The 461,373-nt window shown below is 71.2% G+C and carries 391 protein-coding genes, 3 tRNA genes, 3 rRNA genes, 1 other RNA gene, 12 pseudogenes and 1 riboswitch (2 of these 411 only partly in view); of the genes and pseudogenes, 189 read left to right on the top strand and 221 right to left on the bottom strand.

Translation table 11 applies throughout. The features are described 5' to 3' along the window. On the bottom strand, positions 1–894 hold the 5' portion of the coding sequence (locus tag CP981_RS22850; RefSeq protein ID WP_150522362.1) for an NsdA family TPR-like regulatory protein. Its footprint begins 447 nt before the window's first position; the window shows 894 of its 1,341 coding nt (coding positions 1–894); its start codon is at positions 892–894; the stop codon falls past the left edge of the window. A 194-nt stretch (positions 895–1,088) separates the two neighbouring features. Here CP981_RS22850 and CP981_RS22845 point away from each other — a divergent pair, with 194 nt between their 5' ends. Then, entirely contained in the window at positions 1,089–1,298 is a 210-nt protein-coding gene (locus CP981_RS22845) for a hypothetical protein (RefSeq protein ID WP_085928121.1), read from the top strand. A gap of 44 nt (positions 1,299–1,342) precedes the next feature. Here CP981_RS22845 and CP981_RS22840 read toward each other — a convergent pair whose 3' ends face one another. The 6 genes from CP981_RS22840 to mshD all read right to left on the bottom strand — a co-directional run bounded on the left by CP981_RS22840 (position 1,343) and on the right by mshD (position 9,526). After that, complete coding sequence (locus CP981_RS22840) at positions 1,343–1,762, bottom strand: NUDIX hydrolase (RefSeq protein WP_085928120.1); 420 nt, start codon at positions 1,760–1,762, stop codon at positions 1,343–1,345. 86 nt (positions 1,763–1,848) lie between these two features. Then, entirely contained in the window at positions 1,849–3,165 is a 1,317-nt protein-coding gene (locus CP981_RS22835; RefSeq protein WP_085928119.1) for a CHAD domain-containing protein, read from the bottom strand. Beyond that, positions 3,128–5,410: an RNA degradosome polyphosphate kinase gene (locus CP981_RS22830; RefSeq protein ID WP_107429604.1), complete on the bottom strand. Its 2,283-nt coding sequence runs from the start codon at positions 5,408–5,410 to the stop codon at positions 3,128–3,130. Before CP981_RS22830 ends, CP981_RS22835 begins: the two co-directional genes overlap by 38 nt. A gap of 810 nt (positions 5,411–6,220) precedes the next feature. Beyond that, positions 6,221–7,267 (bottom strand): ABC transporter permease, encoded by a 1,047-nt coding sequence (locus CP981_RS22825; protein WP_085928117.1) that lies wholly within the window; start codon positions 7,265–7,267, stop codon positions 6,221–6,223. Then, the gene (locus CP981_RS22820; protein WP_085928116.1) at positions 7,264–8,355 is read right to left on the bottom strand and encodes an ATP-binding cassette domain-containing protein; all 1,092 of its coding nucleotides are present in this window, start codon (positions 8,353–8,355) and stop codon (positions 7,264–7,266) included. The genes CP981_RS22825 and CP981_RS22820 overlap by 4 nt, the downstream gene beginning before the upstream one ends. A 232-nt stretch (positions 8,356–8,587) precedes the next feature. Continuing rightward, the gene (mshD, locus tag CP981_RS22815) at positions 8,588–9,526 is read right to left on the bottom strand and encodes a mycothiol synthase (RefSeq protein WP_190839745.1); all 939 of its coding nucleotides are present in this window, start codon (positions 9,524–9,526) and stop codon (positions 8,588–8,590) included. Positions 9,527–9,683: 157 nt separating this feature from the next. Between mshD and CP981_RS22810 the strand changes: the two genes are divergently transcribed. After that, entirely contained in the window at positions 9,684–11,492 is a 1,809-nt protein-coding gene (locus CP981_RS22810) for a bifunctional metallophosphatase/5'-nucleotidase (protein WP_085928114.1), read from the top strand. Positions 11,493–11,544: 52 nt separating this feature from the next. Here the strand turns inward: CP981_RS22810 and CP981_RS22805 are convergent, their stop codons facing one another. Next, positions 11,545–12,471: a phosphotransferase family protein gene (locus CP981_RS22805; protein ID WP_085928113.1), complete on the bottom strand. Its 927-nt coding sequence runs from the start codon at positions 12,469–12,471 to the stop codon at positions 11,545–11,547. A 164-nt stretch (positions 12,472–12,635) separates the two neighbouring features. On the opposite strand from CP981_RS22805, the gene CP981_RS22800 reads away from it, so the two are divergent. Further along, positions 12,636–13,208 carry a DUF3995 domain-containing protein gene (locus CP981_RS22800; RefSeq protein WP_143659057.1) on the top strand — a complete coding sequence of 191 codons (573 nt, stop codon included), beginning with the start codon at positions 12,636–12,638 and terminating at the stop codon, positions 13,206–13,208. Here CP981_RS22800 and CP981_RS22795 read toward each other — a convergent pair. Then, the gene (locus CP981_RS22795) at positions 13,187–14,044 is read right to left on the bottom strand and encodes an SDR family oxidoreductase (protein ID WP_085928111.1); all 858 of its coding nucleotides are present in this window, start codon (positions 14,042–14,044) and stop codon (positions 13,187–13,189) included. The two genes, CP981_RS22800 and CP981_RS22795, sit on opposite strands and share 22 nt — an antisense overlap. A gap of 300 nt (positions 14,045–14,344) precedes the next feature. Between CP981_RS22795 and CP981_RS22790 the strand changes: the two genes are divergently transcribed. After that, positions 14,345–15,757: an LmeA family phospholipid-binding protein gene (locus tag CP981_RS22790; protein ID WP_085928110.1), complete on the top strand. Its 1,413-nt coding sequence runs from the start codon at positions 14,345–14,347 to the stop codon at positions 15,755–15,757. A 115-nt stretch (positions 15,758–15,872) separates the two neighbouring features. On the opposite strand, the gene CP981_RS22785 is transcribed toward CP981_RS22790, so the two are convergent. The 7 genes from CP981_RS22785 to CP981_RS22755 form a co-directional block, all read right to left on the bottom strand. Continuing rightward, the gene (locus tag CP981_RS22785) at positions 15,873–17,345 is read right to left on the bottom strand and encodes a HAMP domain-containing sensor histidine kinase (RefSeq protein WP_425282151.1); all 1,473 of its coding nucleotides are present in this window, start codon (positions 17,343–17,345) and stop codon (positions 15,873–15,875) included. Beyond that, on the bottom strand, positions 17,342–18,079 hold the full coding sequence (locus tag CP981_RS22780; protein WP_085928109.1) for a response regulator transcription factor: 738 nt from the start codon (positions 18,077–18,079) through the stop codon (positions 17,342–17,344). The genes CP981_RS22785 and CP981_RS22780 overlap by 4 nt, the downstream gene beginning before the upstream one ends. 127 nt (positions 18,080–18,206) lie before the next feature. Next, on the bottom strand, positions 18,207–19,328 hold the full coding sequence (locus CP981_RS22775) for a S1C family serine protease (RefSeq protein ID WP_085928108.1): 1,122 nt from the start codon (positions 19,326–19,328) through the stop codon (positions 18,207–18,209). A 115-nt stretch (positions 19,329–19,443) separates the two neighbouring features. Continuing rightward, positions 19,444–20,469 (bottom strand): LacI family DNA-binding transcriptional regulator, encoded by a 1,026-nt coding sequence (locus CP981_RS22770; RefSeq protein ID WP_085928107.1) that lies wholly within the window; start codon positions 20,467–20,469, stop codon positions 19,444–19,446. Positions 20,470–20,493: 24 nt separating this feature from the next. After that, on the bottom strand, positions 20,494–21,330 hold the full coding sequence (locus CP981_RS22765) for a response regulator transcription factor (RefSeq protein WP_085928106.1): 837 nt from the start codon (positions 21,328–21,330) through the stop codon (positions 20,494–20,496). Positions 21,331–22,305: 975 nt separating this feature from the next. Beyond that, complete coding sequence (locus tag CP981_RS22760; protein ID WP_085928105.1) at positions 22,306–24,324, bottom strand: ABC transporter ATP-binding protein; 2,019 nt, start codon at positions 24,322–24,324, stop codon at positions 22,306–22,308. Beyond that, positions 24,321–26,054 (bottom strand): ABC transporter ATP-binding protein, encoded by a 1,734-nt coding sequence (locus CP981_RS22755; protein WP_085928104.1) that lies wholly within the window; start codon positions 26,052–26,054, stop codon positions 24,321–24,323. Before CP981_RS22755 ends, CP981_RS22760 begins: the two co-directional genes overlap by 4 nt. A 207-nt stretch (positions 26,055–26,261) precedes the next feature. Here CP981_RS22755 and CP981_RS22750 point away from each other — a divergent pair, with 207 nt between their 5' ends. The 7 genes from CP981_RS22750 (at position 26,262) to CP981_RS22725 (ending at position 30,938) form a co-directional block, all read left to right on the top strand. Continuing rightward, the gene (locus CP981_RS22750) at positions 26,262–26,507 is read left to right on the top strand and encodes a MoaD/ThiS family protein (protein WP_085928103.1); all 246 of its coding nucleotides are present in this window, start codon (positions 26,262–26,264) and stop codon (positions 26,505–26,507) included. A 10-nt stretch (positions 26,508–26,517) separates the two neighbouring features. Then, complete coding sequence (locus CP981_RS22745) at positions 26,518–27,867, top strand: hypothetical protein (RefSeq protein ID WP_085928102.1); 1,350 nt, start codon at positions 26,518–26,520, stop codon at positions 27,865–27,867. A gap of 171 nt (positions 27,868–28,038) precedes the next feature. Further along, the gene (locus tag CP981_RS22740) at positions 28,039–28,740 is read left to right on the top strand and encodes an LmeA family phospholipid-binding protein (protein WP_167536130.1); all 702 of its coding nucleotides are present in this window, start codon (positions 28,039–28,041) and stop codon (positions 28,738–28,740) included. A 226-nt stretch (positions 28,741–28,966) separates the two neighbouring features. Continuing rightward, positions 28,967–29,074 carry a putative leader peptide gene (locus tag CP981_RS39560; RefSeq protein ID WP_350252853.1) on the top strand — a complete coding sequence of 36 codons (108 nt, stop codon included), beginning with the start codon at positions 28,967–28,969 and terminating at the stop codon, positions 29,072–29,074. Positions 29,075–29,283: 209 nt separating this feature from the next. After that, positions 29,284–30,129: a sulfurtransferase gene (locus CP981_RS22735; protein ID WP_085928100.1), complete on the top strand. Its 846-nt coding sequence runs from the start codon at positions 29,284–29,286 to the stop codon at positions 30,127–30,129. A 46-nt stretch (positions 30,130–30,175) separates the two neighbouring features. Next, the gene (locus CP981_RS22730; protein ID WP_028814639.1) at positions 30,176–30,463 is read left to right on the top strand and encodes a DUF1416 domain-containing protein; all 288 of its coding nucleotides are present in this window, start codon (positions 30,176–30,178) and stop codon (positions 30,461–30,463) included. A 187-nt stretch (positions 30,464–30,650) separates the two neighbouring features. Beyond that, a complete protein-coding gene (locus tag CP981_RS22725) occupies positions 30,651–30,938 on the top strand; it encodes a DUF3099 domain-containing protein (protein ID WP_085928099.1) in 288 nt (95 codons plus the stop codon). Positions 30,939–30,994: 56 nt separating this feature from the next. On the opposite strand, the gene CP981_RS22720 is transcribed toward CP981_RS22725, so the two are convergent. Beyond that, a complete protein-coding gene (locus CP981_RS22720; protein ID WP_085928098.1) occupies positions 30,995–31,360 on the bottom strand; it encodes a DsrE family protein in 366 nt (121 codons plus the stop codon). A 286-nt stretch (positions 31,361–31,646) separates the two neighbouring features. Here CP981_RS22720 and CP981_RS22715 point away from each other — a divergent pair, with 286 nt between their 5' ends. From CP981_RS22715 to ygfZ, 6 genes are all read left to right on the top strand, one after another. Next, positions 31,647–32,234, top strand: coding sequence for a heme-binding beta-barrel domain-containing protein (locus CP981_RS22715; RefSeq protein WP_042146954.1), 588 nt, complete (start codon positions 31,647–31,649; stop codon positions 32,232–32,234). Between the two features lie 42 nt (positions 32,235–32,276). Then, positions 32,277–32,350, top strand: a riboswitch (cobalamin riboswitch). A 120-nt stretch (positions 32,351–32,470) separates the two neighbouring features. Further along, positions 32,471–33,565 (top strand): FecCD family ABC transporter permease, encoded by a 1,095-nt coding sequence (locus tag CP981_RS22710; RefSeq protein WP_208852970.1) that lies wholly within the window; start codon positions 32,471–32,473, stop codon positions 33,563–33,565. After that, positions 33,565–34,350, top strand: coding sequence for an ABC transporter ATP-binding protein (locus tag CP981_RS22705; RefSeq protein WP_085928097.1), 786 nt, complete (start codon positions 33,565–33,567; stop codon positions 34,348–34,350). Before CP981_RS22710 ends, CP981_RS22705 begins: the two co-directional genes overlap by 1 nt. A gap of 8 nt (positions 34,351–34,358) precedes the next feature. Then, on the top strand, positions 34,359–35,393 hold the full coding sequence (locus tag CP981_RS22700; protein ID WP_085928096.1) for an ABC transporter substrate-binding protein: 1,035 nt from the start codon (positions 34,359–34,361) through the stop codon (positions 35,391–35,393). Positions 35,394–35,440: 47 nt separating this feature from the next. After that, complete coding sequence (locus CP981_RS22695) at positions 35,441–35,878, top strand: Fur family transcriptional regulator (protein WP_085928095.1); 438 nt, start codon at positions 35,441–35,443, stop codon at positions 35,876–35,878. A gap of 31 nt (positions 35,879–35,909) precedes the next feature. Next, positions 35,910–36,890, top strand: a complete 981-nt coding sequence (gene ygfZ, locus CP981_RS22690; RefSeq protein WP_085928094.1) for a CAF17-like 4Fe-4S cluster assembly/insertion protein YgfZ — start codon at positions 35,910–35,912, stop codon at positions 36,888–36,890. A 74-nt stretch (positions 36,891–36,964) separates the two neighbouring features. On the opposite strand, the gene dtd is transcribed toward ygfZ, so the two are convergent. Continuing rightward, positions 36,965–37,390, bottom strand: coding sequence for a D-aminoacyl-tRNA deacylase (gene dtd, locus CP981_RS22685; RefSeq protein ID WP_085928125.1), 426 nt, complete (start codon positions 37,388–37,390; stop codon positions 36,965–36,967). 371 nt (positions 37,391–37,761) lie between these two features. On the opposite strand from dtd, the gene CP981_RS22680 reads away from it, so the two are divergent. The 5 genes from CP981_RS22680 to CP981_RS22660 all read left to right on the top strand — a co-directional run bounded on the left by CP981_RS22680 (position 37,762) and on the right by CP981_RS22660 (position 41,758). Further along, positions 37,762–38,307 carry an RsiG family protein gene (locus CP981_RS22680; protein ID WP_085927953.1) on the top strand — a complete coding sequence of 182 codons (546 nt, stop codon included), beginning with the start codon at positions 37,762–37,764 and terminating at the stop codon, positions 38,305–38,307. A gap of 48 nt (positions 38,308–38,355) precedes the next feature. After that, positions 38,356–39,405 (top strand): asparaginase, encoded by a 1,050-nt coding sequence (locus CP981_RS22675; protein WP_244329755.1) that lies wholly within the window; start codon positions 38,356–38,358, stop codon positions 39,403–39,405. Positions 39,406–40,224: 819 nt separating this feature from the next. Then, positions 40,225–40,656, top strand: coding sequence for an ankyrin repeat domain-containing protein (locus tag CP981_RS22670; protein WP_085927954.1), 432 nt, complete (start codon positions 40,225–40,227; stop codon positions 40,654–40,656). A 160-nt stretch (positions 40,657–40,816) separates the two neighbouring features. Then, a complete protein-coding gene (locus CP981_RS22665) occupies positions 40,817–41,383 on the top strand; it encodes an NADPH-dependent FMN reductase (protein WP_085927955.1) in 567 nt (188 codons plus the stop codon). 63 nt (positions 41,384–41,446) lie between these two features. After that, complete coding sequence (locus CP981_RS22660) at positions 41,447–41,758, top strand: winged helix-turn-helix transcriptional regulator (RefSeq protein ID WP_244329754.1); 312 nt, start codon at positions 41,447–41,449, stop codon at positions 41,756–41,758. 40 nt (positions 41,759–41,798) lie between these two features. Here the strand turns inward: CP981_RS22660 and CP981_RS22655 are convergent, their stop codons facing one another. From CP981_RS22655 to CP981_RS22645, 3 genes are all read right to left on the bottom strand, one after another. Beyond that, a complete protein-coding gene (locus CP981_RS22655) occupies positions 41,799–42,062 on the bottom strand; it encodes a hypothetical protein (RefSeq protein WP_208853106.1) in 264 nt (87 codons plus the stop codon). A gap of 144 nt (positions 42,063–42,206) precedes the next feature. Further along, positions 42,207–43,040 (bottom strand): class I SAM-dependent methyltransferase, encoded by an 834-nt coding sequence (locus tag CP981_RS22650; RefSeq protein ID WP_085927956.1) that lies wholly within the window; start codon positions 43,038–43,040, stop codon positions 42,207–42,209. Positions 43,041–43,074: 34 nt separating this feature from the next. Next, positions 43,075–43,482 carry a VOC family protein gene (locus CP981_RS22645; protein ID WP_085927957.1) on the bottom strand — a complete coding sequence of 136 codons (408 nt, stop codon included), beginning with the start codon at positions 43,480–43,482 and terminating at the stop codon, positions 43,075–43,077. Between the two features lie 142 nt (positions 43,483–43,624). Between CP981_RS22645 and CP981_RS22640 the strand changes: the two genes are divergently transcribed. Further along, positions 43,625–44,425, top strand: a complete 801-nt coding sequence (locus CP981_RS22640; protein ID WP_244329753.1) for a TetR/AcrR family transcriptional regulator — start codon at positions 43,625–43,627, stop codon at positions 44,423–44,425. Positions 44,426–44,610: 185 nt separating this feature from the next. Here CP981_RS22640 and CP981_RS22635 read toward each other — a convergent pair whose 3' ends face one another. From CP981_RS22635 to CP981_RS22625, 3 genes are all read right to left on the bottom strand, one after another. Next, positions 44,611–45,603 carry an aldo/keto reductase gene (locus CP981_RS22635; RefSeq protein WP_085927958.1) on the bottom strand — a complete coding sequence of 331 codons (993 nt, stop codon included), beginning with the start codon at positions 45,601–45,603 and terminating at the stop codon, positions 44,611–44,613. 273 nt (positions 45,604–45,876) lie between these two features. After that, on the bottom strand, positions 45,877–46,203 hold the full coding sequence (locus CP981_RS22630; protein WP_085927959.1) for a winged helix-turn-helix domain-containing protein: 327 nt from the start codon (positions 46,201–46,203) through the stop codon (positions 45,877–45,879). Continuing rightward, a complete protein-coding gene (locus CP981_RS22625) occupies positions 46,200–46,619 on the bottom strand; it encodes a hypothetical protein (RefSeq protein WP_085927960.1) in 420 nt (139 codons plus the stop codon). Before CP981_RS22625 ends, CP981_RS22630 begins: the two co-directional genes overlap by 4 nt. Before the next feature lie 360 nt (positions 46,620–46,979). Here CP981_RS22625 and CP981_RS22620 point away from each other — a divergent pair, with 360 nt between their 5' ends. The 3 genes from CP981_RS22620 (at position 46,980) to CP981_RS37830 (ending at position 50,082) form a co-directional block, all read left to right on the top strand. Next, positions 46,980–47,870 (top strand): putative protein N(5)-glutamine methyltransferase, encoded by an 891-nt coding sequence (locus CP981_RS22620; protein WP_085927961.1) that lies wholly within the window; start codon positions 46,980–46,982, stop codon positions 47,868–47,870. Positions 47,871–48,262: 392 nt separating this feature from the next. Further along, entirely contained in the window at positions 48,263–49,078 is an 816-nt protein-coding gene (locus tag CP981_RS22615) for a TnsA-like heteromeric transposase endonuclease subunit (protein ID WP_085927962.1), read from the top strand. Between the two features lie 200 nt (positions 49,079–49,278). Continuing rightward, positions 49,279–50,082, top strand: coding sequence for a hypothetical protein (locus CP981_RS37830; protein WP_167536027.1), 804 nt, complete (start codon positions 49,279–49,281; stop codon positions 50,080–50,082). On the opposite strand, the pseudogene CP981_RS22610 reads toward CP981_RS37830, so the two are convergent. From CP981_RS22610 to CP981_RS22590, 3 genes and pseudogenes are all read right to left on the bottom strand, one after another. Beyond that, a pseudogene (locus tag CP981_RS22610) lies at positions 50,005–50,187 on the bottom strand (helix-turn-helix domain-containing protein); the annotation flags it as partial. The gene CP981_RS37830 and the pseudogene CP981_RS22610 overlap by 78 nt on opposite strands. A gap of 656 nt (positions 50,188–50,843) precedes the next feature. Next, positions 50,844–51,224: an endonuclease domain-containing protein gene (locus tag CP981_RS39555; RefSeq protein ID WP_282960657.1), complete on the bottom strand. Its 381-nt coding sequence runs from the start codon at positions 51,222–51,224 to the stop codon at positions 50,844–50,846. A gap of 462 nt (positions 51,225–51,686) precedes the next feature. Then, positions 51,687–52,151, bottom strand: coding sequence for a MarR family winged helix-turn-helix transcriptional regulator (locus CP981_RS22590; RefSeq protein WP_244329752.1), 465 nt, complete (start codon positions 52,149–52,151; stop codon positions 51,687–51,689). Positions 52,152–52,279: 128 nt separating this feature from the next. On the opposite strand from CP981_RS22590, the gene CP981_RS22585 reads away from it, so the two are divergent. Together CP981_RS22585 and CP981_RS22580 are read left to right on the top strand one after the other, a co-directional pair. Further along, positions 52,280–53,359, top strand: a complete 1,080-nt coding sequence (locus CP981_RS22585) for a YhgE/Pip domain-containing protein (RefSeq protein ID WP_085927965.1) — start codon at positions 52,280–52,282, stop codon at positions 53,357–53,359. A gap of 40 nt (positions 53,360–53,399) precedes the next feature. Continuing rightward, positions 53,400–54,176: a pentapeptide repeat-containing protein gene (locus CP981_RS22580; RefSeq protein WP_085927966.1), complete on the top strand. Its 777-nt coding sequence runs from the start codon at positions 53,400–53,402 to the stop codon at positions 54,174–54,176. Between the two features lie 860 nt (positions 54,177–55,036). Here CP981_RS22580 and CP981_RS22575 read toward each other — a convergent pair. After that, a complete protein-coding gene (locus CP981_RS22575; protein WP_085927967.1) occupies positions 55,037–55,771 on the bottom strand; it encodes an SDR family NAD(P)-dependent oxidoreductase in 735 nt (244 codons plus the stop codon). Positions 55,772–55,919: 148 nt separating this feature from the next. Between CP981_RS22575 and CP981_RS22570 the strand changes: the two genes are divergently transcribed. The 4 genes from CP981_RS22570 to CP981_RS22555 all read left to right on the top strand — a co-directional run bounded on the left by CP981_RS22570 (position 55,920) and on the right by CP981_RS22555 (position 58,380). After that, the gene (locus tag CP981_RS22570) at positions 55,920–56,552 is read left to right on the top strand and encodes a TetR/AcrR family transcriptional regulator (protein ID WP_085927968.1); all 633 of its coding nucleotides are present in this window, start codon (positions 55,920–55,922) and stop codon (positions 56,550–56,552) included. Positions 56,553–56,751: 199 nt separating this feature from the next. Then, positions 56,752–57,198 (top strand): helix-turn-helix domain-containing protein, encoded by a 447-nt coding sequence (locus CP981_RS22565; protein WP_085927969.1) that lies wholly within the window; start codon positions 56,752–56,754, stop codon positions 57,196–57,198. 33 nt (positions 57,199–57,231) lie between these two features. Then, positions 57,232–57,849 carry a hypothetical protein gene (locus CP981_RS22560; RefSeq protein ID WP_085927970.1) on the top strand — a complete coding sequence of 206 codons (618 nt, stop codon included), beginning with the start codon at positions 57,232–57,234 and terminating at the stop codon, positions 57,847–57,849. 186 nt (positions 57,850–58,035) lie between these two features. After that, on the top strand, positions 58,036–58,380 hold the full coding sequence (locus CP981_RS22555) for a DUF2516 family protein (protein ID WP_018093407.1): 345 nt from the start codon (positions 58,036–58,038) through the stop codon (positions 58,378–58,380). Positions 58,381–58,465: 85 nt separating this feature from the next. On the opposite strand, the gene CP981_RS22550 is transcribed toward CP981_RS22555, so the two are convergent. Both CP981_RS22550 and CP981_RS22545 read right to left on the bottom strand, forming a co-directional pair. Beyond that, positions 58,466–59,902 carry a PP2C family protein-serine/threonine phosphatase gene (locus CP981_RS22550; RefSeq protein WP_085927971.1) on the bottom strand — a complete coding sequence of 479 codons (1,437 nt, stop codon included), beginning with the start codon at positions 59,900–59,902 and terminating at the stop codon, positions 58,466–58,468. Positions 59,903–60,199: 297 nt separating this feature from the next. Then, positions 60,200–61,309 carry a C40 family peptidase gene (locus tag CP981_RS22545; protein ID WP_244329751.1) on the bottom strand — a complete coding sequence of 370 codons (1,110 nt, stop codon included), beginning with the start codon at positions 61,307–61,309 and terminating at the stop codon, positions 60,200–60,202. Positions 61,310–61,727: 418 nt separating this feature from the next. On the opposite strand from CP981_RS22545, the gene pstS reads away from it, so the two are divergent. From pstS to pstB, 4 genes are all read left to right on the top strand, one after another. After that, complete coding sequence (pstS, locus tag CP981_RS22540) at positions 61,728–62,843, top strand: phosphate ABC transporter substrate-binding protein PstS (RefSeq protein ID WP_085927972.1); 1,116 nt, start codon at positions 61,728–61,730, stop codon at positions 62,841–62,843. 136 nt (positions 62,844–62,979) lie between these two features. Continuing rightward, positions 62,980–63,978, top strand: a complete 999-nt coding sequence (gene pstC / locus CP981_RS22535; RefSeq protein WP_085927973.1) for a phosphate ABC transporter permease subunit PstC — start codon at positions 62,980–62,982, stop codon at positions 63,976–63,978. 73 nt (positions 63,979–64,051) lie between these two features. Further along, positions 64,052–65,131, top strand: a complete 1,080-nt coding sequence (pstA, locus tag CP981_RS22530) for a phosphate ABC transporter permease PstA (protein WP_085927974.1) — start codon at positions 64,052–64,054, stop codon at positions 65,129–65,131. 33 nt (positions 65,132–65,164) lie between these two features. Further along, positions 65,165–65,941 carry a phosphate ABC transporter ATP-binding protein PstB gene (pstB, locus tag CP981_RS22525; protein WP_085927975.1) on the top strand — a complete coding sequence of 259 codons (777 nt, stop codon included), beginning with the start codon at positions 65,165–65,167 and terminating at the stop codon, positions 65,939–65,941. A gap of 164 nt (positions 65,942–66,105) precedes the next feature. On the opposite strand, the gene CP981_RS22520 is transcribed toward pstB, so the two are convergent. Together CP981_RS22520 and CP981_RS22515 are read right to left on the bottom strand one after the other, a co-directional pair. Then, positions 66,106–67,104, bottom strand: a complete 999-nt coding sequence (locus CP981_RS22520; protein ID WP_085927976.1) for an inorganic phosphate transporter — start codon at positions 67,102–67,104, stop codon at positions 66,106–66,108. A gap of 9 nt (positions 67,105–67,113) precedes the next feature. After that, positions 67,114–67,734, bottom strand: a complete 621-nt coding sequence (locus CP981_RS22515; RefSeq protein ID WP_026170326.1) for a DUF47 domain-containing protein — start codon at positions 67,732–67,734, stop codon at positions 67,114–67,116. A gap of 194 nt (positions 67,735–67,928) precedes the next feature. Here CP981_RS22515 and CP981_RS22510 point away from each other — a divergent pair, with 194 nt between their 5' ends. Beyond that, positions 67,929–68,345, top strand: coding sequence for a metal-sensitive transcriptional regulator (locus tag CP981_RS22510; RefSeq protein WP_085927977.1), 417 nt, complete (start codon positions 67,929–67,931; stop codon positions 68,343–68,345). A 9-nt stretch (positions 68,346–68,354) separates the two neighbouring features. On the opposite strand, the gene CP981_RS22505 is transcribed toward CP981_RS22510, so the two are convergent. After that, positions 68,355–68,570, bottom strand: coding sequence for a hypothetical protein (locus tag CP981_RS22505; protein WP_085927978.1), 216 nt, complete (start codon positions 68,568–68,570; stop codon positions 68,355–68,357). 145 nt (positions 68,571–68,715) lie between these two features. Then, positions 68,716–69,579 (bottom strand): SCO4651 family lipoprotein, encoded by an 864-nt coding sequence (locus tag CP981_RS22500; protein WP_085927979.1) that lies wholly within the window; start codon positions 69,577–69,579, stop codon positions 68,716–68,718. 170 nt (positions 69,580–69,749) lie between these two features. Between CP981_RS22500 and CP981_RS22495 the strand changes: the two genes are divergently transcribed. Both CP981_RS22495 and CP981_RS22490 read left to right on the top strand, forming a co-directional pair. Continuing rightward, a complete protein-coding gene (locus CP981_RS22495) occupies positions 69,750–69,944 on the top strand; it encodes a hypothetical protein (RefSeq protein ID WP_085927980.1) in 195 nt (64 codons plus the stop codon). 248 nt (positions 69,945–70,192) lie between these two features. Further along, positions 70,193–71,806 (top strand): FAD-binding oxidoreductase, encoded by a 1,614-nt coding sequence (locus CP981_RS22490; protein WP_085927981.1) that lies wholly within the window; start codon positions 70,193–70,195, stop codon positions 71,804–71,806. A 118-nt stretch (positions 71,807–71,924) separates the two neighbouring features. Here CP981_RS22490 and CP981_RS22485 read toward each other — a convergent pair whose 3' ends face one another. Both CP981_RS22485 and CP981_RS22480 read right to left on the bottom strand, forming a co-directional pair. Beyond that, the gene (locus CP981_RS22485) at positions 71,925–72,632 is read right to left on the bottom strand and encodes a phosphatase PAP2 family protein (RefSeq protein ID WP_085927982.1); all 708 of its coding nucleotides are present in this window, start codon (positions 72,630–72,632) and stop codon (positions 71,925–71,927) included. A gap of 205 nt (positions 72,633–72,837) precedes the next feature. After that, complete coding sequence (locus CP981_RS22480; RefSeq protein ID WP_085927983.1) at positions 72,838–73,842, bottom strand: C40 family peptidase; 1,005 nt, start codon at positions 73,840–73,842, stop codon at positions 72,838–72,840. A 478-nt stretch (positions 73,843–74,320) separates the two neighbouring features. Here CP981_RS22480 and CP981_RS22475 point away from each other — a divergent pair, with 478 nt between their 5' ends. The 6 genes from CP981_RS22475 (at position 74,321) to CP981_RS22450 (ending at position 81,852) form a co-directional block, all read left to right on the top strand. Next, a complete protein-coding gene (locus CP981_RS22475) occupies positions 74,321–74,629 on the top strand; it encodes a hypothetical protein (protein WP_031067282.1) in 309 nt (102 codons plus the stop codon). Positions 74,630–75,098: 469 nt separating this feature from the next. Further along, positions 75,099–75,953: a DUF8175 domain-containg protein gene (locus CP981_RS22470; RefSeq protein WP_085927984.1), complete on the top strand. Its 855-nt coding sequence runs from the start codon at positions 75,099–75,101 to the stop codon at positions 75,951–75,953. Further along, the gene (locus CP981_RS22465) at positions 75,943–77,253 is read left to right on the top strand and encodes a hypothetical protein (protein WP_085927985.1); all 1,311 of its coding nucleotides are present in this window, start codon (positions 75,943–75,945) and stop codon (positions 77,251–77,253) included. The genes CP981_RS22470 and CP981_RS22465 overlap by 11 nt, the downstream gene beginning before the upstream one ends. Next, on the top strand, positions 77,250–78,812 hold the full coding sequence (locus CP981_RS22460) for an SCO6880 family protein (RefSeq protein WP_085927986.1): 1,563 nt from the start codon (positions 77,250–77,252) through the stop codon (positions 78,810–78,812). Before CP981_RS22465 ends, CP981_RS22460 begins: the two co-directional genes overlap by 4 nt. A gap of 29 nt (positions 78,813–78,841) precedes the next feature. Continuing rightward, a complete protein-coding gene (locus tag CP981_RS22455; protein WP_085927992.1) occupies positions 78,842–80,266 on the top strand; it encodes an ATP-binding protein in 1,425 nt (474 codons plus the stop codon). Further along, positions 80,263–81,852 carry a type IV secretory system conjugative DNA transfer family protein gene (locus CP981_RS22450; protein WP_085927987.1) on the top strand — a complete coding sequence of 530 codons (1,590 nt, stop codon included), beginning with the start codon at positions 80,263–80,265 and terminating at the stop codon, positions 81,850–81,852. Before CP981_RS22455 ends, CP981_RS22450 begins: the two co-directional genes overlap by 4 nt. A 17-nt stretch (positions 81,853–81,869) precedes the next feature. Here CP981_RS22450 and CP981_RS22445 read toward each other — a convergent pair whose 3' ends face one another. The 4 genes from CP981_RS22445 to CP981_RS22430 form a co-directional block, all read right to left on the bottom strand. Beyond that, on the bottom strand, positions 81,870–82,406 hold the full coding sequence (locus CP981_RS22445) for a GNAT family N-acetyltransferase (RefSeq protein ID WP_341873685.1): 537 nt from the start codon (positions 82,404–82,406) through the stop codon (positions 81,870–81,872). 94 nt (positions 82,407–82,500) lie between these two features. Further along, a 5S ribosomal RNA gene (gene rrf / locus CP981_RS22440) occupies positions 82,501–82,617 on the bottom strand. Positions 82,618–82,690: 73 nt separating this feature from the next. Further along, positions 82,691–85,813, bottom strand: a 23S ribosomal RNA gene (locus CP981_RS22435). A 304-nt stretch (positions 85,814–86,117) separates the two neighbouring features. Next, positions 86,118–87,646: ribosomal RNA gene (locus CP981_RS22430) — 16S ribosomal RNA — on the bottom strand. Together the 16S, 23S and 5S rRNA genes form the textbook arrangement of a ribosomal RNA operon. Before the next feature lie 969 nt (positions 87,647–88,615). Here CP981_RS22430 and trpS point away from each other — a divergent pair. Continuing rightward, positions 88,616–89,635 carry a tryptophan--tRNA ligase gene (gene trpS, locus CP981_RS22420; RefSeq protein ID WP_244329750.1) on the top strand — a complete coding sequence of 340 codons (1,020 nt, stop codon included), beginning with the start codon at positions 88,616–88,618 and terminating at the stop codon, positions 89,633–89,635. Positions 89,636–89,690: 55 nt separating this feature from the next. Here trpS and proC read toward each other — a convergent pair whose 3' ends face one another. The 3 genes from proC to CP981_RS22405 all read right to left on the bottom strand — a co-directional run bounded on the left by proC (position 89,691) and on the right by CP981_RS22405 (position 92,220). After that, complete coding sequence (gene proC / locus CP981_RS22415) at positions 89,691–90,500, bottom strand: pyrroline-5-carboxylate reductase (protein ID WP_085928023.1); 810 nt, start codon at positions 90,498–90,500, stop codon at positions 89,691–89,693. Positions 90,501–90,601: 101 nt separating this feature from the next. Further along, positions 90,602–91,390 carry an ABC transporter permease gene (locus CP981_RS22410; protein WP_085928024.1) on the bottom strand — a complete coding sequence of 263 codons (789 nt, stop codon included), beginning with the start codon at positions 91,388–91,390 and terminating at the stop codon, positions 90,602–90,604. Continuing rightward, a complete protein-coding gene (locus CP981_RS22405; protein ID WP_085928025.1) occupies positions 91,387–92,220 on the bottom strand; it encodes an ABC transporter ATP-binding protein in 834 nt (277 codons plus the stop codon). Before CP981_RS22405 ends, CP981_RS22410 begins: the two co-directional genes overlap by 4 nt. Before the next feature lie 326 nt (positions 92,221–92,546). Here CP981_RS22405 and CP981_RS22400 point away from each other — a divergent pair, with 326 nt between their 5' ends. From CP981_RS22400 to CP981_RS22390, 3 genes are all read left to right on the top strand, one after another. After that, entirely contained in the window at positions 92,547–92,948 is a 402-nt protein-coding gene (locus CP981_RS22400; protein ID WP_085928026.1) for a hypothetical protein, read from the top strand. A gap of 224 nt (positions 92,949–93,172) precedes the next feature. Then, on the top strand, positions 93,173–94,744 hold the full coding sequence (locus CP981_RS22395; protein WP_244329749.1) for a SulP family inorganic anion transporter: 1,572 nt from the start codon (positions 93,173–93,175) through the stop codon (positions 94,742–94,744). Between the two features lie 71 nt (positions 94,745–94,815). After that, positions 94,816–96,243: a M1 family metallopeptidase gene (locus tag CP981_RS22390; RefSeq protein ID WP_244329748.1), complete on the top strand. Its 1,428-nt coding sequence runs from the start codon at positions 94,816–94,818 to the stop codon at positions 96,241–96,243. 207 nt (positions 96,244–96,450) lie between these two features. On the opposite strand, the gene CP981_RS22385 is transcribed toward CP981_RS22390, so the two are convergent. The 3 genes from CP981_RS22385 to CP981_RS22375 all read right to left on the bottom strand — a co-directional run bounded on the left by CP981_RS22385 (position 96,451) and on the right by CP981_RS22375 (position 99,700). Then, a complete protein-coding gene (locus CP981_RS22385) occupies positions 96,451–97,581 on the bottom strand; it encodes an NAD(P)/FAD-dependent oxidoreductase (protein WP_085928027.1) in 1,131 nt (376 codons plus the stop codon). Positions 97,582–97,743: 162 nt separating this feature from the next. Next, positions 97,744–98,766: an RNA polymerase sigma factor SigJ gene (gene sigJ, locus CP981_RS22380; protein WP_085928028.1), complete on the bottom strand. Its 1,023-nt coding sequence runs from the start codon at positions 98,764–98,766 to the stop codon at positions 97,744–97,746. A 94-nt stretch (positions 98,767–98,860) separates the two neighbouring features. After that, complete coding sequence (locus CP981_RS22375; protein ID WP_085928029.1) at positions 98,861–99,700, bottom strand: class I SAM-dependent methyltransferase; 840 nt, start codon at positions 99,698–99,700, stop codon at positions 98,861–98,863. 877 nt (positions 99,701–100,577) lie between these two features. Here CP981_RS22375 and CP981_RS38760 point away from each other — a divergent pair. After that, a complete protein-coding gene (locus CP981_RS38760; protein WP_244329747.1) occupies positions 100,578–100,778 on the top strand; it encodes a hypothetical protein in 201 nt (66 codons plus the stop codon). 31 nt (positions 100,779–100,809) lie between these two features. On the opposite strand, the gene CP981_RS22365 is transcribed toward CP981_RS38760, so the two are convergent. After that, positions 100,810–101,379, bottom strand: a complete 570-nt coding sequence (locus CP981_RS22365) for a hypothetical protein (protein ID WP_085928030.1) — start codon at positions 101,377–101,379, stop codon at positions 100,810–100,812. A 94-nt stretch (positions 101,380–101,473) separates the two neighbouring features. Beyond that, positions 101,474–101,791 (bottom strand): peptidase, encoded by a 318-nt coding sequence (locus tag CP981_RS22360; protein ID WP_085928031.1) that lies wholly within the window; start codon positions 101,789–101,791, stop codon positions 101,474–101,476. 216 nt (positions 101,792–102,007) lie between these two features. On the opposite strand from CP981_RS22360, the gene CP981_RS22355 reads away from it, so the two are divergent. Continuing rightward, entirely contained in the window at positions 102,008–104,443 is a 2,436-nt protein-coding gene (locus tag CP981_RS22355; RefSeq protein WP_085928032.1) for a protein kinase domain-containing protein, read from the top strand. A gap of 151 nt (positions 104,444–104,594) precedes the next feature. Here CP981_RS22355 and CP981_RS22345 read toward each other — a convergent pair whose 3' ends face one another. Then, the gene (locus CP981_RS22345) at positions 104,595–104,819 is read right to left on the bottom strand and encodes a hypothetical protein (RefSeq protein WP_244329746.1); all 225 of its coding nucleotides are present in this window, start codon (positions 104,817–104,819) and stop codon (positions 104,595–104,597) included. 168 nt (positions 104,820–104,987) lie between these two features. Between CP981_RS22345 and CP981_RS22340 the strand changes: the two genes are divergently transcribed. After that, complete coding sequence (locus tag CP981_RS22340) at positions 104,988–105,830, top strand: helix-turn-helix domain-containing protein (RefSeq protein ID WP_085928034.1); 843 nt, start codon at positions 104,988–104,990, stop codon at positions 105,828–105,830. Continuing rightward, positions 105,812–106,102 (top strand): DUF397 domain-containing protein, encoded by a 291-nt coding sequence (locus tag CP981_RS22335; protein ID WP_085928035.1) that lies wholly within the window; start codon positions 105,812–105,814, stop codon positions 106,100–106,102. The genes CP981_RS22340 and CP981_RS22335 overlap by 19 nt, the downstream gene beginning before the upstream one ends. 77 nt (positions 106,103–106,179) lie before the next feature. Here the strand turns inward: CP981_RS22335 and ilvD are convergent, their stop codons facing one another. From ilvD to CP981_RS22315, 4 genes are all read right to left on the bottom strand, one after another. After that, a complete protein-coding gene (ilvD, locus tag CP981_RS22330) occupies positions 106,180–108,030 on the bottom strand; it encodes a dihydroxy-acid dehydratase (RefSeq protein ID WP_085928036.1) in 1,851 nt (616 codons plus the stop codon). 233 nt (positions 108,031–108,263) lie between these two features. Then, complete coding sequence (locus tag CP981_RS22325) at positions 108,264–108,914, bottom strand: TetR/AcrR family transcriptional regulator (RefSeq protein WP_085928037.1); 651 nt, start codon at positions 108,912–108,914, stop codon at positions 108,264–108,266. Beyond that, the gene (locus CP981_RS22320; RefSeq protein WP_208852969.1) at positions 108,911–109,735 is read right to left on the bottom strand and encodes a sugar phosphate isomerase/epimerase family protein; all 825 of its coding nucleotides are present in this window, start codon (positions 109,733–109,735) and stop codon (positions 108,911–108,913) included. Before CP981_RS22320 ends, CP981_RS22325 begins: the two co-directional genes overlap by 4 nt. A gap of 185 nt (positions 109,736–109,920) precedes the next feature. Beyond that, the gene (locus tag CP981_RS22315; protein WP_085928039.1) at positions 109,921–110,847 is read right to left on the bottom strand and encodes a Ppx/GppA family phosphatase; all 927 of its coding nucleotides are present in this window, start codon (positions 110,845–110,847) and stop codon (positions 109,921–109,923) included. Between the two features lie 77 nt (positions 110,848–110,924). Here CP981_RS22315 and CP981_RS22310 point away from each other — a divergent pair, with 77 nt between their 5' ends. Beyond that, positions 110,925–111,779 (top strand): DUF3109 family protein, encoded by an 855-nt coding sequence (locus tag CP981_RS22310; protein WP_085928040.1) that lies wholly within the window; start codon positions 110,925–110,927, stop codon positions 111,777–111,779. A gap of 46 nt (positions 111,780–111,825) precedes the next feature. Here the strand turns inward: CP981_RS22310 and CP981_RS22305 are convergent, their stop codons facing one another. After that, positions 111,826–113,577, bottom strand: coding sequence for an RNA polymerase sigma factor (locus tag CP981_RS22305; protein WP_085928041.1), 1,752 nt, complete (start codon positions 113,575–113,577; stop codon positions 111,826–111,828). A 251-nt stretch (positions 113,578–113,828) separates the two neighbouring features. Here CP981_RS22305 and radA point away from each other — a divergent pair, with 251 nt between their 5' ends. Further along, positions 113,829–115,241: a DNA repair protein RadA gene (radA, locus tag CP981_RS22300; protein WP_085928042.1), complete on the top strand. Its 1,413-nt coding sequence runs from the start codon at positions 113,829–113,831 to the stop codon at positions 115,239–115,241. Between the two features lie 125 nt (positions 115,242–115,366). Beyond that, positions 115,367–116,491 carry a DNA integrity scanning diadenylate cyclase DisA gene (gene disA, locus CP981_RS22295; protein ID WP_085928043.1) on the top strand — a complete coding sequence of 375 codons (1,125 nt, stop codon included), beginning with the start codon at positions 115,367–115,369 and terminating at the stop codon, positions 116,489–116,491. A 176-nt stretch (positions 116,492–116,667) separates the two neighbouring features. Here the strand turns inward: disA and CP981_RS22290 are convergent, their stop codons facing one another. After that, entirely contained in the window at positions 116,668–117,165 is a 498-nt protein-coding gene (locus tag CP981_RS22290; RefSeq protein ID WP_085928057.1) for a pyridoxamine 5'-phosphate oxidase family protein, read from the bottom strand. A gap of 108 nt (positions 117,166–117,273) precedes the next feature. Further along, positions 117,274–118,563, bottom strand: coding sequence for a globin domain-containing protein (locus tag CP981_RS22285; protein WP_085928044.1), 1,290 nt, complete (start codon positions 118,561–118,563; stop codon positions 117,274–117,276). Positions 118,564–118,834: 271 nt separating this feature from the next. On the opposite strand from CP981_RS22285, the gene CP981_RS22280 reads away from it, so the two are divergent. After that, positions 118,835–119,536 carry a response regulator transcription factor gene (locus CP981_RS22280; protein ID WP_085928045.1) on the top strand — a complete coding sequence of 234 codons (702 nt, stop codon included), beginning with the start codon at positions 118,835–118,837 and terminating at the stop codon, positions 119,534–119,536. A gap of 46 nt (positions 119,537–119,582) precedes the next feature. Here CP981_RS22280 and CP981_RS22275 read toward each other — a convergent pair whose 3' ends face one another. From CP981_RS22275 to CP981_RS22265, 3 genes are all read right to left on the bottom strand, one after another. Continuing rightward, on the bottom strand, positions 119,583–121,193 hold the full coding sequence (locus CP981_RS22275) for a GAF domain-containing sensor histidine kinase (protein WP_085928046.1): 1,611 nt from the start codon (positions 121,191–121,193) through the stop codon (positions 119,583–119,585). Between the two features lie 378 nt (positions 121,194–121,571). After that, on the bottom strand, positions 121,572–122,558 hold the full coding sequence (locus CP981_RS22270) for an NAD-dependent epimerase/dehydratase family protein (RefSeq protein ID WP_085928047.1): 987 nt from the start codon (positions 122,556–122,558) through the stop codon (positions 121,572–121,574). 265 nt (positions 122,559–122,823) lie between these two features. Then, positions 122,824–123,645, bottom strand: coding sequence for a hypothetical protein (locus tag CP981_RS22265; RefSeq protein ID WP_085928048.1), 822 nt, complete (start codon positions 123,643–123,645; stop codon positions 122,824–122,826). Between the two features lie 170 nt (positions 123,646–123,815). On the opposite strand from CP981_RS22265, the gene CP981_RS39215 reads away from it, so the two are divergent. After that, complete coding sequence (locus CP981_RS39215) at positions 123,816–123,944, top strand: hypothetical protein (RefSeq protein WP_280116720.1); 129 nt, start codon at positions 123,816–123,818, stop codon at positions 123,942–123,944. A gap of 370 nt (positions 123,945–124,314) precedes the next feature. Here the strand turns inward: CP981_RS39215 and CP981_RS22260 are convergent, their stop codons facing one another. Then, positions 124,315–125,127: a hypothetical protein gene (locus CP981_RS22260; RefSeq protein WP_244329745.1), complete on the bottom strand. Its 813-nt coding sequence runs from the start codon at positions 125,125–125,127 to the stop codon at positions 124,315–124,317. 331 nt (positions 125,128–125,458) lie between these two features. Between CP981_RS22260 and CP981_RS22255 the strand changes: the two genes are divergently transcribed. The 5 genes from CP981_RS22255 to cseC all read left to right on the top strand — a co-directional run bounded on the left by CP981_RS22255 (position 125,459) and on the right by cseC (position 130,454). Beyond that, on the top strand, positions 125,459–126,418 hold the full coding sequence (locus CP981_RS22255; protein ID WP_085928050.1) for an HhH-GPD family protein: 960 nt from the start codon (positions 125,459–125,461) through the stop codon (positions 126,416–126,418). A gap of 532 nt (positions 126,419–126,950) precedes the next feature. Further along, the gene (locus tag CP981_RS22250; RefSeq protein WP_370682710.1) at positions 126,951–127,556 is read left to right on the top strand and encodes a SigE family RNA polymerase sigma factor; all 606 of its coding nucleotides are present in this window, start codon (positions 126,951–126,953) and stop codon (positions 127,554–127,556) included. 253 nt (positions 127,557–127,809) lie between these two features. Continuing rightward, complete coding sequence (locus CP981_RS22245; RefSeq protein ID WP_085928051.1) at positions 127,810–128,421, top strand: hypothetical protein; 612 nt, start codon at positions 127,810–127,812, stop codon at positions 128,419–128,421. Positions 128,422–128,430: 9 nt separating this feature from the next. Next, entirely contained in the window at positions 128,431–129,141 is a 711-nt protein-coding gene (gene cseB, locus CP981_RS22240; RefSeq protein WP_085928052.1) for a two-component system response regulator CseB, read from the top strand. An 8-nt stretch (positions 129,142–129,149) separates the two neighbouring features. Continuing rightward, on the top strand, positions 129,150–130,454 hold the full coding sequence (gene cseC, locus CP981_RS22235; protein WP_085928053.1) for a two-component system sensor histidine kinase CseC: 1,305 nt from the start codon (positions 129,150–129,152) through the stop codon (positions 130,452–130,454). 294 nt (positions 130,455–130,748) lie between these two features. Here cseC and CP981_RS22230 read toward each other — a convergent pair whose 3' ends face one another. Continuing rightward, a complete protein-coding gene (locus CP981_RS22230) occupies positions 130,749–132,392 on the bottom strand; it encodes an MDR family MFS transporter (RefSeq protein WP_425282150.1) in 1,644 nt (547 codons plus the stop codon). Positions 132,393–132,533: 141 nt separating this feature from the next. On the opposite strand from CP981_RS22230, the gene CP981_RS22225 reads away from it, so the two are divergent. Further along, positions 132,534–133,145: a TetR/AcrR family transcriptional regulator gene (locus tag CP981_RS22225; protein ID WP_085923359.1), complete on the top strand. Its 612-nt coding sequence runs from the start codon at positions 132,534–132,536 to the stop codon at positions 133,143–133,145. Here the strand turns inward: CP981_RS22225 and CP981_RS22220 are convergent. Next, positions 133,127–133,798, bottom strand: coding sequence for a M23 family metallopeptidase (locus CP981_RS22220; protein ID WP_085923358.1), 672 nt, complete (start codon positions 133,796–133,798; stop codon positions 133,127–133,129). The two genes, CP981_RS22225 and CP981_RS22220, sit on opposite strands and share 19 nt — an antisense overlap. A gap of 734 nt (positions 133,799–134,532) precedes the next feature. Here CP981_RS22220 and CP981_RS22215 point away from each other — a divergent pair. Together CP981_RS22215 and CP981_RS22210 are read left to right on the top strand one after the other, a co-directional pair. Then, on the top strand, positions 134,533–137,760 hold the full coding sequence (locus CP981_RS22215; RefSeq protein WP_483028328.1) for an NACHT domain-containing protein: 3,228 nt from the start codon (positions 134,533–134,535) through the stop codon (positions 137,758–137,760). A 59-nt stretch (positions 137,761–137,819) separates the two neighbouring features. Next, complete coding sequence (locus tag CP981_RS22210; protein ID WP_085923356.1) at positions 137,820–140,486, top strand: NACHT domain-containing protein; 2,667 nt, start codon at positions 137,820–137,822, stop codon at positions 140,484–140,486. Between the two features lie 211 nt (positions 140,487–140,697). Here CP981_RS22210 and CP981_RS22205 read toward each other — a convergent pair whose 3' ends face one another. Further along, positions 140,698–143,223 (bottom strand): ATP-dependent Clp protease ATP-binding subunit, encoded by a 2,526-nt coding sequence (locus tag CP981_RS22205; RefSeq protein WP_085923355.1) that lies wholly within the window; start codon positions 143,221–143,223, stop codon positions 140,698–140,700. Positions 143,224–143,721: 498 nt separating this feature from the next. On the opposite strand from CP981_RS22205, the gene CP981_RS38755 reads away from it, so the two are divergent. Next, positions 143,722–144,402, top strand: a complete 681-nt coding sequence (locus CP981_RS38755; protein ID WP_085923353.1) for an SCO3374 family protein — start codon at positions 143,722–143,724, stop codon at positions 144,400–144,402. Here CP981_RS38755 and CP981_RS22190 read toward each other — a convergent pair. The 10 genes from CP981_RS22190 to CP981_RS22145 form a co-directional block, all read right to left on the bottom strand. Continuing rightward, the gene (locus CP981_RS22190) at positions 144,333–144,671 is read right to left on the bottom strand and encodes a histone-like nucleoid-structuring protein Lsr2 (protein WP_042150251.1); all 339 of its coding nucleotides are present in this window, start codon (positions 144,669–144,671) and stop codon (positions 144,333–144,335) included. The genes CP981_RS38755 and CP981_RS22190 overlap by 70 nt on opposite strands. A 156-nt stretch (positions 144,672–144,827) precedes the next feature. Then, positions 144,828–145,346, bottom strand: coding sequence for an amino-acid N-acetyltransferase (locus tag CP981_RS22185; RefSeq protein ID WP_085923352.1), 519 nt, complete (start codon positions 145,344–145,346; stop codon positions 144,828–144,830). Between the two features lie 9 nt (positions 145,347–145,355). Then, a complete protein-coding gene (locus CP981_RS22180; RefSeq protein WP_229894297.1) occupies positions 145,356–145,835 on the bottom strand; it encodes a BlaI/MecI/CopY family transcriptional regulator in 480 nt (159 codons plus the stop codon). Between the two features lie 172 nt (positions 145,836–146,007). Next, on the bottom strand, positions 146,008–146,187 hold the full coding sequence (locus tag CP981_RS22175) for a hypothetical protein (protein WP_085923350.1): 180 nt from the start codon (positions 146,185–146,187) through the stop codon (positions 146,008–146,010). 46 nt (positions 146,188–146,233) lie between these two features. Beyond that, positions 146,234–146,848, bottom strand: a complete 615-nt coding sequence (locus tag CP981_RS22170) for a hypothetical protein (RefSeq protein WP_085923349.1) — start codon at positions 146,846–146,848, stop codon at positions 146,234–146,236. Positions 146,849–147,020: 172 nt separating this feature from the next. Continuing rightward, positions 147,021–147,818 (bottom strand): type III pantothenate kinase, encoded by a 798-nt coding sequence (locus CP981_RS22165; protein WP_042150267.1) that lies wholly within the window; start codon positions 147,816–147,818, stop codon positions 147,021–147,023. A gap of 100 nt (positions 147,819–147,918) precedes the next feature. Then, positions 147,919–148,974 (bottom strand): carboxylating nicotinate-nucleotide diphosphorylase, encoded by a 1,056-nt coding sequence (nadC, locus tag CP981_RS22160; RefSeq protein ID WP_085923348.1) that lies wholly within the window; start codon positions 148,972–148,974, stop codon positions 147,919–147,921. Positions 148,975–149,045: 71 nt separating this feature from the next. Next, positions 149,046–150,878 carry an L-aspartate oxidase gene (locus CP981_RS22155; protein ID WP_085923347.1) on the bottom strand — a complete coding sequence of 611 codons (1,833 nt, stop codon included), beginning with the start codon at positions 150,876–150,878 and terminating at the stop codon, positions 149,046–149,048. Then, positions 150,875–152,029, bottom strand: coding sequence for a pantoate--beta-alanine ligase (panC, locus tag CP981_RS22150; protein ID WP_244330063.1), 1,155 nt, complete (start codon positions 152,027–152,029; stop codon positions 150,875–150,877). Before panC ends, CP981_RS22155 begins: the two co-directional genes overlap by 4 nt. 110 nt (positions 152,030–152,139) lie before the next feature. After that, positions 152,140–153,132, bottom strand: a complete 993-nt coding sequence (locus CP981_RS22145; RefSeq protein ID WP_085923345.1) for a Rossmann-like and DUF2520 domain-containing protein — start codon at positions 153,130–153,132, stop codon at positions 152,140–152,142. A 462-nt stretch (positions 153,133–153,594) separates the two neighbouring features. Between CP981_RS22145 and CP981_RS22135 the strand changes: the two genes are divergently transcribed. Next, positions 153,595–154,749, top strand: coding sequence for a threonine aldolase family protein (locus CP981_RS22135; protein ID WP_085923344.1), 1,155 nt, complete (start codon positions 153,595–153,597; stop codon positions 154,747–154,749). Between the two features lie 178 nt (positions 154,750–154,927). On the opposite strand, the gene CP981_RS22130 is transcribed toward CP981_RS22135, so the two are convergent. Further along, positions 154,928–155,194, bottom strand: coding sequence for a hypothetical protein (locus CP981_RS22130; RefSeq protein WP_244329744.1), 267 nt, complete (start codon positions 155,192–155,194; stop codon positions 154,928–154,930). Positions 155,195–155,294: 100 nt separating this feature from the next. On the opposite strand from CP981_RS22130, the gene CP981_RS22125 reads away from it, so the two are divergent. Continuing rightward, a complete protein-coding gene (locus CP981_RS22125; protein WP_085923343.1) occupies positions 155,295–156,446 on the top strand; it encodes a DUF5937 family protein in 1,152 nt (383 codons plus the stop codon). 183 nt (positions 156,447–156,629) lie between these two features. Here CP981_RS22125 and CP981_RS22120 read toward each other — a convergent pair whose 3' ends face one another. Both CP981_RS22120 and CP981_RS22115 read right to left on the bottom strand, forming a co-directional pair. Next, the gene (locus tag CP981_RS22120) at positions 156,630–157,313 is read right to left on the bottom strand and encodes a response regulator (RefSeq protein ID WP_085923342.1); all 684 of its coding nucleotides are present in this window, start codon (positions 157,311–157,313) and stop codon (positions 156,630–156,632) included. A 115-nt stretch (positions 157,314–157,428) separates the two neighbouring features. Continuing rightward, positions 157,429–158,634 carry a sensor histidine kinase gene (locus tag CP981_RS22115; RefSeq protein WP_085923372.1) on the bottom strand — a complete coding sequence of 402 codons (1,206 nt, stop codon included), beginning with the start codon at positions 158,632–158,634 and terminating at the stop codon, positions 157,429–157,431. Between the two features lie 172 nt (positions 158,635–158,806). Here CP981_RS22115 and CP981_RS22110 point away from each other — a divergent pair, with 172 nt between their 5' ends. Beyond that, positions 158,807–159,841 (top strand): SAM-dependent methyltransferase, encoded by a 1,035-nt coding sequence (locus CP981_RS22110; RefSeq protein WP_085923371.1) that lies wholly within the window; start codon positions 158,807–158,809, stop codon positions 159,839–159,841. A 44-nt stretch (positions 159,842–159,885) separates the two neighbouring features. Next, positions 159,886–161,028 (top strand): NADH-quinone oxidoreductase subunit D, encoded by a 1,143-nt coding sequence (locus CP981_RS22105; RefSeq protein ID WP_085923341.1) that lies wholly within the window; start codon positions 159,886–159,888, stop codon positions 161,026–161,028. A 16-nt stretch (positions 161,029–161,044) separates the two neighbouring features. Here the strand turns inward: CP981_RS22105 and CP981_RS22100 are convergent, their stop codons facing one another. Further along, on the bottom strand, positions 161,045–161,662 hold the full coding sequence (locus CP981_RS22100; RefSeq protein WP_085923340.1) for a TetR/AcrR family transcriptional regulator: 618 nt from the start codon (positions 161,660–161,662) through the stop codon (positions 161,045–161,047). A 128-nt stretch (positions 161,663–161,790) separates the two neighbouring features. Here CP981_RS22100 and CP981_RS22095 point away from each other — a divergent pair, with 128 nt between their 5' ends. Next, positions 161,791–162,270 carry a DUF1453 family protein gene (locus CP981_RS22095; protein WP_085923339.1) on the top strand — a complete coding sequence of 160 codons (480 nt, stop codon included), beginning with the start codon at positions 161,791–161,793 and terminating at the stop codon, positions 162,268–162,270. A gap of 162 nt (positions 162,271–162,432) precedes the next feature. Here the strand turns inward: CP981_RS22095 and CP981_RS22090 are convergent, their stop codons facing one another. The 7 genes from CP981_RS22090 to CP981_RS22060 form a co-directional block, all read right to left on the bottom strand. Then, on the bottom strand, positions 162,433–163,680 hold the full coding sequence (locus tag CP981_RS22090; protein WP_167536127.1) for a hypothetical protein: 1,248 nt from the start codon (positions 163,678–163,680) through the stop codon (positions 162,433–162,435). A gap of 329 nt (positions 163,681–164,009) precedes the next feature. Beyond that, positions 164,010–164,501, bottom strand: coding sequence for a DUF3180 domain-containing protein (locus CP981_RS22085; protein WP_085923337.1), 492 nt, complete (start codon positions 164,499–164,501; stop codon positions 164,010–164,012). Positions 164,502–164,624: 123 nt separating this feature from the next. Next, positions 164,625–165,272 carry a 2-amino-4-hydroxy-6-hydroxymethyldihydropteridine diphosphokinase gene (gene folK, locus CP981_RS22080; RefSeq protein WP_425282149.1) on the bottom strand — a complete coding sequence of 216 codons (648 nt, stop codon included), beginning with the start codon at positions 165,270–165,272 and terminating at the stop codon, positions 164,625–164,627. Continuing rightward, entirely contained in the window at positions 165,269–165,628 is a 360-nt protein-coding gene (folB, locus tag CP981_RS22075) for a dihydroneopterin aldolase (protein WP_042150312.1), read from the bottom strand. Before folB ends, folK begins: the two co-directional genes overlap by 4 nt. A gap of 472 nt (positions 165,629–166,100) precedes the next feature. Continuing rightward, a complete protein-coding gene (locus CP981_RS22070) occupies positions 166,101–166,580 on the bottom strand; it encodes a nuclear transport factor 2 family protein (RefSeq protein ID WP_085923369.1) in 480 nt (159 codons plus the stop codon). Positions 166,581–166,585: 5 nt separating this feature from the next. Next, positions 166,586–167,497, bottom strand: coding sequence for a dihydropteroate synthase (gene folP, locus CP981_RS22065; protein ID WP_167536126.1), 912 nt, complete (start codon positions 167,495–167,497; stop codon positions 166,586–166,588). Positions 167,498–167,620: 123 nt separating this feature from the next. Next, entirely contained in the window at positions 167,621–169,468 is a 1,848-nt protein-coding gene (locus CP981_RS22060) for a phosphatidylglycerol lysyltransferase domain-containing protein (RefSeq protein WP_085923335.1), read from the bottom strand. Between the two features lie 141 nt (positions 169,469–169,609). On the opposite strand from CP981_RS22060, the gene CP981_RS22055 reads away from it, so the two are divergent. Then, positions 169,610–170,725 carry an alpha/beta hydrolase gene (locus CP981_RS22055; RefSeq protein ID WP_085923334.1) on the top strand — a complete coding sequence of 372 codons (1,116 nt, stop codon included), beginning with the start codon at positions 169,610–169,612 and terminating at the stop codon, positions 170,723–170,725. A gap of 200 nt (positions 170,726–170,925) precedes the next feature. On the opposite strand, the gene folE is transcribed toward CP981_RS22055, so the two are convergent. The 6 genes from folE to dacB form a co-directional block, all read right to left on the bottom strand. Beyond that, positions 170,926–171,531, bottom strand: a complete 606-nt coding sequence (folE, locus tag CP981_RS22050; protein WP_085923333.1) for a GTP cyclohydrolase I FolE — start codon at positions 171,529–171,531, stop codon at positions 170,926–170,928. 120 nt (positions 171,532–171,651) lie between these two features. After that, positions 171,652–173,667, bottom strand: a complete 2,016-nt coding sequence (gene ftsH, locus CP981_RS22045) for an ATP-dependent zinc metalloprotease FtsH (protein ID WP_085923332.1) — start codon at positions 173,665–173,667, stop codon at positions 171,652–171,654. Positions 173,668–173,947: 280 nt separating this feature from the next. After that, the gene (gene hpt / locus CP981_RS22040) at positions 173,948–174,487 is read right to left on the bottom strand and encodes a hypoxanthine phosphoribosyltransferase (RefSeq protein WP_030077134.1); all 540 of its coding nucleotides are present in this window, start codon (positions 174,485–174,487) and stop codon (positions 173,948–173,950) included. 85 nt (positions 174,488–174,572) lie between these two features. Next, positions 174,573–175,631 (bottom strand): tRNA lysidine(34) synthetase TilS, encoded by a 1,059-nt coding sequence (tilS, locus tag CP981_RS22035; RefSeq protein WP_085923331.1) that lies wholly within the window; start codon positions 175,629–175,631, stop codon positions 174,573–174,575. Positions 175,632–175,820: 189 nt separating this feature from the next. Then, positions 175,821–176,966 (bottom strand): zinc-dependent metalloprotease, encoded by a 1,146-nt coding sequence (locus tag CP981_RS22030; protein WP_085923330.1) that lies wholly within the window; start codon positions 176,964–176,966, stop codon positions 175,821–175,823. Positions 176,967–177,301: 335 nt separating this feature from the next. Then, positions 177,302–178,876: a D-alanyl-D-alanine carboxypeptidase/D-alanyl-D-alanine endopeptidase gene (gene dacB / locus CP981_RS22025; protein WP_085923329.1), complete on the bottom strand. Its 1,575-nt coding sequence runs from the start codon at positions 178,874–178,876 to the stop codon at positions 177,302–177,304. Between the two features lie 86 nt (positions 178,877–178,962). Between dacB and CP981_RS22020 the strand changes: the two genes are divergently transcribed. Continuing rightward, positions 178,963–179,457 carry an inorganic diphosphatase gene (locus CP981_RS22020; protein WP_085923328.1) on the top strand — a complete coding sequence of 165 codons (495 nt, stop codon included), beginning with the start codon at positions 178,963–178,965 and terminating at the stop codon, positions 179,455–179,457. Between the two features lie 153 nt (positions 179,458–179,610). Here the strand turns inward: CP981_RS22020 and CP981_RS22015 are convergent, their stop codons facing one another. Together CP981_RS22015 and CP981_RS22010 are read right to left on the bottom strand one after the other, a co-directional pair. Next, complete coding sequence (locus CP981_RS22015) at positions 179,611–181,365, bottom strand: threonine/serine exporter family protein (RefSeq protein WP_085923327.1); 1,755 nt, start codon at positions 181,363–181,365, stop codon at positions 179,611–179,613. 363 nt (positions 181,366–181,728) lie between these two features. After that, a complete protein-coding gene (locus CP981_RS22010; protein WP_085923326.1) occupies positions 181,729–182,436 on the bottom strand; it encodes a DedA family protein in 708 nt (235 codons plus the stop codon). Positions 182,437–182,649: 213 nt separating this feature from the next. On the opposite strand from CP981_RS22010, the gene CP981_RS22005 reads away from it, so the two are divergent. After that, positions 182,650–183,018 (top strand): YbjQ family protein, encoded by a 369-nt coding sequence (locus CP981_RS22005; RefSeq protein WP_042150344.1) that lies wholly within the window; start codon positions 182,650–182,652, stop codon positions 183,016–183,018. A gap of 52 nt (positions 183,019–183,070) precedes the next feature. On the opposite strand, the gene CP981_RS22000 is transcribed toward CP981_RS22005, so the two are convergent. Next, positions 183,071–183,829 carry a MerR family transcriptional regulator gene (locus CP981_RS22000; RefSeq protein WP_085923325.1) on the bottom strand — a complete coding sequence of 253 codons (759 nt, stop codon included), beginning with the start codon at positions 183,827–183,829 and terminating at the stop codon, positions 183,071–183,073. A 114-nt stretch (positions 183,830–183,943) separates the two neighbouring features. On the opposite strand from CP981_RS22000, the gene leuE reads away from it, so the two are divergent. From leuE to gad, 3 genes are all read left to right on the top strand, one after another. Next, positions 183,944–184,609 carry a leucine efflux protein LeuE gene (gene leuE / locus CP981_RS21995; RefSeq protein WP_085923324.1) on the top strand — a complete coding sequence of 222 codons (666 nt, stop codon included), beginning with the start codon at positions 183,944–183,946 and terminating at the stop codon, positions 184,607–184,609. 143 nt (positions 184,610–184,752) lie between these two features. Continuing rightward, positions 184,753–185,376, top strand: a complete 624-nt coding sequence (gene wrbA / locus CP981_RS21990; RefSeq protein ID WP_085923323.1) for an NAD(P)H:quinone oxidoreductase — start codon at positions 184,753–184,755, stop codon at positions 185,374–185,376. Between the two features lie 16 nt (positions 185,377–185,392). Continuing rightward, positions 185,393–186,808 carry a glutamate decarboxylase gene (gene gad / locus CP981_RS21985; protein ID WP_085923322.1) on the top strand — a complete coding sequence of 472 codons (1,416 nt, stop codon included), beginning with the start codon at positions 185,393–185,395 and terminating at the stop codon, positions 186,806–186,808. 70 nt (positions 186,809–186,878) lie between these two features. Here the strand turns inward: gad and CP981_RS21980 are convergent, their stop codons facing one another. From CP981_RS21980 to CP981_RS21965, 4 genes are all read right to left on the bottom strand, one after another. Continuing rightward, positions 186,879–187,547, bottom strand: coding sequence for a PadR family transcriptional regulator (locus CP981_RS21980; RefSeq protein WP_085923321.1), 669 nt, complete (start codon positions 187,545–187,547; stop codon positions 186,879–186,881). Between the two features lie 62 nt (positions 187,548–187,609). Further along, positions 187,610–188,158: a DinB family protein gene (locus CP981_RS21975; protein WP_085923320.1), complete on the bottom strand. Its 549-nt coding sequence runs from the start codon at positions 188,156–188,158 to the stop codon at positions 187,610–187,612. Positions 188,159–188,304: 146 nt separating this feature from the next. Continuing rightward, positions 188,305–189,762, bottom strand: coding sequence for an aldehyde dehydrogenase family protein (locus CP981_RS21970; protein WP_085923319.1), 1,458 nt, complete (start codon positions 189,760–189,762; stop codon positions 188,305–188,307). Between the two features lie 84 nt (positions 189,763–189,846). Further along, positions 189,847–190,710, bottom strand: coding sequence for a helix-turn-helix domain-containing protein (locus CP981_RS21965; protein ID WP_085923318.1), 864 nt, complete (start codon positions 190,708–190,710; stop codon positions 189,847–189,849). A 314-nt stretch (positions 190,711–191,024) separates the two neighbouring features. Here CP981_RS21965 and CP981_RS21960 point away from each other — a divergent pair, with 314 nt between their 5' ends. Further along, positions 191,025–191,528: an ATP-binding protein gene (locus tag CP981_RS21960; protein ID WP_085923317.1), complete on the top strand. Its 504-nt coding sequence runs from the start codon at positions 191,025–191,027 to the stop codon at positions 191,526–191,528. 68 nt (positions 191,529–191,596) lie between these two features. On the opposite strand, the gene CP981_RS21955 is transcribed toward CP981_RS21960, so the two are convergent. From CP981_RS21955 to rpmG, 5 genes are all read right to left on the bottom strand, one after another. Further along, positions 191,597–191,836: a DUF397 domain-containing protein gene (locus CP981_RS21955; protein ID WP_042150368.1), complete on the bottom strand. Its 240-nt coding sequence runs from the start codon at positions 191,834–191,836 to the stop codon at positions 191,597–191,599. 379 nt (positions 191,837–192,215) lie between these two features. Beyond that, on the bottom strand, positions 192,216–192,452 hold the full coding sequence (gene rpsR / locus CP981_RS21950; RefSeq protein WP_085923316.1) for a 30S ribosomal protein S18: 237 nt from the start codon (positions 192,450–192,452) through the stop codon (positions 192,216–192,218). Between the two features lie 57 nt (positions 192,453–192,509). After that, a complete protein-coding gene (locus tag CP981_RS21945; protein ID WP_085923315.1) occupies positions 192,510–193,658 on the bottom strand; it encodes a CobW family GTP-binding protein in 1,149 nt (382 codons plus the stop codon). Next, positions 193,658–193,909 (bottom strand): type B 50S ribosomal protein L31, encoded by a 252-nt coding sequence (locus CP981_RS21940; RefSeq protein ID WP_085923314.1) that lies wholly within the window; start codon positions 193,907–193,909, stop codon positions 193,658–193,660. The genes CP981_RS21945 and CP981_RS21940 overlap by 1 nt, the downstream gene beginning before the upstream one ends. Before the next feature lie 5 nt (positions 193,910–193,914). Next, complete coding sequence (gene rpmG / locus CP981_RS21935; RefSeq protein ID WP_006604069.1) at positions 193,915–194,079, bottom strand: 50S ribosomal protein L33; 165 nt, start codon at positions 194,077–194,079, stop codon at positions 193,915–193,917. Positions 194,080–194,152: 73 nt separating this feature from the next. Here rpmG and rpmB point away from each other — a divergent pair, with 73 nt between their 5' ends. The 3 genes from rpmB (at position 194,153) to tatA (ending at position 195,017) form a co-directional block, all read left to right on the top strand. Further along, on the top strand, positions 194,153–194,389 hold the full coding sequence (rpmB, locus tag CP981_RS21930; protein ID WP_085923313.1) for a 50S ribosomal protein L28: 237 nt from the start codon (positions 194,153–194,155) through the stop codon (positions 194,387–194,389). Continuing rightward, the gene (rpsN, locus tag CP981_RS21925) at positions 194,389–194,694 is read left to right on the top strand and encodes a 30S ribosomal protein S14 (protein WP_085923312.1); all 306 of its coding nucleotides are present in this window, start codon (positions 194,389–194,391) and stop codon (positions 194,692–194,694) included. Before rpmB ends, rpsN begins: the two co-directional genes overlap by 1 nt. A gap of 107 nt (positions 194,695–194,801) precedes the next feature. After that, the gene (gene tatA / locus CP981_RS21920) at positions 194,802–195,017 is read left to right on the top strand and encodes a Sec-independent protein translocase subunit TatA (protein WP_085923311.1); all 216 of its coding nucleotides are present in this window, start codon (positions 194,802–194,804) and stop codon (positions 195,015–195,017) included. 18 nt (positions 195,018–195,035) lie between these two features. Here the strand turns inward: tatA and CP981_RS21915 are convergent, their stop codons facing one another. The 8 genes from CP981_RS21915 to CP981_RS21880 all read right to left on the bottom strand — a co-directional run bounded on the left by CP981_RS21915 (position 195,036) and on the right by CP981_RS21880 (position 200,630). Continuing rightward, positions 195,036–195,881, bottom strand: a complete 846-nt coding sequence (locus tag CP981_RS21915; protein WP_085923310.1) for a nitrilase-related carbon-nitrogen hydrolase — start codon at positions 195,879–195,881, stop codon at positions 195,036–195,038. A 375-nt stretch (positions 195,882–196,256) separates the two neighbouring features. After that, a complete protein-coding gene (locus CP981_RS21910; protein WP_085923309.1) occupies positions 196,257–196,901 on the bottom strand; it encodes a chaplin in 645 nt (214 codons plus the stop codon). A 149-nt stretch (positions 196,902–197,050) separates the two neighbouring features. Then, positions 197,051–197,437 carry a rodlin gene (locus CP981_RS21905; RefSeq protein ID WP_085923308.1) on the bottom strand — a complete coding sequence of 129 codons (387 nt, stop codon included), beginning with the start codon at positions 197,435–197,437 and terminating at the stop codon, positions 197,051–197,053. Positions 197,438–197,909: 472 nt separating this feature from the next. Further along, positions 197,910–198,296, bottom strand: coding sequence for a rodlin (locus tag CP981_RS21900; protein WP_085923307.1), 387 nt, complete (start codon positions 198,294–198,296; stop codon positions 197,910–197,912). Positions 198,297–198,596: 300 nt separating this feature from the next. Then, a complete protein-coding gene (locus CP981_RS21895) occupies positions 198,597–198,953 on the bottom strand; it encodes a hypothetical protein (protein ID WP_244329743.1) in 357 nt (118 codons plus the stop codon). A gap of 202 nt (positions 198,954–199,155) precedes the next feature. After that, the gene (locus CP981_RS21890) at positions 199,156–199,389 is read right to left on the bottom strand and encodes a chaplin (protein WP_085923305.1); all 234 of its coding nucleotides are present in this window, start codon (positions 199,387–199,389) and stop codon (positions 199,156–199,158) included. A 362-nt stretch (positions 199,390–199,751) separates the two neighbouring features. Further along, entirely contained in the window at positions 199,752–200,141 is a 390-nt protein-coding gene (locus CP981_RS21885) for a rodlin (RefSeq protein WP_085923304.1), read from the bottom strand. A 243-nt stretch (positions 200,142–200,384) separates the two neighbouring features. After that, positions 200,385–200,630, bottom strand: coding sequence for a chaplin (locus tag CP981_RS21880; protein ID WP_085923303.1), 246 nt, complete (start codon positions 200,628–200,630; stop codon positions 200,385–200,387). A 528-nt stretch (positions 200,631–201,158) separates the two neighbouring features. Here CP981_RS21880 and CP981_RS21875 point away from each other — a divergent pair. Together CP981_RS21875 and CP981_RS21870 are read left to right on the top strand one after the other, a co-directional pair. Continuing rightward, a pseudogene (locus tag CP981_RS21875) lies at positions 201,159–202,834 on the top strand (bifunctional 3'-5' exonuclease/DNA polymerase). A gap of 131 nt (positions 202,835–202,965) precedes the next feature. Further along, positions 202,966–204,126, top strand: coding sequence for an alpha/beta hydrolase (locus tag CP981_RS21870; protein WP_244329742.1), 1,161 nt, complete (start codon positions 202,966–202,968; stop codon positions 204,124–204,126). A gap of 133 nt (positions 204,127–204,259) precedes the next feature. On the opposite strand, the gene CP981_RS21865 is transcribed toward CP981_RS21870, so the two are convergent. Then, a complete protein-coding gene (locus CP981_RS21865) occupies positions 204,260–204,919 on the bottom strand; it encodes a TetR/AcrR family transcriptional regulator (protein WP_085923302.1) in 660 nt (219 codons plus the stop codon). Between the two features lie 131 nt (positions 204,920–205,050). Here CP981_RS21865 and CP981_RS21860 point away from each other — a divergent pair, with 131 nt between their 5' ends. Together CP981_RS21860 and CP981_RS21855 are read left to right on the top strand one after the other, a co-directional pair. Next, positions 205,051–205,749: a spheroidene monooxygenase gene (locus CP981_RS21860; protein WP_167536125.1), complete on the top strand. Its 699-nt coding sequence runs from the start codon at positions 205,051–205,053 to the stop codon at positions 205,747–205,749. Between the two features lie 950 nt (positions 205,750–206,699). After that, positions 206,700–207,092: a RidA family protein gene (locus CP981_RS21855; RefSeq protein WP_085923367.1), complete on the top strand. Its 393-nt coding sequence runs from the start codon at positions 206,700–206,702 to the stop codon at positions 207,090–207,092. 281 nt (positions 207,093–207,373) lie between these two features. Here the strand turns inward: CP981_RS21855 and CP981_RS21845 are convergent, their stop codons facing one another. Together CP981_RS21845 and CP981_RS21840 are read right to left on the bottom strand one after the other, a co-directional pair. Continuing rightward, on the bottom strand, positions 207,374–208,564 hold the full coding sequence (locus CP981_RS21845; protein ID WP_425282217.1) for an acyltransferase family protein: 1,191 nt from the start codon (positions 208,562–208,564) through the stop codon (positions 207,374–207,376). 437 nt (positions 208,565–209,001) lie between these two features. Then, positions 209,002–209,886: a glycerophosphodiester phosphodiesterase gene (locus CP981_RS21840; protein WP_085923299.1), complete on the bottom strand. Its 885-nt coding sequence runs from the start codon at positions 209,884–209,886 to the stop codon at positions 209,002–209,004. Between the two features lie 436 nt (positions 209,887–210,322). On the opposite strand from CP981_RS21840, the gene CP981_RS21835 reads away from it, so the two are divergent. From CP981_RS21835 to CP981_RS21805, 7 genes are all read left to right on the top strand, one after another. Further along, complete coding sequence (locus CP981_RS21835; RefSeq protein WP_085923298.1) at positions 210,323–210,991, top strand: response regulator; 669 nt, start codon at positions 210,323–210,325, stop codon at positions 210,989–210,991. Between the two features lie 68 nt (positions 210,992–211,059). Next, entirely contained in the window at positions 211,060–212,250 is a 1,191-nt protein-coding gene (locus tag CP981_RS21830; RefSeq protein WP_244329740.1) for a sensor histidine kinase, read from the top strand. 278 nt (positions 212,251–212,528) lie between these two features. Next, positions 212,529–213,002, top strand: coding sequence for a hypothetical protein (locus CP981_RS21825; RefSeq protein WP_085923297.1), 474 nt, complete (start codon positions 212,529–212,531; stop codon positions 213,000–213,002). 15 nt (positions 213,003–213,017) lie between these two features. Next, positions 213,018–213,464 carry a hypothetical protein gene (locus CP981_RS21820; protein ID WP_085923296.1) on the top strand — a complete coding sequence of 149 codons (447 nt, stop codon included), beginning with the start codon at positions 213,018–213,020 and terminating at the stop codon, positions 213,462–213,464. 13 nt (positions 213,465–213,477) lie between these two features. Beyond that, positions 213,478–214,155, top strand: a complete 678-nt coding sequence (gene cseB, locus CP981_RS21815) for a two-component system response regulator CseB (RefSeq protein WP_085923295.1) — start codon at positions 213,478–213,480, stop codon at positions 214,153–214,155. Positions 214,156–214,160: 5 nt separating this feature from the next. Beyond that, complete coding sequence (locus tag CP981_RS21810; RefSeq protein ID WP_085923294.1) at positions 214,161–215,363, top strand: sensor histidine kinase; 1,203 nt, start codon at positions 214,161–214,163, stop codon at positions 215,361–215,363. A gap of 143 nt (positions 215,364–215,506) precedes the next feature. After that, positions 215,507–216,082: a hypothetical protein gene (locus CP981_RS21805; RefSeq protein WP_085923293.1), complete on the top strand. Its 576-nt coding sequence runs from the start codon at positions 215,507–215,509 to the stop codon at positions 216,080–216,082. Positions 216,083–216,166: 84 nt separating this feature from the next. On the opposite strand, the gene CP981_RS21800 is transcribed toward CP981_RS21805, so the two are convergent. The 4 genes from CP981_RS21800 to CP981_RS37820 form a co-directional block, all read right to left on the bottom strand. Then, the gene (locus tag CP981_RS21800; RefSeq protein WP_190839829.1) at positions 216,167–216,871 is read right to left on the bottom strand and encodes a class I SAM-dependent methyltransferase; all 705 of its coding nucleotides are present in this window, start codon (positions 216,869–216,871) and stop codon (positions 216,167–216,169) included. Between the two features lie 104 nt (positions 216,872–216,975). Next, entirely contained in the window at positions 216,976–218,253 is a 1,278-nt protein-coding gene (locus CP981_RS21795; protein ID WP_085923291.1) for an acyltransferase family protein, read from the bottom strand. Continuing rightward, positions 218,246–219,241 (bottom strand): alpha/beta hydrolase, encoded by a 996-nt coding sequence (locus tag CP981_RS21790; RefSeq protein ID WP_085923290.1) that lies wholly within the window; start codon positions 219,239–219,241, stop codon positions 218,246–218,248. Before CP981_RS21790 ends, CP981_RS21795 begins: the two co-directional genes overlap by 8 nt. A 199-nt stretch (positions 219,242–219,440) precedes the next feature. Further along, positions 219,441–219,593 carry a hypothetical protein gene (locus CP981_RS37820; RefSeq protein WP_158092625.1) on the bottom strand — a complete coding sequence of 51 codons (153 nt, stop codon included), beginning with the start codon at positions 219,591–219,593 and terminating at the stop codon, positions 219,441–219,443. Between the two features lie 538 nt (positions 219,594–220,131). Between CP981_RS37820 and CP981_RS21785 the strand changes: the two genes are divergently transcribed. The 13 genes from CP981_RS21785 (at position 220,132) to CP981_RS21725 (ending at position 236,942) form a co-directional block, all read left to right on the top strand. Next, on the top strand, positions 220,132–223,101 hold the full coding sequence (locus tag CP981_RS21785) for an AfsR/SARP family transcriptional regulator (RefSeq protein WP_280116719.1): 2,970 nt from the start codon (positions 220,132–220,134) through the stop codon (positions 223,099–223,101). Positions 223,102–223,217: 116 nt separating this feature from the next. After that, on the top strand, positions 223,218–224,396 hold the full coding sequence (locus tag CP981_RS21780; protein WP_085923288.1) for a cytochrome P450: 1,179 nt from the start codon (positions 223,218–223,220) through the stop codon (positions 224,394–224,396). Between the two features lie 117 nt (positions 224,397–224,513). Continuing rightward, positions 224,514–226,058 carry a tryptophan halogenase family protein gene (locus tag CP981_RS21775; RefSeq protein WP_167536124.1) on the top strand — a complete coding sequence of 515 codons (1,545 nt, stop codon included), beginning with the start codon at positions 224,514–224,516 and terminating at the stop codon, positions 226,056–226,058. A gap of 145 nt (positions 226,059–226,203) precedes the next feature. Beyond that, positions 226,204–226,782: a flavin reductase family protein gene (locus CP981_RS21770; protein WP_085923286.1), complete on the top strand. Its 579-nt coding sequence runs from the start codon at positions 226,204–226,206 to the stop codon at positions 226,780–226,782. Continuing rightward, entirely contained in the window at positions 226,776–228,179 is a 1,404-nt protein-coding gene (locus tag CP981_RS21765; protein WP_085923285.1) for a cation:proton antiporter, read from the top strand. Before CP981_RS21770 ends, CP981_RS21765 begins: the two co-directional genes overlap by 7 nt. Before the next feature lie 465 nt (positions 228,180–228,644). Next, positions 228,645–230,876 carry a non-ribosomal peptide synthetase gene (locus CP981_RS21760; RefSeq protein WP_085923363.1) on the top strand — a complete coding sequence of 744 codons (2,232 nt, stop codon included), beginning with the start codon at positions 228,645–228,647 and terminating at the stop codon, positions 230,874–230,876. Then, positions 230,860–231,855 carry a TauD/TfdA family dioxygenase gene (locus CP981_RS21755; RefSeq protein ID WP_208852967.1) on the top strand — a complete coding sequence of 332 codons (996 nt, stop codon included), beginning with the start codon at positions 230,860–230,862 and terminating at the stop codon, positions 231,853–231,855. Before CP981_RS21760 ends, CP981_RS21755 begins: the two co-directional genes overlap by 17 nt. A gap of 60 nt (positions 231,856–231,915) precedes the next feature. After that, positions 231,916–232,953, top strand: a complete 1,038-nt coding sequence (gene sbnB, locus CP981_RS21750) for a 2,3-diaminopropionate biosynthesis protein SbnB (RefSeq protein ID WP_085923284.1) — start codon at positions 231,916–231,918, stop codon at positions 232,951–232,953. A 14-nt stretch (positions 232,954–232,967) separates the two neighbouring features. Then, entirely contained in the window at positions 232,968–233,963 is a 996-nt protein-coding gene (gene sbnA, locus CP981_RS21745; protein WP_085923283.1) for a 2,3-diaminopropionate biosynthesis protein SbnA, read from the top strand. Beyond that, positions 233,960–234,196, top strand: a complete 237-nt coding sequence (locus CP981_RS21740; protein WP_085923282.1) for an MbtH family protein — start codon at positions 233,960–233,962, stop codon at positions 234,194–234,196. The genes sbnA and CP981_RS21740 overlap by 4 nt, the downstream gene beginning before the upstream one ends. Beyond that, positions 234,196–235,179, top strand: coding sequence for a clavaminate synthase family protein (locus CP981_RS21735; protein ID WP_085923281.1), 984 nt, complete (start codon positions 234,196–234,198; stop codon positions 235,177–235,179). Before CP981_RS21740 ends, CP981_RS21735 begins: the two co-directional genes overlap by 1 nt. Positions 235,180–235,218: 39 nt before the next feature. Beyond that, complete coding sequence (locus CP981_RS21730) at positions 235,219–236,187, top strand: ATP-binding cassette domain-containing protein (protein WP_085923280.1); 969 nt, start codon at positions 235,219–235,221, stop codon at positions 236,185–236,187. Next, positions 236,184–236,942: an ABC transporter permease gene (locus CP981_RS21725; RefSeq protein ID WP_085923279.1), complete on the top strand. Its 759-nt coding sequence runs from the start codon at positions 236,184–236,186 to the stop codon at positions 236,940–236,942. Before CP981_RS21730 ends, CP981_RS21725 begins: the two co-directional genes overlap by 4 nt. Positions 236,943–237,001: 59 nt before the next feature. On the opposite strand, the gene tgmC is transcribed toward CP981_RS21725, so the two are convergent. From tgmC to CP981_RS21710, 4 genes and pseudogenes are all read right to left on the bottom strand, one after another. Further along, complete coding sequence (gene tgmC, locus CP981_RS21720) at positions 237,002–238,123, bottom strand: ATP-grasp peptide maturase system methyltransferase (RefSeq protein WP_085923278.1); 1,122 nt, start codon at positions 238,121–238,123, stop codon at positions 237,002–237,004. Further along, positions 238,116–238,223: pseudogene (locus CP981_RS38750) on the bottom strand (ATP-grasp ribosomal peptide maturase); the annotation flags it as partial. The pseudogene CP981_RS38750 and the gene tgmC, both read right to left, overlap by 8 nt. Next, positions 238,224–238,400: a hypothetical protein gene (locus tag CP981_RS37815; protein ID WP_167536123.1), complete on the bottom strand. Its 177-nt coding sequence runs from the start codon at positions 238,398–238,400 to the stop codon at positions 238,224–238,226. 30 nt (positions 238,401–238,430) lie between these two features. Next, complete coding sequence (locus tag CP981_RS21710; RefSeq protein WP_244329738.1) at positions 238,431–238,649, bottom strand: hypothetical protein; 219 nt, start codon at positions 238,647–238,649, stop codon at positions 238,431–238,433. Positions 238,650–238,755: 106 nt separating this feature from the next. Here CP981_RS21710 and CP981_RS21705 point away from each other — a divergent pair, with 106 nt between their 5' ends. The 8 genes and pseudogenes from CP981_RS21705 to CP981_RS21670 all read left to right on the top strand — a co-directional run bounded on the left by CP981_RS21705 (position 238,756) and on the right by CP981_RS21670 (position 262,998). Then, positions 238,756–239,592, top strand: a complete 837-nt coding sequence (locus CP981_RS21705; protein ID WP_085923276.1) for a helix-turn-helix domain-containing protein — start codon at positions 238,756–238,758, stop codon at positions 239,590–239,592. After that, positions 239,589–239,792, top strand: a complete 204-nt coding sequence (locus CP981_RS21700) for a DUF397 domain-containing protein (RefSeq protein WP_085923275.1) — start codon at positions 239,589–239,591, stop codon at positions 239,790–239,792. The genes CP981_RS21705 and CP981_RS21700 overlap by 4 nt, the downstream gene beginning before the upstream one ends. A 72-nt stretch (positions 239,793–239,864) precedes the next feature. Beyond that, a pseudogene (locus CP981_RS38745) lies at positions 239,865–240,035 on the top strand (transcriptional regulator); the annotation flags it as partial. Continuing rightward, on the top strand, positions 240,032–240,229 hold the full coding sequence (locus CP981_RS21690) for a DUF397 domain-containing protein (RefSeq protein WP_085923274.1): 198 nt from the start codon (positions 240,032–240,034) through the stop codon (positions 240,227–240,229). The pseudogene CP981_RS38745 and the gene CP981_RS21690, both read left to right, overlap by 4 nt. A gap of 188 nt (positions 240,230–240,417) precedes the next feature. Then, entirely contained in the window at positions 240,418–248,625 is an 8,208-nt protein-coding gene (locus tag CP981_RS21685) for a non-ribosomal peptide synthetase (protein WP_085923273.1), read from the top strand. A gap of 71 nt (positions 248,626–248,696) precedes the next feature. Continuing rightward, positions 248,697–256,571, top strand: coding sequence for a non-ribosomal peptide synthetase (locus CP981_RS21680; RefSeq protein WP_085923272.1), 7,875 nt, complete (start codon positions 248,697–248,699; stop codon positions 256,569–256,571). Next, positions 256,571–262,222, top strand: coding sequence for a non-ribosomal peptide synthetase (locus CP981_RS21675; RefSeq protein WP_085923271.1), 5,652 nt, complete (start codon positions 256,571–256,573; stop codon positions 262,220–262,222). Before CP981_RS21680 ends, CP981_RS21675 begins: the two co-directional genes overlap by 1 nt. After that, complete coding sequence (locus CP981_RS21670; protein ID WP_085923270.1) at positions 262,219–262,998, top strand: aspartate/glutamate racemase family protein; 780 nt, start codon at positions 262,219–262,221, stop codon at positions 262,996–262,998. Before CP981_RS21675 ends, CP981_RS21670 begins: the two co-directional genes overlap by 4 nt. On the opposite strand, the gene CP981_RS21665 is transcribed toward CP981_RS21670, so the two are convergent. After that, positions 262,935–263,714: a thioesterase II family protein gene (locus CP981_RS21665; protein WP_085923269.1), complete on the bottom strand. Its 780-nt coding sequence runs from the start codon at positions 263,712–263,714 to the stop codon at positions 262,935–262,937. The genes CP981_RS21670 and CP981_RS21665 overlap by 64 nt on opposite strands. 226 nt (positions 263,715–263,940) lie before the next feature. Between CP981_RS21665 and CP981_RS21660 the strand changes: the two genes are divergently transcribed. From CP981_RS21660 to CP981_RS21640, 5 genes and pseudogenes are all read left to right on the top strand, one after another. Next, positions 263,941–265,140, top strand: a complete 1,200-nt coding sequence (locus CP981_RS21660) for an NAD(P)/FAD-dependent oxidoreductase (RefSeq protein WP_085923268.1) — start codon at positions 263,941–263,943, stop codon at positions 265,138–265,140. Positions 265,141–265,369: 229 nt separating this feature from the next. Further along, positions 265,370–265,504: a lasso RiPP family leader peptide-containing protein gene (locus CP981_RS21655; protein ID WP_018090024.1), complete on the top strand. Its 135-nt coding sequence runs from the start codon at positions 265,370–265,372 to the stop codon at positions 265,502–265,504. A 35-nt stretch (positions 265,505–265,539) separates the two neighbouring features. Next, positions 265,540–267,400: pseudogene (locus CP981_RS21650) on the top strand (lasso peptide isopeptide bond-forming cyclase); the annotation flags it as partial. Further along, entirely contained in the window at positions 267,380–267,613 is a 234-nt protein-coding gene (locus CP981_RS21645; protein ID WP_425282216.1) for a lasso peptide biosynthesis PqqD family chaperone, read from the top strand. The pseudogene CP981_RS21650 and the gene CP981_RS21645, both read left to right, overlap by 21 nt. Beyond that, a complete protein-coding gene (locus CP981_RS21640) occupies positions 267,610–268,041 on the top strand; it encodes a lasso peptide biosynthesis B2 protein (RefSeq protein WP_085923265.1) in 432 nt (143 codons plus the stop codon). Before CP981_RS21645 ends, CP981_RS21640 begins: the two co-directional genes overlap by 4 nt. Before the next feature lie 136 nt (positions 268,042–268,177). On the opposite strand, the gene CP981_RS21635 is transcribed toward CP981_RS21640, so the two are convergent. Beyond that, the gene (locus CP981_RS21635) at positions 268,178–268,891 is read right to left on the bottom strand and encodes a TioE family transcriptional regulator (protein WP_208852966.1); all 714 of its coding nucleotides are present in this window, start codon (positions 268,889–268,891) and stop codon (positions 268,178–268,180) included. Between the two features lie 102 nt (positions 268,892–268,993). On the opposite strand from CP981_RS21635, the gene CP981_RS21630 reads away from it, so the two are divergent. From CP981_RS21630 to CP981_RS21610, 5 genes and pseudogenes are all read left to right on the top strand, one after another. Then, entirely contained in the window at positions 268,994–270,139 is a 1,146-nt protein-coding gene (locus tag CP981_RS21630) for an erythromycin esterase family protein (RefSeq protein ID WP_085923263.1), read from the top strand. 227 nt (positions 270,140–270,366) lie between these two features. Next, positions 270,367–271,381 (top strand): annotated as a pseudogene (locus tag CP981_RS21625) (hypothetical protein); the annotation flags it as partial. A gap of 231 nt (positions 271,382–271,612) precedes the next feature. Further along, positions 271,613–272,014, top strand: a complete 402-nt coding sequence (locus CP981_RS21620) for a very short patch repair endonuclease (RefSeq protein WP_085923262.1) — start codon at positions 271,613–271,615, stop codon at positions 272,012–272,014. Further along, entirely contained in the window at positions 272,011–273,006 is a 996-nt protein-coding gene (locus CP981_RS21615) for a DNA cytosine methyltransferase (RefSeq protein WP_085923261.1), read from the top strand. The genes CP981_RS21620 and CP981_RS21615 overlap by 4 nt, the downstream gene beginning before the upstream one ends. An 11-nt stretch (positions 273,007–273,017) precedes the next feature. After that, positions 273,018–274,397 carry a DNA cytosine methyltransferase gene (locus tag CP981_RS21610; protein ID WP_085923260.1) on the top strand — a complete coding sequence of 460 codons (1,380 nt, stop codon included), beginning with the start codon at positions 273,018–273,020 and terminating at the stop codon, positions 274,395–274,397. A gap of 17 nt (positions 274,398–274,414) precedes the next feature. On the opposite strand, the gene CP981_RS21605 is transcribed toward CP981_RS21610, so the two are convergent. Genes CP981_RS21605 through CP981_RS21595 form a run of 3 tightly spaced genes read right to left on the bottom strand, consistent with a single transcriptional unit; the run spans position 274,415 to position 278,466 of the window. Next, positions 274,415–275,293, bottom strand: a complete 879-nt coding sequence (locus CP981_RS21605; protein WP_085923259.1) for a DUF6339 family protein — start codon at positions 275,291–275,293, stop codon at positions 274,415–274,417. Next, entirely contained in the window at positions 275,290–276,285 is a 996-nt protein-coding gene (locus CP981_RS21600) for a hypothetical protein (protein WP_085923258.1), read from the bottom strand. The genes CP981_RS21605 and CP981_RS21600 overlap by 4 nt, the downstream gene beginning before the upstream one ends. Before the next feature lie 3 nt (positions 276,286–276,288). Then, the gene (locus CP981_RS21595) at positions 276,289–278,466 is read right to left on the bottom strand and encodes a helix-turn-helix domain-containing protein (protein ID WP_208852965.1); all 2,178 of its coding nucleotides are present in this window, start codon (positions 278,464–278,466) and stop codon (positions 276,289–276,291) included. 518 nt (positions 278,467–278,984) lie between these two features. Here CP981_RS21595 and CP981_RS21590 point away from each other — a divergent pair. The 5 genes from CP981_RS21590 to drmB all read left to right on the top strand — a co-directional run bounded on the left by CP981_RS21590 (position 278,985) and on the right by drmB (position 291,166). Continuing rightward, on the top strand, positions 278,985–279,197 hold the full coding sequence (locus tag CP981_RS21590) for a hypothetical protein (protein WP_085923256.1): 213 nt from the start codon (positions 278,985–278,987) through the stop codon (positions 279,195–279,197). Positions 279,198–279,388: 191 nt separating this feature from the next. Beyond that, entirely contained in the window at positions 279,389–284,152 is a 4,764-nt protein-coding gene (locus CP981_RS21585; protein ID WP_085923255.1) for a DEAD/DEAH box helicase, read from the top strand. After that, positions 284,149–286,050, top strand: a complete 1,902-nt coding sequence (locus CP981_RS21580) for a UvrD-helicase domain-containing protein (RefSeq protein WP_085923254.1) — start codon at positions 284,149–284,151, stop codon at positions 286,048–286,050. The genes CP981_RS21585 and CP981_RS21580 overlap by 4 nt, the downstream gene beginning before the upstream one ends. Further along, positions 286,047–289,304: a helicase-related protein gene (locus CP981_RS21575; protein ID WP_085923253.1), complete on the top strand. Its 3,258-nt coding sequence runs from the start codon at positions 286,047–286,049 to the stop codon at positions 289,302–289,304. The genes CP981_RS21580 and CP981_RS21575 overlap by 4 nt, the downstream gene beginning before the upstream one ends. Beyond that, positions 289,301–291,166, top strand: a complete 1,866-nt coding sequence (gene drmB, locus CP981_RS21570; RefSeq protein ID WP_085923252.1) for a DUF1998 domain-containing protein — start codon at positions 289,301–289,303, stop codon at positions 291,164–291,166. Before CP981_RS21575 ends, drmB begins: the two co-directional genes overlap by 4 nt. A gap of 116 nt (positions 291,167–291,282) precedes the next feature. Here the strand turns inward: drmB and CP981_RS21565 are convergent. Further along, positions 291,283–291,816, bottom strand: a pseudogene (locus tag CP981_RS21565) (ATP-binding protein). Here CP981_RS21565 and CP981_RS37810 point away from each other — a divergent pair. From CP981_RS37810 to CP981_RS21555, 3 genes and pseudogenes are all read left to right on the top strand, one after another. After that, entirely contained in the window at positions 291,808–291,960 is a 153-nt protein-coding gene (locus CP981_RS37810; protein WP_167536026.1) for a hypothetical protein, read from the top strand. The pseudogene CP981_RS21565 and the gene CP981_RS37810 sit on opposite strands and share 9 nt — an antisense overlap. A 55-nt stretch (positions 291,961–292,015) precedes the next feature. After that, a pseudogene (locus tag CP981_RS21560) lies at positions 292,016–292,210 on the top strand (JmjC domain-containing protein); the annotation flags it as partial. After that, positions 292,144–292,608 (top strand): annotated as a pseudogene (locus tag CP981_RS21555) (aldo/keto reductase); the annotation flags it as partial. The pseudogenes CP981_RS21560 and CP981_RS21555, both read left to right, overlap by 67 nt. A gap of 71 nt (positions 292,609–292,679) precedes the next feature. Here the strand turns inward: CP981_RS21555 and CP981_RS21550 are convergent. Beyond that, positions 292,680–293,504, bottom strand: a complete 825-nt coding sequence (locus CP981_RS21550) for a hypothetical protein (protein WP_244329735.1) — start codon at positions 293,502–293,504, stop codon at positions 292,680–292,682. Positions 293,505–293,998: 494 nt separating this feature from the next. Here CP981_RS21550 and CP981_RS21545 point away from each other — a divergent pair. Next, a pseudogene (locus CP981_RS21545) lies at positions 293,999–295,053 on the top strand (tyrosine-type recombinase/integrase); the annotation flags it as partial. 129 nt (positions 295,054–295,182) lie between these two features. Here CP981_RS21545 and CP981_RS21540 read toward each other — a convergent pair. The 5 genes from CP981_RS21540 to topA all read right to left on the bottom strand — a co-directional run bounded on the left by CP981_RS21540 (position 295,183) and on the right by topA (position 305,163). Then, a tRNA-Thr gene (locus tag CP981_RS21540) sits at positions 295,183–295,256 on the bottom strand. A gap of 102 nt (positions 295,257–295,358) precedes the next feature. Beyond that, complete coding sequence (locus CP981_RS21535; protein ID WP_085923250.1) at positions 295,359–296,948, bottom strand: alpha/beta hydrolase; 1,590 nt, start codon at positions 296,946–296,948, stop codon at positions 295,359–295,361. Positions 296,949–297,295: 347 nt separating this feature from the next. Continuing rightward, positions 297,296–298,546, bottom strand: coding sequence for a DNA polymerase III subunit delta' (locus CP981_RS21530; RefSeq protein ID WP_085923249.1), 1,251 nt, complete (start codon positions 298,544–298,546; stop codon positions 297,296–297,298). Between the two features lie 236 nt (positions 298,547–298,782). Beyond that, entirely contained in the window at positions 298,783–302,184 is a 3,402-nt protein-coding gene (tmk, locus tag CP981_RS21525; protein WP_085923248.1) for a dTMP kinase, read from the bottom strand. Between the two features lie 129 nt (positions 302,185–302,313). Next, positions 302,314–305,163 carry a type I DNA topoisomerase gene (topA, locus tag CP981_RS21520; RefSeq protein ID WP_085923247.1) on the bottom strand — a complete coding sequence of 950 codons (2,850 nt, stop codon included), beginning with the start codon at positions 305,161–305,163 and terminating at the stop codon, positions 302,314–302,316. Between the two features lie 507 nt (positions 305,164–305,670). Between topA and CP981_RS21515 the strand changes: the two genes are divergently transcribed. After that, positions 305,671–306,297, top strand: coding sequence for a hypothetical protein (locus tag CP981_RS21515; protein WP_085923246.1), 627 nt, complete (start codon positions 305,671–305,673; stop codon positions 306,295–306,297). Next, positions 306,294–306,734 (top strand): DUF2752 domain-containing protein, encoded by a 441-nt coding sequence (locus CP981_RS21510; RefSeq protein WP_085923245.1) that lies wholly within the window; start codon positions 306,294–306,296, stop codon positions 306,732–306,734. Before CP981_RS21515 ends, CP981_RS21510 begins: the two co-directional genes overlap by 4 nt. A gap of 115 nt (positions 306,735–306,849) precedes the next feature. Here CP981_RS21510 and CP981_RS21505 read toward each other — a convergent pair whose 3' ends face one another. The 7 genes from CP981_RS21505 to bldG form a co-directional block, all read right to left on the bottom strand. Beyond that, positions 306,850–307,254: a hypothetical protein gene (locus CP981_RS21505; RefSeq protein WP_085923244.1), complete on the bottom strand. Its 405-nt coding sequence runs from the start codon at positions 307,252–307,254 to the stop codon at positions 306,850–306,852. A gap of 233 nt (positions 307,255–307,487) precedes the next feature. Next, positions 307,488–307,685 (bottom strand): hypothetical protein, encoded by a 198-nt coding sequence (locus CP981_RS21500; protein WP_085923243.1) that lies wholly within the window; start codon positions 307,683–307,685, stop codon positions 307,488–307,490. A 111-nt stretch (positions 307,686–307,796) separates the two neighbouring features. Beyond that, a complete protein-coding gene (locus CP981_RS21495) occupies positions 307,797–309,344 on the bottom strand; it encodes a DUF7059 domain-containing protein (RefSeq protein ID WP_425282215.1) in 1,548 nt (515 codons plus the stop codon). Positions 309,345–309,468: 124 nt separating this feature from the next. Then, entirely contained in the window at positions 309,469–310,053 is a 585-nt protein-coding gene (locus CP981_RS21490) for a small secreted protein (protein WP_085923361.1), read from the bottom strand. 218 nt (positions 310,054–310,271) lie between these two features. Further along, on the bottom strand, positions 310,272–312,677 hold the full coding sequence (locus CP981_RS21485; RefSeq protein WP_085923242.1) for a sodium-translocating pyrophosphatase: 2,406 nt from the start codon (positions 312,675–312,677) through the stop codon (positions 310,272–310,274). A gap of 903 nt (positions 312,678–313,580) precedes the next feature. Continuing rightward, on the bottom strand, positions 313,581–314,018 hold the full coding sequence (locus CP981_RS21475) for an ATP-binding protein (RefSeq protein ID WP_085923241.1): 438 nt from the start codon (positions 314,016–314,018) through the stop codon (positions 313,581–313,583). A 110-nt stretch (positions 314,019–314,128) separates the two neighbouring features. Further along, positions 314,129–314,470: an anti-sigma factor antagonist BldG gene (gene bldG, locus CP981_RS21470; protein WP_018089983.1), complete on the bottom strand. Its 342-nt coding sequence runs from the start codon at positions 314,468–314,470 to the stop codon at positions 314,129–314,131. A gap of 81 nt (positions 314,471–314,551) precedes the next feature. On the opposite strand from bldG, the gene CP981_RS21465 reads away from it, so the two are divergent. Continuing rightward, on the top strand, positions 314,552–316,996 hold the full coding sequence (locus CP981_RS21465) for a DEAD/DEAH box helicase (RefSeq protein WP_085923240.1): 2,445 nt from the start codon (positions 314,552–314,554) through the stop codon (positions 316,994–316,996). A 270-nt stretch (positions 316,997–317,266) separates the two neighbouring features. On the opposite strand, the pseudogene CP981_RS21460 reads toward CP981_RS21465, so the two are convergent. From CP981_RS21460 to ssd, 7 genes and pseudogenes are all read right to left on the bottom strand, one after another. After that, a pseudogene (locus CP981_RS21460) lies at positions 317,267–317,539 on the bottom strand (Rv3654c family TadE-like protein); the annotation flags it as partial. After that, the gene (locus CP981_RS21455) at positions 317,514–317,837 is read right to left on the bottom strand and encodes a TadE family type IV pilus minor pilin (RefSeq protein ID WP_425282148.1); all 324 of its coding nucleotides are present in this window, start codon (positions 317,835–317,837) and stop codon (positions 317,514–317,516) included. The pseudogene CP981_RS21460 and the gene CP981_RS21455, both read right to left, overlap by 26 nt. A 58-nt stretch (positions 317,838–317,895) precedes the next feature. Beyond that, on the bottom strand, positions 317,896–318,087 hold the full coding sequence (locus CP981_RS21450; protein WP_078885580.1) for a DUF4244 domain-containing protein: 192 nt from the start codon (positions 318,085–318,087) through the stop codon (positions 317,896–317,898). 319 nt (positions 318,088–318,406) lie between these two features. Beyond that, positions 318,407–319,249, bottom strand: coding sequence for a type II secretion system F family protein (locus CP981_RS21445; RefSeq protein WP_345676906.1), 843 nt, complete (start codon positions 319,247–319,249; stop codon positions 318,407–318,409). 12 nt (positions 319,250–319,261) lie between these two features. Beyond that, on the bottom strand, positions 319,262–320,182 hold the full coding sequence (locus tag CP981_RS21440) for a type II secretion system F family protein (protein ID WP_085923237.1): 921 nt from the start codon (positions 320,180–320,182) through the stop codon (positions 319,262–319,264). Beyond that, positions 320,179–321,345: a TadA family conjugal transfer-associated ATPase gene (locus CP981_RS21435; RefSeq protein WP_085923236.1), complete on the bottom strand. Its 1,167-nt coding sequence runs from the start codon at positions 321,343–321,345 to the stop codon at positions 320,179–320,181. Before CP981_RS21435 ends, CP981_RS21440 begins: the two co-directional genes overlap by 4 nt. Next, on the bottom strand, positions 321,342–322,544 hold the full coding sequence (gene ssd, locus CP981_RS21430) for a septum site-determining protein Ssd (protein WP_244329734.1): 1,203 nt from the start codon (positions 322,542–322,544) through the stop codon (positions 321,342–321,344). The genes CP981_RS21435 and ssd overlap by 4 nt, the downstream gene beginning before the upstream one ends. Positions 322,545–323,011: 467 nt before the next feature. Between ssd and CP981_RS21425 the strand changes: the two genes are divergently transcribed. After that, entirely contained in the window at positions 323,012–323,920 is a 909-nt protein-coding gene (locus CP981_RS21425) for an HAD family hydrolase (protein ID WP_085923234.1), read from the top strand. Between the two features lie 369 nt (positions 323,921–324,289). Here the strand turns inward: CP981_RS21425 and CP981_RS21420 are convergent, their stop codons facing one another. Beyond that, on the bottom strand, positions 324,290–325,174 hold the full coding sequence (locus CP981_RS21420; protein ID WP_085923233.1) for a Fic family protein: 885 nt from the start codon (positions 325,172–325,174) through the stop codon (positions 324,290–324,292). Between the two features lie 101 nt (positions 325,175–325,275). On the opposite strand from CP981_RS21420, the gene CP981_RS21415 reads away from it, so the two are divergent. The 7 genes from CP981_RS21415 to CP981_RS38735 all read left to right on the top strand — a co-directional run bounded on the left by CP981_RS21415 (position 325,276) and on the right by CP981_RS38735 (position 334,765). Next, positions 325,276–326,262, top strand: coding sequence for an ATP-binding protein (locus CP981_RS21415; protein WP_085923232.1), 987 nt, complete (start codon positions 325,276–325,278; stop codon positions 326,260–326,262). Positions 326,263–326,668: 406 nt separating this feature from the next. After that, positions 326,669–328,999, top strand: a complete 2,331-nt coding sequence (locus CP981_RS21410) for a bifunctional SulP family inorganic anion transporter/carbonic anhydrase (protein WP_208852964.1) — start codon at positions 326,669–326,671, stop codon at positions 328,997–328,999. A gap of 195 nt (positions 329,000–329,194) precedes the next feature. After that, the gene (gene acs, locus CP981_RS21405; RefSeq protein ID WP_085923230.1) at positions 329,195–331,162 is read left to right on the top strand and encodes an acetate--CoA ligase; all 1,968 of its coding nucleotides are present in this window, start codon (positions 329,195–329,197) and stop codon (positions 331,160–331,162) included. A gap of 328 nt (positions 331,163–331,490) precedes the next feature. After that, the gene (gene nhaA, locus CP981_RS21400) at positions 331,491–332,885 is read left to right on the top strand and encodes a Na+/H+ antiporter NhaA (RefSeq protein ID WP_085923229.1); all 1,395 of its coding nucleotides are present in this window, start codon (positions 331,491–331,493) and stop codon (positions 332,883–332,885) included. A 44-nt stretch (positions 332,886–332,929) separates the two neighbouring features. Continuing rightward, on the top strand, positions 332,930–333,388 hold the full coding sequence (locus CP981_RS21395) for a phage holin family protein (protein WP_085923228.1): 459 nt from the start codon (positions 332,930–332,932) through the stop codon (positions 333,386–333,388). After that, on the top strand, positions 333,385–334,323 hold the full coding sequence (locus CP981_RS21390; RefSeq protein WP_085923227.1) for an alpha/beta fold hydrolase: 939 nt from the start codon (positions 333,385–333,387) through the stop codon (positions 334,321–334,323). The genes CP981_RS21395 and CP981_RS21390 overlap by 4 nt, the downstream gene beginning before the upstream one ends. 247 nt (positions 334,324–334,570) lie before the next feature. Then, entirely contained in the window at positions 334,571–334,765 is a 195-nt protein-coding gene (locus CP981_RS38735) for a hypothetical protein (RefSeq protein WP_085923226.1), read from the top strand. Between the two features lie 120 nt (positions 334,766–334,885). Here the strand turns inward: CP981_RS38735 and CP981_RS21380 are convergent, their stop codons facing one another. The 3 genes from CP981_RS21380 to nth are packed head-to-tail and all read right to left on the bottom strand — an operon-like array spanning position 334,886 to position 337,861. Beyond that, positions 334,886–336,085, bottom strand: coding sequence for a MarP family serine protease (locus tag CP981_RS21380; protein ID WP_085923225.1), 1,200 nt, complete (start codon positions 336,083–336,085; stop codon positions 334,886–334,888). Positions 336,086–336,098: 13 nt separating this feature from the next. Next, the gene (locus tag CP981_RS21375; RefSeq protein WP_085923224.1) at positions 336,099–336,821 is read right to left on the bottom strand and encodes an NUDIX hydrolase; all 723 of its coding nucleotides are present in this window, start codon (positions 336,819–336,821) and stop codon (positions 336,099–336,101) included. Between the two features lie 53 nt (positions 336,822–336,874). Then, on the bottom strand, positions 336,875–337,861 hold the full coding sequence (gene nth, locus CP981_RS21370; RefSeq protein WP_085923223.1) for an endonuclease III: 987 nt from the start codon (positions 337,859–337,861) through the stop codon (positions 336,875–336,877). A gap of 445 nt (positions 337,862–338,306) precedes the next feature. Between nth and CP981_RS21365 the strand changes: the two genes are divergently transcribed. Next, positions 338,307–338,981: a Crp/Fnr family transcriptional regulator gene (locus CP981_RS21365; protein ID WP_006604164.1), complete on the top strand. Its 675-nt coding sequence runs from the start codon at positions 338,307–338,309 to the stop codon at positions 338,979–338,981. Positions 338,982–339,114: 133 nt separating this feature from the next. Then, positions 339,115–339,924 carry a nucleotidyltransferase domain-containing protein gene (locus tag CP981_RS21360; RefSeq protein ID WP_085923222.1) on the top strand — a complete coding sequence of 270 codons (810 nt, stop codon included), beginning with the start codon at positions 339,115–339,117 and terminating at the stop codon, positions 339,922–339,924. Between the two features lie 56 nt (positions 339,925–339,980). On the opposite strand, the gene CP981_RS21355 is transcribed toward CP981_RS21360, so the two are convergent. The 4 genes from CP981_RS21355 to sp36 all read right to left on the bottom strand — a co-directional run bounded on the left by CP981_RS21355 (position 339,981) and on the right by sp36 (position 342,546). After that, positions 339,981–340,817 carry an MBL fold metallo-hydrolase gene (locus CP981_RS21355; protein WP_085923221.1) on the bottom strand — a complete coding sequence of 279 codons (837 nt, stop codon included), beginning with the start codon at positions 340,815–340,817 and terminating at the stop codon, positions 339,981–339,983. Next, entirely contained in the window at positions 340,814–341,800 is a 987-nt protein-coding gene (locus tag CP981_RS21350) for an NUDIX hydrolase (RefSeq protein WP_085923220.1), read from the bottom strand. Before CP981_RS21350 ends, CP981_RS21355 begins: the two co-directional genes overlap by 4 nt. Positions 341,801–341,923: 123 nt before the next feature. Further along, complete coding sequence (locus CP981_RS21345; RefSeq protein ID WP_085923219.1) at positions 341,924–342,388, bottom strand: RidA family protein; 465 nt, start codon at positions 342,386–342,388, stop codon at positions 341,924–341,926. Then, positions 342,385–342,546: a Sp36 family protein gene (gene sp36 / locus CP981_RS21340; RefSeq protein WP_003975360.1), complete on the bottom strand. Its 162-nt coding sequence runs from the start codon at positions 342,544–342,546 to the stop codon at positions 342,385–342,387. Before sp36 ends, CP981_RS21345 begins: the two co-directional genes overlap by 4 nt. A gap of 209 nt (positions 342,547–342,755) precedes the next feature. Here sp36 and bagA point away from each other — a divergent pair, with 209 nt between their 5' ends. Together bagA and bagB are read left to right on the top strand one after the other, a co-directional pair. Beyond that, entirely contained in the window at positions 342,756–343,814 is a 1,059-nt protein-coding gene (gene bagA, locus CP981_RS21335; RefSeq protein ID WP_085923218.1) for an ATPase BagA, read from the top strand. Continuing rightward, positions 343,811–345,187, top strand: coding sequence for an ATPase BagB (gene bagB, locus CP981_RS21330; RefSeq protein WP_085923217.1), 1,377 nt, complete (start codon positions 343,811–343,813; stop codon positions 345,185–345,187). Before bagA ends, bagB begins: the two co-directional genes overlap by 4 nt. A gap of 283 nt (positions 345,188–345,470) precedes the next feature. Here the strand turns inward: bagB and CP981_RS21325 are convergent, their stop codons facing one another. Then, complete coding sequence (locus CP981_RS21325; RefSeq protein ID WP_042150566.1) at positions 345,471–345,812, bottom strand: WhiB family transcriptional regulator; 342 nt, start codon at positions 345,810–345,812, stop codon at positions 345,471–345,473. Between the two features lie 383 nt (positions 345,813–346,195). Between CP981_RS21325 and CP981_RS21315 the strand changes: the two genes are divergently transcribed. Next, complete coding sequence (locus tag CP981_RS21315; protein WP_085923216.1) at positions 346,196–348,385, top strand: transglycosylase domain-containing protein; 2,190 nt, start codon at positions 346,196–346,198, stop codon at positions 348,383–348,385. A 93-nt stretch (positions 348,386–348,478) separates the two neighbouring features. Here the strand turns inward: CP981_RS21315 and CP981_RS21310 are convergent, their stop codons facing one another. Next, positions 348,479–348,943: a GatB/YqeY domain-containing protein gene (locus tag CP981_RS21310; RefSeq protein WP_085923215.1), complete on the bottom strand. Its 465-nt coding sequence runs from the start codon at positions 348,941–348,943 to the stop codon at positions 348,479–348,481. Positions 348,944–349,069: 126 nt separating this feature from the next. Between CP981_RS21310 and CP981_RS21305 the strand changes: the two genes are divergently transcribed. The 3 genes from CP981_RS21305 to CP981_RS21295 all read left to right on the top strand — a co-directional run bounded on the left by CP981_RS21305 (position 349,070) and on the right by CP981_RS21295 (position 350,965). After that, positions 349,070–349,996 carry a metallophosphoesterase gene (locus tag CP981_RS21305; protein ID WP_208852963.1) on the top strand — a complete coding sequence of 309 codons (927 nt, stop codon included), beginning with the start codon at positions 349,070–349,072 and terminating at the stop codon, positions 349,994–349,996. A 154-nt stretch (positions 349,997–350,150) separates the two neighbouring features. After that, positions 350,151–350,879: a hypothetical protein gene (locus CP981_RS21300; RefSeq protein ID WP_085923213.1), complete on the top strand. Its 729-nt coding sequence runs from the start codon at positions 350,151–350,153 to the stop codon at positions 350,877–350,879. A 12-nt stretch (positions 350,880–350,891) separates the two neighbouring features. Further along, positions 350,892–350,965: transfer RNA gene (locus tag CP981_RS21295), tRNA-Pro, on the top strand. Positions 350,966–351,085: 120 nt separating this feature from the next. Here the strand turns inward: CP981_RS21295 and CP981_RS21290 are convergent. The 17 genes from CP981_RS21290 to CP981_RS21210 form a co-directional block, all read right to left on the bottom strand. Continuing rightward, positions 351,086–352,600: a LacI family DNA-binding transcriptional regulator gene (locus tag CP981_RS21290; RefSeq protein ID WP_085928743.1), complete on the bottom strand. Its 1,515-nt coding sequence runs from the start codon at positions 352,598–352,600 to the stop codon at positions 351,086–351,088. 75 nt (positions 352,601–352,675) lie between these two features. Further along, positions 352,676–352,996: a helix-turn-helix domain-containing protein gene (locus tag CP981_RS21285; RefSeq protein ID WP_085928744.1), complete on the bottom strand. Its 321-nt coding sequence runs from the start codon at positions 352,994–352,996 to the stop codon at positions 352,676–352,678. 180 nt (positions 352,997–353,176) lie between these two features. After that, positions 353,177–354,424 (bottom strand): DUF3631 domain-containing protein, encoded by a 1,248-nt coding sequence (locus CP981_RS21280; protein ID WP_150522361.1) that lies wholly within the window; start codon positions 354,422–354,424, stop codon positions 353,177–353,179. Further along, a complete protein-coding gene (locus tag CP981_RS38730; protein ID WP_244329733.1) occupies positions 354,421–354,774 on the bottom strand; it encodes a hypothetical protein in 354 nt (117 codons plus the stop codon). Before CP981_RS38730 ends, CP981_RS21280 begins: the two co-directional genes overlap by 4 nt. Further along, positions 354,771–355,679: a bifunctional DNA primase/polymerase gene (locus tag CP981_RS21270; RefSeq protein WP_244329732.1), complete on the bottom strand. Its 909-nt coding sequence runs from the start codon at positions 355,677–355,679 to the stop codon at positions 354,771–354,773. The genes CP981_RS38730 and CP981_RS21270 overlap by 4 nt, the downstream gene beginning before the upstream one ends. Then, complete coding sequence (locus CP981_RS21265) at positions 355,676–356,383, bottom strand: class I SAM-dependent methyltransferase (protein WP_085928642.1); 708 nt, start codon at positions 356,381–356,383, stop codon at positions 355,676–355,678. The genes CP981_RS21270 and CP981_RS21265 overlap by 4 nt, the downstream gene beginning before the upstream one ends. An 82-nt stretch (positions 356,384–356,465) precedes the next feature. After that, positions 356,466–356,768 (bottom strand): hypothetical protein, encoded by a 303-nt coding sequence (locus CP981_RS21260; protein WP_085928643.1) that lies wholly within the window; start codon positions 356,766–356,768, stop codon positions 356,466–356,468. Positions 356,769–356,777: 9 nt separating this feature from the next. Next, positions 356,778–357,239, bottom strand: coding sequence for a hypothetical protein (locus CP981_RS21255; RefSeq protein ID WP_425282147.1), 462 nt, complete (start codon positions 357,237–357,239; stop codon positions 356,778–356,780). A gap of 28 nt (positions 357,240–357,267) precedes the next feature. After that, positions 357,268–357,462, bottom strand: coding sequence for a hypothetical protein (locus tag CP981_RS21250; protein ID WP_085928644.1), 195 nt, complete (start codon positions 357,460–357,462; stop codon positions 357,268–357,270). A gap of 204 nt (positions 357,463–357,666) precedes the next feature. After that, positions 357,667–359,856 carry a hypothetical protein gene (locus CP981_RS21245; protein ID WP_085928645.1) on the bottom strand — a complete coding sequence of 730 codons (2,190 nt, stop codon included), beginning with the start codon at positions 359,854–359,856 and terminating at the stop codon, positions 357,667–357,669. Beyond that, positions 359,849–361,105, bottom strand: coding sequence for a hypothetical protein (locus CP981_RS37805; RefSeq protein WP_085928646.1), 1,257 nt, complete (start codon positions 361,103–361,105; stop codon positions 359,849–359,851). The genes CP981_RS21245 and CP981_RS37805 overlap by 8 nt, the downstream gene beginning before the upstream one ends. 1,045 nt (positions 361,106–362,150) lie before the next feature. Beyond that, positions 362,151–362,528 carry an RRQRL motif-containing zinc-binding protein gene (locus CP981_RS21235; RefSeq protein ID WP_085928647.1) on the bottom strand — a complete coding sequence of 126 codons (378 nt, stop codon included), beginning with the start codon at positions 362,526–362,528 and terminating at the stop codon, positions 362,151–362,153. After that, positions 362,528–364,264: a hypothetical protein gene (locus CP981_RS21230; RefSeq protein ID WP_150522360.1), complete on the bottom strand. Its 1,737-nt coding sequence runs from the start codon at positions 364,262–364,264 to the stop codon at positions 362,528–362,530. The genes CP981_RS21235 and CP981_RS21230 overlap by 1 nt, the downstream gene beginning before the upstream one ends. Continuing rightward, a complete protein-coding gene (locus CP981_RS21225) occupies positions 364,261–364,767 on the bottom strand; it encodes a hypothetical protein (RefSeq protein WP_150522359.1) in 507 nt (168 codons plus the stop codon). Before CP981_RS21225 ends, CP981_RS21230 begins: the two co-directional genes overlap by 4 nt. Next, positions 364,764–365,138 (bottom strand): hypothetical protein, encoded by a 375-nt coding sequence (locus tag CP981_RS21220; RefSeq protein WP_150522358.1) that lies wholly within the window; start codon positions 365,136–365,138, stop codon positions 364,764–364,766. The genes CP981_RS21225 and CP981_RS21220 overlap by 4 nt, the downstream gene beginning before the upstream one ends. Beyond that, complete coding sequence (locus CP981_RS21215) at positions 365,135–365,398, bottom strand: DUF6284 family protein (RefSeq protein WP_150522357.1); 264 nt, start codon at positions 365,396–365,398, stop codon at positions 365,135–365,137. The genes CP981_RS21220 and CP981_RS21215 overlap by 4 nt, the downstream gene beginning before the upstream one ends. Positions 365,399–365,487: 89 nt before the next feature. Further along, positions 365,488–365,940 carry a protein kilB gene (locus CP981_RS21210; RefSeq protein WP_244329731.1) on the bottom strand — a complete coding sequence of 151 codons (453 nt, stop codon included), beginning with the start codon at positions 365,938–365,940 and terminating at the stop codon, positions 365,488–365,490. Between the two features lie 783 nt (positions 365,941–366,723). On the opposite strand from CP981_RS21210, the gene CP981_RS21205 reads away from it, so the two are divergent. From CP981_RS21205 to CP981_RS21185, 5 genes are all read left to right on the top strand, one after another. Next, positions 366,724–367,590: a winged helix-turn-helix domain-containing protein gene (locus CP981_RS21205; RefSeq protein ID WP_085928741.1), complete on the top strand. Its 867-nt coding sequence runs from the start codon at positions 366,724–366,726 to the stop codon at positions 367,588–367,590. Further along, positions 367,580–368,272, top strand: coding sequence for an HAD family hydrolase (locus tag CP981_RS21200; RefSeq protein ID WP_085928742.1), 693 nt, complete (start codon positions 367,580–367,582; stop codon positions 368,270–368,272). The genes CP981_RS21205 and CP981_RS21200 overlap by 11 nt, the downstream gene beginning before the upstream one ends. A 1,035-nt stretch (positions 368,273–369,307) precedes the next feature. Further along, positions 369,308–373,324, top strand: coding sequence for an nSTAND1 domain-containing NTPase (locus tag CP981_RS21195; protein ID WP_085927823.1), 4,017 nt, complete (start codon positions 369,308–369,310; stop codon positions 373,322–373,324). 562 nt (positions 373,325–373,886) lie between these two features. Further along, positions 373,887–374,675: a GntR family transcriptional regulator gene (locus CP981_RS21190; RefSeq protein WP_085927822.1), complete on the top strand. Its 789-nt coding sequence runs from the start codon at positions 373,887–373,889 to the stop codon at positions 374,673–374,675. Positions 374,676–374,680: 5 nt separating this feature from the next. After that, positions 374,681–375,439: a glycosyltransferase family 2 protein gene (locus CP981_RS21185; RefSeq protein WP_085927831.1), complete on the top strand. Its 759-nt coding sequence runs from the start codon at positions 374,681–374,683 to the stop codon at positions 375,437–375,439. A gap of 8 nt (positions 375,440–375,447) precedes the next feature. Here the strand turns inward: CP981_RS21185 and CP981_RS21180 are convergent, their stop codons facing one another. Further along, positions 375,448–376,419: an FkbM family methyltransferase gene (locus CP981_RS21180; protein WP_085927821.1), complete on the bottom strand. Its 972-nt coding sequence runs from the start codon at positions 376,417–376,419 to the stop codon at positions 375,448–375,450. A 246-nt stretch (positions 376,420–376,665) separates the two neighbouring features. On the opposite strand from CP981_RS21180, the gene CP981_RS21175 reads away from it, so the two are divergent. Further along, a complete protein-coding gene (locus CP981_RS21175) occupies positions 376,666–377,196 on the top strand; it encodes a hypothetical protein (protein ID WP_085927820.1) in 531 nt (176 codons plus the stop codon). A gap of 129 nt (positions 377,197–377,325) precedes the next feature. Here CP981_RS21175 and CP981_RS21170 read toward each other — a convergent pair whose 3' ends face one another. Then, on the bottom strand, positions 377,326–378,543 hold the full coding sequence (locus tag CP981_RS21170) for an amidohydrolase family protein (RefSeq protein WP_085927819.1): 1,218 nt from the start codon (positions 378,541–378,543) through the stop codon (positions 377,326–377,328). Positions 378,544–378,731: 188 nt separating this feature from the next. Between CP981_RS21170 and CP981_RS21165 the strand changes: the two genes are divergently transcribed. Next, entirely contained in the window at positions 378,732–379,181 is a 450-nt protein-coding gene (locus CP981_RS21165; protein ID WP_085927818.1) for a DoxX family protein, read from the top strand. A 55-nt stretch (positions 379,182–379,236) separates the two neighbouring features. On the opposite strand, the gene CP981_RS21160 is transcribed toward CP981_RS21165, so the two are convergent. Both CP981_RS21160 and CP981_RS21155 read right to left on the bottom strand, forming a co-directional pair. Beyond that, on the bottom strand, positions 379,237–380,571 hold the full coding sequence (locus CP981_RS21160; protein ID WP_244329730.1) for an LCP family protein: 1,335 nt from the start codon (positions 380,569–380,571) through the stop codon (positions 379,237–379,239). A gap of 444 nt (positions 380,572–381,015) precedes the next feature. Continuing rightward, positions 381,016–383,124 carry a bifunctional polysaccharide deacetylase/glycosyltransferase family 2 protein gene (locus CP981_RS21155; RefSeq protein ID WP_085927817.1) on the bottom strand — a complete coding sequence of 703 codons (2,109 nt, stop codon included), beginning with the start codon at positions 383,122–383,124 and terminating at the stop codon, positions 381,016–381,018. Positions 383,125–383,719: 595 nt separating this feature from the next. Between CP981_RS21155 and CP981_RS21150 the strand changes: the two genes are divergently transcribed. Beyond that, positions 383,720–384,481, top strand: coding sequence for a TetR/AcrR family transcriptional regulator (locus CP981_RS21150; RefSeq protein WP_085927815.1), 762 nt, complete (start codon positions 383,720–383,722; stop codon positions 384,479–384,481). A gap of 283 nt (positions 384,482–384,764) precedes the next feature. After that, complete coding sequence (locus CP981_RS21145) at positions 384,765–386,057, top strand: cytochrome P450 family protein (RefSeq protein ID WP_167536122.1); 1,293 nt, start codon at positions 384,765–384,767, stop codon at positions 386,055–386,057. A 116-nt stretch (positions 386,058–386,173) separates the two neighbouring features. Here the strand turns inward: CP981_RS21145 and CP981_RS21140 are convergent, their stop codons facing one another. Then, the gene (locus CP981_RS21140) at positions 386,174–387,007 is read right to left on the bottom strand and encodes a class I SAM-dependent methyltransferase (RefSeq protein WP_085927813.1); all 834 of its coding nucleotides are present in this window, start codon (positions 387,005–387,007) and stop codon (positions 386,174–386,176) included. A 246-nt stretch (positions 387,008–387,253) separates the two neighbouring features. Between CP981_RS21140 and CP981_RS21135 the strand changes: the two genes are divergently transcribed. Then, a complete protein-coding gene (locus CP981_RS21135; protein WP_208853069.1) occupies positions 387,254–389,092 on the top strand; it encodes a S9 family peptidase in 1,839 nt (612 codons plus the stop codon). A 28-nt stretch (positions 389,093–389,120) separates the two neighbouring features. Here the strand turns inward: CP981_RS21135 and CP981_RS21130 are convergent, their stop codons facing one another. The 11 genes from CP981_RS21130 to ffs all read right to left on the bottom strand — a co-directional run bounded on the left by CP981_RS21130 (position 389,121) and on the right by ffs (position 401,562). After that, positions 389,121–390,107, bottom strand: a complete 987-nt coding sequence (locus CP981_RS21130; protein ID WP_085927812.1) for a cation diffusion facilitator family transporter — start codon at positions 390,105–390,107, stop codon at positions 389,121–389,123. A 340-nt stretch (positions 390,108–390,447) separates the two neighbouring features. Beyond that, positions 390,448–391,428 (bottom strand): SURF1 family protein, encoded by a 981-nt coding sequence (locus CP981_RS21125; RefSeq protein ID WP_085927811.1) that lies wholly within the window; start codon positions 391,426–391,428, stop codon positions 390,448–390,450. Between the two features lie 87 nt (positions 391,429–391,515). Beyond that, on the bottom strand, positions 391,516–393,105 hold the full coding sequence (locus CP981_RS21120) for a hypothetical protein (protein ID WP_085927810.1): 1,590 nt from the start codon (positions 393,103–393,105) through the stop codon (positions 391,516–391,518). Further along, a complete protein-coding gene (locus CP981_RS21115) occupies positions 393,102–393,764 on the bottom strand; it encodes a SigE family RNA polymerase sigma factor (protein WP_371874001.1) in 663 nt (220 codons plus the stop codon). Before CP981_RS21115 ends, CP981_RS21120 begins: the two co-directional genes overlap by 4 nt. 489 nt (positions 393,765–394,253) lie before the next feature. After that, on the bottom strand, positions 394,254–395,369 hold the full coding sequence (locus CP981_RS21110) for an aspartate-semialdehyde dehydrogenase (RefSeq protein ID WP_244329728.1): 1,116 nt from the start codon (positions 395,367–395,369) through the stop codon (positions 394,254–394,256). Next, positions 395,366–396,637, bottom strand: a complete 1,272-nt coding sequence (locus tag CP981_RS21105) for an aspartate kinase (protein WP_085927809.1) — start codon at positions 396,635–396,637, stop codon at positions 395,366–395,368. The genes CP981_RS21110 and CP981_RS21105 overlap by 4 nt, the downstream gene beginning before the upstream one ends. Positions 396,638–396,981: 344 nt before the next feature. Next, on the bottom strand, positions 396,982–397,644 hold the full coding sequence (locus CP981_RS21100; protein ID WP_085927808.1) for a DUF5063 domain-containing protein: 663 nt from the start codon (positions 397,642–397,644) through the stop codon (positions 396,982–396,984). Then, complete coding sequence (gene recR, locus CP981_RS21095; protein ID WP_018089931.1) at positions 397,637–398,236, bottom strand: recombination mediator RecR; 600 nt, start codon at positions 398,234–398,236, stop codon at positions 397,637–397,639. The genes CP981_RS21100 and recR overlap by 8 nt, the downstream gene beginning before the upstream one ends. Before the next feature lie 51 nt (positions 398,237–398,287). Then, complete coding sequence (locus CP981_RS21090; protein WP_078889642.1) at positions 398,288–398,638, bottom strand: YbaB/EbfC family nucleoid-associated protein; 351 nt, start codon at positions 398,636–398,638, stop codon at positions 398,288–398,290. A 166-nt stretch (positions 398,639–398,804) separates the two neighbouring features. Continuing rightward, positions 398,805–401,417, bottom strand: a complete 2,613-nt coding sequence (locus tag CP981_RS21085; protein ID WP_085927807.1) for a DNA polymerase III subunit gamma and tau — start codon at positions 401,415–401,417, stop codon at positions 398,805–398,807. A 46-nt stretch (positions 401,418–401,463) separates the two neighbouring features. Continuing rightward, positions 401,464–401,562, bottom strand: an RNA gene (gene ffs / locus CP981_RS21080) — signal recognition particle sRNA small type. 130 nt (positions 401,563–401,692) lie between these two features. Between ffs and CP981_RS21075 the strand changes: the two genes are divergently transcribed. After that, positions 401,693–401,780, top strand: a tRNA-Ser gene (locus CP981_RS21075). 184 nt (positions 401,781–401,964) lie between these two features. On the opposite strand, the gene CP981_RS21070 is transcribed toward CP981_RS21075, so the two are convergent. Both CP981_RS21070 and CP981_RS21065 read right to left on the bottom strand, forming a co-directional pair. Further along, positions 401,965–403,131, bottom strand: coding sequence for a serine hydrolase domain-containing protein (locus CP981_RS21070; RefSeq protein ID WP_085927806.1), 1,167 nt, complete (start codon positions 403,129–403,131; stop codon positions 401,965–401,967). 54 nt (positions 403,132–403,185) lie between these two features. Next, positions 403,186–404,361 carry a serine hydrolase domain-containing protein gene (locus CP981_RS21065; protein ID WP_085927805.1) on the bottom strand — a complete coding sequence of 392 codons (1,176 nt, stop codon included), beginning with the start codon at positions 404,359–404,361 and terminating at the stop codon, positions 403,186–403,188. 140 nt (positions 404,362–404,501) lie between these two features. Here CP981_RS21065 and CP981_RS21060 point away from each other — a divergent pair, with 140 nt between their 5' ends. Continuing rightward, on the top strand, positions 404,502–405,743 hold the full coding sequence (locus CP981_RS21060; protein WP_085927827.1) for a sensor histidine kinase: 1,242 nt from the start codon (positions 404,502–404,504) through the stop codon (positions 405,741–405,743). 23 nt (positions 405,744–405,766) lie between these two features. Next, positions 405,767–406,447: a response regulator transcription factor gene (locus CP981_RS21055; protein ID WP_085927804.1), complete on the top strand. Its 681-nt coding sequence runs from the start codon at positions 405,767–405,769 to the stop codon at positions 406,445–406,447. A 17-nt stretch (positions 406,448–406,464) separates the two neighbouring features. Here CP981_RS21055 and CP981_RS21050 read toward each other — a convergent pair whose 3' ends face one another. Together CP981_RS21050 and CP981_RS21045 are read right to left on the bottom strand one after the other, a co-directional pair. Next, on the bottom strand, positions 406,465–407,796 hold the full coding sequence (locus CP981_RS21050) for a VanZ family protein (protein WP_085927803.1): 1,332 nt from the start codon (positions 407,794–407,796) through the stop codon (positions 406,465–406,467). Between the two features lie 33 nt (positions 407,797–407,829). Then, positions 407,830–408,237: a hypothetical protein gene (locus CP981_RS21045; protein WP_143659046.1), complete on the bottom strand. Its 408-nt coding sequence runs from the start codon at positions 408,235–408,237 to the stop codon at positions 407,830–407,832. 537 nt (positions 408,238–408,774) lie between these two features. Here CP981_RS21045 and CP981_RS21040 point away from each other — a divergent pair. The 3 genes from CP981_RS21040 to CP981_RS21030 all read left to right on the top strand — a co-directional run bounded on the left by CP981_RS21040 (position 408,775) and on the right by CP981_RS21030 (position 410,415). After that, the gene (locus CP981_RS21040) at positions 408,775–409,119 is read left to right on the top strand and encodes a hypothetical protein (RefSeq protein WP_107429597.1); all 345 of its coding nucleotides are present in this window, start codon (positions 408,775–408,777) and stop codon (positions 409,117–409,119) included. Between the two features lie 112 nt (positions 409,120–409,231). Then, positions 409,232–409,639, top strand: coding sequence for a DUF6153 family protein (locus CP981_RS21035; protein ID WP_244329727.1), 408 nt, complete (start codon positions 409,232–409,234; stop codon positions 409,637–409,639). A 95-nt stretch (positions 409,640–409,734) separates the two neighbouring features. After that, positions 409,735–410,415 (top strand): DUF305 domain-containing protein, encoded by a 681-nt coding sequence (locus tag CP981_RS21030; RefSeq protein ID WP_085927801.1) that lies wholly within the window; start codon positions 409,735–409,737, stop codon positions 410,413–410,415. Positions 410,416–410,511: 96 nt separating this feature from the next. Here the strand turns inward: CP981_RS21030 and CP981_RS21025 are convergent, their stop codons facing one another. Next, positions 410,512–410,808: an SHOCT domain-containing protein gene (locus CP981_RS21025; RefSeq protein ID WP_085927800.1), complete on the bottom strand. Its 297-nt coding sequence runs from the start codon at positions 410,806–410,808 to the stop codon at positions 410,512–410,514. A 314-nt stretch (positions 410,809–411,122) separates the two neighbouring features. Between CP981_RS21025 and CP981_RS21020 the strand changes: the two genes are divergently transcribed. Then, complete coding sequence (locus tag CP981_RS21020; protein WP_085927799.1) at positions 411,123–413,162, top strand: TerD family protein; 2,040 nt, start codon at positions 411,123–411,125, stop codon at positions 413,160–413,162. A 39-nt stretch (positions 413,163–413,201) separates the two neighbouring features. On the opposite strand, the gene CP981_RS21015 is transcribed toward CP981_RS21020, so the two are convergent. The 7 genes from CP981_RS21015 to CP981_RS20990 form a co-directional block, all read right to left on the bottom strand. Then, the gene (locus CP981_RS21015; RefSeq protein ID WP_244329726.1) at positions 413,202–414,860 is read right to left on the bottom strand and encodes an APC family permease; all 1,659 of its coding nucleotides are present in this window, start codon (positions 414,858–414,860) and stop codon (positions 413,202–413,204) included. Positions 414,861–415,127: 267 nt separating this feature from the next. Next, complete coding sequence (locus CP981_RS21010; RefSeq protein WP_425282146.1) at positions 415,128–417,077, bottom strand: ABC transporter ATP-binding protein; 1,950 nt, start codon at positions 417,075–417,077, stop codon at positions 415,128–415,130. 193 nt (positions 417,078–417,270) lie between these two features. After that, positions 417,271–417,405, bottom strand: a complete 135-nt coding sequence (locus tag CP981_RS39210; RefSeq protein ID WP_280116718.1) for a hypothetical protein — start codon at positions 417,403–417,405, stop codon at positions 417,271–417,273. Between the two features lie 269 nt (positions 417,406–417,674). After that, complete coding sequence (locus CP981_RS21005; protein WP_085928091.1) at positions 417,675–418,871, bottom strand: ABC transporter permease; 1,197 nt, start codon at positions 418,869–418,871, stop codon at positions 417,675–417,677. Then, positions 418,868–419,596 carry an ABC transporter ATP-binding protein gene (locus CP981_RS21000; protein WP_085928090.1) on the bottom strand — a complete coding sequence of 243 codons (729 nt, stop codon included), beginning with the start codon at positions 419,594–419,596 and terminating at the stop codon, positions 418,868–418,870. Before CP981_RS21000 ends, CP981_RS21005 begins: the two co-directional genes overlap by 4 nt. After that, complete coding sequence (locus tag CP981_RS20995) at positions 419,593–420,615, bottom strand: peptidoglycan-binding protein (RefSeq protein WP_085928092.1); 1,023 nt, start codon at positions 420,613–420,615, stop codon at positions 419,593–419,595. Before CP981_RS20995 ends, CP981_RS21000 begins: the two co-directional genes overlap by 4 nt. 77 nt (positions 420,616–420,692) lie before the next feature. Further along, complete coding sequence (locus CP981_RS20990) at positions 420,693–421,325, bottom strand: hypothetical protein (RefSeq protein WP_085928089.1); 633 nt, start codon at positions 421,323–421,325, stop codon at positions 420,693–420,695. 132 nt (positions 421,326–421,457) lie between these two features. Between CP981_RS20990 and CP981_RS20985 the strand changes: the two genes are divergently transcribed. From CP981_RS20985 to CP981_RS20975, 3 genes are read left to right on the top strand one after another with little or no spacing between them, the layout of a single operon-like run. Beyond that, entirely contained in the window at positions 421,458–422,144 is a 687-nt protein-coding gene (locus tag CP981_RS20985; RefSeq protein ID WP_085928088.1) for a response regulator transcription factor, read from the top strand. A 5-nt stretch (positions 422,145–422,149) separates the two neighbouring features. Further along, positions 422,150–423,667 (top strand): sensor histidine kinase, encoded by a 1,518-nt coding sequence (locus CP981_RS20980; RefSeq protein WP_085928087.1) that lies wholly within the window; start codon positions 422,150–422,152, stop codon positions 423,665–423,667. Further along, complete coding sequence (locus CP981_RS20975) at positions 423,664–424,155, top strand: GerMN domain-containing protein (RefSeq protein WP_085928086.1); 492 nt, start codon at positions 423,664–423,666, stop codon at positions 424,153–424,155. Before CP981_RS20980 ends, CP981_RS20975 begins: the two co-directional genes overlap by 4 nt. 10 nt (positions 424,156–424,165) lie before the next feature. Here CP981_RS20975 and CP981_RS20970 read toward each other — a convergent pair whose 3' ends face one another. Then, on the bottom strand, positions 424,166–425,296 hold the full coding sequence (locus CP981_RS20970) for a questin oxidase family protein (RefSeq protein ID WP_085928085.1): 1,131 nt from the start codon (positions 425,294–425,296) through the stop codon (positions 424,166–424,168). A 61-nt stretch (positions 425,297–425,357) separates the two neighbouring features. Here CP981_RS20970 and CP981_RS20965 point away from each other — a divergent pair, with 61 nt between their 5' ends. Then, the gene (locus tag CP981_RS20965) at positions 425,358–425,855 is read left to right on the top strand and encodes a MarR family winged helix-turn-helix transcriptional regulator (RefSeq protein WP_085928084.1); all 498 of its coding nucleotides are present in this window, start codon (positions 425,358–425,360) and stop codon (positions 425,853–425,855) included. A gap of 120 nt (positions 425,856–425,975) precedes the next feature. Continuing rightward, a pseudogene (locus CP981_RS20960) lies at positions 425,976–426,131 on the top strand (arsenic transporter); the annotation flags it as partial. 75 nt (positions 426,132–426,206) lie between these two features. On the opposite strand, the gene CP981_RS37800 reads toward CP981_RS20960, so the two are convergent. Beyond that, complete coding sequence (locus tag CP981_RS37800) at positions 426,207–426,371, bottom strand: hypothetical protein (protein WP_167536121.1); 165 nt, start codon at positions 426,369–426,371, stop codon at positions 426,207–426,209. 189 nt (positions 426,372–426,560) lie between these two features. Between CP981_RS37800 and CP981_RS20955 the strand changes: the two genes are divergently transcribed. Together CP981_RS20955 and CP981_RS20950 are read left to right on the top strand one after the other, a co-directional pair. Then, a complete protein-coding gene (locus tag CP981_RS20955) occupies positions 426,561–427,742 on the top strand; it encodes a sensor histidine kinase (protein ID WP_085928083.1) in 1,182 nt (393 codons plus the stop codon). Next, positions 427,730–428,374: a response regulator gene (locus CP981_RS20950; RefSeq protein WP_085928082.1), complete on the top strand. Its 645-nt coding sequence runs from the start codon at positions 427,730–427,732 to the stop codon at positions 428,372–428,374. Before CP981_RS20955 ends, CP981_RS20950 begins: the two co-directional genes overlap by 13 nt. A 76-nt stretch (positions 428,375–428,450) precedes the next feature. Here the strand turns inward: CP981_RS20950 and CP981_RS20945 are convergent, their stop codons facing one another. From CP981_RS20945 to CP981_RS20920, 6 genes are all read right to left on the bottom strand, one after another. Next, positions 428,451–430,994: an ABC transporter permease gene (locus CP981_RS20945; protein WP_085928081.1), complete on the bottom strand. Its 2,544-nt coding sequence runs from the start codon at positions 430,992–430,994 to the stop codon at positions 428,451–428,453. After that, positions 430,991–431,845, bottom strand: a complete 855-nt coding sequence (locus tag CP981_RS20940; RefSeq protein ID WP_085928080.1) for an ABC transporter ATP-binding protein — start codon at positions 431,843–431,845, stop codon at positions 430,991–430,993. Before CP981_RS20940 ends, CP981_RS20945 begins: the two co-directional genes overlap by 4 nt. 173 nt (positions 431,846–432,018) lie before the next feature. Further along, positions 432,019–432,738 carry a helix-turn-helix transcriptional regulator gene (locus tag CP981_RS20935; protein ID WP_085928079.1) on the bottom strand — a complete coding sequence of 240 codons (720 nt, stop codon included), beginning with the start codon at positions 432,736–432,738 and terminating at the stop codon, positions 432,019–432,021. Positions 432,739–432,748: 10 nt separating this feature from the next. After that, positions 432,749–433,687, bottom strand: coding sequence for an alpha/beta hydrolase (locus tag CP981_RS20930; protein ID WP_085928078.1), 939 nt, complete (start codon positions 433,685–433,687; stop codon positions 432,749–432,751). 175 nt (positions 433,688–433,862) lie between these two features. After that, entirely contained in the window at positions 433,863–434,663 is an 801-nt protein-coding gene (locus CP981_RS20925) for an Fpg/Nei family DNA glycosylase (RefSeq protein WP_085928077.1), read from the bottom strand. A 4-nt stretch (positions 434,664–434,667) separates the two neighbouring features. Then, positions 434,668–435,393: a TetR/AcrR family transcriptional regulator gene (locus tag CP981_RS20920; RefSeq protein ID WP_085928076.1), complete on the bottom strand. Its 726-nt coding sequence runs from the start codon at positions 435,391–435,393 to the stop codon at positions 434,668–434,670. A gap of 71 nt (positions 435,394–435,464) precedes the next feature. Here CP981_RS20920 and CP981_RS20915 point away from each other — a divergent pair, with 71 nt between their 5' ends. Beyond that, the gene (locus tag CP981_RS20915; RefSeq protein ID WP_085928075.1) at positions 435,465–437,129 is read left to right on the top strand and encodes an FAD-dependent monooxygenase; all 1,665 of its coding nucleotides are present in this window, start codon (positions 435,465–435,467) and stop codon (positions 437,127–437,129) included. Positions 437,130–437,310: 181 nt separating this feature from the next. Here the strand turns inward: CP981_RS20915 and CP981_RS20910 are convergent, their stop codons facing one another. From CP981_RS20910 to CP981_RS20880, 7 genes are all read right to left on the bottom strand, one after another. Continuing rightward, on the bottom strand, positions 437,311–437,997 hold the full coding sequence (locus CP981_RS20910) for a chitin-binding protein (RefSeq protein WP_085928074.1): 687 nt from the start codon (positions 437,995–437,997) through the stop codon (positions 437,311–437,313). Between the two features lie 199 nt (positions 437,998–438,196). Continuing rightward, on the bottom strand, positions 438,197–440,332 hold the full coding sequence (locus tag CP981_RS20905) for a nuclease-related domain-containing DEAD/DEAH box helicase (protein ID WP_085928073.1): 2,136 nt from the start codon (positions 440,330–440,332) through the stop codon (positions 438,197–438,199). Between the two features lie 222 nt (positions 440,333–440,554). Continuing rightward, on the bottom strand, positions 440,555–442,789 hold the full coding sequence (locus CP981_RS20900) for a terpene synthase family protein (RefSeq protein WP_085928072.1): 2,235 nt from the start codon (positions 442,787–442,789) through the stop codon (positions 440,555–440,557). Positions 442,790–442,943: 154 nt separating this feature from the next. Next, positions 442,944–443,807 (bottom strand): ATP-grasp domain-containing protein, encoded by an 864-nt coding sequence (locus tag CP981_RS20895; protein ID WP_085928071.1) that lies wholly within the window; start codon positions 443,805–443,807, stop codon positions 442,944–442,946. Beyond that, entirely contained in the window at positions 443,804–444,850 is a 1,047-nt protein-coding gene (locus CP981_RS20890) for an ATP-grasp domain-containing protein (RefSeq protein WP_085928070.1), read from the bottom strand. The genes CP981_RS20895 and CP981_RS20890 overlap by 4 nt, the downstream gene beginning before the upstream one ends. 153 nt (positions 444,851–445,003) lie before the next feature. Continuing rightward, positions 445,004–445,540, bottom strand: a complete 537-nt coding sequence (locus tag CP981_RS20885; RefSeq protein ID WP_280117068.1) for an alpha/beta hydrolase — start codon at positions 445,538–445,540, stop codon at positions 445,004–445,006. Positions 445,541–445,633: 93 nt separating this feature from the next. Continuing rightward, complete coding sequence (locus CP981_RS20880; protein WP_085928068.1) at positions 445,634–446,464, bottom strand: alpha/beta fold hydrolase; 831 nt, start codon at positions 446,462–446,464, stop codon at positions 445,634–445,636. Positions 446,465–446,521: 57 nt separating this feature from the next. On the opposite strand from CP981_RS20880, the gene CP981_RS20875 reads away from it, so the two are divergent. The 4 genes from CP981_RS20875 (at position 446,522) to rocD (ending at position 449,893) form a co-directional block, all read left to right on the top strand. Next, a complete protein-coding gene (locus CP981_RS20875; protein WP_085928067.1) occupies positions 446,522–446,995 on the top strand; it encodes a MarR family winged helix-turn-helix transcriptional regulator in 474 nt (157 codons plus the stop codon). Between the two features lie 91 nt (positions 446,996–447,086). Then, on the top strand, positions 447,087–447,581 hold the full coding sequence (locus tag CP981_RS20870) for an Lrp/AsnC family transcriptional regulator (RefSeq protein WP_085928066.1): 495 nt from the start codon (positions 447,087–447,089) through the stop codon (positions 447,579–447,581). 255 nt (positions 447,582–447,836) lie between these two features. Then, complete coding sequence (gene ddaH, locus CP981_RS20865; protein WP_085928065.1) at positions 447,837–448,661, top strand: dimethylargininase; 825 nt, start codon at positions 447,837–447,839, stop codon at positions 448,659–448,661. Further along, positions 448,658–449,893 carry an ornithine--oxo-acid transaminase gene (gene rocD / locus CP981_RS20860; RefSeq protein ID WP_085928064.1) on the top strand — a complete coding sequence of 412 codons (1,236 nt, stop codon included), beginning with the start codon at positions 448,658–448,660 and terminating at the stop codon, positions 449,891–449,893. The genes ddaH and rocD overlap by 4 nt, the downstream gene beginning before the upstream one ends. A 72-nt stretch (positions 449,894–449,965) precedes the next feature. On the opposite strand, the gene CP981_RS20855 is transcribed toward rocD, so the two are convergent. Both CP981_RS20855 and CP981_RS20850 read right to left on the bottom strand, forming a co-directional pair. Next, a complete protein-coding gene (locus CP981_RS20855; protein ID WP_085928063.1) occupies positions 449,966–450,370 on the bottom strand; it encodes a hypothetical protein in 405 nt (134 codons plus the stop codon). A 122-nt stretch (positions 450,371–450,492) separates the two neighbouring features. Then, entirely contained in the window at positions 450,493–451,092 is a 600-nt protein-coding gene (locus tag CP981_RS20850) for a TetR/AcrR family transcriptional regulator (RefSeq protein ID WP_085928062.1), read from the bottom strand. A 95-nt stretch (positions 451,093–451,187) separates the two neighbouring features. Here CP981_RS20850 and CP981_RS20845 point away from each other — a divergent pair, with 95 nt between their 5' ends. Together CP981_RS20845 and CP981_RS20840 are read left to right on the top strand one after the other, a co-directional pair. Further along, positions 451,188–451,646, top strand: coding sequence for a nuclear transport factor 2 family protein (locus tag CP981_RS20845; RefSeq protein ID WP_085928061.1), 459 nt, complete (start codon positions 451,188–451,190; stop codon positions 451,644–451,646). Positions 451,647–451,879: 233 nt separating this feature from the next. Further along, positions 451,880–453,409: an IPT/TIG domain-containing protein gene (locus CP981_RS20840; protein WP_085928060.1), complete on the top strand. Its 1,530-nt coding sequence runs from the start codon at positions 451,880–451,882 to the stop codon at positions 453,407–453,409. Positions 453,410–453,658: 249 nt separating this feature from the next. On the opposite strand, the gene pdxR is transcribed toward CP981_RS20840, so the two are convergent. Beyond that, a complete protein-coding gene (gene pdxR / locus CP981_RS20835; RefSeq protein WP_085928059.1) occupies positions 453,659–455,068 on the bottom strand; it encodes a MocR-like pyridoxine biosynthesis transcription factor PdxR in 1,410 nt (469 codons plus the stop codon). A 289-nt stretch (positions 455,069–455,357) separates the two neighbouring features. On the opposite strand from pdxR, the gene CP981_RS20830 reads away from it, so the two are divergent. The 3 genes from CP981_RS20830 to CP981_RS20820 all read left to right on the top strand — a co-directional run bounded on the left by CP981_RS20830 (position 455,358) and on the right by CP981_RS20820 (position 458,054). Then, entirely contained in the window at positions 455,358–456,173 is an 816-nt protein-coding gene (locus tag CP981_RS20830; RefSeq protein ID WP_085928058.1) for a methyltransferase domain-containing protein, read from the top strand. Positions 456,174–456,630: 457 nt separating this feature from the next. Next, the gene (locus CP981_RS20825; RefSeq protein WP_042150670.1) at positions 456,631–456,882 is read left to right on the top strand and encodes a hypothetical protein; all 252 of its coding nucleotides are present in this window, start codon (positions 456,631–456,633) and stop codon (positions 456,880–456,882) included. A gap of 11 nt (positions 456,883–456,893) precedes the next feature. Continuing rightward, complete coding sequence (locus CP981_RS20820; RefSeq protein WP_085928729.1) at positions 456,894–458,054, top strand: flotillin family protein; 1,161 nt, start codon at positions 456,894–456,896, stop codon at positions 458,052–458,054. Positions 458,055–458,159: 105 nt separating this feature from the next. Here CP981_RS20820 and CP981_RS20815 read toward each other — a convergent pair whose 3' ends face one another. Next, the gene (locus tag CP981_RS20815; protein ID WP_085928730.1) at positions 458,160–458,657 is read right to left on the bottom strand and encodes a MarR family winged helix-turn-helix transcriptional regulator; all 498 of its coding nucleotides are present in this window, start codon (positions 458,655–458,657) and stop codon (positions 458,160–458,162) included. Positions 458,658–458,980: 323 nt separating this feature from the next. Between CP981_RS20815 and CP981_RS20810 the strand changes: the two genes are divergently transcribed. From CP981_RS20810 to CP981_RS20800, 3 genes are all read left to right on the top strand, one after another. Then, positions 458,981–460,219 carry a cytochrome P450 gene (locus tag CP981_RS20810; RefSeq protein WP_208852962.1) on the top strand — a complete coding sequence of 413 codons (1,239 nt, stop codon included), beginning with the start codon at positions 458,981–458,983 and terminating at the stop codon, positions 460,217–460,219. Positions 460,220–460,321: 102 nt separating this feature from the next. Continuing rightward, complete coding sequence (locus CP981_RS20805; RefSeq protein WP_085928731.1) at positions 460,322–460,537, top strand: ferredoxin; 216 nt, start codon at positions 460,322–460,324, stop codon at positions 460,535–460,537. Between the two features lie 36 nt (positions 460,538–460,573). Then, a protein-coding gene (locus CP981_RS20800) for an IS5 family transposase (RefSeq protein WP_244329672.1) occupies positions 460,574–461,373 on the top strand; the annotation gives its coding sequence in 2 pieces (ribosomal slippage) (positions 460,574–460,904 and positions 460,904–461,373; 846 coding nt in all) (it continues 45 nt past the right edge of the window).

The following is a 461,373-nucleotide window of genomic DNA, read 5'->3' as shown; positions in this document are numbered from 1 at the left end:
CGCCGCGCCGTGTGCCTGTTGCCCCCGGAGGAACGCGGTCAGGCGGGGGCCCGCGGCGGGAGCGGCTGCGGCGGCGGAGTCGGCCAGTTCCAGTGCTTTCTCGCCGTGGCCGAGGTGGGAGGCCTGCAACGCCATGCCCCGCAGGGTGCGGCAGTAGGTGAGGTGGTCCTCGGCGGCGCCGGCGAGCTTGAGGGCCTTGACGTAGTACCGCTGTCCGATGTGGTGTTCCCGCTCGTACATGGCCATCCAGCCCGTGAGATAGACCAGGTCGGCGGCCGCCGACCGCATCGCCTTCCGGGCTTCCGCCGTACCGTCGGCCTTCAGATAGGGGCCGACGGTGTTGACGAGGAAGGCGGCGGCCATCGGCCGGGCGTGTGCTCCGCCGAGATCATCGAGGATGTCCGCGATGTTCTCCGTCATCTTCCGGACGGTCTCGATGTCGCCCATGCCGATCCGCACCGTACGGCCGGCGGGAGTTGCCTCGGCCCTCCCGGCCACGGTGTCGAAGCCCGGCACTGCCAGCGCTGCCGAGTACAGCCCGGCGCCGAGCACCGCCCGCCGCGAGGGATCCATATCGGCCCTGCCCAAATCCATCACTCCCGCCGCGATATCGGCTGGTTCACCCGGGGCGGCGCTTTCGCCGAGACCGGCCTCGGCGCGCGTGACGGGGCGCTTCAGCAGCCGTGACAGCGCCTCGGTGACCGCGTCGCGTGCCTCCTTCTTCGGCAGGGACCCCTTCAGCCAGTGCGACACCGACGACTTGTCGTAGTGCAGTGCCACCCCGAGTTCGGCGGCGGCCCGGTTCACCGCCCGCGCCAGCTGCGCGTTTCCGATCCCGCCCTCCCGCATGAGACCGGCGAGCGCGAGGTTCGGCGTTCTTGATCGTGGTGCCATCGCGTGGACCCCCGGGCGTTCAACCAGTTCAACCGTCTCTCCACTCTGCTCCCTTACCCGGTGCGCAGTAAGGGAGTTGAGTGAATATCGGCCGTCGGGAGGTTCTTCCCGCCAGCCGCTTGACAGCCCTGTACGCGCCTGTCGCCGAGAGGTCGGGCGCAGCAGGCCGCCCCCGACCGATGAGGAGACACCCTGTGATCTCACACGTCACGATCAATCAGCGGGACATCGCCTACGACGCCCGCGCCCAGCAGGCCGCCCTGTCGGTGACCGTCCACCACCGCGACGGCGGCACGGAACCGTCCCTGCTCGTCATGGACCCGGGACAGGTGGAGCTGTACGCCATCCAGCTGGATCAGGCGATCGCCAAGCGGAAGTCCGCGCAGGAGGACGCAGCGCGGTGAGTGTGCGTGACCCCGCAGGCGCCCCATGACCGGGGCGCCGCCGTTCACGCCAGATGCAGCGCCGCCAACAACGCATCCACCAAGGGCCGGTCGCGTTCCTGGGTGAGGCGGGTGCGGGCCTCGGCGGGGGGCAGCCACTCCAGGCGGTCGACCTCGGTGCTGGGGGTGAAGGCGCCGGCGAGGGCCTCGGCGGCCCAGTAACGGACCTGTTTGGGGCGGCCGTTGGCGTCGTAGTAGGAGGTGGGCAGGGGGGCGCCGGGGCGGCAGTCCATGCCGGTTTCTTCGGCCACTTCGCGCACCGCGCCGGCCAGGGCGTTCTCGCCGCGCTTCAGCTTGCCTTTGGGGTGCGACCAGTCGTCGTACTTGGGGCGGTGGACGAGGGCGATCTCCAGCCCGTCCTCGGTCGGGGCGCGGCGCCACAGGACGCAGCCCGCGGCCCGTACCGGCTTCTGCGGGGACGTCACCTCGGCACCCCTTTCCGTGCGGTCATGCGGCCACCTTCTCAGCCCGGCCGCGCCCCGTCCGCGCGTTCATGTCCCGCGTCGCCTCCTCAGCCTGTGCGGTCCGGCGTCCGGGGCAGCCACACGCGGCCGAAGGCGAAGCGGGCCGCCTCGACCTCGTGGCGCTGGTCGGCGTGCAGCACGCCCAGGGCGTAGGCGGTGGCCGGGGCGATGCGGGGGGTGCGGGCCGCGGCGGCGGCTGCGGCGGCGGCCTCCGCGGCGTCCCGGTGCCACTCCAGGGCCCGGCCGGCCTCCGCGAGCCGGAGGTCGCTGGTCTCCGGCGCGATCACCTCCCGGGCGTAGCGGCTCAGTCGCACCAGCATCCGGACCTGGTGCCAGGGCGCGTCCTGGCGCTGGTCGGCGGCGAGGGCGGCGGCGTTGTACGGGTAGCCCGCGCGGGACAGCGGCAGGGCCGCGACCGCCTCCGCGAGCCGCCGGTGCGCCTGTTCGGCGAGCGGCGGGAGTGCCTCGTCGGCCGGGACCTCGGCGGCCGTACGGGCCAGCGGCGCCTCGGAGGCGAGCACCGCCACGGAGTCGGCGACGGCGTGGAAGCGGGAAGAGCCCAGGGCCTGGAGCGCGGCGGAGTGGGCGCGGGTGCGGGCGAGGGTGAGCTGGCGGTCCAGCAGCGCCCCGGCGCGCGCCGCACCGGCCGACAGCGCGCCGTCGGGGTCCGGGTCGGAGGACGACGTGGAGGAGGAGGCGGAGGGGGAGGACGGGGAGGATGCGGCGGCGGCAGTGGAGGAGGCGGTCGGGCGGTCGGACCGTTTGCCCCGTTCTCCGCGGCCGGTCCGGTCGCTGCGCTCCGGGCCCCGGCCGGTCAGCCGCTGGAGGGCCGTCATCAGCCGTTCGCGGCGGGCCGCGCAGGCCTGTTCGCGGGCCAGGGTGCCGGACAGCCAGCCCAGTTCGGAGCGGAGCTGGTCGGCCCAGTCCTCTTCGGTCAGCGGCCGGAAGGTGTGCAGGGTGGCGCTGATCCGGCGGGCGGCGCGGCGCAGCTGCCGGGCGGCCTCACCGGCGCCCTCGGCGTCCGAACCGCTCTCCCGGTGCAGCCGCAGACTGCGCAGGAAGTCCGCGGACTGCTGGTGCAGATAGTCGGCGAGCACCTCGTCGGCCGTGTGGGAGGCGAGCTCGGCACCGAGGTCGGGGGTGCCGGGGTCGGCACCGTCGTCGCCGCTGCGGGCGGCCGTCACGGGGCCGTACGCGGTGTCGTCCGGCCGGTACGTGCCGTCGTTCCCCCCGTACGGCCCGTCCACCACCGCGGCACGGGCACCGGGCGCCCGGCCGGGCTCGTATCCGATTCCGAGGAGACCCGCCGGCCCTCCGGTCGACTGGTCATGTCGCTGGGCCACGCCGGCGCCTCCGGGCGTCAATGAGCATTTCCTGTACGTTGCGCAGCGGCGCGCCGTCCGCGTCCACCGCGTGCCGGGTCCAGTCCCCGTCCGGGCCCAGGTGCCAGGACGAGGTGGCATCCGACGTCCCCCGCTCCAGCAGCCGGTTGAGGGAGGCGCGGTGCGCCGGGTCGGCGACCCGCACCAGCGCCTCGATCCGGCGGTCCAGATTCCGGTGCATCATGTCGGCGCTGCCCAGCCACACCTCGGGCTCACCGCCGTTGCCGAAGACGAAGATCCGGGAGTGTTCGAGGAAGCGGCCGAGGATGCTGCGGACCCGGATGGTCTCGCTCAGGCCGGTGACACCCGGCCGGAGCGCGCAGATGCCGCGGACCCAGATGTCGACCGGCACCCCGGCCTGGGAGGCGCGGTAGAGCGCGTCGATGACGGCCTCGTCGACCATCGAGTTGACCTTGATGCGGACGTAGGCGTCGCGGCCCGCGCGCTGGTTGTCGATCTCCTTGTTGATCCGCTGGATCAGGCCGTCCCGCAGGGACTTGGGGGCGACCAGGAGGCGGCGGTAGGTCTCACGTCGGGAGTAGCCGGAGAGCCGGTTGAAGAGGTCGGAGAGGTCCGCGCCGACCTGCGGATCGGCGGTCAGCAGCCCGAGATCCTCGTAGAGCCGGGCCGTCTTGGGGTGGTAATTGCCGGTCCCCACATGGGAGTAGCGGCGCAGCATCTCGCCTTCCTGGCGGACCACCAGCGAGAGCTTGCAGTGCGTCTTGAGGCCGACCAGCCCGTAGACGACATGGCAGCCGGATTCCTCCAGCTTCCGCGCCCACTTGATGTTGGCCTGCTCGTCGAAGCGGGCCTTGATCTCGACGAGGACGAGCACCTGCTTGCCGGACTCCGCGGCGTCTATCAGGGCGTCCACGATCGGCGAGTCACCGGAGGTGCGGTAGAGCGTCTGCTTGATCGCGAGCACGTCCGGGTCGCCGGCGGCCTGCTCCAGGAACGCCTGGACGGAGGTGGAGAAGGAGTCGTAGGGGTGGTGCAGCAGGACGTCGCGGGCGCGCAGGGCGGCGAAGATGTCCGGCGCGGACGCCGACTCCACCTCGGCGAGGTCACGGTGGGTGCCGGCCACGAACTTGGGGTACTTCAGCTCGGGCCGGTCCAGCGCGCCGATGCCGAAGAGGCCGGTCAGGTCCAGCGGGCCGGGCAGCGGGTAGACCTCGGCGTCGGAGATCTTCAGTTCCTGGACGAGCAGGTCGAGCACGGCCGGGTCGATGGACTCCTCGACCTCCAGGCGGACCGGCGGTCCGAAGCGCCGCCGCATCAGCTCCTTCTCCAGCGCCTGGAGGAGGTTCTCCGCGTCGTCCTCCTCGACCTCCAGGTCCTCGTTGCGGGTGACCCGGAACATGTGGTGCGCGCGCACCTCCATGCCCGGGAACAGCTCCTCCAGGTGGGCGGCGATGACGTCCTCGATGGGGACGTAGCGCTGCGGGGAGGCCTCCAGGAAGCGGGAGAGCAGCGGCGGCACCTTGACCCGCGCGAAGTGGTCGTGGCCGCTGACCGGGTTGCGTACGACGACGGCCAGATTCAGCGAGAGGCCGGAGATGTACGGGAAGGGGTGCGCGGGGTCCACCGCCAGGGGCGTGAGCACCGGGAAGATCTGCTGACGGAAGAGGGTGAACAGGCGGGCCTGCTCCTTCTCGGTCAGCTCGGGCCAGCGGATCAGATGAATGCCCTGGTCAGCGAGCTCGGGGGCGATGTCCTGCTGGAAGCAGGCGGCATGCCGGGCCATGAGCTCACGTGAGCGCGTCCAGATGAGGTCCAGCACCTCGCGGGGCTGGAGGCCGGACGCGGAGCGGGTGGCGACGCCGGTGGCTATCCGCCGCTTGAGTCCGGCCACCCGGACCATGAAGAACTCGTCGAGGTTGCTGGCGAAAATCGCCAGGAAGTTAGCCCGTTCGAGGAGAGGAGTGGCCGGGTCCTCGGCCAGTTCGAGCACCCGCTCGTTGAAGGCCAGCCAGCTCCGCTCGCGGTCCAGGAACCGGCCGCTGGGCAGCTCCTCGCCGTCCGCGCCCACCACGCCCTCGTCCTCGTACGCGTCCGGGTCGGCGTCCAGGTCGGGCTCCAGGCCGGGCACCGTGCCCCGGACCGCGTTCGGGCGGTGCGCAGCGATGGAGCCCACCGAAGGCTGGGCCGAGGGGCCCGGGGCCTGCGAGGGCTTCGTGGTGGACATCTCGGGCTGGATCTGTGCCTGAGCGCTGGGCTGCTGGTTCATGGCCTTATTCTTCCGCGTTCCGGGGGCTCCAGGCGCGTCAGGAGGCGGTGGCGGCGCGAGATGGAGCCTCGGGTTCGGGACGGTCGGCACAGCGGGCTGCATTCAGCGATGCTCGCAAGCGACTTTGAATCGCCGGTAACGCGGATATGGCGGACAGGCAAGCGGGGTGCTACGCCCAGGGGTATTTCGGGTCGGCCGGGGCCCGGCGCCACGCCGGGTGCGGCGGGGCTCGGAGGCCGGGGCCGGAGGCCGATCGGCGGGCCGCGTCCCATGTCTTTCCCCTGGGCTGCCTTTCTAACACGCCCGGAGAGCCGGGAGAAATACGCGGCTTTCCGATCAAGGAATTGCGGGGAGGGTGATCTTGCGAAATGCGGGGATGGGGGAATGCTTACGCGGCCCTCGGGATCCGTCGGGATGCGCCGGGATTCATCGGGGTTCAGCGGCGTTCATCGGCGTTCATCGGGGTTTCCGCATTTTCCGGGATTCCGGGGGGGCGGCCGACGTGAGAGCCGGCGGCGAGGTCGGGGGTTCGTGGCCGGTGGAGGGGCCGGTGGGGGCCGGGCCCGCCAGGCGGCGCCGCGCGCCAGGGATGCCGCCCCGGCGTGCCCGCCCGCGTTTGCCCTCCCGCCCTTACCGTTCCCGCCCTTCCGTGACCGCGCCGAATTCCCGGAGGCCGAAATGCCACGGCGATGAGGGCGGGAGGGGAAGTCCCGGAAGGGCCGGAAGATCCGGAAGGGCCGGAAGGGCGGGAAGGGCGGGAAGACCCGGAAGGGCCGGAAGGAGAAACCGCCGGGATATCGCGACGGAGTCTCAGCCGTGCCGGCGGCGCATCACCCGGAAAGCGATCACGGTCAGTACGGCCGTCAGGGCGAGCACGATGCCGCTCTCGATCCAGGCCAGCGGCCAGTGGTGCGACACCGGGTGGTGGTCCATGTACTGGCCGACCACGTGGTGTGTCCGCAGGCAGCCCTCGTGGTCGCCCGCCGACTCGCAGACGGTGTCGGGCAGATGGGCGCCGGAGCGGGTGTAGTACCCCTGCCCCACGAGCCAGGCGTTGTCCGGCAGTTGGGCCGACTCCTTGGGCGCGAACTCGGTGCTCCTGGTCGGCAGCAGGTACGGCCTGATCTGCCCGAGCGCGACCTGGACCACGACCATGGCGCCCAGCGTCACCCCCATCGTCAGCACCGTACGGCGCAGCCGCAGCCCGGCCAGCACCCCGATCGCCAGGGCCAGCAGGGAGTAGGCGACCGGCACCGGGCCGAGAGAGGCGAAGCCGAGGGTCGAGTACCAGTAGGAGCCAGAGACCTCGTCGCCGATGACCTGCCACATCCAGGCGAACACCGCCGAGAGAGCCGTGGTGGCGGTCAGTACGACCAGCGCGGGCAGCGCGGTCTTCGCCGCCAGCCAGCGCAGCGGGCCGACCGACTGGGTCAGTACGAGCTTGTGGGTGCCGGCCTCCAGCTCGCGGGCGATCAGCGGCGCACCGAGGAACAGGGCGATCAGCACGGGCAGCAACAGCAGCTCCGCCTCGGCGAGTTGCAGGGGGCGGGTGTAGGCGCCGCGGAATGCGTTGACCGCATCCTGGGTGCCGTCGCAGCGCGGGACCAGGGAGATCATCGAGCAGCCGTCGAGGTGGTGGGCGTCGATGAACGCGGCCGCCCGGCTGCGCAGCACGGCGCACCCGACCGCACCGGCGGTCACGGCGGCGAGCAGCATGCCGAAGAACAGCCGGTGCTGCCGCCGGACCAGCCAGACGAGCCCGCCCAGCCGTCCGCGGCCGCCCGCCTCCCGCGCCCCGCCAGGATCGCCCGCGGCGGGTCCGGCCCCGTTCGCCCCGAGGTGTGCTGTGGTGGTCATGCCGCCGCTCCCTTGCCGCTGTGATGGATGTGCCGTGTGTGTGGTGCGCTGTCCGGCGGGTACGGCCGGCCGCCGCGCAGGCCGGCCGGGCCGGGCGGCCCGTTGCGCGGCAGGCCGGGGATGCCGGGCTTGTTGCCGGGCCGGCGGGGCCCGGGCGCCGAGACCGGTTCCGCGCTCGGTGCGCTCAGGCCGGGGGCGCCGGGCGCGCGCAGATAGGCGAGCAGCAGCTCCTCCAGGGACGGCTCCACGACCTCCCAGGGCCCGGCCGCCATCGGGCCCTTGCGCCGTACGACCGCGGTGAAGTGACGCCCCGACAGCTGCGCCTCGACGACCGGATGCGCGGCGATCCCGGGCGGCAGCCCCGCACCCCGGCGCTGCCCCATCACCAGGGCGTGCGCCCCGATGACGTCATCGACCTCGCCCGCGAGCCGCACCCGGCCGCCGCCCAGCACCAGCAGATGGTCACAGACCCCGTCGAGCTCGGCGAGCAGGTCCGACGACAGGACGACGGTGGTGCCCTGCTCGGCGGCCTGGGCCAGCAGCAGTGCGGTGATCCGGTGCCGGGCGAGGGGGTCGAGGCCGGCCAACGGCTCGTCGAGCAGCAGGAGTTCGGGGCTCCTGGCGAAGGCGAGGGCGAGGGCGAGAAAGGTGCGCTGCCCGGCGGAGAGGGCGCCGACCCGGGCGCCGAGGGGGAGCTGGCAGTCCCGGACGATCCGTTCGGCGCACCGTCCGCTCCAGCGGCCGGGGTTGCGCTCACGGCCCAGCCGGAGGGTCTCGGCGACCGTCAGCCGGGGGTAGCGCGGTTTGCCCTGGGTGAGGTGGGCGATCCGGGGGCGGGCCGAGGCGCCGGACGGGGCCTCGCCCCAGACCCGTAGGGCCCCTTCGCGGGGGCGGGTCAGCCCGGAGACCAGCGAGAGCAGAGTGCTCTTCCCGGCGCCGCCGGGCCCGACCAGTGCGCAGATACGGCCGGCCGGCAGCCGGAAGGTGCAGTCGCGCAGCGCCCAGCGGCGGCGGTACCGCTTGCCGAGGCCGACCGCCTCGACGGCGGTGCGCCCCGAGGTCCGGCCGGTCACCTGGTCCATGGCCATCGGCCGCACCCCGCCCCCCTGAGCCATTCCACTAATTAAGTAGTGAAAGGGTGGGGGAAGTGGGCTGCACCTGTCAACCTCAGCCGCCCACGCGGCCCGTGGGGCGGCCTCTCCCCCACCCGCGACCAGCCCCCGGCAACGCCGAAGGGGCGGCCCTCACGGGTCCGCCCCTCAGGTTCAGCCACGCTCCGGCGCCGCCCGGCCGCCGCTCTCCGGCCTCAGCTCATCGCCGTCACGTCTCCGAGCGGTACATCAGATCCGTCTCGTGCGTCGCGAACCCCATCCGCTCGTACACGGTCACCGCCGCCTTGTTGTCCGCGTCCACGTACAGCATCGCCGTCGGCAGCCCCTGGCCGGCCAGATGGCGCAGCCCGATCGAGGTCAGCGCCTTGCCCAGACCGCCGCCCTGGGCGCCCGGCCGCACGCCCAGCACATAGACCTCTCCGAGGCCCTCGTCGGCGTGCACCTTGGTCCAGTGGAAGCCGACCAGCCGCCCTTCCTCCTCCGCCAGGAAGAAGCCCTTGGGGTCGAACCACGCCTCGGCCTTGCGGTCGTCCAGATCGCGCTGGATCAGCGAACCCTGCTCCGGATGGTGCGCGAACGCCTCCGCGTTCACCTCCAGCCAGGCCGCGTCGTCGGTACCCGGCTGGAAGGTCCGTACGGACACGCCCTCCGGCAGCACCGGCTCCGGCAGCTCCAGATCCGTCAGCGAGCGCCGCATCTGCCGCAGCTCCCGGAACATCGTCAGCCCCAGGGTCTGGGCGAGGTGCCGCGCGGCCGGATGCCCGCCGTGCGCCCAGACCCGCAGCCGGCGCCCGGACTGCTCCAGCAGCTCGCCGCCCAGCGCCCGGCCGTGCCCGCGGCCGCGGTGCCCGGGGTGCACCACCAGTTCGGCGGCCGGCGCCTCCACCGGGTCGGTGTCCTCCAGCTGCCCGTAGGCGACCAGCTCCTCACCCTCGTCGCCGCGCGTGTACACCAGCACATGGCGCACGCCGTCACGCCGGCCCCCGCGCAACTGGAGCCGCCCCTGCTCGGACACGGCGGGCTGCCCGTCCGTCCGCGCGGCCCGCTCGATCAGCTCAAGGACGGCCGCGCCCGCTTCCGGCGCCAGCTCGTCGACCACCTGAATCCTGCGGCCGGCCCGGCCCATCTCCTGTGCAGCGTCATTCATGTGTGAAGCGTACGACTCCCCCGCGCCCCGGGCGGGGCACCACCCGCACTCGGTCCTCCCTCCCCCGCAACCAGCTCGTCACCTGTGCACCCCTGTTGCGCTACGCGCGTGGACCATAAGCTGCCGTCCGCTCAGGAACATCCAGGAGGGGACCCCCATGCCCGCGACACCGCAACGGCGCCGCGCCGTACGAAGATTGACGATCGGCGCCGCCGTACTGGCCGCCGCAGGAATTGCCGCCGGCGCTCTGCCGGCCGGCGCCGACACCGGCCATGGCGACCGCACCGGCCGCACCGTCGACGTCCAGCTGCTTTCCTTCAACGACTTCCACGGCAACCTGGAACCGCCGCAGGGCTCCTCCGGCACGGTCGAGGAGCTCCAGGCGGACGGCAGCAAGAAGAGCGTCCCGGCGGGCGGTGCCGAGTACCTCGCGCAGTCGCTGCGGACGGCCCGTAAGGGCCACCCCTACTCGGTGACCGCCGCGGCCGGCGACCTGGTCGGGGCCAGCCCGCTGCTGTCCGGGCTGTTCCACGACGAACCGACCGTCGAGGCGATGAACAAGCTGGGCCTCGATGTCACCTCCGTCGGCAACCATGAATTCGACGAGGGCCGGAAGGAACTGACGCGGCTTCAGAAGGGTGGCTGTCACCCGAAGGACGGCTGCTACGAGGACGGCAAGAAGTTCCGGGGCGCCGGCTTCCCGTACCTCACCGCCAATGTCACGGACGAGAAGACCGGCAAGCCGCTGCTCAAGCCGTACACCGTCTGGAAGCACAAGGGCGTCAAGATCGGCTTCATCGGGGTCACGCTGGAGGGCACCCCGGACATCGTCAACGCCGAGGGCATCAAGGGCCTGAAGTTCCATGACGAGGTCGAGACGATCAACAAGTACGCCAAGGTCCTCAACCGGCAGGGCGTGAAGTCGGTCGTGGCCCTGATCCACGAGGGCGGAATGCCCGCCTCCACCTCGTACAACTACAACTGCGACAGCCCCGGCCCCGGCGACGGCATCTCCGGTCCGATCACCGAGATCGCCAAACACGTCACCCCGAAGGTCGACGCGCTGGTCACCGGCCACACCCACCAGGCCTACGCCTGCACCATCCCGGACCCGTCCGGCCGGCCGCGCACCGTCACCTCCGCCGCGTCGTACGGCAAGCTCTACACCGACACCACGCTCACCTACGACCGCCGGACCCACGACATCGTGCGGACCAGCGTCAAGGCGCCCGGTGCGGTCAACCACGTCGTCCACCGCGACCAGCCCAAGGCCGCGGACATGACGTCCCTGATCGCCCGCTGGAACAAGCTGGCCGCGCCGGTCGCGGGCCGCCCGGTCGGCCATATCTCCGCCGATATCGCGGGCCGCGGCGCCAACGCCCCCGAGTCACCGCTCGGCGACGTCATCTCCGACGCCCAGCTCGAAGCCACCAAGGCGGACGGCAAGGGCGGCGCCCAGCTCGCCCTGATGAACCCGGGCGGCATCCGCTCCGACCTCGCCTTCACGGCGTCCGGCTCGGAGGGCGACGGGGTCGTCACCTACGGGGAGGCGTTCACCGTCCAGCCGTTCACCAACATGATGAACGTCATCGACCTCACCGGCGCCCAGCTCCTCAGCGGCCTCCAGCAGCAGGTCAGCGGCCCCAACGCGGCCTCCCCGAAGATCCTTCAGGTCTCCAGGGGCCTGACCTACACCCTGGACATGACCAAGTCGGGCACCGACCGCGTCGTCAAGGACTCGGTGAAGCTGGACGGGGAGCCCCTCGACCCGGCCAAGACCTACCGCGTCGCCATGAACGAGTTCCTGGCCGGCGGCGGCGACGGCTTCCCCGCCTTCAAGGACGGCAAGAACAAGTACGTCGGCCCCTCCGACCTCGACGCCTTCACCGCCTACCTGACGGCCCACTCCTCGGCGACCGGGCCCCTGACTCCGCCGAAGGCGGACCGGATCACGGTCGTGAAGTAGGAAGCAGGAAGTAGGGAGCACGAAGTAGGAAGTAGAACTGCCCACCCCGCCCTCACCCCGTCCCGAACCACGTCTCCGCGAGGGACTCCAGGGTCGGCTCGGGTGGGGTGGGCAGTTCGCGGAGGTAGCGGGGGAGGTTGCCGTGGACGTGCAGGAGGGTGTGGGCGAGGAGGTCGGTGGGGGTGAAGGTCTCGCCGTAGGCGCGGAAGATGCGTGACAGGAGGCGGGGGTCGGCGCGGGAGACGTAGAGGCCCACGGCGACGAAGTCGTAGGCGGGCCGGCCGATCATCGCGGGTTCGAAGTCGAGGAGGCCGGTCAGCCGCCAGTCGTCGTAGGCGTCGACGGTCAGATGCTGGCGCATGAACTCCGTGTGGAGCAGCACGCCGGGCTCCCGGGCGGACGGCGGCGCGGCGGCGAGGAAGCCGGGGATCTGTTCCAGCCAGGGTTCCGGCAGTCCGTGGGCGCGCTGCCGGTCGACCGCGGTGGTGCGCTGCCGGGCGAGGAAGTCGTCCCAGTCGCCGGGGCCGAGGACCCCGGCGAGCGGTGACGGGTCCAGGGCGTGCAGGGCGGCCAGGGTCTCGCCGGCTTCGGTGGCGATCCGGTCCTGGTCGGCGCGGGGTATGCGGGGCCAGGTGACGGCCAGGTCGGTGCCGCGCAGGCGGGACATCAGGACGTAGCGCCAGCCGTTCTCGTACGGACCGGCGTCGTGGACGTACGGGGTGGGGACGGGGAGCCGCCCCTGGAGGTGGGCGAGGACATGGGCCTCGGTCACGCCGTCATCGGCCGCGGCGGCGGGGAAGAGCTTGAGGACATAGCGCTTCCCGACGGCGTAGACGGGCTGGGAGCCCGCCGGATAGCGGGTGAGGGGGTCGGCCCGGAGACCGAGCCGGGTGCAGAGCGCGGCGACGCCCGGCCGCATCACCGTTTCGTCGGGGACGATCGCGTCCCACTCGTCGTCCGTGTCCACGCGAGGCAGCATGCGCGGACGGTAGGGCGGTGAGTGGGGCGGCGGCAAAGGATTTTCGGCGGGGTCGGGGGCAAATCGGGGTTCCCCTAGGGGCAGTGGGGGCTCCGCCGGGTGGGGGAAGGGGGCGGGTCCGCGGGAGGACGCCGTCGGGCCGGGGCGTTCGTAGCGTGCTGGACATGAGGACTTCTGTGCGTGGCGCGATGCGTGGCCCGGCCGGGGTGCGGGCGGTGGGCCAGCGGCCGGTGTTCTGGGCGTATGCGGCCTTCGGGTGGCTGGCGGTGTCGTTCGGCTGGCATCTGTGGATGGGGATCGACTACCGGTCGGCGAGGGGCGGCGCGGACCGCGTCCCGGTGTGGGGATTTCTCGCCTACGACGGGCTGATCACGGCGATGTCGGCGATCGGGGCGGTGCTCGCGCTCGCCACCGTCCGGCCGTGGGGCCGCCGGCTCCCGCCCTGGATGGTGCTGCCGCCGCTCTGGTTCGGGGCGGTGCTGCTGGTCGTACGGGGTGTGCCGGGGCTGGTCGAGAACGTCACCACGGCCACCGGGCTCACCCCGTACGGGCTGCTGGGGATGGCGGAGCAGCCGGCCGACCCGTCGTCCGGGGAGTTCTGGACCGGCATGGCGATCAATGCGTACTTCTTCGTGGGCGCGGTGGTGTTGCTGCCGCTGGCCGTGCTCCACCACAGGGGCCTGCGGGCCGCCGGGGGCACCGGCGGCCCGGCCGGTCAGGAGAAGTCGGCGGCGTGATCCCGCGCCCACTGGGCGAACGTCCGGGCCGGGCGTCCGGTGATCTGCTCGACGGCGTCCGAGACGGGGAAGGCCGGCGCGTCGACGGTGCGGCCGAACATCCGGACCAGTTCCAGCGCGGCCTCCTTGGGGAAGTGCGGCCCGGCCATCGCCTCGGCCGCCGCCTCCTCGGAGATCTGCTCGACCCGGGTTTCCTTGCCGGTCGCCCGGCCGATCTCGGCGACCTGCTGGGCCACCGTCAGCTCCGCCGGGCCGGTGACGAGATACGCCTGGCCGAGGTGCGCGCCACTGCGGTCCAGCAGGGCGGTGGCCGCGACATCGGCGAGGTCGGCCTCGTGGACGGGGACGCCGCGGGCGTCCGGGTGCGCGTCGCGGACCACACCGGACGTGCGGATCGCCGGGGCCCAGGCGAGTGCGTTGGTGGCGTAGTTGCCGCCGCGCACAAAGGTCCACTCCAGGCCGGAGTCCCGCACGGCGCGCTCCAGACCGGCGTGCAGGCGGGCGATGTGGTGCGCGTCGTCGTCCGGCGTATCGGTCACCGCCATCGAGGAGTTGAGGACGATCCGGCGGACACCGGCCCGGACGGCGGCCTCGGTCAGCGCCGCCGCGGCGTGGTCGCCGCCGGCCGCGAGATTGAGGAACAGCGCCTCGGCCCCGGCCAGCAACGGTTCGAGGGCGTCCGCGCCGGTGAGGTCGGCGCGGACGGTCTCGGCCTCGGCGGGCAGCCCGGCGCGGGCCGGATCACGGGTCAGCGCGCGGACCGCGGCGCCCTCCGCGAGGAGCCGGCGGACAAGTACGCGGCCGATGTTGCCTGTTGCGCCGGTCACAACGATCATGGGGGCAGCTTCCTGCGACTTCATGGGATGACAACCGTCTTCCGTTTGTTGGGTGAATGAGCTGAATGCGAGGAAGGAAACGAATAAGCCGGGCAATGGCGCGGAGAGTCCAGGTATGGATCAATGGACGACGACAAGCCGCGCACTGTCGCCCGGGGTCACCAAGAGAGGTGACGGTAGTTCAAGTCGCAGTCCCTGCACGTTAATTTTTTGCCAAGAGCGGCGGGACAACCCTCATGTATCCGACTTACTTCCGGTACGACTTGCGTTCAAGGGACCCGCTCGTGGTGAGATGAGCGGATGCGAACCCCCACACGCATATCTTCACCCTCGCCCACGCCCGCCGCGCCGCACTCCTCGCATTACCCCGCGCCGGGCGTCCAGGACGACCCCACCGGCGACACCAGAAAGCTCGACGCGATCAATCCCTACGCGGACCTGGCGGCCCTCGCCGACCCCGAGCCGGAGCCGGAACCCGAGCCGGAATTCGGCTCGTTCGACGCCGACGGCGCCCCGCGGCGGCGCACCTACCTCAACGAGCGCGACGACAGCGACGACCCGCTGGGCCTCGGACTGCGCTCGGATGACGAGACCGGCGAGGACTGGAAGCCGCCGAGCCACCGCCGCCGGAACGGCAACGGCAACCGCAGCCGCAGCCGCCGCAAGAAGCGCGGGCTCAGCAAGTTCGCCGCCATGTCGATCACCCTGAAGCTGCTGGTCACGGCTTTGGTCGGGGTGGCATTCCTGACACTCTTCGACCGGTTCGCGGTGCTGTACGTACAGAACGCGGCGGCGAAAAAGGTGAAGGACGCACTGCATCTGAACGCCACTCCCGAGGTCGACATCAAGGGATTCCCGTTCCTCACCCAGGTCATGGACAAGCATGTCGACCAGGTGAAAGTCACGATTCCCGACCTGGCCGCCGACCGGGTTTCGCTGGCGAAATTCGAGGCCACCGCGAATGACGTACGCATCGACGGTGATCTGCCCAGCTCCATCAAGGGCGCCACGATCGGCACCATGAACGGCAGCGTGCTGCTCGCCTTCGACGACATGAACCGCGAGCTGGGGGCCTCGCAGGTGAAGTTCAGCGAGCGGGGGCCCAACGCGGTGCGCGCGGTCGGTCGGCTGCCGATCGCCGGCCATGAGTTGCGCGTACGGGCCGAGGCGCGCATCCAGCGGGCCGGAGACCGCGGGGTCTCCACCGACATCAGCAGGATGCGCCTGGACATCGGCGATATCGCCGTCTACCGCCCCGGCACCGGCAAGGAGGAGGGCCTGCGGCTGACCCGCAAGACCGCCGCCGAGCTCAGCCGGCAGGCCGCCAAGGTCAAGTCGATGCTGAGCGTCCCGGCGATCGCGGACCGGATCGGCATTCCCAAGCCGTACATCCAGGAAGCGCTGCACAACGAGGGGAAGCTGCACGAGCTGACCGGGTCGCCGCGCTTCGTCCAGAAGCTGATGAAGGTCAATCTGGTCGATGTGGTGGCCGACCACCCGTGGCTGCTGGAGAAGGTCGGCATCGACCCGAAGATCCTCGGCGCGCTGACCGGGCTCACCAAGCCGCAGCTCGCGGACCAGCTCTCGCTGTCCTTCCAACTGCCCAAGACGCCCGGGAACGTCCGGCTGCGCAACATCTCCGTCGAGGAGGACGGCATCCGGGCCGACATCACGGGGTCGGAGCTGCCGTTCGGGGACGCGGCGAAGAAGTAACCGGAGAAGCAGGAGCAGGGGAAGCAGGAGCAGGGGACGCGGGGCAGGGGCCGCGGTGGCGGGCGCCGTAGGGGGCGGGTCCGCTGCCGCGGCCTCTGGGCCTTCCGCGGGTCGGCTACTGGGGGGCCGGCGGTTGCGGCATCCCGGGCGGCGGGGTCGCGGCGCCCGGCAGTGTCAGCACCGCCTCCGTGCCGCCGACGTCCGCGGACCGCAGCCGGACCGCACCGCCCGCCTGCTCCGCCGTCCGCGCCACGATCGACAGCCCCAGGCCACTGCCGGGCAGACTGCGGGCGGACGGTGAGCGCCAGAACCGCTCGAAGACATGCGGGAGTTCGTCCTGCGGAATGCCGGGGCCGTGATCGCGTACGGTCAGCTCGCCGCCGGTCAGCCGCACCTCGACGGTCCCGCCGGGCGGGCTGAACTTCACCGCGTTGTCCAGCAGATTCACCACCGCCCGCTCCAGCGGGGCCGGCTCGGCCCGCACGAACCAGGGGGCCAGGTCCGCCGCGATGGTCAGCGACGGGCCGCGCAGCCGGGCCCGCTCCAGCGCCGCGCCGACGATCTCGTGCAGCGCCACCACCGCGACGGCGCTCTGCCCCGGCGCCGGCGGCCGGGACAGCTCCTGTAGATCGCCGATCAGCTCCGCCAGCTCCCCCATCTGCGCCTTCACCGAGGTCAGCAGCGCCTCCTTGTCGGCGGGCGGGATCGGCCGGCCGGACCGCTCGCTGCGCACCAGCAGATCGATATTGGTACGCAGCGAGGTCAGCGGCGTCCGCAGCTCATGGCCCGCGTCCGCGATCAGCTGCTGCTGTAGATCACGGGAGGCGGCCAGCGCCGCGGTCATGGAGTTGAAGGAACGGGAGAGCCGGGCGATCTCGTCCTCGCCCTCGGCCGGGATGCGGATGGTCAGGTCCTCGGTACGGGCGACCTGTTCCACCGCGTCGGCCAGCCGGTCCACCGGCTTGAGGCCGGAGCGCGCGATGACCAGGCCGGCGGTGCCCGCACCCACGACACCCAGCCCCGCGACGGCGATCAGCAGCAGCGCCAGGCGGTTCAGCGCACTGTCGACCTCGGTCAGCGGACGTGAGATGGACACCGCGAACTGCACGCCCTGGACACCGATGTGCTTGGTCAGCACCCGGACGTCCGCGCCGCCGGTGGTCACCGCGTCATGCAGGGTGTCGCGCGCCAGGCCCTGCGCCACCGCGACATCCGCGCGCTGCACCTGCACCGGCTGGGAGTTGGGGCCGATGCAGCGCGAGCCGTCGACCTGGACGATCTGGACGTTGTAGTACGAGGGCGGGGCGTTCTTGCTCTCGGTCGGGTCGGTGGGCTGGCAGTTGGCGTAGGTCAGCTGGAGATAGTCGGCGGGGACGCTGACGTTCTGAAGGGAGCTGTCCACCTCCTCCAGCAGCTGGGCGCGGGCGAGCAGCCAGCAGGCCAGCGCGGAGACCGCCACCGCCACCGCCACCGCGGCCGCCGTGAGCAGGGTCAGCCGCGAGCGCAGCGGCAGCCGTGCGATCCGGGCGCCGAGCCGGCTGCGCGCGCCGTCCGCCGCCACTCCCCCGTGTGTGGTCACCGTGCTCATTCCGACCCGCCGTCCGTCCTCAGGACGTAGCCGACCCCCCGCACGGTGTGCACCAGCCGCGGCTCGCCGCCCGCTTCCGTCTTGCGGCGCAGATACATCACATACACATCGAGGGAGTTGGAGGTGGGCTCGAAGTCGAAGCCCCAGACAGCCTTCAGGATCTGCTCACGGGTGAGCACCTGCCGCGGATGGGCGAGGAACATCTCCAGCAGCGTGAACTCCGTACGGGTCAGCTCGACCTGCCGGCCGCCGCGGGTCACCTCGCGGGTCGCCAGGTCCATCCGCAGGTCGGCGAAGCTCAGCACCTCGCCCGCCTCGGGCGGCGCACCGGCCGCCGCCGCGTACGAGCTGCGGCGCAGCAGGGCGCGGATCCGGGCCAGCAGCTCGTCCAGCTCGAAGGGCTTGACGAGATAGTCGTCGGCACCGGCGTCCAGCCCCGTGACCCGGTCGCCGACGGTGTCCCTGGCGGTCAGCATCAGGATCGGCACGGTCACCCCGCTCGCCCGCAGCCGGCGGGCGGCGGTCAGCCCGTCCATACGGGGCATCAGGACATCCAGCACGATCAGTTCCGGGTCGTAGGCGGCGACCTTCTCGACCGCGTCCAGACCGTCGACCGCCTGCTCGGTCACATACCCCTCGAAGACCAGCGAGCGCTGGAGGGCCTCACGGACCGCGGGCTCATCGTCGACGATCAGGATGCGGGCGGGATGGTCACCGTGCTCGGCGGGGCTCATGTGCGTGGATACCTCGGACCTCGGGTGTGCGGACGGCTGGAGCTCAGCCTTGCACGACGGCGGGCTATCCGAGAGGGGGACGCAGCCTCTCGTGCCGGGCGGGACAGGGCGGCGGGCGGGTGCGCGGTCAGACGCCGCTGCTGCCGCCGCCGCGCAGGGCGTCGAGGTCGTCCTTGACGGTGTTGATCGGTATCGCGAAGCCGAGGCCGACGCTGCCCGCGCTGCTGCTCGACGCCGAACTCGGTGAGTACATCGCGGAGTTGATGCCGATGATCTGCCCCTGCATATTGATCAGGGCGCCTCCGGAGTTGCCGGGGTTGAGCGAGGCGTCGGTCTGGATGGCCTTGTACGAGGTCTTCGAGGAGCCGGTGTCGCCGTTGTACTGATTCCCGCCGAACTCGAACGGCCAGCCGCCGCCCGGACCGCCCTGCTGCCCCTGCCCCTGCCCCTGTCCGTCTTCCTTGGGAACGGTGACATCCCGGTCCAGGGCGGAGACTATTCCGCTGGTCACGGAGCCGGTGAGACCCTCGGGCGAGCCGATCGCCACCACCTGGTCGCCAACCGTGATCTTGCTGGAGTCGCCGAGCGAGGCCGCAGTCAGGTCCTTGGCGCCGCGCACCTTGACCAGCGCCAGGTCCTTGTCGGGGTCGGTGCCGACGACCTTGGCCGTCTTCCGGCTGCCGTCGCTGAAGGTGACGGTGACCGAGTCCGCGCCGGCCACCACATGGTTGTTGGTGACGACCTCGCCGCTGCTGGTGACGACCACCCCGGAGCCGGTGGACTCGCCGCCGGCGGTCCGCGCCTTGATCTCCACGATCGCCGGGCTGACCGCCTTGGCCACCCCGGAGACCCCGCTGCCGCTGGTCTTGCCCGCGTTGACCAGCGGGGTGGAGGAGGTGTTCTGCGTCGAGGAGTTGGTGGCGCCGGCGATCAGCGCCGCGCTGCCGCCCCCGATGAGACCCGAGGCCAGCGCCACCGCCGCGATCAGCGCGACCGGCCGCCGGGCCCGCCGCCGCGGCTCGGGTGCGTACGGGGGCGGCGGCGGAACCGCCTGCCCACCGAGCCCGGCATACGAGGCCCCCGGGCTCCCCGCGTACGCCTCATGGCCGTGGCCGTAGCCCTGACCGTGATCCTGGCCGTGGTCCTGGCCATGGCCGTCATTCCGGCCGTGGCTCTGCTCGTCGTCGCCGTACGCGTACGGCCGGTGCTGAGGCATCTCATCGCCGCTTCGGCGGTAGCTCTGGGTCATGGAAATGACTCTGCTGCCGCTCCATGAGAGCTGCCTGAGAACGTCCTGAGAGACCCGACAGAAGTGGGTATGCCCGGTATAAAGACGGCCGGATCAGCGGCGCGTACCGGCTCGCTCAGCCACCGCAGCCGCAGGAGCGCCGGACCACCAGCCGCGACGGGAACTGCCGCAGCCGCTCCCGCCGGGAGCCGACCACCCGCAGCCCGTCGTCCAGCACCAGATCGACCGCGGCCCGTGCCATCGCCTGACGGTCCGAGGCGACGGTCGTCAGCGGCGGATCGGTCAGCGCGGCTTCCTTCACATCGTCGAAGCCCGCGACCGCCAGCTCGCCGGGCACGTCGATACGCAGCTCGCGCGCGGCCCGCAGCACACCGATGGCCTGATCGTCCGTCGCGCACATGATGGCCGGCGGCCGCTCCGGACCGGCCAGCAGCTTCAGCGCGACCTGGTAGGCGTCATAGCGGTTGTACGGCGACTGGAAGTAGTAACCCTCCGGCGACCGCCCGGACTCCAGCATGGCCCGCCGCCAGCCCTCGACATGGTCGGTGACCGGGTCGCCGGACTTCGGGGTCTCCTCCGTACCGCCCAGGAAGGCGACATACGGATGGCCGTGCTCCAGCAGATGCCGGGTCGCCAGCTGTGCGCCCCACACGTCGTCCGTCATCACCGCGACATCGTCGATGGCGTCCGGCCGCCGGTGCAGCAGCACCACCCGGGCATCCCACGCGTCGATCTCGGCGGCGGCGTGCTCACTGGGCCCCTGGCTGATCAGGATCAGCCCGGAGACCCGCATCCCGAGGAACGCGCGCAGATAGTGCACCTCGCGCTCGTCGAGGTAGTTGGCGTTGCCGACCAGCACCATCTTTCCGCGCTCGGCGGCGGCCTGTTCGACGGCGTGCGCCATCTCCGCGAAGAACGGCTGCCGGGTGTCCGGCACGATCAGACCTATGAGATCGGTACGGCGGGACGCCATCGCCTGGGCGACGCGGTCCGGCCGGTAGCCGAGCTCCTTGATGGCGGCGAGTACCCGCTCGCGCGTGGCCGGGGCGACCGGCCTTGGTCCGTTGTTGATGACGTAGCTGACAACGGCGGTGGACGTACCCGCCAGTCTTGCCACATCATCCCGCGTCACCTTGGCCACGCGCGGCAGTCTACGCGGGTGGTGCTACCGGCGGGCAGGTCGTACGGCCCCGGAGTCCGCGCCCGTGGTGACCGCCTTCCCGGAGCCGTCACCGTCCCCGGCGCCGCGGCCCTGGACCGGCTCCCCACCACGGCCGGACGCCGCCTTCGCCGCGTCCTCCTTGGCCTTGGCCTCCGCCGCCCGCTCCACCTTCTCCGGCGTCACGAAGCGGTAGCCGACGTTACGGACCGTGCCGATCAGCGACTCGTGCTCGGGGCCGAGCTTGGCGCGCAGCCGCCGGACATGGACGTCGACCGTCCGCGTACCGCCGAAGTAGTCATAGCCCCACACCTCCTGGAGGAGCTGGGCGCGGGTGAAGACCCGGCCGGGATGCTGCGCCAGATACTTCAGCAGCTCGAACTCCTTGAAGGTCAGGTCCAGGACCCGCCCCTTCAGCTTCGCGCTGTACGTCGCCTCGTCCACCGAGAGATCACCATTGCGGATCTCCATCGGGCTGTCGTCGGTGGTGATCTGCTGGCGGCCCATCGCCAGCCGCAGCCGCGCCTCGACCTCGGCGGGGCCCGCGGTGTCCAGCAGGACATCGTCGACGCCCCAGTCCGCGGTGACGGCGGCAAGCCCGCCCTCCGTCACCACCAGGACCAGCGGACAGCCGGGCCCGGTGGACCGCAGCAGCTGGCACAGGGACCGCACATGCGGCAGGTCACGGCGGCCGTCGATCAGTATGACGTCGGCCCCTGGGGTGTCGATCAGGGCCGGGCCCTCGGCGGGAGCCACCCGCACGCTGTGCAGCAGCAGGCCGAGCGCCGGGAGCACCTCCGTCGACGGCTGGAGTGCGTTGGTCAGCAGCAGAAGTGAACTCACGTCCGACCACCTACCCGGCTCTCGGGGTGCTGTGCTCTCGGTTGCGTGCGGTCCTGCCTGCTTCGCTCGCCCATGACGTCTGGTTCCTCCTCGGTCCCTGCGACGGGGGGCACCTCCCGGCCCTGGCCGGGGGAGTCTGCGGCACTGCTTCGTACGGTCCTTCCCACCGCGCAGCAGGCGGTTGAAAGCACAAAAGGACCCGGGGGCTACGCTGCCCGGATCCTTCTTGCCCAGCAGAATAGCTCACCTGGGTTCCGGACCCGAGGCGGTTTTTGCAGCTTTTTGTATTCCGTCGATCACTTCGAGTGGTCAACGGGTGCCGTCGTTGACCACCCGACGGGGCGACTTGCTGGCGCTCGCGACGCGGCTCCGCCCCCATATGACGGGGCCGGGGGCGTCTTGGCCCGGGCCCGGGCGGGGGCGTGCGACGGGGGTCGCGGGTGCGGCGAGAAGTGACGAAATTCTTGGCGCGGCCAGTCCACGATGTGGACTGCTTCCCACGTTTTCGGCTTTCCCGCCGTGTGGGACCTCGCCGTTGCGCCTGCGGCGAGCGGTGCCGCTGCGCGGGGCTGTCGGGTGCGGTGACGGGCCTCCGCGGGTGGGGGTTTCCGGACTGCTTCGCTTTACGTCCGGAAACCCCCACCCGCTCCGACCCGTCCCCTCCCGTTGAGGGGTGGGAAAGACGGTTGGTGGGGGACCCGTAGGTGGTCCGGTGCGCCTCGTAGATCGCAGTGCCTCGTAGATCGCAGTGAACAGCTCGGTCGCACCGACACGGCTACGGCGGCCCGCCCCCACCCACCGTCACTCACTCTCCCCACGGGAGGGGACGGGCCGGAGGGGCCTGGTGTGTGGACGTAAAGCGAAGCAGTCCACACACCAGGCCCCGGAGGTCCGTCACCGCACCCACAAACCACCCGCCCGCCGCAGGCGCAACGGCGAGAAACCCCCACGGCGGGCAAGCCGAAAACGTGGGCCTCAGCCGGCCTCGGCCAAGGGCTCCGCGAATTGGGCCGCATACAAGCGCGCGTACGCCCCGTTCGCTGCCAGCAGCGCATCGTGGGGGCCCTGTTCGACGATTGCGCCGTTTTCCATGACGAGGATGACGTCCGCGTCACGGATCGTGGAGAGGCGGTGGGCGATGACGAAGCTGGTGCGGCCGGTGCGGAGCTGGGCCATGGCGTGCTGGATGAGGACCTCGGTGCGGGTGTCGACCGAGCTGGTGGCCTCGTCGAGGACGAGGATGGCCGGTTCGGCGAGGAACGCGCGGGCGATGGTGATCAGCTGCTTCTCGCCGACGGAGACATTGCTGCCCTCGTCGTCGAGCACCGTGTCGTAGCCGTCCGGCAGGGTCCGCACGAAGCGGTCGACGTGGGTGGCGCGGGCGGCCGCCACGATCTTGTCCATGGGGGTGCCCGCGGGGGCGCCGTAGGCGATGTTCTCGGCGATGGTGCCGCCGAAGAGCCAGGTGTCCTGGAGGACCATGCCGATGTGGGAGCGCAGTTCCTCGCGCGACATGGCGGCGATGTCGGTGCCGTCGAGGGTGATCCGGCCGCCGCTCACCTCGTAGAAGCGCATCAGGAGGTTGACGAGGGTGGTCTTGCCGGCGCCGGTCGGGCCGACGATGGCCACCGTCTGGCCGGGGTTGACGGCCAGCGACAGGTCCTCGATGAGCGGCTTGTCGGGGGCGTAGCGGAAGGAGACGTCCTCGAAGGCGACCCGGCCCTCGACCCGGTCGGGCCGGGCCGGCTGCTCGGCGTCGGGGTCCTGCTCGGTCGCGTCGAGGAGTTCGAAGACCCGCTCGGCGGAGGCGACGCCGGACTGGACGAGGTTGGCCATCGAGGCGACCTGGGTGAGCGGCTGGCTGAACTGCCGGGAGTACTGGATGAAGGCCTGCACGTCGCCGATGGAGAGGGCACCGGAGGCGACGCGGAGGCCCCCGACGACCGCCACCAGGACGTAGTTGAGGTTGCCGATGAACATCATCGCGGGCTGGATGATCCCGGAGATGAACTGTGCCTTGAACCCGGCGGCGTAGAGGGCCTCGTTCTGTTCGCGGAAGAGTTCGGCGGACTCCCGCTGGCGGCCGAAGACCTTCACCAGGCTGTGGCCGGTGTACATCTCCTCGATGTGTGCGTTGAGCTTGCCGGTGGTCTTCCACTGCTGGACGAACTGCGGCTGGGCGCGCTTGCCGACCTTGGTGGCGACGACGACCGAGACCGGGACGGTGATCAGGGCGACCAGCGCCAGCAGCCACGAGATCCAGAACATCATGGCGAGCACGCCGACGATGGTCAGCAGCGAGGCCACGATCTGGCTGAGGGTCTGCTGGAGCGTCTGCTGGACGTTGTCGATGTCGTTGGTGGCGCGGGAGAGCACCTCGCCCCGCTGTTGCCGGTCGAAGTAGCTCAGGGGCAGCCTGGCCAGCTTCTCCTCGACCTGTTCGCGCATCCGGAAGACGGCGCGCTGGACGACCCGGGTGGCGATCCTGGCCTGGACGAAGCCGAAGAGCGAGGCGGCCGCGTAGATCAGGGCGACCCAGAGCAGGACCTGGCCGACGGCGCCGAAGTCGATGCCGTGGCCGGGGTGGACCGGCATCGCGCCGATCATGTCGGCGAGCCCGTCCTGGCCGTGGGCGCGCAGGGCGTCGGCGGCCTGGTCGCTGGTGAGCCGGCCGGGCAGCTGGCGGCCGATGATGCCGGCCATGATCAGGTCGGTGGCGTGGCCGAGGACCTTGGGGCCCACGACGGTCAGTGCCACGCTCAGCGCGCCCAGCAGCAGGGCGACGGTCATGATGCCGCGCTCCGGGCGCATCTGGGCCAGCAGCCGTTTGCCGGAGCCCTTGAAGTCCATCGACTTCTCGGTGGGCTGGCCGCCCATCATCCGGGCGGGTCCGGCCGCCGGGGCCGGACCGCGCGCCGGGGCCTTGGGGGATGTCTCCCCGGCGGCAGCCGGGACCCCGTCGCGGGGGGCCGCCCCCTTGTCCGCGGTGGTCATGCCGCCTCCTGCTCGGTGAGCTGGGAGAGCACGATCTCCCGGTAGGTCTCGTTGTCGGCCATCAGCTCGGCGTGGGTGCCGGTGCCGACGACCCGGCCCTCGTCCAGGACGACGATCCGGTCGGCGCCGCGGATCGTGGAGACCCGCTGGGCGACGATCACGACGGTGGCCCGGTCGGTCTCCCGGGACAGTGCGGCCCGCAGCGCCGCGTCCGTCGCGTAGTCGAGCGCGGAGAAGGAGTCGTCGAAGAGGTAGATCTCGGGGCGCCGCACCAGGGCGCGGGCGATGGCCAGCCGCTGGCGCTGGCCGCCGGAGACATTGCCGCCGCCCTGCGCGATGGGCGCGTCCAGGCCGCCTTCCATCCGCTCGACGAAGTCCCGGGCCTGGGCGGTCTCCAGGGCGTGCCACAGCTCGTCGTCGGTGGCGTCCGGGTTGCCGTAGCGCAGGTTGGTGGCGACGGTGCCGGAGAAGAGATAGGGCTTCTGCGGGACCAGGCCGATGGCCTTGGCCAGGGTTTCCTGGTCGAGGGTGCGGACGTCCTCGCCGTCGACCAGGACCGTGCCGCCGGTCGCGTCGAACAGCCGCGGGACGAGCCCCAGGAGGGTGGACTTGCCGCTGCCGGTCGAGCCGATGACCGCGGTGGTCTCACCGGGGCGGGCGAGCAGCGAGATGTCCTTGAGGACCGGCTGTTCGGCGCCGGGGAAGCGGAACTCGACGCCGCGCAGCTCCAGTTCGCCGTGGCGGCGGAGCTCGGTGACGGGGTTCTCGGGCGGGGTGACGCTGGAGTCGGTCGCCAGGACCTCCTGGACGCGCTCGGCGCAGACCTCGGCGCGCGGCAGCATCATCACCATGAACGTCGCCATCATGATCGACATCAGGATGTACATGAGGTAGCTGAGGAACGCGGTCAGCGCGCCGATCTGCATGGAGCCGCTGTCGATGCGCAGCCCGCCGAACCAGACGACGGCCACGCTGGAGAGGTTCACGATCAGCATGACCAGCGGGAACATCATCGACATCAGCCGGCCGGCGCGCAGCGAGATCTCGTAGAGATCGGTGTTGGCCCCGGCGAACCGCTCGCGCTCGTGCCGGTCGCGGACGAAGGCGCGGATGACGCGGATACCGGTGATCTGCTCGCGCAGCACACGGTTGACGGTGTCGATGCGCTCCTGCACCCCGCGGAACAGCGGACGCATCCGGCGCACGATCAGTGAGACGAGTATCCCGAGGACCGGGACGATGACCAGGAGCAGGCCGGACAGCGGCACGTCCTGGTTGAGCGCCATGATGACGCCGCCGACGCACATGATCGGCGCCGAGACCATCATCGTGAACGTCATCAGCACCAGCATCTGGACCTGCTGGACGTCATTGGTGGTCCGGGTGATCAGCGACGGCGCGCCGAAGGTGCCCAGCTCACGGGCGGAGAAGGACTGCACCCGGTCGAAGACGGCGGCGCGGATGTCCCGGCCGAGCGCCATCGCCGTACGGGCACCGAAGTAGACGGCGCCGATCGCGCAGACGATCTGGAGCAGCGTGACGGCGACCATGAAGCCGCCGATGCGGAGGATGTAGCCCGTCTCCCCCTTCACGACACCGTTGTCAATGATGTCGGCGTTGAGGGTGGGCAGGTAGAGGGTGGCCAGGGTCTGGATCAGCTGGAGCAGAACGATCAGGGATATCGAGCGCCTGTGGGGCCGCAAATGCGCCCGCGCTAGTCGGACCAACACACCGTGAGCCTAGGCGAACACTTGCCCTCGGCAATCGAATTTTCGTGTTCTGCCCCCGTCCCGTTCCTGACCGGTTGCCGGAATGTGCCCGGAACCGGAGGGGCCGCCGCGTACGCCATCATGGAGGCGGCAACGACGGGGCCTCCGCCACCACGGAAGCCCCCCGACCGACACGACGAAGAGGCCGCCGTGACAACAACTGGCACCGTGCGCTACTGGGCCGCGGCCAAGTCCGCCGCAGGCACGGCAGAAGAGCCGTATGCGGCGGCGACGCTCGCCGAGGCGCTCGACGCGGCACGCGCGGCACATGCCGCGAACCCCGAGTTCGCACGCGTCCTGCTGCGCTGCTCCTTCCTGGTGGACGGCGATCCGGTCGGCACCCGCGACCACGCTGCGGTCCCGCTGGCCCAGGGCGGCACCGTCGAGGTCCTGCCGCCGTTCGCGGGAGGGTGAGCACACGATCATGAGCGACCACCAGCCGCAGCACCGCCCGTCCTACGAGCCGCACGACCCGTATGCGCCGCAGGATCCCTACGCCCAGCAGGACCCGTACGCCCCGCAGGAGCCGTACGGGCGACCGGACCCGTATGGACGGCAGGACCCGTACGGCCGTCCGGCGCAGCAGCCCGCGGCGCAGCAGCCGTACGACCCGCAGGCGTCGTACGACCCGCAGGCGCCGTACCGCCGGCAGCCGGCCCCCGACCCCTACCGGCAGCAGCAGCCCGGCCCGGCGCCGCAGCCGGGGCCCGGCCCCTACGGGCGCGGCCGGCCCGGGCAGGACCCGTACGGGTACGAGGCGTACGGACAGCAGCCCCGGCACGGACAGCCGCAGCACGGACAGTCCCAGCACGGACAACCCCAGCACGCCCGGTCGGCGCCGCAGCCGCCGCACGGCCAGGAGGGCTACCGGGCCCCGCACGCCGAGCCCGCGCCGCTGCCCCCGCAGCACCAGACCGCGTCACCGGCCGAGGAGCCGTACGCCCGCCGGCACCCCCAGCAGGCCCGGCCGGCGCCCGCCGCGCCCGCACCGGCCGCCGCGGTGGTCTCCAGCGCACCGCTCGCGGCCAACCAGCGCGCCCGCGCCGAGGGCCGCTCGCCGATCATCCCGCCCGGTGTCCAGCCGGCCGCGCTGACCGCCGGTCTGGCCCTGCTGCTGGCGCTGACCGCGCCGCTGGCCCGTCCGGTGCTCGCGATCCCGGTGGCGCTGCTCCAGGCCGTCACCGCGGCCGGCTGGTTCCGGCTCAACGGCATGTGGCCGGCCCGCCAGGGCATCGCACTGGCCTTCCTCGCCGGGCTGACCGCCGATGTCGCCCTGCTCGCCACCGACCGCGAGAGCGCGCCCCTGGTCGGCATCGGCACGCTCGGGGTGTGGTGTCTGCTCGTCCTCGTCCTCCAGCTGCGCAACCGCAGCAGCGCCGACGAGCGGATGTACGCGCTGACCGCGGGCCTGACCTCGACCGCCCTCGTGGTGCTGGCCGCCGGGCAGCTCGCGGCGAGCCCGCACGCGGTGGTGGTCGGCGCCGCCGCGGTCGGGGTGGCCACCCTGGCCCGTGCGCTGCCGCTGCCGCCTGTCGCCTCGGTCGGCATCGCGCTGGTGGCCGCCGCGGGCGCCGGGATCGCGGCCGGGCAGCTCACCGGCCTGGGGGCGTCCGGTGCGCTCCTGGGTCTGGCGGCCGGCGGCTGCGCCCTGATCGGCCTACGGGTGGCCAGCTACGACTACCCCTCCCGCTTCGTCCACCTGACGGCCGGGGTGGCCCTGCCGCTGGCCCTGGCCGCGCCCGCGGTGTACGTCCTGGGGCGGGCGCTGGGATAGCGCTCAGGCGAGAGAAACGGAGCGGCGGCCGCCGGTGGCGCACCTCGTGCCTTCCGGCAGCCGCCGCTCCCGTTTGCCGGAGCCCGTCGTCTAGGCTCCCCCGGAGCGCAGGCAGGGGGCCTGCATGGACGAGTCGGCCGTAATCCGGCCCAGTGTGGGGGTAGTGGTTCGATGCGTGCACTACGCGTGCTGTTGATCCTCGTGGTCATACTCGGGGGGCTGTTCGTGGCCGCCGACCGGGTGGCCGTGGGGCTCGCCGAGGACAAGGCCGCGGAGAAGATCCGCGGCAGCCAGGGGCTCGACCGGACCCCGACCGTCGCCATCAAGGGCTTCCCGTTCCTGACCCAGGTCGCGGGCCGCAGCCTCCAGGAGGTGGACGCCGATCTCGGGGGCATCGAGGCCCGGGCCCAGGGGCGCGCGCTGCGCATCGACCAGCTGTCGGCGCACTTCTTCGACGTCGGGCTGACCAGCGACTACACCTCCATCGAGAGTGCCGCCTCGGCCACCGGCAACGCCCGGATCACCTACGCCGACCTGACGAAGGCGGCGGGCGGCGACGTCAAGATCAGCTTCGGCGGCCAGAAGAACGGCCGCAGCCAGGTCAAGATCTCGCCGAAGATCCCGGTCCTCAGCTCGCTGGAGGTGACCGGCTCCATCAGCATCGTGGGCGGCGACACCGTCCGGCTGCGGGCCGACGGGCTCCCCGGGATGTGCCGCGCCCTCCCGGGCTGTGAGGCGAAGGTACGCGCCCAGACCGACCACGACTGGAAGCTGGACCAGCTGCCCGGCAACCTGAAGCTGGACAAGGTCGTGACGATGTCCGAGGGCCTCTCGATCTCCGCCTCCGGCAAGAACGTCAAGCTTCCCGGCTGACCGGACGCCCCCGGCGGACCGCCCCACCGGTCCGCCGGCCGATCCGGACACCGTCCATTTCCTGAGACACTCCGGTCCGTACGCCAGACCCCCCACGGGCGTACGGCCGCCAGGAGCCCGTGCGGGACCGCGCCGCACGCCCTCCGATCCCACATCACGGACAAACGCGTCTCAATATCCGACACGCCGGTGACATGCGCCGCTCCGCGTCCCTACGATCGGTGCCATGCAGAGCTCATTGAGCGGTCTCCGTCCGCGGGGACGGGCGGTACTGACGAAGCGGCGGGCAGTAGACCTGTGCCGCGTCGCCGCCATGCTCTGTCGCCCTGTCTGACGGGCTGACGCACCCTCTCCCGCGCTCCTGAGGAGCAGGGGTTCCCCGTCGCCCGGCCGGCCCCCTCGGCCGTTCCCGTATGTCCCCGCACAGCGCCACGCCGGCCCCGTACACCCGACACGGCCGTCCGGAAGTCCACGGCGCGCACCCGGCATACCCGAGTGCAACCCTGCCACTGCCCCCCGCAACTGCCCCGGAGGAGAAGAATCATGAGCCGTAGCGACGTCCTCGTAGACGCCGACTGGGTCGAGGCCCACCTCGAGGACCCGAAGGTGGTTCTCGTCGAGGTTGACGAGGACACCTCGGCCTACGACAAGAACCACATCAAGAACGCCGTCCGGATCGACTGGAAGCAGGACCTCCAGGACCCGGTCCGCCGGGACTTCGTCGACCAGGCCGGCTTCGAGAAGCTGCTCTCGGCCAAGGGCATCGCCAACGACGACACCGTGGTCCTCTACGGCGGCAACAACAACTGGTTCGCCTCCTACGCCTACTGGTACTTCAAGCTCTACGGCCACGGCAGCGTCAAGCTGCTCGACGGCGGCCGCAAGAAGTGGGAGCTGGACTCCCGCGACCTGGTCGACGGCTCCGAGGTTCCCGCGCGTCCGGCCACCGACTACAAGGCCAAGGCGCAGAACACCGCCATCCGCGCCTTCCGGGACGACGTCGTCGCCGCGATCGACAACCTCAACCTGGTCGACGTGCGCTCCCCCGACGAGTTCAGCGGCAAGCTGCTCGCCCCGGCGCACCTCCCGCAGGAGCAGTCGCAGCGCCCCGGCCACGTGCCCAGCGCCCGCAACATCCCGTGGTCGAAGAACGCCAACGACGACGGCACCTTCAAGTCGGACGACGAGCTCAAGGCCCTCTACGAGGGTGAGTCCGTCGACCTCGCCAAGGACACCATCGCCTACTGCCGCATCGGTGAGCGCTCCGCGCTGACCTGGTTCGTCCTGCACGAGCTGCTCGGCCAGACCAACGTCAAGAACTACGACGGCTCCTGGACCGAGTACGGCTCGCTGGTCGGCGTGCCGATCGAGCTCGGCGCCGCCAAGTAAGCAAGCACGCTTCCCCCTCCCCCGAACCCCTCAAGGAAGTACCCCCATGTGTGGAGCAAAGGCAGGCGGCCCCGACGCCTCGACGATCAAGCCCGGTGAGACCACGATCCAGGGCAGTGTGACCCGCGACGGCGAGCCCGTCACCGGTTACGTCCGACTCCTGGACAGCACCGGCGAGTTCACCGCCGAGGTCCCCACCTCCGCGACCGGACAGTTCCGCTTCTACGCGGCCGAGGGCACCTGGACGCTGCGTGCGCTCGTCCCGGGCGGCACCGCGGACCGCACCGTCGTCGCCCAGAAGGGCGGACTGGCGGAGGTCGCCATCGCCGTCTGACGGCAGCACGCGGGGCGGCGGCCCCCGGGATCACCCGGATTCCGCCGCCACCGGCAATACGGCCGGAGGGCCGCACCCCAGGGGTTTGGACGCCTTGGCTGGGGGTGCGGCCCTCCGTGCCGTGCGGGGCCGGTACCGGGGTCCCGCCCGACTTCTGTCCGGCCCCGCACGGACTTACCGTGGAGTCATGGACGCGCACCGCCGGTCGCCCGTACAGCGCCGCCATCGCAGGTACTTCGTCCTGATGGGCGTGTGCCTGGTGCTGTTCGTCCTGGCCTGGGGTGTGGTACGGCTGTGGTCGGTGCCGGCCGCCGTGGGCATGTGCGTCGTCGCCATGGTCATCCCGCCCGTCGCGGCCGTCATCGGCAACCGGCGCGAGCCCGGCGAGCGCTGGTGGGACGAGTCCGGCGACCCCGAGTCCGACCGCTGGTGGCGGGAACTGGACGACCGGGGCGACGACAAGCACCCGCAGTAGGCCGGACCCGCGCAGTAGGCCGGACCCGCCGCGGGGCGGGCGCCAGGGTGTCCGTCCTAGTACACCAACGCCTGGACGTCGTCCGGCATGATCTCGCTGACGAACAACTGGGCACCGGCGATCCCGGCCCCCTCGATCAGATCCTTCTGCTCGATGTCCCGCCGCGCCGCGCACTGGGTGCAGACCGTGATGGCCCCGCCGCCCGCGCGGATGCCGTCGATCAGCTCCGGAAGTGGCGCCGCGTGCGGCAGCTCGAACTCCGCCGCCCGCCCCGGCAGCGCGAACCACACGGACTCCCCGGTCAGCCACAGGGACACCTCGACGCCGCTGGCCGCCGCCACCGCCGCCACCGTGAACGCCTGCGAACACCGCTCGGGCGCGTCCGCGCCCGCCGTCACCTTGATCACGAGCTTCTTCGCCATGAGGCAAGAGTAGGCGCGGCGGACCTCACAGCGCCGCTGTCACCGCCGCCGACTAGACTCGCAGGCGGTCCGTTACACCCTCCTCGTACAAGGGGCGCGCTCGTGCTTGAGGCATTCTTCACCACCCTGCTGGTCCTGGTCGGCGTCGCCGTCATCGCGTTCGCCGGTCTGACCTGGAAGAAGCTGTACCAGGGCCAGCGCTGAGCGCGCCTGTCACCACCACCCCTCGCCGGAGCGCCGCCCGCGCCCCCGGCGGTCCCCCTCTCTATAGATCGTCTGAGCTCTCATGATCGAGATCCCGTCCGACCTGAACCCGGCCCTCGTGCCGCTCGCCTTCCTCCTCGGGAACTGGGAGGGCGCCGGCGTCGCCGACTTCCCCGGTACCGAGAAGTGCAACTTCGGGCAGGAGGTCACCTTCACCCACGACGGCCGTGACTTCCTGGAGTACACCTCGCACAGCTGGGTGCTCGACGCCGAGGGCAAGAAGGTCCGCCCGCTGGAGTCCGAGAGCGGCTACTGGCGCATCGACGCGGACCGCAAGGTCGAGATCGTGATGTGCCGCGACCAGGGTGTGGTGGAGGTCTGGTACGGCGAGCTGGCCGACCAGAAGCCGCAGATCGACCTGGCCACCGACGCCATCGCGCGCACCGCCGCCTCCGGCCCGTACAGCGGCGGCAAGCGGCTCTACGGCTACGTCAACAGCGACCTGATGTGGGTCGGCGAGAAGTCCACCCCGGACGTTCCGCTGCGGCCGTACATGTCCGCGCATCTGAAGAAGGTCGCCGACCTCAAGGAGTGGGCGGAGAGCCTGCCCGACGACATGCCGGACGGCGTCTCCTTCTTCCGTCCGGACGGCACGCCCTACAACCCGTAAGCCCTCCGGGGAGAGTCCCGCTCTCCCCGCCAGCGCCCCGCGGGGGAAGCCGGTCGAAGTCCGGCGCTGACCCGCAACGGTAGGCGGAAGGTCTCCTTCCGCGAGCCCGATCACCCGCGGTGCGCGCTGCTTCCCGTACAACTCGCCGTGGACTGCGAGGGGACCCCGCCCGGCCCGCGCGGCCCCGGGCCACCCTTGGTACGTACGGACACGGCCCGACCCGTAGGCGGCCGACCGTGGCGACCACCAGCGCGCATCCGACGACGGACCAGGCCGGCGCGCCGCCGCCCGCCCGGCGGCTGCCCGTACCACCCCTGATCGCCGTGCTCACGGCCGTCCTGCTCGGCTCCGTGCTGTGCGGTGTCGGGCTCGGCGCGGCCGGGCTGAGCTGGGCGGAGGTGCTGCGGTATCTGGGAGCCGGGCTGACCGGCGGCACGATCTCCTCCGACGAGGTCGCCGCCTACACCATCGTGTGGGAGCTGCGCTTCCCGCGGGTCCTGCTGGCGGCCGTCGTCGGCGCCGGGCTCGCCGCCCTCGGCGTGGCCGTCCAGGCCCTGGTCCGCAACGCCCTCGCCGACCCGTTCGTCCTCGGGATCTCCTCCGGGGCCGCCGTCGGCGCCAACGCCGTCCTCCTCTTCGGGGCGCTGGGCGCGCTCGGCGTCTGGGCGCTGTCGGCGGCGGCCTTCGCCTCCGCGCTGCTCGCCATGGCCCTGGTGTACGCCGCCGCACGCACCGCCCACGGGCTCACCCCGCTGCGCCTCGTGCTGACCGGCACCGCGATGTACTACGGCTTCTCCGCGCTCACCACCCTCATGGTGTTCACCGCCGACCGCGGCGAGGCGGCCCGCTCGGCGATGATGTGGCTGCTCGGGAGCCTGAGCGGGGCCGGCTGGGGCTCCCTGCCGGTCGCCGCGGCCGCGGTGGCCGCCGGGCTGGCCCATCTGCTGCTCTCCGCGGGCCGCCTCAATGCGCTGGCCATGGGCGACGAGACCGCCGCCGCCCTCGGGGTGGACGTCCCCCGGCTGCGCCGCGAGCTGTTCGTCGTCGCGGCCGCCGGCACCGGCGCGGTGGTCGCGGTCAGCGGCGCGATCGGCTTCGTCGGGCTGATGGTGCCGCATGTCGCCCGGATGCTGGTCGGCGCCGACCACCGCCGGGTGCTGGCCGTCGCCCCGCTGCTCGGCGCGGTGCTGCTGGTGTGGGTGGATCTGCTCTCCCGGGTGCTGCTGGCGCCCGTCGAACTGCCGGTCGGCGTGCTCACCGCCGTCCTCGGCGTGCCCTGCTTCATCCTGCTGATGCGGCGGCGCGGCTACACCTTCGGAGGCGGCGCCTGATGCGGATCGACATCACGGACCTGTCCGTGGAGGTGGCCGGGAAGCGGCTGGTCCACGACATCACGCTGCGGGCCGGCAGCGGCCGGGTGGTCGGCCTGGTCGGCCCCAACGGCAGCGGCAAATCGACCCTGCTGCGCTGTGTCTACCGCGCGCTGCGCCCGGCCGCCGGGACCGTCCGGCTGGACGACGCGGATCTGCACGCCATGGACGCGCGCACCGGCGCCCGGCTGCTGGCCGCGCTGCCCCAGGAGGCCGGCACGGAGTTCGACTTCACCGTGGCCGAGGTCGTCGCGATGGGGCGGCTGCCGCATCAGCCCGGCTCGGGCCGGGCGAGCGCGGCGGACACCGCGCACTGCACGCGGGCGCTGGCCCGGGTCGGCGCGGACCACCTCGCCGGGCGCGGCTTCCTCAGCCTGTCCGGCGGCGAGAAGCAGCGGGTACTGATCGCCCGTGCGCTGGCCCAGGATCCGCGGGTGCTGGTGCTCGACGAGCCGACCAACCACCTGGACGTCGCCCAGCAGTTGGCGGTGCTGGCGCTGGTCCGGGACAGCGGGCTGACCGTGCTGACGGCGCTGCACGACCTCAATCTGGCCGCCCTGCACTGCGACGAGCTGTATGTCCTCGCCCGCGGCCGACTCGTCGCCGCGGGCCCGCCGCACGACGTGCTCACCCCGGAACTGCTCGCCGAGGTCTTCGGCGTCCGCGCCCACCGCGTACGGCATCCCGAATCGGGCGCCGTCCAGCTGCTGTTCGACCGCCTGACCGCCCCCGCCGCCGACTCCTGAGGACCGCCATGCGCCGCCCCACCGCCCCGCTCACCGCCCTCGCCCTCACGCTCGCCCTGACCGGCTGCGGCGCCACGGTCTCCGACGACGACCGCGGCGCCGCGCACGGCCGGCACCCCGCCGGAGCGTCCGGCCGCTACCCCGTCACCGTCGAGAACTGCGGTATCCGCACCACCTACGACAAGCCGCCCGCCCGCGTGGTCACCAACGACGTCGGCATCACCGAGATCATGTTCGCGCTCGGCCTGGAGGACCGGATGGCCGGCTATGTCATGCCCGACGACAAGGGCGATGTCGGCGCCGTCCCCTGGAAGGCCGCGTACGGCAAGGTCCCCTGGCTCGGCAAGAAGGCCCTCACCAGGGAGATCGCCCTCGACGCCCGGGCCGACCTGGTCTTCGCGGGCTGGAACTACGGCTTCGGCGAGGACACCGGCCTCACCCCCGCCGCCCTGAAGAAGCTCGGCATCGGCAGCTATGTGCTGACCGAGTCCTGCCACAACGGCAGGGACGGCGCCCGCGGCGTGCTGCCGCCGCTGGAGGCGCTCTACACCGACCTGACGACGCTCGGGAAGATCTTCGGCGTCGAGGACCGCGCCGCCGCCCTGGTGAAGAAGTACCGCAAGCAGGTGGCCGACGCCGCCGCCAAGGCCCCCGCACCCGCGAAGCGGCCCTCCGTCTTCCTCTACGACGACGGCCGCGACAAGCCGTTCACCTCGGGCAAGTACGCCGGACCGCACGACATCATCACCAAGGCCGGCGGCGACCACGTCATGAAGGACCTCAAGGACTCCTGGACCACCGTCGGCTGGGAGACCGTCGTCGCCCGCGACCCCGATGTCATCGTGATCAACGACTACGGCGACACCTCCGCCGCCCGGAAGAAGAAGTTCCTGATGTCCTACGCCCCGCTCGCCCACGTCTCGGCGGTCAAACACCACCGGATCTACGTCATGGACTACGCCGACCTCGTCGAAAGCCCCCGCAACCCCGCCGCCGTCACCGACCTGGCCCGCTATCTGCGCGGTATACGGGCGGGCGGCTGACCCCTCGGTGTACGGACACCCGGCGCCCGCCCTTCTACACTGGCCGTGTGGTGACCACCGACTGGCAGAGCGACCTCCGCAGGCGCGGATACCGCCTGACCCCGCAGCGTCAGCTCGTGCTGGAGGCTGTGGACAGGCTGGAGCACGCCACGCCGGACGACATCCTCACCGAGGTGCGCAAGACGGCGGGCGGGGTGAACATCTCCACGGTCTACCGGACCCTGGAACTCCTCGAAGAGCTGGGCCTGGTCAGCCATGCCCACCTCGGCCACGGCGCCCCGACCTACCACCTAGCCGACCGCCACCACCACATGCACCTGGTGTGCCGGGACTGCACCGAGGTCATCGAGGCGGATCTGTCGGTGGCCGAACCGTTCACGGCGATGCTGCGCGAACAATTCGACTTCGAGACGGATATGAAGCATTTCGCGATCTTCGGGCGCTGTGCGGCCTGCCGTGCCAAGGCCGCCGAGGGCGACGGCTGAGGCGGTCGCCCCCGAGTCGTAGGCTGGCCCCATGCCGCGACCTTCATCCGCCAGCCCCCTGCTGTCGCTGCCCGGCGCCGTCCCCGCCGAGGCCCCCGACGAAGGCGTCGCCGCGCACTACGGCGACCTCTTCCGGGAGCAGCGCGCCCTCGCCGACGGCACCGGCTTCGTCGACCTCTCACACCGTGGCGTGGTCACCGTCACCGGCGCCGAGCGGCTGAGCTGGCTGCATCTGCTGCTCACCCAGCACGTCAGCGACCTGCCACCGGGCCAAGCCACCGAGGCGCTGATCCTGTCCGCGCACGGCCATATCGAGCATGCGGTCTCCCTCGTCGACGACGGCGAGACGACCTGGATGCACACCGAACCCGGCAACCAGGAGGCGCTGATCGCCTACCTGGAGAGCATGAAGTTCTTCTACCGGGCCGAGGTCGCCGACCGCACCGACGAGATCGCCGTCGTCCACCTCCCGGCCGGCTCCATCGCCGAGGTGCCCGGGAACGCCGTCGTACGCGAGACCGCGCACGGCCGCGACCTGTTCCTGCCCCGCGCCGACCTGGAGTCCTTCGCCGCGGACCACGGCCCCGCGATCGGCGTCCTGGCCCTGGAGGCGCTGCGCGTCGAGGCCCACCGCCCCCGCCTGGGCCTGGAGACCGACCACCGCACGATCCCGCACGAGCTGGGCTGGATCGGCACCGCCGTCCACCTCCAGAAGGGCTGCTACCGCGGCCAGGAGACCGTCGCCCGGGTCCACAACCTGGGCAAGCCGCCGCGCCGGCTGGTCTTTCTGCACCTGGACGGCAGCGAGGTCCATCTGCCCCCGCACGGCACCCCCGTCCGCCTCGCCTCGGACGGCGAGGAGGGCCGCCAGCTCGGCTTCGTCACCACCTCGGCCCGCCACCACGAACTCGGCCCGATCGCACTGGCCCTGGTCAAGCGGAATGTGCCGGTGGACGCGCAGTTGATGGCAGGCAGCACCGCGGCGGCACAGGAGGTCGTCGTCGAGCCGTAGCGGCCCGCGACTGCCCCGCGGGCCCCTGGCGCGCGGGGCAGAGTCCTGTCCGGCCCCGTTACTCCGGACCGGTCTCAGACCTCCACCAGCACCGTGAACGGCCCGTCGTTCGTCAGCGACACCTTCATGGACGCACCGAATCGGCCGGTCTCCACCTGGGCGCCCAGCGCCCGCAGCTGCGCGACGACCTCGTCGACCAGCGGCTCGGCGACCGGCCCCGGTGCGGCGGCGTTCCAGGTGGGGCGGCGGCCCTTGCGGGCGTCACCGTAGAGAGTGAACTGGCTGATCACCAGCAGCGGCGCCGCGGTGTCCGAGCAGGACTTCTCGTCCTGAAGAATCCGCACCGACCACAGCTTGCGGGCGAGCTGCGCCGCCTTCTCCTTCGTGTCCTCGTGCGTGACCCCCACCAGCACGCACAGCCCCTCACCGACGATCTCCCCGACCGTCTCGCCCGCCACCTCGACGCGGGCACCGTCAACCCTTTGCACCACAGCTCGCATACCGGCCATCATGCCGGGCGGCCCACCACCTTCGGACAGCCGTGCCCCCACGGGGGCCGTTCGGGTGCCATGGCCCTGCGGAAGGACCGCCCAGAGTGGCACGATGCGTGCACGTGGTGCGTTTCATGGACAACATGCCCCAGGACGCGGCACCGGACGAGGGGACGGAACGATTCATGAGCACTCTCGGCGCCGGACAGACACCCGGTCCCGTACCAACCGCCCGTACGACACCGACCGGACGGACGACATCGACCGCCCCCGCCACCGACCCCGCCCATCCGGCGCCCGCCACCCCACCACCCCCCACCGCCCTGACGACGACCACAGCGACGGCTCGCGTCGAGCCCCCCGGCACCGAGGACGGCCCCATGCTCCAGGCAGGCCAGACGCAGCACCCCCGCCCCCCGCAGCAGCGCGACCACTGCCTGCCGGCCACCACCCCCGATCTGTCCGGCCTGGGGCTGCCCGAGCTGCGCGTCGTACGGCGTGATTCCCAGCAGGAAGAGGCCGATCTGAGCTATCTGCGGCGGCTGTTGCAGGGCCGGATCGACATCCTGCGGGCCGAGATCGCCCGCCGCACCGCCCAGCAGTCACCGCTGCTGGACCGGCTCCCGGAGATCCTCACCGACCTGCCGTCGCGGCACCGCTCCTCCGCCCGGCATGTGACGCTCGGTACGCCGCACAGCGAGGAATACCGCAGGCTCGCCGAGGAAATGCTGGGCGAGGTGGAGCTGTCCGACCTCACCGCGCGTACGGACCAGGAGCTGCACGACGCGATGGGCCGGCTGATCCGCTACGAACAGCAGGTGTCCCGGCGCCGTCAGGCGTTGCAGCGCACCACGGACGATTGCAGTGCCGAAATTGCCCGCAGGTACCGTGAAGGTGAAGCGCAAGTAGACGACCTGCTGTCCTGACCGGGCCACAAGCCTCTGGGGGCGCGGGTCACTCCCGGAAGGCCGACGATGACCTCGCCCACCCCCATATCCGAGCCGACCTCGGGCTCCACCACGTCCCCGGATTCCCCGGCGGCCGCGCTTTCCCCCGCCTCCCCCGCTTCCTCCATCCCCTCCGCTGTCTCTCCGGTCCTCGCCGAGGTCGTACGCTCCGGCTTCGTCGAGGGGCGGCACCGGGGCTCCCTCGTGGTGCTCGCCGCCGACGGCAGCGTGGACTGGTCCCTGGGTGACGTGGCCGCGCCCGTCTTCCCGCGCTCCACGAACAAGCCGATGCAGGCCGCGGCGGTGCTGCGGGCGGGCCTGGACCTCTCCGGCGAGCGGCTGGCGCTGGCCGCCGCGAGCCACTCCGGCGAGCCGTTCCACCTCGACCTCGTACGGACCATGCTGACCGAGCACGGCCTGACCGCCGACCACCTCCAGACGCCCGCGGACCTGCCGCTGGACCCCGAGGAGGCGGAGGCCTACCTCGCCTCGGGCCGGGTCCGCGACCGCCTCACCATGAACTGCTCGGGCAAGCACACCGCGATGCTCGCCGCCTGCGCGCTCAACGGCTGGCCGCTCGCCACGTATCTCGACGAGGTCCATCCGCTACAGCAGCTCGTCGCCGACGGGGTGCGCACCGCGAGCGGTGAGGACGTCGCCCATGTCGGCACGGACGGCTGCGGGGCGCCCCTGCTGTCGCTGTCGCTGACCGGGCTGGCGCGCGCCTTCCGGCACTTCGTCATGGCCGAGCCCGGCAGTCCTGAGCGGCGGGTCGCGGATGCGATGCGGGCCCACCCGGAGTACGTCGCCGGCACCCGGCGGCCCGACACCTGGCTGATGCAGGCCCTTCCCGGCACGCTCTCCAAGATGGGCGCCGAGGCCGTGCAGGCGCTGGCCCTTCCCGACGGCCGCGCCCTCGCCTTCAAGATCGACGACGGCGCCACCCGCACCCTCGGCCCCGTCCTCGCCCGCACCCTCCGCCTCATGGGCCTCGACGCGCCCGTCCTCACCCGCCTTGAGGACGCGCCGCTCCTTGGTGGCGGGGCGCGGGTGGGGGAGGTCCGCGCGTCGTTCTGACGGCCGTCGTTCGGCTGCGGGTGAGGTGTGGCTGGGCGGTCATGCCCGTCGTGTGTCTGCGGGTGCGTTGGGGCTGGGCGGCCATGCCCGTCGTGTGTCTGCGGGTGCGTTGGGGCTGGGCGCGCCGTTCCCCGCGCCCCTGTGGGGGTGGCCGTGGCGTTTTTGCTGCGGCTGCGTTTGGGCTGGCGTCGTTGCGGGGTCTGTGGTTGCCGCGGGGGCCGGAGGGGACGCACCGGGGCCCGTCCTCGGCGCGGGCGACGCGGCTACGTGGGATTGATTGCCCCGGTGTTTGCTCCGGTCCTGCGGGCGGGCCCCGGTACATCCCCTCCGACCGTCCCCCGTTGCCGACTGCCGGACGGTGGCACCGTCCGTCACAGACCCCACAGCGGCCCGCGCCCAAGCTGCGGGGACAAGGTGCCTGCCAGGAGGTGCCGTGCACGGACTCGGGGACCAGGTACCTGCCAAGGGGCGGTGTGCGTGGCCGCCGTAACGGTCATCGGTACGGCGGGACAGCCGCGTACGGACGGTGGTCGGAGGGGATGTCCGGTGCCCCGCCCGCAGGACCGGAGCAAACGCCGGGGTGCCCTACCTCTGGGACCAGGGCCGCCCGCGCCGAGGACGGGGTACCGGGCGTCCCCTCCGACCCGCCACCCACCCGCCCAAGGCGAACCGGCGACCAGCCCACGGCAACCCGCACCGGCCACCCACACCCAGACAACGGCAACGCGCGCCCGCTGCCGCTCCCGCGACGGCCTGCATAAGGTGGCGATGACACGGTGCACGCACGTATCACCCACCAACAACAGGAGGCCGGCGACCATGAGCGACGCGAATTCCGAGCCGCAGGGGCCCGAGGCGATCGAGCACGCGCACGACCCCGAGGTGCTTCAGCTCGCGGCCAAGGTGTTCGACCTGGCGCGGCACGGTGACACCGACACGGTCGCCGCCTACGTGGACGCGGGCGTGCCCGCCAACCTGACGAACGACAAGGGCGACTCGCTGGTGATGCTGGCGGCGTACCACGGTCATCCCGCCACCGTGGAGGCCCTGTTGCAGCGCGGCGCCGACGTGGACCGCCCCAACGACCGCTGTCAGACCCCGCTCGCCGGCGCGGTGTTCAAGGCCGAGGACGAGGTCGTCAAGGTCCTGATGGCACATGGCGCGGACCCCTCGGCAGGCACCCCGTCGGCGATCGACACGGCCCGGATGTTCGACAAGGCGGAGCTGCTGAAGCTGTTCGGGGCGGAGTGACCCGGCGGACTGCCCGGTAGGGAGGACCGGCCCAGCCCCTTTGCGGCAGCGGCACAGCCACGCCACCGCTTGACCTCAGGCTCGATTGAGGTTCTAGCGTCGGGTCGAGACGGCATCCCGCCGTTCACCGACTCGCGCCGCACGCCTTGAAGGGCCCCGCATGTCCGAGCACCCCTACCGCCTCGCAGTGATCATCGGCAGCACCCGGGAGGGCCGGTTCGCGCCCGTCATCGCGAACTGGTTCACCCGGCACACCGAAGGCCACCCGCACATCGACATGGACGTCATCGACCTGGACGCCGTCCGCCCGTACGAACTCCGTTACGGCAGCGAGGAGTACGAGACCTTCGCCAAGCGCGTCGACGAGGCGGACGCCTTCGTCGTGATCACCCCGGAGTACAACCACTCCTTCCCGGCCCCGCTCAAGCACGCCATCGATCTGCTGCATGCCCAGTGGCAGGCCAAGCCGGTCGGCTTCGTGTCGTACGGCGGGATCTCCGGCGGTCTCCGCGCCGTCGAGCAACTCCGGCTGGTCTTCGCCGAGTTGCACGCCACCACGGTGCGCGAAACGGTGAGCTTCCGGCTCGCCGGCGACCTCTTCGACGACACGGGCCACCTGCACGACCCGGCCCCCGCCGCACAGGCCGCCGACACCCTCCTCCACCAGCTCACCTGGTGGGCGGTGGCCCTCCGCGAGGCCCGCACAAGCCGCCCGTACGGCGGCTGAGCCCCGCCGGGCCGGTACGCGTCCGACACTTTGGCCCGGCAGCGAACCGGATCAGGGGACGCAATGAGCGCACGCCGGAGGCCGTACGCATGCGGGCTGGACGCCACGGTGGACGTGATCGGCGGCGAACAGACGGTGCGGCTGCTGTGGGCGCGGGCTCAGTGCCCACAGCGGTTCGGTGAGCTGCGGCGGGAGTTACCGAAGATCAGCGAGAAGGCGCTGACGCAGCAGCTGCGCGAACCGGAGGCCGACGGCATCGTGCGCCACGAGAACTTTGCCCAGGTGCGGCCGAAGGCCGAGTACTCGCCCACCGACTTCGGCACCTCCCTGAACGAGGCGCTGCACCTCTGGGCGCCTGGGGCGCGCCCCATATGACCCGCCCACTCGGACACCCCCGGAGCCACCGCCAGGCCCCTCAGGCGCTCTCCGCGCGTCCGGCGCCGCCGCTCCCCATGGCGTCGCCGTCAGCTCCTGGAGATTCCGTCTGGTGCTGCGCGCGGGCGGCGGTCAGCGCCCGCTCGAAGCCATGCTGCGTGGCGTCGCACCACTCCAGGAGATCCCTCAGCAGCTCCCGCAGATTCCCGCCCGGGCTCTGCCGCCAGCCCGCTTCGGACAGCCCATACCCCCGCAGCACCTCCTCCGCCCGCGCCACCCGCTCCTCAGTCCCCGCCATGGCCATGCCGCCCCACCTCATGAGTTGTTGGCTCCACCCCGCACCCACCAGGCCCGGTTCAGGCCCCGTTCAGCTGCGGAGCGGTTCCAATGCAAGCGCATCGGAACGCTGACGAGCAACCCGAATTCATCGACCCTCATTCATCACCCCTCAGGCACCCCGCCCCCGCACCGCCATCGCGACATGGACCTTCATCCCGCACGGAACGCGTCCGTCCGGCAGCGCCATCGCCGCCGACTCCGCCTCGAAGCGGGCCCGCAGATCCGCCGTGACCGCGGGGTCGAGCGGCCCGAGGTCGTAGTACGCGCCCACGGTCCGCCAGACCTGTTCCGGCGGGCCGGTCAGGTCGATCCGTACGGTCTCCCACTCCGCCGGGGCGAATCCGGCCGGGCGGAAGACCGCGTCGAAGCCCTCGCGGGTGCGCAGCCGGGGGCCCCCGAGCGGCGGGATCCGTTGTGCCGCGGGGGCCGCCTCGAACAGCGGGCGCGCCAGCCGCAGAAAGCTCTCGCACGCCTCGCCGCCCGCCGCGCCGGCACCCAGGACGACGGCCAGCACGCCGCCCGGCGCCAGCACCCGCGCCACCTCCGCCGCGACCTGTTCCACCTCACTCATCAGCATCAGCGCCATATGGGATAAGCAGCCGTCGAACCAGCCGTCGGCGAAGGGGAGTTGCTGCGCCCGGCCGGGGCGGAGGTCGGCCGCGGCGAGGCCCGGCCGGGGGCGGGCCAGCGCCAGCTCCTCGGCGGAGAGATCGAGTCCGGCAAGCATCGAGGGGGCGCCCGCCGGCCGGGCGGCGAGGAGTTCCAGCAGCAGTCCGTCGCCGCAGCCGAGGTCCAGCACCCGGTCGCACTCCGATACCCGGTCCCGCAGCAGCTCGTAACTGGAACGGCCGTCCGCGGTCTTTCCGTGGGCCATCGCCCGCACGGTCACCGCGGGATGCGCGGCATGAAAGGTCCGCAGAAATTCTTCCTGAAGCGTCGTCATCCGCCGAGCCTAGGAGCGGGCATGTCCGCCGCGTTCAGGTCTCGGGACGCTCCTGGAGCGCCCAGCCGTTGCCGTCCGGGTCGCTGAAGTAGACGAACGAGTTCCATGCCCCGCCGGGGCCGTCCGCCATCGCGCCGTCCTCGACGTGCTGCACGGGGCCGGCCGGCACTCCCCGTTCCACCAGTTGCGCACGGGCCGCGGCGATATCGGAGACCACCAATTGCAGCCCTTGCAGAGAACCTGGCTTCTCCTCCATGACGCCGGTGCCCGCGCCGATGACGATCGAGCAGCCCGACCCCGGCGGCGTCAGCTGCACGATGCGCGCCTCGTCGCCGATGCACATGTCGTGATCGACAGCGAAGCCCATCTGCTCGCTGTAGAAGCGCTTCGCCCGCTCCACATCGGTGACCGGAACCGGTACCAGTTCGAGCTTCCAGTCCATGGCGCGCCGTCCTTCCGTACGGGCGACGGCCCTGCACAGCGGCCGTGGGACCGGCCCTATCGCGCTGCAAGAAGTCTAAGGAGCGGGAAGCCGAGGCGCGCATCCATGTACGGAGTGAGTGCTCACTCCGTAGTGTGTCGTCATGAAACCTCCCACCTCCCGCCGACGCGCCCCAGGCATGAGCGTCGAGGAGCGCCGGGCCATGATCGTGGCCGCCGCGCTGCCGCTCGTGGCGGACTACGGCGCGGCCGTCACCACCAGCCAGATCGCGCGCGCCGCAGGCATCGGCGAAGGCACGATCTTCCGGGCCTTCAAGGACAAGGACGAGCTGCTGGACGCCTGCGTCACCGAGGCGGTCGGCACCGACCATGTGCTGCGCGAACTCGCCTCGATCTCCCTGGACGAACCACTCGCCGCCCGGCTGGCCGAGGCCGCCGAGGCACTGCACGCCCATGTGGAACGCATGGGCACCGTCGTCGGCGCCCTTCACGCCTCGGGCCATCGGCGGGGCCCGGCCCCCGGTATCGGGAGCCGGGGCGGGGAGACTGCCCCGCCGGACGGCCGGGGCGGGGAGGCTGCGCCACCGGACGGCCGGGACGGGGGACTTCCCCCACCGGATGGCCGGGACCGGGAAGCTCCCCGGCCGAACAGGCGGGGCGGGGAAGCTTCACCGTCGAACGGCCGGGAGGGGCAGGCTCCGCCGCCGGGCAGCCGGACGCAGTCCCTCACCGCCCTGCGCAACGCGGTCATCGAGCTGCTCGAACCCGACCGGACCGCCTTCCGCCTGAGCCCCGAGAAGGTCGCCGCCGCCTTTCTGGGCCTGCTCTTCACCCGGCTACAGGCACCGGCATCGGCGCCGGAGGCCGACGCACCGCCGCTGACCCTCGACGAACTCATCGCCATCCTGCTGCACGGCACCCTCAACGCCCCCGGGAGCGCCTGATGCCCGTGCCCCTCAACCACACTCCTGCCCCCATCAGGCCCGGCAGCGTCCGGCACAGCACCCCAGGCCCCTAGCCAGGCCCGTCAGCCGTCCGCCAGCAGCCGCCAGCCACCAGCCACCAGCTCTCGGCCCTCGGACCTCGGACCAGCCTTCAGCCTCATCGCTGCAAGCCCGTCCTCAGCCCCTCACCCGTCGACGAACGTCATGCTGGCCTCGTCGTAGCGGGTTCCGGCTATCTGGCCGGTCGGGGCGGCGGCGTCGATTGCGGTGAGTTCCTCGGTGGTCAGCTCGATCGCGAGCGCGCCGAGGTTCTCTTCCAGGTACTTCTGGCGGCGGGTGCCGGGGATCGGCACGACATCGGCACCACGGTGCTGCACCCAGGCCAGGGCGAGCTGGCCGGCGCTGACGCCCTTCTCCGCGGCGAGTTCGTCGAGCTTCTTCACGATGGTCAGGTTCTGCTCCAGGTTGCCGTCGGCGAAGCGCGGCTGGCTGCGGCGCATGTCGGACTCCGGCAGGTCCTTCGCCGAGGTGTAGCGCCCGGTCAGGAATCCGCGGCCGAGCGGCGAGAACGGCACCAGGCCGATGCCGAGTTCACGGCACACCGGTGCGATCTCGTCCTCCAGGACGCGGGTCCACAGCGACCACTCGCTCTGGAGCGCGGCGATCGGATGCACCGCGTGCGCCCGGCGGATGGTCGCCGCACTCGCCTCGGACAGTCCGAGGTGTCGCACCTTGCCGGCCGTGACGAGTTCGGCCATCGCGCCGACGGTCTCCTCGATCGGCACCTCGGGGTCGACGCGGTGCTGGTAGTAGAGGTCGATGTGGTCGACCCCGAGCCGGCGCAGCGACGCGTCGCAGGCCTCTCGCACGTAGGCGGCGTCGCCCCGGATCACGGTCGGCTCGCCGAGGGCGTTGGCGAAGCCGAACTTGGTCGCCAGCACCACCTCGTCCCGCCGCCCGGCGATGGCCCGGCCGATCAGCTCCTCGTTGTGTCCCGCGCCGTAGAAGTCGGAGGTGTCCAGCAAGCTGACGCCGAGGTCGAGCGCGTGGTTGATGGTCGCGATCGACTGCGTGTCGTCCGACTCCCCGTAGGCGTGGCTCATGCCCATGCAGCCGAGCCCCTGTGCGGAAACCGCCAGCTCACCGAGGTGACGCGTCGGGATATTCGTCGTGGTCATGCTGTTGCTACCTCCTGGACGTGCGGTGGACGGGATCTGCATCCCGGACTCAGGGCTCCGAACTCCCGGCCCCCAGCGCCCTGATCCCTGCGCCTTGAGTCCGGGGCCCGCGTGGCGGACCTGTCCCGTAATCCCGTCCCGGACGGTATGAGTTGGAGTGCGCTCCAAGTCAACAGCGTTTTGTCCAGGCGGGGTTTGATGGGCTGCAAGGGGCCAGGCAAATACGGCACGCCTCTGACATCCACGTCGCCCCGTCGGTGGCCACACCCTCCGTCAGCCTCCGCCGGCGCCGTCTCCCGCTATGGCCCGCAGGGCCTGGCAGTGCGCGGCGAAGGCGGTGCGGCCGCTGGGTGTCAGGGCGAGCCAGGTCCGCGGGCGCTTGCCGACGTATCCCTTGGTGACGGCGACATAGCCGGCCTTCTCCAGGGTGGCGACCTGGCGCGACAGGACCGAGTCGCTCACCTCGACGGTGTCGCGGACGAAGGCGAACTCGGCCTTGTCGGCGGCCGCCAGGGTGGCCACGATGGAGAAGCGGACCGGGGCGTGAATCACCTCGTCGAGTTCATGACGTGGATGTGCTCCCGGACTCGTTTCGGTCACCGCCGCGCCTCCAGATAGCCGCCTATCAGCCCGGGAAGGGCTACCACCACTGCGCCGGGGACCCACCACGACGCGGCACCCTGATGCCACGTCACGCCGGGGAACAGCACCGCGAGGTAGAGCAGCGTCCACACCATGATCATGCCTATATGCCGCCGACCGAAGCCGCGCCGGGAAACGCGCTGCCGGGCCGCGTAGACCGACAGCGCGGCGACGGTGGCGATCCAGCCGCCGGTGCCGATCGCCACCCCATGGGGCGAGGGCAGCAGTCCGATGCACAGCACCATGACCGCGGCCGCGCAGCCGTAGATCACTTGATACCGCACGTACCACTTCGATCCCCTCCGCACCGTCGAGTCCAGCTCCCGCACTCGGGCCAGTGCGGCCGCCGCGTCGTGTGAGGCGTACTCACCCATGCCGATTCCCCCTGTCCGATGATCCGGCTTCCTGCATTCAGCGTGACAAGTACTTTCCAATTCGACAAGTACTTTCCAGCCATTGTGAGTTGGGCTCGGCGTTCGCGCCCACCGCGGCCCTGCGGCGTCCGGGGAGGGAGGGCAGCGGTCGCGGGACCGGCCACGCCACGGCTGCCTGGGCGACGAGGCCCAGGTCAGGTAGGGTGGCGCTGCCATCAGTGAACGGACCCAGGAGGTGAGACCGATTCCCCGCCAGACCAGGCAGGTGCTCCCGGCTCACGCCCGTGCGGTCCACCCGATGCAGGTGACCCTCCGGCACACGTGACCCGGGAAGCGCACTCGGCGCCCCGAAAGGCTCACATGTCGTCATCTCCGTTGCCGTCCCACCCGTCACCGCTCTCATCGCCCCTCCCGGCACCCCTCTCCGCACCGCACTCCCGCTCCACCGTCATCAGCGAACTGCGCGCCGCCGGCTGCGTCTTCGCCGAGGACGAGGCGGAGCTGCTCCTCTCCACCGCGCGCACCGCGGCCGAACTCGCCGCCATGGTGGAGCGGCGCGTCATCGGCCTGCCCCTGGAACACGTCGTCGGCTGGGCGGAGTTCTACGGCCGGCGGGTCACCGTCGATCCCGGCGTCTTCGTACCGCGCCGCCGTACCGAGTTCCTCGTGGGCCAGGCCGTCGGCCTCGGGCGCCGGGCCGGCGCCCGCACCGGGCGGGCACCGGTCGTCGTCGACCTGTGCTGCGGATCCGGTGCGGTGGGCGCCGTATTGGCCGACGCCCTGGAGCGGATCGAGCTGCACGCGGCGGACATCGAGCCCGCCGCGGTGCGCTGCGCCCGCCGCAATGTCGTTCCCGCCGGGGGCGAGGTGTACGAGGGCGACCTCTTCGACGCCCTGCCCGGCGGCCTCCGGGGTCGTATCGACGTCCTGGTGGCCAACGTGCCCTACGTACCGACCGGCGAGGTCGGGCTGCTGCCGCCCGAGGCCCGCGAGTACGAGCCGCTGGTGGCGCTCGACGGCGGTACGGACGGGCTCGACGTCCTGCGACGGGTGACCGCAGCCGCGCCACAGTGGCTGGCGCCAGGAGGCCATCTGCTGGTCGAGACGAGCGAACGGCAGGCCCCGCACGCGGTCGAGGCCTTCACCCGCAACGGGCTGATCCCCAGGGTGACCGCCTCCGAGGAGCTCTACGCCACGGTCATCATCGGGACCCGGCCGGTGGAGGGGCAGGCCATACCGGGACCGCCGTAACGCCGTCGGACGTTACGGCGTCCACCCGCGAGGGTGTTTCCCCGCCCCCATCGGGCACCCGGCAAGAAAGGAACAAGCCACCCGGCCCGCCGCCCCCACAGGCCGACTGTGACTTCCAGCGTTAGCTGTCATCTTGACGGTCTCTGACCTGGGGCGTTCTCTCGTGATTTCAGTTCTTTCTGTCACCAGATTCACGCGGTAGTTGTCACTTCCGGGCGTCTCCAGGCCGAGTGGTCACCAGGTTCGGAGACTGGTCCGCTTGGCGTTCTCGGCGGTGGTCATGTGGTGGTGTGGACGGGGCGCATTCCCCGGTACGGCCACCGTCCCAGGCTGCGGGTTGGGACGGTGGCCCGTGGTCGCACAGCTGCCGGTGGGAGGACCTGCTCCTCCCGGTGTCCGTGACGCCGGGCAGAGACGGCCTCGCCCTCGGGCCGGAGTGGACGCGCCGCTGGACGGTGACCTGGCGGACAGCGGGTGACGAGGTCTCGTGCACCGTGCGGGATCTGGCCCACACGCCCATGACGGACGGCACTCCGATCCGCTGGTTCTCCTGGCGCCGGGCCCAACGCCACCGCCCCAGCCTTCAATTCCTCGTCAGCACCGGGCGTCATCACGGGGCGGAAAGCTTGGAGGAGGCCCGCCTGCTCCTGGTCCTCGACTTCGCTGCTGGCCTCGTCGACGTGCTGTCGCAGCCCTTGCGACTGCGGTTCAACACCACGACCGGCCGCAGGGGGCACATCCCAGACTTCCTGGCGGTGACCCGGACCGGCATCTGGCTGATCGACGTACGGCCACGGCCACTGATCGCGCCGGAGGATCTGGAGGCATTCACCGCGACCGCCGAGGTTGCGCTGGCCTGCGGCTGGCACTACACCGTCGTGGCGGGCTGGAGGGATCATGTTGCCGCCGCGGTCGATGCCTTCTCCTCTCAGCGCCGGCCCCTGTCCGACCCGCTCGGGCTACAGCCGGTGCTCATGACGGCGGCCCGAGAGGGCGGCACGTTCGGCGAACTCGTTGACGCCACCCCTTTTCCACCGCTGGCCCGCGCACAGCTTCTGCACCTGCTCCGGCACCGGCGCCTCGGCACGGACCTGAGCCGGCCGTTCGGTGACCGGTCCGCGGTGATCAACCCCGCTGGGCGACGGCGGCCGTCCTGGACCTGTCGCCGGGGGCGGCACTGGTGCTGGACGGCAGGCAATGGACGGTAGAGCGCCGCGAACCCGAGCTCGGCCGGGTCCACCTGGTCGGTGACGACGGCACCCGGCAGCCAGTGACCTTACGCTTCCTGGCCAGCCACCCCAACTGCCGTCCCTCGTCCCGGACTGCAGCCCAGGGCTCGGGCCGGGGCCGACAGCCGAAGACCGCACAGGATCTGGAGCCCAGACGGCGAGAACTGGCTGCCTGCCGCTTGGCCCACCTGCTGGAGGTGGAGACCGGCTACCGCAGCGGCGACCCGCTGCGTCCCGAGCCGGGCGAACCGAAACCCGAATACGACCCGGCCACCACCACGCTGACCGCCCGCCGCCTCGCGAAAGTCGCCGAACTCGCAGCCATGGACCGCCACCAGGCGAAGTTGCTGGGCCTGGACCGGGTCGGCTACCGCACCCTGATCCGCTGGGACCGCCGACGGCGGGAAGCGGGCCTGATGGGCTGCGCGGACGATCGGTGGCTGCGCGAGAGTGGCGGCCACCCCAGCATCACCGAGGAGATCCGTGCGGCGATCTTCGCGGTCCGCGCGGAGACCCTGCACCGGTCGAAGGTGACGATGCGGACCCGGGCTCGCATGATCCATCAGTACGTACGCGAGACCTTTCCCGACCGGGACGTCGCTGTCCCCAGCTACCAGACGCTCTGGGTGGTCTGGCGCGAGTGGTTCGGGCCGGGAGGCTCCCGCCAGCGTTACGCACGCTCGGCGGAACTGCCGTCGAAGAACGGGCACGTGCTGGTCCATCGGCCTGGGCAGGCATACACCGACCCTCCAGATGACCCCGTCGTCACGGGCGCCGTCCTCGAAATCGCGGACCGCCTGCTCCGCTCACCCGATGAAAATGCCGCAGCCGAGCTCCTCGTCCCACTCGTCGACGAGGCCAAACGGATCCACCAGCCGATCAGCTACCCCCTTCGCAGCCCTTGCGGCGCTTCGATTCCGCTCCTGGTCGTCCTCGCCTTCCGCCCGCCACCGGCGCATCCACTTGTGGGCGGTGGGCCTTGACACCCCCATCTCAGCGGCCACATGCGCGACAGGACGACCGGAGCGGACCCGTTCGACCAGCAGCCGTCGGCCAAAGACGGTCAGCCGGGCATTACGGTGGGACATGAAGACCTCCGTGCGTGGTGTGGAGCCTAGACACCTCCACCACACCGGAGGTCTTCGCCATGATCAAGCCCGGCGACTGTTAACAACGCTCGTGATCAATACACCTAGGGGCGGCCATGACGGCCGCCCCAGAGCAGCTGCTACTGCCGACGCTTACTCACGTGCGACACGGCGGTCATGCCAGCGCCGTAGGTGAAGGCAAGAACGGCACCGCCAGAAGCTACGGCGGTGAGGGGGGGCTGGCCAAGAGCAACGGAGCCGATCCCCGCAACCAGCCCAGTGATGACAGATACCAGAGCGACGACGACAACGTGATACACGCGGTGGTCGCAGGTAGAAGTGGTGGCAGACAAGTAGGGCCCTCCCGTACTCCGTCGGAGCGCCGTCACCTGAATCAGGGCAGGATGCAGCCTGCGCTGGATCACGTCACAGCGTCGCCGCCCAGCGGGCGTCGCAACAGGAGAGCGCCGGCCAGGCGCGCCTATTGCTCCTCGACTGGAGCGCTGTAGCGGTTGGCCATCATCACCGATGCACCATGCCTTTCAAGGATCTCGTCAACCACGTCCATGATAGCCAACACCACTGACATCCAGACGAGTTGGAGTGCACTCCCTGGGAGCCCAAGTGATGTCCGCAGCGACCCTCGCTTACCTGAGTCAGGCCAGACGGTCACGCACGATGTCCCCCAGCAGGAACTGGAGTCCTCCAGCAAGGCGAAGGCGACGGCCTGGCGGGTTGGTCAGGTAGTCGTTCATGCGGCCCCAGTCCCTACGATCAAGAGGAAGGAGTTCGTACCAGGCAACACCCCGAGCGTTGCACCCGATGCACAGCAAGCCTCGGACGCATCCTCCACAGATGGACCATGCGGCGTCTGACGGAGCACAGCACTGGTGATCATGATCAATGTGCCAGTACGAGGAGCTTGCGTCCTCCCTCTCCGGTTTCTCGCCACACAAGGCGCAAACACCACCCTGAAACTCCAGAATGGCCCTCATGCCGCCTGCTGTCAGGTTGTATCGGCGGCCTTGTCGGGCCATCTGACTACAGCTGAGGCAATGCCCCGAACGTCGACCCTCTCCCCTGTACTTGACGGTGGTGCCACACCCCTCACAGTCCTGCAAGGTGTCGCGCGTCAAAGGGGACTCCGTATGAACCTCGCATCCCCCGACGGTAGCGGGAAGTACTGACATCGCTCTGGCCATGGGAGTGCAGCCCCTCGCCCGGGGCATGCCCCATCCGTGTCCTGTCGCAGTGCATCTGGCGAATGGGGGGCTACTGACCCGCTGGGGTGCCAGGTGATTTGAGAACGCCGGGGCTCGTAGTTCTCAAACGGCCTGGCTTTTGCGGAAGCCTCGTTCACGGTAGAGACGGAAGCGCCTCGACGCCGACCCGGTCTCGTCGGGTCCGGCCGTCGGAGGCGGCCTGGGTGGGCTGTCTTCCTATCGCAGGGTCTGTCGAGGGCGTCGCCACTCGGCACACGGTCGCGGCGCCCTTGCCTGTCAGCCGTTGGTGGCCTCGGATGGTTCTGGCGCCGCCTTGCCCAGGGCGGCATGGAGGTTGCCAAGGGCGGCGAGAGTCTGCGAGATCTCCGCGTCCGACGTCTCCGGGAGCAGCTGGCGGAGGGTTGGTTCGGCGTCCCGGCTTCTGGCGTGGTGTGCCTGGGTGCGGGCATGCTCGGCGATCTTGGCGATGGTTCGGCGCCGGTCGGCTGCGTCGGTGCTCAGTTCGACGAGTCCCCTCTCGCGTAGTGCCGCGATCACCGTGGAGACGCGGCTTTGGGCGAAGCCGGTGCGGTGGGCGATCGTGCCGACCGGTTGCGGGCCGGCGGTGTACAGGCATTCCAGCACCAGGAGCTCGGTGGGCCCCAGGTCGGAGGAGTCCTTCATGGCTGCGGTCGCGGCGGCGGTGAGCCGCCTGCCGAGCTGGTGCAGGTCGGCAAGGTTCAGGGAACTGGTCGGTACCACGTGCGAGCCCTCCTCCGGGAACACCCCAATAGTACATCTTTCAAGATGCATCATGATAGATGTATCTTCAGAGATGCGTATTGCGGCGTACTGGCCGCAGCCTCGCCGGTCCAGCCCTAGGAGGATCCGTGGCCCGAAAGATCATGCAGGCCCTGCTGTTCCCGTTCGCCCTGTCCGTGCTGCTGGTGGGCGTCTACACCGCCGCCATGCACGCACCGGCCCCGCACGAGATGAAGGTCGCGGTCGCTGGACCGCCGGCCCAGACCGCCCCGCTCGCCGCCTCGCTGCAGAAGGCGGTGGGCGACGCGTACGACATCACCACTGTCACCACGAGTGAGCGAGCCCGCCAGCTGGTCGAACACCGGACCGTGGCAGCCGCGTACGTCCCCTCGCCGTCCCCGGGCGACCGCACTGCCGGCACGGCCAGCACCTCCTTCGCCCAACCGCCGCAGCCCAACGGACCCGTCCTCTACGTCGCCTCCGCTGCCGGAGCCTCCGGTGTGACCATGGCCGCCGCGCCCTTCGAGAACACCGCCGTCCAGCAGCACCAGTTCCTCCAGGTCCGCGACCTGGTCACGCTCAGCCCCCACGACACCAGCGACACCACCACCATGTACGCCTCCATCGGCCTGACCCTCGCGGGCTACCTCCCCGTCGTCGTCCTCACGACCGCCTTCGGACCAGCCCTCACCCGACGCCGCGCAGTGGCCGCACTCGCCGCTTTCGGCGCCGTCGTCACCGTCACCATCTGGGCCGTCGCCGGACCGGTCCTGGGTGCCCTGCACGGATCCGCCCCCGGCATCTGGGTCACCGGCTGGCTCACCGTCATGGCCGTCGGCATGGGCACCTTGCTGCTCTCCCGCTTCTGCGGACGGCTGACCGCCCTGCCCGCCGCCGGGATCTTCATGTTCCTCGGCATGCCCGCCTCCGGCGCAGCCCTGCCCATCGCCACCATGCCCGGCCTCGTCCGCGCCCTCCACGACGTCCTGCCGCTGACCTCAACCTCCGGCAGCCTGCGCCAGATCATGTACTTCGACGGCAACGGCATCGCCGACTACTGGCTCACCCTGGCCATATGGGCCATCGCCGGCCTCGCGCTGACCGCCGCCTACGACACCCTCAAGGCCCGCCGCTCCACCGGCCGCAAGGAAACCGCCGACAACAGGGCCCCTCTGCCTCTCCAGGCCGTGCCATCCACCAGCCGCTGACAACAACCCGCCGCGCCCTGCCCCACACGAGAGGGAAACCGTGACAGACACACCACGGCCGTACGGCCACAACACCACCCACACGCCCAGCGACGCCGCCCCCGCCGCGGATCCTTTGACGCTGCTCGCCACCAGCACTGACCTCGAAGACGTCGACTTCACCGGCCTGGACCTGCGCACAGCCCTCAAGAATCCCGCCGCCGCGCCCCGGACATTCACCCGCTGCACCTTCACCCGGGCCTCGCTGCGCGGCGCCCACCTCGCCGAGGCCGTCTTCACCGACTGCACCGCCCACACAGCCGACTTCACCGGCGCGCTGCTCGACCAGGCCCGCATCGACCGCGGCAGCGCGGCGGGCGCGAACTTCACCGACGCCGACTGCGGCGACCTGCTCTGCGACGGCGCCGACCTCGCCAACACCAAATGGAGCGGCGCCATGCTCGGCGGTGCCGCCTTCACCGGCTGCCGCATGATCGGCGCCCGCCTCACCAGGCATCGCGGACTGGGCATCACCTTCACCCGCTGCAACCTGGCCGTGGCCAACCTCAACGGCCTCAGCCTGCGCGGCACCCACCTGACCGGCATCCGCTTCACCGAAGCCGACCTCGGCGGCGTCGACTTCCGCGACACCACCTTCGAAGACTGCCGACTCGCCGAGGCCAACCTACGAGCCGCGGACTTCACCGGCGCCGACCTACGCGGCGCCGACCTCGGCGAACTCACCCTCACCCTGGCCACCCAACTCCGCGGCGCGGTCATCTCCCCCGACCAAGCCGCCCAGATCAGCGCCGCTCTCGGCCTGACCGTCCTCAATTGACACCCAGGAACCACACAGCCGGTCCGGGAGGGCCGCGCCCCGCCCCCTTCCATCTCCTGTAGTGGGCCGCTGAGCCGCCCTGGACGTACGCCACAGCGCGCACCGTGCTGCGGCACCCAGTTCGCTGTGGTGAGACAGCCCGAAGGCGTGGCGTCCCAGGCCGGCTGAGCGAACCGGCTATCCGCACGACCCGCCCGGGCCCACCGAGCCCACTCGCCGTTTGACGCTCCAGCTCATGGAATGTCTGTCACGATTTCGATCAGCTCGGGGCTCTGGAGAACACTCAGCGAGAACCGCCACAGCTGGCCCTCGTAGGTACTGACGTAGATCACGCCATTGTCGCTATCCAGCGCAATGCCAAACGGGGAGAAGGCGCCCTTGGCAGATTTCACTGCCTCGCGTCGCTCGCCGCTACCGCTCCATCTCGCCATCGTCATCGGCTGGGGGCGCGGCTGGCCGACCGGGGGAGGCCGCCGGACCACCCGCGCTCCCCACATGCTGAGTCCACCGCGCGACCGGCCCGCGGATGCCCGAGCCAGGCCGGCCGTTGCCGCGGCGACCTCGGCCCGTTGGGTCAAGCGGGTGAACGCAAGGATGTGAGTGCAAGGGAAGCACCGGGAATCCGCCTCGCCACGTAGGGCACTGTCTAAGTCACAGCAGTGACAACAAGCGCTGAAATGTGACAGCTAACGCTGGAAGTCACACCGACCTGTGACTGAGCGCTCCAGTTGGCCACCTTGAGCTTCATGGTTGGCCTCGGGGTATGGATTGCTTTGGCATGGTGAGGCCGTGTTCCGCGAAGTCGCATTGGCCGCCTGGCAGGCACTTGGTCCGGGGCTCCCTGCTCGGGGTCGCAGGTACTACGCGGGGGCCTGCAGAGTCGGCGACTCGGGGTGGAACTGCTCGACGCGGTCGCGCTTGGCGTGCATGTCCCAGTAGAGCTCCGCGAGGTCGTCCGGGTCGGCGACCGGGAAATGCGGGCCGTCGGCCGACTCGAAGGCGGCCTGGGCCGCGGCGGACACCTCACTGCGGGCGATCAGGGACGCGATGGTCAGAGCACCGGCGTAGATCCCCTTGTCCGCCAGCTCGGCGTTGAGGGAGTACAGGTAATTGCGCGTGGCGGCCATCACCGGTCCCAGGCCGCTGAGGTGGGGCATGGGCTGCGCCGCCGAGTAGCCCTGAGCCAGCAGGAAGGTGCCCTCGCCGCGCTCGGTCCACTCCGGCAGCACGGCCCGGACCACCTCGACCGGGGTGAGCAGCAGCAGCGGGGTCAGGCCCTCCAGGGTGGCCGCGTCCAGCTCGGCGGCGGGGGTGAAGCCCTGGTCGCCGCTGATCGGCCCATACTCGACCACGTCGATCCGGCCGAAGCGGTCATGGATCGCCTCAACGAGGGCGGGCACCCCGGCCGGCTGGGAAAGATCGGCGGGGAATGCGACCGCTTCGATGCCTTCACCGGCGAGCACCTCGACGAGGGCGTCCAGCCGGTCCTTGCGGCGGGCCACCAGGGCGACCCGGAAGCCTTCGCGCCCGAAGCGGCGGGCGACGGACACCCCCAGACCGGTACCGGCGCCGAAGACGGCGATCACTTTGGACATAGGACTACCCCTTGCCACGACAGTCTTCTTGACCCCTGGGTCAACTTATTCGCCGACGGTAGCACGCGGCTTGACCCGGGGGTCAAGTTAGTCTGAGGGGGGATGCGGCCAGGGTGGCCGCAGCGCCGGAACCAGGAGGAGCGACCTGATGCGGGCCGACGCGCAACGGAACGCGGAGAAACTGCGGGCAGCCGCCGCCGAACTCTTCCAGGAGCGCGGCCTCAAGGTGCCCCTCAAGGAGATCGCCCGCCGGGCCGGAGTTAGCCACGGCACGCTCTACAACCTCTTCGGCACCCGCGAGGCACTCATCGACGAAGTCGTGGCAGGGCTGGCCGCAGACCGCCTCGGCGAAGCCGCCGAACACGCCCTGTCCTTCGAGGAGGCCGGGAAGGGGTTCGCGTACTACATCGAGAGGGTCTGTGAACTGCAGGCCACCGATCCCGCAGTCGCCGACGTCGTCAGCGGACGCTTTCCCGCCGCCGAGTGCCTGATGGCCATCTGCGGCCAGACGAAGGACGCCGCCACACGGATCATCGAGCGAGCCCAGCTCGCCGGCGCCGTCCGCCCGGACTTCACCGGCGAAGACCTCCTGCTCTTCTTCGGCACCAACGCTCTCCTCGCTCGCGCGGCCGCGGACACCGCGCCCGATGCCTGGCGCCGCCAAGTCGCCTTCCTGCTCACCGGACTGAGCACGGAACCAGCGCAAGAACCGCTTTCCGTCGCCCCGCTGGCCCCGCCGCAGATGTACGAAGTGATGGGCAGGCTCGCCGGCACGCCGTAGCAGGCGCGGACGTCGCCCTGGAAGTACTCGACCCCGCAACCAGGAGCGCCGCAGCGGCCCGGCGTTGAGCACCGGAGCGGCCAACTGAAACGCCCAGTGGCCAACTGAAGTGCTCAGCCACACGACCGCCCCCACCCGACCGGAGCACTATTGCTAGCGCTTGCTTGCAATAGTTAGCAGAGCGAGGCACCATCGGGGTATGGCATCACTCAATGTCGGCAATCTCGGCGAGTTCCTGCGGGAGCAGCGGCGCACGGCGCAGCTGAGTCTGCGGCAGCTCGCGGATGCCGCCGGGGTGTCCAATCCGTACCTCAGCCAGATCGAGCGCGGCTTGCGCAAGCCGAGCGCGGAGATTCTTCAGCAGCTCGCCAAGGCGCTGCGGATATCCGCGGAGACGCTGTATGTCCAGGCCGGGATCCTGGACGAGCGGCGCGGTCTGGACGGGGTCGAAGTGCAGACCGCGATACTCACCGACCCGGCGCTGAACGAGCGGCAGAAGCAGGTCCTGCTCCAGATCTACGAGTCCTTCCGCAAGGAGAACGGGCTCGGGAGCGACGGCAAGGACACCGCTGCGAGCGGACATGAGGACGGGCGCGGCACGGACTCCTTCACGACAGAGGCCGACGGCGGCCCGCACGCCACCTGAGCAACCGATTCCGTTTCCAGGAGGAACAACGCCATGGCCATCAACACCGATGACCTCCGCAAGGCCCTGACCGACGCGACCCCGCTGTACGCCCTGGCCGGCACCGTCGACCTGGCTGCCGAGAAGCTCGGCGAGGTCCCGCAGTTCGTCGAGAAGATCCGGGCGGAGGCGCCCAAGCGCTTCGAGTCCGTCCGCAGCACCGACCCCAAGGACGTCCAGGCCCTGGTTAGCAAGCAGGCCAAGGAGGCCCAGGAGAAGCTCGGCGAGCTGCTGGGGTCGCTGGACGGCGACATCAAGAAGGTCCGCGACCAGGCGCAGGAGCTGGCGCTCCAGGGCGTGGGCCGGGCCGCCGAGGCCGTCGTCCGGGCCCGTGAGGGCTACGAGGAGCTGGCCGAGCGCGGCCGGGGCGCCGTGGCGACCTGGCGCGGCGAGGCCGCCGACCAGGTCGAGGACCTCGCGGTGGCGATCGAGCCGGAGCCCGCGCCCAAGCCCGCGAACAAGAGCGGCGCGAAGAACCAGGCCGCCAACGGGACCAAGGCGGAGACCAAGGCCACCCCGTCGACGCAGCCCAAGCCGGCCGCGCCGAAGAAGCCCGTCGCGCAGCGCAAGCCCGCGCCGGCCCGGAAGAGCACCCCGCCGTCCGCCAAGTGACCGCGGAGCACCGCGTGAGTGGGCTGTGAGCCGGCTCACCCGGCGCCGGGAGCGCCGATTGACCGCACGGGCCGGGCACACCTCAGGTGCCCGGTCCGTTGTGCGGGTACGGTGGGGCCGCGTGGGCGGCCGACGGCCGCAGCAGCGGACCGAGACGACACGACGGGCGAACGGGCGGTGCAGGGCGTGCTGATTTACGGGTTCCAGAGCATTCTGAGCTGGGTGCAGCTCGCCCTGGGTGTCTATGCCGCCGTGATGCTGATCGATGCGGCCGTGCGGCGGGAAGACGCCTATCGCGCGGCGAGCAAGCAGACCAAGGGCATGTGGCTGATTTTCCTCGCGCTGGCCACGGCGCTGCTGTTCATCCTGCCGATCATGTCGTTCCTGCCGGTCATCGGCGTGATCGCGGTGATCGTCTACACCGTCGACGTCCGGCCGGCGCTCCGGGAGGTCTCCGGCGGTGGCCGCGGACCGCGCCGCGGGGGCTCCAGCTCGGACGGGCCGTACGGGCCCTACAACGGCGGGCGCTGAGCCACACCCAGCCGCCCGGCCCCCGGGGCCCACGGCGGCGCTGACCTGCGCCGAGCCGCACGGCCCCGGCGACCCGCGGCTTGCGTCAGCGCCGGTCCAGCAGCAGGACGGCCACGTCGTCCGTCAGCTCGCCGCCGTTGAGATCGCGGACCTCCCTGACCGACGCGTCCAGCAGCTCCTCGCCGCTGAGACCGGCCGCCATCTGGCGGCTGACCAGCTCGGTCATGCCTTCCTGGCCGAGGCGCTGATTGCCCTTGCCGATCCGGCCCTCGATCAGGCCGTCGGTGTACATCATCAGGCTCCAGGAACCGCCCAGCTCGACCTGCCGGCGCGGCCAGCGGGCGTTCGGCAGCAGGCCGAGCGCCGGGCCGCCGAATTCGTACGGCAGCAGGTCCGGGCGCTCGCCGGCCCGGGCCAGCAGCGGTGCGGGGTGGCCGGCCAGGCACAGACCGGCGCGGCGGCCGTCCGCGGAGATGTCGACGGTGCACAGCGTCGCGAAGATCTCGTCGTCCGCGCGCTCGTGCTCCAGCACCTTCTGAAGGGTGGCGAGCAGCTCATCGCCGCAGAGCCCGGCGAAGGTCAGCGCGCGCCAGGCGATCCGCAGCTCGACGCCGAGGGCGGCCTCGTCCGGGCCGTGGCCGCAGACGTCGCCGATCATCGCGTGGACGGTGCCGTCCGGGGTGCGGACGGTGTCGTAGAAGTCGCCGCCGAGCAGCGCGCGGCTGCGGCCGGGGCGGTAGCAGGCGGCGAACCGGAGGTCGGAGCCGTCGAGCAGGGGCGTGGGCAGGAGACCGCGCTCCAGGCGGGCGTTCTCCTGGGCGAGCATCCGTGACTCGGTCAGCTGGCGCTGGGCGAGGTCGGCGCGTTTGCGCTCGACGGCGTAGCGGACCGCGCGGCTGAGCACCGCGCCGTCCAGCTCGTCGCGGAAGAGGTAGTCCTGGGCGCCGACGCGGACGGCGTCGGCGGCGCGCTCGGCGTCCGTCTCGTAGGTGAGGACGAGGACGGCGTGCGAGGTGGCCATGCGCAGTACGTCGCGCAGCATGCCCAGCTCGTCACCGGGGGTCCCGTCGGCGTCGCCGGTGTCACGGTCGGTGGTGCGCTCCGCCGGGGGCAGGTCGAGCAGGATGCAGTGCACATCGTCGGTGAGCAGCCGCTCGGCCTCGGTGAGGTTGCGGGCGGTCCGCAGGCGCACCTTGCGGCCGGCCCAGTCCCACATCTCGGGGACATGGCTGTTGGGGTCCTCGCCGATGAGGAGCAGGGTCAGGCCCTGGTGGAGCGGTCCACGGTCGGCCGAAAATCGCTGCTCGGCCGGCTGGGGCTGCCCGGGCTCCGGGAAGCCCTGCGGTGCCGGACGGGCCGGTTCCTGGCCGCCGGCGGGCGCCGGGACGCTCGTGCCCCGGGCCGTCGCGTCCCCCGCGCCCGGCGCATCGGCGACCCGCGCGGTATGCGCGCAGGCGTCGTCCGCCGGTCCTGCCTGATGCGGCAGCACGACCGTCCGCTGGTGCGGTACGGGTACGGGCATTGGTCTGCTTCCTTCCCTCCCCCCGAGGGGTGCGGCGGGGCGCCGACGGCGCACCACCGTGCCCGGCTCCACGTCGCTCGTCGGTCAAATGAGTGGGTCGTGCCAGGCACTGACAGGCGACCATAGCGTCAGTACGGAGAGGTATGGAATGCCCGGCGGCAATCGGCCATCGTCATATGCCGCACCCGATAAGCCATTTGACCTGGGGAGGGTGGAATGCGGAATGACGAACATCACCCCGCTTGAGTGCATTCCGCTACGCCACGACAACCCTCAGACAGCAAGAAATCCGGTCATTCATCGCCCGTTGTGACGCGCGCCATCGCCGTCGTCCCCACCATCGGGGCGGACGACGCCGAGGATCGGCATGGAACCGGCGCCGGTGATCGTCACCTGCCGGCCGGGGCGTGGTGCGTGCACAATTGCGCCGTCACCGAGATACATCCCGACATGGCTGGCATCCGAGAAATAAATGATCAGATCGCCCGGCCGCATATCCCTGAGGCCGACGCGGGGCAGCTGCCGCCACTGCTCCTGTGAGGTGCGTGGAATCGTGTGGCCACCGGCCTGCCAGGCCCGCAGGGTCAGCCCGGAGCAGTCGAAGGTGTCCGGCCCCTCGGCGCCCCAGACATAGTCCTTGCCGAGCTGTGCGGTGGCGAAGGAAATCGCTTTCTTGCCGGCCGCCGACGCATTGTTGCTGATGTCTTTCAGCACGCCGGAGTCGAGCCACTTCTGCTGCCGCGCGAAGGCCTGCGCGTCCTCCAGCTTCTTCAGCCGGTCCTTTTCCTTGGCGGCCAGCCGGGATTCCAGCTGCTTTACCTCGTCGATCTTTTTCTTGATGTCCCGCTGAGCGCTTTCCTTCTTCTTGCGGTTCGCCTCCAGCTGCTCCCAGCGGTCCGTGGCGGAGTCCGAATACTTCTCCAAGTCACCCTTGAGACGCCCGAGTTGGCTGATCATACGCTTGGCGGCGAACTGTCCCTTACGGGCCAGGGTGGCATTGTCGAGAAAGCCTTCCGGGTCGGTGTCGAGCATCAGTTTCGCCTCGGAGGGCAGCCCGCCGCCGCGGTACTGGGCGCTGGCCAGCGAGCCCGCCTGCCGCTTCAGGGCGGCCAGCTTGTGCTGCGTGCGGTCGATGCTGCGGGCCAGCCTGACGATCTCCTTCTGCTGGAGCCCGACCTGCTCCTCGGCAGCGTTGTAGGCGTCGGTGGCCTGCTCGGCCTGGCGGTAGAGGGCCTCGATCTTCTTGCGTACGCCGTCGAGGCGCTGGGCGTCGGCGTCCGCGGCGGCTGCGGCGTTCCCGGCCCGCCGGGCGTCCGCGGACGGGTTCTTCGGGTCATCGGCGTACGCGGCCGTCGCCGTGCCACCGAGCAGACCCATCGCGCACAGGACGACGGTGGTGCACACCACCAGTCTGCGGCCCCTTACTCCCCGTGCCCCCCGCATGCCTCGTACGTCCCGAACGTCCTGCTGTGCCCCCTGGCTCCCCACCAGCCACCTCCGGTCGTTCCGCACCGATATCGCCTTGTCTCAGGCGCGGATGCTGCCATACCGACTGGTAATTCAACAGGGTGACGGGCCGTTTCGCACCACTCGGTGAGCACTTCTCCCCCCGCACCCAGCCGATGGCCGAGGTTCACCCTGCGTTCACTCTCCTCCATCGGCCGCTTCACCTGATCTACCTAATTTCAGCCGTACCGAGTGCGCGCCATGCCCACAGCGCAAGCGCGACACGGCTAGCTGGCCTCGCACGAACGCGACAGCCAATGCCCCGCTCACCATCTCGCACGCCGACGAAGCGGCGCGCCCCAGGAAGGAACTCTCGACAGTGAAGCTTCAGCGCAAGAACCGGGTTCGCGCCCTCGCCGTTGGCGCTCTCGCCGTCTCCGGTGCCCTGGCCCTGTCCGCGTGCGGCTCCGATGACACCACCGGTGCCGGTGGCGGCGGCGCCGCCAAGCCGTCCAACATCAAGTGCGACGGCAAGGGCAAGCTGCTCGCGTCCGGCTCGTCCGCGCAGAAGAACGCCATGGACGTCTGGGTGCAGAACTACGCGGGCGCCTGCAAGGGCACCGAGATCAACTACCAGCCGACCGGCTCCGGCGCCGGTGTCACGACCTTCCTCCAGGGGCAGACCGCCTTCGCCGGCTCCGACTCGGCCCTCAAGCCCGACGAGGTCACCAAGTCGAAGCAGGTCTGCAAGGGCGGCCAGGCCATCGACCTGCCGATGGTCGGCGGCCCGATCGCGGTCGGCTACAACGTCCCCGGCGTCGACAACCTGGTGCTGGACGCCAAGACGCTGTCGAAGATCTTCAACTCGGAGATCAAGAAGTGGAACGACCCGGCGATCAAGAAGCTGAACCCGGGCGCGAAGCTCCCGGACCTCAAGGTCCAGCCGTTCCACCGCTCCGACGACTCGGGCACCACCGACAACTTCACCAAGTACCTCAAGGCCGCCGGTGGCTGGAAGCACGAGCCGGCGAAGAAGTGGGAGGGCGAGGGCGGCCAGGCGGCCTCCGGTTCCGCCGGTGTCTCCTCGCAGGTCAAGCAGACCAGCGGCGCGATCTCCTACTTCGAGCTGTCGTACGCCACGGCCGGCAAGCTCCAGACGGCCAAGCTGAACACCGGTGCCAAGGAGCCGGTCGAGGCCACCGTCGACAACGCCTCCAAGGCCATCTCCGAGGCCAAGCAGGTCGGCAAGGGCGATGACCTGGCCCTGGACCTCAACTACACCACCAAGGCCGAGGGCGCCTACCCGATCACCCTGGTGACGTACGAGATCGCCTGCAACAAGGGCAACAAGGCCGAGACGCTGCCCGCCACCAAGTCCTTCCTGACCTACATCTCCAGCAAGGACGGCCAGAGCGCCCTCAAGGCCCTCGGCTACGCCCCGCTGCCCACCGAGATCGCCGACAAGGTCCGCGCGACCGTCGCCAAGATCTCCTGACCTACCGGGCGGCGGCCCACATACCGCCGTACGGTCCGCAAAGGGGCCCCTTCACCAGGGCCCCTTTCGGGCCGCCGCCCGTCCGGTGCACCGCCGCGCCAGGAGCCGTCATCCGGCTCCGCAGACCGGAGAACCCATGAACACAGCCTTCTCGACAACCGACACCCCGCCTCCGCCACCGCACGACAGCCGATCGGCCATATCCGGCAAGGCGGTCCGTCCCGGTGACCGGATCTTCCTCGGACTCTCCCGGGGCTCCGGTATCGCCCTCCTGGTGATCATGGCCGCGATCGCGGGCTTCCTCACCTACCGGTCCGTGCTCGCCATCTCCGGCGACAAGGCCAACTTCTTCACCACGCTGGACTGGAACGCGAGCGGGGCGGAGCCGAAGTTCGGCATCGCGGTGCTCGCCTTCGGCACCGTCGTCAGCTCCATCGTCGCGATGGCCCTCGCGGTCCCGGTCGCGGTCGGCATCGCGCTGTTCATCTCGCACTACGCCCCGCGCCGGCTGTCCTCCACGCTCGGCTACGTCATCGACCTGCTCGCCGCGGTGCCCAGCATCATCTACGGCCTGTGGGGCGCGCTCTTCCTCGTCCCGCATCTGACCGGCCTCTACACCTGGCTGGACGACTACCTCGGCTGGACCGGCATCTTCGAATACGGCGGCGGGGCGGCCCGTTCGCTGTTCACCGTCGGCATCCTGCTCGCGATCATGATCCTGCCGATCGTGACCAGCGTCAGCCGCGAGGTGTTCCTCCAGGTCCCGAAGATGCACGAGGAAGCCGCGCTGGCCCTCGGCGCCACCCGCTGGGAAGTCATCCGGATGTCGGTGCTCCCCTTCGGCCGCTCCGGAGTGATCAGCGCCTCCATGCTGGGCCTGGGCCGTGCGCTCGGCGAGACGATGGCCGTCGCCACGGTCCTCTCGCCCAGCTTCCTCATCAACGCCAGCCTGCTGGATCCGGGCGGCGGCACGTTCGCCCAGAACATCGCCAGCAAGTTCAGCGAGGCCGACCAGTTCGGCCAGGACGCCCTGATCGCCTCCGGTCTCGTCCTCTTCGTGATCACGCTGCTCGTCAACGGCGCGGCCCGCCTGATCATCGCCCGTCGCAAGGAGTACTCGGGAGCCGCCGCATGAGTGAGCGAAGCGAACGAATCAACAACAGGTGCGCGTCCTGCGCAGGCAACGCCTCGCGAAGCGAGGTGGCGGCATGAGCATCACGACTGACCGTGCCGCGGTCTCCAATGGCGGCACCCCGCTTCCGGTCTCCCTCAAGCACGCCCGGCTGCCGCGCTGGTCCCCGCCGGTCATCGCACTGGCCGCGGCCGGCGCCGGTGTCGGCATCGGACTGGGCGCCGGCCTGGACAGCACGGTCCAGTGGGGCCTGATCGCCGCCGCGCTCTTCGTCCTCGGCACCTTCGTGCTGGCCGCGGCCGTCGAGGGCACCCGGCAGGCCAAGGACCGGCTGGCCACCAGCCTGGTCTGGATGGCCTTCCTGATCGCCGTCGTCCCGCTGGCCTCCCTCCTGTGGGAGACCGTCAGCCGCGGCACCGCGGTCCTCGACGGCTACTTCCTGTCGCACTCGATGGGCACCACCCCGGACGCGCTGCCCGGCGGCGGCATCTACCACGCGATCATCGGCACGCTGGAGCAGGTCGGCCTGGCCACCCTGATCGCCGCGCCGATCGGTCTGCTCACCGCGATCTACCTCGTCGAGTACGGCCGCGGCCGGCTCGCGCGGGCCGTGACCTTCTTCGTCGACGTGATGACCGGTATCCCGTCGATCGTGGCCGGCCTGTTCATCCTCTCCGTGTGGATCCTGATCCTCGGCTTCGGCCCGTCCGGCTTCGCCGGCTCGATGGCGCTGGCGATCCTGATGATGCCGGTCGTGGTCCGCTCCACCGAGGAGATGCTCAAGCTCGTCCCGAACGAGCTGCGCGAGGCCTCGCTGGCCCTTGGCGTGCCCAAGTGGCGCACCATCCTCAAGGTCGTCCTGCCGACGTCGATCGGCGGCATCACCACCGGCGTGATGCTCTCCATCGCGCGCATCACCGGAGAGACGGCGCCCGTGCTGCTCCTGGTGTGGGGCGCGAAGACGATCAACAACAACCCCTTCGAAGATGCCCAGCAGTCACTTCCGCTCTACGTTTTCCAGCAGTGGCAGCAGGGTTCCGAGGCCTCGTACGACCGCGCATGGGCCGCGGCACTGGTCCTCATCGCCTTCGTCATGATCCTCAACCTGGTGGCCCGCGGCATCGCCCGCTGGAAGGCCCCCAACTCCGGCCGCTGACCAAGCCGCCAACAGAAAGAAGCAGTGATTTCCATGGCCAAGCGAATCGATGTCAGCGGCCTCTCCGCGTACTACGGCAGCCACAAGGCCATCGACGACATCTCGATGACCGTCGAGCCGCGCTCCGTGACGGCCTTCATCGGCCCGTCCGGCTGCGGCAAGTCGACGTTCCTGCGCACCCTGAACCGGATGCACGAGGTCACCCCCGGCGGCCGCGTCGAGGGCAAGGTGATGCTGGACGACGAGAACCTCTATGGCTCCGGGGTCGACCCGGTCGCCGTCCGCCGCACCGTCGGTATGGTCTTCCAGCGCCCCAACCCGTTCCCCACGATGTCGATCTTCGACAATGTCGCGGCCGGTCTCCGGCTGAACGGCTCGTACAAGAAGAGCGAACTCAAGGACATCGTCGAGCGGTCCCTCAAGGGCGCCAACCTCTGGAACGAGGTCAAGGACCGGCTGAACAAGCCCGGTTCCGGCCTCTCCGGCGGCCAGCAGCAGCGGCTGTGCATCGCCCGCGCCATCGCGGTCGAGCCGCAGGTGCTGCTGATGGACGAGCCGTGCTCGGCGCTCGACCCGATCTCCACGCTCGCCATCGAGGATCTGATCGGTGAGCTCAAGGAGCGCTTCACGATCGTCATCGTGACGCACAACATGCAGCAGGCCGCGCGTGTGTCGGACCGGACGGCGTTCTTCAACCTCGCCGCCGTCGGCCAGCCCGGCAAGCTGATCGAGATCGACGACACCGAGCGGATCTTCTCCAACCCGTCGGTCCAGGCCACGGAGGACTACATCTCCGGCCGCTTCGGCTGAGCGACGAGAGCGCGGCCCGGCCACTCCGGCCGGGCCGCCCCACCGGCGTCCTGCGGTGCTGCATGGCGGTGCCACCGCAAGGCGAAGGGCCCGCCCCCACTTCCCGGGGGGCGGGCCCACTTGTTGTCCGGGTCAGCTGCCGGACCGGACGGCTTCCGTCCGGGTCAGCCGAACGCCAGCTCCACGATCCAGTACGCACCCGCCGCGACCAGCGCCGCGGCCGGCATGGTGATGAACCAGCCCATCACGATGTTCTTGGCGACGCCCCAGCGCACCGCGCGGGTGCCCTTGGTCGAGCCCACGCCCATGATCGCGGAGGTGATGACATGGGTGGTGGAGATCGGCGCGTGGAACATGAACGACGCGGTGTACATGACCGAGGCGGCCGTGGTCTCCGCGGCGAAGCCCTGCGGCGGGTCCAGCTCGATGATCCGGCGGCCCAGGGTGCGCATGATGCGCCAGCCGCCCGCGTACGTACCGAGCGAGAGCGTGATCGCACAGGCCAGCTTGACCCAGAGCGGGATGGCCGCGTTCTGGTCCTCGACATCGGCGATGACCAGGGCCATCACCACGACGCCCATGGTCTTCTGCGCGTCCTGGAGGCCGTGTCCGAGTGCCATACCCGCCGCGGACACGGTCTGGGCTATGCGGAAACCGCGCTTGGCCTTGTGCGGGTTGGACTTCCGGAACATCCAGAGGATCACGACCATCACGAGATAGCCGAGCACCAGACCGATGACGGGCGAGATGAACATCGGCAGGACGACCTTCTCGACCACCCCGGACCAGATCACGGTGGTGCCACCGGCGAGGGCCGCACCGACCATGCCGCCGAAGAGTGCGTGCGAGGACGACGACGGCAGGCCGAAGTACCAGGTGACGAGGTTCCAGACCACCGCGCCGAGCAGCGCGGCGAAGAGGATGCCCATCCCCTTGCTGCCGTGCGGAGTGGAGATCAGCCCCTCACTGACGGTCTTGGCGACCCCGCTGCCCAGGAAGGCACCGGCGAGGTTCATCACGGCGGCCATCGCCAGCGCCGCCCGCGGAGTCAGCGCCCGCGTCGAGACCGAGGTCGCGATGGCGTTCGCCGAGTCGTGGAAGCCGTTGGTATAGGTGAAACCGAGCGCGACCGCAATGGTCACGACGAGCGCGAAGGTGTCCATGGGCGGCGCTCAGGACTCCTTGACCGCGATGGTCTCGACGGTGTTGGCGACGTGCTCGAAGGCGTCCGCCGCCTCTTCCAGGATGTCCACGATCTGCTTGAGCTTGAGGACCTCGATGGCGTCGTACTTGCCGTTGAAGAGGTGCGCCAGCAGCTTGCGGTGGATCTGGTCGGCCTGGTTCTCCAGGCGGTTGACCTCGATCCAGTACTCGGTGAGGTTGGTCATCGTCCGCAGATGCGGCATGGCCTCGGCGGTCAGCTCGGCCGCCCGCGCCAGTACCTCGATCTGCTGGTCGACGCCCTTGGGCAGCTCCTCGACCTTGTAGAGGACGACCAGGTCGACCGCCTCTTCCATGAAGTCCATGATGTCGTCGAGCGACGAGGCGAGGTTGTAGATGTCCTCGCGGTCGAACGGCGTGATGAAGGAGGAGTTCAGCTGGTGGAAGATCGCGTGGGTCGCGTCATCACCCGCGTGCTCCGCCGCCCGCATTCGCTCAGCGATCTCTGCCCGAGCGGAGGCGTCCGCCCCGAGCAGTTCCATCAGGAGCTTCGAGCCTGTGACGATGTTGTCCGCGGAGGCGGCGAACATGTCGTAGAAGCTCGTCTCCCTGGGGGTCAGACGAAAGCGCACGTGAAATCCTCGGGGTACATCGGATTCGGTCGAGTTGATGCTAGGCGCATCATCCAGCCACTGCTAACCGGCATTCCTTCAGTGTCGCCCATCGTGCAGCATGCTCTGCACGGGGTACCACAGGTGCCCGCAAAGTTCGGTACCATATACCCACCAGGGGTATATAGATCGCCTAGATACCACGGGAGACGGCCATGCCGACCACGGACGCCGACACCAACGGCAGCGCCGCAGCCGCCGCGGCCCCCCACCCCCCGAAGCCGGACGCCGACCCCCGAAGCGACGTTCAAACCGTGACCCATCACGCAGAGACTTCTCCGGCGGCCGGCGTGCACGGCTACGCACAGCAGAAGGACGCACACATCAAGCGACTGCGGCGGATCGAGGGCCAGATCCGTGGACTCCAGCGGATGCTCGAAGAAGATGTCTACTGCATCGACATACTCACCCAGGTCTCGGCGAGCACCAAGGGTCTTCAGTCCTTCGGCCTCCAGCTCCTGGAGGAGCATCTGCGGCACTGCGTCGCCGACGCGGCCGTCAAGGGCCCGGAGGCCATCGACGCCAAGGTCCAGGAGGCCACCAAGGCCATCGAGCGGATGCTGCGCACCTGAACCGGCGCGCTAACCGGGACAGCGGCCGGCGGCTCCGGTCCCGGGCGGCACCCGGTCCGCGGGGTCACCTCCGTCGCCGTCGACCTCCAGCACCTCGTCGATACGGTCCGGGCTGAGCCGATCCTCACTGGCGGCCGCGGCCGCGATCATCAGCTCACCGGTCAGGTCGATCTCGACGAGGGCTACGTGGTCCTGGACCGTCGTAGGGCGGTGTGCCACGTACAACACCTCCTCCTTCGAGCGCCTTCCCACACCTGGGGTGGTTACCGCAAGCCTAGGGACGGGCGCACGCTCCGCGCATGGCACGGATGGACCATTTCCGCCATCCGGCAGGCGCCCCCGTCACATGCCCGGCCCACGGCGCCCGCCCTCATGGCGTGGGTGAAGCGATCTTTCCCGCGTAGATGTCCCGCTCGTCCGGCAGTTGCACCGCGACCTTCGTCCCGAAACCGGACAGCTCCGTCGTGGACGTCACCGAGGCCCCCTTCGGCGCGCCGTTGGCGAAACGGAACCACTGCCGCACCTTGCGCAGCCGCCCCGCCTCGTCCAGATATGCGTCGAACGGCACCTCGCCGGTGGTGAATCCGTCCCCCGCGGCGGCCAGCGCGGGTGCGGTGCGCGGTGACGCCGCCGCGGCGGCCGCCCCGATGTCCGTCGTACCGCGGTAGTGCCGCACCCGGACCCCGTCCAGCCACTCCTCGCCCTGATACGTCACCTCCCGTGCGCCGCGCAGCAGTTCGGCGGCGGCCAGCGGATCGGTCGCGCCGCCGGTGACCAGATTCCCGTCGGCCAGTGAGGCGGTGGCCACCCGCACCCACTTGTCGGCGGGCACCCCGGCCCCGCGGTTCTTCATGAACAGCGCACCGGGCGCGAGGATCTCCGTGATCGGCTGATGGCCGCCGCTGGGCCGGCCCGCCGGATCGGGGAGCACGACCCGCAGCCGGCCGGTGCTGGTGGCGAAGTCGTAGCCGCCGGTGCCGCGGATCGCGACGCGGGTGCCGCCGCTCGCGGTCTCCATGGACGTACGGACCGCGGCGGAGCCGGCCCGCACCAGGGCGTCGGCGCTGTCCCGGACCTCCGCGGCGGCGGGGGCGGCCCGGCCGGCCGGCTCCTGGTCGTCGGCCGCGGCGCCGTCCGGGGAACAGCCCGATGTCAGCAGCCCGACCGCCAGACCCGTCCCGCACGCCATGGCCACGGCGACCGTGCCGCCGCCTCGCCTGTCCTGCACCACCATCGCGTACGAGCCCCCTCGGCCGCTGTCTTCGGGAACGGCCTGGGCCGGCCGGTCCGCTCGGGAGGGTCGGACGTCCCGCCGCCGCACCTGACGTTTCGCCGACCGTTCCGTTCAACGACTGCCGAGGGGGCTCGTCACGCAAGGACACCCTGGGCGCGTAGCGTGGCCGGGTGCCCGACCGAGCTCCTCACGCGACCTCCACCACCGAACGCGGCGCCTTCTGCACGGCCCGCTGTGACTGCGGCTGGCGGGGGCCGGCCCGGCGGGCCCGCTCGCAGGCCCGTACGGACGCGGAGCGCCATCTGGCCGAGGCCGAGGCCGGATCCGGCAGCGACGGCAGCGGATCCGGGCGCCCGCTGGAATGAGGAAGTCCGTTCCGGGAACCCCGCACGCCCCTGCCGCATCTGCCTAGTCAGGGAAGCAACGGCACCGCGCCACCAAGGGACTTCAGGGACAGCACCGGACAGCGCGGGCATCACCGGACACAGCGGAACGCGGGGCAGCGCGTCGCCGCCACCGTCCGGTGCGGATTCCCCGGCAGCGCCCCGTGACCTCTGACCGGGCCACCGGCACGCGGGGCGGGACGGTACGACATCGAGGGGGATTCATCCCAGTGAAGCGGCGCACACTCCTGCAGACCGGCGGCGGACTGGCGGCGACCGCGGTCGCCCTGGCCACCGGCTGCGACAACAAGACCGGCCAGGCGGGCGCGGCGGCCGGCAGCACGGAGGCCGCGGCCGGCACGGGCGCGACCCGGACCAATGCGGCGGCCGCCGCCGGAGGCGCCACCAAGGGCCGGGCCTCCCAGTCGTCCTGGACCGCGCTGCGCAAGAGCCTGGACGGCAAGCTGGTGCAGGCCTCCGACTCCGCCTACGCGACCGCCCGGCGCCTCTACAACACCCGCTACGACACGCTGAAGCCGTCGGCCATCGCCTACGTCAAGCATCCGGCGGACATCGCCGAATGCCTCTCCTTCGCCCGGCGCTACGACACCCCGGTCGCCATCCGCAGCGGCGGCCACTCCTACGCGGGCTGGTCCAGCGGCAACAACAAGCTCATCATCGACGTCTCCGCCCTCTCGAAGGTCGGCGCACCGTCCGGCGGCATCACCCGCATCGGGGCCGGCGCCAAGCTCATCGACGTCTACGAGGGCCTCGGGGCGCACCGCGTGACGATACCCGGGGGCTCCTGCCCCACCGTCGGCATATCCGGCCTCACCCTCGGCGGCGGCCATGGCGTGGTCTCCCGCGCGTACGGCCTGACCTGCGACAGCCTCGTCGGCGCCACGCTGGTCACGGCGGACGGCAAGACCGTCGACTGCGACAAGAAGCAGCACGCCGACCTCTTCTGGGCGCTGCGCGGCGCCGGCAACGGCAACTTCGGCGTGGTCACCGAGCTCCGCTTCCGTACGCATCCGGCGCCGCGCGCGGTGATGGCCTATCTGACCTGGCCGTGGTCGAAGGCGGCGAAGGTGGTGGCCTCCTGGCAGAAGTGGGGGCCGGTGCAGGCCGACGAGATCTGGTCCGCCTGCCATCTCGACGCACACCCCGGCGGCACCCCGTCCGTCTCCGTCGCGGCCTTCTCGCTGGGCAGCTACGGCGATCTGAAGAACGCCCTCGACAAGCTCGCCGACCAGCCGGGCGGCCCCGGCCCCGCCAAGAGCGTGCATCTCACGCCGACCGGCTACCTGGACGCGATGGAGTCCTACGCGGGCTGCTCCTCCAAGTCCACCGCGCAGTGCCATGCGCCGGGTTCGCTGCCCGGCCAGACCGGCGCCGGCCAGCTGGGCCGCGAGACCTACGCCGCCCGCTCGCACTTCTTCGACCGCTCGCTGTCCGCGGCCGGTATCCGCACGCTGATGGACCAGATCGAGGCGGGCGGCCGCAAGGGCGTCGCCGGGAATGTGGCGCTGACGGCGCTGGGCGGCGCGATCAACCGCGTCAAGAGCTCCGACACCGCCTTCGTCCACCGCGGCTCACGGTTCCTCGCCCAGTACCTGACGTCCTGGCCGGCGAACGGCTCGCCCGGCTCCCGCACAGCCTGGCTGAATTCCTTCCATGACGCGATGCGCCGTCACTCCTCGGGCGCCGCCTACCAGAACTACACCGACCCCGGCCTCAGCAACTGGAAGTCGGCCTACTACGGCGGCGCCGCCACCCGGCTCGCCGAGGTCAAGCGGACCTACGACCCGCAGCGGCTGTTCAGCACCTTCCCGCAGGCGCTCTGAGAGCCCCCGGACACACGGACGGCCCGGCCCCCGCGAGGGGCCGGGCCGTCCGCATCCGCCAGGCCTTGTAAGCCGTGGGCGTGGCCCGCCGGTTCACCGGAACCGCCGGGCCGTGCCCTCAGGCCGCCAGGTCCTTGTCCCGCTCCTTGTGTCCACCGCGCATCGCCGAGCCCGTGGCCACCACCCGGCTGCCCTCGCCGTCCTGCCCCGCGCCCGGCGCGCACACCAGCCACGCCAGCTTCGACCGGGCGATCGCCGTCGTCACCGGCACCAGCAGGGCCTGTGCCAACGGCGCCAGCAGCAGCGCGACGGCGGTGCCCAGGGCGAAGCCGCCGATCACGTCGGTCGGGTAGTGCACGCCCATGTAGACGCGGCAGAAGCCCTCGGCGAGCGCCAGCAGAATCCCGACCAGGCCGAACTTCCGGTGGGCGATGAAGAGCCCGACACCGACCGCCATGGTGAGCGTCGCGTGGTCGCTCACGAACGAGAAGTCGCTCTTGCCGGGGATCAGTACTTCCAGTCCGGCGTGTTCCTTGAACGGCCGCGGCCGTTCGACGAACGACCGGATCGGGATATTGGCCAGCAGGGCGATGCCCGCGGCCAGCGGCGCCCAGACCAGGCCCGCGACGGCGGCCGGCGCGCCCGGATTGCGGCGCGCGGACCACCAGGCGATCAGACACAGCACGGCGAGGCCGGCGATGATGCCGTACTCACCGATGTACTCCATGGCCTTGTTGACCCAGTGGGGGGCGTCCTTCGCGAGGCCGTTGATGCCGTCGAGCACGTCGACGTCGGGGTTCGGCCCCTCGAGTGCGAGTCCAGCCATCTGCAGCGGCCCCTTATCTTTCGCGCGCGCGAGCGCCTTCGTGTGCTGCCTGCCCCCGTGGTCGTCGAGCGTGTGCCGTGTCAAGCGCTGCTACGTCCCCACGCCAAGGAAACGCGATGACCGCCCCTGGCGTTCCACTCTCCACCGGATGATCACCAGGACGTTATCGAAGCTTGACTCATCACCGCAGTTCAGGGCCCTATGTTCACGCAGCGTTCGTACCGGGCAGCGCTTTTGCGCCATCCGATGTGACGCGGGTGGCACCGATGTAATCCGGCGTATCGATCTTGTCGAACCGGATCCTGGCCCCGGTGTACGGCGCGTTGATCATGTACCCGCCTCCCACATAGATGCCCACGTGGTGGATGGACCGCGGGTCCTTCAGGTCGTACGCGAAGAACACCAGATCACCCGGGAGCAGCTCATTCCGCTTCGGGTGTGCCCCGGCGTTCCACTGGTCGTTCGCCACCCGGGGCAGCTCGATGCCCACGGAGTGGTACGCGGCCTGGGTCAGCCCGGAACAGTCGAACCGTCCGCCCTGCGCCGCGGTGCCCGTGCCACCCCACAGATAGCGCGTACCGAGCTTCTGCTGGGCGAAGTAGATGGCGGCGGCCGCCTGGCGCGACGGTTCCACCCGCCCCGCCGGCGCCTCGAAGCTCTTCGCCAGCGTCGTGATCGTCTTCACATAGTTCCGGGTCTCGCTGTACGGCGGCACCCCGTTGTACTGAATGACGCGGTAAGCCCCGGCGTTATACGCGGCGAGCATGTTGTGCGTGGCATTGCCCGGCGCGCGCTTCACATAGCTCGCCAGCTCGCAGTCGTACGAGGCCGCCGACGGAATCGCGTCCTCCGGGTCCCATACGTCCTTCTTGCCGTCGCCGTTCCCGTCGACGCCATGGGTCTGCCAGGTCCCCGGAATGAACTGCGCCATGCCCTGGGCGGCCGCCGGGCTCTGTGCCCTGGGGTTCCACCCGCTCTCCTGATAGAGCTGCGCCGCCAGCAGCGCCGGACTTATCGCCGGGCAGAGCGTCCCCCACTTCTGCACCAGCTGCTGATACTCGGCGGGCACCGACCCCTTCGCCAGCCCGAGCGCCCGCCCGCCGACGCCGGCCAGTCCGGCCGCCGCCATGTACGTACCGATCACAAGCAGCCCGAGCAGGCAGAGCATCAGCCCCGCCCCGAGCCCTCCGGCCACCCAGAATTTCCGCACCCTCCAACCCTCCCCCATTCAGCCCCGGTTCACTGCCTTTTTCCGGCCGCTCCCGCGCGCCCCGCCGCCCCGGGTGCCGCACGACGGCGCATGACGCGGCGCACGGGGCGCTCCGGCCGGGGTGCGAGGGCACGTACGGCGACGCCCCTGCATGCCGCCGGACGGGCGACACCGCGTCAGAACCACGGCAGGACCGTAGCCATGGACCCGAACGGGCTACAAACGGCCCGGCGCGCCGGACCGGCCACCGGTGCTCCCGATGATCATTGCCCAGGGTTATCCCCCGTGATACACACGGTGAGACCAGTCGGTTCAATGGAGGGCGTGCGCCCACAGGCACACGCCACCCGCACGGGATCCTTCAAAGAAAGCCGCCAAGTCGACAGCTGACGGCCCATTTGTCAGCGAAGATAGAGACTGACCCGTGCCGCGCCGGCACGGGGACACAACTACCCATCAAGGGGCGGTGAGTTCACACATGTTCATTGCGGCCGAAAAAGGCGACATCACCACCATCATCGGCGGAATCGCCCCGGACTGGGGACCGTTCGGGAGCCTGGGCAACGAGGCCCGCGTGATGGTCGAAGTGGTCATGGCGGTGGCGATCCTGCTGTGCCTCGGCATCGCGATCTGGGGCGCCGCCAAACAGCGCATCGGCGCCACCGCGCTGCGCGACACCTTCAGCGCCGAACAGGGCAAGGGCCTGATCGTGGCCGGCCTGACCGGAGTCTTCATCATCGGCTCCCTCGGAACGCTGTTCACCATCGTCTACGGCATGGCGGTCTAGGCCACACCCCGGCCCACCGCCGCCCATATGGCGCGCCCCCGGCACCCGTCCGTCCCTGCGTCGCCCCCGTGCGCCCCCGCCCACCCTCTCTCCGCCGCCCCGTGCCCCCGCTCGCTCCCACCGGCCCCACCTCCCCTGCCGAGGCCACATGCTGACGCCTGCTCACGCCGGCCCGACGGCATCGCAGCACGCCTTCATCACCCCCGCCACCAGCGGACCGATTGGGCCGAGCGCTGCGCGGGGACAGGTGGATCCGGGGGCAAGAAGGCGACCGGCGACCGCGGAGCAGACGATGCGCACAAATAACCCAGAGTCCCCCATTCGCCTCTGCCGTACCGCATCTGAGGACCCGTCACGGTGAGATGTACTCGTACCGCCGCACCCGAGTCGCCGTCCGCGCGGCTACGGTCATATGAGGGCGGCACAACACAGCACGCACGGCGACGGCGGCAGAGGGGGCACAGGCGCGATGAGTCTCAGTGACGACGGCGGCTACGGCGGTGACAGCCACCGCGGTCCAGAGACGGGCCAGACCCGGACCAGACTTCCCGACAACGACGGCGACATCTACGGCCCGGGACGGCGCTCCCGGACCGGCCTGTCCAGCCGCAACCTCGTCACGATCGTCGGCGTGATCGTCCTGCTGCTCGCGGCCATCGCCTTCGCCAACCGCGGCGGCAGCGGCAACAGCGAAACCACCGCCAACGACTCCCCCAAGGACCCCGGCCACACCCAGCCCACCGCCCCCACCGGCACCAAGGCCGTCGACGGCAAGACCGGCGGCATCGCGTCGGGGTTCGCCAAGACGGAGCAGGGGGCGCAGTCGGCGGCGGCGAACTACGTGGTCGCGCTCTCCAGCAGCGCCATGTACAAGTCCGACGAGCGCGACACGATCGTCGACGCCGTCTACACGTCCTCCGCGGCCGCGGCCCGCAAGGAAAGCCTCCGCAAGGTCTACACGGACCCCAAGTTCCTCGGCCGGGTCGGCCTCAAGCCGGACGGCAGCACGCCCGGCGGAATGACCTTCGTGTCCCGGGCGAATCCGGTCGGCACGAAGACCGAGAAGTTCGAGGGCACCACCGCCACGGTCGCGGTCTGGTACTCCACCCTGTTCGGCCTCGCCGGCACGGGCTCCCAGAACCCGGTCGCGGAGAGCTGGTACACGTCCACGATGCAGTTGCAGTGGGTCAGCGGCGATTGGAAGGTCGCCGGCTTCACACAGAAGGCCGGGCCGGCCCCGATCGGCGGCGACCAGGCCGCCGCGACGGCCAAGGACATGTCCAAGGCCGTCCAAGGGTTCGGAGGGTTCACTTATGCGAGGTAACAACCGACGCCGCGCCCTCACCGTCACCTCAGCGCTGACCGGTCTCCAGGCCACGCTGGTGGTCCTCTCGGCCCGCGCGTTCGCGGCACCCTCGCCCAAGCCGACCGAGGGCGCCTGCGACCTGCTGTCGGACAAGGCCAAGGAACTCTGCGAGAACCGGGGCGGTGGCAGCGGTAGCACCCCCGATCCGGGAGGCGGCGGCCTCACCGACAACAACCCCCTGGACCCCCTCGAATCCCTGGCCAAAGGCTGCGCCAAAGCCGCCGCCTGGATCGTCACGAAGCTGTCGGAGGCGGTGAAGGCCACCTCCCAGGTGGACTTCACCAACGCCGCGTTCCTGCGGCAGTACGCCGTCGTCTTCGCCGCCTCCACCGTGCTCACCCTCGTCCTGTGGCTGCTGGCCGTCGCCAAGCGCGCGGTGCGCGGGGTGCGGCTGACGGAGGCGATCAGTGAAGCGGTCGGGTTCCTCTGGCTGACCGTGCTGGCCTCCGCCTTCACCCCGCTGATCCTCTACACCATCGTTTCGGCGACCGACGGGGTCACCGAGATCATCGCGAAGGGGACGGGGGCGCAGACCGACACCTTCTTCGGGGCGTTCTCCCAGGCGCTCACGAAGGGCACGGACATCGGCGGCGGCCCGATCATGCTGATCGTGGTGTCGCTGGTCTCGGTGCTCGCCGCCGGTGTGCTGTGGCTGGAGCTGGTGATCCGGGCCGCGCTGCTGTACGTCGGGGCGCTGCTCGGCACGGTCGTCTACGCCGGGCTGGTCGACAAGAACATGTGGGGGCATGTGCGCCGCTGGGCGGGCATCATGATCGCGGTGATCCTGGTGAAGCCGGTCATCGTGATCGTGCTCGGCGTCGCCGGTGCGCTGTCCCACGACAAGGGCCCCAACGCCTTCTCCGCGGTCGTCTCCGGCCTCTCGATCATCGTCCTCGCCATCTTCGCCAGCGCGGTGATCTACCGCTTCGTCCCCGGCTTCGGCGACGAGATGGTCTCGGCCCGTACGAACAAGGGCCGGGCCACCGACGGCAGCCAGGCCGCCGCGATGATCTCCTCGCCCGCCGCACTGGTCTCCCAGGGCATCAAGACCCACAGCTCCCGCAGCTCCGGCGGGGACGGCGGGCAGGGCGGCCAGTCCCGGCCGGCCGACGCGGTGGCCGGCGGCGTCGCCGCCCACAGCTCCCGCGGCGGCGGCCGCGCCCCGGCCCCCGCCACCCCCGCTCCCCGTACGAACCCGAACCCCGGCCCGGGCAGCAGTTCCCGCTCCGGCAAGACCGCAGGAGGTGAGGGGCGTTGAGTACGCAGTCCCACCCGATCGCCCCGCGCCGCACCTATCTGATCGGCCGCGCCCGGCCCAACGCCATCGTCGGCAAGAACCGCGAGACCGGCGAGATCGCGCTGATCATCGCGGGCGCGTTCCTCGGCATGATGTGCGGGCTGCTGGTGCCCATGCTGCCGCTGCGAATCGTGTCCCTGACCGGCTTCCCGATGCTGGGACTCGCGGTCGTCTACGTGCCGTACAAGGGCCGGACGTTCTACAAGTGGTTCGAGATCCGGCGCAGCTTCCGCCGTACGGTCCGCCGCGGTGCCACCTACCGCTCCGGCGCCGCCGAGGCCGGCGTCCGGCTGGACGGCCGGGAGGTCGAGATCGGCCCGCCGCCCGGCATCGGCCGGATCAACTGGCTGTCCGCGCCGTTCGGCCCGGACGAGATCGCGGTGCTGCTGCACGCCGACCGCAAGACGGTGACGGCGGCCATCGAGATCGAGGGCCCGGGCGTCGGCCTGCGGGACAGCGAGGACCAGGAGGCGCTGGTCGACCGTTTCGGGACGCTGCTCAAGCATGTGGCCAACGGGGACGGCTTTGTGACCCGGCTCCAGATGCTGGCGCGGACCCTGCCCGCCGACCCGGACGCACACGCCAAGGACGTCGCCCAGCGCGGCGACAAGAGCTCCCCCGACTGGCTCCAGGAGTCCTACGACCAGCTCCAGTCGATGGTCTCCACCTCCTCCGAGCAGCACCGCGCCTACCTCGTCGCCTGTATGCACTACACCCGCGAGCTGGCCACCGAGGCACAGACCATGGCCCGCGCCGCGCGGATGCACCAGGGCGGGCTGCTGCGCAAGAAGCTGGACCGGGACGCCGGTCTCGCCGTGGTCATGGCCCGTGAGCTCACCGATATCTGCGCCCGGCTCGCCGAGGCCGACATCCGGGTCCGCCAGCCGCTCGGCCAGGCCCGGCTCGCCTCCCTCGTGCACTCCATGTACGACCCGGACCACCCCATCGACCACATCCAGGCGATGAGCAAGCGCAACGCCTGGCCGGCCGAGCTGGACGCGATGGAGCCGACGTATCTCCAGGCCAAGACCCGTGAGTCGACGACCCGCGCGCCGTGGTGCCATGCCACCGCCTGGGTCAAGGAGTGGCCGCTGACCCCGGTGGGCGTCAACTTCCTCGCGCCCCTCCTGGTGCACACCCCGGATGTGATCCGTACGGTCGCGGTCTGCATGGACCTCGAACCCACCGAGATCGCCATCGAGCGGATGCTGACCGAGAAGACGAACGACGATGCCGAGGCCAGCCGCGCGGCGAAGATGAACCGGGTGGTGGACCCGCGGGACGTCGCCCACCACGGCCGGGTGGACCAGCGGGGCGAGGATCTGGCGTCCGGCGCCGCCGGCGTCAACCTCGTCGGCTACCTCACGGTCTCCTCCCGCTCCCCCGAGGCGCTGGCCCGCGACAAGCGCACCATCCGCGCCTCGGCCGGCAAGTCCTACCTGAAGCTGGAGTGGTGCGACCGCGAGCACCACCGGGCGTTCGTCAACACCCTGCCGTTCGCGACCGGGATCCGCCGCTAAAGCCGCTGGGAGGCGCGTACGTCATGGCCATGCTCGATCCGATCGGAGCGCTCACCGAGGCGTTCACCAGCTTCCTGTTCGGGAAGGTGGAGACCACCCGGCTGCCCGTACGCACCTCCACCGGCCAGGCCCAGGCGGTCTATCTGCCCACCGCGGCCCCCGGTCTCGGCGACTCCGGCGTGATCATCGGCCGTGAGGTCTACAGCGGAAAGGGCTACATCTACGACCCCTTCCAGCTCTACGGACAGCAGCTGCCGGCCCCGCACTGGCTGGTCCTCGGCGAGTCCGGCAACGGCAAGTCCGCACTGGAGAAGACCTACGTCCTGCGGCAGTTGCGGTTCCGGGACCGCCAGGTCGTGGTGCTGGACGCGCAGGGCGAGGACGGCGTCGGCGAGTGGAACCTCATCGCCCAGGAGCTGGGGATAACTCCCATCCGTCTGGACCCGACCGCCGCCCTCAACGGCGGAATCCGCCTCAACCCCCTCGACCCGTCGATCACCGCCACCGGCCAGCTGGCCCTGCTGCGCACCATCATCGAGGTCGCGATGGGCCGCGGCCTGGACGAACGCTCCGGCTTCGCCCTCAAGGTCGCGCACGCCTACGTGACCGACACCATCACCCACCGGCAGCCCGTCCTGACCGACATCGTCGAGCAGCTGCGGCACCCGGAAGCGGAGTCGGCGGAGGCGATGAATGTCGACATAGACGACGTCCGGGCCTGGGGTCTGGACGTGGCGCTGGTCCTCGACCGCCTTGTCGACGGTGACCTGCGCGGCATGTTCGACGGACCGACCACGGCCGGCATCGACCTCGACGCACCGCTGATCGTCTTCGACCTGTCGCACATCGACCGCAACTCCATCGCGATGCCGATCCTGATGGCGATCGTCGGCGTCTGGCTGGAGCACACCTGGATCCGCCCCGACCGCAAGAAGCGCATCTTCCTGGTGGAAGAGGCCTGGCACATCATCAACTCCCCGTTCGTGGCACAGCTCTTCCAGCGGCTGCTGAAGTTCGGCCGCCGGCTCGGCCTGTCGTTCGTGGCCGTCGTCCACCACCTCAGCGACGTGGTCGACGGCGCCGCCGCCCGGGAGGCCGCGGCGATCCTCAAGATGGCCTCGACCCGCACCATCTACGCCCAGAAGGCCGACGAGGCCCGCGCCACCGGCCGGGTACTCGGCCTGCCACGGTGGGCCGTCGAGATCATCCCGACCCTCACCCCCGGCATCGCGGTCTGGGACGTCAACGGCAATGTCCAGGTCGTCAAACACCTCATCACCGAGGCCGAACGCCCGCTGGTCTTCACCGACCGGGCGATGACCGAGGCGTCCGCGATGCCGACGGACGAGGCACGCGCCATCCAGGAGGCGGCGGACGCCGAGGCCGAGGCACGCGCCGAGGCCATGGCGATGGAGCGGCAGTGGAGAGACGAGTCGAGCGAGACGGTGGCGTGACCCGCGGATACGACGACGAACGAGGCACCGCCCGGCCCCGGGGGCGCGGCATCCCCGACTCCCTGCTGGTCGGGCTGCTCGCCTTCCTGCTGGGCCTGACCGTCCTGGTATGGACGGCGACCGGGCTGGCCGGCCTGTTCGCACACGGCTCCTGGCCCGCGGGCGTCACCTACTCCGGTACGCCGATGGCGCTGCGTCATCTGGTCTCCGCGCCGCACGACATGGCCGCCGCCTGGCCCGGGACCCCCAAGAGCCAGCTCTCCGGCTACGGCCTCTTCTGGGGCATCCTCATCGGCGAGCTGATGGTGCTGCTGGTCCTGGTGATCTTCACGCTGGGAACGGTCGCCCGCTACCGCGCCGTACGGAAGGCCCGCCGCACGAAGGCCCGGGAGGCGCGGGAAGCCTGTCTGACGGACCAGGAGGCACGGGAGGCGGAACGGGCTCCACGGGAGGCCAGGGAGGCCCGAGCGGCCCGGGCAGCCGTACGGGAGACCGTCCCCGCCGCCCAGGAGCCCGCGGCCCCCAGCGAGGACGCCCCGGCCACACCAGCCGTCCTCGCCCCGCCACCCCTCGACCCCGTCGCCGCCGGCCCCGTCCCGGAACAGCGCACCGCGCCCCCGCTCACCCCTGCCGCCGGCGCCCCCACCGAACCCACCCTCCCCCGCGTCGAGTTCACCACCGACCGGGCCGCCGCCCGCGCGGCCTCCGTCGCCGCCGTGGCCGCCGCCCCGGGCCCGCTGATCGTCGCCACGACGGACCCCGCCGTCTGGGCCGAGACCAAGGACGCCCGCGCCAAGCTCGGCCCGCTGCTGACCTACGACCCGACGCACCACCTCGACACCCCGGCCCGGCTGCGCTGGTCCCCCACCTCCGGCTGTACGGACCTCGCCACCGCAACCGCCCGCGCCGCCGCCCTGCTGGCCCCCGTACGCCCGGCCGCCGCCGTGGACTCGGCAGTCGCGGACGCCGCCCAGACCCTGCTGCGCTGCTGGCTGCACGCCGCCGCGGTGGACGGCCGCCCGTTCCGCCAGCTGCACCGCTGGGCCCACGCCACCGGCGCCGCCCAGGAACCCGTCCGCATCCTGCGCACCAGCCCCAAGGCCTCGGCCGGCCAGGCCGGCGAACTGGAATCGGTGCTCACCGCACACCCCGAACGCCGGGAAGCCGCCCAGGCGTTGATCGGCCGGACCCTGACCGCCCTCTCCTCGATCCACATCCGGGACGCCTGCACCCCGCTTCGAGCAGATTCGGTTCTGCTCGAATCATTTCTCGACGAAGGGGGAACGCTTTACGTGGTAGGCGAGCCCATCGAGGATCCGCGTACCGACCCGGGTGCGATGCCACTGCTCACCGCACTCCTCTCGAGCGTGGTCGAGCACGGCCGCCGCATGGCCGAACGGTCATCTGACGGTCGGCTCGACCCACCACTCACCCTCGTCCTGGACGACATCGCGGCCCTCGCCCCGCTGCCCGCCCTCCCCGGCCTCCTCGAAACGGGCCGCACACGCGGCCTGCTGACCCTGGCCACCATGCGCTCCCAGGAACAGGCCCGCGCCCGCTGGCCCCACCACTCCCTACGGATCTGACGCCGGGCCCCACGCGCTTACCCCCGCCGCAGCGCCATCTCCCGCTCGCTCGCCGCGGAGTCCTTCGGATCGGCCATGGTCCGCCCCGTCGCCGAGAACCCCAGCCCCCGGTAGAACGCCTCGGCCCGCGCGTTCTCCTCGTGCACCCACAGCCGTACGCGCTCGACCACCGGCTCGGCCAGGCCCCACGACCACGCGATCGCCGCCCGCAGCAACTCCCCTGCCAGCCCCGTCCCCCGGTGCTCGGGCCGCACATACACCCCGGCCACATGCGTCTGCGGCGCCTCCTCGTCCGTCTCGACGAGAGCCACCACCATGCCGCCCCAACTCCCTTCCGCGGCCTCCCCGATGAACGTCACGACCGACTGCCCCTCGGCACTCCGCGCCGCCCGCTGCCGCCAGAGCTCATCGGGCCGGCCCACGGCCTCCTCGAAGGTCTCGTTGAACGCCACCCGGGCCACAGGATCGGCCAGCGCCGCCAGCCGCAGCTCCTTCAGCCGTTCCCACTCGCCCGCCTTCACCGGCCTGATCACATATCCCATGCCGCTCAGCATCCCAGCGACCGTGCCGGACAGCGGGCCCATTTCTGCCCGGAAACGCGAAAAAGCCCCCGGGAACTTTCGTTCCCGAGGGGCTTTAACAAAAATTGTTCGGCGGCGTCCTACTCTCCCACAGGGTCCCCCCTGCAGTACCATCGGCGCTGAAAGGCTTAGCTTCCGGGTTCGGAATGTAACCGGGCGTTTCCCTAACGCAATGACCACCGAAACACTATGAAGATATCAACCCGGACATGACACAGGTCGTTACTTCAGAACCTACACAGTGGACGCGAGCAACTGAGGACAAGCCCTCGGCCTATTAGTACCAGTCAACTCCACCCGTTACCGGGCTTCCATATCTGGCCTATCAACCCAGTCGTCTACTGGGAGCCTTAACCCCTCAAAGGGGGTGGGAGTACTCATCTCGAAGCAGGCTTCCCGCTTAGATGCTTTCAGCGGTTATCCTTTCCGAACGTAGCCAACCAGCCATGCCCTTGGCAGGACAACTGGCACACCAGAGGTTCGTCCGTCCCGGTCCTCTCGTACTAGGGACAGCCCTTCTCAATACTCCTACGCGCACAGCGGATAGGGACCGAACTGTCTCACGACGTTCTAAACCCAGCTCGCGTACCGCTTTAATGGGCGAACAGCCCAACCCTTGGGACCGACTCCAGCCCCAGGATGCGACGAGCCGACATCGAGGTGCCAAACCATCCCGTCGATATGGACTCTTGGGGAAGATCAGCCTGTTATCCCCGGGGTACCTTTTATCCGTTGAGCGACGGCGCTTCCACAAGCCACCGCCGGATCACTAGTCCCTACTTTCGTACCTGCTCGACCCGTCAGTCTCACAGTCAAGCTCCCTTGTGCACTTACACTCAACACCTGATTGCCAACCAGGCTGAGGGAACCTTTGGGCGCCTCCGTTACTCTTTAGGAGGCAACCGCCCCAGTTAAACTACCCACCAGACACTGTCCCTGATCCGGATCACGGACCCAGGTTAGACATCCAGCACGACCAGAGTGGTATTTCAACAATGACTCCACAACCACTGGCGTGGCCGCTTCAAAGTCTCCCACCTATCCTACACAAGCCGAACCGAACACCAATATCAAGCTATAGTAAAGGTCCCGGGGTCTTTCCGTCCTGCTGCGCGAAACGAGCATCTTTACTCGTAATGCAATTTCACCGGGCCTATGGTTGAGACAGTCGAGAAGTCGTTACGCCATTCGTGCAGGTCGGAACTTACCCGACAAGGAATTTCGCTACCTTAGGATGGTTATAGTTACCACCGCCGTTTACTGGCGCTTAAGTTCTCAGCTTCGCCACACCGAAATGTGACTAACCGGTCCCCTTAACGTTCCAGCACCGGGCAGGCGTCAGTCCGTATACATCGCCTTACGGCTTCGCACGGACCTGTGTTTTTAGTAAACAGTCGCTTCTCGCTGGTCTCTGCGGCCACCACCAGCTCAGAGTGCAAAACTCATCACCAGCAATGGCCCCCCTTCTCCCGAAGTTACGGGGGCATTTTGCCGAGTTCCTTAACCATAGTTCACCCGAACGCCTCGGTATTCTCTACCTGACCACCTGAGTCGGTTTAGGGTACGGGCCGCCATGAAACTCGCTAGAGGCTTTTCTCGACAGCATAGGATCATCCACTTCACCACAATCGGCTCGGCATCAGGTCTCAGCCTTAACGTGTGACGGATTTACCTACCACACGGCCTACACCCTTACCCCGGGACAACCACCGCCCGGGCTGGACTACCTTCCTGCGTCACCCCATCGCTTACCTACTACCACCTTGGATCGGCGGCTCCACCACGTCCCTTTGTCCGAAGACTCCAGGCCGGCTTCACGGCCTTAGCATTAATGGATTCGATATTGGGCGTTTCAAAGCGGGTACCGGAATATCAACCGGTTGTCCATCGACTACGCCTGTCGGCCTCGCCTTAGGTCCCGACTTACCCTGGGCAGATCAGCTTGACCCAGGAACCCTTAGTCAATCGGCGCACACGTTTCCCACGTGTGTATCGCTACTCATGCCTGCATTCTCACTCGTGAACCGTCCACAACTCGTTTCCACGGCTGCTTCACCCGGCACACGACGCTCCCCTACCCATCACAGCCTCCGTTGGGAGTATTGCTGCAATGACATGACTTCGGCGGTGTGCTTGAGCCCCGCTACATTGTCGGCGCGGAATCACTTGACCAGTGAGCTATTACGCACTCTTTCAAGGATGGCTGCTTCTAAGCCAACCTCCTGGTTGTCTCTGCGACTCCACATCCTTTCCCACTTAGCACACGCTTAGGGGCCTTAGTCGATGCTCTGGGCTGTTTCCCTCTCGACCATGGAGCTTATCCCCCACAGTCTCACTGCCGCGCTCTCACTTACCGGCATTCGGAGTTTGGCTAAGGTCAGTAACCCGGTAGGGCCCATCGCCTATCCAGTGCTCTACCTCCGGCAAGAAACACACGACGCTGCACCTAAATGCATTTCGGGGAGAACCAGCTATCACGGAGTTTGATTGGCCTTTCACCCCTAACCACAGGTCATCCCCCAGGTTTTCAACCCTGGTGGGTTCGGTCCTCCACGAAGTCTTACCTCCGCTTCAACCTGCCCATGGCTAGATCACTCCGCTTCGGGTCTTGGGCACGCTACTCAACGCCCTATTCGGACTCGCTTTCGCTACGGCTTCCCCACACGGGTTAACCTCGCAACATACCGCAAACTCGCAGGCTCATTCTTCAAAAGGCACGCAGTCACGACACAAGGAACAAGTTCCTTGTGCGACGCTCCCACGGCTTGTAGGCACACGGTTTCAGGTACTATTTCACTCCGCTCCCGCGGTACTTTTCACCATTCCCTCACGGTACTATCCGCTATCGGTCACCAGGGAATATTTAGGCTTAACGGGTGGTCCCGCCAGATTCACACGGGATTTCTCGGGCCCCGTGCTACTTGGGTGTCTCTCAAACGAGCCGCTAATGTTTCAGCTACGGGGGTCTTACCCTCTACGCCGGACCTTTCGCATGTCCTTCGCCTACATCAACGGTTTCTGACTCGTCCTGTTGCCGGCAGACAACAGAAGAGAGATCCCACAACCCCAACCACGCAACCCCTGCCGGGTATCACACGTGACTGGTTTGGCCTCATCCGGTTTCGCTCGCCACTACTCCCGGAATCACGGTTGTTTTCTCTTCCTGCGGGTACTGAGATGTTTCACTTCCCCGCGTTCCCTCCACACTGCCTATGTGTTCAGCAGCGGGTGACAGCCCATGACGACTGCCGGGTTTCCCCATTCGGACACCCCCGGATCAAAGCTTGGTTGACAGCTCCCCGGGGCCTATCGTGGCCTCCCACGTCCTTCATCGGTTCCTGGTGCCAAGGCATCCACCGTGCGCCCTTAAAAACTTGGCCACAGATGCTCGCGTCCACTGTGCAGTTCTCAAGCAACGACCAGCCACCCACCACCCCAACCCGAAGGCTGAGTTCACTGGGGCCGGCATCGCGAAGGTCCAGACTCAACGGTCCGTACCCTCAGATACCCAACAACGTGCCCGACCCACTTCACTCGTCCCCACGTTCCACGCCGAAGCAGTACTAGTGACAACCAATCAAGTGTGCCGAATAGTCAACGTTCCACCCATGAGCAACCAGCATCAGACATTCGCTGATGTACTGGCCTCTGACCAACCAGAGGTCGGTAAGAAGTGCTCCTTAGAAAGGAGGTGATCCAGCCGCACCTTCCGGTACGGCTACCTTGTTACGACTTCGTCCCAATCGCCAGTCCCACCTTCGACGATTCCCTCCCACAAGGGGTTGGGCCACCGGCTTCGGGTGTTACCGACTTTCGTGACGTGACGGGCGGTGTGTACAAGGCCCGGGAACGTATTCACCGCAGCAATGCTGATCTGCGATTACTAGCAACTCCGACTTCATGGGGTCGAGTTGCAGACCCCAATCCGAACTGAGACCGGCTTTTTGAGATTCGCTCCACCTCGCGGTATCGCAGCTCATTGTACCGGCCATTGTAGCACGTGTGCAGCCCAAGACATAAGGGGCATGATGACTTGACGTCGTCCCCACCTTCCTCCGAGTTGACCCCGGCAGTCTCCTGTGAGTCCCCATCACCCCGAAGGGCATGCTGGCAACACAGAACAAGGGTTGCGCTCGTTGCGGGACTTAACCCAACATCTCACGACACGAGCTGACGACAGCCATGCACCACCTGTACACCGACCACAAGGGGGCGCCTGTCTCCAGACGTTTCCGGTGTATGTCAAGCCTTGGTAAGGTTCTTCGCGTTGCGTCGAATTAAGCCACATGCTCCGCTGCTTGTGCGGGCCCCCGTCAATTCCTTTGAGTTTTAGCCTTGCGGCCGTACTCCCCAGGCGGGGAACTTAATGCGTTAGCTGCGGCACGGACGACGTGGAATGTCGCCCACACCTAGTTCCCAACGTTTACGGCGTGGACTACCAGGGTATCTAATCCTGTTCGCTCCCCACGCTTTCGCTCCTCAGCGTCAGTATCGGCCCAGAGATCCGCCTTCGCCACCGGTGTTCCTCCTGATATCTGCGCATTTCACCGCTACACCAGGAATTCCGATCTCCCCTACCGAACTCTAGCCTGCCCGTATCGAATGCAGACCCGGGGTTAAGCCCCGGGCTTTCACATCCGACGTGACAAGCCGCCTACGAGCTCTTTACGCCCAATAATTCCGGACAACGCTTGCGCCCTACGTATTACCGCGGCTGCTGGCACGTAGTTAGCCGGCGCTTCTTCTGCAGGTACCGTCACTCTCGCTTCTTCCCTGCTGAAAGAGGTTTACAACCCGAAGGCCGTCATCCCTCACGCGGCGTCGCTGCATCAGGCTTTCGCCCATTGTGCAATATTCCCCACTGCTGCCTCCCGTAGGAGTCTGGGCCGTGTCTCAGTCCCAGTGTGGCCGGTCGCCCTCTCAGGCCGGCTACCCGTCGTCGCCTTGGTAGGCCATCACCCCACCAACAAGCTGATAGGCCGCGGGCTCATCCTTCACCGCCGGAGCTTTCCACCACCAGACCATGCGGTCGGTAGTCGTATCCGGTATTAGACCCCGTTTCCAGGGCTTGTCCCAGAGTGAAGGGCAGATTGCCCACGTGTTACTCACCCGTTCGCCACTAATCCCCTCCCGAAGGAGGTTCATCGTTCGACTTGCATGTGTTAAGCACGCCGCCAGCGTTCGTCCTGAGCCAGGATCAAACTCTCCGTGAATGTTTACCCGTAATCGGGTGAAACACACACGAGAGCGGAACGACCAGACGGAATAGGTCCGGTCGTTCACAGCGTCCTCGCTGTGTGTGCCATCCGCACCACATGGGCGGGATGGACTTTTCAAAGGAACCTCATCCTCCGGAAGTGTTTCCGGTGGACGGGGTATCAACATATCTGGCGTTGACTTTTGGCACGCTGTTGAGTTCTCAAGGAACGGACGCTTCCTTTGTGCCTTATCGGTTCTGATTTGACTCAGTACCGGGCTCTCCGGGCGCTTCCCTTCGGTCTTGCGTTTCCGACTCTATCAGATCCTTGCGGGCCCGATTTTCGCCGGTGCGTTTCCGCCTTTCGGCTTCTTCGCGTTTCCAACCTTACCAGATCCGTTTCCGTCTCCGGCGCCCTGTTGGAGCGGGCCCGGCCGTTTGGCTTTCGCTTTCCGGCCTTTCCGACTCTATCAGATCCGATTTTCGGTCCGTTGCCGGTCCGAATTCGTTTCCGAATCCCCGTCGGAGGGGGTTACGCCGTGGTCCGGCAATTTGCGTTGCCGTGCCTTTCGGCGTGATCACTACTTTAGCGGAATTCCTCGTTGACGCATAATCACGTCGCGGTTTCGAATTTCGGCATGCGAAATTATTCCCGTTGAGGGGCCGTGCAGTAGTGGTGTGCCGCGAAGCGGCGGGATGGCTGCCCCGGGCCTGTCGGCTCCGTGGCAACTCGGAGGACACTACACGAGGGGTTGGGGTTGTTCAAACCCGCACGAGGGCGGGTTGTGGGGAGTACTTTGAGGGTCATGACTACGCATGCGCTCGTACAGCAGTGGTGGCTCGCCTGACGGCGGCCGACCACAGCGCATGCATGACCACGGCCGCCGCTTCGGCGGCCGTTTGCGTATCTCCCTCGTAGCCGGCCGGTGAGGTCGGCGGTCCCGACGCGCACTCCTTGGGCAGTGCGGAGAGAAGGACGGACGAGATGGCGATGACGACGAGCGGGCGGACGCGGATCTTCAGTGGGGTGCAGCCGACGGGGCATCTGACGCTGGGGAACTACCTCGGGGCGGTCCGGCGGTGGGCGGAAGAGGACCAGCACCGGGCGGAGGCGCTGTTCTGTGTGGTGGATCTGCATGCGCTGACCGTGGAGCACGATCCGGCGCGGGTGCGGCGGCTCAGCCGGCAGGCGGCGACGCTGCTGCTGGCCTCGGGGCTGGATCCGGAGCTGTGCACGGTGTTCGTGCAGAGTCATGTGGCTGAGCATCTGCGGCTGTCGTATCTGATGGAGTGCACGGCCTCCGACGGGGAGATGCGGCGCATGATCCAGTACAAGGAGAAGGCCGCGGCGCAGCAGGCGCGCGGGGGGAGTGTGCGGCTGTCGTTGCTGACGTATCCGGCGCTGATGGCGGCGGACATCCTGGCGTACGGGACGCATGAGGTGCCGGTCGGGGAGGACCAGGCTCAGCATGTGGAGCTGACGCGGGACCTGGCGGAGCGGTTCAACCAGCGCTACGGGGCGACGTTCGTGGTGCCGAGGACGACGCTTCCGGCGGTGGCGGCGCGGGTGATGGATCTCCAGGAGCCGACGTCGAAGATGGGGAAGTCGCATGCCCGGACGGCGGGGGTCATCTCGTTGCTGGATGAGCCGGAGGTGGTGCGGAAGAAGGTGCTTCGGGCGGTGACGGATGCGGAGCGGGATGTCGTGTACGACCCGCAGCAGCGGCCGGGGGTGGCGAATCTGCTGAATGTGCTGGCGGCGTGCACCGGGGGTGATCCGGAGCAGCTGGCCGGGGAGTACGACTCGTACGGTGCGCTGAAGAAGGATGTGGCGGAGGCCGTGGTGGAGACGTTGCGGCCGGTGCGGGAGCGGCATGCGGAGCTGGCCGCCGATCCGTCGTATGTGGATGGTGTGCTGCGGCGCGGTGCGGAGCGGGCGCGTGCGCTCGCCAGGCCGCGGGTGGATGCGGCGTTCGAGGCGGTGGGGCTGCTGCCCGCGGGGTGAGGTGCCGGGCCGGCCGGGGGCGCGGTGGTCGCCGCGCCCCCGGGGCGGTCGTGGGTCAGCCGCTGCCGGAGGCCAGTTCGCGGCTGCGGTCGCGGGCGGCCTCCAGGGCGGCGATGAGGGCGGCGCGTACGCCGTGGTTCTCCAGTTCGCGGATGGCGTTGATGGTGGTGCCGGCCGGGGAGGTGACGTTCTCGCGGAGCTTGACGGGGTGTTCGCCGCTGTCGCGGAGCATCACGGCGGCGCCGATGGCGGCCTGCACGATGAGGTCGTGGGCCTTGTCGCGGGGCAGGCCGAGGAGGATGCCGGCGTCGGTCATGGCCTCGACGAGGAAGTAGAAGTAGGCCGGGCCGGAGCCGGAGAGCGCGGTGCAGGCGTCCTGCTGGGACTCCGGGACGCGGAGGGTCTTGCCGACTCCGGAGAAGATCTCCTCGGCGCGGGTGAGGTGGGCGCCGGTGGCGTGGGTGCCGGCGGAGATGACGGACATCGCCTCGTCGACGAGGGCGGGGGTGTTCGTCATGACCCGGACGACCGGGGTGCCGGCGGCCAGGCGCTCCTCGAAGTAGGAGGTGGGGATGCCGGCGGCGCCGCTGATGACCAGGCGGTCGGCGGGGACGTGCGGGGCCAGCTCCGTCAGGAGGGTGCCCATGTCCTGGGGCTTGACGGTGAGGATGAGGGTGTCGGCGGACTTGGCGGCCTCGGCGTTGCTGACCGCTTCGACGCCGTAGCGCTCATGGAGCTGGGCGGCGCGTTCCGGGCGGCGGGCGGTGACCAGCAGGTCGGAGGGTGCCCAGCCGCCCCGGATCATTCCGCTGAGCAGGGCTTCGCCGATTTTTCCGGTGCCGAGTACTGCGACCTTCTGGGTCATCGTGCGGGTTCACCTTTCCGCTGCGCTGGGCGTTTGCGGCCATCCTCGCACCGTGGGGGTGCCGCTCGGGGGTCGGCTGCCCCGCAGCGGCGGCGCGTGCGTCACGCCGTGCGGCGGCGGAGGGTGGCGGCGCCGAGGGCGAGGACGAGGAGGGCGCAGCCGGTGACGACGGCCGCGTCGCGGATGAAGTCGCCGGTGATGTCGGAATGCTGGAGGACCTCGTTCATGCCGTCGACGGCGTAGGACATCGGGAGGACGTCGGAGAGCGCCTCCAGGGCCGGCTGCATGGTGGCGCGCGGGGTGAACAGGCCGCAGAGCAGCAGCTGGGGCATCAGAACGGCGGGCATGAACTGGACGGCCTGGAATTCGGAGGCGGCGAAGGCCGAGACGAACAGGCCGAGGGCGGTGCCCAGCAGGGCGTCGAGGACGGCCACCAGGAGGAGCAGCCAGGGGGAGCCGGTGACGTCGAGGCCGAGCACCCATACGGACAGGCCGGTGGCGAGGGCGGACTGCACGATGGCGAGCAGGCCGAAGGCGAGGGCGTAGCCGCTGATGAGTTCGGCCTTGCCGAGGGGCATGGCGAGCAGGCGTTCCAGGGTGCCGGAGGTGCGTTCGCGGAGGGTGGCGATGGAGGTCACCAGGAACATCGTGATCATCGGGAAGATGCCGAGGAGTGAGGCGCCGATGCTGTTGAACGTCTCCGGGCGGGCGTCGAAGACGTAGCGGAGCAGGGCGATCATCACGCAGGGGACGACGAGCATCAGCGCGATGGTGCGCGGGTCGTGGCGGAGCTGGCGTAGGACCCGGGCGGCGGTGGCGAGGGTGCGGGAGGGGGAGAAGGGCGCGGGGGTGGGGTGCGGGGCGCCTGTGGTGTGAGGTGCGGTGGTCATCGCGCCGGCTCCTGGGGGGTGGTGGGGCGCGCCGGTTCCTGGGGGCGGGTGGCCGCCGCGGCCTCGTCGACCAGGTGGAGGAAGGCGGCCTCGACGGTGGCGGCGCCGGTGCGGTCGCGGAGGGCGTCGGGGGTGTCTCCCCCGAACTCCGTTCGGGAGGTGCCCCCAGCCAGCAGGCGGCCCTCGCGCATCAGGAGCAGCCGGTGGCAGCGTTCGGCCTCGTCCATGACGTGCGAGGAGATGAACAGGGTGGTGCCGCGCTCGGTGGCGAGGGTGTGGAAGAGGTTCCACAGGTCGCGGCGGAGGACGGGGTCCAGGCCGACGGTGGGCTCGTCGAGGACGAGGAGTTCCGGGGCACCGAGCAGGGCCACCGCGAGAGAGACCCGGCTGCGCTGGCCGCCGGAGAGGTTGCCGGCGAGGGCATCGGCGTGGCGGGTGAGGTCGACGTCCTCGATGGCGCGGGTGACGCGCTCGTGACGCAGACCGCGGGCGGACCGGCCGGGGTGCAGGACGGCGGCGAAGTACTCGAGGTTCTGGCGGACGGTGAGGTCGTCGTAGACGGACGGGTCCTGGGTGACATAGCCGATGCGGGGGCGCAGCCGGGGGTCGCCCGCGGGGTGGCCGAGGACGTCGAGGGTGCCGGTGACCTTGGCCTGGGTGCCGACGAGGGCGCGCATCAGGGTGGATTTGCCGCAGCCGGAGGGGCCGAGCAGGCCGGTGACCTGGCCGCGGGGGACGTCGAAGGCGAGGGCGTCGAGGACGGTGCGGCCGCCCCGGACGACGGTGAGATCGCGGGCGTGGACGGCGGGGTCGACGCCATAATTCATCATGCGATGAATAATGCGCCGGGCGGGAGGGGGCGTCAAGGGCGGGGACGGGACGGAGGGCTTGCGCAGGGGCAGGGGGGCCGGATGGGGCCCGCACCGCGGGGACGGCGGGGCGGTGGGGCCACTGGGGTGGTGATCCGGCCAGGTGTGGTGCGGAAGCGGCGCGTGGTGAGGACCTCCGCGCACCGGCGGGCGCCGTAGTGAAAGAAACCAGCCGTTCCTGGTCGATAACTCCGCGTTTACAGGGTGGTTACAAACCGACTCGCGGTCCTGCGTGTCCGCTTGGACACAATGGGATGACCTGTCCAGGCGCGCCGGAAGGGGCGACGATGGCGAAGATCCGGGTCCGCGGCCTCGGCCGGCTCCTGTTGATCGTCATGGCCGTCCTGCTGGCCTTGCCCATGGGTGCGGAAGGCGTGTACGGGGAACACGCGGCGGCCGCGCAGGCCGCGAGCGGCGTCGGCCGTACCGGTCCCCCCGGCCCCACCCCCTGGGCATCCGACTCCTCCGAGAACCCCGAATCCGGCAGCGACCGCTGCCCGCCGCGCCGCGACGGACGGTCCACGGCCGCGGTGACCGCACCGGCGCCCCCGTTGACCACCGTCTCGACCGCCGCACCGGCCCGGACCGGCGGCGGGCTGCACCTGACCGCCCCGCTGACCGGCCGCCGGGCCGTACCCGTGTCGAGATCCGGTGAACTGCCGGTCCAGCACGCCGTGTTCCGCTGCTGAGCGCTCAGAGCTGCCCCCAAGGGCCTCCCCCGGCCCGCGCATCCGACGGATCCAGCCGTCATTTCCCCATGGCGCGCACCGCGCGGGCAGTGCGCGGCAGCAGGCGACCGCAGCGGCACGTAGCGGTGGTCGCCGACCGGCTGCTCGTACCGCCCCGCGTCCGCTCGTGCGTATCCGTGCGTACCCGTGCGCCACCGCATCTCGCACTCGCTGGAGGCATCCCCATGCGTAGGTTCCGTATTGCCCGACAACGCCCGTCCCGGCCCTCCATACCGCCACGGCACCCGCTGTCGGTCTGGCGCGCCGACTTCACCGCCTCGCTGGTCGTCTTTCTCGTCGCCGTCCCGCTGTGTGTCGGGGTGGCCGTCGCCTCCGGAGTTCCGGCCGAACTGGGGCTGGTCACCGGCATCGTCGGCGGGCTGCTCACCGGCTTACTGCCGGGCAGCAGTCTCCAGGTCAGCGGTCCGGCCGCCGGGCTGACCGTGCTGGTTTACGAGGCCGTGCAGGAGTACGGCCTCGGGGCACTCGGTGCTCTCGTACTGCTCGCCGGGGTGCTCCAGCTGACCATGGGCGCGCTCCGGCTGGGGCGCTGGTTCCGGGCCATCTCCGTGGCCGTCGTCCAGGGCATGCTGGCGGGCATCGGGCTGGTGCTGATCGCCGGGCAGTTGTACGCCCTGGTGGACGCCCGGGCGCCGGGCAACGGACCGGCGAATCTGGCCGGGCTGCCGGACCTCGCGGTGGACACCGCCGGATCCGGTATCGCGCTGTCGGCGCTGGCCGTCGGCGCGGGCACCATCGCGCTGCTGGTGCTGTGGCCGAAGTGGCGGCGGGCGGCGCGGGTGCTGCCGGCGCCGCTGGTGGCGGTGGCCCTGGCCACGGTCGTGGTGTTCGTGCTGGACCTGCCGGTGGCCCGGGTGGAAGTAGCGGGCCTGCTGGAAGTCGTCCAGCCACCGGGCGGCACGGACTTCGCCCGGCTGACGGAGGCGGGGGCCCTGGCCGGTGCGCTGGGCACGGTGCTGGCGTTCGCCCTGATCGCGTCGGCGGAGTCGCTGTTCAGCGCGGCCGCCGTGGACCGGCTGCACGACGGCCCGAAGACCGATTACGACAAGGAGCTGATGGCGCAGGGCGCGGGCAACACCGTCTGCGGGCTGCTCGGCGCGCTGCCGATGACCGCGGTGATCGTCCGCAGCTCCGCCAATGTGTTCGCCGGGGCGCAGACGAAGGCCTCCCGGGTGCTGCACGGGGTGTGGCTGCTGGTCTTCGCGGCGGCCTTCCCGGCGGCGCTGGGCGTGGTGCCGCTGGCGGCGCTGGCGGGCGTACTGGTGCATGCGGGCGGCAAGTTGATCCCGGTGAAGCAGTGGCGTCCGCTGTGGCGGGAGCACCGGGGCGAGGCCGTGGTGCTCGCCGCGACGGCGGTGGCGATCGTGGCCACCAACATGTTCGAGGGGGTGCTGCTGGGGCTGCTGATGGCGGTCGCCAAGTCGGCGTGGGAGACCTCGCACGTCCACCTGGAGATCGTGGGGCTGGACGAGCCGGCGGCGCGCGACAGTGCGCCGGCCGGTTCCGGCGCCCGGCGCCCGATCCGCGTACGGGCCCTCGGCAATGCCACCTTCCTCCGGCTGCCCAAACTCCTCGACCAGTTGGAGGCGCTGCCCAAGGACCGGGAGGTCGAGCTGGACCTGACCGGGCTGCGGCATCTCGACCATGCCTGCGCGGCCGCGCTCGGCGCCTGGGAGGAACAGCGCCGGGGCCCCGACGGGACCGCCCGGAAGGAGGCGCCGTCCGTCGCCCCGTGAGTCGGGTCTAGGACAACTGCGCGGTAATGGGCCGGTGTGTAGGCGGAAATGACCGTAGGGTCGGGACGCTGATGACCGCCGACCCCGGGAGTGCTGTGAACCGCCGGCCCCTTCGCAGTTGCGGTGCGACCGCCGCCCTCTCCGTCGCCCTGCTGCTCTCCTCGTGCACCGGTAGTGGTGTACGGGGCGCGGCGGGCAGCGGCGGAGTGGACGATCCACTCTTCCCGTCGCTCGGCAACGGCGGCTATCAGGTGCGCCATTACGGGCTCGGCCTCGACTACGACATCAAGAAACGGCATCTGGACGCAACCGCCGACCTCACCGCCGAGGCCAGGACGGACCTGCGGTCCTTCCAGCTCGACCTCCAGGGGCTGCGGGTGACGGAGGTGCAGGTCGACGGCGAGAAGGCGGAGTTCTCCCGTAAGGGACACAAGCTGACCGTCCGGCCGGCCGAGGTGCTGCGCAAGGGCGCGGAGTTCCGTACCCGTGTCGACTACGAGGGCACGCCGCAGGAGATGAAGGACCCCGACCAGTCGACGGAGGGCTGGGTCAAGACCCGCGACGGGGCGTTCGTCTCCGGTGAGCCCGCCGGTTCCATGACGTGGTTCCCGGGCAACAACCACCCCGCGGACAAGGCCACCTACGACTTCACCATCACCGTGCCGAAGGGCTACACCGCCGTCGCCAACGGCGAGCTGCGGTCCGAGCGGACCGCCAAGGGCCACACCACCTTCCGCTGGCACAGCGGCCGGCCGATGGCCAGCTATCTCGCGACGGCCACCATCGGCAAATTCGAGGTCCACACCTCCCGTACGCCCGAGGGCCTGCCGCTGTACGTGGCCGTGGACCCGGCGGAGGCCAAGGCCAGCAAGGGGCCGCTGGAGAAGCTGCCCGAGATCGTGAAGTGGGAGACCAAACTCTTCGGCCCGTACCCCTTCGCCTCCTCGGGCGCGATCGTCGACGACACCCCGAAGCGGATCGACTGGCTCGCCCTGGAGTCCCAGACCAAGCCGGTCTACGCCGGGGCGCCGGACACCGTGACCCTGGTGCACGAGATGGCCCACCAGTGGTTCGGCGATTCCGTGACGCCGAAGACCTGGGCGGACACCTGGCTCAGCGAGAGCTTCGCGACCTACGCCGAGTGGCTGTGGGAGGAGCGCGAGGGCGGCAAGACGCCCCAGCAGCAGTTCGACGCCCTCTACAAGGACACCACGGACACCGACCGCTGGGCCTTCCCGCCGGGCAAACCGGGCCAGGCGAAGAATGTCACCGGCACCCCCGTCTACGAGCGCGGCGCGATGCTCCTCCAGGAACTGCGCAACGCCGTCGGCGACAAGACCTTCTTCACGATCCTCCGCGAGTGGCCCGCCGAGTACCGCTACCGCAACGCCGACGCACAGGACTTCATCGACTTCTGCCAGGAGCGCACGGATGAGGACCTGGAGCCGCTGTTCAAGAAGTGGCTGTACGAGAAGGGGAAGCCGGAGCTGACGGACTGAGGGGCGGCCGGGGCGCGCGTACGAGGGCGCGGCTTCGCCAAGGGCTCCCCCGGGGGGAACCCTTGGCGAAGGGGTGGGTGCCCTGGCCCGGGCACGGCTCCGGTGACGGGACACATCTACCGCCAGGAGGGCTGCGCCGGACCCGTATCCGCCAGTTGGCGGACCTTGAGAGGTCGGGGCGGACCGGACTGATCCGAAAGACCGGCCCTAGCCGATCCCCGGGAGCAGCGGGATGACGCCCGGGCGGCGGGCTGCCAGGTGCAGGACGCGGACGGCGTTGCGGACGACCTGTTCCTTGACGCGGGCGGCCGGGCGGCCGGTCAGGACGCGTTCGCGCGGGCGGTCGTCGGCCCGTACCGACTGGATCAGGGCGTCGTGGCGCCCCAGGCTCACGCACTGCACGAAGAAGCCGTACGAGAGCGGCCGGGGCTCGGCGCCGCGCAGTTCGGCGGCGATCGCGCCGGCCACGTACGAGCCCGTGGGCAGCGCGGCGGCGCAGGACATCCGCAGGGCCCCGGCGCGGGGCGTACGGGCCGCGGCCGCGTCGCCCGCGGCGTAGATGTCGGGGTGGCTGACCGAGCGGAGCCTCGCGTCGACCCGCAGCCGGCCGGTGACCGCGTCGGTGACCAGCCCCGCGTCGTGGGCAAGACCGCTGGTGGCCCGCAACGCCCCGGCCCACACCACGGCGTCGGCATCGACGTCGTCCCCGTCGTCGACCCGCCGGCCCTCCTCGACGCGGACGCGCAGCCGGTCGAGGACGGTACGGACATGGGCCCGGCCGCGCACCGACAGACCGCCGCCGAGCTCGCCGCCGGTGACCAGCCGGACCCGCCACTCCGGGTGCGACTCGGCGATCTCGGTGGCCATCTCGATGCCGGTCAGACCGCCGCCGACCACGGTCAGCGCACCCGGCCCGTCCAGCAGCCGCTTGTGCAGGGCGGCGGCGCTGTCGGCGGTGAAGGCCCGCTCCCCGATACCGCGCGGATCGGTGTGGCTGCCCAGGGCGTAGACGAGCCGGTCGTAGAGGAGGGTGCGGCCGCTGTCGGTGTGTACGGCGCGGACGTCCGGGTCGAGGGAGGTGGCGCGGGCGGCCAGATGTTCGATGCCGGTGCCGTGCAGCATCCGGGCCCGTGGGTGGCTCACTTCGGGGCGCCCGGCGGCCAGTTCGTGCAGCCGGACGCGTTCGGTGAACCGGTCACCGGGGTCGACCAGCGTCACCTGCGCGTACGGGGCGAGCCGGAGCGCGGCCATCGTCCCCGCGTAGCCGCCGCCGAGAACCACGACCCTCCCCCGGGCCCTGCGGCCCCGGGAGCCCCCGTGATGCGCGACGTTCTGCATGCTGCCTCCTGAGGTCGGTCGGTCCGGGGCGCCGGGGTGGGAGGTGGCGCCGTAAGGGGGACGACGTGGGGCGGTGGGGTGTGACATGCGGGACCGAGCGGCGGGGTGGCCCCCAGGCACGACCCGGCCGGGGCAACCAGCCGGGCCGTGCCACCGGCCCGATCACACCCCGTCGAGGTTCAGATGGCCGAGCTTCTCGGGGTTGACGACCGCGTCCACCTCCGTGATCCGGCCGTCGTCGACCGTGAAGGCGAAGACCCCGGACTGCTCCCCCACCGGGTCGACGAAGACCAGCCCGGTGGCGCCGTTGACCTCCGTCAGGGCGACCCGCAGGCCCTCCCGTTGGGCGCCGCGCCTGACCAGGCCCTGTACATAGCGGGCCACCTTCTCGCGGCCCAGGACCGGCCGGCGCGCGGCGGACACCTTGCCGCCGCCGTCCGTACGCCAGACCACCTCGGGGTCGAGGACGGACAGCAGCGCCTCGAAATCGCCGCCCATGACGGCGGAGAGGAAGGCCTCGACGGTGCGGCGGTGTTCGGCCCGGTCGACACTGCGGCGCGGCGCCTCGGCCCGTACCCGCTTGCGGGCGCGGGAGGCCAACTGCCGTACGGAATCCGGGGTGCGGCCGACCGCCTCGGCGATCTCCGGGAAGGGGACCGCGAAGACGTCGTGGAGGATGAAGGCGGTGCGCTCGGCCGGGGTGAGCCGTTCCAGGACGGTCAGCAGCGCCATCCCGACGGATTCATCGAGGGTGACCCGGTCCTCCGGGCCGCCGGGCCCCGCGGCAGCCGCGCCGCCCAGGGGCAGCGGCCCGCCGGTGCCGTTGAGCAGCGGCTCCGGCAGCCAGGGCCCGACGTACGTCTCGCGGCGGGCGCGGGCCGAACCCAGCAGGTCGTAGCAGATGCGGCTGACGACGGTGGTGAGGTAGCCGCGCGGGCTGGCCACCACCTGCTCACCGGGCAGCGCCTGCCAGCGCAGCCAGGCCTCTTGGACCGCGTCGTCGGCGTCGGTGACCGTACCCATGATCCGGTAGGCGATGGCCCACAACCGCCCGCGCTGCTCCTCGAACTCCCCGAGCCGGTCCCCGGCCGCCCCGCCCCCCACTCGCCCGGACACCCCCGTGCTTGTGCCCTTCCCCTTCCCCTTCCCCTTCCCCTTCCCCTGCTCCTGCTCCTGCTCCGTCATCGTCCGTTCCCCTGTTGTCCGTTCCCGCCGTCACGTCGCTGCGCCGCCCGTACAGCACCTCACCGCGTCGGCACGGCGCCGGCACTGCACCCCCTTAGGACGAAGCGGACGGCCGGAGTGTGACAGTCAGGTCGAGCGCGTAGGCCTCCTCGACGATGCCGTCCGGGAAGACATCACGCAGGGCTTCCCGCTCGGCCGCGAGGACGGGGGCTGCGGCGGCCGGGCCGATGGCGGAGAAGTACGAACGGCTGCCCAGCATCGCGAGGTGGGTGTCGACGGGGACCCGCCGGGTCCAGTGCATGACCCGGGCGACAGGGTCCAGGCCCAGACCGAGGCCACGGATCAGGTCGGGGGCCTCCGGCGCCACGCTGTGGCCGTGGTAGCCGGGTAGACGGCGGGCGATCCTTGCCTCCTGTTCAGCGGCCCAGTCGACGTCCGGGTCCGGGACGTTCCACCACAGGGCGAGCGCACCACCGGGGCGCAGCACCCTCAGCGCCTCCGGGACGGAACGGGCCGGATCGGTCCAGTGCCAGGCCTGTGCGTAGCCGACGAGGTCGAAACCCGCGTCGTCGGGGAACGGCAGCGCATCACCGAGGGCGTGGACGAGGGGGACGGCGGGGTGGGCGGCGTGCAGCTCGGCGGCCATGGCGGCACCCGGCTCCACGGCGGTGACCCGCGCCCCGCGCTCGGCGAGCAGCCGGGTCGCGATACCGGTGCCGGCCCCGACGTCCAGCACCCGCGCCCCCGCCAGCCGCTGCCCGGCCAGCTCCTCGATCGCGTCGAAAAGCGCCGGTGGGTAGCCGGGGCGGGCGGCTGCGTACTGGGCGGCCACCGCGTCGAAGGAACGGGCGAGGGTGGCGTGCTGTGGTGGCGAGCCAGGCTCCAACGCCTGAGCTTCCAGGGGGAGTTGATCGCGCTGGGAACTGTGCGGCATACGGGCCATCCTGCCCGAGGCGGGGCCTTCGGCTGTGGCGTTTCCGGTGGCTGGGGGGGTGGGTGCCGGTGGCTTGGGCCGGTGCGGGTTGCCGTGGGCTGGTCGCCGGTTCGCCTTCGGTTGGTGGGTGGCGGGTCGGAGGGGACGCCCGGTACCCCGTCCTCGGCGCGGGCGACGCGGGTCCCAGAGGTAGGGCACCCCGGCGTTTGCTCCAGTCCTGCGGGCGGGGCACCGGACATCCCCTCCGACCACCGTCCGTACGCGGCTGACCCGCCGTACCGATGACCGTTACGGCGGCCATGCAGCGGCGCCCCTTGGCAGGCATCTGGTCCCTGAGGCCGTGCACGTCACCTCCTGGCAGGCACCTGGCACCCGCAGGTTGGGCGCGGCGCCTCTTGGCAGGCACCTGGCCGGGCCGTCCCCGCAGCTTGGGCGCGGGCCGAGGCGGGCCGTAAGGCGCGGTGCCACCGTCCGGCAGTCGGCAACGTTGGACGGTCGGAGGGGATGTACCGGGGCCCGCCCGCAGGACCGGAGCAAACACCGGGGCAATCAAACGAACGCACCCGCGTCGCCCGCGCCGAGGACGGGCCCCGGTGCGTCCCCTCCGGCCCCCGCGGCAACCACAAACCCCGCAACGGCACCAGCCCAAACGCACCCGCAGCAAAAACGCCACGGCCACCCCCACAGGGGCGCGGGGAACGGCGCGCCCAGCCCCAACGCACCCGCAGACACACACGAGCCCCCGGACCAAAAGACCAGACCCGGTTTCTCTGGCTTTCTCGCCGAGACCGCCGCGCTGGTCCGGGCCCGCTTCGGTGGGCGGGTCAGCTACGCCTCGGGGCCGTGGGAGTCCGTCGACCGGCGGCCGTTCGATGTCGTGGGGGCAAACGCGTACCGGGCCGCGTACAACGCCACGACGTTCAAGGACGAGTTGCGCGAGCACCTAGCGCACGGCAAGCCGGTGGCGGTGACCGAGTTCGGCACCTGCGCCTACCGGGGCGCGGGCGAGCGGGGCGGGATGGCCCGGCAGCCGCCGGCGGGGGCGGTGCCGGTGGCGGCCAGGTACGGGACGGGCTGAGCCGACGGGCCGGGCGGGCCGCCCGCCCGGCTCAACGGCGCTTCTTCGGGCGGGACTTGCGCGCGGCCGGATTCCCGGTGCGGGCGCCGCGGCGGCGCACGTGGCGGGCGCGGGCCGCGGTGAACTCGGCGCGGTGCAGCCTCTCCCCGGGTGCCTCGACGAGGCTGCGGCAGAAGTAGGCGAGCAGTGAGCCGATGAAACCGATGAACATCAGGCTCTGTGCGGACCTGTCGGCGGCGCTCTCGGCGGCCGGGTCGGGGCGCCGGACGAAGCCGTCCCAGGTACGGCGGAAGGCCAGCGCGCTACAGATCGCGAAGCCGGCGACGACGAGGATGCCGACGAACGGGCCGACGTCGGCGATCTCCAGTCCCTGGAAGGCGAAGCGCAGGACGACCGCACCGGCCGCGGCGAGCGCGAGCGAGCCCACCGCGACGCCGGCCCGGCGCAGGCCGTAGCCGCCGTCGTGGTGGAGCCAGGTGGTGCCGAAGAACCGGATCGGCTCCGGCTCGGGACCGTGGCGCTCGGGACCGCCGGACGCGCCGTCGCCGGACGCGGCGCCGCCGGGCTCCGGGCTCGCCGGGGACCGCTGCTCATCGCTCATGGCAGCGATTATCCCCGGCGGGCCCGGCCACCCGGCGACCTATGAGCGCCGTGCCGCCGGGGCGCCCCGCTTCCGTGGTCCGCGGCGCCGGGCTTCAGTTCACGCAGGTCGGCGCGACCATGCCGCTGCTGCCGGTCCGGACGTACGTGTCGGAGATGTACTCACCGGGCGCGATGTTGTCCCAGATGTCCGAGGTGCCGTACGGGCCGCTGACCTTCTCGCCGTGCGTCTGGCAGCGGATCTTGATCCGGGCGCCGTCGGCGAGCAGGCGGACGACCGGGGTGTCGGTGCCGGGACCCTGGCGGACCTTGACGCGGTAGCCGGGCGCGACGGGATAGACGAGACCGCCCGCGGCGGCGAGGGCCTGGCCGTCGGCCGCTTCCGCGGCGCCCTGATGGTCCTGTGTGGTCATTTCGTGTTCCCCCGTTGATGTTGTCGGTGATGGTGGTGACGTCGGCCCAGGGGCCGTGCGTGGAGCAGCTCGTGGAGAGCCCCCCGTGAAGCCGCTCGGTGCGGTTCCGCAACGCGCACGCTAGCAAGCCTCGTTCATCTCGTACGCGTCATCGACTAGGCTCCGCGCGTCGCACTTGCGACCGAATGGCACGGGTAATGACACGGGGGTGGAACCATGCCATCGCTGCGCGATCCCGGCATCGGGCCGGAAGCGGAGCATCCGGAATACGCCGGCCAATACCGCCTGGAGGCGCGGCTCGGCTCCGGCGGTATGGGCGTGGTTCATCTGGCGCGCTCGTCCTCCGGGCTGCTGCTCGCGGTCAAGGTCATCCATGCCGAATTCGCCCAGGACCCGGAGTTCCGTGGGCGGTTCCGGCAGGAGGTGGCGGCCGCGCGGCGGGTCAGCGGGGCCTTTACGGCGCCCGTCGTGGACGCCGATCCGGATGCCGGACGGCCCTGGATGGCGACCCTCCACATCCCCGGACCGACGCTCTCCGATCATGTGAAGCGGAACGGCCCGCTGGCGGTCGACGAGGTGCGGCGGCTGGCGTCGGGGCTCGCCGAGGCACTGCGGGACATCCATCGTGCCGGGGTGGTGCACCGCGATCTGAAGCCCGGAAATGTGCTGCTGGCCACAGACGGCCCGAAGGTCATCGACTTCGGTATCTCGCGGCCGTCCGACAGTGAAATGCGCACCGAGACCGGCAAGTTGATCGGCACGCCGCCGTTCATGGCGCCCGAGCAGTTCCAGCGGCCGCGTGAGGTGGGTCCGGCGGCGGATGTGTTCGCGCTGGGGTCGGTGCTGGTGCATGCCGCCACGGGGCGTGGCCCGTTCGACTCGGAGAGCCCGTATCTCGTCGCGTATCAGGTGGTGCACGACGAGGCCGATCTGGCGGGAGTGCCCACGGAGTTGGTGCCGCTCGTCGAGAGCTGCCTGGCGAAGGACCCGGCGGACCGGCCCACTCCGGACGCGCTGATGCAGCTGCTGCGGACGGACGCGCCGCGCCGCGCCGACGTGCCGATCGGCGGCCTCGTGGGCGAGGCGGTGCCCGAGGTACGGATACCGGAGCAGCGGCAGGCAGAGCAGCCGATGGCCGAGCAGCGGCAGGCAGAGCAGCGGATGGCCGAGCAGCCGATGGCCGAGCAGCGGATGGCCGAGCAGGACGGGCCGGAGCCGGAGCGCCCGCAGCCCGTACGCGCCGAGGCCGCCCCGCCGCACGCCGAGATGACGCATGTGCGCGCCCGCACCCCCGTCGAGGACCCCGACGGTGCCGCTCTCCCCGCGGGCCCCGCCCTCCCCGACGGCACCGGCGCCCCCGTACGCACTGACGATTCCGTACGTCCCTCCCTGCCTCGCCGGACCGCCCGCTCCCGTAACCGCCGCTGGCCCCTCTGGGCCGCCGTCGCCCTCGTCGTCACCGGAGCCGGCACGTACGCGGGCGTCCAGGCGCTGTCCGGCGGCCCCGGCCGGGACCCGGCCCTTCAGACCCACCCGTCGCGCAACGACGGCGCCGACTTCCGCCCGTGGCAGACCACCCTCATCGAGCGCCCCAAGGGCCACGACGCCGAACTCCCGCACTGCACCACCGGTGCCGGCGCCGTCTTCTGCGGCCAGCCCGGCATGCTCGCCGCCCGGCTCGACCCGGATTCCGGCCGGGTGGCCTGGCGGACCAAGGACCCCACCGCCACCGCCACCGGCAAGCAGGCCGCGAAGAAGGCCGTCTCCCGGACCGCACCGGTGCTCTCCGGCGGGCTGCTGTACGTCTTCTCCCACGACGGCAGCCGGCTGCTGGCCCTCGACCCGTCGCCGGGCGGCAACGGCGCCACCCGCTGGACCAAGGACGTCTCCGGCTACGAGGGCGGGGCCAAGGTCGTCGGCGACCGCATCCTGCTGGCCGCGTCGGACGGCACGGTCACCGCGCTCGACAGCAGAACCCACCAACAGCGCTGGCAGAAGCGGTTCCCGGGGCATCAGCTGCCGCTCTTCACCTCGTTCGGCGACGCCCACACCGCTTATGCGGCCGAGGGCACCCCCGACGGGAACGGCACCCACGTCACCGCCATCGACCCGTCCGACGGCAAGGTCCGCTGGGCCCGGCGGCTGCCCGGACTGCTCACCGTGGCCGGTTCCGGTGCGTCGGGGACGCTCTTTCTCACCGTCACCGACCCGACACTCTCGTACCGCACCACCGCCGTCCTCCGCTACGACCCGGCCACCGGGCACAGCCGCCGCCTCAAGCTGGCCGCGCCACTGGACCAGGCGTCCGCCGTGGTGCACGGCGAGTCGGTGTATCTGCTGGCCGAGGGCGGCTCGCTCCAGGCCGTCGGCCGGCGGAAATGGGACACCGAGACCTCGGTGAGCCGGGGCTCGGCGCCGGTGGTGAGCGGCGGCCGGCTCTACTTCACCGCCGCCGACGGCCGACTGCTCGCGGTCGACACCGCGTCGGGTGAGCTGCTGGGGCAGACCCCGCCGCGGATGTCCGGTCGCCACAACGGCTTCGTGGAGACCCTCCCGGCCCCCCGTACGGACGGCCCCCGAGGCCGGATCTACGCGGCGGCCCCCGACGGCACGGTCTTCGCGGCGGCGACGAAGGACCCGGCGGGCTGGTGACGGGACGGCCCGCCGCCCGTATGGCAGCGGCAGGCACAGGTCTCGCGCCGCACGCCGGGCACGGCGACGGCCTCCGGCACGGCGACGCCCTTGTCGCACGCGGGGTGCCGGCCGACATGGCACGCCGGGGAGACGTACGGAGCATCCGCGCTCACTGCGCCGCCCGCTTGAGCACCGCGATGAGCTTGCGCGTCGTCTCCACGTTGCAGCGCCCCAACTCGACCAGCACACGCGGCGGTTCATAGCCGTACGTCACCGGGTCGACCATCAGCGACGGCAGCACGATCCCGGTCCGCCGCAGTTCGGCGGCCAGCTCCTCACACACCGCTTCGGCCTCGGCCATCCCGCCTGCCGCCGCCCGTCGTTCCCTCGTCATCAGCGCCGCTCCTGTCTGCCGTTCTCCTGCGTGAGACCCCGGAGCGCCACTACTGTGCGTGTTCCGGCCTTCACGAGAATGGCTCGGAAAAGGGCGCGAATACGCCTTGTGCGTTGTATTTCGCCGCCACGCACCGTTAGTTCCACACCTTCCACGGAGGAGGTCGCCATGCCACCGAGGCGAGCGGTCACCGGCCGAAGCCAGGAGCCGCGCCAGCGCTACGCAGAAGAGCTGCGATTACTGCGGGCCCAGAAGGGCGACAGCCTCCGGCAGCTCGGCGAAGCGCTGGGCTGGGACTGGTCGCTGTTCGGGAAGATGGAGAAGGGCGAGACCCTCGGCGGCCCGGAGGTCGCCCAGGCGCTGGACCAGTATTACGGGACGGCGGGGCTGCTGCTGACGCTGTGGGAGTTGGCGGCCGGGGATCCTACGCAATTCCGCGAGCGGTACCGGCGTTACATGACGCTGGAAGCCGAAGCGATGAGCATGTGGCATTACGCAGTGAGTGCGCTGCCTGGACTGCTTCAGACAGGAAGCTACGCACGCGACTTGCTCTCAGTGGGAGGCAGCAGCGATGAAGAGCTGACCCGACATGTTCAGGCACGTGTAGGGCGTCGGGAGTTGCTCGATGACGACGAGGCTCCGCGCTTCCGCACCATCTTGTCCGAGGCCGTGCTGCGCACACCGTTGGCGGACGCCGAGGAGTGGCGTGAACAGCTTGAGCACCTGCTGACCATGGGAGACCGACCGCACGTCATGGTTCAAGTCGTTCGACAGGAATGCGGACTCCACGCCCTGACGAACACGGACACGATGTTCTTGCGGCTCCCGGATGGGCGCACCGTCGCATGGGTGGAGACCGGATATTCGGGCGAACTCGTCGAGGAAACGGCAGCAGTCGAACGACTTCAGCTCAGCTACGATCTGGTTCGTGACTTAGCCCTATCCCCGGTTGAGTCAGGGAAGTTCATCAGGCAGATGTTGGAGGAAGCCTCGTGCGAGCCATCAACCTGAGCACCCTCACCTGGCGTAAGAGCTCATACAGCAACCAGGACGGCGGCGAGTGCGTTGAAGTTTCCGACGACCTCCTGAGCGCTGCCACCTGGCGCAAGTCCAGCTACAGCAACCAGGATGGAGGCCAGTGCATCGAGGTCTCCGACGACTTCCCCGCCCTAGTCCCCGTCCGTGACAGCAAGGCCCCCCACGGCCCGGCACTCCTCTTCGACGCCGCCGCCTGGGCATCCTTCGTCACCGCCGTAAAGGGCGGAACCCTGCCCGGCGCCTGAGTTCCGCCGCACGGCAACGGCCCCCATCGCTCGCCGCGACGGGGGCCGTTGCCGTGAAACGGGCTGCGGTCCGGGCCTCACCCCAGCGAGTTCACGTCCCGCACCGCGCCCTTGTCCGCGCTGGTCGCCATCGCCGCGTATGCCCGCAGCGCCGCCGAGACCTTGCGTTCGCGCTGCTTGGGGGCGTAGACGCCGCCGAGGGCTTCCCGGCGGGCGGCCAGGTCGGCGTCCGAGACGAGGAGTTCGATCGTGCGGTGGGGGATGTCGATCCGGATGCGGTCGCCGTCCTCGACGAGGGCGATGGTGCCGCCGGCCGCCGCCTCGGGCGAGGCGTGGCCGATGGACAGGCCGGACGTGCCGCCGGAGAAGCGGCCGTCGGTGACCAGCGCGCAGGTCTTGCCCAGGCCGCGGCCCTTGAGGAAGGACGTCGGGTAGAGCATCTCCTGCATGCCGGGGCCGCCCTTGGGGCCCTCGTAACGGATGACGACGACGTCGCCCTCCTTGACCTGCTTCTTGAGGATCTTGTCGACGGCCTCCTCCTGGGACTCGCAGACCACGGCCGGGCCCTCGAAGGTCCAGATGGACTCGTCGACGCCGGCAGTCTTCACGACGCAGCCGTCCTCGGCGATGTTGCCCTTGAGGACCGCCAGGCCGCCGTCGACGGAGTAGGCGTGTGCCATGTCGCGGATGCAGCCGCCGGCCGCGTCCACATCGAGGGACGCCCAGCGCTCGGACTGTGAGAAGGCGGTCGCGGAGCGCTTGCAGCCGGGGGCCGCGTGCCACAGCTCGACGGCCTCGTCGGAGGGGGAGCCGCCGCGCACGTCCCAGGTCTTGAGCCAGTCCTCGATCGTGGCGCTGTGGACGGTGTGCACGTCCTCGTTGAGCAGACCGCCGCGGTAGAGCTCACCGAGGATGGCGGGGATGCCGCCGGCGCGGTGCACGTCCTCCATGTAGTACGTGCCGCCGGGGGCGACGTTCGGGGCGACCTTCGCCAGGCAGGGAACCCGGCGGGAGACGGCGTTGATGTCGTCCAGGTCGAAGTTCAGGCCGGCTTCCTGCGCCGCGGCGAGCAGGTGCAGGATCGTGTTCGTCGAGCCGCCCATGGCGATGTCCAGGGCCATGGCGTTCTCGAAGGCGGCGCGGGTGCCGATGTTGCGCGGCAGGACGGTGTGGTCGTCCTCGTCGTAGTGCCGCTTGGTGATCTCGACGACCGTGCGGCCGGCGTTCTCGTACAGCGCCCTGCGGGCGGTGTGGGTGGCCAGCGTCGAGCCGTTGCCGGGCAGCGAGAGGCCGATGGCCTCGGTCAGGCAGTTCATCGAGTTGGCGGTGAACATGCCCGAACAGGATCCGCAGGTCGGGCAGGCGTTCTCCTCGATGCGGAGGATGTCCTCGTCGGAGATCTTGTCGTTGACGGCGTCGGAGATCGCGTCGACCAGGTCGAGGGTGCGGACGGTGCCGTCGACGAGGGTCGTCTTGCCGGCCTCCATCGGGCCGCCGGAGACGAAGACGGCCGGGATGTTGAGCCGCATCGCGGCCATCAGCATGCCGGGCGTGATCTTGTCGCAGTTGGAGATGCAGATCAGCGCGTCCGCGCAGTGCGCCTCGACCATGTACTCGACGGAGTCGGCGATCAGGTCGCGGGAGGGCAGGCTGTAGAGCATGCCGCCGTGGCCCATCGCGATGCCGTCGTCGACCGCGATGGTGTTGAACTCGCGCGCGATGCCGCCCGCGGCGTGGATCGCCTCGGAGACGATCCGGCCGACCGGCTGGAGGTGGGTGTGGCCAGGCACGAACTCGGTGAAGCTGTTGGCGACCGCGATGATCGGCTTGCCGAAGTCCTCGCGCGCTACGCCGGAGGCCTGCATAAGGGCTCGGGCGCCGGCCATGTTGCGGCCATGGGTAACGGTGCGGGACCTCAGATCAGGCACGATGGGTCACTCCCTCGGGATCGTCCGTACGACCGCCGGTGCCGGTACCTGGCCTGGCCGTGTACCGGGCGGCGTCATATATCAGCTCCTGTCGAGATTACGCTCTTGATCCAAGATCTGGACAGCCTCTCCGGCATGTGAGACAGCTGACCGCAGTGCGGACACCGGCTCGGGAGGACTTCTCGCAGGTCGGGGATGCCGGCGGGCCGGCGAGGCGCCTCGGCAGGCGCTTGTCAGGGTCGTGTCAGATACCGCTGGAGAGTCGGCGCCACCATGGCGATGATCTCCTCGGGGTCCGCGGAGGCGATCGGGTCCATCTTGATCACGTAGCGCAGCATGGCGATGCCGATGAGGTGCCCGGCGGCCAGCTGCACCCGGAACTCCGGGTCGGGGACGTGCAGTTCGCCCGCCACCCGCTGGAGCATCCGGCGCTCGATGAGGCCGCGCAGCACCGCCGCGGCGGTCTCGTTGGTCAGCGCCGAGCGCATGATCGCCAGCAGCGCGGGCCGGCTGACCGGGTTCTCCCAGACGCCGAACATGAAGCGGGCCATCCGCTCGCCGACGTCCGCGCCGCCGCCCGCCAGCGCGTCCGGCATGGTCAGCGCGGGCGCGAAGGTCAGCTCGATGGCCGCCGCGAAGACCTGCTCCTTGGTGCCGAAGTAGTGATGGACCAGCGCCGCGTCCACCCCGGCCGCCTTGGCGATACCACGGACCGAGGTCTTGTCGTAGCCGCGCGCCGCGAACTCCGTACGGGCCGCGGCCAGGATGCGCTCCCGGGCGCCGGGGCCCTCCTCCGCGGCGGCGCGGGCCGGGCGGCCGCGGCGGCGGGGCGGTGCGGGCGGTGTACCGGGCCCCGGGGTCGCGTCGTCCCGGCCGCCGGTCACGGGCCCTGGATCCGGCTCGGGGAGGCGAGGTGCAGCCGGGTGAAGGCCAGCGCCTCGGCCAGATCGGCCTCGCGTTCGGCGGCGGACATCGCCCGGCGGGTGTTGACCTCGACGACGACATGTCCGCTGAAGCCGGTGGCGGCCAGCCGCTCCAGGACCTCGGCGCAGGGCTGGCTGCCGCGACCCGGCACCAGATGCTCGTCCTTGGCGGAGCCGTTGCCGTCGGCGAGGTGGACATGCCCCAGGCGGTCGCCCATCCGCTCCACCATCGCCAGCGCGTCGTTGCGGGCGGTGGCGGTGTGCGACAGGTCGACGGTGAAGTGCCGGTAGTCGTCGTTGGTGGGGTCCCAGTCGGGGGCGTAGGCGAGCATCTCGCGGTCCCGGTAGCGCCACGGGTACATGTTCTCGACGGCGAATTTCACGTCCGTCTCGTGCGCCATCCGCCACACCCCGCGGACGAACTCCCGGGCGTAGCTGCGCTGCCAGCGGAACGGCGGGTGCACGACCACCGTCGAGGCGCCCAGCTTCTCCGCGGCGTTGCGGGCGCGCTGGAGCTTGACCCACGGGTCGGTGGACCAGACCCGCTGGGTGATCAGCAGACACGGGGCGTGGACGGCCAGCACCGGCACCCCGTGGTAGTCCGAGAGCCGGCGCAGCGCGTCGATGTCCTGGCTGACCGGATCGGTCCACACCATGACCTCGACACCGTCGTAGCCGAGGCGTGCGGCGATCTCGAAGGCCGTCGCCGTCGACTCCGGATACACCGAGGCCGTGGACAGCGCGACCTTCGCATCCGGGATGCGCACCACTGGCTCTGTCACGAGGGACAGCGTACGGGCCGGGGCTGTGCGCGGGGCAGGAGGTCCGGACAGCCGCGGCCCGCCGCCGGTGGCGCGTCCCCCTGGGCGGGGAGGCCGGGACGGGCGCCACCGGGGGGGGCGCGGCCGGCGGGGGCGTGACGAGTCTCACCCGCGCCGGACGCGCCACGAACGGACGGCCGCGCGCCCTACGGCAGGTGGTCCAGCCGGCGCAGAATGACGCCCTCGCGCAGCGCCCACGGGCAGATCTCCAGCGTCTCGACCCCGAACAGGTCCATCGCCGCCTCGGCGACCAGCGCCCCGGCGAGCAGCTGCCGTGAGCGCCCCTCGGACACCCCGGGCAGCGTCACCCGCTCCTCCGCGGACATCACGGCCAGCCGCGGCACCCACTCCTCCAGCTTCTTACGGGTCAGCTCACGCTGGACGTAGAGGCCCTCGGCGGAGCGCGCGGCGCCCGCGATCCGGGCCAGCTGCTTGAAGGTCTTGGACGTGCCCACGACCTGGTCGGGCGTGCCGTAGCGGGTGAATTCGCTCACCACCTTGGCGATCTCGGCCCGGACCCGGCGGCGCAGCGTCCGGACGTCATCGGCCTCCGGCGGGTCGCCGGGCAGATCGCCCGCGGTGAGCCGGCCGGCGCCCAGCGGCAGCGACACCGCCACGTCCGGGTCCTCGTCGAGCCCGTAGGCGATCTCCAGCGAGCCGCCGCCGATGTCCAGCACCAGCAGCCGGCCGGCCGACCAGCCCAGCCAGCGGCGGGCGGCGAGGAAGGTGAGCCGCGCCTCGTCCTCACCGGAGAGCACCTGGAGCTCGGCATCGGTCTCCAGGGTGACCCGGCGCAGCACGTCCTCCCCGTTGGTGGCCTCCCGGATCGCCGACGTGGCGAACGGCAGCACGCTCTCGACGCCCTTGTCCTCGGCCACCTGGAGCGCCTCGTGGATGGTCGCCACCAGGCGCTCCACCCCGGCGTCGCTTATCGCGCCGTCCTCGTCGAGGAGTTCGGCAAGGCGCAGCTCCGCCTTGTGCGAATAGGCGGGCAGCGGGCGCGCGCCCGGGTGTGCGTCCACCACCAGCAGATGGACCGTATTCGAACCCACATCGAGGACACCGAGTCTCATACGGGGAAACCTACTGCGCGCGCCGGCCGCTCCTGTCGGCGCGGTCGGCACCCGTCGCTCCCCCTTACGCTGGAGTCGTGGCAAAGACGAAAAAGGCGAAGCACGAAAAAGCGCTCAAGAAGGAAGAAAAGCGGCGCGCCCAGGCGGCCGAGGGCCGGCGGGCCCCCGCCGACGAGGTCGGGCTCGACTTCGCCCGAGCCTGGGTCACCTTCCCGGACCCGGGCGACGACGAGCAGCTCTTCCGCTGCGACCTGACCTGGCTGACGTCCCGCTGGACCTGCATCTTCGGCAGTGGCTGCCAGGGCATCCAGGCCGGCCGGGCGGACGACGGCTGCTGCACGCTCGGCGCGCACTTCTCGGACGAGGACGACGAGAAGCGGGTGGCCGAGCATGTGGCACGCCTCACGCCCGAGGTGTGGCAGCACCACGACGTGGGCACCACGACCGGCTGGGTCGAGGAGGACGAGGACGGCGAACGGCAGACCCGGCGCTGGGAGGGCTCCTGCATCTTCCAGAACCGCCCCGGCTTCGCGGCCGGCGCGGGCTGCTCGCTGCACCTCCTCGCGCTGCGCGAGGGCCGCGAGCCCCTGGAGACCAAGCCGGACGTCTGCTGGCAGCTGCCGGTCCGGCGCACCTACGACTGGATCGACCGGCCGGACGACACCCAGATCCTCCAGGTGACGATCGGCGAGTACGACCGCCGCGGCTGGGGCCCCGGCGGCCACGACCTGCACTGGTGGTGCACCTCCGCGACCTCGGCGCACGGCGCGGGCGAGCCGGTCTACGTCTCGTACAAGCCCGAGCTGACCGAGCTGATGGGCAAGAAGGGCTACGCCAAGCTCGCCGAGCTGTGCGAGGAGCGGCTGGCCGCGACGCTGCCGATGGCGCCGCACCCGGCGGACCCGGCGCCCCTGAAGAAGCCGCAGGAGTAGGCACCCGACCCGGACCGGGGGTACCGGGCCGGGCTGCGGCCTGCGCTCAGCGCGCCGGGTGCGTGGTGTTCGACGGTGTCGAGGACGGGCCCGGGCCGGTCGGCTTCGGCGTCGGATCCGTCGGCGTCGGCGTGGGTGAGGGGGGCGTCGGGGTCGGCGTGGGCGTCGGCTTCGGGGCCGGGCGGGTCGGCTTCGGGTGCGCGTGCCCCGGGCGCTGCGGACCGGCGGCCGGACCGGTCGCGCCGTAGCCCCGCATCGTGACGGCGGTGCCCCCGGGCTCGATGGCGATCCTGGCCCGCCAGTGGCCCGCCGGCTCCCGGTCGTGGTCGATATGGACCGTGATCGTGGTGGTCTCGCCCGGCCGCAGCGTGCCCGCCGTACGGCTCATCTGAAGCCAGACCGCGCCCGCCGACGCGTACCAGCGCACCGGGGTGCCGCCGGTGGCGCGGAGCGTGAGCAGCGTGGTCCGGCCCCGGGGCTCGGCGGCGATCGTCAGCCGGCCGGGGCCCGACTCCCGCCGGCGGTCCGCACCCTCCGGCCGCTGCGGCGTGCCGTCCGCGCTGATCACCTCGACGGACACATCGGGCGTCCCGTCGCCCGCCGTGAAGCCGGGCCCGGGCGTCGTCCTGGCGTTCCCGGCGTTCTCGTACGGGCTGCCGCCCAGCCGCGGCCCGGGTTCCGTGTCGCGGGCCGTCACCGAGGGCGAGTCATCGGCCGCCACGTCGGTGGCGGGGGCGCCCCGGTACGCCGCCCACAGGGCCAGCACCGGCGCCGCGACGACGGTGGCGACCACGGTGGTGGTCAGCGCCCGGTTGCGCAGCCGGCGCCGGCGGGCCACCCGGTCCTTCGGCGGGCCCACGGGGAAACCGCTGCGGTCGTAGCGAGGAGAACCGTTTGCCCCACTCGCCCGGCCGCCACCGCCCGCCCCGGCCACCCCTTCCGCGCGGCCCGACTTGGTGCGCCGGGCCGCCGCCAGCGCGCCGAGCACGGCCTCCTGGGGCGCGGTGACCAGCGGCAGGCTGCCCCGGTCCACCGGCGCGGTGCCCGGCCAGGTCCCCGGCGCTGTGGCCCGCTCGGCGGTCCGCCGGCACTCGGCGCAGTCATCGACATGGCGCACCAGCTCCCGGCTGAGCGCCGCGCCCAGCAGCATCTGGGTGTCTCCCGCCAGCTGCGCGACTTCCCGGCAGCGGCCGGACTCGACGACGGCCAGCGCCGCCCGGGTCCGTTCGACCTCGCAGGCGGCGGTGGCCAGCAGCGTGCGGGTGGCGATCGGGTCGGCGCCGAGCACCGCGGCGACCTCGTCGGCCGAGAGGTGGTGGCGCACCGAGAGCTCCAGCGCCTCCCGCTGCTCGGGGGTGGTGCCGGCGGCCTCCGGCCAGGCCAGCGCGGCGAGTTCACGCCGGCGGCGCTCGGCCTCGCGGGCCGCGCCGGGGCCCGGTTTCCCGGCGGCCGGCGCGGTGCGTTCGGCGAGCCGGCGCAGACAGGCCCAGCGGGCGAGGGCGTAGAGCCAGGAGCGGTGCAGCGCCGGGTCGCCGGGGCGGCGGCCGCGGTGCCGCTCGGCGAGCGCGAGCGTCTCGCCGAGCACCGCGGTCGCGGCGTCGTGTTCGCACAGCACGGACAGGCAGTAGGTGAACAGCCCGTCCAGATGGGGCTGGTAGCCGTCCCGGCCCCGGTCCGGGGGGCGCGCGGCGTCCGGGCCGGGCCGCTCGGCCGGCTGGGGCCGGTTCCGGCGCCGCGCGTCGCCGCGCGACCGGTGTGCGCCGGTGGAGTGCGTGGGGTGCTCGGGCCTGCTGCTCATCACCCCGGCGACGGTAGGCGGATGATGCAGCCCTGCTTGCTCGCGTTGGACACTTTTAACCCTTACGGGTGACCATCTCCCTCAAAAGGGGACACGAATAGCTCTTTACACGGGCGCTGCGCTCCGTATGCGCCACTCGGCCGGCGCCCTTGCCCACGGCGGCGCCCCCTCCTGGGGCGATCTTGGCCGCGGGCGCCCGCTCCGCGCGAGCTCCCGGCGGCGTTGTCCGACCCCGCCGCTACGGTGACCCCATGGCAACGCGTAAATCGTCGGGCAAGGAGCGTCCCTCCTACCGCTGCACCGAATGCGGCTGGACCACCGCCAAATGGCTCGGCCGCTGTCCCGAGTGCCAGGCGTGGGGCACGGTCGAAGAGTTCGGCGGCGCCCCCGCGGTGCGCACGACCGCGCCCGGCCGGGTCACCACCGCCGCCGTGCCCATCGGCCAGGTCGACGGCAAGCAGGCCACCGCCCGCTCGACGGGCGTGCCCGAGCTGGACCGCGTCCTCGGCGGCGGGCTGGTCCCCGGCGCCGTCGCGCTGGTGGCCGGCGAGCCCGGCGTGGGCAAATCCACCCTGCTGCTGGACGTCGCCGCCAAGGCCGCCTCCGACGCCCACCGCACGCTGTATGTCACCGGCGAGGAATCCGCGAGCCAGGTACGGCTGCGCGCCGACCGCATCGGCGCCCTCGACGACCATCTGTATCTGGCCGCCGAAACCGATCTGTCCGCGGTGCTCGGCCACCTCGACACCGTCAAACCGTCGCTGCTGATCCTCGACTCGGTGCAGACCGTCGCCTCCCCCGAGATCGAAGGGGCACCCGGCGGGATGGCCCAGGTCCGCGAGGTCGCCGGCGCACTGATCCGGGCCTCCAAGGACCGCGGGATGGCCACCCTCCTGGTGGGCCATGTCACCAAGGACGGCGCCATCGCCGGACCGCGCCTCCTGGAGCATCTCGTCGATGTCGTCCTGCACTTCGAGGGCGACCGGCATGCCCGGCTGCGCCTGGTCCGCGGCGTCAAGAACCGCTACGGCACCACCGACGAGGTCGGCTGCTTCGAGCTGCACGACGAAGGCATCACCGGCCTCACCGACCCCTCGGGCCTCTTCCTGACCCGCCGCGCCGAGCCGGTGCCCGGCACCTGTCTGACCGTGACCCTGGAGGGCCGCCGCCCCCTGGTCGCCGAGGTCCAGGCGCTGACCGTCGACTCCCAGATCCCCTCCCCCCGGCGCACCACCTCCGGCCTGGAGACCTCCCGCGTCTCGATGATGCTCGCCGTCCTGGAACAGCGCGGCCGGATCAGCGCCCTGGGCAAACGCGACATCTACAGCGCGACGGTCGGCGGTGTGAAGCTGACCGAACCCGCCGCGGACCTCGCCGTGGCCCTCGCCCTGGCCAGCGCGGCCAGCGACACCCCGCTGCCGAAGAACCTGGTCGCCATCGGCGAAGTGGGCCTCGCGGGCGAGGTCAGACGCGTCACGGGCGTCCAGCGCCGGCTGTCCGAAGCGGCCCGGCTCGGCTTCACGCACGCCCTGGTCCCCGCCGACCCCGGAAAGATCCCCGACGGGATGCGGGTCCTGGAGGTCGCCGACGTCGGACAGGCACTCAGCGTGCTGCCCAAGCGGGTACGCCGGGAGGCCCCACAGGAAGAGGGCGCACGCCGGTAGACTTTGCCCTGGTCTCGCCCGTCACCGCAGAATTGCCTGTCGGCCACGTACGCTCCGCTGGTACGTCAACCACAGCATGGGCCGGGCGGCCTGCGGACCGACAGACCTTGTGACGGAGGAGTGCAGTGGCAGCCAACGACCGGGCATCGACTTCCGGCAGGTCCGGTGGAAGCTCCGGCACCGAGAGCCTGATGCGCGCCACGCTGAGCGCCGTCGCGCCCGGTACCGCTCTGCGCGACGGCCTGGAGCGCATCCTCCGCGGCAACACCGGCGGGCTGATCGTCCTCGGCTTCGACAAGACCGTCGAGACCATGTGTACCGGCGGCTTCGTCCTCGATGTGGAGTTCACCGCGACCCGGCTGCGCGAGCTGTGCAAGCTCGACGGGGCCCTGGTCCTCGACAAGGACATCACCAAGATCATGCGGGCCGGTGTGCAGCTGGTGCCGGACGCCTCCATCCCGACGGAGGAGACCGGCACCCGCCACCGCACCGCCCAGCGCGTCTCCATCCAGGCCGGTTTCCCGGTCGTCTCCGTCAGCCAGTCGATGCGCCTGATCGCCCTCTACGTCGACGGGGAGCGCCGCGTCCTGGAGGAGTCGGCCGCGATCCTCTCCCGCGCCAACCAGGCACTGGCGACGCTGGAGCGCTACAAGCTCCGCCTGGACGAGGTCGCCGGCACCCTCTCCGCCCTGGAGATCGAGGACTTGGTGACGGTCCGCGATGTCACCGCGGTCGCCCAGCGCCTGGAGATGGTCCGCCGGATCGCCACCGAGATCGCCGAGTACGTCGTCGAGCTCGGCACGGACGGCCGGCTGCTCACCCTCCAGCTGGAGGAGCTGATCGCCGGCGTGGAGCCCGAGCGGGAGCTGGTCGTCCGCGACTATGTCCCCGAGCCGACCGCCAAGCGGTCCCGTACGGTCGCCGAGGCGCTCGCCGAGCTGGACGCCCTCAGCCACACCGAACTCCTCGAACTCCCCACCGTGGCCCGCGCCCTGGGCTACAGCGGCGCCCCCGAGACGCTGGACTCCGCGGTCTCCCCGCGCGGCTTCCGCCTGCTGGCGAAGGTCCCCCGGCTGCCCGGCACGGTCATCGACCGCCTCGTCGACCACTTCGGCGGCCTCCAGAAGCTGCTCGCGGCCAGCGTCGACGACCTCCAGGCGGTCGACGGCGTCGGCGAGGCCCGCGCCCGCTCGGTCCGCGAGGGCCTGTCGCGGCTGGCGGAGTCGTCGATCCTGGAGCGGTACGTCTAGAGGGGTACGCCCGGTACCCCGACGGAGATCCGCCCGGTACGCCCAGGGGGACACACCCGGTACGTCCAGCGGGGCCCGCCCTGGTCGCCGGCCCCAGTGGGTGGCCGAGCTGTGTGTCCGGTCCCGGTGCCGGCTGCTGTCCGACAGCCGGACGACATACCCCGGGGCTCGTCCGGTCAGGGGCGGGACCCGGTGGCGGATGCGGGGAGCGCGGCGGTGAGCCGGAGGCCCGTGACGAGGTCGGGGCGGATGCGCAGGGCGTGTTCCCGCTGCCCCTCCGTCCAGGGGTGCAACAGCTCCCGGTAGTACGCCAGGTCGCGCGGATCGGTGACCGGCCGGCAGTAGCCGGTGACCACCACGCACCAGCCGACGTGCGTCACGGGGTCGATGGTGTCCGCCTCGTAGGCGACGACGACGCCCTCCATGCCGGCCTGCCGGGTCGCGGTGGCGATCGACGCGCCCTCCTGCGTCCGGATGATGATCTCGCCCCGGTCCAGCAGGTGGTTGACGGGGCGGATGGCCGGCAGCGCGTCCTGGGTGAAGACGATCCGGCCCAGCGACACACTGCCGAGCAGCCGCAGCGCCTCCGCACGGTGCAGCGGGGTGCTGTGCCGGGGCCCCGCGGTCCCGGCCCCGCCCGCCCTGGGCACTCCGGCACCCGGCCGGGACGACATGTGGTTCACCGTGCGCTCCCTCTCGTCCTCCCACGCGCTGACATGCCCAGTAGAAGGTCGGCGATCACCGCGCGCCAGGGGCCGTTCGGCCCCCGGGGCGGGGCGGGATCAGGCGGCCGGGGAGTCCAGAACCGGGTCGTACCGGACCTGCCCGGCGGGCAGGCCGGCCGCGGTCAGCCGCGCCAGGGTGGCGCCGACCATCGCGGGCGGACCGCTGACGAAGGCGAGGTGCCCGGCCCAGCCCCCACGGCGGGCCACCGCCTCCGCCACCGGGCCGCGGCCGCCCGCTCCGGCGCCCTCGTCGAGCACCGGCACCACATGCAGCCACCGATGGCGCTCCGCCCACCGGGCCAGCACCCGCGCGTCATACAGCTCGTCGCGGCTGCGGGCGCCCAGGAACAGCTGCACCCCACGCGGCTCCCGCACCGCCGGCAGGGTGGGCCCACCGCCGCCGCCCCGGCGCCCGGCCAGCTCCTCCAGCAGCGCCTTGACCGGGGCCCACCCCGTGCCGCCCGCCACCATCAGCAGCTCGCGCGCGGGGTCGTCGTCGAGCGTCATCGTCCCCTGCGCGGGCCCCAGGCGCAGGGTGTCCCCGACCCGGGTGTGCGCCACCAGCGCCTCACTGACCCCTCCGGCGCCGGTCTGCCGCACATGGAACTCCAGCTCGCGCACCGGCCGCGGAGCGCACGCGAGGGAGTACTGCCGCCAGGCCTGCGGCAGCAGCGGGGACTCGACGGCGGCGTACTGGCCCGCCCGGTACGGATACGGCTCGTCGGTCCGCACCCGCAGCACCGCGAGGTCCGGGCGGCGCAGCTCATGGCCGACCACCGTGCCCCGCCAGTACGCCGGTTCGGCGAGCGTGGCCTCCGCGCCGTCGACCATGGCCGCCACGGCGAACCGCAGCATCCGCACCCACGCCTGCTCCGCCGCCTCGCTCCAGCCCGGCCCCGCCGACTTCCGCAGCGCCACGCACAGGGCCGCCTCGAACGTCTCGTAGTGCACCGGCCGCACCCCGAGCTTGCGGTGGTCCCGGCCGAGCCGGGTGAAGAACGCGGCCACCTCGTCCGGGCGGTCCAGATTCTCGATCAAGTAGCGGAAGGCGCGGGCCAGATGGGACCGCTGGAACTCCATCGACGCGGGAAACAGCCGCCGCAGGGACGGCCACCGCGCGAACATCTCGTCGTAGAGACGGCCGATCAGCTCGTCGAAGGGGGTCACCAGCGGCAGATGGCGGACGATCAGCCGCTGGTCGGCGGCGCCGTCGTAGGGCACCGCCCGCGCCAAGTCCGGCCCCGGCGCACGGTCCTGGCCCAGCATCCGCCGCCGCAGCCGCATCGCGTCGTGCCGGGCCAGCAGTGCGTGGTACTCGTTGCCGACGGTGCCCGTAAAGGCATGCATGAGCGGACCTCCTGGCTGCGAGGACGGACCGGGCGGCGGGGTGCCGGGGATGCCACGGTCCGGAAAGCGGCGCCAGTATGGCAGCGGGCCGAGAGGCCCCATCGGCCCTGCTCCCCAGGGCCGTTCGGCCCTTTCGCCCCCACCGCGTGCCCCGCGATGCTGGGCCCCGGGGGCACTGCCGGGCGCGGCGCGTCCACCCGGGCCGCACATACTGAGAGCCCCCTCAACGGACCGGCATCCCGCACCCACCGGGCGACCAAGCGAGTACCGAATGAACCTGCACCCCGCACCCGCCGCGCCGCTGCGCGTCTTCATCCTCGACGACCACGAGGTGGTCCGGCGCGGGGTGCGGGACCTCCTCGAAGCGGAGGAGGACATCGAGGTCGTGGGCGAGGCGGGCGACCGCCGGCAGGCCCTCGCACGGGTACCGGCCGCCCGCCCGCAGGTGGCGGTGCTCGACGTCCGCCTCGGCGGCGGCGACGGCCCCGGCGGCGACCACGAAGGCATCGAGGTCTGCCGGGAGTTGCGCGCCCGGATGCCGGAGCTGGCCTGCCTGATGCTGACCTCGTTCGACGACGACGAAGCGCTCTTCGACGCCATCATGGCGGGGGCCGCCGGCTACGTCCTCAAGCAGATCAACGGCTCCGGCCTGGTGCACGCGGTGCGCACGGTCGCGGCGGGCGAATCCATGCTGGACCCGCGCACGGCGTCCCGGGTGATGGCGCGGCTGCGCGGCCCCCACGAGACGACGCCCGAGGCACCGCCGTCGGAGCTGGACCGGCTCTCGCCCCGGGAACGGCAGGTGCTGGAGCTGATCGGCGAGGGGCTGACCAACCGGCAGATCGCCGACCGGCTGTTCCTCGCGGAGAAGACCGTCAAGAACCGCGTCTCCGCCATCCTCGCCAAGCTGGGAGTGGGCCGCCGCGTCCAGGCGGCGATGGTCGCCGAACGCTTCCGGGAACAGCGGGGCTGAGCACCGCGGCCCGGCACACCGGGCGCGCCCCGCTCCCCGGCGGGGATCAGCCCGGCAGCGGAACCCGCCACACGATCCGGGTACCGCCCGCCTCCGGGCACTCGACCGTCAGCCGGCCCCCGTGCAGCTCGGCCCGCGCCCGCATATTGGCCAGGCCCCCGGTATGCCGCGCGGCGCCCACCCCCACCCCGTCGTCCACGACCGTCAGCGTCACCTCGTCCGCCACCGTCAGGGCGACATCGAGGCGCCGGGCGCGGGCGTGCCGGGCGGCGTTGCTGAGGGCCTCCGCGGTCACCGCCAGCAGGTGCCCGGCCAGGTCGTCGGGGACGTTGGTGTCCGCCGGGCCGTCGATCCGCAGCGACGGGGTGAAGCCGAGCGTGCGCGCCGCCGTGCGCACGGCGTCGGTGAGTCCACGGCGCAGGCCCGCAGTGTCGGCACCGTCCCCGGCCGTGCGCAGTTCGAAGATGGTGGACCGGATGATCTTGATGGTGGTGTCCAGATCGTCGACCGCCCGCCCGACCCGCTCCGCCGCCTCGGGCCGGTCGATCAGCCGGGTCGCGCTCTGCAACGTGATCCCGGTGGCGAACAGCCGCTGAATGGCCAGATCATGCAGATCCCGGGCGATGCGGTCCCGGTCGTGGAAGACCGCCAGCTCCTCCGACTCGGCCCGCCGCCGGCCCAGTTCCAGGGCGATCACGGCCTGATCGGCAAAGCCCGAAATCAGCCTCGCCTCGGTCTCGTCGAACGCCGGCCGACCCGCCAGCCGGCACAGCCGCAGCGCCCCGCGCCCGATGTCGACCTGGAGCGGCACGGCGACCGCCGGACCGTACTCCTCGTCCGCCCCGGTGCCCGCCCCCAGCGGATGCGCCCGCGGATCGCTCCGTAAATCGGCGCTGACCACCGGCTGCCCCGTACGCGCCGCCGTACCCGGCAGCGACCCCTCGACCGGCACCGTCAGCCCCGCGATCCGGCCGGCGCCCGCGCCGTGCGCCACCGCCACCGTCAGCCGGTCCGGCGCCGACGGCACCGGCAGCAGCACCGCCGCACAATCGGCACCCGCGACCTCCATGGCCCGCTCGGCGATCAACCGCAGCACCTGACTCGCCTCCGTACCGGACAACAGGCTCCGGGTGATCTCGCCCAGCGCCTCCAGCCAGCGCTCCCGGCGGCGGCTCTCGTGGTACATCCGGGCGTTGTCGATCGCCACCCCCGCCGCGATCGACAGCGTCGTCACCACCGCCTCGTCATCGGCGTCGAACGACCCTCCGCCCCGCTTCTCGGTCAGGTAGAGATTGCCGAACACCTCGTCACGCACCCGGACCGGCACCCCGAGGAACGTCCGCATCGGCGGATGGTGCGCGGGAAACCCGTAACTGCGCGGATGACGGGACAGATCGGTGAGCCGCAGCGGCTCCGGATGGCGGATGAGCTCACCGAGGATGCCCCGGCCGCACGGTAACGGGCCGATCGACGCGATGAGCTCCTCGGACATCCCCACCGGCAGGAACTGCGAGAGCCGCTGCCCGTCACCGACCACACCGAGCGCGCCGTACTCCGCATCGGTGAGGTCGACCGCCGCCTCCACGATGCCCCCGAGCACCTGCGGCAACTCCAGCCCCCGCCCCAGCCCCATCACCGCGTCGAGCAGACTGCGCATCCGCTCCTCCGGCGCCCGCAGCTGCGGCAAACGCGCCCCCGGCGCGGGCCACTTCGGATCGGACATGACCGCCCCTGCCCCCCACTGCCCCGAAACCCGTACCTGGTCAGCAGCGTACGTGAGCTTCGCGGGGCCCCTGCCGGGAGACCGCATCGGTCGGCCGGCCTGTCCTGGGGCGCATCGGACGGACGCCCCGCTCGGGAGGGGGCGCATCGGCCGGTCATCCCCTCCCCTCCAGGGTCTCCCGGCCCGGCGAGGGGGCTGTTCGGCCCTGGGGCGCGGCGCCCCAGCGAACGAGCATGGTGACACCGGGAAGGGCCGAGTCTCCCCCGTGCTCATGTCCCGGCCCTTCCCGGTCCCACACGGGGCCGCGGGCCCTCACCCCCGCAGGACGGCGGCCTCCTTCTCCGGCGGCAGCCCCACCACCGGCCGGTCCGGCCGCTGCGGCGCCACCCCGCCGATGTCCTGGAGCCAGGCCCAGGTATCGGCGACCGTCTCGCCGATGGGACGGCAACGCAGCCCGTCCGCACGGGCCTTGGACACATCGGCACCGTAGAGCGCATCCTCCAGCTCGCCGGCCGCGAGCCAGAGCGGTAGCTCGATCCAGGGCGCGATACCGGCGGCGAGGACATCCGCCGGAGCGGTCCAGCGCAGCTCCGCATCCGCGCCGGTGACCGTCACACAACTCTCCAGGAACTCCCCCATCGTGGCGTGCCCGACCTCGCTCACCAGGTTGTACGCACCACCGCGCCCCGCCTCCAGCGCGTCGAGCGTCCATGCGGCGAGATCCCGGACGTCGATGTACTGGAGCGCCAACTCCCGCGGCCCCGGCGCGAGAACCGGGCCCCCGCGGGCGATCCGGGTCAGCCACCACGGCAGCCGCCCGATGTTCTCGTACGGCCCGAGGATCAGCCCCGCACGCAACAGCAGCGCCCGGTCCCCGAACGCCCCGGTCACGGCCAGCTCACCGCCCCGCTTGGCCTGCGCATAGTCCTCGGCGTCGGTGGCATCGGGGGAGCCCGCCACCACCGGGGCCTGCTCGTCGTACGGGGGCGTGGGCGGGAAGGCGTACACCGAGTTGCTGGAGACGTACGCATACCTCCCGACCCGCCCGGCCAGCAGCCGTGCCGTGTCCCGCACCGCCGACGGCGCACCGCTCCAGGTGTCGACGACGGCGTCCCACTCCCCCACCTCCAGAGCCGCGAGCCCCGCCCCGCTCCCACGGTCACCGTGCAGCGCCGCCGCCCCCTCCGGCGGAGCGTGCTTCCCCCGGTGGAACACCGTCACCTCCCACCCCCGCGCCAGCGCCGCCTCGGCAACCGCCCGCCCCACGAACTCCGTACCACCCAGCATCAGTAGCTTCATAACGGCGACTGTGCCGGACGACACCCCCCGCGACCACCAACGCACGCTCTCAGCGGAATCCCTCTGGGCGGAACAAGGGGAGGGGCCGCTTCCGCACCTGGGACGGCCGGGCGTTCGACGCTGGTCGGTGCTGGTCGGTGCCGGTCGGTGCCGGTCGGTGCTGGTCAGGACCGGACGCTAGTGGTCGGCTCCGGTTGGAGCCGCTCGGCCCGGCTCGCGGGCCTCAGCCCTCAGCCCTCAGCCCTCAGCCCTCAGCCCTCAGCCCTCAGCCCTCAGCCAGGACGAACGTCGTACGGGCCGCCTCCAGGCCCGGCACCTTCGCCTCGATCTCATACTTGCCGGCGGGCACCTTGGCCGAACTCGGCGTGGCGCACTGCGGGCCGCTGGCCCGGCGGTCCCACACGATGGTGCGCTGCACGGACCCCTTGGCCGGCACCTGCAACAGCGCGGGCGCGGTGCCCGACGGGCAGTCGTTCGAGGCCCACACCCGTTCATCGCCCGCGGCGTCGCTGATGGTGAGCACCGCGGCCTTCTGCCCGAGATCCACCTTGCAGGCGGCCCCGGCCGCATTCTCGATCGTCAGCTCGAACTTCGGCCGGGTACCAGGCGCGTAGGAGTGCTTGACGCTACGAAGATCCAACTCGGCCTTGCCGGAAACACAGTTGGGAAGCGAGGAACCAGCCGCGACGGCATTCTTGCCGGAGCCCTGCCCGATCGGCCCGCTCCCGCTCCCGGACCCGGAACCGCCGGATCCTCCACTGCCGCCGGAACTTCCACTGCCGCCACCCGCGGCGCCCGACCCACCGGAACCGGCGCCCGATCCCCCGTCGTCGCCCGACTCATCGCGCCCGCCCGGCTTTTGGTCGTTCGCCGGTCCACTGCCGGAGGGCCCTGGCGTGATGGACGTCGCGGGACCGTTGCCGTGCGCCCCCTTGCCCTCATCGCTGCTCTTCCCGGCGCCTCCGCCCCAGTTGACGGCCCACACCACCAGGAGGGCGAGCAGGACGACGATGGCCAGCGCAACGGCCCTCCGCCGCCAGTAGATGGAGGAGGGAAGCGGCCCGATCGGATTGCGCAGTGATCCCACGCGGAAACTCTACGAGAGATCGGCACCCACACAGGCCAGTACCCGCCGCTTCCGGCTGCAACTTTTCCCATGATCGGCCCGGAGCCGGCTCCCCACCACGTTTCCGGCCCCAACGGGCCTGATGCCCCGCTGGCGCTCGACCTGCTCCACTGCGCCCATACTTCCGGCAGATGCGCCCCTGCCGATCGTCAGCAGCGGCACAACCTGACCAGCCCATACGGTCGTTGATCATGAACAGCACCACTCTCTACCGCACCCTCACCGACCTCACCCGCCACGCCCACCACGCCCCCAACTGACTCCGCACCCTGGCCGAACTCGGCACCGAGGGCGGCCTGCTGCTCCTGAAGGCGACGGCGGTGCCCGTGTGGTGGCGGGCCCGCAGCCACCCGGCCCGCGCGGTCGCCCGCACGGCACTGGTACCGATATCCAGCCCCATCGCCTATCTACTGAGCGAGCTCGCCCAGACCGTGGCGCACGAGGAACGCCCGTGCCGGGCGGCAGCGGAAATGGCCGCCGGAGCGCCCCCCAGGGGCTCGCCACCGCAGGACCTCACCACCCCAGGGGCTCACCACCTGGGGCCTCACCACCCCGGAGCCTCATCAGGGCTCTTCACCCCGGGCCTCTTCACCCCGGGCCTCTCCCCCCGGGGCTGACCGCCCCAGGGCCTCAGCCCCGCGACCACTCCTCCTTGTGGCCGAAGCCCTGGCCGTTGTCGATCAGCCGCAGCCAGTCAGGGCGCAGCTCCCAGAGCGTGGTCCGCTCCAGGGCGTCGCGCAGCCGGTCGCTCGCCGCGACGAACGGAAAGCGCTCGATATAGACCTGCCAGCCGGCCGCCCGCTCGGCACCGGTCAGCGGACGGCAGCGGCCTCGCCCCTGAAGCCCCGTCAGGCCGCTCCACTCCTGCCCGTCCCGCTGCGCCGTGAACGCGACCCGCGTGCCGGGCTCGGCGAGGGCCCGGCCGTGCCGCGTCGTGGTCGCGGTGACGAAGTACAGAGCGGGCCCGGCACCAGCCTCCAGGCCGCCCGCCGCACCGGCCGCCCCGCCGGCCGCCACGCCCGACACGCCGGGCGCGACCGACACATCGGCCCCGTCGGCATCGTCGGTCGCGCCGGGCACCTCGGTCGCGCCGGCCGTGACGGCCCCCTCGCCCCCCTCGGCCCCCTCAACCGCCCCGGTCGCGTACAGCACCGCACAGGCCTGCGGCCCATCCTCGTCCACATACGCGAGCGTCATCGTCGTATGCGCGGCCAGCGCCCGCCGGATCACCTCCGGACAGGCCGACCCGGCCGCCGCGGCGCCTTCCTGCCCCACGGCGCCACCCACACCCGCACCCGCACCCGCGGCACCTCCCGAGCCCGCCACGCCACCCGGCCCCGCTGCGTCGCCCGCGCGGCCCGCGCCTTGCGCACGGTCCGTGCCTCCCGCCTCGCCCGTGCCTCCCGTCTCGCCCGCGCCGCCCGCTGCACTCATCTCCGCCATGCCCGCATCCTCGCCTGTTGTCTCCTTGGCCTCGCTTGCCGCCTCCTTCTATTCCAGCAACGATTACGGAGCGTAACTAGTTCCTGGCGGAGCGTGGCCGCCGAGGGGCCACGCCGCCCACATCGCACGCCCCCTCCCCGCCCAGCCACCGCCCCCCGGCCGACGGCTCGCCGCCCACCGCCCCTCTCCCCCATGCCCCGCCCCACCCCTCCCTACCCCCCAGTAGCCCCCACCCGGGAGTGGTTGGCCGTCCTGCGTGTGGGTGGGCGTGCGGCGGGGCGGGCCCGGTGCGTTTCCTGGGCGAGGCCGGACGTGCCAGGATCGGCATGCCATGACTTCGACGCCTGTCACCACCACTGCCACGACCGCCGCCGCCGAGACCGCTTCCGCCGCCGACGCGGCCGCGGAAGCCGCCGACGGGACCGCGCTGCACGGCCCGGTCACCGACTGGTTCGACGAGCACGCCCGCGATCTGCCCTGGCGCCGCCCCGAAGCGGGCGCCTGGGGTGTGATGGTGAGCGAGTTCATGTTGCAGCAGACCCCGGTCAGCAGAGTGCTGCCGGTGTACGAGCAGTGGCTGGCCCGCTGGCCGCGCCCCGCCGACCTGGCCGCCGAGGCGCCGGGCGAGGCGGTCCGGGCCTGGGGCCGGCTCGGCTATCCGCGCCGCGCGCTGCGGCTGCACGCCGCCGCGTCCGCGATACAGGAGCGGCACGGCGGCGACGTGCCGCGTGAGCACGGCCAGTTGCTGGCGCTGCCCGGCGTCGGTGAGTACACGGCCGCCGCGGTCGCGTCCTTCGCGTACGGGCAGCGGCACGCGGTGCTGGACACCAATGTGCGCCGGGTGTTCGCCCGTGCGGTGGCCGGCCGCCAGTACCCGCCGAACGCCACCACCGCTGCGGAGCGCAAGCTCGCCCGTGCGCTGCTGCCCGAGGACGAGCAGCTGGCGGCGCGCTGGGCGGCGGCCACGATGGAGCTGGGTGCGCTGCTGTGCACGGCGCGTACGCCGGAGTGTCACCGTTGCCCGATCGCGGCGCAGTGCGCGTGGCGGCAGGCCGGGTCGCCGGTGCACGACGGTCCGCCGCGGCGTACGCAGACCTACGCCGGTACCGACCGGCAGGTGCGCGGCAAGCTGCTGGCCGTGCTGCGGGAGGCGGTCGCACCGGTGCCGCAGCAGGTGCTGGACGCAGTGTGGGACGAGCCGGTGCAGCGGGCGCGGGCGCTGGACGGGCTGGTCTCGGACGGCCTGGTCGAGCCGCTGGCCGGAGGCCGGTACCGGCTGCCGCTGACGTAGCCCGGCTGCCATCTGCCCAAGAGCGTCATCCCCATAGGGCCGCGGCCGTCACATACGTCCGAACCGCGGCCGTCACACGCCCAGGGCCGCGGCCGTCACTCGCCCGGAACGCCGCCGTCACTCACCCGACAGCGCCGCCGCCATCCCCACAGGCCCACGGCCCCACCCGTACAACAAACAGAAGGCGCGACCGCTTCGGCGGCCGCGCCTTCGGTCGTGACGGGCCGCGCCTTCTGGCGCGACGGTCAACCGTCTGATGCGGTATCACTTTTAGGGCAGCGTGACCGAAAGGTGCCGCGATACGGCCTGAAGGAGGCCCTCGCCGGGCACGGTTGCCGTCGCGTCACGGCCGATAGGTCTTGCGGCGGGGTCGTTTCTCCCCCCGGAGTATGACGCGGGCAGGCCTGCCGTCCATCCGAAGTAGGACCCCTGGCGCGCTGTTACACAACCGAGGGTTTTCCGTGCACTCGTTGTGGGGCCGACGCACATTACGTCGCAACACCCCCTCCGTAGCGTCTTCCTCGTGCTGGAGATGACTGCCGGCACGGTCAACGTGGGGAAACGAAAGCGGATCGGAGGCGTCGAGATGGCGACCAGCGGCGGCAAGGTACTGGACTTCGAAGAGTACGTTCGTACGCGGCAGGAGGCCCTGCTGCGGAGCGCCCGGCGCCTCGTGCCCGATCCGGTCGACGCTCAGGATCTGCTGCAGACCGCGCTGGTCCGCACCTACGGCCGCTGGGACGGCATCGCGGACAAGTCGCTGGCCGACGCCTACCTCCGCCGCGTCATGATCAACACCCGGACGGAGTGGTGGCGGGCGCGCAAGCTGGAGGAGGTGCCCACCGAGCAGCTCCCGGACGCGAGCGTGGACGACGGCACCGAGCAGCGCGCGGACCGTGCCCTGCTGATGGACATCCTGGGGGTGCTGGCCCCGAAGCAGCGCAGCGTCGTGGTGCTGCGGCACTGGGAGCAGATGAGCACGGAGGAGACCGCGGCGGCGCTGGGGATGTCGACGGGTACCGTCAAGAGCACGCTGCACCGTGCGCTGGCGCGGCTGCGTCAGGAGCTTCAGATGCGCGACATCGACGCCCGGATGCTGGAGCGCGGCGAGCGGGAGCGGGAGCGGTGCGCGGCCTGACGGGCGGCGCACGGCACGCGGAACACGGCACGACGTACGACATCGCACTAGTTACCACACGAAAACTATCCTTACCGGTGAAAACGGGCAGAACGACAGGCGCCTTACGGCTCCGGGCTCGACGCGCGACAATCACTTCAGGAACAGCAGCGGGATCAGCGGCTGTGCGAGCAGCACGGTGAGCGGGAGCGGATTGTCCAGGTACAGGTTGACCAGGATCGGGTTGACCAGAGGCGGCGCGGCCACGGCAGGAGTGGCCGCCGTCGGCCTTTTGCTGGCCGGATGCAATCCCGGGGGCGAGGGTGTGCGCAGCGAGGGCTCCGCGACCAGCACCCCGGTGCCCCCCAAGGGCCCCGTGAGCAGTTCTCCCAGCGCGTCCTCGACCGCGGACTACAAGAAGGTCGACGCGGTCCAGCTGCTGAAGGACGACCCGAAGGTCGGCGCCTTCGTGAAGAAGTCCCTGGCCAAGCCGTGCGCCGCCGACGAGTACCCGGTCGAGGTGACCTATGCGTCGCTGACCGGCGGAAAGTCCCCCGATGTCATCGTCAACGTCATGACCTGCGCGGATTCCGTCGGGATCGGCTCATACGTCTACCGCAAGCACAGCGGCGCGAAGCACGGGTATGACAACGTGTACACGAACGAACAGCCGTCGGTCTCCGCCGGGGTCAACAAGGGCGAGCTGGAGGTCTCCAAGCAGACCTATGACACCGGCGACAAGGTGTGCTGCCCTTCCGGTGAGGACGTGATGCCCTACCGCTGGTCGGGTGGCCGCTTCGTCGAGAACCACGGCTACCACACCGACTACAGCAAGACCACCGTCGACGGCGCCACGCCGGACGACGGCACGGGATCGGAGGGTTGAGACAACCGCATGGCCGAGACCCATGTGCTCTTCGTCGAGGACGATGACGTCATCCGCGAGGCCACGCAGCTCGCTCTGGAGCGGGACGGCTTCGTGGTCACCGCGATGCCCGACGGGCTCGCGGGGCTGGAGGCGTTCCGCGCCAACCGTCCGGACATCGCCCTGCTCGATGTGATGGTGCCGGGGCTGGACGGCGTCAGCCTGTGCCGGCGGATCCGCGACGAGTCGACGGTGCCCGTCATCATGCTGTCGGCGCGTGCCGATTCCATCGATGTGGTGCTCGGTCTGGAGGCCGGCGCCGACGACTATGTCACCAAGCCGTTCGACGGTGCGGTGCTGGTCGCCCGGATCCGTGCCGTGCTGCGCCGCTTCGGTCACGCCAGCGGGCCGGACCGGGGCGGGGCCGCGGCGGCCGAGGCGGACGATCCCGCCGAGGCGGTGCTGCGGTTCGGTGATCTGGAGGTCGACACCGAGGGCATGGAGGTGCGCAAGGGCGGCCGGAATGTCGCGCTGACGCCCACCGAGATGCGGCTGCTGCTGGAGTTCTCGAACGCGCCGGGCACGGTCCTCTCGCGCGACCGGCTGCTGGAGCGGGTCTGGGACTACGGCTGGGGCGGTGACACCCGCGTGGTCGACGTCCATGTCCAGCGGCTGCGCGGCAAGATCGGCCAGGACCGGATCGAGACGGTCCGCGGCTTCGGATACAAGCTGAGAGGCTGACACCTCCGGTGGTCAGACTGGCCCTGCGGACGGGGCTGCGATGGAAGCTCAGCGCCGCGATCGCGCTCGTCGGAGCACTGGTCGCGATCGCGCTGAGCCTTGTCGTGCACAACGCCGCCCGGCATTCCATGCTCGACAACAGCCGGGATGTGCAGATCGAGCGGCTCAACTTCACGCAGAAGATCTTCGAGTCCACCAACAGGCTCCAGTTCGGCGCGAAGATCGATGATCCGTCGCTGCCGCCGCCGCTGCGTGACGAGGTCGCCAAGAACAAGCGCGCCACCTATCTCCAGGACACCGGGCAGACCGCCCCCGAGGTGTGGGCGGCGTCCCCGCTCAGCAACGGCCGGGTGCTGTCCGTCCACGACAGTTTCCCGGACCGCTTCGCCGTCCTGGACGATCTGGACCAGGCGCTGGTGATCGGCTCGACCGCGGTGGTGGTCGGCGGCTGTGCGCTGGGGGTACTGGTCGGCGGGCGGCTCTCCAAGCGGCTGCGCAAGGCGGCCGCGGCGGCCGGCAAGCTCGCCGACGGCGACACCTCGGTCCGTATCCGCGACGAGGTCGGCATCGGCCGGGTGCGGGACGAGACCGATGATCTGGCGTGGGCCGTGGACGCCATGTCGGACGCCCTGCAGGAGCGGATCGAGGCCGAGCGGCGGGTCACCGCCGATATCGCGCATGAGCTGCGCACTCCGGTCACCGGTCTGCTGACCGCCGCCGAGCTGCTGCCGCCGGGCCGCCCGTCCGAGCTGGTGCGCGACCGGGCGCAGGCGCTGCGCACCCTGGTCGAGGACGTGCTGGAGGTGGCGCGGCTCGACGGCCATGCGGAGCGCGCCGAGCTCCAGGACGTGGTGCTCGGGGAGTTCGTGGCGCGGCGGGTGCGGGCCCTGGACCCGGACATCGTCGTCGACGTCGTACGGGAAGCCGATGTCACCACCGATCCGCGCCGGCTGGAGCGGATCCTCGGCAATCTCATCGCCAACGCGGCCCGGCACGGCCGGCCGCCGATCGAGGTCACCGTCGAGGGCCGGGTGCTGCGGGTGCGCGACCACGGTCCGGGTTTCCCCGAGGCGCTGTTGCGGGAGGGCCCGAGCCGGTTCCGTACGGGCAGCAGCGACCGGGCGGGCCGCGGTCACGGGCTGGGGCTGACGATCGCGGCCGGTCAGGCCCGGGTGCTGGGTGCCCGCCTGACGTTCCGCAACGCGGATGAGCTCACGGATGGTTCGACGGGGGCGGTGTCCGTTCTCTGGCTGCCGGAGAACGCTCCTACCAATACGGGGAGCTTTCCGGTTATTCAGCTTCCGGAGCGGTAGCGGTTGCGTTCGGCGGCCCTTTCCCACGTTTTTGGCTTTCCCGCCGTGGGCGTTGCTCGGCGTTTGTGGCCCGCTTCGCGGTGCCCCCGCCGTTGCGCCTGCGGCGGGCCGGGTCCGCTGCGCGGGGCTGTTGGGTGCGGTGACGGGCCTCCGGGGCAGGGGTGTGGGACTGCTTCGCTTTACGTCCCACACCCCTGCCCCTCCGGCCCGTCCCCTCCCGTTGTGGGTGGGTGGGAAAAAAGGCCGGTGGGGGTGCGCGTGATGTGTCACGTGCACCCCCACCGGCCTGTTTGGTCAGACGGACTCGGGGACCGCTATTCGGTCGGCGGGGGCGTCCTTGCTCTGCGGGTTCTCCGCCGGGGTGGTCGGGGCGCCGCGGAGGGGGACCTCCTTGAGGAACCAGGCGGCGGCGAAGCCGGCGATGCTGATCACTGCGGCCCACAGGAAGACGTGGTGGGTGCCGGTGGCGACCGCGTGCGAGTAGGCGTCCTTGATCATCGGCGGGAGCTGGGCCAGACCCTTCGGGTCCATCTGGGCGCCGCCGCTGGTCATCTTCTCGCCGGCCTTGCCGATCCGTTCGACCATCGTGGCCTGCACCTGGTGGGTGAAGATCGCGCCGAGGATGGCGACGCCGAAGGAGCCGCCGATCGTACGGAAGAGGGTGGCCGAGGACGAGCCGACGCCCATGTCCTTCATCTCGACGCTGTTCTGCGCGATCAGCATCGTGGTCTGCATGAGGAAGCCCATACCGGCGCCGAGCACCGCCATGTAGACACCCGAGGTGAAGCGCGTGGTGTCGGTGTCCATCAGGGACAGCAGGGTCAGACCGGCGGTGATCAGCCCGCCGCCGACCACCACGAAGACCTTGTACTTGCCGGTCTTGGTCGTGACCCGGCCCGCGAACAGCGACACCGCCATCATGGCCAGCAGCATCGGCAGCAGCAGCAGACCGGAGTTGGTGGCCGAGGCGCCCTGCACGGTCTGCTGGAACAGCGGCAGGAAGGTCATCGACCCGAACATCACGAAGCCGACCAGGAAGCCGATGAGCGTGACGAGCGAGAAGTTGCGGTTGCGGAAGATGTGCAGCGGCAGCACCGGCTCGCTGACCTTGCGCTCGACGACCACGAAGAGGGCGAGCGCGACCACGCCGAGGACGCCGAGGCCGATGATCTGGCTCGACAGCCAGTCGTACTCGGTGCCGCCCCAGGTGGTGATCAGCACCAATGAGGTGATGCCGACGGTGAGCAGCGCGGCGCCGACGTAGTCGATCCGGGTCTGCGACCGCTTCTTCGGCAGATGCAGCACCGCGGTGACCATGATCAGCGCAATCGCGCCGAGCGGCAGGTTGATGTAGAAGCTCCAGCGCCAGCCCAGGTGGTCGGTGATGCTGCCGCCGACCAGCGGCCCGCCGATCATGGCGACGGCCATGACGCCGGCCATCATGCCCTGGTACTTGCCGCGCTCCCGCGGCGGAATCAGATCGCCGATGATCGCCATGACGCCGACCATCAGACCGCCGGCGCCCAGGCCCTGGACGGCGCGGAAGCCGATCAGCTGCCCCATGTCCTGCGCCATGCCGGAGAGTGCGGAGCCGATCAGGAAGATCACGATGGAGGTGAGGAAGACGCCCTTGCGTCCGTACATGTCGCCGAGCTTGCCCCAGATCGGTGTCGAGGCGGCGGTGGCGAGCGTGTACGCGGTGACCACCCAGGACAGATGTTCCAGTCCGCCCAGTTCACCGACGATGGTCGGCATCGCAGTGCCGACGATCATGTTGTCCAGCATCGCGAGCAGCATCGCGATCATCAGCGCGAAGAGCACCATCCGCACGCTGGCCGGCTGTTTTTCCTGCCCCTTGCCCGGCGCTGCGTCCGGTCTGGCCTTCACGGCCGAGGTCTTTCCGTCCCCCGTCGGGGTCGCATGACGCGACTTCCCCATCACTCACTCCCACTTACTTGCCGCCCGGCTAGTTCAGTACAGTGAGGAAGGTAGGGGACTAACTAGCCGGGCGTCAAGTAAGTTTCTCTGGTGCCCCACTGGGCAGCCCTCTGACCAGTACCGACGACGCAGGAGAGCACCATGAGCACACAGGCGCGCAGGGGAAACACCCGCCAGCGCATCCAGGACGTCGCTCTGGAGCTGTTCTCCGAACAGGGCTACGACAAGACGTCGCTCCGGGAGATCGCGGAGAAGCTCGAAGTCACCAAGGCGGCGTTGTACTACCACTTCAAGACCAAGGAAGACATCGTCATCGGCCTGTTCCAGGACCTGGGCCGGCCCATCGACGAGCTGATCGCCTGGGCCGAGGAGCAGCCGCGGACCCTGGAGACCAAGCAGGAGCTGCTCCGCCGCTACAGCACGGCGCTGCACTCGGCCGCGCCCCTCTTCCGCTTCATGCAGGAGAACCAGGCCGCGGTGCGCGATCTGAGCATCGGCGAGCACTTCAAATCGCGCATGCTGACCCTCTTCGGGCTGCTCAGGGAGCCCGAGTCGGAGCTGACGGATCAGGTGCGCTGCATCACGGCACTGTTCTCCATGCATGCGGGCGTGTTCGCGATGCAGAACCTGGAGGGCGACCCCGAGGAGAAGCGCAAGGCCATCCTCGAGGTCGCCACAGAACTGGTCACGGCGGCAAACCCGCCGAACCGCCGGCCAGCCCGGCCGGATTCAGCTCAGACGGCGTCGCCGTGAGCCCGCAGGAATCCGGTCGGCTCGATGCCCGTCCCGTAGTCAGGACCGGTGCGGACCTCGAAGTGCAGGTGGGGGCCGGTGGAGTTACCGGTGCTGCCGGACAGGCCGATCTTGTCCCCGGTGCCGACCTGCTGGCCGACGTTCACGCCGATCTGTGACAGGTGGGCGTACTGGGTGTACATGCCGTTGTCATGCCTGATCACAATGGCGTTGCCGTACGCCGGGCCGTCGCCGCCGCCGTAGGGGCCGGCCTTGACGACGGTGCCCTTGTGGACGGCCTTGACCGGGGTACCGGTCGGCACGACGAAGTCCTGACCACTGTGGTTGTGCGACCAGTGGCTGCCGGCCAGACCGAAGGTCGAGCCCAGGGTGTACTTGTCGACCGGCTTGACCCAGGAGTCGGCCTTCTTGGCCGCGTCCTTCTTGGCCTTGGCCGCGGCGGCCTTGGCGTCGGCGGCGGACTTGACCTGTGCGTCGGCCTGCGCGGAGACGGTCGAACCGACGCCCGTGGTGAGGTTCTGAAGACCCGCGTCGGCGGCGGTGGCTATACCGGCGCCCAGGGCGGCGGTAACGCCGAAACCGGCGGCGACAACGGCGACGCGATTGCGCAGCGCGAACTTCTTCGAATTGCGGAGAGCGGTGAACTTCGACATGCGGGTTTCCTCCAGTGAATTGATTGGTTTCCCGGCTGCGGACCGGGATCGCCATTCCTTGGTAACCCGCCTTCGCCGCCCCGCCAAGGGGCCTTTCTACTAACCCGGCCCGTACGAGAAGCCGGGTGACGGAGGCCCTTGCGCGCCCGTCGACGCTCTGCATGAAACCCCCGAATTCGGACATCTCGCCACACCCTTCACGCCGGCCGCATGCCCCCTGAGCAGCCCGTTTCCCCATGCGCCACACGGGACCCACCTCCCCGGTGCCGCCCACCCACCTCAAGCCCCTCACCCGGCCCGGCAAACCCCCGCACCACCGCACCCCCATTCCCCTAATTCTTTTAGTAGGCCTCAAAACGCTTGTGTGCCATGTCACCGATAACCAAGATCCAACCCCTTTTTTCGCCCCTTCCGGATGCTCGATTCGGGGTTCCGAGGTCTCGTGGGGCGGGCGGCTCAAGCGTTTGTGACGTGGCTTACCCGGTCTTTGTGACCCGGATTACCCGCGATTTGTGACCCGGGTTACGCGACCTTTGTGACCCGGGTTACCCGGGCCCGCCAAATGTCCGAATTGGTCGGTAATGACGCCCCGGAATTCGTGACCGCCGCCACAGTGAGCCGTCTCCACGTGAACCTGGCCGATCACCACCCGCCGCCCCGCCCGCCGCTCTAGCCTGGCCCGACGGCAGCACCGGCCACGGGGGAGGGCGCACCGCACGATGGGCCCGTCAGCAGTGGGTGTCCGACTTGCCTCCGGCGTGGTCGCACCGCTCATCAGGAAGCTCTTCGTCAAGGAGGGACCGGGCGCCGGCCTGGTGGCGAAGCCGGTACGGATCTCCGGGCTGGTCAGCTTCACGGGCGAACGGCGGACCCTGTCCGACAAGGACCTGCACAAGCTCGCGGCGGAGCTGGTCGACCGGGCCGTACGGAGCGCCGGTCCCGGCGAGCGCCCCCTGGCCGCGGACGAGGACCGGGCGGTGGCCGAGGCCCTGGCCACCACGCTGCGCGGTCTGGGCGACCTCGACATGGACGACGTGCAGGCCGTCCGCCTGGGCGCCACCGCCCTCGCCGAACGTCTGGAGGCGGCGAGCCCGCACGCCGTCCGCGGGCTCTCCCGGGACGCCGGGCTGCTGCATGCCACCCTGCTCGGCATCGCCTGCCTGCACATCGTGCACTTCTTCACCCAGCGGTCGGCCTTCGTGGCCCGCACCCTGGTCCAGCAGAGCAGGAGCCTGGACAGCCTGATCACGCTCATGGACGAGTTCCTGGCGCGGCACCCGTCCCCGCGGGCCGCGGACGCCGCGTTCGAGCGCGGCTATCTCGCGTACCTCGCCCGTAAGCACGGCCGGCTGACCATCTACGGCATCGATCTCGCCCACTCCCCGGGCCGGTGGCCGCTGGACGCGGCGTATATGAGCCTGGAGGCGACCGCCCCGGCCGCCCGCGAGGCCACCGCCGTCGGCCCGTTCGACGAGGTGGGCGGCCCCGTGGGCGCGCCGCCGGTCCCGGCCCCGGTCCCCGCCGACCAGGCGCTGGCCGGCCGCGACCGGGTGCTGCTGCGCGGTGTCGCCGGCTCCGGCAAGAGCACCCTCGTCCAGTGGCTGGCCGTCTCCTGCACCAAGGCCCCCGGTGACACGGCCCTCCCCCACCTCTACGGCCGGATCCCGTTCGTCCTCCCGCTGCGCACCCTCACCCGCGACGGGGCGCCGCTGCCCACCCCCGACCGGTTCCTGGCGTCCGTCGGCTGTCCGGTGTCCGGATCACAGCCCGAGGGCTGGGCCGACCGCGTGCTGTCCTCCGGGCGGGCGCTGCTGCTGATCGACGGCCTGGACGAGATCCCCGAGCGTGAGCGCGAGCTGACCCGCCGCTGGCTGCGTGATCTGACCGACGCTTTCCCGGACAACCTGTGGCTGGTCACCTCCCGCCCCTCCGCCGTACGCGACGACTGGCTGGCCGCCGACGGCTTCGGCGAGCTGACGCTGTCCGCCATGAGCCGCACCGAGGTCGCCGCCTTCATCGGCCGCTGGCACGCCGCGGCCCGTTGCGACGCCGACGACCCCGCACTCCTCGACGCCTATGAGCAGTCCCTGCTGGCCGCCGTCCACACCAAACAGGACCTCGCCCGGCTCGCCACCAACCCCCTCATGTGCGGCCTGATCTGCGCACTGCACCGGGACCGCCGCGGCTATCTGCCCACCGGCCGCAAGGAGCTGTACGACGCCGCCCTCGGCATGCTGCTCTCCCGCCGCGACCGGGAACGCGATATGGCCGCCCCCACGGGCATCGAGCTGAGCGACGGGCCACAGATCCAGCTGCTCCAGCGGCTGGCCTACTGGCTGATCCGCAACGGCCGCAACGAACTCGACCGGGAGCGCGCCGAACGCATCCTCGGCGAAGCCCTGCCTGCCGTGCCCGCCGCGGCGGCGCAGGGCGATGCGACGGCCATTTTCCGCCATCTGCTGCTACGCAGCGGCCTGCTGCGCGAACCGGCCCCCGGCTCCGTCGACTTCGTCCACCGGACCTTCCAGGACTACCTCGGCGCCAAGGCGGCCGTGGAGGACGGCGACTTCGGACTGCTGGTGGCGCATGCGGAGGACTCCCAGTGGGAGGACGTGATCCGGATGGCGGTGGCCCATGCGAGGCCGCGGGAGCGGGCGGAGATCCTGCGGGGGCTGCTGGAGCGCGGGGACGACCTCGACGACCGCGCCACGGGGCTGCGGGTCCACCTGCTCGCCATGGCCTGTCTGGAGCATGCGACGGAGGTCGATCCACGGGTGCGGGACGAGGTGAACGCACGGGCACGGGCGATTCTGCCGCCGCGCAGCCGCGAGGAGTCGCAGCTGCTGGCGGAGGTGGGGCCGCTGGTGCTGGAGCTGCTGCCGGTGCCGGAGGGGCTGGAGGACGACGAGGCGCAGGAGGTGGTGGCGACTGCTGCGCTCATCGGGTCGGATGCGGCGCTGGAGGTTTTGAAGCGCTTCCGGGGTCACCCGGAGATCGGCGTTCGCATGCAACTCGCCTTGTCGTGGCCACAATTCGACACCGACACGTATGCCCGGGAGATCCTCCAACACCTCGACACCGAAGTGACCGTCACTGCGACGTCCCACGCCGAACTGGACGCACTCCGGGCACTCGGTCGGCCACGCGTCTCTGTGAGCGGCCCCTTCCCGGCTGCCGAACTCCTCGGCGCCTTGCCACTCGGCCTGATCGAAAGCCTGGACATCACGAAGAACCCGGAGATCGCCGATCTCGCATTCCTCCGTGAGTTCCCCTCACTGAAGCGGCTGTCACTCTGGGACTGCCCGGCGGTCGAGAGCGTCGCCCCGCTCGCGGACCTTCAGCTCCGCACATTGAGCATCTCCGGGCCGCTCGACAAGAACGTCCCGCTTCCGCGCGGACTTCATCACCTGCGCCACGCCCGCACCCTGCAGCTCCATTCGACGCTCCCGCCCGAAGGCTTGGCGGCGCTCCCCGCGGATGCCCCGCTGAGCCACTTGGCCCTCAGCCGGCCCGTCGGCGCCGAATTCACCGACATCACATGCTGGCCCCAAATGCGCATCATCCAACTCCGGTTCCTCACACATGACTTCGGTGCGGACCAATGGAGTGCGCTGGCGTCACTGAGCGAGCTGGAGGATTTCTCGTTCGGTGTGGCGGAAAAAGGGGTCACCCTACAGCTGCCGGCCGGTCTTCGGCTTCCACAGGTGACAAGGCTCGGCGTCCTCAACACGGAGCGCCTTCCGATCTCCGATATGAGCCGCCTGCTGGCCTCGGCCCTCCCGGCATTCCCCGGCGTCCGGAAACTCCAGCTCTACGGCTTCATCGACGGCTCCATCGACCTCTCCCCCGCGGCGGCGCTGCCGCAGCTCCAGGAAATCTTTCTCTCCTACCTCACCCCGAAGCCCGGCCACTCCCTCCCTCCCCACATCAAACTCACCCACTACCCCCGCCCCCGCACATAGGCTGGCCGACAGCGCGCCCCCTCAACCCCCATATTCAGCACGGCAGTTACGGGGAACCCATGGATCCCACGAACATCGTTGCCCGCCTCACGCCCCAGGTCGTCGATCCGCTGATCCGCCGGCTCTTCGCCCCGGACGGGCCGGTCGCCGAGCCGGTCGACCGGCCCGTCCGGATCTCCCGGCTGCTCTCCTTCACCGGCGAGAAGCCGACCCTGAGCGAGAAGGAGCTGCACGGCCTCGCCGCGGCCCTCGTCGAGCAGGCGTCGGCCGGCCGTACGGACGCCGAGAACGAGGCCGTCGCCGCCGCCCTGGCCCGTACCCTGCACGCCCTCGCCGATATCGAGATGGACGATCTCGATGCCGCCCGTCTCCTCCCGGCCGAGTTCGCCCGGCGCCTCTGCGGGACGGCGCCCGGGGCCACCCGCGAGCTGACGCACGACAGCGCCCGGCTGCACGGCCTGCTGCTGGATGTCGCCGCCCTGCATCTGCTGTACCTCTTCACCGAGCGGTCGGCCTTCGTAGCCCGGACGCTCGTGGAGCAGACCCGTACGCTCACCGAGCTGATCCACGGCCCGGGCGCCGCTCCCGCCGTCGCGCTGCCGCCCCGTACCGCCGGCGCCCCCGCCACCGAGGCCACCGCAGAAGACGACGCCTTCCAGGACAGCACCACTCCCTCACCGGACCTCGCCGCCCAGGACGCCGCGTTCGAAGCCCGCTACGCCCACGACACCGCCGCCCTCCACAACCACCTGACGATCTTCGGGATCGATCTCACGCACTCCCCCGACAGCTGGCCGCTGGACGCCGCCTATCTGGGGCTCCAGTGCGAGCCCGGTCCCCAGGACACCGAGGGTTCGCCGGACGCCTCCGGGCAGGACGACCCGCCGCTTCCCGCGGAGCAGGCGCTGTCCGGCCGCGGGCAGGTCCTGGTCCGCGGGGTGGCCGGTTCGGGCAAGACGACCCTGCTTCAGTGGCTGGCCGTCGCCACCGCCCGGGACGAGCTGCCCGAGGCGCTGGCGGGGCTGCGCGGCCGGGTGCCGTTCCTGCTGCCCGTACGCCGCTTCGCCCGTGAGGGCCTGCCCTCCCCGGGCACGTTCCTGAGCGCCGTCGGCCACCGGGACGCCGAGGCGGCGCCGGCCGGGTGGACGGAGCGGGTGCTCGGCGCGGGGCGCGCGCTGCTGCTGATCGACGGGATCGACGAGGCCCCGGAGAGCGAGCGCGAGCAGGTGCGCCGCAAGCTCGCCGAGTGGACCGCGCGCTATCCGGAGAACGTCTGGATCGTCACGTCCCGGCCGTCCGCGGTCCCCGGCAACTGGCTCGCCGGGGAGGGGTTCAGTGAGCTGTCGCTGGCGCCTATGGGCCGCGAGGACGTCGCCGCGTTCATCCAGCGCTGGCACCGTGCCGCGGCCCAGCGGTGTCCGGCCGACCTCGACCGGCTCGGCCAGTACGAGCGCACGCTGCTCAATGCCGTACGGATCACCCGCGATCTGGGGCGGCTGGCGACCAATCCGCTGATGTGCGGGCTGCTGTGCGCCCTGCACCGCGACCGCCGGGGCTATCTGCCGCACGGCCGGAAAGAGCTGTATGACGCGGCGCTGTCGATGCTGCTGGAGCGCCGGGACCGGGAGCGGGCCATGGTCCCCACCGACGGGGTGGAGCTGACCCGGCAGCCCAAGATCCAGCTGCTGCAGAAGCTCGCCCACTGGATGCTGGTCAACGGCCGCTCGGAGATGGACCAGGCGACCGCGGTCGACACTCTCGCCCGGCATCTGCCCTCGATACCGGACGCGGCCCGCCAGGGCGGCCCCGAGGACGTCTTCCGGCATCTGCTCAACCGCACCGGGCTGCTGCGCGAGCCCACCCCCGGCACCGTCGACTTCGTCCACCGCACGTTCCAGGACTATCTGGCCGCCCGCGCGGCCGTGCAGCGGCACGATTTCGGGCTGCTGCTCGATCATGCCCATCACGACGACTGGGAGGACGTGATCCGGATGGCGGTGGCGCTGGCCCGCCCCGATGAGTGCGCGGCGCTCCTGGACGGTCTGCTCGCCCCACATCCCGGCGTACGCGCCGCCGAGGCCCGGCACCGCAAGCTGCTCGCGGCGGCCTGCCTGGAGCACGCCACGGAGCTGGACCCGGCGGTCCGGGCGCGGGTGCAGCGCTTCACCCGTGACATGGTCCGGCCGAGTACCCCGGCCGCGGCCCGTGCGCTGGGCTGGATCGGGCCGATCGTGCTGGAGATGCTGCCCGATCCCACCCAGGTCTCCGACCATGAGGCGTATCTGCTCGCGATCACCGCCACCTCGATCGCCGACGACATGGCGATCGACTATCTGACGGGGCTGCGCGACCGGGCGCATCACGACGTACGGGCGCAGCTCGCCGGGGCCTGGCGGCGCCATGACACCGCCCGCTACGCCCGCGAGATCATCGCCCACCTCGAACCGGCCGAGCTGTATTTCCCGGTCGCCGACCTGGAGGAGCTGCATACGCTGCGCCGGCTGGGCGGCCGCCCGCATCTGCGGATCGCCGGGCCTTTCACGCCGGACCAGCTGGTGGAGGGCATCGCCCCGGCCGAGGGTCTGACGCGGCTGTGGCTCGCCTATGACCTGGGCGTCTCCATGGAGTGGCTGTCTGCTTTTCCCCAGCTGGACACCCTGCGGATCGGCCGCCGTATTCCGCCGGTGAGCGGTGTTCCCGAGGGCATTCGCGTCGTGCAGATGTAGTGCGCGGCCGGTGTACGCGCGGCATCTGCCGTACGCCACCTGTGCACGGGTGACCGAAAATGATCCCTGGCGAATATGTGCTGCTTTTCCGGCGTCTAAAGAACGGGGCGGGAAAGCGCGGACTCCTTACGGAACAGCGCTGCCCCGGAACCGTAAGAAACGATTCCGGGGCAGTGCCTCAGGCGGTTATCCGCGTGTGGTGCGGTGCCGCTCAGGCGTCCTTGCTGAGGTTCGGACCCGAACCTCCGGCGGTGGACTCGATCGGCGGGGCGTCCGGCAGAGCCGACTTCTCCTCGCCGCGGAAGGTGAACTTGGCGGTCTCACCCTCACCCTCGACATCGACGACCACGATGTGGCCCGGACGCAGCTCGCTGAAGAGGATCTTCTCCGAGAGGGCGTCCTCGATCTCGCGCTGGATCGTGCGGCGCAGCGGACGGGCGCCGAGCACCGGGTCGTACCCGCGCTTGGCCAGCAGCGACTTGGCCTCGCCGCTGAGCTCGATGCCCATGTCGCGGTCCTTGAGCCGCTCGTCCACCTTGGCGATCATGAGGTCGACGATCTGGATGATGTCTTCCTCGGTCAGCTGGTGGAAGACGACGGTGTCGTCGACACGGTTGAGGAACTCGGGGCGGAAGTGCTGCTTGAGCTCTTCGTTGACCTTGTTCTTCATCCGCTCGTAGCTGGACTTGGTGTCGCCCTGGGCCGCGAAGCCGAGGTTGAAGCCCTTGGAGATGTCCCGGGTGCCGAGGTTGGTCGTCATGATGATGACCGTGTTCTTGAAGTCCACGACCCGGCCCTGGGAGTCGGTCAGGCGACCGTCCTCCAGGATCTGGAGCAGCGAGTTGAAGATGTCCGGGTGGGCCTTCTCGACCTCGTCGAAGAGCACGACGGAGAACGGCTTGCGGCGCACCTTCTCGGTGAGCTGGCCGCCCTCTTCGTAGCCGACGTAGCCGGGAGGCGAACCGAACAGCCGCGAGACCGTGTGCTTCTCGCTGAACTCCGACATGTCGAGGGAGATCAGCGCGTCCTCGTCGCCGAAGAGGAACTCCGCCAGCGTCTTGGACAGCTCGGTCTTACCGACACCGGACGGGCCGGCGAAGATGAACGAGCCACCGGGACGCTTGGGGTCCTTCAGGCCGGCACGGGTACGGCGGATGGCCTGGGAGAGCGCCTTGATGGCGTCCTTCTGGCCGATGACGCGCTTGTGCAGCTCGTCTTCCATCCGCAGCAGCCGGGAGGACTCCTCCTCGGTGAGCTTGAAGACCGGGATGCCGGTGGCCGTCGCCAGAACCTCGGCGATCAGCTCCTCGTCCACCTCGGCGACGACGTCCATGTCGCCGGCCTTCCACTCCTTCTCCCGCTTCGCCTTGGCGGCCAGGAGCTGCTTCTCCTTGTCGCGCAGGCCCGCGGCCATCTCGAAGTCCTGCGAGTCGATCGCGGACTCCTTCTCCCGGCGCACATCGGCGATCTTCTCGTCGAATTCGCGGAGGTCCGGCGGCGCGGTCATCCGGCGGATGCGCATCCGGGAGCCGGCCTCGTCGATCAGGTCGATCGCCTTGTCCGGCAGGAAGCGGTCCGAGATGTAGCGGTCGGCCAGGGTGGCGGCGGCGACCAGGGCGGAGTCCGTGATGGAGACGCGGTGGTGCGCCTCGTAGCGGTCCCGCAGGCCCTTGAGGATCTCGATGGTGTGCGGCAGCGACGGCTCCGCGACCTGGATGGGCTGGAAGCGGCGCTCCAGGGCCGCGTCCTTCTCCAGGTGCTTGCGGTACTCGTCGAGCGTCGTGGCACCGATGGTCTGGAGCTCGCCTCGCGCCAGCATGGGCTTGAGGATGCTCGCGGCGTCGATCGCGCCCTCGGCGGCGCCCGCACCCACCAGGGTGTGGAGCTCGTCGATGAACAGGATGATGTCGCCGCGGGTGCGGATCTCCTTGAGGACCTTCTTCAGGCGCTCTTCGAAGTCACCGCGGTAGCGGGAGCCGGCGACCAGGGCACCGAGGTCGAGGGTGTAGAGGTGCTTGTCCTTGAGGGTCTCGGGCACCTCGCCCTTGACGATGGCCTGCGCCAGGCCCTCGACGACCGCCGTCTTGCCGACGCCGGGCTCGCCGATGAGGACCGGGTTGTTCTTGGTACGGCGGGACAGGACCTGCATGACCCGCTCGATTTCCTTCTCGCGCCCGATGACCGGGTCGAGCTTGGTCTCGCGAGCGGCCTGCGTCAGGTTGCGGCCGAACTGGTCCAGGACGAGGGAGGTCGAGGGCGTGCCCTCGGCGGGGCCGCCGGCGGTGGCGGCTTCCTTGCCCTGGTAGCCGGAGAGCAGCTGGATGACCTGCTGCCGCACCCGGTTCAGATCGGCGCCCAGCTTCACCAGGACCTGGGCGGCGACGCCCTCGCCCTCGCGGATCAGGCCGAGCAGGATGTGCTCCGTACCGATGTAGTTGTGGCCGAGCTGGAGGGCCTCGCGGAGCGACAGCTCCAGGACCTTCTTGGCACGGGGGGTGAAGGGAATGTGCCCGGACGGAGCCTGCTGGCCCTGCCCGATGATCTCCTCCACCTGCTGGCGGACCGCCTCGAGCGAAATCCCGAGGCTCTCCAGGGCCTTAGCGGCGACACCCTCACCCTCATGGATCAGGCCCAGGAGGATGTGCTCGGTGCCGATGTAGTTGTGGTTGAGCATCCGGGCTTCTTCCTGAGCCAGGACGACAACCCGCCGCGCGCGGTCGGTGAACCTCTCGAACATCGTTAATCGCTCCTCAGAGCGGTCAGGCAGTTAGGGGTCGGTCCCCTCCCTGTCCTTCCGCATGCTAGTCCCGCGGGGCGGGACAGCTCATTCCAACTGCCGACACCCGTCCGGATCACCCCCGCTCCGGCGGGGAAATTTACTGCCGAACAGCTGACATCTGCTCCAACTCGATGGTGCGAGACGATGTTCCCGCAGGCCAGGCATATACGCCCTCTGCCACTACGCCCGTGGCGAACGCGCCCGTCACCGACACGCCGTCCGCCGTCGGTCATCGGCCGGGGCGGGACGCCTCGGGCGCCGGTCACACCGTCTCTTCCCACTGAGACTGTCTTACCCGCTGCCACTGACACTCCATGCGGCGCGGGCCGCTTCCATCCGCTACGGGCGAACATCCGCACGCCATCGAGCGCCCCTCCGCGCCCCTCCCGCTGCGACGGTGCGTATCCTTGGCTCTACCCAGCGTAACTTCCTGGGTTTTCGGGAGTTGCACCGGGCATGGCCCGCGTGCTTCCGCGCCCCCGCAGCCCCCTCGCCGCCGTTCGCCGGTGGTACGAGGAACAGCTGGGCTGGCCGGCCACCGGAACGGAGCCGGTGGAGCTGCTCACGGGGCGGCGCTTCGATGTACTGGAGATGCCGGCCGGGGCGGGAAGTGCCGTACTCCGGCGATTGCCGCACACCGGCCCGGTGGCGCTCCTTCGGGCCGGATGCGACGGGAATCACCCCGGTGATCGGCCGAAATTGCTCATGCTCATCGCGGCCGGCGGTGCCGAGGAACTCCCGGGAATCCTGGAATGGCTGGAGTGGGGTGCGCTTGTCCCGGATCTCACGGCGCGTGGGACCGGAGACCGGATGCCCGCGCCGGCGTTCCCCACTGGCGCAGCACCGTCATACGGATTCGGTTCCCGGGAGGCCGCGCGATGGGTGCGGCCTCCCCGGCCCGGGTACGAAGCGGAGAATTCCCTGCCCACCACGGGGTTCGGGGCGGGAAACGGGGACGACAGGGGCGTCCCCGACCTCGTACGACTCGTGAGCGCGGCGGCGACGGAGTGCCACCGTGCCCGGTTGATGCGTGCTGGTAATGCCCAATCGGACCGCGCGTACGGCGATCAGCCGTTGGCCTTCTCAAATGCCTCGCGAATGTCGGCGGGGACACGGCCACGGTCATTGACGTTGTAGCCGTTCTCCTTGGCCCAGGCGCGGATCTTCGCGGTGTCCTGGCTGCCACCGGAGGCCGCACCACGCGACTTGCCGCGACCCGAAGAAGCGCGGCCACCGGTACGGCGACCCGCCTTCACGAAGTCGGCGAGGGAGTCGCGCAGCTTCTGGGCGTTGCTGTCGGAGAGGTCGATCTCGTAGGACTTGCCGTCGAGAGCGAACGTCACCGTCTCGTCCGCCTCGCCACCGTTGAGGTCGTCGACAAGAAGAACCTGAACCTTCTGTGCCACCGGTTTCCCTTTCATCGAATGCGGATTACGACGGAAAGCAAACCGCTTTTCCGGGAAAAACACAAACCCTTGGGTAGGGTTCACTTGCCCACACAGCGGGGAACGCATGCTTCCGTACCCATGAGATAGGGGAGCGATTCGGACATAGAACACCCATCACAGGTGCAGAAGCATCCGGCTGTTACCCAGGGTGTTGGGCTTCACTCGTTCGAGGCCCAGGAACTCCGCAACGCCCTCGTCATAGGAACGCAGCAGCTCACTGTAGACATCACCGTCTACCGGAGCTTCGCCGATCTCTACGAAGCCGTGCTTGGTGAAGAAGTCGACTTCGAAGGTGAGACAGAAAATGCGCCGCACTCCGAGCCAGCTCGCGGTGCGCACCAGCTTGTCGAGGACTTGGTGGCCGACTCCGGAGCCCTTCAGCCGCGGATCCACGGCCAGGGTGCGGACCTCCGCCAGGTCTTCCCACATGACATGGAGTGCTCCGCAGCCGACGACCTCGGCGTCTTCGTCGCGCTCGGCCACCCAGAACTCCTGGATGTCCTCGTAAAGCGTGACGGTGGCTTTGTCGAGCAGGATCCCGTCGCGTGAGTAGGAGTCGATGAGGCGGCGTACGGCCGGTACATCGCTGGTCCTGGCCCGGCGGACGGTGAGGCCTTTTGAATGCGGAGGCATGCCGGGACGCTATCGCCCCTTGCCGGTGGCACTCGCCCCGGGTTCATCCCCTTCGGCGGGCCCGGCTTCCGCTGCCGGTTGCGGTGCCGCTTCTGCCGCAGGTTCTTCCGCCGGCGTGCTCTCTTCCGTCTCTTCCGCCGGTTGTTCCGCGTCTTCCGCCGGTTCGTCGACCTGGACCATCCGTACGGCGTCGCGCAGGGCATGTCGCTGTTCCGGCGACATCATGCCGAAGAAGGCGACGAGAGCGGCCGCGGGGTTGTCGCTGGCGGACCATGCCTCGTTCATGAGTGCGGCCGCGTAGGCGGCGCGCGTGGAGACCGCCTCATATCGATAGGCGCGGCCTTCTGCTTCGCGGCGCACCCAGCCCTTCTGGTGAAGGTTGTCCAATACGGTCATGACCGTGGTGTAGGCGATGGACCGTTCCTTCTGCAGATCTTCCAGGACTTCGCGAACGGTGACCGGGCGGTTCCACTCCCAGACCCGCGTCATGACCGCGTCTTCCAGATCACCCAAGCGTCTCGGCACACAAGAACAATAGTGGGAGATGTCGCGAATGCCCGTTGATCTCGTTGCGTTTGGGCCGGAAAAAGGATGTACGACCCGGGACGGTCGATCCCGGGTCGTACGGTGCGCGCGGGCCGCCGAAAGGGCGGCGGGCGGCTCAGACGCCGTGCGCCGTGGGCTCCTGACCGGCGGATTCGGCGCGCGCCAGGGCGGCGTCCACCGCGGCGTCCTCCTTGGCCTTGTTCTCGCCGCCCTGGCTCTTGATGATCGTCACGATCAGGGCGGTGAAGGCCACGGCCATCACTACGGGCGGGAGCAGCGCTGCGACGTAATCCATGGCGTTTGGCCTCCTTTGGGGCGTGGGATTCCAGAGTACGCAGCGCTCAGGCGGTGCGGCTCTCGGGGGGCGGGGCGGGCTTGCGGCGGGGCGGGAAGACCTCGCCCGGCGTGGGGATGGGGCGGTCCCGCTGCGGGCCCTTGGGCCGCGGTGCCGGCGCGGGCTCCGGTTTGCGCTCCGGCTTCGGCTCCCGCTCGGGCTCCGGCTCCCGCCCGCCGCGGGTGGCCGAGCGGCCGCCTGGCAGCGCGCGCAGCCGGGTCCGTACGGAATGTTCGGCGAGCTGCTCGCAGTGGCGCAGCAGGGCGCTGCGGCGCTCACACTCGGCCTTTCCGCCGGAGCGCGGCAGCGAGCGGAGCGCGGCGAGATCGTCGGGGCCGGGGACATGGCCCACTGCCAGCGCCTCCTTGAGCTGCGCGAGATAGCCGGTGGCCGAGCCGGGCAGGGCGTCGCGGTAGCGGGCGAGGTCGGCGAGGAGGAAGGCGCGCAGCCGGCCGCCTTCGCGGACCGCCTCGTCGACCGCCTCGGCCAGCCGGAGGTATTCCTGGATGTCCTGGGACCACTCGGGCCCGAGGGCGCCGAGCGGGGTGGACGGGGACGTCGTCTTCAGGGCATGGGCGAGGGCGCGACGGAGCACACGCAACTCATCGGCGCTGAACGCCATGCCGCCGCGGGTTCCGTTTGGCATTGGCATGTGGCGACTTTACGACCAATTCCGACAAAAGCCGCTTAATTCGTGATCGGTGGCGCGGCCGCGAGCCGCACCACCGATCATCCGGCCCGGGAATGGCGTCCGCGGGCCGGGCGGTTTCCGCCAGGGAGTGGGCGGCGTTCCCTCAGGAGCGGGCGATATTCCGCTCGTAGACCAGCCGCAGACCGATCAGGGTGAGCCACGGCTCGTGCTCGTCGATCTCCGACGACTCACCGAGCACCATCGGCGCCAGCCCGCCGGTGGCGATCACGGTCACGTCGTCCGGGTCGTCGGCCAGCTCCCGCGCCATGCGCTGGACCACCCCGTCGACCTGGCCGGCGAACCCGTAGAGGATGCCGGACTGCATGGCCTCCACGGTGTTCTTGCCGATGACGCTGCGCGGCCGGGCCAGTTCGATCTTGCGGAGCTGGGCGCCCTTGACGCCCAGCGCGTCCACGGAGATCTCGATGCCCGGGGCGATCACGCCGCCGACGTACTCGCCGCGCGCGCTGACCGCGTCGAAGGTGGTGGCCGTACCGAAGTCGACGACCACCGCGGGACCGCCGTAGAGCTCGACGGCCGCCAGGGCGTTGATGATCCGGTCGGCGCCGACTTCCTTGGGGTTGTCCATGAGGATCGGCACGCCCGTCTTGACGCCCGGCTCCACCAGGACGGCGGGTACGTCGCCGTAGTAGCGGCGGGTGACCTCGCGCAGCTCGTGCAGGACGGAGGGCACCGTCGAACAGATGGAGATGCCCTCGATGCCGTCGCCCAGGTCGTCGCCGAGCAGCGGGTGCATGCCCATCAGGCCCTGGAGGAGGACGGCGAGCTCATCGGCGGTGCGCCGGGCGTCGGTGGAGATCCGCCAGTGCTCGACGATCTCTTCGCCGTCGAACAGGCCGAGGACCGTATGGGTGTTTCCTACGTCGATGGTCAGGAGCATGCTCCGCACCGCCTCCGGTTCACGTCATGCACGCCGGGCTCGCCCGGGGTGGTGGGCGGGGCGACGGGTGGGCCTACGTCGATGGTCAGGAGCATGGCGGTCAGCGGCCCTCACGCACATCGTCGGCTGCGCCCCGGTCGCCCTCGTCCTCGCACAGGTCGAGGCCGATGTCGAGGATCGGGGAGGAGTGGGTGAGCGAGCCCACCGCGAGGTAGTCGACGCCGGTCTCGGCGTAGGCGCGGGCGTTGTCGAGGGTCAGCCGGCCCGACGACTCCAGCATCGCCCGGCCGGCGACCAGGGCCACGGCCTCCCGGGTCTGCTCGAGGGTGAAGTTGTCCAGCAGGATCAGGTCGGCGCCCTCGGCGAGGATCGGCGGGATCTGGTCGAGCCGGTCGACCTCCACCTCGATCGGCACCCCGGGGAACTCGGTCCGTACGGCCGTGAACGCCTCGGCGACGCCGCCCGCCGCGACCACGTGGTTGTCCTTGATCAGCGCCGCGTCGGACAGCGACATCCGGTGGTTGACGCCGCCACCGCAGCGCACCGCGAACTTCTCCAGGGCGCGCAGGCCCGGCGTCGTCTTGCGGGTGTCGCGGACCTTGGCCTTCGTGCCTTCGAGGACGTCCGCCCAGGCGCGGGTCGCGGTCGCGATACCGGACAGCCGGCACAGCAGGTTGAGGGCGCTGCGCTCGGCGGTGAGCAGGTCGCGGGTGCGGGTGGTGACGCTCAGCAGCTTGGTGCCGGCCGCGACCCGGTCGCCGTCCTCGACGTGCCGCTCGACCGCGAACTCCTCGGTGCACACCAGGGACAGCACCGCCTCGGCGACCCGCAGGCCGGCGACCGTACCGGCCTCGCGGGCGGTGAAGTCGCCGGTGGCGACGGCGTCCTCGGGGACGGTCGCCACGGTCGTGACGTCCACGCCCTGGTCGAGGTCCTCCTCAAGGGCGAGATGGGCGATGTCCTCGACCTGGACGGGGTCGAGACCGGCGGCCACCAGGAGCGCGGCCAGGTCGGGGTCGAGACCGCAGCTCAGCGGGTCGAGTTCGAACGAGCCGTCGTCGCCGCAGCCGCAGGCATCGCCGCAGCCACCGGCGGAGGCGCCGCCGGTGGGCCCGCCGATCTGGAGGAGGGGGAGGTCGTCGGGGGTGCTGCTCACGGGGTGGGCTCCGTATTCGGGGAGGTGGGGTGTGCGGTGCGGTCTGTCTTGGCAGGCGGTGGGAGCGGGGGCTACGGGGTGGCCGTCGGCGGGAACTCGGCGGTCTCCGTCGTATGCAGGGTCAGCGCGCGGTCCGCATCCAGGGTGATGCGGAAATGGCGGCGCCAGGAGACATCGTCCCGGTCCGGGTGGTCCTCGCGCCAATGGCAGCCGCGGGTCTCCGACCGGCGCTGCGCCGCGGCGACCAGCACCCGGGCCACGCACAGGAGGTTGGTGGCCTCCCAGGCTTCCACGCCGGGCTCGGGGGCCTTGCGGTCGGCGAAGCCGGGGGTGCTCCTGGTGGCGGCCGCACCGGCCGGTTCGCCGCCGCCCGTGGGGCCGGCCGTCACGGTCGCCTCCCGGTGGAGACGGTCCAGTTCGGCGGCCGCACGGGCGAGGCTCTCCGCGCTGCGCAGCACACCGGCACCGGCGGTCATGATCCGCTGCACGGCCGTACGGGTCTCGGGGGCGAGCAGCGGAAGGGTGGTGCGGGGCGCGGACACGGCGGGCTCGGGCGCGGGGCGCGCGACGTCCGCCGGTGCGCCGTCCGCGCCGTTCGCCGCGGCCTGCGGGGCGGGGGCCGCGGTGATGTCCGCGGCGATCCGCTCCGCGAACACCAGGCCCTCCAGGAGGGAGTTGGAGGCCAGCCGGTTGGCGCCGTGCACGCCGGTGCAGGCGACCTCGCCGCAGGCGTAGAGGCCGGGGACGGTGGTGCGCCCGCGCAGATCGGTGCGGACGCCGCCGGAGGCGTAGTGCGCGGCCGGGGCGACCGGTATCGGCTCGGTGACCGGGTCGATGCCATGGCTGCGGCAGGCGGCGAGGATGGTCGGGAAACGGGTCTCCCACATCTGGGTGCCGAAGTGCCGGCCGTCCAAATACATGTGCGCGACGCCCCGTTCGTGCGCCCGGCGCATGATCTCCTTGGCGACGATGTCGCGCGGGGCCAGCTCGGCGAGTTCATGCCGGCCGACCATGAAGCGGGTGCCGTCGGCGTCGACGAGGTGGGCGCCCTCGCCCCGTACGGCCTCGGAGATCAGCGGCTGCTGGCCTTCCGCTTCCGGCCCCAAATACATGACGGTGGGGTGGAATTGGACGAATTCCAGGTCGGAGACCTCGGCACCGGCGCGCAGCGCCAGGGCCACCCCGTCGCCGGTGGAGACCGCCGGGTTGGTGGTCGCGGAGAACACCTGCCCCATGCCCCCGGTGGCGAGCACCACAGCCGGGGCGTGTACGGCCCCGACCCCGTCGTGCTGGCCCTCCCCCATGACATGCAGGGTGACACCGGCCGTACGGCCCTCGGCGTCCGTGAGCAGGTCGAGGACGAGCGCGTTCTCAATGGTGCGCAGCCCGGCGGCGCGGACCGCCTCGACGAGCGCGCGGGAGATCTCGGCCCCGGTGGCGTCGCCGCCGGCGTGCGCGATACGACGGCGGTGGTGGCCGCCCTCCCGGCCGAGCGCTATCTCGTCGCTGCCCGGTGCGGTGTCGAAGCGGGCGCCGGTGCCGATCAGCCGGTGGACGGCGTCCGGGCCTTCGGTGACCAGGGTGCGTACGGCGGCCTCGTCGCACAGTCCGGCGCCCGCGACGAGGGTGTCGGCCAGATGCTGCTCCGGGGTGTCGCCGTCGCCGAGCGCGGCCGCGATCCCGCCCTGTGCCCAGCGCGTGGAGCCGTCGTCCAGACGGGCCTTGGTCACGACGACGGTCCGGCGGCCGGCCGCGGCGCAGCGCAGCGCGGCGGTCAGCCCGGCCACCCCGGAGCCCACCACGACGACATCCGCCGCGATGGACCAGCCGGGGGCGGGGGCGGCCAGACGTATACCGGTGCCTGCTGCGGGGCCGGGGCCGGTGCCTGTTCCGGTGGCGGTCATCGGGTCGCTCCGAGGGGGCCTTGGGGGGTGGTGGAGGGAGGTGTGGCGGGGGCGTCGGAAGGGGCCGCGTCCGTGCGGGTTCCGTCCTGGTGGGCGGGCGTCGGGCCGGACCGCCCGGCTCCGAAGAGGAGACGGATGTTGTCGATCAGCCGGGTGGTGCCGACCTTGGCGGCGATCGCGAGGATCGCCTCGCCCTGGTAGCTGTCCGGGATCTCGGTGAAGTCGGACGGGTCGACCAGCGCCAGGTAGTCGAGGGTGAGCGGCGGTTCGAGCCGGGCGGCGTCGTCCAGGACTGCCTGGGCGGCGGCACGTGCCACGGACGGGCCGCGCGGGGGCCCCGCGGCGGCGTAGGCGACGGCGTGCGCGTCGGCGGCGGCCCGGTCCTCGCCGAGGGCGGCCAGCGCCGCGGCCCGGTCCTGCGCCGCGTGGCCCGTGGAGGCGGCGCGGGCGCGCAGCGCCTCCTCGGCGGCGAGCCGGTCGCGGGCCGCGAACAGCGCGGCGGACAGCGCGAGCGCGGTGCGCCGCTCCGGGACGGAGAGGTAGCGGTTGCGGCTGGAGAGGGCGAGGCCGTCCTCCTCGCGCACCGTGGGGACGCCGATGATCTCGACGGGGAAGTTGAGGTCGGCGGCCATCCGTGTGATGACGGCGAGCTGCTGGGCGTCCTTCTGCCCGAAGAAGGCGAGGTCCGGCGCGGTCAGATGCAGCAGCTTGGCGACGACGGTCAGCACCCCGTCGAAGTGCCCGGGGCGGCTGGCGCCTTCCAGGAGGGTGCCCATGGGGCCCGCGGCAACCCGGATCTGCGGTTCTCCGCCCGGGTAGACCTCGTCGGCGGACGGGGCGAAGACGACGTCCGCGCCCGCGGCGGCCGCCAGCTCCGTATCGGCGTCCAGGGTGCGCGGATAGCGGTCCAGGTCCTCGCCCGCCCCGAACTGGAGCGGATTGACGAAGACCGTGACGACGACCTGGCCCTGCGGGCCGACCCGGCGGCGGGCGGCGCGGATCAGGGTGGCGTGGCCCTCGTGGAGCGCGCCCATGGTCATGACGACGGCGCGGGCGCCGGTGCCCCGGGGCTGCGCGCGGAGGGCGGCGGCGGTGTGGAGGAGCTGCACGGGCTGGGTGCGGGCCGGCTGGGTGGGGCGGCTCTCGTCCATGGGCTGGTCCGGCTCCTGGTTGACGGGCTCCTGCTGCACGGACATGTCCGGTGCCGGAGTGGCGTCCGGGTGGGGGCCCGGTTCGGGCGGCGGGCTCACGGGCGAGGCGGTCATCGGTCGCCTCCCCCGGGGCCGTGGCCGGGGGCGTCGGGGTCCGGGCCGGGGGCGTCGGGGGCGCCCGGAGTGGTGCCGGGGCCGTCGCCGGAGTCGGCGAGCACTTCGAGCAGGTCCTCGGCCAGCTCCGGCTTCAGCAGACCGTGGGCCAGCGCCCGGTCCGCGGTCGTACGGGCCATCGCGAGATACCCGGCGACGCTCTGCGGTGCGTGCCGGCGCAGCTCGGCGATATGGGCGGCGACGGTGCCGGCGTCGCCCCGGGCGACCGGGCCGGTCAGCGCCGCGTCACCGGACCGGAGCGCGTTGTCCAGGGCGGCGCCGAGCAGTGGTCCCAGCATCCGGTCCGGGGCCTGCACCCCGGCCTCGTGGAGCAGTTCCATCGACTGGGCGACGAGCGTGACCAGGTGATTCGCGCCGATGGCCAGCGCCGCGTGGTAGAGCGGACGGGCGGATTCCGCGATCCACTCGGGCTCCCCGCCCATCTCGATGACCAGCGCCTCGGCCGCCATCCGCAGCTCGTCGGGCGAGGTCACACCGAACGAGCAGCCGGCCAGTCGCTGCACGTCCACGGAGGTGCCGGTGAACGTCATGGCCGGGTGCAGGGCGAGCGGCAGGGCGCCGGCGCGGGTGGCCGGATCCAGGACCGCCGTTCCGAACCGCCCCGAGGTGTGCACCAGCAGCTGGCCGGGCCGTACGGCACCGGTGTCGGCGAGGCCGCTCACCAGGCCGGCCAGGGCGTCGTCGGGGACGGTCAGCAGCACCAGGTCGGCGCGGGCGAGGACCTCGGCCGGGGGGACCAGCGGAACGTCGGGCAGCAGCTCGGCGGCGCGGCGCACGGAGGCGTCGGACACGCCCGACACGGCAACCGGGCGATGCCCTGCGAGCTGAAGCGCAGCGGCCAGGGCGGGCCCGACACGACCCGCACCGACGACCCCGACGGTCAGCCGGGCGGGGCGGTCCTGGGCCTCGAGAGGTGGGAGTGCATTCACGCGGCGATGGCCTTCCGTTCCAGTCCGCGGGGGGTACCGGACGATTCCTCGCCATGCTACGCGAGTGTTTCCGGTGACTTTCAGAGCTGTACGGAAGGTGAGACCGGGGTCTCTCCCGGGAGTTATCCACAGGGGTCGCGGGGCCCTGCGGGGCTGGGCCACCATCGATGCGACGGCACGCGAAGGGCGCGGGGCGACGGCAGGACCGGGGGTGTGAGGCGGATGAGGGAAGCAGGCGGACGCGGCACGGATAGGGGCTCGCGGGCGGCTTTGAGCCGGGCGCCGGGCGGCACGCCGGGTGGCGCTTCGAGCGGGGTGGCGGACGATGCTTCGAGCGGGGTGGCGCGGCAGGGCTCGGGCGGGGTGGCGCGGGAGGGCTCGGGCGGGGGCTCGGCGGGCGGCGGGGTCGGTGCGCCCGGCGGTGCTGCGGCGGCCGGTGGCGCTCGCGTGGGGCGGGAGCGGATGCGCGCGGCGCTCCGCGGCGCGCGGCGGGTGCTGCCGGCCGGCAGCAGGGAGACGGTCCGCGAGCGGCTGGACCGCCTGGTGGCCGAGGCCCCGGCCGCCTACGACCTGGACGACTGGACGGACTTCTACGGCAACGACGACGGCATCATCGGCGAGCTGGAGCGCCGGACCGCCGACGCCCTGGGCACCGAGGCCGCCGTCTTCTTCCCGACCGGCACGATGGCCCAGCAGGTGGCGCTGCGCTGCTGGGCGGGGCGTACGGGCAATGCGACGGTCGCCGGCCATCCGCTGTCGCATATGGAGGTGCACGAGGGCGATGCCTGGGCGGTGGTCAGCGGGCTGCGCATGGTGCATCCGACCCACGCGCCGCGGCCGCCGACCGCCGCGGAGATCTACGACCTGCCGGAGCCATTCGGGTCCCTCGCCCTCGAACTCCCGCTGCGGGAAGCCGGCTTCGTGCTGCCGACGTGGGACGAGCTGACCGCGACGGTGGAGGCCGCGCGGGACCGTGAGGCGGTGGTGCACTTCGACGGCGCGCGCCTGTGGGAGTGCGGTCCGCACTTCGGCCGCCCGCTCCCGGAGATCGCGGCCCTCGCGGACAGCGTGTATGTCTCCTTCTACAAGTCGCTGGGCGGCATATCGGGGGCCGCGCTCGCGGGCACCGAGGACTTCGCCGACGAGGCGCGGGCCTGGCAGCACCGGTACGGCGGCCGGCTGTTCCAGCAGTGGCCGACCGCGCTGGCCGCTCTGGCCGGGCTGGACCGTGAGCTGCCGCGGCTGCCCGAGTACGTGGCCCACGCGAAGGTGGTGGCCCGTGCGCTGGGCGAGGGCCTGGCCGAGGCCGGTGTGCCGTGGTTCCGGGTGCACCCCGGGGTGCCGCACACCCACCAGTTCCAGGTGTGGCTGCCGCACCCGCCCGAGCTGCTGAACGAGGCCGTCGTGCACCAGGCGGAGCAAACCGGCACAGCGCTGTTCAGGGACTGGGCCGAGCCGGGCCCGGCCGGCCCACCCGGGGTGGCGATGACAGAACTCACGGTCGGCGCCGGTGCCCTGGACTGGACGGAGGAGGACATCCGGTCGGCGACCGGGGAGTTCGTGGACTTCGTGCGGCGTGCGGGAGGGAGTGAGGCCGAGGGACGTGGCGAGAGCTGAGGTGGGTGGGTGCGGCTAGGGGTGAGGGAGGTGGGCGTCAGGAGCTGAGGTGGGTGGCCATGGGCCGGGGTGGGCGGGCCCGGAGCTGAGGCGGGTCGCCGGGAGGTGAGCCGGGCCGTCAGGGGACGAGGCGGGTGGCCAGGACCCGAGCCGGAGCGTCAGGAGCTGAGCCGGGGTGTCAGGAGGCGACGCGGGCGGGCGCGCCGTCCCGGGCTCCGGTGGCGTCGGCCTCGCGGCGGAGCAGGGCCGTGACGGTTGAGCGTACGGCGCGGCGGATGCGGGACGGCAGGCGGTCGGCGGGCGCCGTGACGACTGCTCGGAAGTGGTGCCACTGCTGGATCTCGCGGGCGGTGCGGACGGTGTGGGTGCCCGGGGCGGGCGGTGCGGCTTCGCCTCGCTGGGCGGCGCGGTAGAGGTCGAGGAGGTGCTGCTGACCGGCGTTCATGTGCCCCACTGTGCGGCGGTCCGGCCGCTCGGGGCGCGTCGATTGACGAGAGCCGTCAATCGGCGTCCGCGCAGGTGGGGGCCTCGCGCATGATGTGCGCATGGCCAACGTCATCGACATCACCGGGCTGCCGCCGGAGCGGGTCGTCTTCACCCCGTCCCCCTTGGCGGAGCTGGGCGCCGCGCTGCATGCGCTGTCCGAGCCGGGACACCACCCCGGGCTGCACGGCTGGGTCACCGCCACCAACGCGGCGCTGAAGACCGACCTCGCCGACCGGCTGTGCGAGGCGGACATCCTGTGGCGGTCCTCCCGCTCCGACATCCTGCTGCCGGCCCGGCCCGGGGCGACGCTGGCCGAGGACCTGGACGAGCTGGACAAGATCGACGACGAGCGGTTCGTGGCCGCCGCGTTCGAGATCACCTGCTCCCCGCGCTACACCCGCCCCACCCCGTCGCCCCTGGTCGACGCGGGCGAGCGGGCCCGCATACGAGAGATGGCCGCCGCGCGCGGCCCCCGGCAGGCGGCCTTCACCGACCGGATGCTCACCGACCCCGACGGCCTGCGGGTGTGGCTGCGCCGGCTGTTCGAGGACTGCGAGGAGGCGTTCTTCGGGGACATCTGGCGGCGGGTGGGCATCCAGCTGGCGGCCGATGCCCGGCACAAGACCGAGCTGCTGCGCCGCAAGGGCCTGGCCGAGACGCTGTCCGCCACGTCACGGGCGTTGTGGCTGGAGGACGCGCAGGACCGCAGCGGCAGCGGCGGCGGCAGCAGCAATGGCAGCGGCAGCGGCAATGGCAGCACCCGCATCGTCCTCGACAAGCTGGCCCAGGGGCGTACGACGGCGTTCGCGGACCCCGCGGATCCGGGCGTCACCTTCCTGCCGACGTCGTTCGGCTGGCCGCATCTGGTGTTCGCCCATGCCCAGGGCTGGCGCCCGGTGCTCCAGTACCCCGTCGCGAGCCCGGAGTTGCCGGCGCCGGCCGCCCTGGAACTCGTCCAGCAGCGGCTGGAGGCGCTGGGCCACCCGATGCGGATGCAGCTGTGCCGGACGCTGTCGCGGGGGCCGCATTCGACGGGCGAACTGGCGGAGGCGTTCGGCATCACCTCGCCGGAGGTCTCCCGGCATATCGCGACGCTGAAGAAGGCCGGCCTGATCCAGACCCGGCGCCGCGGGCGCTACGTACTCCACCAGCTGGACCTCCAGGTGGTGGCCCGCCTGGGCAGCGACTTCCTTGAGGGCGTGCTTCGCTGAGCCCGACGGCCCCGGCCCCGAAGACACGCCCAGCCACCCACTACCGCCCCGGCCCCCGCACCACCGAGCCCACACCGCTCCCGGCCGCCCCCCACAGCCCAGCCACCCCACGGCCCACGCCCCACCCCGGCGTCAGCCCCCAAGCGAGCCGCCCCCACAAACAGCCCCCTAAGCCCTGAGCCCCTAAGCCCCCGAGCCCCCCGCCCGCACCAGCCCCGTCTCATAGGCCAGTACCACCGCCTGGACCCGGTCGCGGAGGCTCAGCTTGGTGAGGATGCGGCCGACGTGGGTCTTGACCGTGGCCTCGGAGAGCACCAAACGGGCCGCGATCTCGCCGTTCGACAGGCCCTGGGCGACCAGCAGCAGTACCTCCCGCTCGCGGTCGGTCAGCCGGTCCAGTTCGGGGCGGGAGGATTCGCCGGAGGTGGCGGGCAGCATCGGCGTGAAGCGGTCGAGGAGGCGGCGGGTGGTGGACGGCGCGACGACCGCGTCGCCGCTCTCCACCGCCCGGATCGCGGCGAGCAGTTCGCTCGGCGGCACGTCCTTGAGCATGAAGCCGCTGGCCCCGGCCTTCAGCGCGGAGAAGGCGTACTCGTCGAGGTCGAAGGTGGTCAGGATGAGCACCTTCGGGGCGTCCTTCTTCTGCCCGCCCTCACAGATCCGGCGGGTGGCCTCGACCCCGTCCAGATGCGGCATGCGGACGTCCATGAGGATCACGTCGACCTGGACGCCGCGCAGCACCTCCAGGGCCTCCACACCGTTGCCCGCCTCCGCGACGACCTCCATGTCGGGCTGAGCGGCCAGCACCATCCGGAAACCGGTGCGGAGCAGCACCTGGTCGTCGACGAGCATCACGCGGATGGTCATGTGCAAGGGTCCCTTCGGACAGGAGTGGGGCTGAGCGTACGGGGTGGATGCGGGTGGCGGGTGCGCCGGTGGTCCGCACCCAAGGACGCCGTCCCGGCCGCGCCGGTTGGCATCCTCACCGGGCCGATTTCAACGGGAGCACGGCGCTGACCCGGAAGCCGCCGCCCGGCCGGGGCCCCGCGGACAGGGTGCCGCCGACCATGCCGACCCGCTCGCGCATCCCGATGAGGCCATGGCCGAGGCCGTCCGACCCGCCCTCCTCGTAGAGCTCGCGCTGTGCACCGCGTCCGTCGTCCTCGACGAGCAGATCGAGATCGTCGTCCCGGTAGGAGAGCCGGACGGTCGCGCCGACATCGGGGCCGCCGTGTTTGCGGGTGTTGGTGAGCGCTTCCTGGACGATGCGGTACACGGTCAGTTCGACGCTGCTGGGCACCTCGCGGGGTTCGCCCTCCCGCCGGAAGTCGACCGGCAGCCCCGCGCTGCGCACCTGGTCGATGAGCTCGGTGAGCTGCTCGACGCCCGGCTGGGGGACGTATTCGCCGCTCTCGGGCTGTTCGCCGGTGCGGAGGACGCCCAGCAGGCGGCGCATTTCGGCCAGTGCCTGGCGGCCCGTGCCGGAGATCGTTTCCAGGGCCTTCCGGGTCTGTTCGGGCGCGGCGTCGAGCACATAGGCGGCGCCGTCGGCCTGGACGACCATCACCGAGACGTTGTGGGCGACGACATCGTGCAGTTCGCGGGCGATACGGGCGCGCTCGGCCGCGACCGCGATCCGGGCCTGCGCCTCGCGCTCCTTCTCCAGCCGGGCGGCCCGCTCCTCCAGCTGTGCCCAGTAGGCGCGGCGGGTGCGCATCGAGTCGCCGAGCACCCAGGCCAGCACGAAGGGCACGGTGAGCAGCACGGTGACGAACAGGTTCGCCCCCACCCTCTGGCCCTCGGCGAACTCACCGAAGCGCCAGTAGGAGAGCGCGGGGCCGAAGATGGCGCCGACGAGCGCACAGCGGGAGGCCCAGCGGGGGACCGTGGGCCCGGACGCGACGGTGTAGGTGATCACGAACATCGCGGCGTCGCCGGGGTACGTCCCGATGCTGAAGGCCAGTTGGCCGACGCCGATGGCGGCCGTCAGCAGCAGCATCTTCACCGGGGCCTTGCGGCGCAGCGCGACAACGAGGCACAGGCCGATCGTGAAGATCACGGCGATGGGCTGCTCGGCACCGGAGAACCGGAACGCGACCCACAGGCTGGTGAACCCGAAGAGGAGGACGGCCCAGAAGGTGTCCACCCCTGTCGGGTGCCTGCGGAGGAAGTCGTAGAGGCGCTGCACGTAACCCAGCGTAGGCACTCTGGATACGTGTACGAGTCAACCGAGCGAGCGATCCTGGGCGCCGGGCCTACTCCCCAAGGTGGAGGCTCTCTGCATCAAATGTGGCGGACCGCTGGACGCACGGCACCTCGTGCCGCCGGCCCGGCCGGGGCCCGCCCGTACCGTGGGGCAGATGACGAACGAGTGGTGCGGGTGGCGCGAGGCCACGGAGCGGGCGCTGTACGGCCCGGACAACGGCTTCTACACCCGGCCCGGCGGCCCCGGCCCGGCCGGCCACTTCCGCACCTCCGTGCATGCCTCGCCGCTCTACGCGGGCGCCGTCGCCACGCTCTTGTGCCGCGTCGACACCGCGCTCGGCCGGCCGGACGAGCTGGCGCTGGTCGACGTGGGTGCGGGGCGCGGCGAGCTGCTCACGGGCGTGCTGGCCGCGCTGCCCACGGAGGTGTCCGCGCGGGTGCGCCCGTACGCCGTCGAGCGCGCCGCGCGCCCCCAGGGGCTCGACCCGCGGATCGACTGGCGGGGCGAGCTGCCCGCGCCGGGTGCGGTCACCGGGCTGCTGTTCGCGAACGAATGGCTCGACAATGTGCCGGTCGAGGTCGTCGAGACGGATGAGGACGGTGTGCCGCGCCGGGTGCTCGTCCGCGCCGACGGCACGGAGCGGCTGGGCGAGCCGGTGGACGGTGCGGACGCGGACTGGCTCCGCCGCTGGTGGGCACCGCCCCTGGCTGCCGACGCCACCGGAGGCGCCTCCCCCGGACTGCGCGCCGAGATCGGCCGCCCCCGGGACGAGGCCTGGGCACGGGCCGTCCGTACGCTGCGCGCCGGGCTGGCCGTCGCCGCCGACTACGCGCACGAACGGGGCGACCGTCCGCTGTTCGGCACGCTCACCGGCTTCCGCGACGGCCGCGAGGTGCCGCCCGTACCGGACGGCAGCTGCGACATCACGGCACATGTGGCGCTGGACGCCTGCGCCGGGCCGTCGGCGCGGCGGCTGACCCAGCGCGCGGCGCTGCACGCCCTGGGGGTGGCCGGCCGCCGCCCGCCGCTCGCCCTGGCCGCCACCGACCCGTCCGGGTACGTACGGGCCCTCAGCACGGCCGGCGCGGCCGCGGAGCTGACCGACCCGGCGGGCCTGGGCGGTTTCGGCTGGCTCATGGAGCCGGTGGGCGGGGAATGTGCGGGGCTGCTCAAGGGGTGGGACGCCTGAGGGCCAGGGCTTCCGCCCGGCGGGCGTCCTGCAAGACTGTTCCCATGACGGAGACGACGGTCGGCATCGGCGGCGCGGCGGAGAGCACCGACATGGTGCTGAACATCGGCCCGCAGCATCCCTCGACGCATGGCGTGCTGCGGCTGCGCCTCGTCCTGGACGGCGAGCGCATCCAGCACGCCGAGCCGGTGATCGGCTATATGCACCGCGGCGCCGAGAAGCTCTTCGAGGCGCGCGACTACCGCCAGATCATCATGCTCGCCAACCGGCACGACTGGCTGTCGGCGTTCTCCAACGAGCTGGGCGTGGTGATGGCCGTCGAGCGGATGCTGGGCATGGAGGTGCCCGAGCGTGCCGTCTGGACGCGGACCCTGCTCGCCGAGCTCAACCGCGTGCTGAACCATCTGATGTTCCTCGGCTCGTACCCCCTGGAGCTGGGCGGCATCACCCCCGTCTTCCACGCCTTCCGCGAGCGGGAGGAACTCCAGGCCGTCATGGAGGAGATCTCCGGCGGCCGGATGCACTACATGTTCAACCGCGTCGGCGGCCTCAAGGAGGACCTGCCGGCCGGCTGGCTGGGCCGGGTCCGGCAGGCGGTGGCCGATGTGCGCTCCCGGATGGACGTCTACGACAACCTGGTCCTGGGCAACGAGATCTTCCGCGGCCGTACCCGCGGCGTCGGTGTACTCACGCCGGAGACCGTGCATGCGTACGGGGTCTCCGGGCCGATCGCCCGCGCCTCCGGTGTCGACTTCGACCTGCGGCGCGACGAGCCGTATCTGGCATACGGGGAGCTCGGGTCCACCCTCCAGGTCGTCACCCGCCAGGAGGGCGACTGCCTGGCCCGCTTCGAGTGCCTGCTGGCGCAGAGCCACAATGCGCTCGACCTGGCCGACGCCTGCCTGGACCGCCTCGCGGAGCTGCCGCCGGGCCCGGTCAACCAGCGGCTCCCCAAGGTCCTGAAGGCCCCCGAGGGCGCGACCTACGCCTGGACCGAGAACCCCCTCGGCATCAACGGCTACTACCTCGTCTCCAAGGGCGACAAGACCCCCTACCGCCTCAAGCTGCGCTCGGCGTCCTTCAACAACATCCAGGCCCTGGTGGAGCTCCTCCCGGGCACCCTGGTCGCCGACATGGTCGCCATCCTCGGCTCGCTGTTCTTCGTGGTCGGGGATATCGACAAGTAGGCGGGCGGCGCTCTCGCTATGCCTGCTTGCGGAGGGTCCGCAGATGGCGGCGCAGGACGTTCCGGAGGGTTTCCGGTGTGATGCGTTCCGGCTCCAGCGTCGCCTGAAGCGTGAGGCCGTCGAGCAGGGCTGAGAGCCGTAGCGTCTCCAGTTCCGCATCCAGGTCGTCCAGCAGGCTGCCCGCCTCCTGAGCGCCACGCAGCACCCGCTTCACCAGGTCCCGCATACCGGCCTCCAGCTCGACCGCATGCGGCCGCAGGACGGGCCGCGTACGGGCCGCGGTCGTGAACGCCTGCCAGAGCATGGCCTCCTCCCGGCGCTCCTCGTCCAGCGGCAGGAATTCGCTGAGCAACTCCTCCGCACGGGCCCGGTGTTCGCCGGCCGCACCGGGGTCGAGCAACCGCTCCGCATGGATCCGCACACGGTGCTCGATACGGGCACTCAGCTCCGTCATCGCGAAGATCAGCACTTCGTCGTGGCCGGCGAAGTAGTGGCGGACCGATCCGACGGCCAGCCCCGCCTCCTCGGCGACGTTGCGGAGCGACGCGCCCTCCACCCCTTCCCGCTGCACCACGCGGAGCACGGCCTCGGCAACGGCCCGGCGGCGGGCCCCGGGATCGACGATCTTCGGCATATTGCGATTGTGGCACACCCGGGCTAAATTATTTTTTGGCACGAGTGAGCTAAATAATGCCGCCACTCGGCCGCCGCGCCGGCGTGCCCGCACGCGCGCCGCGCCGGACCACACACCCAGGGGGACCCATGAATGGCTGGCTGCTCACCGCGCTCATCCTTGCCGGCGTCATCGCCGTGATCATCAAGCGACTGCGGGGCGAAGCGGTCAACGCCCGCGAGCTGTTCGTACCACCGGCCGTCCTCATCGCCATCGGCGTCTTCACCCTGACCAAAACCGAGGGCGTGACCGGCACCGACATCACCTGGGCCACCGCCGGCGCCCTCCTCGGCGGTGCGCTCGGTGCGCTCCGGGGCGCCACCGTCCAGCTGTCCGCCCGGGACGGCGTCCTGTGGCAGCGCTATACGGGCCGTACCTTCCTCGCCGCCCTGCTCTCCCTGCTCGCCATGGCCGGTTTCGGCCTGCTGGCGGCGAGGATGGGGATGCATGAGTACGCCCGCCCCGTCCAACTGGCCATCGGCGTCAGCTTCCTGGGCGAGGCGCTCGCCATCGGCCGGCGGGGACTGGCGAGCGGCACCCCGTTCGCACCGGAGCGCCGCAAGGTCTAGTACGCGGTCTTCCCGCCCGTACGCAGGCCATCCACACCCTGTGGACAGCGAGCCGCCGCCACCTCGCGCGACAGCCCCCGGAAACGGTCCGGCCCCGGAGCTTCGGAACGCTCCGGGGCCGGGTGACGTCGGGCCGCTGTGCCGTCGACCTGTGCGGCCGGATCAGGAGATGGCAGTGCGCAGGGGGGCGAGGTCGAGTTGTTCGGTTTCGTCGTGGGCGGTCAGGTCGATGACCTCGCCGCTGCCGGCGGTCGTCGCCCCGTCGGTCTGCGTGTCCTCGGCCGCGGCGGGCTCCGCGGGCTGCGTGCGGGCCGACTGTTCGGCGAGGGCCTCTTCTCCGACGACGTCCGCCAGATCCTCCTCCAGCGGGGCGGTCGGCTGCTGGGGGCCGGCGTCGGTCGCGTTGCCGAAGAAGTCGAAGCCGCCCGTCTCACGGGACGCGGCGGGACGGGACGGGGCAGGACGGGACGGGACGATGGCAGCGGCGGTGGCCGGCACCGGGCGGAGCGCGGGTCCGGCGGCGGTGGCCGTACGGGCCGGGCCGGCCTCGCCCGTACGCTGTGCGGCCGCCGCCGGGGCCTTCCCCCGGCCCTTCTCACCGTCCCGGCCGCACCCGTCATGGGGGGCCGGCGGTCCGGAGCGGGCGGCCCCGGCACCGTTCTTCGACAGCTGCGCGGCCTTCTGGGCGGCGCGCTGCCGGGCGGCGTTGCGCGCCAGCCGGCGCAGCGCCTGGTCGGCCTGCGCGAAGGTGGCGGGGGCCGGGCGGTCCGGGGTCGTGGCGGGCGCGCGCCGGGCCGGGACGGTGGCCGCCCCCGCACGCGGCGCTCCGCCCTGCGCGGGGCCGTCGCCCTTGTCCGAGCGCAGGGGGGAACTGGGGTGCCGGGTCGCGAGCTTGGGCGACGCGTGGAGTGCCAGGGAGAGACCGCCGACGGCCGGCAGGGCCTTGGCGGGCGCGGCGGCCTCGATGGCGAGCAGCCGGCGGCCCTCCAGAGCGCTGGCCCGCTCGGTCTCGGCGGTGGCGTATCGGCGGAGCAGATCGGCGTGTTCACTGCGCAGCCGGGCCAACTCCGTGCGCTTGGCGCGCAGTTTGGCCTCCAGGCCGGCCCGGATCTCGCGGGATTCCTCGACGTCCGTTTCGAGCTCGGCTATCCGCTCCTCGGTACGCCACTCGTCGCGCACCCGGGCGCGGTTGAGTTCGGCGACCTGCCGGCCGGCCGTACGGTCCCAGGTCCGCAGAAGGACGGCGCCGGTCAGTGCGGCGGCGGCCGCGCCCGCGGCGAGCACCCGTTGCACCAGATCGTCGCCGACAAACCACGCGCCCGCGGCGCAGGCGAGTGACGCACCGGCGACCGTCGCGGGAGGAAGCAGCCGGTGGAGGGGTGGTGATTGGCGGTGGCGTCCTCGTGGCATGGCCAGAAACTTACCGTGCGTGCGGGACCTATGGGGGCACGCACGCCGATCCGTTTCACGCTGGTTACTTCTTCACCAGATTCCCGAACGCCGCATAAGCCTGCGCGGCATCCGCGGACTTGAGCCGTTCGCCGCCGGCCTTGCCACGGGCTTCGCCTTACCGCCGTTCCCCTCCGCGTCTCCTTCGCATGGAGGAATGCGGCGAGAGCGGAGGCGTATCCCGGAAGGACATCGGCCTGGCCTTCTCCAGGGCCGGTTCATACGGCTCGCGATGGGCCGGGATCTGCACCCGTGTGCGGTATCCGGGGCGCCCCCGGCCCCGCCCGGCGTCACACCGCCGCGTCGACCCCGCCGTTCCCGTTGCCGTCGTCGTCGGGCAGCTTGCACACCCGCTCCAGGAAGATCGCCGCGGCGACCACCGCGGCCCCGGCGAGCACCGACAGCCCGGCGTAGATCGCCTGGTCCCGGCGCGGTGCGACATCGAGCCCGGCGGTCAGCAGAAAGACGCCGACACCGCCGTACAGCCCCGCGACCAGCGCCGCCACCAGCGCGCTGGCCTGCCCGAAGACCACCGCACGGGCGGCCACCAGCGGCTCGACGCCCTTGGCGTCCGGCCGGCGCTCGCGCTGGGCGCGCAGCCGCGAGCGGAACGAGAACGCGGTGGCGGCGAGCACCGCGGCGATCAGTGCCAGCACGATCGGGGCGGCCACCGGAACGCTGGGCAGGGTGCCGAACGAATCCCACAGCCGGGCGCCGCCCCAGGCCAGCACCCCGGCCGCCAGAAACAGCCCGACCAGCACCTTGATGTGTAGCTGCTTCACCGAGCGATCGCCCCTCGCGCCGTCATGACCTTCCCTGCCGTCACGGCCGTCCTTGTCGTCCTGGCCGCCTCGTCCGGTCCGTACGGATGCATCCCGCAGGGAGCCGACCCGCAACCTTAACGACTACTCCGGCAGCCGCAGTTCCAGGTCCGCCCGCGGTTCCACGCCGTCGCTGCCCACGGCGGACAGCAGTTCGGACACCGCACCGCGCCCGGGGACCACGGCCTCGGGGTCGATGTCGTGCCACGGCACCAGCACGAACGCCCGCTCATGGGCGCGCGGGTGCGGCAGCGTCAGCCGCGGGTCGTCGGAGACCACGTCCTGATACGCCAGGATGTCGACGTCGATGGTGCGCGGGCCCCAGCGCTCGTCGCGGACCCGCTCGAAGGCCTCCTCGATCGCCTGCCCGCGCTCCAGGAGGGAGGACGGCGGCAGCGTCGTCTTGATCAGCACCACGGCGTTGAAGTACGACGGCTGGGAGCCGGGGTCCACGCCCCACGGCACGGTCTCGTAGACCGGGGAGACGGCCTTGACCCGCAGCCCGGGAGTGTCCTCCAGCGCGTCCACGGCGCCCTGGAGGGTCTCCAGGCGGTTGCCGAGATTGCTGCCGAGGGAGATCACGGCGCGTTTGGGGTTGGAGAGCGTCACATCGGCGGCGTCCACCTGCTCCACTACGGAGGCGGGCACCGGCTGCACGGTCGGGTCACCCATACCGGGATGCCCGGCGGCGGCCCCGTGCGGAGTGGTGGTCGGGTGGCGGGTGGACTTCATACTCGGCTCCGAGTGATGGTGATGGTCACGTCGTCGAAGGGGACGGTGATCGGCGCGTCGGGCTTGTGCACCACCACCTCCACCTCCTGCACGCCCTCGTGCTTGAGGCACTGCTCGGCGATGCGCTCAGCCAGGGTCTCGATGAGGTCGACGGGCTCGCCCTGGACGACGGCCACCACCTCCTCGGCCACGACGCCGTAGTGCACGGTCTTCGCGAGATCGTCGCTCGCCGCGGCCTGGCGGGTGTCCAGACCGAGCACCACGTCGACGATGAAGGTCTGGCCCTCCTCGCGCTCCCGGGGAAACACCCCGTGGTGGCCTCGGGCCTTCAGCCCACGCAGCGCGACACGATCCACGCGAATCACTCCCACTGGTCCACGGCACCTCTGGCGCCACTGTTCGTCGGATTCCGGGCAGCCGCCGGAGCGATCCGGCAACACTGCCCCGCCGTCGAATCTACCTTCGAGTACCGGCAGTCCTCGCCCACGGGGGCTATGGACAAGACCCCGTCCTGCTGCTAGGCGCTGCCTGGCGGGCAACAGCCAGCGGGCCGGGAGATCGTCCGCGCGGCCCTCTTACCCCCCTGCCCACGCCCCACCCCTACCCGTGCCGCACTTGGCTCGAACGGGTGCGCCCTCATCCGGATGGCTGACGCCCGCCCCTGACGGCCGCGCAGGCCCTCGCCCCGGACGCAAGGGCGGGGGGCCATGGCAAGCCTCACACCGGCCCGCGCGGGGTCCGCCGGTCCGGCCCCCGACCTCGGCTCCCGGGCTCCCGCCCCCGCCCCGGCTTCCCCGGTCCCGGGTCCCCTGGCTCCCGGGAAGGCGCTCAGAGGGCCTCCTCGCCGCCCTCGCCGGCTCCCCCGCCCTCGTCGTCCTCGTCCTCGTCGTCGCGGTCCGCCAGCACCGGAGAGCCGTGGTGCGACCACACCCGCCAGCCGTCCTCCGTACGCCGGAAGACATTGGTCGCCACGACCAGCTGGCCGATCAGCGGCCCCACCGAGCCGTCGTCCTCGGCGGGCCCGCCGCTGAGGATGTTCTCGGTGCAGGTCACCAGCGCGGTGTCCCCGACGACGTCGATCTCCACATCCGTGAGGAAGAACTGGATGTACTCGGTGTTCGCCATGATCAGGGCGTACGAGCGCAGCACCTCGCCGCGCCCCCGCAACACCGGCCACCCGGGGTGGACCACACTCACCTGGCCGTCCAGCCACAGTCCGGACAGCGCCTCGTGATCACCGCGCTCGATGGTCTCGTACAGGGTGGTGTTCGCCTGCTCGACCAGTTCGATGTCCGTCTGCGGGCCCAAGCCGCTCACACCGTTCCCGTCGTGTTCGCCGTCGTCCCGCTCGCTTCACTGCTGCCGGCCGCTGCCGCGCTCTCCACGGCACGGGCCACCCGTACCGCGTCCGCGCTCGCCCTGACCTCGTGCACCCGCACCGCCCAGGCCCCCTCTCGCGCCACGATCGCCGACACCGCCGCCGTCGCGGCATCCCGCTCCCGGGCCGGCGGTGGGGCGGCTCCCTCGCCACCTGCCAGCACCCTGCCCAGGAACCGTTTCCTCGATGCGGCCACCAGGAGCGGGCGGCCCAGCGCCCGCAGCCGCGCCAGCCGGGCGATCAGCGCGAGATCGTGCCCGGCCTCCTTGGCGAAGCCCAGGCCGGGGTCGATCACGATCCGGTCCGGGTCGATACCGCCGGACACCGCACGCTCCATGCTCTGCCCGAGCTCGTCGACGACCTCGGCGACCACGTCCCCGTAGACGGCGCGGTTGTTCATGTCGATGGACTGGCCGCGCCAGTGCATCACGACGAACGGGACCTGGTGGGCGGCCACCACCGGCACCATCGCCGGGTCGGCGGCGCCGCCGCTGACGTCGTTGACCAGCCGCGCCCCGGCCGCCACGGCCTGCTCGGCGACCGCGGCCCGCATGGTGTCCACGGAGACCACGGCACCGGCCGCGGCCAGCTCCCGGACGACCGGAACGACCCGGCGCAGCTCCTCGGCCTCGTCCACCCGCGCCGCGCCCGGCCGGGTCGACTCGCCGCCCACGTCCACCATGTCGGCGCCCTGCGCCACCAGGTCGAGACCGTGTTTGACGGCGAGTTCGGTGTCGAACCAGTCGCCGCCGTCGGAGAACGAATCGGGCGTCACATTGACGACGCCCATCACCGCGCAGCGTTCCCAGTCCGGCAGTCCGGCCACCCGGCCACGCAAGGTACTCATGGCACCAGCGTAGGCCGTGTGCCGACCGGCCGGATTGCGGCCACCGCATGCGGGGACTTCAGGGGCGCCGGCCCGTCGGAGGCCCTGCGGGAGGGCCCGGCCGACCGGCCGGCGGGGCCTTCGTCAGGCGGCCCGCTCGACCGCTTCCGGCGCGGCGGCCGGCCGCGGCACATGCGCGCACGGCCGCGGCTCGACGCTCTTCCGGCGCCGCAGTACGCGCGGCAGCCCCAGCTCCAGATAGCCCTCGGCCTGGAGCGCCGCCAGGCCGATCCGGGGGATGTCGCGGCTGTTGCGGAAGACCACGAAGCGGGGCTCCCAGCGCGGCCGGAACTTGTCGTTGAACTTGTACAGCGACTCGATCTGGTACCAGCGGGACAGGAAGATCAGCATCCCGCGCCAGACCCGGATGACCGGCCCCGCGCCGAGCTTCTCGCCGCGCTCCAGAGAGGAGCGGAAGACCGCGAAGTTCAGCGAGACCTGCTTGATCTTGAGGTCCGGGGCGGCCTGAAGCGCGGCGACGATCAGCAGTTCGTTCATCCCGGGGTCGGCGCTGCGGTCGCGCCGCATCAGCTCCAGGGAGATCCCGCTGTCGCCCCACGGCACGAAGTGCTGCATCGCCTTGAGGTCGCCGAACGGGCCGGGCTCCTCGCCCTCGGCCGCCTTCAGATGCGCGGTGGCGATCACCGCGTCACCGTCGGCCACCGCGTCGATCCGGCCCAGCGCCATGGAGAAGCCGCGCTCGGTGTCGGTGTCCCGCCAGGCGTCCGCGGCCTTCTGGAGCTGCGCCAGCTCGTCCGGTGCCAGGTCGCGCACCCGCCGCACCCGCGTCTCGTAGCCGTTGCGCTCGATGCGCTTGACCATCTGCCGTACGTTGCGCATCGCGCGGCCGGTGAGGGTGAAGTCGGCGACGTCCACGATCGCCTCGTCGCCGAGTTCCAGCGCGTCCATGCCGGTCTCCCGGGTCCACACCTGGCCGCCGGTCTCGCTGCAACCGGTGACCGCCGGGGTCCAGGAGTGCGCCTTCGCCTCCTCCATGAAGCGCTCGATGGCGCCCGGCCAGGCCTCCACATCGCCGATCGGGTCGCCGCTGGCGAGCATCACACCGGAGATCACCCGGTAGCAGACCGCGGCCTTGCCGGTCGGGGAGAAGACCGCGCCCTTGTCGCGGCGCAGCGCGAAGTAGCCGAGCGAGTCCCGGGCGCCGTGCCGGTCGAGCAGGGCGCGCAGCTGCTCCTCGTCCTCGTCGGTCAGCCGGGCCGCCGGGTGCTCGGGCCGGAAGGCGAGGTACGCGGTGGTGGCGACGGTCAGCAGGCCGAGCGCTCCGAGCGAGTAGCCGACGGTGTAGTCGACGTGGTGGGTGTAGGCGACCGGGCCCTCGAAGCCGAACAGGCCCCACAGGACGTGCTCGGCGCGCTCCCAGAGGGAGGGCGAGCCAATGGTCTTGTGGGGGTGCGAGCTGACGATGACCAGGCCGATGCCGAAGCTGACCCCGCCGAGGACGACGAGGTTGGCCAGCGCCTTCCAGCGGCTGCGCGGGTCGGGCAGGGCCGCGAACTCCCGCCGGTGCCACACCAGGAACACCAGCAGCGCCAGCGAGAGCACCGCCCCGAACACGGAGTGGCGGTAGACCAGCTGGGCGGCGATCCCCACCGGCAGCAGCGCCACGGCCGCTCCCCAGGCCCGCCGCTTACGCCGCTTGAGCCCGTGGGCCAGAAGGAGCAGCAGGATGCCGACGACGATGGAGGCGGCGGCGGCCAGCGGGCTCACCGCGCCCGGCAGCACCTCCGCCAGGGCGTGCATCCGGCTGTGCCGGAACCGCGGGAACACCCCTGCCGCCAGGTTCAGCAGGCCGACGACCACGCCGGCCGTACCGACGATCCGCGGCACCGCTTCGGGCCGCGGTCCACGGAGCCAGCGTGGTCCACGCCACGCAACCGTCTCCGACTTTTCGCCATCTAGCCTGTCAGACATCACTTTCCCGTCGCCCCGGTCGAGAGAACGTGCGAGCCTTGTCGCAGCATCTGGACTTTTTGCGCCCTGTATGACGGCGTTTCAGGGCTCGGGGTTCCACTAGCGGTACGGATGGCCCGGCCGCCCGGAAGAAAGCACCACATGGGTCTCACCAGTCAGAAAGTGCTGCTTCTTGCCGTCCTCGTCGCGGTGGCACTGTTCGTCCTCACCGTTTGGCTCTGGCCGCGCCTCTCCCAGGGGAACTGGCGCACGGTGCTCGGGCGCATCGGGCTCCTGGTGGCGACGCAGCTCTCCCTTTTCGCCGCGATCGGTCTGTACGCCAACAATTCCTTCGGTTTCTACGCGTCCTGGGCCGACCTCCTCGGCCAGGAGCAGGAACCGGGCGTGGTGACCGACTACCAGACCGGACCGGGCGGCACCAAGCTGCGGATGCTGGGCACCGAGCGGGTCAGCGTACAGAACGGCTCCCGGCCGGCGACCGGCGGCCGGATCGACAAGGTGCTGGTCCGCGGCGAACACTCGCAGATCGCCAGCCCCGCGTATGTCTATCTGCCGCCGCAGTACTTCCAGAAGAAATACGCCCAGAAGAAATTCCCGGCGGCCCTGGTGCTCACCGGCTACCCCGGCACCGCCGAGGCGCTCTACAAAAAGCTGCATTTCCCGCAGACCCAGCACGAACTGCTCAAGAAGCAGAAGATGCGGCCGACCGTCCTGGTCATGATGCGCCCGACCGTCGCACCGCCGCGCGACACGGAGTGCATGGACATACCGAACGGCCCGCAGACCGAGACCTTCTTCACAAAGGACCTGCGCGCGGATATCTCCGAGCACTACCGAATAGGCCGCGAGGCCAAGAGCTGGGGGGTCGTGGGTGACTCCACCGGCGGCTACTGCGCGCTGAAGATGACCATGCGCCACCCCGAGGCGTACTCCAGCGCCGTCGCCCTCTCCGGCGCCTACAAGGCCCCGCGGGACGCCACCACCGGCGACCTCTTCAACGGCAACCGGCAGCTGGAGCGCGAGAACAATCTGCTGTGGCGTCAGCGGCACCTGCCCGCGCCTCCGGTGAACCTGCTGGTCACCAGTAGCAAGCAGGGCGAGGGGAATTACCAGCAGACGCTGCGGTTCATCGAGCAGACGAAGTCGCCGAGCCGGGTCTCGTCGATCATCCTCGACAGCGGCGGCCACAACTTCAACACCTGGCGCCGCGAGATCCCCGCCGCCCTGGAGTGGCTGGGCAACCACCTCAGGGCCTGACAGGCCCGCGCCCTCGGCGCCCCCGGCACCGGCGACGGCCGGGTCCCTCCTGCGAGGGGCCCGGCCGTCCGGTTGTCTGTGCCGCCGGCCGTGTGGGAGACGCGCGACGGGCGCCGCCGGCCGTGTGGGAGACGCCTGACGGGCCGGCCATACGGGCCCGCGGCCCACGGCCCGGGGCCCACGGCCCGCGGCCCGGGGCCTCAGCGCGCCAGTATCAGGCTCATCGCCTCGGCGCGCGTGGCGGCGTCCCGCAGCTGGCCGCGCACGGCCGAGGTCGTGGTCTTGGCACCCGGCTTGCGCACCCCGCGCATGGTCATGCACATGTGCTCGCACTCGATGACGACGATCACGCCGCGCGGCTCCAGGATCTGCATCAGGGAGTCCGCGATCTGCGTGGTCAGCCGCTCCTGGACCTGCGGGCGCCGGGCGAACACATCGACCAGCCGGGCCAGCTTGGACAGCCCGGTGATCTTGCCGTCGGTGGACGGGATGTAGCCGACATGGGCCACCCCGACGAACGGGACGAGGTGGTGCTCACAGTTGGAGACCACTTCGATGTCCTTGACCAGCACCATTTCGTCGTGGCCCAGGTCGAAGGTGGTCGTCAGCACGTCTTCCGGCTTCTGCCACAGCCCGGCGAAGATCTCCCGGTAGGCCCGTGCCACCCGCGCCGGCGTCTCCAGCAGCCCCTCACGGTCCGGGTCCTCGCCCACCGCGATGAGCAGCTCGCGTACAGCGTTCTCGGCGCGCTTCTCGTCGAAAGTGCCGATCTTGCCGCCGACGTCCAGCGTCACAGGGTCCGTCATGTGGTGCCTCGTTCCTTCTGCGCCCGCTCGAATCGCGGTGGAAACACGGAATGCCGCGCCCCCCAAGGCTAAACCTGGAGGGCGCGGCATTTATTCCGGGGCCCCTGAGGGCCCACGGGATCAGCTCTCGGGACGCTGCTCCTCGGGTGCTTCCGCCTTCTTCTCCGTGGAGACGGTGGCGGTCGTGGTCACCGCGCCATTGGCCGGGGCCAGCTCCTTCGGCGACAGCACCGGCGGGCGGCTGGAGGGCGTACGGCGCGACGAGCCGGTCCACGCCGGGCGGGCCGGGCGCTTGACCACGTGCTTGAAGAGATCGGCGATCTCCTCCTTGTTGAGGGTCTCCTTCTCCAGGAGCGTCAGCACGAGGTTGTCGAGCACATCGCGGTTCTCGACCAGGATCTCCCACGCCTCGTTGTGCGCGGTCTCGATGAGCTTCTTGACTTCCTCATCGACCAGCGCGGCGACCTCTTCCGAGTAGTCGCGCTGGTGACCCATCTCACGGCCCAGGAAGGGCTCGGAGTTGTCGGTACCGAACTTGATCGCACCGAGCCGCTCGGTCATGCCGTACTGCGTGACCATCGCGCGGGCCGTGGCGGTGGCCTTCTCGATGTCGTTCGCGGCGCCCGTCGTCGGGTCGTGGAAGACCAGCTCCTCCGCCGCGCGGCCGCCCAGCATGTACGCCAGCTGGTCGAGCATCTCGTTGCGGGTGGTGGAGTACTTGTCCTCGTCGGGCAGGACCATGGTGTAACCCAGGGCCCGGCCGCGGGACAGGATCGTGATCTTGTGGACCGGGTCGGAGTTCGGTGAGGCCGCCGCGACCAGGGCGTGTCCGCCCTCGTGGTACGCGGTGATCTTCTTCTCCTTCTCGGACATGATCCGGGTCCGCTTCTGCGGGCCGGCCACGACGCGGTCGATCGCCTCGTCCAGGAAGTGGTTGTTGATCAGCTTCTCGTCGCTCCGGGCCGTCAGCAGCGCGGCCTCGTTGAGGACGTTGGACAGATCGGCACCGGTGAAGCCGGGGGTGCGCTTGGCGACGGCCGAGAGGTCGACGTCCGGCGCGACCGGCTTGCCCTTCTGGTGAACCTTGAGGATCTCCAGACGGCCCTGGAGGTCCGGACGGTCGACGGCGATCTGCCGGTCGAAACGGCCGGGACGCAGCAGCGCCGGGTCGAGGATGTCCGGGCGGTTGGTGGCGGCGATCAGGATCACGCCGCCCTTGACGTCGAAGCCGTCCATCTCGACCAGGAGCTGGTTGAGGGTCTGCTCACGCTCGTCGTGGCCACCGCCCAGGCCCGCACCGCGGTGCCGGCCGACGGCGTCGATCTCGTCGACGAAGACGATCGCCGGGGCGTTCGCCTTGGCCTGCTCGAAGAGGTCACGGACCCGGGAGGCACCGACACCGACGAACATCTCGACGAAGTCGGAACCGGAGATCGAGTAGAACGGGACGCCCGCCTCGCCGGCGACGGCACGCGCCAGCAGCGTCTTGCCCGTTCCGGGCGGGCCGTACAGCAGCACACCCTTCGGGATCTTGGCGCCGACGGCCTGGAACTTCGCCGGCTCCTGGAGGAACTCCTTGATCTCGTGGAGCTCCTCGACGGCCTCGTCCGACCCCGCGACGTCCGTGAAGGTCGTCTTGGGGGTGTCCTTGGTGATCAGCTTCGCCTTGGACTTCCCGAAGTTCATCACCCGGGAGCCGCCGCCCTGCATCTGATTCATCAGGAACAGGAAGACGACCACGATGAGGACGAAGGGGAGCAGCGAGAGCAGCACACCGACGAACGGGTTCTGCTTCGACGGGGAGACGGTGTACCCGTCCTTGATCTCGCCGGTCTGGTACTTGGCCTGAAGGTTCTTGGCCACGTCGACGCCCTGGTCGCCGATGTAGCTCGCCTGGAGCTTGTTCGAGCCCTCAACCTTGTTGGAGCCCGACAGCTCAATCTTGATCTTGTTCTCGTCACCGGTCGTCAGCTCGGCGGATTTCACCTTGTTGTCAGCGATCGCCTTGACGACCTGACCGGTGTCCACCGTCTTGTAGCCGCCGGACGAGCCGACGACCTGCATCAACACGACCACGGCGAGGACGGCCAGCACGATCCACATGACCGGCCCACGGAAGTATCGCTTCACGTCCATCCATACGGAGCCGTTGAGGCCCCGTCCCTCCTGCCACAGTGAGGCACAACGCCCTTGGGAGGGCTGGTCGTGCGTACGGTGTATTACTGGCCCGAAAAAGAACTGCCTTCGGACGGTACCCCAGCATTGTCACCCGGCGCCTGCGCCGACGGTGAACATGCAGCCGGGGATTCCGCTCTCCCTGCTCCAACGGCGGGAGGCCCCGAAGGGTTCCCGCCGGGCCGCAGCGGACGGTCCGAGGCCCGCCCGGCCACCGCGGCCGGACGAGCGCGGGACGCCCTCAGCCGCCGTAGACGTGCGGCGCGAGGGTACCGACGAACGGCAGATTGCGGTACTTCTCCGCGAAGTCGAGGCCGTATCCCACGACGAATTCGTTGGGGATGTCGAAGCCGATCCACTTCACGTCGATGGCGACCTTCGCCGCGTCCGGCTTGCGCAGCAGCGTGCAGACCTCCAGCGAGGCCGGCTCGCGCGAGCCGAGGTTCGACAGCAGCCACGACAGCGTCAGACCGGAGTCGATGATGTCCTCGACGATCAGGACGTGCTTGCCCTTGATGTCGGTGTCGAGGTCCTTGAGGATGCGGACCACGCCGGAGGACTGGGTGCCCGCGCCGTACGACGACACGGCCATCCAGTCCATCGTGACGGGGGTGGACAGCGCACGCGCCAGGTCCGCCATCACCATCACGGCGCCCTTGAGGACGCCGACGATGAGCAGGTCCTTGCCCGCGTACTCCGCGTCGATCTTCGCCGCCAGCTCCGCCAGCTTCGCGTCGATCTCTTCCTTGCTGATGAGTACCGACTGAAGGTCGGAACCCATGTCCTTGTCGTCCACCCGTGCCACTCTCGCTCTGTTCGGTGTTCGCGTCAGTCGTGAGACTTCGGTGCGGGGCAGCGTCTGCGGCTCAGCCCTGCCGAATGACCAGTCTGCCACCCTGCCGTCGCACACCCACTCGCCCGGGGAGGTTGATGGCCCCCTGCCCCCGCCAGGCGGTGATCAGCCGGTCCACTTCTTCGATGTGGCGGGCGAAGAGCGAACCGGCCGGTGAACCGGCGCCGATGACCGCCCGGCGCAGCACCCGGCGGCGCACCGCGGGGGGCAGGGCGAACAGGGCGGCGATGTCGAGGGAGCCGCTGTCGTCGAGGACCGAGCCCTCGGCGTCGGCGGCCCAGGCGTCCAGGGCGTCGGCGTCGTCGCGGGAGAGCTGGGCGGTACGGGCCAGCGCCTCGACGACGCCCTTGCCGAGCGCCTTCTCCAGGGCGGGCAGGCCCTCGTGGCGCAGCCGTGAGCGGGTGTAGGCGGGGTCGGCGTTGTGCGGGTCGTCCCAGACGGGCAGCGCCTGGATCAGACAGGCCTTACGGGCGGTCTGGCGGTCCACGTCGAGGAAGGGCCGGCGATAGCGCCCGTCCCGGCCGCTGGTCGCGGCCATACCGGAGAGCGAGCGGGTCCCGGAGCCGCGGGCGAGACCGAGCAGCACCGTCTCGGCCTGGTCGTCGCGGGTGTGGCCGAGGAGGACCGCGGTGGCGCCGTGGCGTTCGGCGGCGGCGTCCAGGGCGGCGTAGCGGGCGTCCCGGGCGGCGGCTTCCGGTCCGCCGGACTGCCGGCCGCCGCTTCCGCGGTATCCGGTGCCGTGCGCCACCCTGTTCGGTTCGTCCACGTCGACGGCGACGGCCTCTACGGGGTCGAGTCCCAGGGCCCGCAGCCGCAGGGCGACCTCGGCGGCGCGGAGGTCCGAGCCCTCCTGGAGACCGTGGTCGATGGTCACGCCCCCGGCGCGGACCCCGAGCTTGGGGGCCTCGAAGGCGAGGGCGGAGGCGAGCGCCATGGAATCGGCGCCGCCGGAGCACGCGACGAGCACGAGCGGGGGCTCGTGCCGGTCGTGCGCGCAGTGGTGGGTGAGCACGTCGTGGAGTACGCGGCGGACCGCCAGGCGTATCGCGGCGACCGCTGGATGGGGACCCATGTCCGTTTCCAATCGTTCAGCTGGGGAGCCTCGGGCCGTGGACGGCTTCGTCACACAGAGTGCCTAGATGGTGACAGAGGCGAGCGGTTCCCCGAGCATTGCACGCCTATCCCTCGGTAACGGTCCCTCAGACGGGTGATTGAAGGGGCGCTCTACTGCCACGTGGCGTGCCCAGCTCACACCATTCGCTCACGGTGCCCCGTCCGCCTTGCGGTGCACCCGCGCGATCCAGTCCGCCGGTTTGGCGATCTCCTGTTTGGTCGGGAGGGTGTTCGGCGACGTCCACACCCGGTTGAAGCCCTCCATGCCCACCTCCTCGACGACCGCGCTGACGAACCGCTCGCCGTCGCGGTACTGCCGCAGCTTGGCGTCCAGGCCGAGCAGCTTGCGCAGCGCCTGGTCCAGCCGGCCGGCGCCGCTGGCCCGGCGCTTCTGGAACTTCTCCCGGATCTCCGCGACCGACGGCACGACATCGGGCCCCACACCGTCCATCACATAATCCGCGTGCCCCTCCAGCAGGGACATCACCGCGGTCAGCCGGCCGAGGATCTCGCGCTGCGCGGGCGTCTGCACGAGATCGACGAGGGAGCGGCCCTCGTCCTCGCCCTCCTCGCCCTCGGGCTTGGCGCCGGCCAGCGACTGGGCGGCCTCACGCAGCCGCTCCAGGAGGGCGCCCGGGTCGATGTCCGTCTCACCGAGGAACGACTGGATCTCGCCCTCGATGTGGTCCCGCAGCCACGGGACGGCGGTGAACTGGGTGCGGTGGGTCTCCTCGTGGAGGCACACCCACAGCCGGAAGTCGTGCGGGGCCACTTCGAGCTCGCGCTCCACGTGCACGATGTTCGGCGCGACGAGCAGCAGCCGGCCGCCCTGCGCCGCGGCCGGCAGATCACGGGAGGCCGGGGCGAACGTCTCGTACTGGCCGAGGACCCGCGAGGCCAGGAACGACAGCAGCATGCCCAGCTCCACGCCGGTCACCTTGCCGCCGACCGCGCCGAGCACCGCGCCCCCGGGGACCGTCGAGCGGCGGTCCTCCATCTTGGCCAGCAGCGGCTTGAGCACCGCCCGGAACCCCGCGACATTCGCCTTGATCCAGCCGGGCCGGTCCACGACGAGGACCGGCGTGTCATGCGGCTCCTCGCCCGTCGCGTCGGGCTGTGCCATCCGCGTGAACGCCCGGACGTGTGCCTCGGAGGACTTGGCGTGCTTGCGCAGCTCGGCGACGATCGCGCGTGCCTCGTCCCGGCTCACCTCTGGGCCCGGCCGCACGAACCGGGTCGCGGTCGCGACCGCGAGGTTCCAGTCGACCATCTCGGTTCCACCGATGCTCGTCATGGGTTCACCGTACGTGGGGGCGTGGCCGCGGGGTAGCCGACTGTCTTCTTCCCACGATTTCGGCTTTCGCGCCGTGGTTCGTCTCGCCTGCGCATGCGCTTTGCCTTCGGCCCACGTTGCCGGCTTTCCCGCCGTGGGGGTTTCTCGCCGTTGCGCCTGCGGCGGGCTGGGTCCGCTGCGCGGGGCTGTTGGGCGCGGTGACGGGCCTCCGGGGCAGGGGTGTGGGACTGCTTCGCTTTACGTCCCACACCCCTGCCCCTCCGGCCGGTCCCCTCCCGTTGGGGGTGGGTGGGGGCCGGTGGGGGTGGACGTGAGTGGCTTTTACTTGTCCGGCCCTAGCGGCAGCCGCAGTTGGCTACTGCTGAGGCGAGTTTGTCCAAGGCGTTCTGGGCGCCTTGCGGGTCGGTGGTGCCGGTGGTCATGAAGGAGAAGGTCAGGAGGCGGCCGTCGGCGTCGACGACGGTGCCGGCGAGGGTGTTCACGCCGGTGAGGGTGCCGGTTTTGGCGCGTACGGCGCCGGCGCCGGCGCTCTGGCCCCGGTAGCGGTTGCTGAGGGTGCCGGTGAAGGCGGCCACGGGGAGGCCGGTGACGACGGGGCGCAGGGCCGGGTGGTCGGGCGAGGAGGCGTGCAGCAGGAGGCGGGAGAGCAGGCCGGCGGTGACCTTGTCGTCGCGGTCCAGGCCGCTGCCGTCCTCGAAGACGGCGCCGGAGAGCGGGAGGTGCTCCCGCTGGAGGGCGGTGCGGACGGCCTTGCCGGCCCCGGCGAAGCTGGCCGGCTGCCGGGAGGCCAGGGCGGTCTGGCGGGCCAGTGCCTCGGCGATGTCGTTGTCGCTGTAGGTGAGCATCCGCTCGACGAGGGCGGAGAGGGGGAGGGAGTGGACGGCGGCGATGCGGGTGGTCTTCTTGGGGGCCTTGGCGCTCTCGGGGTCGCCGTCGACGGTGATGCCGCGCTCGTGGAGCAGATCGGCGAAGGTGCGGGCCGCCGTGTGGGCGGGGTCGGCGTCGCGGGGGGCGGTGCCGTGCTCGGAGTCGTCGAGGCGGCCCTCGTCGGTCATCAGCGCGGTGACGGGGGCGATGTTCTCGTTCGGGCCGATGGGGTGCTCTGCGGGGCCCGAGTAGGCGGCGGTGTCATAGCCCAGGCTGATCTTGGTGAGGTGGCGCTTCTTGAGGGCGCGGGCGGTGGCGTCGGCGAGGGTGCGCAGGTTCGCGGGCTGTTCCTCGGCGCCGTGCCGCGGGGCGCGGGCGGTGAGGGTGGGGTCGCCGCCGCCGACCAGGACGAGGCGGTTCTTGCCGGTCAGCACGACGGTGGTGTCGATGCGGTGGTCGGGGCCGAGCGCGGAGAGCACGGCGACGGCGGTGGCGAGCTTGACGGTGGAGGCGGGGGTGGCGGCCTTGCCCTGGCCGTCGCCGAAGACCTCCCGGCCGGCGGCCACGTCCAGGACGGAAGCCGTCCGCAGCGGGCCGAGGGCCGGGTCCTTCAGCAGCGGCGCGAGCGCGTCGGCCAGTCCCGCGTCAGTGGGGGCGGGCGCCGCGCCACGGCCCGCGGCACCGGGCACCCGGCCGCCGAGCGCGGGCAGGACGGGGGGTGCGCTGGGCGCCGGCCGGGCCTCCGGAGCGTGATGCTCGCCACTGGCACCGTCCATCTCGGCCGCCTCCGCCCGCTCGGCCGTACGCTGACCCGAGTCCCACGGCCCGGACGCCGCCACCGCGACGATCGCGACCGCCAGGCCGGTAGCTGCGGAAACCGCCGTCAGCCGCCAGGTCTGCTGGGTCTGGCGGGGTGTGGCCTGCCAGGTCTGCCGCGTGGCATCGATGGCCGTCTGCGCCCACCGGACCGCCGCGCGCGTCGCCGCCCGCGCGGACCGTTCCGCTGACTGCCATCTGACCTGCCACTTTCCGGTCTCGGGCACCTCGGACCAGCCCCTTTCGCCACCACACACCTGCGTGGGGGACACTTAATCACCAGACGTATGTGTTGATCATGGAGGAGCCACCCGTGGAGTTCGACGTCACCATCGAGATCCCGAAGGGTTCGCGGAACAAGTACGAGGTGGACCACGAGACCGGTCGGATCCGCCTGGACCGTCGACTCTTCACCTCGACCAGCTACCCGGCCGACTACGGCTTTGTCGAGAACACCCTGGGCGAGGACGGCGACCCGCTGGACGCGCTGGTCATCCTGGACGAGCCGACCTTCCCCGGTTGCCTCATCAAGTGCCGCGCCATCGGCATGTTCCGGATGACGGACGAGGCCGGCGGCGACGACAAGCTGCTGTGCGTGCCCGCGTCCGACCCGCGTGTGGAGCACCTGCGGGACATCCACCACGTGTCGGAGTTCGACCGCCTGGAGATCCAGCACTTCTTCGAGGTCTACAAGGACCTGGAGCCCGGCAAGTCCGTCGAGGGCGCCGACTGGGTCGGCCGCACCGAGGCCGAGGCGGAGATCGAGGCCTCGTTCAAGCGCCTTGAGGCGCAGGGCGGCGCGCACTGACGCAGCGTCGTCGGCCCGGCGTCCGGCGGGGTTTCCCTGACCGCGGCGCCCGGGTCAGCGCGCGCTGATTTTCGTACGCGAACGGGCGGCACCCAGTCGGGTTGCCGCCCGTTCGTGCGTGCCGGGGCCGGTCGGCGGCCCCGGCACGACCGCTCAGAAGCCGCGGGTGCGCTTGGCGGCCCGGCGTCCGCCGGCCTCCTCGACCCCGGGGGCGCGCAGGAACAGCCGGGCCACTTCGGCACCGAGGTTGACGCCCACGGCGATGGCGAGCGCCAGCGAGGCGGCCTGCACCAGGGAGGTGAGGCCCTCCGGCTGGTGGCCCTGGGCGAAGTTGAGCAGCCCGAAGTACGTGGCACTACCGGGCAGCAGCGGGCCGATGGCCGCGGTGACGTACGGCAGGGCCGACGCATAGCGGTAACGGGAGAGCAACTGCCCGAAGAGACCGACCAGTCCGGCCGCGATCGCGGTGGCGGGCACCGCGTTTATCTCGGCGACGTAGTGCAGGGCGCCGTAGACGACCCAGGCGACGCCGCCGTTCAGGGTCGCAAACGCCACGGTGTGCCGCTCCTGCTGGAGCAGCACACAGAACGCCAGCGCCAGCAGCATGGACGCGGTGATCTGGACCACCGGCTCGTTGTACGCCCCCAGCGCCTCCTCGGGGTTGAGCCGCCGGAGGCCGGGGTTCAGCTGGAGTCCGATGTAGAGCACGCTGAGGACGCCGACGACGATGCCGACGATGAGATAGCCGACCTCCAGCAGACGGGCGGCGGCGGTGATGTAGTAGCCGGTCAGCCCGTCGTGGACGCCGGCGACCAGCGCCCGCCCCGGGATCAGCGCGAACAGTCCACCGGTGATCACCGCGGACGCCTGCACATTGGCGTGGGCCAGACCGAAGGCGACGCCCACCGCCGCGGGCGGCATCGCCGCGACCACGAACTGGTAGAACTCCGGCAGCCCGCGCCCGGACGCGAGCCAGGCCAGCCGGTCGCCGAGCATGGAGCCCACCGCGGCCGCGAAGAACACCAGCATCGTGCCGCCGACCAGCATGGAGGCGGCGCCGGACAGCAGCCCGGAGGCCACCGTCAGCGCCCAGCTCGGGTACGGGTGGCGGTTACGGCGGATCTCGGCGAGGCCGCGGTAGGCCTCTTCGAGGGTGATGCCGTCGGAGGTGATGTCGTCGACGAGCCGGAAGACGGCGGACAGCCGGTTGTAGTCGACGCCACGGCGCCGGACCGTGCGGCTGGCCGTCACCGGGTCGTCGACCAGCGACGGCTGGTAGGAGATCGACAGCAGGGTGAAGGTGACGGTCGGCTCGACCCGCTCCAACCCGTAGGCGTGCGCGACACCGAACATCGCGGCCTCGACGTCCTCGGCGCCCTCGCCGCCGGCGAGCAGGATCTCGCCGATACGGAGCGTCAGGTCGAGTACGCGGGGAACGGCCGGGCCGGTGTCCTCCTCGCCGCGCTCCGGGCGCTCGGGGACCGGGCGCTCGTGGACCGGCATCCGGAGCATGGTCCGCATCCGGTCCTGCCAAGGGGCTTCCTTGGTGAGGCTGACGGCCGGTATGCCGTGCGGCGGGGTGAAGGCGACACTCATCGCCGTGGCGCCCACGGGAGCGGGCAGCGGGGTCTGGCCGGTGGTACTGCTCGGCAGGGTGAAGGCCGAGCCCTCCTGCTCGGCCGGCGTCTCCGGGCGCAGCCCCGCGGGCAGCGCGAATTCGGAGGTGGGGTGCTCGTCCTCGGGAAGCGGCGGGTAGGGCACGCCCAGGGGCGGAGTGAAGGCGCTGTGGGCCTCGTCCGACTGGGACTTGCGGTCCTCGGGACCGGTCTGATCCGAGGCACCACTGCCACCACCGCTGCCAATCGTGCCGCGCTGGCCGCGCTGGCCGCGCTGTGGGTCCGACACCACGGGTCTTCGCTCTCCTCGTACGCCTCCTGACGGATGTCAAGGACACGATGCCTGATGAGGATGCGGGGCGCTTGCACGGGGGGCGCGAATTTCGGGCGGGCCACGTTGTCGGCTGTCCCGCCTTGCGCCTGCGGCGGGGCCGCACCACGTTGTCGGCTGACCCGCCGTGGCGCCTGCGGCGGGCTTGTGCCGCTGCGCGGGGCTGTCGGGTGCGGCGACGGGCCGGTGGGGCCGGGGTGCAGGACTGCTGCGCTTTACGTCCTGCACCCCGGCCCCACCGGCCCGTCGCCTCCCGTTGTGGGTGTGGGGGTGGAGCTGTGTGGTCTTCTCCCTGCGCTGTGTGTGGCCTGGTTCCTGCCCTTGTCAGCGCTTGGCGTGGCGGCCGCGGCGGGGTTCTGCGGGGGTGCCGTGGGGGCGGTCCGTGGGGTGGGACGGGGTGGGCTGGTCCTTCTTGGCCTTGCTGCGGGCGCGGAGGAACTCGATGGCGATCGGTACGACGGAGATCAGCACGATCGCGACCAGGATCAGCTCGATGTGCTGGTGGACGAACTCGACCTTCCCCAGGGAGGCGCCGAGCAGCGTGACACCCGCGCCCCACAGGGCGCCGCCGATGATGTTGAAGGTGATGAAGGAGCGGTAGTTCATCCGGCTCACACCGGCGACGATCGGCGTGAAGGTGCGCACGATCGGCACGAAGCGGGCCAGGATCAGCGACTTGGGTCCGTACTTCTCGAAGAAGTCGTGCGCCTTCTCGACGTTCTCCTGCTTGAACAGGCGGGAGTCGGGGCGCTTGAAGAGCGAGGGCCCGACCTTCCGGCCGAAGAGGTAGCCGGCCTGGTCGCCCAGGACGGCGGCCAGCACGACCAGCGCGCACACCAGCCACAGCGGCGTGTCCAGCTTGTTCGTCGTCACCAGCAGACCGGTGGTGAACAGCAGCGAGTCACCCGGCAGGAAGAAGCCGATCAGCAGGCCGGACTCCGCGAAGACGATGACCAGGACGCCGATCAGGCCGAATGTGGTGATGAGATAGTCCGGGTCCAGCCACTGGGGGCCGAGCGCGAGAGTATTCACGGGGTGAAGGCTCCTGGGTCGAGGGCGCCGGATCGTGCGGTGCGTGGGGGCGAAGCGACGGGTGGAAGGCGCGTGTGCGGCCAAAACTATCAACGCCGAGCGGCCCGCCTTGGTTCCAGGCGGGCCCCGGACCCGCCCCCCCCACCCGACGGCCCCCGACCGCTGGCCGCCCCCGGGGGGCCGGGTGATGCTGGCCGTAAGGAGGTGCGCGTCATGGGCATCGAGGAATACGGCGGTGGACAGCATGCGCAGTCCGACGTCCTGGTCGTGACGACCAATGACGTCCCGGGGTTTCACGTGGAACGGGTGATCGGCGAGGTCTTCGGCCTGACGGTGCGCTCACGGCACCTCGGCAGCCAGATCGGCGCGGGCCTGAAGTCGATGATCGGCGGCGAGCTGCGGGGCCTGACCAAGACCCTGGTGGAGACCCGTAACCAGGCGATGGAACGGCTGGTGGACCAGGCCCGCTCGCGCGGTGCGAACGCGGTGCTGATGTTCCGCTTCGATGTCACGGAGGCCGCCGACGTGGGCACCGAGGTGTGCGCCTACGGAACGGCCGTGGTGCTCTCCCCGCAGAGCTGACCCCGTAGCGCGCTCCGTACGGGCCGGGGGCGCCCTCCCCGGCCCGTACGGATCACTGGTGGCGGGCCGCGTTGGCCAGGATCGCGTCCCGCAGGTACCCGGCGAGGCCGGCCCGGATTGCCTCATAGGTGGCGGTGAAGCGTTCGTCGGCGACATAGATCTCGCCGAGGCAGGTGTGCAGTTCGAGCGAGCATTCGTAGTACGCAGCGCAGATGAACTGCCGGTGCTCCTCGGCGACATCCATGGCCGTCGCGGAGTCCGCCGGCACCCCCTCGGCGAGCAGGTCCGCCATCTTCCGGTGGAGGGCGTCGAGCTCTGCCGTCAGCCGCTTCCAGTCCTCCTTGGTGTACGCGGCCGTCCTGCGCTGCGACTCCTTGTAGGCCTCGGTGTGGCCCCAGCGCTCCTCGACCTCCGCCGCGTGCTCGTCCGGGTCGAAGTCCCCGAAGACCTCGAACTTCTCCTCCGGTGTGAGCCGTACGTTCATCCTGCGGGCCTCCATCGCGTGTTCGACGGCGGCGGCCATTTTCTGGAGCTTCTCGATCCGTGTGGTCAGCAGGTCGTGCTGGCGCCGCAGATGCTCCCGCGGGTCCGCGTGCGGATCGTCCACGAGGGCCGCGACCTCGTCGAGCGGAAAACCGAGCTCCCGGTAGAACAGGATCTGCTGCAACCGGTCCAGGTCGTCCTCGCCGTAGCGACGGTGACCTGCGTGATTGCGCTCGCCGGGCTGGAGCAGCCCGATCTCGTCGTAGTGGTGCAGGGTGCGCACCGTCACACCGGCGAAGGCGGCGACCTGCCCTACCGAATAGCTCACTTCCGCTCCCTCCTGGGTACCCGCACCACGATGCGGCCTCACGCCGCGTGAGGTGCAAGTCCGCATCATGAAAACCCGTGAGGCGCCGGAGCGGCGGGTGAGATCCTGCGCCCCATGCTGGGGATAACGGATCTGTCCACGTATCTGGTGGGACTCGCGCTGATCATTCTGCTGCCGGGCCCGAATTCGCTCTACGTCGTTTCGGTGGCGGCCCGGCGCGGCCCGCGGGTGGCCTACCGGGCGGCGGCCGGGGTGCTGTGCGGTGACACGGTGCTGATGACGCTGTCGGCGGGCGGGGTGGCCTCGCTGCTCCAGACCACCCCGGTGCTGTTCGCCGTGGTCAAGTTCGCCGGTGCGGGCTATCTGACGTGGCTGGCGGCCGGGATGCTGCGCGGCGCCTGGGCACTGTGGCGGGGCCGGGAGGCCCGCCGGGCCGAGCGGGGCGAGGAGACGGCCGGGGCGGCGAAGGAGGCCGTGGAGCGGCCGTACCGCAGGGCGCTGGTGGTCAGTCTGCTCAACCCGAAGGCGATCTTGTTCTTCATCTCCTTCTTCGTGCAGTTCGTGGACCCGTCCTATGCCCACCCGGTGCTGTCGTTCCTGACGCTGGGCGCCTGGGCGCAGCTGTTCAGCTTCACGTATCTGACGGTCCTGATCTTCAGCGGGACGTATCTGGCGGCGACCTTCCGCCGCCGCAAGCGGCTGACCGCCGGGCTGTCCGCGGGCGCCGGTGCGGCGTTCCTCGGCTTCGCCGCGAAGCTGTCGCTGGCGAGTGCGAACTGAGCCGGCGCCGGGCAGCCGGCGCGCACCCACGGGCGGGTGGCGGTCCTCCGGGGCGGCCGCCCGCCCGTGGCGCTTCCACTGGGTGAACCCTGGAGGCCACGTACCCCCTATGCCCTTATTGTCGGGTTCGAGGAGGTAGGCCGATGCCCGTGCACGACGTCCATGTCGCCGTCATCTACTACTCGTCGACCGGTACCGTCGCCGAGCTCGCCCGGCTGATCGCGGACGCCGCCGAGCACGCCGGAGCGGACGTACGACTGCGCCGGGCCGCGGAACTCGCCCCCCAGACCGCCATCGACGCCAACCCGGCCTGGGCCGCCAACGCCGCGGCCACCGCCGACATCATGGAGGCCACCCACGAGGACGTGCTCTGGGCGGACGCGGTGATCTTCGGGACCCCCACCCGCTTCGGCAATGTGACCTCGCAGCTCAAGCAGTACCTCGACGCCCTGGGCGGCCTCTGGCAGCAGGGCCGGCTGGCCGACAAGGTCTACAGCGGCTTCACCGCGAGCGCCACCAAGCACGGCGGCCAGGAGTCCACCCTGCTCGCGCTGTACCAGACCGTCCACCACTTCGGCGGCATCCTCGTGACGCCGGGCTACACCGACCCGGCGAAGTTCTCCGACGGCAATCCGTACGGCACCTCCCATGTCGGCGGCCCCGACACCCCGCTCGACGACGACGCACGCACCGCCGCCCGCATCCAGGCGGAGCGCGTGGTGAAGTTCACCAAAGCCATCAAACACGGCCTTTCACAGGCCAGTTGACGGGTAGGCGCGACAGATGACTCTGCACAAAGGTGCATCACCGGCCGACCGCAAGCAGACCGGGCACCCGGTCAACCCCTTCTACGGCGAGGCCGACCCGGTCGCCGGAATGGAGACCGCACCGCCCCAGCACACCCTGCCCGACGGCCCGCTCGCCCCGCACAACGCCTATCAGTTCGTGCACGACGAGCTGATGCTGGACGGCAACTCCCGGCTGAACCTGGCGACGTTCGTCACGACCTGGATGGAGCCGCAGGCCGGGGTCCTGATGGCGGAGTGCCGGGACAAGAACATGATCGACAAGGACGAGTACCCGCGCACCGCCGAACTGGAGAAGCGGTGCGTGGCGATGCTCGCCGACCTGTGGCACGCCCCCGACCCGTCGTCCGCCGTCGGCTGCTCCACCACCGGGTCGAGCGAGGCCTGCATGCTCGCCGGGATGGCCTTCAAAAGGCGCTGGATGCAGCGCAACCAGGACCGCTATCCGGGCAGCGCCCGGCCCACCCTGGTCATGGGCGCCAATGTCCAGGTCTGCTGGGAGAAGTTCTGCAACTTCTGGGAGGTCGAGGCACGCACGGTCCCGATGGAGGGCGACCGCTTCCATCTGGACGCGGCCTCGGCCGCCGAGCTGTGCGACGAGAACACCATCGGCGTCGTGGCGATCCTCGGCTCGACCTTCGACGGGTCGTACGAGCCGGTGGCCGACATCTGCGCGGCGCTCGACGAGGTCCAGGAGAAGCGGGGCTGGGACATCCCGGTCCATGTGGACGGTGCCTCCGGCGCCATGGTCGCGCCGTTCCTCGACCCGGAGCTGATGTGGGATTTCCGCCTGCCCCGGGTCGCCTCCATCAACACCTCGGGGCACAAATACGGACTGGTCTACCCGGGCGTCGGCTGGGCGCTGTGGCGCGACACGGAGGCACTGCCCGAGGAGCTGGTCTTCCGGGTCAACTACCTGGGCGGCGACATGCCGACCTTCGCCCTCAACTTCTCCCGGCCCGGCGCCCAGGTCGCCGCGCAGTACTACACCTTCCTGCGGCTCGGCCGGGCCGGCTTCCGCGCCGTACAGCAGGCGACCCGCGACGTGGCCGGCTCGATGGCCGAACGGATCGGCGCACTGGGCGACTTCAGGCTGCTCACCCGGGGCGACCAGCTGCCGGTCTTCGCCTTCACCACCGCGGACCACGTCACCGCGTTCGACGTCTTCGACGTGTCCCGGCGGATGCGGGAACGCGGCTGGCTGCTGCCCGCCTACAGCTTCCCGCCGAACCGCGAGGACCTGTCCGTCCTGCGGGTGGTCTGCCGCAACGGCTTCTCCATGGACCTCGCCGATCTGTTCCTCGCGGACCTGGAGCAGCTGCTGACCGAACTCCGGCAGCAGTCGGGCCCGATGCAGCGCCCGGAGAGCGTCGCCACGGCCTTCCACCACTGACGGACGTGCGGCCCCGGCCGCCGCGCAGGCCCGTCGCCCGCCCGGCGCAGCCAGGGCGCGCGGGACGCGGTCAGCGGGCCTCCGTGGCGCCGTCGCCCGCGCCGTCCCCCGGATCCTCCGCGTCCGTCGTCGCGTACGGGTTCTGCTGCCCCTCCGCGAGCACGCCCACGAACGGCTCCCCCTCGCCGGCGAAGACATATGCCCCGCCCTCGATCCGCTCGATCAGCCCCTGGGTCCACGCGGCGCCGCTGTCCGCGGCGTCCACCCACATATGCATGATCTCGCCGATGTGCCCGAGCTGTTCGGTCCCGCCCTCGGGGGTGTAGTAGCCGGTGACCGTGCCGCGCCACTCCCGCAGGCCCCGGACGCGCTCCGTGAGCAGCGCCACCGCCTCGGCCCGCGGCAGATCGACGACGAAGCCGAGGCCCGCGCTGAGCATGTCGGTCTTCTGGTCGTGCTGGGAGAGCGCGGCACGCAGCAGCGCGAAATACTCCGTCTCGCCCGCCGCGGTCAGCTCGTACTCGGTACGCGGCGGGCCGCCGACGGTGCTGGGCGCGATGTCATGAGCCCGCAGCAGCCCTTGCTTGGCCATCTGCTTGAGCGCGTGGTAGATCGAGCCGGGTTTGGCGTGGGACCACTCATGGGCGCCCCAGTACTCCAGGTCGTTGCGCACCTGGTAGCCGTGCGCCCGGCCGTGCTGCCGCACGGCGCCCAGTACCAACAGCCGGATCGCCGACATCGTCTCCTCAATCCCTCGCGCGCCCCTTCCGCCAGCCTAGAGCGCGCGCGGACCCCGCCCCGCTACCCCTCCCGGGCGGCGCGCTCCTCGTCCACCAGCTCAAAGGCCGTCTTGCCGTCGAGGGACTCGCGGATGATGTCGGCGTGGCCGGCGTGCCGGGCCGTCTCCTCGATCAGGTGCAGCAGCAGCCAGCGCATCGACTGCCGGGCCTCCGGCGGGAACCACGGCGCCTCGGGCAGCGGGAAGGTGTCGTTCAGGCTGGGCACGGAGCGGATGAACTCCTCCGTCCGCTTCGCCACCCGCTCCCAGAAGGCCAGCATCTCCGCCAGGGTCTCGCCATCGGCCAGCTGGAAGCTCAGATGCCAGGTGTCCTGGGTCCGCTCGATGGAGTGCGGCAGCTCCTGCGCGGTCTCGACCCAGCCCTGCTCGGTCTCCGCGACATGCTTGACCAGTCCGGCCAGCGACAGCTCACTGGCGCTCGGCCGCTGGGTCGCCCGGTCCTCGGTCAGCCCCAGGACCGCCCGGCGCAGCCCGCCGCGCTGGGCCTCCAGGAAGGCCAGCAGCGCGCCGGTCTCGTCGCCGTGTGCCTCGGCAAGAACGTGAGTGGGCATGGGGTCCACCTTTCGTGACGTCCCTCGGCAGCCGGCCCGTCGCCGTCCGCCTTCCGACAGCACTCAACGTAGGAGCCCTTGCGGTCAGCTTCTGTCCGCAACGCGCCACGGGTCGTCGCCGATCCCTCCGGACCGGGGAGACCGCCTCAGAACGGGAACTGCGACCGCCCGTGCTGGATGGAGATCCACTTGGTCGTGGTGAAGGCCTCCACCATCGCGTCGCCGTTCAGCCGTCCCACCCCGGAGCTCTTCTCGCCGCCGAAGGGCACGATCGGCTCGTCGTGCACGGTGGCGTCGTTGATGTGGAACATCCCGGTGTCGATGCGCTTGGCGAACCGCACCCCGCGCTCGATGTCACCGGTGTGCACGGCGCCGCTGAGCCCGAACGAGGTCGCGTTGGTCAGCCGCACCGCCTCCTCGTCACCGTCGAACGGCACCAGCAGCACGACGGGCCCGAAGATCTCCTGCCGCAGCAGCGGGGAGTCCTCCGGCAGCCCGCTCAGCACGCTCGGGGCGACCAGTGTGCCCCGGGTCTCGCCATGGAGGAGCGCCGTGGCGCCGTCCTCGACCGCGCGGTCCACCAGCGCGGAGATCGCCTCGGCCTGGCCCTCGTTGATCAGCGGGCCGATGTGGGTCTGCGGATCGGTGGGGTCCCCCACCTTGAGCGAGGCGACCTTGGCGACGAATTTCTCGGTGAACTCCCGCTCCACGGCGCGGTCCACGAGCACCCGGTTCGCGGCCATACAGACCTGGCCCTGGTGGACGAAGCGGCTGAAGACGGCGGCGTCCACCGCGTAGTCGATATCGGCGTCGTCGAGCACGACCAGGGCGCTGTTGCCGCCCAGTTCCAGCACCGTGTGCTTGAAGTGGGAGGCGGCGACCGTCGCGACATGCCGGCCGACCTTCTCGGAGCCGGTGAAGGAGATGGTCTTGGGCACCGGGTGCTCGATCAGCGCATCACCGATCTCGGCGATGTCCGTGACGACGACGTTCAGCAGCCCGGCCGGCAGCCCGGCCTCCTCGAAGATCCTGGCGACCAGACCGCCGCCGCAGACCGGGGTGTTCTGGTGCGGCTTGAGGACGACGGCGTTGCCGAGTGCGAGGGCCGGCGCGACGGACTTGAGCGACAGCAGGAAGGGAAAGTTGAAGGGGCTGATGACGCCGACGACCCCGACCGGCAGCCGGTAGAGGCGGTTCTCCTTGCCGTCGATCGGCGAGGGCAGTATGCGGCCCTCGGCACGCAGCGCCAGCTGAATGGCCTCGCGCAGGAACTCCTTGGCCAGATGCAGCTCGAAGCCCACCTTGGCGAGCGTCCCGCCCACCTCCGCGGCGATCGCCCCGCCCAGCTCCTCCGCACGGTCGTCGATGATCCGCAGCGCGCGCTCGAAGACCAGCCGCCGGGTGTAGGGATTGGTGGCGCCCCACTCCCGCTGTGCGCGTTCGGCGGCACGGTAGGCCTGGTCGATCTCCGCTACCGTGGCGACGGGTATGGAGGCCAGTTTCTCGCCGTTGTACGGATTGAAATCGACGATGTCCCACGAGCCGCTGCCGGAGCGCCACTCACCGTCGATGAACTGATACGCCAACTCGTCGAAGTAGGACATGCCATCCCGATCTGGAGAACAGGGCGCTCAGGGCGCCGCATTGGGGGGTGCTGACTCCTGATGGTGCGCCATCCTACCGACGCGTCACATGAGTTGGAGCAGCCCGCGCAACAGGTCCCTGGTCTCCGACGGATTCGGCCCCTCTTCCTGGAGGCGGTCCATCACCCGTGCGTACTGGGCGACTTCCTCGGGCTTGTCCAGATACAGCGCACTCGTCAGCTGCTCCAGATAGACGACGTCCGGCAGACCCGACTCCTGGAAGCCGAGCATGGTGAACGCCCCGCTCTCCCCCGCGTGCCCGCCCAGGCTGAAGGGCATCACCTGGAGCCGTACATTGGGCCGCTCGGACACCTCGATCAGATGCTTCACCTGCTCGCGCATCACCGCGCGTTCGCCGTACGGGCGCCGTAGCGCGGCCTCGTCCAGCACACAGTGGAACTGCGCCGAGCGCTCGGCCACCAGCAGCTTCTGCCGCTCCATGCGGAGCGCGACCCGTCTCTCGATCTCCGCGGTCCCGGCGTCCGGCATGCCCCGTCTGACGACCGCCTGCGCATAGCTCTCGGTCTGCAACAGCCCGTGGACGAACTGGACTTCGTAGACCCGGAGCAGCGACGTGGCGCCTTCCAGACCCACATACGTCTGGAACCACCCGGGCAGCACATCGCCGTAGCTGTGCCACCAGCCGGCGACGTTCGCCTCCCGCGCCAGGGAGAGCAGCGCCTCGCGCTCCTGGGCGTCACCGACCCCGTACAGGGTGAGCAGATCCTCCACATCCCGTGCCTTGAAGCTCACGCGGCCCAACTCCATGCGGCTGATCTTGGATTCGGACGCACGGATCGAGTAGCCGGCCGCCTCGCGGGTTATCCCACGCGATTCACGCAGCCGGCGGAGCTGCGACCCGAGCAGGATTCGCCGCACCACCGACCCGCTCGACTCACTTGCGGACACCTCTCAGACCCTCCTGTGACCCCACCCCGTCCAACAGAGGGCCGCAAGTCTGCCACGTCCGGGCTTCGTTGAGTGCTCATCCGGTTACGGATACGTGAGGCCCCCGCAAGCCCTCCACAAGAAGTGGTAGGAAGAATTCCGCTCAAATCGGCGCACGCCCCCGCAATCACGTCACGTGCACGTGCATCTGCCCTTGCATCTGTCTCGCGCATTGGGAACCATAGGCGTCGCACGCATGCACGCTCGTGAAAGATCCGCCAGATCCGGCTGCCCGGCCAGGGTCATGACGTCCGCGAACGCCAGGAGTGCCTCGCATGGGGACCAAGGTTTTGACCATGCTCGAGCCGTTATGGCAGGGCTTTCCTCCCGTCGACCCCCTGGCCGTCTCCGGATCCGCATCCCGCACGCTCCCACCGCGCTATGAATCGGTGCGCTGCGCACGGGCGTTCACCCGGGAGACCTTGCAGGGCTGGGAGCTGGACGAGCTCTTCGACTCGGTCGCCCTGGTCGTCTCCGAACTCGTCACGAATGCGCTGCGACACGCGATCCTCGCCGCTCCGGAGCACCCGGACACCGCCCCGGAGCACCCCGACGCCACCCCGCCGGCCCGGCTGCATCTGATGCGCTGGTCCTCCCGGCTGGTCTGCGCCGTACGGGACCCGAGCGATGACTCACCGGTCGCCGGCGAGGCGGATTTCGCCGCGGAGTCCGGGCGCGGGCTGTATCTCGTGGATTCCTTCAGCGACAGCTGGGGCTGGCATCCACTGGCCGGCGCCACGCACGGCAAGATCGTGTGGGCGCTCTTCCGGCTGCCGTAGCCGTTGTGCACACCGGGCGTACCGCGAGGGGCGGGCGCCCGGTCGTTCTGTGTGGGCGGGACGGGCGGTCAGTCCCGGACGAGATGGTCGAACTCCCCGTCCTTGATGCCGAGCAGCATCGCCCGCACCTCGGCCGGCGTGTAGATGAGCGCCGGGCCGTCCGGGAAACGGGAGTTGCGTACCGCGATGTCACCCCCGGGCAGCTTGGCGAACTCCACGCAGGAGCCCTGGGAGTTGCTGTGCCTGCTCTTCTGCCACGCCACATCACGGAGATCTGTGGCGGCCATGCCGTTGTATGCGTGGGGCACAGGGGTCTCCCGGTGATAAATGGTGTCAACTGCCCGGGATCATAGCTGCGTTCACATGCGGATGCATGCGCAGATGCACGTGCACGACAGCCGGTGCAGAGGCCGTCACAGCTCGTCGAACGCGGTCACCGAGCCCTCACGGAGGGTCGGCCACCGGCCGTCGCCCCGGACGCGATGCGCTGTCACCTGGTACGGATCGGCGGGCCGGCACTCTCAGGCACAAGGACGAGACGTGTGCCACGCCCTCCGGGTTCCGCACCCGGGCACTCCGTCCGCCCGGCACGAGGGCCCTCCCCCTGCGCACACCCCCGGACAAACGAAGGAGCTCCCCTACGCACTGGACGTAGGGAAGCTCCGGCCCGTCACCGGACGGCGGCCGTCACCGCGACGCGTAGGGCAGCAGCGCCATCTCCCGGGCGTTCTTGATCGCACGGGCCAGCTGCCGCTGTTGTTGCGCGGTGACCCGGGTGATCCGGCGGCTGCGGATCTTTCCGCGGTCGGAGAGGAACTTCCGCAGCAGATCGGTGTCCTTGTAGTCGACGTAGGTGATGCCGGCCGCGTCGAGCGGATTGCGGCGGGGCGCGGGCGTCCGGCGCGGGTCGTGCCGTCGGGGCATGGGGAGCTTCCTTGTGCGTGCTGAGGGCCGGATCCGTGCGTACGGAGGCGGCCCGTCTTACGAAACGGGGTCGAGGAGGGCGTCGAAGGCGGGCGGCAGGCTCTTCCAGGCCGGCGGGCCGCCCGCGAACTCGGCGTCGGTGAGCAGGCAGGAGTCCAGCAGGGACCGCAGGCCCTCGCGGTCCAGGCCCGGCGAGGTGAAGACCAGATGCTGGGTGCGGTCACCGTGCTCGGGATGCCAGTCCAGCGCGGCGGCGGCCCGGCGCATCGGCGGCACCATCTCCCAGGCGGCGTCCGGCAGCGCGGCCAGCCACGGCCCGGCGTTCTCCACACACAGCGCACCGCCGGCCGCGTCCCAGGACAGCAGCGTGTCCGGGCGGTCGGCCAGCCAGAACCGGCCCCGGCTGCGGGCGGCCGCACAGGTCAGGTCCTCCAGCGCGGCATAGAGCCGCTCGGGGTGGAAGGGCCGGGCCCGCCGCCAGACCAGTGTGCCGACCCCCTCCGCGTCGGCCTCCTGCGGCAGCAGCGCACAGGCCGGGTGCTGACGGTCAGCGGCCGCGGCCACATCGAACCCGGCCAGCGCGGCGGCCGCCAACTCCCCGGATTCCACCGGGACCTGGTGTGCCATCGGGTGCAGCTGGCCGAGCAGCGCCAGGTCGGCGGGCTCCGCCGGCTCCTCCCCCGTCGCGATCGCCAGCACCGGCGCGTACTCCAGCTGCCGCGCCCAGGTGTCGGCGACCGTGCGCTGGTCGGAGGCCGCGGCGGCGAGGCCCGCCTCGGCGAGGTCGTCGCCGCAGCTCAGGTAGGGCAGCAGCAGCGCCGGGTCGACGGCGGTGAGCACACCGGTCAGTGCGAGGTTGTCGCTGCCGCAGGCGGTGATCACTTCGGCCATCGCCTTGGGCTCGACCGAGTCCCACAGTTCGACGATCGCCAGCCGGCAGGTCCGGCCGGCCGCCAGCCGCTCCAGCTCGGGCACCAGGTCCTCGCGCAGCGCACAGCAGGCGCAGTCGTTGACCAGCGGCGCGTCCCCGGTGTCGAGCGTGCCGCCCGCGTCCCGGACGGTGCGCCGCACGGTGCCTTCGGCGGCCGAGGCGAGGTCGTGGTGGAGGGCGACGCTGCCGGGGACGGTCCGCAGCAGCCGCTCGACGGCGGCCCGCCGCGCGTCGTCGTGCAGGCCGCCCACCAGCACGACGTTGAGCCGCTCCATCAGCGGGCCCGCTTGCCGTAACGGCGCTCGAACCGCTCGACGCGGCCCGCGGTGTCCAGCACCCGGGCGGTGCCCGTGTAGAAGGGGTGGCTCGCCGAGGAGATCTCGACGTCGATGACGGGATAGGTGTTCCCGTCCTCCCACTCGACCGTCTTCTCGCTGGTCGCGGTCGAGCGGGTCAAAAAGGCGTAGTCGGCGGCCCGGTCGCGGAAGACGACGGGCCCGTAGGCGGGGTGGATTCCAGGCTTCACGGTGCTCAGCGCTCCTCTCGGAAGGCGACGTGCCGGCCGGCCACCGGGTCGTACTTGCGCAGTTCCAGGCGGTCGGGGTCGTTACGGCGGTTCTTGCGGGTCACGTAGGTGTAGCCGGTGCCGGCGGTGGACCGGAGCTTGACGACCGGGCGTAGTTCGTTGCGGGCCATGTGGTTAGTATACGGAAATGGTTTCCATTTTCAATAGGCCCTCACCCGGGCCGCTGACCGAAGGGATCGCCCCGTGTCCGCCCACTGCCAGCTGACCGGCCGCTCGCCGGGCTTCGGCAACGCCGTCTCCCACTCGCACCGCCGCACCCCCCGCCGCTTCGACCTCAACATCCAGCGCAAGCGCTACTGGCTTCAGAGCGAGGGCCGGCACATCCGGCTCACCCTGAGCGCCAAGGGCATCAGGACCGTGGACACGATCGGGATCGAGGCGGCCGTCGCCCGTATCCGCGCCCGGGGAGGAAAGGTCTGATGGCCAAGCAGAGCAAGATCGCCAAGAACGAGAAGCGCCGCGCGACGGTCGCCCGCTACGCGGCCCGGCGCGCCGTCCTCAAGACCCTCATCCGCAGCCCGCACACACCGGAGGAGGAGCGCACCGCCGCCCGCCGCGAGCTGTCCCGCCAGCCGCGGGACGCCAGCGCCACCCGGGTACGCAACCGCGACAGCGTCGACGGCCGCCCGCGCGGCTACTTCCGCGCCTTCGGCCTGTCCCGCGTACGGCTGCGCGAACAGGCCCACGCGGGCTATCTGCCGGGCGTCCGCAAGTCCAGCTGGTAGCCACCGCACCGGCCGTCCGGCCCGGGGCGCCCCCTGGACCGGACGGCCGGACCCTTCGGGTAATACTGGACAGAACGTCCGCCGCCCCCGACGAAAGCGAGGCGCCCGTGCTCCGCAACGCCTTCGAACCCTGGCATTTGATCCTGATCATCGCGGTCCTGGTACTGCTCTTCGGCTCGAAGAAGCTGCCCGACATGGCGCGCGGCCTGGGCCGCTCGATGCGCATCCTCAAGTCCGAGGCGCGGGCCCTCCAGGACGACAAGCGGCCCGAGGCGCCCCGTACGGCCGAGGCACCCCGCCAGGAATCCGCCGCCCGGCACTGACCCGGAGGGGCCGTCCCCTCAGTGGTCGCCGCCCTCGTCGATCAGTCGCCGCACCTCGCGGTCGATCAGGCCCAGCCGGGCCTCGGCGACCAGCGGCACCGCGCGCCGCTGCCGCCGCGCCTCGGCGAGATCGATCTCCACGGCGACCAGCGCGGGCTCCCACTTGGGCGCCTGCGCCACCACGGCACCCCGCGGGTCCACCACCCGCGAGCCGCCCCAGAACGCCGCCCCGTGCTCATTGCCCACCCGGTTCACGAAGACCACCCAGCACTGGCACATCTTCGCTGTATAGGACAGCAGGGTGTCCCAGTAGAGGCCGGTGTCCATCGCCTCCGGGTCCAGGCTCGCCGCGCTGTTGGTCGGCACGAACAGCACCTCGGCGCCGTCCTGCACCGCCAGCCACGGCAGCGCCGGCTGCCAGGCGTCATTGCAGACCAGCGTGGCTCCCCGGCCGCCGCTCCGGTCCCGCTTCAGCTCGTACGCCCGCAGGGACTGCCCCGGGCTGACGTGCTTGCGCTCCTCCCACGCCAGGTAGTTGGGGAGATACAGCTTGCGGTGTGCGTGCACCAGCTCACCGGCCGCGTAGTGGGCCGCGGTGTTGTACGCCCGCAGACTGGTGTGCTCGTGGAAGCCGACCAGCACATCGGGGCCGCGGGTGCTGAGCTCCAGCAGCCGGGGGTCGCTCGCCTCCAGGGACGCATCGCGGTGCAGTGCGCCCAAGTGATAGCCGTGCAGGCTCAGTTCGGGGAAGACGACCAGGTCCGCGCCCTGCGCCGCCGCCTGCTCGATCTGCTCGCGGGCGATATCGAGGTTCTCCTCCACCTCACCCAGCACACAGTCGGTCTGCGCCAGCGCAATGAGCATGGCCCCACCTCATCGACTCATCACTTTTGCGGCCTTCACCCCAATTTTGCCAGAGGCCGGAGGTCGCGGCACGGCCCCGCGGAACATCCGGTTCCGCCCCGCTTCAAACACTCGGAAGACGGGTCCCCACCAATGAGCGAAAGAACGATCCTTCCCGTGCCGGACACGGGTTTCACGCGTTGATCCACACGATCCGTCGTACCTCCGCAGGGCCGCTTCCAGCCGCAGCTCGCCCCGCGACACAGCGGTACGACGGCGCGCGGTCGAACCGTCCGGCGATGCCGACGGGCGGCTCGACCGGGCGGCCGGGGCCGAGCGGCCCGCCGGACCCGCTCGGCCGGCCGCCGAGCCCCCGGGGACCGCCGGCCCACCCGCTCATCTGCGGCGCGTACGGGACCGGCGCAACAGCAGCGCCCCGCCCACCAGCAGCCCGCCGCCGACCGCCGCCACCGCGCCCAGCTCATCCGCTCCCGTGGCCGCCAGCAGCGCGGAACCCGCCGACGCCCCGGCCCGCGCCACCGCGTCCACCCGCTCCTCCTGCTGTGCGGGCCGCGGGGCGGGCCCGCGCACGTGCCCCGCCACAGGCCCCGGCGCGTGCTGCTCCGGCGCCGTGACAGGGCGCTCGACCCGCTCCGGGACCGGTCGCCGCGCCGGCTCCGCGCGGTGCTCCCGCTCCGGGGCCGTCCAGTGCACGCCCGGCGCCTGCTCCGCGCCCGCCGGCGGCTGGGCCACCGGAGCGTGCTGCACCGGCGGCGCCTGGCGCAAGGCCGGTGCGGGCGGCGCGCCGTTCCCGCACGCGTTGCCCATGGCCGGGTTCAGCGCCGCACCCGCGTCGACCGAATTGCCGCACGCGTTGACCGGCGTGTCCACGGTCACCTGGATGCTGTTCCCGGACAGCACTCCGGGAGAGTTCCTCGCTCCTCCGCCGGCTCCGGCATCCGCGTACGCCGCGCTGCCGGTCGCACCGATCACACCCGACGCGGCCGCCACGAACACACACGCCTTCAGGCTCTGTCGCATCTCTCATCCCTCCTCTGCGGTGATGGCGTACGGGCCGCCGCCCGCACCCCTCCCCCGTGCCGCTCACACGACCGGGCGGCCGGCAGCGCGTACGCGGCGCCGACCGCCCGGGAGCACAAGCGGTGGTACGGCCTGCGGCCGTTGGCGGGTCAGCGGTTGGCAACCCCGTTGCCGGACAGCACCGCGATGTCGTCCACGATGTGCGACAGCGCCTCGTCGCCCTTGGCCTGGCTCGAGTTCTCGACGCACTGCTGGTTCTGCGGCGACGAGAGCACGTTGACGTCCTGGGCGAGGAGCGCCGCCACGTTGACCTTCGGCAGGCCCAGGCAGAGGTCGTTCAGGGAGCCCTGCACGAGCCCGAGCTGGGTGCTCAGATTGCCGCGCGTGGTGGAGTTGCCGTAAATCGACTTGGAACCGTTGCCGTTGACCGTGGACGTGCCGTGATCGTCGCCGATCGCCATGGCCTGCGGCGCGGCCGCCGCGGTCATTCCCACGAGCGACGCCGCAACCGCCGCGCCCGCCATCATCTTCTTCATCGCGCAAACCCTTCAGGAGAAGGAACTCCCGGCACGGGAGCCCTGTTTGAATAACCCGTCATACCCGCGCGAGTTCCGCATCGTCACCCGAACAGCGGGCAACCATTTCCCCGAAAACGGCCTTGTATTGCCGTCCCTCATATCTCCCGCGCGACTTCCCAGGAATCTCCGGGCGGACGATACGACAAAGGGCCTACATCACCGGAAAACCGGGTAGCAGGCCCTGTCCTGTGTTTCTGGCCGGCGCGCCAATGCCCCCGGCAACCCCATCAATCGCACAGGGGCACTGGCACGCTTCCCTCCACACATCATTCTCAACGATCCGGTGCACCGCATATCAGTCACGGGCAAATAACAATTGCGGGCACTTGCGGCCGGACTCACGGACACCCCGGCTTCGCACCGCGACGGCAGCAAAAACCGGGCCGCCCAGAAGAAGGAGGACTGGGCGGCCCGGGTCTTACTCAGCGCCTCAGCGGTTGCCGGCGCCGTTGGCGGAGAGAATCGCGATGTCGTCGAGGATGTGCGACAGCGGCTCATCGCCCTTGGCCTGGGTCGAGTTCTCGACACACTGCTGGTTCTGCGGCGACGACAGGACGTTGATGTCCTGGAGGCCCGCCAAGCCGTTGATCTTGGGCAGGGCGATGCACGGCTTGTTGAGGGAGCCCTGGATCAAGCCGATCTGCGGGCTCATGTAGCCGTACGTGGTGGAGTTGCCGTAAATCTGGCGGGAACCGTTGCCGTTGACGGTGGAGGTGCCGTGGTCGTTACCGGTGGCCATCGCCTGCGGGGCGGCAGCGGCGGCAATACCGACAATGGACACAGCCGCAGCTGCGGTCGCCAGTGTCTTCTTGATCATTGCTAGTCCTTCGTGTTTCGGGTAGCCCTTGGGATGGGCACGCTGCCCAACTCGAAAGAATTGAGTTGGGTTGTGTTGATTCACTCAGATGAGCTTGTCCCCTGGTCAGTCGCACCGAAAAGGGGAACCGCCCGGGGGATACGGGCGGGATTCTTTTGCCGGGCCGCCGTGCGCCGTACTGCGATTTCCGCCGGGCCCGCGAAGCATTCGGCGACCGCCACAGCGCGGAACGATTAACTGCGAAGAGCACGCCGTACAGCTGCTGCCCGCCGCCCGGTCGGCGAGCCCATGGGCCGGGAATTACTTACCGAGCGGCAGGCCGCCGAGCAGCGGAGCGCTCTTGGTCGCTCCGGTGACATTCCCGAGAAGCTTCTTGGTGCTGGTCGACTTGACCTTGTCCTTCGTGGCCTTGACCATCTTGATCAGCGGTGCGATCTGGTGGCCGTCCAGCTGCTTGCTGTGCAGCGCGTCCGTCAGACCGCCGTTGAGGCTCATGGTCGGAGCGCCGGGCTGGGCGGCGAAAGCGGGCACGGCCGCACTCAGCGCCATGACGGAACCAGCAGCAACTGCGGCAGACTTCGCGTACTTCACTTTCAACTGTCCCTTCTCGGGCGGTGCTTGAAGGTCCTGCGACACCAGCGCCGCGTGAGCACTCACTTCGCTGCTCGGATCACCGCATTCACCCTGACTAACGAGTGCCGTCACACGGGGAAACTCTGAAGTTTCGCCTTCTTGAAGCGCCGCCCAAAGGAACCGGCTTTTGTGACGGAAATCCGGGGCCGAACACCGACCGGCCCCGGTGCGGGGGCGTCCGCGCACCGGGGCCGGATCAAATGACGCGGCTCGAATTTTCTTCGAGTCAGTGGTTCAGGCAGGTGTTGCCGAATGCCGGGTTCAGCAGAGCGACGAAGTTGATGCTGTTGCCGCACAGGTTGATCGGGATGTGGATCGGCACCTGGATGGCGTTGCCGGAGAGCACACCAGGGGAGTTCTTGGCGCCACCTGCGACACCCGCGTCGGCGAACGCCGGCGCCGCCGAGCCCACCGCCATGAGCGTTCCGGCAGTGATCGCTGCGACCTTTGCGTACTTCACTTTCAGCCCTTCCTTGCAGCGGGTCCGTAGCGAACACGACCGTCGTGTCGCTCGGGCGTTGAGCTGCTCGCCCGTAACGCCGCTGACGATATTGGTAACGATTGCTCCTCGTGGACGAAACTCTTCCCGGGAAGTTTTCGGAGGAATCGCCCAAATGATGCAAGACCGTTTCAGGAGATTGCCACCGCGCATACGACGCGGAAAAAACACCGGAGTTCGAACGTACGAGGTACCCGCTGAATACGAATTCCCTCCGCACGGGCCACAAATGTCTTGGGCCCCACGGTTCGCAGGAGGGTGGTGTCGCGGCCCGGACCGCTCAACTGGAGAGCCTGCGGCCGGGCCTGCGACCGATGGCCGGTTCAGCGGTTGCCGACACCGTTGGCGGCGAGCACCGCGATGTCGTCCAGGATGTGCGACAGCGCCTCGTCGCCCTTGGCCTGACTCGAGTTCTCGACGCACTGCTGGTTCTGCGGCGACGACAGGATGTTGATGTCCTGGGCGAGGACCGCCGCAAGGTTGACCTTGGGCAGGGCCAGGCACAGCTTGTTCAACGAGCCCTGGATGAGCTCCAGCTGCGGGCTCATGCTGCCGCGGGTGGTGGAGTTACCGAACACCGACGTGGCGCCATTGCCGTTGACCGTGGAGGTGCCCTTGTCGTTGCCGGTAGCCATCGCCTGGGGCGCGGCTGCCGCCGAGATTCCGACGACGGACGCGGCTACAGCCGTCGTGGCCAGGACCTTCTTGATCACGATTTACCCTTCTCGAAGCGGAGTGCCCGTATCCGGAGCTCCCTGGTCAACTCCCTTCCGGGGGTGCGGTTTCGCCGTTTCACCCGAATGCCACGAAACCATAGATACATATCACTGCGGATGGGCAACAGTGCGGCCCACAACGGGTTTTGCACGGCAAAGGCCGGTACGAATTCTTCGTACCGGCCTTTGCCGTGGAGCCCGCCGGCTGAAAGCGGCCGGGCCTCAAGAGCTATACGTTCATCAGACGTTGAGGCAGGTGTTGCCGAACGCCGGGTTCAGCAGGGCAATGATGTTGACGGTGTTGCCGCAGACGTTGACCGGCACATCGACCGGAACCTGGATGAGATTGCCGGAGATCACACCGGGGGAGTTCTGGGCAACTCCCGCCGCGCCGGCGCCGCCGTGCGCACTGGCCACACCGGCTCCGCCCACAACGGCGACACCCGCGGCGGCGGTCAGGACGGCGGCCTTGGAAACAAACTTCACGGTGAACCTCTTCACTGGGCAGCAAGCAGAAATCTGTACGCGCCGCTTAGAGCGACAAGCTGCTCAACTCATCAACCGTGCCACAAGTAGCGGTTCAATCGGGTGAATGCGCGGGTGGCGAGTCCGGAGGCCGGAGGCATTGGCGGGAGGGATTTATCCCGCGGCACGTGTCAGTCCAACTTGCCTTCCTGTAAAGCAGATTGTCTGTGGCGTCGTGGGCGATGGCTTCGTCAAGGGCGGGCAGGTGCGGGTCAGCATTGTCGCCGAACTCGTGGGCGCCGTAAGGAAAAAGAGGTCGCGCAGCAGTTGCCTCTCTTTGCGTGGAGGGGTGGCGGCGTATCCGGCGCTGCTCGGGGCGGGAGCGTACGGCGTGGTGCCTGGCGGGGCGTCGCGGGTCGGGCGCGGGCGGGCCGGGGGCGCCGTTCCGGACGTGGATGCGTCGGGCACGGCCGGGCTCCGCGGGCGCCCGCTTCCTGTCGTCCGTGCTGGTCAGGGCGATTGTCAGAGGCTGGTGCGAGACTCAAAGGCATGAGATGGGCGGTGGTGGAGACGGGTGACGGGGGTGCTCGTCTCTGCCCGCTCGACGGGAACGGACGGGCAGCTGGGCCGGTACTGCGGGAGCCGTCGCTCGCGGCGGCGGTGCGCTCACGGCCCGAGGTCGAGCGGTGGGTGTGGCGGTCCACCTCGGAGATCTACCGGCGGCTGCTGGCGGCGGGGGTGCGGGTCGAGCGCTGCTATGACGTGGAGGCCGCGGAGTCGCTGCTGATCGGCCATGAGGAGGGCCAGTCGGGCCAGCCGCGTTCGCTGGCCGCCGCCTGGGCGCGGCTGCACGGCCTGCCGGTGCCCGTGGACGCGCCGGTCCGTACGGCCGAGACCCAGCCGTCGCTGTTCGATCCGGGGCCGGTGCCGCTGCCGCCCGGCACGGACGAGCTGACCGCGCTGCTGGAGGTCTACGCGGGGCAGGTGGCGCGTGCGGAGAAGGCCGCGCACCCGGACCGGATGCGGCTGCTGCTGGCCTCGGAGTCGGCGGGCATGCTGGTCGCCACGGAGATGGGGCGGGCCGGGGTGCCCTGGCGGGCGGATGTGCACCGCGAGCTGCTCGACAGGCTGCTGGGCGAGCGCTATCCGGGCGGTCTGGAGCCGCGCCGGATGGCGGAGCTGGCCGATGAGGTCTCGCGGGCGTTCGGGGCGGGTGCGCGGGTGCGCCCGGATCTGCCCAACGAGATCATCAAGGCATTTGCCGGCGCCGGGATTTCCCTCACGTCGACCCGCAAATGGGAGCTCCAGCAGATCGATCACCCTGCGGTGGCGCCGCTGCTGGAGTACAAGAAGCTCTACCGTCTGCACACCGCCCATGGGTGGGCCTGGCTCCAGCAGTGGGTGCACGACGGCCGGTTCCGTCCCGAGTATCTGCCCGGTGGCGCGGTCTCCGGCCGCTGGACCGCCAACGGGGGCGGCGCGCTCCAGATCCCCAAGGTGATCCGGCAGGCCGTGCGCGCCGATCCGGGGTGGCGGCTGGTGGTGGCCGACGCCGACCAGATGGAGCCGCGGGTACTGGCGGCCGTCTCGCGTGACCGGGGGCTGATGGAGGTGGCCGGCAGCGGCGGGGATCTGTACGCGGATCTGGCGGCCCGGGCGTTCGGCGGGGACCGCGACCGGGCCAAGATCGGGCTGCTGGGCGCCATTACGGGCAGACGTCCGGCGATGCCCTCAAGCACATGGCCGATCTGCGCCGCCGCTATCCGGCCGCGGTGGCGTATGTGGACGAGGCGGCGCGCGCGGGCGAGGAGGGCCGGCTGGTGCGCACCTGGATGGGCCGTACCTGCCCGCCTGCGTCCGTGGTCCCGCCCGACGAGGCGGGTCTGCCCCAGGAGGAGCCCACGGGGTACGGCGGCAGTGCGGCGGCCGCCCGGGCCCGTGGCCGGTTCACCCGCAACTTCGTCGTACAGGGCAGCGCCGCCGACTGGGCGTTGCTGATGCTGGCCGCGCTGCGGCACTCGCTGTGGGCGGGCGGACTCCGCGCCGAGCTGGTCTTCTTCCAGCACGACGAGGTGATCGTGCACTGCCCCGTGGAAGAGGCGGCGACGGTCTCCGGGGCGATCGCGGCGGCGGCCGATACGGCGGGGCGGATCGCGTTCGGGGAGACTCCGGTCCGCTTCCCGTTCACCACGGCGGTGGTGGAGTGCTATGCGGAGGCGAAGTGAGGCGGGGCGGGGGTGTGCGCGGCGCGCTGGGGGAAGCACCGGGCGGGCCGGGGGCGGTGCGTGCGGAGTGAAGATCGCGAGCAGACGGCCGTTGTCCGTCCGTCCATTCGTCACGAACGAGGAGTGCCCGTATGAGCGTCCAGCCCGAGATGCCGCCCCGGAGCGCGAAGCAGCACGGAACCGCGCAGCACCGGACCGCGGTGCGGGTGCATCCCGAACTGCGGCCGGCCTTCGAGTCGTTGCCGCAGTTCTCCGATCCGTACGAGGACATCGAGGCAACGCGGGAGGGGTTCCACGCGATGCTGGCCGCCGTTCCGGCCGACCGGACGGGCGTGGACAGCGAGCGGTTCGAGATCCCGCGGGCGGACGGCAGTGCGCTGACGGTCGAGGTCTACCGTCCGGAGGGCGGGGCAGGCAGTGACGGGGGTGAGGATGCCGCGCCGGGACAGGACGCGCGGACGGCCGACGACGGTGCCGGGCGCGCCTTGCCCGCCGTACTGCACTTTCACGGTGGCGGGTACGCCCTCGGCCGGTCGCTGCCGGGGCAGGACCGCGCGGCGATCGCGCTCTGCCGGGAGCTGCCCGCCGTCGTCATCACCGTCGAATACCGCCTCGCCCCGGAGCACCGCTATCCGGCCGGGGTGGAGGACTGCTATCGCGCCCTGGAATGGGCGGCGGAGCGAGCCGGCGGGCTGGGCATCGATCCCGCGCGGATCGCCCTCACCGGCAAGTCCGCAGGCGGCGGGCTCAGTGCCGCGGTCGCCCTGATGGCCCGGGACCGCGGCGGCCCGGCGATCGTCCACCAGTCGCTGTGCGTCCCGGATCTGGACGACCGGGTCGGGGCGGACGAGGCGGCGGATACCGAGGGGGCAGATGCCGAGGAAGCGGATGCCGGGCGGGCAGACGGCGCGGGGGCAGTCGGCGAGGGGGCGGATGGCGACGGGGCGTTGGGCGCGCGGGTGACCACCGGGCGGAGCGTCCGGAGATCGTGGGCGCACTATCTGCCGGAGGGGACGGCCGCGGCGGATGCGTATGCCGCGGCGGCCCGCGCCACCGATCTGTCGGGGCTGCCGCCGGCCTATGTGCTGGTCTGTGACCTCGATCCGATGCGTGATGCGGGGCTGGCGTATGCCCGGCGGCTGATGGACGCCGGGGTTCCGGTCACCGTCCGCAATGTGCCCGGCGCCTGGCACGGCTTCGAGCTGTTCGCGCCGGAGACACGGGTGGCGAAGGAGATGATGGCGCACTGGACGGGGCAGTTGAGGGCGGCGCTGTATCCGGTGGTGGGCTGACTCCTGATCCGGTGGTGGACTGACTCCTCATCCGGTGGTCGGCTGACTCCTCATCTGCTGGTGGGCTGAACGGCCCTCTCCGGTGGTGGGTTGAACCGGGCGCCGGGGCCCGTCCCGCGCGGAGCGCCGCGGCTCAGCCTGCGGTGCCCGGTGCCTCGGGGCTCGGTGCCTCGGTGCCCGGCGCCTCGGGGCTCGGGCGCTCGACAGTGGAGATCAGGCCACGGGTGAGCCGCGTCATTGTCGAGACCAGCGGCTCGCGTGGCTGCTCGGGGCGCTCCAGCCACCACAGGGCGAGCCCGTAGAGCGCGCTGCGGATCGCTTCGCCGAGGGGCTCCAGTTCGGCTTCGGGGAGGCCGGGCACGAACTCGCGGAGCAGTGCCATGTCCGTCTCGCGCTGCCGGCGCTGGAGCTCACGGTGGAAGGCCGCCACCTCGGCGTCCCCCGTGGTGTCGCGGAACATCATCCGCCAGGTGTACGGGTGGCTCTCCACATACCCGAACCAGGCGTCGTACATCGCCGTCATCCGCGTGTCCAGATCGCCCGCGCCATGCAGGAGTTCGTGGACCGGGGCGGCGGCCAGCTCGTCGCGGTGCCGCTCCAGCAGGGCGAGGTGCAGCTCCTGCTTGGAGTCGAAGTGGCGGTAGAGCATCGGCTTGCTCAGGCCCGCCTCGGCGGCGATCTCCCCGATGGTGGTGCCCGCGAAGCCGCGCTCGGCGAACAGCCGGGCCGCGGTGTCCTCGATACGGGTCCGGGCCTCGGCGCGCGCGGCGCGGTTCCGGTCGATCTCGCTCATGGGGTCCCCTCCCTGCGATCTGGCTCATTTTCGATGGCGCATTCGACTCGCCATGGCCGTTGCGATGAAGGATACTGGGTCGTGTACCACTTGGTATACGCAGCAGTAAGTTAGCGATGCGGGGGCTCGCCATGATCGTTTCCGTACACTTCGCCGACGTCGGCGTCCGCGCCGTGCGCAGCGTGCTCCGTGAGCGTCCACGGCCGGGCGAGATCCCCGGCCTCCGTTATGCCGAAACGACGCTCACCGGCGCCATCGCGGCCGGTCCGCCCAAGGTGCGCCCCGGCCGCGCCGCGCTGCTCGCCGCGTGGGACGACGATGCCGCGCTCGACCGCTTTCTCACCGAGGCCCCGCTGGCACGGCGACTGGCCGGAGGCTGGCATGTGCGGCTGCGGCCGCTGCGGTTCTCCGGTTCCTGGGGCCCGATGCCGGTCGAGATCGAGCCCGGCATCGCGCGCGACGAGGAGGACGGGCCGGTCGCCGTGCTCACCCTCGGACAGCTGCGGCTGCGCCGCGTACTTCCGTTCCTCCGCGCCAATTCCCGGGCCGCCGGCCGGGCCGCCGACGACCCCGCCATGACCGCTTCGGTCGCCCTGGCCCGACCGCCCCGCTTCGTCGGCACGTTCTCCCTCTGGCAGAGCGCATCGGCGATGCAGCGCTATGCCTACGGCTCCGCGCAGCCTGAGCACAAGAACGTGATCACGGCCCACCAGACGAAGCCGTTCCACCATGAGGCCGGGTTCCTGCGCTGCCGCCCCTACGGCGCCCAGGGCACGCTGGACGACCAGGCGCCGGTGTCGGCGGCCGCCATGGGCCCGCGCATACCCTGACCCGCGCCCATGGGTCGGACGGGGTCTACGGGGGTGGGCCCGTGGGCCTGTGGGCGCGGTGCGGGGGGGCAGTGCCCGGGTGGGCCGGGCGCGCCGCGCCCATGGGCTGGACGGGTCCTACGGGGGTGGGTCCGTGTGCTTGTGGGCGCGGGGCGCGGGGTGGCGGGCGTGTCCGGTCTGGCTCGGCGGGCAGTGGCGATCTCGGCCGTCCCACGCCATGCCGTGCCGGGTCGTCCGTACCGGGCCGAGCCGTCCGTGTCAGGCCGGGTCTCGGTGTCGGGCCAGCCCACCATGTCGTCGCCCACGCCAATCCGCGGGGCAGACCCTAAACTCGCCGGAAACTACCGACGGCGGTCGGCGGTCGGCGAGACGATCTTCCCGTCGGAAGCCGCGAGGGGCCGTGCCCGTGCGGGGCTCGCCCTCTCGGAGCAGGGCTTTCCCAGGAGGAGCGGAACGCGCTTCAATCCCTGGACGGGATAGAAGAGTTGGCGGCGGAGGGAGTCGGCCGGATGAGTGCCGGGACCGGGACGAGCGCTGGATCAGAGCGGCCTGCCGAGCATGGCGCGGGATCGGAAGCAGGCGCGGGAGCGGAAGCAGGCGCGGACGCGGAAGCAGGCGCGGACGCGGACGTAGGCGCGCGTACGGACGCGGAGGCACATATGGACACAAGCAGGCCCACGAACGCGGGCACGGGCCCGGAGTCAGGCACGGGTTCGGACGCGGAAACGGGCACGGCCGCCGGAACAGGCAGGGCCGGGAGCGGAACCGCGGGTTCGGAGGACGGCGTGGACGGGGATGCGGGCGCGGCTGCCGACGCAGGCAGGGGCGTAGGCGCAGGCACGGCCGCCGGCGCAGGCACACACGTGGACGCGAGCACGGACGCCGACGCAGGCGCGGGCGCCCACACAAGCACGTACGCCGACGCAAGCCCCGCTGTAGGCGCCGGTCGGCTGGAGCGGGTCAATCCTCCGCATCTTGCGCCGCCGACCGGGTTCAGTCATGGGGTGCGGGCGGCGTCGGGAACGATGGTTTTTCTGGCTGGGCAGACCGCTTTGGATGGAGCCGGGCGGATCGTTGGCGAAGGGATTGTGGAGCAGTTCGAGCGGGCGCTGGGGAATCTGCTGGAGGTCGCGGCGGCGTCCGGGGCCGGGCCAGGTGATCTTGCCAAGCTCACTGTCTTTGCCGTCGATGTCGCGGACTACCGGCTGCATGCCCGGGAGATCGGCCGGGTGTGGAAGCGGCTGGTCGGCGGCGAGTATCCGGCGATGGCCGTGATCGGTGCGACCCGGCTGTGGGACGAGGCCGCGCTGGTCGAGATCGAAGGTATCGCCGTCGTCCGCTGAGGATGGATCCCGCTATCGCGGTAGCTCCGAGCCGGGCCGGGCGGCTCCAGCCCCGGCCAGGCCGGACGGCCCCGGGCCGGACGGCCCCGGGCCGGACGGCCCCGGGCCGGACGGCCCCGGGCCGGACGGCCCCGGGCCGGACGGTCCCGCTCCCTGCACACACCAGGGGCGCCCGCCCCGCCGGAAGACCGGCGGAACAGGCGCCCCTGGTGCTGTTCGTGGACGTACGCCCCGTCCTGACGTGGTGACGCGTCAGCCCGTGTGGTGTGGGCCGTGGCCGTTCAGTTGCGGCTGCGGGCCATTCCGACCGGGTCCTTTTTGAAGGCCCAGGTCATCTTGGGTTCCATTGCCCAGCGGAAGGCCCGTTGGACGGGCGGTGTGCACAGGGCCGTGACCACTGTGCCCGCGATCAGGGTCAGCACGATCGCACCCCACGGCGTGTGCATCCAGGGGTTGTCGTACCAGTCCCAGAAGCGCGACCCCTTGGCGAGGAAGCCGTGCAGCAGATAGCCGTAGAGGGTGCCCGCGCCCAGCGCCGTGCACCACATCGTGCGGCCCGGGATCCAGGCGAAGAAGCAGGCCACCAGCACGAGTGAGCAGCCGAACATCGCCAGCGTCATCACCGCACCGCTCCACCACGGGGCGGCGAGTTCCTGTGCGGCGTCGCGGTGGTAGAACCACGCGGCGTTCATCCGCGGGGCCGCCCAGTACGCGAAGACCAGTGCGGCCGCGAAGACCGGTACGGCCAGGATGCGCGCCTTCTTGCGGCGTACGAGCTTGAAGTGTTCCGGCCGCAGCGACAGCCCGATCACGAAGAACGGCAGGAACTGGAGCACCCGTTGGAGGTCCATGTCGTCGCCGATGTCCGGGGACACCGATGCGAGGACGGCGATGGTCAGTGCCAGCGGGACCGGCCAGCGCACGATCTTCCACAGCGGGGTGGTCAGCCGCCAGACGAACAGCGCCAGCAGGAACCAGGTCAGGTACCAGGGGTCCGTCAGGCTTATCGGGTAACCCGGATCGTCGTCCGCCCACTTCTTGAAGAGCGTGTAGGCGACTTCGAAGAGGATGTACGGCACGGCGACGCCGGTAATCAGCCGCTGTAGCCGGTCCTTGCGCATATCGAAACTGCGCGAGAAATAGCCGGAGATGATGATGAACGCCGGCATGTGGAAGGCATAGACGGTGATGTAGAGCGCCGCCGCGGAGCGGCTGCCGTCGCGCAGCGGCTCCCAGGAGTGCCCCATCGCCACCAGCACGATGGCCAGATACTTCGCGTTGTCGAAGAAGGCGTCGCGCGGCTTCGCCTTGGCATCGGCCGTCGCGCCGGTCTTCGCATCAGGCTTCGCGTCGGTCGTCGCCCGGCCCTTGCCCCGGCCCCTGGCATGGGCTCTGGGCTTGGCGTGCGCGCTGCCGCCCGCGGCCGGCCGGCCGGCCGTCGCCGTACCGGAGGTGGTCCGGGCCGGTGCCATCGTCGCCGTGGCCGTGGCTCCGCCGGTCTCCGACGGCGCCGGTGTGCCCGTCCGGTTCAGCGTGTCATGCGACATCTGCCGCGGCGGGGGAAGCGGCACCCGCCGTTCACCGTACGCGGGGAATTCGTTGTTCAAGGAGCCTCCCGAAAGGAGCCCAGGGGAGGAACTGGAGCCTGGCCCGCGCCGGGCCGCAAATCGGAACCCAAAAGCCAAATCCTGCGTCTTAGTTCTTTTACGGGGAGTGTGGCGGCGTCGAACATCTCAGGCACCTTAGCCCCGCGGTGGGAATCACGTAAATCCCCGCCGGTCACGGCCACACACGGCGCATCCGCCCTCCACAGCTCCTTCACGCACCGCGGGCGGCAGGGCAGGCCGCAGCACGGCCCGGCACCCACGGAGATCTGGACAATGCCGCCTCAATCTCCGGCCGTTGCCCGCTATTCAATAACACCTTCGACCCCTCTGGCCCGCACGGACCGGGCGGTCGTGTTCTTCGCCACGTCCCACGCATAGACCTCCAACGTCCGTCCGTGCGGCCCGCGGAGCCGGTGCACGGCCGCCAGCCAGCGTGAACTGAGCGCGGAAAAACGGGGGTTGATCTGGTCGGCGAACCGCGCATAGCCCGCCAGTTTCCGCACATCGGGCGCGCCGAGAATACCCGTACGCACCTGCGGCGCCAGCTCATGGACGGTTTTTACGCACATCACACAGAAGCTCTGGATCACCAGGCGGCTCCGGACATGGGCGTGATCCAGCCACCCCCGTGCCCGTAGTTCACGGAGGACCTGGGCCTCGATTCCGGGATACTTCTCGGGGGCCTTGATCTCCAGCAAAAGACGCTGCCCGTTATGGTCCAAACGGCGCAAGTAGTCGGCGAGCGTGGGCACCCGCTCCCCCTTGAAGCGCTTGCCGAACCAGCTGCCGGCGTCCAGCCGCGCGATCTCGGCGGCGGTGAAATCCCCCACCCGCCACGGTGCCCGCCCGGGAAACAGCCGGGCGGCGTCCGTCGTCCGCCGCAGCGTGGTGTCGTGCAGCACCACCAGTCGGCCGTCTTTGCTCCGCTGTACATCGTTCTCGACCCAGATGAAGCCGCGGCGGTGGGCGGCGTCGACGGCGGCGAGGGTGTTCTCGGGGGCGTAACGGGAAGCGCCGCGGTGGGCGATGACCCGGGTCGCGGCAGTGCCGGGGCCGGCCCGGGTCCCGCTGCTCGCGGACAACTCGGCGAACTCGTCCGGCGCGAACACCATCGCGGAGGACGACACCGCGGCCGTCAGCAGGTAGGCGGCGCCGGCGGCGGGGATCCGCAGTGATCTCCGAAGCATGCGGCTGCCTCCTGGTCCGCTCACCCGACGGCGCCGGCCGCGTCAGGCATGCCCCCGCAAGGCCCTTCCTCCCGTCAGGAATGCCGCTGTCACCTCAACATGCCCGCATCCCGCGCCGGCCGCCACGCGAGCGACCGCCGGGCCGGGCCCTCGCCCCCGCCCCGGCAGCCGACTTTTCGCAGGTGAGAAGGGGTGGGCGCGGAGTGGAGCGGGTGGGTGGCGGCTCCCCGGGCGGCCCTCCATCCGTGCGGTCGACGGCTTCCGGCGCCGACTCTGGGCGGTGATACCGGTCGGCCCCGAACGGGCGGGCGGCGACTGCTCGGGCGGCCCCCATACGGGCGGGCAGCCACTCCTGGGTGGTCCCCTCCCCGCGGGCGGCGATCCCCACCGGGCCGAGCCCCCCGCCCCGCGCCCCCGTACGGCAGAATTCCTGCCCGTGACGATTCGCTTATTGATCGCCGACGACCAGGAGATGGTCCGCCGGGGGATACGCCGCATCGTGGAGAGCCAGCCCGATATGGAAGTGGTCGGGGAAGCGGCGAACGGGCTGGACGCCGTGGCCATGGGGCGCGCGCTGAAGCCGGATGTGGCGCTGGTGGACATCCGGATGCCGCGGATGGACGGCCTGGAGGTGACCCGCCGGCTGGCCGACCCCGCGCTGGCCGACCCGGTCCGGATCGTCGTCGTGACCACCTTCGACCTCGATGAATACGTCTATCCCGCGCTGCGCTTCGGCGCCTCGGGGTTCCTGCTCAAGCGCTCGGGGCCGACGCTGCTGATCGAGGCGGTGCGGGCGGCGATGGCCGGCGACAGTCTGATCAGCCCGTCGATCACCGTGCGGCTGCTGGAACATGTCACCGGCCCCGCGGCCGGCCGCCGCCCCCGCCGTCGCGATGCGGTGCTGACCCAGCGGGAGGTGGAGATCGCCGGCAAGGTCGCCGAGGGCAAGACCAATGCCGATATCGCCCGGGAGTTGTTCATCTCCGCGGGCACCGTGAAGACCCATGTGGCGAGCATCCAGCGCAAGCTTCAGGTCCGGAACCGGGTCGGAGTGGCGGTGCGGGCCTGGGAGTTGGGCTACGCGACGGGGCGGACTCCGGGGTGAGGGGCGGGCAGGGGCAGCAAACGGCCGGGGCCGGGGAGACCTCGGACGCTGTGGGTGGCGTCGTCGCTATGACGGGCGACGTACCGGCGCGGCGCGGACGGCGCAGGGGGTGGTGCGGTGCAGCCGCGGCGGTGATGCTGCTGCCCGCCCTCGTCTCGCCGCCCGGCGCCTACCTCCCGGCGGTCGTGGCGGCGCTGGCGCTGGGCGTGGCGATATCGGTGTGGCCGGTGGGGCGGGTCTCGCTCGCGCGGGCGGCGGCCGGGCTCGCGGTGCTCTCCCTCGCCGCGGACACCGTCGCCTTCGGGAAGGCCGGTCTGGCCCTCCTCTGGCTTCCGTTCGAGGCGGTCGCGCTGCTCGTTCTCCTGGAGCGGGTGGTACGCCAGGTGCCGGGTCCCCGGGTGGGCCTCGTCGGCGGGCTGACCGGCGCCGCCGCGGTACTGCTGCCGCTGCGGTTCACTCTGCACGCGCCCCAGACCGGGCTCAAGGAGTCGGTCTTCCTGGCCGCGCTGGCCTTCGTCCCGGCCGCCGGGGCGGCGGGCGTCGGACTCTATCTGCGGTCGCTGGACCGGCGGCGGGCCGATGCCGTGGCGCTGGCCCGGCGTGAGCAGCGGCTCGAAGTCGCCCGCGATCTGCATGACTTCGTGGCCCATGAGGTGACCGGGATCGTGCTGGAGGCGCAGGCGGCCCAGCTGGGTGAGGACGGCGGACCCGTGGAGCACCGTGCGCTGCTGCACCGCATCGAGCAGGCCGGGCTGCGGGCGCTGGACTCCATGGACCGGACGGTGGCGACGCTCCGCGCGGCGGACGGCCGCACGGCGGAGCCACCGCCCACCCGGCTGCACGGGCTGGCCGATCTGCCCGAACTCCTGGACCGCTTCGGCGCGATGGCGGCGGCCGAGGTGACGCTGTTCCTGGAGGACGAGGTCGCCGGCGCGCTCTCACGGGAGGGCGGGGACACCGCGTACCGGGTGGTGCTGGAGGCGCTGACCAACGTACGGCGGCATGCGCCGCGGGCCGGGCGGGTCGAGGTGCGCGCCGCCCGGAGCGCCGACGGGGCGGTGGAGGTCTCGGTCACGGACGGCGCGCCCACCGGCCCCCTCCCCCGCGCTCCGCGGGAGCCGGGCGAACGCCCGGGCGGCGGTACCGGACTCGCGGGCCTGGCCGAGCGGGCCGCCGCCGTCGGGGGCGTTCTGGAGGCGGGTCCGTACGGGAAGGGGTGGCGGGTCAGGTGCCGGCTGCCGGTGCCCGTCGTGCGCTGACCTGAAATCGCCGTCTGTGCGGCCGCGTTGACGGCCGGGGTGCCGAGGGCCGCACCGTGAACGGGACGGAAACGCGACCGGACCGCCGGGTGCCGCCGCGGCCAACGTCCTGACCTGGGCTTTCCCTTGAGGCGATGGCTCAACCGGGGGTCGCTCTCCCGTATGTAGATCAGGTAACAGTGGTCGATGGGCGGCTGTTACACGGCTGACAGGCCACCGAGAAACGCCGCTCCTAGCTTCATGGGTGCCCCAATGATCAACACGATGGAGCGAGAGCTATGAAGCGCACGAGCACCCCCCGGCGTCACCGGACGGCCATCGCCGCGGCACTGGCCTGTGCCGCCGCCCTCGGTACGGTCGCCACCGCCACCGGGGCGCAGGCCGCCGCGCCGCAGCACACCGTGAAGGCCGACACCCCCTACGTCATGAACCACGCCGGCGAGGAGAACGCGGACAAGGGGAAGGCCGAGCGCCAGCCCGAGCGCCTGGTGCTGTCCGAGTTCACCTCGGCCGGGGATCTGCACTGGAAGCAGTGGGACAACAAGAAGGCCGTCGCCACCGGTGACGTCACCGGCATGTGGTGCCTGGAAACCTGCCAGGACAAGCCGCTGAAGGGGACCATCACGCTCTCCGACCCGAAGACCGTGCACGGCAAGAAGGTGTACTCCTCCTTCACCGTGGAGCTGGCCGGCGGCAACGGTGCGTACGATTCCGAGGACCTCAAGGGCAAGCACGCACTCGCCACCAGCTGACGGAGAAGGCTCCCGATGAACAAGCCCACGGCCCTGGCCACCATGTGCGCGCTGGTGCTGGCGGCCGTGGGCCTCTCGGGGTGCGGCGATCCGGGAGAGCCCCAGGTCGCGGGCCCCGCCCCCAGCCCCACCCAGGCCCGCGGCCCGGTCTATGTCTCCGACACCATGGGCCATCCGCTGACCCGCCCCACGAGTTTCGGCCTCACCGAGTTCTCCACCGTCTCCCGGTTGAGCTGGCGCTCCTGGGGAGCGGCGAAGGCCGTGGCCACCGGCAGGCTGAGCGGCATGTGGTGCCTGCCCCGGTGCTCCGGCGACGGCTATCCGGCCACCATCGAACTCAGCCGCCTCCAGCGCCGTGAGAACGTCTCGTACTACACCTTCGCCACCGTGCGGTCCGCCCACCTCCCGCCCCGTGACACCGATGACCTCAGCGCGGTGCGACTCCCCCTCCCCGAGCCCTAAGGGTGTCTTCCCGATGACCGACGTGCTGCTCGTGGAGGACGACCCGCTGCTGCGGGAGGCCACCCAACTGTCCCTGGAGCGCTACGGATACGAGGTGCGGGCGGTCTCCGACGGGCAGGCCGGGCTGGCGGAGTTCCGGGAGCGGGTGCCCGATGTCGCCGTGCTGGACGTCATGCTGCCGCGGCTCGACGGGGTCGCCCTGGTGCGCCTCATCCGGGCGGAGAGCCGGCTGCCGGTGCTGATGGTGTCGGCGCGCACCGATCCGGTGGATGTCGTCGTCGGTCTGGAGGCGGGGGCCGACGACTACCTCACCAAGCCGTACGACATACCGGTGCTGGTCGCGCGCATACGCTCGGCGCTGCGGCGCGTCACGAACACCGCCCGGAGCGAGCCGCCCGAGGACGATCCGGTGCTGCGGTTCGGTGACCTGACCGTGGACACCGCCTCCATGGATGTCCACCGGGCGGGCAGGCTGCTCGACCTCACCCCCACCGAGCGCAGGCTGGTGCTGGAGTTCGCGGCCGAGCCCGGTGTCGTGCTGTCGCGGATGACCCTGCTGGAGCGGGTGTGGGACTACGCGTGCGGCGGTGACTCCCGGGTCGTGGACGTCCATGTGAAGCGTCTCCGCGTCAAGATCGGCCACGAACGCATCGTGACCGTCCGCGGGTTCGGCTACAAGCTGGCGCCCTGACCGCCATGGGACTCCGTACCAAGACCGCCCTGGTCATCGCCGGTACCGCCGCGATCGTCGCCACCCTCATCGGGCTGCTGGTGCATCAGCTCAGCGCCGGGGACCAGCGGAAGAACGCGGCCCATGCGCTGGACGCCCGGCTCGTCGAGGCGGTGGGCGCCTACGCCTCCGGTGTCGACAACGGTGCCCTGGTGAATCCGCGGGAGCTGCCCGCCGCGCTCCGCAGGACCGTCACCGAGCGCCCCGTGCGGGCCACCTGCCTCCAGCACGCCGACGGCCCGAAGCCGGTGCTGTGGGCCGCCACCCGCAGCGGCCGGGACATCCTCGCGGTCCGGCGCTCCTACGTGCCCCAGGCCCGTGCCCTCGCCGGACTCGACCGGGTGCTGGTCGGCTCCGGTGCGGCCGTCACCGCGCTCGGCTGTGTGCTGGGCATCGTCGCGGCGGCCGGCGCGGGGCGGCGGATCACCGCGTCCGCGCGCACCGCGCAGCGGATCGCGGACGGCGATCTGACGGACCGGGTGGAGCCCCGCGGCAAGGACGAGATCGCCCGGCTCGGCGCCGCCGTCAACACCATGGCCGACGCCCTGAGCGCCCGCCTGGAGGCGGAGCGGCGGGTCACCGCCGATATCGCCCATGAGCTGCGCACTCCGGTGGCCGGTCTGGTGACCGCCGTCGGACTGCTGCCGCCGGGCCGCCCGGCGGAGCTGGTCAGCGGCGGTGTGGACACGCTGCGCGGCGTGGTGGAGAACGTCCTGGAGGTGGCCCGGCTCGATGTGCCGGGTGTCGAGCAGGCGCAGTGCGAGGAGGTGCTGCCGAGCGTCCTGGCGCACCGGGCGGTCGCGCTGGCGGGCGGGGACGTCGAGGTGCTGGTGCGGGGCGAGTCGGCGGTGACGACCGATCACCGCCGGGTCGAACGGATCCTGGTCAACCTGGTCGCCAATGCCCGGCTGCACGGCGCCCCGCCGGTGACCCTGGAGGTGGCGGGGTCGGCGGTGCGGGTACGCGACCACGGCCCCGGCTTCCCCGCCGAGCTGCTGGACCACGGCCCCCAGCGCTTCCGGACCGGCGCCCGCGAGCGCGGTGCCGGGGTGGGGCTGGGCCTGACCATCGTCGCCGGCCAGGCCCGGGTGCTGGGCGCCCGGGTCACCTACGAGAACCCGCCGGACGGCGGCGCCCTGGCCACGCTGGATCTCGCACCCGACAGCTGACGGCCCCGGCCCCCGTCGAGCGCCTTTGGCGGGTGCCTGCCTGTAGGCCAAGCGGCCGTACCCGACGCCCTACCGCGGTACGGGTGCGGGGACACCGCCGGGGAGTGACGCGGGTGGGCGCGGGGCGAACTTACTGTCCCGGCATGACCAACCGACACCCTGCCGCCGTACGGCGCCCGGACAGCTCCGCGGGCCCGCCCCGGCTGGCCGCGGCGGCCCGGCACGCCGGTCTCGCGGTGACCCTGTTCCCCGCCGGTGCCCTGGCAGTCTGCTCCACCCTCACCGGCCACCGGGAGGCCGCCCGGCGGCGGTGGCTGCGCGCCGGACCGCTGCCGCTCGGCGCCCCCGCTCCGGGCGCCCTCCGGCTGGTGCTGCACGGCGCGCTGACCATACTTCTCGGCGTGCTCGCCCTGCTGCTGGCCGCCGCGCTCGCGCTGGCGGTCGCCCGGGGGCTGCTGTACGGGTTCGTCGACCGGGCCCCGCACGACACGTCCTGGGGCGGCCCCTCGCTGGCGGGCGCCTGGCTGGCGCACTTCGCCGTCTCACTGCCCTGCGTCGCCCTCGTCCTGGTCATACTGACCGGCCTCACCCGGCTGAACCGCCATACGACGGCTCCGCTGCGCGGCGAGCGCCGCCCCGCCTGGGCGCTGCCCACCGCGGCCGTGTCCTGCGCACTCGGCCTGCTCTTCGTCGTCGCCTTCGTGCACCAGCTGCCGTAGCGGGCGCCCGGAGCGCCCCGCATACCGCGAAGTCCCCCCTCCCTGAGCCGGGAGGGGGGACTTCGTCAGGTGCTGCGAACGGGCTCAGCTCTGCGGGAGGTTGAAGTAGATCATCGGGTTGTGGCGGCTCTCGCGGACCGGCTCGCTGAGGTTCAGTTCCTTCTTCACCTCGGCCAGTCGCGCCGTCACCTCGGGGGCCTTCGCCACGGACGGGGTGAAGAACTCGACGTTCTGGGCGGCCAGCCACTTGATGATGACCGAGCCCTCGCTCATCGGCTTGGGGCGGCGGCCGTGGAAGACGTCGTGGACGCTGGTCGGGGTCCCGGGGCGGACCACCGGGAAGAGGTTGTCGATGTACCAGCGCGCGAAGCGGGCGCCGTGGTCGGCGTCGATGAAGAGGTAGTCGGTCTCCGCCGGGACCTTGGCGAGGTTGTCCCGCAGGTCACCCTTGGTGAACGTCCAGCGGCCCTCGGAGAGTTCGGCCGGCACGTTCTTGACGACGTTGTCGACGATGTCGAAGGAGTACAGGTGGCCCGTGCCGTTGTCGCGCAGCGCGCTCAGGATCCAGGTGGTGGACCAGCCGCGGAAGGTGCCCACCTCCACGACGACCTCGGGCGCCAGGTCGCGCAGAAGCAGGTAGGTGATCTCCGCCTCGTAGTCGTCGAGCTGGGCCTTCACCGTCTCCTTGTTGTCCAGGAGGAACTTCCGCTGCTGGTCGCGCACCGCCCTCAGGTCATCCGCGTACTTCACGTAAAGCGTGCTTATGGATTCGATGGTGAGGGTGGACATCAATCCTCCGGAGGGAGACGAGTGCGGGTAGTGCTGACGTACGGACAGAAGGGCTTCGACAGGCCGACGCGGTGGCGAACTACCTTCTCATATCTCGTTATTGTTCAGTTATTGCTGCGGTGCGCGCGGATGGCGTCCCGGTCCCGGAAGGCCGTTCCGAGGACGACGAGGACCACCACGAACACCGGAATCCATCCGCACCGCGCCGCGAGCCAGCCCGCGGATTCCGGGCTGGTGTGCAGACCGGGGAAGGTGTGCCCCAGGCCCAGCGAGATGACGGTGGTGGTGAGCATCGCGGTCTGGTGCCAGAGGAAGACGGTGATCGCCGAGAGGTTGAGCAGTGCCACCGCCGCCCAGAGGAACTGCGCCGGGGTCGCACGGGTCCGGGGCGCCGCGGTGGCCGGAGCGGTCACCGCGCTGCGCAGCGGGGCGCGCAGCAGCAGGGCCGCGCCGGTCTGGGCCAGGCCGAAGGCGACCGCCGCGACGGTGGGCGGGTTGAGGTTGGAGAGGGTGGAGCCCGGGACGCCGACCATGCTCGCGGGGTAGCCGCCCCAGAGGATCAGCGCCGCCAGGACACCGCCACCGCCGAGCAACAGCGCCACCGCGCTGCGACGGCGGGTGAATCCGCCGGCCGCCCAGACCGCGCCGAGGCAGAACGGGACCAGCCAGCCCGCCGGGATGTTCAGCAGGCGGAGGGTGTCGACCCAGCCGCTGTCGGGGAACACCATGCGCGCGGCGTCCAGCGCGGCCACGACGAGGCAGGCCGCCACCGCGAGGCGGGCTCCGGCCCGGTGCACCAGCGGAGTTGCCGCGAGCAGCAGCGCGTAGACGCCGAGGAACCAGAGGGGGGAGTACGCCAGCCACATCAGGGTGTGGATCGTCTCGTGCGCGGTGCCGGCCAGCACCAGGCCCAGCCAGACGAGTCCCCAGGTGAGGGCGAACGCCGTCGCCGGGCGGAGCAGACTCCGCAGCCGCTGCCTCAGCCAGGTCCGGTAGCCGGTCCCGCGGGCCAGTGCCGCCTCGTAACTGCGGGCGCTGACCCGGCCGCCCACCAGGAAGAACACGGCCAGCGGCTGCAATAACCAGGTCACCGGGGCGAGTCCGGGCCGATGACCCAGCGGGCTGTCCCCGACCAGGTGGCCGCCGGCCTGGAGGACGACGCCGCTGACCAGCCAGTGGCCCAGGACCACCCCGGTGATCGCCAGCGCGCGCAGCACATCCGCCGCGCGGTCCCGTCCGGCCGGGGTCGCCGCGTCGAGGCGCAGTACGGCTGCGTGCACGCGCTGCCAGGGGGTGCGTCGCGGGGAGAGCGGGCGCAGGGGGCCGGTGGGCGGCAGGGGCTTGCGGGCCGGTGCCGGCGGGCGCAGTTCCAGATCAGTCATCGGAGACCTCCGTGCCCCGGCCGAGCGCGATCAGGGATATGTTGCGCAGCGGGAGTCCGCCGGGGCGGAGATAGTCGCTGTGGCTGCCGGGGCCCGCGGGGAAGATCCGCGCACCGAATGCGGCGGTGACGGGGTCGGTGCCGAACCCGACCTGTTCGCCCAGCAGATCGAGGCTGACGTGGGGCACGCCCTCGATCCAGTCGGTGGCTCCCCGGCCCGCCCACACGGGGACCCGGGTGCGCAGTTCGGCGCGGGAGCGTACGCCCGTTCCCGGGCTGCCGAAGAGCACCACGTCCGCGAGGGAGGACTCGGCCGGCGCGTCCATACGGCGCAGGGCGGTCGCGCACACCACGGATCCGTAGGAGTGGCAGAGCAGGGACACGGGGGCCGCGGCGTTCACCGTCCGCAGGTCCCCGATCAGTCCGGCCAGCCGGCGGCCGCCGTCCAGGGCGCGGTCGGTGGACACGATGTCCCGGCTCATGGTGCGCGGCGCCGGGTAGCCGTACCAGGCCACCACCGCGGTCTTCCGGTCCGGCTGGAGCCTGTTCATCTCGGCGTGCAGCGCACCGGCGCCGCCGTGCAGCGAGGCGTAGACGGTGCCCAGTTGGTCAAAGGTGTCGACGGTGGTGTCCGAGCCGGGCACCACGACCGCGATCCGGTCGGCGTGGGCGAGGTCGCCGAGCACCTCCACGACCTGGCCGTCGCCGCGCGGGCTGAAGGAGAGGAAGTGCCGGTCCTTCCGGGCCAGTTGGCCCAGGACCTTGGCCCGGCCGTCGTCACCCATGTCGCGGGCCGCGCGCCCGGACTCGGTGATGAAGCGGTGGTTCGCCGCGTACCGGGCCGCCAGGTTGTCCGCCCGTACGGCGGGGAGTTCGGGCTGCACCGGCGTGCCCGGCACGGTGGACCGTGCCGCGGCGGCGACCGTCACCACGATGGAGCATGCGGTGAGGGCCATCGCCAGCCCACGCCTGAGACGTGCAGCGCGCATCGCCGGTCGTCCTTCCTGTCCGTTCGGGGAACTGGAAGAGGAGGTTAATGACATGACCGGCGAAAGGAATCACGCTGAGGAGCGCTCTTCGCAGTAGCTCTCAGGTAGGGGGTCGGCTACCCGATGCGGGCCGGGGCCGCCCCGGCCGGGACGCGGACGGGCCCGGCGAGCGGGCCCCGGGCTCCCCCCGGCCCTGCTGTCAGACCCAGTCCTGGTTGCCCAGGGGGTGCGCGGAGACGGCCTGGTGCGAGGCGTGGACGGTATCGGGGAACTCTAAGGCGGCGCAGGCGATAAGGGCCGGTGCCAGCACGAGAATGACACGCTGGGTAGTGGCGCCAAGTATCGCAGTCATGATTCCCCCTAGTGAAAACGTGCACGGACGGTGGTCGACCGTCGATGCCATGAGGCATGAATTTATCCGGAGACGGCTTCACTTCGTTATTGGCCGGCTTTTTCCGGGTCAGCGGGCGGAAGCCGGGGGCCTTCAGTCCGACAGGCCGGGGCTGCGTGCGGGTGTCGCTGCGGTGAACTCCGGTGCAACGAGGCCGGATTCGGATATCGAGCTGCCCGATGCCCCTTTTGTCAACCGATTTTGATTGTCCGATAGAGAGGTATGACCCTCTACCACACTCGGCCGGTCACCCCGTCCGGCGCCCGCAGGACACCCTCCCCTCATCGGGGGTGCTCCGCAACGGCGGTTCCCGGCCATCGCCCCGCCGCTGCGATGCCCCGTTCGGCAACAAAAATCACGGCGCGAAAGCCCGCAAAAGTGGTGGAGTAGACCTCTGCTCAGGCCCTCGGCAGGAGCCACGCTCAGTGATCGCGTTACGATCCCTATAGTGGCTGGATCACGGGCCTAGCGGTCGTGCTACACGGGGGGTAACACAGCCATGCCAGAAGACCGTTCCATACCTCGCGCCGTCAAATACTCCGTACTCCGACCGCTATTGGTCATCACCGACAGTGGCCGGATCGTAGGGGTCCACGGTCCACGACAGCGCACCATTCTCACCATGCTGATCCTCGCCTGGGGTCGGGTCGTATCGGTCGACAGCCTGGTCGACGCGGTGTGGGGCGATGAACCTCCGGCCACGGCCAGGACGCAGGTGGCAATTTGCATCGGGGCGCTGCGCAAGTCCTTCAAACAGGCGGGCGTCGACAGCGATGTCATTCTGACGACCCATCCCGGATATCGCCTGGAGACCGCCGGGAGCGAACTCGACGCCCTGCAGTTCACCTCCCTCGTCGCCGAGGCCGCCGCGCAGGTCAAGCAGGGCCGTCACGAACAGGGCCGGGCCCTGTACCGGCAGGCGCTCGACCTGTGGAAGGGGCCGGCGCTCGCGGGGGTGACGGGGCGGCCGGTCGAGGACGAGGCGACCCGGCTCGACGAGCGGCGCTACGCGGCCTATGAGGCCTGGTCAGAGGTCGAACTCGCGCTCGGCCACCACCAGGACATCATTTCCGAGCTGACCACGATCGCGAACAGCTCCCCACTGCACGAACAGCTCCGGTACAACCTCATGCTCGCCCAGTACCGCGCCGGTCTCCGGGCCGAGGCCACCGAGGGTTTCCGCATGTGGCGGCGCAACTTCGTCGAGGAACTGGGCCTCGAACCGAGCGTGGCGATAAAGGAATTGCACGCGTCCATTCTTCAGGACGACCCGGGTCTGACGCTTCCGGTGCAAGTCAAGCCCATGGTGGTGCCCGCGCAGCTGCCGCCGGACGTGGATCTTTTCCAGGGCCGGGCGGCGGAACTCGACCGGCTCGACCGGCTGCTCGGGGAGAAATCCCCCCGTATCGGCCTGATCACCGGAGTGGCCGGAGTCGGCAAGACCGGCCTCATCGTGCACTGGGCCCATAAGGTCGCCGCGGAATTCCCGGACGGTCAGCTGTACGCCGATCTGGCGCAGTACGACGGCCGGGAGCCGGCCTTCGTCGCGGCCGCCCTTCAGGGGCGTTTCCTCCGGGCGCTCGGTGTGCCCGGGGACCAGATACCCTCCGACACCGCCGAGCTCGCCTCGCTCTACCGCAGTGTGCTCGCCGACCGGAAATCGCTCCTCGTGCTGGACAACGTTCGCGCGATGCACCAGATCACACCGCTGCTTCCGGGCAGCGGCCGCAGCTGTGTCCTCGCGGCCAGCCGGGAACAGCTCGCCGCGGATTCCGGCACGGTCCGGGTCGATCTGGGGCTGATGACCTCGTACGAGTCCCAGACCCTGATCACCAAAATCGCCGGTGAGGACCGGGCCACCGCGGAGAAGGCCGCGGTCAACGAGCTCTGCCGGCTGTGTGACGGGCTTCCGCTCGCCCTGCGGATCGCGGCCGCCCGTCTGGTCGCCAAGCAGCACTGGTCCGTACAGCACCTGGTGGACCGGCTCCGCGACGAGCACCGCCGGCTCGATGAACTCAGCACCGGCGGCCTGGAGGTGCGCGCCAGCTTCGCCCTCAGCTACCGCGGGCTGACCGAGCAGACGGCGCGGATGTACCGCCTGCTGGGGCTGCTGGACGTACCGGACTTCCCGGCGTGGGTGGGCGGCGCGCTCCTCGATGTCTCGCCGGCCGAGGCCGAGGACATGATCGAGCGGCTGGTGGACGCCCATCTGCTCACCCCGGTCGGCAGCGACGCCACCGGCACCATGCGCTACCGCTTCCACGATCTGCTGCGGCTGTACGCCCGGGAACGGGCCGAGTCCGACGAGTCCGAGGACAAGCGCCGCGCCGCGCTGCACCGGGTCTTCCGTACCTATCTGACGCTGGCGGAGCAGGGCCATATCCGGGAGTACGGCGGCGATTTCGCGATCATCCACGGGTCGACGCCGCGCCGGCACCTCGATGCCCCGCTCGTCGCCCGGCTCCTCAGGTCGCCGCTCGACTGGTTCGAGGCCGAGCGCCCGTCGCTGGTGGCCTCGATCCTCCAGTCCTGCACGCTGCGGATGGAGGAGCTCGCCTGGGACCTGGCGATGTCCAGCGTGGTGCTCTTCGAGACCCGCAACTACTACGACGACTGGCGAGCCGTCAGCGAGAAGGCGCTGGAGGCGAACCGGAACGCGGGGAACGTCCGCGGTGAGGCGGCGATGTGCTACGAACTCGCCTCCGTGGAGATGTTCCAGCAGCGCTTCGACGCCGCCATGCCGCTCTTCAACCGGGCCTTCCAGCTCTTCGACAGCGTGCGGGAGGTGCACGGGCGCGCGCTGACCTTGCGCAATATGGCGATCACCGACCGGGTGCAGGGCGGTCTGCGGTCGGCGATGAGCCGGCTGGACGAGGCACGCAACACCTTCCGGGTGGTGGGCGACGCGTCCGCCGAGGCGCACACCCTCAACCAGATGTCCCAGATCGAGCTGGAGTGGGGGAACCCGGACGCGGCGGTACGGCTCTCGCTGGAGGCCGTGCGGATCGCCACCGCGCTGGGCGAGACCCGGGGCGCGGCCCAGGCGCTCAACCGGCTGGCCGCCGCCTATGTGAAGCAGCGCCGCTTCGAGGCCGCCAAGCAGTCGTACGACGGGGTGCTGCGGATCGTGCGCAGCAAGGGCGACACCCGCGGTGAGGCATACGCGCTGATGGGGCTCGGGGAGACCCTGGTGGCCTGGGGCCAGTACGTCGAGGCCGAGAGCATCCTGGCGGACGCCCTGGAGATCGCGGAACGGGTCGACGACCTCTTCCTGCTCGCCAAGGTCCATCTGGCGCTCGGCGCGTGCAGCCAGCAGCTGAACCAGCTCACCCGGGCGAGCCAGCATCTGCTGATCGCGCGCAACACCTTCCACGAGATCGGCTCGGTGTGGGGGGAGTTGCAGGCGAGCGCGGACATCAGCCGGCTGTCGGCGGAGACCTGCGGAGGGCGGACGCTGCCGGGGCGGTGACCGCGGGGGCGGCGGTCGCGGGGGCGGCGGTGGGTGTGGCGGGCCGATAACGCGCGGAAAACGGTGCGGCGTAGCGTCCGCTGCCGTTCGAGCCGGCACCACCGATTGAGGTTCTGATGACTGTGCGCGACGAGATCGCCGTCCCGGATGCCGACGGCAGCAACGCGTTGTTCGACTGGCTCGGCAGGATGCGGTCCGAGCATCCCGTGTGGCAGGAGGGGGACGGGCCGTACCACGTCTTCCGCTACGAGGACGTGCAGCAGGTCATCTCCGACCCCAAGACGTTCTCCAACGACTCCAGCCGGGTCATGCCCCATCTGAAGCCGCTGACCGAGGGCAACATCAACTCGATGGACCCGCCGGACCACGGCAAGCTGCGCCGGCTGGTCAACCAGGCCTTCACCCCGAAGACGGTGGCCGGGCTCGAACCCCGCATCGCGGCGGTGACGAACGAGCTGCTGGCCGCCGTCGACGCGGAGCGGTTCGACCTGGTGGACGTGCTGACGTATCCGCTGCCGGTGATCGTCATCAGTGAGCTGCTGGGGGTGCCCGCCTCGGACCGTGATCTGTTCCGGGTGTGGGCGGACCGGTTCATCGCGCTCGGCGACCAGCCGATCGCGCCGGAGGACTTCGTCGCCACGTTCCAGGCCGCGACCCGCGAGATGGACGAGTATCTGCTGGGTCATTGCCGGCAGCGCCGGACGGACCCGAAGGACGACCTGATCAGCCGGCTGGCCACCGCCGAGATCGACGGGGAACGGCTCACCGACGACGAAGTCGTGAAATTCACCGGAATCCTCTTTCTGACCGGGCACCTCACGACGACACTGCTGATCGGCAATGCCATGCAGTGTCTCGACAGCCATCCCGACGCCTATGCGGAACTCCGCGCCGACCGCTCACTGATCCCCTCCGCGATTGAGGAAGTGCTGCGGTTCCGCTCGCCTTTCACCACGGTCAGCCGGGTCACCGTGACCGATGTCGAGGTGGGCGGCCAGCTCATCCCGGCCGACCGGATGGTGACGCCCTGGGTGATTTCGGCGAACCATGACGAGGACCAGTTCCCGGACGCGCACCGCTTCGATATCCGGCGGACGCCCAACCGGCATGTCGCCTTCGGGCGCGGCGGACACTTCTGTGTGGGGGCGCCGCTGGCCCGGCTGGAGGCGGAAGTGGCGCTCAATGCCCTGCTGGACACCTTCCGTGAACTGCGCGTCGACCACGGCCGGGATGTCGCCTATCACGCCCGTGGAATGTATGGCGCGAAGAATCTGCCGATGACGGCCCGGCGTTGACCAATATAGATCGCCTGTTTCCCGATAACGAAGTAAAAATGCACCTGTCTAACTTCTGTGCGTGAATCAGCCCACCCGCACTTCTCAGGCCCGTTCACGAACAACAGGAGTCACAGCGTGATTAATTCAGTGGTCATTGTCGGCGGCGGCACTGCCGGATGGATGAGCGCCTCCTACCTCAAGGCGGCCTACGGTGACCGCATCAACGTCACTCTGGTGGAATCCGATCGCGTCGCGACCATCGGCGTCGGTGAAGCGACCTTCAGCACGGTCCGGCATTTCTTCGACTATCTCGGCCTGGACGAGCGCGAATGGATGCCGGAGTGCTCCGGTTCGTACAAGCTGGGCATCCGGTTCGAGAACTGGCGGGAGCCGGGGCAGCACTTCTACCACCCCTTCGAGCGGCTGCGGACCTCCGACGGGTACACCCTGGCCGACTGGTGGCTTCAGGAGGGCGACCGCAGCGAGCCGTTCGACCGTTCCTGCTTCATCACGCCGGCGCTGTGCGAGGCCAAGCGCTCGCCGCGGCTGATGGACGGCTCCCTGTTCGCGGGCGGTCTCGACGGCTCGCTGGGCCGCTCGACGCTGGAGGAGCAGCGGTCCCAGTTCCCGTACGCGTACCACTTCGACGCGGCCCTGCTGGCGAAGTTCCTGACCAAGTACGGCACCGACCGCGGCGTCCGTCATGTCGTCGACGACGTGACCCACGTGGGCCGCGACGAGCGCGGCTGGATCAGCCATGTCGCCACCCGTGAGCACGGTGACCTCACCGGTGACCTGTTCATCGACTGCACCGGCTTCAAGGGCATGCTGATCAACGAGACCCTGGAGGAGCCGTTCGAGTCCTTCCAGGACGTGCTGCCGAACAACCGCGCCGTCGCGCTGCGCGTCCCGCAGGACGACCAGGCCACCACCGGGATGAACCCGTACACCACGGCGACCGCGATGGACGCCGGCTGGATCTGGAACATCCCGCTGTTCGGGCGGAACGGCAACGGCTATGTGTACTCCGACGAGTTCTGCTCCCCGGAGGAGGCGGAGCGCACCCTGCGGAACCACGTCGCCCCCGGCCGGGACGACCTGGAGGCCAACCACATCCGGATGCGCATCGGGCGCAACCGCCGCTCGTGGGTCAACAACTGTGTGGCCATCGGCCTGTCCAGCGCCTTCGTCGAGCCGCTGGAGTCCACCGGCATCTTCTTCATCCAGCACGGCATCGAGCAGCTGGTGAAGAACTTCCCGGACGAGCGCTGGGACCCGGCCCTGGCCGACGACTACAACCACCGGGTCGCCGAGGTCCTGGACGGCGTCAAGGAGTTCCTGGTCCTGCACTACAAGGCGGCGCAGCGCGAGGACACCCCGTACTGGAAGGAGGCCAAGACCCGTGCCCTGCCCGACGGGCTCGCCGAGCGCCTCGCCATCGGCACCTCGCACCTGCTCGACGAGCGCACCATCTACCAGCCGTACCACGGCTTCGAGCAGTACTCCTGGATCACGATGATGCTGGGCCTCGGCCATGAGCCGGAGCGGCCCCGCCCCTCCCTCGCGCACATCGACCCGACCAACGCGCGCGCCGAGCTCGCGCGGCTCCGGGCGGACGCGGACGAGCTGGTCGCCGCCCTGCCCAGCTGCTACGAGTACATCGCCTCGCTCAACAGCTGAGCCACCGGGCTCACTTCCGCTGCCGACGCCCCTACCCCCATCCCCCCGGCGGGTACGGGCGTCGGCGCTTTACCCCGCCCGTGCGGCCGGGAGTCCGGGGCCGGCCCCGGGACGAACCGGCGCCCAACCGGAGGACGACCTCACCATGGCTAGCCTTCCCCCACCCCCGTCCGCACCGGACACGGCCACCCGCCCGGTGCCGGCCGACGGCTTCCGTTCGCTGATGGGCGCCTTCCCCACCGGCGTCGCGGTGATCACCACCTACGGGGCCGACGACCGGCCCCGCGGACTGACGTGCAGTTCCCTGTCGAGCGTGACCACCGCGCCGCCGACCCTCTCGGTCTGGCTGACCACCCGGGGCGAGACCCTGGGCGCGCTGCGCGCCTACGGCGCCTTCGCGGTGAACCTGCTGCACGACCGGGGGGAGCGGGCCGGTGAGGTCTTCGCGCACCGGGTCGCGGACCGCTTCGCCCAGGTCGGCTGGCGGCGCTCGCCGGACGCCGGGCTGCCGTGGCTGGCCGACGACGCCTTCGCCGTCGCCGAGTGCCGGGTGATGAAACTGGTCGAGGTCAGCGACCACACCCTGGTGGTGGGCGCGGTCACCGGTGTCACCCAGCAGGCCGGGACGCCACTGCTGTACGGGGCGCGGCGCTTCGCCTCCTGGCCCGGCGGCGAGGTCCCCGCCGCGCCGCTCGCCGTCGGCACCCCGGTGACCTCATGCTGAAGGTCGTCGCAGGCGTGGTCCTGCTGCTCGGCGCCTTAGGGCTGTGGTGGGGCCGGCTGGGCTCCGGTGGGTCGTCGGCCGAGGTCGACACGACGGCCAGGTTCCTGGTCGCCGTCATGGTGATCATTCTGCTCAGCCATCTGCTGGGCGCGCTGCTGGGCCGGCTCGGCCAGCCGCTGGTGATCGGGGAGATCCTCGGCGGTCTGCTGCTCGGCCCGTCGCTGCTGGGCTGGGTGTGGCCGTCCGGGCAGGCCTGGCTGCTGTCCCCCGAGGTCGTCTCCGCCCTCAACACGGTGGCGCAGCTCGGGCTGATCGTCTTCATGTTCCTGCTCGGCTGCGAGTTGCGCATGGAGAGCCCCAGGAAGGCCGTCGGGACGCTCGGGGTGAGCGTGCTCGGCGCGATGGGCCTGCCGTTCGTGGCCGGGCTCGGGCTCGCCGCGGCGGCCCCCGGGATGTTGCAGGGCTCGTCCCCGCACGCCGTCGGCTACCTCTGCTTCTTCGGGCTGGCCCTGTCGGTGACCGCCCTGCCGGTGCTCGCCAGGATCCTCACCGACCTGCGGCTGGACCGCACCCCCATCGGCCAGTTCGCGCTGGCCAGTGCGGCGGTGGGCGACGGTATCGCCTGGCTCGCGCTGACCGTGATCCTCGCGGCGACCGGGTCCGGCGACGCCTCCGACATGGGCAGCACCATCGCGCTGGTGGTGGCCCTGGTGGTGTTCACCGCGCTGGTCGTGCGTCCGCTGCTGGCGACCGCGGTGCGCCGGGCTGAGGAACGGCCCGGCACGGGGACGCTGCTGCCGCTGCTGCTGGTCGGCGCCATCAGCTATGCCGTACTGACTCATCTGCTGGGGCTGCACGCGGTCATCGGGGCGTTCCTGTTCGGTACGGCGATCCCGCGTGACTCCAAGGTCACCGAGCGGATGAACCAGCAGTTGCAGGGCTTCACGCTGACCGTGCTGCTGCCGCTGTTCTTCGCCGGTGTGGGGCTCAATGTCTCGGTCGGGGCCCTGGGGCGGGACCCGTGGCACTGGCTGGTTCTCGCCGGCGTCATCGTCGTGGCGACCCTGACGAAGCTCGTGGGTGCCGGGGGCGCGGCCCGGATGATGGGCTACCGGCCGAAGGAGGCGCTGCGCTTCGGTGCGCTGATGAACTGCCGTGGCGTCACCGAGCTGGTGGTCGCCGGCATCGGCTGGCAGCGCCATCTGATCAGCACGACGGGCCTGACGGTGCTGGTCCTCATGGCGGTCGGCACCACCGCGATGACCGGCCCGTTGCTCAAGCTGCTGGGCACGAAGCCGCTGGAGCCACCGCCCGGGGAGACCGACGGCCCGGCCGGGGAAGCCGATGGCCCGGCCGTGCCCGCTCTCCAGGGTGCGCCGGTCCGGGCGGACGCCTGACGCGGGCGCTTTCGCGGCGGGCCGCCTTTCCCGGCCCGCGCCCTTCGGAATATCGCCCGCGGTCGGCGGCACGATATCTGGCCAATAAGCCGCCGACCTAGCGTCTTGTTCGCTCATGGACAGTACCGAGCCATGACAACCGGCATGGCCACAAGGGAGGTTGCGGTGACGGCTGCGGACCGCGCATTCTGGCAAAGAGTTCTCGGCGGCGGATACACCCCCCTGCCCCGGTGGCCGGGGAATACGGCGGATTCCGCTGCCGTGTGCCGCACCGCGATACCCGCCGGCACCGCGGAAGCCCTGCTTCTCCGGTCGGAACGGCAGGGACTTTCCCCCGACACCCTGCTGCTGGCCGCCTTTGTACGGGTGCTGGCGGCGGTCACGGGCGATTCCTCCGTGGTGACCGGATATCTGCCCGGAAAAGACGCGCAGAATAGCCCGCAGAATGCCCCGGAGAAAGGCCCGTTGCCGCTCTGGGCCGCGCTTTCCGGCGGCTCGTGGGCGGAACTCGCCACCGAGGTCGCGCAGTCGGCGGCGGAGGTGCAGCGGCATTCCCCGCAGGTTCTCGACGAGCTGCGCACCGAGACGGGCCGCACGGAGCCGCTGTTCGACACCGTCCTGGTCGACGGCCGGGCGGCCGGCCCCGAGGACCTGACCGCCGGCACCGTGCTCGCCGCCGGCCTCTCCCGGACCGGGGACCGGCTGGACCTGGTGCTGAGCCATCGCCCCGGCGCACTGGACGGCGAGCAGGCCGGCCGGTTCGCGGGCTATCTGCTCACCGCGCTGCGTGAGCTGGCCGAGCGGCCCGAGGCGGACCACCAGGAGTGGAGCCCGGTGCCGGAGCAGGAGATCGACCGGCAGCTGGCCGAGTTCGCGGGCCCGCAGCGGGAGCTGCCCGACCGCCGAGTGCATGAACTGTTCGAGGACCAGGTGCGGTTGCGCCCTGACGACATCGCCGCCGTCCACGGCACCGAGTCCTGGAGCTACCGGGAGCTCAACGAGCGCGCCAACCGCGTCGCCCACGCGCTGCGCCACGGCGGACTGCGCGACGAGGACGTCGTCGCGGTGGTCACCGAACGCACGCTGCCGTGGCTGGTCGCCGTGCTGGCCGTGTTCAAGGCCGGCGGCGTCTATCTGCCGGTGGAGCCGCACTTCCCGGCCGACCGGATCAGCGGCATGCTGGTGCGCGCCGACTGCCGCCGGGTGCTGACCGAGCGGGACGTGTCCCCGGGCCTGACCGAGGCGCTGGCCGGGCTGCCGGGCGTGCGCGCGGAGCATCTGGCGGAGCTGCTCGCCGGGGACCATCCGGTCACCGACCCCGGTGTGCCGGTGGCCGCCGGGCAGAGCGCGTACATCTACTTCACCTCGGGCTCGACCGGGGCGCCCAAGGGCGCCGTGTGCGAGCACGCGGGCTTCCTCAACCATCTGCTCGCCAAGATCGACGACTTGGAGATCACCGAGGGCCGGGTGGTCGCCCAGACCGCGCCGCAGTGCTTCGACATCTCCCTGTGGCAGCTGGTGGCCGCGCTGGCCGTCGGCGGGCGCACCCTGATCATCGGGCAGCCGGACATCCTGGACACGGCACGCTTCATCGAGACGCTCGCCACCGGCGGTGTCGAGGTCCTCCAGGCCGTGCCCTCCTATCTCGAAGTGGTGCTGACGGAGCTGGAGCGCAGCCCCCGCGCGCTGCCGCGGCTGCGCCATGTCTCGGCGACCGGCGAGGCGCTGAAGAAGGAGCTGGTGGAGCGCTGGTTCGCCACGTTCCCCGAGGTCGCGCTGGTCAACGCGTACGGCCTGACCGAGACGTCCGACGACACCAACCACGAGGTGATGCGCGGGGTGCCCGACCAGGCCGCGGTGCCACTGGGCCGGCCGGTCGCCAATGTGCGGATCCATATCGTCGACGAACGGCTGCGTCCGGTGCCGCTCGGCTCCCCGGGCGAGATCCTGTTCTCCGGCGTCTGCGTCGGCCGGGGGTACGTCAACGACGAGGAGCGCACCCGGGCCGCCTTCATGCCCGATCCGCTGCTGCCCGGTGAACGGATGTACCGCTCCGGCGACTTCGGCCGCTGGCTGCCGGACGGCCGGCTGGAGTTCCTCGGCCGCCGGGACGCCCAGGTCAAGATCCGCGGCTTCCGGATCGAGATCGGCGAGGTGGAGAACCAGCTGCTCCGGGTCGACGGGGTGCGCGACAGCGCCGTGGTCGTCACGGGAGAGGGCGAGAGCCGGCAGCTGGTGGCCTTCCACAGCGGTGCACAGCTGTCCGACGAGCGGCTCGTGGCGGCGCTCGGTGCGGCACTGCCCGGCTACATGATCCCCAGCCGGTTCCGCCGGCTCGACGTACTGCCGCTCACCGCCAACGGCAAGATCGACCGCAAGGCGCTGACCCGGCTCGCCGGGCAGGAGGAGGCCGCGGACGGTGGCGTGGAGCTGCGCACCGGCACCGAACGGCGGCTCGCCGGGCTGTGGTCCCAGGTCCTGAAGGTGCCGGCCGGCCGGATCGGCCGGGACTCCCATTTCTTCGACAGCGGCGGGACGTCGCTGTCCATGCTGCGGCTGGCGATCGCGCTGGACCGCGTGGTGACGCCCGCCGAACTCCAGCAGCACCCGGTTCTCGCGGACTGTGCGGCGTTGCTCGACCGCCGGGCCGCCGAGGCTCCGAATCCAGGAAGGCAGCCAGTTGACAGCCACGTATGACGGCCCGGCCGTCCCCGAAACCCTCGGCGACGGCGCCGAGTTGCTCCTCGGCGAGGGCCGGACCCCGGTCCTCCGGTTGACCGGCCCGGACCTCCCCGCGGAGACCGTCCACGGTCTGCTCGCCCGGCACGGCGCCCTGCTCGTCCGGGGCCTGGGTCTGGCGGCCCCCGCCGACCTGGGCCGCGCCGCGCAGGCGCTCGGGGTGACCCCGATGACCGAGCGGGAGGGCTTCACCGGCCGGACCGACTTCGGCGACGGCGTGTACGGCGCCTCGGAGTGGCCGGCCGATGAGCCGATGTGCATGCACCACGAGCGGAGTTACGGCGACGAGGTGCCCGGCATCGCGCTGTTCGGCTGCCTGACGGCGCCCCGCTCCGGCGGCGCGACCGCGGTGGCCGACGCCCGGACGGTGCTGGCGGCGCTGCCCGCCGACCTGGTGGAGCGCTTCGCCCGCGAGGGCTGGCGGCTGGCCCGCAACTACCGTGACATCGGCGTCAGCTGGTCCGCGTCCTTCGGCACCGAGGACGCCGCGCAGGTCGACGCGTACTGCCGGGCGCACGCCCTGGACCACGAGTGGCTGCCGGACGGCTCGCTGCGCACCGTGCAGCACCGCGCGGCGGTGGTGCACCACCCCGCCACCGGCGAGCGGCTCTGGTTCAACCAGATCGCCTTCCTCAACGAGCTGACCATGGACCCGGCGGTGCGCGAGTACCTGGTGTCCCTGTACGGGCCGGACTCCTTGCCGTTCACCACCTTCCACGGCGACGGCGAGCCGGTCCCGGCGCAGGTCGTCGAGACCATCAACGAGGTGTACACGGCGGCGACCGTACGGGAGCCGTGGCAGGCCGGCGACCTGCTCGTGGTCGACAACCTGCGGATGGCGCACAGCCGCGAGGCGTACGAGGGCGACCGCGAGATCGTGGCGCTCTTCGGCGATCCGGTGCGCCTCGACGGACACGTCCTGCCGTCCGCCACCTGACAGGCCGGGCCGGTCCGGCCGGCCCTCCCTCCTCTCCTCTACGGTTCCACGGAGCTTCACATGCCCCAGCAGCACGCTGCGCCTTCGTTCTCCGTCATCTCCGGAGCCCAGGTGCACCGGGTCCTCGACGCGCACCACCAGGGCGTCGTCGACCTGATCGAGACGGCCTACCGGCTGCACGGCGGAGGCGAGACGGTGAACCCGCCGTCGTACTTCCTCCGCTTCCCCGACCGCCCGTCCTCCCGGATCATCGCGCTGCCCGCCTCGATCGGCGGCGAGCGGCCCACCGACGGCCTGAAGTGGATCTCCAGCTTCCCGGAGAACGTCGGGGCCGGCATCCCGCGCGCCTCGGCGGTGCTGATCCTCAACGACCACGACACCGGCTACCCGCTGGCGTGCCTGGAGAGCTCCATCATCAGCGCGGCGCGCACCGCGGCGTCCGCGGCGCTGGCCGCCGACCGGATCTCCGCCGCGCGCGGCACCCGGCCGGCCCGGATCGGGTTCTTCGGTGTCGGGCTGATCGCCCGCTACATCCACACCTATCTGGCGCGCACCGGCTGGGAGTTCGACGAGATCGGGGTGCACGATCTGTCGGCGGCGCACGCGGGCGGTTTCGCCGACTACCTCCGCCAGTCCGGCGAGTCCGGCACGGTCACCGTGCACGGCTCCGCCGAGGAGCTGATCCGCTCCTGCGACCTGGTGGTCTTCGCCACCGTCGCCGGCACCCCGCATGTGGCCGAGCCCGGGTGGTTCGCGCACAACCCGCTGGTGCTGCATGTCTCGCTGCGCGATCTGTCGCCCGAGGTGGTGCTCGGCGCGGCCAACTTCGTGGACGACGTGGAGCACTGCCTGAAGGCGGACACCTCGGTGCACCTGGCCGAACAGCGGGTGGGCCACCGGGACTTCCTCGACGGCACGCTGTACGACGTCCTCACGGGGAAGGCGCAGCCGCCGGCCGACCGGCCGGTGATCTTCTCCCCGTTCGGCCTGGGGGTGCTGGATCTGGCACTCGGCAGGCATGTCTACGAATCCGTGAAGGAATCCGGCGAGTTGCAGATCGTCGACGATTTCTTTCACGAGATGCGCCGTTACGGCTAGGGCGGGAGGCACCCGTGCCGACTATCTCGGCTCCGCAGGAGTTCAACGAGGAAGACCTGTACGTCGATCTCGACGCCGTACTCGGTATCCCACTCCACCTCAAGTGCGAGGGCTTCAACTTCACCGGATCGGTGAAGCAGAAGGCCGCGCTGGAAATGGTCGAGGCCGCGGAGGAGGCCGGGCGGCTGTCCCCCGGTTCCGTCCTGGTGGAATCCTCGTCCGGCAATCTGGGCGTCGCGCTGAGCGTCATCGCGGCCAGCAAGGGCTACCGCTTCGTCTGCGTCACCGACTCCCGGTGCAATCTGGCCTCCAAGCGGCTGATGGAGGCGCTCGGCGCCACGGTCCACACCCTCGCGGAGCCCGCTGCCGAGGGGGGCTTCCTCGGGGCGCGGATCGCCTACGTACGCAAGCTGTGCGAGGAGGACGCGCGGTACGTCTGGCTCAACCAGTACGTCAACCCCGCCAATTGGCGGGCGCATTACCGGTACACGGCCCCCGGCATCCACCGCAGCTACCCCGGCCTGGACGTGCTCTTCGTCGGGGCGGGGACCACCGGGACGCTGATGGGCTGTGCCCGCTGGTTCAAGGAGCACCGGCCCGGGGTCCGCATCGTGGCCGTCGACAGTGTCGGCTCGGTCGCCTTCGGCCATCCGCCGTCCCCCCGGATGATCCCGGGCCTGGGCTCCGGGGTCCGTCCGGCGCTGCTGGACGAGGACTTCATCGACGATGTGGTGCTCGTCCCGGAGCCGGACACCGTGCGCATGTGCCACCGGCTGGCCGGGCGCGGCTTTCTGTTCGGCGGCTCCACCGGGACGGTCGTCAGCGGCGCCGACCGGTGGCTGGCGGAGCGCGGCCGGCCGGCGGGGCTCTCCTCGGTCGCCATCTCGCCCGATATGGGCGAGCGCTATCTCGACACCGTTTACCACACCAACTGGGTGCAGGGCGTCTACGGCGAGGACACGCTCGGGCCCGCGCACCCCAGCCATGAGACGAGAGAGGCAATACGATGACCAACCCGTTCGAGGACGCCGAGGGCCGCTACCTTGCGCTGGTCAACGACGAGGGCCAGTACTCCCTCTGGCCGGCGTTCGCCGAGGTCCCGGACGGCTGGAAGGCCGCCCTGCCGGAGACCGGCCGCGCCGAGGCCCTGGAGTACATCGCCGCGCAGTGGACCGATATGCGTCCGCTGAGTCTGGTCCGTGCGATGGAGGGCTCCGCCGAAGCATCGAAGGCGGCCTCCTGATGACGGTGACCCTCGATACCGGGGCGGCGGCGCGGGTCGCGTCGCTGACTCCGGACGAATCCGCGGCGGCGGAGCAGGCCGCCCGCGGGGTGCTGGCCTCCGGTGCCGCCCTGGTGGACAGCGCCGGCTGGGTCGATGCCGCCCGCACCGGCTGGTCGGAGCTGCCGCTCGGGCTGCGCCGGCCACTGCACGCGTTCCGCCGTGACTCCGGGCGCAGCGGGGTGCTGCTGCTGCGCGGTCTGCCGGTGGACGAGGCGGCGCTGCCGGACACCCCGTCCGGCGCCGGGTCCGTACAGCGGGCGGGCTCGGTGTCCGCCGCGATGCTGACGATGGTGGCCTGCGGTCTCGGTGACCCGGCCGCCTTCCGGCCGGAGAAGACCGGCGCGCTGGTGCAGGACGTGGTGCCGGTGCCGGGCAAGGAGGAGTTCCAGGGGAACGCGGGCTCGGTCCTGCTGACCTTCCACAACGAGAACGCCTTCCATCCGCACCGCCCCGACTTCGTGATGCTGCTGTGCCTGCGCGCCGACCACGAGAAGGTCGCCGCGCTGCGCACCGCCGGCATCCGCGCGGCGATGCCGCTGCTGAGCGAGGAGACCCGGGCGGCGCTGGCCGCACCGGAGTTCGTCACCGCTCCCCCGCCGTCCTTCGGCGGCTCCGACGGCGGCACCGCACCGCACCCGGTGATCTTCGGGGCGCCCGAGGACCCGGATCTGCGGATCGACTTCGCGGCCACCGAGCCGGTCACCGACCGGGCCCGCCGGGCGATGGACGAGCTCGGGGACGCCTTCGAGCGGACCGGGCAGAGCACGGTGCTGGCCCCGGGCGATCTGGCGATCGTCGACAACCGGGTCACCACCCATGGGCGCAGCGCCTTCCAGCCGCGCTACGACGGCCGGGACCGCTGGCTCCAGCGCACCTTCGTCCTCACCGATCTGCGCCGCTCCCGCGGGTCCCGGTCCGGAGACGGTTACGTCCTTGACTGACAGCCTCCGTACCGCACTTCCCGAAAGGACCCCGAGCCCATGACCCCTGCCATCCGGATCGAGAATCTGGCGAAGAACTTCGGCAGTACGGCCGCGATCCGGGGGGTCAGCCTGGAGGTTCCGGCCGGCCGGGTGCTCGGGCTGCTGGGCCCCAACGGCGCCGGCAAGACCACGCTGGTGCGCATGGTCGCAACGCTCATCCGGCCGGACAGCGGACGCATCCTGGTGCACGGGCACGATGTCGTGCGCGAGGCCGCCCGGGTGCGCCCGCTGATCGGACTCACCGGCCAGTACGCCTCGGTGGACGAGGACATCTCCGGCTGGGAGAACCTCTATCTGATCGCCCGGCTGTTCAATCTGCGCGGGCGCAAGGCCCGGGCCCGCGCCGACGAGATGCTGGAGCGGTTCAGCCTGACCGAGGCCGGCAAGCGGCCCGTCGGCGGCTACTCGGGCGGGATGCGCCGGCGGCTCGACCTGGCGGCCAGCCTCACCGGCGACCCCCGCGTGCTGGTCCTCGACGAACCGACCACGGGCCTCGATCCGCACAGCCGCAACAGCCTCTGGGCGGAGGTGAACCGGCTCGCCGGACAGGGCACCACCGTGCTGCTCACCACCCAGTACATGGAGGAGGCGGAGGCGCTCGCCGACGCCCTGGTGGTGATCGACAGCGGCCGGGTCATCGCCTCCGGCTCCACCGCCGAACTGCGGGCCCGCCTGGGCGGCCAGATGCTCCGCATCCAGCCCGAGGAGCCCGGCGACCTGGCGCGGATCTACCAGGCCCTGCTGACCGCGGGCCACACCGAGGCCACCGTCATGGCGGACGAGGGGCGGCTCCATCTGCCCCTGACCGGCGGCGGGAGCCAGCTCACCGCCGTGGTGCGCACCCTCGGCGAGGCGGATATTCCACTCGCCTCGCTGGACACCCACATCCCGAGCCTTGACGAGGTCTTCCTCAAGCTCACCGGACCCGCGGCCAGGGAACCCGTCGCCGCTAGGAGCGCGGCATGAGTTCACTGGTACGTCACTCGCTGGCGCTCTCGCGCCGCAATCTGCGCAAGTCGCTGGCCAGTCCGGGGCAGGTGCTGGACACCGCGCTGATGCCGGTGGTGCTGTCCGTCATCTTCATCTACGCCTTCGGCGGCGCGATCGCCGGGAACAGCGCGGACTACCGGCAGTATCTGATGCCGGGAATCATGGCCCTGAACCACACCATCGTCTCCCGCACCGCCGGTATCGCGCTCAACACCGATTTCTCCTCCGGGGTGATGGACCGCTACCGGTCGATGCCCGTCGCCCGCTCCGCCGTGCTCATCGGCCGGGTCTCGGCGGACTCGGTACGGCTGCTGATCAGCCAGCTGGCGGTGTTCGCGTTCGCCCTGCTCATCGGCTTCCGCGCGGACAACGGCCTGCTGCCCACCCTCGCCGCCTTCGGTCTCCTTCTGCTGTACGGCATCGCGCTGTGCTGGGTGAACGCCTTCATCGGCCTGGCCGCCCGGAGCATCGACACGGTGCAGAGCGTGAGCACCATCGCCATGCTGCCGCTCCAGTTCGGCAGTTCGGTGTTCGTCGCACCCGACACCATGCCCGGCTGGCTGCGGGTCTTCGTCGAGCACAACCCGATGACCCTGGTCGTCGACGCCTCCCGCAACCTGATGATCGGCGGCCCGGTCGCGGCCTCCGCCCAGGGCGCCCTGCTGTGGATCGCCGGGCTGATCGCGGTGTTCCTGCCGCTGTCGGTGTGGAAGTACCGGGCCCGGACGTGAGCGGGGGCGGAAGGGGCGTCGCCGGCGGCTGACCGGCGACGCGCCTTCCGCTCTCGTGGCTACGCCCAGGTGAGGCGTTGCCCGTCGGGGCCGACGTGCAGCCGCATACGGTTGGCGGACGGGCGCCCGTCCGCCTGCCAGCGCATGACGTGTTCGGTGATCTGGTCCCACAGGCGCACCGCGCCGCCCTGCCGCACCATCCATCGCGCGCTGTCTTGGAAGACGACCGCCCATGAACCGGCGTCCACGTCGATCACGACGTGTTCCGTCCGGCCGTCCCGTTCCAGCGTGAGCCGCTGCGCGCGTGGGGCGGCGAACTGCGCGACGAATCGGGCCGTCCAGTCATCGAGCACGTCGGCGCCCAGCTCTGCGGGCATCGCGTCGCCCTCGCTGATGTTCGGCAGCATCCCGAGCGGGGGCGGAAGGTGCGGACGAGCCAGCATGAACGAGACCTGTCCGCCGAGAACCGGGCCGCTGGCCGTGCCATCGCGAGCGACCGTGAGCCGTACGAGTTCGTATGCGTGCATCCACCCGCCGACCGTGACCAGGACCTCACCGCCGGGCCGGGTCTGCGCGAGCCAGTCGGCCGGCACGGTGTGCACGCTGCACGTGGCGATCACGCGGTCATACGGGCCGCCCTCCTTGTAGCCCGCCAGGCCGTCACCGACCACGCAGGTAGGCCGGTATCCGGCGCCCGCGAGGGCCATTCCGGCACGGGCGGACACCTCGGCGTCAACCTCGACCGTGGTCACGGTGTCCTCGCCGACGACATGGCAGAGCAGCGCGGTTGAGTAGCCCGTGCCCGTGCCGATCTCAAGGACGCGGGTCCCTACGGTCGCCCGCAGGTCTTCGAGCATCCGCACGACCAGACTTGGCAGGGTGGACGACGACGAGGGGGCTGCGATGATGCGCCCCTCGACCTGGTCGGGGAAGACGCCCCCGGCGACCTGTGTCACGAGGGAGTCGTCTTCGTAGATCCGCGCGAGTCCTTCCGGGGAGTGCCCGGCCGCGGGCCGGTACCAGCCGCCCTCTTCGTACTCGAACCAGCCGCGCGAGAGGAACGCCTCGCGGGGCACGGACAACACAGCCGCTTCCCATTCGGGGCTGCGCAGTGCGCCGACCTCGGTCAGGTGCCGCGCGAGGTCGGCGCGTAGGTGTTCCGAGGGCAGGGGGTCAGTCATGCCGGCTCGCTCCGTTCTCCAACAGGTCTGCGATGGCGTGTGTGATCGGCAGTCCGGCCGCGTCTTCGAGCCACGCCCATTGGCCGTGGGGGTTGCACTCCTACTCGCCGTCCCCGCCCTGCGGCTGCGGCTCGCGCGGGGCCTCCGGGGGCATGGGCCCGCCGTCGTGCCTGCCGCCGTCCGCCTCCATGTCCGCGGGGTGCCGGAACGGGACCCCGCGCCAGCCTTCGGCGTCGGGCGTGCGCGTCTCATGGGTCTCGACAGCCAAGGCACTCATCTGCCGGCCTCCTTTTTCGCAAGTCATGGTTCAGGCGCCTCGGTCACCGCTGCGGCAGTCATCGCTGCCCTCATGTTTGGGGTGGTTCCTGAGTTCGATGTTCAGGTCGACAACCTTGCTCTTGTCGCCCCGTGCCTCTGCCAACTGCCGCTCGTTTACCAGCGCCTGGCAGATATCGCACTCTGCCGCAGGCTTCGGGTCGGGCCGGGGTTCGCCGAGCTGTACGGGTGGGGTCAGACTGCCGGACACGACTACTCCTCTCCGTAGTGGTTCCACTACCAGGAGTCCTCAGCGTGGCCTACAGTCAGGACCCATTCAACGTGTCACTTGCGGACGGAAGGACAGGGAAAGCCCTTTGAATCGCAACGAGTTGAACCCGGACGCTTCCCCTCAGGCGGCCTACGGGGCGCGTTTGCGCAGACTGCGAGAGGCGCGCGACTGGACGCAAGAGGACCTGGCCGAACGCGCGGAATATTCGAGCGTGCATGTTTCGGCCGTCGAGAATGGTCGGAAACCTCCAACCCTCCGGTTCTCGCGCAGCGTGGACCGTGTCTTCGGCCTTGAGGGCACAGCAGCCTCGTTCGAGCGTGAGTACCGCGAGATCAAACACGGCAGCCTGTTGGAGGGGTTCCCGGAGTACGTCAAGTACGAGGGCCGGGCGGCAGAGATTCGGCTGTACGAAATCGGGATCATCCCTGGGCTCCTACAGACACCGGAGTACGCCCGGGTTCTGGCAGACAGCGCCTTACGGCGTGGGGTGATCGCACCCGAGCAAGCAGCCGAGCGGGTCTCTTTCCTGGCTGAGCGGCAGGCCGCGCTAGTACGGCCCCGCCCTCCCATGATGCTGGTGGTGATGGACGAGAGTTGTATCCGTAGATGCGTCGGCGGACATGAGGTCATGGGGGCGCAGTTGGCGCGACTGGCCGAGTTCGCCGAGCTGCCGAACACCGTGCTCCAGATCGCCCCGTACGACATAGGGGAGCGCCGCACGTTCGACCTCCCGATGAACTTGCTGACGCTGTCGGACCTATCGGTGATCGCGTATGCGGAATCGCAGATGCGGGGACACCTGGAACGCGAAACGGCCTCCGTACTACCTCTGTTGACGGCCTACCATCAATTGCAGGCCGAGGCGCTGTCGCAGGCGGCATCGATGGCAATGATCAACGAGGCACGAAAGGGCACCCCGTGACGACCACGACCGACTCCCCCCGCTGGTTCAAGTCCTCTTACAGCAACAACGGCGGTAACTGCATCGAGGTCGCCGCCAACATCCCCGGCGCTGTCCCCGTCCGCGACAGCAAGGACCCCAACGGCCCGGCGCTCACCTTCACCGCGAACGGCTGGTCGTCGTTCGTCGCCGCCGTCAAGAATGGGAAGTTCCCCGCCTGAACCCGCAGCGGACCCTGCGTAACCGGCCCTCGCCACACGGCGGGGGCCGTTGCCATGCCGGCGGACCCCTACCCGGACCGGTCCCTGATTTGTTACGCCGAATCTCAGGCTCAGGGAATCCTGGACCGGGAAAGTACCTCCCTGGTGCCCGTGCTCACTGCCTACCATCAACTACAGGCCGAGGCGCTGTCGCAAGCGGCAGCCGTGGCGATGATCAGCAAGTTGCGAAAGGGCATCCCGTGACGACCGAATCCCCCCGCTGGTTCAAGTCCTCCTACAGCAGCAACGGCGGCGATTGCATCGAGGTTGCCGCCAACATCCCGGGTGCTGTCCCCGTCCGCGACAGCAAGGACCCCAACGGCCCGGCGCTCACCTTCACCGCGAACGGCTGGTCGTCGTTCGTCGCTGCCGTCAAGGGTGGGGAGTTCCCTGCCTGAACCCGCAGCGGACCCTGAGGTACCGGCCCCCGCCACACGGCGGGGGCCGTTGTCATGCCGGCAGACCCCTACGCGGAAAAACCCCAGCTCAGCAAGCGAAATGGCTTCAATAGCGCACTGAAACCCGAGGTTCTTAGCCTCCCGTCGGTGATGTGCCGCGTTTCTGCTGATGCACAAGGAGTTCCCCGATGAGTGGTCCGAAGGCCCAGGCGCAGTGGCAGGGAATGGAGCGGCCGTTCGCCGTGCTGACGCTTCCCGAGCTCTTCGAGGACCAGGTGCGGCGTACTCCTGACGCCCCGGCCCTCGGCTGTGGTGACGAGCAGCTCAGCTACCGGGAGCTGAATGCCCGCGCCAACCGGCTGGCCCGGCTGCTGACGGAGCGGGGCGTGGGCCCCGAGCGGATCGTCGCGGTGCTGGTGCCCCGGTCCGTCGATCTCGTGGTGTCGCTGCTGGCGGTGGCGAAGACCGGTGCCGCCTATCTGCCGATGGACACCGACTACCCGGTGGACCGGGTGGCGTTCATGCTGTCCGACGCCCGGCCGGCCTGTCTGCTCACCACGGCCGGGGCCGGGGCGGCGGCGGAGGGCTTCGCCGGGCAGGCCGTGCTGCTGGACGCGCCGGACGTGGCGCAGGCGCTGTCCCGGGCCGCGGCGAGCGACCTCGACGACGGGGCGCGGACCGCCCCGCTGCGTCCGGCGCACCCCGCCTACGTCATCTACACCTCGGGCTCCACCGGCGTGCCCAAGGCCGTGGTGATCGAGCATCGGGCGCTCGCTGACTACCTCGGCTGGTCGCGGCAGACCTACCCGAGCGCCCGCGGCACCTCGCTGTGGCACTCGTCGGTGTCCTTCGACATGACCGTCACCTCGCTGTGGGTGCCGCTGGTCAGCGGTGGCCGGGTGCTGGCGGGCCCGCTGGAGGAGGACGCGTTCGGCGGCACGCCGGAGTGCACCTTCCTCAAGGCGACGCCCAGCCATCTGCCGCTGCTCGATGTGCTCCCGGCGGGCTTCTCCCCCACCGAGGAGCTGATGCTGGGCGGTGAGGCGCTGATCGGTTCGGTGCTGGACGAGTGGCGGCGGCGTCATCCGGCGGCGACCGTGCTGAATGTGTACGGGCCGACCGAAGTGACCGTCAACGCGGCCGAGTTCCGGCTGGAGCCCGGTGAGCCGACCCCCGACGGTGTGCTGCCGCTGGGCCGGCTGATGGACAACGCCCGCGGCTATGTCCTCGATGCCGCGCTGCGGCCGGTCGGGGAGGGTGTCGCGGGTGAGCTCTACATCGCCGGGCCGGGGCTCGCGCGGGGTTATCTGGGGCGTCCGGGGCTGACGTCGGAGCGGTTCGTGGCCGATCCGTACGGTGCGCCCGGCAGCCGGATGTACCGCACGGGCGACCTGGCGCGCTGGCGGGCCGACGGACAGCTGGAGTTCCTGGGCCGCACCGACCACCAGGTGAAGGTGCGCGGGCACCGGGTCGAGCTGGGCGAGATCGAGGCGGCGCTGCTGCGGCATCCGCTGGTGTCCCGGACCGTGGTGCTGGTCCGCGAGGACCGCGAGGGCGACCAGCGGATCGTCGCCTATGTGACGGGGACGGGCGGCGGCGCCGAGGCGCCCGATCCGGCGGTGCTGCGGGAGCTGGTCGCGGAGTCGCTGCCGGACTACATGGTGCCGTCCGCCGTGGTCGTCCTGGAGCAGTGGCCGCTGACGCCCAACGGCAAGGTGGACCGGGCTCAACTGCCCGCCCCCGACTACGCCTCGCATGCCGAGAGCGGCGGCCGGGCGCCCCGTGACGCCACCGAGGAGACCCTCACCGCGCTCTTCGCCGACGTGCTGGGCCTGCCGGCTGTCACCATCGACGACAACTTCTTCCACCTCGGCGGGCACTCCCTGCTCGCCACCCGCCTCATCAGCCGGATCCGCGCCACGCTGCACGCCGACCTCACCGTCCGCGCGCTCTTCGAGCACCCCACCGTCGCCGCGCTCGCGCCCGAGCTCCCCACCGCCCCCAGCACCCGCAGCCCGCTGACGGCCGTCACTCCCCGTCCGGCGCACCTCCCCCTCTCCCCCGCCCAGCGCCGGCTGTGGTTCGCCTATCAGCTGGAGGGCCCCAGCCCCACCTACAACATCCCGCACGCGTTCCGGATCGGCGGCCCGCTCGACCATCCGACGCTGGCCGCCGCCCTGACGGACGTCACGGAACGCCACGAGACCCTCCGGACGCGCATCGCGGAACACGGCGGGGAGCCCCACCAGATCGTCCTGCCGGCCGAGGAGGCGCGCCCCGAGCTGCCCCTCGTCGCCACCACCGAGGACGAGCTCCCCCGGCACCTCGCGGAGCAGGCCGCGCACGCCTTCGACCTCAGCGACGAGAACCCGCTGCGCGCCGTTCTCTACCGTCTGGCCGAGGGCGAGCACGTGCTGCTGCTCCTGACCCACCACATCGCCAGCGACGGCTGGTCCACGGGCCCGCTCCTCCAGGACCTCGGCGCCGCCTACACGGCCCGACGGGGCGACACCGCGCCCACCTGGCAGCCGCTCGCCGTCCAGTACGCCGACTACACCCTCTGGCAGCGCGAGATCCTGGGCGCCGAGGACGACCCCACGAGCCTCGCCGGGCGTCAACTCGACTTCTGGCGTGACCAGTTGACGGGCCTGCCGGAGCTGCTGGAGCTGCCGCTGGACCGGCCCCGTCCCGCCGTCGCCAGCCATCGCGGCGCGAGTGTGCGCTTCGCCCTGGACGCCGGGCTGCACCAGCAGGTCGCACGGCTGGCCCGGCAGTGTGACGTCACCGTCTTCATGGTCTTCCAGGCCGCGGTCGCCGCGCTGCTGTCGCGGCTCGGCGCGGGCACCGACATCCCGCTGGGCACCGCCGTCGCCGGACGCACCGACGACGCCCTCGACGACCTCGTCGGCTTCTTCGTCAACACGCTGGTGCTGCGCACCGATGTCTCCGGTGACCCGAGTTTCCGCGAACTCCTCGGCCGGGTCCGGGACACCGATCTGGCGGCCTACGCCCACCAGGACGTGCCCTTCGAGCGGGTCGTCGAGGCGGTCAACCCGGTGCGCACGCTCTCCCACACCCCGCTGTTCCAGACGATGCTCACCTCGCAGAACACCCCGGACCACGGCACCGCGGCGGGCGGCCTGGACGCGGTGGCCGAGGAGGTGCCGCGGCGGACCGCGCGGTTCGATCTGTCCTTCCACACCTGGGAGCGCCAGGCCGCCGACGGCTCCTGGACGGGGGTGGACGGTCTGCTGGAGTACGCCACCGACCTCTTCGACGACGCCACGGCCGAGGCGCTGGCCGCCCGGCTGGTCCGGCTGCTCGGCGCGGCCGTCGCCGGGCCCGATCTGCCGGTCGGGCAGCTGAATCTGCTGACCGCCGCCGAGCGGGACCGGCTGCTGCACGCCTGGCAGGGCGAGCCGCGCGAACTGTCCGGGCGGACGGTGCCGGAGCTGTTCGAGGACCGGGCGGCGCAGGTCCCGGATGCGCCCGCCGTCGTGCACGAGGGCACCGCGCTGACCTACCGCGAGCTGAACGAGCGGGCCAACCCGCTGGCCCGGGTGCTGGCCGCGCGGGGTGTGGGGCCGGAGAGCTATGTCGCCGTGGCGATGCCGCGGTCGGTGGAGCTGGTGGTCGCGCTGCTGGCCGTGCTGAAGGCGGGCGGCGCGTATCTGCCGCTGGATCCGACCTATCCGGCGGACCGGCTCGGCTTCATGCTGGCCGACGTGGACCCGGTGCTGGTGCTGACCGGGCGCGGGGTGATGGAGGACGTCCCGGCGCCGTGCCCGCTGCTGCGGCTCGACGAGCCCGGTACGGCAGCCGAGGTGGCGGCGCACTCCGCCGCCGACCTCACCGACGCGGACCGAGGCGGCCCGCTGTCGCTGGACAACGCCGCCTTCGTGATCTTCACTTCGGGTTCCACCGGCCGCCCCAAGGGCGTCACGGTCCAGCACCGCTCCCTGGACGGCTATCTGTCCTGGACCCGGTCCGCCTACCCCGGTGTCGCGGGCACCGCGCTGGTGCACTCGCCCGTCGCCTTCGACCTCACGGCGACCGGCCTGTTCGCCCCGCTCACCTCGGGCGGCTGTGTGCAGCTGATCGAGCTGGACGCGTCGAGCACGGCGGCCGAGGGCCGGCGCAGCCCCAGCTTCGTCAAGGCGACCCCGAGCCATCTGCCGCTGCTGATCGAACTCCCCGACGCGTTCTCGCCCGACGAGCAGCTGGTGCTCGGCGGGGAGTCGCTGATGGGCGAGGTGCTGGACGAGTGGCGGGGCCGGCACCCCGGGGCGACCGTCATCAACGAGTACGGGCCGACGGAGACCACCGTCGGCTGCTCGGAGTACCGGATCGAGCCGGGGGACACCGTCCCGGCGGGTGTGGTCACCATCGGCCGGCCCGTCTGGAACACCCAGATGTTCGTGCTGGACGCGCGGCTCCAGCCCGTCCCGGTGGGCAGCCCCGGTGAGCTGTACATCGCCGGTGACCTGGTGACCCGCGGCTACCACCGGCGTCCCGACCTGACCTCCACCCGCTTCGTCGCCAACCCCTTCGGGCCGCCCGGCAGCCGGATGTACCGGTCGGGCGACCTCGGCCGCTGGCGGGCGGACGGACAGCTGGAGTTCATCGCCCGGGTCGACGACCAGGTCAAGCTGCGGGGCTTCCGGATCGAGCTGGGCGAGATCGACGGCGTCCTCGGCGCCCACCCCGAACTCGCGCAGGCCGCGGTGATCGTGCGGGAGGACCGGCCCGGCGACAAGCGGCTGGTCGGCTACGCGGTCCCGGCCCCCGGGTGCTCCCCGGACCCGGCGGAGCTGCGCCGCTACGCCGCGCGGCAACTGCCCGACTACATGGTGCCGGTGGCCTTCGTCCTGCTCGACGAGCTGCCGCTGACGGTCAACCGGAAGCTGGACCGCCGGGCGCTGCCGGTGCCCGACTACGGCGCCGCGCGCGCCCCGGGCCGGGGTCCGCGCACCGCGCAGGAGGAGATCCTCAGCGGTGCGTTCGCCGAGGTCCTGGGCCTGCCGCGGGTGGGCGTGGACGACAGCTTCTTCGATCTGGGCGGCCATTCGCTGCTGGCGACCCGGCTGATCGCCGGGCTGCGCGGCACGCTGGGCGTGGAACTGTCCATCCGGGCGGTCTTCGAGACGCCCACGGTGGCGGGTCTCGCGGCCCGGCTCGCCGAGGCGGAGCGGGCCCGTCCCGCGCTGTTGGCGGCGGACCGCCCGGAGCGGGTGCCGCTGTCGTTCGCCCAGCGGCGGCTGTGGTTCATCCACCGCCTCCAGGGCTCCAGCGTCACCTACAACATCCCCACCTGGATACGGCTGTCCGGCCCGCTGGACCACGACGCGCTGCGGGCCGCGGTCGCGGACGTGGTCGCGCGGCACGAGGTGCTGCGTACCGTCTACCCGGAGGCGGACGGCGAGCCGTATCAGCAGGTCCTGCCGGCCGGTGAGCTGACGCCGGAGGTGTCCTTCGTCCCGGTGGCGGGGGAAGCGGGCCTGACCGAGGCGCTCGCGCAGGCCGCGCTGCACCCGTTCGGGCTGGTCGGCGAACTCCCCCTCCAGGTCAGGGTGTTCTCGCTGAACGAGCGGGAGCATGTGCTGGCGGTGGTGATGCACCACATCGCCAGCGACGGCTGGTCGATGGCGCCGCTGGCCCGGGATCTGTCGGAGGCGTACGGCGCGCGTCTGGCGGGCCGGAGCCCGGAGCGGGACGCGCTGCCCGTCCAGTACGCGGACTACGCGCTGTGGCACCGGGAGCTGCTGGGGTCGGAGGATGCCCCGGGCAGCGTGATCTCGCAGCAGCTGGCGTTCTGGGAACGGGAGCTGGCCGGGGCGCCCGAGCTGCTCGCGCTGCCGCTGGACCGGCCCCGTCCCGCGGTGGCCAGTCACCACGGCGGCAGTGTGCAGCTGGAGCTGGACCCCGAGCTGCACCGTCAGCTGGTCGCGCTGGCGCAGAGCTCCGGCGCCACGCTGTTCATGGTGCTGCACGCGGCGATCGCGGCGCTGCTGTCGCGGCTCGGGTCCGGCACCGACATCCCGGTCGGTACCGCCGTGGCGGGCCGTACGGACGAGGCGCTGGACGACCTCGTCGGCTTCTTCATCAACACGCTCGTACTGCGCACCGATCTGTCCGGCGACCCGACGTTCCGCGAGCTGCTGGCCCGCGCCCGGAAGACCGACCTGGCGGCCTACGCCCACCAGGACGTGCCCTTCGAGCGGGTCGTCGAGGCGGTCAACCCGGACCGGGTGCTGTCCCACTCCCCGCTCGTCCAGGTCGTGACGACGCTCCAGAGCTACCAGCGGGGCGCCCTGGACTTCCCGGGCACCGAGGCGACCGCGCCGAAGGTCACCAATGAGATCGCCAAGTTCGACCTGATCTTCTTCTGGGAGGAGCGGCAGGACGCGGACCTGGTCCCGGACGGCATCGGTCTCGAAGTGAAGTACGCGACCGACCTGTTCGACCACGGGACCGCGGTGGATATCGCGGACCGGCTGCTGCGGGTGCTGCGGGCCGCCGTCGCCGACCCGGACCGCACGGTCGGGCAGATCGAGATCCTCGCGCCGCAGGAGCGCGACCAGCTGCTGTCCGGCTGGAACGACACCGCCCGCGACACGGTGGCGGCGACCCTGCCCGCGCTCTTCGAGGAGCGGGTGGCGCAGGCTCCGGACGCGCCGGCACTGGTCCACCGGGACCGTACGTACCGCTACGCGGAGGTGGCGGAGCGGGTCAACCGGCTGGCCCGGCTGCTGATGCGGCACGGGGTGGGCCCGGAGCGGGTGGTGGCGCTGGCGCTGCCGAAGTCGGCGGACCTGATCGTGGCGATGCTGGCGGTGGTCACGGCGGGCGGGGCGTATCTGCCCGTCGACCCGGAGTACCCCGCCGAGCGGATCGCCTACATGCTCGACGACGCCCGGCCCACCTGCCTGCTCACCCTCACCGGCACCCCCCTCCCCGAAACCGACTGCCCCCGCCTGCTGCTGGACGACCCCACCGTCGTCGCCGATCTGAACGACCTGCCCGCCACGCCCCTCGACGCCCGCGCCGGGCTGCACCACCCCGCGTACGTCATCTACACCTCCGGCTCCACCGGCCGCCCCAAGGGCGTCGAGGTCACCCACGCCGGAGTGGCCGATCTGTCCGTCTCCGCGCGGGAGAACTACCTGCTGGACGGCGACAGCCGGGTGCTCCAGCTCTCCTCACCCAGCTTCGACGCCTCGGTGATCGAGCTGGTCATGGCGCTCACCACCGGCGCCGCCCTGGTGGTCCCGGACGGCGGGCCGCTGGCCGGTGAGGCGCTGGCCGAGGTCCTGCGGGACTCCCGGATCACCCACACCCTGATCCCGCCGGCCACCCTGGCGACGATCCCGGACGGTGCATTCCCGGACCTGCGCACCCTGGTGACCGGCGCGGACGCGGTGAGCGTGGAGCTGGCGGGCCGCTGGGCCACCCGGTACCGCATGATCAACTCGTACGGTCCGACCGAGTCCACCGTCGCCGCCACGATGAGCCGCCCGCTGTCCGGCGAGGGCGTCCCGCCCATCGGTGTCCCGGTCGCCCACACCCGGGTGTACGTGCTGGACGCGGGGCTGCGGCCGGTGCCGGCCGGTGTCCCCGGTGAGCTGTACATCGCCGGGCACGGCCTCGCACGGGGCTACCGGAACCGGGCCGCGCTGACCGCGGAGCGCTTCGTGGCGAACCCGTACGGCGCGCCCGGGGAGCGGATGTACCGCACCGGGGACCTGGTGCGGTGGCGCGCCGACGGCGAGCTGGAGTACGTCGGCCGGACCGACGCCCAGGTGAAGGTGCGCGGCTTCCGTATCGAACTCGGTGAGATCGAGGCGGTGCTGGACGCCCATCCGCGGGTCAAGCAGACGGTGGCGCTGGTCCGCGAGGACAGCCCCGGCGACAAGCGCATCGTGGCCTACACCGAGCTGCTGCCGGAGCTGTCCGGCCCGCTGCCCGCCGAGGACCTGCTGGAGCAGATCTCCGGCAGTCTGCCCCGGCACATGGTGCCCTCCGCGGTCGTCGTGGTGGAGCAGTGGCCGCTGATGCCCAACGGCAAGGTCGACCGCAAGGCGCTGCCCGTACCGGGCCGTCCGGCGCCGTCCGCCGACAGCCAGGGACCGCGGACCCCGCGCGAGGAGACGCTCTGCGGGCTCTTCGCCGAGCTGCTGGGGCTGCCGGCGGTCGGCATCCACGACAGCTTCTTCCGGCTGGGCGGGCACTCCCTGCTGGCGACCCGGCTGATCAGCGGCATCCGGGCCGCGCTCGGCGCCGAGGTCACCGTCCGGACGATCTTCGAGAATCCGACGGTCGCCCAGCTCGCGCAGCAGCTCGACGGTGCCCGCAAGGCCCGCCCGTCCCTCCGTTCCATGCGCCGCCGGCCGTCCTGAACCACCGCTGGTGCAGTCCGCCCGGCCGGTCCCCCCTTTTGTGCGTCCCTGAAGGAGTCCCTTTGTTCCCCATGTCGTACGCCCAGCGCCGGCTGTGGTTCGCGTTCCAGCTGGAGGGACCCAGCCCGACGTACAACTGCCCGCTGTACGTGCGCCTGTCGGGCGAGCTGAACCGGGACGCGCTGGCGGCCGCGGTCGCGGATGTGACCGGCCGGCACGAGGTGCTGCGGACCCGGTTCGCGGAGGAGGACGGCGAACCCGGCCAGGTGGTGCTGACCCCCGAGGACGGGCGCCCTGAGGTCCGGTTCGTGGAGCTGGCCGGGGAGGCGGCGCTGACCGAGGCGCTGGCCGAGCAGGCGCGCCACTGCTTCGACCTCACCGCCGAGGTGCCGCTGCGGGTCACCCTCTACCGGGTCGCCGAGCGGGAGCACGTCCTGCTGCTGCTGATGCACCACATCGCGGCCGACGGCTGGTCGATGGCGCCGCTGGCCCGGGATCTGTCGGAGGCGTACGCGGCCCGGTGCGCGGACGCCGGGCCGCAGTGGGAGCCGCTGCCCGTCCAGTACGCCGACTACGCGCTGTGGCAGCAGGACGTGCTGGGCTCCGAGGACGACCCGGAAAGCCTGCTGTCGGAGCAACTCGGTTACTGGCAGCAGCAGTTGGCGGGCGCGCCGGAACTCCTCGAACTGCCGCTGGACCATCCGCGGCCGGCGGTGGCGAGCCACCGGGGCGCGACCGTGCGCTACACCCTGGACGCCGGCCTCCACCGGCGGCTGGTGGAGCTGGCCCGCGCCTGCGACGCGACCGTCTTCATGGTCGTGCAGGCCGGGCTCGCGGTCCTGCTGTCGCGGCTGGGCGGCGGCCGTGACATCCCGGTCGGTACCGCCGTGGCGGGCCGTACGGACGAGGCGCTGGACGACCTCGTCGGCTTCTTCGTCAACACCCTGGTGCTGCGCACCGATCTCTCCGGCGACCCGACGTTCCGCGAACTGGTGGCCCGGGTCCGGGACACCGACCTGGCCGCCTACGCCCACCAGGACGTGCCCTTCGAGCGGGTCGTGGAGGCGGTCAACCCGGGCCGGTCGCTGTCCCACACCCCGCTCTTCCAGGTGCTGCTGACCCTCCAGAGCAACGCGGACAGCACCTTCGCCATCCCGGGCGTCGAGGCCTCCTTCGGCGATGTGGCGACCGGGGTGGCCAAGACGGACCTCACCTTCTACCTGGAGGAGCGGTACACCCCCGAGCAGGACCCGGCGGGCATGGTCGGCGAGATCCAGTACGCCGTGGACCTGTTCCGGGAGGAGAGCGCGGAGATCCTGGCGCAGCGGCTGATCCGGGTCCTCGACGCGGTGACCGCGGCCCCGGACCGGGCCGTGAGCCAGGCTCCGGTGCTCGACGCGGCCGAGCACCGGCAGCTGATCGTGGAGCGCAACGCGACCGGCCACCCGGTCCCGCCGGCGACCATGCCGGAGCTCTTCGACACCTGGGTGGGCACCGATCCGCAGGCGCCCGCGGTGGTGTGCGAGGACCTGGTGCTGAGTTACGCGGAGGTGGCGGAGCGGGCCAACCGGCTGGCCCGGCTGCTGATACGCCACGGCGTGGGCCCGGAGACGGTGGTGGCGCTCGCCGTGCCGCGCTCACCGGAGATGGTGGTCGCGGCGCTGGCGGTGCACAAGGCGGGCGGGGCGTATCTGCCCGTCGACCCGGAGTACCCCGCCGAGCGGATCGCCTACATGCTCGGCGACGCCCGCCCCACCTGCCTGCTCACCGTCGGCGGCGTCGCCCTGCCCGAAACCGGCTGCCCCCGTCTGCTCCTGGACGACCCCGCCGTGGTCGCCGCCCTGAACGACCTGCCCGCCACCCCGCTCGGCCCCCGCGCCGGCCTCCAGCACCCCGCGTACGTCATCTACACCTCCGGCTCCACCGGCCGCCCCAAGGGCGTCGAGGTCACCCACGCCGGAGTGGCGTCGCTGGCGGCCACCCACGCCGAGGCCTTCGCGGTCGGGCCCCGGTCCCGGGTGCTCCAGTTCGCGTCGCTGAGCTTCGACGCCGCGGCCTGGGAACTGATCATGGCGCTGACCACCGGCGCCGCACTGGTGGTGGCCCCCGCGCACCGGCTGGCGCCCGGCGAGCCGCTGGCCCGGCTGCTGGCGGAACAGCGGGTCACCCACGCCACCCTGCCGCCCGCCGCGCTCGGCGTGCTCGGGCCGGACGGTCTGCCCGCCGGGATGACGCTGGTGGTGGCGGGCGAGGCCACCGCCCCGGAGTTGGTCGGGCGCTGGTCGGCCGGGCGGCGGATGGTGAACGCCTACGGCCCGACCGAGGCCACCGTCTGCGCGACCATGAGCGAACCGCTGTCGGGCGCCCAGGTGCCACCGATCGGCGGCCCGATCCGCAATGCCCGGGTCTATGTGCTGGACGCCGCGCTGCGCCCGGTGCCCGCGGGGGTCGCCGGCGAGCTGTATGTCTCGGGCCCGGGGCTCGCGCGGGGTTATCTGCGGCGGCCGGGGCTGACGTCGGAGCGCTTCGTGGCCGATCCGTACGGTGCGCCCGGCAGCCGGATGTACCGCACGGGCGACCTGGCGCGCTGGCGGGCCGACGGGCAGCTGGAGTTCCTGGGCCGCACCGACCACCAGGTGAAGATCCGGGGCTTCCGCATCGAACTCGGCGAGATCGAGGCCGCGCTCAGCGCCACCGGGCGGGTGGCCGAGGCGCTGGTCACGGTGCATGACGACGCGGCCGCCGGGCGCCGGCTGGTGGCCTATGTGACGGCGGCGGGCGGTGCGGAAGCGCCCGACCCGGCGGCGCTGCGGGAGCTGGTCGCGGAGTCGCTGCCGGACTACATGGTCCCGTCCGCCGTGCTCGTCCTGGAGCAGTGGCCGCTGACCCCGAACGGCAAGGTCGACCGGGACCGCCTGCCCGCCCCCGACTACGCCTCGCACGCCGAGAGCGGCGGCCGGGCCCCTCGCAACGCCACCGAGGAAACCCTCACCGCGCTCTTCGCCGACGTGCTGGGCCTGCCCGCCGTCACCATCGACGACAGCTTCTTCCACCTCGGCGGGCACTCCCTGCTCGCCACCCGCCTCATCAGCCGGATCCGCACCGCCCTGCACGCCGAGATCCCGCTCCGCGCGCTCTTCGAGCACCCCACCGTCGCCGCACTCGCCCCCCGGCTCGCCGGCGCCCGCACGGCCCGCACCCCCCTCACGGCCGCCGACCCGCGCCCGGCGCACCTTCCGCTCTCCCCCGCGCAGCGCCGCCTGTGGTTCGCCTACCAACTCGAAGGCCCCAGCCCCACCTACAACATCCCGCACGCCCTGCGCCTGACCGGGCCGCTCGACCACGCCACCCTCACCCAGGCCCTCGCCGACCTCACCGACCGGCACGAGACCCTGCGCACCCGCATCACCGAGCACGACGGGGAGCCCCGGCAGACCGTCGTCCCCGCCGAGCAGGCCCGCCCCGCACTCCCGCTCGTCCCCACCACCGAGGACCAGCTCCCCCACCACCTGGCCGAACAGGCCGCCCACGCCTTCGACCTCACCCACGACAACCCGCTCCGCGCCACGCTCTACCGCCTGGGCGCACAGGACCACGTCCTGCTGCTCCTCCTGCACCACAGCGCGGGCGACGGCTGGTCGATCGCCCCGCTCCTCAACGACCTGTCCGCCGCCTACACCGCGCGCCGCCAGGGCACCGCCCCCGGCTGGCAGCCCCTCGCCGTCCAGTACGCCGACTACACCCTGTGGCAGCGGGAGGTACTGGGCTCCGAGGACGACCCGGACAGCCTGATATCAAGCGAACTGGACTACTGGCGCCGACAGTTGGCGGGCGCTCCGGAGCTGCTGGAGCTGCCGCTCGACCACCCCCGGCCCGCCGTCGCCTCCCACCGGGGCAGCACGGTCGGCCTGGCTGTCGACGCCGAGGTCCACCAGGGCCTGGTCGCGCTCGCGCAGGCCACCGACTCCACGCTGTTCATGGTGCTGCACACGGCGGTCGCCGCGCTGCTGTCGCGGCTCGGCGCGGGCACCGACATCCCCCTGGGCACCGCCGTCGCCGGACGCACCGACGACGCCCTCGACGACCTCGTCGGCCTGTTCATCAACACCCTGGTGCTGCGCACCGATGTCTCCGGCGACCCGACCTTCCGCGAACTCCTCGGCCGGGTCCGGGAAACCGACCTGGCCGCCTACGCCCACCAGGACGTGCCCTTCGAGCGCGTCGTCGAGGCGGCGCAGGTCTCCCGGGTGCTCTCGCACATCCCGCTCGCCCAGGTGATGCTGCACCTCCAGAACAACGCGGACGCGCCGGGGAGCCTGCACGAGGACGTGCGGATGGCGACCGAGCCGACCACGCTGGAGGCCGCCAAGTCCGATCTGTCCTTCGGGCTGCGCGAGCGGTTCACCGGGGACGGCCGGCCCGCGGGTCTGACCGGCTCTCTTGAGTACGCCGAGGATCTCTTCGGCCGCGACGGGGCGCGGTCCCTCGCCGCGCGGCTGGAGCGGATGCTGACGGCCGCGGCGGCCGCACCGGACCGCCCCGTGAGCGAGGCCGACCTGCTGGCGCCGGGCGAACGGCAGCGGCTGCTGGTGGAGTGGAACGGCGCCGCCGGGGAGGCGGCCCCGGCCTCGCTGCCGGAGCTGTTCGAGGCCCAGGCGGCGCGCACCCCGGACGCCGTGGCGGTGGTGTACGAGGGGACGTCACTGACGTACCGCGAGCTGAACACGCGGGCGAACCGGCTGGCCCGGCTGCTGGTGGCGCACGGCGCCGGCCCGGAGCGCTTCGTGGCGCTCGCGCTGCCGCGGACCGCCGAACTGGTAGTGGCGCTGCTGGCGGTGGTGAAGTCCGGGGCGGCGTATGTCCCGGTGGACCCGTCCTACCCGGCGGACCGGACCGCGTACATGCTCGCCGACTCCGGCCCCGAGCTGCTGCTGAGCACCACCGAGGCCGCGGCCGGGCTACCGGAGTCCCGGCCCCGCACCCTGCTGCTGGACGACCCCGGCACCGCCCGTGCACTGGCGGGGTACGACGGCGGCGAGCTGACCGACGCGGACCGCGGCGGCCCGCTCTCCCCGTCGAACGCCGCGTATGTCATCTACACCTCGGGCTCCACCGGCCGCCCCAAGGGCGTCGTCGTCCCGCACCGCAATGTGGCGCGGCTGTTCGCGGCCACCGAGGAGTGGTTCGGCTTCGGCCCGGACGACGTGTGGACGCTGTTCCACTCGTACGCCTTCGACTTCTCGGTGTGGGAGCTGTGGGGGCCGCTGCTGTACGGCGGCCGGCTGGTCGTGGTGCCGTACGAGGTGAGCCGTTCCCCGGAGGACTTCCTGCGGCTGCTGGCCGACGAGCGGGTGACGGTCCTCAACCAGACGCCGTCGGCGTTCTACCAGCTGATGCAGGCCGACGCGGAACACCCCGGCCTCGGTGCCCGACTGGCGCTGCGCCGCGTCGTGTTCGGCGGTGAGGCGCTGGATCTGGGCCGGATGGCCGAGTGGTACCGCCGCCACGGGGACACCGCGCCGGTCCTGGTGAACATGTACGGGATCACCGAGACCACCGTGCACGTCAGTCATCTGCCGCTGGACGAGCGGGCGGCGGCCGGGCAGACCCGGAGCCTGATCGGCCGGGGCATCCCGGATCTGCGGATCTATGTGCTGGGCGACCGGCTGGAGTTGCTGCCGCCGAACGTGCCCGGCGAGATGTATGTGGCGGGCGCGGGCCTGGCCCGCGGCTATCTGCACCAGCCCGCGCTGAGCGCCGGGCGGTTCGTGGCCGACCCCTTCGGCCCGCCGGGCGCGCGGATGTACCGCACCGGAGACGTGGCCCGCTGGACGGCCGACGGGCAGCTCGAATACCTCGGGCGCGCCGACGACCAGGTGAAGGTGCGCGGCTTCCGGATCGAACTCGGCGAGATCGAGGCCGCGTTGGAGTCCCACCCGGCGGTGGCGCAGGCCCGGGTCGTCGTCCGGGAGGACGGGCCCGGCGAGAAGCGACTGGTCGGCTACGCGGTCCCGGAGGCCGGGGCGGGCGGGCTGCCCGCCGCGGCCGTACTGCGGGAGCATCTGTCCGGCGCACTGCCCGACTACATGGTCCCGGCCGCGGTCGTCGCCCTGGACGCCCTGCCGCTGACCGCCAACGGCAAGCTCGACCACAAGGCGCTGCCCGCGCCCGAGTACACCGGCAGCACCACCGGGCGGGCCCCGCGCACCGCCCGCGAGGAGACCCTGTGCCGGGTCTTCGCGGAGGTGCTCGGCCTCGCGCACGCCGGGATCGACGACAGCTTCTTCGAGCTCGGCGGGGACAGCATCAGCTCCATCCGGCTGGTCTCCCAGGCCCGTGCCGCGGGGCTGGACGTGACGGTCCGGCAGGTCTTCGAGTGCCGTACGGCCGCCGCGCTCGCCGCCGTCGCCACCGAGATCTCCGGGGCGGCCGCACCGCGCCCGGCGGACGACGGCGTGGGCGACTTCCCGATGACGCCGATCATGCACTGGCTGTCCGCACAGGACGGACCGACGGCGGGCTTCAACCAGTCCATGACGATCCGGGTCCCGGCCGGGCTCGGGCAGCGGCGGCTCACCGACGCCGTACAGCGCTGGCTCGACCACCACGCCGTGCTGCGGCTGCGGATGGCGCGAACCGGGGACGGCGCGGACCGGCCGACGGTCGGCGCGCCCGGGTCCGTCCCCGCGGACTCCGTCCTGCGCCGGGTGGAGATCGCCGGACTGGCGGCCGGTGCCCGGGACCTGGCGCTCACCGAGCACGGGGAGAAGGCCCGGCTGCGGCTCTCCCCGCACGACGGCGCCGTGGTCCAGCTCGTCTGGTACGACGCCGGGGACGCGGCGCCGGGGCTGCTCCAGATCCTGATCCACCACCTCGCGGTGGACGGCGTCTCCTGGCGCATCCTGCTGCCGGATCTGCGGGCGGCCTGGGAGGCCGCCGCGGACGGGCGGGACCCGGCGTTCGCCGAGGTGCGCACCTCGTTCCGCCAGTGGGCCCAAGGGCTGCACGAGAGCGCGCAGCAGCCCCGGTGGGAGGACGGCCTCGGGGTGTGGACCTCGGTCCTCAGCGACCCGTCGGCGGCCGCGCTGCCCGGCGTACGGCCGGTGGATCCGCGGACCGACACCGCGGAGACCGTGCGCCATCTGACCCTCGGCCTGCCGCCGGAGCGCCTCGAACCGCTGCTGACGACTGTCCCGGCCGCCTTCCACGCGAACGTGAACGACGTGCTGCTGACCGGCTTCGCCCTCGCCGTCCTGGAGTGGCGCCGCCGGCGCGGCGACCGCTCGGCAGCGGGGGTCCTGGTCGACTTGGAGGGCCACGGCCGCGAGGACATCCTGGACGGCGCGGACCTGTCCGCCACCGTCGGCTGGTTCACCAGCCTCTACCCGGCACTGCTGGCCCCCGCGGCCGTCGACTGGGCGGAGCTGAGGGCGGGCGGGCCCGGCGTGGGCGCGGCCCTGAAGGCGGTCAAGGAGCAGCTGCGCGCGCTGCCGGGCAACGGTGTCTCGTACGGCATGCTCCGCTACCTCAACCCGCGCACCGCACCGCGCCTCGCCGAGCTCCCCGCCCCCCGCCTCGGGTTCAACTACCTGGGCCGGTTCGCGGCGGCGGGCGCCGGCGACGGCGAGCTGTGGACCATGGCGAACGGTCTGCCCTCCCCCGCCCCGCGGGACGCCGGGGCCGCGGTCCCGCACGCGCTGGAGGTCAACGCGCTCACCGAGGACCTGCCCGGCGGGCCGCGGCTGAACGCCACCTGGTCCTGGCCGGCCGGCCTCCTCCCGGAGCCGGCCGTGCGCGAACTCGCCGAGCTCTGGTTCGAGGCGCTGGACGCCCTGGTCCTCCACACCGCCGGCGCCGAAACCGGCGGTCACACACCCTCCGATCTCTCCCTCGGGCTGTCCCAGGACGAGATCGACGCACTTGAAGCAGAACTGGGGTCGCTCTGATGAAAAAGCAGTCCGCGCTGGAAGACGTCCTTCCGCTGACGCCGCTCCAGGAAGGCATGTTCTTCCACTCCTGGTACGACGACGAGGCGGTCGACGTCTACGGCGTCCAGATGGTCCTCGCCCTCGACGGACCGCTGCGCCCGGACCTGCTCAGGGCATCGGTGGCGGCGCTCCTCAAACGCCACCCCAACCTGCGGGCGGGCTTCCGGCAGCGGGCGAACGGCCAGCCGTTCCAGGTGATCCACCGCGAGGTGCCGCTCCCCTGGGAGGAACTCGACCTCACGGACCGGGACGACGCCGCGCGGCGGCTGGCGGAGTTCCTCGCCGCCGACCGCGCCCGCCGCTTCCCGCTCGACCGCCCGCCGCTGATGCGGTTCACCCTGGTGCGGCTCGGGCCCGACCGGTACCGGCTGGTGCTCTCCAACCACCATCTGCTGCTGGACGGCTGGTCCACCCCGATCCTCGTACGGGAGCTGTTCACCCTGTACGAGCACGGGGGCGACGACCGGGCCCTGCCGCCGGTCGTGCCGCAGCGCACCTACTTCAGCTGGCTGGCCGCCCAGGACGACGCCGGGTGCGAGCGGGCCTGGCAGCAGGCGCTCGACGCGCTGCCCGGCCCCTCGCTGGTGGCGCCCGCCGACCCGGGCCGGGCGCCGGTCGCACCGCAGCGGGTGGTGGCCGCGTTCCCCGAGGGCTTCGGCGGGGACCTCGACCGGTTCGCCCGGCAGCGCGGGCTGACCGTCAACACCCTGGTCCAGGGCGCCTGGGCGGTGGTCCTGGGCCGGCTCACCGGCCGCGACGACGTGGTCTTCGGGACCCTGGTCTCCGGCCGCCCGCCGGAGGTCGCCGGGATCGAGTCGATGGTCGGGATGTTCATCAACACCGTCCCGGTCCGGGTACGGCTCGACGCGGGCGCCCCGGTCGCGGACAACCTCGCCCGGCTCCAGGACGAACAGACCGCGCTGCTCAGCCGGCACCACCTCAGCCTCGCCCGGATCCAGCGCCTGGCCGGGACCGGCGATCTCTTCGACACCTTCATGGTGTTCGAGAACTTCCCCGGGGACGACGGCACCCGGCCCTCGTACGCGGGCGTGCGGGTCGAGGTCGCCGAGGGCCATGACTCCGCGCACTACCCGCTGCGAGTGGTCGCCGGTCTCACCGGGCAGCGGCTCCAGATCGAGCTGGAATACCGTCCCGACCTCTTCGACCGGGACGAGGCCGCGGCCGTACTCGGCGCGCTGGAAGGCGTACTGGGCGAGATCGTCGCCGGCCCCGGGCAGGCCGTGGCCGGCCTCACCTGCCCGCTGCCGGCCGCGTTCCGGCGACTGGACGCCGCCCCGGCTCCCGGGCCGGGTGCCGACGACGAGGCCGAGGTGCTGCCTCCGGTCGCCAGGACGGCGTTCTCGGCCACCGAGGAGATCCTCCGCGGCCTCTTCGAAAGCGTGCTGGGCCGCCCCTGCCCGGGTGTCGACGACAGCTTCTTCACGCTGGGCGGGCAGTCGCTCACCGCGATCCGGCTGCTCAGCCGGATCCGCGCGGCCTTCGGCGTGGAGCTGCCGGTGCGGTCCGTCTTCGAGTCCCCGACGGTGGCCGGGCTGGCCGCCCGGCTGGCGCAGGCGGACACCACCCGCCCGGCCCTGGTGCGGGCGGCCGTGCGCCCGGAGCAGCTGCCGATGTCGTACGCCCAGCGCGGTCTGTGGTTCGCCTTCCAACTGGAGGGCACCGGCCCGACCTACAACATCCCGCTGCCGCTGCGGCTGCGCGGCGCCCTGGACCGGGACGCGCTGCGGGCCGCGGTGGGCGATGTGATCGAGCGGCACGAGGCGCTGCGCACCCGCTTCACGGAGGTGGCCGGTGCGCCCTGCCAGATCGTGCTGCCCCACGAGGAGGCCCGCCCGGAGCTGGAGTACGTGACGCTCGACGGCGAGGAGCAGCTGGCCGCCGCCCTGGCCGAGCGGACCGGGCGCGGCTTCGACCTGGCCGGGGAACTCCCGCTGCGGGTCACGCTGCTGCGGATCTCGGACCGGGAGCATGTGCTGCTGCTCCTCATGCACCACATCGTGAGCGACGGCTCCTCGCTGGCGCCGCTGGTCCGGGACCTCTCGGTGGCGTACGGGGCGCGGCTGCGGGGCGGCGCGCCCCGGTGGCAGCCGCTGCCGGTGCAGTACGCCGACTACGCGCTGTGGCAGCGGGAGCTGCTGGGGTCCGAGGACGACCCGGGCAGCGTGCTGGCGCAGCAACTCGCCTACTGGCGGGACCAGTTGGCGGGCGCGCCGGAGTTGCTGGACCTGCCGCTGGACCGTCCCCGCCCGGCGGCCGCCAGTCACCGCGGCGCGACCGCGCCGTTCACCCTGGACGCCGCGACACATGAGCGGCTGGCCGAGCTGGCCCGGCGGTCCGACGCCACGGTCTTCATGGTGCTCCAGGCCGGACTCGCGGTCCTGCTGTCGCGGCTCGGCGCGGGCAGCGACATCCCGGTCAGCACCGTGGTGGCCGGGCGCACCGACGAGTCGCTGGAGGAGCTGGTCGGTTACTTCGTCAACAACCTCGTCCTGCGCACCGATGTGTCCGGCGACCCGACCTTCCTGGAGCTGCTGGGGCGCGTCCGCGAGACCGATCTGGCCGCGTACGCGCACCAGGACGTCCCCTTCGAGCGGGTCGTCGAGGCGGTCAACCCCACCCGGACGCTGTCCCACGCACCGCTCGCCCAGGTGGCGCTGATCCTCCAGAACACCGGCAGCGCCACCCTGGAACTGCCGGGCCTCGATGTCTCCTTCGAGGGCGAGGCCGAGGGGGCCGCCAAGGTCGACCTCGCGTTCAACCTGAGCGAGTCCCGTACGGCCGAGGGCCGCCCGGCGGGGATCGGCGGTCTGCTCGAATTCGCCGCTGACCTCTTCGACCCGGCGACCGCCCGGCTGCTCACCGAGCGTCTGGCGCGGGTGCTGGCCGAGGCCTGCGCCGGCCCCGAGCTGCCGGTCAGCCGCCTGGAGGTGCTCTCCCCCGACGAGCGCGACGCGCTGCTCCAGGACGGGCCGCACCGGCGCCCCGCCCCGTCGGCCGCCACCTTCGCCGAGCTCTTCGAGCGCCAGGTGCGCCGCGCCCCGGACCGCCCCGCGCTGGAGACGGACGGCGTCATCGGCTACGCGGAACTCAACGAGCGCGCCAACCAGTTGGCGCGGCTCCTCGTCACCCGCGGGGCGGGCCCCGAGCGCGCGGTCGCGGTCGCACTGCCGCCCTCCGGGCACCTCGCGGAGGCGGTCCTCGCCGTGCAGAAGGCCGGTGCGGTCTATCTGCCGCTGGACCCGGGCTATCCGGCGGAGCGGCTGACCGCGATGGTGTCGGACGCCGCGCCCGTCCTGCTGCTGACCACCGCCGCGCTCGCGGACCGGCTGCCGGAGACCGGTGCGGTGCCGGTGCTGCTGGTGGACGATGCCACCACCACGACCGCGTGCGCCGCACTGTCCGGCGCGGACCTGACCGACGCGGAGCGCACCGCCCCGCTGCGACTCGACCACCCGGCGTACACCATCTTCACCTCCGGCACCACGGGCCGCCCCAAGGGCGTCGTGGTCACCCACACCGGGCTGGCCGCGTTCGCCGCCAACCAGGCCGCGCACTACGGCGTCGAGGAGGGCAGCCGGGCGCTCCAGCTCGCCTCGCCCAGCTTCGATGTCTCGGTGGCGGAGTTCTTCTGGTCGCTGCTGTGCGGCGGGTGCCTGGTCGTCCCGGAGGGGACTCCCACCGGCGCGGAGCTGGTCGAGGTGCTCCGGGAGCGCCGGATCAGCCATCTGATGATCCCGCCGTCGGTGCTGGCCGAAGTGCCCCGGACCGCACTGCCGGAGCTGAAGGTGATGATCACCGGCGCGGAGGTGCTGCCCGCCGAGCTCGCCGGGTTCTGGGGCCGGGACCGGACGCTGATCAACGCCTACGGCCCCACCGAGGCCACCTGCGATGTCAGCTTCGCGATCCGGGACCCGCGGACCGCGGACGGCGCCGCGGTCATCGGGCGGCCGATCGACGGCGCCCGGGTGTATCTGCTGGACGCGGCCCTTCAGCCGGTGCCGTCCGGTGTGGTCGGCGAGCTGTACGTCTCCGGCACCGGCGTGGCCCGCGGCTATCTCCACCAGCCGGCGGTGACCGCGGACCGCTTCGTCGCCGACCCGTTCGGCGCCCCCGGCTCCCGGATGTACCGCACCGGTGACCTGGCGTACTGGGACGGCGAAGGGCAGCTCCGTTTCTGCGGCCGGGCCGACAGCCAGGTCAAGGTGCGCGGCTTCCGGATCGAACTCGGCGAGGTGCAGGCGGCGGTGAGCCGGTGCGCCGGAGTGGGCCGCGCCGTGGTGACCGTCCGCGAGGACCGGCCGGGCGACCGCCGCCTGGTGGCCTACGTCCAGCAGGCGCCGGACGAGCCGCCGTTGAGCCCGGCGGCGGTACGGGACGAGACCTCCGCGCTGCTCCCCTCGTACATGACGCCCTCGGCGTTCGTCGTCGTCGACAGCTGGCCGCTGACGCCGAACGGCAAGCTCGACCACCGGGCGCTGCCCGCGCCCGCCCCGGTCACCGGGCGGGCCACCCGGCCGCCGGCCTCCCCGCAGGAGGAGCTGCTGTGCCGGCTCTTCGCGGAGGTCCTGGGGGCCGAACAGGTCGGCGTGGACGACAACTTCTTCGAGCTCGGCGGGCATTCGCTGCTGGCCACCCGGCTGGTGAGCCGCCTCGCGGCGCTGCTGGGCGGCGCCCCGGCGCTGCGCGATGTGTTCGCCGCACCGACCCCGGCCCGGCTCGCCGCCCAGCTCGACGGCGGCGGCAGCAGCGCCTTCGAGGTGCTGCTGCCGCTGCGCACGGCGGGCCGCACCGCGCCGCTGTTCTGTGTGCACCCGGTCGCCGGATTCAGCTGGCGCTACTCGGCACTGCTCGGCGCCCTGAGCCCCGACCACCCGGTGTACGCCCTCCAGTCCCGGGGTCTGGACGGCACGGAGGCGCCCGCCCGTTCCCTCGACGAGATGGCCGAGGACTACATCCGCGAGATCCGCCGGGTGCAGCCGGAGGGCCCGTACCACCTGCTGGGCTGGTCGCTCGGCGGGATCATGGCGCATGCGGTGGCCACCGCGCTCCAGGCGCAGGGCCAGGAGGTGGCGCTGCTCGCGGTGCTCGACGCCTACCCGGCGCCTGCCGACGGCCCCGGCACCGGCGGCCCCGAGGAGATCCTCACGCAGATGTACGAGGGCTACGCCGGGATCTACGGGCTGCCCGAGGGCACCTCCCCGGAGCTGCCGGACACCGGCGTGATGCGGGCCCGGATCACCGACTGGCTGGGCCGCGGCGAGAGCGAGCTGCGCCATCTCGACGACGCGCAGCGAGCCGTGGCGCTGGACATCATGGTGAACAACGTGACGCTCACCAACGCACGCCGCCCCGACCGGTTCCGCGGCACGATGCTGCTGGTGGTGGCCACGCAGAAGCAGCAGGAGTGGACCAGCCCGCAGGCCTGGAAGGAGTTCCTCGACGGCGAGCTGGAGATCCACGAGGTGGACTGCGAGCACGCCAGGATGCTGGAGCCGGCGCCGGCCGCCGACATCTGCGCCGTCCTCGCACCGCGGATCGCCGGGCCACGGGACGCCACGGCCGCCGCGGCGGCGGGGAGCACCCGATGACCACCCCGGTGCTCCCCGCAGCGGCGGTCCTCGGCGTCCTGGGCGGCATGGGCCCGCTGGCCTCGGCCGAGTTCCTCCGGACGCTGTACGCGGGCGAGTGGCACGGTCCTGAGCAGTCCCGTCCGCGGGTGCTGCTGGACTCCGACCCGGCCTTCCCCGACCGCACCGAGGCCATCCGGCAGGGCAGGGCCCGGGAGATGACCGAGCGGCTGGAGGACCGGCTGGCGCAGCTGCTGGAGCGGGGCGCCGATCAGGTGGTCGTGGTGTGCTTCACGGCGCACCACTTCCTGCCGCTGGTCGATCCGGTGCTGCGCGGCCGGGTGGTGTCCCTGGTGGAGACCACGGCGGCGGAACTGGCCGGTGCCGCCGGCCGGTTCCTGATGCTGTCCACCGAGGGCAGCCGCCGGGCGCGGATCTTCGAGTCGCAGCCCGGCTGGGACGCCGTGGCCCACCGGGTGGTGCGCCCCGACGAGGACGCCCAGGCCCGGGTCCACCGGCTGATCTACCGGATGAAGCGCTACGGTCCGCTGCCGCAGGAGGCGCTGCCGGAAGTGGAGCACCTCATGCGGCGCCACGACTGCACCGGCGTCGTGCTGGGCTGCACCGAATTCCACCTGGTGTCACGGGATCTGACGGAACGGTACGGCCCCGACCGGACGGTGGACGCCCTGCGCACCCTCGCGGTCCGCTTCTCGGCGGGCCTGCCGGCCCCTCAGCGGCTGGTGAGCAGCCTGCCCACCTCGGCCACCAGAGAGGGCGCCTGCTCCAGCAGATAGAAGTGGTCCCCGGAGCGGACCCGCAGCCCGAAGTCCCCCTCGGTCACCTCCGCCCAGGCCCGCATGTCCGCCTCCTGGACATGCGGGTCCCGGTCGCCGAGCAGGGCGGTCACCGGCACCCCGAGCCGGGGCAGCGGGGCCGGCGGCCGGTAGTCGTCGATCAGCCGGTAGTCGGCGCGGATGGCGGGCAGCAGCAGCTCCCGCAGATCGGGGTGGTCCAGGGCGGCGGAGAACGTCCCGCCGAGCGCCATGACATCGGCCACCAGCACCTCGTCGCTCTCCCGGGAGATCCCGGAGGGCCGCAGCCGGGACGGTGCGCTGCGGCTGGAGACCAGCAGCCGGCTCAGCACGCGTCCGTGCCGCCGCTCGATCCGCAGCGCCACCTCGTGCGCGACCGATGCCCCCATGCTGTGCCCGAAGAAGGCCAGCGGCCGGTCCAGGGCGGGCACCAGCTCCCCGGCAATCCGGTCGGCGAGCTCGTCCATCGACTCGGCGGGCGGCACCGCGATCCGGTCCTCCCGGCCGGGATAACAGACCGCGACGACCTCGATATCCGCCGGCAGCCACTGCGGCCAGTCCCGGAAGAAGCTGGCCGCGCCGCCGGCGTGCGGAAAGCAGACCAGCCGCATCCGGGGGTCCGGAACGGGCCGGGGACGGCGGAACCACTCCTGGTCGAGGGCGCGGTGCGCGCCCCTCGCGGCGCGGGAAACAGTCATGGTCAACCCTTCGGGAGATACGGCACAGGGGAGGTACGACCGGGGCCGGACTCGGCCGGGACGCTAGCGGACGCCCCTATCGGCGCCGTATCAAGACCCCGCCGGCAGCACGGAGACCGGCCGGGAATAACGACACAATGACGCGGCGATTGCCGCCCTCCCTAACGTCCTGATCAGGAACTCGGCCCGCCTCACCGCGGGTCACGAGCGGGTCAGGGAGTCGACTGTGTACGACGTCATCGTGGTCGGGGCGCGCTGCGCCGGTGCCTCTACGGCCATGCTCTTCGCACGTGCCGGATATCGCGTGCTGATGGTGGACCGCGCCGAGTTCCCCCGGGACACGCTCAGCACGCTCTACATCCACCAGCCCGGTGTGGCGCTGCTGCGGCGCTGGGGTGTGCTCGACAAGGTGATCGCCACCGGCTGCCCGCCACTGGACCGGGCCGTCTACCGGATCGCGGACATCCGCATCGAGGGGTGCTCGATCCCGGTCGACGGCCACCGCGCGGCGTACGCCCCGCGCCGTTATCTGCTGGACGGGATCCTCGCGGACGCCGCGGTCGCCGCGGGCGTGGAGTTCCGCCAGGGCTGCACCGTCACCGACGTGCTGTCCGACGACGAGGGCCAGGCCACCGGGGTGCGCTGCCGTACCTCCGACGGCGCGACCACCGAGGAGCACGCCCGCCTGGTGGTCGGCGCCGACGGGATGCGCTCCCGTTTCGCCACCATGGTCGACTCCCGCATCACCACCGAGGACCCGCCCGCGACCTGCGCCTACTACACGTACTGGGAAGGCGTCACGGACCGCTTCGAGCTCTACGAGGCACCGGGCCGCTGGGTCGGCACCGTGCCCACCAACGACAACACCACGCTGATCGCGGCGTACTTCCCGCAGTCCGAGTTCGAGCGGGTCCGCAAGGACGCGATGGGCGCCTACCTGGAGGCGGTCCGCAGCACGGCCCCCGAGCTGTACGCGAAGATCGCGTCACAGACCCCGCTGGAACGGCTGCACGGCACCGGCGACCAGCGCAACTACTTCCGCGAGGCGGCCGGACTCGGCTGGGCCCTGGTCGGGGACGCCGGCCACCACAAGGACTCCATCACCGCCCGCGGTATCACCGACGCCTTCCGCCAGGCCCAGCTGCTGGTGGACTGCGTCGGCACCGGTCTCCGCGACCCCGAGAAGCTGCTCGACGGGCTGGAGGAGTACGCCTACCAGCGCGACGAGATCCTCATCGACGCCTACCACTCGACACTGTCGGTGGCGGCCCTCGAAGTGGCCGAGCACCGGCTGTCCATGCTGCGCACCGTCGCCGGGGACCAGGAGCTCATGGACCGCTACTTCGCCACGCTGGCCGGCGTGATCGGGGTGGAGGAGTTCTTCACCCCCGAACTGCACGCCCGCCAGGAACTCACGCGCCCATAGGAGCCCGCCGCTCCGGCACGTGCCCCACCCACCTCCGTCCGGCAGCGGCCCGTTCACCCCACCACGGGCGCCGCACCGGACGGCTGCTGAAACGTCGTGCCCCGCACCCAGCGGGACACGCACAGCACCGCGGCCGGGATCAACCATCCCTTCGGTCACGACCCCGGCAGAGGTGCCGCCTTACCGCAGGTGGCCGCCTGACCACCTGCTTTCACTGAAGGAGGCTGTGATGGAAGAGCAGAACGAGCTGTCCACCGTGGAGCCCTACGCCGCCCCGATGCTGGTCGAGGTCGGCGAGTTCAACGAGGACACCCTGGGCTTCATCGGCTGGGGCAAGGACATCTTCGGCCACTACGGCGGCTGACCGTCCCGTCCCTGATCACTCTCAGGAGTAGGTAGATGACCGGTACCGGATTCGTGGTCCTGCCGGACACGGCGGCCGCAGCCGAGGCCCACGCGGTGGCGCCCTGGGCGGCTCCGCGGGTGCTCTCGCATGCGTCGGGGCGGCCGTGGCTGGTGGGCAGGTGGTCCCCCGCGGAGGTGCGGGTGGCCACCGCGGGCCCGGTACAGGTGGTGGTGGCCGGGGTCTGCCCGGTCACCACCACCCGGTTGTCCGAACTCACCGCGCGGATACGGACGGTGTCCGACGTGGACACGCTGGCCGCCGCCCTGCCGGGCGCCTGCCATGTGGTGGCCTCGGTCGGCGGACAGGTCCGCGTCCAGGGCAGCCTGACCGGACTGCGCCGGGTCTTCCACACCCGGATCGACGGGGTGGACATCGCCGCGGACCGGGCCGATGTGCTCGCCGCGATGACCGGCGCCGGAATCGACACCGACGCCCTGGCCGTCCGTATCGCCTGCGGCGGCCTCCTTCCCGCTCCGCTCGCCGATCAGCCCCTGTGGTCCGGCATCACCGCCCTGGAACCGGACCACTGCCTGGTCTGGGACCGCGAACGGGCCCGCGCGCTGCGCCGGTGGCGGCCGCCCGCCCCCGAAGCCCCGCTGTCGGCAGGCGCAAAAGCCGTGCGGGACGCGCTCACCACGGCACTGCACGACCGTGCGCCCGAGAAGGGCCGGCTGAGCAGCGACCTCTCCGGAGGCATGGACTCGACCTCCCTCTGCTTCCTGGCCGCCCGCAACACGCCCGATCTCCTCACCTTCCGATGGGGCGAGGCCGAGGCGGGCAACGACGACGCCGCCTTCGCCACCCAATCCATCAACGCCCTCGACCGCGCCGAACACCTCGTGGTGCCCCCCGGCGACCTCCCGCCGCTGTTCGCCGACCCGGACGCCCTCATGGACACCGAGGAGCCGTACCCCTTCGTCCGCACCGCGGCCCGCACCCGGTACACCGCCCAGCTCCTCGCCGACCGCGGCGCCCGCCGCCACCTGGCCGGCCACGGCGGCGACGAACTCTTCACCCCCTTCCCCGGATATCTGCACCCCCTGCTCCGGCGCCATCCGCTCACCGCGCTCCGCCACGTCCGCGGATACGCCGCCCTCAAACGCTGGCCCGTACTGCACACCCTGGCCTCGCTGATCCGCCCCGGCGACGAAGCGGCATGGTGGCACGCCCAGGCCGAGCACCTCACCGACCCGCCGCTGCGCAAGCGCCGGCCCAGCCTCGGCTGGGGCCTGTGGCCGCTGCGCGCACCGTCCTGGGCCACCGGCACGGCCACCGACGCGGCCCGCGAAGCACTCCGGCGCACCGCCGAGCGGTCCCGCCCCCTCTCCACCGACCTGGGCCAGCACCAGACCCTGGTCGCACTGCGCACCAGCGCCCCCTGGTACCGACTGCTGGCCCGCCCGTTCGCCGAGGCCGGAGTGCAGCTGGACTCCCCGTTCTACGACGACCGGGTGGTCGAAGCCGTCCTGGGCGTGCGGGTGTCCGAGCACGCGGGCCCGTGGCGCTACAAGCCGCTGCTGGCCGACGCGATGCACGGCATCGTCCCCGCGAGCGTGCTGGGCCGCGGCACCAAGGGCGAGTTCAGCGACGAGGCCGGCACGGGGCTGCGCCGCAACCTCCCCGCGATCCTCGACCTGTTCACCGATTCCGCCCTGGCCGCCCACGGCCTGATCGATCCCGCCGAACTGCGCACCCAACTGCTCTCGCCCCAGGCCGACAACGCCATGGGCATCGCGCTGGAACCCCTGATCGGCTGCGAACTCTGGCTGCGCGCCGCCACCCGCCCCACCCCTGCCTGGAGGTCCGACGATGCCCGTACGCCTGCACCCTGACGTGGTGGCCACCGACACCGACGACGGCACCGTGCTGCTCAACGAACGCACCGGCCGCTACTGGCAGCTCAACGCCACCGGCGGCCACGTCCTGCGCCAACTGCTCGACGGCCACGAGGCCACCCGGATCGCCGCCGAGGTCGCGGACCGGCACCGGATCGACCACCGGCGGGCCGAGCTCGACGTGGCCGCGGTGATCGAGCAACTGCGCACCGCGCAGCTGGTGATCGCGTGAGCCTGCCCGTCGCCCTCTCCGAACGGCGCAAGCTCCCGCTGCACCGCCGCCCCGTCCCCCTGCTCGCCGTCGGCATCGCCCGCCTGCTGGCCAAGGCCAAACCCGCCCGGCTGCGCACCGTCCTGGAATTCGCCCGCCGCGGCGCACCCCCGGCCACCCCCGACCAGGCCCTCGCCGCCCGCGACGCCGTCGTCTCCGTCAGCCTGCGCTGCGCCGGCCAGGGCTGCCTGCAACGCTCCATCGCCACCGCCCTCCTCTGCCGCGCCCACGGCTCCTGGCCCACCTGGTGCACCGGCATCCGCACCCACCCCTTCGCCGCCCACGCCTGGGTGGAAGCCCACAACCAGCCCATCGGCGAACCTCACCCCAAGGGCCACTACAAACCACTGATCGCCATCCCGGCGGTGGAGGCGGGGGACGGCGGCTGACGCCGGGCCCGGCGAGCAGAGCTCCTAGCGGTTGGGGGGAAAGGCGCGCTCCTGACACGGCTCCGGGTACGGCTACGGGCACGGCTCCGGGTACGGGAGCAGCTGCGGGTCCACGTCACCCGGCGAGCCCCGCCCCTCACCGCCCGGCAGCCTCCCGCAGGCCCAGATACCGGCTCAGGTGCGCGGCGGCGTCGAGCATGGCCAGGCCCCGCGCGGTGAGCTTCTGCCGCCAGTCGTCCAGGGCACCGGCCAGGGTGTCGGTGCCGCCGGCGGTGCGGACCTGCTGCACCACGGTCGCGATGTGGTCCAGCGGATAGCCCCCGCGCCTGAGGAGGTGCGCGAGCTCGGCGTCCCGGATGTCACCGGCGCGGAAGAGGCGGTATCCGGTGCCGGGGTCCCGTGCGGGGGTGACGATGCCGGCGTCCTCCCAGTTCCGCAGGGTTGCCGGGGTGACGCCGAGCCGGCGGGCGAGTGCGCCGACCGTACGGGGCGCACGGTCCGCCGCGGCGGCCGGCGCGGCATCGGACTCCCCCACCAGGTGCCCCACCGCGCTCCGCACCGCATCGAGGGTGTCCCGGTCACGGGCCAACTGGCCGTGCCCACGGTCGATGAGCGCCAGGGCGTCGCCGATTCCGTCCGCGTGCACCGCGTTCATGATCTGGCCGGCCGCCGCGTGGCCGTACCCCGGGATGAGCGCGAGGTAGGCGCGGAGCGCCGCCGCATGCACCTCGGTGTAGATCCGGTATCCGCTGCGGGTGCGCTCAGCGGGCGGCAGACACCCGTCCCGCTCGTAATTGCGGACCGCCTGTGTCGAGATGCCGTGCTCACGCGCGAGATCAGCTGGCCGCATACCTCTCACCCATTTGAGACTTGTCCACAGACATTAACCCAGCAATAAGCGAAGGCTCCACCAAAACCCTCAACCGTACTTTCAAAGATACGCTTGAGGCTCATGACCCAGGACATTCATGACTTCGTGCCCGCGTCAGTTGACCTGCTGGCGCTGGGTGAACCGACCCACCAGGAACCGGCCTGCGGGCGGGTCCGCAACGAACTGTTCGCTCAACTGGCGGGCCGCGGCTTCCGGTCGATCGCCCTGGAGACCGATCGCATCGCCGCGCTCACCGTGAACGACTTCGTCCAGGGCGGAGCCGGAGAGCTCGACACCGTGATGCGCGAAGGCTTCTCCCACGGCTTCGGCGAACTGACGCCCAACCGGCAACTGATCCTCTGGATGCGCGAGTACAACCGGAACCGCCCGCCGGCGGAACGACTGACGTTCCACGGCTTCGACGCCCCACTGGAGACCACCAGCGCCCCCAGTCCACGGCACTACCTCACGCACGCCCGCGACTACCTGGGCCTGGACCTCGACCTCGACGGCCTCATCGGCGACGACACCCGATGGAGCCGCACGGAGGCGGTCATGGACCCGGCCATGTCGCCCGGCACGACAGCCGAGGCCGGGCAACTCCGCACCCTCGCCAACGACATGCTCACCACGCTCTCCCTGCGCGCCCCGGAACTGATCGCGGCCACCTCACACACCGCGTGGTCCCTCGCCAGGACCCACCTCACCGCCGGCCTCGGCGTGCTGCGCTACCACCAGCAGTCCGCCCAACCCCTCGACCAGAGCGCACGCATCTCCCGCCTGTCCGCCACCCGCGATGCGCTGATGGCCCAGAACCTCCTCGACATCCGGGGCGCCGAGGCCCAACGGGGCGCGACCCTGGTCTTCGCCCACAACACCCACCTCCAGCGCAACCCGAGCCACTGGTCCTCGGGCACCCTGGACCTCAACTGGTCCGGCGCCGGCGCCCTCATCAGCCCGCTGCTGGCCGAGCGCTACACCTTCATCGCCGGCAGCCTGGGCCGCAGCGAGGCCCTCGGTCTCCACGAGCCCGCCCCGGACACCTACGAGGCCTCCCTCCAGCACCACACCACCACCTGGAGCCTGACCGCCCCCACCGCGATCCCCCCAGCCCACACCCGCACCGACACCATCCCCACCCAGGGCTACTTCCCCCTGACCCAGGCAACCCTGGACGCAGCCGACGCCATCCTCCACATCGACGCCGGCCCGACCGCACAGAGCTGACTCGACCCGACACCGCCACCAAGGAGGCGAGCGACTGCTCGCCTCCACCGACCCCTACGCGGCACTGCACCGCCCAGTTCGGCATGACCGAAGCAGCCGGGGCAGCCGGGGCAGCCGGGGCCGAGCCAACAGCCACCATCGCCACCGCCCCGCTCCGATTTCACTGCGTGACGGCTCGTGTCGCACCGTCAGCACCCGCGCCCCGCAGCAACAACACGCCGAACCCCCTGGCCACACCCTCACTTCGCAGCTCTGGCGGAGCCGGCCCGCCACCGCCTGGTGACCACACCGCAGAAGCGGCACGCCTGGAGCGGACCGCTGGCCTGTACCCCGAGGACGCCGAGGCCCTGCTCCTGCGCGCCGCGGCCCACCTGGAACTGTCCGGCGACCGCCCCGCCGCGACCACGCTCGACGACCGCCTGCTGTCGACCACCGCCGACCTGGACAACCCTCCCCTGTGAAGGCCTCGAACCTCTGGGAGTACGGTCACGAGGCCGAGGCCAGGGCGATCATCGAGGGCATCCGCCTCGCCGCCCCCGCGACCCGGGCCCCTGGCTGATCGCGGCGGAATCCCTCGAAGCCCACGACGAACTGGAATCAGCGGCCGAAACCCTCACGGAGGCCGCCCGCCTGTTGCTGCCGGAGGGCACGGAACCCCCTTCCACCACCCATCCCCTCCTCTACGGCCGCCACCGCGTCCGCCGCGTGCTGGGCCTGCCCCACGACGACTGGGACGCCCTGGCGGACACCGTCCACTCGGCCCCCGTCTCCCTGGACGAACTCCACGACCCCAAACGCATCTGGTCCCTCGGCTCGGACAACCCCGCCGAACTGGCCGCCGGAATCTCCCGCCTCCACCCCGAACTGGGCGCCTACCGCGAGGCCCTCTCCCGCCCCTTCCCGATGGCAGTCCTGCACTGGCCGGCCACGGAGCTGACGGAACTGATCTCGGCGTACCCGGCCCTCTCCTCGGAGTACCCATCCCATGAGGGACACCTGTCGACCATGGAGTCGTCGCTCCGGGAACTGTCCTCTTCGGGCACCCCGAACCTGGGCATCGTGACGGGCACGGTCCCGTCGTACGAGGCCGTCGCGGCCTCGGAGGGATCATTGCCGGACGACGTGACGCTACTGCCGCAGTCTGCGACAACGCCGGCGACGGGGGCGGGCGGAGATTTGGCCGACGGAGAGGGGGCGGGGTGTTGGTGCGGGTCCACTCAGAACTACGACGCCTGTCACGGCGGCCCGGGGCCTGAAAACGGGCGACAGGCTGACACGGCGATGCCCGAGGCTGCCTGCATCGGCGGTACGGCCCGGCAGGCGGAATCCGGTGCGGCAGCGCTCGGCCCCGTGATGAAATCGACACGACAGCCGTAGTCCGGCGACTCGACTGTCGTCGGGACCGAGCCACGATCGTGAGGCACAGCCGCCTTGAGCACAATGAAGCCGTCATCGCCCTCCGTCTCCGCACGCATGAGCAGGCAGGCGAGCAAGGACACGGCCGCCGAACTGCTGGTCCGACGCCTCCTGCACGCGGCCGGCCTGCGCTACCGCGTGGAGTACCCGGTGCCAGGCATGGCGCGGCGCCGGATCGACGTGGCGTTCACCTCGGTCAAAGTAGCTGTCCTGATCGACGGATGCTTCTGGCACGGCTGCCCCGAACACGCGACGCAGCCGAAGTCGAACGCAGAGTCGTGGCGGCAGAAGTTGGACCGCAACATGGCGCGTGATACGGAGACCACGGAGCACCTCGTAGCGGCCGGCTGGGAGGTACTGCGCTTCTGGGAGCATGAAGCACCGGATGACGTGACTCTCCGTATCGCGGCGGCGGTGGAGCGGCGGAAGGCCCAGCGGGGACGGGGGAGGAAACGTTGAGCGGACTGAGCTTTGTCGACGTGTGCTCGGGGGCCGGTGGACTCGCTCTGGGGCTGGAACGAGCGGGCTTCACGCCTCGGCTCCTCCTGGACAACGAGCCGTCTGCTTGCGACACGCTCAAAGCCAACCGGCCGCATTGGAATGTGCTGAAAGCGGACCTTCTCGACTTCGACCCCGTGGACCACCCCGAGGTGTACGACGTCGATCTGCTGACAGCCGGTCTCCCCAGGGTGAGGTCGAGCGCGACGGTGACGCGCCAGTCGTCGGACACCGAGTTACGCCTCATCGAGGCGACTGCCTATCTGGTTCACGCCGTCCAGCCACGTGCACTGATCATCGAGAACGTGCCCACCCTGGTCGACCAGGATTCCCTGGCGCCGGTACGGGACTTCCTCCGCAAAGAGCTGGAGCACCTCGGCTACGAACTGGCCTGGTTCATCCTGAACGCCTCCGACTTCGGAGTGCCCCAGGACCGCATGCAAGGCATCCTCGTGGCCGTCAAGCAGCAGTGGGCGAGTGCCTTCCGGCCGCCCCGCTCCACCGTCCACGAACACGTGTCGGTCGGAGAGGCGCTGGCACCGTCGATGCGTTCCTGCGGCTGGCCGGACGCCGACCGTTGGGCGGCCCAGGCAAAGAGTGTGGCGCCGACCTTGGTGGGCGGATCCAAGACACACGGAGGCCCTGACTTCGGACCGAGCGGCACAAAGGCCAAGTGGCGACGCATGGGGGTCTACACGAAGTCGTTCGGGAACGAGCCGCCCGGCCCCGACTTCAGGTGGGATCCGTCACTCGGGGACGACGGACTGGTAAGGATCACGGTGGACCAGACCGCTCTCCTCCAGGGCTTCCCCGCAGTATGGGGGATCTCCGGACTCAAGACCGCCCGGTACCGCCAGATCGGGCATGCGACCCCGCCGCCGGTCGGCGAGGCGCTGGGACGGGCCGTCGCCGAAGCGTTGAACGGGGATCCGGGAGTCCCCGCGGCCGGCTAAACTTCCGCCACATGACCAGCTCGGTGCACCACCAGTCCATCCTCGACAAGCCCTTTGTCCTGGATCTCTTCGCAGGACCCGGAGGGCTGGATGTCGCTGGGCACGCACTCGACATCCCGAGTCTCGGTATCGAGTGGGACAGAAGCGCGTGCCTCACCCGATACGCGGCCGGGCTGGACACCCTTCACGCCGACGTTAGCGCGGTACGCAGGGATTCCTTCGAGTCCCTGCCGCCGGAGATCAGCGTGCTCGCAGGTGGCCCTCCGTGCCAGACGTACTCGGTGGCCGGGCACGGCGCCGGACGCCAAGCTCTGGACAGGGTCAAGGGGTACATCGAGCGACTGATGGCGGGCGACTCCGACCAGGAGATCGACGAGGACCTGAAGACGCTCACCGATCCACGTACCGCATTGGTCCTCGAACCCCTCCGATACGCGATTCAGGCGACCCGGAGCCCGAACCGGGAGCACCGCCCGTACGACGTCATCGTCCTGGAGCAGGTCCGCGAGGTCGAGGCGCTCTGGAAGCACTATGCCAAGGTGCTGGAGGAGACAGGGCTACCCGACGGGACCAAGTACAAGGTCGTCGTCGATGTCCTCGACACCGAGACCTACGGGGTTCCGCAGACGCGATCCCGCGCGGTGCTGATCGCTCGGCGTGAAGGGCTTGGTGAGCCCTCGCTTCCCTCGCCGACTCACTATTCCTACGAAGCCAAGCAATGGAACCGAAGGAACGGGAAGAACGAACACGACCAGGCCGCGGGCCAGGTCCATCAGGCGACCCTCTACGACGGCACCGAGCCGGAGACCGATGAGCACCAGGCAACAGGCGACGAGGACCTGCAGCCCTGGAGATCGATGGGTGATGCCCTCGCGAACCAGGTGGGCTCACATCCGGGGCGCCGCACTCCGTTCCTGGTTCGCTCGAACTACGGCAGCTCCAGCCACCCGGGGCGACGAGGCGTACGAAGCGACCAGCAGCCCGCCTTCACCGTCACCGGCAAGATCAGCCGCTTCGTAGTGTTCCAGCACCTCGACGAGAGCGTCGTCTACGAGGGCGCACGGTTCAGCATGAACGAGGCGGGGATGCTGCAGAGCTTCCCCCCGGACTATCCGTGGTCCGGTACGGCACAGGCCCAGCAGGTGGGCAACGCCGTACCGCCCCTGTTCGGTGCGCACCTGCTGAGTGCCGCTCTCGGACTCCCCAAACCGAACCCGGAGGCGTTGAGGAAGCCATGGCAGCCGGCCACGGAGGAACAGCGGACCAAGCTGCGAAGCAACGGCTGCGGGGCCGCCGCCGCCTGCACCGACAGGTGCCCGCGTCCCAAGGACCAGGTGCCGCCCCCTTCCTCCGTGCGCCCTCGAAAGAGCAAGAAGGCGTCGGCGAAGTAGTCCGAGCACGGCCCAGGTCAATCCCCGCTCTTCCTGCCTCTGACCGGCGCAGTCTCGAACAGCTCCGCGAAGTAGCTGGTGAGCGCAGCCACGGATTCCTCCGGGACAGGGTCCTCGTCCGGCCCGTTCGGGAGTTCGTACCGCTCGACCGGTGGCGCTGATTCCGCTTCCGCGATCCAGTCCCGCAGTTGGGCGGGGTCGCGGGGCTGGTCCGGCGCGAGGATGTCGTAGATCAAGGTCGCTCCCGCCGCGTTGATCGCGACGCTGAGGCCGTTGACCTCTCGCCCGCCGGAGACCTGGCCGCTCTTCAGAAGACGGACCAAGGCCTGAGCGGTGGGACGGTGATCGATCAACTCGCTCCGGAGAACGGTGTGGATGAGGTCCTGATTTCCGCAGGCGACCTCGACCGGCTCGTAGTCCGACCCGTTCCTGAAGAGTTCGGCCGCCCACCACAGGCGGGAGAAACACTGACGGTCCGCGGGGCCACGGAAGCGCTCGGCAGCGATGCGCCTTTCCGGCCTGCTCGCCGTCGGCTCCGACAGGTGCCGCCAGACCACATAGTCCGGGGCCACAGCCAGGGCGAGGTGGTTCCACAGACGCTTGTCCGCCGCTTCTCGCCGCGTCAGGCGCAGCGTGGCATGGAGCCGTGGCGCGAGCCATGCGTCGGCTCGGGTGCGGTCCTCCCGGAACTCGAACATGGCGTCTTCCACCAGGCTCCGGATCGGCTCGACCCACCACCTGGCGTCGTCCTCGGGGAGCGGCTCGACGACCTTGGCGAGATCGATGCCGCCGTGAACCTGTTCGCCTTTGAGTAGTTCCTCGGTGAGAAACGGATCGACGGCAGAGGTGGCGAGCAGCCCCAGGCGCTCCGGTACGTGGTTCGGTTGGGTGATCACGTCTCACTCTCGCGGTTCATCTGTTCCAGACTGCGGATGACAAAGGCAAGCGCCTTGGTGGCATCGGCGCGGCGGACCGCCGCGTAATGGATACGCGTCTGTAGCTCCACCCAGCCCGAGTCGCCGGTGCGCCGGCGATGGACCTGCCGTAGGGCCTCCTCGACATGGACGCCGGGAATCACGTCCGGGAGCATCTCCCGCAGCACCTCGCCCTGCCAGTCGGTGGGGAAGACCGGCCCGCCACCGGGTTCCACCTCCAGATCGCCGATGGCACCGTGAAACACCGCGGTCCAGACGTCGGTGGCCATCTGGGCGACCAGGAGGTCACGCACCTTGCTGTCCACACCCGAGCCATTGCTGTCCAACAGGTCGATGACACCTTCGACATCGGTGTTCACGAACACGGTGGGGACTCTGGCCGAGATGTCCGCGATCCAGGGCGCGTCGGCGTAGGCCTGGAGCCACTCCCGGGAGCTTCTCTTGAACGACGCTTTCTGGACGTCGAGTTGGAGCCCACGGACCGGCTCGTCGGAAACCGTGTCGATGATCCAGCTCCGGTCGGTCTCGGCGATCGACCGTCCGCGCACTCCGTCCACTGTCCCGACGGCGTACACGGCGAGGGAGGCCCGCCCCAGGTGATCGTCACGGAACAGCTCCAGCGAGCCGGACCAGTCCCGGCCGTCCTCCGCGTCGAGCGTGAGATTCGCAGAGGTACGGACATTGGTCTCGCCGTCCGTCAGCACGGCGAGGACACACAGATCCGACCAGGGCGCGTCCAGGGTGTTCGCCCCGGGCGGCAGCGTCGCCGAAAGACCGATCGTGGCGCTCACCCAGTCTGTGTGGCCCGCGATACCGAGCGCGACAGCCTGCTGTTGGGCCGAGTACGCGGCGATCTCCAACTGGTCGCGGGTACCGTCGGAGAGCTTGAGGGAGACCGAGGTCACCCTGAGCGTGACCGGCCGGTTGAGCCGCTTGTACGGGTAGAACTTCACGCGTCACTCCCCCTTGCCGGCACGGAGTTCGACAACGAGACGGGTGAGAGTGGTTCTGACCGGGTGGCTGGTGACGTCGGTGGTTCCTCGGAACTTCGCACGCCGCGCGCCGGGTGTGAAGCGCAGTATTCCGTCCTCCGCTTCGCAGCCCTCGACGCCCATGAGCTCCGCCCAGTCCAGCCTGGGGCGGCCCCCCGAGCGCACGTCCAGCTGAGCCACCGGCACCATCGGGACGATCTCGTCGCCACGCGCGATGCTCACTTCGCCGGTGATCTGCCACTCCCCGCCGTCGCCGACCGTCGCGTCGAGCCCGTCCAGGACCGGAACCACCGGGCCGGTGGGTGTCTTGGCCTTGGGCCTCGTTCGCACTGTCAACGCCTTGCGCAGGGCCTCACCGCCTTCGCCGCTGCTGCGCTTCGGCCGTGCGACAAGTTCTCTCACCGCATTGTTGGCCTCGGCGGTCAGCGCGTTGATCCGCCGGTACGCGGACGGTGACCAACGCAGTGTCAGCTCTTCCGTCTGCCCCCAACGGTCGTGCTCGGGAGGTTCCGCCGCACGCAGGAAATCCTCGGCCTCCTTCGCGAAGGGGGCCGTTTCTCCGGCCGCCTCCCCCACCAACAGAACGGCCTGGAAAGGGTTGGTGCTGTTCGGCAGCCTCGGGACCACGGTCCTCTTGACGGTCATGCGATTGCCGCGCAGCGAGTGCATCCGGTTCTTCGCCCCGTCCCTGTCCCTCTCCGCCTCGGTGACGAGCAGAACCGCTTGGTGCGTACCGAACGTCCCATGGGCGCCTCCGGACAGCGGCAGCTTCAGCGGGACGCTCCGCGCCGCCACCTGCCCGGCCTCGGTGAGGCGATCCACCGTGGTGCCCTCGTAGTGCGCCCTCAGGGCACGGGTCCGGGAGGGCTGTTCGACAGAAGGGTCCACTTGCTGCTCCGCCACGACCTCCTTGCCGTTCCGCAGGGCACGGACAGAGACCTCCAGGAGGGGGAGCTTGCTGCCCCCGCCGGTCATCGCGGCCCAGAAGTCACGCCCCAGTGCTTCGACCAGTCGGGCGTGCATCGTGTTGATGTCACGCGTGTCCTCATCGCCCTCCTCGTCGCCGACGAACCCGTCGTCGGGATCGGAGGAGTTCGCCGCGAGGCCGGCCACATCGTGCGCACCGACGATGAGGAAGGACGTACCGGGTTCGTCGTTCTCCCGGGTCAGATGCAGGCTCTCCACGGTCTCCTCGTCCGCCCACCAGGAACGGGCGACCATGGCCCCGGGCGAGTCAGGATCGGGGCGCCCGAACCAGGCGGGGCCTGCGTACGACTCGCCGTCGACCTCACGCCACGGCAGTTCGAGACGCCCGATGACCCGTCGCTCGGTACGTCCCTCGTGAGGCACGGAGAGAGTGGAGTTGATGAGCACGAGCCCGAGGGCGCTGGTGGCCCACAGCGTCGCCTTGCCCAAGCCGTACGAACCACCGGCGCCGGGACCGGACTTGAGGCTCTCCAGTTGGCGTCTGACCACGGCGGCGAACTTGCCGTCCGCATAGTCGTCGCCGATGAGCCCGGAGGCGTTGTAGTCGTCGACGCGCAGCAGGACCAAGCGGCCCTTCTCGTACATGTCGCGCACCCCGGCGTCCACGACCCGACCGACCTTCTGGTTACCGGCGGCCTCCGAGACGGCGAAGTAGTGCGGAAAGAGATCGTTCCAGAGGATCGCCTCACGAAAAGCGTCCAGGGCTTCGCCGGTGAGCTCGTGCAGGGTGTAGCGGACCTTGACCGGGCGGCCGTTCTCCGTCAGCCGCTCGTCCAGGCTGTTCTGGCAAGTCTCTCGCGCGAGGACCTGCACGTCGGCGTCGAAGGCGAAGGCTGCGGCATTGCCCAGGTCGCGGCCGCCGTCGGGGTAGCCGGGGCGGTGGTACCAGGTGACCGGGAGGCCGGCTTGGGTGTCGGTGGTTCGGGTGTGCACCGTGCCCACATCCGTGCCGAGCGCCTTGGCGATGTCCGCCATGACGGTCGGGCGAGGCGTCGACCTGCCGGTGATCCATGCGGACACAGCGGCCCGAGTCAGCTTGAGCTCGTCGGCCAGTTCAGCCTGCGTCTTCCCTGCGAGCTTGAGCTGTCGGGCCAACCAAGGCCCGAACTCCTCACCTGTCTCCACGCGCCGCCTGCTCTTTCCTCGGAGTCCCATGCCGAATCGCATGGTGTGGACCACGAGGCTAATTTGACAAGTACCGAAGCGTCAACCAACAGTTGATCGAGCTCGATCACTCAGACCACTCAAGTCCGGTGTCCAACTTGCCTGAAATGAGCAACCTCCGCCCCGTGTACGGCACTTCCACAAGCGGAGCGGCCAACTCCCTTTAAATGGGAGGGAGTTCAGGTTGCGCGTTGGAGCGAATACCGGATACGTTCGTCGACGATGGGGACCCCATCTCGCTCGCGAAACCCGAAATCGGGAAGGCCGGGCGACCGGGGAGAACTCTGCCCAAATTCCGACCCTACGCCCAGCCGACACCTCTACAGAGCCCTACGGAGAAAAGCCTTCCGAAAAGGACTGGCTGCACGAGACCTCCATTCGCTAGCTTAATTCGGGGGAATGAAGTCTCACCCAAGGCCTCGATTTATCTATTTCGTTTCACACGGGGGACGTGTGCCCGAATACACCCCTGTGCAGCTGCAGGATGCGACCGAACAGGGGTAGACCAGATGAATGAGCAGGACAGTGAATCGTTGGACTCACTTCGGGAGTCGAGCGCATTCGAGCTGGCAATTAAGACGGCGGAAAGCAAGGTCGAGGTTCTGGAGATTCTTCACGAACACGACCTGTCCGAGGAGGCGTTCATCAACAGGTTCCCCGTCCTGGCGAAGGTGGCCCAGGGGCTGTCGGACGTTCCGGACGGGACCGCTCCCCCGGTCTGATTCAGCACGTCACGGGCCCGAAGTCTCGGTCTCGCAACAACCGGCGACTTCACCGTGAACCCTCCGCTTCACGAAGGCACTGTGGAAAATAACGCCCAGCGCCACGACGAACACGGGCCGGCCGACGCGCCGGTGGCCGGCCCGCCGTTCTCTCTTTCGTCCGGATCTTGACACCCAGGAGCGCAGAAGCAGTGCCGTCATCGTCCTCTTCGGTTGTTCAAACCGTTCTCGAACAGTCCTCGCGTGTCCTGCAGACTTACGCCGTGGACCCCGGTCTCGTAGCCGAGCACGCCAATGGCGAACGCCGTATCACCCAGGGCGGATATGGCGATCGTCAGCTTTTCGAGCTCGTTCAGAACGCGGCAGATGAAATGGCCGACGAGTCGGGTGGGCGAGTTCATGTCGTCCTCACGGAAACCCACTTGTACTGCGCGAACGAGGGTAATCCGGTGACCCCGGAAGGCGCGGAGACAATTCTCCGAATGAGCATGTCGAAGAAGCGTGGCGGCCAGATCGGGCGTTTCGGGGTGGGCGTCAAATCGGTTCTCGTGGTGACCGACGAACCGGAATTCTTCAGCAGCACCGGAAGTTTCGGATTCGCCCGCGCCTGGTCGTACGAGCAGATCAGGGCCGTGCCCGGCGTGACGGCGCGCTACGGCCCTGAGTTCGACGCCCCCGTGCTGCGGATGGCCCGACCTCTGGACGTGCAGGCCGAGCGCGCTTCCGATCACGTCCTGAACGAGCTGCTGAACTGGGCCACCACCGTCGTTCGTCTGCCCCTGCTCCCGAAGGCGGATGACCGGCTGGGCAGGGACATGCACGGCGGACGTGCCAAGAACCACGGTGAGCCCCGAGAGGAATTCCCGGTCGGCTTCCAGCTCTTCTCGCCGCACGTCGCGAAGGTCGTGCTGGAGGACCGCCGGCCACGGCCCATGGCCCGTCGGACACTGACGGCCCAGCAGACCGGCGACCTGCACACCGTGGTCGAGGAGCGGACCGGGAAAGCCGTCGCCACCGAACGGTGGCGCGTGTTCACCACCACCCACGAACCCGGTCCGAGCGCCCGCGCGGACGCCGGAGAACTGCATGGCCGGCTCTCGCTCGACCTCGCCTGGGGCGTCCCCGCCCTGGAGAAGGACCCGGAGAGCGGTCTGTACGTCAGCCCGCGCTCGCGCGGACGCGGCAAGTTCTGGTCCTTCTTCCCGACCAAGTACGAGATGTCGCTGAGCGGCATCCTCAACGGCGCCTGGAAGACGAACGAGGACCGTCAGAATCTCCTCGACTCCTCTCCCTTCAACCAAGAGATGATCCGGGTGTCGGCGAAGCTGGTCGTCGACTCCCTCCCAGCCCTTGCACCCGAGGAGGACCCTGCCGCCTATCTCCCCCTGCTGCCCGGCCGAGTCAAGGAGGCGATCAGCTGGGCCGACGAGTTCCTGACCCGGGAGATCTGGGCCCGCACCGCGGACCGTCCGTCGCTGCCCGACCAGGACGGCGTCCTGCGCATCCCGACGGCGCTGAGGATCCACCCGCGCCTCGACAGGGACCTGAAAAAACTGTCCAGTTGGCTGCGGATGTGGCATGAGTGCCCCGGACGCCCCTCGAACTGGCTTCATCCGAGTGCCGAGGCGGACGCCCTGCGCTCCGGAAAGGTCGAGCACATCATCAGCGCGGCCGGGCATGAGCGGACTGATGTCCGGGAATGGCTGGAGGCTCTGGTCGAGAGCGGCACCCCCGAGGCGTCGGCGACGGCCGTTCGCATCCTCGCGGAAATGATCGAGAACCGCTCTCCCTATGCCGAGGAGGCCCGCAAGGCCCACATCGTGCTCACCGAGGAGCACGGTCTCGTCGCACCCGTGCACGGCAAGGTGTTCCGCCGTGCCGACCAGGGCGGCCTACGCGAGGCCCTGGTGTACGTGGTCGACGAGCTCGCCCAGGACCCATCGCTGGCTCACGCGCTCAACGTCCTGGGCATCCGAGAGGCCGATGTCGAGGGCCGGTTCGTCAGCATCCTCGATCAGGGCTTCGGCCACTACAGCGACTCGGACTGGGAGCGGTTCTGGGAGCTGTTCCGTCAGGCGGGGGTGCGTCGGCTGGCTCACAAAGTCCTGGAGAGGGTGCCCACTCCGCGCTCGACGCTCCGGGTGCGGACCGCCGACGGTCGGTTCCGGCCGGTCGAGGACTGCATGCTGCCGGGTGTCGTGGCCGATGCGAAGCGCGACCCGAGCATCGCTGTCGACATGGCGTTCCACTCCGACGACACCCCCTTCTTCTCGCAGGTCGGCCTGCGGGAACGGCCGTCCGGTGGGGTCCGCCCCCAGGAGGACGAAGGGTGGTTCGTGGAGTACCGCGAAGCCCTCCACGCCGCCTACCTGCGCGGCCTGGACAGTCGCGCCCCGCGCCCCGCACTGAACCGGATGAAGGTCGAGGGCGCCGCTATCGGCGGCCCGCTCCACCTCTTCCGCGCCCTCTCCGAGGAATCCCGCGCCGCCTTCCTGAAAGTGCTGCCCGACGACGCCGTGGTGGACAACTGGACGCGCCAGATCGGCGCACAGACCAACACCCGACAGGCCGTGCCCTCGCCGATCCGGTGGATCCTGAGGAAGTTCGGCACGATCGCCACCTCCCAGGGGATCAAGCCACTCAAGGAGGCCGTCGGCCCTCAGCTCGCCGGCTACCGAGATGTGCTGCCGGTCGCCGACATCTCTCCCGAGAAGGCCCGCAGGCTGCGACTCCCGACCACCGTCGACGATGTTCCCGCCGACCAATGGGACACGCTCCTCGACGAGGTGACCCGCAGCGAGGACGACTCCTTCGTGGGCGCGACCTACGTGATGCTGACCCGGTTCGGTGCGGACTTCCCCGAGGACTCCCTGACCCGTTGCAGGATCGGCGACGCCTGGGGAACCCGGCCCGACGGTGAGATCACCGTCGCCGTGGGAGCCGCTCAGTACCAGGCGCTGCGCGCCGAGCAGCTCCCGGCGCTGCTCGTACCGACCGCCGACGACGCCGAGCTGATGATCGAGAAGTGGGGCATGCTCCGCTACGCCGACGTGATCAGCCTGGAGACGCGTGAAGTACCGGAGGGCGACCCCGTGCCGCTGGTCGAGCTGTTCCCTGCCCTGCGGCAGCGTCTGAACAGCGGGAACCGGAACAGCATGGTGCAACGGTGCAGCGAACTGGAAGAGGTCACCCGTACGCCCAACGGCACGCACGCCTCCCCCTTGGACGCCGTGCGCCAGGACAGCACCGTCAAGGTCCGACTTCCTCTGGACCCCGAGCCGATGCTGCGCCTGATCGACCGCGAACTCGGCCTGGGCCTCGGCGCTGCCGGTTGCCGTGCGGTGCTGGAGCACCAGGACCGTATGGCCCGGGACAGCGAGCTGAAGGCGGCACAGAAGGCAGTTCGCGAGGCCGAGGACGTGGTGGCCAAGATCGAACTGCTGGTCGGTGCCGACGCGCTCCGGACCGGCCTCCCCGAGGGACTGATGGAGGCCGAACTGCAATCGACCGACGGGGGGGAGCCGTCCGGGCGTCGTATCGCGCAGATGGCGTTCAACGCGCACGGTGACGGTGTACTCCAGCAGCATGCCCGGGACATCCAGGCGCGCTTCCCCAACGCCCCGGTCGCCTACGGAGGTTCGTCTGCGGCCATCGCGTTCGTCTCGGAGCTGAGGCTGCCGGTCGCGTTCGCCGGTTCGAGGACTCCGTCCCCGCCGCCGTTCGAGACCGTCGAGGGCCCTCGGGACTTCCCGAGTCTCCACGAGTACCAGGAGGACTTGGTCCGGAACATCTCCACCATGCTCGACCGACTGGCGCCGCAGCGCGGCATGCTGTCGCTGCCGACCGGCGCCGGCAAGACCCGGGTCACCGCCGAGGCCGTGATCCGCTGGGTGAAGCGAGTCGGCGACCTCAAGGGTCCACTGCTGTGGATCGCGCAGACCGAGGAATTGTGCGAACAGGCCGTTCAGAGCTGGAAGTTCGTGTGGAGCAAGGTCGGCGCCGAACGCCCGCTCACCATCAGCAGGCTGTGGAGCACCAACGAGGTCGGGAACATCGTCGACCACCCTCACCTGGTGGTCGCCACCGACGCCAAGCTGGAACGCTGCCTGGGCACCGACCAGTACACCTGGCTGCGCCAGGCAGCATTGGTGATCGTGGACGAGGCTCACACCGCCATCTCCAAGCGATACACCGAGATCCTCGGCCAGTTGGGACTCACCCAATACGAGACCGGACGGCATCTGCTCGGCCTGACCGCCACCCCGTTTCGGAACACCAACGAGGAGGAGACCCGCCGCCTGGTCAGCCGCTTCGGCAATCGGCGACTCGACGAAGGAGTCTTCCCGTCGGGCGACCCGTATCGCGACCTCCAGGGCTGGGGGATGCTCGCCCAGGTCGAGCACCGCACCCTTGAGGGCGGTCGCATCGAACTCACACGGGACGAGAAGACACACGCCGATCGCATGGCCATGCTCTCCCGCTCCGCCGAACAGCGGCTCGCCGACGATCACGCTCGCAGTCGACGCATCGTCGACTCAGTGGCCGAACTTCCGGACGACTGGCCGACGTTGCTCTTCGCCACCTCCGTGGATCACGCCAAATACCTGGCCGCCATGCTCAACGACCGGGGTGTCCCCTCCGCCGCCGTGGACTCGACGACCAGCACGCAGGACCGTCGCAATCGCATCGAGAACTTCCGACGCGAACGCATCCGGGTCCTCACCAACTACGGTGTCCTCACCCAGGGATTCGACGCTCCGGCCACTCGTGCCGTGGTCGTGGCCAGGCCGGTCTACAGCACCAACGTGTACCAGCAGATGATCGGTCGCGGACTGCGCGGACGGCGGAACGGCGGCAAGGACAGCTGTCTGATCCTCAACGTCAGCGACAACATCGCCAACTTCGACACGCACCTCGCCTTCACCCAGTTCGAGCACCTCTGGAGCCGGAAGTGACCGACGTCTACCAGGACAGCCCCCCGCTCACCGAAGAGCAACTGGCCGTGGTCGAGCAGCCCTGGGACGCTCGTGTCCTGGTCAGCGCGGGCGCTGGTGCCGGAAAGACCCACACCTTGGTACGCCGGCTCGACGCGCTGTGCGGTCACGAGGACCCCGAGCAGGCGCTGGAGGCCGCCGAGATCCTGGTGCTGACCTTCTCCCGGGCCGCCGCCCGGGAGCTGCGCGAACGGATCTCCCGGCACGGGGAACGAGCCCACCGAGTACGCGCCCGTACCTTCGACGCGTGGGCCTACGAGGTGCTCCACCAGGCGCATCCGGACGGCGAGTGGGGAGCGGTCGGCTTCGACGAACGGATCGCCGCCGCGACCCGCGCGATCGAGAAGGGCGCGCTGGAGATCGGCGACGCGGTCCCGCCCGCCCATGTCCTGATCGACGAGGTGCAGGACCTGCTGGGCGGGCGACGCGAGTTGGTGGAGACGCTTCTCGACCGGTACCAGGACAGTTGCGGTTTCACCGTCGTCGGCGACGCGGCCCAGTCCGTGTACGGCTTCCAGATCGAGGACGTGAGCGAACGCACCGACGAGACCGGCCGGTTCTTCGACTGGCTGCGCTGCTCCTACCCCGACGACTTGGTGGAGCTGCACCTCACCCGGAACTTCCGGGCCACGACCGCCGAGGCCCGAGTCGCACTGGCGCTCGGCCCCCGTCTCCAGCAACTGAGCGATCCGGACGAGGCGGGAACGCTCTACGACGAACTGCGCGACCTCCTCCTGGACCCGGCGAACGGCATAGGCGGCCTGGACGACGAGCTCACCCTGACCAGCCTGCGGGACCTCTCCGACACTTGCGCCGTCCTCACCCGTGACAACCAGCAGGCCCTCGTGGTCTCCGGCCTGCTGCACGCACACGGTATCGATCACCGGCTGCGGCGCCCGTTGGAGGAGCGCCCGGTGCCGTACTGGGTGGCCGAGTTGCTGCGCCGCACGGAGGCGAACGTCCTCACCGAGGAACGGTTTCGTGCGCTCCTCACGGAAATCCCTCTCCCGTACGAACCCGACGCCGCCCTGTGGACGGTGCTGCGTCGGGCCGCGCGCGGAGCGGGACGCGGTGTACTCGATCTGGACCGGTTGCGCCGGCTGGTCGCCCAGGGCGGATTCCCCGACGAGGCGGCCGACCCGGAGATGGCCCGCATCGTCGTCTCGACGGTGCACCGGGCCAAGGGTCTGGAGTTCGACCGGGTGATCGTCCTGACACCACCGAGCCTCGCCGAACTCCACAAGCGGTACCAGGACGAGCTGGACCTGCCCGCAGAAGCCCGCGCGCTCTACGTGGCGATGACACGTGCCCGCCAGGACCTGTACCACGTGTCCCCTCCCGAACTGCCGCTCTTCAGAAGGGCGGGGAGTCAACGCAACGGGCGTCGCTACCTCGGATCGTGGCGGTCGTACGACAGGTACGGGATCGTCGCCGAGCCGGGCGACGTGGACCGGGACGACCCGCCCGGCCAGGAGACGGACGCCGCAGCCACCCAGGCCTATCTCCTGGAACAGGTCCGTCCCGGCCAGGAGGTGCTGCTGCGCAGGCGCCACGATCTGCCGATGGGCGAGACCGAGAGCCCGCCGTACGCCCTGGTGCACGAAGGGCGGGAGATCGGCGAGGCGTCGCGAAGGTTTCGTGAGGAGTTGTTCCAGGTGCAGAAGGTGAACCGCACCTGGGACCCTTGGTGGCCCGACGAGATCCATGGCCTGCGGATCGACACCCTGGAGACCGTGACGGGCAGCACCGCCGCCGGCGCCAACGCCGGTCTCGGTGAGCGAGGCGTGTGGATCGCCCCGCGGATCACCGGCATCGGCCGGTACCGGAGAGCCGACGACTACGAGGAGCAGCGCGCATGACGCAGGTGGCAGGCCGACACTCCGAGCATTACCGGGTCAGGGACGAGGAACTCCTCGTGGGACTCCGCCGTGAGCTCCTCGGCCCCGCCGAGGACGCTATGCCGGACGATCGGGACGAGGTACTCACCCAGGACGCGCCGATCGACCGCTACCTGACCGGCGTGCTGTATCCGCGTGCCGCGGACAGGGCCGCAAAAGCGCAGCAGGACGACGACGTTGGAGAACAGCAAGGACTGGACGCCGCCCCTCTGCTCACCCGCGACGACGTCGAGGAGTCCGGCACCGCGCAGGAGGTCGGCGCCTCGGGGGACAGGCGCCCCTCCTCGATGGGTCTCACCTTCGCGGTCCGCCCGGACATAAGCAGTTCGATCGTGGTCTCGGCCCACGCGGCCGTCTACGAGCCCACCGACGTCGATGGCAGGCGCGTCCCGGCCCGCCGTGCCGAGGCCCGTACCACCGCCGACCAGCGGGAGCGGTGGCGGCGCAAGGAACTCGCCCTCCCTGACCGGACCATCGACGTGACCGAGCCGGATCCGAAGAAGGCGATCGAGCTCGCCCCGGAAGCCTCGTTGCACGTCAACGTCCGGCGTCTCGATCCGAACACCGGCACGGTCACGGTCACGGTCACGTTGATCAACAGCCAGAAGGTCGGAGAATGGGATCTCCAGGACGCCTTCTCGCTGTTCCAGTGCGGTCTGACGGTCCGGGCCGCCGACGGCTCCACCGCGTTCGTCGAGCGTCCCGCCCCGGCGGCCGGCCATGACCCGGAGATCGCCACGAGCCGGTTGCTGCACCGCCACGCCCCGACCTTCGCGGTCGGCCACGGCTGCGCCGCCGAGTGGGACTGGACTCCGCAGCCGATCGGTATGACCGAAGCCGAAACGCCCGCCGTCCCCGAGGTACGGAGTCAGTTCGTGCCCACCGTGGAGGTGCTGCTCACCGACTCCAACCCGGAGATCGACAGTTCGACGCTGTCCATGCTGGGGCTGGCCGAGCAGTCCGATGCCGAGGTCCTGGCCGCTCTGGAAGGACTCGCCACGGGATACGAGCACTGGATCGACAGCAAGTCGGTCGAGGCAGACGCCCTGACGGGCGGCCCCCACGAGAAGCCCGCGCGGGATCAGGTGACGGCCTGCCGCGAGGCGCTCGACCGAATCTGTGAGGGCATCGAGCTGCTGCGGACCAAGCCCGATCTCATGCACGCGTTCCGTCTCGCGAACCGCGCCATGGCAGAACAGCGTGCCCGAAGCAAGTGGGTGAAGGACGGACGCGTCGGGGCCCCCGACCTGGCCGCCGGCCGCTGGCGCCCCTTTCAGATCGCGTTCGTGCTGCTCTGCCTGGCCGGCATCGACGACCGCGACCACCACGACCGGCAGATCTCCGACCTGCTGTGGTTCCCCACCGGTGGTGGCAAGACGGAGGCCTACCTCGGGCTGATCGCCCTCACATCGTTCCTGCGTCGCATCCGCAAGGGTGCGGACGGTGGCGGTGTCACCGTCCTCATGCGCTACACGCTGCGGTTGCTCACCCTCCAGCAGTTCGAGCGCGCGACGATCCTGCTCTGCGCCATGGAGCGCATGCGGCGCCGGACGCCCGAGTTGGGCCATGAGGAGTTCTCCGTCGGCATGTGGGTGGGACGTTCGGCCACCCCCAACACGCTGGCTGTGGCAGGCCTGAAGCTCGACGAGCTGCGGAAGAACCTCGACAAGCGCCTCGCGACCGAGAATCCCGTCCAGCTACACGCCTGCCCCTGGTGCGGGACCCGCCTCGACGCACGGAACTACGAAGTCGACGAGGACGCCAGGCGGATGCATGTCCGATGCCCCGGCGCGGACTGCGACTTCGCCGACGGCCTGCCCGTCCATCTGATCGACGAGGCGGTGTACGACGCACGGCCGACTCTGGTGATCGCCACTGTCGACAAGTTCGCGTCGATGCCGTGGCGTCCGGCGACCTCCGCGCTCTTCAACCGCGACGACGCCCCGGAGGGCGGCACCCCACCCCCGGAGCTGATCGTCCAGGACGAACTCCACCTGATCTCCGGGCCGTTGGGCACGCTCACCGGCCTCTACGAGACCGCGGTGGACGCGCTCGCCGACCAGCCCAAGGTGATCGCCTCCACGGCGACCATTCGTCGCGCCGCCGATCAGGGCCGCCACCTCTTCGCTCGCGAAGTGCGGCAGTTCCCGCCCGCCGGTCTGGACGCCCGCGACTCGTGGTTCGCCGTGGAGACCCCGCGCGAGGAAAAGGCGAGCCGCCGCTACGTCGGCCTCCTGGCCCCCGGCACAAGCCAGTCAACCCTCCTCATCCGCACGTACGCCACCCTGCTGCACCGGGCCAAGCAGGCGAAGACGGAGGACGAGGTGCGCGACGCGTACTGGAGTCTCGTCGGCTACTTCAACAGCCTCCGGCTGCTGTCCGCGGCCGAACTCCAGGTCCATGACGACGTGGTGGCCTATCTGGAGATGCTCGCCGAGCGGGAGGGGGTGGAAGTCCGCTCGGTCGCCAACTACTCGGAGCTGACAAGTCGAATCGACGCCAGCGAGATCCCCGCTCGCCTCAAGGGCATCGAAAAGCGGCGACCCGACGATGACACCGTGGACGTCCTCCTGGCCACCAACATGATCGCGGTCGGCGTGGACGTGGACCGCCTCGGCCTCATGGCCGTGATGGGCCAGCCGCAGACGACCGCCGAGTACATCCAGGCCACCAGCCGTGTCGGCCGCGCGCACCCCGGGCTGGTCGCGGTCATGCTCAACTCGAGCCGGGCCCGCGACCGTTCCCACTACGAGAGCTTCCAGCATTTCCACTCGGCCCTGTACCGCGAGGTCGAGTCCACCTCCGTCACCCCGTTCTCCGCCCGGGCCCGTGACCGGGGCCTGCACGCGGTGATCGTCGCCCTCGCCCGCATCATGATCCCGGCCGCTCGGCCCAATGAGGGCGCCGGCCAGGTCGAGTCGTACGAACACGTGCTCCGGGGACGCATCAAGTCGATCCTCCTGCGGCGCGTGGAGGCGGTCACCAGGGAGGAGACCGGCGCCGTGTCGCTGGCCTTCGACGAGTTCGTCGAGTGGTGGTGCGCCGAGGCCGACATCCACAACGGCCTGCTGTTCGAACCTCAGAGGGGCAGTCGTACCCCTTCGCTTCTAAAAGCGTACGACGACGCGTCCCAGGACGCCGAGGCATGGTCCACGTTGTGGAGCCTGCGCGACGTCGATGCCGAGACCGCCCTGTTCATGGAGGGAACCCGATGACCCCACCTCCCGCCCGCCGTCGCCGGACCGGCGCGAACGGCGCCGCGCCCGCCCACAACCTGCCGCGGCGTGGTGCGGTCCGCCGTGCCCAGGCGATCACCACGTACGGCGTCGGGTCGCTCATCGCGGTCGACCACGAGTCCTTCATCGTCTCGGGACTCGATGAGGCCGAGCAGAGCTGGAGCCATGATGAGTCCCCAAGGATCCATGAACGGCGCCTGGCCCGAGTGCTCGACGTCGACTACTTCCGGCTGCCGCCCGCTTCCGACGACACCAGCAAGGACGGTCTCCGGGTCCGACGATTCCCCTTGATGCACTTCTGCCCCGAGTGCAATGACCTGCAACGGCACCGCGACTTCAACCCGCCTGCCGGGCGAAGCGTCTGCGGCACGTGCGAGGTCGACCTGGTCCCCTCCCGTTTCGTCGTCGCCTGCGAGGCCGGACACCTCGGCGAGTTCCCGTACTGGCAGTGGGTGCACCGCTCCACGGACCGTGGTGCCACGAGGGCGGCACAGTGCGATGGGAAGCTCAAGATGCGCACGTCCGGACGCACCTCCGCGCTCCGCTCCATCCTCGTCTCCTGCGCCTGTGGGCAAGCTCCCGAGGTCTCGATGGAGGGTGCCTTCCGCAGGAGCGCACTCAGGGACCTGGGCCTCAAGTGTCAAGGAACCCGCCCGTGGCTCGGTGCGTCCGTCCCCACTCAGGAGTGCGGGCTCCCTCTGCGCACACTTCAGCGAGGTTCGTCGGCATTGTGGCAGCCGGTGCTGAAGTCGGCGCTCTCCATCCCGCCGTGGAGCGACGGCCGCTCGGATCCGCTCGCCGAACACTGGGCAGCGCTCCGTGAGTACGACGCACGCGAGCAAGTCGAGATCTATCTCAAAGGCGCTTTCAAGGGAAAGTGTCCGGTACCCCTGGACGAGGTGATGGCGCTCCTCGACGCGGAGCGCGCGGAGGAACCCGACAGCGAGTCGGCCCCCACCTTCGACCACCGCTACCGCGCGCTGCGCAACAAGGAGTACGAGCGTCTCCGCGCGGGCAACGACGAGAGCGAGCACTCCCGCAACGAGCAGTTCGTCTGTGAGAACCCGCTGGGCGACCAGAGCGTGCTCGACCCGCTCGGCGTCACGGGCCCGATGCTGGTCAAGAAGCTTCGCGAGGTGCGCGCCCTGAAGGCGTTCACCCGGCTCGTCGACGCCGAATCGACGACCGACTCCACGGAGATGCCGCTGTCGGAACGTCCCCTGCGCTGGCTCCCGGCCATGGAGGTACGGGGTGAGGGAGTCTTCCTCCGATTGGACGAGGACCGACTCGGCGCCTGGGAAAAGAGTGTGGCGGTGGCAGCCCGGGTCGAGCGGATGCGTACCGCCCACCAGCGGGTGCTCGAGCAGCGGGCCAATGACCCGAGCAGGGTCGTACCCTCCCCCGCTACCCCTCGCATGGTGCTGCTGCACACGCTGGCCCACGTCCTCATCAACGAGTGGAGCCTGGAGGCGGGTTACCCCGCCGCGGCCCTGCGCGAGCGCCTGTACGCCGCCGACGACATGGCCGGCGTACTCGTCTACACGGCGACGAGCGACTCGGCGGGCAGCCTGGGTGGTCTGGTCGCCCAAGGTGAACCGGAGACTCTCGGTCGTACGGTGCGTTCGGCCGTCCACCGTGCCGAGTGGTGTTCCTCGGACCCGCTCTGTATGGAGACCGAGGCGTCCGGTGCCGGCGGAATCAACCTGGCGGCCTGCCACGCCTGCGTCATGCTCCCGGAGACGAGTTGCGAGCACAACAACATCCTGCTCGACCGCGCCCTGCTCGTCGGTACCCCCGACGACCCTCGACTCGGGTACTTCGAGGGCGTCCTGGGGCAGTGACGTCGAATCATCCGCAATGGCACCGATGGTGATCCGACACGTGCCGTTCTCCCGGTTTCGGAGCCAGAGAAACTGCCTCAACGGCTCCGAAAGTCGGGAGAGCGCAGCCCGGAGCGTCAAGTCGCGCACTTCGCAATACGTCCTGCGTCCAGCTCGAAGCGCAACTGGGCGCGGTCGAGGACCTCGTCCGCGTCATGGCCGTGCACCCGGAGCCAATGAAGGAGGTCAGCGTTGACCTCGGCCGCCGTCGTCTCGGCGACGGTGGTCATCAACCTGTTCGACGTGGCCGGACGTACAGGCTGCCGAACTTCGTAGCAGCCGATGGCGTTTTCGGCCCTTGAGAAATGCACGTTCCGGCTGTGACCGTGCGGGGTGCTCAGACCGGTCGCGAGTTCCACCCAGGTGACCTTGCGCTCGGCCAGAAGCTGAACGCCCCACCGGTCCGAGTGGGCGGCGACGAGTGCCATGCCGCGCCCCCGTCTCGGCATCATCGGTAGTCTCGACGAGAACCGGTGAGGCTCTCGCGTCCGGATCGTGGACCTCGATACGAAGGCGAGTGCCGCTCATGAAACGGCCAGCGTCGCCGGAGTGCCCCGGCCGACGTGAGTGATCATGTTTGACACGAGTTCGGTGACACAGAGTTGAGCCACCCGCCAGGCGGCCTCCCTCCCGCAGGCATCGGCGACCTCGGTGACCAGTCGCCAGTAGACGTACATGAACTCGACCAGGCCGCGGTGGTTGAGGAACTCGTCCCGGAACAGCAGTCCACCATCGTCTCGGCCGGCTGGCCCTGAGCGCGGCCGGTGCGGTGACGGGCAGCAGGTCGAGTGTGGCGCCGTGTGCGACCCCCTCACGACCAAGGCTGTGCCTGCACTGCGTCTCCTGCTGAGCGGCAAGCCAGTCCTGGTGGAGCAGGCAGCAGCCGTTGTCGGAGCGGATGTGGCGGAGGTAGCCGAGAGCCTCCTGAAGGAGGAGATATGCGCGACGCTGACCCCCGAGTTGTCCTCGGGCTACACCGGTCTCGTCACGAACGCCGTCTCCTGACCGGAGCACTGGACCTCGGTGTCACCACCATCGACACCAGCACGAACTACCTCGGTTTCCGCTCCCATCAGGTCCTGGCTCGGACAGCCGGCGATCTCCTGCCGAAGTTCCGGCTGTCCACGAAGGTGGGTTACTTTCCGGCGCCGGACGGGGCGGACCACTCACTGGCTCCCCGGCGGCTGTACGGGGCCGTGGAGCAGGCAATCCGGGAGCTTGGGCGCGAGCCGGATCTGGTGTTCCTGCACAACCCGGAACACTCGCTTCACGAAGGCGCCGCTCATAGCCGTGATGCCCTGGCCCAGGCATGCGCCGCCCTTGAGGAAGCCACGTCGAGCGGGCTGTGCGGCGCCTGGGGCGTCGCGTCCTGGAATCCGTCACCGCTGCCTAGCCTGATCGACGCTCTGGCAGGCCAGGTCGACGAGCGAGCAATCGAGGAGTACCGGAACCTCCTTCGTGCCCGATTGCGCGATCAGCCCACCTGAAGCTCCGAGACGATCCGCTCCGCCACACGGCGAGTGGGCGTGAGACGGGGGTCCTCCGGGTGCGCGTTCGGCCCCAGGATCTTCGAGCAGACGAACAGCGTCATCAGCTTGCCGCCCCGGCTCTCGAAGTCGCGCCTTCGTTCTCGCCATACGCGATCGGCCAGAGCCGGAACGGCGAGGGAACTTCCCCACAGCGAAGCCGAGTCCAGCCCTCGCGGCGCGCCGCCCCGGTCCTCCCGGTCGAAGAGGCAGAAGGTCGGCGCGGTCATGTTGGCCCAGTGCAGATCCGCGTGGGCGGGCACCCAGCTCTGGACGGTCGTATCGAAATCGTGGGACGGAGAGATGCTGCGAATGGCTTCGGTGACGAGAGCCTGCGTAATGGTGACGGTGTCGGGAGTGGCGACGCGGCTCGTGTCCTGTTCGGCAAGCGCGTCCAGGGAAGCGTTGAACGCCTGCCACCACGTGTCTCGCAGCTTCGGGTCCTCGCTGAGGATCGCGTTGCCGATGGGCGTACTCGGCAAGAGCTCGGTCTCATCGACCCGCCACATCACGGGTTCGTCCGCTTCTCGCCACACCACACACCCCCGCCAGACGGGCTGCGCAATGCCTTCCAGACGCGCAGCGCACTCGGTGCCGTTCCAGCCCGGCACGCCGATTTTGTCGAGCCCTCGCCGCTCGATACGGATCCACGTATGCCGGTCCGTCCGCGCTCCGACCGAGCGGCGCTTGTGTACCACCGTGTCCCGGTCCAACTCGACTTGAAGGGATCGCGCTACGTGATCGAGAACGTTGTCAACCGGTTCGCCTCGCAAGTCGACGGGGCGCGCCGAAGGTGCCTAGAGCGTCATGCGGGCGACCGTAGCACCGGAGCCCAAGACGATCTCGGTCAATGCAATTAAGACATGACATACACGGCAGAAGGTCGATGTGCGATAAGGGTCGCCGCCATCGTGGTGCACGGGGGCGGCGTACTGCTGGCATCGCTCAACCTCCTGGAGCCGAATCGGGCCAGCATCACGGTCGACGATAAGGCTGGGATCTGGACCGCTGGACGACTCCGGCAGCCGGGCTTCTGGCTCGGACAGCGCGCCGACCATAGATGCGCCGCCCTAGGACATCCCCGGGCCTTCGGCGGTATCCACTGCCGTTGGCGCAGGAACGCCCTCGTAGGTTCCCGAGCAGCCCAGTCACGAAGCGAAAGGCGCCTCGATGCGGCCTCCTTCCGGAGCGGAGGCACATCGCACCGCTTTACCTCCACCCTCGTGAGAGATGGGGTCACGGAGGCGCTAACTCCAAGGGGAGGGCGCCTTGGGAAGAGTTCGACCAGAACCGTGCCTGCCGCAAGGCGATGAAGGACGCTATCGACGCGATGCCGCCCTTCCGCCGCGTCACCGGGCCCGCCATCCGCCTGCACATCAAGGCCACGCTCCGCGCGGCTCTGAACGACGCGATCGAGCAGCAGATCATCACGTTCAACCCGACCGCCCACGTCGAGATCGCCCCCGTACGCAAACCGAAGGCCCTGGTGTGGTCGGACGTGGTCGCCAAGTGGGAGCAGACGGGCGAGAGGCCGTCGCCCGTGATGGTCTGGACGCCGCAACCGACCGGCTCCTTCCTCGACTTCGTCGCCGACGACCGGCTGTACGCAATGTGACACCTGATCGCCTTCCGTGCCCTGCGCCGTGGTGAGGCGTGCGGATAGCAGTGGTCGGAGACGAACCTCGACACCCACGCCCTCACGGTCTCCTCGCACCTCGTGCAGGACGGTTGGGAGGTCGAGGCCTCCGACCCCAAGACCGGCAGCGGATACCGCGTGATCGCGCTCGATGAGGACACCGTCAACGTCCTGAAGCAGCACCGCGAACGGCAGGATGCGGACCGTAATGAGTGGGGCTCGGCCTGGATGGAATGGGCCTTGTCTTCACCCAGGAGGACGGCTCCGGGCTGCACCCCAGCAAGGTGACCGACCTCTTCGAGCGCCTCGTTGCCGCCTCCGGCCTCCCGCCGATCCGGCTGCACGATCTGCGTCACGGCGCGGCCACCCTCATGCTGGCCGCCGGCATCGACATCAAGATCGTGTCGGACACGCTCGGGCACAGCGACACCCGCATCACGCGCGACATCTACCAGAGCGTCCTGCCCCAGGTCGGCAAGAGCGCCGCCGAGGCGACGGCGAAGCTGGTGCCGCTTCAACGCAAGGCCGAGGCGGAGAAGGCAGCCCGAAAGGCCGCGAAGAAGGAGAAGACCAAGAAGGCCGCGGCGAAGAACGCCGGTAAGGGCAGGGGAGGCAAACCGAAGAACAAGGCGAAAGCCCAGCCCAAGGCCGACAAGAAGGCCAAGCTCCGGAAGCCCACGAAGTAGGTCTCTGAGCGCCCCCGCTCACGCATCGCTCACGCAATCCATCCCACGGCACCACTGGCCGTGTGACGCGTCATGCCCCGAGCAACACAAAACCCCAGGTCACGGCGAGTGAGTCCTGGGGTTTCGCAGAGCCGCCTTCGGGATTCGAACCCGAGACCTACGCATTACGAGTGCGTTGCTCTGGCCAACTGAGCTAAGGCGGCTTGGTGCGCGGCCCAGTCTACACATCGTGGAGGGGTGCTCTGTCACCGGATTATGAGCTGGTCAGGGGTGGGCGGGGGAGCGCGGGGCGGGTGTGGTGTGGGTCACTTGCAGTGTTTGCCCTTGGGGGGGACGGTGCCGTGGAGGAGGTAGTCGTTGATCGTCTTGTCGATGCAGGTGCTGCCGCGGCCGTAGGCGGTGTGGCCGTCGCCCTCGTAGGTGAGGAGGGTGGCGCTGGAGAGCTGGGAGGCCAGGGCCTTGGCCCAGATGTAGGGGGTGGCCGGGTCGCGGGTGGTGCCGACGACGAGGATCGGGGCGGCGCCCTTGGCCTCGATGTGCTGGGTCGTGCCGGCGGGCTTGACCGGCCAGTACGCGCAGTTCAGGGCGGCCCAGGCGAAGTTTTCGCCGAAGACCGGGGAGGCCTTGCGGAAGCTGGGCAGGGCGGCGCGGACCTGCGCGGGGCTGGTGAAGGCGGAGGCGAGGTCGAGGCAGTTGACGGCGGGGTTGGCGTACATCTGGTTGGCGTAGGCGCCGTTCGGGTCGCGCTCGTAGTAGCTGTCGGAGAGCGTGAGCAGGCCGCGGCCGTTGCCCGCCTCGGCCTGGGCGAGGTACTCGCGCAGGATGGGCCAGGCGCGCTGGTCGTACATGGCGGCGACGACGCCCGTGGTCGCGAGGGATTCGGTGAGCTTGCGCTCCTCGCCCGTGGCCACCGGATGGGCGTCCAGCTTCTTGAAGAGGGCGGAGAGCCGGCGGCCGGCGTCGTCGACGCTCTTGGTGCCGAGCGGGCAGTCCTCGTGCTTGATGCAGTCCGCGGCGAACGCCCTGAACGCGGTGTCGAAGCCGGCGGCCTGGTTGAGGTTGATGGTGCGGGAGTCGATCTCCGGGTTCATCGCGCCGTCCAGGACCATCCGGCCGACGCGGGAGGGGTAGAGGCCGGCGTTGGTCGCGCCGAGGAAGGTGCCGTAGGAGGCGCCCACGAAGGTGATCTTCTTGTCGCCCAGGACGGCGCGCAGCACGTCCATGTCGCGGGCGGCCTCGATGGTGGAGACATGGCGGAGCAGTTGGCCGGCGCGGGCGGCGCAGCCCTTGGCGAAGCTGCGGTAGGCGCTGGTGAGCTTGTTGACCTCGGCCGGTGAGTCCGGGGTCACATCGGTCTGGGTGTAGCGGTCCATCTGCTTGCCGGTCAGGCACTCGACCGGTTCGCTGCGGCCCACGCCGCGGGGGTCCATCGCCACCATGTCGTAGCGCGCGCGGACCGCGGCGGGCTGGGGCGCGTACTGCTGGAGGTAGTCGATCGCCGAAGCGCCGGGGCCGCCCGGATTGACCTGGAGGGAGCCGATCTTGCTACCGGGGCCGGTCGCCTTCCTGCGGGCCACCGCGAGCTTGAGGTCGGTGTCCGCACTGGGCTTGGCGTAGTCGAGGGGCGCCTTCATCGTGGCGCACTCGAAGCCCGCCACCCCACAGGGATGCCAGCTCAGCTTCTGGTCGTAATACGGGCGAAGGGCGGCCGGGGTGGCGGCCGGGAGGGGCGCGAGGGAGGCGTTCTCGGCGGGGCGCTGGGCGCCGGCCGCCGTTCCGCGGCCCGGGGATGCCTGGCCGTCGGGGGACGAACTCCCCGAGGAGCAGCCGGAGATCAGCAGAGCGGTGGCCGCGAGGACGGCGGCAGAGGTGCGGAGCAGGCGGCTGGTGGCCATTGGGCGGTCCCTTGGTCTCGGTCCCTGGAGCGTGGGGTGGAGTCTGGAGTGCGGTGTCGGTCCTTGGGGTGGGGTGCGGTGGAGCCTGTACGTACTGGCGGACGGCGGCGGTGTGGCGGGTGATCGGCAACACTTCCGCACGGAGCGTATCCGGATGAGAACGTGGTGTGTGCGGCTCCTGGTGTGAACGGTCGGGCGGGCGGCGGGGCCGGCGCCTTGGCTGGGTGACGGGTCGGAGCAGCCGGCGGAGCCGCTGCCGCGGGTGGAGGTCGGGCGGGCGGCGGGAGCCGCTGCCGCGGGTGGAGGTCGGGCGCCCGGCGGACCCCGGCGCCATGGGTGGTGGGGGGTCAGCCCGCCCGGAGAGTCACCGTCATCGCCTCGACCGCGAGGAGGGGGGCCACATTGCGGTCCAGGGCCTCGCGGCAGGCGATGACGGCTTCTATCCGGCGGAGGGTGCGTTCGGGGGTCGAGGCGGTGGCGATGCGCTGGAGGCTGTCGCGGACCTCGTCGTTGGCGAGGGGTACCGAGGCACCCATCTGGAGGGCGAGGACGTCGCGGTAGAAGCCGGTGAGGTCCACCAGGGCCAGGTCGAGGCTGTCGCGCTGGGTACGGGTCGAGCGGCGCTTCTGCTTGTCCTGGAGTTCCTTCATGGCGCCAGCCGTGCCGCGCGGCAGCCGCCCGTTGGTGCCGGCCGCGGCGCCGAGGGCGGCGCGCAGTTCTTCGGTCTCCTTGGTGTCGACCTCCTCGGCGACCTGCTTGGCGTCCTCCCCCGCGGCGTCGATCAGCTCCTGGGCGGCCTTGAGGCAGCCGCCGATGTCGTCGACGCGGAGCGGGAGTTTGAGTACGGCCGCCCGGCGGGCGCGGGCGCGCTCGTCGGTGGCGAGGCGGCGGGCCCGGCCGATGTGCCCCTGGGTGGCGCGGGCGGCCCGGCCGGCGGCGTCCGGCTCGATGCCGTCCCGCCGGACGAGGACGTCGGCGACCGCGTCGACCGGTGGCGTACGCAGCGAGAGCAGGCGGCAGCGCGAGCGGATGGTGGGGAGGACGTCCTCCACGGAGGGGGCGCAGAGCAGCCAGACCGTACGGGGCGCGGGCTCCTCGACGGCCTTGAGGAGGACGTTTCCGGCGCCTTCGGTGAGGCGGTCGGCGTCCTCCAGGACGATCACCTGCCAGCGGCCGCCGGACGGGGAGAGCGAGGACCGGCGGACCAGGTCGCGGGTCTCCTTGACGCCGATGGACAGCAGGTCCGTACGGACGATCTCGACATCGGCGTGGGTGCCGATCAGGGCCGTGTGGCAGCCGTCGCAGAAGCCGCAGCCGGGTCCGGCGCCGAGAGCGCGGTCCGGGCTGACGCACTGAAGGGCGGCCGCGAAGGCGCGGGCCGCGGTGGAGCGGCCGGAGCCGGGCGGGCCCGTGAACAGCCAGGCGTGCGTCATCTGGGAGGCGCCGCCGGGGTCCGCGGACGGCGGCTCCGGCTGCTCACCGCGCGCGGGCTCCCGCCCCGCCCGCTCCGCGGAGATCAGGGCGTCCGCATCGCGCGCGGCCGCGGCCAGCTGCGCCGTCACCCGGTCCTGGCCGACCACGTCGTCCCATACCGCCATCGCTGTCCGCCGTTCCTGTGCCGTTCCGTCTGCCGTGCCGCGCGAAGTGCGGGTGTGCCCGGCCCCGCACACCGCGCAGTGCTCCGCGCCCGACCCATTGTGGTGCAACCCACTGACAAACGAATCCGGAAGCCGGCGCAGGGCGTCCGTACGGCGCCCTCCGGACGTGGAAAACGGCCGTGGCCGCAGCGGGGAAGCTGCGGCCACGGCCGTTCGTACGAGGGCGTCCCGGCCGGCTAGCCGCGCCGTCCCTGGCCGCCGCGACGGCCGTTCTCGCCCCTGCCGTCCGCGTCCTCGTCCCCGCGCGGGCCCAGCAGCTCGTCGGCGAGCGTGGGCAGATCATCCAGCGGGGTCTCCTCCGCCCATTCGGGGCGGCGGCGGGCGCGCTGCGGGATCTCGACGGGGTGGCCGGTCTCCGGATCGATCTGCGGGAGTTCGCGGGTGCGCTCGGCGCGCGACTCCGCGGGGGCGGACGCCGCGCTATTCCTCCCGGCCGCCGCGTCCGGCGTCTCCTTGCGGAACATCCACGGCGGCACCCGGTCGGCGGGGTCACCGCTCCGCTCGTGCTCACGTCGTGCCTCGCCGCCCCGTACGGGCGGCAGTACGGCGGTCTCCTCGGCGTCCCGTACGGGCGGCAGCACGGCCGTCTCCTCGGCGTCCCGTACGGGCGGCAGCACGGCCGTCTCCTCCGGGTCCGCGCCGGTGTCCAGGCCGTGCCAGGGGTCTTGCGCGTCCCGTACCGGAGGCAGCACCGCCGTCTCGTCCGCCGCACCGGAGCCCGCGCCGCCCGGCGTTCCGGGGCGCGGCAGTGACTCCTCGGTCCGCTCGCCGTCCGAGCCGGACGTGGAGGCGTCGTCGGACGTGCCGCCCAGCCGCTTCCGCAGGTCCGCGACGTAGGTCTCCGCCGTGGGCGCGTCGGCCGACTCCGCCGCCTCGGCCGCGGCCTTGGCCTCCGCCGCCGCAGCCGCCTCGGCGGCCGCCTTCCGCGCCTCCTCGGCGCGCACCAGTGCCGCCTCGGCCTTGCGCTGCTTCTCCAGGCGGCGCTCCTCGGCCTCCTTGCGCAGCCGCGCCTCTTCCTCGTGCTGCTTGCGCAGCCGCTCCTGCTCGGCCTGGCGGGCGCGTTCCTCGGCCTCGCGGCGGGCCCGCTCCGCCTCCGCGGCCTGCCGGGCCTCCTCGGCGCGCTTCCGGGCCTCCTCGGCCTGGCGGGCCTCCTCGCGCGCCCTGGCCTCCTCGGCCTCGCGGCGCTTGCGCTCTTCCTCCTCGGCGCGGAGCTTGGCCAGCTGCTCCTGGCGCTCACGCTCCAGGCGCTCCTCCTCCGCCTTGCGCGCCGCTTCCTCCTCGGCCTTGCGGCGGGCCTCTTCCTCGGCGGCCTTACGGGCCTCGGCCTGCGCCTGGACCTCGGCCTCGGACAGCGGGAGCACCTGGTCGAGACGGTGCCGAACGACGGTGGTGACGGCTTCCGGTTCCTGGCCGGCGTCGACGACCAGATAGCGGGCGGGGTCGGCGGCGGCCAGTGTCAGGAAGCCGGACCGTACCCGCTCGTGGAAGGCGGCGGGCTCGGACTCCAGCCGGTCCGGTGCCTCGGTGAAGCGTTCCCGCGCGGTCTCCGGGGAGACGTCGAGCAGCACCGTCAGATGCGGCACCAGGCCGTCCGTGGCCCAGCGCGAGATCCGGGCGATCTCCGTGGGGGCGAGGTTGCGCCCGGCGCCCTGGTAGGCGACCGAGGAGTCGATGTACCGGTCGGTGATGACGACCGCGCCGCGCTCCAGGGCCGGCCGGATGACGCTGTTGACGTGCTCGGCCCGGTCGGCGGCGAACATCAGCGCCTCGGCACGGTCCGAGAGCCCGGACGTCGAGACGTCCAGGATGATCGAGCGCAGCCGCTTGCCGATGGCGGTGGCGCCCGGCTCGCGGGTCACCACGACCTCGTGGCCCTTGCCGCGGATCCACTCCGCGAGCGCCTCGACCTGAGTGGACTTACCGGCGCCGTCGCCGCCTTCCAGGGCGATGAAGAAGCCGGTGGGGGCGGGCGCCTGCGCCGGGTCGCCGCCGCGCAGCGCCTCCCACAGATCGCTCCGCAGCGGTACGCCCTGCCGGTCGTCGACCTTGCCGAGCACCAGCGCGGCGACCGGCAGCAGCAGCGCACCGGCCAGCATCAGGGTGTAGGCGGCGCCGCCGTACGCGAAGTTGAAGGCACCGTCGCCGAGGTGGTGCGGGCCGATGACGGCCGCGAGCAGCGGCGCGACGATGGCGGCCACGGCGATGGAGAGCCGGACGACGGCGTGCAGATGCTCGGTCGTACGGGCGGCACGGGGCTCCTCGGACTCCTGGTCCAGGAGCACGTGCCCCGTATTGGCGGCGATCCCGGCACTGATACCGGCCAGCAGGGCGAGCAGCAGCACCGTCGTCTGGTCCGGGACCAGCCCCATGGCCAGCAGCGCGAGGCCGGTGGCGGCCACCGCGAGGGCGAGCAGCCGGCGCCGGGAGAGCGTGGGCAGCACCCGGTGGGCGCCGCGGATGCCGACGGCCGTACCGCCGGTCAGCGCGAGCACCAGCAGCGCGTAGGCGGCCGGGCCGCCGCTCAGGTCATAGCCGTGCAGGACGGCGAGCGAGACCGCGGCGGCGAGGGCCGCGGCCACCGCGGCGCAGGCGGTCACCAGCAGCGGGATCGCGCCCGTGCGGCCCTTGTCGGCGGCCGGCCGGGCGGTGCCGTTCTCCGCCTTCTCGCCCTGGGCCGGCTGTCCGGCGGCCGCTCCTGCGGCCTTGGGGCGGCGCAGTCCCTCCAGAGGGGAGCGCGGCCGCGGCGTCGGCACACCGGGGAACTCGATGAAGTAGAGGATCGATACGGAGGCCGCGAAGAGTCCGGCGGCCACATAGGAGCCGAGCGCGGCCTGGTGGAAGCGGAACCAGTCGATGCCGGTGCCCAGCAGCTTGCTGACGAGCGTGCCGACCACCAGGGCGGCGGCCGCGATCGGCAGCGAGACGAAGCTGGTGCGCAGCGAGAGGCGGCGCAGGGCGTCCATGTTGTCGGGCAGCGGGCGGACCGTGGCGCCCTCAGGGGGCGGGGTGGGCAGCAGTCCGGGTGCGGCGCTCTCCCGCGCGACGGTCCAGAAGCGTTCGGCGACGCCGGTGACGAAGACCGTGACCAGGAGCCAGGCCAGCGCGTTGTCCGGCGTCCAGTCGATCCAGAGGGGGGCGATGACCAGCAGCGCGAGCCGCAGCACATCCGCGCCGATCATCGTCCAGCGCCGGTCCAGCGGTCCGGCGGATGGGGGTCCCCCCGCGCGTCGAGCAGCGGGAGAAGTCAGCGCGGACAGCGGGCCCAGCAGGACGGCTCCGAAGAGCAGCATCGCCAGCATCCGGGCCGCGAAGACCACGGTGACCGCGAGGGCGGCTCCCCGATAACCGCCGCCGAAGGCGGCCTCGCCGCCCAGGGGGACGTACAGCGCCGCCTGTAGGGCGAGCAGTACGAGGACAAGCATGGACAGGGCATCGCCGATGCCCCCGACAAATTGGGCGCTCCACAGCCGCTTCAGTGGGGGGAAGCGGAGCAGGGCTCGCACGGCGCGCTCGCGGGAATCCGCCGCTAGGGCGCCTGAAGTGGGGGTCACGACCGTTGGCTGCTCGGCACGCGTCATCTCGCCAGCCTATCGATACGGCACGGGGCGTCGAGCGCCTGCCCGAACAAATGGGCGGGCACGACGGAACGTGTCCGCCTTGCCCGCCCTTGTCCTGCGGTTCCGCCGGCCGGGACCGGCGGTGCCGCCTCAGTCCTCGGCCGACGCCGCCGTCTTCTTCGCCGCCGTCTTCGCGGTGGCCTTCTTGGCGGTCGTCTTCTTCGCCGTGGTCGTCTTCTTCGCCGCGGTCTTCTTGGCGGCCGTCTTCTTCGCGGTGGTCTTCTTCGCCGCCGTCTTCTTGGCCGGCGCCTTCTTGGCCGCCTTCTTCGCGGTCTTCTTCGCCGGCCCCTTGGCGCGCTTCTCCGCCAGCAGCTCGTAGCCCCGCTCGGCGGTGATCGTCTCGACGTCGTCGTCCCGCCGCAGCGTCGCGTTGGTCTCGCCGTCGGTGACATACGCACCGAAGCGGCCGTCCTTGACCACCACCGGCTTACCGCTCACCGGGTCCGTACCCAGCTCCTTCAGCGGCGGCTTGGCGGCGGCCCGCCCGCGCTGCTTGGGCTGGGCGTAGATCGCCAGCGCCTCCTCGACGGTGATCGAGAAGAGCTGGTCCTCGGTCTCCAGGGAGCGCGAGTCGGTGCCCTTCTTCAGATACGGGCCGTAGCGGCCGTTCTGCGCGGTGATCTCCACGCCCTCGGGGTCCTTGCCGACGACGCGCGGCAGCGACATCAGCTTGAGCGCGTCCTCCAGCGTCACCGTGTCCAGGGCCATCGACTTGAAGAGCGAGGCGGTGCGCGGCTTGACCGCGTTCTTGCCGGTCTTCGGGGTGCCCTCGGGCAGGATCTCGGTGACGTACGGGCCGTAGCGGCCGTCCTTGGCGACGATCTGGTGGCCGCTGACCGGGTCCATACCCAGCTCGAAGTCGCCGCTCGGCTTGGCGAGCAGCTCCTCCGCATACTCCACGGTCAGCTCGTCGGGCGCCAGGTCATCGGGGACGTCGGCGCGCTGGTGGCCCTCGGCGTCCTTCTCGCCACGCTCCACATACGGGCCGTAGCGGCCGACCCGCAGCTTGATGTCGTCGCTGACCGGGAAGGACGAGATCTCCCGGGCGTCGATCGCACCCAGGTCCTCGACCAGTTCCTTGAGCCCGCCGAGGTGGTCGCCGTCGCCGTTGCCGGCGTCCGCGGCACCGCCCTCGCCGTGGCCCTCGCCGAAGTAGAAGCGCCGCAGCCACGGCACGGACTGCGCCTCACCACGGGCGATGCGGTCGAGGTCGTCCTCCATCTTGGCGGTGAAGCTGTAGTCGACCAGCCGGCCGAAGTGCTTCTCCAGGAGGTTGACCACCGCGAAGGACAGGAAGGAGGGGACGAGCGCGGTGCCCTTCTTGAAGACATAGCCGCGGTCGAGGATCGTGCCGATGATCGACGCATAGGTCGACGGGCGGCCGATCTCGCGCTCTTCCAGCTCCTTGACCAGCGTGGCCTCGGTGTAGCGGGCGGGCGGCTTGGTGGCGTGCCCGTCGGCGGTGATCTCCCGCGCGGCCAGCGCATCGCCCTCGGCGACCTGCGGCAGCCGGCGCTCACGGTCGTCGAGCTCGGCGTTCGGGTCGTCGGCGCCCTCCACGTAGGCCTTCAGGAAGCCGTGGAAGGTGATGGTCTTGCCGGACGCGCTGAACTCGGCGTCCCGGCCGTCGGCGGCCCGGCCACCGATCTTGACCGTGACGGAGTTACCGGTCGCGTCCTTCATCTGGGAGGCGACGGTCCGCTTCCAGATCAGCTCGTAGAGCCGGAACTGGTCGCCGGTCAGCCCCGTCTCGGCCGGGGTGCGGAAGCGGTCGCCGGACGGGCGGATCGCCTCGTGCGCCTCCTGGGCGTTCTTGACCTTGCCGGCGTACGTGCGCGGCTTGTCCGGCAGATAGTTCGCGCCGTACAGATGCGTCACCTGCGCCCGGGCCGCGGCGACCGCGGTGTCCGAGAGCGTGGTGGAGTCCGTACGCATATAGGTGATGAAGCCGTTCTCGTACAGCTTCTGCGCCACCTGCATGGTGGCCTTGGCACCGAAGCCGAGCTTGCGGCTGGCCTCCTGCTGGAGGGTGGTCGTACGGAACGGGGCGTACGGCGAGCGGCGGTAGGGCTTGGACTCGACCGAGCGCACCGCGAAGTCGGTGTTCTCCAGGGCGGCGGCGAGCGCGCGGGCGTTCGCCTCGTCCAGATGGAGCACATCGTTCTTGAGCTGCCCGTTGGAGCCGAAGTCACGGCCCTGGGCGATACGGCGGCCGTCGACGGTGTTCAGCCGGGCGGTCAGGGTCGACGGATCGCTCGCGTCACCGGCCCGGCCGGTGGAAAACGTGCCGGTCAGGTCCCAGTACTCGGCGGAGCGGAAGGCGATGCGCTCGCGCTCCCGCTCGACGACGAGACGGGTCGCGACGGACTGCACCCGGCCGGCCGACAGCCGCGGCATGACCTTCTTCCACAGGACCGGCGAGACCTCGTAGCCGTAGAGGCGGTCGAGGATGCGGCGGGTCTCCTGGGCGTCGACCAGCTTCTGGTTCAGATCGCGCGGATTGGCGACGGCCTCGCGGATCGCGTCCTTGGTGATCTCGTGGAAGACCATCCGGTGGACGGGGACCTTGGGCTTGAGGATCTCCTGGAGGTGCCAGGCGATGGCCTCGCCCTCGCGGTCCTCATCTGTGGCGAGGTAGAGCTCGTCGGACTCGGCCAGCAGCTCCTTGAGCTTCTTGACCTGGTCCTTCTTGTCACTGTTGACGACGTAGATCGGCTGGAATTCGGCGTCGACATTCACGCCGAGCCGGGCCCAGGGCTCGCCCTTGTACTTCGCCGGGACCTCTGCGGCGCCGTTCGGCAGGTCGCGGATGTGTCCGACGCTGGCCTCGACCACGTAGCCAGGGCCGAGGTAGCCCTTGATCGTCTTCGCCTTGGCAGGCGACTCGACGATGACGAGTCGGCGGCGGCCGCCGTCTGCGGTCTCGCTGGTCGGGGACAACTTCGCTCTTCTCTCCGGTCGACGCTGGGACTGCTCCCCGGCCGGACGCCGGGTCGCACTGCGGTGACGCTTGACGCTGCGGAGTGTGACGGTACCTCCCGGCCCCGTGTCAAACGGAAAAACCCCGCAACGCCACTCGAACGGTAACCCGACTACATGCCTTCATGCCGCCCGGACCGCATCAGGCGCCTGCCACGGGCCCCGGGGGCGGTCCTATGGATCATGACGGGGCCGTCCTGCTCCCCGCTGTCCACGCCGGCCGTTCCCCGCGCGCCGCAGCCCCGGCACCTTCGGTGATCTCACACAGTGACGGACCCCCGACGGTTCATCGCTCGCCCGGGGCCGCACACCGCACCGTCCGCCGGCCGGCGACTGTCACAAGGCGGCGCCGGATGCCGTCATTGCCTTGATACAGCACGTGAGCGGGCTGGCAGGATGGACACGGCACGGCTCGCCGTTCGAGCCGGGTACTGCCGTCGTCACGCACACTCGGGGGGATCACCACCCATGGCCAACCAGCACCCCGGACCGCCTCCGGAACAGCCGCCCGGCCAGCCCGGTCAGAACCCTTACGCCACGCCGGAGAGCGCTCAGCCCGCCGACCCCGGTTACGGCTATCCGCAGGGCGGCCACCCAGGGGAGCCCGGCTACGGCTATCCCCAGACGCCCGCGCAGCCGCAGCCCGGTTACGGCTTTCCCCCGGCCGGCGCCCAGCCGACGCCCCCGCCCGGTTTCCCGCCGGGCGCGGCGCCGCAGCCGGCGCCGGGCTTCCAGGCCGGGGCCCAGCCCGGCGGGATGGCACTGTCGCTCGGCGATATCGCGGTGACCGGCGACACGGTCATGACGCCGGCCGGGCCGATGCCGCTCCGGGGCGCGGTGTGGACGGCGACCGACATGTCGCGGACGGAGGAGAAGATTCCGGCGCACGCGGTCGTGCTCGCCATCGTCTTCTTCCTCTTCTGTCTGCTCGGGCTGCTCTTCCTCCTGATGAAGGAGCGGGTCACGACCGGGTTCGTCCAGGTCACGGTGAACAGCGGCGGCCGGCACCACTCCACGATGATCCCGGTGCAGTCCCGCGAGCAGGTGATGTTCGTGCTCAACCAGGTCAACTACGCCCGGTCGCTGAGCGTGTGAGCACCGGGGAGTCCTGGGGTCCCGCCGAGACCGTGGGCCCCACCGGGGCGGCGGTCCGGAGGCGCACCCTCCGCCGGGCGGCGCTCACGCTCGGCGTCGGCGCGGCGGGGGCCGGCTATCTCTGGCACACCGATCCGCACCAGCCGGGGCAGCTGCTGATCCCCTGCCCCTTCAAATGGATCACCGGGCTGCTGTGCCCGCTGTGCGGCGGGACCCGGATGGCGTACGACCTGATGCACGGCGAGGTCGTGACGGCCTTCCACGACAACGCCGTGCTGCTGACGCTGGGCGGGCCGGTCGTGGCGTACGCCGTCGTGCGCTGGCTGGTCGCCGGCCTCCGCGGCCGGGAGTACCGGCCCCGGCTGTCGGGCCGCGGCAACGCCGTGGTGCTCGGCATCGCCGCGGCGTGGATGCTCGCCCGCAACCTCGTCGGCTGAACGACGCGCCACAGGGCGGCCTGACGGTCCGGCCTCGGTCCGGACCGTCAGGCGTCCGTGCGCCGCGTCAGGGCGTCAGCACCTCGACGCGTCACCGCCTCAATGCGTCAGCACCTCAGCGAACGGTGACCGAGACCACCGGCGAGACGGTGCTGCCGGTGGCCATGCGGAGCTGGTTGACGCCCTTGAGGCCGAGCTTGACCCGCACCGCGTACGCACCGCTGGAGTTGACCGACGTCTGCGCGGGCAGCGAGACCCACTTCGTGCCCTGCTTCTGCTGGACGGTCAGCTTGGTGCCGGCCTTGATGCCCTTGGCCACCCCGGTGACGCGGAACTGCTCCCACGCCTTGACCGTCGTCGCACTGGCCTTGGCCGTCAGGGAGGCGGCGGCCGGAGCGGTGGCCACGGTCGGCGCGGACGTGTGCAGGTCCTGCGGTGCGGCGAAGGCCGCGGCCGAGCCGCCGGCGAGCAGGGAGACGGCGATGGCGCCGACGGTGGCGTAGCGGAGTGCACGGTTCATTGGGGTTCCTCCCTGAGGGGGCCGGCCCGTGGGTCGACCGGCCTGTTGGTGACCTTCACTGAGGGAGATGCCCTGATGGCACCGAAAAGTTCCCGCGTACCGGCACACACCGGCCATTTATGACAGAACTGGCCGGAAGTGAACGGAACGCCCTCCGACGGCAGTTGAGGACGACATCCCGTCACCAGGGTGCCGAACGGGCGGGCGGCAGGACGCCGGGGCGACGCGGACGGCTACAACGCCATCAGCAGCCAGCAGCCGGTGGCCAGGAACGCCACCCCGGACAGCAGCGCCGTCACCGTGGCGACCGGACGGCTGACACCGTCGGCGACCGGGGAACCGGTCCGCGCGCACACGCCCGTCCACACCAGAAGTCCGGCGCCGAACAGCGCGAACGCCACACCGGCGAATGCCTCGGGTCCACTCTCCATGCGCGCAGCGTGGCACCCCGGGACGGCATCCCGGCGAACGCCGGATGAACGACGCCGGTATGTCGTCGGCCGCTCCCCCGTCCGCATCAGCCGTCCCGTCAGCCACCCGCGTCAGCCGCCCGCGGCCACCGGCTCCAGGAACCCCTGCTCGACCAGCATCCGGATCGACGCCGGGGTACGGTCCCGCAGCAGGACCGGGTCCTCGCCGACGAGTTGGGCGATGGCGTCCAGAATCCGCCCGGCCGGCAGGGTGCCGTCACACACCCCGGCGAAGCCCGCGCCGACCGTGTCCACCTTCGTGGCGCGCCGCATACCGCGGTTCTGACGCAGCACCACATGCTCCGGATCCTCCGCCCCGGGCAGCCCGACCTGCTCCTGCACCACCCCGTCGGCGAGCCGGAAATGAGCGGCCAGCAGCGCCGCGTCGTCCGTGGCCCGCAGATAGTCCTGGCGGTCGAAGTGCGCCACGACCGCCTCCCCCAGCGGCTGCTCGACCGGATGCGGCCATTCCTCGACGGTGATGGAGGAGGCTTCCGAACCGGACTTGCGCAGCGTGATCCAGCCGAAGCCGATCGCCTTGGTCCCGCGCGCCTCGAACTCGTCGAGCCAGGCGTCGTACCGCGCGGCGTACGCCTCGTCGCCCGCCCGGTGGTCGCCCGCGTCGCGCAGCCACAGCTCGGCGTACTGGGTGATGTCCTGCACCTCGCGCTGCACGATCCAGGCGTCACAGCCGCGCGGCACCCAGGACCGCAGCCGGTCCTGCCACTCCTCGCCCGCCACATGCTGCCAATTGGCCAGCAGCTGGCAGTAGCCGCCGTCGTTGAGATACGCGGCGGACTGCTGGACCAGCGTCCGGCACAGGTCGTCGCCGCCCATGCCGCCGTCCCGGTAGGTGAGGCGGGCGCCCGGGGAGATCACGAACGGCGGGTTCGACACGATCAGGTCGTACGTCTCGTCACCGGCCGGCTCGAACAGCGAGCCCTCCCGGAGGTCCGCCGCCTCCGCCCCGGAGAGCGCCAGCGTCAGCGCGGCGATCCGCAGCGCCCGGGGGTTGAGGTCGGTGGCCGTGACGCGGGTGGCGTGCTGGGCTGCGTGCAGCGCCTGGATGCCGGAGCCGGTGCCGAGGTCGAGCGCCTTGCCGACCGGGCGGCGCACGGTGATCCCGGCCAGGGTCGTGGACGCCCCGCCCACGCCGAGCACCAGCTCCGCGCGGTCCGCCTCCCCGACGCCCCGGATACCGCCGGCCCCGCCGACCGCACAGCCCAGGTCGGAGACGATCCACCAGTCCTGCCCTTCGGGGCCGCCGTACGGCCGCACGTCCACACTGGCGCGCAGCTCGTCGCCGTCCTGCACCAGCCAGCCGTCGGCGAGGCAGTCCGCGACCGGCAGCGCGGCCTGCGCGCGCCGCGGCTCCACCGGGCGCTGGAGCAGGAACAGCCGCACCAGGGTCTCCAGCGGGCTGTCACCGCGGGTCGCCCGCAGGGCGGGGACGGTCTCGCTGCGCGCCAGCGCGGCATAGGCGGGCGCGCCGAGCAGCTCCAGCAGCCCGTCGGCGGTGAAGGCGGCGGCCAGCAGCGCCGCGCGCAGCCGGGCGGTACGGGCGTGGCTCTCGGGGTCCTGGGCATCTGCGGTGGGGAGGTGCGTACTCACGCCCACCATTGTCGGCCCTGCCACCGACAAACGGCGACGGCCCGGCGCCACGCCCGCTCCGGGCGCGTCGCCGGGCCGTCGGAGCCGGTCCGCGGCCACCGCGGCTTCCCGGCCCGTCCGACTCCCGTGGCCGCTATGACTTCTTGGACTGAGTCGGCGCCGGGGAACCGGACGCGGCGGGGTTCTGACACCCCTTCTGGGCGGCCATCGCCGTGCCGACGTCACCGGCCTCCAGGTTCTTGAAGGCGGCCTCGCTCTGCTTGTTGAGCTTGTTGATGCCGTTGGACAGGTCGCGCAGACCGTCTGCGAACTTCAGCTTGTCCGAGGTGTCGAGGCTGTCGACCTGCTTCTGGAGGTCCGCGTAGCCCTTGGAGAGCGAGTTGAGCTCCTTGACGGCGTTCTGCTGGGCCTGCTTGCCCTGTTCGGTCGGCGGCGGCCCGGCCTTCTCCAGGGACTTGGCCAGCGAGGCGTAGGCGCCGGAAATCTTCTGGAAGGCGGCCGAGTCGGTCTGCTGGACCTTCTTGGAGTCCGTGCTGCCGTTGTCGGCCGTCTGCATGGCGCCGTTGGCGTCCTGGATCTTCTTGAACTGAGCCTGCGCAGGGTCGCAGAAACTCTTCGCCCAGTCATTGAGCTTTTTGCTGCTGTCGTCGCTGCAACCGGTCAGCGCGAGCACCAGTGCGGCACCGCCGGACAGTGCAGCCACAAGCTTCTTGTTCACCGGATTGGTCCCTTCCATGGCTCTCGGCCCCGGAACATACACGCCGAAACGGCCCGGCCCACCGGTCGGGCATCCCGCCCTGCCCTCATTGCAGCCATTTGCACCAAGGACCGCAGGGCCAGCTGGGCACACGGAAGGCGGGTGGCCGGCGTCTGCAAAATACGCCGTCCACCCGCCCAGTTGAGCGGTCCGCGCGCCCTGTTGGTGCTCCTCGGCGGCTAGGAAGCCACCGCCGTCTTGGCCGATTTGGCGATGCTTTCCGGATCTTCGGAGTTGTCTTCGTCACCCACGGCGATTCCACGCCGCTTCGAGACGTAGACCGCACCGACGATGACGGCGATCGCCAGCAGCGCGACCACGAGCCGGACGCCCGTGCTCTTGTCCTGGCCGTAGGAGAACTGGACCACCGCGGGGGCGATCAGCAGCGCCACCAGGTTCATGACCTTCAGCAGCGGGTTGATCGCCGGTCCCGCGGTGTCCTTGAACGGGTCGCCGACGGTGTCACCGATGACCGTCGCGGCATGCGCCTCGCTGCCCTTGCCGCCGTGGTGCCCGTCCTCGACCAGCTTCTTGGCGTTGTCCCACGCGCCACCGGAGTTGGCGAGGAAGACCGCCATCAGCGTGCCGGTGCCGATCGCACCCGCCAGGAACGAGCCGAGCGCGCCGACGCCGAGCGAGAAGCCGACCGCGATCGGGGTGAGCACGGCCAGCAGCCCGGGAGTGGCCAGCTCACGCAGCGCGTCCTTGGTGCAGATGTCCACGACCCGCCCGTACTCGGGCTTCTCGCTGTAGTCCATGATCCCGGGGTGCTCCCGGAACTGCCGGCGCACCTCGAAGACCACCGCGCCCGCCGACCGCGACACCGCGTTGATCGCCAGCCCGGAGAACAGGAAGACGACCGAGGCGCCGAGGATCAGCCCCACCAGGTTGTTGGGCTGCGAGATGTCCAGGCTGAGGCCCATCCCGGTGGCGGCGCTGCCGACGCCCCGTACGGCGGTGGCGATCGCGTCCCGGTACGAGCCGAAGAGCGCGGCCGCGGCCAGTACGGCCGTCGCGATGGCGATGCCCTTGGTGATGGCCTTGGTCGTGTTGCCGACCGCGTCCAGGTCGGTCAGCACCTGCGCGCCGGCACCGGTGACATCACCGGACATCTCGGCGATGCCCTGCGCGTTGTCGGAGACCGGGCCGAAGGTGTCCATCGCCACGATCACGCCGACAGTGGTCAGCAGGCCGGTGCCGGCCAGCGCCACCGCGAACAGCGCCAGCATGATGGAGGCGCCGCCCAGCAGGAACGCTCCGTAGACGGCCAGACCGATCAGCACCGCCGAGTAGACGGCCGACTCCAGGCCGATCGAGATTCCGGAGAGCACGACCGTGGCCGGGCCGGTCAGCGAGGTCTTCCCGATGTCCCGCACGGGCCGCCGGGTGGTCTCGGTGAAGTAGCCGGTCAGCTGCTGGATCAGCGCGGCCAGCACGATGCCGATGGCGACCGCCACCAGCGCCAGCATCCGCGGGTCGCCGGCGCGGCTCAGGATCTCGACGTCGGTGACGCCCTTCAGGCCCTGGTAGCTGGACGGCAGGTAGGTGAACACCGCGGCGGCCACCAGGACCAGCGAGATGCCCGCGGAGATGAAGAAGCCGCGGTTGATGGCCGTCATGCCGCTGCGGTCGCTGCGCCGGGGCGCGACCACGAAGATGCCGATCATCGCGGTGAGCACACCGATGGCCGGGACCAGCAGCGGGAAGGCGAGCCCGGCGTCGCCGAAGGCCGCCATGCCCAGGATGAGCGCGGCGACCAGGGTGACCGCGTACGACTCGAAGAGGTCGGCGGCCATACCGGCGCAGTCACCGACGTTGTCACCCACGTTGTCCGCGATGGTCGCGGCGTTGCGCGGGTCGTCCTCGGGGATGCCCTGCTCGACCTTGCCGACGAGGTCGGCGCCGACGTCCGCGGCCTTGGTGAAGATGCCGCCGCCGACCCTCATGAACATCGCGATCAGCGCGGCGCCGAGACCGAAGCCCTCCAGCACCTTGGGCGCGTCGACCGCGTACACGAGCACCACGCAGGAGGCACCGAGAAGTCCCAGCCCCACGGTGAACATTCCGACGACGCCACCCGTACGGAAAGCGATCTTCATCGCCTTGTGCGAGACGGCCGTAAGATCCTTTTCCTTGGTTTCACCCTCGGCCGGAGTGGCTTCCCGGGCGGCCGCCGCGACGCGCACATTGCTGCGTACGGCGAGCCACATGCCGATATAGCCGGTGGCCGCCGAGAATCCGGCGCCGATCAAGAAGAAGGCGCTGCGCCCGGCGCGCTGCGTCCAATTGTCCGCAGGCAGCAGCATGAGCAGGAAGAACACCACGACGGCGAATACACCGAGGGTCCGCAACTGCCGGGCCAGGTAGGCATTTGCGCCTTCCTGCACGGCCGCCGCGATCTTCTTCATACTGTCGGTTCCCTCACCGGCCGCGAGCACTTGGCGGACCAGCACCGCCGCGACAGCCAGCGCCGCCAGGGCGACCACGGCGATCACCAGCACGATGCCGCGGTTGCCCGCCGTAAGCGACGGCCCGGCCAGAAAAGTGGGGGTGTCAAGCAACTGAGGGGTGTAAGGCCCCGCCATTCGTCCTCCTTGACGTTTGGCACATGGGCGCGCGGAAGCACGCTCAGGCGTCCTGAGCAAGATGTGGACGGATTGTAGGGAGCCGCGGTTGATCAAAACAGTACGCGTCAAAGGGAATTCGCCGTTAGCGGCGAAGATCAAAAGGCCGACGCGGTACGGAATTCGCCCGGACGAAGGAAAGCCACGAATTCGCTGACCACTGCCCGATGATCTCTCTGTCGTACTGATCGCCTATGGACCGCCCACTGATCGCCGCTGCTCAAGGACGCCGCCTCGGCGACTGGGCCGATTGAGGTGCGCGTGACACCGGAGAGAATTGATCCACCCGTCTACGGCCGAACGGGTGGCCCGGGCCGCGCGACCCCCTCCCCGGCACCCCATGAAGCGCCGTCAGATCGAGTCCGGATCGCAACGCATGCGACGAGAGCGAAGACCGCGACGAACCGGTGCGGGGGAGGCTGGGGCGGGGGACGGTCCGGCGGAGGGCCGGGGCGGCCCGGGGATGGGCGCGGGGGCGGTCCGGGGGCGCCGGGACGGCCCGGGGCGGGGCGCGGGGCGGTCCGGGCGGGGGCGGCAGCGGCTCAGCACCTCAGGCGAACGGGGCAGAGCCCTCACCGGGCCGGAGCCATCAGGGGACCTCAGGGGCCGGGGCCGGGGCATCATGGGGCCTGAGCGCGGCAGAGGGCCGTATGGGCGCCTCTTCGGCGATCTCCTGGCCCGGGGCGTCGCCCTCGTGAAGCGGGCCCGCCACAGCCGCTGTCAACGCCGCCATCGCCCTCGGGGCCGTCGGGGCATGGATGAGTGGATGAACTGTGGGCCGGCGGACGTGACGGTTCGTGCCGTGTCACCTACGGACAGCGCGGCTCGGAGACATCCCGCTGAAGGGGCCGTCGGATCGGTGCCCTACGGCAGAACCGCGGCCGTCGTCGTGGGCCAGGTCATGCGGATCAGCCCGCCGTCCTTGCCGGCGGTGACCTCGACATCGTCGACCAGCCCGCTGATCACGGCGAGGCCCATTTCGTCCTCGCCCTCGGCGTCGCTCTCCGCGACACCCTCGGCCTCATCGGCGCCCCGCGCCGTACCGGAGTCACCGGTCACCCCGTCCCCCACCTCGATCGAGAACTTCTTCTCGTCCTCGATGAGCAGGACCCGGACCGGCGAGGTGATGTCATGGCTCTCGTGCAGGCCCACGGCCCGGCTGCACGCCTCACCGACGGCGAGCCGCACCTCGTCCAGCACGGCCTCGTCCACTCCCGCGCGCCGTGCCACAGCAGCCGCGACCAGACGCGCGGTGCGGACATGCTCGGGAAGGGCGCTGAAACGAAGTTCGACGGTGGCCATGCCATCCCCCTCGATATGCGGGCGTGCGACGCAGGGGGCCGGACCTCCGTCCGGTACCCCCCACTTCTTCCTCCCCCCGCGCCTGGTGGCGCGGGGGACCGGCAAGACCGTCAGTCAGTCGCCGAGACGGCTTCCTCGACCGAGGTGTGAATCGGGAACACCTTGGTCAGTCCGGTGATACGGAAGATCTTGAGAATGCGCTCCTGGTTGCAGACCAGGCGCAGCGAGCCCTCATGGGCACGCACCCGCTTGAGCCCGCCGACCAGCACGCCGAGCCCAGTGGAGTCCAGGAAGTCGACACGTTCCATGTCCACCACGAGGTGGTAGCTTCCGTCGTTCACAAGCTCGACCAGCTGCTCCCGCAGCTTGGGCGCGGTGTATACATCAATCTCGCCACCGACCTCGACGACCGTACGGTCGCCAACGGTCCGGGTCGACAGGGACAGGTCCACGGATCCTCCAGCACCTTGCTATCGAGCGGTCGCCCCCCTGGGGCCTCCCCACCGAAGGTAGGGGCGGATCTGGCAGCCGCCATGGCATTCAATCACTTACCAGCGGGCGTGCACGACGCCCTTTCAGCATTGTCCGTCACTCCGGTGACACACTCGGTGCCGATGGCCTCCAATCCACTCCCGCCGGATGCGGGCGCACGCACGTCCCCAGGCATGATTCTCGAACGTCTCGCCCGGGGCGCGACCCGCGCTGCGCGCATCACTCATACGGAGCACTTGCCCCCGCGCATCGGCAGCCATGCCGACTGGCCGGAACAGATCCGGCCGGAAGTGATCGCTGCCATCCGCTCGGCCGGAATCGATCGTCCCTGGGCCCACCAGGCACGGACGTCCGAACACGCACTGCGCGGCGAATCGGTCGTCGTCGCCACCGGCACCGCCTCGGGAAAGTCCCTGGCGTATCTGGCGCCGGTCCTCTCCACCCTCCTGGACGGCTCCGAGGCCCCGAACGGGAGAGGGGCCACCGCCCTGTATCTGGCCCCCACGAAGGCGCTGGCGGCCGATCAGCGCCGCGCCGTCCGCGAGCTGGCCGCCCCGCTGGGCACCGCCGTCCGGCCGGCGGTCTACGACGGCGACACCCCCGTCGAGGAGCGCGAATGGGTCCGCCAGTACGGCAACTACGTGCTGACCAACCCCGACATGCTGCATCGCGGCATCCTGCCGTCGCACCCCCGCTGGTCCTCCTTCCTGCGGGCGCTGCGCTATGTCGTCATCGATGAATGCCACAGCTACCGCGGCGTCTTCGGCTCCCATGTCGCGCAGGTCGTCCGCCGACTGCGCCGTATCTGCGCCCGTTACGGATCCGAGCCGGTCTTTCTGCTCGCCTCCGCCACGGCCGCGGAGCCGGGCCAGGCCGCGACCCGGCTCACCGGGCTGCCCGTGGTGGAGATCACCGAGGACACCTCGCCGCGCGGCGAGTTGGTCTTCGCGCTGTGGGAGCCGCCGCTGACCGAACTCCACGGTGAGCAGGGCGCCCCGGTCCGCCGGACCGCCACCGCCGAGAGCGCGGATCTGCTCACCGATCTCGCCGTCCAGGGCGTACGCACCGTCGCCTTCGTCCGCTCCCGGCGCGGCGCCGAACTGATCGCCCTGATCGCGCAGGAGCGGCTCGCGGAGGTGGACCGCTCGCTGCCCGGCCGGGTCGCTGCCTACCGGGGCGGCTATCTGCCCGAGGAACGCCGCGCCCTGGAACGTGCCCTGCACAGCGGTGAGCTGCTCGGCCTGGCCGCCACCACCGCGCTCGAACTGGGTGTGGACGTCTCCGGTCTGGACGCCGTGGTCATCGCCGGATATCCGGGGACCCGGGCGTCGTTGTGGCAGCAGGCCGGCCGGGCGGGCCGCTCCGGGCAGGGCGCGCTCGCCGTGCTCGTGGCCCGCGACGACCCGCTGGACACCTATCTCGTCCACCATCCCGAGGCGCTCTTCGACCAGCCCGTCGAGTCCACCGTCCTGGACCCCGACAACCCGTACGTGCTCGCCCCGCACCTGTGCGCCGCCGCCGCCGAACTCCCGCTCACCGAATCCGACTTCCCGCTCTTCGGGCCGGCGGCCGGCGGTCTGATGCCGCAGCTGGAGGCCGCGAGCCTGCTGCGCCGGCGGGCCAAGGCCTGGCACTGGACGCGCCGCGAGCGCGCCGCCGACCTCACCGATATCCGCGGGCAGGGCGGCTCGCCGGTGCAGATCGTGGAGGCCGGTACGGGGCGGCTGCTGGGCACCGTGGATGCCGCCGCCGCGCACACCACCGTCCACGACGGCGCGGTGCACCTCCACCAGGGCCGTACCTACGTCGTGCAGCAGCTCGATCTCGCCGACGACGTGGCGCTCGTCGAGGAGGCCAGCCCGCCCTATTCCACGACCGCCCGGGACACCACCGCGATCAGCATCCTGGAGACCGACACCGAGATTCCCTGGGGCGACGCCCGGCTGTGCTTCGGGTCCGTCGAGGTCACCAACCAGGTCGTCTCCTTCCTCCGCCGCAAGCTGATCACCGGCGAGGTCCTGGGCGAGACCAAGCTCGATCTGCCGCCCCGTACGCTGCGCACCCGGGCGGTGTGGTGGACCGTCACCGAGGACCAACTCGACGCCGCCCGGGTCAATCCCGAGCAGCTGGGCGGCGCCCTGCACGCCGCCGAACACGCCTCCATCGGCATGCTGCCGCTCTTCGCCACCTGCGACCGCTGGGACATCGGCGGCGTCTCCGTGCCGCTCCACCCGGACACCCTCCTGCCGACCGTCTTCGTCTACGACGGCCACCCGGGCGGGGCCGGATTCGCCGAGCGCGCCTTCCACACGGCCGCCGACTGGCTCACCGCCACCCGCCACGCCATCGCCTCCTGCGAATGCGAGGCCGGCTGCCCTTCCTGCATCCAGTCGCCCAAGTGCGGCAACGGCAACGACCCGCTCCACAAGCGGGGGGCCATCCGGTTGCTGAGCGAGCTGCTGCGGGGGGCGCGGCAGGGGGCGTAGGCGGGGTGCCGGCGCGATGGGACGTAGCCGGGATGGCGGCACGGCAGGCCGTAGGCGGGGTACCGGCGCGGCAGGGCGTCGCCGGGGCGCCGGTGTGGCGGGGCGTAGCCGGTGTGGCGGGCGGAGCTGGGGTGCCGGTGCGGCCCGGGCACGGGCCGTGGTGGCCGGGGTTGGTTCGGCTCGGGGCCGCGCCGGGTCGCTGGACCCCGGTGGCCCGGCCCGTGCCCGTACCCGCGAGGTGAACGGGCGGCTGCCCGCCTCGGCCGAGACATCGGCGACCTGTCCGGTCACCGCGCAGCGCACCAGGCGGGTGTGCTGCGCGGCCGCCACCCGGCGGGCCGCCGCGCAGGCCACGGCCGGGCCCTGAAGGGCGTGATCCGCGGCGGCCAGCGCCGCCAGGTCCGCGGCGCCACCCGCCCGGTGCCGCGCCGCAACGGCCTGGCCCACGCCGACCAGGGCCACGAAGACCGCACAGAGCGCCGCCGCGGCGAAGACCGTCCAGACCGTCGCCGAGCCCTCATCGCCGTACCGTCTCTTCCGCAAGAGCCACCGCCTCCCCCGTGACCTGCGCCGTCAGCCGCCATACGCCGGGCAGCTCGGCCGCGACCCGTACGCGCACCAGAGCGCCCTCCCGTGCCAGGGCGATCCGCGCGCCCCGTGGAGCCGCGCTCCGGGCCGCCGAGATCACCGCCGTCCGTGGTTCCGACCGCGCCGCGGCACGCGCCCCGGCCCGCGCCGCGTCCACACACTCGATACGGGCGCAGACCGCCATCAACCCCCAGAGGAGCGCCGTCACCACCGCCACCAGGACGGGTATGACCACTGCCGTCTCCGCCGTCACGAAACCGGCGTCGCGAGTCCGCGGGACGCCCCGAGCCCGCAGGCCCGGGGCACCGCGGTCAGAACTGCACATTGATCGCCCTCTCGAGCGTCGACCGCAGCAATGCCTGAACCGGTCCACTCGTCACGACCTTGTAGAGCACCGCGGCCAGGGCACACGCCGCGAGTGTCCCGACGGCGTACTCCGCCGTGGTCATCCCCCGGTCGTCGCCCCCGATCGCGCGCAGCTTCGCCCACCATCGTCGCAACATTCCGCCCCGAAACATTCGAACCCCCTTTGAACGGCCCCTAGGAAGGGCCACTGATCTTTGACTTCTGGTGAATGGCTTCTTCTGATGAGTGGCTTCTGAGAACGGCGGGTGAGGTGGCTTGTGAGGAACGGCGCGTGAGGAACAGCGCGTGAGGAACGGCTTCTGGCATACCGGTGGAGGGGTCTCGCGACCTGGCCCGGTGAGCCGGTCCGTGCACTGCCCTCCAGGCCCGCCCGGCCGGCCCGCTATGTCGGCACGGCCTCGCCGACTCACCCGCCGCGATCCCCGCACCGGCCCGTGAATGCCGCGTGCCCGCCGCTCAGTTACGTCCCAGCAAGCCGCCTGCCAGGCCGATCAGCACAGGCGCGACCCCGAGTGTCAGGAACGCCGGCAGGAAGCACGCCGACAGCGGCAGGGTGACCAGCACCCCGGCCCGTCGGGCCTGTGCGGTCGCCGTCCGGGCCTGCTCCGCGCGGAGTTCGGCGGCGATCCGGGACGCCGACTCGACGGCCGGTACCCCGGATATCCCGGCGCGCTCCATACAGCGCGCCAGCCCTTCGGCACCGGGGAGCGCGGCCAACCGTGGCCATACGACCGCCGGTTCACCGCCCAGGCGCAGTTCCGCCGCCACCTGGCGCAGCCGCTCGGCGACCGGCCCGTCGAGCGACCGGCCCACCGCCTCGGCCGATTCCAGTGGTCCGGCCCCGGCCGCGAGGCAGGCCGCCAGCAGATCGCCGGCCGGCGCCAGCTCCGCCCGTACCTCGGCGGCCGCCGACCGGACCGCCTCCGCGCCCCGTTGCCGCACCAGGTGACGATGCGCCCCGTAGCCCACGGCGAGTCCCGCCAGGACTCCCGTCATGCCGCCGACGAGGATGAACACGAGTCCGGCCGCCCCCAGGGGCCCGGCCCAGTCCAGCGGGCGGCCGTTCCGCGGCACGCCGTTCGTCACCGTCGCGGTTCGCCGCCACCAACGGGCTCGGTCGGACGGCCCGGTCCGGGCCCCGTCCCTGCCGCGCCGGTCCTGTTCGCCGGTCCACACCGCCGGGAGTCGTCTCCGTACGGCACGTCCGCCGCGTGCCTCCCGCACCAAAGCCAGGGCGCACAACACCGCCGCCACGGCGGTGACCGCCATCCCCACCCTGTGGACAACTTCCGCACTCACGCTGATCCCCTCCTACGCGGCTTCCGAGGCCGCGACGATCCGGGCCGTCCAGGCCACCCCGCCCCACTCCAGGAGCCCGCCGACCACCAGGCAGCCCCACCCGGCCGGGGTATGCAGCAGCACCCGCAGTGGGTCGGCGCCCAGTGCACTGCCCATCAGGAGCCCGGCCGCCGGCAGCAGTGCCAGCATCAGCGCGGTGGCCCGGGGACCGGCCAACTGGGCGCGCAGCTCATCGCGTTGATCGCGCTGCGCCCTGAGACCGGCCGCGATCCGCTCCAGCCCCGAGGCCAGTCCCGCGCCGCCCTCCACGGCCACCTGCCAGCACGCGGCCATACCGGTCAGCCCCGCGGCCCCCGGATGCCGCGCCGCCACACGCAGCGCCTGGGGGACGTCCCCGCCGTACCGCGCGGCCGCCAGCACCGCCGAGCCCGAAGCACCGAGGCCCGGCGCCCCCGCGGCGAGCAGAGCCTGCGCGGGCTGCCGCCCGGCCCGCAGCTCCCCCGCCACGGCCGCGCACAGCGCGATCACCGCGGCGGCCTGCCGGTCACGCACCCGCCCCGCGCCGCGGGTGACCAGCCACCGCCGGACGAGGAACACCGCGACCACGGAGGCGGCCACGGGGACCAGGGATTCGCCCAGCACCCCCAGGGCCAGCCCCGCCGGCAGACACCAGGCCTCCTGCCCGATGTCTCCCCGGCGGCCGAGCCTCCAACGGCGCCCCGCGTCCCCCTCGACCAGCCGCCCCGCGCACCACTTCCGCACCCCCTCGCCGCGCAGCCGGGCCGGCCATCCCCCTTCGGGGTCCGCTGCTCCGCGCCCGCCGAGCAGCGCCCGGGCCCGTCGCCGTACGTCGTCCGGCCGGCCACCGGCCGACCGTAGGGCGGCGCCCGCGCAGAGCACCGCAACCAGCAGCGCCACCCCGGCCACACTCATCCGGACACACCCCCGCCCCGCTCACACAGCTGCCTCAACCGCTCCCAGCCACGCCCTTCTTGGAACCCGGCCGGGCCCCAGACGGCGGCCGGGACGGTCACCACGAAGCCATCGCGGTCCCGCTCCAGGACATGGACCTCGGCGATCCGGCGCCGACCGGCCCGGTCGCGTACGAGATGCAGTACGACCGAGAGCGCGGCCGCCAGCTGGCTGTGCAGCGCGGCACGGTCCAGGCCGGCGGTGGAACCAAGGGCCTCCAGCCGCGCGGGGACATCGCAGCCGGCGTTGGCATGGACCGTCCCGCAGCCGCCCTCATGGCCCGTATTCAGAGCCGCGAGCAGGTCCGTCACCTCGGCGCCGCGCACCTCGCCGACCACCAGCCGGTCCGGGCGCATCCGCAGCGCCTGCCGTACGAGGTCCCGCAGCGTCACCCGGCCGACGCCCTCCTGGTTGGCGGGCCGGCTCTCCAGCCGCACCACATGGGGATGGTCCGGCCGCAGCTCCGCCGAGTCCTCGGCCAGGACGATCCGCTCGGCGGGGCCGACCAGACCGAGCAGCGTGCTGAGCAGAGTGGTCTTGCCGCTGCCCGTACCGCCGCTGATCAGGAAAGACAGCCGGGCCGCCAGCAGCGCCCGAAGCAGCCGGTCGCCACCCGGCGGGACCGTGCCGGCCGCCACCAACTCCGCGAGGTCGAAGGCCCGCGGCCGCAGCACCCGTAAGGACAGACAGGTCCCGGCGACGGCCACCGGGGGCAGCACGGCATGCAGCCGGGTGCCGTCCGGGAGGCGGGCGTCCACCCATGGCCGGGCGTCGTCCAGCCGCCGTCCGGCCACCGCCGCCAGCCGCTGGGCGAGTCTGCGCACCTCCGCCGCGTCCCGGAAGCGGACGTCCGTACGCTCCAGACCACCGCCTCGGTCCACCCACACCTCGTCCGGCGCGGTGACCAGGACGTCCGTGACTTCGGGTGCGGCCAGCAGCGGTTCCAGCGGCCCGCTGCCCACCATCTCGGACCGTAACGCGGCCACCACACCCAGCACTTCGGCGTCACCCAGCAGCCGCCCCTGCTCGCGTAGTGCCACAGCCACCCGCGCGGGCGTCGGCTCCGCCCCGGCCTCGGCGAGCCGCCGGCGCACCATCTCCAGCAGGTCCGTTCCGTGGCTCATCCCCGGCCTCCGCCCCGGCCGACCGCAGGCTCCCTCACACCGGCCCCGGGCTCCGTGCTCTGCCCCGGCCCCGTCCCCGTGGCAGACGCCGGACCGCCACCATCGACCCCGCTCTCCGTCAACCGATCCCAGAACGCCGTGCAGAACCGCGCCAACGGCCCGCGCACCTGCGCCCCCGGTGGCACCCCTCGCGAAAGATCGGCCAACAGACCGGCCTCCCACGGCACTTCACCGGCCAAGGGCAGCTCCATGAGGCGGGCGATCTCGTCCGGCGGCAGGCCGTGTCCATGGCGTCCGGGAGCCCCCCGCGCCACGACGCGCAGATCACCGAGCACTTTCTGCGCCCCGGCGGCCACCCGCTGCGCCGCCGCGACCGCGCGCAGCTCCGTAGGGACGAGCAACAGGCCCATGTCCACCTGGGCCAGGGCCTCCGCCACCGCTGCGTCGACCCTGCGCGGCAGGTCCACCACCACGACACCGCCGCGCCGCCGCGCCGCGGCCATGACCGCGCGCATGGCCGGGGGCGGGATGATGGCATCGGAGCCCCGATCCCAGCTGAGGACCCGGAACGAGTGGAGCCGCGGCAGCGACTCGGCCAGGGCACCGCAGGCGACCCGGCCCCGTGATTCGGCGAACGCGGGCCAGCGCAGGCCCTTTTCCTTCTCGCCGCCCAGCAGGACGTCCAGCCCACCGCCCAGCGGGTCGCCGTCGACGAGCAGCGTGCGCCGTCCCGTACGGGCCGCGGTGACGGCCAGTGCGCCGGCCAGGGTGCTCGCTCCGGCGCCGCCGCAGCCGCCGATGACGCCGACCGTCAAGGCCGGCGGCCCGACGCCCTCGACCGCATCGGCGATCCGGTCCGTAAGCCAGCGCTCGCCGTCGGGGAGGGCCAGCACCCGCTCGGCGCCAAGGGCGACGGCCAGCCGCAGGACGGCCGGATCGTCCGCGTCCTGTCCGGTGAGGATGACGCCCGCCCGGCGTCCGGCCCCGCGCATCCGGGGCGCGCAGTCAGCGCCGACGATCACCAGAGGCGGTGCTTCCCAGTCCCCTTTGCGGGCCGGCAGGCCGTGCGCCACTTCGGGCAGTGCCCCGGCTGCCGCACACAACCGCAGAAGATCGTCGAGGAGCCTTTCGTCCTCGGTGATGATCAGCGGCCCGGCCCGCTCCTCGCCGGTATGGACCGGCCGTTCCGATGGCGTCATTCCGGCCACGTTCCGTCCCCCTATCGCTACACAACTCGCGCATCCGCGAACTCGCGGACTTTTACGCTGCACCGATCGGGAAAATCTTGGGGATCTTGACCCAAAATTGTGGACAACTCCGGGGCTGTGAATATCCCTGTCACCTATTCCAGCGACGGGCGGCTACTTCTGGGGCTGAAGAGAGCCTTCCGTAGAGCAGCGCACTGACTACGGTGCGTAATGGGTCGAGGGCGGAGAGGCCGCGGGCGCCGAGCAGGCAAGGAGAAGTGCGGAGCAGCGTCCGGCGGCGGAAAATGCGTCCGGACATGCGACGACCCCCGCCGGGGGGGAGAGCGGGGGTCGTCCCCACGGCCGACTCGGGGGGGGGAGGAGCCGGACCGGGTTAGCACGGTCGCGAACGATCCGTGACTTCCATGGTGTACCCGAGAGCCTTCTCAGGCAAACCCACGCGCCACACCTTACGCCGAATGGTGGGCGCCTATGCTCGCCCCGTGGAAAACCACTCCGTGCCTCACTCGACTCCCCGTACTGCCGCGTTCTTCGACTTGGACAAGACCGTCATTGCTAAGTCAAGCACGCTGACCTTCAGCAAGTCGTTCTACCAAGGCGGCCTGATCAATCGGCGGGCCGTACTGCGCACCGCGTACGCCCAGTTCGTGTTCCTGGCGGGCGGCGCCGACCACGATCAGATGGAGCGGATGCGGGAATATCTCTCCTCGCTGTGCCGCGGCTGGGACGTGGCCCAGGTGCGGGAGATCGTCGCCGAGACGCTGCACGATCTGATCGACCCCATCATTTATGACGAGGCGGCCTCGCTCATCGAGGAACATCACGCCGCGGGGCGGGACGTCGTGATCGTCTCCACCTCGGGCGCCGAGGTCGTCGAACCGATCGGTGAACTCCTGGGCGCGGACCGGGTGGTGGCCACCCGCATGGTCGTCGGCGAGGACGGCCGTTTCACCGGCGAGGTGGAGTACTACGCCTACGGCCCGACCAAGGAGGAGGCGGTGCGGGAGCTCGCCGCGTCCGAGGGCTACGACCTCGAGCGCTGCTACGCCTACAGCGATTCGGCCACCGATGTCCCGATGCTCTCGGCGGTCGGCCACCCCTTCGCCGTCAACCCGGACCGGGCGCTGCGCCGCGAGGCGGTCGCGCGGGGTTGGCCGGTTCTCTCCTTCAATCGGCCGGTCCCGCTCAAGCAGCGGCTGCCGACGCTGTCGATGCCCTCGCGACCGGCGCTCGCCGTGATGGCCGCGGTGGGCGCGGCCATGGCGACCGCGACGCTGGTCTGGTACGCGAGCCGGCGGAAAACTCCGAAGCCACGCCTCGGGCTTATTGGCCGGAGCGGCCGCGTCGCCCGTAATGCCCGCGTTTGAAGCCAAACGTAAAGATCTGAGGCACGGGGTTCCGCTTCCCCCGCCCGAGGAGTACAAAGGACTTAACGGCCCGCGAGACCAAGGACATCCGAGAGGAACACCTTTAACGCAGGAAGTGGCCCACGGACCGATGCATGAATGTCGGGCACCCACGCGACGCCGACCCGTCGATTACGGGCCAGCCGCACCAGGTAACCGGACAAAGATTCCGGCCTGATGGGCAAACATTCGAGCACGCTTGGTAACCCGGCAGACATGCCAGCGGCGGTACCACCGATTGGTACCGCCGCAACCCTTGTTCAGGGGCGAATGAAGCAATCCTTCCGGAATTCTCCGAGCGGCGCCCAAAGGACTTCACCCGGCCGCCCGTTATGCCGCGCCGCGCTGGAGCGCCTCACAGACGGCGGTGCTCTCCCGTACGCCGAGTTCCACCGCGCGTCCACAGTGCGCGATCCACGCGGCGACGCCCTCCGGAGTGCCCGAGACATAGCCCTCCAGGGCCGCGACGTACGCCGCGCGCCCCAGTTCGGCGTGCCCGACCTCGGCGGGGCAGATGGATTTCGGGTCCAGTCCGCTGCCGATCAGCACGATCCGCTCCGCGGCCCGCGCGACCAGCCCGTTGCACGTGGCGAACGGCCGCAGGGCGAGCAGCTCACCGTGGACCACCGCCGCGGTCACCAGCGCCGGCGCCTCGCTGCCCGCGAGGAGCAGCCGCGCCAGCCCGTCCAGCCGCCCGGCGACCTCGTCGGCATCCGGCAGCGGCAGCTCGATCAGCGGTTCGTCCACCGGCTCGGCGCCCAGCCGGGGCCGCCCCACCGTCTCGTCGGCCACCCGGCCGGCCTCATCGGCACTGCGCCCCCCGCTGGACGCGGCCACCAGATGAAGCCGTGCCAGCACCCGCAGCGGCGACTGCCGCCACACGCTGAGCAGCTGTCCGGCCTCCGCGGTCAGCCGCAGGGCCGCGCCGACCGTGCGCGGCTCGCCCTCGACGCCGAAGTCGGTGCGGCGCCGGACCTCTTCGAGCGCCCAGTCGGCCCCTGAAAGAGCCGCGGAACCACGCGCTCCGCGCAGCGCCGCCTCGGACGTCACCTCGTTGCTGCGGCGTCGCATGACCCGGTGCCCGTAGACCCGGTCGACGCCCTTGCGTACGGAGTCCACGGAGTCGGCGACTCCCGGGAGCGAGGCCAGGGTCACGAGCGGGTCGGCGCTCGCCTGCGGGGGGTCGGGGGGCGTCCCCCGGGAGATTCCAGCCATGGGTACGACCCTACGCACCACCAGGCCGGACCCCTCGAAGGAGTGGTCTTCCTCACGCAGCCCTCTCACCCTGAGCGAGATCAAGATTACCCTTGGTGAACATGAAGATCGCTTTCGTAGGCAAGGGCGGCAGCGGCAAAACCACCCTGTCCTCCCTGTTCATCCGGCATCTCGCCGCTTCCCGGGTCCCCGTGATCGCCGTGGATGCCGATATCAACCAGCACCTGGGCGCCGCGCTCGGCCTCGACGAGGCGGAGGCCGCCGCGCTTCCCGCGATGGGTGCCCAACTGCCACTGATCAAGGACTACCTGCGGGGCAGCAATCCCCGGATCCCGTCCGCCGAATCAATGATCAAGACCACCCCTCCCGGCGAGGGCTCGCGACTGCTGCGGGTCGGCGAGGACAACCCCGTCTACGACGCCTGCGTCCGGCCGGTGGAGCTCGACGGGGCCGCCGTGCGACTGATGGCAACCGGCCCGTTCACCGAGTCCGATCTCGGCGTGGCCTGTTACCACTCCAAGGTCGGCGCCGTGGAGCTGTGCCTGAACCACCTCGTGGACGGCCGGGAGGAGTATGTCGTCGTCGACATGACGGCCGGTTCCGACTCCTTCGCCTCCGGGATGTTCACCCGCTTCGACATGACCTTCCTGGTCGCCGAGCCGACCCGTAAGGGCATCGCCGTCTACCGCCAGTACAAGGAGTACGCACGGGACTTCGGCGTCCCCCTGAAGGTCGTGGGCAACAAGGTGCAGGGCCCGGAGGACCTGGCGTTCCTGCGCGAGGAGACCGGCGACGATCTGCTGGTCACCGTCGGCCACTCCGACTGGGTGCGGGCCATGGAGAAGGGCCGCCCGGCCCGCTTCGACCAGCTGGAGGAGGCCAACCGGCGCGCTCTGGAAACGCTGCACCACACCGCCGACGCCGCCTACGGGCGCCGCGACTGGGAGCGCTACACCCGGCAGATGGTGCACTTCCACCTGAAGAACGCGGAGAGCTGGGGCAATGCGAAGACCGGAGTCGACCTTGCCGCCCAGGTCGACCCCGCCTTCGTGCTCTCCGAGGGAGCAGCCACCCCACAGCCCGCCTGACCTGCCGGACGACGCGGGCGGGCGCCACCGGTTCGGCCGGTCCACCCGGGCGGCAGCCCGTTCCGCGTCGCGACTCAGCAGCCGGCGACGCCCTTCGCGGTGCCGGTGAGCGCCCTCCCGATGAGGGAACGGAATCGCCGCGCACAGCCTTCAGGCGTCAGGAAAAGGATGGAAATCCACAAGACGAAAGGCCCCACGTTCACCGGATAGAGGGATGAATTGCGGCGAATGACCGCAAAAGCCTCTCCTTACCTTTACCTCTCATTACGGTTCATTTACCGATGCTTGAGAGTCACCGGACCATCGCCCAACGGTGATGCCCGCCGGTCGGCTCACGTCCCGCCGCAGTACACCGCCGCCCCACGATCGCGCCCCGCGCGACCGCGTCGCCCCGGAGGAGACGGGAATGCCGCAGACCGAGAAGTTGCCGCCGCAGCCGCCGCGCACATCGCACCGCACCGAGATCCCTCCCGAGCCCCGTACGCCCACCGATCCCGGCTCCCCTGTGAAGAAGGGCCGGGCCGCCCGCCGGGACCTCTCCGCCTCGGTCGTCGTCTTCCTGCTCGCCGTCCCGCTCTCCCTGGGCCTCGCCCTGGCCACGGGCGCCCCGCTCCAGGCCGGTCTGGTCTCGGCGGTCGTCGGCGGCATCGTCGCCGGTACCCTCGGCGGCGCTCCGCTCCAGGTGAGCGGCGCGGCAACCGGCCTCCTGGTGGTCACCGCCGATCTGGTCCAGCGCTACGGCTGGCGCGCCACCTGCGCCGTCACGGTCCTGGCGGGCCTCACCCAACTCGCCCTCGGCGCCCTGCGCGTGGCCCGCGCAGCGCTGGCCATCAGCCCGGCGATCGTGCACGGCATGCTGGCCGGCATCGGGGTCACCATCGCCCTCGGCCAGCTCCATGTGGTGCTCGGCGGCAGTCCGGACAGCTCGGCGCTCGACAACGCCGCCGCGCTGCCCGGCCAGTTGGCGCACCCCCACGCCGTCGCGCTGCTGATCGGCGCCGTCACCGTCGCCGTACTCCTCGGCTGGGGGCGGCTGCCGGGCCGCGCCGGGCGCTGGGCGCGGGTGCTGCCCGCCCCGCTGGCCGCCGTGCTCGCCGCGACGGCCGTCAGCGCGGGGACGGAGGTGGCGCGGGTGGAGCTGCCGTCCTGGCGGATGCCCGAGCTGCCGGTGCTGCCGGACGACTCCCTTCCGGCCCTTGCCGCCGCGGTACTGACCGTCACCCTCGTCGCCGGCATGGAGTCGCTGCTGTCGGCGGTGGCCGTGGACCGGCTGGCGGCCGACCGTCCGGGCGCCCCCACGGGGCGTGCGCGGCTCAACCGTGAGCTGGCCGGCCAGGGCGTGGCCAATACGGTCTCCGGGCTGCTGGGCGGGCTGCCGATCTCCGGCGGCGCGATCCGCGGCTCGGCCAATGTGCGGGCCGGCGCGGTCACCCGCCGCGCCACCGTGCTGCACGGCGTCTGGGTGCTGCTGTGCGCGGGACTGCTGGCCACGGCTCTGGAGCTGATTCCGCTGGCCGCACTGGCCGCACTGGTGATGGTCGTCGGCGTACGGATGGTGAGCTTCGCGCACATCCGGCACGTCCAGCGGCACCGCGAATTCCCGGTGTACGCGGCCACGTTGGGCGGTGTGGTCCTGTTCGGTGTGCTCCAGGGTGTGGTGACGGGCATCGCGGTCGCGGTCTTCCTGGCGCTGCGCCGGCTGACGCACACCCGTGTCACGGTCACGGAGGAGGCGGACGGCCACCGGGTGCGGGTCAGCGGGCAGTTGACGTTCCTGGCGGTGCCGCGGCTGAGCCGGGCGCTGGCGCAGGTGCCGGCGCACACCGATGTCGTCGTCGAGCTGTGCGGTTCGTTCATGGATCACGCCGCCTACGAGGCGCTTCAGTCCTGGTCGGCCACCCACCGGGCGCACGGCGGCCGGGTGACGCTCGGCGGCCGCTCGGGCCGGCCGCTCGCCGCGCAGGCCGGTGCGCACTCCTGCCGGCCGTGGACGCCCTGGCGCAATCATCACTGCACCCGGCCCGCCCCGGCCCCGGCGGCGGTCCCGGAGAGCAGCGGCAGCCAACTCATGGGCGGGGTCTCGGCATTCCAGCGCCATACGGCTCCGCTGGTGCGCGAGGAGCTGTCCCGGCTGGCGCGCGAGGGTCAGCGGCCCACCCAGCTGTTTCTGACCTGTGCCGACTCCCGGCTGGTCACGAGCATGATCACGTCCAGCGGGCCGGGCGATCTGTTCACCGTGCGCAATGTCGGCAATCTGGTGCCGCCACCCGGCTCCGACGCCTCCTGCGACTCCGTGGGCGCGGCGATCGAGTACGCGGTGGAGGTGCTGCGGGTCGGCTCGATCACGGTCTGCGGGCATTCGGGGTGCGGCGCCATGGGGGCGCTGCTGGGCGCGGCCGCACCGGAGGACGCCGAGCCGACCCCGCTCTCCCGCTGGCTGCGGCACGGCCGGCCGAGCCTGGCCCGTATGCAGCGCATCGGACGGCTGGGCCGGGGCGAAGTCGCCCTCAGCGGGCGGCCGGTGAGTGATGACCAGGAACGGCTCGCGCTCGTCAACGTCATGCAACAGCTCGACCACCTCCGGGCCCACCCGTGTGTGGCCCGCCGGGCGGCCGAGGGCACACTGGCCCTGCACGGCATGTATTTCCATGTCGGCGAGGCCCAGGCATATGTGCTCGACGAGGCCGCCGGGCGGTTCTGCGCGGTGCGCGGCGAACCTGCGCCGGTCACGGTCTGACCTGCGCGGCGTCTCCTCAACAGCCCTTGAACACACCCTGAACGAAAGGTCTACACCAATAATTGTCCACAGCCCTTGTCAGGGCCGGGCGCGGGCTGATGAGCTATGACCTGGGGACACATCGGACGCCCTGGGATTGGGAGATGTCGTGAGCAACGAAAGCCTGGCCAACCTGCTCAAGGAGGAGACGGGAGCATGAACGAGCATCCTTCCCTCTCCAACCTGCTCAAGGAGGAGCGGCGGTTCCCGCCGCCCGCCGATCTGGCCGCGAACGCCAACGTCACGGCTGCCGCGTATGAGCAGGCCGCGGCAGACCGGCTGGGCTTCTGGGCCGAGCAGGCCGAACGCCTGTCCTGGGAGACCTCGCCGACCCAGACCCTCGACTGGTCCAACGCACCCTTCGCGAAGTGGTTCGCCGACGGCAAGCTCAATGTCGCGTACAACTGCGTGGACCGGCATGTGGAGAACGGCCTGGGTGACCGGGTCGCCATCCACTTCGAGGGCGAGCCCGGCGACAGCCGCGCGATCACCTACGCCGAGCTCCAGCGGGAGGTCTCCAAGGCCGCCCATGCGCTGACCGAGCTGGGCGTGCGCAGCGGCGACCGGGTCGCCATCTATCTGCCGATGATCCCGGAGGCGGTCATCGCCATGCTGGCTTGTGCGCGGCTGGGTGCCCCGCACTCGGTCGTCTTCGGCGGCTTCTCCGCGGACGCCCTGGCGACCCGTATCAACGACGCGGACGCCCGCGTGGTGATCACCGCCGACGGCGGTTACCGCCGCGGCAAGCCGTCCGCCCTCAAGCCCGCCGTCGACGCCGCACTGACCAAGCCCGGCACGGAGAACGTCCGCAGCGTCCTCGTCGTACGCCGCACCGGCCAGGAGGACGTCGCCTGGCACGAGGGCCGCGACGTGTGGTGGCACGAGATCGTCGACCGGCAGAGCGACCAGCACACGCCCGAGGCCTTCGACGCCGAGCACCCGCTGTTCATCCTCTACACCTCCGGCACGACGGGTAAGCCCAAGGGCATCCTGCACACCACCGGCGGCTACCTCACCCAGGTGTCGTACACCCACCACGCCGTCTTCGACCTCAAGCCGGAGACCGACGTCTTCTGGTGCACCGCCGACGTCGGCTGGGTGACCGGCCACTCGTACATCACCTACGGCCCGCTCTCCAACGGCGCGACCGAGGTGCTCTACGAGGGCACGCCCGACTCCCCGCACCAGGGCCGCTGGTGGGAGATCGTGCAGAAGTACGGCGTGACGATCCTCTACACCGCGCCGACCGCGATCCGCGCCTGCATGAAGTGGGGCGACGACATCCCGGCGAAGTTCGATCTGTCGTCGCTGCGCGTCCTCGGGTCGGTGGGCGAGCCCATCAACCCCGAGGCGTGGATCTGGTACCGCAAGCACATCGGGGCCGACAAGACACCGATCGTCGACACCTGGTGGCAGACCGAGACCGGCGGGATGATGCTGAGCCCGCTGCCGGGCGTCACGGCGACCAAGCCCGGTTCGGCCCAGGTGGCGCTGCCCGGTATCGCCGCGACGGTCGTGGACGACGACGCGCGTGAGGTCCCCGACGGCGCCGGCGGCTACCTCGTCCTGACTGAGCCCTGGCCGGCCATGCTCCGCACGATCTGGGGCGACGACCAGCGCTATCTCGACACGTACTGGTCGCGCTTCGAGGGCAAGTACTTCGCCGGTGACGGTGCCAAGAAGGACGACGACGGCGACATCTGGCTGCTCGGCCGGGTGGACGACGTGATGCTGGTGTCCGGCCACAACATCTCCACCACCGAGGTCGAGTCGGCGCTGGTGTCGCATCCGAAGGTGGCCGAGGCCGCGGTCGTCGGCGCCGCCGACCCGCAGACCACCCAGGCCATCTGCGCCTTTGTCATCCTGCGCGGCGGTGCGGCGGAGGACGAGGGCCTGGTCGAGGAGCTGCGCGCCCATGTCGCCCAGCAGCTCGGCCCGATCGCCAAGCCCAAGCGGATCCTGCCGGTCGCGGAGCTGCCCAAGACCCGGTCCGGCAAGATCATGCGGCGGCTGCTGCGCGATGTCGCCGAGAACCGCGACCTCGGTGATGTCACCACCCTCACCGACTCCTCGGTCATGGACCTGATCCAGGCGAAGCTGCCGAGCGCGGCCAGCGAGGACTGAACGGGACGGCGTACGAAGGGGGCATCCGGCCGACGCGGCCGGGTGCCCCCTTGCCGTGGGCCGGCCGCCCCTCCTCCAGCGGCCTCTCGCCCGGATTGACCGTAAAGTGAGGTCACCGGATAGCTGCTTGCGCCCGCCCGGTACAGTGGGACACGCGTCAATGACACGCTAAAACTCTGGGTGCGCCGGGAAGTCTGGTCGGCAACTGCAACAGCCGTACACAGCTGCCGAAAGCCGGAGGTCACCGAGTGAGCGCGCCAAGCAATCAAACGATCAAGAAGTGTGCGCCGCGCGCCCACCGTCCCGCCGAGCGCGACGAGGCCCACGCATGAGCGCCCCCCGGAACCGCCGCACCCCGTTCCTCGGACGGATGTCGCTGCCCGAGCGGAACTTCATCGCGGAGGCGCTACGCGCCGAAACCGTCGGCGGCATCCTCCTCCTCGCCGCCGCCGTAGCCGCTCTGATCTGGGCAAACACCCTCGGCAAGAGCTACGAGACGGTCCGCGGCTTCCACCTGGGACCGGCCGCGCTGGGCCTGGACCTGTCCCTCCAGCACTGGGCCGCCAACGGGCTGCTCGCGATCTTCTTCTTCGTCGCCGGTATCGAGCTCAAGCGCGAACTGGTCGCCGGCGAGCTCCGTGACCCCAAGGCCGCCGCCCTCCCCGTGGTCGCCGCGCTCTGCGGGATGGCGATGCCGGCGGTCGTCTACTTCGCGGTCAACAGCATCGGCGGCGGCTCGCTCCAGGGCTGGGCGGTCCCCACCGCCACCGACATCGCCTTCGCGCTCGCCGTACTCGCCGTGATCGGCACGTCCCTGCCCGCCGCGCTGCGCGCCTTCCTGCTCACCCTCGCGGTCGTCGACGACCTCTTCGCGATCCTGATCATCGCGATCTTCTTCACCTCGAAGATCAACTTTCTGGCGCTCGGCCTCGCCCTCGCCGGCCTGGTGATCTTCTATCTGCTGCTGCGCAAGGGTGTCCGCGGCTGGTACGTCTACCTCCCGCTCGCCCTGGTCATCTGGGGCCTGATGGAGAACAGCGGGGTGCACGCCACCATCGCCGGCGTCGCCATGGGCCTGATGCTGCGCTGCACCCGGCGCGACGGCGAGACGCAGTCCCCGGGCGAACACATCGAGCATCTGGTCCGCCCGCTCTCGGCCGGCTTCGCCGTACCGCTGTTCGCCCTGTTCTCCGCGGGCGTGTCCATATCCGGCGGTGCGGTCCACGAGGTCTTCACCCGGCCGGAGACGCTCGGGGTCGTGCTCGGCCTGGTGGTGGGCAAGGCGCTCGGCATCTTCGGCGGCACGTGGTGCACCGCCCGCTTCACCCGGGCCGAGCTCAACCCCGACCTCAAGTGGCCGGATGTCTTCGCCGTCTCCTCTCTGGCCGGCATCGGCTTCACGGTCTCCCTGCTCATCGGCGAACTCGCCTTCGCCGGAGACCTGGTGCTGACCGACGAGATCAAGGCGTCGGTGCTGATCGGCTCGCTGCTGGCGGCCGTCCTCGCCGGCATCCTCCTCAAGGTCCGCAACACCAAGTACAGGAAGCTGTGCGAGGACGAGGAGCGGGACGAGGACCAGGACGGCATCCCCGACATCTACGAACTCGACAGGCCGGAGTACCACCTGCGGATGGCGGCGATCCACGAAGCCAAGGCCGCCGAGCACCGGCGGCTTGCCGAAGTGGCCTCCGACTCGCATGCCGGAGACGATGGTCCGGCATGATCTGAGAGGCTTTGCATCCGGGTGAAGAGAAGAGGGAGACGGCGATGAGCGCAGTCCACGACGGCACGGACCGCAGCCTCGGACAGCTGGTGGCCACGGCCACGGCTGAGATGTCCGCGCTGGTGCACGACGAGATCGCGCTGGCCAAGGCGGAGTTCCGACAGGACGCCAAGCGCGCGGGCATCGGCAGTGCCGCGTTCATGGTGGCCGGTGCGCTGGCGCTGTTCGCGCTGCCGGTGCTGAGTTTCGCGGCGGCGTACGGCATCCACAACCTCGGCCTCGGGCTCGCCTGGTCCTTCCTGATCGTCGGGGGCGCCTTCCTGGTCCTCGCCGGGCTGCTGGCCCTCATCGCGATGGCCAAGATGAAGAAGATCAAGAAGCCGGAGAAGTCGATCAACTCGGCCAAGGAGACCGCGGCCGTACTCCAGAAGGCCAAGCCGCACCCGCGCCTGGCGCCCGTGGAGCACCCGGTGCTGGAGTCTGTGACACGCTCATCGGTATGACAGCCCCTGACAGCACCGCCGCAGTCGTACGGCTCGGCATCCCCAGCGGGGAAGAGGTGTCGCACCGCGACGTCGCGGCCAACGGCGCCCGCTTCCACATCGCGGAGATGGGCGACGGCCCCCTGGTGCTGCTGCTGCACGGCTTTCCACAGTTCTGGTGGACCTGGCGGCACCAGATGCCGGCGCTCGCCGAGGCGGGCTTCCGGGCGGTCGCGATGGATCTGCGGGGCGTCGGCGGCAGCGACCGCACCCCGCGCGGCTACGACCCGGCGAACCTCGCCCTGGACATCACGGGCGTCATACGGTCCCTGGGAGAGCCGGACGCCGCGCTCGTCGGTCACGACCTGGGCGGCTATCTCGCCTGGACGGCGGCGGTGATGCGGCCCAAGCTGGTGCGCCGGCTGGCGGTGTCCTCGATGCCGCATCCGCGGCGCTGGCGCTCGGCGATGCTCGCCGACGTACGGCAGAGCGCCCGGAGTTCGCACATCTGGAACTTCCAGCGCCCCTGGCTGCCGGAGCGCGCGCTGACGGCGGACGACGCGGCGCTGGTGGGCCGGATGATCCGCGACTGGTCCGGCCCCCGGCTGCCGGACGACGACGCACTGATGGCCTACCGCCGGGCGATGAGCATCCCCTCGACGGCGCACTGCTCGATCGAGCCGTACCGCTGGATGGTGCGCTCGATGGCCCGCCCCGACGGTCTCCAGTTCAACCGCCGGATGAAGATGCCCGTACGGGTCCCGACGCTGCATCTGCACGGCTCGCTCGACCCGGTGATGCGTACCCGCAGCGCGGCCGGCTCCGGCGAGTACGTCGAGGCGCCGTACCGCTGGCGGCTCTTCGACGGCCTGGGGCACTTCCCGCACGAGGAGGACCCGGTGGCGTTCTCCACGGAGCTGATCAACTGGCTGAAGGACCCGGAACCGGACCGGTGACGAACCGCCGTCCCGGGGCCGGGCAGAGCGCAACGCCGCCCCCGGGACGGACTGTTGAACCCACCGCGCGAACCGGTTCTTCCACGCCTCCCGCGCACCGCTCAGCGGGTTTTCCGTACCGCTCGGCGGAGCGGCCGCACACCGAACTCGAACGTGCGTCTGACGAACAGCCACTTGCCCGGCGCATAGGCCAATTGGCGGCCCCCGGGGCGGTTACGGGCCTTGGGCCACGGGCAGAGTCGAGGGTATGGGCTGGACGCACGACTACCGTGACGTGGCACGCAACCGCCGCAGCAGTACCGTTGCCGTGGGTACTCAGGAAAGGGGCCCGGACCTCAGGTCCGGCGCATCCCCCGACCCGGCGCACCCGATGGGGATTCCGCGCATCCTGCGCCGCAGAGCGCGCTGGATGAGCGCGCGACTACGCCATCCCCGCACCTGACTCCTCGGCCCGCCGACGGGCGCGGGACTTCCCGCGCCGGACATCGGCGGGCGGCAGTGCTCCTCCGAACCGCCAGAGCCTGTCCGGTGGCCGGGCCCACGCCCGCCCACCGGAGTGGCTCTAGATCGCGCAGCCCTGGCTGTCGACCTGCTGCTGGGCCTTGCGCCCCCTGATGGCGTCCTCGCGGACCTCGTCGGCGGTCAGCGCGTAGCCGGTGCGTGAGTCGTCCCGCGACTTCGCGAAGACGACGCCGTAGACCTTGCCCTGCGGGGTGAGCAGCGGACCACCGGAGTTGCCCTGCCGGACCGTGGTGTAGAGGGAGTAGACATCGCGGCCGACCGTGCCGCGCTTGTAGATGTCCGCGCCGTTGGCCTGGACGCGGCCGCGGACCCGGGCCGCGCGGACGTCGTAGCCGCCGTTCTCCGGGAAGCCGGCGACGATGGCGCTGTTGCCGCTCTTCGCGTCGGCGCCGGTGAACTGGAGCGCCGGGGCCCGGAGCGAGGGCACGTCCAGGACCGCGATATCGCGCCGCCAGTCGTAGAGCACGACCTTGGCGTCGTACGTACGGCCCTCGCCGCCCACCTGGACGGTGGGCTCGCGCACTCCGCCGACCACATGGGCGTTGGTCATCACACGGTGCCGGCCGAAGACGAATCCGCTGCCTTCCACGACCTTGCCGCAGCTGGGGGCCGTGCCGACCACCTTGACGATGCTGCGCTTGGCCTGCGCCGCGACCGGGCTGGTGGCCAGCCGGGGATCGGGCGCCGGGACGTTGTTGATCGGTTCGTTGGAGAACGGCGTGAAGACCTGCGGGAAGCCGTTCTGGGCGAGGACCGAGGAGAAGTCCGCGAACCAGGTGCCGGCCTGCGGGGGCAGCACCCGGGACACCCCGAGCAGCACCTTGGAGTTACGGACTTCCTTGCCGAGCGTCGGCAGGGAGGTACCGGCCAGTGCCGAGCCGATCAGCCAGGCGACCAGCAGCATCGCCAGGACGTTGACCAGCGCGCCGCCGGTGGCGTCCAGCGCTCTCGCCGGTGACCACGTGATGTGGCGGCGCAGTTTGTTGCCCAGATGGGTGGTGAGCGCCTGGCCCACGGAAGCGCACACGATCACGATGGCGACCGCCGCGATGGCCGCGAAGGTGCCGGGAGTCGCCTCCCCGGTGATCTCGTTCCAGATCACCGGCAGCAGATAGACCGCGATCAGGCCGCCTCCGAGGAAGCCGATCACGGACAGGATGCCGACGACAAAGCCTTGCCGATAGCCGATGATGGCGAACCACACGGCCGCGACCAGCAGCAAAATGTCCAGGACGTTCACGCCGGACACCGTCTCACGAGCGCCAGTCGAGCGGGACGGCCTTGTCACGGTCCCACGGAATCTCCCAGCCCGCGTAGTGCAGGATCCGGTCGATGACTCCGGCCGTAAACCCCCAGACCAGGGCGTTCTCGACAAGGAAAGCAGGCCCGATGTGGCCGCTGGGATGGCGGGTTGTCACGCGGTGGGCCGGGTCCGTGAGATCCGCCACGGGAACCGTGAACACCCGGGCGGTCTCCGCCTGGTCGACCGCGCCGACCGGGCTCGGCCGGCGCCACCACCCCAGGACGGGCGTCACCACGAAGCCGCTGACGGGGATGTAGAGCCGCGGCAGCACGCCGAAGACCTGCACACCGGAGGGATCGAGCCCGGTCTCCTCCTCGGCCTCGCGCAGCGCCGCCTGGACCGGACCGGAGCCCTCCGGATCGCCGTCCTCCGGGTCGAGGGCGCCACCGGGGAAGGAGGGCTGGCCGGCGTGGGAGCGCAGGGTGCCGGCGCGCTCCATCAGAAGCAGCTCGGGGCCGCGGGGGCCATGGCCGAAGAGGATCAGTACCGCGGACTGCCGGCCACCGTTCTCGGGCGGCAGAAAGCGGCTGAGCTGGGGCGGCTCGATCGTGGCGGCCACCCGGGCCACCGGGGCCAGCCACTCGGGCAGGCCCTCGGCCGTGACCGCAGCCTCCCGGCCGGACGCCTCCCCGGCGTCCTCCTTGCCGTACCGCTGCTCCCGTGCACTCCGCATCCGCGCCCCCTCAGGCCTGGCATCGATCGTCGGTCACCTCTGGGCGGCGGTCGTCAGGACGCGGCCACCGGGGGCGCCATCGGCGGCGCGGGCTGCCCCGGATAGTCGGCCGGTGGCTTCAGCCGCTGCCCCGGCTGGCCGCCCAGCTCGTACTTCAGCAGCTTCCTGGCCTTCTCCGGGTCCGTCTCGCCCTCGCCGTACGCGGGGCACAGCGGGGCGATGGCGCAGGCTCCGCAGGCGGGCTTGCGGGAGTGGCAGACGCGGCGGCCGTGGAAGACGACCCGGTGCGAGAGCATCGTCCACTCGCTCTTGGGGAAGATCTCGGCGACATCCGCCTCGACCTTCTCGGCGTCCTCCGCGGTGGTCCAGCCGAAGCGGCGGGCCAGCCGGCCGAAGTGGGTGTCGACGGTGATGCCCGGGACGCCGAAGGCGTTGCCCAGCACCACATTGGCGGTCTTGCGACCGACCCCGGGGAGGGTGACGAGGTCCTCCAGGCGGCCCGGGACCTCCCCGCCGAAGCGGTCGCGGAGCGCCGCCGACAGGCCGATCAGCGACTTCGTCTTGGCCCGGAAGAAGCCGGTCGGCCGGATCAGTTCCTCCAGCTTCTCCGGGGGCATCGCGGCCATGTCCTCGGGCGTCGGGCAGACCGCGAAGAGGCGCGGGGTGGTCTGGTTGACCCTCAGGTCGGTGGTCTGCGCGGACAGGACCGTCGCGACCAGCAGCTCGAAGGGGTTGGTGAAGTCCAGCTCGGGGTGGGCGTACGGATACAGCTCGGCCAGCTCGCGGTTGATCCGGCGGGCCCGCCGCACCATGGCGACCCGGGACTCGGGCTTGCGCGCGGGCGCCTTCTTGGCGGGCGTCTTCCCGGCGGCCGTCTTGGCCGTCGACTTCTTGGCCGGGGCGGCCTTCCCGGCGGCCGTCTTCTTGGCGGGCGCCTGCCCGGCGGCCGCGGCGGCCTTCTTCGCGACAGCCTTCTTGGCGGTGGCCTTCTTCGTGACGGCCTTCTTGGCCGCCGCCGGCTTCTCGGGGGTTGCGTTCACGGGGCGGCCTTCTTCCCTGCCGAGGTCTTGCCTGCCGGAGTCGTCCTCGCGGCGGTCTGCACGGTCGTGTCCTGCGCCGACGGTCGCGACGCGCCGGTTTTCCGGACGGGCGGCTTCCGGTGAGGCGCCACCCCGGAGGGGGATTTGTTACATTTATCCGAATCCGATGCGCGGCCGGACGGCTGTTCGCCCACAGCGGAATCCTGCCCTGCGCTCACTCTTCCGGCCCCCCAGTCCTCTGCTCTCACCGGCGTATTGGACACTCGGCCAGACTAAGGCCAGCCACTGACATCCGGCTTGATCGCTGTGAATCCTGACCCCAATCGGCCCCCTGCCTTATGGCTCGGGGCACCGGTCCGGCAAACTTGTGATTGATCGCACTGTTTTGCATTCCGGCATGATGGGGACCACAGTCCCCCGGAGCATGTCGACAAGGAGAGATCTCGTGGACGACGTTCTGCGGCGCGCACCGCTCTTCGCGGCGCTCGATGACGAGCAGGCGGCGGAGCTGCGCGCCTCAATGGGAGAGGTCACGCTCGCCCGCGGCGACGCCCTGTTCCACGAAGGGGACCCCGGCGACCGCCTCTATGTGGTCACCGAGGGCAAGGTGAAGCTGCACCGCACCAGCCCCGACGGACGGGAGAACATGCTCGCCGTCCTCGGCCCCGGAGAGCTGATCGGTGAGCTCTCGCTCTTCGACCCCGGCCCCCGTACGGCCACGGCTTCCGCCCTCACCGAGGTCAAGCTCCTCGGTTTGGGGCACGGCGACCTTCAGCCCTGGCTGAACGCCCGCCCCGAGGTGGCCACCGCCCTGCTGCGGGCGGTCGCCCGCCGGCTGCGCAAGACCAACGACCAAATGTCCGACCTGGTGTTCTCGGACGTACCGGGCCGCGTGGCGCGCGCCCTGCTCGACCTGTCGCGCCGCTTCGGCGTGCAGTCCGAGGAAGGCATCCACGTCGTCCACGACCTGACGCAGGAAGAACTGGCCCAGCTGGTCGGTGCCTCCCGTGAGACGGTCAACAAGGCGCTCGCGGACTTCGCGGGCCGCGGCTGGCTGCGCCTGGAGGCGCGCGCCGTGATCCTGCTGGACGTCGAGCGGCTGGCCAAGCGCTCGCGCTGAGCCACCCGCAGACAGCCTGGAAGGGCCCCGCTCCGGCGGGGCCCTTCGTCATGGGCGCCCGCGACACCCCCTAGGGCCCCACGGCCCGCTAATTCGCTCGCCGGACCACCGCGGTCCGCGCCATGGTGGCGCCATGACCCACGGCACGGGACTTGACCGGGACGGCTGCTTCCTGCGGGAGGGGGCCCTGGACCGGGTGTCCGCGCCGTTCGCGCCCGTGGTGGCGGAGCTGGCAGCCCGGCTCGGCGAGCACTTCGGCCCCGACAGGCTGCACAGCGGCTATCTCTACGGCAGCGTCCCCCGTGGCACCGCCGTCCCCGGCGTCTCCGACCTCGATGTGCTGCTCGCCCTGCGGGACGCGCCCACCGAGGCCGACCGGGCCGCCGCCCGCGCCGTAGAGGACCGCATCGACGCGGCCTTCCCCCAGGTCGACGGCGTCGGGATCCTGCTGTTCGGCGTGCAGCGCCTGCTGAGCGAGCCGGAGCGGTACGACCTGGGGTGGTTCGTGGCCTGCATGTGCACGCCGCTCAGCGGCCCCGATCTCGCCACTCGGCTGCCCCGCTACCGCCCCACCCCGCTCCTCGCCCGCGAGACCAACGGCGACCTCTTCCGCGACCTGCCCGGTCTGCGCGCACAGGCCGCGGCGGCCACTACGGAAGCCGGGCGCACCCAGCTGACCCGGGGTGTGGCGCGCCGGCTCGTCCGTACCGGATTCACCCTGGTCATGCCGCGCTGGGGCGGCTGGACCAGCGACCTCACCGAGTCCGCCGAGGTGTTCGGCCGCTACTACCCGGCGTACGCCGGGCAGATGCGCGCCGCGGCGCGCGCCGCCCGGACGCCGGCCGCGTACCCGGAGCTGCTGGACGAGCTGCTGTCCGGCCTCGCCCCCTGGCTGGCGGACGAGTATCTGGCCGTCCACGGGGCGAAGGCTCCCCGCCCGTAGGCGCGCTGACGGGGCCTCTCGGCGACCCGGGGCCGCCCGGCGGCCGGTCCGCCGGGTCAGTCCTCGATCAGCCCGTGCTCGCCCAGGTAGTCCAGCTGCGCCCGCACCGACAGCTCGGCGGCCGGCCACAGGGAGCGGTCGACATCGGCGTACACGTTCGCCACGACCTCGCCGGGCGTCCGGTGGCCGGCCTCGACCGCGGTCTCCACCTGGGCGAGCCGGTGCGCCCGGTGCGCCAGATAGAACTCCACCATCCCCTGGGCGTCGTTCAGCACCGGCCCGTGGCCCGGCAGGACCGTCGCCACCCCGTCGTCGACCGTGAGGGAGCGCAGTCGGCGCAGCGAGTCCAGGTAGTCGCCCAGCCGCCCGTCGGGGTGGGCGACCACGGTGGTGCCGCGCCCCAGGATCGTGTCGCCGGTGAGCACCGCGCGGTCGGCCGGGAGGTGGAAGGAGAGCGAGTCCGCGGTGTGGCCCGGGGTGGGCACCACCCGCATCTCCAGGCCCCCGGTGGTGATGACATCGCCCGCTTCGAGCCCCTCGTCCCCCAGGCGCAGCGCCGGATCCAGCGCCCGTACGGAGGAACCGGTCAGCTCGGCGAAGCGGACGGCGCCGTCGGAGTGGTCCGGGTGACCGTGGGTCAGCAGCGTCAGCGCGACGCGTTTGCCGGCCCGTTCGGCGGTGTCGATGACGGCGCGCAGGTGGCTCTCGTCGAGCGGCCCGGGGTCGATGACGACGGCCAGGTCGGAGTCCGGCTCGGCGACGATCCAGGTGTTGGTGCCGTCCAGCGTCATCGGCGACGGGTTCGGCGCCAGGACGCAATGGGCGCGCGCGGTCGCGGGCCCCGAGATCACTCCGCCGCGGGGCTGGCCGGGGAGGGCGGCTGCGTCGGTCATGCGGGGGTCCCTCCCGAGGGGCCGGCGCCGTCCGCGGGCCCCTCGGGCGCGTCGCCCCCAGGGGCACCGGTTCCGGCGTCCGTCCGTGTGATGTGCTTGGTGAACTCGTCGTGCCCCGGCCAGCTCAGCTCGATCTCGCCGCCCACGAGGCGGGCCCTGGCCAGTACGGGCGTCAGGTCCTGGGCCTCCGCGGCGGCCAGCGCGTCCGCGGCGGTGGCGTACGGCTGGAGCCCGCGCAGGGTCGCGATGGTCGGCGGCATCATCAGCAGCTCACCGCGGTCGTAGCCGGCGGCCGCCTCCTCGGGCCGGATCCACACCGCGAGATCGGCCTCCGTGGTGGCGAGGCGGGCCCCCTCCGGACCGGAGCCGGCCGGCGGCTCCTGGGGGAGGGTGCGCTGGCCCTCGGGCAGTGCGGCGACGAAGAACCAGGTGTCGTAGCGCCGCGGTTCGAACTCCGGGGTGATCCAGCGGGCCCAGGCGCCCAGCAGGTCGGAGCGCAGCACCAGGCCGCGGCGGCCCAGGAAGTCGGCGAAGGACAGCTCATGGGCGACCAGGGCGGCGCGGTCCGCCTCCCAGTCCTCGCCCGTGGTGTCCGCGACGACCGTGTCGGCCGAGGCGCCGGCGAGCAGCACGCGCGCCTCCTCGAACGTCTCGCGGACCGCCGCGCAGACGATGGCCTGCGCGGTGGCCGGATCGACGCCCATCCGGACCGCCCACTGGGCGCGCGACGGACCGGCCCAGGCCACCGGACGCTCGTCACGTGGATCGACGGAGCCGCCCGGATAGGCGTACGCGCCTCCGGCGAAGGCCATGGAGGTGCGTCTGCGCAGCATGTGGACGGCGGGGCCGGAGCCGGAGTCCCGCAGCAGCAGGACGGTCGCGGCCCGCCGGGGCTCGGCAGGGGTCAGCTCGCCGTTCGCGAGCGCCCGGATACGGTCCGGCCACTCCGGCGGGTACCACTGGCCATTGGTCGTGGACGACATGGCCGGATGCTATGCGCTCGCGCGCGGATGTTCGAGGGCCACTTTCGCGCCGGAGGGCCCCTGCTGACGCGGGGCCCTCCGGCACACGGCACGCCACCACGGGGGCGGCGTCCCTGGGGGTACCTATTCGGCGATCTCGACCTGGATCTCGACCTCGACCGGCGCGTCGAGCGGCAGCACCGCCACGCCCACCGCGGACCGGGCGTGCACGCCCTTGTCGCCGAGGATCTCGCCCAGCAGCTCGCTGGCGCCGTTGAGGACGCCCGGCTGGCCGGTGAAGTCCGGTGCGGAGGCCACGAAGCCGACGACCTTGACGACCCGCTGGATCTTGTCGAGGTCGCCGATGACGGACTTCACGGCGGCCAGCGCGTTGAGCGCGCAGGTCGCGGCGAGTTCCTTGGCCTGCTCCGCGCCGACCTCGGCGCCGACCTTGCCGGTGGCCGGCAGTGCGCCGTCCACCATCGGCAGCTGGCCGGAGGTGTACACATAGGCGCCGGAGCGCACCGCGGGCTGGTAGGTGGCCAGCGGCGGCACGACCTGGGGCAGCTTCAGCCCGAGCGCCGCGATCTTGTCCTCCACCGCGCTCATGCCTGCTTCTCCCGCTTCAGGTAGGCCACCAACTGCTCGGGGTTGTTCGGGCCCGGAACGACCTGGACCAGCTCCCAGCCGTCCTCGCCCCAGGTGTCCAGAATCTGCTTCGTCGCGTGCACGAGGAGCGGCACGGTCGCGTATTCCCACTTGGTCATGGGCCGAGCGTAATGCCTGTCCAGGGCCGCGCCGGACCCCGTCCGCCCCGGCCCGCCCGCACCGGCCCCGGACGGCGTTCAGCGGCCCCGGACGCCGGGCCCCTACGGATCATCCCTGACCCGTCCCCGACGGATCGCGGGCAGATATCCGGGGCTTCCCAGGCGTATCCCGTGCGTAGCCGGGACGCGGACTGGTTAGGCTCCTTGGCGTGAGCAGGCTCCATGTCGTCAGCGGCAAGGGCGGCACCGGCAAGACCACGGTCGCCGCTGCCCTCGCCCTCGCCCTGGCCACCGAGGGTCGCCGTACCCTCCTGGTCGAGGTCGAGGGCCGGCAGGGCATTGCCCAGTTGTTCGAGACCGAAGCGCTTCCTTACGAGGAACGCAAGATCGCCGTGGGTCCGGCATCGGAAGGTGCCGCCCCCTGGGGTTCGTCCGGCGCGCCGTCCGCCGGGGATCCCGCGCGCGGCGGTGGCGGGAGACGGGCGGGCGGCGAGGTCCATGCCCTCGCCATCGACGCCGAACGCGCCCTTCTGGACTACCTCCAGATGTTCTACAAGCTGGGCAGCGCGGGCCGGGCGCTGAAGAAGCTCGGCGCGATCGACTTCGCCACGACCATCGCACCGGGCCTGCGGGACGTCCTGCTGACCGGCAAGGCGTGCGAGGCGGTCCGCCGCAAGGACAAGAACGGCAAGTTCGTCTACGACGCGGTCGTGATGGACGCCCCGCCGACCGGCCGCATCACCCGCTTTCTGAACGTCAATGACGAGGTGGCCGGGCTGGCGAAGATCGGCCCGATCCACAATCAGGCGCAGGCCGTGATGCGGGTCCTCAAGTCGCCCGAGACCGCGGTGCACCTGGTCACGCTCCTGGAGGAGATGCCCGTCCAGGAGACCGCCGACGGGGTCGAGGAGCTGCGCGCCGCCGGCATCCCGGTGGGCGGCATCGTCATCAACATGACCCGCCCGGCGCTGCTGGACAACGGCGATCTCGACATCGCCGCCCGGGATGCCCGTGGCGGCGTCGCCAAGGCGCTCTCCGAGGCCGGTCTGGGCGGCGCCCGCCGCGGCGGGCTGGCGGAACGGCTGATCGACCCCTTGCTGGAGCAGGCCCGCGAACACGCCGAGCGGGTCGAGCTGGAGCGTGCCGAGCACGCCGAGCTGACCGCCCTCGGCCTGCCCACCTACGAGTTGGAGCTGCTCCCCGAGGGAGTGGACCTCGCCGGGCTCTACCACCTGGCGAGAGACCTGCGGAAACAGGGGCCCATATGACCTCGGACAACACGACGCTGGACGCCTCGGCCCCGCGGCTCGAGGTCGATGCGCTGCTCGACGACCCGCACACCCGCATCGTGGTGTGCTGCGGCTCGGGTGGCGTCGGCAAGACCACGACCGCCGCGGCGCTGGGTGTGCGCGCAGCCGAGCGCGGCCGCAAGGTCGTGGTGCTCACCATCGACCCGGCCCGCCGGCTGGCGCAGTCCATGGGCATCTCCGAGCTCGACAACGTCCCGCGTCAGGTCAAGGGCGTCGACGAGACGTCGGGCGGCGAACTGCACGCGATGATGCTGGACATGAAGCGCACCTTCGACGAGATCGTCGAGGGCCATGCGGACGCCGACCGGGCCCGCGCGATCCTGGAGAACCCCTTCTACCAGTCCCTGTCGGCCGGTTTCGCGGGCACGCAGGAGTACATGGCCATGGAGAAGCTGGGCCAGCTCCGCGCGAACGACGAGTGGGACCTGATCATCGTCGACACCCCGCCGAGCCGCTCCGCGCTGGACTTCCTGGACGCGCCCAAGCGCCTGGGCTCCTTCCTGGACGGCAAGTTCATTCGGGTGCTGATGGCACCGGCCAAGGTCGGCGGCCGGGCCGGCATGAAGTTCCTCAACGTCGGCATGTCGATGATGACCGGCACCCTCAGCAAGCTCATGGGCGGTCAACTGCTCCGCGATGTGCAGACGTTCGTGGCCGCGATGGACACCATGTTCGGCGGCTTCCGCACCCGCGCGGACGCCACCTACCGCCTGCTTCAGGCGCCCGGTACGGCGTTTCTCGTGGTGGCCGCGCCGGAGCGGGACGCCCTGCGCGAGGCGGCGTACTTCGTCGAGCGGCTGGCCGCCGAGCAGATGCCGCTGGCCGGCCTGGTGCTGAACCGTGTCCATGGCAGCGGCGCCGCCCAACTGAGCGCCGAGCGCGCGCTGGCCGCCGCGGAGGCCCTCACGGACCGTATGGCGGAGGACACCCACGCGGACCCGCCCGCGGACGCCGGGGCGGCCCCGGGCGCCGCGGCCGGTCTCGCCGCCGACCGCACAGAAAATAATCTTGAAGCCAACGGCATTGTGGATCTCGACGGCGGGAAGGCTGGATCACGTACCGCCGGCGGCCTCTCCCCCGCTGCCGCGGCGGAGCATGTGACACCCACCTCGGCCTCAGCGGCACAACTGGCCGCCGGGCTGCTTCGACTGCACGCGGAACGCATGCAGGTCCTCGCGCGCGAACGGCGCACGCGGGACCGCTTCACCGCGCTGCACCCCGAGGTTCCGGTGACGGAGGTCGCCGCGCTGCCCGGCGATGTCCATGACCTCGCGGGACTGCGTGCCATCGGCGACCGTCTGGCGCTGAACCCCACGGACACCGACGACTGAGCTGTACGCACAGAGCCAGCCCGGTCGTTCACACGCAGAGCCCTTCACACGCAGAGCCCTTCACGCACCGAGCCCTTCACACACCGACGTAGCGCCCGCACCACACCCCGGGCGCCGCACCACGTCTTCACCGGGCGCGCCGGATCAGCGCGCCCACCCCCATCCCTGCCTCCAACTCCGGTGCCGCGCACCGTGACTGACGGCACATCGCGTCTGTCGGACCGATCAGACCGCGCCATCAACCGAACCTTCTCGGCCGACTTCTCCCGGCCGGTGCCCGTGGCTACCCGACCGCCGCGAACTCGTCGAAGGCCTCGTCCTCACAGTCCACCGGCAGGATGCCCGTGCTGTGCTCATATTCCGTACGCGCTGTCTCCAGCAGCCGGCGCCATGACGTCACGGTCGGGCGGCGACGCAGCAGCGCCCTCCGCTCGCGTTCGGTCATTCCGCCCCACACGCCGAACTCCACCCGGTTGTCCAGGGCATCGGCCAGGCACTCCGTGCGCACCGGGCATCCGGTGCACACCGCCTTGGCGCGGTTCTGGGCCGCCCCTTGAACGAACAGTTCATCCGGATCGGTAGTGCGGCAGGCTGCCTGTGCACTCCAGTCGGTTACCCAGCTCATGCTGGCGCCGTCCTCTCCCGAATCGAGGCTCCCCCACGGCGGCAAGCGGCATATTCACCGTTGCCAGTTGAGGACGTTACGGAAAGCAGGCAGGGCGCAACACCCCCTTCGGGCCCAATCTTGGATGGCCCGAACGGACTATGCGTATGCGGCAGATCACCCAACGGAGTGACCGCACGACATACGTCACTTTGCGCGCAAGACGGGACAGTTCGCCGGCCTGACACGGGGTTTTCTTCGACGCCTGCGGTCACGTGGGGGTGCGTACCGCGGGGAGTGGGGGTTGACGAACTCGGGCGTAACCGTTCGGCTGTGGTAGCTGAGGACAGGCTAAACGAACACGTGCGCCCCTGTCCGGCGGATGGAGAACGTAGGCTGCCCTCATGCCTAAGAAGCGCGATGGCGGAGGTCTGTCCAAGACGCAGCAGGCCGCCAAGTTCCTCGGTGTCAGCGTCCTGGCCGGAGCGGTACTCGCCGGTCTTGCGCTCCCTGCGGCCGGGGCGCTCGGTCTGACCGCCAAGGGATCGGTCGAGGGCTTCGACGACATTCCCGCGAACCTCAAGACGCCGCCGCTCAGTCAGCGGACCAGGATTCTGGACGCGAAGGGCGGCGAGATCGCCAAGGTCTACTCCCGTGACCGCACGGTGGTCGGCCTCAAGGACATGTCGCCGTACATCCGGCAGGCGATCGTCGCGATCGAGGACGCGCGCTTCTACGAGCACGGCGCCATCGACATGAAGGGCATCCTGCGGGCGGTCAACAAGAACGCCCAGTCGGGCGGCGTCTCCGAGGGCGCCTCGACGCTGACCCAGCAGTATGTGAAGAACGTCTTCATCGAGGAGGCCGGCGACGACGCGGACAAGGTCGCGCAGGCCACCCAGCAGACCCTCGGCCGCAAGGTCAGGGAGCTGAAGTACGCGATCCAGGTCGAGAAGGAACTGGGCAAGCGCAAGATCCTTCAGAACTACCTCAACATCACGTTCTTCGGGCAGCAGGCCTACGGCGTCGAGGCGGCCGCCCAGCGCTACTTCAGCAAGCACGCCAAGGACCTGAATCTGGAGGAGTCGGCGCTGCTGGCCGGCATCGTCCAGTCGCCCACCCGCTACGACCCGGTCAACGCCCCGCAGGAGGCGACCCGGCGGCGCAACACCGTCCTCCAGCGGATGGCCGATCTGAAGGACGTCACCCAGGCGCAGGCCGACGCGGCCGCCAAGAAGCCGATCAAGCTGGCGGTCAGCCGTCCCAAGAACGGCTGCATCACCGCCACCGACGGCGCCGGCTTCTTCTGCGACTACATCCGCAAGGTCTTCCTCACCGACAAGCACTTCGGCAAGAGCCGGAAGGCCCGGCTGCAACGCTGGGACGAGGGCGGGATGACCATCCGCACCACCCTCGATCCGCAGTCCCAGAAGTCGGTCCAGGCCTCGCTGAAGGACCACGTCTACGAGGACGACCCGGTCGCCGGTGCCGCCACCCTCGTCGAGCCGGGCACCGGCAAGATCCTCGGCATGGGTCAGTCGCGCCCGTACGGCTTCGGCGAGAACCAGACCGTGATCAACCTCTCGGTCGATCACGACATGGGCGGCGGCGCCGGCTACCAGCCCGGGTCGACCTTCAAGCCGTTGATCGCGGCGGCCGCGCTGGAGCAGGGGACGAACCCGGAGCAGGAGTACCCCTCGCCGTACCGGATGCCGTACCCGAGCCCGGTGCAGACCTGCGACGGCGAGTGGCAGGGCAGCGCCATGACGCAGAACGAGAACAGGGAAGAGGTCGGCCCGTACGCCATGAAGGAGGCGACCGCGAAGTCGGTCAACACCTACTTCGTGCAGCTGATCAGCGATATGGGCATCTGCCCGGCGGTGAAGATGGCCCAGAAGATGGGCATCGAGCGGGCGGACGGCAAGCCGTTGGAGCAGGTCCCGTCGATGACGCTCGGTGTGCAGGAGATGTCGCCGCTGACCATGGCGGCCGGGTACGCCGCGTTCGCCAACGGCGGTGAGTACTGCTCCCCCGTCGCCATCGAGTCGATCACCGACGCCCGCGGCCGGGCGCTGAAGGTCCCGCAGACCAGCTGCCGCAGCGCGATGTCCAAGAGGACCGCCGACACGATCAACACCCTCCTCAAGGGCGTCGTCGAGGACGGCACCGGCAAGGAAGCCGGTCTCCAGGGCCGTGACAGCGCCGGCAAGACGGGCACCAGCGACAGCCGCTACGCCGCCTGGTTCGTCGGCTACACCCCGAACGCGGCCGGTGCGGTCTGGGTCGGCGACCCGATGCACAAGCGGAAGATGTACGACATCACCATCGGCGGGGTCCCGCACGACAAGGTCTACGGTGCCGACACCCCCGGCCCCATCTGGCGCGATGCGATGTCCGGCGCGCTCGACGGCCGGCCCGCGCCCGAGCTGCCCACCGTCCCGATCGACGACCCCGCCAAGGACCGGCCCCAGGGCGACGACAAGGGCCACGGCAAGCACAAGCCCGGCCGGGGCCACGGCGGCGACAACAAGCCGGGCGGCGGCTGGAGCATCCCGGGCTTTCCCGACATCCTGGGCGGCGGCAACGGCGGCTGACAGGCGGCCGATTGGCCCGTACGGCAACGGCTGAGGGGCGCCCCCACCACGGGGGCGCCCCTCAGCCGTCTTTCCGGGACCCGGTCCGGCCGCTCAGCCGGCCAGCAGCTTCTTCACCACGGCGGCCACCCGGCCGCCCTCGGCGCGGCCCGCCACCTGAGGGTTGACGATCTTCATGACGGCGCCCATCGCCCGCGGGCCCTCGGCGCCGGCGCCCTTGGCCTCCGCCACGGCCGCCGCGACCAGCTGCTCCAGCTCGTCATCGGACAGCTGCTTGGGGAGATAGTCCGCGAGGACCTCGCCCTCGGCGCGCTCCCGCTCGGCCTGCGCGGCCCGGCCGCCCTGCTCGAAGGCTTCCGCGGCCTCCCGGCGCTTCTTCGCCTCCCGCGCGATGATCTTCTCGACCTCGCTGTCGGACAGCTCACGTGCCTCGGTGCCCGCGACCTCCTCCTTCTGGATGGCGGTCAGCGTGAGACGGAGGGTGGAGGAGCGCAGCTCGTCGCGCGCCTTGATCGCGACGGTGAGGTCGTCCTGAAGCTTGGACTTGAGCGTGGTCATGCCGTTGAGTATGCCTCCCCCCGCCGACAACCGCCGATCCTTTTCCTCCCGGCCCGCCACGCCCGCCGCACGACGGCGCCGCTCCGCCGCTGCATCCACCCCCCGCACTCTGCGACGATGGGACGCATGCGCGCGCGATACGGAGTACCCCTGACCCTGACCGCAGTCGGCGCGGCCGGCCTGGCCTACGCCGCCGGCTTCGAAGTCCGCTCCTTCCGTCTCCGGCGCGTCACCGTGCCCGTACTGCCCCGCGGAATGCGGCCGTTGCGCGTCCTCCAGGTCTCCGACATCCACATGGTCAGCGGGCAGCGCAAGAAGCAGCGCTGGCTGCAGTCGCTCGCCGGGCTGCGCCCCGACTTCGTCATCAACACCGGCGACAACCTCTCCGACACCGAAGGCGTCCCCGAGACCCTGGACGCGCTCGGCCCGCTGATGGAGTTCCCCGGCGCCTACGTCTTCGGCTCGAACGACTACTACGGCCCCAAGCTCCGCAACCCTGCCCGCTACCTGATCGAGCGGGCCCAGGGCCGGCACGGCCTCAACGGCAACGCACCCGCGGTGGGCGTCGTCCACAACCCGTGGGAAGAACTGCGGGACGCGTTCGACGCGGCCGGCTGGGTCGGCCTGTCCAATTCCCGCGGCCGCCTGAAGCTGGAGGGCATCGAGATCGCCCTGACCGGCCTGGACGACCCGCACATCAAGCGGGACCGGTACGCCGAGGTGGCCGGCGGCCCGGAATCCGGTGCGGATCTCTCACTGGCCGTCGTCCACGCCCCCTACCTGCGCTCGCTGGACGCCTTCACCGCCGACGGCTATCCGCTGATCCTGGCCGGTCACACCCACGGCGGCCAGCTCTGCATCCCCTTCTACGGCGCCCTCGTCACCAACTGCGACATCGACACCGACCGCGTGAAGGGCCTGTCCACCCACACCGCCGCCGACCACACCTCGTTCCTCCATGTCTCCGCAGGCTGCGGCACCAACCGCTACACCCCGGTCCGCTTCGCCTGCCCCCCGGAGGCGACGCTGCTGACCCTGACGGCGCGGGACTGACGGCTCAGGGCCGAACTCAGGGGCGGGGCCGGGAACCGGCCAGGGGGCTCGGGGGCTGAGGCCGGGCCCTTAGGAGGCGGGGACCCGGGGACGACTCGCGGATTTGCCGGATCGGGTCTCCCCGCCCGCTGATCATCCCCCCTAACGTGGAGGAATGTCCGACCCCACCCGGACCTCGCAGTCCACGCGCCACGCCACCGACCCGGCCGCTGCCGCCGCCCGCACCCCGGCCGCAGCCGTCGCCCCCACGATCCGCCGCCCCCTGGCGGCCGCCTTCCGCGCCGCCCTCACCGCGGCCGCCCTGACGGGTCTGGTCCTCGCCGCCCTCGGCGACCCCGCCCCGGCCCACCTCCTCACCCGCTACACCGTGCAGGCCAACCTCGCCCTGGCGCTGGTCTCCGCCGGCTCCGCCCACCGCGCCTGGACCGGCCGCCGCCCCGTGAGCCCCCGCCTCACCGGCGCGCTCCTCTGTTTCCTCGCCCTCCCCGCGCTCGTCCACTACGCCCTCCCCGCCGCCGACGCCACCGCCTTCACCCTGCCGGCCACCGGCACCCCCACCGCCGCCCAGGCCCTCTCGCGCCTCCTCCTCCACGGCCTCACCCCGCTCGCCGCCCTCGCCGACTGGCTGCTGCTCACCGCCCCCCGCGGCTTCCGCCTGCCCTGCGCCTGGCAGTGGCCGGCCTACCCGCTCCTCTACCTCTCGTTCGCCCTCGCCTTCCCCACCACGGCCGGTGCCCCGCCGCCCACCGTCGCCACCGCGCTCACCCTCGCCCTGGCGGTCTGCCTGCTCCCCCTGATCGCCATCGGGATCGACCAGGTCAGGCCCTCTCCCCAGCTCCACAAGAACCGGATTTCACCTACAGGGATCAGTCCGCTAAAGTAGAGCTCGTTGCTTCGGGGTGTAGCGCAGCTTGGCAGCGCGCTTCGTTCGGGACGAAGAGGTCGTGGGTTCAAATCCCGCCACCCCGACTGAAGAAACACCAGGTCAGCCCTGGTCTTCCGACAAGGAAGACCAGGGCTGATTGGTTTTCAGGGCCTCCTTGGGAGAAATCTGGGAGAAGATCTTGGAATCCGTCTCCCAGCGAGCCGCTACCGGCGTTCCGCCAACCGCACCCGCAGTAGGTCATCGAGCACGGCGACGGGTGACGTGTGACACATCGCCAGTCGAGCGTCCAGCGCCGCTTCCCACTCCGCAGTGAGTCCGACTGTCAGGTCCTCACGCATCTGCCGCGTGATGTGGCTGTACCGAGCCTGCACCGAGCCGTCCACGTGGCCCATACGTTCGTCCATTAGCTTCGAGGGAATGCGCATGTCCTCCATGCGCGTCTTGTGCGTGTGGCGCAGCCCGTGAGGAGTGAGCCCTTTCGCTACAGGAAGCCAGCACGCGTCAGCTCGACCCTGGGCCCCTCTTCCACGCGCGGGGACGCCCGGCCACGGGTCAGCGAGAAGCGGCACGGGGCGCGCTTCCTGAGGCGCCTTTTTCGGGTACCAACCGGATGCCGCCGGCGAGAACAGCCACGTCGCGAAGCCGTTCCTCCGCCAATGCGCCGCCTGGTCGACAGCACCTCCGCCGCGTGTGAAGCCGAGAGCCGCGATAGCTTCCTGGACACGCGCCCTCGTTCCCTCAGCTACGAGTTCGGGCCGGTTGAGGACGTTGGACACGGTGCCAGTGGAGACATCGGCACGCCTTGCCACGTCCACGACCTTTGCACCGGTCTCCCCGGTACGTGAAAGCCCTTGTCCCCGAAATACGTACGTTCTCCCATGGCACGGGCAAGGAGTCGGCTTCGTTCGGGCCACGTGCTTGGACAGGAGGCCCACAAGCCAGCCAGGCATGTCGATCGTGCGGTAACTGTCGTCTTTCGGGGGACAGTGCTCGAACTGGCCTGTGTCGAGTTCATAGAGCTGCCACTCGACACGCAGGGCCTGCGAACGCAGGAACTGCGTCTCCAGCCCCACCAGCTCTCCCCAGCGCAGGCCGGTGTAGCCCTTCGTGACACAGGCCACGAACTCGTCATCGCGGCCGGAGAGAAGAGAGGCTCGCTCGGCAACAAGCAGGATGCCGAGCGGATCTGTGATCACCTTCTCCGGACCCCGATCCCGTGACCTGCCTGCGCGCTTTCCTCTGCCCCGCCGCTTAGTGGCGGGGTTGGCACTAAGGAGTCCCTCCTCGACCGCGTCTTCGAGCACCAAGTGCAGCGTGCCCCGCCATGTCTTCATGCTGGACGCCGCATACAGCGCCCTCTCCCGCTTTTCCCACGTCTCTACGTCGGTGCGCTGGATGGAGGCGAGCGGGCGGTCCTCGAACTCAGGAAGTAGGTGCTCTTCCAAGTGACGGCGGTAGTTCTGCATCGTGGAAGCGGCCAGATCCTGAGCTGCGTACCAGCGCGACGCGTAGGCGCCGAAGGTGATCTGCCCTGCTGAAGGGTCCCTCCAGCTACCAGATCGAACCTTCACTTCTTCTGCGTCAGCTGCGCGCTTCGCTTCGCGCTTCGTTCGAAAGCGGATGACGTCTCCGTTGTCGTCAGCCACCGTGCCGTACTTGCCCGTTGAGGTCTTGTATCGACCACGCCAGTACGTGCCTCGGTTTTCAGCGAATCCCATGTTCTCTCTCGTCAGGAAAGGCGTGGGGCGGGGACCAACTCATCGGTCCCCGCCCTCACGCGGTCTCTCATTTCGTCAGGCGACGTTTTTGGCCCGTCGCGGTCGGCGCGCCCGAAGCTGTACGACCGGCGTGCCAGCCTGAGGGCGCACCCGCCGGCGCGCTGCACCGTTCTCGGGGGACTGGTTGCTTGTCCCTTGCGGGCGCTCCTCAAGGATGTTGAGGATCTCTTGCACGTGCTCCTTCGTGAAGCGGTAGCCGCTGCCGCTCTTGATGAACGGGATGCGACGCCGCCTCGCTTGCTCCTTCACCCACCACTCCGAGCAGCCGAGCGCGGTAGCCACATCGGCAGCCGAGTACAGCTGGGGAAGCTCGTGGAGCGTCTGGCGCGAAGCCATGGCACCTCTTCCTGCATAGGTGGAGGGGGCCGACTTCCGCCCCCCCTTCTCAGGGATCCGCAACATCCGCCACGCCGCAACATTGCTGGTCAGCGGCTTGAATCTGTGGCGGATGCCGTTTCTGTTGCGGATAGGTGCCGCCGCGCGCGGGGCCCGGCGGCACCTATCGGGTAGGCGGCGTCAGCCGACGCTGCGGAGGGCTCGTGTGTCGGTTTCGGCGAACATGTGGCGGGTCTCAGAAGGGCCTTCCGCCACAGATTCACCCCCGTTGACCTGCGGTGTTGCGGACGTTGCGGATGTTGCGGATTCCCCGGGGGCAGGGGGGCAGTAGCGGGCCCAGGCGTCGCTGAGATCCTCCGCGTAGTAGCCCTTCGGCGTGGTGCTGCCGACGCGGATCCCGCGAGGCTTGATCGGGGTGTTGTCGGGGCGCACGTACTGGCTCAGGAGCTTGGACAGGGCACGTGCGGTGAGCGGCTTGCTGCTCTGTCCGTCCTCGCTCAGGTCGGACCAGGGGGCGTCATCGAGTTGGAGGAGGACTTCGAGGATGGCGGCGGTGGGCATCCGGTCCACGCCGCAGAACACGCGATCCCGCAGGTCCGTGAGCAGCTTGACGCCGAGGGAGGCTTGGTCGCCGTCGGATGCGGCCTTGATGAGCGCGACGCAGGCGGCGCGCGCTCGCTCGGGCCAGTGCCCGCCGGCCGCATCTGCGACCGCGAGCAGGGGTTCCCATACGTCGGCCGGCCGGTCGGTGACGCCTTCGGGCATCTCCGGCCATGCCTCGGCGATCTGCTCGTTGATGGTGGCGGTCCAGTCCGCGAGGCGGTCTCGCAGGACGTGACCCTGCTTCTCGTGGACGCGTCGCCGGTAGGGCTCGCACGTCTCGTTGGGGGCCTTCTTGCGCATGCGGATGATGACCGACCTGGTCAGGATCGTGTCGGGCAGCGAGCCGAGCCCTGCCATGGCGACCGCGCAGAACGAGTCGAACCATCCTGCTTTCTGCTCGGAGCCTTCTCCGACGCAGCGCAGGGACTTGGCGCCGCGCCGGTAGCCGGAGTTGAGGAACCCCCGAACCTCTTCGTTCCCACCCGCCTTGGGCCCGAAAACGGTGTCGATCTCGTCGAACAGCAGCGTCGGCGTTCCCGCATCGGCCGCCACCAGCCGGAACAAGGCGTTGGCGGAGGCGTTGACGGTGGTCGCCGAGCGCGGGGTGAGGGTCTCGATGATCTCCAGCGCGCGGGACTTCCCGGAACCCGGTTCGGGGCTAAGGAAGGCGATGCGAGCGGTGCCGTCGAGCGCGTCGATCAGGTGGGCGTGCGCGTCCCACAGTGCGACAGCGACGTAAGCGTGTTCGGTGGGGAAGACGTTGAAGCGGCGGTGGAAGTACTCGACTTCGTCCAGCAGGGCAGCGCCGTCGATGTGTTCGGTCATGCGGCGGTCTTCCTGTCCGTCTCGGGGGTGCGGTGGGGGCAGTGGCCGACGTGCACGCGGGCGGTCAGTTCGATGACGGCCTTTCGGCCGCGGGCCCGTTCGTGCCAGCCGCAGGAGCACAACCAGTCGGCAACGGGTACGTCGCCGCGGTCCAGGCCTCGGATTTCGAGGCCGGGGCGGATGCCGGTCACCGTGACCGTGTGCAGGTCAGGGTGAAGAGCTGAAAGGACGCCTTCGGCGGCGACCTTCGGCGCCCCACTGCCGGAGGGGGTGCGAGCGAGCTTGGCGGAGTTGATGCCGTCAGCAGTGGCGGGAAGGCTCTTAATTGGGGGAGATTCGGGGCCGGTCATGCAGTCCTCCGCCCGGTGTTGTGGGCGATGGACCAGTTCAGGGCGCTGGTGATGGCCGAGGTGCACTCGCGCTCTCGCAGGCCGGCCGCGATCCCCGCCCAATTAAGAGCCTCCTCAACCCGAACCCGGTCGAGGTCGCCGGACGCGATCAGCCGCCCCAGAGCCCGCGCAGCCCGCACGAGAGCCGCGTTCCGGCTCCCTTCCGGTGCGCGTTCGACGTTCGCGGTCTCGTTGCGCAGGGCGGCTTCCGCGTACGCCGAACCTCGCCCCGGCTGCGGTACGGGCACCGAACGCTGCGGCTTGGGCGAGCTGGTCAGAGCCTGCGCCAGCCACTGAGGCAGGGGCGCGGCGGGCGAGTGGTTGCCCTGGTAGACGCCTCCGGAGACGACGCTGCCTTCAGCGACGACGTAGCCACCCCACGCGCGGGTGTCGATGAGCGGCCCGAGCTTGCCCGCGGTGTTGCCCAGCCGCACCCCGGCGGGGGCGGTGAAGTACAGGTGCAGGCCGCCGCTGGCAGTCCGGACGGTGTAGGTGGCCGGGACGGGCTGCCCGGCGCGCTCGCAGAGCGCCTGGAAGGTCGCCATGCCGTCAGGCATGTCGCTCTTGCCGTTCTTCGGCACGTCGAGGTCGACGACGACCAGCCCGGAGGGACCGGTGGCGATCCCGACGTTGTACGTGGCGCCGTGCTCCCAGGCCCGTTCGAGCTGCAAGGGGTTGTCGGTGGCGCGCTGCTCCCACTTGGCGTGGCCGCCAGAGCAGTCGCCGGTACGCGGGCAGTGCTGCTCACCGTGCAGGGCGGGCTGCTTGGCTCCGGGCCGCAGAGGGAAGACCATCCAGCCGCGGTTGGCGGCGGCCAGGGCGGAGCTGTAGAAGGGGTTGCCCATGCCTTCGACGTAGTCCGTCATGCTGCGGCCTTTCCTGTGAGAGTGCTGAGGAACCGGGTGCCGAGCCACTGCCCATAGGCGGGCGGGATGGCTTCGGCGATCTCCTTGCGGACCTCGGTCCAGTCGATGCCCATGGCCTGCTGCCATTCGGCGACGGTGCCCTTGCCGCCGCCTTCGCCGTAGACCTGGAAGTACGGCCCCTCGTACCAGACCCCGTGGCGCATGCCGGCCACGCGGCCACGGTGCGGGCGGTGGGCGGGCTTGGGGGCGGTCCAGTGGCCGAGTTCGAAGTTGCGGTGGCGCAGGACGGCCAGGCCGAACATCTCGCCGCACAAGGTCACGTCCACCCGCATCCGCTTCGAGGCGCGGCCCGGGGGCTGTTCGATGACATACGGTCGGCCGGTCGCTTCCAGCGCCGCGCGGGTGGGCTCCAACAGGTCGGGGTAGCCGGAGCGCTTGGCGGCGTTGGTGCCGGCGGTCAAGGTGCAGTCGAACTGGCACGGCGGACCGGCATGGATGAAGTCGAACTCTGCGCCATGGACGCGGATGAACTCGATCGCGTCGCCCTGGTGGAAGGCGTCGCCGACGTAGCGGGGCTGCGGGGCCAGGTCCACGCCGGTGACGTGGAATCCGGCGGCCAGGTAGCCGGCGGTGTCGCCGCCGACACCGCAGAACGCGGCCAACACCCGCGGGCGGGCTCGCCGGATCGGGACAGATTGAGTCATGCTGGATGTCTCCTCTTCATGCTGGAGCTGGAGACCAGGGCGGCCCGAGGCTTTGGCGAGACGCGGGCCGCCCTAGCCATGTCTAGAAGGGCGGTTCGTTGCTGTAGCCGCGGTTGCTGCGGCGGTAGCGGGTGGTGTCGGCCCACTTGGGCAGCCAGATCGTCACCAGCGGCAGGAACGGCGCACAGGGGCAGTCCACGAAGTCCGGCTCCTCCGGGTCCGATGCGCTGCTGGTCATGACGCAGCCGTAACCCCCGCAGATGCGGCAGTTGGGGTCCGGGGTGCGGTGCAGGCCGAGGATGGGCCGCGGGCCGATCGGCCGGCCGCCGATGGGGTGGGAGTACCAGGCGGAGTGGTAGCGCAGGATCAGGCGGGGGCGTCGCATACGGTCCTCTCAGTGGTGGTTGATGGTTCCGTTGGCACGGCCGAGGAACCCGGTTGCGGTGATGTGCTGGGTGATGTGGGGCCGCTGAGCGCCATTGATGCGGGCACGGACTCGGCCGATGAGGATGGCGGCTGCGGTGCCACCGGTGGCGATGAGGGCGACGGCGGACCACAGGGCGTGGCTCATGGCGATCAGTCCCGGTGCTGCGGTGGAGAGGCCGACGGCAGCCATGCCGATACCGCCGCCCACGGTCGGGGCGAGCAGGGCAGTGGTCTTGGCCCAGGCCGGGATCGGCTGGGCGACCGGCACCACCGGAGCGGCGGGCGCCGACGGCGGGCTGGTGGGGCCGGTGCTGTAGGCGAGGGCGCGTTCGCCGCTGGGGAGGATGACCTCCTGGACGCCCGGCGGGATCTCCTCGGCGCGCATCGCCGAAAGCACCGGCGCGGCCGGGTAGGGGTGTTCGGTGTGCACGGTTCCTCCTCGGCGGCCGCAGGCCGGTTCAGGTGGCGAGGTGGGTGAGGGCTTCGGCTATGGCCTGGCAGAGGTTGTAGATGGGCTTGTAGGCGCCGGTTCCGGCGACGAAGAACCCGAAGAGGAACAGCACGCTCGCGGTGCCGAGGCTGACGTGCCGGCCGCGTAGCAGGACGACGGCGAGGATGCCGAAGAGGACGACAGCGGAGATGGTCAGGGCCATGAGGCTCCCGTCGTGGTCGGAGGCGTGAGCCCCGGCCGGTCGGTCCGGTCCGGGGGCTCACGTGGTGACGGTGCGTGCTTGTAGCGGGCTTGTTGTCGCTTGTAGCGACAACAAGGAGAGAGGGGGCTCAGTGCCCCGGGGAGGGGTTGGAGGGGCGTGTGCTTGTTGTCGCTACAAGCGACAACAAGCACACGTTGGTGACGCTCAGTTGCCGCCCTGCTGGTCCGAGGCGTAGCTGCGGTGGACGTAGTACGCCTGTGTTCCGGTGCCCATCTGGCGGACTTCGGCGGAGGCTGCCCACACGCGCAGCCATCCGGAGATGGTGGTGCGGTGGGTGCGGTAGCCGAGGGTCTTGAGGTCGGCTTCCATGCGGGAAGGTCCGGTGCCGTCCGGCCCGGCGTCCAGCAGCAGGCGCATCGCGGCGTCCTGCGCCGACGGCATCGGCGCAGGCGAGGAAACGGGCTGCTGTTCGGCGGCCGGTGCGGCCTCCTCGCCGGGCTTGGGTTCGTCGGCCGACGAACCCCGCTCCGCCGTGTTCTTCGGCTCCTGGGGCGGTGTCTGGCCGGTGTTGTTGACCACCAGCCGCAGCGTCTTGCCCGGCCCCTGCTCCCCGGTGTCGTGCGCGGGGCGAGGGGTGTTGGTGGTGCTGCGGGTGGGGAAGAGGCGGGCCCATTCGGGGCTGCCGGGCTTGATGCCGGCGCCCGGCCCGCCCGGTGTGGCGCCGGTCGCCGGGTTCATGCGGACCGCGGCGCCGGGTGCGGTCGCGGTGGGGACGGGGACGACGGTCACGTCGGTGTAGGGCCGGGTGACCGGGTGCAGGGTCTCGCCCTCGTACAGCGCGGGCAGAACGCGGGCCCAACGGGACTCGTAGTAGCGCCCGTAGGGGACGCTCCGGGAGACCTCATCGAGCATCGGGCGCCGTTCGGAGACGGCGGCGGCGATCTGGTCCATACGGTCCGGCTCCAGCACGAACGCCTTGAAGGGGCGGGGCTTGGTGGTGCCGTAGGCGTTGAAGCCGCACCCCGGCCATGGTGCGTCGGCGGGGTCGACCTGCTGGAACCCGGAGAAGAGGTAGGAGAGCTCTTCGGGGTCGGTGACGTACATGCCCCAGCGCCACTTGGCGCGCTTCTTGACCGGCACCGGGATGGAGTCGGATGTTGCCCGCAGGGACGAGACCTTGACCCGCACCCGCACCGCGCGGCCGGTGTTCATGACCGTCTCGATCTGCTGCTTGATGCCGCCGGGCAGGTCCGCGGTCTCGTCCACCACGATGACGATTTCGGGGACGTCGGTGCGGGCGGGGAGTTTGGTGTCGTTGGCCTTACGCATGAGCTGCTGGTAGCGGCGCTTGCGGGTCTCGATGATCTGGAGGGCCATGGTGAGCATGGCGCGCGTCTCGTCGAGGGTGTGGGCGCTCCAGTCGATGACCGGCCGGGTGTGGGTGCCGTCGATGGCCCAGGAGTTCAGCCACGGCAGGGACAGGCCGGCACCGGTCGTGTCGATATGCCACACCAGAGCGTCCACGGTGCGCAGGAGCTGGGCGTTGATGACGTTGAGGGTGTTGGTCTTGCCCGATCCGGTGTCGCCGATGCCCAGGCCGCAGATGAAGGCGAGTGACCCGAGGGCAGGGGTGCCGTCGCGGTGCAGCCCGATGGCGAACTCGTCATCGATGCTGGTCGGCGACAGATCCAGCGGGAAGGGAATGTCCTGCTGCATCACGTTGACGGTGGAGACGCGGATGATGGCGGTGCCCTTGCGGCGCCCGCCCGTGACTTCGACGCCGCAGCCTTCGTCCAGGCGCAGGTCTGAGCCGAGGGCGTCCTCGAACCGTTTGAGCTGGCCCCACGTGGCGCCACCTGGCAGATCCATCTCCACGGTGTAGCCGGTGTTGGCCGCCCACGGCTGGATGGCAACGACCTTGCAGCCCTCCAGCTTGGCGATGCGGGCCAGGCGGTCCTTCCACTGGGCGCCCCAGGCGTCGTGCCGTTCCTGCCGCTCCGCCTGCTCGGCCACCTCGGCGGCCTTGCGGCGGCGCAGCTTCTCGGCGCTTTCGTAACGCCCGACACCGTTCCAGGACAGCCGCCCGGCCAGAGCCGCACCGGCAAGTGCGGCCAGGGCGGGGAGGGTCCAGGGCGGGCCGCCCGCGGCGGCCCAGGAGGACCAGCCGCCGGCCGCCAGCCACAGACCGGCCCGGTAGGCGAGCGTCCCGCCCAGTCGTCCCCGCCGGGCTCCGTCGATCGCGGCCCCGACGGCGCCGCCCGCGGCAACGGCCATGTCCCACATCGGATGCACGCCCGTGACGTAGGTCAGGGACGACGCGGCGAGCGCGGAGGTGACGGCGGTGGCGGTGGCGGTGTTGAGGGTGTGCTGGCCGTGCCAGTCGAGGTCAGGCACTGGCTCCTCCGTTCTTGGGTGCGGCCCACATGTGCTCGCCGTTGCGGGGGTTCTCGTTGTGGTCGATCTCCTCGGAGTGCAGGCGGCGGAAGGCCGGCTGGAGCTCCATCGCGGCGGAGATGGCCTTGCGCAGGCCGTGGACGACGTCGGCGACCATCTCGGCGATGCACGGGTCGACCGGGTAGGTGTCCGCGGACCGCGTGGCCAGCGAGGTGACCGCATCGGCGAGGTGCTCAAGGCCCACGGGCAGGCCCTCGTACTCGGCGCCGACAGCCATGGCGGCGCTGTCGCCCATGCCTTCGGGGGACCAGGACTGGTAGACGCCGCGGACTTCCTCGGCGGCGGTGGCCAGGACTGACGCGGTGGCCCACAGGGCGCCGTCGCCGTCGATGCCGCCGACGTTCCACCAGTGCTCGTTGACCCGCGGATTCTCCAGCCGCATCACGTCGTGCTCGTGCACCTGGCGGAAGGTCGGTTCGATGTCGTCGGCGTAGGCGGCGGTGGCCTCCAGGACCTGAGAGACCTGGCTGACGCCCTCGGCCATCGCCGGGTCCATCGGGTAGATGGTCGCGGAGTTCTCCGCCAGCGCCATCACCGCGTCATTCACGAAGCGGATGGCGTCCGGCAGGCCCTTGTACTCCGCCGCGACCGCGGCCATGGCGGGCGGGTCGTAGGCGGCGTAGGCGTTGGCGACCTCCTCCGCGCTGGTGGCGAAGACGCTCACGTGCTCTCCCCTCGTTGTGGGTTCCTCGGTAACCGGCCCGTTGGTGGCGCCGGGGTCGTCGCAGACGTGACCGACGTGCTCGGCGTCGGAGGTGATTGGGGTGGCCATGTCGGCCAGTTGGGCGTTCAGGCGGCGGCGGGAGGCGTCGGCGAGCTTGCCGAAGACCTTGCGCGCCACCCGCCCCGGCCACGACATCCCGGCATTGGTGAACCGGAACCGCTTGTTGACCACGGCGGGGATGTTCGCGAACGCCCCGACGAACAGCGAGGCCGGCATCACCGCGAGGGCGGCGACCGTGGCGAAGAACGCTGCGGCCGCCAGCCGCAGGTAGTGCCGCAGGCGGGCATAGCCCCGGCGCCGCAACCCCTTCGTGGCACCCCAGGCCCAGCCGAGCTTCGACTTCGCCCAGGCCCACGCCTTCGCACCCCACGCCCGAAACCACGTTCCGGCCCGCTCCCGCCACCGGGCCAGCCGCTCCCCGGCAGACGCCGCCAGCCGGGCGGCGCGGCCCTGCGCGGCAGCCACCGTCTCCCGACCCCGTCCATGCGACCGGCCCGCAGACCCGGCACCAGCGCCGCTGCTGGACGCTCCGGCCGCCGACTTCCCGCGTCGGCCACTGCCGAATGCGCCGCCTGTGCCCGCGGCGCCATGGCGGCCGCCGCCCTGCGCGGGACCCCGACGCGAACCGCGCCCAGCCCCGCCGGAGAACGAACCTGCCCGTCCGTCACGCGAGTTTGCGCCCACACCGGAGGTCTTGGTGGGGAGCTTGCTGAGGCCGACGGAGCCAAGCCCCGACGCGCCGCGACCAGCCGCAGCTCCTCCCCGGCCCGGACCGCCAGCCGCTGCGCTCTGGCGCTGTGAACTGCCGCGCACTGCACCCAGACCGCTCGAACCAGCGCCCGCGCCGCGGCGGCCGAACAGTCCACCCCGGCCGCCACCGTGTCCAGCACGCCCGCCCGCAGCCGCACCGGAACGCATCCGACGGCCCGCGGACCCGCCACGGCCCCCGGCAGCACCGGCCCGGGACGCCCGTCCGGCGCGTCCGGCGCGTCCGGCGCTGGTCGTGGTTGCCGCCGCGGCCCGGCGCTGAGCGGTGCTGCGCGTGGAGCGGACCGTGGCGATGCCGAGGGCGCCGACACCGGCCGCCGCCAACCCGCTGGCCACCAGTGCGCCCACCGGGCCCATGGTGCTCAAGGCCCCGCACACCCCGACCGTGGACAGGTTCACGGCATTGGCCAGCAGCGGCGCCGCCGGCAGACCCCCTTCGGGGCTTTCCTCCTGTTCTTCCTCTTCCTCCGGCCCGTCGTCGTCCGGCGGGCTCGGCTCGTCGTCGGACGGGCCGGGGGCAGGCAGGTTCAGCACGTGTCCGCCTGCCTCCTGGTGCGGCAGGAGCTCGGTGTCGTCCGCAGCGGGTGCGGCGGCGGTGATCTCCTCGGCCTGCTCGGCCGTGGTGGTGTTTTCCGGCATGCTGAACGGGCTCCTCTCAAGGAGTCAGAGCGGCGCCCCCGGCCGGGCCCTGGAAAGCGGGCCGGGGGCGCCGTACGAACGGCCCAGATCAGGGCCGAGGTAGTCAGGTGGCGAATGCGGGGGCGTCTGCGCAGGTCACGCAGACGCCGAGCGAGGTGGGGATGGTGTAGCCGCGGTCCAAGCCGCAGACGGGGCAGGTGCGGCGGGCGGCGAGCGCCGCGTCGATGGCCGCCCACTTCGCCGGCGTCATGGGCCGGACGGGCTTTGCGTGGTCGGTGCGGTAGAGGTAGGCGGCGCGGATGCCGCCGCGTACGCGGCGCGAGCGCCACAGGATCTGCGCGGCGATCTCCTGCCCGCCCGGCCGCAGTCCTGCCGCGCGCAGCTGCGCGCGGGTGGCCAGACCGTCCGGGGCGAGGTGCCACGGGTAGGTGGGGACCCCGAACGTGGTGCCGTCGGGGTCCCAGAAGCGAGGCCCTGGCATCAGGAGATGGCGGCCGGGGCGCTGCCGTTAACGGCGTGGTGCGCGGCAGCGCGCGGCTGGTGCGCGGCGAGCTGCGCGGCGCGCGCGGAACGGAATTCCTGGACCCAGTTGCGGGCATTGCCGTCGCTGACGCCGAAGCGCTTGGCCAGCTCGGCAGCGGTCGGCTCAACCCGGCCCTGGGTCGCGTCGAGGGTGTGAAGGTAGTGCTGCCAGCCTTCCTGCTTGGCGGGCGACTTCCACACCGGCCCCTCCCCCGACACGGCCCCTTCCGGTGCCTGCGGGCGCAGGGCAGCCAGGTCGCCGCGCAGCCGGTCACGGATCAGCGTGGCTTCCTCGATGTCCCGGCTGACCTGCGCCAACTCCTCCTGCCGGCCGCTGGTCTCGTCGCGGGCCTGCTGCGCTTGGCGGGTGAGGGAGGACAGGACCTCCTGCTGCTCGGTGATGGCTCCGCGGACCTCTTCCAGGCCCGCAGCGGCCTCGGTCCGCAGCCGCTCGGCGTCGGCCTGCGCGGTCTTGAGGACCTCTGCCGCGCGCTGCCGCGCGGCCTGCTCGGCCTTCCGCGCGTCTTCCGCGCGCTGCCGCGCACCGCGCGCCTGCTCGGCCACCCCGGACTCGTCCTCCAGGGCCGCATCGCGCGCCTCTTCCACGCGGGCCAGCTCCTCCCGCGCGGCGGTCAGGGCCTCTTCTGCGCGCTGCCGCGCGCCCTCCGCCTCCTGCCGCGCGTCGTCGGCTTCCTTCCGCGCGTCTTCCGCGCGCTGCCGCGCGTCCTCAGCTTCCTTCGCCAGTGCGGAGGATTCGAGGCGCTGCGCGCCCGGCGTCACCGCCAGGTCCTCGATCAGCGCCAGGACAGCCGTGGTGTCGGAGTAATTCAGGCGCGCGACTTCCTCCGCGCGGGTCAGGGCGGCCAGCCGCCGCACCAGCGCCAGCGACTGCCCCGGGTCGGTCGCCACGTCCGCACGGTCCAGGGCCTTTTGGGCCCGGCCCCGCAGCTTCTCCCGCCGACGCTCCACCCGCCGCGCCGCCCGAGGACGACCAGCAGGCGCACCGGCCTCCAGGGCCAGCCGCAGCCGGTAGACCCGCAGTGCCGCACGCTGCGCCAGGGCAGCGCGCGCAATGGCGGACGAGGAGGTGCGGGCGTCCAGGCCCAGCAGGGCGAACAGGCCGGACCAGGCGTGCTGCCACAGCAGCGCCACCAGCCGAGCAGGCCCCGGCCGGACGTCGTCCTCCTCATCCCGGCTGGGCACGTGGAGCTTGCTGCGCAGCTGGAGTTCGATCAGCCACGCGGCCAGTGCCGGCACCGCGGCGAGCACCGGGCGGGCCCACCAGTTCGGGGCGTGGACGGCGTTCATCGCGCCGGAGAAGCCGACCAGGGTCCAGGCGGTGCGGTGCATGAGGTGCAGCTCTCGCGTCCAGCCGACCTGGGGGTCGGCGGTGCGGTAGAGCATCACCAGCAGCGTCATCTCCGCCGCGTCGAACACCGAGATGAACGCGACCGCGAGGAGTTTGGGCAGGTGGACGGTCTCGGTGGCAAAGCCCCACAGGCCGTAGACGCTGACGGCGACACCGCCGAGCGCCACGATGGCCTGCGGGCCGATGCCGGCCAGCCACGCCGAACCGCGCAGCCGCCGCACGCCCCACAGCGTCACGGCCACCGCAATCAGTACGGTGGCCAGTGGCGCGGCCCAGGACAGCCAACCGGGCTCGTCGGGCAGGAGTTGGGAGAGGCTCGGGATCATCCGGCATCACCGCCGTCCGCGACCGCCCACTTGCTCAGCGGCGAGATGCGCCAGTCCGACTCCACAACCGGACGGTCGCTGGGGGCCATGCCCCAGCCGTCCGGGTCGATGCCGAAGGAGGCCGCGTGCCGCTTGGCCGCCGCCTCGTCGCGATGGACGCTGTGGAGCTGCCCGTAGTGCAGCAGCACCACAGCCCTGGCCATGGCGTCCAGGTCGCCGCTCAGCGTGTCGATCCGCGCGGCCTGCTCAGTCACCGTCGCACGCGCGTCGGCGAGCTGGTCCTCCGTGCGCTCCAGGATCTCCCGGACAATCGCCGCGTCGGCTCGGTTCGCCTCGGCCTTACGCTCGGCGGCCTCCGCGTCGGCGGTCAGGTTCCAGGTAGTGCGTACATGGCGGGCGTAGGCGGCATCTGCGGACGCCTGCACCTCCTGCGAACGCGCGTGGGCCTGGTCGGCCTCCTGCTGGAGGGTGACCAGGCGGGTGCGGGTGATGATGCGGATCATGCCTCGTCCTCCTCGGGCTCGAAGACCATGCCCAGATGCCACAGGTGGCCGCTGGCCACCTGGAGTTGGCCGAGCAGTTCAGACAGGGCCAGACGCGCATCCAGGAGCGCCACCCCGGCACCATGCGCGTGTTCCTCGGGCCTCGTCCCGTCATCCGGGGCGAGCACTCCTGCCGCCAGATCGCGGTGCACACGCCGGTCCATGTGCTCGGTCGCCTCCAGCAACCGCCTGCACATCTCCACCAGGGAGATCACGGCGCGGCTGACCTCAAGCGTGCTGTCGTACCCGCCGGCCAAGGCGGCGTGGTTGTGCTGGCGCACGGCTTCGGACGCGGCCTGCATGCGTGTGGCAGGGGCCAAGGACTCGCTCATGCCGCACCGCCGGTCTGCATGGAGTTGCGGTTGAGCAGATCCCGGCGGGCCGCCAGCACCTTGCGCCGGGCCCGGCGCAGCCGCCGCGCGTCCACCTCTGTGATCGGCCGGTCCAGCACGCTGATCTGTACGTCCAGCAGCTCGACCTCGGCCGAGATGACCGGCATCTCCGCCTCGATCGCCTCCAGCTCCGCGGCCGTCGGGCCGCCGACGGGCGGGTTGGCGGTAACAACCGCCTGAAGTGCAACGATGGTCTTCATGGGTCGTGTACTCCTTCAACAGTGGGACGGCCCGAAGCACCCCTCGGAGCGGCTACTCCGGGGGGTGCAGGCCTTTACGGGGTGGTGGATCAGGGACGGGACAGGACGCGCGCCGCCGTTCCGGCCAGGCAGCCGGCCGCATCGACGGCCGACTCCTGCCGGGCCGCCAGAACGACGGCATTCGAGGCTCCGCGCATCTCGTACGTGGCGCGCACAGCGGCGTCCACCTCGGCACGGACCTGCGGCAGCAGCGCCATCAGGGCGACCTGCGGGGCGGTGACGGCGGACCGGGTGACGTGGCTGGCCTCACGGGCGGCAGCCACATCAGCCGGCGCCGCACCGGACAGCCGCAGGTCCTCGCGCACCCACATCGCGCGGCGGTGATCGGCCAGCGCGGTGCTCAGCTCGCACAGGGCCTTCAAGGCCCGGTCCCGCAGGGCCTCACGGCGCTGTGAACGGGCCGCGCAGTACTGCTGGACACCGACGACACCAGCACCCAGCACGGTGCCGACGACCGCGACAACGGCGGCAGCGATCTCCATCGAACTCCCCCTCTCGGGGCCGGGCTTTCCGGCTCCCCTCAGCCCCGCCCGTACAGCGCGCAGAGCGCGGGACGGGCGGAGGAGGCAACCGGCCGCCGCATCAAGTGCGGCGGAACCAGGTAGAAGCGGACCGGATCTCATGCAGGCGCCGCCGGCCGGTCCATCAGGACGGCGCCCAGGTATGTCGTCGGGTCACACCGACCTCCCACGATCAGCAGGGATGCGGCTTCACCGATGCGCCGTTGCCACGGAGCATCGGTCCCGAGCCGGGAAAATCGGGCGCGTCATCGTCACTGCTCTGACGCCAGCAGGGCGGCTGCACGGGGTGGCACCCAACGGGTGTTCTCCAGGGCCGGTGCAGTGGCATGTGGTGCCGCCGACGACATCACCCGGTCGTCTCGGGGGCGATCTGTCTCATCTCGCCACGTGCGTTGGGGCCCCGCTGTACTGCTCCTACCGCCTGCCGAGCGCTAGAAGGAGACCGTCGTCCATCACGGCGGTTTGCCCCCGGACCCTCGCCCTAGGCACCTACCGCGACCGCCGCTCTCGCGTCAGCCCCGCACGATCACTCTTCAGTTCTCAAACAACGACCGCTTCCTTTCGCCCCCTGTCACCGGGGCGGCCGGGCGGCGCAGCCGTGCTGCACGCAGCAGGCACCCGATCGGCCTGACCAACTTGGCTAGCCCGATCGCGATGGGAATAACGTAGCCATCCTGGCTAGTCACGTCAACACCTGACTAGCCTGGCTGTCCTGATCGATGGCGGAGGACGTAGCATCGGGGCATGACCTTCACGCCGGAACCCCTGGACCCGGACGACGATCGGCCGCCGTACGAGCAGGTGGCGAGCAGTCTTGGCGCAGCAATTCGGACGAAGCGGCTGGGCCCTGGCGACAAGCTCCCGTCACACAAGGACCTGACCGAGATCTATGGATTCGCGCGCGCCACGATTCAGCGCGCGCTGCGAGACCTGGAGGATGATGGTCTCGTTGTGTCCCGCAAGGGGAGCGGCGTCTATGTCCGCAACCGCACTGAGCGGCCAGCAGGGCTACGCCCGTACGTGGAGCAGGCGTTCGCCAGCCCGAAGGTCTCCATCGACTTCGCAGGGTTCTCCAGCGAGACGCTCCACGGCGCGCTTCAGGAGCCGATAGACAAAATTCGCGTGGGTCGTCTGACTCCGTCGAGCATCAATATCCGCATTCTTGTGCCGGACATGTCGGTGCCCCAGGCCGCTCCAGTGCGTCGCGAGGACGGGTCCGACGACCCACGCCTACGCAGCCGCATGCACGACATGATGGTCGGCTTCACCCGCAGCATCGCCAATGCTGTCCATGAGCTGAGCGTTCTCGGGCTGGTCGCAGAGACAAGCGTCAGCGTGCGGGTCCACAGCGGAACACAGTTCTTCAAGCTATACGTGATCAACGAGGAGGACGCGTTTTTCGGGTACTACCCGATCCGGCCGAACAAGGTGGTCACGCAAGGAGAGGTCGTCGAGATCTACGACCTGGTGGGCGCAGACGCCACGCTGTTCCACTACTCCGTGAATGAAGGCGAATCATCGAGCGGCGCGCAGCAGGTCGCGCAGGCCCACATGTGGTTCGACAGTGTTTGGAACACCATCGGAAGGGACGTCGACCCTGATGGACGGTAGCAAGCTGTCCGAGGTCATCGGAGCGACCGAGGGCGTCCTATTCGACTTCGACGGGCCGATCTGCGACGTGTTCGCGGGTCGGCCCGCTACCGGCGTTGCGCGGGAACTCGCGGAGGTCGTGGCCGGCCACGATCCGACGCTCGGTGGCAAAGCACACGGCGTCGACGACCCGATGGAGATCCTGCGCCTTTCGATGCAGGGCGGTGAGCTAGTCATCCGGGCCATCGAGGAAGCATTGACCAAAGCCGAGGTGTCAGCCGTTAAGGTCGCGGGCCCGCCCATTCCTGGCGCGGTCGCTGCCCTGGAAGCGGCGCATTCGTCGGGGCGAAGGGTCGCCGTCGTCAGCAACAATTCCACGGCCTGTGTGCAGGCGTTCCTGATGCTGCACGGCCTTCGACACCTGGTGCACGAGGTCGTTGGTCGTGCCGCCTACCGGCCGGACCTGATGAAGCCTGAGCCCCATTCGCTCTTGCTCACCGCCGTGCAACTTCGCATCAGCCCCAATCACTGCACCCTCATCGGGGACTCGGTGACAGACGTCGAAGCCGCTCGTGCTGCCGGGGCGATGTCCATCGGCTTCGCCAACAAGCAGCACAAGGAGCTTGCTCTGGCTGAGGCAGGGGCCGACGTGGTGGTCACCGACATGGCCAGGGTCGCCGTAGCTCTGGTGGGCGAGGACTAGAAGCCCCTACGCCCTCCGGATCCGGGCAATTACCCCTCTTCATTCAGCGCCCCCTGCGCGCCCGCGTTGGGCACGATGTTCGGCATGGACCTTGAGGGGATAGGTGCGCTAGCAGTGGACCCGGATACCTAGAACTCTAGGGCACCCTTGGTGGGAGAAATCTGGGAGAAGACCTCCTCCCAACCACCTCCACCCACCACGCCAAACCAACTCACACCGAGGGCCTGACCAGGCCCGATGCCTCATTCCCGTGGTGCGGGATTCATCCGGACCTCGTTCGGGACGAAGAGGTCGTGGGTTCAAATCCCGCCACCCCGACTGAAGAAACAACAGCTCAGGCCCGGCCTTCCGTCAAGGAAGTCCGGGCCTGAGCTGTTTCCTGGGGCAGCTCGGGAGCGGGCGATGAGCGGTTCTTGGCTTCGCGCGGGACGGGTGCCGACCGCTGACGCCCCTTCAGGGGCTTTTCTCTGCCCGGCAGACGCGATATCGAGTGTGATTCGGGCCACAAGTGGTGGCGTTCCCCTAAGGGCGTGTGCCCCGGCAGTACTGATCCCGGGCTCCACCGCACCCACGGGCGGGCCGGCGGCGGGCCCGTCCGGGCCGTACGGCAGGAACTACGCCGCGCCGTTCGCCACCGGTCCCTCCCCTGTGAGGACCGGTGCCGAACGGCGCGGGCGGCGGCGATCCGCGCCCCCCGTACCGGCGCGGATCCAGGAAGGGCCGGACCCGTGGTCGACGCGGCAGCGATCCGGCGGGGACCGTTTCCACAGTTCCCTCGCGTGAGCGCACCAGGACCCTCACCACCGGCTCGTGACTCCGGCGGAGAATGACCGCGAACGTGCATCTGGAGTGGTCTCCGAGCGCTGCGCCGGTGAGCTGTCCGGGTGAGCCCGGTTGCTGTGCCGCTGCGATGGGATCCTGCCAGCTGGGGGTCCCGACGGGGAGGTTCCGGTCTCGATCGGACGGTGTCTCCACAGGTCAGCCAGCTAAGGTGAGTTTTCCGGTCCGGATGTCCAAGTGCGGGGGACGTAGGGGGTGGAAGCCTTGAGTTCCGACTCAGGGGCACGTACAGCCTTCGCGGAACGTCTCGCGCTGCTGTACAAGGAAGCCGGCAACCCTCCACTCAAGAAGGTGGCCGAGGCGGTCGTCCGGCTCCAGCGGGTCGACGAACGAGGGCGCCCCGTGCGGGTGTCCGTTCAGCGGATCAGCGACTGGCGACGGGCCAGGAACGTCCCCGCGCAGTTCGCCGCGCTCGCCGCGGTGCTGCACATCCTGATCCCGCAGGCACGACGCCTGCGGCCCACTCCGGTGTCCCCGGGTCTGTACGACCTGGCGCAGTGGCAGCGGCTGTGGGAGCGAGCGGTCGCCGGGCCGGTCGGCGACCGTGCCGCGGGAGCGGGGCAAGAGGAGGAACGCCCTCCGGCCGACGCCGCGGCCGTGCCCGGTGTGTGCCCGTACCGGGGGCTGGCTTCCTATCGTGAGCAGGACGCCAGGTGGTTCTTCGGGCGGGAGCGGAGCACGGAGGCGCTCGTCGCGCAGCTGTGCACGGCGGAGGAGACCGGCGGCCTGGTCATGCTGGTGGGCGCCTCGGGGGCGGGAAAGTCCTCGCTGCTGAACGCCGGCTTGGTACCGGCGTTGCAGAACGGCGCACCGGGTGACGAGAACAGCCCGAAGCGGGAGGTTCTTCAGTTCGTGCCGGGCGGTGATCCGCTCGCGGAGCTTGCCCGCCGGATCCCCGGGCTGGCCGAGGTCATCTCCGCCACGGCGGGCTCGGCGGCGACGGAGCCCGGTACTCCGCACTTCGCGCACGCGGTGCGGGAGGCCGCCGCGGCATGGGCGGAACGCGGGACGTCGTCCTCCGCCACCCGTCCGGTCGTGCTCGTGGATCAATTCGAGGAGGCCTTCACCCTCTGCTCCGACGAGACGAGCACGCGCACCTTCATCCAGACCCTGCACGCCGCGTGCACGCCCGCCGATTCGGGCGAACCCGCCCCCGTGCTCGTCGTCCTCGGCATACGGGCCGACTTCTACGAGCAGTGCCTCGGGCATCCCGAACTGGCCGATGCGCTCCAGCACCGGCACATGGTGCTGGGGCCGCTGACCACCGCGGAGCTGCGCGAGGCGGTGACCGGCCCGGCCAAGGCCGTGGGCCTGGAACTCGAACCGGGGCTGACGGAACTCATCGTCCGGGAAGTCAGCGCCGACGGCGCCGGCGGGGCGCACGACGCGGGGGTGCTGCCGCTCCTCTCGCACGCCCTGCTCGCCACCTGGCAGCGGCGGAAGGCGGGACGGCTGACGCTGTCCGGCTACCGCGCGGCGGGCGGGATCCAGGGGGCGGTGGCGGCGACCGCCGAGCGGGCCTGGTCCGGTCTCGACCCGACGGCGCGTACAGCCGCGCGGCTGCTCCTGCTCAGGCTGGTCCGGCTGGGAGAGGACACCCAGGCCACCCGCAGGCGGGGAAAGCGTCACCAACTGGCGAATGAGTCGACGGATCCGGGCAAGACGGAGGAATCGCTCGAAGCGCTGGTGCACGCCCGGCTGGTGACCCTCGACGCGGAGGCGGTCGAGATCACCCATGAGGCGCTGCTGCACGCCTGGCCGCGCCTGCGCGACTGGATCGACGAGGACCGGAACGGCAATCTGCTGCGCCAGCGGCTGGAGGAGGACGGCCGGGCCTGGGAGGACTCGGAGCGCGACACCTCCATGCTCTACCGGGGCTCCCGCCTGGAGCAGGCCCGCACCTGGGCCGACTCCGCCGGTGACACCTTTCTGACCCGCAGCGCGGTGGAGTTCCTGGCCGCCTCGGTCCGGCTGCGCAAGCGCACCGTCCTGCTGAGCCGTGGTGCGGTGGCGGCGCTGGTCGTCATGACGCTGCTGGCGGTCGGTTCGGCGGTGATCGCGCGGCAGCAGCGGGACGACACCGTTTTCGAGCAGGTGCTCGCCCAGGCCGACCGCGCCCAGTACACGGATCCATCCCTGTCGGCGCAACTCGATCTGGTGGCGCACGGCTTGCGGCCCGACGACTCGGGCACGAACAACCGCTTGATCTCGATGGTGAACGCGCCGCTGGCCACACCGCTGCTGGGCCACACCGGCGCCGTCTACCTCACCTCGTTCAGCCCGAACGGACGGATCCTGGCCACCGCCAGCTACGACCGGACCGTGCGGCTGTGGGACGTGGCGGACCGGACGCATCCGAAACCCCTGGGCAAGCCCCTCACCGGCCACACGAGTTGGGTGAGCACCGCGGTCTTCAGCCCGGACGGCCGCACCCTCGCCAGCGCCGCGGACGACGGCACGGTCCGGCTGTGGGACGTGCGGGACCCCGCCCGTCCGCACCCGCTCGGGGCGCCGTTGTCCGGTCACAACGGCACCGTCTTCCTGCTCGCCTTCAGCCCCGACGGGCAGACGCTGGCCGCCGCCGACGAGGATCACACCGTGCGCCTGTGGGACGTCCGCGATCTCCGGCGGCCGAAGGCGCTCGGTACGCTGACCGGCCCCACCGCCGCCGTACGCTCGGTGGCGTTCAGCCCCGACGGGCGGACGCTGGCAGCCGGCGGCGATGACAACATGGTCCGGCTGTGGGACATGGCCGACCGGCGTCATCCGGCGCCGATCGGCAAGGGGCTGACCGGGCACACGGACACGGTGCACTCCGTGGCCTTCAGCCCGGACGGCCGGACGCTGGCCAGTGGCAGCGACGACAACACCATCAGGCTCTGGAACGTGTCCTCCCCCCGGCACGCGAAGCCGCTCGGCGCGCCGCTCACCGGACACACCGGCCCCCTGTGGTCCGTGGCCTTCAGCCCCGACGGCAACATGCTCGCCGCCGGCAGCGCGGACAGCACGGCGAGCCTGTGGAACGTCAGCGATCCGGCGTACCCGTCGCAGGTCGGCGAGCCCCTCGCGGGCAGCAGCGGTGAGATGTACGCGGTGGGTTTCAGCCCCGACGGGCGGACCCTGGCCACGGGGAGCGGCGACAGCAAGGTCCGTCTCTGGTCGATTCCGATGTCGAACATGGTCGGCCGGATCGGAGCGTTCCGCCCGGACGGGCGGGTGCTCGCCACGGGTGCCCGCGACCGAAGGGTGCGGCTGTGGAACGTGCAGCGTCCCCACCGGCCCGTGGTGCTGGGCAAGCCGTTCGCGCCCGGCAAGGGCGATGTGCGTTCCCTGGTGTTCTTCCCGGACGGCCGCACCCTCGCGGTGCTGATGGGAAGCCAGGCCGTGGAGCTGTGGAACGTCACCGACCCGGCGCACCCGGTCCGCTACGGGGAGCCCGCCAGGCTGAAGACCCGCTTCGTGGGCCCCGACGCGCTGGCCATCAGCCCCGACGGGCGCACGATGGCGAGCGCGTACGAGGACCACACCATCCAGCTGTGGGACGTCACCGCCCCGTCCCGCGTCCGTCCGCTCGGCGGGCCGCTCACCGGGCACAAGGGGTACGTCAACTCCCTCGTCTTCAGCCCGGACGGGCACACGCTCGCCAGCGGCAGCGCGGACGACACCGTACGGCTCTGGAACACCACCGACCCCCGTCACGCCGTCCTCTTCGGCAAGCCGCTCACCGGGCACCTGGGACCCGTCAACGCGCTCGCCTACAGCCCGGACGGCCACACGCTGGCCAGTGGCAGCGACGACGACACCGTACGGCTCTGGAACACCACCGACCCCCGTAAGGCGACCCGGCTGGGCTCCCCGCTCATGGGTCACACCGAAGCGGTGGTGTCGCTGACGTTCAGCAAGGGCGGCCACACCCTGGCGAGTGGCGGGAACGACAACACGGTCCGGTTCTGGGACGTCACACCGCCGTCCGGGGCCACGCCCATCGGACAATCGACGAGTCCCAACGCCAAGACCGGCAATTTCCTGTCGTTCAGCCCGCAAAGCCAGATGCTCGGAGTGTCGAGCGGCGCCGGAACCGTCCGGCTGTGGAACCTGGACGCCGACAAGGCCATTCGCCGCATTTGCTCGACCACCCGGGGCGTGCTGACACCGGAGAAATGGCGCGAGTATCTGCCTCATCTCGCGTACGCGCCCCCATGCGACAAGTAACGGCGCCGGGCTCCTGTCGAACGGCGGGGCCCGGGCGCCGGACGGGTTGACCCGCCCGGCGCCGCAGCGACCGCGGCCCTCGGTTTCCCCCTCCGGCGGCCCGCGCCACGTGACTCCAACCACAACTCCGCGTTCCACTTCCGCAGTTATCTCCCACCGCGCGGCCGGCCTTGCTACTCTTGGCCACAGCCCGATCGCTGGTGCATCCCCCGTCGCCAGCGATCGGGTCCTTTCATGCCCTGTCTCCATTGCACGGGCCTTTGCGCACCGGAAGGACCGGAGACCCGAATTCCGGGGCAAGGGGCCTCTCGGGCGGAATGGTCGCGGATTCACATACCGATGCCGCCCCTCAGGAAACAACTCTCGGGTCGCCCGATTTCCGGCAGGGGAAACCGGAGCTGAAGGACTTCCCGGTGCTTCCCGGTGCTCTGAGGACGCCCGCCCTGGTGGCACGTACGCCTCCTCGCCTCCTCACTTCAACACCTCTTGAGGAGTCGTAAGGTGGGGCCGTCCGGCGGGGACGAGCCGTCCCGGGCGCCGGGGAACGGAACGGTGAGCACCCATGGCAGTGGCGTACGAGCGGATCGCGGACGAGCTCCGCGCGGCCATCCGTACGGGTGAGCTGAAGCCCGGGGACAGACTGCCGGCCGAGTCGAAGCTCGCCGAACGGTTCCGGCGCAGCGTGCCGACCGTCCGCGAGGCACTCCGCGCCCTCCGGGACGAAGGCCTGATCGAGAAGCAGCACGGCCGCGGCAACTTCGTGCGCCGGCCACGCACCCCGGCACTGCGCTCGAACCTCCGCCACCAGTGGGAGAAGGACCGGGCCCGCGAGCCGCTGGCGAAACGGGCCCAGACCGGCGCCACCGAGCACGACACCGGCCTGGCGGTCGGCGACCTGGTCTTCCACGCGTCGTACCGCACGATCGAGGCGCACCGGGACCTCGCCGAAGCCTTCGGCCTCCCCGAGGGCACCACCCTCCTCGAACGCACCTACCGCACCCGCTACGCGGCCGAGAACGCGCCCTTCAGCCTGGTGACCTCGTATCTGGTCCACGATCTGATCGCGCGGAACCCCGCTCTCCTGGACGAGTCGAACGAGCCGTGGCCCGGGGGCTCGCAGAGCCAGCTCTACAGCGTCGGCATCGAGCTCGACCGCGTCGAGGAGCGCGTCACCGCCCGCCCGCCGACGCCGGAGGAGGCCGCGGAGCTGGAACTCCCGCCCGGCACTTCGGTCCTCGCCCTCCGGAAGACCTCGATCGACGTCGACGACCGGGTCGTCGACGTCTCTGACGTCGTCCTGCCCGGCGACCGCACGGAATTGCTGTTCACCACTCCCCTGGAAAGGTGGTGAGTGCCGTGCGCCGGCGCATCATCATCGTCACCGCCGTCCATCCGCCCTCGGCACACTTCCTGCCGGACGCCTACCGGTCGCTCTGCCAGCAGGAGCTCCCCGACGGGTGGGAATGGCACTGGGTCATCCAGGAGGACGGCACCAGCGACGCGGTCGCCCCCCATGTCCCCGACGACGCGCGGGTGACGTTCCGGCAGGGGCGGGCCGGTGGCCCCGGCGTCGCCCGCACCATCGCCCTCGCGCACGCGGAGGGTGAGTACCTCAAGGTCCTGGACGCCGATGACCAGTTGGCGCCCGGTGCACTGGCCCGTGACCTGGCCGCCCTCGAAAGCGACCCCGGCCTCGGCTGGGCGACGTCCCGCGTCCTCGATCTGCTGCCCGACGGCTCCACCGCCGGCTTCCCCGGCGACCCCGAGCCCGGGCCGGTCGAGCGCGGAGCCGTGCTCGACTACTGGAAGGCGAACGGCTTTCGCGCCCAGGTCCACCCGGCGACGCTCTTCATGCGCCGCGACCTGGTGCTCGCCCTCGGCGGCTGGATGGCCCTGCCGGCCTCGGAGGACACCGGCCTGCTGCTCGCCCTCAACGCCACGAGCCGCGGCTGGTTCTCCTCCGAAGTGGGCCTCCACTACCGGAAGTGGCCCGGCCAGGCGACCAGCCAGGCATCCCACACCCAGGCCGCCGAACGTGAGGCCCGTATGGCGGTCGTGGAGGCCAGGGCACGGGAGCTGGCGCGGCTGAACTGGGGCTATCCGGGGGTCGGTTGACGGGCCCCTCAGGGGAGCGTTTCCGCATCGACCCGCGAGAAGATCAGATCGCTCTCCTCGACCACCGGGTGCCGCCACCGCACCGGCACGCCCCCCGACCGGCGCATCGCCGCCGGATAGCTCCCCGGGTCATAGCTGTTGGGGAGGCGGTAGACGTGAAACCCGTGCTCCCGCATCGTCTTGAGCAGTTCCTCGGGCGACTCCCCCAGCGCCGCCATCCGCTCCGGGGTCACCTCCACGGTGATCTCCGCGTCCGGCCGGAGTGCGTCGAGCAGGGGGGCCAGGCCGCGGATCACACCGCCCTCAGCGCCCTCCACATCGATTTTGATCACCCGGGCGGACGCGACCTCGTCCGGGTCGAGAAGGTCGGGGAGCGGGCGTGCCTCGATCTCGCGGATGTCCTCGGCGGGGCCCCCGTACGGGACGATGCTGGCCGCCCCCATGTTGTTCGAGCTCGCACGGATGAGGGTCACCGTCTTCCGCTCGTCGGCGACCGCGGTGTTGACGGCGCGGAGGTGGTGGCAGTCGTTGAGCGCGGCATGCTGGAGGATTCTGGCGTGAAAGGTCGGCGAGGCCTCGATCGCCACCACCCGGCCCCGCTCCCCCACGAGCTGTGCGGCGAGCAGGCTGAAGTAACCGACATTGGCGCCGACGTCGATATACGTGTCCCCGGGGCGGAGCCGGCGCTTCAGCCAGTGCGTCATATGCGGCTCCCACACGCCGAACATATACACAAAGCGCTGGATCAGATCCTGTGTGTCCACGGCCATCGCGGCGCCGAATCGGGTGCGGACGACCCGCTGGCGCGGGCGCTGCCGTAACCACGGATTGAGGCAGCACGTGGCGAGTGCCGCTTTGCCCAGCGATCCGGGGGCGTCCCTCAGATATCCGCGCCCGAGGGTCAGCAGGGTCTCCCTCAGGGTGTCTCTCAGGGCGTTGCTCAGGGTCTTGCTCAGGGTCTTGCTCAGGGTGTTGCTCATCCGTTCTCGCCTTTCCGCCGGCTTCGCTCGGCGCCGTGGCGCGCCGCTGCCTCCATACGAGCCTTATCTCCGCGGCCACGGCGCCTACTCGGCGTACGAGGGAATCGGACACCGCTCTGGTCTGTTGCGGCCCGGCGTGCCACCCTGCGCGACACCCGCGGCGCGGCCTCGGCACACACGGTGCCCGGACCCGCCAGGGGATACCCAGTACGCAGCACTGTCGCTCTGACAGACAAGGAGACGGCAATGAGCGAGTCCCATGGAGACGCGTCGCACCAGGGCGCCTTACCGGACCGAACCACCCTGAGCCCCGGAACAGCGGTCCTGAGCACCGAAGAAGCACTCAGAAAGCGGCACACCGCGCGTGCGCGAAGCGCCTCCGACCGCACCAGGGCCGCCTGCCGCGCCGCCGGCGTCGAAGCGGACCCGGCGGCCGTGATCGCCGTACCCACGGAGGCGGCAGCGAAGGCCGCCAATGCCCTTCGCCTGTCTGCCGACGCGCTCGCCGCGCTGGCCAAGGGAGCCCCGGACCCCGCGGCCGACGCCCGTCAGGCCCGGAACGCCGCCGCTGCCGCCGTCCTCGCCGCCCAGATCGCGCAGTCCCACGGCGCCGGCGCACTCGCCGATGCCGCGTACCACGCCGCCCTCAAGGCCTCGCAAGCCGCCGGCACGGCCGCGGGGAGGGACGGCATGGGCAGGAGCGAGGCGCTGAACGCCGAGGCGGAGTCGGCCGAGGCAGCCGCCGTCGCCGCTGCCGGGACCGCGGGCTGGCGGTAGTACGCACCGCGACGGCCTGTCCGGCACCGCCGGCCACGACATGGACGGTGCCGGTGCCGGACAGGACCGGTGTGCGAGACGCGGCCGCTCAGCCCTGATCGACCAGGCCGGCCTCCGGGGCGCAGCCGCTCAGCCCCGATCGAAGGGCAGATCCAGCATCCGGATGGCATTGCCGCGCAGCAGCTTGTACGTCACCTCGTCGGAAAGGCCCGCCATATGCTCGGCCGCCACCTGCTTCGTGTGCGGCCAGGTCGAGTCGACATGCGGGTAGTCGGTCTCGAAGGTGGCGTTGTCGACCCCTACGGTCTCGATCGAGGCGACGCCGTGCTTGTCGCGGAAGAAGCAGCAGAAGATCTGCCGGTAGTAGTACGTCGACGGCGGCTCGGGGATCAGGTCCTTCACCCCGCCCCACGCCCGGTGCTCCTCCCAGACGTCGTCGGCGCGCTCCAGGGCGTACGGGATCCACCCCATCTGGCCTTCGCTGTAGGCGAGCTTGAGCCGCGGGAACTTCACGAGGACGCCGCTGAACAGGAAGTCCATCATCGACGCCATGGCGTTGTTGAAGCTCAGGGACGCCTGCACGGCGGGCGGTGCGTCCGGTGACGCCGCGGGCATCTGCGACGACGAGCCGATGTGCATGTTCACGACCGTGCCCGTCTCCTCGCACGCGGCGAAGAACGGGTCCCAGTAGCCGGAGTGGATGGACGGCAGCCCCAGGTACGTAGGTATCTCGCTGAAGGTCACCGCCCGTACCCCGCGCGCGGCATTGCGCCGGATCTCGGCGACCGCCAGATCGATGTCCCACAACGGGATGAGGCACAGCGGAATCAGCCGGCCACCGCTGTCCCCGCACCACTCCTCCACCATCCAGTCGTTGTACGCCCGCACGCAGGCCAGCCCGACCTCCTTGTCCTCGGCCTCGGCGAAGGTCTGCCCGCAGAAGCGCGGGAACGTGGGGAAGCAGAGCGACGCCTCGACGTGGTTGAGGTCCATGTCCGCCAGCCGGGCCTTGGGGTCCCAGCATCCGCGCCGCATCTGTTCCCGGGTGATCCCGTCCAGCGTCATCTCGTCGCGGGAGAAGCCCACGGCCGCGATGATGCGCTTGTACGGGAAGATCAGCCCCTCGTACTCCCACCAGTCCGTGATCTGGCCCTCGGGGTCGGTCGTGAACCGGTACCTGCCCCCGACGTACGCCAGCTCGCCGATGCCGGCGGTGAAGGGCTTCGGGCCCTTGTCCTGGTACTTCTTCGGAAGCCAGGTCCTGAAGAGGTGCGCGGGCTCGATCACGTGATCATCCACGCTGATGACCCTGGGAAGCTCCGCCGTGCCGCTCTGGTTGCTGATCACGCTGTACCCCCAACTGCCTGCCGGATGGTCACGCCGCCGGACCGATATCTGACGGCCCATCAGTTCGGAGGTTATGGGCTCACCCTTCCGACGACAAGGAGAGGCCGGGAACTCCACCCCTTGCGGCATCGCGCAACCTCCGCTGAACTGACGCATCGTCAGTTCAGGTGAGGAGTCGAGGGGGCAGCATGCAAACGATCTGGCTCAGCGGTGCCGAGTGGTTCGCCGTCCTCCGCATCGGCCTCGGCCTGTGGTGGCTGGAGAGCTGGCGCCACAAGGACAAGAAGACCTGGTTCACCGGTGGCGGCATCACCTGGGCCGCCGGGATCGCCGCCGACCACCGGTGGCCCGTGATCCGCAAGAGCTTCGACCGCCTGGTGAAGCCCCACCCCCGCCTGATGGCCTACGTCGTCGCCTACGCGGAACTGGCCCTCGGCCTCGGCCTGATCGCCGGCTTCCTGACCCCGATAGCCCTGGTCGCCGGCGCCGTCCTCAACCTGATCTACCTCGCCCTGATGATCCACGACTGGGCGGAACAGGGCCAGAACCTGATGATGCTCCTGATCTCCCTCACCGCCCTCCTAGCCATGAGCTGGCAGAGCTGGTCGCTCGATGGGGCTTGGGGGTTGTTCTTGTAGGCGGGGGCCCGGCGGCCCACCCGGGCCGCGAGGGCGCCCGGGTGGGCAGGTGCGGTCAGCCCTTCTTCCCCACCGTCACCGGGCGGTCGCTGTTCAGCTCGGTGAAGAGCCGTTGCGCCTGGCGGGCGTTCCACTGCACGGCGCTGCCCTTGGGGGTCTGGAGGGCGAGGTTCGAGACGGGGACGTTGAGCCGCTTGCCGTCACCGTCGGTGACCGCCTTCATCGCCTCGAAGAGCGAGGTGAGGTTCGGCAGGCCGGTGTCCTTGTCGACGATGAGGGTGCCGAGGCCCGCGCTCATCGTCGGGTAGACCGTGCCGGGGTCGAGCAGGACGCCGGGGGTGGCGGCCTTGTGGGCGAGGGCGGCCAGGAACTTCTGCTGGTTCTGGCTGCGGCCCAGATCGCCCTGGGCCTCCTGGTGGCGCTGGCGGACGAAGGCGAGTGCCGTACGGCCGTCGAGCGTGTGGCAGCCCTTCTTCAGGTTCGCGCCCGACTTCTCGTCCTTGATGTCCCGGTCCAGGCACATCGGGACGCCGCCGACCGCGTTCACGATGCCGACGAAGCCGGCGAAGCCGATCTCCGTGTAGTGGTCGACGTGCACGCCCGTGTTGGCCTCGATGGTCCGGACCAGCAGGTCGGGGCCGCCGAACGAGAACGCCGCGTTGAGCTTGTTCTTCGTCGCACGGTAGTGCTTGCCGGTCTCGGGGCGGATGTGTGCCGGGATGGTCACCCACGAGTCACGCGGCAGGCTCACCATGGTCGTGCCGTGGGCGCCCGTGTGCAGCAGGATCATCGAGTCGGTGCGCCGGCCCGCGTCGGCCGAACCGCCGGTGTGCAGGTCCTTCCTGGCACGTTCGGAGAGGCCCACCCGGCTGTCGGAGCCCACGATCAGGTAGTTGGTTCCCTGGCCCTGCGCCGGGCGGTCCGGGATCTTGCCGAGATCGACCTCGCGGTGGAGCTCGGTGTCGGCCCAGACGTAGGTGCCCACGGAGCCGAGGGCCAGCACGGTGGACAGCACGATCAGCGCCCGGGTGATCCGGCGGCGCCGGCTGGGCGGCTCCGGGGCGCGCCGGCCCCGGACGGTGGTGCCGCCGCCCGGGCCCGTACCGCCGGTGCGGGCAACGGGGCGTCCGTTGTCGGGGTGACCGTCGGTGGGCTGGCCGTCGCTGAGGTGGCCGTTGGTGACGTGGCCATTGGCGAGGTAACCGTTGCTGACGTGGCCGTTGCTGCCGTGGCCGTTGCTGAGGTACCCATCGCTGAGCTGACCGTCGCTGAGGTAACCGTTGTTGAGGTAACCGTCGTCGACGTGACCGTTCAAGCGGGGTGGTGGCACCAGGGTCTGCGGGCCGGTGTCGTACCCGTCGTAGGGGTTGGGCGGCCGTGCCGGGTGCACCTGAGACGCGTATTCAGCCGGGTACGCCTGAGGCACGTATGCGCCTGGCTGCGCCTGAGACGCGTACTCACCCGGGTACACGTGGGACGCGTACTCACCCGGGTGCACCTGAGACGCGTACTCGCCCGGGTGCCATATCTGCCCGGTGCCGATGTGGTCCTGTGCTTGGCCGTCGCGCCAGTTCCCGTCGAGCGGCCCCTCCAGCCAATCATTCATGCGCGGCAGTCTCCATGCTCGTCTCTTCTCCACCAAATAGTGTGCGGATCTGCACAAGCGAATGCGGTGAACGCGGTGAACGCGCGGTCCGGCGGCGGTGTACGGGGCCACGGCCGGGCTCCCGGGCACCGGCACGGCGGCGGGCGGGGAGCGCCCGGCCGCGCCGCGCGGGGTGACCGTCCGGTCCGTAGCCGGGCGGACACCCTGGGGCCACACTGCCGACGGTCATCACGACGGCAAACTCTCGTACGGGACCGGCCGGCCGAGCTCCGGCTGGCCGATGTGCTGCGCGGCGGTGCCGGAGCGGTGCATACGCTGCCACTTCAGCCGGGTGCCGAGCAGGAAGGCCACCACGGACTGGATGACCACCAGGTACATCAGCTGCCGGTAGACGAAGAGCTGGAGCGGCATCGCCCACAGCGTCCGCACCGGCTCGCCGTCGAGCCGCAGGGCGTACCAGGCGCAGGCCAGCTGGAGGGCGAGGAAGCCGGCCCACACCCCGGCCGAGAGCACCGGCCCCTGGAAGAGCGCCCCGTACAGGGCGAAGACGTCGACGATCGGTGCGAGCAGCGGCAGGGCGACCTGGAAGAGCGTGAGGTAACTCAGTCCGCGGCGTCCGAAGCGGCCGGCCGGGCCCACTTCGATGACGGCACGGCGGTGCTTCCACATGGCCTGGAGCGTGCCGTAGCACCAGCGGTAGCGCTGCCGCCACAGCTGGCTCAGCGAGGTGGGCACCTCGGTCCAGGCGATCGCGGTCTCCTCGTAGACCACCCGCCAGCCCGCCTGCCACAGGGCCATGGTCAGGTCGGTGTCCTCGGCGAGGGTGTCCTCGCTGACCCCGCCGACGCCCATCAGCGCGTCCCGGCGGAAGGCGCCGATGGCGCCGGGGACCGTCGGCATGCACTCCAGGACCTCGAACATCCGCCGGTCGAGGTTGAACCCGAAGACGTACTCCAGGTGCTGCCATCTGCCCAGCAGACGGCGCCGGTTGCCGACCTTGGTGTTGCCGCTGACCGCGCCCACGGCCGGGTGCGCGAGCGGCTGGATGAGCTGGTGAATGGCGTCCGGCTCGAAGACGGTGTCGGCGTCGACCATGACGATGATGTCGCATCGCGCGTGGGCCAGACCGGTGTTGAGGGCGGCCGCCTTTCCCGAGTTGGGCTGGCGGATCACCTCCACCCGGGGGTCGTCGATGGCGGCGGCGAGGTCCGCGGTGTCGTCCGTCGACCCGTCGTCGATCACGATGATCTGTAGTTGCGGGTGGTCGGAACCGAGCAGCGAATGGATGGTGGACTCGATGCCCGCCGCTTCGTTGTAGGCGGGGACCAGGACCGTCACCGGGTCGGTGATCTCGCGTAGCCAGGGGGAGCCCGGCCGGATGCGTACCAGCCGCCGGACATGGGCGCGGGCGAAGAAGACGAGAGAGGCCAGCCGCAGTACGCCCAGGCCGCCGGCGATACCCAGCACCCAGGCCATCCCGTGCACGAACGCGTACCCGAGGGCCTTGATCCAGACCAGGGCCGTGCCCAGCCATCGCTCCGGGGCGGGGGCCGGGGTGTCGGCCGGGGGCAGTCCGGCCCCGAACGACACCGTGGTGAATTTGCCGATTCTGGGGTTTTTGAGCAGTTTTTCGGTGTCGTGGTAGGCGACATCGTTCTGAGTGAACTGCCGGACCACGCCCTGGGACGGCTTACGGAACCACCGGTCGGCGGCCACCAGCGTGTAGCCGTCCGCGCCGGCCCGCTGGGCGGCCTTCCACTCCGGGCCGCACATCGTGTCCACCGCGGTGGTCTGCGGCAGCCTCAGCAGGTTGGTGTGGATGCCCGCGGTGCCCGCCAGCGCCTGCTGCGTCAGCTCCAGCTCCAGCCGGGCCCGGAAGGGCGAGGCCGCGCCCATGACCGCGCCGGTGTAGGTGTTCGACCCGATCTCATGCCCCTCGGCCTGGATGCGGCGCACCAGGTCCGGATGCTGGGCGGCCTTGGCGCCCTGCACGAAGAAGGTGGCGTGCGCATGGTGCTTGCGCAGCAGGTCGAGCAGGCGTGGCGTCCATACGGGGTCGGGCCCCCCGTCGTAGGTGAGGGCCACGTTGCGGGCGGGCATCCCGGCGGACTTCACCGTGCCGCCGTCGAGACGCACCACCGGACCGCCCTTGTCCACCGCGCTCGGCACCGGTGTGGTGCAGTCACTCCGGGTCTTCGCGGCGTCGACCTCATGGGTGGTCCAGCCCTCGAAGAGCAGGGCGCCGAAGGCGAGGGGGAGGATGAGGATCAGCAGCAGCCAGTGACCCCGGGGATCACGGGACTGCGCGTGCCGGCGACGGTTCGTGCGGCGCCTCACGTCGCTCCCGGGGTGACCTCGGTCGTCGTGAGGACGGGCTGTCTTCGGACGGGGCCGTCGGCGGCCGCCGGCGGAGCGCCCGCGGCGCGGGTGAGGAACGTCGGGACGTCGCCGGAAGCCGCGGCGGTCGCCCGGCGGGGGGCGCCTCCGACGGCGGCGACCGACTTCCGCAGCACGTTTCCGTGCCGGACGGAAGCGTCGGCACATGGCTGGGGAAGACGTATTTTCTGCCGTTTTGCGTTCCGGCTGGCCTCACACATGGTCGGCGAGTGTACTCACCGGAAACATCGCGTAACGGTGTCCGTCCAAGATCCCTTACCGCGGTGACAAGCCTCCGAGCCCACGGCCCGGCGCCGCATCCGCGCGACATTTGCCCAGGTCAGACGGATTTTTCCCGCGGCCTTTGCCCGGTATTGCGACCTCTGCAACGCGACACCCCACCCCCTCCGCCTGAGAGGGTTGTAACACCTGACCCCACCGGGGCCCCGCCCCCGCCGGTGACTGAAAACACCCTTATCCCCGGACAAGTGTCCGATCTAACTTTGACTGTGTGACCGGATTCGAAATCTGGTCACGGAGTCGGAGGGGGCACGGCATGGAACGAGCGCAGCGCGCTGACCGCATCCTGGACGCGGCAGGTGAGTTGCTGCTCGCCTGGGGCTACCGGCGGGTGACGATCGACGAGATCGCCCGCCGCGCCAACGTCGGCAAGGGCACGGTCTATCTGCACTGGAAGACCAAGGACTCGCTGCTCCTCGCCGTGATGCTGAAGGCCCAATCCCGAATGCAACACCGGCAGTTGGAGCGCATGCGGGCGGATCCGCTGGAGATTCTGCCGAGCCGGATGATGAGCCGGCTCTTCCTCGAATTCCAGGCCGAACCGGTATTGCGTGCGGCCTACACCGACGACGCCGATATCCTCGGCCGGCTCAACGAGACCGCGAAGCAGGAGTTCGCGGAGCTGATCGTCGCGGGCGACCGGAATCTGCGGCACCATCTCGAAGTGCTCCGCGAGCACGGTCTGGTGCGCCGCGACACCGACGTACAACACCAGCAATACGCCTTGTTGGCGACATCCAGCGGATTCTTCACGTCCGAGGCACTGCTCATCGACCGCGCCCCGGACGGCCTGGAGGTACGCGCCGGCATCCTCGCCCACACCATCCGAAGCGCGCTGGAAGTGCCGGCCGACGCCGGCGCCCATACCGGCTCCGACCTGGGATGCGGTGCCGATCCGGACCCCGCTTCGGCCCGTCTGCGCGCCGCCGCGACCGCGGCCGCTCCCGAGATCATCGCCCGCTACGAGTGCTTCACCGAGCTCTGCGCACAGGAGATGCGCCGGCAGATACGCGACTGAGGCCGCGGTGGATTTTCCGTGGGGCGGATTCTGACGATGAATTCGAACAGAGATTCCTCTCCCGCCGGATTCGGGGAGGGCTCCCTACGAGGGTCGGCACGCGACCGGCCGCCCGCCACCGGCCCCACGAAGCGGAATCCACCCGGCTGACTCCACCCGACGGAATATCCGCCACGACTGCTGACACACGTTCCACTAAGGAAAAGAGCCACGTCCAAGCCCTGGCCCGGCCGGGCCCCACCCTGGTCCGCGGGCCGACTCCCAACCCGGAGGAGATCGAAAGATGTCGGCATTATCCAACTCCCCGCTCGGCGCGCACGTCGGGAAACACCCTGGCGAGCCGAATGTGATGGACCCGGCGCTGATCGCCGACCCGTTCGGCGGCTACGGCGCACTGCGTGAGCAAGGCCCGGTCGTACGGGGCCGGTTCATGGACGACTCGCCCGTCTGGTTCGTGACGCGCTTCGAAGAGGTCCGCCAAGTCCTGCGCGATCAGCGGTTCGTGAACAACCCGGCCGCGCCGTCCCTGGGGCGCTCGATCGACGAAAGCCCCGCGGTCAGACTTTTGGAAATGTTGGGGTTGCCCGACCATTTCCGGCCGTATCTGCTCGGGTCGATCCTCAACTACGACGCACCCGACCACACCCGGCTGCGCCGACTGGTCTCGCGCGCCTTCACGGCACGCAAGATCACCGACCTGCGGCCGCGGGTCGAGCAGATCACCGACGACCTGCTGACCCGGCTTCCCGAGCACGCCGAGGACGGTGTGGTCGACCTCATCCAGCACTTCGCCTACCCCCTGCCGATCACCGTGATCTGCGAACTGGTCGGCATCGCCGAAGCGGATCGTCCGCAATGGCGGAAGTGGGGGGCCGACCTCGTCTCGCTGGAGCCGGGGCGGCTGAGCACCGCGTTCCCGGCGATGATCGAGCACATCCATGAGCTGATCCGCGAGCGGCGCGGGGCACTCACCGACGATCTGCTCAGCGAGCTGATCCGCACCCATGACGACGACGGCGGCCGGCTCAGCGACATCGAGATGGTCACCATGATCCTCACGATCGTCCTGGCAGGCCACGAGACCACCGCCCACCTCATAGGCAACGGCACGGCGGCACTGCTCACCCACCCCGACCAACTGCGCCTGCTCAAGGACGACCCGGCGCTGCTGCCGCGCGCCGTCCACGAGCTGATGCGCTGGTGCGGGCCGGTGCACATGACCCAGCTGCGCTTCGCCTCCGAGGACGTCGAGGTCGCCGGAACGCCGATCCGCAAGGGCGACGCCGTACAACTCATCCTGGTATCGGCGAACTTCGACCCCCGCCACTACACCGACCCCGACCGTCTCGACCTGACCCGCCACCCCGCCGGCCACGCCGAGAACCACGTGGGGTTCGGCCACGGCATGCACTACTGCCTGGGCGCCACCCTCGCCAAACAGGAGGGCGAAGTCGCCTTCTCCCGGCTCTTCACGCACTACCCGGAGCTGTCGCTGGGCGTCGCGGCGGAACAGCTGGCGCGGACGCAGGTGCCCGGCAGCTGGCGGCTGGACACCCTGCCGCTGCGGCTGGGGTGACCGCCCCGTACGGATAGCGCGCGGCGGCCGTCACCGGACAGGCGCCGACGCAACGAGGGCCCCGTGCGGGCGAGTTCTCCGCACAGGGCCCTCTCTTGCCGACGGTCCTGCCGTCCTCAACTCGGGCGACTGGCTCGCAGCGAGTACATGAGGGGGATACGGGGGCGGTCGGCGGGGAAACGGTGGTAGCCATCGCCGCTACGGGCCAGAGCGGTGAAGCGCTGGAACATCGTCATGTCGTGTTCGTGCAGGAAGTCGATGCGCAGGCCGGTGGCGGCCAGGGCGGAGACGACATCGCCGAGCGGGTGCTGCCATTCGACGCTGCGGTTGTGGACCGTCGGTGCGCCGAAGTCCGTGTAGGAACCGGGGACTTCGTCCACCCAGGCGTCGCGGCGGAAGTAGTCGTGGACGATGCGTGAGCCGGTCTCGTCGTCCAGGGCGTCGCAGAGCGGATGGAATTCGGCGAGGTAGAGGAAGCCGCCGGGGGCGACGAGGGAGGCGGCGGTGTCGGCCCAGCGTTCCAGGTCCGGGAGCCAGTTCAGGGCGCCGAGGCCGGTGTAGACGATGTCGTACGCGGCGTCGGGGACGGCTTCGGCGGCGTCATAGACATCGGCGGCGACGAACGCCGCTCGGTCGGGGCCGTAGCCGAGCTCGGCGGCGAGGGCGCGGGCGGTGTCGATGGCCGGTTCGGAGAAGTCCAGGCCGACGACGCGGGCCGCGCCGCGGTGAGCCCAGGAGAGAGTGTCCTGGCCGAAGTGACACTGGAGGTGGAGAAGGGACCGGCCGGTGACATCCCCGACCTCCGCGACCTCGAAGTCACGGAGCACGTCCCGGTCCCGGCGGAACCTGTCCTGGTCGTAAAAATCACTCGCGGTGTGGAGGGCGACGCGCTCGTCCCACCTCGCACGATTCGCTTCCCGCCAGTCCTCGGCACCCGTAATTCTGCGCATTCGGCGAAGTTATCCACAGCCTTGCGGCCCTCGCCAACGGTTTTCCCGCCCCGGGCGCAGAATGGGCCCATGACTGACGAGACGACCCCAGCCCCAGGCCCCGACGCCACCGCTCCGCACCCTTCGACCACCGACACCCGGCCCGCGGCCGGCACGGGGACCGGCTCGGCCGGCCCGATAGCAGGGGCGGACGGATCGACGACGGACGCGACAGGCTCGGCGGACCCCGGCAGCGCGGACGCCTCGATGCCGGACTGGGAGAAGCGCTTCCGCGCACCGCGGATCGGGCTGCCGGACTGGGCCGAGGACGCCCCGGACCGTTCCCTGTTCGTCTCGAACGCCACCGGCACCTTCGAGCTCTACACCTGGGACCGGGCCACCGGCAAGCAGCGGCAGGCCACGGACCGGCCGAACGGGACGACGGACGGGACGCTGTCGCCGGACGGCCGGTCGATCTGGTGGTTCTCGGACACCGACGGGGACGAGTTCGGTGTCTGGATGCGGCAGCCCTTCGAGGGCGGCCCGGATGAGCCGGCGACCCCTGGTCTCGCCCCCTCGTACCCGGGAGGGCTGGCGATCGGCCGGGACGGGACGGCGGTCGTCGGATGCTCCACGGACGAGGAGGGCTCGACTGTCCATGTCGTGCGGCCGGGCGAGGCGCCGGTGGAGATCTACCGGCACCGCGAGTCCGCGGGCGTCGGCGATCTCTCGCACGACGGCTCGCTGATCGCCCTCGAACACACCGAGCACGGCGATGCGATGCACTCCGCGATCCGCGTCGTACGGCCCGACGGCTCCACGGTCGCGGAGCTGGACGACACCAAGGGCGGGACCGAGGAGCTGGGCCTGTCGGTGATGGGCTTCGCACCGGTGGACGGGGACGCCCGGCTGCTGGTCGGACACCAGCGGCGGGGCCGCTGGGAGCCGATGATCTGGGACCCGCTGACCGGGGTGGAGACCGCCCTGGACATCGACCTCCCCGGAGACGTGGGCGCCGACTGGTACCCCGACGGGTCGGCGCTGCTGGTGGAGCACGAGTACCAGGCACGGAGCGAGCTGTGGCGCTATGAGCTCAGCACGGCGGGCGGCCACGGCGCCGCGGGCGGTGCCGGTTCCGGTGCCGATGACGCGGCCGCTGGGGCCGCCGGTCCGCTGTCCCGGGTCGAGACCCCGGCCGGCACGGTCTCGGGGGCCACCGCGCGGCCGGACGGCACGGTGGAGTTCCTGTGGTCGTCGGCGGCGCAGCCCCCGGAGGTGCGGTCGACGAGCGGCGAGGTCGTGCTGGACCCGCCCGGGATGAAGGCGCCCGGGTCGGTGCCGGTGCGGGACGTGTGGGTGGAGGGCCCCGGTGGCCGTATCCACGCCCTGGTGCAGCAGCCGGCGGGCGAGGGCCCCTTCCCGACGGTCTTCGACATCCACGGCGGTCCGACCTGGCACGACAGCGACGCGTTCGCCTCGGCCCCCGCGGCCTGGGTGGACCACGGCTTCGCAGTCGTCCGCGTCAACTACCGCGGCTCGACCGGCTACGGCCGCGCCTGGACGGATGCGCTCAAGCATCGCGTCGGGCTGATCGAGCTGGAGGACATCGCCGCGGTGCGCGCATGGGCGGTCTCGTCCGGTCTGGCCGACCCGGAGCGGCTGGTGCTGTCGGGCGGCTCATGGGGCGGCTATCTGACGCTGCTGGGGCTCGGTACCCAGCCGGACGCCTGGGCCGTGGGCCTGGCGGCGGTTCCGGTCGCGGACTACGTCACGGCGTACAACGACGAGATGGAAGCCCTCAAGGCGATGGACCGGACGCTGCTCGGCGGCACGCCTGAGGAGGTCCCGGAGCGCTTCGAGGCGTCCTCCCCGCTGACGTATGTGGACGCGGTGCGGGCCCCGGTCTATATCTCCGCGGGCGTCAACGACCCACGCTGCCCGATCCAGCAGGTGGAGAACTACGTCCAGCGCCTGGCCGGCCGCAGCCATCCGCACGAGGTCTACCGCTACGACGCCGGCCACGGCTCCCTCGTGGTGGAGGAACGCATCAAGCAGGTCCGCCTGGAGCTCGATTTCGCCCAGCGGCATGTGAACGAGAGGAGCTGAGGGAGTTCCTGCGGGAAGGGCCGGAAGGTCAGGTTGTCGTGTGGTGGGTCAGCACCGCGTGAGGGTCGCGGCCCTCAGGGGTGTTGTCCGGGGTGTGGTCCGTGTGGACTGTTGCGGCAGTGAGGCGGGGGACGGCGTGGATGAGGGCGTGTTCGGCCGCGACGGCGAGGGCGTGCGCGCGCACCACGGTCAGGCGGGCGTCGACGACGATGTCCGCCTCGGCCCGCAGGGTGTGGCCGATCCAGCGCATACGGACCTGCCCGACGCCATGAACGCCGTCCACCGCGCGTAGTGCGGTCTCGGCGGCGTCGATGAGTGCGGGGTCGACGGAGTCCATGAGCCGCCGGTAGACCTCCCGGGCGGCGTCGCGCAACACCATGAGGATGGCGGCGGTGATCAGCAGGCCGATGAGCGGGTCGGCCTGCTGCCAGCCGAGCGCCGCGCCGCCCGCGCCGAGCAGGACGGCGAGGGAGGTGAAGCCGTCGGTACGGGCATGCAGGCCGTCGGCGACGAGCGCGGCCGAGCCGATCCTGCGGCCGGTGCGGATGCGGTAGCGGGCGACCCATTCGTTGCCGAGGAACCCGATCACGGCGGCCACGGCCACGGCCCACAGATGGGTGACATCGCGCGGGTGCAGCAGCCGGTCCACGGACTCGTAGGCCGCCCATGCCGCGGAGGCGGCGATCGTCAGCACGATGGCGATGCCCGCGAGGTCCTCGGCGCGGCCGTAGCCGTAGGTGTAGCGACGGTTCGCGGCCCGGCGTCCGAGGAGGAAGGCGATGCCCAGTGGTACGGCGGTCAGTGCGTCGGCGGCGTTGTGGATCGTGTCGCCCAGCAGCGCCACCGAGCCGGACAGGGCGACGATCACCAGCTGGATCAGGCTGGTCAGGCCGAGGATGCCGAGCGAGATCCAGAGCGTGCGCAGGCCCTCGCGGGAGGTCTCCAGCGCGGCGTCGACCTTGTCCACGGCCGCATGGCTGTGCGGGGTGATGAGGTGGGCCAGCCGGTGCCGCATCCGCGCCAAGCGGCCGGAGTGGTGCGGGGGGTGCGGATGCTGAGAGGCATGGTCTTGCGCGTGGCCGTGCCCCTGCGCGGCACCGTGCCCCTGCGAGTGCCCCTGCGCGGAACCGCACCCCCGCACATCGCCATGCCCCTGCCCCCGCACATGGCCGTACCCCTCCGCCTGCCCCTGGCCGGACAGTCGGTCATCGCCCTGCGGCTGAGTGCCCTTGCCTGCCATAGGCCCTACCGTGGCACGCCGATTCGATTGCGGCTACCAGCGTGATACGTCCGCTGACCAGGTGCGACCTTGTTGCAGAAGCAGGTCCCCTGCGGTCGCGTGCCGACGCGGGAATTCAGGCCTTACCGGCCCGCGCCGCCTCGTCCTGGCCTTCGCCGCTGCCCTCGTCCCGGCCGCTTTCCGTCCGGCCCGAAGCCTCCCGGCTCACAGCCCCCACGCCACCCGTCGCCCCCACGTCACCATCAGCCCCCGCGGAGCCCTCCGGCCCCACGTCGCCATCAGCCCCCAGAGCCCTCTCGGCCTCAACCTCCACTCCAATCCCCAACGCCGCATCCCTGGCGGCCTCGGACTCGCGGCGGAAGAGGCGGAACCACATGAAGACGACGAAGCCGGCGAAGACGAACCACTCGCCGGTGTAGCCGAGGTTCTGGAAGGCCTTGAGGTCCAGTCCGCTGCCCTCGGCGGCGGCCGGGGGGACGGCGCGCAGCGGGGCCTGGGTGTCGGTGAGCGTGATCCAGGCGTCGTAGACGTCGTACGGCACGATGTTGACCAGCGACGCGGCGCTGATCATGGCGAGCCGGCCCGGTGCCGGCCCGCCGGCGCCCGGTACGCCGTCGCTGCCCTGGCTCTCGGAGGCCTGGAGTGCGCCGGTGACCGTCACCTCGCCCTTGGGCGGTGCGGGCACCTTCGCCGTGTCGGCCTTGGTGCCGGCGTCGCCGGGCAGCCAGCCCCGGACGACCGGCAGGGCCTTGCCGCCGTCCGTACGGAGCAGCGTGAGGACGTAGAAGCCCTGCCGCTCGCCGTGCTTGTCCTTCAACGTGCGGCCCGGTACGAGCAGTTGGTGTCCGGTGTCGTAGTGGCCGCGGGCGCTGGCCTGGCGGCCGGAGGTCACCTGGTCGACGGGCAGCAGCCGCTCCAGGGGGCGGGCGGCCGCGGTCTTGGCCCGGGCGGAGCGGTCCTCCTGCTGCCGGTGGCTGTCGACGCGGTCCTCGAAGCGGCTCAGCTGCCAGCTGCCCATGAAGATGCAGACGGGGATCGCCAGTACGGCGAAGACGTTGATTCCCCACCACCGCGGGGTCAGCAGGAACCGGTACACGCCCTCAACGGTACGGGGCCCGGCCCACGGGGCCGCACCGGCCCCTCCACGGTCCGGCCCCGACGGCCGGGACCTGGGACGTCGGTGTCACTGCGTCGCGAGCGCCTCGGTGCGGTAGACCGTTCCCGCGCAGGCGTCCGTGACCTTGGCATCGGCCGCGGCGGGTTCCCCGGCCTCCGGTGTGTGGCTGAGCACGATGCTGCCGGGCGCGGTGCCGCCGTCGCCGGGGCCCTCGCCGCCGCCCGCCTCGCCGCCGCCGTCGCCGGGCGGGGTCGCGGCGTCCGGGGACTGCCCCGGGTCCTTGGAGGCGTCGGGTGTCGGTGACGGGCCGGGGTTGGCGCATCCGGTGGTGCCGCCGCCGGACTCCGGGATCCAGGCGAACTTGACCTCGTACGCCTCCCCCGGCTTGAGAACCAGCTGGTCAGGGGTGGTGGCCGGGTCGGGCAGTCCGGTGGCCTCGTCGCCCGAGGTGTGGTCGACGACATGGACGCGGTCGGGACTGGTGGAGCCCTGGGCGACCAGGCCGATGCTGCCGCCGCCCTCGACGGAGCATGCGGTGCCGGAGGTGTTGACCACCCGGAACGCGCCGTAGACGCGGCCCGTGGCGTCCGCCGTGCCGACCGTGCTGGTGCCCTGGCCGAGCTGTTCCCGCCCGCAGGCCGGCGAGGTGACGTCCATGGTCTCGTCCGGTGCGGGGGTGCCGGCGCCCGCGCCATGGCCCGCGCCGCGCTTCCCCGGGTTCCTGCCCTTGTCCGCGGGCTTGTCCTCGCCGCGCTGCCCGCCGTCCTTGCCGGCCGGCAGCGGACCGGCCTGCTCGGTGCCTTCGCCGTGCGCCCCCTCGGCGCCGCCCTGGGGGAGCGTGCTGCCCGCCGCGTGGGCGGGCCGCTCCTCGGAGCTGCCGGCGAGGTGGGCCACATGGACCATGGCGGGGATGGACGTGCCGCCGAGCAGCAGCGCGGCCGCGGCGCCCACGACGGCGTGCCGGCGGCGCTGGCGACGGGCGGGCACCGCGCGGCGCAGCTGCTCCAGCGCGTCCGGCGCGGGTTCGAGGTCGCCGACGCGGGAGTGCAGCAGCCGCCGGAGATCGTCCTCGCCGCCGAAGTCGCCGCCGGTGGGGTGGCTTCGGCCGGGGCCGTCGCCGTCGCGGCCGCCGTTGCCGGTGCCGCCGCCGAAGCCGGAACCGGTGGGCCCGTCACTGCCGTACGCATGGCTGTCGGGCTCGTCACCGGCGCCCGGGGCACCCTCCGTGGCGCCGGTCGCACTGTCCGTGACAGCGATGTCATCCCCGCTGCCGGATACTTGGCCGGATTTCGCGCCCTGTCCGCAGGGATCGTCGGGCTGACGGCCGCCGTCCGGCTCACCGTCGGGGCGCTCTTGCGCCGCACGCGCCGCGGGGAGCCCACGCGTCACATCGGCGGACCGCGCGCGCATACCGTCCGGTTCGTCCGCGTCGCGCCGCGCCCCGAGGCCGGGAGTGCCACGGGCGCCGGGTGCTTCGTGGGTCCGGCCGTACGGGGTGCCGGGGCGGGCCGAGTGGAGCGGGCCGGGCCCGGGGGTGCCGCTGTGGTTCATGAGGTCGATCGAGGTGCTGGGGGACATCGGGGTGTTCGGGTGGAGCGTGTCGTACGGGCCGCAGGCGTCGTACGGGTGGTGCCGGCCAAACGTCGTGCCACTCATGCCGGAGCCTCCATCGCGACGCGGAGCGCCGCGATGCCCCGTGACCCGTAGGCCTTCACGGAACCGAGCGATATGCCCAGCGTCTCGGCGACCTGCGCCTCGGTCATATCGGCGAAGTAGCGCAGCACCAGCACTTCGCGCTGCCGGCGCTGGAGTCCCCGCATCGCCTTGATCAGCTGGTCCCGCTCCAGCAGGTCGTACGCACCCTCCTCGGCGCTCGCCATGTCGGGCATCGGCTTGGAGAGCAGCTTGAGCCCGAGGATGCGCCGACGCAGTGCGGAGCGCGAGAGGTTGACGACGGTCTGCCGGAGATAGGCGAGGGTCTTCTCGGGTTCGCGCACCCGTCCGCGCGCGGAGTGCACGCGAATGAAGGCCTCTTGGACGACGTCCTCACAGGAGGCGGTGTCGTCGAGGAGCAGCGCGGCGAGACCGAGCAGCGAGCGGTAGTGCGCGCGGTAGGTCTCGGTGAGGTGGTCGACTGTGGTGCCCGCTGCCATCGCGTCGTCAGTGTCCCCACGCTGAGGGGGAATCTGTGCGGGACGCGTGGTGGGCCAGGGAGCGATCACCGGCATGCCCCCGGCCACACGGGACCGCGGCGGGTGCACTGCCGCGCCGGCTGCGCCCGCTGGGGCGATGGTGAATCCGAGTACCTCTGCCACGCCTGTTGGACACGCTTCCCCCTATAAGGGTTGTACGCGCAAGGCACCGCTTTTGACGATGCATCAAATGCCCTCATGCGTACCAGCTCTTCCTGAATGCCCTGATTTGCCCCTACGTAAAGACCCCGACGCCCGAGGGACCCCCGTGCCCCGCGGGCACTCCTGAGGCCACCCCTGAGGGCGGCGACAAAGACGCTCCCCACCCAACTGCCGGTTGCAGTGCGGCGGGGAGCGAATGGTCGAACAGATCGTCAGCCCAGATCAAGAGGTACGGACCAGCGATTCGCTCACAGAATCTTCACACGCTCCACAAAGTATCTCCCAGGCGGGCGATGCACGACGGCCGATCTCGCCAACTCGCCCACCACGGCGCCCTGCACGACGGAACGCACGGCAGCAGAACGCCGCGGGGAGACCGGGAAAGCGGGAACGGCGGAGCACCGGGCCAGCAAGACAGTAAGGCACGCGGGGACCGGTCCGGGACCGGGCCTACCCCTGGAGTTCGGCCGCCACCAGCTCGCCGATCTGCGCGGTGTTGAGAGCCGCCCCCTTGCGCAGGTTGTCCCCGCACACGAACAGCTCCAGCGCCCGCGGATCGTCCAGCGAACGCCGCACCCGCCCGACCCAGGTCGGATCCGTCCCGACGACATCGGCCGGGGTGGGGTACTCGTCCTGGGCCGGGTCGTCGCTGAGGACGACGCCGGGGGCCGCGGCCAGGATCTCGTGCGCACCGGCGACCGTGACCTCGTTCTCGAACCGGGCGTGCACGGTCAGCGAGTGGGTCGTGATCACCGGCACCCGGACACAGGTCGCGGTGACCGGCAGTTCCGGCAGCCCCAGGATCTTGCGGGACTCGTCACGGATCTTGAGCTCCTCGGAGGACCAGCCGTCCTCCCGGAGCGAGCCGGCCCAGGGCACGACATTGAGGGCGATCGGCGCGGGAAACGGCCCCAGGGTGTCCCCGACGGCCCGCCGCACATCGCCGGGCGTGTTCCCCAGCTCCGTGCCCGACACCGCGGACAGCTGCGCCCGCAGGGTGTCGACGCCGGCTTTGCCCGACCCGGAAACGGCCTGGTACGAGGAGACGATCAGCTCGCTCAGCCCGTACTCGGCGTGCAGTGCGCCCAGCGCGACGATCATTGAGAGCGTCGTGCAGTTCGGGTTGGCGATGATGCCGCGCGGGCGGACCCGGGCGGCGTGCGCATTGACCTCGGGCACGACAAGGGGCACGTCCGGGTCCAGCCGGAACGTGCCCGCGTTGTCGATGACCACCGCGCCCTTGGCGACCGCGACCGGTACCCACTGCGCGGAGACCTCGTCGGGGACGTCGAACATCGCGACATCGATCCCGTCGAAGGCCTCCTCGCTCAGCGCGACGACCTCGACCTCAGCGCCCCGCACGGTCAGCTTGCGGCCGGCCGAGCGGGGGGAGGCGATCAGCCGGATCTCGCCCCAGATGTCGGCCCGCTCGGACAGGATGCCCAGCAGGACCGAGCCGACGGCGCCGGTGGCACCGACGACGGCGAGCTGCGGCTTGGCGGCCGTACGGGCGTCCGTCCCCAGCGTGTCAGCGAGGGACGGACGGCCCGCCTCGGCCGGAATCATCGACCGGTGCCGCCATAGACCACGGCTTCGTCACTGTCGGTGTCGAGACCGAAGGCGGTGTGCACGGCGCACACGGCCTCGTTGACGTCATCGGCACGGGTGACGACCGAGATGCGGATCTCGGAGGTCGAGATGAGCTCGATGTTCACGCCGGCGTTCGACAGCGCCTCGAAGAACGTCGCGGTGACGCCCGGGTTGGTCTTCATCCCCGCGCCGACCAGCGAGATCTTGGCGATCTGGTCGTCGTAGCGCAGCGAGTCGAAGCCGACCGCGGCCCGGGTCTTCTCCAGAGCGGCGACGGCCTTGCGGCCCTCGGTCTTGGGCAGCGTGAAGGAGATGTCGGTCAGACCGGTCGACGCGGCCGACACGTTCTGCACGACCATGTCGATGTTGACCTCGGAGTCCGCGATCGCACGGAAGATGCGCGCGGCCTCGCCCGGCTTGTCCGGGACTCCGACGACCGTGACCTTCGCCTCGGAGGTGTCATGTGCGACGCCCGAGATGATTGCCTGCTCCATCGGCTGGTCCCCTTGCGGTTCGTTGCTGACCCAGGTGCCCTTCAGTCCCGAGAAGGACGAGCGGACATGGATCGGGATGTTGTAACGGCGTGCGTATTCGACGCAACGGTGCAGCAGCACCTTGGAGCCGGAGCTGGCCAGCTCCAGCATGTCCTCGAAGGAGATCCAGTCGATCTTCCGGGCCTTCTTCACGACCCGCGGGTCGGCGGTGAAGACACCGTCCACATCGGTGTAGATCTCACAGACATCGGCGTCCAGGGCGGCCGCCAGCGCGACAGCGGTCGTGTCCGACCCACCGCGCCCCAGCGTCGTGATGTCCTTCTTGTCCTGGGACACACCCTGGAACCCGGCGACGATGGCGATATTGCCCTCGTCGACGGAGGTCTTGATGCGGCCCGGCGTGACGTCGATGATCCGTGCCTTGTTGTGCACGGAATCGGTGATGACACCGGCCTGGCTGCCCGTGAAGGACTGTGCCTCATGGCCGAGGTTTTTGATCGCCATCGCCAGCAGGGCCATGGAGATCCGCTCTCCGGCGGTCAGCAGCATGTCGAACTCGCGCCCCGACGGAATCGGGGACACTTCCTGCGCGAGATCGATCAGCTCGTCCGTCGTGTCGCCCATCGCCGAAACCACCACGACAACCTGGTTGCCGTTCTTCTTGGCTTCGACGACTCGCTTGGCAACGCGCTTGATGCCCTCGGCATCCGCAACGGATGAGCCGCCGTACTTCTGCACGACAAGGCCCACGTGCGCTCCTCGCAACTGTCTCTTCGGGAGTTTCCTCCCGGACCCCCGGAAATGGAGGTACTGCGGTCGGCTCAGTCTATCGAGCAGGCGGAGTCCGCCCTGCTGATACCACATCGTGAGACATGGGACTCACCCATTGATCACGGCAACCTCACCGTGTTCACCTGGCTCGTGCGTTCCACGTCCCGCGGCGGCTCCACAAGGCGCACCGTTGCGCCCGCTCGGCGAGCACATGCCCGCTCCAGGCCGGTACACACGGAAACGTAACCCAGGTCACAGGGTCCGGCCACGGCGAGGACGTCCATGGAGCCGGAGAATCCCGCCCCGGCGGCCGCCCCCGGGGCTCACGTCGCCCGCAGTCCCAGCGGCCCGGCGATCTCCGCCGCCATGACCTTCCCGGCCTCCTCGGCGAGCTGCTCCTCGTCGCCGGTGACGTCGCTGTCGGTGTCCAGGCCGTCCAGCTCGACCAGCGGCTGATCGAGGCGTACGTGGGCGACCAGCGACTGGAGCGCCCGCAGGGCGGCGGAGGCGGTCGGGCCCCAGTTGGAGAGGTAGGAGAACTGCCACCACCACAGGGCCTCGCTGACCCGGCCCGCGCGGTAGTGCGCCAGACCGTGCCGCAGATCGGTGATGATGTCGGCCAGGTCGTCGGAGATCCGGCTGGCGACCGGCTCGCTGCGCGGCACATACGGGTCGAAGACCTCGGAGTACACGTCCACCGGGTCGAGCAGGTTCGCGAAGCGCTCGCGCAGCTCGTCGACGTCCGGCTCCGGGCCGATGTCCGGCTCGTACCGCTCGTCCGGGACGAAGTCCTCATGAGCGCCCAGGCGGCCGCCGGTGAGCAGCAGCTGGGAGATCTCCAGCAGCAGGAAGGGCACCGCGCTGTCCGGCTCGTCACCCTTGGCGACTTCCGTCACGGCGACGATGAAGCTCTCGATCGAATCGGAGATCGATACCGCGAAGTCGTCCGGGTCCTGTGTCGCGTTGTGCAGCGTGGCATCAGACATCGAGAAGTCTCCTCCCTTCGAAGGCCCGCCCCAGCGTGACCTCGTCCGCGTACTCCAGATCGCCGCCGACCGGCAGACCGCTCGCCAGTCGCGTCACCCTCAGGCCCATGGGTTTGATCATGCGGGCCAGATACGTGGCCGTGGCCTCGCCCTCCAGATTCGGGTCGGTGGCCAGGATCAGCTCGGTGACGGTGCCGTCCGCGAGCCTGGCCAGCAGTTCCCTGATCCGCAGGTCGTCGGGGCCCACGCCCTCGATCGGGCTGATCGCCCCACCGAGGACGTGGTAGCGACCGCGGAACTCGCGGGTCCGCTCGATCGCCACGACGTCCTTGGGCTCCTCCACGACGCAGATGACCGCCGGATCGCGCCTCGGGTCCAGGCAGACCCGGCACTGCTCCTCCTGCGCCACATTGCCGCAGGTACCGCAGAACCGGACCTTCGCCTTGACCTCCATCAGCGCGTTCGCGAGCCGGCGGACATCGGTCGGCTCGGCCTGAAGAATGTGGAAGGCGATCCGCTGCGCGCTCTTGGGACCGACGCCGGGCAGCCTGCCCAACTCGTCGATCAGGTCCTGGACCACGCCTTCATACACGGAACGTCTTCTTTCTCTTCTGCCGTGTTGCGTACGCTAGTTGGCTACTCCTCAGAAGGGGAGACCAGGGATTCCGCCACCGCCCAGACCCTGGGCGAGCGGGCCGAGCTTCTGCTGCTGGAGCTGCTGGGCGCTGGCGTTGGCGTCCCGGACCGCCGCCAGCACGAGGTCGGCGATCGTCTCGGCCGTCTCCTCCGCGGAGTCGGTGTCGACCGCCTTGGGGTCGATGACCAGGCCCTGGAGCTCTCCGGAGCCGGTCACCGTCGCCTTGACCAGACCGCCGCCCGCGGAACCCTCGACGGGTGTCTCCGCCAGTTCCTGCTGGGCTGCCGCGAGGTCCTGCTGCATCTTCTGGGCCTGCTGAAGCAGCTGCTGCATATTGGGCTGACCACCGGGGATCACGACGTGACTCCTGCCATACGACAACGATTGGTGCGGTAGCCCGAGCCTACGTGTTTCACGGGCCCCGCGCCCTACGCCGTAGGGAGGAGCACGGATGTACGCCGGGCGTACGCCCGGTTACCCGCTTTCGCCCCTCCCACCCCGCCTACGTGGTGCCGGGTGGCGCCTACTCGTTGTTGAACTCTTCCAGCACCGTCGCGCCCAGTTCGCGCACGATCAGGTCGTGTCCGCTGAGCGCGGAGTCGACGAGATCGGCGTCGTCCTCGGCCGGCATGTCGTACTCGATGGACGTCGGCGGGGGCTCCGGCGCGCGGTACGAGGACTCCGCCGCGGGCGCGCTCTGTCCACCGCCCCCGGAGGACGGGGCGGAGACGGCCTCCCGTGCCAGCCGCGCGCCCTGGCTTCCGCCGCCGCTGCCGCCGCCGTCCTGCCCGTACTGGCCGCCCGACGACGGGGGCGCCGACGGACCGCTCTGCTGGGGCGGGGACTGCGGCGCGCTCTGCTGCGGCGCGGCGGGCGCACCGCCGCCGAAGCCGCCGCCCCCGCCGCGGGGGCCACCGCCGGCCGGTGGACCGGCGCCGCCCGACGGGTCGACGATCGCCTCGACCCGCCACTGCACCTGGAACCGCTCGGCCAGCACGTCCTTGAGAACGTCCTCGCTGCCGCCGTTGGCGAAGCTGTCGCGGGCGCCGGCGTTGGGGAAGCCGATCTGGAGCGTGGTGCCGTCGAAGCCGGAGACCTGGGCGTTCTGACTCAGCAGGATCCAGGTGAAACGGCGGCGGTCCTTCACCGCTTCCAGGATGTCCGGCCACATCTGCCGCACCTGGGCGGCACCCTGCGCCGCCCCCGGGGCCGCGGCGGCCGCGGACGGCTGCGGGGACGCGGGCGCGGGCGCCCCGGCCGGCGGTCCGGACGCGGCCGGCGGCGCGGCGGGAGCCCCGCTCTGCGGCGCCTGACCACCCTGCCCCGGCGCCACGGCCGTGGGCCAGCCACCGGGCTGCCGGCCGGCACCACCGCCATGGCCGGCCGCGGGGCCGCCGCCGGGGGCGTTACCCGCGCTTCCGGGCCAGGCGCCGGGCCGGGGGGCCGCTGCCTCACCGCTCTGGGCGCCCTGGCCGCCTTGGCCGCCTTGGCCGGCCTGCGGAGCGTCCGCGGGGGCGCCGCCAGTCCCACTGCCCGCACTTCCGGGCCAGGCGCCGGGCCGCGGGGCCGCCGCCTCACCGCCCTGGCCGCCCTGGCCGCCCTGGCCGCCCTGCGGAGCGTCCGCCGGACCGCCCTGGGGCGCACCCGGGCCACCGCTGTCGCCTGGCTGCTGTCCGCCACCGGGCGCGGCCACCGGCCCGCCGGAAGCCCCGGCACCGGCCGTCGGCGCCGCCGGGGCGGCGGCTGGCGCCCCTGCCCCACCGGCCGGGCCGCCGCTCACCGCGCCCCGCACCGCGGCCCGTGCGGCCGCCGGGCCGGACGGTCCCGCGGGCATCGGCGGATGAGCCTCCGGCCCCGGCACATAACCGGCCGCGGGCCCGCCACCGGACGCCACCACGGGCGGCGCCCCGATCCCGGGGCCTCCCCCGGAGCCCGGCCCACCGACCGTGCCGCCGGCCCCGCCCAGCAGTGCCGCGCCCGCACCGCGCTCCAGACGGTCGAGCCGTGCCTGCACCGACCGCTCGTCGTCGTACGCCGCGGGCAGCAGCACCCGGGCACAGATCAGCTCCAGCTGGAGCCGCGGCGAGGTCGCCCCGCGCATCTCCGTCAGACCCGCATTGACCAGGTCGGCGGCCCGGCTCAGCTCGGCCGCCCCGAAGACGGACGCCTGCGCCGTCATCCGCTCCACGACATCCGCGGGGGCGTCGATCAGCCCCTTCTCCCCCGCGTCCGGCACGGCCGCCAGGATCACCAGATCCCGCAGCCGCTCCAGCAGGTCCGCGACGAAGCGCCGCGGGTCGTTGCCGCCCTCGATGACCTGTTCCACGACCTCGAAGGCCGCCGCGCCGTCCCCCGCGGCGAACGCCTCCACGATCGAATCCAGCAGCGACCCGTCGGTGTACCCGAGCAGCGCCGTGGCCATGGCATACGTCACACCGTCCGCGCCGGCACCGGCGAGCAGCTGGTCCATCACGGACATCGAGTCCCGCACCGACCCGGCTCCGGCCCGCACCACCAGCGGCAGCACCCCGTCCTCGACCCGGCTCGCCTCCCGGCCGCACACCTCCGCCAGGTAGTCCCGCAGCGTCCCCGGCGGCACCAGACGGAAGGGGTAGTGATGCGTACGCGACCGGATCGTCCCGATGACCTTCTCGGGCTCTGTGGTCGCGAAGATGAACTTCAAATGCTCCGGCGGCTCCTCGACGACCTTCAGCAGGGCGTTGAAGCCCGCGGAGGTCACCATGTGCGCCTCATCGATGATGTAGATCTTGTAGCGGCTGCTGGCCGGCCCGAAGAACGCCTTCTCCCGCAGCTCACGGGCGTCGTCCACGCCACCGTGGGACGCCGCGTCGATCTCGATCACATCGATGGAGCCCCGGCCGTTCCTGGCCAGGTCCACACACGACTGGCACGTGCCACAGGGTGTGGGGGTGGGACCTTCCTCACAGTTGAGGCAGCGCGCCAGGATCCGCGCACTCGTCGTCTTGCCGCAGCCGCGCGGGCCGCTGAACAAATAGGCGTGGTTGACCCGGTTGTTCCGCAGAGCCTGCTGGAGCGGATCGGTCACGTGCTCTTGCCCGATGACCTCGGCAAAGGTCTCGGGCCGGTAGCGGCGGTACAGCGCAAGGGACGACACGCATACGACGATATCGGGCCGCACTGACAACCGACGGGGCCCCGCAAACGCAAGCGCCCCCCACGCACCCGCCAGAGCCAACCTACCCTTGCTGCCTTCCGGCCCTGGGGGAGTTCAGTCAGATAGCGCCACGTGAGGGGCTGCGCACCACACTAGCGGATCCCCCACCCAAGAAACGAACCCGACCCCGCCCCCGGCCCACTCCCCACCCCCGCCATCCCCTCGCGAAGGATCATGGTCGCGAGCACTCCCCAACGTCTTGTATTGTTTGCGGCGGAGGATTCGCCTAGTGGCCTAGGGCGCACGCTTGGAAAGCGTGTTGGGGGCAACCCCTCACGAGTTCGAATCTCGTATCCTCCGCCATTGCTCTCACCGGGCAATACGCAGAAGGCCCCGACCGGGAAACCGGCCGGGGCCTTCTGCGTTCTCTGGTCGCAAGTGCCGCGGCGGCAACCCCGTCGGATGTGTGGCGCGGCGGCTGTGCGCGGATGTGCCTGTGGGCCCGACGTCGTTTCGGAACCACAGGTACGGAACGCCTCGGCGGGGGTCAGCGGCACAAGGCGGTATCCACCGCGCGTTCGAGACTCCTCCGGGCCGCCTCGCCGGTGAACTGCATGGTGACCGCCACATTGGCGGCGCGACCGTCGTCGGTGGCGCCGCCGCGGGTCTCGTACCCCGGAAAACTGCCGCCGTGGCCCCAGGCCAGGCCGCCGCACGGCAGCGGCCTGCTGACGAGTCCCAGACCGTAGCGGGCGCCCGGGCCGAAGGTCGCTTCGGCCGGGACCGTGGCGCGCATCTGGACAAGCTGGGCCGCGGGCAGGAGGCGGCCGGCCAGGAGCGCGGTGAAGAAGCGGTTGAGGTCGGAGTTGGTGGAGATCATCTGTCCTGCCGCCCAGCCCCAGGAAGGGTCCATCTCTGTGATGTCGCGCAGCGGCGTCCCCGCCGGCTCCTGGTAGTAGCCGTGCGGGTGAGGCTCTCGGATGCGCACGTCACCCGGAGCGGGGAAGTAGGTGTGGCGCAGCCCCATGCGCTTGATGATGCGGCGATCGATCTCGTCGGCGAGAGGGCGGCCGGTGACCTTCTGGACGATCAGGCCGGCGAGCACGTAGTTGGTGTTGCTGTACTTCCAGCTCTTCCCGGGGACGAATTCGGCCGGGTGGCGGAGAGCTGTGGCGAGCAGTTCACGGGGGTCGTAGTACCGGACGTCGTCCCCGAGGCGGTTGCTGTAGTCGGGAAGTCCGCTGGTGTGCTGGAGGAGTTGGCGGACGGTGATGTGCCGTCCGTCGATGCCCTCGCCGCGGACGAGGCCGGGCAAGTAGGTTTCGACGGTGGCGTCCAGGCCCAGTCTCCTCTCCGCGACGAGCTGGAGAACGACGACCGCGACGAAGGTCTTGGTGTTGCTGCCGATCCGCACCTGCCCGTCGACGGGTACCGGCGCGCCTGTGGCCAGGTCACCGATCCCCGCGGTGTAGGTCCGGTTGCGGCCGCCAGGGCCCTTGACGCTCGCCGACGCGGAGGGCGTCCCGCCGTCGCGCACCAGCGCGTTCAGGCTCTGCTGGACGGCGTCCGGCCTGGCCGCTGAGGCGGCGGGCGGGACCAGGGCCCCCAGCGTCATCACACCGATGGTCACTGCGGCTGCGGCAGGCAGGATCTGTCGCCGCGTGCCGTGCTGCCGGCCCGTCGAGCGGAATACTCGCCGCTTCTGTCCGCCCATGAGTCAACTCCTGAGGAATCGCTGGATCGTCGTTCGGGTTGCCCTTTGAGTGATTCATCCGCACAGGGCCCTGTCCACGGCGTCGTTCACGTGCCGTGCCGCCGCCTTGTCCGTCGGGATGCTGGTGACCGCGACGTTGGCGGCGCGGCCGTCGTCGGTGACACCGCCCCGCGTCTCGTACCCCGCGATGTCACCGCCGTGGCCCCAGTAGACGCCGCCGCACGACAGTGGCCTGCTCGTGAGCCCCAGTCCGTAGCGGAGGCCGGAGGTCCCGGCGGGGATGGTCGTGCGCATCTCGGCGAGCTGGGCCGCCGGGAGGAGGCGGCCGGCGAGGAGCGCGGTGAAGAAGCGGTTGAGGTCGGAATTGGTGGAGATCACCTGGCCTGCGGCCCAGCCTGCGGAGGGGTCCATCTCCGTGAAGTCGCGCAGCGGTCCGTCCGCCGGGCTGCGGTGGTAGCCCCGGGGGTGCGGCTCTCGGATGGTCATCTCGCCGGGGGCGGGAAAGTACGTGTGACGCAGCCCGATGCGCTTGATGATGCGCCGGTCCATCTCCTCGGCGAGGGGGCGGCCGGTGACCTTCTCGACGATCAGGCCGGCCAGGATGTAGTTGGTGTTGCTGTACCCCCAGGTCTCCCCCGGAGCCGCGTCGGCCCGGTGCCTGAGCGCGAGGTCAAGCAGCTCGCGGGGCTCGAAATGCCGGTTCCTGATCTCGTCGTCGTCGAGGTGGATGCCGTAATCGGGGAGTCCGCTGGTGTGCTGGAGGAGGTGGCGGACCGTGATGCGGCGCCCGTCGATACCCTCGCCGCGGACGAGGCCGGGCAGGTAGGTGTCCACGAAGGCCTTGAGGTCGATCTTTCCCTCGCCGACGAGCTGCAGCACCACAACCGCCGTGAACGCCTTGGTGTTACTGCCGATCCGCACCTGGCCGTCCCTGGGCACTTTCGAGCCGGTGGTCAGGTCGCCGACTCCCGCGGTGTAGCTGCGGGTGCGGCCGTTTCGGCCCTGGACGCTCGCCAGCGCGGCAGGCATCCCGTCGTCGCGCACCAGCGTGTTCAGGGCCTGCTGGACGGCGTCCGGCCTGGCGGCGGCATCAGCGGAGGCGGCGGGCGGGGCGAGGGAACCCAGCGTCATGACACCGATGGCCACCGCGACCGCGGCCGAAACGGCTCGTCGGCGCCGACCGCCCTGCCGGGTCGAGGAACGAAGGCTCTGCCCTGTCTGAGCACGCATGAGTCAACTCCTGAGAAATGGTTTCGTCGGGGCACGATCCTTGCTTCCAGGGCCTTTTGAACGCATCGCGGGAAAGCAGGAGGAATAGCTCCCCCTATGGGGGGAGGCCGCATGTGGGCCGCGCGGTGATACTGGCGACCATGACCAGGGGAATCCGGCTGCTGCTGCGCGGCTCCACGTACTCAGGTGTGCTGTTCGCCTATTGCGGGGCGTTGGCGAGCCTTCCGCTGCTGCCTTTCGCCCTGTTGCCGGCGCTGTCGTGGCGATCCGCACCTGAGAGCGTGCAGATCGTCCTGGTCCTGCTGATCTGGGCGGTACTGGTCGGCGTGGTCGGACTGGCGGGCCCCGTACGTCGAGCGCTGGTCGTGTCCGCCCGCCGGCTGCTGCGGGTACCGCTGCCGAATCCGGTGGCCGGTCACCGAACCTCCGGTTCACTCGGCCTCGACCGCTGGCGGACCCCGTTCTGGCTGGTGCTGCACGTGGCCGTCGGGTGGACGGGGGCACTGGCGAGCGGGGTGCTGTTCATCATGGGCCTCTCCCTGCCGGCGAACTGGCTCGGCGGCGAGGTGCGGGCGAGCCTGTTCGGCACGTCGGTCCGGGTGTCGGGCGGGTGGAGCTGGGTGGTGGCGGCCGTGTGCATCCTGCTGGCGGTCGCCGTCTGCGTACTGGTGACGAAGGCCCTGCGGTGGTCGGCGCCACGGCTGCTGGGGCCGTCGGCGGCCGAACGGCTCGCGCTGGCTGCCGAGCGGGAACTGCTGCTGGCCGAACGGAACCGGATTGCCCACGAGTTGCACGACTCGATCGGGCACACACTGACGGCGGCCACCATCCAGGCGGCGGTGGCGGGCGAGGTGCTCTCCGCCGACCCGGCGGCGGCGCGGGCCGCCATGCGCAGCATCGAGGAGTCGACGCGGGCCGCGCTGGAGGACCTGGACTACGTGCTCGGAGTGCTGCGCGAGGAACAGTCGGGGACGGCACCGACCCGGACCCTGGCCGACCTCCCCGAGCTGCTGGACCGCCTGCGGCACGCGGGGGCGATGGTGGAACCGGAGCTGTCGGGTGAGCTGGCGCAGGTACAGGGGACGCTCTCCCGGGCGGCGTACCGGATCCTCCAGGAGGGGCTGACGAACGCACTGCGCCACGGGGCGGGCGGCCCGATCGAGGTCCGGGTGGCGGCCGGGCCGAACGGTCTGGACCTCACGGTGGTCAACCGGACCGGGGCACGGACGGGGCCGGGCACGGGAGCCTTCCCGACCTCCGGCCACGGTCTGCCCGGACTGGCCGAGCGCGTCCGGCTGCTGCACGGTGACTTCCGGTCCGGCCCGGACGGGACGCAGCACTGGCGGCTGGCCGTCCGGTTGCCGGTACGGGCGTCGGCGTGAGGGGATCCGACGCGGGCGAAGGCATGGCCCTCCCCGCAGCCGCCGGCCCCACCGTCACCCTCCTGATCGCGGACGACGACGACGTGACCCGCAGCGGCCTGGGCATGCTGCTCACCGCACAGCCGGGGATCACGGTGGTCGGCGAGGCCGCCGACGGCGTCGAGGCGGTCGACCGGGCGCGGAGCCTGCGGCCGGACGTGGTCCTGATGGACGTCCGCATGCCGCGTCTCAACGGGATCGACGCCACCCGGCAACTGCTGGCCGAAGCGGCCGACCCGCCGAGGATCGTGGTGATCACCACCTTCGAGAACGACGGCTACGTCACCGCCGCCCTCAGCGCGGGCGCCAGCGGCTTCGTCCTCAAACGCCTCCCGGTCCGCCAGATCGCCGAGGCGGTACGGGTGGTGGCGGCGGGCGAAGCGGTCCTCTTCCCGGCCGCACTGGGCCGCATGGTCGCCGCCCGCCCGCTGGACTCCGCCGCGGCCCTGCCGCAGGCTGCCCTGACCGGCCGGGAGGAAGAGGTATTGCGCCTGATGTCCACCGGGCTCTCCAATCCGGAGATCGCGGCGTCCCTCACGGTGAGCCTGGAGACGATCAAGACCCACGTCGGAAACGTGCTGACCAAGCTCGGTGCGCAGAACCGGACCCACGCTGTGGTGATCGCGTACGAGTCCGGCCTGGTGGTCCCGCGCTTCGCCGGCTGACCGGCTTCCGCTCCTCTTCACGGTCGCCAGCCCGGATCTCCGGTCTGGGCGTCGTCGGCTGCTACGGGCTCCGGGGTGACCGGTTCGCCGGTGACGGCATCGATGAAGACCGTGGACTCGGCCCTCTGTTGTGGTCCCGGCGCGAGGGCAACCATCCATACCGGACGCCAGGCGTGGTCGACGCGCTGCGCGAGAAGCTTCACCGGGTTCGCCACCGAGTTGCCGGCTCCGCGTTCGGCCTGCTTCTTCGCGGCAGCCTTCGTGACGGTGGCCTCCGGGAGCTTCGGGTCCGGCGCACTTCGCGCGGCCATGCTCGTGACGCGACCGGTGGATGAAACGCTCACATCCAGCCGCATCGGCATCATTACTCCCTTCACGTAGCGGCGGTAAGTCAGCACGAAGGGGCCCTGCTTGCCGTGGAGAGCGGTAGCGGTGACCTTGGCGCCCACCACCTCGCCGGGAAACCACTTTTCGGCGAACCGCTCCCCGGCTGCGCGCCGCTCGGCCACCGAGAGAGATCCGGTGCCGCCTTCTCCCCTTTTCGGGGTGAGGCGTTCGAGTTTTCTGTCCGGCCACAGAGCAGCGACGGTCCCCCGCGAGGTTTCCACGGTCAGGCGCCAATGCCCGTCTTTCAGCTTTTCGCTGGAGCTCTGCGTGACCCGTGCTTCCTTGCCGTACAGCTCGGCTACCGTGCGTTCTATCCAGGCGTCTTGCTCGAGCATGTCCGCAGCCCGCGCACGCAAGCGCTGTGTTTCCTCTTCGCCGTGCATCGGTTTCACCGCGATGGCGAAGGATGCAGTGAACAGCAGAGCCCCTAGCGCGCCCGCGCCGGCACCCCACACGACATCTTTGCGGGAGAAAGGCGGGCGGCGCTTGTGAACCCACAAGACCGCGATTCCGAGAACGACACCGAGGATGCCTCCCAGGCTGTTCGCCTTGATGTCGTCATAGCTGCATGCACGGCCCATATCCGTCCAGGACTGCACCCATTCGATACCGCCCGTGAGCGCCAAGATACCGGCGAGGGTCATGACCGGGCGCCGGAAGAGCAGTACGGCGAAACAACTCATGGGGACGAACAGCAGGACATTGAGGCGTGCCGATTCGGATGCCAGGAAGGCCCCATCGGGCAGGCCGACATCGCAGATGCCGGCCTGCCCTGAACCTCCGCCTCCTGGCATGAGTGTCACGGTGAGCACGCCGGCCAGGGCCACTGCGAACAGCAGCGCCAGGCTGACGGATTGTCCCCTGGCCTTCGCCAGCAGGGCCGTCGGAACGCCCAGCAGTACCACGATGACCAGGACTGCCGGGATCAGGCCAGGGAGTGCACCGATGGATGCGTCAATCACCAGGTCTATCTTTCAGGAGGACGGAAGGGTGACCTAGCAAAGGTGATGGACCCAAGGGGTTTCGTACCATTCGCCATTCGCACGCATGACACCGACAGCTTTGCAATCCGGTGCGTCACTTACCGGACTGGACCAGCCGGCCTTGATCGACTGGCCCTTCTTGACCGTCCTGACCTTGCCCTTCAGGACAATATCGTCCGTGTGGAGTTGCAGCTGCGCAGTCACCGCGCCCCCTCCGGTCTTGGTGTACTTGATGCCGGTGAAGAACTTCGAGGACGACTGGCCGATATCCCGCCCGTTATGAGCCTCGAAGGAGAGCCGGCCATTGTCCAGCTCGGTACTCGTGGAGCCACCGGCGTACGCCGCTGTGGCACCCATGGCGGCAAGCAGAGCTCCGCCGACAGCAATGCTTCGAACCGTGTTCCGCGAGAAGAAACTCACGCGTACATCCCCCTTATTCCCCCGGGCACCTCGGCGGTCAAACCGCGATGCCATATTCCCCGAATTCGGCAAGCGCCGCATCGACGCTTAACCATGAGATGATCTTACGCAGGGCCAACCACCCGGGCAAGCGTTTTTCAAGCCGCGGGCGACGGCCTGAATGACCGATACCGAACCGGTCAGAGTCTGGCCAGTTCCTGTGGCTGCGGAGAGTCGAGTTGCCACGCGTTCGCCGATCGTGCGATTCAGACCTACCCATGTCCCGAATTCCCGTCCGGGGCGGGGAGCAATTTTCGAGGCCCGGGGAATTACCCGGCAGCGCTCGCCCCGCAGTCGAGGCCGGTCGGAAGGTGTGGAGCCTGCGACGCGTGGCGCAGTCGTGACATTACCGGTATGCGACAAGGGGGCGCTCGACGGTGTGGGCGCAGGCCCGACCGGGGGCGCGGGAAAGCGGGTGGTCGCTGATGATGCCGAGTGGTTATCGAATCGCAGGCAGAGGGCTGGTTTCGCTTTCTCGGCCGCGGCAAACACGAAGACATGAACAACACCCACGAACCCATGCCCACAAACCACTCCTATGACGGCTATGGGCACAACCGCTCCGGTCTCGGCGCACATCGGGCTGCGCTGATCATCCACACGATCGGCGATGTGGCCGCCGGCTTCCTGGGCCTGTGGATACTGCTGTACCTGCTCGAAGCGAACCAGGGAAATGTCTTCGTCGAATTCGTCCATGGAGTGGCCGACGCGCTCGCTTGGTGGTCGCAGGACATCTTCACCATGGACGGCGAAGGGGTGCGGGTATTCCTCAATTACGGTCTGCCTGCGGGGCTTTACCTGCTGCTGGGGCACGGGATCGCCGCTCGGGTTCGTCGTATCTGACCGGTTCCCGTCACCAAGTGGGCGGCTGGGTCGCGGGCCCCTCCTGGAGTGAGCGGCTTCCCTTGGGGGAGCCGCTCGTTCGCGTCTTTCGGCTGCTGCCTAGCATGAGGGCGTGAAGTCCAGCCGCCTGTTCACCCCGCCACGGGCCGCCGCACAGCGGTGGCGTGTGTGGTGTGTGCTCGGGCTGCTGGCGGGGCTGCTGGGTATGCACGGACTCGGTCCTGCCGTTGCCGCGCCCTCGTCCTCGCACGAGCACCGGATGACCGTGGCGACCGTGGCGGCCACGGTCCAGGCGCACTGCCCCGGGGACAGTGACTGCGGTGGCACCGGGCATGTCCATCACGCGGACTCCACCTGTGCGTCCGCCGCGCTGCACGGGCCGCCCACGCCCCCGGCGCTGACTCCCTCGCTCGACTGCCCCGTACAGCCCGCCGCCGCGGCAGGCGTGGGCGCACCGAGCAAGCGGGACGGCGGACGGGCACCGCCCGATCTGGCCGAACTCCAACTCCTGCGGATCTAGGAACACCCCGACGGCACGCACGCCCCGCTCAAGGGCGCGGTGGCGCCGTTCGGCATGTTCCGATACCGCTGCTTTTTCCAGGAGTTCAGCCAGCCATGAGTAAGTCCAAGTCCCACCGTTCGTTCTCGCGCCGCCTCGTCGTCGTGGCCGCAACCGCCGCCTCCGCGGTGGTGTTGGCCGCCTGTGGCGGCAATGACAGCGGTAGCCACACTGCGCACCGCTCCCCGTCACCGTCCGCCTCTTCGCCCAGCGCCTCGGCCGGCGCGCACAATGCGGCCGATGTGGCGTTCGCGAAGGGGATGATTCCGCACCACCGGCAGGCCGTGGAGATGGCCGACCTGGCTGCCGGACGAGCCTCGTCGAGCCAGGTGAAGGAACTCGCCGCCAAGATCAAGCAAGCTCAGGACCCGGAGATCAAGACCATGTCCGGGTGGCTGACCGCCTGGGGCGAGCAGGTGCCGGAGGAGATGCCCGGCATGGATCACTCCGAGCACTCGGGCTCCTCCGGGCACTCCGGTATGCCGGGCATGGATCACTCGGGCATGCCCGGAATGATGAGCGCGAAGGCGATGGCCGCGCTGAAGAAGAAGTCCGGCAGGGCCTTCGACACGGCCTTCATGGAGATGATGGTCGGGCATCACCGGGGCGCGGTGAAGATGGCGGGCACCGAGAAGGAGAAGGGTGCCTACGGCCCGGCGAAGACGCTGGCCGACGCCGTCATCAAGGCCCAGGAGGCGGAGATCTCGCGGATGAACCGGTTGCTGGGCCGGCCGTAGCAACCGGCAGGGCGTAAGCCGCCTGACCGTTGTCCGTGGGCCCTCCGTGCAGACGGCGGGCCCACGGGCAACGGTCAGGCACCGGCGGCGGAGTGCTCAAGGCGGCGCCCCACCCGGCGGTGCCCCACCCGGCGGTGCCCCCCGGAGCGTGGCCAGCCGGCGGCCGTACTCCTCCTCGTCGATCTCACCGCGGGCGTACCGCTCCGCGAGGATCTGTTCGGCGTGCGGTCCGCCGCGGTGCGCCGGGGGCTCGCCGCGGGTGGGGGCCGCGTGGCCCAGGGCGCGGACGATCAGCAGAGCGATGACGAAGAGCAGCGCCAGGAACAGGAAGATGCTGATCGACATCGCGAGCCAGGCCCACCCGCCGCCATGGCGGCCGTACCAACACAACATCGCCCTCCACCTCCCGCGCGGCGCGGGGTGCGGGCCCGGTGCCCGCAGGGGACCTCGGCTTTCTGCCCTTCCATGGTCTCTCGGTCCGGGGCGGGGAGCCATGGGTGCGCCGCGGAGGCGGAGGTCGCGGGAAGTCCGTAGGCCGGGGCGGTCGTCGTTCCTCGTCAGGCCCCTTTTCTTCACATCATCTCGGCGTCCGCCCGCCGTGAGCGCTACGGTGCAATCCGTGCGCAGCGAGTACACGTTGCGTCACGGATCGACATGTCGTGGCTGCCTGGGCATGCCCGAGTGCCGCCGCGCGTCTGGGGGACTGCATGCACGAGATGACCAAGGGCTCCAATGTCGGCCTGGCAGCCCTGAGCGACGACACCGGCTCCGTGATCGTGAGTCTGAGCTGGAGCAGCGCGGCGGGGGCGGGGGACGCCGATGTGTCCGTACTGCTGCTGGGCGGCAACGGCAAGGTGCGCAGTGATGCCGACTTCTTCTTCTACAACAACCCGGCCTCCCCCGACGGCAGTGTGCAGCTGCTGGGCAAGACACCGACCGGCAGTGGCAGTGAGGACCGCATCAGCCTCGATCTGACCGCGATGCCGCCCGAGGTGGACCGCGCGGTGCTGGCGGCCAGTCAGTACGGCGACGCCCGCTTCGGGGAGCTGGACGATCTGCGGCTGACGCTCGCCGATCGTGCGGGTGAGGCGCTGTTGGGCTACACCATCGCCGGGGCCACCACGGAGAGCGCGTTCCTGTTCGGTGAGCTCTACCGGCGGGGCGAGGAGTGGAAGTTCCGGGCCATCGGCCAGGGTTACGAGACCGGGCTGGCAGGGCTGGCCACGGACTTCGGTATCGATGTGGACGAGGGGAGCGAGGAGAGCGGCGAGAGCGACGGCCTGCCTGCGGAGGGGGCCGTGGTGGAGGAGGTGTCCGCGGGCAAGGTGCTGCGAGCGCCGGCTGCCGCTCCGGGGGTGGCGCTGCCCGTGCAGGCGGCACGTGCGACGGCGCCGGACGGGGTCGCGGCGGCCCGCGCCCGGCGTCCGCGTACCGCCAAGAAGAAGGTCACGCTGCCCAAGGCGGAGAAGAAGTCGCTGGCCGAGAACGACAGTTGGCAGGCCGCACGGCTCTTTCCCGCGGGCTCGCTGAAGAGCGACCGGGAGCGGGAGGGCCGGGCCACGTCCGTGCTGCTGTCGGTCATGGCCGAGGTTCCGGAGTTCGGCCGGCGGCTCACCGCCGCGTTCGGGGCGCCGGCCGGCCGGATGCAGACGTTCACCGAGGTCGCGCTGCCGCACGGGGACAGCCCCAAGCGGCCGGACGGGGTGATCCGGGTGGAGCGTGCGGGCAAGTTGTGGACCGCGCTGGTGGAGACGAAGACGAACGGGAATCCGCTGCGGTCCGAGCAGGTCCAGAACTACCTGGACATCGCGGCCCGTCGTGGCTACGAGGCGGTGATCACGCTCTCCAACGACGTGGCCCTGGAAGGCCGTCCGCTGGTGCAGGTCAAGACGGACGGGCGGCGTAAGCACAAGGTCGCGCTGTGGCATCTGTCGTGGGCCGAGGTCACCTACCAGGCGCAGACGCTGATCCGGCACGAGGGCGTCGGCAATGCCGCCCATGCCTGGCTCCTTCAGGAGCTTCTGCACTACCTCCAACACGAGAACTCCGGCTGCCACGGCTTTCAGAACATGGGCCCGGCCTGGGTGCCGGTGCGCAACGGCATCGATACGGAGACGCTCTGCCGGGGGGACGCCCGCGCGGTGGAGGTCGTGGAGAGCTGGGAGCGGCTCATCCGGCAGGTCTGCCTCCGGCTGGGCGGGGAACTCGGCCAGAAGGCGCTGCCGGTACAGCGCGGCAGGCGCGGCACCGATCCGCAGGACCGGCGGGCCGTGCTCGCCGACCGGCTGTGTGACGAGGGCCGGCTGTCCGCCGAATTGCGCATCGACGGTGCGCCCGGGGTGCTCGCCCTCACCGCCGATCTGCGGACCGGCAAGCTCCGCACCTCCATCGACGTCCCGGCCCCTGAAGGCGGTTATCCGCTCACGTCCGCCAAGCGGCTGATCCGGCTCCTGGCCAAGGCGCCCGCGGACCTCCATGTCGAGACCCTCGTCGAGGGGGACAACGGCCCCCGCGGCACCCTGGAACGGCTGCGTCCGGAACCGGCCGACATGCTGCCCAAGGGAGGGGACCCGATCACCGGTTTCCGGCTGTCGCTGTTCAAGGGCATGGGTGCCACGCGGGGCAGCGCCGCCTCCGGATTCATCCGTAGCGTCGATGAGGCCGTGGACCAGTTCTACGCGAGCGTGGTCGCTCAACTGCCGCCGCCCGAACGGCGGGCCGCCCGTGCCTCGGACGGGGTGGGCTGACCTCCGTCACGGGTTCCCCGGCCGCCACCCCCTACGCCCTCACCGCCCGGAGCCCCCCTGCGACTCCGGTACCGACTCGCCCTCTTCCTCGTGCTGTACGGCTGCGTTCACGGCCTCGGGGGGCATGGCGAGGTGTACTGCGGTGTAGTGGATGGCCAGGCTGAAGACGATCACGATGGCCAGGTCCCACCAGTCGGGGAGCGTTTCGGTGCCGCCGTAGCGACCGAGGCGGCCGATGAGGATCATGCCGGCCAGCCAGGGCCAGACCCACAGGGCGGAGCGGGCGCGCAGGCCGCTGCGTTCGGCTGACGGGATGCCGCGGCGGGTGAGGGCGAGGAAGACGAAGCCGAGCAGGGCGGCGATGCCGAGTTTCCAGTCGGCCTCGTAGCCGGACCAGTAGAAGATCAGGTTGGCGAAGACGAAGCCGAGCGGGGCCATGACCGGTCCGGCGGGGAGCCGGTAGGGGCGGTTGCGGCCGCCGTCCTGGAGGCGGAGGGCGTGCAGTGACACCGGTGCGAACGCGTACATGATCGCCGCTGCCGAGGTGACCAGGCCCACCAGGGCCTGCCAGCTGGGGAACGGCAGGAAGGCGAGTTCGCCGACCACGAAGGCGAGCAGGGTCGAGATGACGGGGACCCGGCTGCGGCCGACCTGGGTGAGGGGCTGCGGCAGCACCCGCTCGCGTCCCATGGCGTAGGAGAGGCGCGCGGCGCCCGCCATGTAGACGAGGCCGGTGCCTGCCGGGGAGATGACGGCGTCGACGTAGAGGATGGTCGCCAGCCAGCCGGCGCCGACGGTGGTGGCGAGGGTGGCGTAGGGGCCGAAGTTGCCGGCCCCTACGGGGTTGTCCCAGCCGCGGGACAGGGCGTCGGGGGCCAGGGCGGCGATGAAGGCGATCTGGAGGAGGAGGTAGAGCGCGGTGCCGACGGCCATGGCCACGACCACCGCGCGGGAGATGTCGCGCTGTGGATTGCGGGCCTCACCGGCCAGCTGGATGGCCTGCTCGAAGCCCAGCAGGGCGAACACCACTCCGGCGGGCAGGGCCGCGAAGACACCGTGTGCCCCGTGGGGGGCGAAGCCGCCGCCGGCGGTGAAGTTCGAGGCGTGGAAGGACAGCGTCATCAGGACGATGACGGTCAGCAGGGGTACGGCCGTCTTGAACACGGCGGTGACCGAGTTGATCCCGGCCATCAGCCGGACCCCGAGGACGTTGATCACCGTGAAGAGCATCATGAAGACGGTGCCGATCAGCAGGCCCGGGGTGGTGAGGGTGCCGTTGGGGTGCAGCATCTGCACCCGGTCGTGGATCCAGCCGATGCGGTCCAGGTAGGAGAGCGTGGCCTCGACCTCGATGGGGGAGATCAGTACCGACCGCAGCCAGGACATCCAGCCAGCGGTGAAGCCGGTCAGCGGGCCGAAGGCGAAGAACGGGAACCGGGCGGTGCCGCCCGCGATCGGGTAGGTGGCGCCCAGCTCCGCGTGGGCCAGTGCGAGCACGGCGAGCATCGCGGCGGCGAGCACCCAGGAGATCAGCGAGGCCGGGCCGGCGATGACGGCGGTGGTGAGCGCGCCCAGCAGCCAGCCCGAGCCGATGATCGACCCCAGGGAGAGGAACATCAGCCCCCAGAATCCGACCGCCCGGCGCAGATGACGGCCACCGCCCGCGCTCTCGCTCCCCGCTACGGCTGCCTTGCTCACGCGCGCTCCTGGTTCACCGGGCCGGCTTCGTCCTGGGACGCGGGCCTCGCGCTGCCGGCGCGCGGCGCGTCGCCCGTATACGGAGAGTCAACGCACGGTGGCGCGTCAGGTTCCGGTCTGGGCGGGGAGTTCCCTCGTCGGGCCGTGTGGGCCGTGCCGGGTGGGTGGGCGCTGTGGGGCGGGCGCGGGGCCGTGTGGGCGCTTGTCCGGTCTGGAGCGCGGGGTGGGAGCGGGGCCCCGGCGGACTGGGCGCGGCGGCGCTTCTGGTTACCGCCAGTGACTGCTTGACGGGTGGGCGAGGGGGTGGGGGGAGCCGTTGCGGGGCGGGGGGTGGGCGTGGAAGAGGGTGGCGTAGAGGCCGTGGCCGACGAGGAGTTGGGCGTGGGTGCCCGACTCCACCAGGCGTCCCTCGTCCAGGACCAGGATGCGGTCGGCGTCCGTGGCGAGGTCCAGGTCGTGTGTGATCACGATGGTGGTGCGGCCCTCGGCGAGGCGCCGCAGGGGCCCGAGGATGCGCTGGGTGGCGAGGGTGTCCAGGCCGGTGGTGGGCTCGTCGAGGACGAGTACGGGGGCGTCGCGGAGCATGGCCCGTGCGATGGCGACGCGCTGGAGCTGGCCGCCGGAGAGCCGTGAGGTGCCGGGCGCGATGACGGTCCGGTAGCCGTCGGGGAGGGCGGCGATGAACACCTCGGCGTCGGCGGCGCGGGCGGCGCGGACAACATCGCCGTGGGTCACGTCGTCCCGCCCGCAGGCGATGTTCTCCTCCACGGTGTCGTGCAGGACGAGGGTCTCCTGGGGCAGCAAAGTGATGTTGCGGCGCAGGCGGTCGAGCGGCATCCGGTTCACGGGGATGCCGTCGAGCCGGATGCTGCCGGCATCCGGGTCGTAGAACCGCAGCAGCAGGGCGGCGAGCGTCGATTTGCCGGCGCCGCTGGGCCCGGTGATCACCACCAGTTCCCCGGGGACCGCGCTGAACGAGAAGTCCTGGAGGACCTCGGTCTCGCTGCCGGGGTAGTGGAAGTGCACCTGGCAGGCTTCCACCGCGCCGACCGCGCGGCTCGGTGCCGGGAGGACGGTGGCGGGGTCCGGGTCGGTGACGGCGGGGCGGGAGTCGAGGATCTCCAGCAGCCGCTCGGACCCGGCGGTCGCCTCGGTGACCGTCAGCCCCAGCTGGCCGAGGTCGCGGATCGGCGGGTAGAGGTAGCCGACGAAGGCCGCGAAGGCCAGCAGCTCGCCGAGCGTCATCCGCCCCGCGGAGATCTCCCACGCGCCGAGGCCGATGATGGCCAGGACGCAGAGTGTCTCGAGGACCTCGACGATCTGCTCGTACAGCTCGTTGAGGCGGGCGCTGGTCACCGACGCCCGCAGCCAGCGGCGGGCCTCGCGGCCGAGCCGTTCCTGTTCGTCGCGCTGCCGGTTGTAGGCCTGCGTCAGGACGACGTTGACCAGCCCTTCCTCGACCACCGAGGTGATGGCGCCGTCGGCCGCGCGCTCCCGGCGGGAGACCTCCTTGACCCGGCCGGTGAAACGGCGGGTGGCGATCCAGAAGAGCGGGGCCAGGGCGAAGGTGACCAGGGCCATGTCCCAGCGCAGCCAGAACGCGGCACCGGCGTAGAAGATGACGCCGAACCCGGCGGTGGCCGCCTGGACCAGCCCGCTGACCACCAGCTGCTCGATGGCGTCCACATCGCCGGTCATCCGCTCGACCAGGTCACCGCGGCGGTTGCGCTGGAAGAAGTGCGGCGGCAGCTTCTGGAGGTGGGCGAAGACGCGGGCCCGCAGCCGCATCACGAAGCGCTCGGCCGTCCAGGCGGCGAGCGAGTTGCCCAGATACCCCACCACCCCGCCGGCGACGGCCACGCCCAGCCACAGACCGGCCGGTGCCCAGAAAGCGCTGACCGAGCCCTTCTGAAGAGCGTTGTCGGTGAGTTGGGCGAAGACCAGGATGGCCACGGTCTCCGTGAACGCGGCCAGGATGGCGCTCAGACAGACCAGCAGGATCCAGCGCCGGTCGCCCCGGGTCAGCGGCCAGAAGCGCCGTACCGATTCCTTGAACCCCACCCGCCTGGTGCGGATCGGGGCATCCGCCACGAGCCCGCTCCCCAGGACCCGGTCCGCGCCGGACTCCAGGGGCGGCCGCGCCGCTGCCCGCGGTCCGGCCGCGGAGAGGGCGGACGCGTCACCGTCCTGCTTCGATACGGAGGACCCCTGTCCCACAGGCGGTGGCTCCGTGCCGGGTTGGGGCGACGCTGCACGGCGCTCCTGGCGCCGGCGTGAGCTGCGAAGGTGCATGGTCGCTACGTCGAATCGTCGCTGCTCGGGCGGTTGGCCGGGACCGGAGAGGGGCCCCGCACACCAACGAGGCGGACCCGCGCGGTACGCGAGCCTGCCTCGGACTCAGGTTTTTGAGTCAGTAGTGACGACGCCTGCGCAGATACCTGCGTCCACGCCTCCTGCGGCGCCGACGGCGGCCGTTGTCGTGGTCGTGGTCGTAGTCGTCGTCGCCGTGCCTACGCCTTTTGGGGAAGACATTCCGGAAGCTCATTCTCGCCTCCTAGGATTTTGTTCTCTGTTGGTCGAACCGTTACCGGTTACGACAACTCCCAAGCTACGACGCTCACCTGTCTCCAACAAGGCGATTTGCGTGAAAATTCAGACATAAGCCAAGATTTTTAGCAATCACGGCAAAGCGTGCTGAATCGTCACTCTCCGGATACCGTGGGAGGAGAGCGCGACAGGCCGGTCCGGGCGCCCTTAGCGGCGGCCCCACCAAGCCCGCCCGGGCGCCACTGAACCGGCACCGTCGCCGTCGGTTCAGGTCGCGCTGAGCGCCACCGTCGGATGCAGCCGGGAGGCCCGTACGGCCGGATAGAGACCGGCGATCACCCCGATCACGAGCGTGGCGCCCAGACCGCCGGCCAGGGACCAGGGCGGTACGACGGTGGTCCACCCCTGCGCACGGGCGAAGGCGAAGGTGGCGGCGGCGCCGAGGGCCGCGCCCGCCAGCCCGCCGAGCGCCGACAACAGCAGCGACTCGGTGAGGAATTGGATCCGGATCGAGCCGCGCGTCGCGCCCAGGGCACGGCGCAGCCCGATCTCCTGACGGCGTTCCAGCACCGAGATCACCATGGTGTTGGCCACGCCCACCCCGCCGACGAGCAGCGCCACCGCGCCCAGGCCGAGCATCAGTGACGTCAGCCCCTCGTTGGTGGCGGCCTTGGCCGCGAGGGCGTCGGAGGGCCGGGAGACCTTCACCCCGCTCTCGTTGCCCGGAGCGACGGTGCGGGCCAGGACCCCCTGGACCGCCTCGACCGAGGCGTCCGTGGACCGCTCGAAGACCGTGGTCGGATGGCCGTCGAAGCCCAAGTAGCGCTCGGCGGAGGGGTATCCGACCAGGGCAATCCGGTCCAGGGTCGGCACCAGCTCGATGGGGGCGAGGATGCCGGTGACGACGTACCAGCGGTCGTTCAGCAGGATCTTGGCGCCGGGTTCGGTGATCCCGAGGCGGTCGGCGGCCACCGAGCCCAGCACGACCGTGGGCAGCCGTTCACTGGCGCGGTTCAGCCAGTTCCCCTGATCCACCCGGGCGTTGAGGGCGTCCAGCAGATCGGGGCGGGCGGCCTGGACGGTGACACCGGACGCCAGCTCCTCCGGGACGGCATCGCTGCGCCGCACCCGGGCGTCGACCGCGCCGGTGGCGGTGGCGTGCTCGACCGGGCCGATCCGTTCGACCATCGCCACCGCGCTCTTGGGGAATTTGATCTCGTCGCCCATCGCGTCCCGGCCCGCCTCGGCGGTGAGCAGGTTGGTGCCGAGCCGGTCCAGCCGGTCGAGCAGATCGGCGCGGCTGGACGTGGACAGCCCGATGACCGCGACCATCGTGGCGATACCGATCGCGATGCCCAGGGCGGACAGCACGACCCGGGCACGGCGGCTGCGCAGGCCCTCGGCGCCGACCCGCAGCACGTCGGCCGGGGAGAGCCGGGCCGCGCGGAGTGCGGGGCCGCTCATCGGGTCACCTCCTCGGTGGGCTCCAACGGGGAGCCGGGTGCGGCCGGGACGGCACCGGAGTCGTCGACGATCTCGCCGTCGCGGAAGCGGATACGGCGGGGCAGCGAGTCGGCGATGTCGTGGTCGTGGGTGATCACGCAGACCGTCCGGCCGGCCGCGTGCAGATCGCGGATGAGGTTCATGACCAGCGCGCCGGAGACGGTGTCCAGCGCACCGGTCGGTTCGTCCGCGAGCAGCAGATCGGGTTCGCCGACCAGCGCGCGGGCGATCGCCACCCGCTGCTTCTCACCGCCCGAGAGCTGATGGGCGAGGTGGCCGATGCGGTGCCCGAGCCCCACCTCTTCCAGGGCCGTACGGGCCCGGGACCGGCGCTCGCGCAGGCCCGTGCCGCCGTACAGCAGCCCGTCGGCGACGTTGTCCTGGGCGCTGCGGCCGGGGGCGAGGTGGAAGTGCTGGAAGACGAAGCCGATGTGCCGGGCGCGCAGCGCGGAGAGCTGGGCGTCGGACAGCCGGCTGACGTCGTACCCGGCCACCCGGACCTCGCCCGAGGTGGCCCGGTCGAGGGTGCCGAGGAGGTTGAGCAGAGTGGATTTGCCGGAGCCGGACGGGCCGACGATGGCGGTCAGTTCGCCGCGCTCCACCCGGAGGTCCACGCCCCGCAGGGCGTGCACCCCGCCCGGGTACGTCTTGGTGGCCGCGCGCAGTTCGATCACGGCTGGGGTCATTGCTCGGCCGTCCCGACCTTCATGCCCTCGCGCAGACCGGAACCGCTGACCTCGATCCGGCCGTCGGCCGACAGCCCCGCCTCGACCTGCACCGTGCGCTTCTTGCCGCCGTCGACGAGGTCCAGCCCGTAGCCGCCCTCGCGCAGCGCGACGAGCGCCTCCACCGGAACCGTCAGCACGTCCTTACGGCTCTCGCTGACGAACTTCACGCTGAGCGTGCCCTGCCGGTCCTTCTCCTTGAGCTCGCCGCCGCCGTCGAGGGTGATCTCGACCTCGACGCCACTGTCCTTGGACGAGCCGCCGACGGCACCCCCCTCGGCGTCCCCGGCGCTCTCGGGCACCACGGTCCCGCTGACCTTGCCGCGCCGGGTGCCGCCGCTGGGCAGGGAGATCTCCACCTTGGTGTCCTTGGCCGCCAGCGCACGGTCGGCCTCGTCGAGCGAGGCCCGCACGACGGGCTTGGTGGAGGCGACCTTCAGGACCGTCTTGTCCGGACCGATCCCGTCGGCGAGGGCGGCGTCGGCGGAGACCACCCGCACGGGGCCGCGCTGGAAGACGACGTCCCCCTTGCCGACCTCACCGTTGGCCTCGATCACGCCGAGGGACTTCTGCCACGCCTTGACGGCCGCCTTGGTCGCCGCGTCGAAGCGGATGTCCACATACAGGCCGGAACCGAAGCCCAGATCGCGGAGGTTGCGCTCCAGCTGGAGGACGTCCGGGCCGCGGTCGCCGGTCTTCATCGTGCGGAACATCGGGGTCGAGCCGTAGAGGAGCACCACCGGGCGGGCGTCGCGCTCGTACAGCCGCTGCCCGAGCGCGACGGTCCTGCCCACGTCGGCGGCCTTGGTGATGGTGCCCTCCACGGGGGACTTCACCGCCCGGCGCTGTGCGTAGTCCAGCTGTCCGTCGACGGTCTTGCTCTGGACGAGGTCGGTCCGGGTGATCTCGGTGGTGCCGGCCGGTGCCTTCGCCTTCCGGGCGGCGGCCGCGGTGTCCTTGCCCGTATTGGTGGCGATCATGACACCGGCGGTGACGGCGGTCGCGGTGAGCGCGGCCGCCACCGCGATCCCCCACCGGCGGCCCTTTCGCGGCTCGCTCACTGCATGCCGTCCAGGCCGTCGAGCAGCTTGTCCTTGCACGCCTGGCGGGCCTGCTTGTAGGTGGGCGAATCCGGCGAGACCTCCGGCGAGGCGGGGTTGGGGTCACCGCCGGGGATGACATTGCCGTCCTGGAGCTGCGGGTTGGTGAACTTCGATACGCCGTTGGCCCGCATGCACTTGGCGTGCGCGAGCATCGACTCGTATTCCTTCTGGGTGTCGCGGCGCGGCTCCAGCTTCGAGGCCTTCGTCATGTCGCTGGTGCATTCGCCCTCCGCACCGCCCTTGGATATCTCGTCCTTGCCCGTCCGCTCGATGAGATCGTCGATCTTCGCCCAGTCGAGATAGCCGCTCAGCTTGGGGTCGGGGAAGTCCTTGTCGACCTCCTTGCGCATGCACTGGACGTACTTCATCTGTGCGTCGTAGAACGCGCTCTTGCCCTGGGCCCCGCCGCCCGGGGACGCGTCGCCGCCGTCCTTGGAGCGGCTGGCAGCGGGGGCGTCACTGACGGAGGCGACGCCGTCATCGGACGACTCGGTGCCACCGCAGGCGGTGGTCAGGGCGAGGACGGGGACGGCGAGCAGCAGCGCGAGGCGTGCGGCACGGGAGCGGGGGCGGGTCTTCTGCGTCATGCGGCCAATTTCCGGGCCGGAGTTGGTGGCCGCTCCATCGCCGCATGATGAGAACGTAACAATGCCGCCGGACCGCATCTCACCCTGTGGATAACCCCTGAGCTGCACAAACCCTCGCCCATACTCGGTCTTATGCCGCATGTGCTGCTGATCGAGGACGACACCTCCGTACGCGACGGGATGGAGCTGGTGCTCCGCCGGCACGGCCACGAGGTCGATGCCGTCGGCACCGGCGAGGCGGGTCTGGAGCTGCTGTCCCGCCCGCGGGCCGGGGGCATCGAGATCGCGGTGGTCGATCTGATGCTGCCCGGTATCGACGGCTTCGAGGTCTGCCGCCGCATCCGCGGCCGGGGCCAGTTGCCGATCATCATGCTCACCTCCCGCGGCGACGATCTGGACGTGGTCAGCGGGCTGGAGGCGGGCGCCGACGACTATGTGGTCAAGCCGATCACCGGCCGGGTGCTGGAGGCCCGTATCCGGGCGGCGCTGCGACGGGCCGGCCCGGTGGCGCGCACGGACACCGACGACTTCGCCGGGCTCGTCATCGACCGGGCCGGCCTGAGCGTCACCAAGCACGGCACCCCGGTTCCCCTGCCGCCCACGGAACTGCGGCTGCTGCTGGAGCTGTCGGCCGCCCCCGGCCGGGTCTTCAGCCGGGAGCAGCTGCTGACATCCGTCTGGGAGCACGACTTCCTGGGCGACTCCCGGCTGGTGGACGCGGCGGTCGGGCGGCTGCGCGCCAAGCTGGAGGACCTTCCCGCCAAACCGCGCTACATCCAGACGGTGCGCGGTTTCGGCTATCGCTTCGGTCCGGTGTGAGCGCGATGCGGACGAGGACGAGGAGCCGGGGGAAGCCCGCCGCGGCGGCGGCCGCGGGGTCCGCTGCGCGGTTCCGTCCGCGGCTGCCGCGGCTCGACGGGCTCCGCGGCCGGCTCGTCATCACCGTCGTCGTGGTCGCCCTGATCAGCGCGGTCACGGCCACCGGGCTGGCGTACCAGGAATCGCGGGACGCGGTCCTCAAGCGGGCGCAGAGCGCCGCCGTCGAGGATTTCCGCAACCGCGTCGACCGGCTCGCGGCGGAGCTCGATGTCCCCACCGACCCCCGCACCATGGCCCGGTTCGCGTCCGATGTCTCGTCCGGCCTGCGCGGCTCCCTGGTCGTCGCCCAGTACCGCGACTACACCGCCTCCTCCGACCCGTCCGCCGACCGCACCCGGATCACCCCCGAGCTGCGCGCGGCCGTGCGCACCCAGTCCCGGATCTCGCTCCAGCGGGTGCAGCACGGCGGGAAGCCCTGGCTGGTGCTCGGCGCCCCGGTCGGCCTGGACTCCGCAGGTCCGCGCGGCAGCGCCGGCCGGCTGTCCGGGGTCGAGGTATTCGCGGTCGTGTCGCTGGCGGAGGAGGCACGCGACACCGCCGATCTGGTGCGCAGTGTGCAGAGCGGCCTGGTGCCCGTGCTGCTGCTGTCCGCGGTCCTGGCGCTGCTCGCGGCCCGTACGGTGCTGCGGCCGGTGCGCAGACTGGCGCGCGCCACCCGCCGGCTGGCCACCGGCGAACTGACCATCCGGGTCGAGGAGAAGGGCCGCGACGAACTCGCCGAACTCGCCCACACCTTCAACGAGACGGCCGGTGCGCTGGAGCACTCCGTGGGCGAACTGCGCGCACAGGAGGCACTGGCCCGCCGCTTCGTCGCCGATGTCTCCCATGAGCTGCGCACCCCGCTGGCGGCCATGACCATGGTCTCCAGCGTCCTGGAGGAGGACGCCGACCAGCTCACCCCCGACGCCGCGCACGCCGCCCGTACGGTCAGCGCGGAAACCGCCAGGCTGGCCCGGCTGGTCGACGACCTCATCGAGATATCCCGCTTCGACGCCCGCGCCGTGGCGCTCACGGTGCACGAGGTGGATCTGGCCGAGGCGGTGCGCGGCACGCTCGCGGCCCGCGGCTGGACCGACCGGGTCGAGGCCGATCTCCCGCCGGGCATCCGGGCCCGGCTCGACCGCCGCCGGCTCGATGTCATCGTCGCCAACCTCGTCGGCAACGCCCTCCGGCACGGTGCCCCGCCGGTGACCGTCACCGTGCGGGCGGCGGACGGGCAGCTCACCCTCGCGGTCGCGGACCACGGCCCGGGGCTGGCCCCCGAGGCCGCCCCGCATGTCTTCGACCGCTTCTACAAGGCCGACAGCGCCCGCACCCGCTCCGAGGGCAGCGGCCTGGGAATGGCCATCGCCCTGGAGAACGCCCGGCTGCACGGCGGCACGATCGAACTCGCGCCCCCGGCGCCGGATGTCGGCGCCGTCTTCGTCCTCCGCCTCCCCCACCGTACGGAATCCGCCTCATGACGCCTGCGCGCGCCGCCCTCACCTGCTGTGTGCTCGCCCTCGCCGCCACCGGCTGCGGCATCCGTCCCACCGGCGTCACGGACGGCGGCACCGCCCCTTCGGGGATCTCGCAGGGCATGCGGATCTACTTCGCCTCCGACCGCGGTCCGCGCGGAGTGGCCCGGCCCGACCGGACAATCGATCAACTCGACGATGTCTTCAAGCTGTTGTTCAGCGGACCGTCCCCGGCCGAGCGGGACGAGGGGCTGACCAATGTCCTCCCGGAGGTCGGCTACCGCGCCACCGCCCACCGGGGCCATGTCACCGTCACCGCCCCGCGCTTCGGCTTCACCTCCCCCCAGGACCAGGGCACCGGCCAGTTGGTCTGCACCCTCGCCCGGGCCGAGGTCCTCCTCCACGGCACCCGTCCGGACAAGGTCCAGGTGACCATCGTCGGCGAGCGGGGACGCGCCGGGCCGTACCAGTGCCAGCAGTTCCTGGCGCCCTGAAGCCCCCGGGCTACGGCGTACCGGCCCGCACACCGCCGACGCCACCGCCGCCATCCAGGCGGGGGATGCGCCGCTGGGCGGCGAACGCGGCGGCGGGATAGCGCGGATCGGGCCGCAGGGCGTATTCGCGCAGACAGGCCTCGGTGAATTTGATGACGTGCTCGTCGCCGTGGTCGGCGGCGCGGGCGCCGAGTTCGCCCAGCGGTGGCAGGTCGCCGAGCGACGACCGCCAGGCCGCCGTGCCCTCGTCACGCCGGTCGGTGGTGAAGGCCAGCAGAAACGCCGTCTGTACCTGCCACAGCCGGTCCAGCGTCGGTTCGTGCAGCTCGGGCGGCAGCTGCGGGAGCACCAGGCGTACGGCGGCGGGCGCGGTGACGCCGTGGATCAGCGGGACCGGGTACACCTCCGGGTGGCCGAGGTAGACATCGGCGAACTGGACGGTCATCTCGGACAGCATCCGGGGGGCCGGTTCCTGGGCGGGCCACTCCAGCGCGTCCTGGTAGCCGGGCAGTTCGGCGAGGGTGTCCAGACGGTGGCGGGCGGTGCCGGGCCCGAATCCGCCGTCCTGCGGCACCCGGGGCAGCGCGGCGACCGCGGCCGGCAGGTCGTAGCGGCCGCGCAGCCGGGGCCGGCCGGGCAGCGCGGTGTAGCGGGCGGCCCAGTACGCCAGCCCGCGCGCGAGTTCGTTCAGCTGGAGCTGGGTGGGCTTGGAGGCGGCGTACAGGCCCCGGACCGCGTGGGCGGTGCGGATCAGGCCGTGGGTCAGTCCGGCGAACAGGCCCGGGATCAGGCGCGGCCACCACCGGACGAGGACCTCGCGCCAGTGCGCCTCGGCCAGTTCGCGGACGAAGAGCCGCTCCCAGTCCCCGGCGCGGGGGAAGTCGCCGAGCGCGGGGCGCCAGGAGGACTCGTCCGCGGGGTCCAGGGCGAAGCGGGCTGCGGGCGGTGCATGGTGCTCCATGGCCCGCCGGTAGCGCCGGACCCAGGAGGCGACCGCGTCCTCCTGCCCCAGCAGGGCGAGCGCCTCGGCGCCCATCGGGCCGTGGTTGGCGAGATCGACGCCCTGCCCGCGTTCGTATCCGAGGTCGTCCATGCGCTCCAGCGCGTCATTGAGCGCCTCGTGGTAGCTGATCGACGGCATAGGGCTTCACCTTTCGGATGTCCCAACAGTTTGGAAAACCAAACCATCTAGACTGCGCAGTATGCCGCACACGCACGAGGCCGGGAAGGCGCCCCGGGTACCGACCCCCGACGAGGTCGAAATCGTCGGCCTGGTACCGCTGTTGGAGCCGTTCTTCCGTGGCGGAGTGGTGCGGGAGCTGATGCCGGCGCCGCTGCGTGAGGCGATGGAGACCAACGGGCTGACCCCGCGCCACGGCGCCGTCCTCCCGCAGCTGCTGGCCGGGCAGCCGCTGACCGTCGGCGAGATCGCCCGGCGGCTCCATGTGTCGCTGCCCACCGCCAGCGAGCTGGTCGGCGGCCTGAGCCGGGCCGGGATCGTGGAGCGCGCCGAGGACCCGGCCAACCGCCGCCGGATCCTGGTGTCCCTGGCCGAGGACTTCCGCCCGCCGCTCGAAACCTTCGTCGCCCGCCGGACCGAGCCGCTGCTGCGCGCCCTGGACGGGCTGTCGCCGGGCGAACGGGCCGGTTTCCTGGCGGGCCTGACGGGCTGGGTCCGCGAGGTCCAGGGCGAGCGGTAGGGGCGAGCGCCAGAGGTACGGGCGAGCGCGCGGACCGGGCCGCCCGAGGGGCCTGGCCGGTGACGCGGCGGCCGCCGGGCGGACGGGATCATTCAGCGCATGGTGCTCGCCGAATCCCTGTCCCTGGCCACCCTGCTGTGGCGGCGCATCGTCCACCACCACGAACACGACGTCGCCCTGCGGGAATTCACCGTGCTCGGCCTGCTCACGGTGCCTGCCGCGCTGCCCCTGGCGACCGTGGCGCTCTGGGTCTCGCTCCGGCTGACCGGCACCTGACCGGCACCGCCCGCCTCAGGGCCGCACCCGGCCCTCTCAGGACCGCCTGCGCGCCTCAGAGCCACTCGCGCCACCTCAGGACCGCTTGGTGCGCATCAGGAACAGGCCCACCCCCGACCCGATCACCACGACCCCGCTGCTGACGCTGACCAGCACCTGCTGCACCCCGTCGAAGGCGAAGCTGGTGGCGACATTGAAGAGGAGGGCGAGCACGAGCACGCACCAGAGCAGGGCCTTCATGGGAGTTCTTCCTTCCGGAGGGTCACCCGCCGCACCGGGCTGCGGCGGGTATCGCTGCGTCCCAGCCTGCTCGCCGCCGGCCGCCGGTTCGAGGGAGCGTCCTCCCGAATGCGGGGTGTAGCGCGCTACACCCCGGCCGGGGAGCACACCCGCCCGCGCCCCTGGTGGCGGTCCCTTAGCCTGAGCCCCATGGGGGAGACGATGCGGCGGGCGGGGCGGGCCACGGCTCAGCTGATGACGGCGGGCGGGCTGGCGCTGCTGTCGTATCTCTTCCTCGGGCTGCTGTTGTTCACCGCCGTGGTGACGGTGATCGTGGTCGGCGCGGGCGTGCTGCCCGAGACGGTTCTGCTGCTGCGCAGGATGGCCGGGTTCAAGCGGCGGCGGGTGGCGGCGTGGACGGGTGTGCCGGTGCCGGAGGCGTATCTGCCGCTCACCGGGGCGCTGTCGGCACGGGTGCGTACCGCGCTCGCGGATCCCGGCACGTACCGGGATCTGCGCTGGCTCGCCGCCCACTTCGGCTACGGCTGGCTGCTGGCGTATCTCGCGCTGCCGCTGTGGGCCGTCGGACTGCTCGTCGACGGGGTGTGGTGCGGGCTGCTGGGGCGCCGGGCCGTTGTCCTGCCGCTGATCGGGCGCCTCGCCGACCTCGACGCGGCCTGGTCCCATGCGCTGCTGCGGCCGTCGCCGGACAGCGGGCACCGGGCCCGGCTCGCCGAGCGGGTCGAGGAGCTGACCGTGACCCGGGCCGGCGCCGTCGCCGCGCACGGCGCCGAACTGCGGCGTATCGAACGGGATCTGCACGACGGCACCCAGGCCCGGCTGGTGGCGCTCTCGATGCGGGTGGGGCTGGCCCGGCGGGCCTACGACAAGGACCCCGAGGCCGCCCGCACGCTCCTCGACGACGCACAGAACCAGGCTGAGGAGGCCCTCACCGAGCTGCGTCAGGTGGTCCGCGGCATCCATCCGCCGATCCTCACCGACCGGGGCCTGGTGGGAGCCGTGCGGGCGCTCGCGGCGAGCAGCGGCCTGGAGGTGGCGGTGTGCGAGGACGGGCTGGCGGAGGGCCCGCGCGCACCGGCGGCGGTCGAGGCGGCCGCGTACTTCGTCGTCGCCGAGGCCCTGACCAACGCCGCCAAACACAGCGGGGCGGACCGGGCCCGGGTGGAACTGGCCCGCAGGCCCGGCGGGTTGACGCTGTCGGTACGTGACGAAGGCCGCGGCGGCGCGGAGACCGGCTCCCCGGGGGCCTCGGGCGGCAGTGGGCTGCTCGGCATCCGGCGCCGGGTCGCGGCGCTCGACGGGACCGTGGAAGTGACCAGCCCCGCCGGGGGCCCGACCGTGATCGATGTGGAGCTGCCGTGCGTGTGGTGATCGCCGAGGACAACGCCCTGCTCAGAGAGGGGCTGGTGCTGCTGCTGACCTCCGCCGGGCACGAGGTGGCCGCGGTGGCCGCCAGCGGGCCCGAGGTGCTGCCCGCGCTCCTCGAACACCGCCCGGACGCCGCCGTGCTGGACGTCCGGATGCCGCCCGGCTTCCGCGACGAGGGCCTGCGGGCGGCGCTGGCGGCCCGGCGGGAGGTCCCCGGGCTGCCGGTGCTGGTGCTGTCCCAGTACGTGGAGGAGGCGTACGCCGCGGAGTTGCTGGGCGGCGGGGCGAGCGGGGTCGGCTATCTGCTGAAGGAGCGGGTGGGCCGGGTCGACGAGTTCCTGGACGCGCTGGAACGCGTCGCGGCGGGCGGCACCGCGCTGGACCCGGAGGTCGTCACGGAGCTGATGACCCGGCGCCGCGACGATCCGCTCGACACGCTGACCCCGCGCGAGCGGGAGGTGCTGCACCTGATGGCGGAGGGCCGGGACAACACCACCATCGCCCGGCTGCTGGTGGTGTCGGACCGGGCGGTCAGCAAACACATCGGCAATGTCTTCGCGAAGCTGGGCCTGCCGGCGGGCGACAGCGGCCATCGGCGGGTGCTGGCGGTACTGGCGTATCTGAACGGGGGGTAGGGCGGGGCGGGACGTCGCGTCCGGGGTGTGGCGGACCCGCCCCGGCAGGCGGGCGCGCCGGTGGCCGTCCACCCGCTCACCCACCCGTCGCCCCGCTCCCCGGATACCGCCCCCGCAGCACCGCCCGCGCCGGCAGCAGCGTCCCCGCACCCGTCGTCGCGGCCACCACGGCGACGATCACCACGGCGGGTACCGGCGGCAGATGCGGCACCGTACGGGCCACCCCCAGGCTGAACGCCAGCAGCGGCACCGTGGCCACCGCGGCTCCCACGGCCAGCCCGGTGAGCGCCAGGGCCGCCGCCTCCAGCCGCAGCATCCGCCGCACTGTGCGCCGTCCCGCCCCCGCCAGCCGCAGCAGCCGCAGCTCGGGGCGGCGGCCGAACGCGATCAGCGACAGGGTGCTCAGCACCGCGATCACCGTGCAGCCCCCGATCACCGAGACCGCCGCCATCGTGACCACTTCGGTGAGCGCCTGGGCCTCCGCGGCGACCCGTACCGGTGCGGGTGAGGTCTCCACCCGCGCCCCCGGCACCGCCGCCGCCAGCGCCGCCGCGACCGCCGTGCGGTCCCCGCCCGGTGCGACCGTGACCAGCACCCGTGCGCCGTCCGGCCGTGACCCGTGCCGCAGCAGTTCGTCCCGGGAGAAGAGGAAGTCCCCCAGGGCCAGCGACCGTTCGTAGACCGCGACGACCCGGAGCCGGGCCGGGGCCCCGTCGCCGAAGCGCAGACTCACCGTCGCGCCGGGCCGCAGATCGAGCGAGCGCGCCCGGTCGGCACCGACCGCGACCGTGCCGGGCCGTAGGTGTCGTACGGTCCCCTCGCGCACCCCCGGGTCGAGGGTCCGCGTCAGCCGCTGCGGGGTGACGCCGAGGACCAGCAGCCGGTCGAGCCGGGGCTCGCCGGTCTCGCGCCGGGCCAGTACCACCGTGCCGGGCACCACGTCCGTCGCCGCCCGCACCCCCGGCACGCCGCGGATCCGCTCCATGGCCCCGGCCGGCAGCCCGCCGTCCGCCCGTACCGCGAGGCCGGCCCGCAGCGCCTCTTGGGCCTGCGCCGCCCCCGCGTGGGTGAGCGTCGCCCCCGCCGAGAGCTGGACGCCGATGAACGCGGTGACCAGCACGACGGGCGTCAGAGCCGCTCCCGAACGACGGGCCGCCGCACGGCAGTTGGCGGCGGCGAGATGGCCGGCCGGACCGCAGAACCGCTGCAGCGGCGCCCCCAGCACCCGCATCGCACCGTCCGCGATCCACGGCCCGAGCAGCGCGCAGGCGCTCACCATCGTCACCGCGGCCGCCCCGGCCGCGGCCCCGGCGGCCGCCCCGCTCTGGAGGGCCGCGGTCCCCGCCGAGCTGACGCCGGCGAGCAGCAGCACCAGCCCGGTGACCTTGCGGGCCGTGCCGGGCGCCGCCTCGCGCAGCGCCTCCGCCGGGCGCAGCTTGGCGGCCCCGGCCCCGGCGAGCACCGCCGCGAGCCGCGCCATCAGGACCGTCACCACGGCGCCGACCAGCGGCGCGGACCACAGCCAGGGCGGGAGGGGGAGTTCGAGCCCGGCCGGCAGCGCGCCGCGGGCGTCCAACACCCCGCGCAGCGCGAGATACGCCGGGACCGCGCCGACGGCCCCCACCAGCGCCGCTCCGACCGCGACCCGCCCCACCTCCTTCCCCACCGCCCCGCGCACCTGCCGCGGCGTCGCCCCGACCGCCCGCAACAGCCCCAGCTCACCCGCGCGTTGCCGCAGCGCCTGCACCACCGTCGACGACACCACCAGCAAGGCGGTCAGCACGACGGTGGCGGCCACCGAGCCGAGCAGCTCCAGCAGCCCCACACGGGCCGGTCCGGCGTCGAGGAACTCGGCGGCGCCGCGCCCGTTCCCGGTCAGTACGCGCAGGCCGGCCGCATCCCCGTCCGCCCGCGGTCCGACGCTCCGGGCCCCCGCCGCGTCCAGCGCCGCCCGCACCCGGGCGGCCAGCTCCTCGGTCGGCACACCGGGCCGGGCGAGCACCCCGATCGCGTCCAGGGAGCCCGGATGCCCGGCCAGGCGGCGGGCTTCGCCCTCCGTGAAGTAGACGGCGTCCCGCGGCCCGTCGGCGACACCGACGACGGTGTACGCCGTGTCGATGCCCCGCACCCGCAGCACCGTGCGCGCCCCGACCCGGGCCGCGCCGCCCACCACCACCTCGTGCGCACGCCGCGGCGCACGGCCGTCCCGTACGGCACGGGGCGCCAGCCGCGCGGCAGTCCAGGGCCGCCCGACGGCGGCGCGCCCGGCCCGCCCCACCGGGAACACCGCGTCGGCGACCGCCGCCCGCACCCCGGGCACTTTCCGCACCACCCCGAGGGCGGCCGCCGGGACACGCACCCGCTCGGTGAGCCCGGCCTCGGCGGTCCGGGGTTCGCTGCCCCACGGCGTGGCGGTGAAGCGGGTGTGCTGGTCCCCGGCCACGACGAGCGGCGCCGCCGCGTAGCGCGCCACCCGCGGATGCCCGAGCCCGGCCGAGGCGAGGGCGAGCGCGAGGGCGCCGAGCAGCAGGGAGGTGACGGCGAGCGCGGCGAAGACGGCGGCCCAGGCCCTGCGGTGCGTACGGGCGGCGCGGGCGGCGAGGAACGTGGTCACCCTCATGCCGCGCGACCCCCGTCCGACGCCTCGTGCCGCCCGCCTCCGACCCGCACGTCTCCCCCGTCCGACGCCGCGCCCTCCCCGCGCCCCAAGCCCCGCATGATGCGGCTCACTTGTGCCGCATCAGGACACGTCACGCTCCCGACGACCCGTCCCCCGGCGAGGAAGAGTGCCTCATCCGTCCAGGCCGCGGCGGCCGGATCGTGCGTGACCATGACGACGGTGTGGCCGTCCCGGTCGACGGCCCGGCGCAGCAGGGCGAGCACGTCGTGCGCGGCGGCGGGATCGAGGGACCCCGTGGGCTCGTCGGCGAAGACGATGTCGGGCCCGGTGACCAGCGCGCGGGCGATCGCCACCCGCTGGCACTGCCCGCCGGACAGCTCCGCCGGCGCGGCGTCCCCCCGCTCCCCCAGCCCGACGTCCGCGAGCCCCTGCCGCACCCGCTCCGTCCCGGTCGTGCCGCCGAGCAGCAGCGGCAGCGCGACGTTCTCCGCGACGGTCAGCGACGGCACGAGATGGTGGGCCTGGAACACGAACCCGACGCGCTCGCGCCGCAGCCGGGTCAGCGCGGCCTCAGAGAGCGCGGACACCTCCGTACCGCCGATGCGCACCGTTCCCGCCGTCGGCCGGTCGAGCCCGGCCGCGCACTGCAACAGGGTCGACTTCCCCGAGCCGGACGGCCCCATGACCGCGAGGAACCGCCCCCGGGGCACCGCGAGATCGACGGGGTGCAGGGCGAGCGCCCCGCGCCGGTACTCCCGGCCGACCCCTTCCAGGGTGAGCGCGTCGGACACCCCCTCCACCACCACCCGCTCTGCGGTAGCAGTCGCCGGACCTCGCCGCCGCCGGAACATACGCACGCCCTCTCAGTGGGTCGGATGGATCACCGGGCCACTGATGACGCTAGAAACGGCGGGGCGCCCGGAGGAGAGAGCACGGTCCCGTCTTCAGGGTGGAGCGCACTCCACCACAGGCGGGGGCGAGCGGGCCGGGGCCGTGACCGGACACCGGAGCGGCGCCCGGTTTCTCACCGCGGGGTGGTGAGGGGAGCCAGCGTGGTGGGCCGCACCGCGTCGGCCGCCGCCGAGGCGCGCAGGAGTTCCGTCAGGTCGTGCGGCTGCGCCTGCTCCGTAGTGGGAGCCGCTGCGGTGATGCGGTCCAGCCGGAAGCCCCGGCCTGCCTGGCGCGTGCGGCACCAGGCGATGAGGTACCACCTGCCCTTGGCGGTGAGCAGTCCGGCCGGTTCCACCACGCGGTCGCTCACGCGTCCCGCCGCGTCGGTGTAGGACAGCCGCAGCACCGTGTGGGTGGTGAGGGCCTGTTCCACCGCGGTGCGGACCGTGGCGTGGGCGGGCGAGGGCAGCGCGACGATCCGTGCGGCGAGGTCCTGTGCGGCCGCCGAGGCGGGGCCGGACATCGAGGCCGCGATCTTCTGAGCCGCCGTGCGGGCCGCGGCGGCGTACGGGGCGGCGGCGTCGGCCGCGGCGAGGGCGACGGCCAGGGCCGAGGCTTCCTCGGTGGTGAAGTGGATCGGGGGCAGGGTCATGTCCGGGTCGATCGACCAGCCGCCGCCCCGCCCGGGGGTGGTGCGTACCGGGACACCGGTCTCCATCAGCGCCTGGAGGTCGCGCTGCACCGTGCGCCCGCTCACCTCGAACCGCGCGGCCAGCGCCGCGACCGTCAGCGGCCGCGGCGCCGCCGCGCGCAACTCTTCGACCAGCGCATAGAGCCGGGCAGTGCGGTTCATCCGCGCGACGCTACCGTCCCGTGGTGGACAGGAATTCCCGCTGGCGCCGCAGTTCCCGCTCGGTGATGGTCAGCGGGAACAGCGTGAAGCCGTGCATGGCGCCGGCGACGACACCGAGGTGCACGGGCGCGCCGGCCGCCTGCCACCGCCCGGCCAGGAACAGCGAGTCGTCCAGCAGCGGATCTTCGGTGCCGACGACGATCCGTGCGGGCGGCAGACCGGCGAGGTCGGCGAAAAGCGGGGAGATCTCGGGATCGCGGCGCTGTTCCGGCCCCGTGCCGGGCGTGAACAGCTCGTAGGTCTGCCGCAGCGTGTCCGTATTGCTCAGCAGCCGCCTGGATCCGAACGAGCGCTGGCTCGGCGTCATGGACAGGTCGTAGGGGCCGAAGAGCAGATGGGCCGCCCGGAACGCGCCGGTGATGCCGTGCCGGTCACGAAGCCGCAGCAGCGTCACGACACTGAGGTGGGCACCGGCCGATTCGCCCCCGGTCAGCAGCCGTTGGGTGCCGAACTCGGTCGCGGCGTGCTGCACCAGCCACCGGGCGGCGGCCTCGCAGTCGTCGGGCCCGGCGGGGTACGGGTGTTCCGGCGCGAGGCGGTAGTCCACGCTGACCACGGCCAGCCGTGCCTGCTCGGCGAGCTGCCACAGCCGCTCGTCCTGCCCGTCCGCCGCACCGAACACCCAGCCGCCGCCGTGGAAGTGCAGGTACACGCCCTCCACGTGGTCCGGCACGAAGACCCGTACCTTCACCCCGCCCTCAATGACACGGTCCTGGCCCTGCGGCAGCCTCACCGGTGGTGTGTCGCCACCGAGCCGGTTGCGCCGCAGGGCGGCCAGCAGGGCCGCGTCCGGCGTCCCTTCGCGCGCCGGGCGGCTCACGGCAGTGGTCTCGAATTGCTTGTTGAATGCCTGAGTTTCGGCGAGGCAGTCCTCATCGGTGAGCGTCATGCCGCCCACGCTCGCAGCGGTCCGCGACAACGTCCTGTCACTGTTTTCAGGTGAGCCCCGTCACACTCCTGTCGCGCCGGCCGCCGTGTCGCCGCCCGGCTCCGCTGACCGCGTTCGCAGTGCCAGGCGGCGTGCGGTGGGCCGGAGTTGAGGTCTCTCCCCGGCGGACCGGAGTTCAGGTCTCGCCCCCGGCGGTCGGGGCGGGCTGGCAGTCGGGGCACCACACCGTGCCGCGGCCCGCGAGGCGCATCCGGCACAGGGCCGCACCGCAGCGCGGGCAGCTCGCGCCGGGGTCGTCGCGGCGTCCCGTGAGCCAGGAGCTGCGCGGCGGTACGCGGCCCGCGCGGACCGCCGACCGCAGGGTGCGGCGCAGCGCCGTGTGCAGCCGGCCGTGCTCGTCGGCGGAGAGCGCACCGGCCCGCCGGGCGGGGTGCAGCCGGGCGCGCCACAGGATCTCGTCGACGAGCAGATTGCCGAGCCCGGCCAGCGCCGACTGGTCCATGAGGACCGACTTGAGGCTGCCGCGCCGTCCGGCGAGCACCGCCTCGCACCCCTTACGGGTCAGCGTCGCCGCGTCCGGCCCCTGATCGCGCAGCATCCGGTCCAGCCCGGCCTCGTCGACCAGCCACAGGCCCTGGAGTTTGCGCTGGTCGCGGTAGCGGAGCTGCCGTCCGCCGGTCACCGTGAACACCACCCGGTCATGGGCGTGCGCCGGTTCACCGGAGCCGGCGCACACCAGCTCCCCGGTCATCCCGAAGTGCAGCAGCACGGTGGGGCCGTCGGTGCGCGCGAGCAGCCACTTGCCGCGCCGCTCCGGTTCGGCGAACCGGCGGCCGGTCAGCTCCCGGCGCAGCCGCCCGGCACTCACCCCGTGCAGCACGCCCGCGTCGTACACCTCGGTCCGCCGGATCCGCCTCCCCTGCACACAGGAGGCCAGGATCCCCCGGAACGCCTCGACGTCGGGCAGCTCGGGCATGACGTCACCCGCCGGTCCCCGGTTGCGCGGTGCCGGGTCCGAGGGCGCGCAGGCCCTGGAGCAGCAGCCCCAGCCCGAATTCGAAGTGGGCGGTGAAATCCGTACTCGTCACCACCGGCAACGCGGCGGTGAGATGGGGGTACTGCCCCGGGGCCACCGCCGCGCGCAGCCGTTCCGGGTCCGCCGGACCGGCGTCCGCACCCTGGCGGGCGGCCTGCTCCTCCAGGGTGTGGCCGAGGGTGAAGTGGACGACCGTGAGCGCGGCCCGGCCCGCGTCGTCGGCGGTGAAGCCCGCCTCCCGCAGGACGCCGATGAGGGCGTCGGCGAAACCGAGGGTGTGCGCGCCGGTGGCGTGCGTACCGGCGTAGACGCGCGCGCCGTCGCGGTGGCCCAGGAGCGCCGTACGCATCCGGCGGGCCAGTTCGGCCACGCGCTCGCTCCAGTCCGGCGACCGGAACGGCCGGTCGAGACAGTCGGCCAGCAGCACCTCGGCCATCGCGGTCAGCAGCTCGTGCTTGGTGGCGAAGTAGCGGTAGAGCGCACCGGCCCGTACCTCCATGGCCTCGGCCAGCCGCCGCATGGTCAGCGCGTCCAGCCCGACCTCGTCCAGCAGCACCAGGGCGACCTCGACGGTCCGCGCCTGGTCGAGCTTCGGGGGCCGGCCCCGCCCCGTGGTGGCGGGCCGGACGCCGGGCGGGCTGGACGGGCTGGGGGTTGACGCGGCGCTCATGAACCTCATTATAGTGAACAACGTTCACGTGAACACCGTTCACTAAATACGCAGAGGGCGGGAGGCAGCCGATGGACGCCGCTACCGAAGTGGCCGACGAGGTCGATGTGCTCGTGGTGGGTGCGGGGCCGACCGGGCTGATGCTCGGCGCCGAACTGGCGCTGGGCGGCGTACGGGTGCAGATCCTTGAGCGGCGGACCGCGGCGCAGCGGGATTCACGGGCGCTGACCCTGCACCCGCGCAGTATCGAGCTGATGGACCAACGCGGCCTGGTGGAACGCTTCCTGGCCCGCGGACGCGCCGTACCGGAGTGGCACTTCGCCGGACTGGCCACCCGGCTGGACTTCAGCGCGCTGGACACCCGGCACGGCTACACCCTGTTCCTCGCCCAGGCCCGCACCGAGCAGCTGCTGACGGAGCGCGCCCGCGAACTCGCCGTGCCGGTCCGGCGCGGATACGAGGTGGTCGGGCTGCGCCAGGACGCCGACGGTGACGGCGCAGGGCCGACCGGGCTCGGCCTCGCGCGCCGCGACGGCGAGCGGGGCGGGCGCACGGCGGCGGGCGGTGTCGAGGTGGACGTCCGCGAGCCCGGGGGCGGCCTGCGGACCGTCCGCGCACGGTATCTGGTCGGCTGCGACGGCGGACGGAGCGCGGTACGGCGGGCCGCCGGCATCGCGTTCCCCGGCACCGACGAGACCCTGACCGGCGTACTGGGGGATTTCGCGGTCGTGGACCCGGCAGCCCTCGACCGTGCGCGCGCCGCCGGTGTCCTGGTCGCCCCGCTGGAGGCGGACGGACCGGCGGACGGGCCGGCAGACGGACCGGCAGAGGGGCGGGCCGGCGGCCTCACCCGCCTCGTCCTCATCGACCCGCGGCGGATGCGCACACCGTCCGCCGAACCGCTGACACCGGAGGAGTTCCGCAGCTCCCTGGTGGACCTCTGCGGCACCGACTGCGGGGTGGCGCAGCCCCGTTGGCTGTCGCGGTTCGGCAACGCCACCCGCCTCGCCGCCCGTTACCGCGCCGGACGCGTCCTGCTGGCCGGCGATGCCGCCCATATCCACTTCCCGGCCGCCGGACAGGGCCTCAACACCGGACTCCAGGACGCGATGAACCTCGGCTGGAAACTCGCCGCCGAGATCAACGGCTGGGCCCCGCCCGGACTGCTCGACAGCTACCACGCCGAGCGGCATCCGGTCGGACAAGCGGTCACCGAGAACACCGAGGTCCAGACGCTGCTGATGGAGCTGACCTTGCTTCCCCCGTATCAGCGCCCAGCCGCCGCGCTACGCACCCTGCTCACGGAGCTCCTGGGCATCGAGGAGGTCAACCGCCGCCTGGCCGGCCGGATTTCCGCGCTCGACACGGCCTATCCGCCCACCGCCGCCGACGCCGACCCCCTGGCGGGACGGCGGATGCCCGATATCGCCCTGACGGCGGCCGGTTCCGCGGCCGTCCGCGTCCACGAGCTCCTGCCGCCCGGCCGGTTCGTCCTGCTGGACCTCGCGGGCGACGAGCAGCTGCGGCAGACCGTCACCCCGGGCTGGGGCCCCCGGGTGACCGCCCTGACCGTCACCCGCCATGACCACCGCGCCGACCTCGACGGGGTACGGGAGATCCTCATCCGCCCCGACGGCCATATCGCCTGGGCCACCCGCGCACCCTCCCTGCCGGACCGCCGCATCGAGCGCCACCGCGCCCTGACCGACTGGGCCGGCACCCCGGCCCAGGGGTAGACCGGCCCAGGGGTGGCCCGGCCCAGGGGTGGCCCGCTCAGAGGTGGCCCGGCGGCCTCAGGCCGTCCGCCCCTGACGCAGCGTCCGCCCCCGCCGGGGCCGGCGCTCCCGCCGGGGCCGGCGCTCCCGTTACGCGATCACCCCTGCGCCGGCCCCACGAGCCCGCCCCCTCAGCCCCGTCTCAGCCCGCCGCCCCCGGGCGGCCCGGTCGTCCATGGCGTCCCGGGGTCCCCGCGTTGACCGGGTCCACCGGGCTTGCCGAACTTGCGGGCCGGTCGCGGTCCTCCGAACGGTCGGGGTCCTGCGTGTCCCCCGGGTGGTCGGAGTGGTCCAAGTCGTCCGAGGGGTCGGAGCTGCCGGAGGAGTCCCGGGCGTCGGAGCGGTCCGGGCGGTCCGCCGGGTCCTGGCCGTCGGAGCGGTTCGGGCGGTCGTTGGTGGCCGGGTCCCGGTCGTTGTCGGCGGGGTCGCGGTCGTCGGAGCGGTCCGGATTGTCCGAGCGGTCCGGGTCCTCGGAGCGGTCCTCGTCGGCGGAGGGGACCTCTTCGCGGGGGCCGTCCGAGCTCAGCTGGAGGCTGCCGAACCTCGCGGTGAGCCAGCCGCGGGCGCGCACGACGGTCACCACGGAGCCGGTGCAGTCGCGGCCGTTGTACAGGACGAGGTCGGTGGGGGTGTCGTTGTCCACCTCGCCGTAGCCGTCCCCCACTCCGTAGCAGTGGTCGTCGCCGGGGTCGAGGATCTCGTGCGGCCGGTTGTCGGGCCGGGTGTGGTACGTGATGACGCCGGTGATGGCATGCGCGCCGGAGGGAGCGAACGCGACGAGCCCCCCGGTGAGAGCCAGCGCACCAAGGAAAGCGATCTTGCGTCGCACAGTCGGAACTCCTGTCAGCCATGGCGGCGGGCCGGTCCTGGTTCAGGCCCTTGCGGGATGTCGCCATGTGGGGTTCCCGACGCCCTCCCGGGATATTCCCACCGAAGGGGAGATTCACCGTGCAGCAGGACATTACGGGCGGCATCGGCAGGCTCGGGGGCGGGGGCGGGAGCGACGGGGCCGGGCCGCCTCCCGTCGCTCAGTTCTCCCGTACCGGCCGGACGCTGCCCAGCCAGAGGACGTCGCGGGCGCGGGTCATGGCGACGTAGAGCTGACTGCGGGCCAGTTCGGCGCGCTCGTCGGCGGTTTCGGCGGGGGTGCGGCCGTCCGGGGCGCCCGTGGGCGGCGGGGTGTCGTGCTGCGGCAGATAGACGCGCTTGAATTCCAGGCCCTTGGCACGGCGGTAGCTGCCGAGTTTCACCGCCTCCACCGGGTGTCCGTCGTAGCGGTCCAGTGAGCAGACCCGCAGGCCGGCCCGGGTGAGCAGGCGCTGATAGTGCTCGATGGCGCGCTTCGCGGGGCAGAGCACGGCGGAACCGGCGAGTTCCTGCGGGGTCAGGCCGCGCAGCGCGGTCAGCAGCGCCTCGTCATGCGCGGCGAGGGTGGGCAGGACGGCGCGCTGCACCTCGCCGTCGTGGTAGGTCAGGTCGATGTCCCGCCGGCCCGGGGTGCGCAGCCCGTCGAGGTCCTCGAAGGCGTCCTCGGCGACGACGGAGAGCGCGGTGTCCACGATCTCCTTGCTGTTGCGGTAGTTGGCGCGCAGCACCTGGCCGCGGTCGCCGCGGATGTCGATGCCCGCGTCCGAGAGGCGGAACCCGCCCGGGTAGACGGCCTGTTGGCCGTCGCCCACCAGGAGGAGGCCGTTGGGGGTGTCGCCCACCAGGGCGTGCAGCAGCCGCACCCCGACGAGGGTCAGATCCTGGACCTCGTCCACGACGACGGCCGTGTAGGCGCTGTGCCCGATCCGGCCGGCCGCCTCGGCGAGCGCGAGGGAGAGCACATCGTTGAAGTCGTGGACGGCGCGCTCGGTGCGCTGTGCCTCGTACGCCTCGTACAGGGACCAGACGGCCTGCCGGTGCGGGCGGCGCAGCCCGGCGCGGCGGCGACGGCGCGGCAGCGCGGCGTACTCCTCGAAGGAGGTGATGCCGCGGCCCTTGATGACGTAGTCGATCTCCTCCCGCCAATACGGGTGCAGCGGGTCGATCTCGGTCAGGCAGCTGTTCCGGCCGACGTGTTTCCAGGCGAAGCTGAAGGCCGTCTCCGCCTTCTCCTTGTGCAGGTGGACCGGGACGCCCCGGTCACGCAGATAGTCCTGTGCCCAGGAGTGCAGGCTGCGGAAGTCGATCCGGTCGGCCACCGCCGGGGCCATCGCCTTCAGGAAGGTGGCCTGGACGCGGGGCAGGTTGTTGGCGAACGTGACGTACAGGATGCGGCCGCTGGTGCGCTGGGCCAGGTAGGCGGCGCGGTGCAGGGCGATGACCGTCTTGCCGGTGCCGGCCGGGCCGCTGATCCTGGCCGGGCCCGCCCAGTTGCGCCGTACGAGGGCGAGCTGGTCGGGGTCGAGGAAGGTCATCCACTGCTCGATGGGGGCCCGGCGAGCCTCGTCGAGAGCGGCGTCCCGCAGTCCGTCGAGGTCGAAGAGGCCGTCGGACGCGGCGTCCGGTATTCGGGAGGCGGTGTCCGATGTTGCGGCGTGCGGGGTGACGGCGGGCGGGGCGGCGGGCGGCGCCTCGTACTCGGGGAAGACCCGTTCCAGATGCTCGGTGAGGGCGCGGACGGACTCGGCGGACAGCCGGGTGCGCTCCGACAGCAGCGCCGGTCCGATCTCCCGCTCGCCCAGCAGCCGCACCCGGCCCAGCTCCGCGTCGACCCGATGCCCCGCGAACGCCAGCAGCGGGCGCACCGCCACCGGGGACATCCCCAGGGACGCCACCGCGCTCTCGGCGGCCTTGGTGACCGCGAGCAGCTTGCGGCGGTGCTCGTCGCGGGAGAATCCACCGGCCCGCAGCCGGCCGGCCGAGGTCTCCGGGGCGGCCCGCCAGTTCTTGACGTCGATGACGAAGACTCCGCCGGGGCCGATCAGCAGCATGTCCACATTGGCCGCGCGGGTGCCCGGCCAGCGCCGGTCCACCAGCAGCCGCCAGCCCCGCTCGGCCAGCATCAGCAACTGGGCGGCGACCCGCTGCTCCCCCTCGCTCGCCGCCTCCCAGCGCTCGGCCCGCGCTCGGGCGGCCTGCCACTGTTCCCGTAACAGGCGCTCCTGCCGACGGGCCTGCTGCGCCCGCCGGGCCGCCGACGCACCCGCCGACCCGCCCGCTGCACTCCCTGCCGCCATCGTTCGCCCCCTCACCGCTCGCCCCCGAACGCATGGGCCATGCACCACATGGGTCATGCACCACATGGGTCATGAAGCACATGGGTCATGAACCATAGGTCGATGGCACATGACGCGGAAGTGCGCACGGGCGGGGCACGGGCGCATGCCACGGGGAGTCCGCAGCGGGCCCGGCCCCGGCGGCAGCGGCAGCGAGCCGGGCCGGGCCGGGCCGCCGCCCGTCTACCCGACCCGCGCGACCGACCGGAAGAGGCCGGCCGCGGACGTGCCCAGGCCCGTCGGCGCACCCAGCCGGCCCGGCGAACCCACCGGGTGGCACAGCTCGGAGGCCCGGTAGCGCCGGCAGTCCCGGTGCCAGACGAGGATCCCGGACATCCAGTGCTCCAGCTCGCGGACATAGCCGTCCAGCGCCGCGCGTGCCTCCGGCGACAGCTGGAAATCGTCGTAGACGACGGGGAGTTCATGGGCCGCGACATGCTGGAACTCCCGCATACGCGAGGTCATGAGGTCGTGGACGATGTGCAGCGCGGTCGGGTAGTCGCAGCCGAAGAAGGTCTGCACGACCAGGATGCCGTTGTGGACCTCACCCTCGTATTCGATCTCCTTCTGGTACGAGAAGACATCGTTCATCAGGCCGGCGTAGTCGGCGGCGGCGTTCTCCAGTGAGCGCAGGGTGCCGGTGCGGTAGATCTCCGGCGGTACCCGCCGGCCGTGGCCGAGCCGGCTCAGGCTCATGGTCAGGTCGGAGCCGAAGGTCGCCCGGCGCATCTCGATGTAGTCGACGGGGTCGGGAATGCGGTGCTGGATCTGGTTGCCGATCTCCCACAGCCAGCTGGCCGTCATGGTGTCGACGGTCTCGCGGAACGCCCGGCGCGCCTCGGGAGCCATCCCGGCCGTCGTACGGGGCCACAGGTCCGCCAGCCCGCGTTCCAGGGCGTTGACCGGCTCGGGCGGGGACGTGGCGGCGTCGACCGGCATGAGGGCCGACAGCCGCTCGGTGCACACCTTCGCCGAGGCGAGGTCGCGGGTGCGGCCGAAGACCGCCGGGTAGTAGTCGTCGGCGTAGGTGCCCCAGGCCAGCCAGGCGGCGGCCAGGTCCAGTTGCTCCGGGGTGGCGTCCGGGTGGATGCCCGCCGCGCACAGCGCCAGATCGTGCCGGATCAGCGCGGGCTCGTCCCAGATGTCGGAGAGCGGCACACCGGGCTGTGGCCGGAGCAGGCCCACCCGGTGCGCCCAGTCGACGAGCCGCGACCGGGCGCCTTCCAGGTGTGGGCTGAGGGTGGCGGTGAACGGCATGAAGAAGTCGGGGAGTTGGGAGGGTCCGACCTTTTGGTGCGGGAGGTGGGTACCGCTGCGGAGGCGGAGCGCACCGGCCGTGGCCAGGGCGGTCTTCAGGTCCGCCGCCGAGGTGCCGAGACCGCCGAAGGAGAACGGCGACCAGGGCCGCGAGCTGCCGGCCGCCGCCCCGCCGCCGTTCATGTAGCGGCTGGAGCGCATATGCCATTCATGACCGCCGGACTGCCAGTCCTGGAGCCCCTTGGCGTACGCCAGCACCTTCGCGCAGGCGGCCGGATCGAGCCCCTTCTCCAGGAAGAGCGCGGGGAGTTCGGCGAGGACGGTGTTCTCGAACTGCTGGAGCCGGGAGGTGATCAGATCGTTGACGGCTTCCGCCGCCTCCTGGGTGGTGCAGTCCAGGAAATTCTCCAGCACCAGCACGCCATTGCTCAGTTCGCCTTCCTCCTCCGTCTCGCGCTGGTAGGAGAAGAGGTCATTGCGCAGATGGACGGCATCGGAAAAGGCGTCCCGCAGTACCCGCAGCGGCCGGGACGCGGCGACGGACGCGGGCACCTCGGCGCCGGTCGCGTACTCCACCAGGCCCGCCGACCAGGGCGCACCACCGACCTTGCGGCGCATCTCGATGTATTCCACAGGGTTGGGCACCCGGTGGATATTGATATTGGACAGTTCCCACAGCGACTCGTTGAGCAGATGCTCGGTGCTTTCGGCGAACCGCCGCCGCCAGTCCACGGACATCTGCGGCACCGTGCGCATCCACAGGTCGGCGAGCCCGGCCTCGACCGGGTTGGCCGGCTCCGGACGGGGCGCGCTCAGGTCCATCGGCATAAACGCGGGCAGCCGGTCCAGATACTCCTTGCCGCCCTTCCGGTCCAGCGTCCGCTTGAATTTCTCCAGGAAGTGGTCGTCGAAGAAGAAGACCCAGACATACCAGTCGGTCACCAGCGACAGCGCGTCGGCGTCGCAGTCCGGGTGGGTGTAGGAACACAGCAGGGCGTAATCGTGGGCGTCGAGATCCTTCTCCTCCCAGATGCCCGAGCCCTCCAGCATTTTCATGTCGCGGGCCCACTTCCTGGAATGCGTACGCGCCGTCTCCAGATGCGGGTTCAAGCGCGCCGGATGGGGCGTATAGAAATGCGGCAGTTCGAAGGGCTGTGTCACCGTTGCTGGCCTCTCCCCATAGGTACGGAAGGAAGCGCGGTGGATCACGCCCCCCTGACGGGGCTGCGCTACCCCGGGGCCGAGCGCCTTAGGCCTTACGGAGGAGGAGCTTCCGGCTCCGCTCCCCTTCGGTTCGGAGCGGCACCAACCGGGTTCATTTCTGGCTGACTTGTGGCACTTTTCTTTCGTCCGCGCTTCCTTCGTCCGCGCCGCCGGCCCGCCCGCGCTCCGCGGTCCGCAGGGCGAGCGCCGCCAGCGCCTCCGGAGCACCGGCCTGGCCGCGGATCCCGGGAAAGGCGTTGATATCCACGATGAGGGGCGCACCGCCCCCGGCGTCGAGCAGATCCACCCCGTAGACGTCCAGGCCGAAGACCTCGCCGACCCGGAGCGCGGCGGCGGTCCAGCTCGCGGGCAGTTCGCCGACCGGCAGCGGCACGTTCGGACCGCGGCCGTCCGGGGCCAGCTCCGAACGGCGCAGTGCGGCGAAGAGCTGCCCATCGACCACCCACAGCTTGTGGTCCCAGCCGCTGTTGGGGGTGAAGTCCTGGACCACCACCGGCTCCTCGGCCCAGTCGGCGGCCAGTTCCCGCAGCCGTACGGCGCTGTCGGCGCGGGTCACCAGGTCCCGGCGGCGGCTGAACCGGCTCTTGATCACCAGCGGGCCGTCCGGGGTACCGGCCGCGGCCAGCTCCCCCAGGGTGGCCACGGAGCGGGTGGCCGCGAACGGCAGCCCCGCCGCGCGGGCCACGGCGGCCATCGCCACCCGGTCCTGGCACCGGGCGGTCGCCGCAGCCGAGTTGAGCACCGGGGCGCCGTGCTCCTCCAGGCGCGCGGCGAGCGCCAGCGCCCGGGGCGTCCGGGCCTTGAGGAGATAGACATCGGCGAGCGAGGAGAGGTCCGGGCCCGGCCCCCCGGCGCCCGGGTCCAGGCTTTCGACCCGGTGATCCGGCGTCAGCAGCCCGGAGACCGCGGCCAGCAGCGGATGCCCCGGGTCCGCGGTGAGCAGACAGATCCTCACCGGCCGCCGCCGATCGACGCCGCGGGCCGGGTGGGACGGGGAACGGACGGCGCGGCGAACGGGGACGGCGGGGCGGCCGTCGCGCCGGCCTGCGCCGTGGCCGGCGCGGCCGCGGCACCCGTCCGGCCCGCCGTCTGCGTGTCCTGCGCGTCCGGCATGTCCTGCGCGTCCTCCCGTACGGACGCCTCTCCCCCGCACGCCTCCCGCCCCCGTCCCCGCGCCCCGTTCCGGGCCAGGTCCAGGACCGCGGCGGACACCCGGGCGACCGCGTCCGGCACCTGACGGAAGCTGGGGAAGTCATTGATGTCGACGACCACCGGGCCGTCCGGCCCGAGCAGGATGTCGACCCCGTAGAGGTCGAGGCCGAAAACGTCGCCTATCTCAGCGGTGATCCGGGCGACTTCAGGAGTCAGCGGCACCTGCCGTTCGCGTACGGCGTGTGCGGGGTGCAGCGGTGAGCACCGCTCGGTCGCGTAGAGCTCCCCGGCGACGCTGTAGACCTTCAGATCCGTACCGGAGTTGGGGACATAGGGCTGGGCGATCAGCAGCCCGCCGACCGGTCCATCAGGGCCCGCCGGGCCGCCCGGCTCCAGCAGCCGGTCCGGCGTCGCCACCAGCCGTACGGCGCGCCCGGAACTGCCGTCCGCGGGCTTCACCACGAGCGGGAACTCCGCCTCGGCTATCTCCGCGAACTCCTCGGGACGGGCCGCCGCGTACGTCACCGGGACCGGCAGCCCCTTGCCGCGGGCGATCACCGCGGCCAGCGCCTTGTCCCGTACGCCACGGATGGCCCGGACATCGTTCACCGTCGTCAGCCCGACCGAAGCGGCCGCTTCCAGGAGCGTCAGGCCCGGACCGCCGGAGACGGTCTTGAGGACCCAGGCATCGTGGCTGCCCGCCTGGATCGCCTCGGATATCCGGATCAGCGAACGGCCGGGCCACACCACGTCCACCTGGTGCCCCCAGGCGCGGAGTTGGTGGATCACCTCCAGCGGCATGCCGTCATGGCGGTACTGCTCCTCCACCAGGAAGCAGAGTCTCATCAGGCACCCTCGTCATCGCCGCACGTCCACCGACCGTCCGGCAGATCCTCGACACACCAGGATCCCATGCGGAGTCCGCCGGGGTCGGTGCACCCACGCACCGGGCCCCGGCCCGCCCGAGGCGCATCCGGTGGGCCGCGCCCACACCGGCGCCTACGCCAGGAACGCCGCGGTGGCCGCCGTGAAGCGCCCGGGATCGTCGAGCCACGGGAAGTGCCCGGCGCCCGGCTGCACGACGAGCCGGGCGTGCGGGAACAGGCCGGTGAACTCCGCCATCACAGGCGGCGGGGCGCCCAGGTCGGCCTCTCCGGCGAGCAGCAGCACCGGCCGCCCGAAACCGGCGAGCGCCGCGCGGGTGGCCTCCGGTTCGAAGGCGCCTTCCGCGCCGAAGACAGCCGCGGCCGCGGCGTTCCGCTGGTCGTCCTCCGCGGCCCGGTGAGCCTGCGCCGCCGCGTCCCAACGGCCGTAGAAGAACGGCGCGATGGCCTCGCGGCAGCCGTCCGCCGGCTTGCCCGCGACGAGCGCTTCCAAGGCCGCGAACGCGGGGGCGAACCACGGCTCCTCGTGGCGGAGCCGCGCGGTCTCGCACCGGAGGTCGCCGGTGATGTCGAGCCCGACGGCCAGGACGCTGGGCGTGATCAGCGCCATCTTGCCGATGCGGTCGGGGTGGCGGTCCGCGTACCTTGTCAGCGGGGTCAGTGCGGAGCAACTGGTTTCCCCTGCCCGCCCGTCGGACGGCAGGGCCGCCGCCGGTCCGCCCGGGTCCGGGTACCGCCCGGCGCATCAGTTCTGGTGCGCGAAGAGGGCGGGCAGCGCCGCCCCCACCGTCCGGTTGAAGAGGTCCGGCCGCTCCATGTTGGGGTAGTGCCCGGTGCCGTCGATGGTGACGGCACGGCCGTGCGCGACGGACCGCACGAGGCGTTCGGCCATACCGATGCAGTCGTCCGAGTCGAGGCCGCCGTGGACGGCCAGCACCGGGACCGTGATCTTCGCGGCCCGCGCCCAGGTATCGGCCACCGGCACCCGCCAGTCCGGTTCGGCGCCGGTGTGCTTGGCCAACGTCCGCTCCGCCATGTCCCGTACGCGTCCTACGACCTGCGGATCGACCGCGTCGACCGTGCGGTGCGGGCCGGCCGCGAACATCAGGAAGGCGTCGATCCACCCCTCGATGTCGCCGGCGGCCATCGCGCGGGCCTGGGCGGCCAGCACGCCCCGGGCCCAGGGGTGGTGGTACTCCGGCTCACTGGTCCCGGCGCCGCTGACCACCAGCGCGCGCACCAGACCGGGATGCTCCAGCGCGGTGTCCACCGCCGTAGCCGCGCCCATCGACAGTCCCACCAGGACCGCGGGGCCGGTGTCGAGGTGGCGCAGCAGCGCGGCGAGATCGTCGGCGGGGCGGAAGGCCCGGGTCGCGTTGGCGGACGCGCCGTGCCCCCGGGCGTCCGGCACGATCACCCGGTGGTCCCGTGCGAAGTACGGCAGTTGGTCGTCCCACATCCCGCCGTCCACGAACCCGCCGTGCAGCAGCACCACGGGCCGTCCGCTGCCGAGTTCGCGATAGGCGAGAAGTCCGTCCGGCGTCTCTAACGTGCGCACATCAAGGGCATCAGTCATGACAACCAAGGTGTCATTCTTCTCGCAACTTGGCAACCAGGGTGTCATGATGGTCCTGTGACCGAGACCGCCCCGCCCCTGCCGCCCGATGACCTCGCCCACCGGCTCACGGAGGTGTTCGACCTCGTGGGCCCGCTGTACCGACGGGTCCAGCGCAAGGTCGAACAGGCCGCCCCGATCGAGGGGCTGTCCGTCGGCGTCCGCGCCGTCCTGGATCTGCTCCGGGAGAACGGCCCGATGACCGTCCCGCAGATGGGCCGCGCACAGGCGCTGAGCCGGCAGTTCGTGCAGCGCATGGTGCACGACGCCGCGGCCCGGCACCTGGTCGAGATCACCCCCAACCCCGCCCATCAGCGCTCCTCGCTGATCCGGCTGACCGACGACGGCAGGGCCGCCATCACCGCGGTGCTCGTGCGCGAGCATGCGCTGCTGGGCCAGGTCGACGGCGATCTGACCGACGCGGAGGTCACGGCATGCGTGCGGGTGCTCACCAGGATGCTGGCACTCTTCGACCACGTCGACGTGGACTGACCCCTCCCCCGGCCACGCAGGCGGCCCGCGCCGAACGGCTACCGTGAGGCACCCGCGAGGACGCGGGACCGGGACGGGATCGGGAGGCCCAGTGACCCACAAGGCCGTGCCCTTCGACGACCTCGACCGCAAGATCGTGGCGGCGCTGATCGACAACGGCCGGGCGAGCTTCGCGGAGATCGGGGCGGCGGTCGGGCTGTCGTCCACCGCGGTGAAGCGGCGGGTGGACCGGATGCGGGAGAACAACGTCATCACGGGGTTCACCGCCACCGTCCGGCCGGCCGCGCTGGGCTGGCTGACCGAGGCGTATGTCGAGGTGTACTGCGACAGCGCGGCGCCGCCCCGCCGGCTCGCGGAGGTGGTGCGCAACCACCCGGAGATCGCGGCGGCGATGACGGTCACCGGTGGCGCGGATGCGCTGCTGCACGTACGGGCGACCGATGTGGAGCACTTCGAGGAGGTGCTCGAACGCATCCGGGCCGAGCCGTTCATCCGCAAGACGATCAGTTACATGGTGCTGTCCCATCTGCTGCCGGACAGCCCGGAGGCGGGCGCCCAGCAGCCCTCCGGAGGAGCCGCCCGCTGAGGCGCCCGGTGCGCGTGGCCCGTCACAGCCTTCGGAAGCCGGGCACGCCCTCCGGGGAAGCGGAATCCGGGACGGAAAGCGCGCAGCAAAGCTGCGTGAAAGCTCAGAAACACGCAGCATTGCTGCGCCGATCAGCAGCATTTGTTGCTTGTGGCCCGAATCCCTCGCTCCTTACCTTGGAGCCATCGGGGTGACCCTCTGTGACCCCTGGTCACCCCGCATTGCCCGAGGAAGCGAAGGGATCGTCCCGTGCCGATGAGTCGTGAGTCCCGCCCCCGGCGCTATCTGGTCTGCGAGCCCAGACACTTCGCCGTGCATTACGCGATCAATCCCTGGATGCGGGCGGACGTGCCCGTGGACACCGCGCTCGCGGGGCGCCAGTGGGAGGCGCTGATGGGCACCTACCGCGCCCATGGGCACACCGTGGAGACGGTGCCCCCGGTGCCCGGCCTGCCGGACATGGTGTTCGCGGCGAACTCCGCGCTGGTCGTGGGCGGCCGGGTCTTCGGCTCGCACTTCCACGCGCCGCAGCGGCGGCCGGAGTCCACGGAGTACGAGACCTGGTTCAAGGCGGCCGGCTACGACGTCTACCGGCCGGAGTCAGCGTGCGAGGGCGAGGGCGATCTCGTCCCGGCCGGCCGCTTCATCCTGGCGGGCACCGGCTTTCGCACCACCCCGGCGGCGCATCGCGAGGTGCAGGAGTTCTTCGGCGTGCCGACGATCGGCCTCCAGCTGGTGGACCCGTACTTCTACCACCTGGACACCGCGCTCTTCGTCCTCGGCGAATCGCCGGAGACGGGCGAGGCGCATATCGCCTACTACCCCGAGGCGTTCTCGTCCGGCAGCCGTGAGGTGCTGCGGCGGCTGTTCCCCGACGCGGTGCTCGCCACCCGGGAGGACGCCATGGCCTTCGGCCTCAACTCCGTCTCCGACGGCCGCCATGTCTTCGTCGCCCCGCAGGCATCCGGCCTGATCGCTCAGCTCAGCGCGCACGGCTATGTCCCCGTCCCCGTCGACCTGTCGGAGTTCCACAAGGCCGGCGGCGGCATCAAGTGCTGCACCCAGGAGATCCGCTCATGACCGCTCCCACCCGTACCGCCCAGGTTGGCGCTCCCCGTTCGTCCGCGGAGCTCATCCAGGCCGAGAGCCCGGTTCTCGCGCACAACTACCACCCGCTGCCCGTGGTGGTCGCGCGCGCCGAAGGGGTCTGGGTCGAGGACGTCGAGGGGCGCCGCTACCTCGACATGCTGGCCGGCTATTCGGCCCTCAACTTCGGCCATCGCCACCCGGCCCTGATCGAGGCCGCGCACCGCCAGCTCGACCAGCTCACCCTCACCTCGCGGGCGTTCCACAACGACCGGCTGGCGGGTTTCGCCGAGGGCCTCGCCGAGCTGACCGGCCTGGACATGGTGCTGCCCATGAACACCGGCGCCGAGGCGGTGGAGAGCGGCATCAAGGTCGCCCGCAAGTGGGCGTACGACATCAAGGGCGTCCCCGCGGACCGCGCGACGATCGTGGTGGCGGGCGGCAACTTCCACGGCCGGACGACCACCATCGTCGGCTTCTCCGACGACGACACCGCCCGCGTCGGCTTCGGCCCCTTCGCCCCCGGCTTCCGCACCGTCCCGTACAACGACCTCGCCGCGCTGGAAGCGGCCCTGGACGAGACGACGGCCGCCGTGCTGATCGAGCCCATCCAGGGCGAGGCGGGCGTCCTGATCCCCGACGACGGCTACCTCACCGGCGTACGCGAACTGACCCGGCGCAACGGCTGTCTGTTCATCGCCGACGAGATCCAGTCCGGGCTGGGCCGCACCGGCACCACCCTCGCGGTCGAGCACGAGTCCGTGGTGCCGGACATGCTGCTGCTCGGCAAGGCGCTCGGCGGCGGCATCGTCCCGGTCTCCGCGGTCGTCGCCCGCCGCGACGTGCTCGGCGTGATCGGCCCCGGCCAGCACGGCTCGACCTTCGGCGGCAACCCGCTGGCGGCGGCGGTCGGTTCGGCCGTGATCGAGCTGCTCGCCACCGGCGAGTTCCAGCGCCGCGCCACCGAACTCGGCGCCGTACTGCGCGACGGCCTGGCCGTCCTGACCGGGAAGGGCGTGACCGGTTTCCGCGCCCGCGGCCTGTGGGCCGGTGTCGACATCGACCCCGCCCTGGGCACCGGCCGGGAGATCAGCGAACGTCTGCTGAAGGAAGGCGTCCTGGTCAAGGACACCCATGGCTCCACGATCCGGCTGGCCCCGCCGCTGACCATCACCCCCGAGGAACTGGCCTCGGCGCTGGACAGCCTGGAGCGGGCGCTGGGCTGACCCGGCTCCCCGCCGAACGGCCGACGCGGCCGCAGCTCGGGTGAGCTGCGGCCGCGTGGTGTCCGCGTGGCGCTAGAACGAGCCGTTGCGGTTGATCATCTCCAGGCAGGCCTTGTGCGAGCTGCCCTTGAAACGGACACAGAGCGTGCTGCCGCTCGGCTGGATCCCCGGGGCGGTGCGGCCGACGATCTGGTCACCGGACCGCTTCGCCTTGAAGGAGTAGCTGCTCCCGCCGTCCGTAGCGGTGAGGTAGACGGTCGCGGACTGCCGGCTCTTGGGCGGGTTGGTCCAGGTCGCGGTGACGGTGCCGGGCTGGGGCGTGCCGTCCCTGCCATCGGTCTTGATGCAGATCTGCGGCCCCGACCAGTCGTGGGTGCAGGAGGAGGCGGCGGCATGCGCGGCCGGGGTGGTGGCGACGGCGCTCAGCGCGATCGTGCCGGCGACGGTCAGGGCGCGGAGCAGCTTCGAACGGGTCATGTGTGGGGGGAGTCCTCTCCTCGAAATACCGGCGGAAGACGCGAAAAGCCCGCCACGAATGGGGCGTGGCGGGTACCGCGTGCACGTAGTTGATCTTAGTCGGTCTTCGAACTCCTGTGCCATCAGGTTCCGTTGCGCGCCACCCCCGTTCCCGCGGCGCTCCCCGCCGCCGCCATGAGCGCTGCGGCGGCGGTACGGGCCTGCCGGGCGGCGCCGGGCTCGCCCATGAGGGCGGCGCCCACGATCGCCCCGTCGATCAGCAGCACCAACTGCCGTGCCAGCACCTCCGGTTCACCCACCGGCACCGCTCGCACCAGACCGACCACGTACCCCAGCAGCGCCTCCTTGTGCTCCCGCGCGACCCGGCCGACCCGGTCGGAGGTCGCCCCCAGCTCCCCGTACGCGTGGACGAAGGCACAGCCGCGGAAGCCGTCCTCCGCGAACCACGCGCCCAGCCAGTCGAAGACCGCGAGCGGCCGGTCCGCGGGGCCGTCGGCGTGCGCGTCTACGTACTCGGCGAGTGCGGCGCGCCAGCGGGTGTCACGGCGGCGCAGATACGCCTCGACGAGGTCGTGCTTGGCGGGGAAGCACTGGTAGAGGCGCTTGAGCGACACCCCGGCGGCGGTGCGGAGTTCATCCATCCCGACGGCCTGGATGCCGCGGTCGTAGAACAGCTTCTCCGCGGCGTCGAGTATCCGCGTACGGGCTTCATCGAGGTCCATGGCACTTCCGGGGCTTTCCAGGAGAACGGTCGTTCTCTACACTAGCCGACCGAGGGAGAACGATCGTTCTCCGATTGTGCGAAAGGGAGTTCGCCATGGCGCCACGCGCACCCTTCCCCCCGTTCGACGAGCCGGGCGCACAGCAGAAGGTGCAGGCGGCCGAGGACGCCTGGAACACCCGCGACCCGGAGCGGGTCGCCCTCGCCTACACCGAGGACTCGGTCTGGCGGAACCGCGACACCTTCCTCACCGGCCGCGACGAGATCGTCGCCTTCCTGCGCCGGAAGTGGGCCCGGGAGCTGGACTACGCGCTGCGCAAGGAGCTCTGGTCGTACAGCGGCAACCGCATCGCGGTGCGCTTCCAGTACGAGTCCCATGACGCGGCCGGCCAGTGGTGGCGCAGCTACGGCAACGAGCTGTGGGAGTTCGACGCGGACGGGCTGATGCGGCGCCGGGAGGCCGGTATCCACGATGTCGCGATCGCGGAGGCGGACCGGCGCATCTTCGGCCCCCGGCCGGAGGAGGAGCGCGGACGGCCGCTCCCGTTCCGCTGACCGGCGTGCGCCGGCGGGAACTCCCCGTCCGCAAAACCTTCGAGAAGGCACCACACGCCGGTCAGGGCAGGGGTTTCCCGCCCCGCGGCGCGGGAAGCAAGAAGGCGACCGACCAATGGGCTGCCCATCCCTCCTCGGGGATGCGCGGCCCATCGCTTTTTTTGCGACGCGGGGCCTGTAGTTGTGGCGCCCCGGAGCGGGATCTCTGGACGGCCCCCACCGAAGGGGTCCACATGAGTACTCAACTCTCGACGTCGGCGCAGAGTCTGCTGGAGCCGGCCGCCACTCCCGGCCCGGTGCGGGCCACGGCGGTACCCACGACGTTCCTGGCCGTCACCGCGATCCCGGTCGGGACCAACCCGGTCGGGCTGGCGTTCATCCCCAACGGTGACCTCTACGTCACCAACTCCGGATCGAACAATGTGCAGACCATCGACACCGCCACGGACACCGTCATCGGCGCCGCGATCCCGACCGGCACCACGCCGGTCTGGCTGACCGTTGCCCCCGACGGCAGCGCCTACGTCCCCAACAACGTCTCCAACTCCGTGACGGTGATCGACACCGCCACCAGCACCGTCCTCACCACGATCGCCCTCAGCGGCGGCCCCGCCGCGGCGGCGGTCATCCCCAGCGGCAATGTCTACGTCAGCCGCTTCACGGCGAACAGCGTGCAGGAGATCGACACCGCCACCAACACCGCCGTCGGCGCCGCGATCCCCACCGGCAGCGGCCCGGTCGGCATCGCGGTCACCAACGGCAAGGCCTACGTCGCCAACCGGAACGCGAACACCGTGACGGTGATCGACACCGCCACCAGCCTGGTCCTCACCACGATTCCCGTCGGCGCCCAGCCGAACTTCGTGGCGATCTCCCCCAACGGCAACGCCTACGTCGCCAACATCGGGTCCAGCAACGTGACGGTGATCAACACCGTCTCGGACACCGTCGTGGGCGCCCCGATCCCCGTCGGCACCAACCCCTGGGGCATCACGGCCGCAGCCGACGGCAAGGTCTACACAGCCAACCGGGGGTCGAACGACGTCACGGTGATCGACAGTGTCACCAACATGGCCGTCGGCGTGCCGATCCCTGTCGGCAGCCAGCCGGTCGCCCTGGTGGTCGCCCCCAACAACAAGGTCTACGTCACCAACATCGCCGGGGCCAATGTCAGCGTCATCCAGTTCGACCCGACGCTGACCGGCATCACCCCCAACAGCGGGCTCATCACGGGCGGCACGCCGGTGACGATCAACGGCACCAACCTGACCGGGGCGACCGTCACCATCGGCGGCAACCCCGCCACCGGCGTGATGGTCAACGCCACCGGTACGCAGCTCACCGCGATCACTCCGCCCGGGGTGGCCGGTCCCGCAAACGTCACCGTCACCACCCCTGGTGACAGCGCCACGCTGGTGGGCGGCTTCACCTACGTGCTCCCCGTCCACGCCACCTCGCTGACCGCGACCCCGGCGCTGACGAAGCTGTTCCCGCCGCACGTGTACTTCCCGTTCCTGACGGCCACGCTGACCGACCAGGTCACCGGCCTCCCGGTGCCCAACCAGCCGATCCTGTTCAAGGCCGGCAGCAACGTCCTGGGCATCGCCAACACCGACGCACAGGGCGTCGCCCGGGTGAACGAGACGCTCACCCTGACCCTCATCCTCATCAACCACGGCTACGAGGTCAGCTTCGCCGGCGCGGTCACCCCGACGGCCACCCTGTCCCCGTCCAGCGCCAGCGCGCCGGTCATCGAACCCTGACCGCGTGGGTACGGCTGGGCGGTGCCAACTGCCGGGCCGAACGCCGCCAGGGCCGCCGACCCCACCTGCCGGTCCGTGTGCTCATGTTCGTGGAGCGCACGGGCCGGCGGGGGCCGTCCGGGCCGGTGCGGGCCTGCGGACCGGTGCGGGCCGGTGCGGGCCGGTGCGGGCCGGTGCGGGCCGGTACCCGGCCGACCCAGGCCGGTACAGGCCCGGACCGCTGCCGGAGGCAGGGTGGCGCGCGGCCCGTCACCCGTTGCTCAGCACCTCGCCGACGACGGCCAGGCCCTGCGTGATCTCGTCCCGTGTGCGGGCGGCGTAGCCGAGCACCAGGCCCGGTAGGGACGGGCGTTGGCGGTGCCAGGAAAGCGGGTGGACCTTGACGCCGTGGGCGAGGGCGGCCGCCGCCAGGTCCGTATCGGAGCCCCGGTAATCGTCCGGTCCGAAGGTGAGCGTCAGATGCAGGCCCGCCGCGGCACCGTGCACGGTCGCGCCCGGCAGATGGGCGCGGATCGCCGCGATCATCGCGTCCCGGCGGCGGCGATGGCGGTGGCGCGACAGCCGCAGCCGGCGCTCCAGTTCGCCGGACTCCATCAGCCGGGCCAGAACCAGTTGGGGCAGTGCGGCATTGCCGAGATCGGCGAACCGTTTGGCGTCGATCAGCGCCTGCCGGTACTTGGGCGGCGGCAGCAGCCAGCCCACCCGTAGCGCGGGGGCCAGCAGCTTGGAGACACTCCCGGCGTAACAGACCTGCTCGGGGAGGAGCGAGCGCAGGGCGGGGACCGGCGCGCGGTCGTAGCGGTGCTCGGCGTCGTAGTCGTCCTCGATGATCAGGCCGCCGTCGGCCGCCCACCGCATCAGCTCACGACGCCGTGCGCCACCGAGCACCACCCCGGTCGGGAACTGGTGCGCCGGGGTGAGCAGCACGGCCCGCGCACCGCTCGCCCGCAGCGCGTCGACCCGTATCCCGTCCTCGTCCACCGGGACCGGCGGCGTCGCCATCCGCGCGTACTGGAGATGCTGCCGTGCGCCCAGCGATCCGGGGTCCTCCACCGCGATCGCCGAAACCCCGTCGCGGTGCAGCACGTCGGCGATCAGCCCGAGCCCCTGCGCGGTGCCGGCGACGATCAGCACCTCGTCCGGGTCCGCCCGGATCCCGCGGTTACGGGCCAGCCAGTCGGCGACGGCCCGGCGCAGTGCGGCGGTGCCGCGTGGGTCCCCGTATCCGAAGTCGGCCGACGGGAGGTCCGCCAGCACCGCGCGTTCGGCGCGCAGCCAGGCCGTACGGGGGAAGGCCGCCAGGTCCGGCAGCCCGGGCGAGAGGTCGATCCGTGCGGGTGCGGTGCGCAGCTCGTCGAAGATCTCCGGCCCGGGCGGCGCGGCGAACGGAGCAGGCGTCCGATGGACGCCGCGCGCCCCTCCCGTGGTCCTCGCGACGGCCGTCACGGGCGCGGCGACAACGACCGTGCCGCCCCTCCCCCGCCCGGCAAGCTGCCCGGCCTCGGTCAGCCGCTGATAGGCCTCGGTGACCACCCCCCGCGATACCCGCAGGTCAGCGGCGAGCGTCCGCGTCGCGGGCAGCCTGCTCCCGACCGGCAGCCGGCCATCCGCGACGGCCCGCCGCAACTCCCGAGCCAGCCAGTCCGACCGGCCGCCCACGGGCGCGTCCCCGAGGTCGAGCTGAAGGAAGTCGGAGGAACCGGGGGCGGGGGACGCGCGACGGGACGGGGAGTCCGGGGGCGCTGGGGGTGACGGAGCCGTAGGCGGAGGGGACGGGGGCGAGGGGGCCGGCGGAGCCGGGGGCGCTGGGGCTGGCGGGGGCGAGGCTGATGGCGCAGCCGCAGGCGAGGAGGGCGGAGGGGTGGGGGGCCGCGAGGAGGTTATGGACCGGTTGGCAGGGTGCTCTTTGGACCTGTGCACCGGGCCATTGTCCCGCCACGGTGAAGGCATGAAGACGAACACGGCCTACGTACACGGCTATTCACCGCAGGAGGCACGTCGCCTCGGAGACCAGGCGGACACGCTGGCCGCGTTGCTGCACGCGGGTACGGCGTACGCCGCCGGCAGCCGGGTGCTGGAGGTCGGCTGCGGGGTGGGCGCCCAGACCGTACATCTGGCCAGGAACAGCCCCGGAGCGCGGATCACCGCCATCGACCGGTCCGCGGAGTCGCTGGCGCAGGCCCGCTCCTATGTGACGGCGCAAGAGCCCGGGGCCGACGTGGAGTGGCACACCGCCGACCTCCACCACCTCCCCTTCGACACGGCCGCGTTCGACCATGTCTTCGCCTGCTTCGTGCTGGAACACCTCCCGGACCCGGACCACGCACTGGCCGCGCTACGGCGCGTCCTTCGCCCCGGCGGCACCCTGACCGTGATCGAAGGTGATCACGGCTCGGTGCTCCTCCACCCGGACAGCATTCACGCCCATGAGGTGATCGGCCACCAGGTGCGGCTACAGGCCGCGGCCGGCGGAAACGCGCTGCTCGGACGGGCATTGCAGCCGCTGCTCACCGGCGCCGGATTCGACCAGGTGGTGGTCCGACCGCGGACGGCCTACGCCGACGCCACCCGCCCCGCGCTGGTGGACGGCCTCACCCGGAAGACCTTCATCGCCATGGTCGAAGCGGTCCGGGACGAGGCGCTGAGCACCGGCCTGACCACCGCCGCCGACTGGGACCGCGGCATCGCCGACCTACGACTGACCGCCGACGAGGGCGGGACCTTCCACTACACCTTCTTCAAGGCGGTGGGGGTCAACCCGTAGGGGGAGGGTGGGGCGGGGCCCGCAGGGGGACGGGCCCGCAGGGGGACGGGCCCGCAGGGGGACGGGCCCGCAGGGGGACGGGCCCGCAGGGGGACGGGCCCGCAGGGGGACGGGCCCGCAGGGGGCCTCGTGTCCGGTGCCCCCGGGGCGTCGGGGCGTCGGGGCCTGCCATGACCGGAACCCGCCGAGCCAGCGGCCGCCAAAGCCGGCGGCCGAGCAACGCTTCCCCCGCCCCCTCCCCCTCCTCCCCCTTCGGGGGGAGGGGGCGGGGGGTGGGTTCGGGGGTGGGAGGGGAGCCGCCTCCCCGGACCGGACGGCCGGGTTCCAGACCCCGGCCGGCACCGGGAGATCGCCCCGGACCGGTATCCCAACTCGCCGCCCTCCCGCCATAGGCCGCCGCACACCGGAGCGCTAAGGTCGAATTTCCAGGAACGTAAACGGGGGAGGGCAGCCGCCAATGGCACAGGACGATGCCGTGATCGGCTGTACGGGAGTGCTTCTGATCGGCACTCGTGGGGCTGCCGGCCCCGGTGAGGTTCTGGTGCGGATCAGGGGCGGCTCAGAGGCCTTTCTCGCCTGGTCCGCCGAGCCCCTTCCGGTAGGGGCGACCGTGCTCGTCATCGAGTCCCGTGGCAGTCGCCAGGTCGACGTCATGGAGTGGGCCGATCCGTTGGACGCGTTGACCGGCGGGGCCGGCGACGCAGGCTGAGGAGACTAAGGATGTTCGGTTACCGCGTTCCTGCCCCCGATCAAGCCATGCTGATTTCGGGCGGCAGGCGTGGACAAGGGGGCGCACCATTCCGAGTGGTGACCGGGCACGGCAAGTTCGTGCTGCCGGTCTTTCGCAAGGTCCGCTTTCTGACCCTGGCGATGTGTGAGGCGGAGGTCGCCGAGACCTGTGTGACCCGGCAGGGCATCGCACTGACGGTCCGCGCCGTGATCGCGTTCAAGGTCGGCAACGACACCGAGAGCGTGGTCAACGCCGGTCAGCGGTTCCTGTCCGACCAGGACCAGATGTCGGTACTGACCGGCCGGATCTTCGCGGGCCACCTGCGCTCCATCATCGGTTCGATGACGGTCGAGGAGATCGTCACCGAGCGGCAGAAGCTGGCCACCGAGGTCCTGGAGACCTCCAAGACCGAGATGGCGAAGATCGGTCTGATCGTCGACTCGTTGCAGATCCAGTCGATCGACGACGGCGAGACCGGCTATATCGAGGCGATGTCCGCCCCGCACAAGGCCGCCATCCAGCGGCAGGCACAGATCGCCCAGGCCAAGGCCACCCAGGCCTCGGTCGAGGCGCAGCAGGAGGCCGCGCGTAATCAGGCCGAGTACTCCCGGCAGACCGCCGTGGTCCAGGCCGAGTACAACGCCGAGGTGGACCGCGCCCAGGCCCACGCCGCCCAGGCCGGCCCGCTCGCCCAGGCCCACGCCCAGCAGGAAGTCCTCGCCGCGCAGACCGAACTCGCCGAGCGCGCGGCCCGGTTGCGTCAGCAGGAGCTGGTGGCCGAGGTGGTCAAGCCCGCCGAGGCGGAGGCCGAGCGGATCCGTCTGCTGGCGCTGGCCGAGGCCGAGCGGATGAAGATCCAGGCCGAGGCCGCCGCCTCGCACGACCGGGTGGCCCTGGACCGGATGCTCATCGACCAGCTCCCGCAGATCGTCAAGGAGGCCTCCGCGGGCCTGGCCAACGCCAACGTCAATGTCCTCAACGGCACCGACGGTCTCGGTGAGATCGCCGCCGGCCTGGTCGGCCAGGGCCTGACCATCCTCGACTCGGTCCGCCGCAACCTCGGCACCCCCGACGGGCAGGACACCGGCGCCGACAAGAACGGCGGCTCCGGAACGGCCAACGGCCACAGCGGCCGCGTCGAGATCGAGTAGCAGCGACGGGGCGGGGACGGAAACCGGGGCCGGGCAGAGGCGGAGTCGGAGGCGGGCCGAAGACTCCCCCCTACTCCGCCTCCGCCCTGCTCCGCCCCGCCCTCCTCACATCCCCCGCCCCCGCTGCCGTTCCTCGTCCGAGTGCTTGCGGCGGGCGTAGGCCACCAGGTGGTTGAGGACGGCGACGGTGGCGGCGATGTCGGTGTCGTCGAATCCGGCGAGGGCCTCGTGGAGGCCGGCATGGCTGGTTTGTTGCAGACGGTTGAGGACGGCCTTGCCGTGCGGGGTGATCGCCACTTTGCGGGCACGGCGGTCGAGGGAGTCCGGGGTCCGTTCGACCAGGTCCTGGGACTCCAACCGGCCGATCTGGCGGGTGACATGCGGCGGCTCGACCATCAGCAGCGCGGCCAGATCACCGACCCTGCTGATGCCTCCGCTGTCCTCCAGGGCCATCAGCAGCCACAGATCGGAGCGGGCCGCCGTGACGCCCGCTTCGGCCGCCTGGCGTTCGTGCGCCCGGGAGCGGGTGAGCAGGTAGGACAGCGTGGCCAGCACTCTTTGCAGTGCGACGGTGGGATCCTGGTCTCTTCCGGGGTCCGGCATGCAGGCACTTTAGCGGCCCGCGCGGCGCGGCGATCCGCCCCGTGACCTGCCCGTTCCGTACGGGCGTCGGCTCGGTTTGAGCCAACCTCGTGTGCACCACGTTCTCCCCTTCCCGCCCCCTCCGAGGGTGAGTTAGCGTAGAAACAACTTAGTTGCTTAAGTTAGGTAACTAGCTGTCGCCGACAGTGATCTCCGCTGGTCACCGCGGCCGCCGAGTCGACCACCGAATCGGCCGCCGAGTTCGTATGTCCCGTCAAGGAGTGGCGCCACCCGCACCGTTCGCCACGGCACCGCCGTGTCCCGATCGTGGAAGGACCAGCCGCATGACGACCACAGAACGCATCGCAAGGGAGCAGGACACCGGACCGGACACCGGCCGCTCCCCCGTCGCCGTCCCCGCCGCACGGGCCGCCGGCTGCCCCTTCGACCCGGCCCCCGAGATCGCACGGGCCCACCGTGAGGAGCCGATCACCCGGGCCACGCTGTGGGACGGCTCCTCCTGTTGGCTGGTGACCCGGCATCAGGATGTACGGGAGGTGCTCGGCGATCCACGGTTCAGTGCCGATGCGACCCGCCCGGGATTTCCGTTCCTGACCGCCGGCGGACGGCAATTCGCCACCGGAAACCCCTCGTTCATCCGCCAGGACGACCCCGAGCACGCCCGGCTGCGCCGAATGCTCACCGCCGACTTCATGGTGAAGAAGATGGCGGCGATGCGCCCCGAGGTGCAGCGCATCGCCGACGGGCTGCTCGACCGGATGACCGAGGGGCGGCAGGCGGCCGACCTGGTCGCGGAGTTCGCGCTGCCGCTGCCGTCCCTGGTGATCTGTCTGCTGCTCGGCGTCCCCTATGACGACCACGAGTTCTTCCAGAAGTGCAGCAGCGTGCTGCTCAGCCTCCGGTCGAGCGTCGAGCAGGTGCGCGTCGCGCAGGAGGAGCTTCAGGACTTCCTGAGCCGGCTCGCCGAGTCCAAACGGCGTGCGCCCGATGACGGCATCGTCAGCCGACTGGTCGCCCGCGGGGAACTCGACAACGCGGCCATCGCCTCCATGGGACGGCTGTTACTGGTCGCGGGCCATGAGACCACCGCCAACATGACCGCGCTGTCCACCCTCACGCTGCTGCGCAACCCCGATCAGCTGGCGCGGCTGCGCGCGGAGCCCTCGCTGATCACGGGCGCCGTCGAGGAGCTGCTGCGCTATCTGACGATCGTCCACAACGGTCTCCCGCGGATCGCCGACGAGGACGTCACGATCGGCGGCCGCACCATCCGCGCCGGTGAGGGCGTGCTGTGCGTGCTCAACACCGCCAACCGCGACGAGGAGATCTTCCCCGGGGGCGCCGCACTCGACGTCGGCCGCGATGCCCGCCGTCATGTCGCCTTCGGCTTCGGCGTCCACCAGTGTCTGGGCCAGCCGCTCGCCCGGGTGGAACTCCAGATCGCCCTCGAAACCCTGCTGCGCCGGCTGCCCGGCCTGCGGCTCGACATCCCCTTCGAGGACATCCCGTTCCGTCATGACATGGGGATTTACGGGGTGCACGCGCTGCCCGTCGCGTGGTGAGCACCCGCGCCCGGCAGCGCCGACCCGGCCGTTCCCGTCCTCCCGTTCCAGCCCGTCCGTCCACGGCCGTCAGGGGCCGGGCGGCCCATCTTGGAGAGAACCATGCGCGTCACCATTGACCAGGACAAGTGCTGCGGCGCCGGAAGCTGTGTGCTGTCCGCGCCGGAGGTGTTCGACCAGCGCGAGGAGGACGGCATCGTGCTGCTGCTCGACGCCGAACCGCCGGCCGCACTGCATGACGCGGTGCACGAGGCGGCGGCCATCTGCCCGGCCGCGGCGATCACGGTGGAGCAGACCGAACAGGCCGAACGGGTCTAGGCCGTTTCTTTCAGATCATCTGATCGTTGGTCTGGTGTGTCGTTGACTGACGCCCAGTGGGCCCGCATTGAGCCGTTGCTGCCGGACCGGACTCCGAAACGGGGAGGGCGGTGGCGGGATCACCGGCAGGTGATCGACGCGATCGCGTTCAAGTACCGCACCGGGACACCGTGGATGGACCTGCCCGAGCACTTCGGCTCCTGGAAGGGCGCCCACAACCGGCTGCGGAAGTGGGCCGCTGACGGCACCTGGGAGAAGGTCTTCACCGCCCTCCTGGCTCAGGCCGACGCCGAAGGCGATCTGGACTGGGTCGTCGCGGTCGACTCCACCATCGTCCGTGCCCACCAGCACGCCGCCGGGGCCCGTCAAAAGGGGCCCCGGCCGGTGAGCCCGTCGACCATGCCCTCGGACGCTCCCGCGGCGGACTGACCACCAAGATCCACCTCGCCGCCGACGGCCACTGCCGTCCGCTGGCCTTCGTCATCACTCCCGGTCAGGCCGGTGACGCACCCGCGTTCACCGAAGTCATGACCCGTTTACGGGTCCCGCGCAGGACCGGCCGCCCCAAAATCACGCCGACGGTAATCCTGGCCGACAAGGCGTACTCGTCCCGCGCGATCCGAACCCATCTCCGCCGGCGCGGGATCCGGGCCGTGATCCCACAGCCCGCCGACCAGGCCGCCCACCGCAAACGCCTCGGCAGCCGCGGCGGCAGGCCACCGGCCTTCGACCGCGACGCCTACAAGCAACGCAACACGGTCGAGCGCTGCATCAACAAACTCAAGCAGTGGCGAGGCCTGGCCACCCGCTACGACAAGACCGCCACCATCTACCTC

Source organism: Streptomyces platensis (assembly GCF_008704855.1).
Lineage (GTDB): Bacteria > Actinomycetota > Actinomycetes > Streptomycetales > Streptomycetaceae > Streptomyces > Streptomyces platensis.
Note: the sequence above shows the minus strand (reverse complement) of the source record. Positions and strands in the feature narration are given on the sequence as shown.

Excerpts from the sequence above, each read along its gene's own strand:
- CP981_RS22715 (WP_042146954.1), top strand. The coding sequence starts at position 31,647 with ATGATCGAGATCCCGTCCGACCTGAACCCGGCCCTCGTGCCGCTCGCC.
- CP981_RS38735 (WP_085923226.1), top strand. The coding sequence starts at position 334,571 with ATGGGCTGGACGCACGACTACCGTGACGTGGCACGCAACCGCCGCAGC.
- CP981_RS21200 (WP_085928742.1), top strand. The coding sequence starts at position 367,580 with ATGGACGGTAGCAAGCTGTCCGAGGTCATCGGAGCGACCGAGGGCGTC.
- CP981_RS20975 (WP_085928086.1), top strand. The coding sequence starts at position 423,664 with ATGACGCCTGCGCGCGCCGCCCTCACCTGCTGTGTGCTCGCCCTCGCC.
- CP981_RS22565 (WP_085927969.1), top strand. The coding sequence starts at position 56,752 with ATGGCATCACTCAATGTCGGCAATCTCGGCGAGTTCCTGCGGGAGCAG.
- CP981_RS22355 (WP_085928032.1), top strand. The coding sequence starts at position 102,008 with ATGCCATCGCTGCGCGATCCCGGCATCGGGCCGGAAGCGGAGCATCCG.
- CP981_RS38755 (WP_085923353.1), top strand. The coding sequence starts at position 143,722 with ATGGCCCGCGTGCTTCCGCGCCCCCGCAGCCCCCTCGCCGCCGTTCGC.
- CP981_RS21300 (WP_085923213.1), top strand. The coding sequence starts at position 350,151 with ATGTCCGACCCCACCCGGACCTCGCAGTCCACGCGCCACGCCACCGAC.
- CP981_RS22510 (WP_085927977.1), top strand. The coding sequence starts at position 67,929 with ATGCCGACCACGGACGCCGACACCAACGGCAGCGCCGCAGCCGCCGCG.
- CP981_RS21790 (WP_085923290.1), bottom strand. The coding sequence starts at position 219,241 with ATGCGCGCTGCACGTCTCAGGCGTGGGCTGGCGATGGCCCTCACCGCA.
- rpsR (WP_085923316.1), bottom strand. The coding sequence starts at position 192,452 with ATGCCCCGACGGCACGACCCGCGCCGGACGCCCGCGCCCCGCCGCAAT.
- bagB (WP_085923217.1), top strand. The coding sequence starts at position 343,811 with ATGACCTCGGACAACACGACGCTGGACGCCTCGGCCCCGCGGCTCGAG.
- ftsH (WP_085923332.1), bottom strand. The coding sequence starts at position 173,667 with ATGGACGTGAAGCGATACTTCCGTGGGCCGGTCATGTGGATCGTGCTG.
- CP981_RS21860 (WP_167536125.1), top strand. The coding sequence starts at position 205,051 with ATGATCGTTTCCGTACACTTCGCCGACGTCGGCGTCCGCGCCGTGCGC.
- proC (WP_085928023.1), bottom strand. The coding sequence starts at position 90,500 with ATGACCCAGAAGGTCGCAGTACTCGGCACCGGAAAAATCGGCGAAGCC.
- CP981_RS22060 (WP_085923335.1), bottom strand. The coding sequence starts at position 169,468 with ATGTCTGACAGGCTAGATGGCGAAAAGTCGGAGACGGTTGCGTGGCGT.
- CP981_RS22745 (WP_085928102.1), top strand. The coding sequence starts at position 26,518 with ATGAGCGACCACCAGCCGCAGCACCGCCCGTCCTACGAGCCGCACGAC.
- CP981_RS21675 (WP_085923271.1), top strand. The coding sequence starts at position 256,571 with ATGAAAAAGCAGTCCGCGCTGGAAGACGTCCTTCCGCTGACGCCGCTC.
- CP981_RS21450 (WP_078885580.1), bottom strand. The coding sequence starts at position 318,087 with ATGTTGCGACGATGGTGGGCGAAGCTGCGCGCGATCGGGGGCGACGAC.
- CP981_RS21345 (WP_085923219.1), bottom strand. The coding sequence starts at position 342,388 with ATGAGCGCGGTGGAGGACAAGATCGCGGCGCTCGGGCTGAAGCTGCCC.
- CP981_RS21630 (WP_085923263.1), top strand. The coding sequence starts at position 268,994 with ATGACCCAGGACATTCATGACTTCGTGCCCGCGTCAGTTGACCTGCTG.
- CP981_RS22305 (WP_085928041.1), bottom strand. The coding sequence starts at position 113,577 with ATGAGCAGCAGGCCCGAGCACCCCACGCACTCCACCGGCGCACACCGG.
- CP981_RS21975 (WP_085923320.1), bottom strand. The coding sequence starts at position 188,158 with ATGCCCACTCACGTTCTTGCCGAGGCACACGGCGACGAGACCGGCGCG.
- CP981_RS20915 (WP_085928075.1), top strand. The coding sequence starts at position 435,465 with ATGGACGCCGCTACCGAAGTGGCCGACGAGGTCGATGTGCTCGTGGTG.
- CP981_RS21230 (WP_150522360.1), bottom strand. The coding sequence starts at position 364,264 with ATGATCCCGAGCCTCTCCCAACTCCTGCCCGACGAGCCCGGTTGGCTG.
- CP981_RS22180 (WP_229894297.1), bottom strand. The coding sequence starts at position 145,835 with ATGACGCGGGTCTGGGAGTGGAACCGCCCGGTCACCGTTCGCGAAGTC.
- rpsN (WP_085923312.1), top strand. The coding sequence starts at position 194,389 with ATGGCCAAGCAGAGCAAGATCGCCAAGAACGAGAAGCGCCGCGCGACG.
- trpS (WP_244329750.1), top strand. The coding sequence starts at position 88,616 with ATGGCGATGACGACGAGCGGGCGGACGCGGATCTTCAGTGGGGTGCAG.
- CP981_RS22400 (WP_085928026.1), top strand. The coding sequence starts at position 92,547 with ATGGCGAAGATCCGGGTCCGCGGCCTCGGCCGGCTCCTGTTGATCGTC.
- CP981_RS21780 (WP_085923288.1), top strand. The coding sequence starts at position 223,218 with ATGACTGTGCGCGACGAGATCGCCGTCCCGGATGCCGACGGCAGCAAC.
- CP981_RS22100 (WP_085923340.1), bottom strand. The coding sequence starts at position 161,662 with ATGCCGAAGATCGTCGATCCCGGGGCCCGCCGCCGGGCCGTTGCCGAG.
- CP981_RS22550 (WP_085927971.1), bottom strand. The coding sequence starts at position 59,902 with ATGCCCGTACCCGTACCGCACCAGCGGACGGTCGTGCTGCCGCATCAG.
- CP981_RS22285 (WP_085928044.1), bottom strand. The coding sequence starts at position 118,563 with ATGCATGCCTTTACGGGCACCGTCGGCAACGAGTACCACGCACTGCTG.
- CP981_RS22110 (WP_085923371.1), top strand. The coding sequence starts at position 158,807 with ATGACGAACGAGTGGTGCGGGTGGCGCGAGGCCACGGAGCGGGCGCTG.
- CP981_RS20830 (WP_085928058.1), top strand. The coding sequence starts at position 455,358 with ATGAAGACGAACACGGCCTACGTACACGGCTATTCACCGCAGGAGGCA.
- CP981_RS21055 (WP_085927804.1), top strand. The coding sequence starts at position 405,767 with ATGGCCCTCCCCGCAGCCGCCGGCCCCACCGTCACCCTCCTGATCGCG.
- CP981_RS21870 (WP_244329742.1), top strand. The coding sequence starts at position 202,966 with ATGAGCGTCCAGCCCGAGATGCCGCCCCGGAGCGCGAAGCAGCACGGA.
- hpt (WP_030077134.1), bottom strand. The coding sequence starts at position 174,487 with ATGGGTTCCGACCTTCAGTCGGTACTCATCAGCAAGGAAGAGATCGAC.
- CP981_RS22485 (WP_085927982.1), bottom strand. The coding sequence starts at position 72,632 with ATGGCTGGACTCGCACTCGAGGGGCCGAACCCCGACGTCGACGTGCTC.
- CP981_RS22175 (WP_085923350.1), bottom strand. The coding sequence starts at position 146,187 with ATGGATTACGTCGCAGCGCTGCTCCCGCCCGTAGTGATGGCCGTGGCC.
- leuE (WP_085923324.1), top strand. The coding sequence starts at position 183,944 with ATGCTGGGGATAACGGATCTGTCCACGTATCTGGTGGGACTCGCGCTG.
- CP981_RS22405 (WP_085928025.1), bottom strand. The coding sequence starts at position 92,220 with ATGATGAATTATGGCGTCGACCCCGCCGTCCACGCCCGCGATCTCACC.
- CP981_RS21805 (WP_085923293.1), top strand. The coding sequence starts at position 215,507 with ATGACCAACCGACACCCTGCCGCCGTACGGCGCCCGGACAGCTCCGCG.
- CP981_RS22660 (WP_244329754.1), top strand. The coding sequence starts at position 41,447 with ATGAGCGCACGCCGGAGGCCGTACGCATGCGGGCTGGACGCCACGGTG.
- CP981_RS21810 (WP_085923294.1), top strand. The coding sequence starts at position 214,161 with ATGGGACTCCGTACCAAGACCGCCCTGGTCATCGCCGGTACCGCCGCG.
- CP981_RS20955 (WP_085928083.1), top strand. The coding sequence starts at position 426,561 with ATGGGGGAGACGATGCGGCGGGCGGGGCGGGCCACGGCTCAGCTGATG.
- CP981_RS20970 (WP_085928085.1), bottom strand. The coding sequence starts at position 425,296 with ATGCCGTCGATCAGCTACCACGAGGCGCTCAATGACGCGCTGGAGCGC.
- CP981_RS22805 (WP_085928113.1), bottom strand. The coding sequence starts at position 12,471 with ATGCTGCCTCGCGTGGACACGGACGACGAGTGGGACGCGATCGTCCCC.
- CP981_RS21420 (WP_085923233.1), bottom strand. The coding sequence starts at position 325,174 with ATGGCTGGAATCTCCCGGGGGACGCCCCCCGACCCCCCGCAGGCGAGC.
- CP981_RS22475 (WP_031067282.1), top strand. The coding sequence starts at position 74,321 with ATGTTCATTGCGGCCGAAAAAGGCGACATCACCACCATCATCGGCGGA.
- CP981_RS21280 (WP_150522361.1), bottom strand. The coding sequence starts at position 354,424 with ATGACCGAACACATCGACGGCGCTGCCCTGCTGGACGAAGTCGAGTAC.
- CP981_RS22385 (WP_085928027.1), bottom strand. The coding sequence starts at position 97,581 with ATGCAGAACGTCGCGCATCACGGGGGCTCCCGGGGCCGCAGGGCCCGG.
- CP981_RS21020 (WP_085927799.1), top strand. The coding sequence starts at position 411,123 with ATGCACGAGATGACCAAGGGCTCCAATGTCGGCCTGGCAGCCCTGAGC.
- CP981_RS22210 (WP_085923356.1), top strand. The coding sequence starts at position 137,820 with ATGGATCCCACGAACATCGTTGCCCGCCTCACGCCCCAGGTCGTCGAT.
- CP981_RS21025 (WP_085927800.1), bottom strand. The coding sequence starts at position 410,808 with ATGTTGTGTTGGTACGGCCGCCATGGCGGCGGGTGGGCCTGGCTCGCG.
- CP981_RS21140 (WP_085927813.1), bottom strand. The coding sequence starts at position 387,007 with ATGCGCAGAATTACGGGTGCCGAGGACTGGCGGGAAGCGAATCGTGCG.
- CP981_RS21120 (WP_085927810.1), bottom strand. The coding sequence starts at position 393,105 with ATGAGTGGCACGACGTTTGGCCGGCACCACCCGTACGACGCCTGCGGC.
- folP (WP_167536126.1), bottom strand. The coding sequence starts at position 167,497 with ATGAGTACCTTGCGTGGCCGGGTGGCCGGACTGCCGGACTGGGAACGC.
- CP981_RS21530 (WP_085923249.1), bottom strand. The coding sequence starts at position 298,546 with ATGGCGGTATGGGACGACGTGGTCGGCCAGGACCGGGTGACGGCGCAG.
- CP981_RS38730 (WP_244329733.1), bottom strand. The coding sequence starts at position 354,774 with ATGACCGGCCCCGAATCTCCCCCAATTAAGAGCCTTCCCGCCACTGCT.
- CP981_RS21060 (WP_085927827.1), top strand. The coding sequence starts at position 404,502 with ATGACCAGGGGAATCCGGCTGCTGCTGCGCGGCTCCACGTACTCAGGT.
- CP981_RS22255 (WP_085928050.1), top strand. The coding sequence starts at position 125,459 with ATGACTTCGACGCCTGTCACCACCACTGCCACGACCGCCGCCGCCGAG.
- CP981_RS22125 (WP_085923343.1), top strand. The coding sequence starts at position 155,295 with ATGGCCAACGTCATCGACATCACCGGGCTGCCGCCGGAGCGGGTCGTC.
- CP981_RS21205 (WP_085928741.1), top strand. The coding sequence starts at position 366,724 with ATGACCTTCACGCCGGAACCCCTGGACCCGGACGACGATCGGCCGCCG.
- tgmC (WP_085923278.1), bottom strand. The coding sequence starts at position 238,123 with ATGACTGACCCCCTGCCCTCGGAACACCTACGCGCCGACCTCGCGCGG.
- CP981_RS22220 (WP_085923358.1), bottom strand. The coding sequence starts at position 133,798 with ATGTCGAAGTTCACCGCTCTCCGCAATTCGAAGAAGTTCGCGCTGCGC.
- CP981_RS22230 (WP_425282150.1), bottom strand. The coding sequence starts at position 132,392 with ATGGGGAAGTCGCGTCATGCGACCCCGACGGGGGACGGAAAGACCTCG.
- CP981_RS22635 (WP_085927958.1), bottom strand. The coding sequence starts at position 45,603 with ATGACCACGACGAATATCCCGACGCGTCACCTCGGTGAGCTGGCGGTT.
- CP981_RS21030 (WP_085927801.1), top strand. The coding sequence starts at position 409,735 with ATGAGTAAGTCCAAGTCCCACCGTTCGTTCTCGCGCCGCCTCGTCGTC.
- CP981_RS21130 (WP_085927812.1), bottom strand. The coding sequence starts at position 390,107 with ATGCGGCACCGGCTGGCCCACCTCATCACCCCGCACAGCCATGCGGCC.
- CP981_RS20850 (WP_085928062.1), bottom strand. The coding sequence starts at position 451,092 with ATGGACCTCGATGAAGCCCGTACGCGGATACTCGACGCCGCGGAGAAG.
- CP981_RS22225 (WP_085923359.1), top strand. The coding sequence starts at position 132,534 with ATGAGCACACAGGCGCGCAGGGGAAACACCCGCCAGCGCATCCAGGAC.
- CP981_RS22830 (WP_107429604.1), bottom strand. The coding sequence starts at position 5,410 with ATGAACCAGCAGCCCAGCGCTCAGGCACAGATCCAGCCCGAGATGTCC.
- CP981_RS22360 (WP_085928031.1), bottom strand. The coding sequence starts at position 101,791 with ATGACCACACAGGACCATCAGGGCGCCGCGGAAGCGGCCGACGGCCAG.
- CP981_RS39555 (WP_282960657.1), bottom strand. The coding sequence starts at position 51,224 with ATGGCCCGACAAGGCCGCCGATACAACCTGACAGCAGGCGGCATGAGG.
- CP981_RS21415 (WP_085923232.1), top strand. The coding sequence starts at position 325,276 with ATGAAGATCGCTTTCGTAGGCAAGGGCGGCAGCGGCAAAACCACCCTG.
- CP981_RS20845 (WP_085928061.1), top strand. The coding sequence starts at position 451,188 with ATGGCGCCACGCGCACCCTTCCCCCCGTTCGACGAGCCGGGCGCACAG.
- CP981_RS22090 (WP_167536127.1), bottom strand. The coding sequence starts at position 163,680 with ATGCCACGAGGACGCCACCGCCAATCACCACCCCTCCACCGGCTGCTT.
- CP981_RS21900 (WP_085923307.1), bottom strand. The coding sequence starts at position 198,296 with ATGATCAAGAAGACACTGGCGACCGCAGCTGCGGCTGTGTCCATTGTC.
- CP981_RS21910 (WP_085923309.1), bottom strand. The coding sequence starts at position 196,901 with ATGCGACAGAGCCTGAAGGCGTGTGTGTTCGTGGCGGCCGCGTCGGGT.
- CP981_RS22250 (WP_370682710.1), top strand. The coding sequence starts at position 126,951 with ATGACTGCCGGCACGGTCAACGTGGGGAAACGAAAGCGGATCGGAGGC.
- CP981_RS20825 (WP_042150670.1), top strand. The coding sequence starts at position 456,631 with ATGGCACAGGACGATGCCGTGATCGGCTGTACGGGAGTGCTTCTGATC.
- tmk (WP_085923248.1), bottom strand. The coding sequence starts at position 302,184 with ATGACGCGTGCCGAGCAGCCAACGGTCGTGACCCCCACTTCAGGCGCC.
- dtd (WP_085928125.1), bottom strand. The coding sequence starts at position 37,390 with ATGCGAGCTGTGGTGCAAAGGGTTGACGGTGCCCGCGTCGAGGTGGCG.
- CP981_RS20930 (WP_085928078.1), bottom strand. The coding sequence starts at position 433,687 with ATGACGCTCACCGATGAGGACTGCCTCGCCGAAACTCAGGCATTCAAC.
- CP981_RS21375 (WP_085923224.1), bottom strand. The coding sequence starts at position 336,821 with ATGCGGAGTGCACGGGAGCAGCGGTACGGCAAGGAGGACGCCGGGGAG.
- CP981_RS20945 (WP_085928081.1), bottom strand. The coding sequence starts at position 430,994 with ATGAGGGTGACCACGTTCCTCGCCGCCCGCGCCGCCCGTACGCACCGC.
- sp36 (WP_003975360.1), bottom strand. The coding sequence starts at position 342,546 with ATGACCAAGTGGGAATACGCGACCGTGCCGCTCCTCGTGCACGCGACG.
- CP981_RS21960 (WP_085923317.1), top strand. The coding sequence starts at position 191,025 with ATGGGGACCAAGGTTTTGACCATGCTCGAGCCGTTATGGCAGGGCTTT.
- CP981_RS20905 (WP_085928073.1), bottom strand. The coding sequence starts at position 440,332 with ATGGCGGCAGGGAGTGCAGCGGGCGGGTCGGCGGGTGCGTCGGCGGCC.
- CP981_RS22270 (WP_085928047.1), bottom strand. The coding sequence starts at position 122,558 with ATGAAGCTACTGATGCTGGGTGGTACGGAGTTCGTGGGGCGGGCGGTT.
- CP981_RS39560 (WP_350252853.1), top strand. The coding sequence starts at position 28,967 with ATGCAGAGCTCATTGAGCGGTCTCCGTCCGCGGGGACGGGCGGTACTG.
- CP981_RS21905 (WP_085923308.1), bottom strand. The coding sequence starts at position 197,437 with ATGAAGAAGATGATGGCGGGCGCGGCGGTTGCGGCGTCGCTCGTGGGA.
- CP981_RS22030 (WP_085923330.1), bottom strand. The coding sequence starts at position 176,966 with ATGACGAGCATCGGTGGAACCGAGATGGTCGACTGGAACCTCGCGGTC.
- CP981_RS21785 (WP_280116719.1), top strand. The coding sequence starts at position 220,132 with ATGCCAGAAGACCGTTCCATACCTCGCGCCGTCAAATACTCCGTACTC.
- CP981_RS22655 (WP_208853106.1), bottom strand. The coding sequence starts at position 42,062 with ATGGCCATGGCGGGGACTGAGGAGCGGGTGGCGCGGGCGGAGGAGGTG.
- gad (WP_085923322.1), top strand. The coding sequence starts at position 185,393 with ATGACTCTGCACAAAGGTGCATCACCGGCCGACCGCAAGCAGACCGGG.
- cseB (WP_085928052.1), top strand. The coding sequence starts at position 128,431 with ATGGCCGAGACCCATGTGCTCTTCGTCGAGGACGATGACGTCATCCGC.
- pstA (WP_085927974.1), top strand. The coding sequence starts at position 64,052 with ATGAGCATCACGACTGACCGTGCCGCGGTCTCCAATGGCGGCACCCCG.
- CP981_RS22055 (WP_085923334.1), top strand. The coding sequence starts at position 169,610 with ATGGGTCTCACCAGTCAGAAAGTGCTGCTTCTTGCCGTCCTCGTCGCG.
- CP981_RS21475 (WP_085923241.1), bottom strand. The coding sequence starts at position 314,018 with ATGGCCACCGTCGAACTTCGTTTCAGCGCCCTTCCCGAGCATGTCCGC.
- CP981_RS21515 (WP_085923246.1), top strand. The coding sequence starts at position 305,671 with ATGGCCAACCAGCACCCCGGACCGCCTCCGGAACAGCCGCCCGGCCAG.
- CP981_RS22795 (WP_085928111.1), bottom strand. The coding sequence starts at position 14,044 with ATGATCGTTGTGACCGGCGCAACAGGCAACATCGGCCGCGTACTTGTC.
- CP981_RS21730 (WP_085923280.1), top strand. The coding sequence starts at position 235,219 with ATGACCCCTGCCATCCGGATCGAGAATCTGGCGAAGAACTTCGGCAGT.
- CP981_RS20820 (WP_085928729.1), top strand. The coding sequence starts at position 456,894 with ATGTTCGGTTACCGCGTTCCTGCCCCCGATCAAGCCATGCTGATTTCG.
- CP981_RS20890 (WP_085928070.1), bottom strand. The coding sequence starts at position 444,850 with ATGAGACTCTGCTTCCTGGTGGAGGAGCAGTACCGCCATGACGGCATG.
- CP981_RS21190 (WP_085927822.1), top strand. The coding sequence starts at position 373,887 with ATGGCAGTGGCGTACGAGCGGATCGCGGACGAGCTCCGCGCGGCCATC.
- CP981_RS20810 (WP_208852962.1), top strand. The coding sequence starts at position 458,981 with ATGACGACCACAGAACGCATCGCAAGGGAGCAGGACACCGGACCGGAC.
- CP981_RS21725 (WP_085923279.1), top strand. The coding sequence starts at position 236,184 with ATGAGTTCACTGGTACGTCACTCGCTGGCGCTCTCGCGCCGCAATCTG.
- CP981_RS21310 (WP_085923215.1), bottom strand. The coding sequence starts at position 348,943 with ATGACCACGCTCAAGTCCAAGCTTCAGGACGACCTCACCGTCGCGATC.
- CP981_RS21680 (WP_085923272.1), top strand. The coding sequence starts at position 248,697 with ATGTCGTACGCCCAGCGCCGGCTGTGGTTCGCGTTCCAGCTGGAGGGA.
- CP981_RS37800 (WP_167536121.1), bottom strand. The coding sequence starts at position 426,371 with ATGAAGGCCCTGCTCTGGTGCGTGCTCGTGCTCGCCCTCCTCTTCAAT.
- CP981_RS20840 (WP_085928060.1), top strand. The coding sequence starts at position 451,880 with ATGAGTACTCAACTCTCGACGTCGGCGCAGAGTCTGCTGGAGCCGGCC.
- ygfZ (WP_085928094.1), top strand. The coding sequence starts at position 35,910 with ATGCCGCGACCTTCATCCGCCAGCCCCCTGCTGTCGCTGCCCGGCGCC.
- CP981_RS22820 (WP_085928116.1), bottom strand. The coding sequence starts at position 8,355 with ATGGCCATGGACCAGGTGACCGGCCGGACCTCGGGGCGCACCGCCGTC.
- CP981_RS21435 (WP_085923236.1), bottom strand. The coding sequence starts at position 321,345 with ATGAGCCACGGAACGGACCTGCTGGAGATGGTGCGCCGGCGGCTCGCC.
- CP981_RS22730 (WP_028814639.1), top strand. The coding sequence starts at position 30,176 with ATGTGTGGAGCAAAGGCAGGCGGCCCCGACGCCTCGACGATCAAGCCC.
- CP981_RS22740 (WP_167536130.1), top strand. The coding sequence starts at position 28,039 with ATGCGTGCACTACGCGTGCTGTTGATCCTCGTGGTCATACTCGGGGGG.
- folK (WP_425282149.1), bottom strand. The coding sequence starts at position 165,272 with ATGAAGTCCACCCGCCACCCGACCACCACTCCGCACGGGGCCGCCGCC.
- CP981_RS21110 (WP_244329728.1), bottom strand. The coding sequence starts at position 395,369 with ATGATTCCGGCCGAGGCGGGCCGTCCGTCCCTCGCTGACACGCTGGGG.
- CP981_RS22650 (WP_085927956.1), bottom strand. The coding sequence starts at position 43,040 with ATGACGACGCTTCAGGAAGAATTTCTGCGGACCTTTCATGCCGCGCAT.
- folE (WP_085923333.1), bottom strand. The coding sequence starts at position 171,531 with ATGACGGACCCTGTGACGCTGGACGTCGGCGGCAAGATCGGCACTTTC.
- CP981_RS21590 (WP_085923256.1), top strand. The coding sequence starts at position 278,985 with ATGAATGAGCAGGACAGTGAATCGTTGGACTCACTTCGGGAGTCGAGC.
- CP981_RS20940 (WP_085928080.1), bottom strand. The coding sequence starts at position 431,845 with ATGTTCCGGCGGCGGCGAGGTCCGGCGACTGCTACCGCAGAGCGGGTG.
- CP981_RS22500 (WP_085927979.1), bottom strand. The coding sequence starts at position 69,579 with ATGGTGGTGCAGGACAGGCGAGGCGGCGGCACGGTCGCCGTGGCCATG.
- CP981_RS22365 (WP_085928030.1), bottom strand. The coding sequence starts at position 101,379 with ATGAGCGATGAGCAGCGGTCCCCGGCGAGCCCGGAGCCCGGCGGCGCC.
- CP981_RS20925 (WP_085928077.1), bottom strand. The coding sequence starts at position 434,663 with ATGCCCGAGCTGCCCGACGTCGAGGCGTTCCGGGGGATCCTGGCCTCC.
- CP981_RS21665 (WP_085923269.1), bottom strand. The coding sequence starts at position 263,714 with ATGACTGTTTCCCGCGCCGCGAGGGGCGCGCACCGCGCCCTCGACCAG.
- CP981_RS21770 (WP_085923286.1), top strand. The coding sequence starts at position 226,204 with ATGGCTAGCCTTCCCCCACCCCCGTCCGCACCGGACACGGCCACCCGC.
- CP981_RS22735 (WP_085928100.1), top strand. The coding sequence starts at position 29,284 with ATGAGCCGTAGCGACGTCCTCGTAGACGCCGACTGGGTCGAGGCCCAC.
- sigJ (WP_085928028.1), bottom strand. The coding sequence starts at position 98,766 with ATGACGGAGCAGGAGCAGGAGCAGGGGAAGGGGAAGGGGAAGGGGAAG.
- CP981_RS22725 (WP_085928099.1), top strand. The coding sequence starts at position 30,651 with ATGGACGCGCACCGCCGGTCGCCCGTACAGCGCCGCCATCGCAGGTAC.
- CP981_RS21260 (WP_085928643.1), bottom strand. The coding sequence starts at position 356,768 with ATGCGACGCCCCCGCCTGATCCTGCGCTACCACTCCGCCTGGTACTCC.
- CP981_RS21355 (WP_085923221.1), bottom strand. The coding sequence starts at position 340,817 with ATGACCGACGCAGCCGCCCTCCCCGGCCAGCCCCGCGGCGGAGTGATC.
- CP981_RS22825 (WP_085928117.1), bottom strand. The coding sequence starts at position 7,267 with ATGACCACCACAGCACACCTCGGGGCGAACGGGGCCGGACCCGCCGCG.
- CP981_RS21235 (WP_085928647.1), bottom strand. The coding sequence starts at position 362,528 with ATGCCAGGGCCTCGCTTCTGGGACCCCGACGGCACCACGTTCGGGGTC.
- CP981_RS22340 (WP_085928034.1), top strand. The coding sequence starts at position 104,988 with ATGCCACCGAGGCGAGCGGTCACCGGCCGAAGCCAGGAGCCGCGCCAG.
- CP981_RS39210 (WP_280116718.1), bottom strand. The coding sequence starts at position 417,405 with ATGAGCTTCCGGAATGTCTTCCCCAAAAGGCGTAGGCACGGCGACGAC.
- CP981_RS22095 (WP_085923339.1), top strand. The coding sequence starts at position 161,791 with ATGAATGGCTGGCTGCTCACCGCGCTCATCCTTGCCGGCGTCATCGCC.
- CP981_RS22675 (WP_244329755.1), top strand. The coding sequence starts at position 38,356 with ATGACCTCGCCCACCCCCATATCCGAGCCGACCTCGGGCTCCACCACG.
- CP981_RS22410 (WP_085928024.1), bottom strand. The coding sequence starts at position 91,390 with ATGACCACCGCACCTCACACCACAGGCGCCCCGCACCCCACCCCCGCG.
- CP981_RS22165 (WP_042150267.1), bottom strand. The coding sequence starts at position 147,818 with ATGCTCCTGACCATCGACGTAGGAAACACCCATACGGTCCTCGGCCTG.
- CP981_RS22445 (WP_341873685.1), bottom strand. The coding sequence starts at position 82,406 with ATGCTGAGCGGCATGGGATATGTGATCAGGCCGGTGAAGGCGGGCGAG.
- CP981_RS21495 (WP_425282215.1), bottom strand. The coding sequence starts at position 309,344 with ATGGTGGGCGTGAGTACGCACCTCCCCACCGCAGATGCCCAGGACCCC.
- CP981_RS20935 (WP_085928079.1), bottom strand. The coding sequence starts at position 432,738 with ATGAACCGCACTGCCCGGCTCTATGCGCTGGTCGAAGAGTTGCGCGCG.
- CP981_RS22170 (WP_085923349.1), bottom strand. The coding sequence starts at position 146,848 with ATGGCGTTCAGCGCCGATGAGTTGCGTGTGCTCCGTCGCGCCCTCGCC.
- CP981_RS21945 (WP_085923315.1), bottom strand. The coding sequence starts at position 193,658 with ATGGAGCGGCTCAACGTCGTGCTGGTGGGCGGCCTGCACGACGACGCG.
- CP981_RS22395 (WP_244329749.1), top strand. The coding sequence starts at position 93,173 with ATGCGTAGGTTCCGTATTGCCCGACAACGCCCGTCCCGGCCCTCCATA.
- CP981_RS21285 (WP_085928744.1), bottom strand. The coding sequence starts at position 352,996 with ATGGCTTCGCGCCAGACGCTCCACGAGCTTCCCCAGCTGTACTCGGCT.
- CP981_RS22135 (WP_085923344.1), top strand. The coding sequence starts at position 153,595 with ATGCGCGCGGCGCTCCGCGGCGCGCGGCGGGTGCTGCCGGCCGGCAGC.
- CP981_RS21980 (WP_085923321.1), bottom strand. The coding sequence starts at position 187,547 with ATGTCGGCGATCCGGCTGTTGGTACTGGGCGCCGTGCGGCAGCACGGC.
- CP981_RS21610 (WP_085923260.1), top strand. The coding sequence starts at position 273,018 with ATGACCAGCTCGGTGCACCACCAGTCCATCCTCGACAAGCCCTTTGTC.
- CP981_RS20985 (WP_085928088.1), top strand. The coding sequence starts at position 421,458 with ATGCCGCATGTGCTGCTGATCGAGGACGACACCTCCGTACGCGACGGG.
- nhaA (WP_085923229.1), top strand. The coding sequence starts at position 331,491 with ATGAGCGCCCCCCGGAACCGCCGCACCCCGTTCCTCGGACGGATGTCG.
- CP981_RS20965 (WP_085928084.1), top strand. The coding sequence starts at position 425,358 with ATGCCGCACACGCACGAGGCCGGGAAGGCGCCCCGGGTACCGACCCCC.
- CP981_RS21735 (WP_085923281.1), top strand. The coding sequence starts at position 234,196 with ATGACGGTGACCCTCGATACCGGGGCGGCGGCGCGGGTCGCGTCGCTG.
- CP981_RS21740 (WP_085923282.1), top strand. The coding sequence starts at position 233,960 with ATGACCAACCCGTTCGAGGACGCCGAGGGCCGCTACCTTGCGCTGGTC.
- CP981_RS22800 (WP_143659057.1), top strand. The coding sequence starts at position 12,636 with ATGAGGACTTCTGTGCGTGGCGCGATGCGTGGCCCGGCCGGGGTGCGG.
- CP981_RS22560 (WP_085927970.1), top strand. The coding sequence starts at position 57,232 with ATGGCCATCAACACCGATGACCTCCGCAAGGCCCTGACCGACGCGACC.
- CP981_RS21915 (WP_085923310.1), bottom strand. The coding sequence starts at position 195,881 with ATGCTCATTGCGCTGGCGCAGACCGACTGTGTGCTGGGTGAGGTGGAG.
- CP981_RS21225 (WP_150522359.1), bottom strand. The coding sequence starts at position 364,767 with ATGATCCGCATCATCACCCGCACCCGCCTGGTCACCCTCCAGCAGGAG.
- mshD (WP_190839745.1), bottom strand. The coding sequence starts at position 9,526 with ATGAATGACGCTGCACAGGAGATGGGCCGGGCCGGCCGCAGGATTCAG.
- CP981_RS21535 (WP_085923250.1), bottom strand. The coding sequence starts at position 296,948 with ATGGCCACCAGCCGCCTGCTCCGCACCTCTGCCGCCGTCCTCGCGGCC.
- CP981_RS21440 (WP_085923237.1), bottom strand. The coding sequence starts at position 320,182 with ATGAGTGTGGCCGGGGTGGCGCTGCTGGTTGCGGTGCTCTGCGCGGGC.
- CP981_RS21795 (WP_085923291.1), bottom strand. The coding sequence starts at position 218,253 with ATGACTGATCTGGAACTGCGCCCGCCGGCACCGGCCCGCAAGCCCCTG.
- CP981_RS21100 (WP_085927808.1), bottom strand. The coding sequence starts at position 397,644 with ATGTCTGATGCCACGCTGCACAACGCGACACAGGACCCGGACGACTTC.
- CP981_RS22290 (WP_085928057.1), bottom strand. The coding sequence starts at position 117,165 with ATGTCGTCCCGGCCGGGTGCCGGAGTGCCCAGGGCGGGCGGGGCCGGG.
- CP981_RS21070 (WP_085927806.1), bottom strand. The coding sequence starts at position 403,131 with ATGGGCGGACAGAAGCGGCGAGTATTCCGCTCGACGGGCCGGCAGCAC.
- CP981_RS21270 (WP_244329732.1), bottom strand. The coding sequence starts at position 355,679 with ATGACGGACTACGTCGAAGGCATGGGCAACCCCTTCTACAGCTCCGCC.
- CP981_RS21595 (WP_208852965.1), bottom strand. The coding sequence starts at position 278,466 with ATGGGACTCCGAGGAAAGAGCAGGCGGCGCGTGGAGACAGGTGAGGAG.
- CP981_RS22680 (WP_085927953.1), top strand. The coding sequence starts at position 37,762 with ATGCTCCAGGCAGGCCAGACGCAGCACCCCCGCCCCCCGCAGCAGCGC.
- CP981_RS22720 (WP_085928098.1), bottom strand. The coding sequence starts at position 31,360 with ATGGCGAAGAAGCTCGTGATCAAGGTGACGGCGGGCGCGGACGCGCCC.
- CP981_RS21500 (WP_085923243.1), bottom strand. The coding sequence starts at position 307,685 with ATGGAGAGTGGACCCGAGGCATTCGCCGGTGTGGCGTTCGCGCTGTTC.
- CP981_RS20855 (WP_085928063.1), bottom strand. The coding sequence starts at position 450,370 with ATGACCCGTTCGAAGCTGCTCCGCGCCCTGACCGTCGCCGGCACGATC.
- CP981_RS21220 (WP_150522358.1), bottom strand. The coding sequence starts at position 365,138 with ATGAGCGAGTCCTTGGCCCCTGCCACACGCATGCAGGCCGCGTCCGAA.
- CP981_RS22620 (WP_085927961.1), top strand. The coding sequence starts at position 46,980 with ATGTCGTCATCTCCGTTGCCGTCCCACCCGTCACCGCTCTCATCGCCC.
- CP981_RS21830 (WP_244329740.1), top strand. The coding sequence starts at position 211,060 with ATGACGGGCGACGTACCGGCGCGGCGCGGACGGCGCAGGGGGTGGTGC.
- pstC (WP_085927973.1), top strand. The coding sequence starts at position 62,980 with ATGAACACAGCCTTCTCGACAACCGACACCCCGCCTCCGCCACCGCAC.
- ssd (WP_244329734.1), bottom strand. The coding sequence starts at position 322,544 with ATGACGCCATCGGAACGGCCGGTCCATACCGGCGAGGAGCGGGCCGGG.
- pstB (WP_085927975.1), top strand. The coding sequence starts at position 65,165 with ATGGCCAAGCGAATCGATGTCAGCGGCCTCTCCGCGTACTACGGCAGC.
- CP981_RS20805 (WP_085928731.1), top strand. The coding sequence starts at position 460,322 with ATGCGCGTCACCATTGACCAGGACAAGTGCTGCGGCGCCGGAAGCTGT.
- CP981_RS22465 (WP_085927985.1), top strand. The coding sequence starts at position 75,943 with ATGCGAGGTAACAACCGACGCCGCGCCCTCACCGTCACCTCAGCGCTG.
- CP981_RS20990 (WP_085928089.1), bottom strand. The coding sequence starts at position 421,325 with ATGACGCAGAAGACCCGCCCCCGCTCCCGTGCCGCACGCCTCGCGCTG.
- CP981_RS21845 (WP_425282217.1), bottom strand. The coding sequence starts at position 208,564 with ATGGCACCGGCCCGGACCACCTCCGGTACGGCGACGGCCGGCCGGCCG.
- CP981_RS22470 (WP_085927984.1), top strand. The coding sequence starts at position 75,099 with ATGAGTCTCAGTGACGACGGCGGCTACGGCGGTGACAGCCACCGCGGT.
- CP981_RS20880 (WP_085928068.1), bottom strand. The coding sequence starts at position 446,464 with ATGACTGATGCCCTTGATGTGCGCACGTTAGAGACGCCGGACGGACTT.
- CP981_RS21635 (WP_208852966.1), bottom strand. The coding sequence starts at position 268,891 with ATGCGGCCAGCTGATCTCGCGCGTGAGCACGGCATCTCGACACAGGCG.
- CP981_RS21135 (WP_208853069.1), top strand. The coding sequence starts at position 387,254 with ATGCCGGACTGGGAGAAGCGCTTCCGCGCACCGCGGATCGGGCTGCCG.
- CP981_RS22575 (WP_085927967.1), bottom strand. The coding sequence starts at position 55,771 with ATGTCCAAAGTGATCGCCGTCTTCGGCGCCGGTACCGGTCTGGGGGTG.
- drmB (WP_085923252.1), top strand. The coding sequence starts at position 289,301 with ATGACCCCACCTCCCGCCCGCCGTCGCCGGACCGGCGCGAACGGCGCC.
- CP981_RS21425 (WP_085923234.1), top strand. The coding sequence starts at position 323,012 with ATGGTGGGCGCCTATGCTCGCCCCGTGGAAAACCACTCCGTGCCTCAC.
- CP981_RS21395 (WP_085923228.1), top strand. The coding sequence starts at position 332,930 with ATGAGCGCAGTCCACGACGGCACGGACCGCAGCCTCGGACAGCTGGTG.
- CP981_RS21290 (WP_085928743.1), bottom strand. The coding sequence starts at position 352,600 with ATGGGATTCGCTGAAAACCGAGGCACGTACTGGCGTGGTCGATACAAG.
- CP981_RS21465 (WP_085923240.1), top strand. The coding sequence starts at position 314,552 with ATGGCATTCAATCACTTACCAGCGGGCGTGCACGACGCCCTTTCAGCA.
- CP981_RS22390 (WP_244329748.1), top strand. The coding sequence starts at position 94,816 with ATGACCGCCGACCCCGGGAGTGCTGTGAACCGCCGGCCCCTTCGCAGT.
- CP981_RS22005 (WP_042150344.1), top strand. The coding sequence starts at position 182,650 with ATGGGCATCGAGGAATACGGCGGTGGACAGCATGCGCAGTCCGACGTC.
- CP981_RS21265 (WP_085928642.1), bottom strand. The coding sequence starts at position 356,383 with ATGACTCAATCTGTCCCGATCCGGCGAGCCCGCCCGCGGGTGTTGGCC.
- CP981_RS22775 (WP_085928108.1), bottom strand. The coding sequence starts at position 19,328 with ATGACCCAGAGCTACCGCCGAAGCGGCGATGAGATGCCTCAGCACCGG.
- CP981_RS22315 (WP_085928039.1), bottom strand. The coding sequence starts at position 110,847 with ATGAGACTCGGTGTCCTCGATGTGGGTTCGAATACGGTCCATCTGCTG.
- CP981_RS21685 (WP_085923273.1), top strand. The coding sequence starts at position 240,418 with ATGAGTGGTCCGAAGGCCCAGGCGCAGTGGCAGGGAATGGAGCGGCCG.
- CP981_RS21350 (WP_085923220.1), bottom strand. The coding sequence starts at position 341,800 with ATGTCGTCCACGACCAATGGCCAGTGGTACCCGCCGGAGTGGCCGGAC.
- CP981_RS21150 (WP_085927815.1), top strand. The coding sequence starts at position 383,720 with ATGGAACGAGCGCAGCGCGCTGACCGCATCCTGGACGCGGCAGGTGAG.
- CP981_RS21165 (WP_085927818.1), top strand. The coding sequence starts at position 378,732 with ATGCAAACGATCTGGCTCAGCGGTGCCGAGTGGTTCGCCGTCCTCCGC.
- CP981_RS22570 (WP_085927968.1), top strand. The coding sequence starts at position 55,920 with ATGCGGGCCGACGCGCAACGGAACGCGGAGAAACTGCGGGCAGCCGCC.
- CP981_RS22455 (WP_085927992.1), top strand. The coding sequence starts at position 78,842 with ATGCTCGATCCGATCGGAGCGCTCACCGAGGCGTTCACCAGCTTCCTG.
- CP981_RS22280 (WP_085928045.1), top strand. The coding sequence starts at position 118,835 with ATGAACCTGCACCCCGCACCCGCCGCGCCGCTGCGCGTCTTCATCCTC.
- rocD (WP_085928064.1), top strand. The coding sequence starts at position 448,658 with ATGACCGCTCCCACCCGTACCGCCCAGGTTGGCGCTCCCCGTTCGTCC.
- rpmG (WP_006604069.1), bottom strand. The coding sequence starts at position 194,079 with ATGGCCCGCAACGAACTACGCCCGGTCGTCAAGCTCCGGTCCACCGCC.
- CP981_RS21325 (WP_042150566.1), bottom strand. The coding sequence starts at position 345,812 with ATGAGCTGGGTAACCGACTGGAGTGCACAGGCAGCCTGCCGCACTACC.
- CP981_RS21065 (WP_085927805.1), bottom strand. The coding sequence starts at position 404,361 with ATGCGTGCTCAGACAGGGCAGAGCCTTCGTTCCTCGACCCGGCAGGGC.
- acs (WP_085923230.1), top strand. The coding sequence starts at position 329,195 with ATGAACGAGCATCCTTCCCTCTCCAACCTGCTCAAGGAGGAGCGGCGG.
- CP981_RS20920 (WP_085928076.1), bottom strand. The coding sequence starts at position 435,393 with ATGAGCGCCGCGTCAACCCCCAGCCCGTCCAGCCCGCCCGGCGTCCGG.
- CP981_RS21315 (WP_085923216.1), top strand. The coding sequence starts at position 346,196 with ATGCCTAAGAAGCGCGATGGCGGAGGTCTGTCCAAGACGCAGCAGGCC.
- CP981_RS22105 (WP_085923341.1), top strand. The coding sequence starts at position 159,886 with ATGACGGAGACGACGGTCGGCATCGGCGGCGCGGCGGAGAGCACCGAC.
- CP981_RS22785 (WP_425282151.1), bottom strand. The coding sequence starts at position 17,345 with ATGAGCACGGTGACCACACACGGGGGAGTGGCGGCGGACGGCGCGCGC.
- CP981_RS22185 (WP_085923352.1), bottom strand. The coding sequence starts at position 145,346 with ATGCCTCCGCATTCAAAAGGCCTCACCGTCCGCCGGGCCAGGACCAGC.
- CP981_RS21360 (WP_085923222.1), top strand. The coding sequence starts at position 339,115 with ATGACCCACGGCACGGGACTTGACCGGGACGGCTGCTTCCTGCGGGAG.
- CP981_RS37815 (WP_167536123.1), bottom strand. The coding sequence starts at position 238,400 with ATGAGTGCCTTGGCTGTCGAGACCCATGAGACGCGCACGCCCGACGCC.
- CP981_RS21390 (WP_085923227.1), top strand. The coding sequence starts at position 333,385 with ATGACAGCCCCTGACAGCACCGCCGCAGTCGTACGGCTCGGCATCCCC.
- CP981_RS21410 (WP_208852964.1), top strand. The coding sequence starts at position 326,669 with ATGCCGCAGACCGAGAAGTTGCCGCCGCAGCCGCCGCGCACATCGCAC.
- panC (WP_244330063.1), bottom strand. The coding sequence starts at position 152,029 with ATGGACGAGAGCCGCCCCACCCAGCCGGCCCGCACCCAGCCCGTGCAG.
- CP981_RS21620 (WP_085923262.1), top strand. The coding sequence starts at position 271,613 with ATGAGCAGGCAGGCGAGCAAGGACACGGCCGCCGAACTGCTGGTCCGA.
- CP981_RS22665 (WP_085927955.1), top strand. The coding sequence starts at position 40,817 with ATGTCCGAGCACCCCTACCGCCTCGCAGTGATCATCGGCAGCACCCGG.
- CP981_RS22780 (WP_085928109.1), bottom strand. The coding sequence starts at position 18,079 with ATGAGCCCCGCCGAGCACGGTGACCATCCCGCCCGCATCCTGATCGTC.
- CP981_RS20980 (WP_085928087.1), top strand. The coding sequence starts at position 422,150 with ATGCGGACGAGGACGAGGAGCCGGGGGAAGCCCGCCGCGGCGGCGGCC.
- CP981_RS22130 (WP_244329744.1), bottom strand. The coding sequence starts at position 155,194 with ATGAACGCCGGTCAGCAGCACCTCCTCGACCTCTACCGCGCCGCCCAG.
- CP981_RS21670 (WP_085923270.1), top strand. The coding sequence starts at position 262,219 with ATGACCACCCCGGTGCTCCCCGCAGCGGCGGTCCTCGGCGTCCTGGGC.
- CP981_RS22705 (WP_085928097.1), top strand. The coding sequence starts at position 33,565 with ATGCGGATCGACATCACGGACCTGTCCGTGGAGGTGGCCGGGAAGCGG.
- CP981_RS21970 (WP_085923319.1), bottom strand. The coding sequence starts at position 189,762 with ATGTCCTACTTCGACGAGTTGGCGTATCAGTTCATCGACGGTGAGTGG.
- CP981_RS22520 (WP_085927976.1), bottom strand. The coding sequence starts at position 67,104 with ATGGACACCTTCGCGCTCGTCGTGACCATTGCGGTCGCGCTCGGTTTC.
- CP981_RS37820 (WP_158092625.1), bottom strand. The coding sequence starts at position 219,593 with ATGACTGCGATACTTGGCGCCACTACCCAGCGTGTCATTCTCGTGCTG.
- CP981_RS21840 (WP_085923299.1), bottom strand. The coding sequence starts at position 209,886 with ATGCTTCGGAGATCACTGCGGATCCCCGCCGCCGGCGCCGCCTACCTG.
- cseB (WP_085923295.1), top strand. The coding sequence starts at position 213,478 with ATGACCGACGTGCTGCTCGTGGAGGACGACCCGCTGCTGCGGGAGGCC.
- tilS (WP_085923331.1), bottom strand. The coding sequence starts at position 175,631 with ATGGGTCCCCATCCAGCGGTCGCCGCGATACGCCTGGCGGTCCGCCGC.
- wrbA (WP_085923323.1), top strand. The coding sequence starts at position 184,753 with ATGCCCGTGCACGACGTCCATGTCGCCGTCATCTACTACTCGTCGACC.
- CP981_RS22120 (WP_085923342.1), bottom strand. The coding sequence starts at position 157,313 with ATGACCATCCGCGTGATGCTCGTCGACGACCAGGTGCTGCTCCGCACC.
- CP981_RS21180 (WP_085927821.1), bottom strand. The coding sequence starts at position 376,419 with ATGAGCAACACCCTGAGCAAGACCCTGAGCAAGACCCTGAGCAACGCC.
- CP981_RS21485 (WP_085923242.1), bottom strand. The coding sequence starts at position 312,677 with ATGGCGGGGCCTTACACCCCTCAGTTGCTTGACACCCCCACTTTTCTG.
- CP981_RS22260 (WP_244329745.1), bottom strand. The coding sequence starts at position 125,127 with ATGGCGGAGATGAGTGCAGCGGGCGGCGCGGGCGAGACGGGAGGCACG.
- CP981_RS21505 (WP_085923244.1), bottom strand. The coding sequence starts at position 307,254 with ATGAACCGTGCACTCCGCTACGCCACCGTCGGCGCCATCGCCGTCTCC.
- CP981_RS22810 (WP_085928114.1), top strand. The coding sequence starts at position 9,684 with ATGCCCGCGACACCGCAACGGCGCCGCGCCGTACGAAGATTGACGATC.
- CP981_RS22640 (WP_244329753.1), top strand. The coding sequence starts at position 43,625 with ATGAAACCTCCCACCTCCCGCCGACGCGCCCCAGGCATGAGCGTCGAG.
- CP981_RS20815 (WP_085928730.1), bottom strand. The coding sequence starts at position 458,657 with ATGCCGGACCCCGGAAGAGACCAGGATCCCACCGTCGCACTGCAAAGA.
- CP981_RS21655 (WP_018090024.1), top strand. The coding sequence starts at position 265,370 with ATGGAAGAGCAGAACGAGCTGTCCACCGTGGAGCCCTACGCCGCCCCG.
- CP981_RS21800 (WP_190839829.1), bottom strand. The coding sequence starts at position 216,871 with ATGTCCACCCTCACCATCGAATCCATAAGCACGCTTTACGTGAAGTAC.
- CP981_RS22625 (WP_085927960.1), bottom strand. The coding sequence starts at position 46,619 with ATGGGTGAGTACGCCTCACACGACGCGGCGGCCGCACTGGCCCGAGTG.
- CP981_RS22700 (WP_085928096.1), top strand. The coding sequence starts at position 34,359 with ATGCGCCGCCCCACCGCCCCGCTCACCGCCCTCGCCCTCACGCTCGCC.
- CP981_RS21575 (WP_085923253.1), top strand. The coding sequence starts at position 286,047 with ATGACGCAGGTGGCAGGCCGACACTCCGAGCATTACCGGGTCAGGGAC.
- CP981_RS39215 (WP_280116720.1), top strand. The coding sequence starts at position 123,816 with ATGCGCCCCTGCCGATCGTCAGCAGCGGCACAACCTGACCAGCCCATA.
- CP981_RS21175 (WP_085927820.1), top strand. The coding sequence starts at position 376,666 with ATGAGCGAGTCCCATGGAGACGCGTCGCACCAGGGCGCCTTACCGGAC.
- CP981_RS21250 (WP_085928644.1), bottom strand. The coding sequence starts at position 357,462 with ATGGCCCTGACCATCTCCGCTGTCGTCCTCTTCGGCATCCTCGCCGTC.
- sbnB (WP_085923284.1), top strand. The coding sequence starts at position 231,916 with ATGCCCCAGCAGCACGCTGCGCCTTCGTTCTCCGTCATCTCCGGAGCC.
- CP981_RS21005 (WP_085928091.1), bottom strand. The coding sequence starts at position 418,871 with ATGAGCGGCCCCGCACTCCGCGCGGCCCGGCTCTCCCCGGCCGACGTG.
- CP981_RS21040 (WP_107429597.1), top strand. The coding sequence starts at position 408,775 with ATGAACAACACCCACGAACCCATGCCCACAAACCACTCCTATGACGGC.
- CP981_RS22645 (WP_085927957.1), bottom strand. The coding sequence starts at position 43,482 with ATGGACTGGAAGCTCGAACTGGTACCGGTTCCGGTCACCGATGTGGAG.
- CP981_RS22790 (WP_085928110.1), top strand. The coding sequence starts at position 14,345 with ATGCGAACCCCCACACGCATATCTTCACCCTCGCCCACGCCCGCCGCG.
- CP981_RS21765 (WP_085923285.1), top strand. The coding sequence starts at position 226,776 with ATGCTGAAGGTCGTCGCAGGCGTGGTCCTGCTGCTCGGCGCCTTAGGG.
- radA (WP_085928042.1), top strand. The coding sequence starts at position 113,829 with ATGGCAACGCGTAAATCGTCGGGCAAGGAGCGTCCCTCCTACCGCTGC.
- CP981_RS22205 (WP_085923355.1), bottom strand. The coding sequence starts at position 143,223 with ATGTTCGAGAGGTTCACCGACCGCGCGCGGCGGGTTGTCGTCCTGGCT.
- CP981_RS22275 (WP_085928046.1), bottom strand. The coding sequence starts at position 121,193 with ATGCGCAGTCTGCTCGACGCGGTGATGGGGCTGGGGCGGGGGCTGGAG.
- CP981_RS21825 (WP_085923297.1), top strand. The coding sequence starts at position 212,529 with ATGAAGCGCACGAGCACCCCCCGGCGTCACCGGACGGCCATCGCCGCG.
- CP981_RS20995 (WP_085928092.1), bottom strand. The coding sequence starts at position 420,615 with ATGATCGCCACCAATACGGGCAAGGACACCGCGGCCGCCGCCCGGAAG.
- CP981_RS22375 (WP_085928029.1), bottom strand. The coding sequence starts at position 99,700 with ATGCCGCACAGTTCCCAGCGCGATCAACTCCCCCTGGAAGCTCAGGCG.
- CP981_RS21210 (WP_244329731.1), bottom strand. The coding sequence starts at position 365,940 with ATGGAGATCGCTGCCGCCGTTGTCGCGGTCGTCGGCACCGTGCTGGGT.
- CP981_RS22670 (WP_085927954.1), top strand. The coding sequence starts at position 40,225 with ATGAGCGACGCGAATTCCGAGCCGCAGGGGCCCGAGGCGATCGAGCAC.
- ddaH (WP_085928065.1), top strand. The coding sequence starts at position 447,837 with ATGAGTCGTGAGTCCCGCCCCCGGCGCTATCTGGTCTGCGAGCCCAGA.
- CP981_RS21820 (WP_085923296.1), top strand. The coding sequence starts at position 213,018 with ATGAACAAGCCCACGGCCCTGGCCACCATGTGCGCGCTGGTGCTGGCG.
- CP981_RS21305 (WP_208852963.1), top strand. The coding sequence starts at position 349,070 with ATGCGCGCGCGATACGGAGTACCCCTGACCCTGACCGCAGTCGGCGCG.
- CP981_RS22155 (WP_085923347.1), bottom strand. The coding sequence starts at position 150,878 with ATGACCGCCACCGGAACAGGCACCGGCCCCGGCCCCGCAGCAGGCACC.
- CP981_RS21000 (WP_085928090.1), bottom strand. The coding sequence starts at position 419,596 with ATGACCCCAGCCGTGATCGAACTGCGCGCGGCCACCAAGACGTACCCG.
- CP981_RS21145 (WP_167536122.1), top strand. The coding sequence starts at position 384,765 with ATGTCGGCATTATCCAACTCCCCGCTCGGCGCGCACGTCGGGAAACAC.
- CP981_RS21215 (WP_150522357.1), bottom strand. The coding sequence starts at position 365,398 with ATGAAGACCATCGTTGCACTTCAGGCGGTTGTTACCGCCAACCCGCCC.
- CP981_RS22760 (WP_085928105.1), bottom strand. The coding sequence starts at position 24,324 with ATGACCACCGCGGACAAGGGGGCGGCCCCCCGCGACGGGGTCCCGGCT.
- CP981_RS21865 (WP_085923302.1), bottom strand. The coding sequence starts at position 204,919 with ATGAGCGAGATCGACCGGAACCGCGCCGCGCGCGCCGAGGCCCGGACC.
- CP981_RS22345 (WP_244329746.1), bottom strand. The coding sequence starts at position 104,819 with ATGACGAGGGAACGACGGGCGGCGGCAGGCGGGATGGCCGAGGCCGAA.